284 protein-coding genes, 5 tRNA genes, 1 other RNA gene and 3 pseudogenes (1 of these 293 running past the window's edge) are annotated in these 326889 nt (G+C 62.6%); 115 read left to right on the top strand and 178 right to left on the bottom strand.

Annotation, left to right across the window (positions count from 1 at the left end):
• Nucleotides 1-219: hypothetical protein (locus J2W46_RS17295; RefSeq protein ID WP_310355227.1), on the bottom strand; the 219-nt coding region annotated here is incomplete at its 3' end.
• Here J2W46_RS17295 and J2W46_RS17290 point away from each other — a divergent pair.
• From J2W46_RS17290 to J2W46_RS17265, 6 genes and pseudogenes are all read left to right on the top strand, one after another.
• Nucleotides 197-1671: pseudogene (locus J2W46_RS17290) on the top strand (ISNCY family transposase). The gene J2W46_RS17295 and the pseudogene J2W46_RS17290 sit on opposite strands and share 23 nt — an antisense overlap.
• A gap of 1290 nt (nt 1672-2961) precedes the next feature.
• Entirely contained in the window at nt 2962-3411 is a 450-nt protein-coding gene (locus J2W46_RS17285) for a MarR family winged helix-turn-helix transcriptional regulator (RefSeq protein ID WP_310355224.1), read from the top strand.
• A 38-nt stretch (nt 3412-3449) separates the two neighbouring features.
• Nucleotides 3450-3758, top strand: a complete 309-nt coding sequence (locus J2W46_RS17280; RefSeq protein WP_310355223.1) for a hypothetical protein — start codon at nt 3450-3452, stop codon at nt 3756-3758.
• Nucleotides 3755-3925 (top strand): annotated as a pseudogene (locus tag J2W46_RS17275) (DHA2 family efflux MFS transporter permease subunit); the annotation flags it as partial. The gene J2W46_RS17280 and the pseudogene J2W46_RS17275, both read left to right, overlap by 4 nt.
• A complete protein-coding gene (locus J2W46_RS17270) occupies nt 3913-5913 on the top strand; it encodes a two-partner secretion domain-containing protein (protein ID WP_310355221.1) in 2001 nt (666 codons plus the stop codon). The pseudogene J2W46_RS17275 and the gene J2W46_RS17270, both read left to right, overlap by 13 nt.
• Before the next feature lie 216 nt (nt 5914-6129).
• Nucleotides 6130-6636: a hypothetical protein gene (locus J2W46_RS17265; RefSeq protein ID WP_310355219.1), complete on the top strand. Its 507-nt coding sequence runs from the start codon at nt 6130-6132 to the stop codon at nt 6634-6636.
• A 159-nt stretch (nt 6637-6795) separates the two neighbouring features.
• Here J2W46_RS17265 and J2W46_RS17260 read toward each other — a convergent pair whose 3' ends face one another.
• The 4 genes from J2W46_RS17260 to J2W46_RS17245 form a co-directional block, all read right to left on the bottom strand.
• Nucleotides 6796-7173: a DUF4304 domain-containing protein gene (locus J2W46_RS17260; RefSeq protein WP_131319237.1), complete on the bottom strand. Its 378-nt coding sequence runs from the start codon at nt 7171-7173 to the stop codon at nt 6796-6798.
• Between the two features lie 137 nt (nt 7174-7310).
• Nucleotides 7311-8138, bottom strand: a complete 828-nt coding sequence (locus J2W46_RS17255; RefSeq protein ID WP_310355216.1) for a hypothetical protein — start codon at nt 8136-8138, stop codon at nt 7311-7313.
• Between the two features lie 293 nt (nt 8139-8431).
• Complete coding sequence (locus J2W46_RS17250) at nt 8432-9673, bottom strand: HWE histidine kinase domain-containing protein (protein ID WP_310355214.1); 1242 nt, start codon at nt 9671-9673, stop codon at nt 8432-8434.
• A gap of 449 nt (nt 9674-10122) precedes the next feature.
• Nucleotides 10123-10332 (bottom strand): hypothetical protein, encoded by a 210-nt coding sequence (locus tag J2W46_RS17245; RefSeq protein WP_020066020.1) that lies wholly within the window; start codon nt 10330-10332, stop codon nt 10123-10125.
• Nucleotides 10333-11229: 897 nt separating this feature from the next.
• Between J2W46_RS17245 and J2W46_RS17240 the strand changes: the two genes are divergently transcribed.
• Nucleotides 11230-11931, top strand: coding sequence for a sterol desaturase family protein (locus J2W46_RS17240; protein WP_020066019.1), 702 nt, complete (start codon nt 11230-11232; stop codon nt 11929-11931).
• Nucleotides 11932-12096: 165 nt separating this feature from the next.
• Here the strand turns inward: J2W46_RS17240 and J2W46_RS17235 are convergent, their stop codons facing one another.
• Together J2W46_RS17235 and J2W46_RS17230 are read right to left on the bottom strand one after the other, a co-directional pair.
• Nucleotides 12097-12723, bottom strand: coding sequence for a PilZ domain-containing protein (locus tag J2W46_RS17235; RefSeq protein ID WP_310065200.1), 627 nt, complete (start codon nt 12721-12723; stop codon nt 12097-12099).
• 517 nt (nt 12724-13240) lie between these two features.
• Nucleotides 13241-14209, bottom strand: a complete 969-nt coding sequence (locus J2W46_RS17230) for a Dyp-type peroxidase (RefSeq protein WP_310355211.1) — start codon at nt 14207-14209, stop codon at nt 13241-13243.
• 553 nt (nt 14210-14762) lie between these two features.
• Between J2W46_RS17230 and J2W46_RS17225 the strand changes: the two genes are divergently transcribed.
• Nucleotides 14763-14939, top strand: coding sequence for a hypothetical protein (locus J2W46_RS17225; protein ID WP_165572661.1), 177 nt, complete (start codon nt 14763-14765; stop codon nt 14937-14939).
• A gap of 63 nt (nt 14940-15002) precedes the next feature.
• Here the strand turns inward: J2W46_RS17225 and J2W46_RS17220 are convergent, their stop codons facing one another.
• Together J2W46_RS17220 and J2W46_RS17215 are read right to left on the bottom strand one after the other, a co-directional pair.
• Entirely contained in the window at nt 15003-16250 is a 1248-nt protein-coding gene (locus tag J2W46_RS17220; RefSeq protein ID WP_310355209.1) for an ATP-binding protein, read from the bottom strand.
• Complete coding sequence (locus tag J2W46_RS17215; protein ID WP_310355254.1) at nt 16234-16974, bottom strand: response regulator; 741 nt, start codon at nt 16972-16974, stop codon at nt 16234-16236. The genes J2W46_RS17220 and J2W46_RS17215 overlap by 17 nt, the downstream gene beginning before the upstream one ends.
• A gap of 338 nt (nt 16975-17312) precedes the next feature.
• Between J2W46_RS17215 and J2W46_RS17210 the strand changes: the two genes are divergently transcribed.
• Genes J2W46_RS17210 through J2W46_RS17200 form a run of 3 tightly spaced genes read left to right on the top strand, consistent with a single transcriptional unit; the run spans nt 17313 to nt 23242 of the window.
• On the top strand, nt 17313-18554 hold the full coding sequence (locus J2W46_RS17210) for an efflux RND transporter periplasmic adaptor subunit (RefSeq protein ID WP_310355207.1): 1242 nt from the start codon (nt 17313-17315) through the stop codon (nt 18552-18554).
• Between the two features lie 12 nt (nt 18555-18566).
• Nucleotides 18567-21776: an efflux RND transporter permease subunit gene (locus J2W46_RS17205; protein ID WP_310355204.1), complete on the top strand. Its 3210-nt coding sequence runs from the start codon at nt 18567-18569 to the stop codon at nt 21774-21776.
• Nucleotides 21773-23242, top strand: coding sequence for an efflux transporter outer membrane subunit (locus J2W46_RS17200; protein ID WP_310355203.1), 1470 nt, complete (start codon nt 21773-21775; stop codon nt 23240-23242). Before J2W46_RS17205 ends, J2W46_RS17200 begins: the two co-directional genes overlap by 4 nt.
• A 656-nt stretch (nt 23243-23898) precedes the next feature.
• On the opposite strand, the gene J2W46_RS17195 is transcribed toward J2W46_RS17200, so the two are convergent.
• The 16 genes from J2W46_RS17195 to J2W46_RS17120 form a co-directional block, all read right to left on the bottom strand.
• Nucleotides 23899-25050 (bottom strand): branched-chain amino acid ABC transporter substrate-binding protein, encoded by a 1152-nt coding sequence (locus tag J2W46_RS17195; RefSeq protein ID WP_310355201.1) that lies wholly within the window; start codon nt 25048-25050, stop codon nt 23899-23901.
• A gap of 41 nt (nt 25051-25091) precedes the next feature.
• Entirely contained in the window at nt 25092-25502 is a 411-nt protein-coding gene (locus tag J2W46_RS17190; RefSeq protein ID WP_310355199.1) for a cupin domain-containing protein, read from the bottom strand.
• Between the two features lie 194 nt (nt 25503-25696).
• On the bottom strand, nt 25697-26698 hold the full coding sequence (locus tag J2W46_RS17185; protein WP_131319178.1) for a LysR substrate-binding domain-containing protein: 1002 nt from the start codon (nt 26696-26698) through the stop codon (nt 25697-25699).
• 186 nt (nt 26699-26884) lie between these two features.
• Nucleotides 26885-27655 (bottom strand): pyrroline-5-carboxylate reductase, encoded by a 771-nt coding sequence (locus J2W46_RS17180; protein WP_310355197.1) that lies wholly within the window; start codon nt 27653-27655, stop codon nt 26885-26887.
• Between the two features lie 67 nt (nt 27656-27722).
• Nucleotides 27723-29216 carry an aldehyde dehydrogenase gene (locus tag J2W46_RS17175; RefSeq protein ID WP_310355196.1) on the bottom strand — a complete coding sequence of 498 codons (1494 nt, stop codon included), beginning with the start codon at nt 29214-29216 and terminating at the stop codon, nt 27723-27725.
• Between the two features lie 17 nt (nt 29217-29233).
• Nucleotides 29234-30565, bottom strand: a complete 1332-nt coding sequence (locus tag J2W46_RS17170) for an NAD(P)/FAD-dependent oxidoreductase (RefSeq protein ID WP_310355194.1) — start codon at nt 30563-30565, stop codon at nt 29234-29236.
• Nucleotides 30566-30570: 5 nt separating this feature from the next.
• Nucleotides 30571-31458 carry a dihydrodipicolinate synthase family protein gene (locus tag J2W46_RS17165; protein ID WP_310355193.1) on the bottom strand — a complete coding sequence of 296 codons (888 nt, stop codon included), beginning with the start codon at nt 31456-31458 and terminating at the stop codon, nt 30571-30573.
• 37 nt (nt 31459-31495) lie between these two features.
• Nucleotides 31496-32791, bottom strand: coding sequence for a serine hydroxymethyltransferase (glyA, locus tag J2W46_RS17160; RefSeq protein WP_310355191.1), 1296 nt, complete (start codon nt 32789-32791; stop codon nt 31496-31498).
• A 113-nt stretch (nt 32792-32904) separates the two neighbouring features.
• Nucleotides 32905-33780 carry a glycine betaine ABC transporter substrate-binding protein gene (locus tag J2W46_RS17155; protein WP_020066001.1) on the bottom strand — a complete coding sequence of 292 codons (876 nt, stop codon included), beginning with the start codon at nt 33778-33780 and terminating at the stop codon, nt 32905-32907.
• A gap of 103 nt (nt 33781-33883) precedes the next feature.
• The gene (locus J2W46_RS17150; protein ID WP_310355188.1) at nt 33884-34765 is read right to left on the bottom strand and encodes an ABC transporter permease; all 882 of its coding nucleotides are present in this window, start codon (nt 34763-34765) and stop codon (nt 33884-33886) included.
• On the bottom strand, nt 34762-36051 hold the full coding sequence (locus tag J2W46_RS17145; protein WP_310355186.1) for a quaternary amine ABC transporter ATP-binding protein: 1290 nt from the start codon (nt 36049-36051) through the stop codon (nt 34762-34764). The genes J2W46_RS17150 and J2W46_RS17145 overlap by 4 nt, the downstream gene beginning before the upstream one ends.
• 511 nt (nt 36052-36562) lie before the next feature.
• On the bottom strand, nt 36563-37441 hold the full coding sequence (locus tag J2W46_RS17140) for an isocitrate lyase/PEP mutase family protein (RefSeq protein WP_310355185.1): 879 nt from the start codon (nt 37439-37441) through the stop codon (nt 36563-36565).
• Between the two features lie 45 nt (nt 37442-37486).
• On the bottom strand, nt 37487-38887 hold the full coding sequence (locus J2W46_RS17135) for an MFS transporter (RefSeq protein ID WP_310355183.1): 1401 nt from the start codon (nt 38885-38887) through the stop codon (nt 37487-37489).
• Nucleotides 38888-38970: 83 nt separating this feature from the next.
• Nucleotides 38971-39675 (bottom strand): GntR family transcriptional regulator, encoded by a 705-nt coding sequence (locus tag J2W46_RS17130; protein ID WP_310355181.1) that lies wholly within the window; start codon nt 39673-39675, stop codon nt 38971-38973.
• A gap of 217 nt (nt 39676-39892) precedes the next feature.
• The gene (locus J2W46_RS17125; protein WP_310355179.1) at nt 39893-40381 is read right to left on the bottom strand and encodes a DUF4440 domain-containing protein; all 489 of its coding nucleotides are present in this window, start codon (nt 40379-40381) and stop codon (nt 39893-39895) included.
• 391 nt (nt 40382-40772) lie between these two features.
• Nucleotides 40773-41084 (bottom strand): hypothetical protein, encoded by a 312-nt coding sequence (locus tag J2W46_RS17120; protein ID WP_020065994.1) that lies wholly within the window; start codon nt 41082-41084, stop codon nt 40773-40775.
• 278 nt (nt 41085-41362) lie between these two features.
• Between J2W46_RS17120 and J2W46_RS17115 the strand changes: the two genes are divergently transcribed.
• Nucleotides 41363-42715 (top strand): MFS transporter, encoded by a 1353-nt coding sequence (locus tag J2W46_RS17115; RefSeq protein WP_020065993.1) that lies wholly within the window; start codon nt 41363-41365, stop codon nt 42713-42715.
• A 50-nt stretch (nt 42716-42765) separates the two neighbouring features.
• Here J2W46_RS17115 and J2W46_RS17110 read toward each other — a convergent pair whose 3' ends face one another.
• Nucleotides 42766-45375 carry a penicillin-binding protein 1A gene (locus tag J2W46_RS17110; RefSeq protein ID WP_310355178.1) on the bottom strand — a complete coding sequence of 870 codons (2610 nt, stop codon included), beginning with the start codon at nt 45373-45375 and terminating at the stop codon, nt 42766-42768.
• A 97-nt stretch (nt 45376-45472) separates the two neighbouring features.
• Here J2W46_RS17110 and fabV point away from each other — a divergent pair, with 97 nt between their 5' ends.
• A complete protein-coding gene (gene fabV, locus J2W46_RS17105; RefSeq protein ID WP_310355177.1) occupies nt 45473-46669 on the top strand; it encodes an enoyl-ACP reductase FabV in 1197 nt (398 codons plus the stop codon).
• A gap of 118 nt (nt 46670-46787) precedes the next feature.
• Here fabV and J2W46_RS17100 read toward each other — a convergent pair whose 3' ends face one another.
• A complete protein-coding gene (locus J2W46_RS17100) occupies nt 46788-47417 on the bottom strand; it encodes a glutathione S-transferase family protein (protein ID WP_131319202.1) in 630 nt (209 codons plus the stop codon).
• A gap of 212 nt (nt 47418-47629) precedes the next feature.
• Here J2W46_RS17100 and J2W46_RS17095 point away from each other — a divergent pair, with 212 nt between their 5' ends.
• A complete protein-coding gene (locus tag J2W46_RS17095; protein WP_020065989.1) occupies nt 47630-47995 on the top strand; it encodes a hypothetical protein in 366 nt (121 codons plus the stop codon).
• Nucleotides 47996-48226: 231 nt separating this feature from the next.
• Nucleotides 48227-49162, top strand: coding sequence for a LysR substrate-binding domain-containing protein (locus tag J2W46_RS17090; protein ID WP_310355175.1), 936 nt, complete (start codon nt 48227-48229; stop codon nt 49160-49162).
• 112 nt (nt 49163-49274) lie between these two features.
• On the opposite strand, the gene J2W46_RS17085 is transcribed toward J2W46_RS17090, so the two are convergent.
• From J2W46_RS17085 to aldA, 4 genes are all read right to left on the bottom strand, one after another.
• Nucleotides 49275-50936, bottom strand: coding sequence for a GMC family oxidoreductase (locus tag J2W46_RS17085; RefSeq protein ID WP_310355174.1), 1662 nt, complete (start codon nt 50934-50936; stop codon nt 49275-49277).
• Between the two features lie 58 nt (nt 50937-50994).
• Nucleotides 50995-52212, bottom strand: a complete 1218-nt coding sequence (locus J2W46_RS17080) for a mandelate racemase/muconate lactonizing enzyme family protein (RefSeq protein ID WP_310355172.1) — start codon at nt 52210-52212, stop codon at nt 50995-50997.
• Nucleotides 52213-53508, bottom strand: coding sequence for an MFS transporter (locus J2W46_RS17075; RefSeq protein ID WP_374726841.1), 1296 nt, complete (start codon nt 53506-53508; stop codon nt 52213-52215). It abuts the gene before it with no gap.
• A gap of 229 nt (nt 53509-53737) precedes the next feature.
• Nucleotides 53738-55183 (bottom strand): aldehyde dehydrogenase, encoded by a 1446-nt coding sequence (gene aldA / locus J2W46_RS17070; RefSeq protein ID WP_310355168.1) that lies wholly within the window; start codon nt 55181-55183, stop codon nt 53738-53740.
• Between the two features lie 270 nt (nt 55184-55453).
• Here aldA and J2W46_RS17065 point away from each other — a divergent pair, with 270 nt between their 5' ends.
• Entirely contained in the window at nt 55454-56623 is a 1170-nt protein-coding gene (locus J2W46_RS17065) for a porin (protein WP_310355166.1), read from the top strand.
• Nucleotides 56624-56635: 12 nt separating this feature from the next.
• On the opposite strand, the gene J2W46_RS17060 is transcribed toward J2W46_RS17065, so the two are convergent.
• The 4 genes from J2W46_RS17060 to nirB all read right to left on the bottom strand — a co-directional run bounded on the left by J2W46_RS17060 (nt 56636) and on the right by nirB (nt 62179).
• Nucleotides 56636-57124, bottom strand: a complete 489-nt coding sequence (locus tag J2W46_RS17060; RefSeq protein WP_020065982.1) for an MgtC/SapB family protein — start codon at nt 57122-57124, stop codon at nt 56636-56638.
• Between the two features lie 129 nt (nt 57125-57253).
• On the bottom strand, nt 57254-57937 hold the full coding sequence (locus J2W46_RS17055; RefSeq protein ID WP_310355163.1) for a type IV pili methyl-accepting chemotaxis transducer N-terminal domain-containing protein: 684 nt from the start codon (nt 57935-57937) through the stop codon (nt 57254-57256).
• Nucleotides 57938-58068: 131 nt separating this feature from the next.
• Nucleotides 58069-59436: an MFS transporter gene (locus J2W46_RS17050; protein ID WP_020065980.1), complete on the bottom strand. Its 1368-nt coding sequence runs from the start codon at nt 59434-59436 to the stop codon at nt 58069-58071.
• A 202-nt stretch (nt 59437-59638) separates the two neighbouring features.
• Nucleotides 59639-62179, bottom strand: a complete 2541-nt coding sequence (nirB, locus tag J2W46_RS17045; RefSeq protein WP_310355161.1) for a nitrite reductase large subunit NirB — start codon at nt 62177-62179, stop codon at nt 59639-59641.
• On the opposite strand from nirB, the gene J2W46_RS17040 reads away from it, so the two are divergent.
• Entirely contained in the window at nt 62156-62281 is a 126-nt protein-coding gene (locus tag J2W46_RS17040; protein WP_256972226.1) for a hypothetical protein, read from the top strand. The two genes, nirB and J2W46_RS17040, sit on opposite strands and share 24 nt — an antisense overlap.
• A gap of 663 nt (nt 62282-62944) precedes the next feature.
• Nucleotides 62945-63724, top strand: coding sequence for a uroporphyrinogen-III C-methyltransferase (gene cobA, locus J2W46_RS17035; protein WP_310355158.1), 780 nt, complete (start codon nt 62945-62947; stop codon nt 63722-63724).
• A 27-nt stretch (nt 63725-63751) separates the two neighbouring features.
• On the opposite strand, the gene J2W46_RS17030 is transcribed toward cobA, so the two are convergent.
• Complete coding sequence (locus J2W46_RS17030; protein ID WP_310355156.1) at nt 63752-64636, bottom strand: MOSC domain-containing protein; 885 nt, start codon at nt 64634-64636, stop codon at nt 63752-63754.
• Nucleotides 64637-65018: 382 nt separating this feature from the next.
• Between J2W46_RS17030 and J2W46_RS17025 the strand changes: the two genes are divergently transcribed.
• A complete protein-coding gene (locus J2W46_RS17025; protein WP_020065974.1) occupies nt 65019-65423 on the top strand; it encodes a heme-binding protein in 405 nt (134 codons plus the stop codon).
• A 176-nt stretch (nt 65424-65599) separates the two neighbouring features.
• On the top strand, nt 65600-67771 hold the full coding sequence (locus tag J2W46_RS17020) for a malate synthase G (RefSeq protein ID WP_310355153.1): 2172 nt from the start codon (nt 65600-65602) through the stop codon (nt 67769-67771).
• 221 nt (nt 67772-67992) lie between these two features.
• Here J2W46_RS17020 and galU read toward each other — a convergent pair whose 3' ends face one another.
• Both galU and J2W46_RS17010 read right to left on the bottom strand, forming a co-directional pair.
• Nucleotides 67993-68919: a UTP--glucose-1-phosphate uridylyltransferase GalU gene (galU, locus tag J2W46_RS17015; RefSeq protein ID WP_084690031.1), complete on the bottom strand. Its 927-nt coding sequence runs from the start codon at nt 68917-68919 to the stop codon at nt 67993-67995.
• A gap of 272 nt (nt 68920-69191) precedes the next feature.
• Nucleotides 69192-69344 (bottom strand): hypothetical protein, encoded by a 153-nt coding sequence (locus J2W46_RS17010; RefSeq protein ID WP_310355151.1) that lies wholly within the window; start codon nt 69342-69344, stop codon nt 69192-69194.
• A gap of 239 nt (nt 69345-69583) precedes the next feature.
• On the opposite strand from J2W46_RS17010, the gene J2W46_RS17005 reads away from it, so the two are divergent.
• Nucleotides 69584-70804: an acyltransferase family protein gene (locus J2W46_RS17005; RefSeq protein ID WP_310355149.1), complete on the top strand. Its 1221-nt coding sequence runs from the start codon at nt 69584-69586 to the stop codon at nt 70802-70804.
• Between the two features lie 220 nt (nt 70805-71024).
• On the opposite strand, the gene J2W46_RS17000 is transcribed toward J2W46_RS17005, so the two are convergent.
• From J2W46_RS17000 to J2W46_RS16990, 3 genes are all read right to left on the bottom strand, one after another.
• Nucleotides 71025-73490, bottom strand: coding sequence for a glycosyltransferase family 4 protein (locus tag J2W46_RS17000; protein WP_310355148.1), 2466 nt, complete (start codon nt 73488-73490; stop codon nt 71025-71027).
• Nucleotides 73487-74953: a flippase gene (locus J2W46_RS16995; protein WP_310355146.1), complete on the bottom strand. Its 1467-nt coding sequence runs from the start codon at nt 74951-74953 to the stop codon at nt 73487-73489. Before J2W46_RS16995 ends, J2W46_RS17000 begins: the two co-directional genes overlap by 4 nt.
• Before the next feature lie 66 nt (nt 74954-75019).
• A complete protein-coding gene (locus J2W46_RS16990) occupies nt 75020-77221 on the bottom strand; it encodes an NHL repeat-containing protein (RefSeq protein WP_310355144.1) in 2202 nt (733 codons plus the stop codon).
• 773 nt (nt 77222-77994) lie between these two features.
• Here J2W46_RS16990 and J2W46_RS16985 point away from each other — a divergent pair.
• The 3 genes from J2W46_RS16985 to gmd all read left to right on the top strand — a co-directional run bounded on the left by J2W46_RS16985 (nt 77995) and on the right by gmd (nt 80926).
• Nucleotides 77995-79092 (top strand): acyltransferase family protein, encoded by a 1098-nt coding sequence (locus J2W46_RS16985; protein ID WP_310355142.1) that lies wholly within the window; start codon nt 77995-77997, stop codon nt 79090-79092.
• Between the two features lie 101 nt (nt 79093-79193).
• Nucleotides 79194-79844 (top strand): SGNH/GDSL hydrolase family protein, encoded by a 651-nt coding sequence (locus J2W46_RS16980; protein WP_227471219.1) that lies wholly within the window; start codon nt 79194-79196, stop codon nt 79842-79844.
• Between the two features lie 38 nt (nt 79845-79882).
• Complete coding sequence (gmd, locus tag J2W46_RS16975) at nt 79883-80926, top strand: GDP-mannose 4,6-dehydratase (protein WP_027778326.1); 1044 nt, start codon at nt 79883-79885, stop codon at nt 80924-80926.
• A 147-nt stretch (nt 80927-81073) separates the two neighbouring features.
• Here gmd and J2W46_RS16970 read toward each other — a convergent pair whose 3' ends face one another.
• From J2W46_RS16970 to J2W46_RS16925, 10 genes are all read right to left on the bottom strand, one after another.
• Nucleotides 81074-82240, bottom strand: coding sequence for a glycosyltransferase family 4 protein (locus J2W46_RS16970; protein ID WP_027778327.1), 1167 nt, complete (start codon nt 82238-82240; stop codon nt 81074-81076).
• 61 nt (nt 82241-82301) lie between these two features.
• Entirely contained in the window at nt 82302-83531 is a 1230-nt protein-coding gene (locus J2W46_RS16965; protein ID WP_310355138.1) for a glycosyltransferase family 4 protein, read from the bottom strand.
• Nucleotides 83528-85030 (bottom strand): glucose-6-phosphate isomerase, encoded by a 1503-nt coding sequence (locus tag J2W46_RS16960; RefSeq protein ID WP_374726837.1) that lies wholly within the window; start codon nt 85028-85030, stop codon nt 83528-83530. Before J2W46_RS16960 ends, J2W46_RS16965 begins: the two co-directional genes overlap by 4 nt.
• Nucleotides 85031-85033: 3 nt before the next feature.
• A complete protein-coding gene (locus J2W46_RS16955) occupies nt 85034-86218 on the bottom strand; it encodes a glycosyltransferase (protein ID WP_310355136.1) in 1185 nt (394 codons plus the stop codon).
• Between the two features lie 77 nt (nt 86219-86295).
• A complete protein-coding gene (locus J2W46_RS16950) occupies nt 86296-87228 on the bottom strand; it encodes a glycosyltransferase family 2 protein (RefSeq protein ID WP_310355250.1) in 933 nt (310 codons plus the stop codon).
• A gap of 57 nt (nt 87229-87285) precedes the next feature.
• On the bottom strand, nt 87286-89484 hold the full coding sequence (locus tag J2W46_RS16945; RefSeq protein WP_310355248.1) for a polysaccharide biosynthesis tyrosine autokinase: 2199 nt from the start codon (nt 89482-89484) through the stop codon (nt 87286-87288).
• Between the two features lie 194 nt (nt 89485-89678).
• Nucleotides 89679-90941, bottom strand: a complete 1263-nt coding sequence (locus J2W46_RS16940) for a polysaccharide biosynthesis/export family protein (protein ID WP_310355247.1) — start codon at nt 90939-90941, stop codon at nt 89679-89681.
• Nucleotides 90935-91390, bottom strand: a complete 456-nt coding sequence (locus tag J2W46_RS16935; RefSeq protein ID WP_087754706.1) for an arsenate reductase/protein-tyrosine-phosphatase family protein — start codon at nt 91388-91390, stop codon at nt 90935-90937. Before J2W46_RS16935 ends, J2W46_RS16940 begins: the two co-directional genes overlap by 7 nt.
• 56 nt (nt 91391-91446) lie before the next feature.
• Nucleotides 91447-92895 (bottom strand): UDP-glucose dehydrogenase family protein, encoded by a 1449-nt coding sequence (locus J2W46_RS16930; RefSeq protein WP_310355134.1) that lies wholly within the window; start codon nt 92893-92895, stop codon nt 91447-91449.
• Between the two features lie 29 nt (nt 92896-92924).
• Entirely contained in the window at nt 92925-94322 is a 1398-nt protein-coding gene (locus J2W46_RS16925; RefSeq protein ID WP_310355132.1) for an undecaprenyl-phosphate glucose phosphotransferase, read from the bottom strand.
• Nucleotides 94323-94993: 671 nt separating this feature from the next.
• Between J2W46_RS16925 and J2W46_RS16920 the strand changes: the two genes are divergently transcribed.
• A complete protein-coding gene (locus J2W46_RS16920; protein ID WP_310355130.1) occupies nt 94994-96583 on the top strand; it encodes a mannose-1-phosphate guanylyltransferase/mannose-6-phosphate isomerase in 1590 nt (529 codons plus the stop codon).
• 107 nt (nt 96584-96690) lie between these two features.
• Here the strand turns inward: J2W46_RS16920 and J2W46_RS16915 are convergent, their stop codons facing one another.
• Both J2W46_RS16915 and J2W46_RS16910 read right to left on the bottom strand, forming a co-directional pair.
• Nucleotides 96691-98085: a transposase gene (locus J2W46_RS16915; protein ID WP_310355128.1), complete on the bottom strand. Its 1395-nt coding sequence runs from the start codon at nt 98083-98085 to the stop codon at nt 96691-96693.
• A gap of 572 nt (nt 98086-98657) precedes the next feature.
• Complete coding sequence (locus tag J2W46_RS16910) at nt 98658-98954, bottom strand: YciI-like protein (protein WP_020065949.1); 297 nt, start codon at nt 98952-98954, stop codon at nt 98658-98660.
• Nucleotides 98955-99395: 441 nt separating this feature from the next.
• Here J2W46_RS16910 and J2W46_RS16905 point away from each other — a divergent pair, with 441 nt between their 5' ends.
• The 3 genes from J2W46_RS16905 (at nt 99396) to J2W46_RS16895 (ending at nt 101322) form a co-directional block, all read left to right on the top strand.
• A complete protein-coding gene (locus J2W46_RS16905; RefSeq protein WP_020065947.1) occupies nt 99396-99689 on the top strand; it encodes a PsiF family protein in 294 nt (97 codons plus the stop codon).
• A 222-nt stretch (nt 99690-99911) separates the two neighbouring features.
• Complete coding sequence (locus J2W46_RS16900) at nt 99912-100364, top strand: membrane protein (protein ID WP_020065946.1); 453 nt, start codon at nt 99912-99914, stop codon at nt 100362-100364.
• A 370-nt stretch (nt 100365-100734) separates the two neighbouring features.
• The gene (locus tag J2W46_RS16895) at nt 100735-101322 is read left to right on the top strand and encodes a BPSL1445 family SYLF domain-containing lipoprotein (protein WP_027804292.1); all 588 of its coding nucleotides are present in this window, start codon (nt 100735-100737) and stop codon (nt 101320-101322) included.
• A gap of 342 nt (nt 101323-101664) precedes the next feature.
• Here the strand turns inward: J2W46_RS16895 and J2W46_RS16890 are convergent, their stop codons facing one another.
• The 11 genes and pseudogenes from J2W46_RS16890 to mltG all read right to left on the bottom strand — a co-directional run bounded on the left by J2W46_RS16890 (nt 101665) and on the right by mltG (nt 112979).
• On the bottom strand, nt 101665-102732 hold the full coding sequence (locus tag J2W46_RS16890) for a glycosyltransferase family 4 protein (protein WP_310355126.1): 1068 nt from the start codon (nt 102730-102732) through the stop codon (nt 101665-101667).
• A 303-nt stretch (nt 102733-103035) separates the two neighbouring features.
• A pseudogene (locus J2W46_RS16885) lies at nt 103036-104198 on the bottom strand (AAA family ATPase).
• A 100-nt stretch (nt 104199-104298) separates the two neighbouring features.
• A complete protein-coding gene (otsA, locus tag J2W46_RS16880; protein WP_020065942.1) occupies nt 104299-105711 on the bottom strand; it encodes an alpha,alpha-trehalose-phosphate synthase (UDP-forming) in 1413 nt (470 codons plus the stop codon).
• A gap of 211 nt (nt 105712-105922) precedes the next feature.
• The gene (locus J2W46_RS16875) at nt 105923-107158 is read right to left on the bottom strand and encodes a mechanosensitive ion channel family protein (protein WP_087754714.1); all 1236 of its coding nucleotides are present in this window, start codon (nt 107156-107158) and stop codon (nt 105923-105925) included.
• Between the two features lie 259 nt (nt 107159-107417).
• Nucleotides 107418-107774 carry a Rap1a/Tai family immunity protein gene (locus tag J2W46_RS16870; RefSeq protein ID WP_006048979.1) on the bottom strand — a complete coding sequence of 119 codons (357 nt, stop codon included), beginning with the start codon at nt 107772-107774 and terminating at the stop codon, nt 107418-107420.
• A 176-nt stretch (nt 107775-107950) separates the two neighbouring features.
• Nucleotides 107951-108628 carry an ankyrin repeat domain-containing protein gene (locus tag J2W46_RS16865; RefSeq protein WP_310355245.1) on the bottom strand — a complete coding sequence of 226 codons (678 nt, stop codon included), beginning with the start codon at nt 108626-108628 and terminating at the stop codon, nt 107951-107953.
• 109 nt (nt 108629-108737) lie between these two features.
• Nucleotides 108738-109532: a TatD family hydrolase gene (locus tag J2W46_RS16860; RefSeq protein WP_310355123.1), complete on the bottom strand. Its 795-nt coding sequence runs from the start codon at nt 109530-109532 to the stop codon at nt 108738-108740.
• 69 nt (nt 109533-109601) lie between these two features.
• Nucleotides 109602-110126, bottom strand: a complete 525-nt coding sequence (locus tag J2W46_RS16855) for a GNAT family N-acetyltransferase (RefSeq protein WP_204520761.1) — start codon at nt 110124-110126, stop codon at nt 109602-109604.
• A 93-nt stretch (nt 110127-110219) separates the two neighbouring features.
• Complete coding sequence (locus tag J2W46_RS16850) at nt 110220-111254, bottom strand: DNA polymerase III subunit delta' (RefSeq protein ID WP_310355121.1); 1035 nt, start codon at nt 111252-111254, stop codon at nt 110220-110222.
• Nucleotides 111255-111348: 94 nt separating this feature from the next.
• Nucleotides 111349-111969 carry a dTMP kinase gene (gene tmk, locus J2W46_RS16845; protein WP_088174516.1) on the bottom strand — a complete coding sequence of 207 codons (621 nt, stop codon included), beginning with the start codon at nt 111967-111969 and terminating at the stop codon, nt 111349-111351.
• On the bottom strand, nt 111969-112979 hold the full coding sequence (mltG, locus tag J2W46_RS16840) for an endolytic transglycosylase MltG (RefSeq protein ID WP_310355120.1): 1011 nt from the start codon (nt 112977-112979) through the stop codon (nt 111969-111971). The genes tmk and mltG overlap by 1 nt, the downstream gene beginning before the upstream one ends.
• A gap of 77 nt (nt 112980-113056) precedes the next feature.
• On the opposite strand from mltG, the gene ygfZ reads away from it, so the two are divergent.
• Together ygfZ and J2W46_RS16830 are read left to right on the top strand one after the other, a co-directional pair.
• On the top strand, nt 113057-114169 hold the full coding sequence (ygfZ, locus tag J2W46_RS16835; RefSeq protein WP_310355118.1) for a CAF17-like 4Fe-4S cluster assembly/insertion protein YgfZ: 1113 nt from the start codon (nt 113057-113059) through the stop codon (nt 114167-114169).
• A 120-nt stretch (nt 114170-114289) separates the two neighbouring features.
• Nucleotides 114290-115171, top strand: a complete 882-nt coding sequence (locus J2W46_RS16830) for an NRDE family protein (protein ID WP_310355116.1) — start codon at nt 114290-114292, stop codon at nt 115169-115171.
• Between the two features lie 13 nt (nt 115172-115184).
• On the opposite strand, the gene J2W46_RS16825 is transcribed toward J2W46_RS16830, so the two are convergent.
• The 5 genes from J2W46_RS16825 to J2W46_RS16805 all read right to left on the bottom strand — a co-directional run bounded on the left by J2W46_RS16825 (nt 115185) and on the right by J2W46_RS16805 (nt 120549).
• The gene (locus tag J2W46_RS16825; RefSeq protein WP_310355114.1) at nt 115185-116141 is read right to left on the bottom strand and encodes an alpha/beta hydrolase; all 957 of its coding nucleotides are present in this window, start codon (nt 116139-116141) and stop codon (nt 115185-115187) included.
• Between the two features lie 87 nt (nt 116142-116228).
• Entirely contained in the window at nt 116229-117122 is an 894-nt protein-coding gene (locus J2W46_RS16820) for an SDR family oxidoreductase (protein ID WP_310355112.1), read from the bottom strand.
• Between the two features lie 85 nt (nt 117123-117207).
• Complete coding sequence (locus J2W46_RS16815) at nt 117208-118206, bottom strand: NADP-dependent oxidoreductase (RefSeq protein WP_310355110.1); 999 nt, start codon at nt 118204-118206, stop codon at nt 117208-117210.
• Between the two features lie 138 nt (nt 118207-118344).
• The gene (locus J2W46_RS16810; RefSeq protein WP_310355108.1) at nt 118345-118833 is read right to left on the bottom strand and encodes a PaaI family thioesterase; all 489 of its coding nucleotides are present in this window, start codon (nt 118831-118833) and stop codon (nt 118345-118347) included.
• 201 nt (nt 118834-119034) lie between these two features.
• Nucleotides 119035-120549, bottom strand: a complete 1515-nt coding sequence (locus J2W46_RS16805; RefSeq protein WP_310355106.1) for an aminotransferase-like domain-containing protein — start codon at nt 120547-120549, stop codon at nt 119035-119037.
• Between the two features lie 214 nt (nt 120550-120763).
• Here J2W46_RS16805 and J2W46_RS16800 point away from each other — a divergent pair, with 214 nt between their 5' ends.
• Entirely contained in the window at nt 120764-121120 is a 357-nt protein-coding gene (locus tag J2W46_RS16800; RefSeq protein ID WP_310355104.1) for a hypothetical protein, read from the top strand.
• 139 nt (nt 121121-121259) lie between these two features.
• Nucleotides 121260-121775 carry an LEA type 2 family protein gene (locus tag J2W46_RS16795; RefSeq protein WP_020065924.1) on the top strand — a complete coding sequence of 172 codons (516 nt, stop codon included), beginning with the start codon at nt 121260-121262 and terminating at the stop codon, nt 121773-121775.
• 24 nt (nt 121776-121799) lie between these two features.
• Here J2W46_RS16795 and J2W46_RS16790 read toward each other — a convergent pair whose 3' ends face one another.
• From J2W46_RS16790 to J2W46_RS16780, 3 genes are all read right to left on the bottom strand, one after another.
• Nucleotides 121800-122978 carry an acetyl-CoA C-acyltransferase gene (locus J2W46_RS16790; protein WP_088174524.1) on the bottom strand — a complete coding sequence of 393 codons (1179 nt, stop codon included), beginning with the start codon at nt 122976-122978 and terminating at the stop codon, nt 121800-121802.
• Nucleotides 122979-123104: 126 nt separating this feature from the next.
• Nucleotides 123105-125189, bottom strand: coding sequence for a 3-hydroxyacyl-CoA dehydrogenase NAD-binding domain-containing protein (locus J2W46_RS16785; RefSeq protein ID WP_310355101.1), 2085 nt, complete (start codon nt 125187-125189; stop codon nt 123105-123107).
• A 183-nt stretch (nt 125190-125372) separates the two neighbouring features.
• Complete coding sequence (locus J2W46_RS16780) at nt 125373-127058, bottom strand: 3-(methylthio)propionyl-CoA ligase (RefSeq protein WP_310355098.1); 1686 nt, start codon at nt 127056-127058, stop codon at nt 125373-125375.
• A gap of 244 nt (nt 127059-127302) precedes the next feature.
• On the opposite strand from J2W46_RS16780, the gene J2W46_RS16775 reads away from it, so the two are divergent.
• From J2W46_RS16775 to J2W46_RS16755, 5 genes are all read left to right on the top strand, one after another.
• Nucleotides 127303-128859: a protein adenylyltransferase SelO gene (locus J2W46_RS16775; protein WP_310355096.1), complete on the top strand. Its 1557-nt coding sequence runs from the start codon at nt 127303-127305 to the stop codon at nt 128857-128859.
• 49 nt (nt 128860-128908) lie between these two features.
• A complete protein-coding gene (gene msrB / locus J2W46_RS16770) occupies nt 128909-129331 on the top strand; it encodes a peptide-methionine (R)-S-oxide reductase MsrB (RefSeq protein ID WP_020065919.1) in 423 nt (140 codons plus the stop codon).
• Nucleotides 129332-129717: 386 nt separating this feature from the next.
• Nucleotides 129718-130248 (top strand): septation protein A, encoded by a 531-nt coding sequence (locus J2W46_RS16765; protein ID WP_027778365.1) that lies wholly within the window; start codon nt 129718-129720, stop codon nt 130246-130248.
• Nucleotide 130249: 1 nt separating this feature from the next.
• On the top strand, nt 130250-130561 hold the full coding sequence (locus J2W46_RS16760) for a BolA family protein (RefSeq protein WP_310355094.1): 312 nt from the start codon (nt 130250-130252) through the stop codon (nt 130559-130561).
• Nucleotides 130562-130571: 10 nt separating this feature from the next.
• Nucleotides 130572-131351 (top strand): peptidylprolyl isomerase, encoded by a 780-nt coding sequence (locus J2W46_RS16755; RefSeq protein WP_020065916.1) that lies wholly within the window; start codon nt 130572-130574, stop codon nt 131349-131351.
• Nucleotides 131352-131515: 164 nt separating this feature from the next.
• On the opposite strand, the gene purL is transcribed toward J2W46_RS16755, so the two are convergent.
• The gene (gene purL / locus J2W46_RS16750; RefSeq protein ID WP_310355092.1) at nt 131516-135610 is read right to left on the bottom strand and encodes a phosphoribosylformylglycinamidine synthase; all 4095 of its coding nucleotides are present in this window, start codon (nt 135608-135610) and stop codon (nt 131516-131518) included.
• Between the two features lie 376 nt (nt 135611-135986).
• On the opposite strand from purL, the gene J2W46_RS16745 reads away from it, so the two are divergent.
• The 3 genes from J2W46_RS16745 (at nt 135987) to pgi (ending at nt 141043) form a co-directional block, all read left to right on the top strand.
• Nucleotides 135987-137285, top strand: coding sequence for an FAD-dependent oxidoreductase (locus tag J2W46_RS16745; RefSeq protein WP_020065914.1), 1299 nt, complete (start codon nt 135987-135989; stop codon nt 137283-137285).
• Between the two features lie 101 nt (nt 137286-137386).
• A complete protein-coding gene (locus tag J2W46_RS16740) occupies nt 137387-138985 on the top strand; it encodes an NAD(P)H-hydrate dehydratase (RefSeq protein ID WP_310355088.1) in 1599 nt (532 codons plus the stop codon).
• A 435-nt stretch (nt 138986-139420) separates the two neighbouring features.
• A complete protein-coding gene (gene pgi / locus J2W46_RS16735) occupies nt 139421-141043 on the top strand; it encodes a glucose-6-phosphate isomerase (protein ID WP_020065912.1) in 1623 nt (540 codons plus the stop codon).
• Between the two features lie 141 nt (nt 141044-141184).
• On the opposite strand, the gene J2W46_RS16730 is transcribed toward pgi, so the two are convergent.
• On the bottom strand, nt 141185-141871 hold the full coding sequence (locus J2W46_RS16730) for an ABC transporter ATP-binding protein (protein WP_310355087.1): 687 nt from the start codon (nt 141869-141871) through the stop codon (nt 141185-141187).
• Between the two features lie 28 nt (nt 141872-141899).
• On the opposite strand from J2W46_RS16730, the gene J2W46_RS16725 reads away from it, so the two are divergent.
• Together J2W46_RS16725 and J2W46_RS16720 are read left to right on the top strand one after the other, a co-directional pair.
• Nucleotides 141900-142589, top strand: coding sequence for an arylesterase (locus tag J2W46_RS16725; protein WP_310355085.1), 690 nt, complete (start codon nt 141900-141902; stop codon nt 142587-142589).
• A gap of 117 nt (nt 142590-142706) precedes the next feature.
• Nucleotides 142707-143048: a hypothetical protein gene (locus J2W46_RS16720; protein WP_027804287.1), complete on the top strand. Its 342-nt coding sequence runs from the start codon at nt 142707-142709 to the stop codon at nt 143046-143048.
• A gap of 215 nt (nt 143049-143263) precedes the next feature.
• Here the strand turns inward: J2W46_RS16720 and J2W46_RS16715 are convergent, their stop codons facing one another.
• The 8 genes from J2W46_RS16715 to tig all read right to left on the bottom strand — a co-directional run bounded on the left by J2W46_RS16715 (nt 143264) and on the right by tig (nt 152495).
• Nucleotides 143264-145201 (bottom strand): SurA N-terminal domain-containing protein, encoded by a 1938-nt coding sequence (locus tag J2W46_RS16715; RefSeq protein WP_310355083.1) that lies wholly within the window; start codon nt 145199-145201, stop codon nt 143264-143266.
• Between the two features lie 83 nt (nt 145202-145284).
• Nucleotides 145285-145361, bottom strand: a tRNA-Asp gene (locus tag J2W46_RS16710).
• A 56-nt stretch (nt 145362-145417) separates the two neighbouring features.
• A tRNA-Val gene (locus J2W46_RS16705) sits at nt 145418-145493 on the bottom strand.
• A gap of 146 nt (nt 145494-145639) precedes the next feature.
• Nucleotides 145640-145912 carry an HU family DNA-binding protein gene (locus J2W46_RS16700; protein WP_006048930.1) on the bottom strand — a complete coding sequence of 91 codons (273 nt, stop codon included), beginning with the start codon at nt 145910-145912 and terminating at the stop codon, nt 145640-145642.
• A gap of 352 nt (nt 145913-146264) precedes the next feature.
• Nucleotides 146265-148688: an endopeptidase La gene (gene lon, locus J2W46_RS16695; RefSeq protein WP_020065907.1), complete on the bottom strand. Its 2424-nt coding sequence runs from the start codon at nt 148686-148688 to the stop codon at nt 146265-146267.
• A gap of 199 nt (nt 148689-148887) precedes the next feature.
• A complete protein-coding gene (gene clpX, locus J2W46_RS16690; protein ID WP_006048928.1) occupies nt 148888-150159 on the bottom strand; it encodes an ATP-dependent Clp protease ATP-binding subunit ClpX in 1272 nt (423 codons plus the stop codon).
• Nucleotides 150160-150337: 178 nt separating this feature from the next.
• Nucleotides 150338-150991: an ATP-dependent Clp endopeptidase proteolytic subunit ClpP gene (gene clpP, locus J2W46_RS16685; RefSeq protein WP_006048927.1), complete on the bottom strand. Its 654-nt coding sequence runs from the start codon at nt 150989-150991 to the stop codon at nt 150338-150340.
• A gap of 157 nt (nt 150992-151148) precedes the next feature.
• On the bottom strand, nt 151149-152495 hold the full coding sequence (gene tig / locus J2W46_RS16680; RefSeq protein ID WP_020065905.1) for a trigger factor: 1347 nt from the start codon (nt 152493-152495) through the stop codon (nt 151149-151151).
• Nucleotides 152496-152938: 443 nt separating this feature from the next.
• Between tig and J2W46_RS16675 the strand changes: the two genes are divergently transcribed.
• Together J2W46_RS16675 and J2W46_RS16670 are read left to right on the top strand one after the other, a co-directional pair.
• Complete coding sequence (locus tag J2W46_RS16675; RefSeq protein WP_310355081.1) at nt 152939-154084, top strand: glycerate kinase; 1146 nt, start codon at nt 152939-152941, stop codon at nt 154082-154084.
• A 64-nt stretch (nt 154085-154148) separates the two neighbouring features.
• Nucleotides 154149-154601 (top strand): MarR family winged helix-turn-helix transcriptional regulator, encoded by a 453-nt coding sequence (locus tag J2W46_RS16670; RefSeq protein ID WP_020065903.1) that lies wholly within the window; start codon nt 154149-154151, stop codon nt 154599-154601.
• A gap of 320 nt (nt 154602-154921) precedes the next feature.
• Here the strand turns inward: J2W46_RS16670 and J2W46_RS16665 are convergent, their stop codons facing one another.
• Complete coding sequence (locus J2W46_RS16665) at nt 154922-156454, bottom strand: DUF3999 domain-containing protein (RefSeq protein WP_310355080.1); 1533 nt, start codon at nt 156452-156454, stop codon at nt 154922-154924.
• Between the two features lie 546 nt (nt 156455-157000).
• On the bottom strand, nt 157001-157234 hold the full coding sequence (locus J2W46_RS34365) for a hypothetical protein (protein ID WP_374726836.1): 234 nt from the start codon (nt 157232-157234) through the stop codon (nt 157001-157003).
• Nucleotides 157235-157562: 328 nt separating this feature from the next.
• Here J2W46_RS34365 and J2W46_RS16655 point away from each other — a divergent pair, with 328 nt between their 5' ends.
• A complete protein-coding gene (locus J2W46_RS16655) occupies nt 157563-157850 on the top strand; it encodes a hypothetical protein (RefSeq protein WP_020065898.1) in 288 nt (95 codons plus the stop codon).
• Nucleotides 157851-157926: 76 nt separating this feature from the next.
• Here J2W46_RS16655 and J2W46_RS16650 read toward each other — a convergent pair.
• Nucleotides 157927-158013, bottom strand: a tRNA-Leu gene (locus tag J2W46_RS16650).
• Between the two features lie 217 nt (nt 158014-158230).
• On the opposite strand from J2W46_RS16650, the gene J2W46_RS16645 reads away from it, so the two are divergent.
• Nucleotides 158231-159067: a squalene/phytoene synthase family protein gene (locus J2W46_RS16645; RefSeq protein WP_310355078.1), complete on the top strand. Its 837-nt coding sequence runs from the start codon at nt 158231-158233 to the stop codon at nt 159065-159067.
• 70 nt (nt 159068-159137) lie between these two features.
• Here the strand turns inward: J2W46_RS16645 and J2W46_RS16640 are convergent, their stop codons facing one another.
• Nucleotides 159138-160301 carry a DUF1501 domain-containing protein gene (locus tag J2W46_RS16640; protein ID WP_310355076.1) on the bottom strand — a complete coding sequence of 388 codons (1164 nt, stop codon included), beginning with the start codon at nt 160299-160301 and terminating at the stop codon, nt 159138-159140.
• 446 nt (nt 160302-160747) lie between these two features.
• A complete protein-coding gene (locus J2W46_RS16635) occupies nt 160748-161074 on the bottom strand; it encodes a hypothetical protein (protein WP_310355074.1) in 327 nt (108 codons plus the stop codon).
• Between the two features lie 229 nt (nt 161075-161303).
• Between J2W46_RS16635 and ompR the strand changes: the two genes are divergently transcribed.
• The 4 genes from ompR (at nt 161304) to J2W46_RS16615 (ending at nt 164797) form a co-directional block, all read left to right on the top strand.
• Nucleotides 161304-162038: an osmolarity response regulator transcription factor OmpR gene (ompR, locus tag J2W46_RS16630; protein ID WP_006048917.1), complete on the top strand. Its 735-nt coding sequence runs from the start codon at nt 161304-161306 to the stop codon at nt 162036-162038.
• A 47-nt stretch (nt 162039-162085) separates the two neighbouring features.
• Nucleotides 162086-163435, top strand: a complete 1350-nt coding sequence (locus tag J2W46_RS16625; protein WP_020065895.1) for an ATP-binding protein — start codon at nt 162086-162088, stop codon at nt 163433-163435.
• A 220-nt stretch (nt 163436-163655) separates the two neighbouring features.
• On the top strand, nt 163656-164204 hold the full coding sequence (locus tag J2W46_RS16620; protein ID WP_020065894.1) for a peroxiredoxin: 549 nt from the start codon (nt 163656-163658) through the stop codon (nt 164202-164204).
• Between the two features lie 74 nt (nt 164205-164278).
• Nucleotides 164279-164797 carry a carboxymuconolactone decarboxylase family protein gene (locus J2W46_RS16615; protein ID WP_310355072.1) on the top strand — a complete coding sequence of 173 codons (519 nt, stop codon included), beginning with the start codon at nt 164279-164281 and terminating at the stop codon, nt 164795-164797.
• Nucleotides 164798-164918: 121 nt separating this feature from the next.
• On the opposite strand, the gene ispF is transcribed toward J2W46_RS16615, so the two are convergent.
• Nucleotides 164919-165398 (bottom strand): 2-C-methyl-D-erythritol 2,4-cyclodiphosphate synthase, encoded by a 480-nt coding sequence (gene ispF / locus J2W46_RS16610; protein ID WP_020065892.1) that lies wholly within the window; start codon nt 165396-165398, stop codon nt 164919-164921.
• 45 nt (nt 165399-165443) lie between these two features.
• Nucleotides 165444-166157, bottom strand: coding sequence for a 2-C-methyl-D-erythritol 4-phosphate cytidylyltransferase (ispD, locus tag J2W46_RS16605; protein ID WP_310355070.1), 714 nt, complete (start codon nt 166155-166157; stop codon nt 165444-165446).
• Nucleotides 166158-166277: 120 nt separating this feature from the next.
• Here ispD and mfd point away from each other — a divergent pair, with 120 nt between their 5' ends.
• The 4 genes from mfd (at nt 166278) to mscL (ending at nt 172780) form a co-directional block, all read left to right on the top strand.
• Nucleotides 166278-169760: a transcription-repair coupling factor gene (gene mfd / locus J2W46_RS16600; RefSeq protein WP_087753284.1), complete on the top strand. Its 3483-nt coding sequence runs from the start codon at nt 166278-166280 to the stop codon at nt 169758-169760.
• Between the two features lie 118 nt (nt 169761-169878).
• A complete protein-coding gene (argE, locus tag J2W46_RS16595) occupies nt 169879-171129 on the top strand; it encodes an acetylornithine deacetylase (protein ID WP_087753301.1) in 1251 nt (416 codons plus the stop codon).
• A gap of 71 nt (nt 171130-171200) precedes the next feature.
• Nucleotides 171201-172235, top strand: a complete 1035-nt coding sequence (locus J2W46_RS16590) for a threonine/serine dehydratase (RefSeq protein WP_020065888.1) — start codon at nt 171201-171203, stop codon at nt 172233-172235.
• Nucleotides 172236-172333: 98 nt separating this feature from the next.
• Nucleotides 172334-172780, top strand: coding sequence for a large conductance mechanosensitive channel protein MscL (mscL, locus tag J2W46_RS16585; protein ID WP_020065887.1), 447 nt, complete (start codon nt 172334-172336; stop codon nt 172778-172780).
• Nucleotides 172781-172920: 140 nt separating this feature from the next.
• Here mscL and J2W46_RS16580 read toward each other — a convergent pair whose 3' ends face one another.
• From J2W46_RS16580 to J2W46_RS16570, 3 genes are all read right to left on the bottom strand, one after another.
• Entirely contained in the window at nt 172921-174894 is a 1974-nt protein-coding gene (locus tag J2W46_RS16580; protein ID WP_020065886.1) for a hybrid sensor histidine kinase/response regulator, read from the bottom strand.
• A 50-nt stretch (nt 174895-174944) separates the two neighbouring features.
• Complete coding sequence (locus J2W46_RS16575) at nt 174945-175448, bottom strand: response regulator (RefSeq protein WP_310355062.1); 504 nt, start codon at nt 175446-175448, stop codon at nt 174945-174947.
• 73 nt (nt 175449-175521) lie between these two features.
• A complete protein-coding gene (locus J2W46_RS16570; protein ID WP_310355060.1) occupies nt 175522-177132 on the bottom strand; it encodes a sensor histidine kinase in 1611 nt (536 codons plus the stop codon).
• A gap of 334 nt (nt 177133-177466) precedes the next feature.
• Between J2W46_RS16570 and J2W46_RS16565 the strand changes: the two genes are divergently transcribed.
• Nucleotides 177467-177958: a hypothetical protein gene (locus tag J2W46_RS16565; protein ID WP_006048904.1), complete on the top strand. Its 492-nt coding sequence runs from the start codon at nt 177467-177469 to the stop codon at nt 177956-177958.
• A 275-nt stretch (nt 177959-178233) separates the two neighbouring features.
• Here J2W46_RS16565 and J2W46_RS16560 read toward each other — a convergent pair whose 3' ends face one another.
• Nucleotides 178234-180783, bottom strand: coding sequence for an AsmA family protein (locus J2W46_RS16560; RefSeq protein ID WP_310355058.1), 2550 nt, complete (start codon nt 180781-180783; stop codon nt 178234-178236).
• 185 nt (nt 180784-180968) lie between these two features.
• Between J2W46_RS16560 and J2W46_RS16555 the strand changes: the two genes are divergently transcribed.
• Entirely contained in the window at nt 180969-181679 is a 711-nt protein-coding gene (locus J2W46_RS16555; RefSeq protein WP_310355056.1) for an ABC transporter ATP-binding protein, read from the top strand.
• Nucleotides 181676-182482, top strand: a complete 807-nt coding sequence (locus tag J2W46_RS16550; protein ID WP_310355054.1) for an ABC transporter permease — start codon at nt 181676-181678, stop codon at nt 182480-182482. The genes J2W46_RS16555 and J2W46_RS16550 overlap by 4 nt, the downstream gene beginning before the upstream one ends.
• Before the next feature lie 40 nt (nt 182483-182522).
• Here the strand turns inward: J2W46_RS16550 and J2W46_RS16545 are convergent, their stop codons facing one another.
• Nucleotides 182523-183086: a DUF6013 family protein gene (locus J2W46_RS16545; RefSeq protein ID WP_310355053.1), complete on the bottom strand. Its 564-nt coding sequence runs from the start codon at nt 183084-183086 to the stop codon at nt 182523-182525.
• A 200-nt stretch (nt 183087-183286) separates the two neighbouring features.
• Nucleotides 183287-184303 carry a zinc-binding alcohol dehydrogenase family protein gene (locus J2W46_RS16540; protein ID WP_020065878.1) on the bottom strand — a complete coding sequence of 339 codons (1017 nt, stop codon included), beginning with the start codon at nt 184301-184303 and terminating at the stop codon, nt 183287-183289.
• Between the two features lie 174 nt (nt 184304-184477).
• Here J2W46_RS16540 and J2W46_RS16535 point away from each other — a divergent pair, with 174 nt between their 5' ends.
• Nucleotides 184478-185440 (top strand): LysR family transcriptional regulator, encoded by a 963-nt coding sequence (locus J2W46_RS16535; RefSeq protein ID WP_020065877.1) that lies wholly within the window; start codon nt 184478-184480, stop codon nt 185438-185440.
• A 184-nt stretch (nt 185441-185624) separates the two neighbouring features.
• Here the strand turns inward: J2W46_RS16535 and J2W46_RS16530 are convergent, their stop codons facing one another.
• The 4 genes from J2W46_RS16530 to J2W46_RS16515 form a co-directional block, all read right to left on the bottom strand.
• A complete protein-coding gene (locus J2W46_RS16530) occupies nt 185625-185933 on the bottom strand; it encodes a hypothetical protein (protein ID WP_310355051.1) in 309 nt (102 codons plus the stop codon).
• A gap of 48 nt (nt 185934-185981) precedes the next feature.
• A complete protein-coding gene (gene ligD / locus J2W46_RS16525) occupies nt 185982-188990 on the bottom strand; it encodes a DNA ligase D (RefSeq protein WP_310355048.1) in 3009 nt (1002 codons plus the stop codon).
• Nucleotides 188991-189147: 157 nt separating this feature from the next.
• Nucleotides 189148-190176 carry a non-homologous end joining protein Ku gene (gene ku, locus J2W46_RS16520; protein WP_310355047.1) on the bottom strand — a complete coding sequence of 343 codons (1029 nt, stop codon included), beginning with the start codon at nt 190174-190176 and terminating at the stop codon, nt 189148-189150.
• 161 nt (nt 190177-190337) lie between these two features.
• Nucleotides 190338-191582, bottom strand: a complete 1245-nt coding sequence (locus J2W46_RS16515; protein ID WP_310355045.1) for a cytochrome P450 — start codon at nt 191580-191582, stop codon at nt 190338-190340.
• A gap of 320 nt (nt 191583-191902) precedes the next feature.
• Here J2W46_RS16515 and serB point away from each other — a divergent pair, with 320 nt between their 5' ends.
• Complete coding sequence (gene serB, locus J2W46_RS16510; protein WP_288823847.1) at nt 191903-192742, top strand: phosphoserine phosphatase SerB; 840 nt, start codon at nt 191903-191905, stop codon at nt 192740-192742.
• Between the two features lie 168 nt (nt 192743-192910).
• Here the strand turns inward: serB and J2W46_RS16505 are convergent, their stop codons facing one another.
• The 9 genes from J2W46_RS16505 to phaC all read right to left on the bottom strand — a co-directional run bounded on the left by J2W46_RS16505 (nt 192911) and on the right by phaC (nt 203720).
• Nucleotides 192911-194095, bottom strand: coding sequence for a cystathionine beta-lyase (locus tag J2W46_RS16505; RefSeq protein ID WP_310355042.1), 1185 nt, complete (start codon nt 194093-194095; stop codon nt 192911-192913).
• Nucleotides 194096-194229: 134 nt separating this feature from the next.
• Nucleotides 194230-194895, bottom strand: a complete 666-nt coding sequence (locus J2W46_RS16500) for a hypothetical protein (RefSeq protein ID WP_288823849.1) — start codon at nt 194893-194895, stop codon at nt 194230-194232.
• A gap of 50 nt (nt 194896-194945) precedes the next feature.
• The gene (bktB, locus tag J2W46_RS16495) at nt 194946-196130 is read right to left on the bottom strand and encodes a beta-ketothiolase BktB (RefSeq protein ID WP_310355040.1); all 1185 of its coding nucleotides are present in this window, start codon (nt 196128-196130) and stop codon (nt 194946-194948) included.
• A gap of 123 nt (nt 196131-196253) precedes the next feature.
• Nucleotides 196254-197189 (bottom strand): sugar kinase, encoded by a 936-nt coding sequence (locus J2W46_RS16490; protein ID WP_310355038.1) that lies wholly within the window; start codon nt 197187-197189, stop codon nt 196254-196256.
• A gap of 3 nt (nt 197190-197192) precedes the next feature.
• Nucleotides 197193-198584, bottom strand: coding sequence for a 30S ribosomal protein S12 methylthiotransferase RimO (gene rimO, locus J2W46_RS16485; protein ID WP_042318966.1), 1392 nt, complete (start codon nt 198582-198584; stop codon nt 197193-197195).
• A gap of 241 nt (nt 198585-198825) precedes the next feature.
• A complete protein-coding gene (phaR, locus tag J2W46_RS16480; protein ID WP_020065866.1) occupies nt 198826-199449 on the bottom strand; it encodes a polyhydroxyalkanoate synthesis repressor PhaR in 624 nt (207 codons plus the stop codon).
• A gap of 129 nt (nt 199450-199578) precedes the next feature.
• Nucleotides 199579-200319 (bottom strand): 3-ketoacyl-ACP reductase, encoded by a 741-nt coding sequence (locus tag J2W46_RS16475; protein ID WP_020065865.1) that lies wholly within the window; start codon nt 200317-200319, stop codon nt 199579-199581.
• Nucleotides 200320-200520: 201 nt separating this feature from the next.
• A complete protein-coding gene (locus J2W46_RS16470; protein ID WP_020065864.1) occupies nt 200521-201702 on the bottom strand; it encodes an acetyl-CoA C-acetyltransferase in 1182 nt (393 codons plus the stop codon).
• Nucleotides 201703-201827: 125 nt separating this feature from the next.
• Nucleotides 201828-203720 carry a class I poly(R)-hydroxyalkanoic acid synthase gene (phaC, locus tag J2W46_RS16465; RefSeq protein WP_310355243.1) on the bottom strand — a complete coding sequence of 631 codons (1893 nt, stop codon included), beginning with the start codon at nt 203718-203720 and terminating at the stop codon, nt 201828-201830.
• 203 nt (nt 203721-203923) lie between these two features.
• Here phaC and J2W46_RS16460 point away from each other — a divergent pair, with 203 nt between their 5' ends.
• Nucleotides 203924-204181, top strand: a complete 258-nt coding sequence (locus J2W46_RS16460; RefSeq protein WP_310355034.1) for a hypothetical protein — start codon at nt 203924-203926, stop codon at nt 204179-204181.
• Between the two features lie 142 nt (nt 204182-204323).
• Here the strand turns inward: J2W46_RS16460 and pgeF are convergent, their stop codons facing one another.
• The gene (pgeF, locus tag J2W46_RS16455) at nt 204324-205184 is read right to left on the bottom strand and encodes a peptidoglycan editing factor PgeF (RefSeq protein WP_310355032.1); all 861 of its coding nucleotides are present in this window, start codon (nt 205182-205184) and stop codon (nt 204324-204326) included.
• A complete protein-coding gene (locus J2W46_RS16450) occupies nt 205181-206458 on the bottom strand; it encodes an RluA family pseudouridine synthase (protein WP_310355030.1) in 1278 nt (425 codons plus the stop codon). Before J2W46_RS16450 ends, pgeF begins: the two co-directional genes overlap by 4 nt.
• Nucleotides 206459-206544: 86 nt before the next feature.
• On the opposite strand from J2W46_RS16450, the gene J2W46_RS16445 reads away from it, so the two are divergent.
• The gene (locus J2W46_RS16445) at nt 206545-207357 is read left to right on the top strand and encodes an outer membrane protein assembly factor BamD (RefSeq protein WP_123282643.1); all 813 of its coding nucleotides are present in this window, start codon (nt 206545-206547) and stop codon (nt 207355-207357) included.
• 131 nt (nt 207358-207488) lie between these two features.
• On the opposite strand, the gene rlmD is transcribed toward J2W46_RS16445, so the two are convergent.
• The 6 genes from rlmD to surE all read right to left on the bottom strand — a co-directional run bounded on the left by rlmD (nt 207489) and on the right by surE (nt 213722).
• Nucleotides 207489-208919 carry a 23S rRNA (uracil(1939)-C(5))-methyltransferase RlmD gene (gene rlmD / locus J2W46_RS16440; RefSeq protein WP_310355028.1) on the bottom strand — a complete coding sequence of 477 codons (1431 nt, stop codon included), beginning with the start codon at nt 208917-208919 and terminating at the stop codon, nt 207489-207491.
• Nucleotides 208920-209017: 98 nt separating this feature from the next.
• Nucleotides 209018-209794 carry a 3'-5' exonuclease gene (locus J2W46_RS16435; RefSeq protein WP_027798806.1) on the bottom strand — a complete coding sequence of 259 codons (777 nt, stop codon included), beginning with the start codon at nt 209792-209794 and terminating at the stop codon, nt 209018-209020.
• A gap of 4 nt (nt 209795-209798) precedes the next feature.
• Nucleotides 209799-210878 carry an RNA polymerase sigma factor RpoS gene (gene rpoS / locus J2W46_RS16430; protein WP_310355024.1) on the bottom strand — a complete coding sequence of 360 codons (1080 nt, stop codon included), beginning with the start codon at nt 210876-210878 and terminating at the stop codon, nt 209799-209801.
• Nucleotides 210879-210889: 11 nt separating this feature from the next.
• Nucleotides 210890-211837, bottom strand: coding sequence for a peptidoglycan DD-metalloendopeptidase family protein (locus tag J2W46_RS16425; protein WP_310355022.1), 948 nt, complete (start codon nt 211835-211837; stop codon nt 210890-210892).
• A 5-nt stretch (nt 211838-211842) separates the two neighbouring features.
• Complete coding sequence (locus J2W46_RS16420) at nt 211843-212967, bottom strand: protein-L-isoaspartate(D-aspartate) O-methyltransferase (protein WP_310355021.1); 1125 nt, start codon at nt 212965-212967, stop codon at nt 211843-211845.
• Complete coding sequence (gene surE, locus J2W46_RS16415) at nt 212964-213722, bottom strand: 5'/3'-nucleotidase SurE (protein WP_020065854.1); 759 nt, start codon at nt 213720-213722, stop codon at nt 212964-212966. The genes J2W46_RS16420 and surE overlap by 4 nt, the downstream gene beginning before the upstream one ends.
• A gap of 209 nt (nt 213723-213931) precedes the next feature.
• Here surE and J2W46_RS16410 point away from each other — a divergent pair, with 209 nt between their 5' ends.
• Nucleotides 213932-214906, top strand: coding sequence for an NADPH:quinone oxidoreductase family protein (locus tag J2W46_RS16410; protein ID WP_310355019.1), 975 nt, complete (start codon nt 213932-213934; stop codon nt 214904-214906).
• A 127-nt stretch (nt 214907-215033) separates the two neighbouring features.
• Here J2W46_RS16410 and J2W46_RS16405 read toward each other — a convergent pair whose 3' ends face one another.
• The 8 genes from J2W46_RS16405 to ffs form a co-directional block, all read right to left on the bottom strand.
• Nucleotides 215034-215858, bottom strand: coding sequence for an ABC transporter permease (locus J2W46_RS16405; RefSeq protein WP_020065852.1), 825 nt, complete (start codon nt 215856-215858; stop codon nt 215034-215036).
• 57 nt (nt 215859-215915) lie between these two features.
• Entirely contained in the window at nt 215916-216728 is an 813-nt protein-coding gene (locus J2W46_RS16400; protein WP_020065851.1) for an ABC transporter ATP-binding protein, read from the bottom strand.
• 106 nt (nt 216729-216834) lie between these two features.
• Complete coding sequence (locus tag J2W46_RS16395; RefSeq protein WP_088174565.1) at nt 216835-217872, bottom strand: ABC transporter substrate-binding protein; 1038 nt, start codon at nt 217870-217872, stop codon at nt 216835-216837.
• Nucleotides 217873-217969: 97 nt separating this feature from the next.
• Nucleotides 217970-219220: a CaiB/BaiF CoA transferase family protein gene (locus tag J2W46_RS16390; RefSeq protein WP_020065849.1), complete on the bottom strand. Its 1251-nt coding sequence runs from the start codon at nt 219218-219220 to the stop codon at nt 217970-217972.
• Nucleotides 219221-219286: 66 nt separating this feature from the next.
• Nucleotides 219287-219883, bottom strand: a complete 597-nt coding sequence (recR, locus tag J2W46_RS16385; RefSeq protein WP_310355017.1) for a recombination mediator RecR — start codon at nt 219881-219883, stop codon at nt 219287-219289.
• 303 nt (nt 219884-220186) lie between these two features.
• Entirely contained in the window at nt 220187-220513 is a 327-nt protein-coding gene (locus J2W46_RS16380) for a YbaB/EbfC family nucleoid-associated protein (RefSeq protein WP_310065282.1), read from the bottom strand.
• Between the two features lie 79 nt (nt 220514-220592).
• On the bottom strand, nt 220593-223334 hold the full coding sequence (locus tag J2W46_RS16375) for a DNA polymerase III subunit gamma/tau (protein ID WP_310355016.1): 2742 nt from the start codon (nt 223332-223334) through the stop codon (nt 220593-220595).
• Between the two features lie 303 nt (nt 223335-223637).
• Nucleotides 223638-223736, bottom strand: an RNA gene (gene ffs / locus J2W46_RS16370) — signal recognition particle sRNA small type.
• 452 nt (nt 223737-224188) lie between these two features.
• On the opposite strand from ffs, the gene trxA reads away from it, so the two are divergent.
• The 8 genes from trxA to J2W46_RS16330 all read left to right on the top strand — a co-directional run bounded on the left by trxA (nt 224189) and on the right by J2W46_RS16330 (nt 233150).
• On the top strand, nt 224189-224515 hold the full coding sequence (gene trxA / locus J2W46_RS16365; protein WP_006048864.1) for a thioredoxin TrxA: 327 nt from the start codon (nt 224189-224191) through the stop codon (nt 224513-224515).
• 236 nt (nt 224516-224751) lie between these two features.
• Nucleotides 224752-226020, top strand: a complete 1269-nt coding sequence (rho, locus tag J2W46_RS16360; RefSeq protein WP_006048863.1) for a transcription termination factor Rho — start codon at nt 224752-224754, stop codon at nt 226018-226020.
• A gap of 183 nt (nt 226021-226203) precedes the next feature.
• Complete coding sequence (locus J2W46_RS16355; protein ID WP_310355015.1) at nt 226204-226812, top strand: MerR family transcriptional regulator; 609 nt, start codon at nt 226204-226206, stop codon at nt 226810-226812.
• Nucleotides 226809-228365: an MFS transporter gene (locus J2W46_RS16350; protein WP_310355014.1), complete on the top strand. Its 1557-nt coding sequence runs from the start codon at nt 226809-226811 to the stop codon at nt 228363-228365. Before J2W46_RS16355 ends, J2W46_RS16350 begins: the two co-directional genes overlap by 4 nt.
• Before the next feature lie 15 nt (nt 228366-228380).
• A complete protein-coding gene (locus J2W46_RS16345) occupies nt 228381-229217 on the top strand; it encodes a M90 family metallopeptidase (RefSeq protein WP_310355013.1) in 837 nt (278 codons plus the stop codon).
• A gap of 185 nt (nt 229218-229402) precedes the next feature.
• Nucleotides 229403-229669 (top strand): type B 50S ribosomal protein L31, encoded by a 267-nt coding sequence (locus tag J2W46_RS16340; RefSeq protein ID WP_020065843.1) that lies wholly within the window; start codon nt 229403-229405, stop codon nt 229667-229669.
• A 341-nt stretch (nt 229670-230010) separates the two neighbouring features.
• On the top strand, nt 230011-231768 hold the full coding sequence (locus J2W46_RS16335) for an ArnT family glycosyltransferase (RefSeq protein ID WP_310355012.1): 1758 nt from the start codon (nt 230011-230013) through the stop codon (nt 231766-231768).
• A gap of 2 nt (nt 231769-231770) precedes the next feature.
• A complete protein-coding gene (locus J2W46_RS16330; protein ID WP_204520713.1) occupies nt 231771-233150 on the top strand; it encodes an MATE family efflux transporter in 1380 nt (459 codons plus the stop codon).
• 135 nt (nt 233151-233285) lie between these two features.
• Here J2W46_RS16330 and J2W46_RS16325 read toward each other — a convergent pair whose 3' ends face one another.
• Both J2W46_RS16325 and J2W46_RS16320 read right to left on the bottom strand, forming a co-directional pair.
• On the bottom strand, nt 233286-233723 hold the full coding sequence (locus tag J2W46_RS16325; RefSeq protein ID WP_310355011.1) for a carboxymuconolactone decarboxylase family protein: 438 nt from the start codon (nt 233721-233723) through the stop codon (nt 233286-233288).
• Nucleotides 233675-234181, bottom strand: a complete 507-nt coding sequence (locus J2W46_RS16320) for a MerR family transcriptional regulator (protein ID WP_310355010.1) — start codon at nt 234179-234181, stop codon at nt 233675-233677. The genes J2W46_RS16325 and J2W46_RS16320 overlap by 49 nt, the downstream gene beginning before the upstream one ends.
• Nucleotides 234182-234525: 344 nt before the next feature.
• Here J2W46_RS16320 and J2W46_RS16315 point away from each other — a divergent pair, with 344 nt between their 5' ends.
• Together J2W46_RS16315 and J2W46_RS16310 are read left to right on the top strand one after the other, a co-directional pair.
• The gene (locus J2W46_RS16315) at nt 234526-235137 is read left to right on the top strand and encodes a ComEA family DNA-binding protein (protein WP_087750982.1); all 612 of its coding nucleotides are present in this window, start codon (nt 234526-234528) and stop codon (nt 235135-235137) included.
• Nucleotides 235138-235257: 120 nt separating this feature from the next.
• The gene (locus J2W46_RS16310) at nt 235258-235776 is read left to right on the top strand and encodes a YidB family protein (RefSeq protein WP_374726840.1); all 519 of its coding nucleotides are present in this window, start codon (nt 235258-235260) and stop codon (nt 235774-235776) included.
• Between the two features lie 220 nt (nt 235777-235996).
• Here J2W46_RS16310 and clpB read toward each other — a convergent pair whose 3' ends face one another.
• Both clpB and J2W46_RS16300 read right to left on the bottom strand, forming a co-directional pair.
• Entirely contained in the window at nt 235997-238594 is a 2598-nt protein-coding gene (clpB, locus tag J2W46_RS16305; RefSeq protein ID WP_020065836.1) for an ATP-dependent chaperone ClpB, read from the bottom strand.
• A gap of 131 nt (nt 238595-238725) precedes the next feature.
• A complete protein-coding gene (locus tag J2W46_RS16300) occupies nt 238726-239235 on the bottom strand; it encodes an Rrf2 family transcriptional regulator (protein ID WP_020065835.1) in 510 nt (169 codons plus the stop codon).
• 297 nt (nt 239236-239532) lie between these two features.
• Here J2W46_RS16300 and J2W46_RS16295 point away from each other — a divergent pair, with 297 nt between their 5' ends.
• On the top strand, nt 239533-240075 hold the full coding sequence (locus J2W46_RS16295) for a group III truncated hemoglobin (RefSeq protein WP_310355008.1): 543 nt from the start codon (nt 239533-239535) through the stop codon (nt 240073-240075).
• A 60-nt stretch (nt 240076-240135) separates the two neighbouring features.
• Here the strand turns inward: J2W46_RS16295 and moaE are convergent, their stop codons facing one another.
• The 6 genes from moaE to J2W46_RS16265 form a co-directional block, all read right to left on the bottom strand.
• Nucleotides 240136-240612, bottom strand: coding sequence for a molybdopterin synthase catalytic subunit MoaE (moaE, locus tag J2W46_RS16290; protein WP_310355006.1), 477 nt, complete (start codon nt 240610-240612; stop codon nt 240136-240138).
• 17 nt (nt 240613-240629) lie between these two features.
• Complete coding sequence (moaD, locus tag J2W46_RS16285; protein WP_310355004.1) at nt 240630-240887, bottom strand: molybdopterin converting factor subunit 1; 258 nt, start codon at nt 240885-240887, stop codon at nt 240630-240632.
• Nucleotides 240888-240911: 24 nt separating this feature from the next.
• A complete protein-coding gene (locus J2W46_RS16280) occupies nt 240912-242216 on the bottom strand; it encodes a molybdopterin molybdotransferase MoeA (protein ID WP_310355002.1) in 1305 nt (434 codons plus the stop codon).
• Nucleotides 242217-242443: 227 nt separating this feature from the next.
• Nucleotides 242444-243895, bottom strand: coding sequence for a threonine synthase (gene thrC, locus J2W46_RS16275; protein WP_288823871.1), 1452 nt, complete (start codon nt 243893-243895; stop codon nt 242444-242446).
• Nucleotides 243896-243903: 8 nt separating this feature from the next.
• Nucleotides 243904-245235 carry a homoserine dehydrogenase gene (locus J2W46_RS16270; RefSeq protein ID WP_128594943.1) on the bottom strand — a complete coding sequence of 444 codons (1332 nt, stop codon included), beginning with the start codon at nt 245233-245235 and terminating at the stop codon, nt 243904-243906.
• A 160-nt stretch (nt 245236-245395) separates the two neighbouring features.
• Entirely contained in the window at nt 245396-246643 is a 1248-nt protein-coding gene (locus tag J2W46_RS16265; RefSeq protein ID WP_310355239.1) for a pyridoxal phosphate-dependent aminotransferase, read from the bottom strand.
• Between the two features lie 513 nt (nt 246644-247156).
• Here J2W46_RS16265 and J2W46_RS16260 point away from each other — a divergent pair.
• The 11 genes from J2W46_RS16260 (at nt 247157) to J2W46_RS16210 (ending at nt 259766) form a co-directional block, all read left to right on the top strand.
• Nucleotides 247157-247531, top strand: coding sequence for an Mth938-like domain-containing protein (locus J2W46_RS16260; RefSeq protein WP_204520707.1), 375 nt, complete (start codon nt 247157-247159; stop codon nt 247529-247531).
• A gap of 514 nt (nt 247532-248045) precedes the next feature.
• Nucleotides 248046-249767: a glycosyltransferase family 39 protein gene (locus tag J2W46_RS16255; protein WP_310354996.1), complete on the top strand. Its 1722-nt coding sequence runs from the start codon at nt 248046-248048 to the stop codon at nt 249765-249767.
• A gap of 25 nt (nt 249768-249792) precedes the next feature.
• Nucleotides 249793-250164: an SMR family transporter gene (locus J2W46_RS16250; RefSeq protein WP_020065824.1), complete on the top strand. Its 372-nt coding sequence runs from the start codon at nt 249793-249795 to the stop codon at nt 250162-250164.
• Nucleotides 250165-250361: 197 nt separating this feature from the next.
• Nucleotides 250362-251522, top strand: a complete 1161-nt coding sequence (locus tag J2W46_RS16245; RefSeq protein ID WP_310354994.1) for a DegT/DnrJ/EryC1/StrS family aminotransferase — start codon at nt 250362-250364, stop codon at nt 251520-251522.
• A 6-nt stretch (nt 251523-251528) separates the two neighbouring features.
• The gene (locus tag J2W46_RS16240; protein WP_088174583.1) at nt 251529-252581 is read left to right on the top strand and encodes a glycosyltransferase; all 1053 of its coding nucleotides are present in this window, start codon (nt 251529-251531) and stop codon (nt 252579-252581) included.
• Nucleotides 252578-253513: a formyltransferase gene (locus tag J2W46_RS16235; protein WP_087750970.1), complete on the top strand. Its 936-nt coding sequence runs from the start codon at nt 252578-252580 to the stop codon at nt 253511-253513. The genes J2W46_RS16240 and J2W46_RS16235 overlap by 4 nt, the downstream gene beginning before the upstream one ends.
• Complete coding sequence (locus J2W46_RS16230; RefSeq protein ID WP_020065820.1) at nt 253510-254556, top strand: bifunctional UDP-4-keto-pentose/UDP-xylose synthase; 1047 nt, start codon at nt 253510-253512, stop codon at nt 254554-254556. Before J2W46_RS16235 ends, J2W46_RS16230 begins: the two co-directional genes overlap by 4 nt.
• Nucleotides 254557-254566: 10 nt before the next feature.
• Complete coding sequence (locus J2W46_RS16225) at nt 254567-255460, top strand: polysaccharide deacetylase family protein (protein ID WP_310354990.1); 894 nt, start codon at nt 254567-254569, stop codon at nt 255458-255460.
• Between the two features lie 184 nt (nt 255461-255644).
• Nucleotides 255645-256106 carry a peroxiredoxin gene (locus J2W46_RS16220; RefSeq protein ID WP_020065818.1) on the top strand — a complete coding sequence of 154 codons (462 nt, stop codon included), beginning with the start codon at nt 255645-255647 and terminating at the stop codon, nt 256104-256106.
• Nucleotides 256107-256461: 355 nt separating this feature from the next.
• Entirely contained in the window at nt 256462-258324 is a 1863-nt protein-coding gene (locus J2W46_RS16215; protein ID WP_288823875.1) for a PhoH family protein, read from the top strand.
• A gap of 203 nt (nt 258325-258527) precedes the next feature.
• Nucleotides 258528-259766 carry an NlpC/P60 family protein gene (locus tag J2W46_RS16210; RefSeq protein ID WP_310354987.1) on the top strand — a complete coding sequence of 413 codons (1239 nt, stop codon included), beginning with the start codon at nt 258528-258530 and terminating at the stop codon, nt 259764-259766.
• Between the two features lie 134 nt (nt 259767-259900).
• On the opposite strand, the gene rfaE1 is transcribed toward J2W46_RS16210, so the two are convergent.
• Nucleotides 259901-260827, bottom strand: coding sequence for a D-glycero-beta-D-manno-heptose-7-phosphate kinase (rfaE1, locus tag J2W46_RS16205; protein ID WP_310354985.1), 927 nt, complete (start codon nt 260825-260827; stop codon nt 259901-259903).
• A 479-nt stretch (nt 260828-261306) separates the two neighbouring features.
• Between rfaE1 and J2W46_RS16200 the strand changes: the two genes are divergently transcribed.
• On the top strand, nt 261307-262113 hold the full coding sequence (locus J2W46_RS16200; RefSeq protein ID WP_027775182.1) for an SDR family NAD(P)-dependent oxidoreductase: 807 nt from the start codon (nt 261307-261309) through the stop codon (nt 262111-262113).
• A gap of 82 nt (nt 262114-262195) precedes the next feature.
• On the opposite strand, the gene J2W46_RS16195 is transcribed toward J2W46_RS16200, so the two are convergent.
• Together J2W46_RS16195 and J2W46_RS16190 are read right to left on the bottom strand one after the other, a co-directional pair.
• Entirely contained in the window at nt 262196-263206 is a 1011-nt protein-coding gene (locus J2W46_RS16195; RefSeq protein ID WP_020065812.1) for an inorganic phosphate transporter, read from the bottom strand.
• On the bottom strand, nt 263206-263766 hold the full coding sequence (locus J2W46_RS16190) for a DUF47 domain-containing protein (RefSeq protein WP_310355237.1): 561 nt from the start codon (nt 263764-263766) through the stop codon (nt 263206-263208). Before J2W46_RS16190 ends, J2W46_RS16195 begins: the two co-directional genes overlap by 1 nt.
• Here J2W46_RS16190 and J2W46_RS16185 point away from each other — a divergent pair.
• Entirely contained in the window at nt 263704-263865 is a 162-nt protein-coding gene (locus tag J2W46_RS16185; RefSeq protein WP_310355260.1) for a hypothetical protein, read from the top strand. The genes J2W46_RS16190 and J2W46_RS16185 overlap by 63 nt on opposite strands.
• A 115-nt stretch (nt 263866-263980) precedes the next feature.
• Here J2W46_RS16185 and J2W46_RS16180 read toward each other — a convergent pair whose 3' ends face one another.
• From J2W46_RS16180 to J2W46_RS16155, 6 genes are all read right to left on the bottom strand, one after another.
• Nucleotides 263981-265366: a replicative DNA helicase gene (locus J2W46_RS16180; RefSeq protein WP_020065810.1), complete on the bottom strand. Its 1386-nt coding sequence runs from the start codon at nt 265364-265366 to the stop codon at nt 263981-263983.
• 162 nt (nt 265367-265528) lie between these two features.
• A complete protein-coding gene (rplI, locus tag J2W46_RS16175; RefSeq protein WP_020065809.1) occupies nt 265529-265981 on the bottom strand; it encodes a 50S ribosomal protein L9 in 453 nt (150 codons plus the stop codon).
• A 27-nt stretch (nt 265982-266008) separates the two neighbouring features.
• Nucleotides 266009-266284 (bottom strand): 30S ribosomal protein S18, encoded by a 276-nt coding sequence (gene rpsR, locus J2W46_RS16170; protein WP_006048825.1) that lies wholly within the window; start codon nt 266282-266284, stop codon nt 266009-266011.
• A 2-nt stretch (nt 266285-266286) separates the two neighbouring features.
• Nucleotides 266287-266586: a primosomal replication protein N gene (priB, locus tag J2W46_RS16165; RefSeq protein ID WP_020065808.1), complete on the bottom strand. Its 300-nt coding sequence runs from the start codon at nt 266584-266586 to the stop codon at nt 266287-266289.
• A gap of 50 nt (nt 266587-266636) precedes the next feature.
• Nucleotides 266637-267011, bottom strand: a complete 375-nt coding sequence (rpsF, locus tag J2W46_RS16160; RefSeq protein WP_006048823.1) for a 30S ribosomal protein S6 — start codon at nt 267009-267011, stop codon at nt 266637-266639.
• A 377-nt stretch (nt 267012-267388) separates the two neighbouring features.
• On the bottom strand, nt 267389-268303 hold the full coding sequence (locus tag J2W46_RS16155; RefSeq protein ID WP_020065807.1) for a LysR family transcriptional regulator: 915 nt from the start codon (nt 268301-268303) through the stop codon (nt 267389-267391).
• A gap of 156 nt (nt 268304-268459) precedes the next feature.
• Here J2W46_RS16155 and gcl point away from each other — a divergent pair, with 156 nt between their 5' ends.
• The 4 genes from gcl to lysM all read left to right on the top strand — a co-directional run bounded on the left by gcl (nt 268460) and on the right by lysM (nt 273210).
• The gene (gene gcl, locus J2W46_RS16150; RefSeq protein WP_310354982.1) at nt 268460-270235 is read left to right on the top strand and encodes a glyoxylate carboligase; all 1776 of its coding nucleotides are present in this window, start codon (nt 268460-268462) and stop codon (nt 270233-270235) included.
• Between the two features lie 95 nt (nt 270236-270330).
• A complete protein-coding gene (hyi, locus tag J2W46_RS16145; RefSeq protein ID WP_310354980.1) occupies nt 270331-271140 on the top strand; it encodes a hydroxypyruvate isomerase in 810 nt (269 codons plus the stop codon).
• Nucleotides 271141-271245: 105 nt separating this feature from the next.
• Nucleotides 271246-272154 carry a 2-hydroxy-3-oxopropionate reductase gene (locus J2W46_RS16140; RefSeq protein WP_020065804.1) on the top strand — a complete coding sequence of 303 codons (909 nt, stop codon included), beginning with the start codon at nt 271246-271248 and terminating at the stop codon, nt 272152-272154.
• A gap of 561 nt (nt 272155-272715) precedes the next feature.
• A complete protein-coding gene (lysM, locus tag J2W46_RS16135; RefSeq protein ID WP_087750963.1) occupies nt 272716-273210 on the top strand; it encodes a peptidoglycan-binding protein LysM in 495 nt (164 codons plus the stop codon).
• A 125-nt stretch (nt 273211-273335) separates the two neighbouring features.
• On the opposite strand, the gene J2W46_RS16130 is transcribed toward lysM, so the two are convergent.
• From J2W46_RS16130 to J2W46_RS16105, 6 genes are all read right to left on the bottom strand, one after another.
• Nucleotides 273336-274367: an asparaginase gene (locus J2W46_RS16130; protein ID WP_310354977.1), complete on the bottom strand. Its 1032-nt coding sequence runs from the start codon at nt 274365-274367 to the stop codon at nt 273336-273338.
• A 76-nt stretch (nt 274368-274443) separates the two neighbouring features.
• On the bottom strand, nt 274444-275370 hold the full coding sequence (locus J2W46_RS16125) for a CysB family HTH-type transcriptional regulator (RefSeq protein ID WP_020065801.1): 927 nt from the start codon (nt 275368-275370) through the stop codon (nt 274444-274446).
• Nucleotides 275371-275450: 80 nt separating this feature from the next.
• Nucleotides 275451-276509, bottom strand: a complete 1059-nt coding sequence (locus J2W46_RS16120; protein WP_020065800.1) for a sulfate/molybdate ABC transporter ATP-binding protein — start codon at nt 276507-276509, stop codon at nt 275451-275453.
• Nucleotides 276509-277543: a sulfate ABC transporter permease subunit CysW gene (gene cysW / locus J2W46_RS16115; RefSeq protein ID WP_020065799.1), complete on the bottom strand. Its 1035-nt coding sequence runs from the start codon at nt 277541-277543 to the stop codon at nt 276509-276511. Before cysW ends, J2W46_RS16120 begins: the two co-directional genes overlap by 1 nt.
• Nucleotides 277540-278436, bottom strand: a complete 897-nt coding sequence (gene cysT / locus J2W46_RS16110; RefSeq protein ID WP_087750961.1) for a sulfate ABC transporter permease subunit CysT — start codon at nt 278434-278436, stop codon at nt 277540-277542. The genes cysW and cysT overlap by 4 nt, the downstream gene beginning before the upstream one ends.
• Before the next feature lie 150 nt (nt 278437-278586).
• Nucleotides 278587-279636, bottom strand: a complete 1050-nt coding sequence (locus J2W46_RS16105; RefSeq protein ID WP_087750960.1) for a sulfate ABC transporter substrate-binding protein — start codon at nt 279634-279636, stop codon at nt 278587-278589.
• Between the two features lie 306 nt (nt 279637-279942).
• On the opposite strand from J2W46_RS16105, the gene lexA reads away from it, so the two are divergent.
• From lexA to J2W46_RS16090, 3 genes are all read left to right on the top strand, one after another.
• Nucleotides 279943-280593 (top strand): transcriptional repressor LexA, encoded by a 651-nt coding sequence (lexA, locus tag J2W46_RS16100; protein ID WP_027775193.1) that lies wholly within the window; start codon nt 279943-279945, stop codon nt 280591-280593.
• Nucleotides 280594-280700: 107 nt separating this feature from the next.
• Nucleotides 280701-281069: a hypothetical protein gene (locus J2W46_RS16095; RefSeq protein ID WP_204520695.1), complete on the top strand. Its 369-nt coding sequence runs from the start codon at nt 280701-280703 to the stop codon at nt 281067-281069.
• Between the two features lie 110 nt (nt 281070-281179).
• A complete protein-coding gene (locus J2W46_RS16090; RefSeq protein ID WP_310354973.1) occupies nt 281180-281881 on the top strand; it encodes a DUF2939 domain-containing protein in 702 nt (233 codons plus the stop codon).
• Between the two features lie 179 nt (nt 281882-282060).
• On the opposite strand, the gene J2W46_RS16085 is transcribed toward J2W46_RS16090, so the two are convergent.
• Nucleotides 282061-282525 (bottom strand): universal stress protein, encoded by a 465-nt coding sequence (locus J2W46_RS16085; protein WP_020065794.1) that lies wholly within the window; start codon nt 282523-282525, stop codon nt 282061-282063.
• A 276-nt stretch (nt 282526-282801) separates the two neighbouring features.
• On the opposite strand from J2W46_RS16085, the gene nodI reads away from it, so the two are divergent.
• Nucleotides 282802-283716, top strand: coding sequence for a nodulation factor ABC transporter ATP-binding protein NodI (nodI, locus tag J2W46_RS16080; RefSeq protein WP_310354971.1), 915 nt, complete (start codon nt 282802-282804; stop codon nt 283714-283716).
• 28 nt (nt 283717-283744) lie between these two features.
• A complete protein-coding gene (locus J2W46_RS16075; RefSeq protein WP_088174597.1) occupies nt 283745-284572 on the top strand; it encodes an ABC transporter permease in 828 nt (275 codons plus the stop codon).
• Between the two features lie 108 nt (nt 284573-284680).
• Here J2W46_RS16075 and J2W46_RS16070 read toward each other — a convergent pair whose 3' ends face one another.
• Nucleotides 284681-285103 carry a hypothetical protein gene (locus J2W46_RS16070; RefSeq protein WP_020065791.1) on the bottom strand — a complete coding sequence of 141 codons (423 nt, stop codon included), beginning with the start codon at nt 285101-285103 and terminating at the stop codon, nt 284681-284683.
• Between the two features lie 213 nt (nt 285104-285316).
• Nucleotides 285317-286369 (bottom strand): NADP(H)-dependent aldo-keto reductase, encoded by a 1053-nt coding sequence (locus J2W46_RS16065; protein WP_131320571.1) that lies wholly within the window; start codon nt 286367-286369, stop codon nt 285317-285319.
• Nucleotides 286370-286510: 141 nt separating this feature from the next.
• Here J2W46_RS16065 and J2W46_RS16060 point away from each other — a divergent pair, with 141 nt between their 5' ends.
• Together J2W46_RS16060 and J2W46_RS16055 are read left to right on the top strand one after the other, a co-directional pair.
• On the top strand, nt 286511-286723 hold the full coding sequence (locus tag J2W46_RS16060; RefSeq protein WP_006048800.1) for a DUF3820 family protein: 213 nt from the start codon (nt 286511-286513) through the stop codon (nt 286721-286723).
• Between the two features lie 263 nt (nt 286724-286986).
• Nucleotides 286987-287358 (top strand): hypothetical protein, encoded by a 372-nt coding sequence (locus J2W46_RS16055; RefSeq protein ID WP_310354969.1) that lies wholly within the window; start codon nt 286987-286989, stop codon nt 287356-287358.
• A 91-nt stretch (nt 287359-287449) separates the two neighbouring features.
• Here J2W46_RS16055 and J2W46_RS16050 read toward each other — a convergent pair.
• Nucleotides 287450-287525, bottom strand: a tRNA-His gene (locus tag J2W46_RS16050).
• An 89-nt stretch (nt 287526-287614) separates the two neighbouring features.
• A complete protein-coding gene (dusA, locus tag J2W46_RS16045; RefSeq protein ID WP_310354967.1) occupies nt 287615-288616 on the bottom strand; it encodes a tRNA dihydrouridine(20/20a) synthase DusA in 1002 nt (333 codons plus the stop codon).
• A gap of 323 nt (nt 288617-288939) precedes the next feature.
• Between dusA and J2W46_RS16040 the strand changes: the two genes are divergently transcribed.
• Entirely contained in the window at nt 288940-289206 is a 267-nt protein-coding gene (locus tag J2W46_RS16040; protein ID WP_020065786.1) for a hypothetical protein, read from the top strand.
• Nucleotides 289207-289308: 102 nt separating this feature from the next.
• Here J2W46_RS16040 and J2W46_RS16035 read toward each other — a convergent pair whose 3' ends face one another.
• Together J2W46_RS16035 and J2W46_RS16030 are read right to left on the bottom strand one after the other, a co-directional pair.
• Complete coding sequence (locus tag J2W46_RS16035) at nt 289309-289551, bottom strand: DUF6566 family protein (protein WP_027775201.1); 243 nt, start codon at nt 289549-289551, stop codon at nt 289309-289311.
• Nucleotides 289552-289688: 137 nt separating this feature from the next.
• Nucleotides 289689-289886: a hypothetical protein gene (locus tag J2W46_RS16030; RefSeq protein WP_087750954.1), complete on the bottom strand. Its 198-nt coding sequence runs from the start codon at nt 289884-289886 to the stop codon at nt 289689-289691.
• 175 nt (nt 289887-290061) lie between these two features.
• Here J2W46_RS16030 and J2W46_RS16025 point away from each other — a divergent pair, with 175 nt between their 5' ends.
• Nucleotides 290062-290385, top strand: a complete 324-nt coding sequence (locus J2W46_RS16025; protein ID WP_088174910.1) for a hypothetical protein — start codon at nt 290062-290064, stop codon at nt 290383-290385.
• An 8-nt stretch (nt 290386-290393) separates the two neighbouring features.
• Here J2W46_RS16025 and J2W46_RS16020 read toward each other — a convergent pair whose 3' ends face one another.
• The 4 genes from J2W46_RS16020 to ssuD are packed head-to-tail and all read right to left on the bottom strand — an operon-like array spanning nt 290394 to nt 293736.
• A complete protein-coding gene (locus J2W46_RS16020; protein ID WP_020065782.1) occupies nt 290394-290609 on the bottom strand; it encodes a TOBE domain-containing protein in 216 nt (71 codons plus the stop codon).
• Nucleotides 290610-290656: 47 nt separating this feature from the next.
• Nucleotides 290657-291661 carry an ATP-binding cassette domain-containing protein gene (locus J2W46_RS16015; RefSeq protein WP_310354964.1) on the bottom strand — a complete coding sequence of 335 codons (1005 nt, stop codon included), beginning with the start codon at nt 291659-291661 and terminating at the stop codon, nt 290657-290659.
• Nucleotides 291658-292524 (bottom strand): aliphatic sulfonate ABC transporter permease SsuC, encoded by an 867-nt coding sequence (gene ssuC / locus J2W46_RS16010; RefSeq protein WP_310354963.1) that lies wholly within the window; start codon nt 292522-292524, stop codon nt 291658-291660. Before ssuC ends, J2W46_RS16015 begins: the two co-directional genes overlap by 4 nt.
• Before the next feature lie 51 nt (nt 292525-292575).
• Nucleotides 292576-293736, bottom strand: a complete 1161-nt coding sequence (gene ssuD / locus J2W46_RS16005; RefSeq protein ID WP_310065312.1) for an FMNH2-dependent alkanesulfonate monooxygenase — start codon at nt 293734-293736, stop codon at nt 292576-292578.
• Nucleotides 293737-294139: 403 nt separating this feature from the next.
• Here ssuD and J2W46_RS16000 point away from each other — a divergent pair, with 403 nt between their 5' ends.
• Nucleotides 294140-294565 (top strand): hypothetical protein, encoded by a 426-nt coding sequence (locus tag J2W46_RS16000; RefSeq protein WP_020065778.1) that lies wholly within the window; start codon nt 294140-294142, stop codon nt 294563-294565.
• A 35-nt stretch (nt 294566-294600) separates the two neighbouring features.
• Here the strand turns inward: J2W46_RS16000 and J2W46_RS15995 are convergent, their stop codons facing one another.
• Nucleotides 294601-295731, bottom strand: coding sequence for an enoyl-CoA hydratase/isomerase family protein (locus tag J2W46_RS15995; protein WP_310354962.1), 1131 nt, complete (start codon nt 295729-295731; stop codon nt 294601-294603).
• A 140-nt stretch (nt 295732-295871) separates the two neighbouring features.
• On the bottom strand, nt 295872-296777 hold the full coding sequence (locus J2W46_RS15990; RefSeq protein WP_310354961.1) for a TetR/AcrR family transcriptional regulator: 906 nt from the start codon (nt 296775-296777) through the stop codon (nt 295872-295874).
• A gap of 136 nt (nt 296778-296913) precedes the next feature.
• On the opposite strand from J2W46_RS15990, the gene J2W46_RS15985 reads away from it, so the two are divergent.
• On the top strand, nt 296914-297912 hold the full coding sequence (locus tag J2W46_RS15985; protein WP_310354958.1) for an NAD-dependent epimerase/dehydratase family protein: 999 nt from the start codon (nt 296914-296916) through the stop codon (nt 297910-297912).
• Here J2W46_RS15985 and J2W46_RS15980 read toward each other — a convergent pair.
• Both J2W46_RS15980 and J2W46_RS15975 read right to left on the bottom strand, forming a co-directional pair.
• The gene (locus tag J2W46_RS15980; protein ID WP_020065774.1) at nt 297872-298156 is read right to left on the bottom strand and encodes a DUF1488 family protein; all 285 of its coding nucleotides are present in this window, start codon (nt 298154-298156) and stop codon (nt 297872-297874) included. The two genes, J2W46_RS15985 and J2W46_RS15980, sit on opposite strands and share 41 nt — an antisense overlap.
• A 205-nt stretch (nt 298157-298361) precedes the next feature.
• Nucleotides 298362-298673, bottom strand: coding sequence for a hypothetical protein (locus J2W46_RS15975; RefSeq protein ID WP_310354956.1), 312 nt, complete (start codon nt 298671-298673; stop codon nt 298362-298364).
• 162 nt (nt 298674-298835) lie between these two features.
• Here J2W46_RS15975 and J2W46_RS15970 point away from each other — a divergent pair, with 162 nt between their 5' ends.
• Entirely contained in the window at nt 298836-299027 is a 192-nt protein-coding gene (locus tag J2W46_RS15970) for a hypothetical protein (protein ID WP_027804272.1), read from the top strand.
• 48 nt (nt 299028-299075) lie between these two features.
• Nucleotides 299076-299456 carry a hypothetical protein gene (locus J2W46_RS15965; RefSeq protein ID WP_310354954.1) on the top strand — a complete coding sequence of 127 codons (381 nt, stop codon included), beginning with the start codon at nt 299076-299078 and terminating at the stop codon, nt 299454-299456.
• Nucleotides 299457-299544: 88 nt separating this feature from the next.
• Here J2W46_RS15965 and J2W46_RS15960 read toward each other — a convergent pair whose 3' ends face one another.
• Together J2W46_RS15960 and J2W46_RS15955 are read right to left on the bottom strand one after the other, a co-directional pair.
• Nucleotides 299545-299883, bottom strand: coding sequence for a DMT family transporter (locus J2W46_RS15960; RefSeq protein WP_087750944.1), 339 nt, complete (start codon nt 299881-299883; stop codon nt 299545-299547).
• Between the two features lie 4 nt (nt 299884-299887).
• Nucleotides 299888-300385, bottom strand: a complete 498-nt coding sequence (locus tag J2W46_RS15955; RefSeq protein ID WP_310354953.1) for a heme-degrading domain-containing protein — start codon at nt 300383-300385, stop codon at nt 299888-299890.
• Between the two features lie 325 nt (nt 300386-300710).
• Here J2W46_RS15955 and J2W46_RS15950 point away from each other — a divergent pair.
• The 7 genes from J2W46_RS15950 (at nt 300711) to J2W46_RS15920 (ending at nt 306261) form a co-directional block, all read left to right on the top strand.
• Nucleotides 300711-300787, top strand: a tRNA-Met gene (locus tag J2W46_RS15950).
• Between the two features lie 285 nt (nt 300788-301072).
• On the top strand, nt 301073-301618 hold the full coding sequence (locus J2W46_RS15945; RefSeq protein WP_027804270.1) for an NUDIX hydrolase: 546 nt from the start codon (nt 301073-301075) through the stop codon (nt 301616-301618).
• A 9-nt stretch (nt 301619-301627) separates the two neighbouring features.
• Entirely contained in the window at nt 301628-302365 is a 738-nt protein-coding gene (gene aat, locus J2W46_RS15940; protein WP_310354951.1) for a leucyl/phenylalanyl-tRNA--protein transferase, read from the top strand.
• Between the two features lie 162 nt (nt 302366-302527).
• Nucleotides 302528-303349 carry an arginyltransferase gene (locus tag J2W46_RS15935; protein WP_020065764.1) on the top strand — a complete coding sequence of 274 codons (822 nt, stop codon included), beginning with the start codon at nt 302528-302530 and terminating at the stop codon, nt 303347-303349.
• Nucleotides 303350-303526: 177 nt separating this feature from the next.
• Entirely contained in the window at nt 303527-304549 is a 1023-nt protein-coding gene (locus J2W46_RS15930; RefSeq protein ID WP_087750943.1) for a quinone-dependent dihydroorotate dehydrogenase, read from the top strand.
• A gap of 144 nt (nt 304550-304693) precedes the next feature.
• Nucleotides 304694-305488: a cystine ABC transporter substrate-binding protein gene (locus J2W46_RS15925; RefSeq protein ID WP_087750942.1), complete on the top strand. Its 795-nt coding sequence runs from the start codon at nt 304694-304696 to the stop codon at nt 305486-305488.
• A 113-nt stretch (nt 305489-305601) separates the two neighbouring features.
• On the top strand, nt 305602-306261 hold the full coding sequence (locus tag J2W46_RS15920) for an amino acid ABC transporter permease (RefSeq protein WP_020065761.1): 660 nt from the start codon (nt 305602-305604) through the stop codon (nt 306259-306261).
• Nucleotides 306262-306282: 21 nt separating this feature from the next.
• On the opposite strand, the gene J2W46_RS15915 is transcribed toward J2W46_RS15920, so the two are convergent.
• From J2W46_RS15915 to J2W46_RS15890, 6 genes are all read right to left on the bottom strand, one after another.
• On the bottom strand, nt 306283-307245 hold the full coding sequence (locus tag J2W46_RS15915; protein ID WP_310355235.1) for a Gfo/Idh/MocA family protein: 963 nt from the start codon (nt 307243-307245) through the stop codon (nt 306283-306285).
• A gap of 288 nt (nt 307246-307533) precedes the next feature.
• Nucleotides 307534-308274, bottom strand: coding sequence for a FadR/GntR family transcriptional regulator (locus J2W46_RS15910; protein ID WP_020065759.1), 741 nt, complete (start codon nt 308272-308274; stop codon nt 307534-307536).
• A gap of 296 nt (nt 308275-308570) precedes the next feature.
• Nucleotides 308571-309188: a flavin reductase family protein gene (locus tag J2W46_RS15905; protein ID WP_310354948.1), complete on the bottom strand. Its 618-nt coding sequence runs from the start codon at nt 309186-309188 to the stop codon at nt 308571-308573.
• On the bottom strand, nt 309163-310032 hold the full coding sequence (locus tag J2W46_RS15900) for a class I SAM-dependent methyltransferase (protein ID WP_310354945.1): 870 nt from the start codon (nt 310030-310032) through the stop codon (nt 309163-309165). Before J2W46_RS15900 ends, J2W46_RS15905 begins: the two co-directional genes overlap by 26 nt.
• Nucleotides 310033-310165: 133 nt before the next feature.
• Nucleotides 310166-312058: a serine aminopeptidase domain-containing protein gene (locus tag J2W46_RS15895; protein WP_310354943.1), complete on the bottom strand. Its 1893-nt coding sequence runs from the start codon at nt 312056-312058 to the stop codon at nt 310166-310168.
• A 154-nt stretch (nt 312059-312212) separates the two neighbouring features.
• Nucleotides 312213-313178: a glycosyltransferase family 2 protein gene (locus J2W46_RS15890; protein WP_227471221.1), complete on the bottom strand. Its 966-nt coding sequence runs from the start codon at nt 313176-313178 to the stop codon at nt 312213-312215.
• A 232-nt stretch (nt 313179-313410) separates the two neighbouring features.
• On the opposite strand from J2W46_RS15890, the gene J2W46_RS15885 reads away from it, so the two are divergent.
• Nucleotides 313411-314868, top strand: a complete 1458-nt coding sequence (locus J2W46_RS15885; protein ID WP_020065754.1) for an oligosaccharide flippase family protein — start codon at nt 313411-313413, stop codon at nt 314866-314868.
• A 118-nt stretch (nt 314869-314986) separates the two neighbouring features.
• On the opposite strand, the gene J2W46_RS15880 is transcribed toward J2W46_RS15885, so the two are convergent.
• The 6 genes from J2W46_RS15880 to J2W46_RS15855 are packed head-to-tail and all read right to left on the bottom strand — an operon-like array spanning nt 314987 to nt 323021.
• Complete coding sequence (locus J2W46_RS15880; protein ID WP_310354941.1) at nt 314987-316141, bottom strand: glycosyltransferase family 4 protein; 1155 nt, start codon at nt 316139-316141, stop codon at nt 314987-314989.
• Complete coding sequence (locus J2W46_RS15875) at nt 316138-318582, bottom strand: NHL repeat-containing protein (protein WP_310354940.1); 2445 nt, start codon at nt 318580-318582, stop codon at nt 316138-316140. Before J2W46_RS15875 ends, J2W46_RS15880 begins: the two co-directional genes overlap by 4 nt.
• An 11-nt stretch (nt 318583-318593) precedes the next feature.
• Nucleotides 318594-319751: a glycosyltransferase family 4 protein gene (locus tag J2W46_RS15870; protein ID WP_310354938.1), complete on the bottom strand. Its 1158-nt coding sequence runs from the start codon at nt 319749-319751 to the stop codon at nt 318594-318596.
• Nucleotides 319748-320926 carry a glycosyltransferase family 4 protein gene (locus J2W46_RS15865; RefSeq protein WP_088174913.1) on the bottom strand — a complete coding sequence of 393 codons (1179 nt, stop codon included), beginning with the start codon at nt 320924-320926 and terminating at the stop codon, nt 319748-319750. The genes J2W46_RS15870 and J2W46_RS15865 overlap by 4 nt, the downstream gene beginning before the upstream one ends.
• A 23-nt stretch (nt 320927-320949) precedes the next feature.
• Complete coding sequence (locus tag J2W46_RS15860; RefSeq protein WP_310354936.1) at nt 320950-322488, bottom strand: O-antigen ligase family protein; 1539 nt, start codon at nt 322486-322488, stop codon at nt 320950-320952.
• The gene (locus J2W46_RS15855) at nt 322488-323021 is read right to left on the bottom strand and encodes a GNAT family N-acetyltransferase (RefSeq protein WP_020065748.1); all 534 of its coding nucleotides are present in this window, start codon (nt 323019-323021) and stop codon (nt 322488-322490) included. The genes J2W46_RS15860 and J2W46_RS15855 overlap by 1 nt, the downstream gene beginning before the upstream one ends.
• A gap of 274 nt (nt 323022-323295) precedes the next feature.
• On the opposite strand from J2W46_RS15855, the gene J2W46_RS15850 reads away from it, so the two are divergent.
• The 4 genes in view from J2W46_RS15850 to J2W46_RS15835 are tightly spaced (each overlapping or abutting the next) and all read left to right on the top strand, a layout consistent with a single transcriptional unit that may run on beyond the window.
• Nucleotides 323296-323544, top strand: coding sequence for an acyl carrier protein (locus tag J2W46_RS15850; RefSeq protein WP_020065747.1), 249 nt, complete (start codon nt 323296-323298; stop codon nt 323542-323544).
• Nucleotides 323541-324797, top strand: coding sequence for an acyl-CoA dehydrogenase family protein (locus J2W46_RS15845; RefSeq protein ID WP_310354931.1), 1257 nt, complete (start codon nt 323541-323543; stop codon nt 324795-324797). Before J2W46_RS15850 ends, J2W46_RS15845 begins: the two co-directional genes overlap by 4 nt.
• Complete coding sequence (locus J2W46_RS15840) at nt 324797-325861, top strand: amino acid--[acyl-carrier-protein] ligase (RefSeq protein ID WP_310354928.1); 1065 nt, start codon at nt 324797-324799, stop codon at nt 325859-325861. Before J2W46_RS15845 ends, J2W46_RS15840 begins: the two co-directional genes overlap by 1 nt.
• A protein-coding gene (locus tag J2W46_RS15835; protein ID WP_131318156.1) for a DUF1839 family protein crosses the window boundary here: on the top strand, nt 325858-326889 show its 5' portion. The gene runs 54 nt beyond the window's last position; 1032 of the gene's 1086 nt are visible here — the first part of the coding sequence; the start codon lies at nt 325858-325860; its stop codon lies off the right edge, out of view. Before J2W46_RS15840 ends, J2W46_RS15835 begins: the two co-directional genes overlap by 4 nt.

Raw genomic sequence — 326889 nt, 5'->3', positions numbered from 1 at the left:
GTGCTTAAAAGCCCTTGAAAGTAGATATTTCTGAACTTCAAAACCGGACATTTCTAAAAAGTCCAAACCCGGACATCTCAACAAAGCCTCGACAACTGGTGTGAGTCCCAGGTTCAGATGTCGCGTTTCCGCTAAATAGAAATGTCGTATTTCGACATTAGTTTGATCGTCGACCATCCGTTTGGGAGCGCCGGCGATGAACGCGACTGGGACGATCACGATGACGATGCGTGAAGTGGATCGGTTCAAGGTCGTTCAGGCCGTGACCGAGGCCCGGCTCAAGCCGGGCCAGGCGGCTGAGCGCCTGGGATTGTGTGTACGCCAGGTCGAGCGGCTGGTGCAGCGTTATGAGGCAGCCGGCGTGGCCGGACTGGTGTCGGGCAAGCGTGGCCGGCCGGGCAATCACCAGCTTCCTGCCGGCAAGGCGCAGCGGGCGCTGGCGCTGATCCGCGAGCGCTACACGGATTTTGGGCCGACGCTGGCGTGCGAGAAGCTGCGCGAATGTCATGGCATTGAGCTGGCGGTCGAGACGGTACGCACGCTGATGCGGGCTGGCGGGCTGTGGATTCCGCGCAAGGAGCGCCCGCCGAAGGTGTACCAGCCGCGTAACCGCCGCGCATGCCTGGGCGAACTGATCCAGATCGACGGCAGCGATCACCGCTGGTTCGAGGACCGGGCGCCCGCCTGCACGCTGCTGGTGTTCATCGATGACGCGACCGGGCGGCTGATGGCGCTGCACTTCACGGCCACCGAGTCGACCTTCAGCTACTTTGAGGCGCTGGCGAGGTATCTGCACGCGCACGGCAAGCCAGTGGCGTTCTACAGCGACAAGGCCAGCGTTTTTTACGTGAAGCAACGCTCGGAGACGGCGGGCAAAGGCGTCACGCAGTTCGGCCGGGCCCTGTACGAACTGAACATCGACGCGTTCTGTGCGAACACGATCAGGCCAAGGGACGTGTCGAGCGGGCCAACCTGACGCTGCAGGATCGCCTCGTGAAGGAGCTGCGGCTGCGTGGCATCAGCACCCGCGAGGCGGCCAATGCATATGCGCCCTCCTTCATCGCCGACTTCAACCGTCGGTTCGGCAAACCGCCCAGGAGTGATCACGACGCTCACCGGGCGTTGCATGTCGACGAGGATCTGCGGCAGATCCTCGCGTATCGCGTGCCACGCAAGGTCTCCAATGCGCTGACCGTGCAGTACGACCGCGTGATGTATCTGCTCGATGACACGCCCGTCAGTCGTGCGCTGATGCATGAGTACGTCGAGGTCGTTGAATACCCTGATGGCGTCATCGAGGTCCAGGCCAGCGGTGTCACGCTGCCGTACCGGCAATACGACCGCATCACGCGCATTGATCAGGGTGCTGAGCTCGAGAACAAGCGGCTTGCAAGCGCCCTGGAGGTGGCGAGGCGCGTGCAGGCCGTGCGCGATGACCGCCGTGCCTCGGGCTCGCCCTCACGTACGCATTGCGGTGAGGAAGTACGCGCGAAGCAGGCGCTCATCGGACTGAAGAAACAGCGGGCAATTGATGTTGCCGACATCAGTCATGCTGTTCTGGAAGTCAGTGCTAAAGCAATGCGGGGACGGGGGGCGGCTGCGCCGCCCCACCCCAAAACCATAAAAAGAAACAAGGCTAAAATCGCTCTGAAACCCGACATTTCGATTTAGCCGGAGGTGCGACATTTGAACTTAGCGGAGACAAATGGATGTAGCGGCAATACGAGATGTCGTGTTTCGCTGCTGATGCCGCGGACCGGCCATACCGCCCGCCGACCTTCCTATGCCGCGTGTTCGAACCTCTTGAGCGCGGTCCAGGCGCTGAAACGCGGCCGGACTCAGAGGACAGCCTCGGCCCGGACCTCTACATTGCAAGAGAAATCGCCCATGCTCACGGCGGCGATGTGGCCGCAAGGTCTGACGAATCGGAAACGGTCTTCACCGTTCGACTACCCCGTGGAACTCCCGACGTCTGAAAAGACCCACCACACCAACGCTAACACTTTCGACTGGAGCGCCGATTGCGCTGATCCGCGCTGACGAGCCTCTCCAGTCATGTCTATGCGGCGACCCAAACCAGTTGACGAATGTCGCTCAGCGACGACCGACGTGGGGTGCATGCATTTTGCCGTCAACGATAGGCAGTCCGTCGAGTTCCGATGGCTGCATCAATTACTTAATGTGCGGCTTCGATGACGCTCCAGATTCGTTCAGTGGAGTCGCCCGTGAATCGTCTGGCGATGACAGCATGGCACTTGGTGCACCGATAGTGCTCGAGAGCGAGCGTACCGTTACACTCAGCAATGCCTATCAATGTGAGGCTGTCTTGCCGTTGAACATCGACGGGGCGGCCGTCGATGTTGGCGCATATATCGCAGACTTCCAAAGTGCCTCCTCACCTCGTCGTTGACGTTATCCAGTATTCGAACTGCCGTTTATGTAGCTACCCCGGCTGTCCCTTTTTGGACATCACTGACAGCACTGGATCGACATCACTCGGCGCCTTCTGCCTCCGAGCGGGACGCTGCCCCGCTAAAAGCTATTACCCTTTCCCCGCTCCCAGCGTTCGCTCTACGGCGAGCGCCCAGTGCCAACCGCCGTCTTGTTCAAATACGTGAAGCGTTGAGCCGTGCGCATCCCTTGATTCCGTCATGTGCGCCTCCGCCGGCGGAAACCGGATCGACGAAAAATGCCTTACCGTTTTCCGCTTGAGCATAGGCGCAAAATTGCTGCATCACAACAATAAATTGTGGTGCCGCCTATTGATGAGCACGGCTTTGTGCCGTAGGCGGCCATTTGCCGCCTCCCCCGACAAGGTATTCGAGCGCCAGCTTCGCACGCAGAAATCAGCCGGACGACGATCCGCAGATACATTCCGGATGAATGCGCGCGTTGTAGTTCGCGCCCGCAAATTAGACAGATAAACTTGCAAGTTAATCTGTCTTGATCTACGCTTCACTCATGGCTCGCTCCCGTCAATCCACTCCGCCGCTGGAATGCGTCGTCTCTGATCTAACGCTGGCTGTCGGCCAGCTGTTGCGTCGGCTGCGCAGCACCAATCCCGGCGACGTGAATCTGTCGCAGTCCAGCGTGCTCGCGAGGCTCGAACGTGAAGGCCCCATGACCACCGCCGATCTCGCGCGCGCCGAATCGATGAAGCCGCAGTCTATGAAAACCATCCTCGCGGGCCTTGAAGAGGAGGCATGCGTCGAGCGCGAAGCGCATCCCACGGACGGCCGCCAGATCCTGTTCGCGATCACGCGCAAAGGGCTGAACGAACGCAAGCGGCGCACGGCGGCCAAACGCGAATGGCTGCTGGCGAAGCTCGAACAGTTCGATCCGCAGGACGTCGCGACGCTTGCTGCGGCCATTCCCCTCATCATGCGGCTCGGCGATTCCACGCCTCCCTAGGGTTTCCGGATTCTCCAGCTTTCGTTGAAGGACGAACCATGAGCTTCGTTGCGATCTTTTTCGCGGGTGCCTTCCTGTGCAACGCGATGCCGCATCTCACCGCAGGTCTGCGCGGCGAGGTGTTCCCTTCTCCGTTCTCGACACCGCATGGCAAGGGGCCGTCGTCGCCGCTGGTCAATTTCCCGTGGGGCATGCTGAACGCATTGATCGGTCTGGCGTTGCTGGTCCACCATCCGTTCGCGCCTGGCGTGAACGTCGATAGCGCGGCGCTGCTCGTCGGCGTGCTAGTCATGGGTGCTTTCACATCGGTTCATTTCGGCCGTGTACGTCGCGAAGGTCTGTTTTGAGCGCGACGCAGCGCGATCAGCTCGATCCGCTGGTCTGGAAAATTACCGCCGTCGCCGTACTCGGCTCGCTGCTCGCGCAACTCGATGCGACTATCGTCAACGTGTCGTTGTCGGGTCTCGCGCAGGATCTTCATGCCACATTGCCCGCCATTCAGTGGGCGTCAACATCAACAACGGCAACGGCGCGACGCTCAATCGCGTGACAGGCGGCACGCCGTCGATCATCCTCGGCAAGCTGAACGCGACCGGCAGCGTCTACCTGATCAATCCGCAAGGCATAGTGGTCGGACCGCAAGGCGTGGTCACGACGGGCGGTCGCTTCGTTGCCTCCACACTCGACACCGACAACGCGTCGTTCATGGCCGGCGGCCCGCTGACGTTTTCCGGCCAGTCGACGCAACGCGTGGTGAACCTCGGCAATATCGGCTCGACGAACGGCGACGTGCTGCTGATCGCCGCGAGTGAAGTCGACAACTACGGCAACATCAGCGCGCCGAACGGCACCGCCGAGATCGCGGTGGGCAACAAGGTGCTGTTGCAGGACTCGTCCAGCTCGCAGCAGATGTTCGTGCAGACCGCGAGCGGTGGCGCGATCGTCAACACGGGCGCGATCGAAGCGGCACAGGTGAACCTGCAGGCCGTCGACGGCAACATCTATGCGTTGGCCGGCAACGCCGACGTGCTACGCGCGACCGGCACCGCGGTGCGTGACGGTCACGTGTGGCTCGTCGCGGGTCCGAAAGGACAGGTGATTCTCGCGGGCAACATCGCCGCGAAAAACGCCGACGGAAAAGGCGGCACGGTCGATATGGACACGGGTCTCTTCACGTTCTGGGGCGACTTCGCGAAGGTCGTCGCGGGCCAGTGGAACGTCACGCTGCCCGCGTACACGTTCGACAACGGCGCGTCGCGTTCTTTCACGCGCAGCCTCAACGACGGCACATCCATTTCGATGACGACCACCGGCGCCAACGGCCAGAGCGGTGACCTCGTCGCAGATCAGAGCATTCAGTGGACCGGTGGCGCATCGCTCGCGCTGAACGCGGCACATAGCCTGACGGTCAGCCCGGGCGTCACGTTGAGCAACCAGGGCAGCGGCGCGCTGACACTGCGCGCGGACGCAGCGAGCGTGAACAACGGCGGCAGCATCACGAACAATGGCACCATTGACTGGTCGCAGAGCACCGGCACGGTTAGCGCGCTGTATGACATGAACGGCAGTTACACGCCCGGCACGTTACTCGCAAATTGCGCGTGGGTCGCGCCTGATTACAGTGGGCTCGTTACGCAAATCACAGGCTACAAGCTGGTCAATACGGTGCAGGACCTGCAGAACATCGAGAGCGATATGAGCGGCAACTACGCGCTCGGTCGCGACATCGACGCGACGGGTTACGCGTTCAAGACGCTCGGCTTCGCAAGCAAAACCTCGTTCACCGGTCAGTTCGATGGCATGTGGCATAGCGTGTCGCATCTCAATCCTGACATCTCGTTCATCAGTGATATTGCCGCAAACGCGGTAGTGCGCGACGTCGATCTCCTCGACGCGTCGGCCGGGAAACAGGTGCCGTCGGGTCAATCTGAGGGCATTCTGGCCATGACCAATCACGGCACGGTCGTCAACGCCTTCTCCTCCGGCGTCATCGGTCCACGTAGCAACGACACGTCGGCGTCAGTAGGCGGTCTTGTGGGCAGTAACTTTGGAACAATCGCACGTTCGGGCAGCAGTGCCACGGTCTATCCAGACAGCGGCGGTGGCGGACTCGTCTCCGACAACTACGGAACCATCACGCAGTCCTATGCGACTGGCATGGTCCAGGCGATCGCGTCGCGTAGCCCAGCGGCAGGTCTCGCCGACCACAACGTGGGCACAATCTCGCAGTCGTTCGCAGCGGGGAGAGTTCTGGCATTTAATCCATTGAACGAAGGCGGAATCTGTGTGCGTTGCACAGTGCTCGGCAGCGACGTCTACTGGAATAAGGAAACGACAGGACAGGCGGAAAGCGGCGGCAATCTGCCCGCTTTGAACGGGCTGACCACTGCGCAGATGAGTGACCCGAGGAGCTTCGTCGGCTGGAACTTCAGCAGCGATGGCGCCTGGGCGATGCCGGCTGGCGCCACGCATCCGGTGCTGCGCTGGCAGGTGGAACATTGAGCGGAACACGTTGCTGTGGGACTGGATCAGTACGCGAAATCGTCGCCACCCCTTCCCCACTCGACCCAACTGAGCCCGACGACGACTGGCTCTGATCGACCTGATGCGGTCCTTCAGATTTTCCGAAATCGGCCGTTAATAGAGCACAGTATGCACGTATGTTGTGTTCCGCGCTGTGGCATATGTGAGTGACCACGCCTATCTGGATGAGGGTATATGAAGACCGCTGCGAAGCATTTGTTGGGGACTGTGTTTGTCGCCTTGCTTTGGATCCTCTCGGACGTTGCGCTCGCCGACAGTGTCGCAGCTCAGACTTTCTCGCTGGACCCGAGGGTCGAAAAAATTGCTGAAGCGTACGCGTCGGACGCCGTCGATTTCTCGGCAAAACACTTCACGACAAAACTCGATTGGTCGGATGCAAGCATTGCAGATGTAGAGAAGATATTGGGTCAAATGAACCTGTCGTACGCCAACACCGCCCCCAAGCCTACCGATGACAAAGTCATGGCTTTCGCAAAGGTTTTCGGAAGCTACGTGGGCGAGGTGTATCGCCGCAATCATGGAGGCGAATGGGGTATCGTCACGCTCGGCGGAGAACGCTATCCAGGCATGCAAACCGCATCCGGTACCGATTTTTGGCCTTGGGGTCGAGCATTCGATCGAATTACGAAGGGCCATGAAGACGATATTGCCGCCTACTACAGTGCGCTGCTGAAAAAATAGACAGCTGAGCGAGCAGCTTCTTTTTCAAACTGCTTCGAGGGCAACGAGAGTTGTCAATGATCTAGGGGCGTGTGTCGAATGTCCCGTACTGTGGCCGAAGATCGTCGCAGGCCCTAGACAGCAGCCGACCCAACAGTCGCTTACGCCGAAAAGGCGACTTTAGCGAGTAGTCCACCAACGTTCAGCCTCGTCGATGTGAGCGCATAGCGAGTCCGCAACTGCCATCGGCGAAGTGCCGTCATCGAATCTAAACCAGTTGTCAGCATCCGGTCCCGGCGACCCCAGTCTATGACGCTGACTGGGATGCAAATCGTGCGCCGTGACCTTGCCTCCCGATATGAATTTGCCCCAATAGGTGGTGATTCCTTCTATACCGCATTGAGATAGCTCCACGACGAAACCTCCCCCGTGTCGGTCGAACTGCACCGTCAACAGATCAATTCGACTTTCTCGCTGCCGTCGAAAGTGAGGCAGCGAACCTTTGAACCCTAGCTGACGGAGCGCGGGAACAAAGCGCACTTTCAACGCGTGGTTCATTTCGTCACGGCTCATCGGTGTGTCCAGTCAGAATGAGTCAGTAAGGTCACCGCCTGTCTGCGGAGGCGTGATTCTCGACGATTCAGACGATGAAGTCGAATGACTGAAAGTGGCCGATTAGGTGAGGTCGCCAACGTCTAGGCCGTCTCGTTGAAGCCAAGGGTCTTCGTTTCGGACGGCGGGAAAAAATGCGGTATGGCGGGGCTGTTCATCGCAAAAATATTTAACTGCGCGCCGTACAGGACGTGGCCGGAGTTTGAGGTGAAGCTAAAGGTCCCGTTCGCCGAAGCCTGAGCACTTTTATTAAACGCAAGAAATCCTGCGGCGGTAGTCGGGTCCTGGGCCAGATTGATCGGTGAGCCGTCAGATGTTGTGTAGATACCGTCCTTCATTTGATACTGTTGAGCGTCGCTGCCCAAACTCTTAAAAAGGTCCAGGAAGCCAACCAGGCCGTCTGCCTCTTTGCTTACGTCGTCTAACTGTGCCTGCGTAAGGGGCGAACCATCCGCGTCTGCCCAAGATGCATAGCCGGCGACAGCATCATCGTGGAATTTCCTAACGGCTTGGACAAGGCCCGCGTTGCTGTTCAGTTTCCCCTGAATCCAGCTTTTATCATCTGCGCTAAGGCTCTTCGATACGACCTTGATTGAACCGTTACTCGACTGGAAATCGAAATGTGCATTAGCGAGGTCCGGGCGCTGTGACAACACTGATCGCATCGTGGAAACCAGGGCGTTTGCGATGTCTCGCGCGTCACTACCCATCTTCAACGGTGCGCCGATCGCATCCATATATTTCGCCAGGCGAGCTGAAATAACCGAGGAGTCAAGGGCAGTCACCGTTAGCGGTGCTGCCGCCGTTCCATCGCTTGACGCGGCCTGTTTCTGGTTCAGTGCAATCGAATTCGGATTGGTGCTGGTCGCGGTCGCCGCTGTCGCATTTGTCGAAATAATAGAGACGCTCACTTTCCCCTCGCAAAGGTTTATTTCGTAAACGTGCTTACGGCCGCAGCTGCTGGAACTTGATGGACCGCTGATTTCCGGCCTTGGTTTTCATCGACCCGCACGGTGTTGCAAAACTAGAAAGCGGTCAGTCCGCCGAATCAGGGTTTCCCGGACTGGAGCACCGCAAAGCGGACGTTGATGACCTCACCCAATCGGCCAGGAACGGACCTTCGAAGTCAAATGGCAGAACGGCTGCTAGCGAGGAGTTACCGTTTAATGATTGGGGCGGCGATCAATCTGCTTGCCGCGGCCGTTCAGGCGGCCAAACTGGCCAGCGGCAATGCAAACCTGACCTTTAGACCTTGCTTATGCCAACGCAACTCCAGGCTGCCTCTGAATCGGCGCGTGACGCTATTGCGCAGCAACATGGCGCCGAACCCCTCTTTTTCGGGAGGTGCATCTATGGTCGGGCCGCCGTCTTCTTGCCAAAGGAAGTCGAGCACCTCATCGCGTCGCTCCCAGCTCAACAGGACGCGCCCCCCGTCTGCTGAAAGCGCGCCGTACTTGGCGGCGTTCGTCGCCAGCTCATGAAGCACTAACGCAAGACCTGTCATCGCTTGCTCGCCAAGGCTCAGATCTTCGCCTACCACAATGAAACGATCGTGATCTGCGGACCTATAGGGTTCGAAGATTGCATCTGTCAGCCCCCGCAGCGTGGCTGAGGATGACACCGACGCAGTCGGGCTCGCGCGGGGACTCTGGCGGGCGAGCGCATGTGAGGCGGCGAGGGCATGCAGTCGACCTGACAGGGTATTCGCGAAATCTGCGGTTGACGTGGCCAGTCGCGCGCCCACTTGAATCATCGAGTCAACGACAGCGAACACGTTATTGACCCGATGGTCCATTTCGCGCGTCAACATCTCCTGCTGATTTAACGCTTCGCGTAAACGCTCCTGGTTTTGCTGCATGGCAAGCGCGATGGCAACGAACGACGCCAGCTCCCGCATGATTCGCGCGTGCCCGCTATCAAAGTGTCCTTCTTCCTCGGAAACGATCCACAGCGTCCCGAGCGGTTGTCCGTGGGCCACATACAGTGGGACAAGAAGCACCTCGGGACAGCTCACTCCTGCCTCTGCAATCCACGAATAATGGCGCTCCGGGTGCCGCGTCAGGGTGGGCTCAAATCGATCAAGGCAAACGCCGCAGGGACTGTAATTGCGTGGAGTGGTCCCCCCTTCGAATGGCGCGAGCTTGCCTCGCAGATGACGCCAGCGAAAGATGCCGGCTGTGCCTTCCTGCGGCTCGAACGCGCTGATTCCGGCGGACGTTGCACCGGTCATTAACATGGCGCGCTCGACGAGCTTTGGCAGGAGCTGTTCGGGATGGTCCAGCATCTGCGCACCAATGTCCTGCAGCGCAAGCTTTTCGCCGAGGTGATCTACGACGTTGGGGACCCGCCGTTGGAGTTCAGGGGTTATGTACAGGTCATACGGGGGCACGGAAGCACGCGCGGCCATACCTTCCTCATATCTTTGAACGACGTCCAGCGACTTCAACGCGATCTGCCATTAATCCTTAAAGGGCCCTCGGTAATATCACCCGGTCCCCGTAATTTTATGCCGAACTGCACAAAAAAACAGTAACCGAAATACATGTTTTCGGTCTTTCCAATCGCGCGTCAGTCTAATCCAATGCGCAGGCGCGCAAAGATGGTCCAAGCTTAATGGCGGAATTCAAGCGGGGCATTCTGGCACAACCGTTTGGCCAGCAATGCATGGAAGTCGTTGATAACGCGCAGGGCGTCCAATTCGTGAGTTGATAGTCGTAGCTACCGCGGTGTGACGCATGGAGGCCGAACGGCGCATGAACAGCCCGTCGCCGACGCCCAGGATCGTTGACATTCCTGCGTCGGTTGTGTTGCGAGTGCAATCATCTTTCGATCCGAAGTCCAGACTGTTGAACGGCAGCGCCTGCCGGCGATCGGCGCATCCTCATTAAACCGTGGCTAGCGACGTCCGCTGCGGCCCCATACATAGCGCACCCACCGCTGCCACCGGCCCTGCGGCGGAGCGGATGAGCGGTGCGCAGCCTGCGCTTCGCGGTCGCGCTCAACGCTCTTCTGCACCTGCTCGTGGATCTGCCGTAACGTCATGCCGCCGGGGCCTTTCAGCTTGTCAGGATCGGAATCAGGATCGAGATTGGGATCGTCTGTCATGGGAGTCGCCTGTTCCTCGTGAGGCGACTTGATTTTGAACCTGGTAACGATAATTGCAAAATTGCGCTTTCAATGGTGAACGCGCGAATAGCCGAATTAAAAAAATGGTCCGAGGCGAGTTTCAACCGGTCGAGACGGGGTGCGCGAATGGCCGTTCCAGTTTGCAACCAACGTGCCGTAGCGCTCGCATCGGGCCGGATGGCCGATGAGAGTCGACAAGCGTCTTACGCGCCATCGCCCGTCGAGCATTCGATTCCTCTCGTCGCGCTGCGGCGCTGCGCGGCGTTACGCCTGACCATCCTTGGCAACCCGCACCCCTACCCTGCTCCGGCGCCAGTTGTTGAAGTTCGTAACTTCCGCTAATGGTGTCCGTTGGAGCGCTAATGGCGTCCATTAATTCTGCTAGCGTGGCTTTTCCACCGGAACACGAACGCTCCGCGCGGAGCGACTAGGAAGGCGCAGCACGATACTTCGGTTGTTGACGGCAAAAACACTCGATTGATGAGGAATCCGACTCAAATCACGAAACCCCTCCCTGGATAGCGTTTAACCGGGCGCCTGATGTTGGTCTCCGTTAATTCTGCTAGCGATGTTCACAGCATTTGCTAATGGGAGATGAACCTGGCGGGGCTCGGCGGTTGATGAACACCACGAGCGTGCACGCCGGCGGCCGCTGCGCCCGTGGCACCCGTAGCCCGGCGTCATACATTCATTGCTGTCGGCATTCCATCGTGCCAACTAAATGCTGTCAGCCGGGATAACACGGATATCAGCGTCGATGATCCAAGGCATCAAAAAACAGTATTAGATGTTATAGGTCGATCTCGCTATGTTTGTGTTCACACACCAGGCTGCGCCCGAGGTCGGATCAGCAGCCACACCTGGAAGGAGACATGGATGAAATACGACGAAGACGTTCGCACGCGCTCATACCGGTTTCGCGACGAATATGTCGCGGCTACACCGGCGTGGTACAGGGGTGAGATGCACCTGGGCTTCACGCTGTTGTTCACGGGCGGCGTGATTGCGTACTGTATCGCGCAATTGCATGCGCCGACGTTTTCCGAATGGCTCGCCGTCGTTCCGCTTTTCCTGTTCGGCAACTGGGCCGAGTGGGCTGCACATCGTTACGTACTGCATCGGCCCACCAAATATTTCAGCATGATCTACAAGCGGCACTGTGCCGTTCATCATCGGTTCTTCACGCACGTCACGCTCGAGTACAAGGGGCAGAGGCACTGGCGCGCGCTGCTCTTTCCGCCGTTCGCACCAGTGGCGTTCGTGCTTGCCGCCGTGCCGTTTGCGCTTCTAATCGGCTATGTGTTCTCTCGCAATGCTGGCTACATCGCGCTGCTTACCATGGCTTCGTATTATCTAATGTACGAGGGCCTGCACACGCTTTCGCATGTCACCGATAGCCCCTTGCTCGACCGTATGCCGTTCGTCAACACCGTGCGCCGGCTTCACGTGACGCATCACGATCCGGAGCTGATGGCGACGCAAAACTTCAATCTCACGTTTCCCATCTGCGACATGTTGTTCGGAACGCGCAGCGACGTTGCGGACACCGCACGCGAGCCGCTCCAACGCAGTCGCTAGCGCTAATAGCTACCGTCAGTGCCTGCTGAGACTTCTCGCGATGAAACGCATAGGCTCGCCTACGCTCCTGCGGATCTGGCGCAGCCCCACGTCGACAGGGGGCGCCTCGGCTGCGTGAGGTAGGTCTTATATTGCGAGGAGCATGTCTGTCGACGAACGTCACCTTTAGAATGCGGTTCCCGTGGCCATCTCGAAGATGAAGTCCTTGAGCAGGACCTTGGCTTCGTCGGTGCGCGCGCCGAACTCGGCACCGACCAGCACGCCGTCTTTTTTGCGCCTGACGTTTCTGGCGACGCAATTCCATAGCACAGCGTGCGTCTTGCCATCTGTCGGTAAACGCAATGCGAGCTTGAAGTGCTCCCCGGGCATCAGGGCGGTATCGCGCAATGACAATTGAAGACCATCGATGCTGACGTTGACGACAGTCGCATCGTATCCCGCGGCGACGGCATCGTTGCGAATGACGCGAGCGGCCACCCTGGTCTCGACGCGACGATGGCGCCTCACCCTGTGTTTGACCACCTTCTCCGGATGCGCGAGCACTACAAGATCGGAGGGAGCCGCGTGCCGTGCGGTCACCCGTGTGCCGAACGTGTACACGTCTCGCCCGAATATCATTTTTGCCTGGACGACGACCCCAGGTTGCAGCAGCTCATCATCCTTTGGCGCTGTGACGATCAGCGCACTCCCCTTGACGGTGCCGACATACGCAGTTTGCACCGAACGTTTGTCCGCGCCCTCCACTGTGAGCTGCAAGCAATCGAGTGCCTGGGTCAGCGCGGGAAAGTCCACGGTGATTGCAGTAGCGGCGCTCGGCGCTGGACGATGGTTCGCGCTCGAAATCAGTATGCTGCGCGCGGACCCGCTCCCGTTTCGTGCGCCCGGCCCGTTGTCGTCGCGATATGCGCCGACATCGAAAAGGCGCTCAAGCTGCGCCTCGGAACTGATGCAGCAGCCCCGGTTCAGGAGCAGTCTGCCATTAGCCGTGTAAATCGAAAATCTGATGGGTGCACCCAGTTGGACGTCCCCTCTGCAGACTTGGACAAAGGCCATTGTGATCGACGGTATGAGTTGGACAAGTGGACTTCGCGCCGTTGCTTCGCGGCGGCTCGAATCATCGCGAGTCACCGGACTGTATCGCGGCACTTGAATCACAAACGTGCGCCAACGCTCTTCCGTCACACAAATCTCACGGACCCCGCGCCCTTTCCGAAGTCGATCCGCCCGCCCCCCTCCTCCGCAATGATGTTTTCCGGGCTCGATCAGAAAGATCCTGCTGCTCGAAAGACGCTTCGCTGGAGGCAGGCGGCTAAGATGAACTTCCGCCTGCCAGCGTGGCCAACCTCGATCGGGAGGGAGCAAAGAAGGTCGTACCGGTATGTGCCGTGGAGAAGTCCAGAAGCCTGTCATATGCGCCCGCCGGAACGCCCACGAACATCCGCTGCAGCATCTTCTCGATCACCCACAAATGCCGGGTGTATCCGATGAAGTAGGTGCCAAACTCGCCGTGGCCGGCGCGACCGAAAGGCATGTTGTCGCGCAAGATATCGTGCTCGTTGCCATCCTCATCGACGATGGTCGCCAGCGTCTTGTGCGACTTGCGCGGGGCATCGTCGTCATCGATTTCGATATTGTCGATCTTGGTTCGGCCGAGGATTTTCTCCTGCAAGTCGGTCGAGGTTTCGCCCCAAGCCGCAAGATCATGCAGATATTTCTGCACCACGACATAGCTGCCACCAACAAAGTCGGAATCTTCGTCGCCGACAAGCGCGGACTGACCAATCTCGTGTCCGACCGGGTTGGCAGTGCCGTCCACGAAGCCAAGCAGGTCACGAGCATCGAAGTATCTGAAACCCGAAACCTCGTCGATCATCCTCACCGCCGACCCGAGGGTTCGAAGCAGGATTCGCTCGAACTCAAAGCAGAAATCTGGCCGTTCGGCACGAATGTGAAAGAGGAGATCGCCTGGCGTAGCCGGCGCCTTGTGCCGCGTGCCTTCAACCGCGGCGAACGGCTTCAGTTCGCGAGGCTTCGTGGGCGCACCCATGCGATCCCACAGCTCGCTACCGATCCCGACGATGCAGGACAGCCGGGCGGAGAGGTCGCGAAATCCCACGGATTTCACGAGGTCGTCGATCCCGCCGAGCAAATCGCGAACCTTGGCGAGGGCGTCGGCCCCCTCGTTCACACCGACCACAAGAAAGATCGCGGCCTGCGAAAGCGGTGCCTCGATACTCTGGGCGTCGATTGGCACCCGATCCCAAGCATGTCCTGTCATATCCACTCCGTTGTTGTGACGCCGCGGCCGTGTCGACCACGGACCGCGCGCTTCTAACCCTCTACCCAGAAAGCAGACCATCCGACGCAATGGATCGCGATTTCGAGCTTCACCCGCCAGACGCTCAAACGCAGACGTCCGGCGCGGCATATCGCGCTGGCAGACGTCTAACGCGGCCGCGTTTGCCATTACGTGTATTGGGGCAAACCGTAGAGGTTAGCGATATCGCCGTCAAGTAGGACGGTCGGTGGCCCTTAAGGCGGCCAGCCGGCTTGCGCCGAAGATCTCCTTACACCAGCTTCCATATCCAAACAAAGCGTGAACGCGCGAACGCCCTTCTCCCCTGCACAGAAAACGCCCTGCATGCCCCATGCAACGTGCATTTTGACCTCCACGCGCGCCATACAAAGCGGCGTCTTTCGGGCGCGGGTTGTAACGGCTCCGTAAAACATGATCTTTCGTGGATTGGTAACTTCCCCACTGACACGCGGCGTCGCAGTTCCGCTTGCAGGCCGCAGCGCCGCGTGACCGTAGATCCATTGAAGGAGGAAGTATGAAGAAGCTGTTGGCAATCGCGGCGCTGGCCGCCCTGAGCGCAACCCTGAGTGGATGCTGGTGGGGGCCGCCTCCGGGTGGCGGCGGCGGTCCCGGTGGCGGTGGCCCCGGCGGCGGCCATGGCGACGGTCCGCATGGCGCGATCGTGGTCCCGGGACACGTCGCGCAGGGCTGACGCCAATCGGCGCACAGCGTGAGTCGAAGAAGGACGGTCAGAAGCATGACCGCCCTTTTTGCGTCAGGCGGGGAAAGTCATCGACACGACGAACCCGCCGTCGGCTGCATTGTCCGCATGAAAAACGCCGCCGTTGTATCGCACGAGTCGCCGCACGATCGCGAGACCGAGGCCGCAATGGGCGTCGCCGCTGCGGGCTTCGTCCAGTCGTACGAACGGTTGCAATGCGCGCTCCAGTTGCCCGCCCGGAATTCCGCCGCCGTGATCGCGAACCGTCAGCGTGTAGTGTCCGTTGTGCCGCGACGTCGAGATCTCGACCGGTGGTTCGCCGTACGTCAGCGCGTTCTCGATCAGATTAGTGAGTATCCGGTCGAGATCGACGAGCGGCAAGCCAAAGCCGTCGCCCGCCTGGAGGTCGAGACGCACCAGTGCGTCGTCTTCGAGACTGTCGCCGTAATGGCGGCGGCAATGCGCGTCCACGCTCGTGGGCGGCGACCTGTCCGCGCTCTCGCGCGCGAAATCAAGAAACTGCGTGACGATGCGCGACAACGACTCCGCGTCGCGCAGAAAGCCGCTGCGGTTTGCTTCGTCCGGCAGCAAATCCGCGCGCACCTGCATCCGCGTGATGGGCGCACGCAAGTCATGCGCGACGCCTGCGAGCATCACCGCCCTCTCCTGTTCGGCCTGTGCAAGCGCATGCACCATCTGGTTGAAATCGTCGATGAGTCCCTTCACTTCGCGCGGACCGCTCGCGGGCACCACCGGCGCGCGATGCCCCAGACGAAATTCGCGCGCCGCAATCGCGAGGCGATGCAACGGCCGTTGCAAATACCATGCACCGATCAGCGCAAGGATCACAGCGAACACCAGCATCATCGCGGACGCGCTGATAAAACGGCGCGCGGGCAGCATCGACCTTTCGAGTTTGAGCCAGCCTGCGTTGCCGGCATAGCGCACCCAGACATTGCCGCTTTCCGGGTCCGCGACCACTGCGCTGCCTGGCGGCAGCTTCGCGCGCAACGCGTTCTGGAACGGGCCTGTCGTGTCCTGGCAAGGTGCGGGGCAGCCATACGGGATTGCATTGTCCGCGTTGATGACCGACACGCCGAGCGCCGCCGAGACCTGCGAAGCGGTAACCGCGCCGTCGCGCTGCGACTGAACGGCGAGCAGCAGCGCGCGCTGCGCGTGCCCCGTATCGATCTGGCCACGATCACGGTCCACGAGCACGAGCGAGGTGAGATGGACAATGACGATCAGACCGACCGTCATCAACGCGAGCTGACCAAACAGCGTATTAAAGGGATTTTTCATCGTCGCTGCTGCCGGGCACGAACATATAGCCGATGCCGCGTACGGTCTGGATGCGTCTTGGGTTGGCGGGGTCGTCTTCGAGCAGGCGGCGCAGCCGCCACACGGGCACGTCTATACCGCGCTCGGTCACTTCCGAGTGCGGGCCGTGCAACAGGTCGACGAGTTTCGATCGCGACAGCGTTTCCATTGGATGCTGCGCAAGCACTTCAAGCAACGCATATTCGCTACCGGTCAGCTTGAGCGGCTCGTCCTTGCGAAACAGCGTACGGCTCGCAAAGTCGAGACGAAAACTGCCGAAGCGCAGCGCTTCGCGCTTCTCCACCGGCGTGGTGGCCGGCGCTGCCGGTTGCGCATGCCGCCGCAGCACCGCATGAATGCGCGCGAGCAATTCCTGCGGCATGAAGGGCTTGCCGAGGTAATCGTCGGCGCCAAGCTCGAGACCGATCACCCGGTCTACGCCCTCCGCGCGCGCCGTCAGCATGATCACGGGAATCGTGTCGCCGCTCGCGCGTAGCTGGCGCAACGCGCTGAGGCCGTCCACGCCCGGCATCATCAGATCGAGCACGACGATGGACGGCCGTTCGCGTTCCAGCCGCCTCGCCAGTTGATTGGCGTCGTGCAATACCGAGATTTCAATGCCGCGTTGCTGAAAGAAGGTTCGCAGCAGGTCGCGAAGGTCGGAGTCGTCGTCGACCAGTAACACCTGGATGGGCGTGTCTGACATGGCTGAGCCCTGCTCGATGATTACGTTGGCGGACAGCGCAGCGCGCTCGCCCGTCGTAGCGAAATATAGCGAATCGCGCAACGCAGGCGGTTTCGGATTCTTCTGCAAGCTTACAGTCTATTACTGCGCCGCTCGCCATTTCGCGGCCATCCCCCATCAAGCGAGCGTTTGCGCGCGTTGCGTTACAGCTCGTAATGCATGCCTAAGCCACCGTAAGACGCCTCTCATTACTCTCTGGGCCATCCCTTGCCGCTGGTGCGGCGTTGCGTGGCTCCTATCGAACCGGCGACGCATGCCAGACGGTCCTTTGTCGAATTCAGTCGGAGGATGCCCAGAGCATGCCAACATTGTTCCACCCGTATGCATCGGCGGTGCGCGCACCCCGCTTCGCGCTTCTTGCCGCGACGGTTGCCGCCGCGACGCTGATGCTGGCGGCTTGCGGCGACAACGCGCCGCACGGTCCGCCGCAAACGACACCCGAGGTCGGTGTCGAAACCATCAAGCCGCATACCGTCGTCTCGAACACCGAACTGTCGGGCCGGCTGTCGGCCATTCGTGTCGCCGAAGTGAGGCCGCAGGTCGAAGGCATCATCCGAAAGCGCCTGTTCACCGAGGGTTCGCAGGTCGCGGCCGGGGCAGTGCTTTATCAGATCGACGCAACCAGCTATCAGGCCACCTACGATCAGGCGATCGGCACGCTGGCAAAAGCCGTCGCGACCGCCAACGCCGCGCAAACCAAAGCCACGCGCTACGCCGAGCTATCGAAGATCCAGGGCGTGAGCCGTCAGGACTACGACGACGCCGTGGCCGCGCTCGAAGAGGCCAGGGCCGACGTACTTGCAGACCGCGCCGCATTGAAAACCGCCGCGATTAACCTTGGCTACACCAAGGTCGTCGCGCCCATCTCGGGGCGCATCGGCAAATCGAATGTGACCGAAGGCGCGCTTGTCACCGCGGAACAAACCACCGCGCTCGCCACCGTGCAGGCGACGAGCGAGATGTATCTCGATGTCACGCGTTCTTCCGCCGACTGGCTGCGCTTGCAGAAGGAATTCGCGAGCGGCCAGTTGCAGCCGTCGGGCGCCGACGGCGCCGTGGTCCATCTCGTGATGGAAGACGGCAGCACCTATGCGCGCGCAGGCAAGCTGCTGTTCTCCGACATCACCGTCGACGCTACGACCGGCTCCGTCACGCTGCGCTGCGTGTTTCCGAACCCGGACGGCGTGCTGCTGCCCGGCATGTTCGTGCGCGCGCGGCTCGAGGAAGGCGTGAACCACCAGGCGATCACAGTGCCGCAAATCGCGGTCTCGCGTGCATCCGACGGCTCGGCGAGCGTGCTCACGGTCGGCGCGGACAACAAGGTCGCGCAAACGCCCGTTACCGCGGATACCGCGTCGGGCTCGGACTGGATCGTCACGAACGGCCTGAAGGCAGGCGACCGCGTAATCGTGAGCGGCTCGCAGCAGGCGCGCACCGGCGCGGTCGTGAAGCCGGTCGAGGCATCGGTCGAGATGCCGGCGACGCCCGGCGCGCCCGCCACCGCGGGCAACGCAGCCGCCGCGTCCGCCGCCCACAGCTAAAGCGAGAATCTCATGGCAGGTTTCTTTATCAACCGACCGATCCTCGCGTGGGTCATCGCCATTGTCATCATGATGATTGGCGGCGCCTCCATCGAGACCCTACCGGTCGAGCAATATCCGAGCGTTGCGCCGGCTTCCGTACAGATCACGGCGACGTATCCGGGTGCGTCCGCCGAGACCGTCGCGACGACCGTAACGCAGGTGATCGAGCAGAAACTGAGCGGCATCGACCATCTGCTCTATATGTCGTCGACGAGCAGTTCGGTCGGCCAGGCGCGCATCACGTTGACGTTCCAGCAAGGCACCAACGCGGACATCGCGCAGGTCCAGGTGCAGAACAAGGTCGAGCAAGCGACCTCGTCGCTGCCCGAGACCGTCCAGGAGCAAGGCGTTCAGGTCGCGAAGGCGGCCAACTCGTTCCTGATGATCGTGTCGCTCTCGTCGAGCGACAACAGCATGAGCTCCATCGACCTCGGCAACGTAATCGCGACGCAGATCGAAGACCCGCTCACGCAGATCGACGGCGTCGGCGACGTTACGCTCTTCGGCGCGCAACACGCCATGCGCATCTGGCTCGATCCGGTGAAACTGCAGGCAGTCGGCCTCGCCACCAGCGACGTCACCACCGCAATCACGAATCAGAACGTGCAGCTTTCCGTCGGCCAGATCGGCGGCTCGCCGTCGACTAAAACGCAGGCATTGAACGCGACGATTTCCGCGTCGAGCCTGCTGACCACGCCTGAGCAATTCGGCGCGATCCTGCTGCGCGTGAATAGCGACGGTTCGAAAGTAATGTTGAAGGACGTCGCGCGTATCGAGGTCGGCGCCGACGACTACAGCACCGACTCGCGTTTGAACGGCAAGCCCGCCGCATCGCTCGCGGTCAAGCTCGCAAGCGGCGCGAACGCCATGAGCGTGGCCAAGGCCGTGCGCGCGAAGCTCAACGAACTGAGTCCGCAACTGCCGCGCAATGTCGTCGTCGACTACCCGTACGACACCACGCCGTTCGTGCGCATCTCGATTGAAGAAGTGGTCAAGACGCTGATCGAAGCGGTGCTGCTTGTCTTCGTCGTCATGTACGTGTTCCTGCAGAACCTGCGCGCCACACTGATTCCGACGATCGTGGTGCCCGTCGCGTTGCTCGGCACATTCGGCGTCATGTCGGCGGTGGGCTTCTCGATCAACGTGTTGTCCATGTTTGGCATGGTGCTGGCAATCGGCTTGCTGGTGGACGACGCGATCGTGGTGGTGGAAAACGTCGAGCGTCTGATCGCGGAAGAAGGCCTCTCGCCGATCGAAGCCACGCGCCGTGCAATGGAGCAGATCACCGGCGCGCTGATCGGCATTACGACCGTGCTGATCGCCGTGTTCATTCCGATGGCGTTCTTCTCCGGAACGACGGGTGCGATTTACCGGCAGTTCTCGATCACGATCGTTGCGGCGATGCTGCTCTCCGTGTTTCTTGCGTTGACGCTCACGCCCGCGCTGTGCGCGACGCTGCTCAAGCGCTCCGACGTCGAGCATCACGCGAAGCGCGGCCTGCTCGGGTGGTTCAACCGCGTGCTCTCGCGCGGCACGGACCGCTACGATTCGGCGGTCGCGCACGTAATCGGCAAGCCGATGCGCTACATGGTGATCTACGCGTTGATCGCGGGGGTAGTCGCGCTGCTGTTCATGAAGCTGCCGTCGTCGTATCTGCCTGACGAAGACCAGGGAACCATCATCACGTCGGTCTCCGCCCCGGTCGGCACGCCCGCCTCGCAGACGCTCGAAGTGGTGAAGAAGGTCGAGGCTTACTATCGCAGCCAGCCGGAAGTGGACCAGCTCATCACGCTGACGGGCTTCAGTTTCAACGGCTCGGGACAGAACAATGCGCTCGCCTTCGTCAAGTTGAAGGACTGGAGCGCGCGGCGCGGCAGCAACGGGTCGGCGGCTGCGATGATCCAGCGCGCGAACATGCACTTCGCAGCGTCGCACGAAGCGCAGGTTTTTGCCGTCAATCCGCCGGCGATTCAGGAGCTCGGCACGCAGAGCGGCCTCGACTTCGAACTGGAGGACCGCGCGGGCCAGGGCCACGACAAGCTGATGGCCGCGCGCCAGCAATTGATGGCACTCGCGGCCAAAGACAGCGCGTTGTCCGGGATGCGGCCAGGCGGTCTGGAAGACACCCCGCAGTTCCATGTCGACATCGACCGTGAAAAGGCGAGCGCGCTCGGGCTTTCCATTGCCGATGTGAACGACACGCTGCAGACGGCGTTCGGCTCGTCGTACGTGAACAACTATGTCGATACCGGGCGCATCCAGAAGGTGTACGTGCAGGCCGATGCGCCGTACAGGATGATGCCGTCCGACGTGGGACGCTGGTATGTGAAATCGGGTACGAGCAGCACATCCAGCAGCACATCCGGCAGCACATCCAGCAGCAGTTCCGCAAGCACCGCAAGCACCAGCACGACCAGCGGCTACGACGGCCAGATGGTGCCGTTCTCCGCATTTGCGACGGGCAAGTGGACGTTCGGGCCGCCGCAGATCGAACGCTTCAACCGCACGCTTGCAATGGAAATGACCGCTCAGACCGGCGCGAATGCCAGCACCGGCGAGGCGATGACGGCCGTGGATGCGCTCGTGAAGAAACTGCCGGCGGGCTATGGCATCGACTGGACGGGTCAGTCATATCAGGAACGCATGGCCGGTTCGCAAGCCATCTACCTGTATGCGATTTCGTTGATCGTCGTGTTCCTCTGTCTTGCGGGCTTATATGAGAGCTGGTCCATTCCGATTGCGGTGATTCTCGTGGTGCCGCTCGGCGTGCTGGGCGCGGTGCTCGGCGCGCATATTCGCGGCCTGTCGGACGACATCTATTTCAAGGTCGGTCTTCTCGCGACGATCGGGCTCTCCACGAAAAACGCGATCCTGATCGTCGAATTCGCGAAAGATCTGCAAGCGCAAGGTAGCAGCCTGATCGAGGCGACCATCGAAGCCGCGCGTTTGCGTCTGCGTCCGATTTTGATGACGTCGCTCGCCTTCGTGTTCGGCGTGTTGCCGCTTGTCATCAGCACGGGCGCCGGGTCGGCGAGCCGGCATGCGATCGGCACCGGTGTGATGGGCGGCATGATTGCCGCCACGGTTCTCGCGATCTTTTTCGTGCCGGTGTTCTTTGTGGTCGTGCGCCGCCTGTTCGGCGAGCACGGCGACGCCCAGCAACAGGAAGGTGTTGAATGATTAAACTCAAAGTCGGTGCATGCGCGGTCACATGCGCGGTCACATGCGCGCTCGCGCTGCTGACGGGCTGCACGCTCGATCCGCACTATGTTCGGCCCGCCGCGCCTATTCCGGCAGCCTATCCGGAAGGCGACGCATATGAGAGCACGACCGCAGCGAAAGCCGCAGCCGATGCGGGCGCGAGCGGGTCCCTGGCAGCCTCTGCAGCGACGCCGAGCACGGCACCGCTCGCCGTCGACACCGCATGGCGCAGCTTCTTTCGCGACGAGCGTCTGCAACGATTGATCGAAATCGCGCTCGCCAACAATCGCGATCTGCGCGTCGCGGCGCTGAACGTGGCCGAGTACGAAGCCCAATACCGGATCACGCGCGCTGCCCTTGCGCCGTCCATTACGGCAAGCGGCAACATGACTCGCGAGCGCACGCAAGGCGCCATTGCAAGTTCGAGCGATGTCAGCGTCGGGACGACGTCGTGGGAAATCGACTTCTTTGGACGCCTGCGCAGTTTGAAGCGCCAGGCGCTGGAAAACTATCTCGCAACAGATGCATCGCGGCAAAGCACGCAAATCAGCTTGATCGCGACGGTGGCGAGCGACTATCTGACATTGCTCGCTGACGAGCGCCTGCTGCAATTGACAGAAGACACCGTCAAGTCGGATCAGGCCACCTACGATGTCACGAAGCGCGTGCAGGAACTCGGCAATGCATCGCTGCTCGACGTGCAGCAGGCGCAGAACTCGCTGGCGAGCGCAAAGGCGAATCTCGCGTCGTACCGGCGCGCTGTCGCGCAAGACCGCAACAACCTCTCGGCCGTGCTCGGCGCGCCGATTCCCGACAACCTGCCTCCCGCGCGCAAGTTCGACGACGAGTCCATGTTCGCAGACATCGGTGCAGGCGTTCCGTCGCTGCTGCTCACCCGTCGGCCGGACATCGTGCAGGCAGAGCATGCGTTGAAGGCGGCGAACGCAAACATCGGTGCGGCGCGCGCAGCGTTTTTCCCGAAGATCGAACTGACGGCGACCGCAGGTACGTCGAGTTCGACGCTGTCGAATCTGTTCAAGGCGGGCACCGGCGCGTGGGCGTTCGCGCCGAGCGTATCGGTGCCAATCTTCGATTACGGCAGCAACAAGGCATCGCTCGATGTCGCCAGAATCGAAAAGCAGATCGAGGTCGCGGACTACGAAAGCGCGATCCAGACGGCGTTCAAAGAGGTGTCGAATGCGCTGACGGCGCGGGCCACTTATGTGGATCAGATCAAGGCGGACCGCGAGTACGTCGCTTCGGCACAGAACTACTACACGCTTGCAGAAGCACGCTACAAGACGGGCACGGACAGCTTCCTCACCTTCCTCGACGCGCAGCGCACGCTCTACACTGCGCAGCAGCAACTGGCCACCGATATTCTCTCGCGGCAGTCCAACCTCGTGACGTTATACAAGGTGTTGGGCGGTGGCTGGGAGGGCTGACCCCGCGCATGTGCACGAATGGCTGCGAGCAGAAAGCCTGGACGACGGGTTTTTCAGAGCGGCAACTTTCTACGCGCTGACGATGCCGCCCTGCGCCGCTGGCATTTTGCCGCCACGGCTTCGCGGTGGCGGCGCGACTGCGGGCGCCATTCTCGTGTCACTGCGACCGCACTGCCTCAGAAGCGCGCGCGGTAGATAGAACTATCGTCCCGGCGGCTTGGGAAGGTGCTTGGAATGTGAACCCGCAGCCTTCGCAGGCCCCTTGAGCAGACGGCGGGACGGCTAAGGTCGCGGGAGGATCCGATGTACGGGGAGCGGCAATCAGAAATCCACTCGACGTCAAAAAGATTGCGAGTAACAGGACAAATTCCATGAGCTTGCTCCTGTTGCACAACTGCCAGGTCGTTGGTCGATCGCTTCTTAAAGTTAGCCCACAGAATGTATCGGGCCAATAGGTCTTTGGCCTTATGCCAGAACCTGCCGCACCGCGACTTGCAGCCTCGGCCCGTTTAGATCGGAACATGCGCATGCTTAAAATAGCCGCTAAAGTAGTTCTTCGCGGCTCACGAAATCAATCGCATCGCTTGCGGCCAGCGAGCCGCGAGGATCTGATGACCGGAGGAAGTCGCAGGTTCGCATTATGTTGAGTTCCCTTTTTAGTTCGGTGGACTGATCGTCGTCACGGGTACCCATTTCGCGTTTTTCACCTGATACAGCGTCGAGGTCGGGCGCTTGAGATCACCGAATTCATCGAACTCGATCTTCCCCGTGATCCCATCGTATTTCGTGGCATGCAGAACTGGCATGAACACGTCCGGCTTCGCGGAGTTTGCCTGCTTCATCGCGTCGATAGCTACCCACGCGCAGTCGTATGCGAAAGGCGCATAAGTCAGCGTGTTCGCACCGAAGCGCTTCTTGAACTTCTCGGCGAAGGCCCTTCCCTGAGGCAGTGACTCCACAGGGCGGCCATACTCCCACGCCATCGCGCCTTCGGCCGCCGTACCCGCAACACTGATAAAGATGCTGTCGGCAATCCCGCCGCTGCCGACGAACTGCGCTCGCATCCCGAGCTGCTTCATGCGTTTGGTCACCAATGCCGCCTGATTGTTGAGCCCGGCGAAGTAAAGCAGGTCGGCATTCGCTGCCTTGATGGTCGTGAGTTGCGCATTGAATTCGACGGCTTTGTCGTTCGTAAATTCGGACGCGACTATCTTGCCGCCCGCCCCCTGCACCGCTTTCTTGAACTCGTCCGCTGCGCCTTGTCCGAAAGCCGTGCGGTCATCCATCACCGCAATGCGCTGGGCCTTGGTGACATTCACCGCATATTTCCCGGCGTTGCCGGAGTTCTGCGCGTCGGTGGCAATGATGCGGAACACGTTCTTGAGTCCTTGCCGCGTGATAGCAGGATTGGTTGCTGCAGGATCGATCAGCGGAATGCCCGCCTTGGCGAAGATCGGCGCTGACGGTAGTGCAACCCCCGAGTTGTAGTAGCCGACAACCGCCACCACGCCGTCGTCGACCAGTTTCTGCGCGACCTGCACGCCGATGCGCGGATCGCCCTGATCGTCGACGGAATCGAGTTCGAAACGCACTTCCTGTCCACCCAGCTTGATGCGCTGCGTGTTCGCCTCTTCAAGCGCGAGGCGCACACCGTTCTCGATGTCCTTGCCATTGGCCGCACCGTTACCCGTCAGCGGTGCGGAGACGCCTATCTTGACGACCTGCTGCCCACTGCAGACGTGACTCGCGAGGGTCAGCACGATGGCAGACAGCGCGAAGATGAAAAACTTGCGTGACCTATCGAGCATCGTTGGACTCCTGTTGGCGGCGTGCCACGCGTCGCCAGTTCTCAATCCGGTACGCCTGACACGATCGTCGAGCCGGTCTGAGAGACCACCAGCACCGTGCAGCCTTCCGCCGACGACGTGCTATGCCGCGAGCCGGCCGCGTAGCACACGGTGTTTCCTGGCAGGAAGTCGGTGCCGTCTTCGTCGGTGAATACGCCGTCGAGAATCATGATGAGTTCGGTCGAATCATGCCGATGCTCGACCGAGCGCGCGCCCGGCTGCAGGCGCATCCAGTAGCTGCTCCAGGCGCCGCCTTCGTCGTCGGCAACGGGAATCCACGAAAAGCCGGGCAGCACCGTGTCGCCGATCTTCATTGGGCGCCAGTCGCGCTCATCGATCGAATACCAGCGGCGCGCGCCTTTGACGTTCAGACCGAAAGGCACCATTTCATCAGTCAGTCGTACTGTCGTCATGTCATTTCGTTCCTGTAGCCGGGATGTGCGTCGCCGTTACGTGACGTTCGGTTTTCTGCCGCGACGGACGAGCGGCATCGCGCACGCGCCACTCGCCAGGCAATGGGCGATTCGCCGAATTTCTTTCTGAACTCGCGGCCCATACTCGCGGCCCATATGCGGTGCATCGGGAAAGCCGCAAGACGCGTCGCCGTTTATTTCGCCGCTTCCGTTTCAACGCTTCGCCATTCGCGCATCATCGTGGCGACTTCCTCGCCTAGCCATTCACGGAACTGCACATATTCGGGCCGCAGCTTCGCATTCTTGTGCGTGATCACATAGTGATGACGGTCGTGGAATTCGAGCGCGTCCTGCACGGGCCGCACCAAGCGGCCCTGCTCCACCTGTCGATGCACGAGATGATGCCAACCCAGCAGTGTGCCCTCGCCCGCCTCGGCCTGCGAAACCAGCAGCCGGTAATCGTTGCTCTCCAGATGCTCGTTATCGACCAGCCGGTCCGAACCGTCGCCTTGCTGGAACCAGTTGCGCCACACGCGCCAGTCGACATGCTCGCAAACCTGCGCTCGACCCAGCAGCGACAGATTCAGCGTGGGATGCGACAGCAGATCGAGCGGCTTCAACGACCGGTTGTGAAAATGCCGTTCATGAAACGACGGACTGCACACGGGATACACGACGTCATGAAAGAGCGGCTCGATTTCATACTCCGGCTCGCGCGGCGGATTCTTCGTGATGATGACGTCGGGCTGCATGAGCTCGTCGATCTCCATGAAGTGCTCGGTGACCATCACGTGCAAACGGATCTCCGGAAAACGCTTGCGAAACGCCGGTAGCCTGAACGACAGCCAAAGCGCCGAAAACGTATGCGAGACGCACACCGTCAGCGCGTGCCGGTCGGTGCGTCGCACGGCTTCAGCCGCTTCGGCGATGTTCATGATCGACAGATACGACGCGTTGTACAGAATGCGGCCGGCATCCGTCAGCGCGATATGTCTGCCTGTCCGCTCGAACAGCGCCACTTCGAGCGAATCTTCCAGTTCCTTGATCTGCCGGCTGATGGCGGCTTGCGTCACGCACAGCACTTCGGCCGCCTGCGTGAAGCTCTCGTATCGGGCAGCCGTGACAAAGCATCTCAGCGCCCGCAGGGAAGGCATCTGCGCGAGCAACCGGTCGGCGAACAACTGTTTCTTTTGCATGGCTTTCACCTGTGAAGCGGATGCGCAATGCGGGGGCGACGTGTCGGGCGGAGCGTTCCCGCGGAAAAAATAGTGTGCGAGTCTCGCTGGCAACTGGCAATGGCGGGCAACCCGAGTGCGTGGCGGCATACGCCCCGCCGCGCCCGCTCCCACGCCGCAATGGTTGTGTCCGACGATTATCCGTTGCTATGCGTTGCCCCTGATTCGCCGAAGCACGCCGTCGAGCGCTTCGTCGTAGTAAGCGTATGCCCCACGGCGGGAAAGCTCGGCGTACACCTGCTCGTTGATGCCGCCCGGCGTCATCGAATGCTCGACCATCTGCGAGAACGGCTGTACACCGCGGGTTGTGTCGTGAGCGAGTCCTACACAGTAGCCGGACAAAAAAGCCCGCGCGTCGGCATAGTCGATCCCCTGCTTTGCGAGCCACGACGCCTCAGTTTCGAGCACCGCGTAGAAGCTCGCCATCGTCGCCGTCACGGCGGACAGCGCGTCGAACTTGTCTTCACTGTCGACCTCGACGGCTTGACCGAGCGGCGCAAAGATCGCTCTGGCGATGTCGTCGGCGGGACAGATCGCGGTACTGCCTTTGCCCTCGGCGACAGCCGGCAACGGCACGGCGCGCGCGATCTTGCCGCTCGTGCGGACCAGGCCGCGCAACTGGTCGAGAGAAACGCCCGCCATAAAGCTGATGACGTGGTGACGCGCGTTGAATTCGAGTTCGCCCAGCACCTCGGCCGCGATTTGCGGCACGACGGCAAGACAGACGACATCCGAGTTATCCAGCACTTGCTGGTTGCTTTCGCAGACGTGGATACGCCCGTCGAGCGCCGCAAGCTCCGCCGCCGTTCGCTCGTTGCGCGGCGACAGCGATATCCGCTCGAACGGCACGCCGAATCTGAGCATGCCCTTCACGACCGCTTGTGTGATCGTGCCCGTTCCGATGAATCCAGCTCGCATGTGGCCTCGCGCAAATGTGATGCGTGCCCAACCTGCATGGCTGGGCTATCAGTGGTTTAGATCAGAGCTAGTCCAGCTTCAGCCAGGTGGTCTTCAACTCGCAATACTGGTCGTGAGCATAGACCGATTTGTCGCGGCCGCCGAAGCCCGATTGTTTGAAGCCGCCGAACGGCGTGGACTGATCGCCTTCGCCGAAGCAGTTCACCGTCACAGTGCCCGCACGAATCCGCGCTGCGATCTTGTGCGCGTGGTTCACGTTGTCGGTCCACAGCGAGGCGGCGAGGCCGTAGCAGGTGTCATTGGCAATGTGCACTGCTTCGTCGACATCCGCGTATTCGATGAAGCACACCACAGGACCGAATACTTCGTCGCGCGCAATGCTCATTTGCGGCGTCACGTTGTCGAAAATCGTCGGCTCGACGAACCAGCCGCCCGAGTCGGTCCGCGTCGCCTTGCCGCCACATACCAGGAGCGCGCCTTCCGCCCTCGCCTTTTCGATGTGCGCAAGCACCTTCTCGAAGTGCTTCTCTTCGATCAACGAACCGAGTTTGACGTCAGGGTCGAGAGGATCGCCCGTTTTCCAGCCTTCGAGTACGGCTAGTACTTTTTCGAGCAAGCTCGCCTTCAGCGACGATGGAACCAGAATGCGCGAGCCTGCGCTGCAGTTCTCGCCCATGTTCCAGAAGGCGGCGGCAACGGCCTGCTCCGCAACGGCATCGAGATTCGCGACATCGGGCAACACGACCTGCGGGTTCTTGCCGCCGCATTCGAGCACCACGCGCTTCAGGTTCGTGTCGGCTGAATAGTGAAGGAAGCGCTTGCCCGTTTCCGTCGATCCCGTGAACGCCACCAGATCGACGTCCGCATGACGGCCCAATGCCTGGCCCGCGCTTTCGCCGAAACCGGTCACGACATTCAATACGCCTGCGGGTAAGCCTGCTTCCAGCGCGAGATCGGCAATGCGCAGCGTGGACAACGAAGTCTGCTCGGCGGGCTTCACGATCACGCTATTGCCGACCGATAGCGCCGGGCCGATTTTCCAGGCAAGCATGAGCGCGGGAAAATTCCACGGCAACACCGCGCCGACGACGCCAATCGGTTCCCGCGTAATCATGCTCACGACGCTCGCGCCCGATGGCGACAGCGCATCGTATCGTTTGTCCGTGACTTCTGCGTGCCAGCGGATGCACGCGGCCGACTCGGGAATGTCCAACCCCAGGCATTCGCTGATCGGTTTGCCCGCTTCGAGTGCTTCGAGCAGCGCCAGTTCTTCCGCGTTATCGTCGATCAGTTGCGCGAGCCGTTGCAGCACGGCTTTACGTTGCGCGGGCGCGGCCTTCGACCACACGCCGGATTCGAATGCCTCGCGCGCCGCCGCGACCGCTCGGTCGACATCTTTTGTATCGCACTTCGCGATATCGGCGAGTACTTTTCCCGTCGAAGGATTGAGCGTCGCAAACGTCTCATTCGACGCAGCATTCGCGCGTTGTCCCGCGATAAACGCCCTGCCGTCGAGCGACAAGGCATCCGCTTTCTGTTTCCATTCCTGATACGTCATCATGTCCTGTCCTCACAGATTCAAAGCTCGGCCCCAGCCGAGAATTCCTTGACCCAGATCGCCGCCGATACCGCGACGTCGGCAATCGGACGCACGGGCAGCGAACGCGGATGCGGCTGATTCAAAAGCTGACGCACGAGATCGCTGGACTGGCCGAGCGCGTATTCGGCAATCAGCTTGCCCGACGCCGATCCTCTGCTCAGGCCCAGGCCATTGCAGCCGACCGCTTCGAAAACGCCATCGGCCCTGCGTCCGAACAACGCACCGTTATTCGCCGACAGGCATAACGGGCCGCCCCACGTGTATTCGAGCTCGACGTCTTTCAACATCGGAAAGCGCCGGTCGAACGAGCGTTGATGCAGATTCTTCGCTTTCGCCAGATCGGCTGGCGAAACCTCCAGATTCGGCCGGAACGCGAAGTGATTGCGCACGCAGATGCGGTCCGTGATCAAGCGGCGCACTGTCGAGCCCATCGGGTCGGCGGGAATCAGCGCCCATGAGCGCGCACCGCCGAGCCGCTGCACTTCTTCCGGCTTCATCACGCGCGTCATCGATGCGAACGTGTACACGGGCAGCAAGCCGTTCGGATGCCCGCCGAACGTCGCTGCGTAGGCGTTAGTGCAGAGAACCACGCGCTTTGCGACGATCTTCCCGCCGGCGAAGGTCAACACCTTCGCAAGCCCTTCGTCCTCTATCCGCTTCACTGCGCTCAACTCGAACACCTGCACGTTCGCAGGCAAGCTCGCGGCGAGGCCTCGCATCAACGCGGCGGGCTGCACCGTGCTGCATCCGGGCGTAAAGAGCGCGCCTTCGTAGAAGTCCGTGCCCGTTACCTTCGCGATGGCGGCTTCGTCGAGCCACTCGAAGGCTTCGTCGATACGTTCGAGACCTTCGGCGAAATGCGCGAGCGCCGCATGACCTTTCCGGTTCACCGATGCATGAAATTTTCCGTCGTCGCGCCAGTCGCACTCGATGTTGTGCTGCTTGACGATCGAGCGAACGTAGTCGATGCCGTGACGCTGAAAGCGAACGTCTGCCTTATCCGCTTCGACGCTGCGCGAATAGCTTTCGCTGCTGATGTCGTGCGGCAGATCGACGAAGAAGCCGGAATTGCGACCGGCCGTCGTGCGCCCGATACGGTCCGCCTCGACGAGCGCAATCGACGCATCGGGCGCCAGCTCGGCGAGACGCCGCGCCGCGCACAAGCCCGTGATACCGCCGCCGACCACCACCCAGTCATAGCGGCGCTCAGATGACACTGCAACCGCGGGCGCGGCTGGAGGCAGGCTCTCCCACCATCCGTTCACGCCATCCGATGCGGGAAACCGCGCGAATTCCAGTTTCGAGGTCATGCACGTTACTGAGCGTTAGACAGCAACGGACGGACGAGCTTCGCGAAGCCGCTGCGCTCGTTTTCATCGAGCGTGCCGAGCGGCGCGCGTGCGACGCCAACGGGCGTGCCCGCCAGTTCGCAGCCGTATCGAACGTATTGAATGAACTTGCCGCTGCGCTCCAGCAATTCGAGCACGGGCAGCAATCGCGCCATCAGCTTGCGGCCGGTTGCGAAGTCGCCATGCTTCACGCAGGCATCGAGCAGTGCCGTGTGCGCCTCGGGTAAAAAGTTGGATGCGCCGCCCACCCAGCTTTTTGCGCCCCAGACGAAGAACTCGAGCGCCTGGTCGTCCATTCCGCAGCTCAGTACCAGTCGATCCTTGAAATGCGTGGCGAGATGATGCAGATGCGAAATATCGCCTGTGCTTTCCTTCATCGCGATGAAGTTGGGCCGTTCGAGCAGTTTCGACAATACGTTGTCGCCGATGTCCGTGCCCGTGCGTGCCGGAAAGTTGTACAGCATGACGGGCATGTCGAGGCTGTCGTCCACCTTGAGCAGATGGCTCAGCAGTTCGTCCTGTGTAGGCTGTGCATAGTACGGCGCGGCAAGCAGAAGCGCATTCAGGCCCGCGCGTTTTGCTTCCTGGCCAAGACGGATCACCTCTTTCGTCGTCGTCGCGTTGATGCCCGCCGTCAGATACGTCTTGCCGCCCGCCGCTTCGGCGACGGTGTTGAACGTCTGCACGCGTTCGTCGAAACTCAATGCATAGTATTCACCCGTCGTTCCGCCGACCCCAAGACCCGAGACACGGCCCGCGAGATTCGCGGCGTGCTTGCCGAGCAAAGTGTGATCGATTTCGCCATCCGCCTTGAACGGGGTGACGAGCGGTGTGTGTACGCCCTCGAAGCTCATTTCGATTCTCTCTTGAGTAGTTGATCCGCGAATCGCTTTACACAAGCGCTTCGGCATGCGAGTAAATGGGGAACTGGCTGCAGAGATCGCGCACCCGGCTGCGCACCGCGCGCTCGACCTGTTCGTCGCCCGCAGGTTCCTGCTCCAGCGCGGACAAAACTTCCAGAATCATCTGGCCGATCTGCTCGAATTGCGCGGTGCCAAAACCGCGCGTCGTGCCTGCAGGTGTGCCGAGTCGGATTCCCGACGTGACGGTCGGGCTCTCTGTATCGAACGGAATGCCGTTCTTGTTGCAGGTGATGCCTGCCCGCTCCAGCGCCTTTTCAGCTTGCGTACCTGTCAGGCGCTTCGGGCGCAGATCGACGAGCAGCAAATGGTTGTCGGTGCCGTCCGTTACGAGGCTCAGTCCGCCCGACTTGAGCACGTCGCCGAGCGCCTGGGCGTTGCGCAATACCTGGTCGATATACGCGGTGAACTCCGGCCGAAGCGCTTCGCCGAACGCGACCGCTTTGCCCGCGATCACATGCATCAGCGGGCCGCCCTGCAAGCCGGGGAAAACCGCAGAATTGATTTTCTTCGCGATGTCGCCGTTGTTGGTGAGGATGAAGCCGCCGCGCGGCCCGCGCAGCGTCTTGTGCGTGGTGGACGTCACGACGTCGGCAAACCGCACGGGGTTCTCGTGCCGGCCCGCTGCGACGATACCGGCGATGTGCGCCATGTCGACCATCAGCAGCGCGCCCACGCTGTTGGCGATATTGCGGAATGCGGCAAAGTCGAGCGCGCGCGGATACGCCGAATAGCCAGCGATAATTAGCTTCGGCCGATGCTCTTCAGCCAGCCGCCGGACCTGGTCGTAGTCGATGCGATAGGTTTGCGGATTCACGCCGTATTGAACCGCGTTGAACCACTTGCCGGACAGCGCGGGACGCGCGCCGTGCGTCAGGTGCCCGCCCGCATCGAGTGACATGCCCATCACCGTCTCGCCCGGCTTGACGAGCGCGAGCATTACCGCGCCGTTCGCCTGTGCTCCCGAATGCGGTTGCACATTGGCGAACTCGGCTTCGAATAGTGCCTTCACGCGGTCAATGGCGAGCGCTTCGACGCGGTCCACATGTTCACAACCGCCGTAGTAGCGCTTCGACGGATAGCCCTCCGCGTATTTGTTGGTCAGCACGGTGCCCTGCGCTTCCATCACCGCCGCGGACACAATGTTTTCTGAAGCAATCAGTTCGATCTGCGTTTGCTGGCGGCGCAACTCCAGCGCAATCTCCGATGCGATGACAGGATCGCGGCTCTGGAGCGGTTCTGCAAAAAAGCGCGAGTTCTCGTTCACGTGGTCACTCCGGGAAAAATCGTGAAGCATGTAGTGCGGGACGGCAACAACCGGTTCATGCAATGTGCGGTGGTGTGCGGCTTAATGGCTTACTGCGCGACTTATTGCTCGATTTATTGCTGCAACCAGGCCTTCAGCTTTTCCGGATGCGCATCGACGAATTTTTTTGCGGCCGTTGCGTAGTCGTTCGTGCTGTTGCCTTCGAATTCGATCGCTTCGACGTCGGCGAGCGTCAGCTTGAAGTGCTTGAAGAACACCTCAGCACGGGGGAACTTCGTTGCGAACTGCTTCGATGCAAACGCGTGTACCTGTTCTTCGCCACCCAGCGCGCCCTTCGGGTCTTTCAAATAGCGCATCTGCCACTTCTGGAACAGCCAGTGCGGGCTCCAGACCGTAGCGACGACCCATTGTTTCGACTGATAGGCACGCGATACGCCCGCGAGCATGCCCGCCTCGCTCGACGATTGAAGGTTGTAGCCATTCAGGTCGTACGCCTTGAGCGCCTTTTCCGATGCCTGCATCAGACCGCCGCCGGGTTCGATGCCTTGAATGGTGCCGTTCAGCTTGCTCTTCACATCCGGCTTTTCGAGGTCGGAAATCGTTGCGACCTGCGACTCCGGAATGTAGGCGGGCACGGCCCAGCCGTTCTTGCCGCCCGTATAAATCACGCCGACGTCTTCCATGTCGTTCTTGTACTTCGCGTAGTAGGCGCCGTGTGTGACGGGCAGCCATCCGCCGACCATGATGTCGAGGTCGCCGCGCGCCACGCCCTGGTACTGGATACCGATGTCCGCCTGCACGAACTGGACAGGTTGCTTGAGGCCGGTTTCGAGCGCGTACTTGGCCACGTTGGCGACGGCGAGCACATCGGCCCAGTTGGTCACGGCCATCTTGATCGGTTCGGCCGCCGCGGCGTGCGCGGCGCCCATCGCCACGACTGTCGATACAGTCAGTTTCGCAACGAGCGATTTGAACAGATTAGTTTTCATACAGTACTCCTACGCGATTATGAAAATTTTCGAAATGAACAAGCTTAGCGATGTGGTTTGCTCTTGTTTTACCGCGAGATGAAGATGAGGGCGTGCGTCGGCGTCAGGTGCGCACTGCCGCGCTCGTGCCTGGCTTTGCGGTTCGCATCGTGCGCTTTGCTTTCTTCGCCTTCACACCGAAACTCTCCGTGAGACGATCGAGCACGATGGCAAGCAACACCACACCCAACCCGCCCTCGAAGCCGATGCCGATGTCGAGCCGCTGGATGCCGCTCAGCACGTATTCGCCGAGTCCACCCGCGCCGATCATCGAGGCCACCACGACCATCGAAAGCGCCATCATGATGGTCTGATTCACGCCCGCCATGATCGAAGGCAGCGCATTCGGCAACTGGATTTTCCAGAGCAGTTGCGCATCCGTGCTGCCGAACGACCGCCCCGCTTCCAGCAGTTCTTCGCGTACCTGGCGAATACCCAAAGTGGTGAGACGGACCACAGGCGGCATCGAGAACACGATGGTTGCAATCACGGCAGGCACGCGGCCCAGACCGAACAGGATCACGGCGGGGATCAGATAGACGAACGCCGGCATCGTCTGCATGAAGTCGAGCAGCGAGCGCAGAACCATTTCGACGCGCTTGTTTCGTGCGCCCCAGATACCGAGCGGAACACCAATCACAAGACTGAACACCGTTGCCGCCATCACTAGCGCGAGCGTCGAAACGGTCTGCGCCCAGAGTCCCATGTAATGGATAGCCATCAGCGCAACACCAACGAACACCGAAAACACGACCCCGCGCCGCCACAGTGCAAATGCGACGAGCAGCACGAGCATCGCAATGAACGGAATGGCGGCGAGTCCGTCTTCCAGCAGCTTGATGACTGCGCCCAATGCGGCAGAAAAAGCGTCGAAGCCGCCACGGAAATGTTGAAAGAGAAAATTGACCGCGTTTTCCGCGAATTTCCCGATGACTGACGAGTTCATGCTGCTCTCCGTTCCATGACCTGCTTAAGAATCGCCCGGCATGACACGATGCCTGCGAGCCGGCCCGCTGTATCGGTGACGGGGACGTCGTGTTGCTGGTTCAATGCAATCGTGGCCAGTTGATGCAGATCCGCGTCGAGCGGCACCGCATTCACGTCGTTCACGAACGCCTCCCTGATGGAATGCTCGCCCGTCTTGCGCAGTGAAGCGGGCGTGACGCAGCCTTGATATCGGCCTGCCTCATCACATACGTAGCCGCAATCGGCGCCGCTATCGATCAGCTGATTCAGGTAGCGCTCGGAGGGCGCGGCGACATCGCAGGAGATCAGTTCGCGCTCTACCCTCGTCATCAGGCTCGACGCTTTCAGAAAGCGCGATACATCGACATTACGGAAGAAGTCGCGCACATAGTCGTCGGCGGGTGACTGGATTAGTTCGGCGGGCGTGCCGACCTGAATCAGACAGCCATCTTTCATGATGCCGATACGGCCGCCGATCTTGATCGCTTCTTCAATGTCGTGCGAGATGAAAACGATCGTGCGCTGCTCTTCTTTCTGAAGCCGCAGAAGCTCGCTTTGCATTTCGAAGCGGATCAGCGGATCGAGTGCCGAAAATGCTTCGTCCATCAGCAGCACGGAAGGATTCACGGCGAGCGCGCGAGCGAGGCCGACACGTTGCTGCATGCCCCCGGAGAGTTCACCCGGCAGCAACTTTTCATACGAACCCAGACCGACTCGCGTCAACGCGGCGCGTGCAATGTCGTAGCGCTCGGCTTTTTTCAGACCCGCAACTTCGAGTCCATACGCGATGTTGTCGAGCACCGTGCGGTTCGGCAGCAGCGCGAACGACTGGAACACCATCGCCATCTTCTTGCGGCGCACGTCGCGAAGTTCGGGCGTGGACATCGGCGCGATGTCGCGGCCTTCGAGAATGACATGGCCCGACGTCGGCTCGATCAGGCGGTTCAGCAGACGCACGAGCGTCGACTTGCCGGAACCGGACAGGCCCATCACGACGAAAATCTCGCCTGCCTTGACGCTCAGGCTCACGTCGTTGACGGCAACCATGTTGCCCGTCTGCTCGAAGATCTCGTTTCGGCCGAGGCCTTGCGTGATCAGTTCGGCGGCACGCTCGGGCTTGGGACCGAAGATTTTCGACAGGTTCTTGACCGTGAGAATATCGGTCCCGGAGATAGCCACGGGCTTCGCCGCTGCGGAAACGTCGTCCGCTCCGAAGGTACCCGGATGGACCATGCTGTCCGGCGCGAATGTCAGGTTTGGCGTCATTCTGTCATCCCAACTGGCGAGTTCAGGAAATCGGCGCCGCGCATTGCGTTTGCTAGATGCGGCAGCACTCGATTGCGAACCCGGGTCTTTCCGCGCAATATGCCGCCTGTCTTCTGACGGGCAGAAGAGTCGTGCGTCACATCCGGTGAACCGCGGGCTTAATGCATGAAGTGCAGCGTATCAAGCCAATTTGCTTCGACTAGCTACATTTTCTGCGCGCTTTTCCATACCTCTGGTAATGGAAGAAGCCGAGAGTCGAGACCACGAGTTGGCCATTTGCTTCGGGCGAGACTCGAGGTTCCTGAACGGACGGGGATTTGCGGGCGATGGCGGCGTAGAGCCGCGTTGCGCCAGATCACGGCGGCTGGGCGCCTTTCGAATGGCTTTGTAGGGATAGTCCCAGGTCGGTCTATCCCTTTCCTGTTTCGCGCGGCAACGCAGGTTTCGTTTGTTACTTCTGAGCGTCGCGGATGCCAGCGAGCACAACCAAACGTTAAGCCGCATCGCTCTTCTAGTCCGCGTGCGCGCGATCGAACGCCCACACCTCGGGGAACCCCATCAACTCGCACATATCGGAAAACGGATACATCGAGTCAGTGGCGGCATCCGTGCTCCGGTGCGCAAGAATCTGCCCGTAGACATCTTTGAGCGCCTTCGCGACGGATAAGAAACCCGACGCTGGGTAAATGGCCAGAGAAAAGCCGAGCTTTTGCAACTCAGGGGGCGCAAGCTGCGGCGTCCGCCCACCTTCAACCACATTCGCGAGCAACGGCATATCGAACGTGCGCCCGATCGTTTCGAGTTCCTCAATACTCTCCGGCGATTCGATGAACAGCACATCTGCACCGGCCTTCGCATACGCCTCGCCACGACGCAGCGCTTCATCGAGACCGAGCGACGTCCGCGCATCGGTGCGCGCGACGATCTGGAAATTGCTATCGCTGCGGCTCTCCACGGCGACCTGAATCTTGCGCACCATGTCCTCGACCGGGATCACCCGCCGGCCCGGCGTATGGCCGCATTTCTTCGGGAATTCCTGATCCTCCAGCTGTATGCCTGCAGCCCCCGCGTGCTCATAACCGCGCACGGTATGCGCGACGTTTAGCAATCCGCCATAACCGGTGTCGCCGTCGCAGATCATCGGCGTGTTCGTGCCGCCGCAGAACGCCGCGACGCGATTGACCATGTCCGTGTACGTGGCGAGCCCCGCATCCGGCAGACCGAGGTACGACGCTACTGTGCCGAAGCCCGTCATATAGAGGCAGTCGAAGCCCATTGAGTCGGCCATCTTCGCGGAGATCATGTCGAAGATGCCAGGCGCAGTGACAATCTCCTTGCGTGCAAACCGCGCTTTCAACGCTTGACGCCTGCTTTGCTGTGTGACGCTCATACGTGTCCTGTTTAACGAAGGAAGTGGAAATTTGAACGTTGCCGATCATTGTGAAAGCGATGAGGCCGGCAGTGGATCGTCCGTGTCGATCGAAGGCGCAATGTCCTCGAGCGAGCGTCGATTCGTCTCGATACCGAACGCTGCAAGGACTACCGCCAACACGACCAGCGTGCCGATGATCATCGTCAGCACGTCCTTCACGCCGCCCGCCGCGTACATCATGACTACGAGTTGCGGCGCGCAGATGCCCGTGATGCGCCCGGCACAACCCGCGATGCCGTTTGCGCGCATGCGATTCTCCGTGGCGAAGAGTTCCGGGATGTATGTCGCAATACCGAGCGCGACCATCAGGTACGTGAGCGTGAAGAGCAGGAAGCCGAGCAGCGTCGCCATTTCGATGCCGGTCGAATGCCCGTATAACCAGCCGATAACTGCCGTGAGCACCGACACCGCGATGAGCCCTTTCCTGCGTCCGATCCTGTCGGCGAGCAGTACGCCCAGCAGCGCCCCTGCCGGTCCGCCGAGCGCCATCAGTGCGGTATAGCCGAGCGACGATGCCATGCCGAGCCCCTGTTTCATCAGAAACGTCGGCACCCACACGATGAAGCCGTAGATCACCATGTTGACGGCAACCTGCACCACGATGGAAAGGAACGTGCGGCGAATTTGCGCCGGCCCAAAGAGTTCGAGCAGCGTGGTTTTCCTCGTGACGGTGCGCGGCGCATCGACGACGGGCGGCAGCGTCCCATTGCGCGCCGACTCCTCTTCTGCTTCGCGCAGGATCGCTTCGGCTTCGGCGTAACGGCCTTTCGATTCGAGCCAGCGCGGTGACTCGGGCATCTTCTTGCGAAGCACCCACACGATCATCGCGCCGACCCCGACGATTGCGAACATGGCGCGCCAGCCGATCGACGGGATGATCAGATACCCGAGAAACGTTGAAAAGAACAGTGCGGAGTTCGTGATGAGCGACAGATACGCGGACCACTTGCCACGCACGGCAGGCGGCATGAATTCGCCGACCGATCCATAACCGACGACGATCTCCGCGCCGAGGCCCAGTCCCATGAAGAAGCGGCACACGATCAGCCACGTCATGTTCGGCGCAAACGCGCCCGCGAGCGACGCAAGGCCGAACACTGCGAGATTGAACTGGTACGTGAATTTGCGGCCTTTCGCGTCTCCGAGCACACCGGCGGTGAACGCGCCGATCAGCATGCCGATGAACGTCGAAGACAGGAACGCCGCGTTCAGATGCATCGTCGACCAGCCGGTTTTGGCGAGCGCGCCGAGCACGCCGCCGGCAAGATAGATGTCGAACGAATCCAGGAACATGCCTGCGCCGATCAGCCACAGCACGCGCGTGTGGAAGCGCGAGATCGGCAGCCGATCGAGGCGTGCACCAGCACTTGCGGTGCTCAAGGTATATCTATGGGTGCTCGGCATGTCTCGTCTCCAGTATTGTCGTCGTCGCGACTATTGAATGACTGCTCGTGATGCTGGTGCCTTGCTGCTCCTGGCGCGCTGATTCAGGACGTGGGGCGCTCCCCCTCGCGACGGTCGAGCACCGCACTTTCAGCGGCGAGAATGTGGCAGCGCATAGCGGCTTCCGTCCACGCGGCGTTGCGCTGCTCGAGCGCGCGAACGATTTCGAAATGCTGGCGTGCGCTGCGGACGCGATCTTCGTCGCTATAGGTGCCAAACGTCCACTTGATGAGCGGCGTTTCCTTCATCGACCTGAGCGAGCGGTCGAGGCGCGCGTTGTTCCCGGCGGCTGTGATGATTGCGTGGAACTCGCTGTTCGCCGTGAACCAGGCTTCGCTGGATTCGGGCGTCGATGGCTGCTGCGTAATGGCGAGCATCGCATCCGCTAGCGTTCGCAGACGTTCTATGTCGGAAGCACCGATGGATAAGGACGCGCGCCCCGCGAGATAGGGCTCGACCAGAAGACGCGCCTCGAAGATCTCTCGGGCGTCGTGCAGCGTCCACATCTTCACGCGAACGCCGTAATTCGGACGCGTTTCCACCCACCCATCCGCGTCGAGACGCCGCAAGGCCTCGCGTACCGGCGTGCGACTCACGCCGAGGCTTTTCGCAAGCTGTTCCTCACGCAGATATTGACCCGGGCCGTATTGGCCGCTGGTCACTGCGTCCTTGATTGCGGTGTAGACGTCGTCCGCCGAACGCGGCAGTTCAGGCGAAATTGTATGCAATGATGCTTCTTGATGAACCATTTTGTTCCACACATCGGCTTGCGTTCACACATTGTATGCAATGATGGTGGCGCCGAAACGTCGGGATTTCCCGCAGGACGCCGCGCTCAAGCCATCGGAGATCGAAAGCAAGCGGGCAGCGAAGATTGCCGGTGTCGTAGACGCGAAACGACTGGCCAGTAAGCTGGGCGCTGCTGGCAACGTCTATTGGCGGCTGGAGGCACGAGCCATACCCATCTCACTCCTTGTCCGGCATCGCCGACGAGTGATGACTGGTAATCAGCCATTGCGAGCCATCCCACCGATAGGTGTACGTATAACGCGCCTTCACAACGACGCCGGTTCTCGCGAACGTGAACGTGTAAAGCCCCGCGTCGACAGCCGAGTTGCAGCCAGAGTCGACGAAACGCATGTCGATTTTTCCGGAGGGACGATCCTGAAGGAAGTGCTGGAAATAGTCCTCCTTGTCCGCAACCGTCAGGCGCGGCTTGCTGGACACCGTTGCGAGGAGGATCGATCGCGGCGCGTAGTTGGCGACCACCTTGTGCGGATCGCCGGTCTGCAGAGATTCATTCCATCGGTCGAACAACGACGCGATCTCGGCCTCTGTGGCGACCTTGCAACTGCCGGGCTGCGCCGACGACGCATTATTCGAGGATGTGTGATCGGAGGCGCATCCGGCGAGCGTCAGCGTCAGCGCGAGGACAGCACCAGTGAGCGACCTCATGGCGGCACCTCTTCCTTCAGGAGCAGGAAGAAGTTGCGTGCGCGCTGACTCTTCCCGGCAAGTCCGAGGGCGACGCGGAGATAACCTGTGACCGATCTAATGCTGCGTCCGGAGAAGGACGCACCGTCGCCAGTTCAGGCAGACCGTATCGGACAAAACAAGCCAAGTTGAACAAGCACTGCGGGGCTGGTCTGTGCGCTAGCGAACACTTTGTGCTACTCGTCTGCACTGCAAGCCGTATTGCGCGGCAATGCAAACATGCGCGACGCAGAACCCGCCCGGGCGCCTCGCAATCGTCGCGGCGCACATCACAGACACTACGCTCGCGACCTTCGACACGAAATAACGGCACAGGCGCTGTAGCTGTGGCGAATAACGCGTGGTCTCTGTACTAGAACTTCGGATGACATTCGAAGTTGACCGACGACCCATGCGTCGTCAGCATCTCCACCCCGCTCACCGTTTCCACATTGATGCTGCTCTGCATGCCGCGCCGCTCGCAGTATTCGCGCGCCTCGTTCAGTGCCTCGCCGTGCGCGCGCGCCCATGCCATGCGTCCGCCCGTCGCGCTTGCCGCGACTGTGTAGGTGCCGGGTTTATCGGTTGCGACGACGTGCGTCGAGGACGCGCAGCCGGCAAGCGCGCCTCCTGTGGCGAGCGCCGCAATGGCGACGCGAGACCAATCGCGAAGCTTGTTCAACATGATGCACCTGGATTGTCTGATCGTTTCATGACCGCGCATGGAGTCGTTACGGGGCGGTCGGTGGGTTGTATCGCAGCCGCAATTATCCGGAAATACGCGTGCGAGATCAGCCTCACGGCTCGAAAACACTGTTGCCCTCACCTGAACAATCTGTGCAGGCGCAGCATCGACGCATTGGCGCGCTGGAACTGTTTAAAGCGCTTCCCGAATCGCGGCCGAGCGATTAGTCTTTAACGAAATCTTCAAACCATCCGGACAATGAACTGGAGGAGACATCGATGGAACTCGAAGCACGTACCATGAAACGTGTGACGGTTCGGCTCGTGCCGTTCCTGATCGTCTGCTATTTCATCGCCTATCTGGACCGCGTCAATGTCGGCTTTGCCGCGCTCCAGATGAACAAGGCGCTCGGTCTTTCGGCAAGTGCATTCGGCTTCGGCGCGGGGATTTTCTTTATCGCGTACTTCTTCTTCGAAGTGCCGTCCAATCTTCTGCTCGAAAAATTCGGCGCACGCCGCTGGATCGCGAGAATCATGTTCACGTGGGGTTTGCTTGCCGGTGCGATGGCGTATATCCCACATATCGCGCAATACACCGGGTTGTCCGCGGCTCATGTGTTCTACGGCTTGCGCATTCTGCTCGGCGTGGCCGAAGCGGGATTCTTCCCGGGCGTCATCTTCCTGCTCACATTGTGGTTTCCCGCCGCGTATCGAGGCCGAGTGGTCGGCTATTTCATGGCGGCGATTCCGCTGTCGACGGTGATCGGCGGACCGATCTCGGGCGCCCTGCTTTCCATGGATGGCTTCGCCGGTCTCGCCGGCTGGCAATGGGTCTATCTGATCGAAGCGCTGCCCGCCCTGATTCTCGCGTTCGCGGTGTGGTTCTACCTGACCGACAAACCGGCCGACGCCACCTGGCTAGCCGCCGATGAGCGCGACTGGCTGGTCGCACGTCAGAAGCAGGAACGCGAGCATCGCGAAGCCGTGCATGCGTTTAGTGTGAAAGAAGCGCTTCTGAACCGGCGCGTACTCGCCATCGCGCTCATCTACTTCGGCGCCAATGCAACGAATTACGGCTTGAGCTTTTTTCTGCCGCAGATCGTCAAGGCCTTCGGTCTGACTAACTTGCAGACGGGCTTCGTGACGTCGCTGCCGTATATCGTCGGCGTCATCAGCATGGTTTACTGGGGACGTCATTCGGACCGCAAGCTGGAGCGCAAACGCCATGTGGCGATCGCGCTGACGGTCGCGGCGCTCGGCATCGCGGCGTCGGCCGGGCTCGACAATCCCGTGCAGAAAATGATTGCGCTGTCGATTGCGGGCTTCGGTATTTTCGGCTGTTTGCCGGTTATCTGGACTTTACCGGCTGCGTTCCTGTCGGGCGCCGCCGCTGCCGGCGGCATCGCGGCGATCAATTCGCTCGGCAACCTAGCCGGATTCTTCGGACCTTACGCGATGGGCTGGATCAAGGACAGCACCGGCGGTTTCGGAGCGGGACTGCTCTGCCTCGCAGGCGCGGGCCTCGTCGGCGCGGCGGCCGCTTTGCTTCTGCATCACGACCCCGCGCTGGAAGCGTCGGCGGGCACCGCGCGACGCGACGCGTCCGCGGGCCCCCCAGTCGCGGAATACTAGCTAACGGGACGCGGCGACACGGCGCCGGGTCGTCCCTAGCCTGGTCGCGCTCAAGGCGAGCCGTTCGCCGCGCCAGATTGACTTCCGGCGCCCACCGCGTCGGGCGGCACGACGTCGTCCGGCGTGGGCGTAGGCGCCAACGCCGCGGCGCCGGCGCCCTGCGCGTCGCCGTGGACGGGCTCGCTGCCGAACACCGAAGTCGCTGACGAACCGGAAGCCGTGGCGTCGCCGGGCGTGGAAAGAAGCGGCGGTAACGCCCGCGATTCCGCGCTGGCGGCCGTTGCTGCACTGGCGGCAGCCTCGGCGCTCACACCTTCAGTCGCCGCCCCCGGCGAAGCCGTCGCCACAGGCGCACGCCGCGTCGTGTTGCGAGCCGTCACGGCCGTCTGAGACTTCACCGTCGACGACGGAAAGAGATGCTGGAACCATTCCCGCAGCCGCTCGGAACGCTCGGCGAACCAGCCTGGCTGCTGCTCGGTGACGAACCTCACGCGTGTGTCGACCAGCTTCGAGCGCTGCGCGCGCTGGAAGAAGTCGCCGACGATAGGCAACGCGCTATGCGCGCCCTGTCCCCAGTAGTCGCTGCGCAAGGTCACGCGGCTGTCGTTGAAACCGACCCACGCGCCGGCCACGAGTTGCGGATGAATCAGGATGAACCAGCCGTCTGCGTTGCCCTGCGTCGTGCCGGTCTTGCCCGCTACGTCGCCGCGCACGCCGAAGCGTCCGCGTATCGCCGATCCGGTGCCGCGGTTCACGACGTCGCGCATCACGTCGACGAGCGTGCGGGCGGCGTCCGCAGGCAGTTCCTGTTGCGGCTGCGCCGGCGCGAAGTCCGCGAGCACTTCGCCGTTGCGGGCCTCGATGCGCGTGACCATCACCGGCTCCACGTATCCGCCGAGGTTGGCAATCGTTCCGTATGCCGACACCATCTCCTTCAGCGTGACGGGGCTCGTGCCGAGCGCGAGCGACGGCACGGCGTCGAGCGGGCTGTCGCGCACGCCCATGGCGCGGGCGAGCCGCGCGACCTTGTTCGGGCCGACCGTTTGCATCAACTGCGCGGTGATGCGGTTGCGCGAATAGGCGAGCCCGTCGCGCAGCGTGATTGCCCGCTCGCTCGGCTCGTCTTCGTCGCTCGGACGCCAGACTTCTCCGCCCGCGAGCTGTACTTCGACCGGCTGATCGACGAGCGTGTCGGTCGGCTTCGCACCCGCCTCGAAGGCGGCCGCGTAGACAAACGGCTTGAACGTCGAGCCAGGCTGACGGCGCGCCTGCTGCACGTGGTCGAACGGATCCTGGCTGAAGTCGCGGCTGCCGACCCACGCCCTGATCTGGCCGTTGCGCGGGTCCATCGCGAGAAAATCCGCCTGCACGCGGGTCTTGGATTCGCAGAGCGATTGCACAAGGTTGCGGTCGGACGACACGCGCTTGAGCGCATCGTCGTCGGTCAGGCCCATGTCTTTCGCGGCGCGAAAGTCCGGCGTTTCGCGCAGGAAGGTTGCGAGCAGTTCCTTGCCGTTCGAACAACCGGCGCGGCTGCCCCACGCCGCATTGGCGATGCCTTGCAGCTGGTTGCCCTGCAGGATCACCGCCTGGGTGGCCATGGTCTGCAGGCGCGAATCGATCGTGGTGCGCACCACGAGGCCGTCAGAATAAATGTTGTAGTCGTTGCGGTCGGCCCACGCCGCGAGCCACTTGCGCAGTTGCTGCGCAAAGTGCGGCGCGGGTCCAGGCGGCTCGGTCTGCCGCTCGAAGTCGATGCGCAGCGGGCGTTTTCTGAGCGTCTCGAACGCGGCGGGCGTGAGCTTGCCGAACTTCACCATCTGCGCGAGCACGGTATTGCGCCGCTGCAATGCGCGCTCCGGGTTGAGCACCGGGTTGTAGTAGCTGTTGCCCTTCAGCATGCCCGCGAGCGTCGAGCTTTCGAGCACGTTCAGGTCCGACGCCGACTTGTCGAAATACGTGCGCGCCGCCATCTCGATGCCGTACGCGTTGTAGAGAAACGGCACCGTGTTGAGGTACGTTTCGAGGATCTCGTCCTTCGTATAGAGCGCCTCGATCTTGAAGGCGGTGATCGCCTCCTTCAGCTTGCGGTTTAGCGTCGGCGCACGGCCGATTTCGTCCGGATAAAGATTGCGCGCGAGTTGCTGCGTGATCGTCGAGCCGCCCTGCCGGTCGCCGGAAAACGTATGCAGCGCGGCCGATGCGGTGCGCCGCCAGTCCAGCCCGAAATGCTCATAGAAGCGATGATCTTCGGTGGCGATCAGAGCATTGACCACATTCGGCGAGATGTCCTTGAGCTTGACCCACTCGCGGTTGGACGGCTTGAACTCGGCGAGCAGCTTGCCGTCGGCCGAGAGAATGCGCGCGGGCTGCTCGATCTTGGCCTTGCGAATATCGCCGATGCCCGGCGTGAACGGAATCAGGAGCAGCACATACAGCACGAACAACAGCGGAAGCGCCGCGCAGGCCCTCAGCACGCCGCGGCGGGTCGGATGGCGCAGGTGCCGCAACGCCCCGGTCACGAGCGGGTTCGCGCGGGTCAGACCTCGTTCGAGGGTCTCCAGAATCAGGGAAATAAAACGCTTCACACCGGTTACCGTCTGCTCGAAAAGGCTGAATCCTACCAAGATGTGCGAAGCCGTCCGATTTCCGGCTTGCATGGCGGCCCGCCCGGCGCGCCCCTTGACCGATCCCGCGCGCCACGCCAGGAGCCGCGCGGGCCACTATAATGTCGCCAATTCCGACAAGAGGTGCTTCATGATCATCAAACCGCGCGTGCGTGGATTCATCTGCGTCACCACCCATCCGACGGGCTGCGAGGCCAACGTCAAGGAACAGATCGAATACGTCAAGGCACGCGGTCCCATCGCCAACGGTCCCAAAAAGGTCCTCGTGATCGGCGCATCCACGGGCTACGGACTTGCCGCGCGCATCACGGCGGCGTTCGGCAGCGGCGCGGACACGCTCGGCGTGTTCTTCGAGCGCGGCGGCAGCGAAACCAAGGCGGGCACGGCCGGCTGGTACAACAGCGCGGCATTCGAGAAATTCGCGACCGCAGAAGGCCTGTACGCAACGAGCATCAACGGCGACGCATTTTCGGACGAAGTAAAGGCACGGACGATCGAGGTCATCAAGCGCGATCTCGGCCAGGTCGATCTCGTCGTGTACAGCCTCGCCGCGCCCAAGCGCACGCATCCGAAAACCGGCGAAGTGTTCAACTCCACGTTGAAACCGGTCGGCAAGGCGGTCAAGTTGCGCGGCATCGACACGGACAAGGAAGTCATTAAGGAAACCGTGCTCGAACCCGCCACGCAAACCGAGATCGACCACACGGTCGCGGTCATGGGCGGCGAAGACTGGCAAATGTGGATCGACGCGCTGCTGGAAGCCGGCGTGCTCGCAGACGGCGCGAAGACGACCGCGTTCACCTACCTCGGCGAAAAAATCACGCACGACATCTACTGGAACGGCTCGATTGGCGCGGCCAAGAAAGACCTCGACCGGAAAGTGCTCGGCATTCGCGAGAAGCTCTCGGCCAAAGGCGGCGACGCGCGCGTCTCGGTGCTGAAGGCGGTCGTCACGCAAGCGAGTTCCGCGATTCCGATGATGCCGCTGTACCTGTCGCTGCTCTTCAAGGTGATGAAGGCGAAAGGCACGCACGAGGGCTGCATCGAGCAGGTCTACGGCCTCTACAAGGAGAGTCTGTACGGTTCGGCGCCGCACATCGACGACGAAGGACGCTTGCGCGCGGACTACAAGGAACTGGCCCCCGACGTGCAAAACGAGGTTCAGGCGCTGTGGGACAAGGTCACGAACGACAACATCTACGAACTTACCGATTTCAGCGGCTACAAGACGGATTTTCTGCGTCTTTTCGGATTCGAGATCGCAGGTGTCGACTACGAGGCCGACGTCAATCCGGACGTGCAGATTCCGCGGCTCGTGCAGGTTTGAGCGGTCGCGGTAGCGACCGCGTTCGCGTCTGTGTTTGTGTTGCGGGGCCGTTGTGGCCCCGCGTCGTTTGTCCGGTCGGTCTTCTTCCTCTTTTCTTCTTCTCTGCTCGCGACCGCGTCTACGGCGTGCCGTTGCGGCAGTATTCGCGATAACCGTCTCGTTCCGCGAGGCGCGTCATATAAGCGGCGACGGCGGGTAGGTCGTCGTGCTGAATCGGCGTTTCGAGCCAACGGTTGATCGACAGCGCGATCGGAATGTCCGCGAGCGAGAACGCGTTGCCCGCGATGAACGCGCCGGTTCGCTGCAACTGCCCTTCGACGATCGCCATGTGCTTCGCCCAGTTCGCCCGCGACGACTCGATCTGCTGCGCGTCGCGATGCGCGGGCGACTGCCGCACGAGCGCGAGAAACGCGTAACTCCACGAACGGTTCAGTTCGCTCGCCTGCCAGTCGATCCACTGGTCGCATCGCGCGCGCTCGCACGGGTCGGCCGGATAGAGCGACTCGCCGCGATCCCGGTACCGGCCGGCGAGGTAGCGGATGATCGAGTTGGATTCCCACAGTACGAAGTCGCCGTCCTTGATGACGGGAACCATTGCGTTCGGATTGAGCGCGAGAAACTGCGGGTCGCTGGTCGGGCGAAATCCCGCGCCCCAGTCTTCCTGCTCGAACGCGAGGTCGAGTTCGGCGCAGGTCCACAGCACCTTGCGCACGTTGATGGATGAAGTCTTGCCGAGGATTTGCAGCATAGGACGTCGGATGCGGTAGTCGGGAAGAAAGGCTACGTTAGCGCGTCGCGGGATTTTCCGCTGCTCGTGCAGCGCCGGCGGCGCCGTGCAGCGTGCGCCAGGGTACGCCCGGGAATTGCCGCTGGTGAATTCTGCGTGATATTGTTAATAAATGCGGAGGACGGCCGCACGCCGCCTCCCCCGGAAAGCACTTTACCGCAGCGAGCGTCGCCATGAGTGATGTACGCCACCATCTGAGTCCGCGAGACCGCCTGGAGCTGTTGTGCTGGCTCACATGCGGCAGCCTCGGCGCTTATTACCTCAACGAGGACTGGCCCGACGCGGCGTTCCACGTACAGGCCGCCCACAAATGGCTCGACCGGCGCGCGCGCGAGGCCGACTGGCTTTCCATTGCGAAGTTGTCGGCGACCGCGCTGGAGATTGCCCGACGCCACGCGCGCTTTGTCGACACCGACTGGGCGCGCGACGCCGTCGAAGAAATCCTGGACACGGACGAACTCGACCCTCAAGCCCGGCTCGTACGGCAGGTTCTCGCGGACTGCGAGAAGGCGCTGGCGGACCGGCGGACCGCGGATTAACTTTTCCAGTAAAACCTGGGTTGACGTGGCCGCTTAACGATTCGACCACAACGGTTGAACGAATCCTCCGCGCACCGGCCGGGCTCCGCGCTCAGCGGGAAGCAGAGAAACCGGAAACCGGCTCAAAACCCTCATGCCGCGTGCATCGCTTCGCGCACCCAAACGCTAGAATGCCGGGCATAGCGCGCACTCGCGCGCCTTCTTCTCCGGTCGAACACCTTGAAACGCAAAATGCCCGCGCTGAATGCGCTCAAAGCCTTTGAAGTGGCTGGCCGCACGGGCAGCTTCACACGCGCCGCGGAATTGTTGAACGTCACGCAAAGCGCGGTGAGCCGGCAAGTGCGCCAACTGGAGGCGCAGATCGGCGAGACGTTGCTGCAACGCCATCATCACCATCTCGAGCTTTCGGCCGCCGGCCGCGTGCTGTTGCAAGCGCTGCAGCAGTCTTTCGACCGTATCGAGCTCACGGTGCGCAGTCTGCAGGAGAAAACGCATCGCAACCGCCTGCGCATCAACGCGCCGCCCACCTTCACGAGCCGCTGGCTGATGCCGCGCCTCGGCCGTCTGCGCGACGCGCACCCGCACCTCGAATTGAGCCTGTCCACGCGCCTCGACGACAAACTCGCAGAGTCGGGCGTGCTCGACTGCGCAATCCGCTTCGGCAACGGCGAGTGGGAAGGTTTCGATAATCGTCTGTTGATGAACGAAAGGCATATCGCTGTCTGCGCGCCGGCACTGCTCGCGCGGCAGGCTGGCCGCGCCGCTATCGACCTCAACGAGTTCACGCTGCTGCATGTGCTCGCCAGCGCGGATCAGCGTTACCTGACCTGGCAACACTGGCTGAAGGCCGCTGGAATCGAGAACGTGGATACGCGCGGCGGTTATGAATTCGATCTGCTCGACCACGCGATTCGCGCGGCCATCGACGGGCTCGGCGTGACGATTGCAGACCGCAACATGATCGCGCGCGAACTCGCCGAAGGCCGGCTGGTGCAAGTGTTGAACGTGCACGTCGACGGCCACCAGTCGTACTGGCTCGTCACCCGCGCCGGACAGGACGAACTGCCGCACGTCACGCTCTTTCGCAACTGGCTGCAGCAGGAAATCTGGCTGGGTGAACGGGCTTTCGAGTCGTCCGAGGCGGTGCCGTTGGGCGACGTATCGTGACAGCCGCGCCGTGGATGGTGGCGACGGCGTCGACATTGCGGATATGAAAAAGCCGCGCCGATCGACTGACCGGCGCGGCGTTTCAAGCACCTTCTGAAGGTGCCAACGAGCATCATGCGGCGGTGGCGAACTCCGCCACATGAGACTCGTGCGCGGCACGCGCGGCAGCGTCGTCGAGAATCATGTCGGCGCCCTTCTCCGCGACCATCATTGTGGGCGCATTGATGTTGCCGGAAGTGATGTTCGGAAAGACCGACGCGTCGACCACGCGCAATCCGGCAACGCCATGCACGCGCAAACGCGCATCCACCACGGACGTGCGCGGATCATTGCCCATCGCGCAAGAGCCGCACAAATGATAGATTGAGCCGGACTGCTCGCGAAAGTACTTCAGGAAGCTTTCGCGGCTCGCCACCTGCGGCCCAGGTGAGATTTCCTCGACCGTGATTTCCTTTAATGCGGGCGATGCCATCACCTTGCGCACGAGCTCGCAGCCCTGGATCACCTCGTCGATATCCTTTTGCGTAGTCAGCGCGTTCAGGCGGATTTTCGCGGCATCTTCCGCACGGTTCGACGCGATTTCGATCGAGCCGCGGCTCGTCGGCCGGCAAGGATTGAATGCAAGCAGGAAACCCGAATACGGTTCCGGTTCCAGATTCGCCTTGTTGCTCTTCGGAATGCGGTACGACAGCGGATTGAAGTAAAGCTGCAGGTTAGGCTGCGCCTCGCGCTCGCTGCCTCTGAAGAAACCGCCCGACTGATTCACGCTCATCGCAAGCGGCCCCTTGCGCGTGAGCAAATACTGCAACCCGAGCTTCAGCTTGCCGATCAGCGGCCGCAGTTCGTCGTTCAGCGTCTTCACGTTCGCGCGGTAATAGAAGCTCACGCACAGGTGGTCCTGCAGATTCTGGCCAACCGCGGGCAATTCCTTGATCGTCGTAATGCCGTGTTTCGCGAGCAGTGCGCTATCGCCGAGGCCGGACAGTTGCAGCAGCTTCGGCGAATCGACAGCGCCGGCAGCGAGAATCACCTCGCGCTTCGCCATGAAACGCCGGGCGACGCCGTTCTGCGTGACGCTCACGCCGATAGCGCGGTGCTTACCCTCGAACAGAACGCGATTGGCCAACACGTTGTGTTCGACCGTGAGATTCTTGCGCGCGAGCGCCGGATGCAGATACTCGAAACTGCTCGACGAGCGTTGGCCGTTGCGCGTGTTGACATCGTAAATACCGGCACCTTCGAACTGCGCGCCGTTGAAGTCGTCGCTGCGCCGGTAGCCTGCCTGATCGCAGCCTTTCAGGAACACATGACAGATCGGATGCACGGCGTCTTTCATCGGCGAAATGCGGATCGGGCCGTCAGCGCCGTGATATTCCGTGTCGCCGAGCGGATGCGATTCGAGCTTGCGGAAATACGGCAGGACATCGCGGAATGCCCAGCCTGGATTTCCGGCTGCCGCCCAATCGTCGAAATCGTGCGGCTGGCCGCGCACGTAGATCATCGCGTTGATCGAGCCGGAACCGCCCTGCACCTTGCCGCGCGGACAATAAATAGGACGGTTATCGAGCTCCTTTTCCGGCTCGCTGTAGTACATCCAGTTGTAGGTTTCGTTGTAATACGTCTTCGTGAAACCCACCGGAACCTTGAACCAGAACGAGCTGTCCTTGCCGCCCGCCTCCAGCAGCAGCACCGAGTATTCGCCCGACGCCGACAGGCGATTGGCGAGAATGCAGCCCGCCGACCCGGCGCCGACGATGATGTAGTCGTAGTTCATGCTATATCGCCAGAGTGGCGCTCAATCCATTGAATGCTTGTAGAAGGCCGCGCGGCGTTCAGCCCTTGGCCGGCGCGAGATCTTTCACGTCGACGGGTTGCGCGGCCATTTGCAGGTGCAGACGCTCGCCCGTATATGGCGTGTGCTGCGCGACCACTTCCATGTTCAGTTCGACGCCGAGGCCAGGCTCGCGCGACGGAATGATGTAGCCGTCTTCCCACTGAAGCGGCTTCTTCAGCACGGCCGCGTGAAAACCGTCCCATGTGCCGATGCTTTCCTGGATCAGGAAGTTCGGCGTGCATGCCGCCAGCTGAATGCTCGCCGCCGCGCCGATCGGACCGTTGTACAGATGCGGGGCGATCTGCGCGTAGTACACCTCGGCCAGTGCAGCAACCTTTTTCGCTTCGAGCAGGCCGCCCACGCGCGCCACGTTCAATTGCAGAATCGACGCAGCACCCGCTTGCAACAGCTTGAAGAACTCGTACTTCGTAGTAAGGCGCTCGCCCGCTGCGACTGGAATGCTCGTGTGCCGCGCGACTTGCGCCATCGCGTCTTCCTGACCCGGCGGCACCGGCTCTTCGAACCAGAGCGGATCGTATTTTTCGAGGCGCTTCGCAAGCCGGATCGCCGATGAGGGCACCATCTGCCCATGCGTGCCGAATAGCAGATCGGCCTTGCTGCCCACCGCTTCACGCACGCGGCGGCAGAACGTCTCGCAACGGTCGAGCACTTCCATCGACAGTTGATGCCCCGAGTAAGCCGTGTACGGCCCCGCCGGATCGAACTTCACCGCCGTGAAGCCGCGCTTCACGTTCTCGGCGGCGCATTCGGCGGCGAGGTCGGGATCGTCGTAATCGTATTCGCCGCGACTGTTCTTCGGGTACAGGTATGTGTACGAACGCAGGCGCGGATTGACCATGCCGCCGAGCAACTCGTACACCGGCTTGCCGGCGGCCTTGCCGATGATGTCCCAGCACGCCATTTCGAGGCCGCTCACCACGCCCATCATCGTCAGGTCGGGACGTTGCGTAAAGCCGCTCGAATACGCTTCGCGCCAGAACCGCTCGATATGGTGCGGATCGTGATCGAGCAGGTAGCGGGAAAAGACATCGTCCACGATATGCGTCATTGCTTTCGGATGGAACGTGGCCGAATAGATTTCGCCGACGCCTTCAATGCCGCAATCGGTCTTCAGTTTGACAAAGATCCAGTACATGCCGCCGACGTGCGGCGGCGGTACGGCAACGACATGCGTTTCGAGCGAGACAACGTTCATTTACGCAACCTCTTTCCTGTTGAGCATGTTTCTTAGCGCGAGTCCGGCGAAACCGCCGAGCGCCGCCATCGCGGCCACATAACCGAAGTACAGCTGATAGCCGAATACGCCCGGGAACGTCTGCGTCAGGTAACCGTTGATGAGCGGCAGAAACACATCGGGCGAATAGCCAAGTACGGAGATGAGGCCGATTGCAAGGCCCATCGTGGAAACCGGAATGTTGCAGCGATCCAGCAGCGACCAGTAAAGCCCGCGAATCGCGTAGGTCAGAATGCCGATGAACAGCACGAGAAAGACCAGCAGCACATGGCTCGAAATACGCGGTGCGGCCATCAGTCCGACGAGCGACAGCGCAGCGAGGAAGAGCGCGATAATCAGCACGGACACCTTCGAGTAACGGTCGCCGAGAAAGCCGCCGCCAATGCCGCCGATGGGTCGCATCCACAGTTTCAGGGTGGTGATCGTGCCGGCCATTACGACCGTGAGGCCAATATCGCCTTCGTGCAGATAGGCAGAAAAGCTGTAGGTTGCCCAGAACACCTGGTAGCCGCAGAACACAATGGCTGCGACGAGCCACAGTTCGGGAATTTTAGCGAGCGTTGCGAGATCGGCGAGCACGTTGCTGCGCTGACGCGCTGCGCGATTCGCGGCGTCGGCGCGGGCGCCCTGCTCGCCTTGCGGATCCTTCACGAGCACGAGCACGACGCCGAGCGCGATGCACAGGAACGCGTACAGGTAGACGACCATCCGGAAGCCGGCTGCAGCCGTCTCTCCTTTCGTCTGCGTCGCCCACGCGAACAGCGTGATCGCGATCGTGGCGAGCATCGCTTCGATGAGACCGCGCCCGCCGTCGAGCAGACCGAAGAAGCGGCCTTGCTCGTTCGTACCGGCAATCATCGTGACGCGCTTGATGACTGCCGCCCAGAACGTGAGGCCGGTAGACAGGCCCCAGCCGCCGAAGATCAACATCAGCATAGGGAACGACGGCGCGCTCGAATACCAGAGCCCTAGCGCACCCGTTGCGATCAGCGAGAAACAGATCAGCATGCGTGGCGCGATGCGATCCGCGAGCCAGCCGCTCGGCAGATAGCTCAGCAAGAAGATGGTACCGAGCGACGAGTACAGATAGCCGAGCTGGCTATCGGTGATATGGAACACTTCCAGCATGGTCGGCTGATAGACCTGCCGGAGATACAGAATCGGATAGATCGCGCCGGCGGCGAGCACCAGCAACATCAGCTGCGTATAGCGGCGCCCCTTTGTTTGTTGCAGCGCGGCTTGCGCGTCGGCTTTCATGCCGGCTTCCCTCTCGCCTAATGCGAGCGCAGCCGGGGTCGAAGACGATTGAACGGGTTGAGATGACACGTGAGCCTCCTGACAGGCACAGCGCCGACTGAGCGGCCTGTGCGTCTCCAATATGTTTTGTTATGCGAGGCAGCGCTTCGCTGTCTCTGGACGAAGCAAGGCAAACGCACGCCGTGCCTTGCGGACTGCTATGCACGGCGCGGCGCGCGCCGGTTCGGCCTTAGTACTTCATGACGACGAGACGGGTCTGCGTGAATTCGAGCATGCCGTGCTTGCCGTCGTCGCCGCCGAGCCCCGAGCGTTTCCAGCCAGCGTGGAAGCCCTGATACGGATCGGCCGGCGTGCGGTTCACATAGAGTTCGCCGGCCTCGATACCGTTGGCGACTTTCATCGCGTTGCGGTAGTTCTCCGTATAGAGCACTGAGGACAAGCCGAACTGGTGATCGTTGGCCATGTCGAGCGCTTCGTCGAGCGTCCGGTATTTGACGACCGGCATGACCGGACCGAACGTCTCCTCCTGCACGATCTCCATGTCCTGACGGCAGTTCGACAGCAGCGTGGCCGGATAGAAAAAGCCCTTGCCCTCGGCCGACGCAGGCAGCTTGCCGCCCGTTTCCAGCGTGGCGCCGGCTGCAATCGCCCGCTCGACCATCGCGTGGATCGACTGACGTGACGCTTCATTGACGAGCGGTCCCATCAGCGAAGGTTGCTCGCTGCGGTCGCCGAATTCGACCGCGCTCATATGGCGTTTGAGCAGCGCGACGAAGCGGTCGTGCACGCTTTCGTGCACGTAGACACGTTCGATCGCCGTGCAAAGCTGTCCGCAATGCGTGGTCTTCGAGGCGACCAGTTCACGCGCGGCTCTTTCGAGATCGGCATCGGCCTCGATGATGGCGGGCGTCTTGCCGCCCAGTTCGAGCGACGGCTTGGCGATGTTCTCCTTGCAGTACTCGAGCACCTTGCGGCCCGCGCCGACGCTGCCCGTCAGCGTGATCATGCCGATCCTGGGATGCTTGCAAAGCGCCTCGGCAGTCGCATGGTTCATGGCCAGAATATTGACGACGCCCGCGGGCAGGCCGGCCTTCTCGACTGCCTTCGCGATTTCGAATGCGGAGGTCGGCGTGTTGTTGCTCGGACGAACAACCACCGTGTTGCCGGCGATCAGCGCAGGCGCCACTTTGCGCATGAACGTATAGACCGGATAGTTGAACGGAATCAGGCACGCGACCACGCCGATCGGCTCCCGGTGCAGCACGAGGTTTTCATCGGGCGAATCGCTTGGAATCACCTCGCCTTCGATGCGGCGCGCCCACTCTGCGTGGTAACGCGTGATCTGACCGGCGTAGACGGCTTCGCTGGTCGCGTCGGCGACGCTCTTGCCCGACTCCAGCGCAAGCGCGGCGCCAATGTCCGGCGCGCATTCGGTCAATGTGTCGGCGAGCTTATGCAGATACGCGCCCCGCTCCGCGGAAGGCAGCTTGCGCCACGCCTTCTGGGCGACCGCCGCGGCGTCGACTGCGGCAATGACGTCGGCGTGGCTCGCGGCCGTGACGTGCGCAATCAGCGCTTCGGTGGCGGGGTTGTAGACGCCGATCAATTCGTGATCGGCAGAACCGGCGGCGGGTTCGAGGAAACGGCCATTGGCGAAGTTCCGGTCGAGTCGCATGTTTGTCTCCTTCTTCTTGCTGTGCGGGAAGCGCATGGCCAGTGGCATCCGGCTACATGCGAAAGTGCATGAACGGAATTTTTGTCTGGGTCAGGACCGGCCACAAGCGAATAATTCGCGGGACAAACATTCGAAAAAATCACGTTTATCCAGGGATGTGCCTCATTCGAGAACCGGTTCACGAATTGCAGAATCCGGGCTTCGCCAAAAAGCAGCGGCCGCGCCGAGCCTCGGCTACACGCCGCTCATTACCAACGTCTGGAGCTCTCGATGATAAAAAAGACCTTGTCCGCCACCGCTACCCTCAGTGCCTTCGCAGCCCTTGCGTCACTGGCCGCTCCGTGCGCGTTCGCACAAAGCAGCGTGACGCTCTATGGCGTGCTCGACGAAGGTCTCGACTACACGAACAACGCCGGACACGGCGCAGTGTGGGAAATGGCAAGCGGCTACGCGCAGGGCAGCCGTTGGGGCCTGAAGGGTTCCGAGGATCTGGGCGGCGGCATGAAAGCCGTGTTTCAGCTGGAAAACGGCTTCGACGTGAACTCCGGGCGGCTCGGCCAGGGTGGCCGCATGTTCGGCCGGCAGGCATACGTGGGATTGAGCGACAGCCGCTTCGGCACGCTCACGTTCGGCCGCCAGTACGATTCGGTGGTGGACTACCTCGCGCAGACCACGGCTAACGGAAACTGGGCCGGCTACCTGTTCGCGCATCCGTACGACAACGACAACACCGACAACTCGTTCCGGCTCGGCAACAGCGTGAAATACACGAGCCCCGAAATAGCGGGCCTGCAGTTCGGGGGCGTCTACAGCTTCAGCAACGACACCAACTTCGCCAATAACCGCGCGTACAGCTTTGGCGCACAGTATGCAACCGGCGGTCTGCTGATCGCGGCGGCCTATTTGCAGGCAAATAATCCCGGCATGGGAGCAACTGGCGCGATCACCGCGAACGACGCAAGCTTCATCGCCGCACGCATGCGCGTTTTCGGCGGCGGCATTAACTACACGTTTGGCCCGGCGACCGTCGGCTTCGCTTATACGAACTCCACGTATAAGAGCCCGACCGGCAACGGCTATATCGGCATTCCGCTCGCCGCGCCAGGCGTCGAATTGAACACGCTCAAGTATCAGAACTTCGAAGTGAACGGCAAATATCAGTTCGCGCCCGCATTTTTCGTCGGTGCTCAGTACGTGTACACGATCGAGAACTACGATGCATCGTCAGGCAGCGTGAAGCCGAAAATCCACTCCGTCGGACTGATGGCGGACTACAACGTGTCAAAACGCACAGACGTCTATGTGCAGGGCGAGTACCAGAAGGTCACGGGAGACTCGACCCATTCGATTCTCGACAATGCGTTTATTCCCGGTGTGCAGGCGCCTTCGTCGACGGGCACGCAGGTCGCCGTGCGCGTTGCGCTGAGGCACAAGTTCTAACGCACGGTCTCGCTATTTGCTGTCGGGCATGTTGCCTTTCACAAGGCGTGCGCTCGACAGGATCAGCAACGCAATCACCACGCTGAGGATCGCCGTGGCCTCGCGTCCGAGGCCCGCGGCCACACCGACGCCGGCGCTAAGCCAAAGGCTTGCCGCCGTCGTCAGGCCGCGCACTTCGCGCTGCGCACTGAGCTTCATGATGGCGCCCGCGCCGAGAAAGCCGATGCCGGACACGAGTCCTTGCAGCACGCGGCTCATGTTGTCTTGTGAGAAGCCGGCCTGCAGCGGCACGACGACGAACAGGGCGGCGCCCACCGCCACCATCATGTGCGTTCGCATACCGGCGTCGCGCTGCGACATTTCCCGCTCGAAACCGAGCACGCCGCCCAGTATCAACGCGAGCCCGAGACGCATCAGCACCTGCGTTACATCGGCTGGATCCCCGAGATCTGAGAATTCTGCCTTGGCCGTTGCCCACACGGCCTGCCATCCACTGTTCATGTAATTGCCCCGACGTTTGAGAAAACGCCAAGCATAGCCGGGATGAGCACGCGTGGGCAGGTGGGCCGAGATCAGCGATCAGTGTTGAAGCGCTGCGCGTTGCGCGAACTCCGTATCACGCATGACGTATCAGGCGCCCGAGACTTTCTTCACGAATGCGCTGACTACTGCCTCCAGTTCCTTCGTGATCGAAGTCATGACACCGGCCACGACCGCGAACTCGCGGCCGGTCACGTTCGTGCGGCTTGCCACGATCTGCCCGTTGAAGGACACGATATGCGCTTCTTTCGCGATCGACTTGATGCGATCGATCAACTGCTGCTGCTCTTTCTTCTGGGCACGCGCAATACGGCGGCTTTCCTGTTCGTAGACCGCCGTGACGCCATGTAAGTCGCCGAGCAACGGGTCCGCCGACGCGATCAGGACTTCTAGAGCACTTTCGGCGTTCGAAGCCTCGCGCGCAATGGCGTCGAGCGCCGCCTGAGCCAGGGCGATGAAGTTCGTGATCCTCTTCTCCACGTGTCCGCTGCTGCTACCGCTGCCGCTCCCATGAAAAGCCTCGCGCAGAGCGGGCGAAAAGAGTCCCGGCAGACCATCGCGGCCTTGCACCAGTGCCGCGTGACTGTCCGCGAAGGTGCGCAACGTCTCCTGCGCGATGGCGAGCGCGCCGTCGCTACGACGCAGCGCGAGCATCGCCTTGAAGACGATGCGCTGCGAAAGCATCCGTTGACGTCCTGCCATGTTGATCAACGAACTCAACACTTCGCTGGACACGTCCACTTGCGGCGGGAGCCGTTCTATCGTTGTGAGCATATCTACTTCGGAAGATCCAGATCGGCGGGTTGCGCCGGCGTGCTGTTGCTTGCACGTCGACGCGTCCGTTGGCGCGCCCGTTGATACGTCCGTTGATGCGCTGAGTGACTGCTTTCCGTTAGCCAGATGCGTTACTCGGTTGCATGAGCGTGCATCACGCCCGATTGCATCGACCACGCCATCCACGGCCGGCGCAGCGCGACGATTGCGACAAACGCACACGCGGCCAGCGCGCCGAAGGTGGCAAAGCCCATCTGATATGAACCGGTGCTTTCCTTCGCCATGCCCATCACGACAGGCAGATAGAAACCGCCGATGCCGCCCGCCGCGCCGACGATGCCCGACATCAGGCCGGTGCGGCCGGCCCAGCGATGCGGCACGAGCTGGAACGTCGCGCCATTGCCGAGGCCAAAGGCCAGGTACAGGCACAGCAGCAGCGCAATGCCGCCCGCGAGCGTCGGCATGACCGCGGCAAACACGAAGTCGCACACCGAGATGATGGCGAGCAGCACGGTCAATGCGCGCACGCCGGAGACCTTGTCGGCGATCAGGCCGCCAAGCGGACGCACGAGCGCGCCGGTCGCGGCGAGAAGCGCCATGAAAAGACCCGCGTCGATCTTCGACAGTTGATAGAGGTTGGTGAGCAGCAGCGACACATACGAGGACATACCCACGAAACCCCCGAACGTGATGCTATAGACGAGCATGATGACCCACGTGTCGCGCTCCGCCAGCACCGCGCGATAGCGCTTGGGCAGCACCGCAATGGCAAGCAGCGCGCCGATTACTGGCAACAGCAGCACGCCCGTTTTGCCCGAACCGAAAATGCCCGCTTCGACCAGCAGCACGAGCACGATCAGGCCGACAAGCGTCACCACGAAGCTGCCGAATGCGCGCAGGACGCTGCCCGTCTTCACGCCGGAGTCGTTTGCCCAGAAATACAGCGTGATGCCTGCGATAGCGAGCAGAGGCAACGCACCGCCCGTTGCAGTCTGCCAGCCGTAGTGAGTCGCGAGTTGCGGGAACAGGAAACCGTCGAGCACCGCGCCGATGTTGCCCGCGGCGGCGAGTCCCAGCACGAGACCCTGTACCTTCGGCGGATAGTTGCTGCCTGCCATCGGCAATGCAACAGCAAAGCTCGCACCGCCCACGCCGAGGAACACGCCCAGCACCAGCAGCAGCGTGTACGACGGAACGGACGGCAGCAACGGCAACACGATGGTCGGCACCGCCGACAGCAGCACGCCGAGCAACGCAATGCGCTTGCCATGCGCCGACTGATAGAGGTTGCCGAGCGTCACGCGCAAGATCGCCGCCGACAGCACAGGCACCGCGACGAGCAAGCCTTGCTGCGCCGGGGTCATCGCGATGCTCTTGCTGATGAACGGCGCGAGCGGGCCATACAGAACCCAGACCGTGAAGCCGGTATCGAAATAGAGGAAACACGCTACCAGCGCGCGCCAGTCTCCACTCTTAAGGGAGCTCATCACGTTTTTCATCAGACATCCTCACTAAACTGATTTTCGACCATCCGGCTCACTGCATGCTTCGCCACGCACCGGAATGATCACTATGTTGAAACCCGCACTATTCATGCAACGTCCATGCCATGCGGGTCCGCTTTTCGATGCAGAACTACGTGCTCGTTGAAGCTTGAATCTGATACGCGCCAGCGAGTACGCGAGCCATGGCGCCAATGAATCAAACGGTTTCCACTACGACGGGAATGGCGGCAAGCTTCGATTGACGTTCACCGTGTGTCGCCGGGCGGATCTGCCCGCGTTCCTCGACGAAGCGCACTGTGCTATCGGACTCGTCGCTGTTGACGAAATGACGGAAGCGCTTGCGCGTTTCGGGATCGGTCACCGCCTTCTTCCACTCGCATTCGTAGGTGTCGATCACGTGCTGCATGTCCGCTTCGAGTTCTTCGGCCACGCCCAGGTGGTCGTCGACAACCACGTCGATCAGATACTGGAGGCCGCCTTCGAGGTTCTCGCGCCACACGCTGGTGCGTTGCAGACGGTCGGCGGTGCGCACGTAGAACATCAGAAAGCGGTCGATGTAGCGCACGAGAGTTTCGCGGTCGAGGTCTGAGGCAAGCAGTTCCGCGTGACGCGGCTTCATGCCGCCGTTGCCGCACACGTACAGGTTCCAGCCCTTGTCCGTCGCGATGATGCCGACGTCCTTGCCCTGCGCTTCCGCGCACTCGCGTGTGCAGCCCGAGACGCCGAACTTGATCTTGTGCGGCGTGCGCAGGCCCTTATAGCGGTTCTCGAGTTCGACTGCGAGGCCCACCGAATCGCCCACGCCATAGCGGCACCATGTCGAGCCGACGCACGACTTCACGGTGCGCAGCGATTTGCCGTACGCATGGCCCGACTCGAACCCCGCCGCGATAAGCTCTTCCCAGATGAACGGCAGTTGCTCGACGCGCGCACCGAACAGGTCGACGCGCTGGCCGCCGGTGATCTTCGTATAGAGGCCGTATTTCTTCGCAACCTGCGCAACGGCGATCAGACCGTCGGGCGTGACTTCGCCGCCCGCCATGCGCGGCACGACCGAATATGTGCCGTCGCGCTGAATGTTGGCGAGGTAGTAGTCGTTGGTGTCCTGCAACGACGCGTGCTCTTTCTTCAACACGAATTCGTTCCAGCACGACGCAAGAATGCTGGCGACCACCGGCTTGCAGATATCGCAACCGAGACCATGGCCATGTTTCGCGAGCAGTTCGCCGAAGCTGCGAACGCCTTCCACGCGTACGATGTGATACAGCTCCTGGCGCGAATACGCGAAGTGCTCGCACACATGGTTGTTCACCGCGAGGCCCTGCTTCTTCATCTCGGCCTTCATCACCTGCGTGACGAGCGGCACGCAACCGCCGCAGGAAGTGCCCGCGCTAGTCGCGCATTTGAGCGCGCCGATGTCGGTCGCGCCCGCGCAAACGGCGGCGCACAGGTCGCCCTTCGACACGTTGTTGCACGAGCAGATCTGCGCGGCGTCCGGCAGCGCGTCGACGCCGAGTCCCGGCTTCGCCTTGCCGTCGCTTTGCGGCAGGATCAGAAATTCGGGCGACTCCGGTAGCTCGATGCGGTTGAGCATCATCTGCAGCAGCGTGCCGTACTCGGTTGCATCGCCGACCATTACGCCGCCCAGCAGATACTTGCCGCATTCCGAGACCACGAGCTTCTTGTAGATCTGCTTGCGTTCGTCGCTGAACTGATACGCGCGGCTGCCCGGCGTATTGCCATGCGCATCGCCGATGCTCGCGACGTCCACGCCCATCAGTTTGAGTTTGGTGCTCATGTCGGCGCCCACGAATTCGGCGGGCTCGCCCAGCAGTTGCCTCGCGACCGTGCGCGCCATGTCGTAGCCGGGCGCGACGAGGCCGAACAACTGGCCGTTCCACAGCGCGCACTCGCCGATTGCATAGATGTGCGGATCGCTCGTGCGGCATGCGTTGTCGATCACAATGCCGCCGCGCGCGCCGAGCGTCAGGCCGCTGTCGCGCGCCAAGTCGTCGCGCGGACGAATGCCCGCGGAGAACACGATCATGTCAGTGTCGAGATACGTGCCGTCCGCGAATTGCATGCGGTGCGTGCCCGCTTCGCCGTCGACGATCGCCGTGGTGTTCTTCTGCGTGTGCACCGTCACGCCGAGTTCTTCGATCTTCGTGCGCAGCACGCGGCCGCCGCCTTCATCGACCTGAACCGCCATCAGGCGCGGCGCGAATTCGACCACATGTGTTTGCAGACCCATGTCGCGCAGCGCCTTTGCGCATTCGAGGCCCAGCAGTCCGCCGCCGACCACCGTGCCGGTCTTCGAGCGCGCGCCGCATTCCTGCATCGCCTCCAGATCGTCGATGGTTCGATAGACGAAGCAATCGCTGCGCTCGCGTCCCTGCACCGGCGGCACGAACGGATAGGAGCCGGTCGCGAACACGAGCTTGTCGTAAGGCAGCGTCTCGCCAGTCGAGACAGTCACGGTGCGCGCGGCACGGTCGATCGAGACAGCCTTCGCGTTGAGCTTGAGCAACACGTTCTGGCGTTCGAAGAAGCCCGGTTCCACGAGCGAAAGATCGTCCGCCGTCTTGCCGGAGAAGAATTCGGAGAGGTGCACGCGGTCATACGCCGGACGCGATTCTTCGCACAGCACCGTGATGTCGAGGCCGTGCGCGGCGTCTTGCGCCAGACACTCGACCAGTTTGTGACCGACCATCCCGTGACCGATAACGATGATTTTCATGACCGCGGCTTCCTCAATGTGCTGGGCATCGGTCGCCGCCATGCCGTCATCGGCAATGCGGCGCCGGAAATAAAAACGGCGTCCCGCGAACCCAGTCGATGACTGAATTCGGGGGACGCCGTTGTCCTGACCTGGTACTGCGGCAAGTGCCTCGTGTGGCGCTCGCGGCGGATCCACGTTGATCCGATGGCGGGACTAAATGCAAGGGCTGTGCCAATCGCATGCGATGTGCGCGTGCGCCCCACCGCACGGGGCTTCGTGCAGCATTGCGCGGGTGGTCGGCGAACCACGCCCGCGACGCATTTCGATGCAGGCCGGCACAGCGATGGTGCGACGCAGCACTTTGCGCGTGCCAAAAGCGGGCGCGTGGGCGGTGCAGAAGAGTCCCGCACGAGGAGCGCTGTGACGGCGTCGCGCTCTTTTAATCAGCGGGTGGCAGGCCGTCTGCGACGTGTTTTAACACGCATCGCCGAAGCTTCGGCTCGACCGAATGCTTGCCGCCACCGTCGCGCCTTCGCATGTTGGCCTGCTCCTTGCATCGGCATTGGGCGTATGAATGCCGCTCCGGCGACGCAGCCGGCGCATATCGACGGCATCACCTGGCAGACACAACGCAGTGCCTCGCCAGATTGCGAATCCAGGAGCGGCAAATCAGCAGCATCGGACAACGGCGTCCCCTCGTGATCATCACGGGCGGACGCCGTTTTTGTTTGGCGCCGGCGGAAACCTACGCGCCGGCCACAGAGAGAAGCTAAGGACATCACGATGAACACGAACTCCGGCAAGGTCACGTTATTGAGCGCAGGTCCGGGAGAACTGGATCTGCTCACCATGCGAGCCGCGAAAGCCCTCGCCGCTGCAGACGTCGTCCTGCTCGACGACCTGGCGAATCCCGAGATCGTCACGCTCGCGCCGCAAGCGCGCGTGATCCGGGTCGGCAAGCGCGGTGGCTGCCGTTCGACACCACAAGCGTTTATCGAGCGCCTGATGCGGCGTTACGCGCAAAAGGGGCTGCACGTGGTCCGCGTGAAAGGCGGCGAAGCGCTGCTATTCGGCCGCGCCGGTGAAGAGCTCGCGACCTTGCGCGACGCGGGGATTCCCGTGGAGATCGTCAATGGCATCTCGTCGGGCTTCGCTGCCGCGGCGGGGCTCGGCATTTCGCTCACGCATCGCCGCCATTGTCACGGCGTCACGTTCGTCACCGCGCATACGGAAGATCACGGCGAACCGGATTGGGCTGCACTGGCGGCAACGCGAACGACGCTCGCGATCTATATGGGGATGCGGCGTATTGGCAGCCTCGCCAGCGCGTTGCTCGCGAGCCTGCCTGCCGAGACGCCGGCTGCGGTCGTTCAATGGGCTGGCGGCACTAATGAGCGGCGCTTGCTGACGCGCCTCGACCGCCTCGCGGCCGACGCCACAGACGCGGGCTTCGGCAGTCCTGCAGTGATTCTGATCGGCAACGCGATCGGTGAAAGTATGGAGACAGACTGGGCGCAACATGCGTCATCGCACGGTGACGCGGCGCATGCTCGCGCCGCGTGAATGTGATGCAAGCGGTCGCACGACTCACTAGTCGCCAAAGCCCAGCTCTGCTTCGACTGCCTGGCCGACGCGCAGCCACGCGCCCGCCCCGCTCGTCACTAGCGCGTTGTTGCCGAACGTGACCGCGCCGTTTCGCTGCGGGTTTGCACGATAAACGCTCATCGTGTCGGTCGGTTCGTTCGGCCAGTCGGCATCGCGCTCGCCCTTTGCCTGGTCGATGGTCGGCATCGGGCAGCGTGCACACAGTTTGACGAGACGCAGTTCGACGCCTTGCGCGCTATCCGAATTCGTGTCGTCCGCCCTCAGCGTTTCCACATAGTCTTCCTCGTAAGCATCGAGCCCGCTTAACACCACGTTTGGACGGAACCGATCGATCGGAATGGACGGCGCGCCCTTCGCATTGAGGCGCGTGTTCAGGTCGTCGAGCGACGCCTGGCCGATCACGAGAACAGGGAAGCCGTCGGCGAAATGCGTGGTAGCGCGACCCACACTCTCCGTATAAGCCGGATCGACAATGCGCTCGCGCTCAGGATCGGAGCGCAACAGCCGCACCGGCGTGCCGAGAAATTCGGAGAACCACCTCGCGCATTCGTCGCCAGTGTCGAGTCCATAGGCTGCGTCGCGCCATACCGTGGTCGCGACGCTGGCCGCCGTACCGAGCCGCGCGGCGTCGAGCGGCGTACGCAATTCGCTCATGCCTGGCGCGCGAATCACCAGGTCCTGCGCGGCGATCTCGACCCTGATCAGCGCCATGCGTGGATACGCGCGCTGCGTGAGCATTGCGCCATTCGAATCGACGGCCATCCAGCCGCGATCGTATTCGAGACCTGTGGACAACACCCGCGCTTCGTTTAGCGCGATGCCCGCGCAGGATTTGATCGGATAGACAAAGAGCTCGCTAATGGTCGGCATGATGTGGGGCGTGGACGTTGGATTCGCGAGCGCCGGATCACGCACTCGCTCGTTTTTTATGGCAACTCCTGAATCAACGCACGATTGTAAATCGGTTCGGCACTGTGACCGTGTTGCAACGGCGCTGCCGTGCGTCGGAATTGGGCCGTTTTGCGTCGGGTAATCCCGCATGGCGCTCTGCTGATGCGCCGCTCGACGCCGGTCATGACAGATGATCCCCGAAGACGCCGCCGATGGCGCCGCTGAACGATGGCGTTTCTTCGCATCGCGCTTGGACGTAGAATCCCCAATCAAGCTGATTCGCAAGGGAACCGCCGCGAACGATCGCCTTTCACGGTCCCTGCACGTCGCACCCTACAATGAACGAGACAGGAAATTGATTATGCTGAGCAAACCCGTGTTGACCGTAGCCGAAACGACCCGGATCCTCGAAGCCGCACGCGCGGAAGCGGAGAAAAACAAGTGGGCCGTCGCAATCGTCGTGGTCGACGACGGCGGCCACCCGCTCGGCATGCTGCGCCTCGACGGCAGTGCGCCCTCGAGCTCGTACATCGCGACTGAAAAAGCCCGCACTGCGGCGATTGGACGGCGCGAAACCAAGGTGTACGAGGACATGATCAACAACGGCCGCACCGCGTTTCTCAGCGCGCCGCTACTCGGCACACTCGAAGGCGGCGTGCCGGTGATCGTCGAAGGCCAGGTGGTCGGCGCGGTCGGCGTATCGGGCGTGAAGTCCGACCAGGATGCGCAGATCGCCAAGGCCGGCATTCAGGCGCTTGGCGTCTGAGTCAGGCACGGCGATGGCTTCGCCCATCGTTCACGCTAGCGCCATTACGAATGCCGCCGTGATGGCTTTCCCTTTCCTCTGAAGCGCAACAATCCGAAAGCAGGATCGTCCCAGCAGTAGCCCCAACGCGGGCCGATGTCCCCACGTCGGCCCCACTCAGACAGATGGAGCAGTCGATGACTCAGATGAACCCGCGCGGCGGATTGCAGGTCGCCGCCAATCTCGACCAGTTCGTCGAAACCGAAGCCCTGCCCGGCACCGGAATTGACAGCGCCGCATTCTGGTCAGGTTTCGACGCACTCGTGCACGAGTTGGCGCCTAAAAACCATGCGCTGCTCGCCGAGCGCGACCGCCTGCAAACGGAACTGGACAACTGGCATCGCGCCAATCCCGGGCCGGTGCGCGACTTACGAGCCTATCGTGCGTTTCTCGAAGGCATCGGCTATATAGTGCCGGCGCCTGCGAGCGTGAAAGCGACGACCGACCAGGTCGACACCGAAATCGCCGAACAGGCGGGCCCGCAACTCGTGGTGCCTCTGTCGAATCAGCGCTATGCGCTGAATGCGGCGAACGCGCGCTGGGGCAGCCTGTACGACGCACTCTACGGCACTGACGCGATTCCCGAGACCAACGGCGCCGACAGACAGAAAACTTTCAACCCGGTGCGCGGCGCCGCGGTGATCGCCTATGCCCGGAAGTTTCTCGACGAAGCCGCGCCGCTCGCGAACGGCTCGCATGCCGATGCGACTCGCTACAGCGTGGAAGGCGGCAAACTGGTCGTCGCGCTGAAGAACGGAACGAGCGAACTCAAAACGCCTGCGCAATTCATCGGCTATCAGGGTGACGCAAGCGCGCCGTCGGCAGTGCTGCTCAAACATAACGGGCTGCACTTCGAGATTCAGATCGACGCGAACGACTCGATCGGCAAGACCGACGCCGCGCATGTGAAGGACGTGGTGGTCGAAGCGGCGGTGAGCACGATCATCGACTGCGAAGATTCCGTTGCAGCCGTCGATGCAGATGACAAGGTTCAGCTCTATCGCAACTGGCTCGGCCTGATGAACGGCGATCTGACCGAAGAGGTCACGAAGAACGGCAAGACGTTCACACGCCGGCTGAATGACGACCGCGTGTACGTCGCCGCGAACGGCACGGCGCCCGTCGTACTTCATGGCCGCTCGCTGCTGTTCATCCGCAACGTCGGTCATTTGATGACCAATCCGGCTGTGTTGACGAAGGACGGCGCCGAGATTCCCGAAGGCATACTCGACGCCGTGATGACGACGCTGTGCGCGCTGCACGACCGCAAACACAAGTTGAATTCGCGCACCGGCTCGATCTATATCGTGAAGCCGAAAATGCACGGCCCCGCCGAAGTCGCGTTTGCGAGCGAACTGTTTGCGCGCGTCGAAGATCTGCTGAAGCTGCCGCGCAATACGATCAAGATGGGCATCATGGACGAGGAGCGCCGCACGAGCGTGAATCTGCTCGCATGTATCGCCCAAGCGTCGGAACGCGTGGCGTTCATCAACACGGGCTTTCTCGACCGTACCGGCGACGAAATGCACAGCGCGATGGAAGCCGGCCCGATGATGCGCAAGGGCGACATGAAGTCGAGCGCATGGATCGCCGCATACGAACGTAGCAACGTGCTCGTCGGTTTGCACGCGGGCCTGCGCGGCCGCTCGCAGATCGGCAAGGGCATGTGGGCCATGCCCGATCTGATGCACGCGATGCTCGAACAGAAGATCGCGCATCCGAAGGCCGGCGCGAACACTGCATGGGTGCCCTCGCCGACCGCGGCAACGCTGCATGCGCTGCACTATCATCAGATCGACGTGCAGGCGGTCCAGCAGGAGCTGGAGCGCACCGACTATGCGAGCGTCCGCGACGAACTGCTGGACGGCCTGCTGACGATTCCCGTCGTCGAAACGGCCAGCTGGAGCGCCGACGAAATCCGCGCCGAACTCGACAACAACGCGCAAGGCATTCTGGGCTATGTGGTGCGCTGGATCGATCAGGGCGTGGGCTGCTCGAAGGTGCCCGATATTCACAACGTCGGCCTGATGGAAGACCGCGCGACGCTGCGTATCTCGAGCCAGCACATTGCGAACTGGCTGTATCACGGCGTGGTGACGCGCGAACAGGTCGAGGAGACCTTTAAGCGCATGGCGCAAGTGGTCGATCAACAGAACGCCGGCGATCCGAATTACAGGCCCATGGCGCCCTCGTTCGACACCATTGCATTCAAGGCCGCGCAAGCACTGGTATTCGAAGGACGCCAGCAGCCGAGCGGCTACACGGAACCGTTGCTGCACAAGTTCCGCCTGCAAGTGAAGAACGGCTGAGCTTGATGTCGCGCCGCGGCTCGAAGAAGTTTCAGATTCGAGCGCGGCAAAAAGGACGGGCGCCCGCGTGATTCGGGGCGCCCGTTTTCAATGCGCGCGATGTTTCGCGCGCTTCTGCGTGATGCTTCGACGTGATGCCTGATGCAACCTCGCGCTAATGCGCCGATGACACCGATCACGCGAATTACACGAATCGCGCGATCAGGATGTCCCGGCCTGGATCAAGCCGCTTCGGCCGTGTACTGAGGCTCCAGGCTTTCCGGGTTCGCCTGTCCATTTGCGCGCATGTATGCGTGCAGATACGCTTCGAATTCCTCTTTCACCTCCGGATGGCGCAGCGCGAACTCCACCGTCGCCTTCAGGTAGCCGAGCTTGCTGCCGCAATCGAAACGCGTGCCGAAGTAGCGATATGCGAGCACCTGCTCCTCGGTGAGCAGCGACTGCACTGCATCGGTCAATTGCAGTTCACCGCCGGCACCCGGCTTGAGCGCGCGAATATGCTTGAAGATGGTCGGCATCAGCACGTAGCGGCCCACCACGCCGAGGTTCGACGGCGCATTGTCCGGCGCCGGCTTTTCCACGATACCCGACAGCTTGATCACGTTGTCTTCCCACTCGCGGCCGTCCACGACACCGTACGAGCGGCTGTCTTCGCGCGCGATGGTTTCGACGCCGATCACAGAACTGTGATAGTGATTGAACGTATCGACCAACTGGCTCATGACGGGCTTCGAGCTGTGCAGCAGGTCATCGGCGAGAATGACCGCGAACGGGCTTTCGCCCACCAGCTTTTCGGCGCACAAGACCGCGTGGCCCAGGCCGAGTGCTTCGGCCTGGCGCACATAAAAGCAGTCGACGTTGGCGGGTTTGATGCTGCGCACGAGGTCGAGCAGCTTCTGCTTGTTGCGTGCCTCGAGTTCGGCTTCGATCTCATACGACTTGTCGAAATGATCTTCAATCGCGCGCTTGCTGCGCCCCGTCACGAAGATCATTTCGGTGATACCGGCGGCAATCGCTTCTTCGACCGCGTACTGAATCAGCGGCTTGTCGACGATAGGCAGCATTTCCTTTGGACTTGCCTTGGTAGCCGGCAGGAATCGTGTCCCGAGGCCCGCTACGGGAAACACGGCTTTAGTGACTTTCAGCATGGTAGGCATTCCCAGATCGGTTAGAAATTGGTGTTCGCGGGCCGCTTGGGCCCTCGACGTCGCCAGAAAGGCTAACAAAAAATCTGCGCTAGATCACGCGTGAATTTCACAAATAATGCTTAATGCGCCCGACTCACAACTATTTGCGCCATTTGTCACGGGCACAGGAAACATTTACTTTCGGAAATCGAATTATCTGCGGACGATTCCGAAAAAATTACTCACGCCAGAGGACCCCGCGCGGACTCCGTTAGCAAGCGCGTTGGCATTTACTAGCGTGCTTCCTCGTTTTCGTCGAGTTGCGGCAGCTTGCCCGGACTGATGCGGAAACGGCGGATCGGCTCATTGCGCAGCGCCTCGCGATAAGCTGAAGCGGCGACGAGGATCAGTAGCACGGCAATGCCGGCAAGCATATGCAGGTTCATGACTTCACCTCTCATCAGGAGAATCCGTGCTGTAAATTAGCACGACAAAATCGATAAATAATTGATCGTCCGTATCTGCTTATGTGCAATTACATTTAGTCACAAAGGCCGCTAAAATAGGAATTGGCTGTCATTTTTTATTCATTTTTTTATAGACGCGGTGAACTAGCATGTGATGCACCGCGTGCGGAGGTCGCGCGCGGATCCGCATTGCATGACTTCAAATAAAAGGACCGCGCATGAGCGACCCAGCACTGGATGCCGCCGGCTCATCCCTGCCCCTCTCTCCACCTGTGACGGCTGCCGCACCGCGCGTGCAAAGCGACGCACGTGCCGACAGTGCCGGCAAAGAACATGTGATCGACGCAATGCGAGGCTTTGCCGCGCTGCTCGTCGCGTATTTCCATTGCCGTCAGATCGAATGGGTCGGCATGCAGGCATTTCATCAGAATGCCGGACATTCGTTGAGTTTGAAAACAATTGCGGCTTATCTGACTTTCCCTATTGCATGGGGATCGGCAGGCGTGCCGATCTTTTTCGTAATCAGCGGCTACTGCATTCACCGCAGCGGCGCCTTACGCCTTGCTAACAACCCGGCTTACCGGCTCGACGCGGGCAATTTCTGGGTGCGCCGCTTTACGCGCATTTATCCGGTGCTGCTCGCCGCGTTGCTGCTGACGCTCGCGCTCGACTGGTTCAGTCTTCAATTACCGCCTGTTAGTCACAAGATTCGCGAGATCGGCGTACAGGCGTTTCTCGTCAATCTGTTCTCGCTGCAAGGCGTGGCCGGCAAGACGTATGGATCGAACGGCGCGCTGTGGACTCTTTCGCTGGAAGTGCAGTTCTACGCGATCTATCCGTTGCTGTTCGCGCTGCGTCGACGCATCGGCATGACCTCCGTGCTCGCAATCGTCGGCGTGGTCAATCTCGTTTCCGCGTATGTGCTCGAACGGCATGACATCCAGTTCTTCACGTCGTACTGGTTTTCGTGGACCCTCGGCGCATGGATTGCCGACGCGAAAGCCCGCACCTCCGCGCAGACTGGTTCGCCGCGGTGGCTCTATGCGCTCGCCGCTGCATTCATCGCGCTTGGTTGCGCCGCATTTCACTACGGTCAATACGGCGCGTTCCAGCTCTGGGCAATCGGCTTCGCGTTCTATCTTTACAAGGCGCTGGAGCGCGGCAACGCCAACCAGCGCGACGGTTGGGGCTTGCGGCTTCTGTCGCGCTTTGGCGACTTCAGTTTTTCTTTGTATCTGATTCATCTGCCGATCTTCGTGCTGCTTTCGTCGGTCCTCTACCGCTCTTCGTTGCAGATGTCGATCTGGCCGTCGTTCGGCTATATGCTGGTCGCCGTGCCGGCCGCATACGTGTTCTACCGGCTGGTCGAATTACCGGCGATGAACTGGTCCGCCGGTTTCAAGCCGAAGTCCGCTAAAGGCGCGTTCGTGAAGTCGTAAAAAAAGCGGGGCGAATGTCAGTGACGTTCGCCCCGTTGCGCCAAATGACAGGAACCGGCCAAGTCCCTGCCTACCCCGCGTCAATCGTTCCTTCAGCAGATGTTCCCGACAGTGCCTCTGGCTTGGATGTCTGTCGCACGGCGGCGGTCTCGGGCGCGATTCATCAAGCCACGCCCTTTACCGCCTTTGTGCTTCATGCAAATCGTGCGGGTCGTGCAGATCATGCGCCGGCAGCCTTGCCCGGCTGCGCCACACGCCTCAGGATCCGCTCCACACTTTCGACATAGCTGGACGTACCAAAGCGGTTCAGCGCCGTCATGTAGCCGTTTTTGACGAGCTTGTCGCGCAGTTCGTCGTTCGAGCGCAGTTCTGCCAGCACATCGGCCAGTGCATGAGCATCGCCCGGTGTGCACAGCACGCCGTTCTCGTAGTCGTCGATAATTTCAAGTACCCCGCCCGCACGCGCGGCCACGACCGGCCGTTGCGCGAGCATGCCTTCTACGATCACCCGGCCGAACGGCTCGGGCGTGATGGACGTGTGCACCACCGCATCCACCGCGCACATGCAGGCAGGAATATCGTGCTGGAAGCCGAGAAAATGCACGCGGCCGCCAAGATCGTGCGCGGCGACGAACGCGCGCAATTCGATCTCGTACTGATCTTCGCCGAATAGCGGCGCGCCAACCAGCACCGCGTGCATGTGCGGATTGAGCACCAGCGCCTGGAGCAGTACATGCTGCCCTTTCCAGCGCGCGAGGCGGCTGAACGAACCCACCAGGAAGGCATCTTTCGGCAGGTTCAGCTTCTCGCGCAGCGTGGCTTGCGGCACGTTGCGCAATGCGTCGAACGGTGCCGCCGAAATGCCGTTGAACACCACGTCGATGCGTTTGTCGTCGAAATGCGTGAGGTCGGCGAACGCGCGCGCCGACGCCGCCGAATTGGCGATCACATGCGTGAGGCCGAGGCGTGCGCACCATTTGATGATCGCGAGCTGCTTGGACCCGAAATGCTCCGGACTTACGATGTCGCGCAGATGCCAGACCACCGGCCGCCTCGCGAGCTTGCCGGCGACCGCGCCGATCACCATCGCGCGCTGCGTGTTCGCATAGATCACCTGCGCGCTGCGCGCGCGTTTGGCCGTCGCGCGAACGAGCGACATCAGGCCCATCAGCGCCTGGCCCCTCGGCAACGAGCCCCCCTGCTTACGCACGTTGCGCAGCGCGCCCGCATCGAGCACCTCGACACTGGCGCCCACTTTATCGAGCGCGGTACGGAATGGGCCGTCGTCGAACAGCACCACTTGCATGCGCGAGCGCAGCGCCTTGACGATTTCGAGCAGCGACAGCTCGGCGCCGCCTAGCACGCCGCTTTGATCGACAGCGAGAATACGCGGCGCGTTCGCGGCCGGCTCCGCGTGATACGGCACATACGGCGGCAGCGTCGCGTTGCGCAGCGCGGGCACGGAAGCCCGCACGTGGGCGAAAAAGCGTTCCCGGAAGTTGGCTGCGGAAAAACGCTCGGCATTCGCGCGGCAATCGGTTGGCGAAAAACGCTTCACGTGTCCATCGAAACGCTCGACCGCGGCGATGATCGACTCCGCGCTCTGCTCGTCGAAGAACATGCCGGTCGGGCGCGGCTCCGACAGATCGCGCACCGTTTCGAGCGCACCGCCCTTGCCATACGCGATGACAGGCGTCCCGCACGCCTGCGCCTCGACCACCGAAATGCCGAAGTCTTCCTCGGCAGCAAAGACGAAAGCCTTGGCGCGGCTCATCCGGTCCTTCAGCACTTTGAACGGCTGGTAACCCATGATCTCGACATTGGGCCCCGCCTTCGCGCGGATCTTCTGCATGTCGGGACCGTCGCCGATGACGACGAGTTTTCTCTCGGGCATGCGCGCAAACGCCTCGACAATCAGGTCGATTTTCTTGTACGGCACCATCCGCGAGGCAGTCAGATAGAAGTCTTCCTTCTGCGTGCACAGCGTGAACGCTTCGACGTCGACAGGCGGAAAGATCACCTGCGCATCGCGCTGATAAACCTTTTTAATGCGCCGCGCGATGAAATCGGAGTTCGCAATAAAGCCGTCCACCGAGTTCGACGTGCGGATGTCCCAGTTTCGGATGTAATGCAAAATGAGCCGCGCCATTGCCGACTTCGGCCCGCTCGTCAGTTTCGACTGCTGCAGGTACTGGTGCTGCAAGTCCCACGCATAGCGGATCGGCGAATGCACGTAGCTGATATGCACCTGATCCGGACCGGTGAGAATGCCCTTGGCCACCGCGTGGCTGCTCGATATCACCACGTCGTAGGCGGATACATCGAGTTGCTCGATCGCGAGCGGCATCAACGGCAGATACGTGCGGTACTTGCTGCGCGCGAGCGGGAGCTTCTGAATGAACGATGTGGTCACCGGCTTGCCGCGCAAAAAGCTGCGGTCGTCGAGAAAGTCGACGAGGCTGAACAGGTCCGCGTCCGGAAAGCACGCCACGATCTGCTCGAGCACCTTCTCCGCACCCGCATACGTAACGAGCCAGTCGTGCACGATCGCAACGCGCACAGCTTTGTCGCCGCGCAGTGCGGCACGCCGCGGCGGCGCGTCAGCCGTAGGAACGGTGGTCAGTTCGGCCAGCGCACTGCGCGTCGGAGCTTGCAGCACGGCTTCTTCAAGGACTTCGTGGTTCATGCGCTTTTCCTCGGATTCAGTCGCAACAGCAGTGAACGCGCTAGATCGCGCAAGGCGGGTGTCATCGTGATGGACCAGGCGATATTCGCGCCCACCATCAACAGGCCGGCGACGATCGCCATGGCGAGGCCCGGCAGGAAGCTGGAAAGCCAGAGGCTGGCCAGCAGGAAAGCGAGATGAGCAAGCATGTCGAGCGCGATTAGCCGCGCGCGGATCGCCGAGAGCCGCAACAGCACTGCGTAATCGAACAGCGCGCGGCCCGCCACCGCGATCGCCGCGCCAGTCAATCCGAAGTGCGTGATGCCGAACCACAACGCCCCTGCAAACAAGGGCAATTCGAACAGACCGACGCGCGCGGCCGTGGCCGGATTAACCTGCGACTGGATCAGGATGCGCGTCACGTTCGCCTGGCCCACGAGCCAGACCGCAACGATCATGATGCGTCCCACGGGCGCCGCGACGCTTGCAATTTCGTTGCCGACCCAAAGGTGCAGGAACGGTTCGAGCACCAGCATCGCGATCAATGCGACCGGCGTGAACACGCCGTTGAGAAACTCGAGCGACTGCTGCGTGATAGTGTCGGCGTCCGCGCGGCCCACAGCGGAAAGCCGTGGAAAGAGCGTGCGCACCATGGCGGTGGGCACGATGTTCAAGCGCGTCACGAGGTTTTGCGGCACCGTGTAATACGTGACGAAGCGCGCACCGAGGCTCGTGCCGAGCATCACGCGGTCGAGCGATTCGGCGATCATGTTGGTGACGCTCGCAATCAGCATCCAGCCGCCAAAGTTGAAAAGCCCCTTGGCCACACCAAGCTGCGGCGGCAGAACACTGCGTATTTCAAGCACTTTTAGCGCAGACCGGCCAAGCAGGATCGCAGCGAGAATGCGTGCAAACACGGCGGCGGCCAGCACGTTCTGCAAGCTCGCACCGAGCCAGAGCGCCGCGCCGAGCGGCAGCAACTGAAACAGGAACGTGCCAATGGTCTGATTCGTGTTGTAGATGCCGAAGCGTTCGGCGCCGTTGATCGCGCCGGCGAACACCCACGACACGTTCGCAATCGGAATCGCCACCGCGAGCCACGGTAGCGCCATATACACCTCGTGCTGCAGTTCCGGCGACACCTTCGTGAAATACGCGGTGTAGAGGAACGCACCGAAATAGATGATCAACCCGCCGATCACGCCCGTCGCGAGATTGAGCCATGTCGCACTCCAGAACACGCGCGCGCTTTCGTCCTTGTTGCCCGACGCGCGCGCTTTCGAAATGTGATTCTGCGCGGCCATGCTCATGCCCAGATCGAGAATCCCGAAGTAGCCGATCAGCGTCCACACGAGGCTGATTACGCCGTAGCGCTCGACGCCGAGCAGCCTGATATACGACGGCACGGTGACGAGCGAGACGAAAGTCGGCAGCACGAGTCCGAAGAAATTGATCGCTACGTTCTTGAGAATGCCTTTGTCCATCGGATGCCCTGGGTTCGACTACGATTGCCTGTTTTTTTCGTCATGCGTGGTGTTGCCGACGCGTCGTCAAGGTTTCCAGCGGTACATCAGCACCTTGCCGCGGGCGTCTTCCTCGACGAATACGAGGTACTCGCCCTCGGCTCGCTTCGCCGCGCTGATGCCGTTGGGTACGTCGACCCAGCCGGACGCCCGGCCCACTTCGGGGCCGGGCCGGATTACGCCGAGTTCACGGCCGCTGTCCTTGTCCCACACATGCACCGCGCCCACCGGTTCGACGCCGAAGATGTATTGCCCCTCGACCGTCAGGCCGATGATCGTCGCGATGGGCTTGCTCTGTGTCTGCCACGGCAGCGCGATCGAATAGCGCTGCACCGGCTTGCCGCTCGACCATTTGTCGTAGCGCACCAGCACGCGGCCCACTTCCTTCCAGAAGCCGCGATCGACCGGCGTGTCGGGCGTATAGCCGCTCACGTACATCGTGTCGGTGTCGGGCTCGTAGATCGCGCGATGCAGTTCGGTGAACGGTTGCGGCACCGGGTACTGCGTGAGGTCCGAATACGAGTAGATGGGGTTGCCCTTGGCATCCAGACCGCCGAAGCGAAAGCGATAAATGCCCTTGGTGTCACGCGTTCGCCAGATGTCGCCCGCGCTATCCACCCACCAGCCCCAACCGCCCGCGAGCTTCGTGCCGCTCGTGTTCGGGGCGAATTCGTCGCTATTGAATTTGCCGTCGCCGTTCGCGTCGCGCCAGATCCAGTCGCCGCCCGGCGGCGCGTTCGGTACCTTGGCGACCGCGCGCTCGCGGCCCGCGATAAAGCCGGACGGAATCGCCGTTTCGCCATCGCGTTGCGGATCGAAGCGATAGATCTTCAGATGGTCCGCATACATGTCGGTCAGGTATAGAAAGGTGTGGCCCTTCAGCTTGCGGGCGATCGGCAAGCCCGGATATTGATCGGTGTGAAAGACCGGATCGTCCGGGTATTTGAAGCGATTAGAAAGGAATCCGACATATTTCCAGTCTTGCCCCGCAGGCTTCGACAAGTCGAGCTCGAAACGCTTGTTACCGGTGTACACGCTGTCTGGCCGCGACGGATCGACCCATGCACCATCGACGAAAAGCAGTCCCTGCACGAGCCAGTTCTGTTTGCCGTCAGACGCGTAGCTTTCAAGGGTCGCGCCGAGGCCCGCGCCGATCGGCTCATAACGCGGGCCGATGCCGTTGGTCGATACATAGACGTTTCCGCTTGCATCCACGCCTACGCCTGTTAATCCGTTGAAACGTCGGGGACCCGGTCTTCCCGCGACGCCGCTAAAAATTCCGCCGCGCTCGCCCAGTGAGCCCGACTGCGCGTATTGGCCATTGCTCTTGCTGAAGAACAGCACCTGCTGTCGCGGACCGTTGTCGGCGATCAGAATGCGGCCTTTCGCATCGACGGCAATATCGACGGCGAGCGTATCGGCGGGCAGTTCGAACGTCTCGTCGATCCGCTTGCCGCCCGGCGTGTAATGCTCGACATGCGGCGCACGATCGTTGCGCGTACCGCTCAGCGCCCACAGCGTGCCGTCCGGCGCAAGCGCGATCCGGCCAGGCTCGTGCACGCTCCACGTGGCCTTCTGCTGCATCGACTCGGCGTCGTACACCTCGATGCGGTCTCGCGCCGTGTTGGCCGCATAGAGCGTAGTGTCGCTAGCCGCGAGTCCGCCGATCTCGGCGCTCGTGCCCGTCGGCACTTCGTTCATCATCAGAAAGCCGGCGGCGAGTTGCGCATGCGGGTCAGCGGCTTTCGCCGCGGGCTGAAACGGCGCGGCACGCTTTGGATCGGCGATCTGCCGGCGCGAGATGCCGAACCACTGCTTGCCTTTTACCGGCCACACGCCCTGTTCGACCAGCCGGCCTTTTTCGTTGCCGACTGCAATAGCAACAAATGCGTACTTGCGGTTGATCGCGATCGCGTTGCCGCCGCTGTTGCCCCATCCATGCGTTCCGCCCGCGAAGCCGAGCATTTTGCCGTTCTGATAGACGCTCGCTTCTGCGCCGCTTTCGTCCCATGGCGCATTCGTATAGACCTTGCCGTCGGGCGCGACCGCGATCGCCGTGATGTTGATCTGTGCCCACGTGCCGTCACCGAAACCAAACGTGTTGCCGATCCATGACGTCTTCGCGTTCAACGCAGTTTCCGCGCGAACCGTCGAAGTGGCCGATGCAGCAGCCAGTCCGACAGCGCACGCAAATACCGCGAGCCAGCTTTTGAACGTGAAACGGGGCAAGGTATGTCCTCCAGTCGATGCAAACCGATGCTTTAACAGAACTGTGATCCGGGTACGCGACCAGGCGAGCGTGCTAACGCGAGCGCCATTGGCAACAGCGTTGCAGGAGTGATGGCAAGCGCCATTCATGAACGCGCGCGGCTATCGGCACATAGACGACTCAGTGAAAGATGAAGGCGCAGCGCGAAGCTTGCTGTCGCGCGCGGCGTCAGCACACGCACGCGCTCTTCCGCTTCGAAGATGCAGGCCGCGTCACGCTGCAGTACGCCACATCGAACTAACGCGGTGCGCGGCGCACGCGCAGTCCCAGGACGCCCAATGCGCAAGGCTCACATTACGCGTAAAAAACTCCGCGACGAAAATCGAAAATAATTCAAAAATATTCGACACTTTAAAACGATGCGAAAGAAATCATTTTAAAAATGCATTAGAAGAAAATATGTCCGTGCAGCGTGCGAATGAGGCATGCGCGGACCGCTGCTGTTCGTCTTTTCGCTTGGCCAGGCAGTGCGGACGGTCACTTCATCACGCGATTTTCACCCGGCGTCATGAGCGCGACACAAGCATGGAAACGTCGCGCAAATGCATAACGAAACAACCTGTTTCAATCTGGTTCATTTATCCATTTCATTCCCGTTTTTTCACGATTTTCTTTTGCCTAGAATCAAATGCACTGACGTCGCGGCCGCAGCGGGCGCGACTGGCTTTCTGGCACGGCTCGCGGCTCCTCGCGGATCCTTGCGACTCTTCGGCTTCCACACCATGGACGGTTCATGACTGTTAGCGCAATGCCCTCAGCGCCTTCCCATTCACGCCGCATCGTGCAGCTCGACGGCTTGCGCGCGATCGCCGTGCTCGCGGTGTTCGCGCAGCACGCGTTGAAAGCGCCGCTGTGGATGGGCGTCGATCTGTTCTTTGTTTTGAGCGGCTTTCTGATTACCGGCATCCTGCTCGAACGCAAGGCACGTGAGCAGTCGTACTTCGGCTACTTCTACGCACGCCGTGCGCGGCGCATTCTGCCGCCGTATCTGCTGCTGATGGCGGTCTCCTCGATCCTGTTCGGCTTCGGCTGGGCGCAGCACTGGCAGTGGTACGCATTCTTCGCAACGAACATTGGCGATGCGCTGAATCAGAGCGGACACGACAGCCTGAATGTGTTGTGGTCGCTTGCAGTCGAAGAGCAGTTTTATATCGTCTGGCCGTTCGTGATTCTGTTCGTGCCCGAGCGTGCGCTCGCGTGGGTGGCCGCCGCGCTGGTCCTGCTCGTGCCGGTGCTTCGCGCAGTGGCCACGCCATGGTTCGATTCGTTCTGGCCGATCTATTACCTGACGCCCTTTCGCATGGATCTGCTCGCGGCCGGCGCGCTGCTCGCCGTCGCCGTGCGGCGCGATCGTCACGCACTCGAACCGCTCAAGGGGGTTGCGGTGCTGGGCGTGATCGCTGCCCTCGCCGCGCTCGCCTGGCTGCATCTGCACTTTCCGCGTTTTCGCGCGGCGAATACACCGCTGTCCAATGCGGGGCTCTACAGCATTTCGTTGGTGCTTTGCACATCCGTCGTGGTCATCGCTCTGCAAAGCAAGGGCATCGTCAAACGGCTGCTGTGCAATCCGGTGCTCATGTATATCGGCACGATCAGCTACACGATCTATCTGATTCATCTGAGCGTGCTGTATGCGCTCTGGCCGCTGCAGATGAACCGCTATGTGAGCGCCGCGCTCGCGCTCGTTATCACGATTGCATATGCAAGTCTCACCTGGTTCGGATTTGAGAAGCGCCTGATTTTCGGTCCTCGCGGCAACTCGCATGCGACGGCGGGCACCAGTGCGGGCGTGGCGAGCGCTGCGCCGCAAGTACCGCAAAGCCGCGCATGAGATGCCCCGCACGGCTTCGAGCCGCCGCGATATGTGCGTCGCTTGCCGGACTGTCTCTGTGTTCGCCGGGCGCGAGTGCTCAAGCCACTCAAGTGGAGCGGATGCAAGCGCACACGCAGGTCGTGATCGACGCATACGGCGATTCCACGACGCTCGGTATTTCATGCAGCGAAGGCCATTGCGCGCCGCAAGCGCAGAACGCCGTGGCTTATCTGCAGGACGAATTGCAGACGCATCACGGCGACCGCGTGCGCGTAGCCAACTACGGCGTGGGCGGCACGATGGCCATGCAATTGCTCGACGGCACGGGTAATCGGCGCGCCGGGCCGACCGCCGGTTTGCCATGGCGCGAGCGGCTCGCTGCGTCGCCCGCGCGAATCGTGTTGATCAACTACGGCATCAACGAAGTGATGCAGAACCAGACGCCCGAGCAGTTCTACACGGCGCAAACCGCGCTCGTCAAAACCGCTCGCGCGCTCGGCAAGGAGCCGGTGCTGGAGACATCGAATCCGATGCCCGATAACCGGCTCAATGCGCGGCTCGCCTCGATGGTCGCGATGACGCGTCGCGTAGCCGACGAACAGCATGTGCCGCTCGTCGACCAGTTCGCGTACATCAGCAGTCTGCCGGACTGGAAGACGTTGATGTCCGACGGCGCGCATCCGAAGCCGGGCTTGTACAGGCTCAAGGCCGAGCAGGATTTTCAGGTCGTCGAACCGCTGGTGCGGCGGCTTCTCGATGGCACGCTCTGAGGTGCTCTTTTTTCTTTTACCAATATTGAAGGCAAGCTATGAGCCAACCACGCAAAGCGATCATCACCGGTGTGTCGGGACAAGACGGCGCCTACCTGACCCGATTGCTGCTCGACAAGGGCTATCAGGTCACCGGCACCTATCGGCGCACGAGTTCCGTGAATTTCTGGCGCATGCGCGAGTTGGGCGTGCTCGACCATCCGAATCTGCGTCTCGTCGAACACGATCTGACCGACCTCGGCTCGACGCTGCGTCTGCTCGAAGGCGCGCAGGCCGACGAGTTGTATAACCTCGCCGCGCAGAGTTTCGTGGGCGTATCGTTCGACCAGCCGGTGACGACCGCCGAGGTAACCGGCATCGGCGCGCTGAATCTGCTCGAAGGCATCCGCATTCTCAACCCGAAGATGCGCTACTACCAGGCATCGACATCGGAAATGTTCGGGCTCGTGCAGGCGGTGCCGCAACGCGAGGACACGCCCTTCTATCCGCGCAGCCCCTATGGCGTCGCGAAACTGTTCGCGCATTGGTCGACGATCAACTATCGCGAGTCGTATGGTCTCTTTGCGAGCAGCGGCATTCTGTTCAATCACGAATCGCCGCTGCGTGGCCGCGAATTCGTGACGCGCAAGATCACCGACACGGTCGCAAAGATCAAGCTCGGCAAGCAGGATGTGCTGGAACTCGGCAACCTTGGCGCGAAACGCGACTGGGGTTTCGCGCTCGAATATGTGGAAGGCATGTGGCGCATGCTGCAAGCCGACGAGCCGGACACCTTCGTGCTCGCGACCGGCCGCACTGAAACGGTTCGCGACTTCGTGCGCATGGCGTTCGCCGCAGCGGACTATCAGATCGAGTGGTCAGGCAAGGAAGAGCGCGAAACGGGCATCGACGTGGCGACTGGCAAGACGCTCGTGCGCGTGAATCCGAAGTTCTACCGGCCGGCTGAAGTCGATCTGCTGATCGGCTGCGCGGACAAGGCGCGCGAGAAACTCGGCTGGCAGGCGCAGACCACGCTCGAACAACTGTGCCATATGATGGTTCATGCGGACATTGGGCGCAATCAGCAACACGAGACGTTTTAATCAGCGACCCTCAGCAACCGCCCCGCACGCCCGCATTGGGGCGATGCAGTGGCGGCCGCACAATAGCATGCATATGAAAAAGGCGCCGGCTCTCTTCTACAGGAGCCGGCGCCTTCTTTATTTCGTCCCGCACATTTCAACGCTCGATCAATGGACCTCGCCCGACGCAATAGCCTCGCTGTACACCGACGCCACCCGTTTCGCGATCACCGAGTTATCGAAGTTTTCACGCGCATAGCGTCGGCACGCATCGGCATCGGGCAACTTCAGCGAGCCGCTTAGCGCGCCGGCAAGTCCCGCCGCGATCGCCTTTGCGCCGGTCTCCGGCAGCACCAGATCGGGCGACAGCCCCGCAACCGCCTCGGGCAAGCCGCCAACCGGCGTAACCAGCACCGGCGTGCCCGACGCGAGCGATTCGACCGTGATGAGGCCGAAGCCTTCGAGCGCGACTGTCGGCACCACGCTGATATTCGCCGCGCGATACAGCGCCGCCAGATGCTGATCCGGCACGAAGCCGAGAAGCTTCACGTTGTCCTGCAAGCCGGCCTCGTCGATGCGCGCTTGCAATTCATCCGCGAGACGCCCCTTGCCCGCAATCAGGAGCAGCACATCGGGGTGGCTCGGCTTGAGCAGCCTGATCGCATCGATCAGATCTTCGAGACCCATGCGCCGCACGAGACGCCGCACCGCGAGCACGATCGGTCTGTCCTGCGGCAATTGCAGTTTCAGACGCGCCTCGGCGGGCGTGATGGGCAGATTGAATTGTTCGACGTCGACGCAGCCCGGCACCACACGCACACGCTCCGGCGAGATGCGATAACGCGAAGTCAGAATCTTGCCGAACGCCTCCGACAACACGATAAGGCGCGACGAGCGCGTATAGACCGATTGTTCGAGATAACGCTTCGCGCGCTGACCGAGCGAATCCGCGCCTTCAACATGGCTTTCGTCGGCCCACGGTCCCTGAAAATGCGAGACCTGCGGAATGCCGCGCGTCACGTCGAGGCCCGGAAACGTATAGAGCGCGAAGTGCGACGAGATCACGTCGGGACGCGACGTACTGATTTCCTGGCGCAGCGCGCGGCGCGCGGCCATCAGCCGCAAAGGCAGCGACTGGCCTGCGGAGCCGAAACCGTTGATCGCACCGCCTGTGTCGGCAGCAACCTTCGGCGAGCCTGCTACGACGCCGCGCACCGCGACGCCCGCGCCCGGCAGCGCGCCGACCAGCGAGTAATACATGCGGTCGAGGCCGCCCGCGCGCTCCGGGAACCAGTGCATGCCGATCTGCAGCGATTTGATTGAGCTTGTCGTCATTGTCGTTGCCTTTTGAGCTTTCTTGTATCCGGTGAGTAGTGTTGAACGCTAGCGCGTAGCGTCATTCAACGCGCTTGTGTCCGGCCAGCGTGTTCAGCGTGAGCGCGTCGGTCTTCGCGACCACCGCCGCCTCGGCTTCCTTGCGCCGGCGATTCTTCTGCTGCCCCTCGATCTGCCGATACAGCGCGATATATTGCGCGGCCATGCGCGCCCAGCCGAAACCGGTCGCGAGTTCGTTGGCGGCGACGCCCATCTTGCGACGCGCGTCGTCATCGGCGGCGAGGCGTGCGACCGCCCCTGCGAGCGCCTTCGGATCGTCCGGATCGTCGAGCACGATCCCGCATTCGGGCGTGATGATTTCAGCGCCGCCCGCGGTGCGCGCGGTCACGACCGGCAGGCCGGCCGCCATCGCTTCGAGCAGCGACAGGCTCATGGCCTCATAACGCGACGGAAACACGAATGCGTCGACCGAATGCATCAGCACCGGCATCTCTTTGACAAGCCCGAGAAAATGCACGCGATGCGCGATGCCGAGCGCCTTCGCTTCGTCCGGATACGGACTGCCCGGCAGAAAACCCGCGACCGCGATATGCACGTGTTCGGGCAAATGCTTGAGCGCGGCCAGCACCGTGCCGAGGTTCTTGCGCGGCGTACGCAGATCGCCGACGAACAGCAGCAAGAATGCGTCTTGCGGCAAGCCGAACTTCGCGCGATCGCCGGTGGCTGCAGCAAAGCCTTGCGTATCGACGCCGTTGTAGATCACGTCCACACGGTTATCCGGCGTGAGGCCGATCGCGCGGATTTCATCGGCGACTTTTTGCGAGACCGCCGTGATGACCTTCGAGCGCCGGTAGGCCCAGCGCTCGAGCAACGCATTGCAGCGCGTATATACCGACTGATACGCGGACCACGCGCCCTTCGTGAGACCGAACGGGTAGTACTTGCTGCCGAGCCACCCGCTGTGCACGAAGTGCGACGTGTTGACGTCGGCGGGCATCCATGTGATGAAGCCGTTCACATGGAGCACGTCGTATTCGCGGCGATGGGAGCGCAGCCACATCGCACTCTTGAACGCGAACACCTGCTGGCGCAGCAGATTGGTCGGCCACCAGCGGCCGATTTTCATCGGCACCCAGCGGACAGTCGGATGAACGAGCAGATCGGGCGCGACGTGCGAGGCAATCAGCGTGACGCCGATATTCTCGTCGAGCGCCGCGCGCGCGATCTCGTGGTTGACGCGCCCCTGGCCGTCGTTATGGCGCACAACGTGCGTGACAATGGCGACTCTCAATCAGTGCCTCCTTGGAAAAGTTGCGTGCGGAATAACGTACCGGCGCGGTTGATTTTTTCGTAATGCACCGCGGAAAGAATCGAAAAAACGCTCATGAAAAGCAGCAGCCCGCCAGTGCCGACCAGCGAATTGGTGAACACCAGCATCGCGAAAGTCGCGAGGCACAGGCTCAGACATGCGGACACGTACTTATCGTTGCGCAGCCTGAACGACGCAAGTACGGCGCGCGTCAATAGCCACACGATGCCGGACATGTAAAGCAGCGTGCCGGGCCAGCCGAGCACGAACGGGATGTTCATCACGCCGCTGTCGAAGTTGCCGTACTGGCCGAGCTGGCCGCCGTCGTTCGAGAGCTTGGTCGAGGTGCCGGTCGCGCCCATGCCTTCGCCGGAGACATCGGTAAAGGCGGTTTTCGCGAAGGTCGCATAGAACTCGTTGCGAGCCGCGTAGCTCTGGTCGTCGTTCAGATTGACGATGGTGGACAAGCGCGCCTGCATCCGCTCGGCCACCGGACCGACCGCGAGGAGCGGCACGCACAGTCCCGCGAGCAATACCGCGCTCGCGACGATGCGCACCCGCACCTTGTTGTTGGACTTGATCAGCTGGATCAAAAGCGCGATGATCCAGCCGCCCCATGTGGAGCGCACGAGGCTCAACGCGAACGAAAAGAAACCGAGCGCCGCGGCGACCCAGCGCACGCGATGCGTGGCCGCCATCACGTACACCATCGCGCCCATCATCGCGAACGCGAACGGCCCCGACGAATTCATCGTGCTGAATACGCGCACGCCCATCGGCACAGGGTCGCCTTGCGAGTTCATCTGCGAACCGAGCATCCACAGTGCGTCCCACTGCGGCATGATGAAAAACTGGATCAACCCGTAGCCGCCCATCACGAGCATGCCCCAGATGAACGTGTTCACGATGGTGTCGCGGTACTGCGGATACTGGCGCGTGTTCGCCATGATGTGAAAGCCGATCAGAATCGGATACAGCCAGTTCGCAAGGTCGTAGGTGGCCGCGAGCGGGCCGCTCGACACTACGCCGACAAGATAGGCGTAGACGAGTCCGAGCAGAATCAGCAGCACCGGAAGTCCGCGCCGTTGTCCTAGCAGCCTGTAGTAGCGTACGAGCGACAACGCGCTGATCATCGTGACGGCGAGCGGCGCGACCTGGATCAGGCTCGTCGGCGTGAACGAGCCTTTGGACCAGTCGGCGAGGCGGCGCACTTCAGGGCTCAGGAACCATAACCACCACATGAAGCCGATATAGCGCGCCGGGCTCTTGAAGTAGAGCCACAGGCCCGTCGCGATTGCGAGGACGGGAAACGCGAGCGTGAGCACCGTGCCCTGACGCGCGACGATCAGTACGGCCGTGACGAGCCACAGCATGGCTGCGGGCAGCCACTCGCGACGTTTGCGCGCCGCGGTGCGCGACGCACCTACGCTGCCCGGCATGCCGGGTGTGGGCGAAAGGTCGGCTCGCGGAAGCGTCGACATCGCTTAGAGGCCCCCGCGCGATTCTTGCGCCGTGCTGCGTTGACCATGAGCACCCACCGCCTTGTCCGCGTCGGCAGAAGGCGCCGCGCGGCCGCGTGCCGCGGCGCCGCGAACGCGCAGCATTTCCTGCGTGATCCGCACATGCTGCATCGCGTAGTGCTGCGTGGTCAGATCGCGCGACAGCAGGCCGGCAGCCGCTGCCTGCGCCTGGCGCAATGCTTCCACGGGCGCGGCGGCGAGCCGGTCAACCGCATCGCGCAACGCAGACGGATTGAATGGCGGAATGTACGCGGCCTCGCCGGCCGGGAAATAATCCTGCAAGGCGCCGACGTCGGTCACGACCATCGGCTTGCCGACCGCCGCCGCCTCCAGCATCACGGTAATACCCGACGCGTGCGTGTTCGGCCGCAACGGCACGACGATCACATCGGCCCAGTCATACAGTTCGTGCTGTTTTCTGATGCCCGAGAACAGCGCGATTTCCACATTAGGCGCGCGCAGCGACGCGGGAATGCGACGGCGCGTGGCGAGCTTCACCGTGTAGCGCGCGTCGTTGCCGAATGCCCTGATGAGCGTATCCCAGTCGCGGTCGCGGTCGTTGCCGATCGCGGCAATGCGGATCGGCGAATGCGGCTTCCATTCGATCGGCGCCTTAACCGGAAAGTCGCGCGTGTTCAGACCGTAGAGAAGCGGCTTCGCGTCGCGATTGAAATAGCGCTTGCATAGCGCAGCGTTTTCGCTCGCGAGCGTGGTCAGCTGATCGGCGCGCGTCATCAGCTTGCGATACAGCCACTTACGCACGATTCCGTACGAAGGCCATTTGTCCAGCAGCCACACGCTTTGCGCGAGCAGAAGCGGCGAGGAGTCCGCGCCGGCCTTGCGGCCGCTCAGAAGGAGCATCAACGCGGCTGACAGCCATTCCTGTTCGGTGTGCGTCCAGATCACATCGGAGCGCAACATTTCCGCGCGATTGCGCCACGTATGGATGAAGTCGAAGCCAAGCACTGCCTTCAGCGCGCGTCGAACGAGCCGCATCGGCTTGCCTTCGCGAGCGTCCTGTGAATAGGTCAGCGCGAACGCGTCCGATTCGGCGTGGTGATAGCCGTACAGGCAACCGATGTTGTCGCCCGGTCGATAGAAACGCGGATCGGCGCCGTAAAACAGATGAACGTGGACCTTCGTACTCATGCAGACACTCCCTTTGCCGATGCTGCAGCGTGTGAGGCGCTGCGTGCTGCTCGCGCCCGTTGCATTGGCCGCCCCGCTCAGGCGGTGCGCGACAGCGCGCGCCGGGCTTCGTGCGCGCCGGTTCGCACCGCGCGCCAGCGCGAGAGCTTCAGGCGTGCCTGTCTCGACACGAGCGCGAGCGCCGCATGCGTGAGACCCGGATAGACGCGTGTTCCGACGAGCGTCCACCACCACCACGCGGTTTCGCGGCGCAACGGCGGCAACTGGTCGCGCAGGATCAGATGGAAATTGAACGCGGCATTGCGCAACGCGGCCATGGTTTGCGCATCGCGACGGTCGTCGTCGAAACGTTCGGCGGGGAAATGATCGACCGCGACGCGCGGGTCGTACATCAGCTTCCAGCCGGCGTTCTTCACCGCGAGGCTGAACGCCATGTCGTTGTGAACCTGCGCGCCCGCGCCGCGCAGCCGTGCGTCGAAGCGGATGTTGCGCACCGCGTCGCGCCGGTAGCTCATGTTGGCGCCCTTCAGAATGTCGACTTCGCGCGCGCTGCCCACGCCGAGGTGATGGTTGCCGATGATCTTGCCGTGCGCCGTGACCTTGCCGACCAGTGGCCGCTCGCCGTCCAGCACGCGGCCTTTTTCGTGCACCCAGTCGCGCCCGCCGAGCGCGCCGAGCCGGGCGTCGCTTTCGAATGCGGCTGCAATGCGCTGCACCCAGTCGGGATGAGGCGCGGCGTCGTCGTCGGTGATCGCGATTACGTCGCCGTTGGCCGCGTCGAGTCCGCGATTGAGCGCCGCGACCTGGCCGGGTGCTTCGACGAGCGCGACCGAGAGCGGCAGCATGCCGGTCACCGCCGGATCGCGCAGACACATATGGGTCGCCTCGTCGTCGGCGCGCGCCACCACCACGACTTCATCGGGCGCGCGCGACTGCCGTTGCAGCGCCGCGAGGCAGCGCGCGAGGTCGGCCGGGCGGCGGTAAGTCGGAACCAGTACCGTCACTTTCATTGCGATGTCCTTGTTGCGATGTCCTGTGTGATTCATCGTCGGTGTACTCCTGCCCGATCAGGTGCTCAGATATTCCTGGACGGCCGCATAGCTGCGGTCGTAGCCGCCGCGAGCCCGCGCCGGCATGCCGTTGAAGATGCCGCCCTGCACGTGCACGCCCGCTGCCCGCAGACGCTTCAACGCGTCGGTAATCTCGCCCTCGCTGTGCATGCCCGAACGCATCACGAAGAAGGTCGAACCGGCATACGCGCCAATGATCGACGCGTCGGTCACCGCGAGCACCGGCGGCGTGTCGACCAGGATCACGTCGTAGCGTTTCGCGAGACCGTCGAGGTATTGCGGCAGACGCGGCGACATCAGCAGCTCGGACGGATTGGGCGGACGGCGCCCGCACGAAATGAAGCTCAGGTTCTCGATCTCCGACGCGCGGATCGCCTCCTCCAGCGAAATCTGGCCGCTCAGCAGTTCCGACAGCCCGTTGTCCTGCGTGCCGCCCAGGAAGCGTTCGAGGACGCCGCGGCGCATGTCGCCGTCGATCATCAGCACGCGCTTGCCCGAATGCGCGAGCAGCACCGCCAGGTTGACCGTGAGGAAGCTCTTGCCGACGCCGGCCATCGGGCCCGTGAGCATGACGATGCGGTTCTTCGCGTCCATCATCGTGAATTGCATCGACGTGCGCAGGCTGCGCAAGCTCTCGACCGTGACGTCCTTCGGCCGCGCGTTGGCGAGCACCGAGCGCAGGCGCTCGCCGCCGCGCTGGAAGCCGTTTTCGAGCAGCGTCTGCTCGGCGCTCATCGGCACGAGCCCGAACACCGGGAGATGGAATGCGCGCTCGATGTGCTCCGGGTCGTCGATGCCCTTGAACATATTGCGGCGCAGGAACACGAAGCCGGTGCCCGCGATCAGCCCGAGGATCGTCGCCGCCGACAGGATCAGCGCCTTCTTCGGCTTGACCGGCGCGCCGGGGCGCAGCGCGGCGTCGACGATATGCACGTTGCCGCCCGTGCCGGCCTTCTGGACCGACAGTTCCTGCACGCGATTGAGCAGCAGCACGTAGATGTCTTCCGCCACTTTCGCGTCGCGCTGCAACTGCACGGCTTTCACTTCCGTAGCCGGCAGATCGCGAAAGCGGTCAGCGTATTTCGCGCGCTGCGCCTGCAACTCGGCCATTTGCTCGCGCGCCGCCTTGAGCATCGGATGGTCGTCGCCGTAACGCTCGATGAGCTGCGCCATCTGCAGACGCAAGCCGGCGATCTGCTGCTCGTACTGCACGCTACCTTCGAGATACACCTTCGCTTCTTCGCTCGCATTGATCGAGCCGGACTGGCGCTGATACGCGGTCAACGCGGCTTCGGCGCGCTCCAGGTCCGACTTCAGGCGCGGCTCCTCGCTCTTCAGGAAGTCGAGCATCTTGCTCGCGTCGGCCTGCTTGTTGGAAACATGCTGGCGCACATATGACTGCGCGAGCGCATTGGCGACGAGCGCGGCATGCACGGGGTTCTTGTCCTCCAGCGAAATCTGGATCACGCCGGTTTGCTTGCCCTGCTCCTGCACGCTGATTGCGGACTGGAACGCGCTGATCGCGTCGAGATCGTTCGCGCGGACCACGGTGAATTCCTCGCCCGGACGCGCGATCAGCTTGTTCACCAGCATCGTCACGCCGCCGCCCTGCGCCTGCTGCCCGACTTGTCCGCGCAGCAAGAGCGCGCCGTTTTCCGCATGCAGTTCGTAACGGTCACCGCCCAGCGCCTTCATGGTGAGCTTCTGACCTTCGAGTGCGGGCAGCACGTCGATCGAATCGATGTCGGCCACCTCACCGCCCCACGCATACGACGACAGGCCGAGCCATGGCCGCGCCGGCTGGCCTGACGTCGCCATGCGGGCGGCAATGCTGCCGAGAAGCGGCAGCGTCTTCGGCGTGACGCTGAAGTTCAGCTTCATCTGCTCGACCACAGGACCGACGACGCCGCGGCTTTTGATGATCTCGATCTCGGCGTCTGTCGGCAGCGAGGTCGAGCCGCTCGTGATCGCGGCCCCGGTCTGCGTCTGCGTGAGCGCCTGCGACGTGTTGTCGGCCTGCTCGACGCGTACGTGCGCATCGGCCGAATAGATCGGCTTGGCGAGCACACAGTACGCACCGGCAATCGCGACGACCGCCGCGGCGATTGCGATCAGCCACCAGATGTCGTCGAGGATCACTTGCACCAGTTGCCCGAGAACGACGTCCTCTTCTTCGGTCCTGAGCGGTCCGGTCATGTGTGGAGAGATTTGATTGCTCACGATTCGATCCCGTATCGGTTGCTTCTGCGGTTGCTTTTGCGGTTGCTTGCGTGCATCTGCTTCGGCGTTGGCTTATCTGTTGTTTCGCGGGTGCTAGCCGCGTTTGCCCCAGTCCCGCGCTGCGGCCACCGGACGATGGCGCGGCGCGGGACCCCTGGCGACTCACGCGCCTAGCGTGTGAGCTGCTTCAGGTAGAACAGCGTCTGCACGCTCGGCAACACCTGCTGCAACACACGGTTGAACGTGGTCGATGCGGCGGTGCCCACATATACGACGTCCATCGGCTGCAACTGGAACTGCGCGGACAGCATGATCGCGTCGGGCTGCGTCATATCGAGGCGGTACACGTCCGGTGTGGTCGGATGCTCGCGCATGCCTCGCATAACGAAGATCTGGCGCGGATTGGCGTCCGTGTCGAGAATGCCGCCCGCTTGCGTGAGCGCGTCGGCAATCGTCAGACGGCCCTTGAGCATCGGCAACTGGATCGGCGTCTTCACCTCGCCCATCACGAAGATGCGGCTGTTGCTGCGGTCCGGCACGTTGATCACGTCGCCGTTTTGCAGCATCACGTTCTGCGTGGTGTCGCCCGCATCCAGCATGCGGTTCGCGTCGAGCACATAGAGCTTGTTGTTGCGCGTGAGGCGCACGCGCTGGATATCGGCGTCGGCAGTCGTGCCGCCCGAGCGCGTCAGCGCATCGACCAGCGTGAGCGGCACGTCGCTCACCGCGAGCGGGCCCGGCGTCTTCACCTCGCCCGTGACCTGCACTTTCTGGCCGCGGTACGACAGCACGCGCACGTCGACCTGTGGATTGCGGATATAGCGCACGAGTCCGGTCGCGAGCTGATCGCGCAGTTCGCCGACGGTTTTGCCCGCAGCCCGGATGCGGCCGACGAACGGGAAATAGATGGTGCCGTCGGCGGCGATGGTCTGGCCGTACGGATCGGCCTGGCCCGGCAGCGCGGCCGTGTACGGCTGCTGCAACGCGCCGGCGATGGTCTGCGTGCTGGTGCCGCCCGCCGACAGCGTGCTGCCCTGCGGCGTGGTCAGTTCAGGGTGATCCCACACGGTGATGCCGAGAATGTCCTGCGGCGAAAGCCGGTAGACGTATTGCGACGGATCGCTGAAGGTCGACGTAGGCAGCGGGCGCGGCGGCATGCTGGCTTCGGCCTGCGCTTGCGCAGCGACGACGGTAGCGTCGATCACATGGACCGGATAGGTTTCCGCGGGCTGGCTCTCGTGCTGGCCGTCGTCTTCCAGACGCGACGTGTCGAGATAATTGCCCGGTGCGGTGGCGCAGGCCGACAGAAAGGACGTCAGCAGCAGCGTGGCGGCGAACCTGGCTCTGAGGTTCGCTCTGAGGTTCGCTTTGAAGTTAGCGTTGCGGTTCGCGAATGCGCGTGTAGCGTGTGCAGCGTGTGTTTTCATCAGCATATTTTTTTCAGCCATCCCATGACCAGGTGTTCGATGAGCACGAGACTCTCCCTGTAAGCGGATTCCTCGCCGCCGTGCGGATCGGCGACATCGGGCATGTCTTCCCACTTGCCGAGCGGGAAGACCTTGCCGCGCGAAGCCGGATCGAGGGCTTCGACTTCGCTTGCCTGCGCGCGCTCGCTCACGAGCACGAGGTCGGCGGACCGCACGAGCTGCCGGTCAAGACGGCGCGAATAATGCGCGTCGGACGCAACGCCGCGCTCGGCAAGCAGCCGCCGCATGACCGGGTCCATGCCGTGACCGTTCATCGCCCGCACGCCCGCCGAATGAAACGCGATCGCCCCCGCCGACGCATGCGAGCGCGCGGCCTGCCGTGCCTTGAACAGCATTTCGGCGGCGGGCGAACGGCACACGTTGGCGTGACAGACGATCAGAACATTGGCGAACATGTCGGGGCTCCGTGAAGATGCGCGGCGATACAGCAGCGAGCGGCCTGCCAACCGGCCTAGTGGCCCGCCTCCACTGCCGCGAGCGCGTCCGCCGGCGTGAGCGGCAGGCCGTTTGCGCCGACTCTCGCAGGCGCATTGCGCAACGCATGCTGACGGCCAATTGCGTGATACTCGATGCCGAGTTCGAGTAGCGTGTCCGGTTCATACAGGTTGCGGCCGTCGAAAATGAGCGGCGTCTTCAGGATCGTTTTCAGCGCGTCGAAGTCCGGGCTCTTGAAGACCTTCCACTCGGTGAGGATCACGAGCGCATCGGCGCCGTCGGCAGCTTCCATCTCTTCGTTGGCGAAATGGAGGCGTGCGTGCTGCTGCGGCACGTTCTTCAGATCCAGCGCGAATACGCGCTTCGATTCGTCGATTGCGACCGGGTCATACGCTTTCACGCGCGCGCCGCGGCGCAGCAGTTCGGCGATCAGCGGACGGCTGGGCGCTTCGCGCATGTCGTCGGTATTGGGCTTGAACGCGAGACCCCACACGGCGAACGTGCGGTCCGACAGATCCTCGCCGAGGCGCGCGACGATCTTCTGCGCAAGCACCTTCTTCTGCGTATCGTTGACGGCTTCCACCGCTTCGAGAATGCGCAGGTTGGCGTTGTGGTCGGCGGCCGTGCGGATCAACGCCTGCACGTCTTTCGGAAAGCAGGAGCCGCCGTAGCCGCAGCCCGCATACAGGAAGTCGTAGCCGATGCGCGGGTCGGAGCCGATGCCGCGACGCACGGCCTCGATATCGGCGCCCACACGATCGGCCAGATTCGCGAGTTCGTTCATGTACGAGATCCGCGTGGCGAGCATCGCGTTCGCCGCGTATTTGGTGAATTCCGCCGAGCGCACGTCCATGTAGAGCGTGCGTTCGCGGTTGCGGTTGAACGGCGCATAGAGGCGCTTCATCAGTTCGCGCGCCTTCTCGCCGGGCACGTCCTCATCGCAACCCAGCACGATGCGGTCGGGCCGCGTGAAGTCTTCGACCGCCGCGCCTTCCTTCAGGAACTCGGGGTTCGATACGACCGAGAACATGTGACTCAGTCCACGCGTCTCGAGCTCTTGCGCGATCGCGTCGCGCACGCGCGACGCCGTGCCGACCGGCACCGTCGACTTGTCGACGATCACCTTGAAACCGGTCATATGGCGGCCGATATTGCGCGCGGCCGCGAGTACGTACTGCAGATCGGCGGAGCCGTCTTCGTCGGACGGCGTGCCGACCGCGATGAACTGGATGTCGCCGTGCGCGACCGCCGCTTCGACATCGGTCGAGAACGTGAGGCGGCCCGCCTTGCGATTGCGCGCGATGATCTCCTGCAGACCCGGTTCATGGATCGGCACGCCGCCGTTGTTGAGCACGTCGATCTTGCGCTGATCGACGTCGAGACAGAAGACGTCGTGGCCGATGTCGGCCAGACATGCGCCCGTTACGAGGCCTACGTAGCCACTACCGATGATCGTCAGGTTCATGTATTACCTCGCAGGAAATTGGAGTTGGTTCAATATGCGTTGTTGCCGACAAAGCCCTTCCACAGCGTCAGCACGACGATCTTGATGTCGAGCCAGAAGGTCCAGTGCTGCATGTAGTAGAGATCGAGCTTGACGCGGCCCATCATCTTTTCGATGCGGTCGGTTTCGCCGCGATAGCCGTTGATCTGTGCCCAGCCGGTGATGCCCGGCTTGATCCGGTAGCGGTGCATGTAACCCTTCACCAGATCCTTGTAGATGTCGTCGTGCTCGAGCGCGTGCGGACGCGGCCCGACCACCGACATCTCGCCGCGCAGCACGTTGATGAACTGCGGCAGTTCGTCGAGGCTCGTGCGGCGCAGGAACGCACCCACCGCGGTGATACGCGGATCGCGTCGCGTCGCCTGAGTGATCCTGCCGGCCTGTTCCTTGTGCACTTTCATCGAACGGAATTTGTAAATCTCGAACTCGTGTCCGTCGATGCCCTTACGCTTCTGGCGGAAGAACACGGGGCCCGGCGAACTGAGCTTGACCATCGCCGCGATCACGAGCATCACCGGAGCGAGCGCGGTCAAGGCGGCGAGCGCAAAGAGCCGGTCGAAGATGCGCTTGGGCAGCACGCGCAAATCGGTGATCGGCGACGCCGCCAGATTGATCGCCGGCACGCCGAGCAACTCGACCATCGGCTGATTGAAAAGAGTCAGGCTGCGCACATCGGGAATGAAGCGGATATTCACGAAGTCGTTGCGCAGATCCATCACGAAGCGATGGATCTCCTTCTCCTTCGAGATCGGCAGTGCGAGCCACAACTCGCGAATCGCGCGCTGCCGGACGAGTTCGATCATGCGCTGATAGTCCCGTTCCACGGGCACGCCTTCGATCGCGTCAGACGTATCCGGGTCTTCGTACGGGTTCACGGTGGCGTCTTCGTCGAACACGACGACGGGGCTAAAGCCCGCGTCCGGACGGCTGCGCATCTGCTGGATCAGGAAGCGCCCATACGGCGCGCCGCCCACGATCGCCACCGCGCGCTGGTTGAAACCTTCGCGGCGCAGTCCGCGCAGAATCGAATAGACGATTACCTTCGTGACGATCAGCAGCACGATGGTGGCGACCGCCCAATACACGAGCCACAGCCGCGACAGACTGTCCGCGCGATGCAGCGTGAAACTGATGAGCACGCCGGTGACTTCCACCATCGCCCAGCCGCCCGCGACGCGGCACAGCAGGTCGTATAGCGGCTTGCCGCGCCATGACTGATAGATGCCGAGCGCCGGAAAGAACACCACGACGAGCAGGACATCGAAAGCGAGCGACACGCTCTGCATATCGTCCAGCCACACCACTTTCCCGTTGTGCACGGCCGCCGCGATCGCGGCGCCGAGCGCAACCATCGCGATGTCGATGATTCTCGATAGAACGCTCAGCATGTGCTGCCCCTCAGTTCGTCAGTCAAGTGCCATCCCGTCGGTTAGTCGGCTGGTGGGTTCGAAAGGGTTCGAAATACGCGGCCTGGTCATTCCCGCAAGAGCACGCCCAACGCCGGTCATCGCGTTGGCGAAAAATTGCCGGACGCGAAACCAGTTGAAGCGGTGCTAATTGCAATTCCGTTTCCCGCATGGCTAAACCGGATACGCGGCCGCAGCGAAAAACGTGTCTCGGAATGAGTGAATGTCCTTCTGCAGGTATAGATAAAGCGTTATTAAAATTCGCTTCGCAAGGCTGCAAAAATCTCAAAATGTATCGGTCGAAATTCCTGCATTTTTGGTGCAATTTATTCGGCACTTTTTACCGGAAAAGATGCGTTATCACGGTGTTTTGAGGCGCCCGTGCGCCCGTTTTGGCGTTCTGCAGCCGAAGTTTTTTCTTCGTGCTCTGCCGGCTCGATAGATTGGTCCTGCTCATCCACCAGCGTTAAAAAAATACGTCGTCAGTTTTTTGCACTTAATTTTTATTTTTGGAACCGCGGCGGTGACATTCTTTGTTCACGAGACGTCGAATTTATAGCCTCGTTTATATAGTTTTCATTTAACGCGCTTTTATTGATTTCGTCCTTCGTGATAAAACTCGATGCATTCACCCAGCCCCCGAGGAGTCCATCATGACAGCTCCGGTTACGGCCACGTCCGCCGACACCCGGTCCACGCAAGCGACGTCCACGCACGTCAAACTGAAGGTCCATCCCGTGATTCTTGCGGGCGGCTCCGGCACGAGGTTGTGGCCGATGTCGCGCGAACAGCACCCGAAGCAGTTGATCGGCCTGCTCGGCGAAGATTCGCTGCTGCAATCCACCACGCGCCGTCTCGACGGCCTCGAGGCCGGTTATCCGCTGACCGGCCAACTCGTCGTGGTGGCCAACGAGGAACAGCGCTTCACGACCGCCGAGCAGTTGCGCACGAGCGGCAAACCGAGCAGGCTGATACTCGAACCCGTGGGCCGCGATACGGCACCTGCATTGACCGTCGCCGCGCTTTCAATCGCCGCGCAGGACGAGGACGGCATCATGGTCGTGATGCCCGCGGATCATGCGGTCACCGACCTCGACGGATTTCATGCAGCGGTCGCCGCAGGCGTGCAGCATGCGGCGGCGGGCAATATCGTCACGATGGGCATCGTGCCGACCCGCGCGGAAACGGGCTATGGTTATATCCGCATCGGCGCGCCTGTCGCTACACCTGGCAATCCTGATGAAACGCGGGCAGACAATGCCGCGCAAGATGCCGCATGGGATGCCGCCGACGCAAACGCTCTGATCGCCGCGCACAAGCTCGACCGCTTTGTCGAAAAGCCGCATCTCGAACTTGCGCAGCGCTACGTCGAATCGCGTGAATACTGGTGGAACAGCGGCATTTTCATCATGCGAGCGTCGACCTGGCTAAAGGCGATCCGCCACTTTCAGCCCGCCATTTTCGAAGCGTGCGACGCGGCTTATGCGGGCGGCAAATCAGATGGCGATTTCTTCCGGCTGCAGCGCGATGCGTTCAGCGCGTCGCCGTCCAACTCGATCGACTATGCAGTGATGGAGCAACTCGGCAACGATCAGACCGCAGCCGCGGGCGTGGTCATGCCTTTGCATGCCGGCTGGTCGGACGTGGGTTCGTGGGACGCGATCTGGGACATCTCCGAGAAAGACGCCGAGCAGAATGTCGGCCGCGGGCGCGTGATGTTCGAAGGCGCATCTTCCACGTTTGCCCATTCGGAAGGACGCCTGATTGCCTGCGTGGGCACGCAGGATCTGGTCGTAGTCGAAACGGCCGACGCAATTCTCGTCGCGGATAAATCGCGTGTGCAGGACGTCAAGAAGATCGTGGCGCGTATTCGCAGCGAGGGGGGCCTCGAAGCAGCCAATCATCGCAAGGTGCATCGCCCGTGGGGCAACTACGATTCCGTCGACTCCGGCGAGCGCTTCCAGGTCAAGCGCATCGTCGTGAAGCCGGGCGCTCGCCTCTCGCTGCAAATGCATCATCACCGCGCCGAACATTGGATTGTCGTGCGCGGCACCGCGCTCGTCACGCGAGGTGAAGAGCGCTTTATCGTCTCCGAAAACGAATCGGCGTATATCCCGCTAGGTGTCACGCACCGTCTTGAGAATCCCGGCAAGATGCCGCTCGAAATGATCGAGGTGCAATCCGGTTCGTATCTCGGCGAAGACGATATCGTGCGCTTCGACGACACATACGGACGCCAGTAAAGTACTGAATCACGTGCGCGAAGTCACTTGCAGGCACAGCCTTGAATCACAGCGAATGAAGCGGAAACCTGCGGCGGTTGCTCCGACAGCCGCGGGGTACTGCGTGCTCATCCCGCGTGGGAGATGAGTTCTGTGTATGACGGATAACGCTCTGCTGATTCGCGTTCGGTGACTACATGTGCTGCCGCGTCCGCAGCATTCACCGCATTCACCGCGTTTGCAATATTCGCCGGGACTGACGTAGTCACGGCGGACGGTTCGCTCGCATAACGCCGCAGCGGTCCGCGAAACGCATTCAGAGGACCATGCAACGGCGCGCCATGATGCGCGGCGACCGGCTCCGGCACATGACGCAGTCCGGGCAACGGACGCGCCGGCGCCCCGGCATACGGCGCGTGAGTGGCCGGTCCATTCGGCGCATAACCTGGCTTGTGCGTTTGCATTGGCGTTGCATGCTGTTGCGGCGCGCGGGCCTGGGGCGCGGCTTGCGCTGCGGCCAGCGTGCGGCACTCGCGATCGACCCACTGCGCCGCCCACTCGAACGCATACTGCTCGGCGGCCTGGGGGTCGGCGAAACGCGGACCGACGAGACCGGAACGCTCGACGCGCCTGCCGTCCATCATGATCTCCGCCCATGCGCGATACATATCGTTAGGCACACGCTCGGCGGCAACGTAGATCAGGTAGCCATGCCGCTCGGCAACTTGCCGGCCCCGCGGTGCGAGACTTGCCGGCAGCGGGCTGCGCTGCAACGCCGCTGCGGGCATTTTTCGCGCCGACGCGATTGCCGAATCCAAACCCTGCATGGCGGCGCCGACTGCACCGGCTTCGCCTATCGCGCCGAGGTCCACGCGCAGCGCAGGGCGCGGCGCATAGGCGACCGAAGGCGTCGGAAAGGCCGGTGCGCGCGCTATTGCCGGCGGTGCATAAGGCGTGTGCGGTGCGGACTGTTCGGTTGGTGCGACATTGTCGATACCCGCCAGCTGACGTGTGATGTCCGCAAACGGATCGGCGCAACGCCAGTCGCGTGCGTGAGACGGAAGCGCCGCGTGCAGAGCATTCGCGCCGTTGCCGCTCGTGCCGGGCGCCTGCCAGGACTCGGGGCTCTTCCACGTCACACCACGCGGAGCATCGTCGCGCGATCTCGAGGTTTCCGCGACCTGCGCGGCCGGTTTGCCCGCAGGCTTTGCGGCAACCAGCGGCGCAGGTTGAGGCACGTACGCGAACGTGCGTCCGGTCCTGGACAGGAGCCGAACCATCTCGAGGAGCGTGCCGTTCAACTGCCATTCTTCAAAGCGGCGCCGGCAAGTAGGACCCGACGGATACCGTCCCGGCAGCTTCGACCACGGCTCACCGGTGGTGAGGATCCACAACACTGCATTCGCCACGACACGTGGATCGGCACGAGGCCGCCCGCGTCGGTTCAGACGGACGGCCGGCTCATCTGAGACAAGCGCTGAAAGCAGCGCCCATTCGTCATTGCTTAGCTCATCGAAAAACATGGATTTTCTCCACGCAGCCTGGCCGGGCCGCGGCTTTGGGCTGACCACGGATTCAACTTTCACGATCCGTGTGTAGCCCTCGGTTGCACAAATATGTTTTGTACGTTCTGTCTGGTGATCAATACCGCCCTGTGTTAGTGCGGTTTGTCCCTATTGCGAAGCACAGAACGTGGTCTCACTCGTGCATGGGAGAATTGTGCACGAAGCATACCACCACCAGGGTTTGCGTGAATATCGTTGCGACAAGTGTTACGGATAGAAACAAACTTCTCTTGCGCATTCCGTCTTTTCACGTCAAGCCGTAACGGAAATGCTTGCTGCGATAGCACCGGTTTTTCTGTAGCGAGCCTGAGAATTCGAAAAAGCCGCGAATAAACTTATGCGATTTGGCAGTCACGACGGCACTCGAGATTTTTCGAAATTTTGACGTAGCCGGCTGCGTCAGTTGGTTGCGGGCGCATCGAGCTCAAGGTGCCGACGCTTGATGACATCGATGTGGCAAGAAAAGCTCTCGCGCCTCGTGGCAACAGCGCGGGCGAGGCACCTCGCCCGCGGGTTCGTCGGGCGTTCAATTAGCGGACTGGAGTGGCTGCGCCCTCGCCGACCACGGTCGTCCACTCGCGCACGCGCCAGCGTTTCACAAGGCCCGCCTGCACGTACGGATCCGCCTTGGCAAAGGCCTCGGCGGCTGCGGGCGACTCGCCGGTGAAAAGCAGCACGGCGGTGTCCACGGGGTCGTTCAATGCGCCGGCAAGCAGCAGTTCGCCGCGCTCCGCAGCAGCCCAAGCAAGTTTCAGATGCCGCTCGCGGTGCGCGCCGCGCTGTTCGAGATAGTCGGGCACAAGGTCATAGGTCAGCAGATAGTGCATGGCATGCTCCTCTGGTTTGTCTGACGCGACAGTATCGGCGCCCCATGCACACCGCCGCGGCAGATAGATTTCGGAATTTCGGTCCGGATTTCCTTACCAATTGCTATTCGTGTGCGGGCGCAGCAAAAAGAACAATTCAGCGCGAATTTTTTTATTCCGCCACTCGCAGCGGCAACATGGCGATTTACGGCCCGGCTGCATTCGTCAATTAATCTGCAATGCATAACATAATGGCCTGTCCGCAATTGGGCCTTTTGAATGCCGCGAATGCCGCAAGCGCCGCTACATCAGGGAAAACACGCGGGTGCGCCTGTCAACGCAAACGCGGTTTTGGCCGTTGATGCAGACAGCATTTGCCATAATGGACCTGCCGAGGGCCGGATGCGTAGACGCCCGCGTGCATGAAGACCAAAAACGTTTCTACACCGATGGGAGTGTCACATGAAATTCCAATCCACAATCGCTGCATTGGTACTCGGCGCCGTCCTCGCTTCGCCCGCGTTTGCAGAGAACAGCCAGCAAACCAAGATGGCGGACTGTAACAAGCAGGCCGCCGACAAGAAAGGCGACGAGCGCAAGGCGTTCATGAAAACCTGCCTTTCCGCGAAGCCGGCCGCCGCACCGATGAGCCAGCAGGACAAGATGAAGGCGTGCAACGTGCAAGCCACCGGCAAGAAAGGCGACGAACGCAAAGCGTTCATGAAGAGCTGCCTGTCTTCCGCGCCGGCCAACTGAGTCCGGACATCGCCGGAAAGCGCCGCGTACCTCGCGGCGCTTGATCGTCGCATTATGCTGTCTGCGTTTTTCCGTCACCCGCTTTCCCCGCCCTTCTCCGTGCCGCCGCCCGAACGCGCCGTTTTTCTTCTATGATGGCTGCGGAGACGGCCCACCCGACACAATATCCATACGGGCCGCCATCTTGTCGTTGATGCCGAAAAGCATCGATTGGAGGCAAGGATGGTATCGAAGCATAAAAACCGCTGGTTGAGGCGGTGGCTGGTCGTCATCGTGTTTTGGGCCGTGCCCGTGGCGATCGTTGCAGTCAGCGAAATTCGCGAGGAGATGGCCTATAACGCCGTCGACCTCGAGCGCGCGCTGACCACCTGGAATTTCACCGACGCACAGCGCGCCGCCGGCGCCCCCGCCCGCTGCCACGGCAAGCCCGACGAGGCGCAAGCCGCCGGTTGCCCGGCCGACGTGCTGGCCGCCAACGCGCCGCGCCAGCAGGACGCCCGCAACGAATACAGCGTGCGCCGCTCTACCTTGATGGCTTACCTCTGGCATGCATTCGTCGGTTACTGGATCGTGCCGGCGCTCACGCTGCTTGCCGTGGGTGTGCTGATCGGCGGGGTGCGGCGCGCACTCAGGCGGCCGCCCACGGTCAAGAGTCAGGCGAATCACGGCGGATAGCGTGCACCGAAGCCGCGAGTGTGCGGCGCCGGGACAACACTTTTCGTTCGATGGCGGCGCAAATTGCAGCGCATCCGAATCGGTAAAAATGGGCATCTGCTTAGGTTTCTGTGCGGCCGCCGGTCGTCAACCCACGAGCGAATCCGCGACGCCGTGACCCCGTTCGATCACGCTTTCTGCGCGGGGCGAGCCTCGTCGCGCGAGCCGGTCAGATTTACAGCGTGGCTCTTGCGATCTCCCGCAAAGCCCCGTCACATAAGGCTTTTCGCCTACGCGTGCGAGGGCGCCTTTTGGCGTGCCGTGTGATATAACTCAGAAGACAGCCGCGTAACTTCCGCGGCTGCGCCAAGGAACCATACGGAGAAAAACGATGCAAAGACGACACTTCATGTTGAAGACTACCGCTGCGCTCGCTTTCGGAGGCCTTGCACTTGCCGGTTGTACCACCAACACCGGCGGCCACGACACACCGTCCACCGACGCGTCCAAACGTCAGTCGATCGACGCCAGCGTCGACGGCACCTTGTCGCGCCTGTACACGACCGTGAAGGGTTCACACGAACTCGTCTCGAAGGCGCGCGGCGTGCTCGTGTTCCCGTCGGTGCTGCAGGCTGGCTTTATCGTCGGCGGGCAGTACGGCGAAGGCTCGCTGCGCGTGGGCGGCAGCACGGTGGGCTACTACAGCACGGTTTCCGGCTCGTTCGGCTTGCAGGCCGGCGCACAGTCGAAGGCCATCATCTTCCTGTTCATGACGCAGGACGCGCTCGACAAATTCCGCAATGCCGACGGCTGGTCGGTGGGCGGCGACGCTTCGGTCGCGCTCGTGAAGATGGGCGCGAACGGCGTGATCGACACCACCACCGCCACGGCGCCGGTGCAAGTATTCGTACTGACCAATGCCGGGTTGATGGGCGATCTGTCGCTGCAGGGCACGAAGGTTTCGCGCCTGAAGATCTAAGGAATATGACGGCGGACCAGCGGCCTCGCATCACGTCGCATCGCGATAACCGCCCCGGACGTATGCGGGTTGCACGTGCTGTCCGCCTGATTCCCGCAACGGTGTCCGGGATGGACGCGGGGATTGCGCAGTGTGAGCCGCGCGATGTGTCGCAGTGCGCGGAAACTTGACGACAGGCCGGCTCCGCCCGCGGAGGCCGGCCTGTCCAACTTTTATGCGTTCAACTTAAGGTTCTGGAAACGGTGCGCGGAGCAGTCGGCATGAGCTTTTGCAACGAGCAAGTGCACATGGCAATCCGGTAGTCAGACCTCCAGAACCGTCCGCATGAACCGCTCGCGGAAATCAACGCCCCGAGCTATCCACTACCTTGAAGCGCGAGCGCTTTTGCGCGCGAATCACCGACTGATACGCGTCCACATATTGCTGCGCCATCCGGTGGGACGTGAAGCGCTCCTCGAAGCGTTGACGCACGCCGGCACGCGGCATCTTGTGCAGCCGGTTGACCGCCGCCACCGCGCCGATCTCGTCTTCGACGATAAAGCCGGTCAACCCGTCTTCGAGCACCTCCGGCACCGAACCGCGATTGAACGCGACAACCGGCGTGCCGCAAGCCATGGCCTCGATCATGACGAGGCCGAACGGCTCCGGCCAATCGATCGGAAACAGCAGTGCATGTGCGCCTGACAAGAATTCGGCCTTCTGATGATCCGCGATCTCACCGATGAACTCGACGTGCGGCAAGTCCAGTAGCGGCCGGATATCGCGCTCGAAATATTCGCGATCCGCGGTGTCGACCTTTGCCGCGATGCGGATCTGCATGCCACAGCGCCCCGCGATGCGAATCGCCGTGTCGACGCGCTTTTCGGGCGAGATACGGCCGAGGAACGCGAGGTACCTCTGCTCGACCGGCTGCGGCGTATATAGCTTCTCCGGCAAGCCGTGATACACCGTGGTCAGCCAGCGCGCTTGCGGCAGCGGATGGCGCTGCGCATTGGAAATCGAAATGACCGGTGCAGTGTTGAACGTATCGAACACCGGCTGTTGTTCGGGCAGATCGAGCCGGCCGTGCATGGTCGTCACAAACGGCGTCTCCTGCCGCTTGAACACCGAGAACGAGTAATAGTCGAGGTGAAAATGCAGGACATCGAACTCTTCGGCCTGGCGGCGCACGAGTTCCATGAGCAACATGTGCGGCGCCACGCGATCGCGGATGCCGGGATCGAGGCGCAACGCGCGCGGCCACACGGCCTCCAGCTTCGCGCTCGTCACCGAGTCGCCACTTGCGAACAGCGTCACGTCATGGCCGAGCTCCACGAGCGCCTCGGTGATGTACGACACGACGCGCTCCGTGCCGCCGTACAGCTTCGGCGGCACCGATTCGGTCAAGGGGGCGATCTGCGCAATCTTCATAGTTGTCTCCGTGAACTGACGGCTTGTGACGGCTTGCAGCGCTGGCTTGTGCACAGCCTGGCACGGCCTGGCGCTGCCCGGCCCGGCCAGGTTTATCCGGCGTCGATAGGCGCCGGCGTGGCAGGCAGGTCTTCCGTCTTTCGATTAATGGCGCTGAGGCCGGCGCGCGCGCCACAGGCATCGCAGCATTATTCCCTGGCAAGCGCTAAAAAGCGCCCGGTATTGCATTTTTTGGGCGCTGTTACATTCAGCTTACATCGCAAGGACCATCGAAATATTGGAGCCGCACGCGCGTGTCGAGCGTCAGCGCGACGGCCATTTCCACGCCGGTATGTCGCGCTCTTCGGCGTCGGCAAGACGCGTTGCACCGAAATGCTTCTCCAGCACGATCGACTCGCTCGCGTCTTCGCGTTCGAGTGACGCGATGAGCCGCGCCGCGTGCGACACGACAAGCACCTGTGAGTGCGCGGCGACCCGCGCGATCAGCCGCGCAAGCGCCGGCAACAGGTCCGGATGCAAACTCGTTTCGGGCTCGTTCAATACCAGTAGCGCGGGCGGACGCGGCGTCAACAGGGCGGCGACGAGCAATAGATAACGCAGGGTCCCGTCAGACAGTTCCGCGCCCTTTAGCGGACGCAGCAAGCCATGCTGCTGCATCAGCACTTCGAAGCGGCCGTCCTGTGTGGCGACGTCGAGCCGTGAGCCGGGAAATGCATCGTCGATGGCGGCGTCGAGTGCAGCGGGGTCGCCGATCTCGCGAATAGTCTGCAAAGCCGCGGCGAGATCCGCGCCGTCGTCGGAGAGCACCGGCGTGTGCGTGCCGATTTGCGGCATGCGCGCGGGCGCGTCGACATCCGTGCGGAAATGGTCATAGAAGCGCCACGAGCGGATCTGTTCGCGCACCGCGATCATCTCCGGCGCGCATCGCGGGTCGGCGAACTCCGTCATCATGCTGTCAAAGCTCGCGACGGGTTGCGGGACCGTTTGCCAGTCGCCGTTTTCATCACGCGTGCGCAGCGCCGCTCCTTGTCGATCCACCAGCAACGCCGAGGGCCGCAGCACCGGCCCGCTCCAGATGCACTCGCGCTTGATGACGGGATCGAGCACGAACCTGCTGATACCCGGCTGCGGCAAGCCGAGGTCGATCGCATAGCTGAACGTGTCGCCCGCGAAGCCGAGACGCAGACTGACCGGTGCGTTGCGGGTCGTGCCCTGAACCTCGAATTCGCCGCTCAGCATGCCCCGGGAAAAACGCTCCGGGCCGGCCCATAAGGTGGACGGCAAACCGCCTTCGCGCGCGAGCGACGTGATCACGCCGCCGCGCGCCGTTTCGGCAAGCAGACGCAGCGAACGATAGACGCTCGACTTACCGCTGCCGTTGGCACCCGTGATGACGTTGAGCGCCCAAGCGGCACGATCAACTCGCGCAGCGACCGGTAACCGGCGATGGCGAGCGCGCTCAGCACGCGGCCATCCGTGGATAAGACGCCCGGCGGGCCGCAGGCTCGCCGCGCCCTGGCGTGCCGCGCCCGCATGCGCACACGACATGCCGTTTCGGACCGCTCACTACTTATGCCCGCCGCCCATGGCGGGCTTCTGCAGCGGCACGCTGCGCAGGTCGCGCAGGAAACTGTCGCGCCACACGCCAAGATCGTTCTTGCGCAGCGCCGCCATGTTGATCTCGTGACGCCGCTGACGCGCGTCGAGCGGCATTTGCAGCGCGCGCTGCAACGCCTCGCACATGCCTATTGCATCGTGCGGATTCACGAGCAGCGCGCCTGTCAGCTCGGCCGCGGCGCCCGCGAAGATGGACAGCACGAGTACGCCCGGATCGTCGGGATTCTGCGCGGCGACATATTCCTTCGCGACGAGATTCATGCCGTCGTGCAACGGCGTGACGAAGCCGATCTGCGACTCGCGGAACAGCGACATGAGTTTCCAGCGGTCGTATTGCTGGTTCAGATAGCGGATCGGCGTGTAGTCGAGACCAGAATAGCGCCCGTTGATGCGCCCTGCTTCGTACTCCAGATCCTGACGGATCTTCTGGTACGTAGCGACGTCCGAACGCGTGGGCGGCGCAATCTGCACGAGCGTGACGTTGCCGCGCCATTCGGGCGAACGTTCCAGCAGATGCTCGAATGCGCGAAAGCGCTCGACGAGCCCCTTGGAATAATCGAGCCGGTCGACGCTCATGATCAGCTTGCGGCCTTCGAGACTCTGCTTCAGATCGAGCACGTGTTGACGGCTCTCGTAGCGCTTTGCCTGCTCGGCAATCTCGTCTGGAAACACGCCGATGCGGTAGACGCCCGTACGCAGTTTGCGGCCGAACGCTTCGACGAGACCGTCGCTCGACACCGAGCCGCGCGCGTGGCGAGTGACGTAATCGTGGAACGCTTCCTGATCGGTCGCCGTCTGGAAGCCCAGCAAGTCGTAGCACGACAGCGATTTCACCAGTTCCTCGTGCGGCGGAATGTTGAGCAGAATCTGCGGCGCGGGAAACGGAATGTGCAGGAAGAAGCCGATGCGGTTCGTGATGCCTTCGCTGCGCAGCGCTTCGGCGAACGGGATCAGGTGATAGTCGTGAATCCAGATCACGTCGTCTGGCTCGAGCAGCTTGATCAGCTTGTGCGCGAGCCACGCGTTAACGCGCCGGTAACCGGCATACTCCTCGCGCTCGTAGCGCGCGAGATCGTTGCGGTAGTGGAACACCGGCCACAGCGTCGCATTCGAGAAGCCGCGGTAGTACTGGTCGTAGTCCTTGCGCGTAAGACCCACCGTTGCGAAGGTGACCGCGCCGTCCTGTTCGAGCGTCGGCCCGGCGTTGGCGACGGTCTCGCTGACCACGTCGCCGCTCCAGCCGAACCACACGCCTCCGGCGTCCTTGAGCGCGCCGAACACGCCGACGGCGAGGCCGCCCGCCGATCCTTTGGTTTCCGTCGGCGTTGCGACGCGATTCGACACGACGATCAGTCGGCCCATGTTGCTAGTCCTCCTTGTTGCGCGCGGCATCTGCCAGGGTGCAGCCGGCGCTCGTCACGCAGCGAGCGCCTCGACAAACTTTCGCATGGTGCACGCCATGCCGCGCCGAGTTTATGTGTAAGTGGACGGTTCGACCCTTCAGCGATCGATCGGTTGCATCGCCGTGGGCGCCGGTCCGCGTGGAGAAGCCTCACGCGGACATCGGTGGCCGCTAGGCCATTTCCTTGACCTTGTGCGACGGCGCTGCCGCGCCGGTCGCCTGAGCGGGTCGGCTCGCCACCGGGTCCGCCTCAGTATGCGCCGCCGTGCTGCCGGCAGGCGTGCGAGCGCCGCGCGGCACCCAGTCGAGCGGCTCGCCCTTGCCGTTTTCGAGTTCCGCCGACACCTCCGCACGCGCGCGCGGCAGATACTGCGGATAGTGCTTCTGGATGAAGTCGAGGAGCCCTTCGCGCACGCGGCAGCGCAAGTCCCAGTTGAGGCCTGAATCGAGCGAACTGACGAGCGCGCGCAATTGCATCGAGCGCTCGGTGCCCTCGGTGACTTGCAGAACCTGGACGCGCCCGTCCCACTCAGGCGCCGCCGCGACAATGCGCGCAAGCTCCTCGCGCAGCGGCGCGAGCGGCATCCGGTAATCGACGTAGAGAAACACCGTGCCGATGATTTGCGAACTGCTGCGCGTCCAGTTCGAAAACGGATTTTCGATGAACCATTGCAGCGGCACGATGAGCCGCCGCTGGTCCCACAGGCGCACCGACACGTATGTTCCGGTGATTTCCTCGATGCGCCCCCATTCGCCCTGAATGACGACGACGTCGTCGAGCCGGATGGGTTGTGACAGCGCAATCTGCAAGCCGGCGATCAGATTACCGAGCACCGGCCGCGCGGCAATACCGGCAACCAGACCTGCCACGCCCGCCGATGCAAGAAGGCTCGCGCCGATCTGCCGGACATTCGGGAACGTCATCAAGGCGCCGCCCACGCCGACGATCACGATCACGAGCATCACGGAGCGGGCCAGCACTCTCGCCTGCGTATGGATGCGCCGCGCCTGCAGATTGTCGGCGGTATCGAGCGGATGCGCCTGAATGATTGCCTCGCCGATGGCCGCCGCCGAACGCACCGACAGCCAGGTCAACGCGCCGATCAGCGCGATCGCGGCGGCGTCGCGCAACGGCGATATGAACGTGAGCGTGTCGGGCGCCTCCCACCAAACGGCTTCCAGCGCGAGAATGGTGAGCGCGAACAGCGAAGGCTTGTCGATATAGCGAAGCACGACACTGGTGAGCGGATAAGGCCGCGCGATTCGGGTCACGATACGTGCGCCCACGCGGTGCATGCCGATGCCGATCAGCACGACGACCACCGAGATCATGAACGCGCCCAGCCACGTATGCAGCGGCGCTTCGGCGATACGGTCAAGGTGGTTGAGTTCGTCTAGAAAAGGCATGAAGGACAACCTCCTTTTCGATTGGATGGGACAGGCCGGCGGCCATGAAACGCGGCGACGGCGCAATGTGACACGCGCCGCGGGACGAACCCGCCGAACGCGCTCGTGAAAAGCACTGAAAAACACCGTAAAGCGCCTTCGAGGCGGACGCGCTAATCGAAAATGCGCTCCGCTTGTCGAGCCGGACGCGCATGTGGAGCGTGGCGTCCGACTCGTGAGAGAACGTGTGCGCCGTGCGTCACACGTCCTTTCAATCACACTAACTTCCGCTTTTGCAAGGAAATGCCTTGCCGAGTCCCAGCGAGATTGCCGTGCTCGCGTTGTAGCCCGCGACAATCGGATTTTCCGCGATGTACTTGCGTACGGCGTCGGTCAGCTGCGCCGAGCGCGCGTCCTGAGGCAAGCAGAAGTATTGCCCGACGCGCGGTCCCGTAGTGCCGCCAATCGCGTCGATGGTGTTGAAGATGCCGTCAGCGGCGCCTTCGATGTATGCGGCGCACGCACTGCGCGACGCGACGTCGGTCTTCGTGCACAGTTTGTTGAGGTCGCCCCCCGTAAACGCGGCTGCCGATAACGGTACGGCAAACGCGCTGGCGAAAATCAAAGCCCGCAGCATGGTGTTCCTTTCCAGGGTCGTTTATCAGGCGGTCTGTTGCCGCATCCGGACGGCGCGCGAACGCGCCGCAACAAAGTCGTCATTCTGCACTGTTTTGCGATGCGGCAGCAGGCCGGCAGCCGCGATCTCCAGGCAATGGGCGGTGCGCACCGGCGCATGCCGGCGCGCCGCGCGCTCTATTTTTGCTGCATCTGCTGCAAACGCGCGGTCAGACCTTCGACCACGTCCGGCTCCTTATAGGTCTTCGCGAAATCCAGTGCGGTGAGTCCCATCTGGTTCTTGACCGTCAGGTCCGCGCCGTTGTCGAGCAGCAGTTTCACCGTCGACACATGGCCGCCGCGCGCCGCCATCATGAGCGGCGTGGTGCCGTTCGGGGACCCTGCGTCCACGTAGGCGGAATGGTCGAGCAGCAGCTTCACGATGTCGTCGTGGCCGTTTGCCGCCGCGTAGTGCAGCGGCGCCCAGCCCTTCTTGTTCACTTCGGCATCCTTCGCGATCAACTGTTTGACGAAGTCGATGTCGCCGTTCAGCGCGGCCATCATCATGGCGTTTTCACCGGCCTTGTCTTCGATCTCGACGTTGGTTTTCGGATTTGCGAGCAGCGCGGCGCCGACTTTGTCGGACTTCTCGCGCGCGGCCAGCACCAGGAGCGGCATGCCCTGGTTATCGACGCTGTTCGGGTCCATGCCCTTGGCGAGCAGTTTCTTGACGCCGTCGACGTCGTCGAATTTGACTGATTTGATCAGCGAATCGATCGGCGCAGCCTGGGCCGGTGCCGTGATCAGCGAACTCAGCGCGGCGCACGCCACCGTGGCCGCCAGCGCGGCGCGCGCGAAGCTGCGGCGCGCCGACATGCATGCGGCGCGGGCCGTTTGGGCGGCTTGGCGCGCGTCGGAGAAACGGGAACTAGTGATCATATTTTACTTTAGGGTTGTGCCCTATCCTCTTGATATTTATTCACTTTCACAGTGCACCGATCGGCGCGGAAAGCTTGAATAGGCGGAAGAAATTCTGCGTGGTTGCGGCCGCGAGCGCCTCGTCCGTCATGCCGCGCTGCTGCGCGATGAAACGTCCGACATAGCTGACGTACGCAGGTTCATTAGGCTTGCCGCGATACGGCACCGGCGCGAGGTAAGGCGAATCCGTTTCGATCAGCAGGCGCTCCAGAGGCGCGCGGCGCGCGACGTCCTGCACATCCGTCGCGCTCTTGAACGTGACGATGCCCGACAGCGAGATGTAGAAGTTCTGCGCCAGCGCCTGTTCGGCCACGGCCCACGGCTCCGTGAAGCAATGCATCACGCCGCCCGGCTCGCTCGCGCGCTCCTCGGCCATGATGCGTAACGTGTCTTCCCACGAAGAGCGCGTATGGATGATGAGCGGCTTGCCCGTCGCATGCGCGGCGCGGATATGCGTGCGAAAACGCTCGCGCTGCCATTCCATATCGGCGATCGAGCGGCCTTCCAGGCGGTAGTAGTCGAGCCCCGTCTCGCCAATTGCGATCACTTTCGGATGCCCGGCCAGCTCCACGAGTTCCGCGACGCTCGGCTCGCGCATGTCCTCGTGATCCGGATGCACGCCCACCGACGCGTACACGTTCTCATGCCGGCTCGCGATATCCAGCACGGACGGCAGCGTTTCCAGGTCCACCGACACGCACAGTGCGTGCGTGACCGAGTGGCTTCGCATATTCTCGAGCACCTGCGGCAGGCGGTCGGCGAGTCCTTCGAAATTGATGTGACAGTGCGAATCGACAAACATGATCATGTCCTGCAAATGAATGGCCCGAGGAATGGCCCTAAGCGTGGCCCAAAGCGTGGCCCGACTCGGTCAGGCTGCCGCGCCTTGCGCGTCGAGGCGCTTGCCGAGGATCACCAGATCGCGCTCCACGCCGTCCAGCACGGCCACGCGCGGCAGCGAGCCCCATGTGTCGAAACCGAAGCCGCGGAACAGGCGCAGGCTCGCCTCATTGTGACCGAAGATGAATCCCAGCACGGTGTCGATGCCGAGCGCCGGCGCCGCCGCCAGCGAGGCCGCCAGCAACTGCTTGCCGAGGCCCTTGCCGCGCGCGCGCTCGTCGAGGTAGATGCTGACTTCGGCGGTGCGCTGATAGGCCGGACGGCCATAAAAATCCGAAAAGCTCAGCCAGGCGATCACACGGTGCGGCTGTTCGGCGTCTTCTACAACCCATAGCGGGCGTTTCTGCGGCCCATGCGCGTGAAACCATGCAACACGGCTTTCTACGCTGACCGGTTCGAGATCGGCGGTCACCTGACGCGAGGCCACCGTCGAGTTGTAAATGGCGACGATGGCAGGCAGATCGTCGAGCGTGGCATCGCGGTAAGACAGGTTCATGGTGCTTTCAGATTGAATTGAAGAACCGGCTAACGGGTAAAGCGCTATCGGGTGGAAACGACGCTCGCCGCGCGTGCGGAACGCCGCCTCGCGTCATGCAAAAAGCTCGCGGTAACCGAGAAACAGTTCCTCGAACACGAGCCGCGCGTTCAGCGGATGATTTTCGACGGCGCGCTGGCGCGTTACGGCGCGCATGAAGCGGGCGAACGCGCTCGCGTCGGCTTGCGACGCACAGCGCGTCAGCGCCGCCGACGCCTGCGGAAAATAGCGCGGCGCACCCGCGGTGCGCTGCGCGAGCAGATCGTACATCCAGCGCTGCAGCCAGCCGAGCACGAGCGGCACAGGCAGCTTTTGCAGCGCGTCGCCGCATGCAAAGGCGTCGCACTCCGGGCCGGCGGCCAGTTGCTTGAGCGTCCAGTCGCGCAACGTGCGGTTTTCGTCGCTAGCGAGCGCGAGTGCGGTCAGCGGCGCGCCGCCCGCTTCGGCGAGCAGCGCCGGCGCCTCCGCCACGCCTTGCGCGGCGAGCCACTGGGTCGCGGCCTGGGGCGCGGGCAGACTCATCGGCCATTGGCGGCAACGGCTGATGATGGTGGGCAAAAGCCGGTCGATCCGCGCGGACACCATCAGGAACACGACGCCCGCAGGCGGCTCTTCGAGCGTTTTCAGCAGCGCATTGGCCGCCGCGATGTTGAGCGCCTCCGCCGGAGCCAGCACGACCACGCGGGCGCCGCCGCGGTGCGAACCTACGCCGACGAAGTCGAGCAAGCCGCGAATCTGCTCGATCTTGATTTCCTTGCTCGGTGCGCGCGTTTTCTTGCCTTCGTCGCCATCGGCTTTTTCGGCTTTCTCGTCCGCGCCGTTGCCGATGCCGGCTTCGGCGGCCAGCGCCTCGGGCACGACGATACGGTAATCGGGATGGTTGCCTTGCGTGAACCAGTTGCACGCGACGCATGCGCCGCACGGTTCGCCGTTGTCCCGCTGGTCCTCGCACAGCAGACCTTGCGCGAGATGCTGCGCGAAGCGCAGCTTGCCGATGCCCGCCTGCCCGTGCAGCAGCAAGGCGTGCGGCCAGTGGTCGCGCAATTGCTGCAGGCGATTCCAGTCATCGGCTTGCCACGGATAAATCATCTTTTCTCTTTCTGATCAGTCAGTTGAACGCGAATTATGATGTATTGCATGAGTTCTTCGTCGGTAAATAACACTCGCTTATATTGTTTTATGATCAAAGACTTGCAAGAAGTTCATCAAGTTGTTTCTGGATTCGCGCAATGCTCTGCGAAGAGTCAATGATAGCGAATCGATAAGGCGCTTCTTCCGCGCGCCGCAGATATTCGGCTCGGGTGCGGTCGAAGAATGCGGTCGATTCGCTCTCGAAACGATCCGGATCGCGCGCCGCGCTGCGCCTCTCGTTCGCGATTTCGGGCGCGAGGTCGAACAGCACCGTGAGATCGGGTTGGAAGCCGCCTTGAACCCAGCGCTCCAGCGTTTCGAGCTTGTCGCGCGGCAACCCGCGGCCGCCGCCCTGATAGGCAAAGGTGGCGTCGGTGAAGCGGTCGGAGAGCACCCAGTCGCCACGCGCGAGCGCCGGTTCGATCACTTCGGCCAGATGCTGGCGGCGCAGCGCAAACATCAGCAGCGCCTCGGTTTCGAGATCCATCTTCTGATGCAGCACGATCTCGCGGATCTGCTCGCCAAGCGGCGTGCCACCCGGCTCGCGGGTCATGACGACCGCGCGGCCGCTGGCCGCCACCTTCTGTTCCAGCCGCTCGCGGAACCAGGCCAGATGCGTCGTCTTGCCGGCGCCATCTATGCCCTCGAATGTAATGAATTTGCCGCGCGCCATTATTGCCCTCGAATGTATTTGTCCACGGCCTTGTTGTGATCGCCGAGGGTGTCGGAAAAGATGCTGCTGCCGTCGCCGCGCGAGACGAAGTACAACGCGCTGGTTTGCGCCGGGTTCATCGCCGCCTGCAGCGAGGCCACGCCCGGCAGCGAGATAGGTGTCGGCGGCAGACCCATCCGCGTATAGGTATTGTAGGGAGTGTCAGTCTGCAGGTCCTTCTTGCGGATGTGGCCGTTATAGCTCTCGCCCATACCGTAAATCACGGTCGGATCGGTTTGCAGCGGCATGCCCACGCGCAGACGGTTCGCGAAGACGGCGGCGACCATTGCCCGGTCGGATTTCTTGCCGGTTTCCTTCTCGATGATGGACGCCATGATCAGCGCATCATACGGTGTCTTGTACGGCAGATCCGGCGAGCGCGCGACCCACGCTTCGTCGAGGCGCGTTCGCATCAGCCGGTAGGCGCGGCGGTACACGTCGAGATCGCTCGTGTTCTTGTCGAACAGGTAGGTGTCCGGGAAAAACAGCCCTTCGCCGTTGCCGATCGAGGCTTCCGGCGCGCCGATCGCGCTCATCAGTTGCGCGTCGTTTATTCCGGCGCTGTCGTGCTTGAGCGCCGGATTGGCGTCCAGTTCCTGGCGCATGCGCTTGAACGTCCACCCTTCGATGACGGTCGCGACGTATTCGTTGACGTCGCCGCGAGCGATCTTTTGCAGCACTTCGTATGGCGTGATGCCGGTCTTGAACTCATAGTTGCCCGACTTGAGTTCGCTCTGAAGACCGAGCAGCCGCGTCATGACGATGAACAGTTCCGGCTCGACGGGCACGCCGCCGCGGTTCAGCTGCAGCGTGACGCTGCGCAGACTGCTGTGCGGTTTGACGGTGACGTCGAGTTGCGCGGGGTTCAGCTCGAGCGGGCTATTGGCCCAGTGGTATCCGCCAGCAATCGCGGCTGCGGCCAGCACGACGATAATCGAGCCGGCGACGAAACATTTCTTGAAGAGGGACATGAAAACGTGACTGGGTTGGACTGCATATAATACTTGTTTGCCTTAGCTAAAGTCAGAATTGACTGTTCCAGGAATCCATGAACACACCGCTCGCTACCGCTTCAGGCACTCCTTCAGCTACTGCTTCAGGCGCTGCTCCCGGCGCTGTTGCTGGCACCGCCGGCGGCGCGCCCTCGGGGCATTCCGCCACGGCGCTGCCGGTGCTGCCGCGTCCGTCCGCCGATGAGTTCGCCGCAGTGCTCGAACATGGCGCGTACATGGCGCTCACGCAGTTCGGCGTAATCGACGCCACCGGCGACGACGCGGCGAGCTTCCTGCACGGGCAGTTGACCAACGACACGCAGCACCTGGACGCCGCGAACGCGCGTCTCGCCGGTTATTGCTCGGCGAAGGGACGGTTGCTGGCATCGTTTCTGACGTGGCGCAGCGGCGACACGATCCGTCTGCTCGTCTCGAAAGACGTGCAGGCGGCGGTGCAAAAGCGGCTGTCCATGTTCGTTTTGCGCGCCAAGGCGAAGCTCGTGGATGCAAGCAGCGAACTCGCCGTGATCGGCCTCGCGGGCGATGTCCGCAAGGCGCTGTCCGGCGTGTTCGACGCGCTGCCCGACGGCGTTCATGTAAAGGTGGACGGCGCGGCCGGCTCGCTGATCCGCGTGCCCGATGCGTTCGAGCGTTTGCGCTATCTGTGGATCGGCCCGAAGGCGCAAGTCGAAGCGCACTTGCCGCCGCTTCGCGAGAAGTTGAAGCAGGTTTCGCCCGCAGTCTGGGACTGGCTCGACATTCGCGCAGGCGAGCCGCGCATTACGCAGCCGGTGGTCGAGCAATTCGTGCCTCAAATGGTCAATTTCGACGTGCTCGGCGCGGTCAATTTCCGCAAGGGCTGCTATCCCGGTCAGGAAGTGGTGGCGCGCAGCCAGTATCGCGGCACGATCAAGCGGCGCACGTCTCTCGCCAACGTGGCGGGCGAACTCGATACCGCGAAGGCCGGCGCCGAACTCTTTCACTCCGACGATCCGGGCCAGCCGTGCGGCATGGTGGTGAACGCGGCATCGGCGCACGACGGCGGCGTCGATCTGCTGGTCGAGATCAAGCTGGCGGCGCTCGAAAGCGGCTCGGTGCATCTAGGCGAGGCGCAAGGCCCGGCGCTGCAGTTCCTCGCGCTTCCGTACGGCCTGCCCACCGAGGTTTGAACGCCTGGAAGATGCGACGCGGCGCTGTTCGATGAAAACGCGCCGCTTCCTCGCTGCGCCCTCGCCTGAACTTCTGCCCGCCATACCATTTCAGAAGTCCCCAATTGGGAGATGTCCCCGATGTGCCTGATTGTCTTCGACTGGCGACCCGATGCGGTCGACGGCCCGATCTTCACGCTTGCCGCGAATCGCGACGAGTTCTTCCGGCGCACGGCCGAGCCGATCGCCTGGTGGAGCGACGCGCCGGGCGTGCTGGCCGGGCGGGACTTGCTTGGCGGCGGAACGTGGCTCGGCATGTCGCGCGACGGCCGTTTTGCTGCGCTGACCAACTACCGCGCGCCGCACGAGATGCGCGCAGATGCGCCGACTCGCGGCACGCTCGTCAGCGACTGGCTGGCTTCGGGCAGCGCCGGCGGGAATGGCAGTCAGAACGGCATGGAGAACGGCGATGAGAACGGCAGCCCGCACGAAACGCCGCTGGCCTATCTGCAACGCGTTGCGAAGACCGGCGACATGTACAACGGCTTCAACCTGCTGGTCGGCGACTGGACGCGTCGCGAACTCGCCTGGTATTGCAATCGCTCTAACGCCGCCCCCGCGCTGCTTACGCCCGGCACACACGGCATCTCGAACGCGGTGCTCGACACCCCGTGGCCGAAGCTCGTCAGAAAGCGGGCCGAATTGAGCGCGCTCCTAACGCGCAACTCGATGCCGCCGCTCGAGCGCCTGATCGACCTGATGCGCGACCCGCGCGTCGCCCCCGACGACGAGCTGCCTGCCACCGGCATTCCGCTCGAACGCGAGCGGGCGCTGTCGGCGGCATTCATCGAAACGCCGGAGTACGGCACGCGCGGCACGACGGCGTTACGGGTAGTTGCGAACGCGGAGATGATCAGCGTGGCGGTGGCCGAGCGAAGCGACGACAACGGCTCACACCGGATCGTGCGCCCGGGTGACTTCGAGCGCAGCTTCGCATTCAACGTCGAGCCGCAAATCGCGTAATCTCGCGTAATCATTACTCGCCGAATGCCCTGCGCAATGCCGCCGCGGCCTCCGCGTGCGCATGCGCAACATCGGGCACGAAGCCGCCCATCTTGAAGAACTCGTGGATCATGCCCGGATAGCGCCTGAGCGTGACTTCGTTGCCATGGTCGCGCAGCTTCTGCGCATAGGCATCGCCTTCGTCACTCAACGGATCGTATTCGGCAGTCGCGATCCAGGCAGGCGCGAGTCCGCCGAACTCGGGTGCGCCGCGTGTGCCGTCGAGCGGTGCAAAGCGCCAGTCGTCGCGATCGCTCGCGTCGCGGACATATTGATCGAAAAACCATTGGATTGTCTCGCCCGACAGCAGGAACCCGTCGGCAAGTCGCGAGTGCGAATCGGTCTCCTGATAGCCGGTCGTGCCGGGATAGATCAGCAATTGCAGTGAGAGCGCGATGCCGGCGTCGCGCGCGAGCACCGCGCAAACCGTGGCGAGCGTGCCGCCCGCGCTGTCGCCGCCTACCGCAAGCCGCCCGGCGTCGATGCCAAATTCCGCGGCGTGCGCATGCAGCCAGACGAGCGCGTCGAAAGCGTCGTTGACGGCGGTCGGGAACTTGTGTTCGGGAGCGAGCCGGTAATCGACTGACAGCACCGCGCATTTTCCGTCGCGCGCAAACATGCGGCACAGCGCATCGTGCGTATCGACGCTGCCGACCGTGAAGCCGCCGCCGTGATAGTAGATCAACGCCGGAGCCGGCTCGGCCCAGCTCGGCTCGACGGTTTGATAAAGACGCGCGCGAATCGTTGCGCCGTCGCGCGTCGGTACGCGCAGGTCTTCGACGGCAAACATCGGCGCGCTCGCAATCTCGAGAATCGGCGCACTCTTCTCATACGACGCGCGCGCCGCTTGCGCGGTCATCTCATGGAGCTTCGGACGCTTTGCGCGCGCGATCATGTCGAGCACCTGCTCGATCTTCGGGTTCAGCGGCATGTGACGCAGGTAACGTTAAATGGCGCATACGCGCCGCAGGTTGAAAAGGCGCACGCGGCACTGCGCGCACCGAACGGCGGAACGGCGCTAGTCGGAATCCGCCTGCCTGACATCGGGTTTCAGCGACATCGGATCGGTGGGATCGCGCAACTGCTCGATGTCCTCGTGACGCAGTCTCACCGTTGCCATGATGGCCGGGTGCGTGATGATATAGAAACGGCGCTCGGCGATAGCCTCGAACGTGATGCCGGCGACATCGGCGGCACTGAGCTTGCCCGATTGCACCGCGCGCTGCAGTTGCTTGCCCGCGGCGATCTGCGAGCGTGTCGGGCGGCTCTCGTTGCGAAGTTCAACGGGCCGCGAGCGTTCGGCATCGGCGATGCCTGTGGGCACGAACGCGGGGCACAGCAGCGAACAGCCGACGCGGCGGCTCGCCTCACGCCCGGACTGCGCAATCTGCAGGTCGTGATACAGCGTCTCGGTGAGCGACACGACCGCGTGTTTCGACGCGTTGTAGACGCCCATCGCGGGCGGCGACAGCAGCCCCGCGACGGATGCGGTGTTGACGATATGCGCTGGCTCGTTCTGCGCCAGCATGATCGGCGCAAACGCACGCACGCCGTGCGCGACGCCCATTACGTTGACTCCGAATACCCACGACCAGTCGTTGGCGGCACTCTCCCACAGCAAGCCGCCCGAGCCCACGCCCGCGTTGTTGAACAACAGATGCACCTTGCCGAACGCATCGAGCGCGGCTTGCGCGAGCGCCTCGACCTGCGTTGCGCTCGACACGTCGGTCGGCACGCCGATCGCGTCGGCCCCCGCCGCGCGCAACGTATCGACGGCCTGCGCGAGCGCGTCGGGATTCAGGTCGGCGAGCACGAGCTTCATGCCGAGCGCCGCGCCTTTCTGCGCAAACGCGAGGCCGAAGCCGCTGGCCGCGCCGGTGATGACCGCGACCTTGCCTGCAAATTCGAACATCCGTGGACTCCTTTGTGTGCTGCAAACGCGGCTGCAAGTGCGGCTCCATACGCTTCCAACCGCCAGCCGCCGCCATGCCCTCACATCAGATCAATCGCACAAGTTGCTTGCCGAAATTCTGGCCTTTCAGCAAGCCGATGAACGCTTCGGGCGCCGCATCGAGCCCTTGCGCGATGCTCTCGCGATAGTGCAGCTTTTTCTGCGCGACCAGCGTGCCAAGCTGCTTGAGCGCTTCAGGCCAGACGTCCATATGCTCGCTGACGATAAAGCCCTGCACGAGCAGACGCTGCGTCAATATCAGCGACGGGTGCTTGAGCGGCACCGGCTGGCCGTCGTAGCCCGCAATGTATCCGCAGAGGGCGATCCGGCCGAACGGGTTCATGCGTGCAAGCGTCGCGTCGAGCACTTCGCCGCCGACGTTCTCGAAGCAACCATCGACGCCGTTCGGCGTCGCCGCCTTCAGGTCCTGATAGAGGTTGCCCGCCTTGTAGTCGATGCACGCGTCGAAGCCGAGCGTCTCCACCACGTAGCGGCACTTCTGCGGACCGCCCGCGATGCCCACTGCGCGCGCGCCCGCTTCTTTCGCCAGTTGGCCGACCACGCTGCCCACCGCTCCGCTTGCCGCGCTGACCACGACCGTCTCGCCGGCCTTCGGCGCGATGATCCGGTTCAGTCCGTACCACGCCGTCACGCCCGGCATGCCGACCGGTCCGAGATAAGCCGACAGCGGCACATGCGTGTCGTCGACTTTCTGAATGCCCGCACCGTTCGACGTGCCGTACTCCTGCCACCCAAACATTGCGACGACCTTGTCGCCGACCGCGAACTTCTCATTCTTCGATTCGACGACCTCGCCAACCGTGCCGCCGATCATCACTTCGTCGAGCGGTTGAGGCGGCGCATACGACTTGCTGTCGTTCATGCGACCGCGCATGTACGGGTCGAGCGACAGGTAGTGATTACGCACGCGCACTTCGCCATCGGCGAGCGGTGCAAGGGGCGTTTCGACGAGGCGGAAGTTCTCGGGCGTCACGGCGCCTTGCGGCCGCGAAGCCAGCACGAGCTGACGGTTGATCTGTGGCATGACATCGTCTCCTTAATTTTGCTGCTTCTGCTGATTATGAAGACCGGCTACAGGTTGCCGGGTGCATATCGCTACGGTTGCAGCGAGCCGTGCACCCGGCCTGCGCGCGGACAATGCGGAGCGAAACGCCGCATGTGCTCAGCCGTCGCTAGGACCGGGTTTCGCCGACGGGTCGCTGCGCAAGCGTTGACGCGTCACGTCGCGGCCCACGGCAAGGCGGCGCATGTATTTGAACGTGCCGAGCGCCTTGGCGACGAAGTGCCCTTCGCTATCGCGGATCTCGCCTTCGCAATACGCCATCGTCGTGGAGCGGTGCAGCACGCGGCCTGTCGCGCGCAACTCACCGCGGCCGGGCTGCATGAAGTTGACCTTCATTTCGACCGTGACCACGCCGACACCGTCGCCCGCGAGGCTGCGCGCGGCCATCGCGAGCGCAACGTCGGCAAGCGTCATGGTTACACCGCCGTGCGCGACGTCCCACGTGTTCATATGCTCGGGCAGCAAAGGCAGCGTCACTTCACTGACGCCGTCCGCCGCCGACACCAACTCAGCGCCGAGCCGGTCGACAAAGGGACTCTCAGGCAGCGACGCGCCCGTCGCGGTGGATGAAGATGATGATTCGGTCATTGCGGCTTCAGTGGACTTGTCTTGACATGAGGGCGGTGCAACTCGCAATGATGTGCAAACATGAGCATGCACGCGACGGAGCACCGCGCCAAAGGAGAGGAAATGATACCCGCTATGGCACTGTGCGGTATCGAGCGGCACTTCGGCTCGACGGGCTAAGCGGGCTAAGCGGCCTCACCGTATTCAACGGGCGCGGTGCGCTCACGCCGCTTGCGTCGCCGCGCGCGCGGCCATCGCTGTCGCAAGCCGGCCGAGCTTGAGCACCGCCTCATCCGCGAGTTCGAGGTCCGTGCTCGGACAACTGAGCCTGATGAACCGATCGAAGCGGCCCGCGTTCGAAAACACCGTGCCCGGCATCACGCGAATGCGTTGCTTCAAAGCGGCATCGAACAACGCGGCCGACGACACCGCGTGCGGCAACTCTATCCAGAAGAACATACCGCCAGCGGGCGGCGTAAAACGCGTTCCATCGGGAAAGGAGGTGCCGATTGCCGCCGACATCCGCTCACGCTGCAGCCTCAAGCGATCGCGCAAACGCCGCAAATGCCGTTCGTACGCGTTCGTTTCGAGAAACTCGGCAAGCACGACTTGCGACAACTGTTCGTTGTGACGCGACTGCGCAAACTTCAGCATGCCGATACGCGGATGCCAGCGCCCGCCGTTGATCCAGCCGATCCGCATGCCGGGCGCGAGCGTCTTGTTGAACGACGTGCAGTGGATCACGGTGCCGTCGGTGTCCCACGCCTTCAGCGAGCGCAGCGGCTGCGCGCTGTCGACAAGCTCGCGATATGGGTCGTCTTCGATCAGCGCGATGCGGGCTCGCGCGCACAGTTCGACCAGCCTCGCCTTGTGCGAATCGGGCATCACGCTGCCGAGCGGATTCTGCAAATTCGGCACGACCACCACGGCCTTGATGTCGGGATGCGTTTGCAACGCGAATTCGAGCGCCTCGATGGCAAGCCCGCTCGTCGGGCTCGCCGGAATTTCGAGTGCGCGCAGCCCGAGGCTTTCCAGCGCCTGGAGCAAACCGAAGAAACAGGGCGACTCGACGGCAACGGTGTCGCCCGGTTGCGTCACCGCTCGCAGCGCAAGATTGACGGCCTCGATGCCGCCGTGCGTCATGATGATGTCGTCCGCGCCGATCTGAATGCCCGCTTCGAGCGCGCGGCGCGCAATGATCGCGCGTAACGCCGGGTCGCCCTGGTCCGGCCCGACCGCGGTCAGCAATGTGGGCCGCCTGCGCAACGCGCGCAGCGCGGCTTTCTGCAATGCGTCAGTCGGATAAAGGTCAGCCGAAGCGGTTGCGCCGCCGAGATTGAATGCGTCCGGATAGCGCTGATATTGCGAAACGATCGCCGATATCGCCGAGTGAATACCGACGAACTGAGCGGCCTGCGGCAGGGCCGCGAGATCGGGCTCCGACGCCGCCGGCAACGCAGCGCGTTGCGAAGCGCGCACGAAGTAGCCGGCGCGCGGCCGCGCCTCGATTAGGGCTTCGCGTTCGAGCACGCGATAGCTCTCGGTCGCCGTCGCGAGACTTACGCCGTGGCGCTGCATGAATGCGCGCATCGACGGCATACGCTCGCCGGGACGCAGCACGCCGTTGCGGATTGCACGACGGTAGTGGCCGGCCAGTTGGCGATAAAGCGGCTCGCTCGCCGGCGAAACGTCCTTAAGCGCGAGGTCCGCGCGCTCGGACTGCATGACGGTGTCCATAGGGGTGTCCGGTTGCATGTAGGTGGATCGGCTCATCAACCGATGGTGCGCACTGCGGCGGCGCCGCGACAGATACACGTTCCTTGCATTTCGACCGATACAGCGCGCCAAACCGCCGTCTTGTAGCGGTTCAGATTGCCGATAACTGCGACTGTTTTCAAGGGCACCTGCTCAATATGCTGGATGGCATGCAAACGGTCTTAAGGAAACGGTCATGTCAACTCGCCCCAACGCCAATCTGTCCCGCCTCGCTGTCGGCCAAGTCGCCCTGCAGGACGTGCGCGCAAGAAGCACCGTCGTTGCCGTTGAGGGCGATCTGCAACTGGCGTTTCGCGATCATTCGCTTGCGTGGCTCGGCGATGCCGTTCCGTTGACGTCCGTCACCTTGCACGAGGGCCAGTGCTTCATCGTGCGGCAACACGGCATGGTATCGATTAGTGCCGCGGATGCGCAGGCCGCTGCCTTCGTGGTGCAACCGACGCTTCCTGAAAACAGAGGCAGCAGCGCGACAGGTCGAACCCTGCTCTGGTTAGCCGCATTCCTGAAAGCGACGCTGCGGCGCGCTGCTTAAGACGAAGCATGAGACGAAGATAAGACTAAACACGAGCGGTACCTGATTGACCCTCTCGAGAAGCCGCATCAGAAGCGCCCGCGCGCCGAAGTTCGCCAGCTACAATGCATGACCCCATCCGCTCTTCGAGGTGCCGGCCATGTCCTTCGTCCGCATGCTGTTCAGCGCGCGTTTGTGCCGCATGACCGCGTTATGCGCTGTCTTCGCGCTTACGATGAGCGGCTGCGCCGGATTTTTCGGCGATCCGTTACGCGTGAGCGTCGCCGGCATCGAACCGATGGACAGCCAAGGTTTCGAGATGCGTTTCAACGTCAAACTGCGCGTGCAAAATCCGAACGATTCAGCGATCAGCTTCAATGGCGTGTCGCTCGATCTGGAACTGAACGGCAAGCCGTTCGCGAGCGGCGTCAGCGACCAGAGCGGCACCGTGCCGCGCTTCGGCGAAACCATTGTCAATGTGCCGTTGACGGTGCCCGCGTTTTCCGCCGTTCGCCAGGCGTTCGCGTTCGCCGGTGTGATGCAGGGCAGCACCGCGCAGTCGGGCCAGATTCCGTACATCATGCGAGGCAAGCTCGCCGGCGGCCTGACCGGCACAACGCGCTTCGTCGATCAGGGCGCGTTGAGCCTGCCCTCGACGGGCATGGCTCTGCCCTGACCACGCGCTCTGCTGACCACGCCGTCAAGCGACTTCGAACAGCCCCGCCGCGCCCTGCCCGCCGCCGATACACATCGTCACCACGACGAGCTTCGCGCCGCGCCGCTTGCCTTCGATCAGCGCATGCCCGGTGAGCCGCGCGCCCGACACGCCATACGGATGGCCGACCGCAATCGCGCCACCGTTGACATTCAGACGGTCATGCGGAATGCCGAGCTTGTCGGCGCAATACAGCACCTGCACGGCGAACGCTTCGTTCAGTTCCCACAGGTCGATGTCCTCGACTTTCAGACCTGCCTGCTTCAGCAATTTCGGCACGGCGAAAACAGGGCCGATGCCCATCTCGTCCGGTTCGCAGCCGGCCACCGCGAAACCCCGGAAAATGCCGAGCGGTTGCAGCCCTTCGCGCTCCGCGACTTTCGCGTTCATCACCACGCAAGCGGACGCACCGTCTGAGAACTGGCTCGCGTTGCCCGCCGTGATGACGCCGCCCGGCAGCGCGGTGCGGATCTTCGATACGCCTTCGAGCGTCGTGTCCGCGCGAATGCCCTCGTCGCCGCTGACCGTCACTTCTTTCGTGTACAACCGGCCGGTCGCTTTGTCGGCGACGCCCGCGAGCACCGTCAACGGCACGATCTCGTCCTTGAACTTGCCGGCTTCCAGCGCCGCTGCGGCGCGCTGCTGCGAGCGCACGCCGTACTCGTCCTGACGCTCTTTCGAAATCGAATAGCGTTTCGCGACGTTCTCGGCGGTCTGCAACATCGACCAGTAGATTTCCGGCTTGTTCTTGCTGAGCCAACCGTCGGTCAACATGTGCTGGTTCATCTCGTTCTGCACGCACGAGATCGATTCGACGCCGCCCGCGACGAATACGTCGCCCTCGCCGGCCATCACGCGTTGCGCGGCCAGCGCGATGGTTTGCAATCCCGACGAACAGAAACGGTTCACCGTCATGCCCGGCACGCTGACCGGCAAGCCGGCGCGCAGCGCGATTTGCCGCGCGATGTTCATGCCCGTCGCGCCTTCAGGATTGGCGCAACCCATGATCACGTCCTCCACACGCGCCGGGTCCAGCTTCGCCCGTTCGACGGCAGCGTGCGTTACGTGCCCGCCGAGCGTCGCGCCATGCGTCATGTTGAAACCGCCGCGCCACGATTTGGCGAGCCCCGTGCGTGCGGTCGATACGATTACGGCGTCAGTCATGCGAGTCTCCTGCGTATAGATGGCGAGGGTGGCGCGTGCGTTTCGTGCGGGCGATATCGCCGCCGCGCCGCAATAACGCGCGCCACCGCTGTCGTTCGATATGAGCGGCGTGTGCCGTGTGCGGCGTCAGCCGTTAAAGCCCCGGCCTTGAGCCGCAAGTTCGGCGATGCTGGGCGCCAGTTGCCACGCGTCGCCATTCGGCTGCGATGCGTAGCGGCGAATTGCGCGCTCGACGTTGTAGAGGCCGACGGTGTCCGCGTACAGCATCGGGCCGCCGCGATACAGCGGGAAGCCATAGCCGGTCAGATACACCATGTCGATGTCCGACGGCTTCGATGCAATCCCTTCTTCGAGAATCTTCGCGCCTTCATTCACGAGCGCGAATACGAGACGCTCGACGATCTCGTCGTCGCCGATCTTGCGGCGCTGCGTGTTCGTTTCGTTCGAGTAAGCAACGATCATGTCGTCGACCAGTTTCGACGGATGCGCGGTGCGGTCGCCCGCCTTGTAGTCGTACCAGCCGCCGCCGGTTTTCTGGCCGAAGCGCCCCGTCTCGCACAGACGGTCGGCGATCTTCGAATAATGCATCTCCGGATGTTCTTCATAGCGGCGCTTGCGGATCGCCCAGCCGATGTCATTGCCGGCCAGATCGCTCATGCGGAACGGTCCCATTGCGAAGCCGAACTTTTCAATGGCCCGATCGACTTGCGCGGGCAGCGCGCCCTCTTCGAGCATGAAAAGCGCCTGGCGGATGTACTGCTCGATCATCCGGTTGCCGATGAAGCCGTCGCACACGCCCGACACCACCGCCGTCTTCCTGATCTTCTTCGCAAGCTTCATGACGGTGGCGAGCACGTCTTTCGCGGTTTCCTTGCCGCGCACCACTTCGAGCAGCTTCATGACGTTGGCCGGGCTGAAGAAGTGCATGCCGACCACGCCTTGCGGCCGCCTCGTGAACGCGGCGATCTTGTCCACGTCGAGCGTCGACGTGTTCGACGCCAGGATCGCGCCGGACTTCGCCACTTCGTCGAGACGCTTGAACACCTGCTCCTTGACGCCGAGTTCCTCGAACACCGCTTCGACGATCAGGTCCGCGTTCTTCAGGTCGTCGTACGAAAGCGTGGGCGTGATCAGCGCCATCCGCTCTTCGAGCGCTTCGGGCTTGAGCTTGCCCTTCTTCACCGTTGCTTCGTAGTTCTTGCGGATCGTGGCGAGGCCGCGGTCAAGCGCCTCCTGTTTCGTTTCGAGCAGCGTGACGGGAATGCCGGCGCTGATGAAATTCATCGCGATGCCGCCGCCCATCGTGCCCGCGCCGATCACGGCGACCTGGCGGATCTCGCGCACTGGCGTATCGGCAGGCACGTCGGGAATCTTGCTCGCGGCGCGCTCGCCGAAGAACGCGTGACGCAGCGCACGGCTCTCGGGCGTTTGCACGAGCGCGACGAAGCATTCGCGCTCGACCGCGAGGCCTTTGTCGAAGCCGTTTTTCACGCCGGCTTCGACTGCGTCGATACATTTGAGCGGCGCGGGGAAATTCTTCGCGACGGTTGCGACACTATTGCGCGCGAACTGGATGAAGCCTTCGGCGTTCGGATGCTCGATCTTGCGCTCGCGCACTTTCGGATGCGGGCCTTCTTTTGCGCCGACCTTGCGCGCGAACGCGAGCGCCGCTTCGGTGAGATCGCCGTCCGCGAGTTCGTCGAAGAGACCCGATCGGGCGAGGTCCTGCGACATGACAGGCGCGCCGGAAACGATCATGTTGAGCGCCGCTTCAAGGCCGATCGCACGCGGCAGACGCTGAGTGCCTCCCGCGCCCGGCAAGATACCGAGCTTGACTTCGGGCAACGCGATCTGCGCGCCGGGCGCGGCGATCCGGTAGTGCGCGCCTAGCGCGAGTTCGAGCCCGCCGCCCATCGCGACGCTGTGAATCGCGGCGACCACCGGTTTCGGGCTGCCTTCAACGGTCTTGATGACGGTGGCGAGCGTCGGCTCCTGCGTGGCTTTCGGCGTATTGAATTCGGTGATGTCGGCGCCGCCCGAAAAGGCTTTGCCCGCGCCCGTCAGCACAATGGCCTTGATGGCCGCATCGTTCTGCGCGCGCTCGATGCCCTCGACGATCCCCGCCCGGGTCGACAGGCCGAGGCCGTTGACGGGAGGATTGTTCAGCGTGATGACGGCCACGCCGTCATGGGTTGTGTAGTCCACTGCCATCTGCCTGCCTCCGTGCGATGCATCGCATCCTTGAGATGAGGCGGCGCAGCGCGCGCCGCCCGTCCGGGTCCACCAGACCACTGTGTCTGGCTTCAGTGCTCCAACCTTCGTCTCACGTTCAGGTCGGCCGTTCCGGTGTCAGCAGGCAGAATACACAAAAAAGCACGCTCGTTCAATTTATCATCAGCCCGGGTTTCCCCTGGCGAGCGGGCAGTCTCCCTCGAACATCTGGGCTTCCAGCGCCGACGGCAGAACGTGATCGCGGAAGATTTCGCGCAGCTTCAGCTTTTGCAATTTGCCGGTGGCCGTGTGCGGCAATTCGTCGACGAACACCACGTCGTCCGGGATCCACCATTTGGCGACCTTGCCGTTGTAGAACGCGAGCAGTTCTTCGCGCGTCACGTCGAAACCCGCGCGTTTGACCACGGCCAGCAGCGGACGCTCCGTCCATTTCGGATGAGCGCATGCGATGCACGCCGCCTCCGCGACCGCCGGATGCGCAATCGCGACGTTCTCGACGTCGATCGAACTAATCCACTCGCCGCCCGACTTGATGACGTCCTTCGAGCGGTCCGTGATCTGCAAAAAGCCGTCACGGTCGATAGTCGCGACGTCGCCGGTCGGAAACCAGCCGTCCACGAGCGGCGAGTCGTCCTTGCGGAAATACCGGTCGATCACCCAAGGCCCACGCACATACAGATCGCCAAACGCGACGCCGTCCCACGGCAACTCCGTACCGTCTTCGCCGACGATCTTCATATCGACGCCATAAAGCGCATGTCCCTGCTTCTCAAGCAGTTTGCGCTGCTCAGCCAGGGGGCGCTGCGATTGCTCCCACGTGAGCTTCGCCAACGTGCCGAGCGGCGACATCTCAGTCATGCCCCATGCGTGAATGACCTGTATGCCGTAGTCGTCCTCGAACGTGCGCAGCATTGCGGGCGGACACGCGGAGCCGCCGATCACCGTGCGCTCGAGTGACGAAAAGCGCACGCCGGCTTCGCGCAGATAGTTCAGCAGGCCGAGCCAGACTGTCGGCACGCCAGCCGAATAAGTGACGCGCTCGCGCTCCATCAGTTCGAACAGCGATTTGCCGTCCAGGTCCTTGCCTGGAAACACGAGCTTTGCGCCGGTGAGCGGCGCGGCGTGAGGGATGCCCCAGGCGTTGACATGGAACATAGGGACGACGGGCAGCACAGAATCGCGCGCGGACAGGCTCATTGCGTCAGGCAGCGATGCGCCGAACGCATGCAGCACCGTCGATCGATGCGAGTACAGCGCGCCTTTCGGGTTGCCCGTGGTACCTGACGTATAGCAGAGATACGACGCCTGACGCTCGTCGATTGGCGGCCATTCGAAATTGCCGTCCTGTGCGTTCACGAGCGTTTCGTAACTCAGCACGGGCGTTTTCATCGCAGGCAAATGTGCTTCGTCGGCGAGAGCGATCCAGCCTCGTACTTTCGGGCATTGCGGCGCGAGGCCGTCGACTAGCGGCGCGAAGGTCGTGTCGAACAGCACGTAGGCATCGTCGGCATGATTGATGATGTACGCAATCTGATCGGGAAAAAGGCGCGGGTTGATCGTGTGACACACGGCGCCGAATCCGGTCGTGCCGTAATAGGTTTCGAGATGCCGGTAGCCGTTCCACGCCAGTGTCGCAACCCGCTCACCGGAATGAACCCCGAGCGCCATCAAGGCCTGCGCGAGCTGCTTTGCGCGCCGTTCGCAATCACGATAGGTGTAGCGATGAATGTCGCCTTCAATACGCCGCGACACGATCTCGGTACTGCCGAAATGCCGCGCCGCGTGAGCGAGCAGCGAGGGCACGGTGAGGGGCACATCCATCATCTGGCCAAGCAGCGGCATCGTCATAAAGGGTCGTCTCCTGGCCTTTTTCTTTTCAGGGTTTGGACATTGAAGCGCCGTTCGGGAGAAACCGGCGCGGCAGTGAAATTGCTGAAGCAAGCGACAGGCGAGTCACGCATCCGCCACCACTGTAATGTCCGTATCGGGCATACGTGGGCCATACGCGAAGCCATACACGGGCCAAATGCCGGGCCGCCAGCAGCGCCGCGGGTGCGGACTTACAATATCGGTTAATAGTGAGGCGCTCAACATGTCGTTTTCCCCAAGCATTGCAGGCCTGTCCGGGCCTCTGGCGGCACTTTCCGAACTTCTTACCAACCCCACCGAAAGCGCGTTTGCGCGGCTTGGCAGCACGTTTCTCACGCGCCTGCCAGCCACGCCGCTGAGCGCGCCGTACCTGGTCGGTTTTTCCGCCGACACCGCCGCGCTGCTCGGGTTAGAGCCGGGCCTCGAAAAAGATCCTGCGTTCGCCGAGCTGTTTTCCGGCAATAGCACCCGCGAATGGCCGGCCGAGGCGCTCCCGTATGCGTCGGTGTACTCGGGGCATCAGTTCGGCGTGTGGGCGGGACAGCTCGGCGACGGCCGCGCGCTCGGACTGGGCGAAGTCGAACATGCGGGTCAGCGGTTCGAGCTGCAATTAAAAGGCGCCGGGCGCACGCCGTATTCGCGCATGGGCGACGGTCGCGCGGTGCTGCGCTCGTCGATTCGCGAATTCCTCTGCTCAGAGGCCATGCATCACCTCGGCATTCCGACCACGCGCGCGCTGTGCGTGATCGGCTCAGACCAGCCGGTGCGGCGCGAAGAGATCGAAACCGCCGCCGTTGTCACACGCGTTGCGCCGAGCTTCGTGCGCTTCGGCCACTTCGAGCACTTCTATTCGAACGACCGCACCGACGCGCTGCGCGCGCTCGCGGATCATGTGATCGAGCGCTTCTATCCGCATTGCCGCGAAGCCGACGATCCGTATCTCGCGTTGCTGAACGAGGCCGTGTTGTCCACGGCGGATCTGATGGTTGAATGGCAGGCTGTGGGCTTCTGCCACGGCGTGATGAACACGGACAACATGTCGATCCTGGGCCTGACCATCGACTATGGTCCGTTCGGCTTCATGGACGGCTTCGACGCGGGCTACATCTGCAATCACTCCGACTCGCAAGGTCGTTATGCGTATCGGATGCAACCGCAGATCGCGTACTGGAATCTCTTCTGCCTCGCGCAAGGACTGCTGCCGCTGCTGGGCGAACGCTACGAGCAAAGCGCGCGCAACGACAAAGCCATCGAAGACGCACAACGCGTGCTCAGCGGTTTCAAGGAGCGTTTTGGCCCGGCGCTCGAGCGGCGCATGGCGGCAAAGCTCGGCCTCGAAACCGGGCACGACGGCGACGCGCAACTGGTCAACCGCCTGTTCGACGTGATGCATGCGAACCGGGCGGATTTCACGCTGACTTTCCGCAACCTCGCCCGTATGTCGAAACACGACGCGAGCGGCGATGCGCCGGTGCGCGATCTGTTCCTCGACCGCGCTGCGTTCGATGCCTGGGCGAACGAGTATCGCGCGCGCCTGTCCCATGAAACACGCGACGACGCCGCGCGCGCCATTGCAATGAACCGTGTGAACCCCAAATTCATTCTTCGCAATCATCTGGCGGAAACGGCGATCCGCCACGCGAAAGATAAGGATTTTTCCGAACTTGAGCGTCTGGCCGCGGTGCTGCGTCGTCCGTTCGACGAACAGCCCGAGCACGAAGCGTATGCGGGGTTGCCGCCCGACTGGGCAAGCTCGCTGGAAGTCAGTTGCTCGTCATGACCCGCAAGCTGCAAGCCGCTCTCATTACAAGCCCGAGACAGGAACCGATATGAACAATCCCGACGACCTCAAGCACGACACCCCGGCGGTGCAGAAAGACGATACCGAGTGGCGCAAGCAGCTTTCCGACATCGAATATCAGGTGACGCGCCACGCGGCCACCGAGCGCCCGTTCACCGGCCGTTATCACGATCACTGGGAACGCGGCATTTATGACTGCGTCTGTTGCGGCACACCGCTGTTCGAATCGGATACCAAGTTCGACGCCGGCTGCGGCTGGCCGAGCTACTTCAAACCGATCAACGGTGAAGTGATTGCCGAGAAAACCGACCGGTCGCACGGCATGCTGCGCATCGAGGTGCAATGCAAGAACTGCGGCGCGCATCTCGGCCACGTGTTCGAAGACGGACCGGCGCCAACGGGTCTGCGCTACTGCATCAATTCGGCTGCGTTACAATTCGACCCCAAGTAACGCAGCGTTCGGGTTTGGCGCTCTCTGTGCCTGTGCTGGCGAATTGCGGTTGCTGTCGGCGAGTGCTCTGGCGTACGCCGACGCGGTAATGCGCCGAATCAACCGTGAGCCGCCAGGCCTGGGCCACAAGCAGGCATGGATGGCACAGTCCGCCCCGAACCGCAGGCAGACGCAACCGGCAGCTACCTGCGGCATCGGAAAGCGAACCGGGCGCCCGGCGCGGGCATCGCGTCACGCTGGCAGCCCGGTTTCGCGCGGACTGCGACGGAAATCAGTTCGCCTCCTCCGGCGCCGCGCCTGGTTGTGTGCTGCATGCCGCGGGGTGCCTCGTGCATGACGCCGCGCACTCGCTCCTCCGACCCACTCTCCGAGTTCCCGTCAGATAAATGAAATTCCTGTTCGATCTGTTCCCGATCATCCTGTTCTTCGTCGCCTTCAAGGTGTGGGGCATCTTCACGGCGACCGCAGTGGCGATCGTTGCCACGCTGGTGCAGATCGCGTGGGTCGCCTTCCGGCACCGCAAGGTGGACCCGATGCTGTGGGTGAGCCTCGGCGTCGTCACCGTGTTCGGCGGCGCGACGCTCGTTCTGCACAACGACACCTTCATCAAGTGGAAGCCGACTGTGCTGTACTGGGCCTTCTCCGTCGTGCTGATCGTGTCGCAACTCGCGTTCAACAAAAACCTGATCGAAGCGATGATGGGTAAGCAGATCACGCTGCCGCATGCGATCTGGGGCAAGCTGAGCGTGATCTGGGCAATCTTTTTCGTGCTGCTCGGACTGCTCAACCTGTTCGTCGCGTACAACTACACGACCGACCAGTGGGTCAATTTCAAACTGTTCGGCGCGACAGGCTGTCTGGTGGTGTTTATCGTCGGACAGAGCTTGTGGCTGTCAAAATACATGAAGGAGGAATGACATGAGCGATATGTTCATGCACGCCACCACTGCCGAGCGTGCCGCGCTGATCGAAGCGCGCCTTACCGCCGCGCTCGCGCCCATCGCATGGATCCAGATCACCGATGACAGCGCGCAGCACGCCGGCCACGCCGGCGCTGCCGCCGGCGGTCATTTCAGTGTCACGATCGTGGCTGCCGCATTCGCCGGCAAGCCCCGCGTGGCGCGGCATCGCATGGTGTATGATGCGCTGGCCGATGCCATGCAGCGCGGCATTCATGCCCTTGCAATCACGGCTTACACGCCCGAAGAATTCGCTTTGTTGCCCCGCTAGGAAACTTCCGATGACCTTGAAGAAAACCCGTCTTTGGGTATTGCTGGCTGCGTTTGCGGCCGCACCTGCATTCGCACAGAACATCGCCGTGGTGAACGGCACGCCGATTCCGAAAGCACGCGCCGACGCGCTGATCGACCAACTGGTTCATCAAGGCCAGCAAAACACGCCGCAACTCCAAATGGCCGTGCGTGAAGAACTCGTGAACCGCGAAATCCTGATGCAGGAAGCGCTGCGCCGCGGCCTGCCGAATCGTCCGGACATCAAGGCGCAAATTGCTGTCGCCCAGCAAACCGTCGTGCTGCGCGCACTGATCGAAGACTTCGTGAAGAAGAACACGCCGAGCGACGCGGAAGTCACCGCTCGCTACAACGCACTGATCAAAGACGCAGGCGGCAAGGAATATCACCTGCATCACATTCTCGTGGACAACGAGCAGCAGGCGAAGGACCTCATCGCGAAAATCAAGGGTGGCGCGAGCTTCGAAGATCTGGCCAAGCAGTTCTCGAAGGACCCGGGATCGGGCAAGAACGGCGGCGACCTGGACTGGTCTGACCCGAAGGCTTACGTGCCGGAATTCGCGGAAGCGGCCACGCATTTGCAGAAGGGCCAGATGTCCGACACGCCGGTGCATACGCAATTCGGCTGGCACATCATTCGCGTTGACGACGTGCGCAGCATCACGCCGCCGCCGCTCGAGCAGGTGCGCCCGCAGATCGTGCAGCAGATCCAGCAAGAAAAACTGCAGGCATTCGAAGAAGGTCTGCGTAAGAACGCGAAGATTCAGTAAGCGTTAATTCGCAATCTTCGATCTGGTATGAAAAAGCCCCGTTCAGTTGATGACTGAACGGGGCTTTTTTTGTGCCGCGCTTCGGCGGGCTTAGCCGCCACTCGACTGTGCGATTTCGCTGAGTGCGCGCGGCGAGTACGCGCACTCACTACCTCGCTACCTCATTACCCCAGCCAGCGACGTGCGTTCTGGAAGACGCGCATCCACGGGCTTGCATCCGTGGCGCCCTCGCCCCAGCTTTCCGGATGCCAGCTCATTTGCACCGCGCGATGCACGCGCTCCGTGTGCGGCATCACAACGGTGAAGCGGCCGTCGGGCGTGGTAACGGACGTGATGCCGTTCGGCGAACCGTTCGGATTGAACGGATACTGCTCGGTCGCCTGACCACGGTGATCGACGTAACGCATTGCCACCGCGACCTTCGACGCATCGCCTTGCTGCGAGAAGTCCGCATAGCCCTCGCCGTGCGCAACCGCGACCGGAATGCGCGAACCTTCCATGCCGGCGAAGAAGATCGACGGCGACGCCTCGACTTGCACGAGCGAAAAGCGCGCCTCGAATTTCTCTGACTTGTTGCGCGTGAACTTCGGCCATGCTTCGGCGCCGGGAATCATCGACGCGAGGCTGCTCATCATCTGGCAGCCGTTGCAGATGCCGAGCGCAAACGTGTCGGTCCGGCCGAAAAACGCCGCGAACATATCGGCCAGTTGCGAGTTGAAGCGGATAGCCTTCGCCCAGCCTTCGCCGGCGCCGAGCGTGTCGCCGTACGAGAACCCGCCGCACGCCACCGCGCCGGCGAAGTCCGCCAGGTTGGCGCGGCCCGCAAGCAGGTCGCTCATGTGCACGTCGTGCGCGTCGAAACCGGCGCGGTCGAATGCATAGGCCGTTTCGAGGTGTGAGTTCACGCCCTGCTCGCGCAGAATCGCCACGCGCGGGCGCGCGCTCTTGCCGACGTAAGGCGCGGCCACGTCGTCAGTAGGGTCGAATGTCAGCACCGGCGTGATGCCCGGATCAGCGGCGTCGAGCAGCGCGTCGTATTCCGCGTCGGCGCAAGCCGGGTTGTCGCGCAAACGCGAAATGCGCCAACTCACTTCGCTCCACGTGCGATGCAGCTCGACACGCGGCGCTTCGTAGACCTTCTTCGCGTCGCGATAGATTTCGATGGTATCGCGATCGTTGGTCTTACCGATTACATGCGAGCACGCCGACAGGCCATGCTCGCGCAACGCTGCCAGCACCGCGTCGCGGTCGGCCGCGCGCACCTGAATCACGGCGCCGAGTTCTTCGGTGAAGAGCGCGCGGATCGTGCGGTCTTCGCGGCGGCCGCTCGTCTGCTTTGCCCAGTCTTTCGCGTCGCCGTAATCCGACTCGTGATGCGGATCGAGCACGAGCATGTCCACATTCAACGACACGCCGACGTGACCCGCGAACGCCATTTCACAGACGGTCGCCCACAGGCCGCCGTCGGAGCGGTCGTGGTAGGCGAGCAGCTTGCCGTTGTGGTTCAGCGACTGGATTGCATTGAAGAAGCGCTTCAGGTCTTCCGGATCGTCCACGTCAGGCACTGTATCGCCGATCTGCTGCGTGACCTGCGCGAGAATGCTGCCGCCCAGACGATGCTTGCCGCGGCCGAGGTCGATTGCGATCAGCACGGAGTCGCCTACGCCGTCCGCACCGCTTGCGCGACGCAGTTGCGGCGTGAGATGACGGCGCACGTCTTCGACCGGCGCGAACGCCGAGATGATGAGCGAAACCGGTGCGACGACTTCTTTAGCGACGCCGCGGTCTTCCCACTTGGTGCGCATGGACAGCGAATCCTTGCCGACCGGAATGCTGATGCCGAGTGCCGGGCACAGTTCCATACCGATCGCCTTGACCGTCTCATAGAGCGCCGCGTCTTCGCCCGGCGCGCCGCATGCAGCCATCCAGTTCGCCGACAGCTTGAGCTTGTCGAGCGACGCGATAGGCGCCGCCGCGATGTTCGTGATCGCCTCGCCGACCGCCATGCGGCCCGACGCGGGCGCGTTGATGACGGCGAGCGGCGTGCGCTCGGCCATTGTCATCGCTTCGCCGCGAAAGCCCGCGTAGTCCATGGTCGTGATCGCGACGTCCGCGACCGGAACCTGCCACGGGCCGACCATCTGGTCACGCGCCGTGGTGCCGCCCACCGAGCGGTCGCCGATCGTGATGAGGAACGACTTGCTCGCGACTGTGGGATGGCGCAGCACGCTCACCGCGACTTCCGGGAGCGCGAGGCCGGTCACATCCACCGGCTGGACCTTCGGCTCGACGCGCGTGACGTCGCGATGCATGCGCGGCGCCTTGCCGAGCAGCACTTCCATTGGCATGTCGACCGGTTGATGCGCGTTCTCGTCCTTGAGTTCCGGATCGATCAGCTTCAGCTGACGTTCCGCCGTTGCCGTGCCGATCACGGCGAACGGGCAGCGTTCGCGCTCGCACATGGCCTGGAAAGCCGGCAGATCGGCAGGCGCGATGGCGAGCACGTAGCGCTCCTGCGCTTCGTTCGACCAGATCTCGCGCGGCGACAGGCCGCTTTCCTCGAGTTGAATTTTGCGCAGATTGAAAATCGCGCCCTTGCCTGCACCGTCGACCACTTCCGGAAACGCGTTCGACAGGCCGCCCGCGCCCACGTCGTGAATGCTCAGGATCGGGTTTTTGTCGCCCAGTTGCCAGCACGCATTGATGACTTCCTGCGCGCGCCGCTCGATCTCCGGGTTGCCGCGCTGCACGGAGTCGAAGTCGAGTTCGGCGGTATTCGTGCCGGTCGCCATCGAGCTTGCTGCGCCGCCGCCCATGCCGATGCGCATGCCCGGGCCACCGATCTGGATCAGAAGCGACCCTTCCGGCAGGTCGTGCTTGTGCGTGTGCTGATCCGAAATATTGCCGATGCCGCCCGCGATCATGATCGGCTTGTGATAGCCGCGCACGAGACCCGCCACGTTCTGCTCGTAGGTGCGGAAATAGCCGCCGAGATTCGGCCGGCCAAATTCGTTGTTGAATGCGGCGCCGCCGAGCGGGCCGTCGATCATGATTTGCAGCGGCGAAGCGATGCGGTCCGGGCGACCATACGCCTCAAGCTTGTCGGCCGGATTGCGATGCGCGAGGGGCACGGCGACATCGCGTGCATTTTCCCAAGCTTCGACGCCGTCGGGCAATTCGAGGTTCGACACCGTGAAGCCCGCGAGCCCGGCCTTCGGCCGCGCGCCGCGGCCGGTCGCGCCTTCGTCGCGAATTTCACCGCCCGCGCCCGTCGCGGCGCCAGGGAACGGCGAGATTGCGGTCGGGTGATTGTGCGTCTCGACCTTCATCAACGTGTGCGTGAGCTCGACGCTGCGGCGATAGTGCTCGGGCAGTTCGTTCTCACCAAGCTGCTCAGGCGTGCGCGGAAACCAGCGCTCCGCCATGCCGCCCGCCATGATCGCCGAGTTATCCGAATAAGCGACGATCGTGCCTTGCGGATTGAGCTTCTCGGTATTGCGGATCATGTTGAAGAGCGAGATGTCCTGCTTCTCGCCGTCGATGGTCCATTCCGCGTTGAAAATCTTGTGACGGCAGTGCTCGCTGTTGGCCTGCGCGAACATCATCAGTTCGACGTCGGTCGGATTGCGGCCGAGTTTCGTGAATGCGTCGACGAGGTAGTCGATCTCGTCGTCGGCGAGCGCGAGGCCCAGTTCCGTGTTCGCTGCTTCCAGCGCGCGCCGGCTTTGGCCCAGCACGTCGACGGTTTGCAGCGGCTTGGCCGGCAGCTCGTCGAACAGATGCAGCGCATAGTCGCGCGACGGCGCGACGCTCTCGGTCATGCGGTCGTGCAACGCGGCGGCGACGGCTTCGCGCGCTTCGTCGGAAAGCGCCTTCTTGCCGCCCAGCAGGCCGCTTTTCAGCGTGACCGTGTACTCGACGCCGCGCTCGATCCGGCGCACCTGCGTGAGCCCGCACAGGTGCGCGATATCCGTTGCCTTGCTGGCCCACGGCGACACCGTACCGAAGCGCGGCACCACCAGAAACGTTTCGGCCGCGCCGCGCTCTCTGGTTTCTTCGAGCGGATGACCGTAGTGCATCAGCGCCTCGATCTTCGCGTTGTCTTCAGCGGAAAGCGGGGTCTGTGCGTTGACGAAGTGCAGATATTGCCCGCGCACGCCCGTGATATTCGGGTCGATGCGCGTAAGCGTTTCGAGCAGGCGGGTTTGACGGAAATCGGAAAGGGCCGAAGCGCCGGGGAAACACGAGAAGTGGGCCATGGACTTGACGTTGCGTCGCTCAATGATGCCGAAGAGTCGCGCGTGATGGCGACATGAGGCGGAAAGGAAGTCCGGGATTATACCCCGGGAACGGCCATCCAGCGGGCCGCGCCATGGCGCCGGAATACGCTGCGCGGGTGTCTCGGCCGACGCCTGCGCAGCAGCGCGCATGACCATGCGCGGGCGTTGACTGCTATCATTCGCCCTTTCATCAGATCGGTGCGAGCAAGGTTCTGGCCTTGCCGCCGGCAGTATGTCGCGAGTCCTGCCCGGATCCAATCCGGAGTCATGTCCTCGCGTCATGTCCGGCCGCGCCGCATGTCACGCCTAGCGGGGCCCGCACAACGGCCCCCGCCCGGCAAATCGAATCAGAACAATGGATGTCATCGTCATTGGCGGCGGGATCGCGGGCGTCGCCACCGCTTATCAGCTACGCGCCGCGGGCCACCGGGTATGCGTCGTCGAGCGCCACGCCACCGTCGCGCAGGGCGCGACCTATGGACATGGCGGCACGGTCCTGCCAACGCCGCTCGACGTCTGGTTCGGCCCGACTTTCATGGCGAACCGGCAGAATGCGAAAAACGGCGTGATTAGCAAGCCCGGATTCAACGGGCCGGCGCGCCAGTTCGTGAAGAAGCTTGCCGAATTGCAGGAGCCCGACGAGTTCGGCCGCCAGTACCGGCTGTTGCGTCCGCTTGTCGAGCTGTCGCGCGAGGCGATGGCCGACATGGAAGCGCGCTTCGGCTTCGAATTCGAACAGGCGAGCGGTCTGCTGCATCTGGTCCGTTCGGCTCAGGAGTGGCAGCAGTTGCAGCCCGCGCTCGGGCTGCTGGCGCTCTACGAAGTGCCGCATCACGTGCTGAGCCCTGCGGAATGTGCGGCATACGAGCATTCGGTGCGCACCGAACCGGAATTCGCGGGCGGCGTTCTGTTCGAGCACGAGCGAACCGCCAATTGCCCGCTTTTCACCAAGCTCATCAAGCAGACGCTCGACACCCAGGGCGGCGTGCAGTTCATGCTCGGCTGCGAGGTGTCGGCAATCCGCCTCGACGGCCAGCGCGCCGCAGTCGAGCTCGCGCCTCGGCCTGGCGCGGCGTCCGGGTCACGCGAAGTCGATGTGATCCACGCGGACACGATCGTGGTCGCCGGCGGTTACGGCAGCCTCGCGCTGCTGGAGCGCCTCGGCCTCGCCTTGCCCCTGCATCCGCTGCGCGTGCATACACTCGTCGCGCCCATCGCGCATGAGGAATGTGCGCCGCATGTCGCTATCGTCGACGCGATCAAGCGCATCGGGATCAGCCGGATGAATCACCGCTTGCGCATCGCGGGCGGTGCGGTCCTGCAAGGCGCCAATCTGATCGATAAGCCGCTCGGCGAAGCACTGACGAAAGAAGCGCTGGCACTGCTGGGCCAGGCGACACACGACTGGATTCCCGGCGCGGCGCGTATCTCCGCGGCCTTGCCGTGGGAAGGCATCAAGCTGCTGTCGCCCGACGGCTTGCCGGTGGTCGGCAATGCGCTGCATCCACGGCTTTTCGTCAATGTGGGCCACGGGCCCGCGGGCTGGGGCCTCGCGTGCGGAGCGGGCAAGCTGATTGCCGATCTGGTCGCGGGCCAAGCGCCGGATCTGCCCGACGAAACGCTCGCCGCGCTGCGGGCGGACCGGTTCAGGTAACGGCGGGTGCGCCGGAATCGACGCATTGCGCGCACATCGGCACTACCATAGCGATTCCAGACGCTTTCGCACCCTGCACAAGGGTGACCGCCCGCCTCGCCATGACAGAAGCCGACCTCACGCCGCCGACGCTGATTCGCCCGCATAACCGCGCCCTCCCGCTGCTGACGCTGACCGACCTGCGGATCGCGGAATCGCAAGCCGCCGCTTCGCTGCCGCAGCACGCGCTGATGGACCGCGCCGGGAAGGCGGCAGCCAGCTTCCTGCTCGAACAGATTACTCGCGATACATCGGTCGAAAAATCCAGGCAGCGCGTCTGGCTGATAGCCGGCCCCGGCAACAATGGCGGCGACGCGCTGATTCTGGCGGCGGAGCTGCACAAGGCCGGCATCGCCGTCGAATTGTGCATGCCCGTGGAAGTGAAACCGGATGACGCCCGCTGGGCGCTCGCGACGGCACGCGCATCCGGCGTCGCGATCGCCACCGCGCCGCCCGCCTCGCTCGACGGCTACACGTGGCTTGTCGATGGCATGTTCGGCATTGGCCTCGCGCGGCCACTGGAAGGCGTGTTCGCCGCGACCGCGCGGCACCTCTCGCAACGCGCCCAAAGCCGGCCGCACACAGGCGGCGTGCTGGCGCTCGACGTGCCGAGCGGCCTCGACAGCGACACGGGCACGATCGTCGGTGACGGCGACGGCGACGGCAACGCAGCCGTGCGCGCAACCCACACAGTTACCTTCATCGCCGGCAAGCCGGGACTTTTCACGGCGCAAGGCCGCGATCTCGCCGGCTCGGTGACGGTCGCGCCGATCGGCGTCGATTGCAGCGCGCGCACGGCGGTGCAACTGAACGCGCCCGAACTCTTTGGCTCGTTCCTGCCGCCGCGCGATTTCGGGACCAACAAGGGCACGTTCGGCAGCCTCGCCGTGGTTGGCGGCGACACGGGCATGTGCGGCGCACCGATTCTCGCGTCGCGCGCGGCGCTCTACACCGGCGCGGGCAAGGTCCACGTCGCGCTGCTCGGCGCCGGCGCCCCGCCCTACGACCCGCCGCATCCGGAACTGATGTTGCATGCCGTCGACGATTTGCCGCTCGACAAGATGGATGCGCTGGCGCTCGGCTGCGGCATGGGCCACGGCGAGCGCGCCACGCGGGTGTTGCACGATGTGCTGCAACTGGATGTGCCGAAGCTCTTGGACGCCGACGCGCTCAATCTGATTTCGAAAGACTCCACGTTGGCCGTGGCCGTGACCGCGCGAGGCGTGCAGGGCGATCCCTGCGTGCTCACGCCGCACCCGCTCGAAGCCGCACGCCTTCTTGGCACCGAGGTGGTCCGCGTGCAGCGCGACCGCCTCGCCGCCGCGCGGGCTCTCGCCGCGCGCTTTGCCAGTGTGGTGGTGCTCAAGGGCACCGGCACGGTCATCGCGGCCCCCGACGGCCGTCTCACGATCAACCCGACCGGAAATGCCGCGCTCGCGACAGGCGGCACCGGCGACGTTCTCGGCGGCATGATCGGCGCTTTGCTCGCGCAGCACTTGCCTGGCTACGAGGCGGCGTTGGCCGCCGTCTACCTGCACGGCCTCGCCGCCGACACGCTGAGCGCGCAAGGCCACGGTCCCGCCGGCCTCACGGCTGGCGAACTTGCGCCGATGGTGCGCACCTTGTTGAACCGCATGTTTTATCCATCGGCGCAATCGTGATGTAGGGTATCGAGCGATATGGCGCGATATTGGGCGAATCGTGGGTGAATCGTGGGTGACTCGGGTCGCTGGCTTCCGGCGCGGCTTGTGTCAAAGCGCTGCCGCCTGTCACGCAACGCCGTTATACTGAGTAATCGAGTGAGGAGTGCGTGAGAGCAATTGCGCTGACCGGTCGAACCTGCGGCCGCGTTCGGACCGCACGCGAGCTGAACGCGCTTGCTGCGCGCATACTGCGTGACGGCGTGGCGGTTCGTAGCGAGCCACTCGCAAAACGCGGCGGAATCAACGGGCGTTCATGACTGCGCGGGCACTCAAGACTCACCGCGAACGCGGTCGTGCTGCCTTCGTGCTGCCTCGCTCTAACAGCATCGTTGCATCATCCTCGGCGGCGCCTCGCGCGCGCCTTTCTTTGTGCCCCTTGGTTAGACGGACGCTATGACCCAGAATTCGCTCCCCTCCTGGTCCTCTCTGCAAACGCACTACGAGCAGATCCGCGATGCACATCTGCGCGACTGGTTCGCTCCCGGGAACGACCCCGCGCCGACGCGTGCCGAGCGCTTTGCGTTCGCGGGCGGCGGCATCGCCGCCGACTTCTCGAAGAACCGCATCACCGACGAAACCCTGAAGCTGCTCGTGCAACTCGCGCGCGAAGCCGGCGTCGAGAAACGTCGCGACGCGATGTTCGCGGGCGAAGTCGTCAATCCCACCGAAGGCCGTGCCGCGTTGCACACCGCGCTGCGAGCGAGCAACCCCAACGCGCCGTTCCATCAGCAGGTGCAGGCCGAACGCGCGAAAATGGCTGCATTCGCCGATCAGGTGCGGAGCGGCGCCTGGACCGGCTACACGGGCAAGCGCATTCGCCACGTGGTGAACATCGGCATCGGCGGCTCGGACCTCGGGCCGAAGATGGTCGTGCACGCGCTGCATCATCTGGCCACGCCGGAAATCACCACGCACTTCGTGTCGAATGTCGACGGTGCCGATCTCTACAACGTGATGCAGCAGATCGACCCCGAAGAGACGCTCGCCATCATCGTTTCGAAGACGTTCACGACGCTCGAAACCATGACCAACGCGCGTTCGCTGCGTGACTGGTTCACGGAAAAAGGCTGCCCGGAAAATGCGCTGGCGAAGCACTTCGTCGGTGTGTCGGCGAATCCTTCGGAAGTCGTCAAGTTCGGCATCGCGAAAGAGAACGTGTTCGAGATGTGGGACTGGGTAGGCGGCCGATATTCGCTGTGGTCGGCGGTCGGTCTGTCGATCATGATCGCGGTCGGGCCGCAGCAGTTCGGCGAGCTGCTGGCGGGCGCAAACGAAATGGACGAGCATTTCCGCACCGCGCCGCTCGAAAAGAATTTGCCGGTGCTGCTGGGCATGATCGGCATCTGGTATCGCAACTTCTTCGGCTCGCAGAGCTATCTCGTCGCGCCGTACTCGGAGGCGCTGCACTTCCTGCCGTCGTATCTGCAACAGCTGGAAATGGAGAGCAACGGCAAATCGGCGCGTCTCGACGGCGCAATGGTCGACTATCCGACCTCCGCGGTAACGTGGGGCGAGCCGGGTACGAACGGTCAGCATGCGTTCTTCCAAATGCTGCATCAAGGTCCGACCATCGTCCCGATCGACTTCATTGCGGTGCTGACGCCAGAGCATCCGCTCGTGAGCCATCATCCGAAGCTGCTCGCCAACTGCTTCGCGCAAAGCGAAGCATTGATGCTTGGCCGCACGCTCGAAGAAGCGAAAAAGGTCGCCGGTCCCGACAAGCCGGAACTGGCGCCGCACCTCGTGTTTCCGGGCAACCGGCCGACCACCACGCTGCTGGTCGAAGCACTCACTGCGCGTTCACTGGGCGCGCTGATCGCGCTGTACGAGCACAAAGTTCTCGTACAGGCGTCGGTATGGAACATCAATCCGTTCGATCAATGGGGCGTCGAGCTAGGCAAGATTCTCGGCAAGGTGGTCGAGGCCGATCTGACGGCCGCAAGCGTCGACGAAAAGAAACACGATTCGTCGACCTCCGCGTTGATCGCAAGGGCGCGCGCCGCTTTGAAGCGTTGACATGTGAACGCCGGTTGGCTGTATAACCGGCGGCGTGCAGCGTTTGGCGCTGAATGAAGTACAGGGCGAAGTGCAGGGGCGGGCCACTTGTGGCCCGCTTTTTTGCGTCGGTGTATGTCTAATCCTGACCGAGCCTATGCGTCAGGCGAGATGCCCCGCTTCTATCGTTACGGTCGTATCGCAGCGGCGCGCCAGTTCCACGTCGTGCGTGACGAGAATCAGCGTTGCACCGTTCGCGCGGTTCATCTGGAACATCAGATCGATCACTGCGTGGCCGGTCGCGGCGTCGAGACTGCCCGTCGGTTCATCGGCGAAGAGAATGGCCGGATGCGTCACGAACGCGCGCGCCAGTGCGACGCGTTGCTGCTCACCGCCCGACAGCAGCTTCGGATAATGACCGGTGCGCTGGCCGAGCCCAACCTGTTGGAGCAGCCCGCGTGCGCGCAGCGCGGCTTCACGTGTACCGATGCCGCCTTGCAATTCGAGCGGCAACGTGACGTTTTCGAGCGCCGTCAAATGCGGCATTAACTGGAACGACTGGAACACGAACCCGACCGAGCCGCTGCGCAATGCCGCGCGCTCGTCTTCGTTCAATGTTGTGAGCTCGCGGCCGAGTAGCCGAACCGAGCCCGAACTTGCGCTGTCCAATCCTGCGAGCAGTCCAAGCAGCGTAGACTTGCCCGACCCGGATGCGCCGACTATCGCGACACTGCTGCCTGCTTCGATAGCCAGATCGATGTTGTCGAGAATGGTCAGTTCGCCCGTCGCATCCTTAACCTTCTTGCACAAACCCCGCACTTCAATGACCGGATCAGTTTTGTTTAGCATAGTGAAGCGTAGGTTGAAAGTGCGCGCCATGAAGCTTCGCGCGAATGCACTGACTTCGGCAACGAGCTCGGTGGCCAGGGGCTCGGTCATAGTGGCGGCCGCCCTTTTTTGGACGACCTTCGCGGTTCGCGCAGCCAATGCGCCCGAAGCGGCTAAACCGGTGATCGTCGTACTTGGCGATAGCATCTCCGCCGAATACGGCCTGCCCCGCGACACTGGCTGGGTCGCGTTGATGCGCCAGCGACTCACCCAGGAGCGAATCGATTATAGCGTCGCCAATGCAAGCATTAGCGGCGATACGACGAGCGGCGGGCGGGCCCGCTTGCCGGCGCTGATGCAACGCCTGAAGCCCAGCATTGTGATCGTCGAACTGGGTGCCAACGATGCATTGCGTGGCGTGCCGCTTTCAACAACTGAAGATAATCTGCGCACGATCATCGAGCAGGCTCAGCAGGCTCACGCGAAGGTCGTCCTCGTGGGCATGTACGTACCGCCTAACTACGGCCCGGACTATACGCAAAAGTTCCATGGTCTATACGGCCAGCTCGCCAAGCAACTCAACGTGCCGCTAGTGCCGTTCCTGCTTGCCGGCATCGCCGATAAGCCCGATATGTTCCAGGCAGATCAGATTCATCCGACGCAGCAGGCACAGCCAGTGCTACTCAACAACGTGTGGCCCGCTGTCAAGCCACTCCTTCGTACAAGTTCGTCGCACTGAAAGGCTGCTGTCGGCTTGTTTCCGGAACTACGCGGAACACGGATCCGCGAGCTTGATCTCATGCTTGCGCAATCCCGTGGACCCGGCTCGATACCGAGCGACTTATGAGGAGATAACGTGAAATACTTACCGTTAATCGCTTTGACCGTGGCAATTTCCGCCTGCGCTGCTCAACCGCCGGCTGGCGTTCAGTCCGTCGGACAAAGCCAGCAACCGCCGAAGGCCGTTGCGACCTGCATCGCGCAAAAATGGGCAGACGGCTCCCAGCAACAAGTCGTGTCGCAAGACACCTTGGCCAACGATCAGGCTGTAGACGTGTATGTGCCGGGCCAGCAACCGCCCAACGGCGCGGCCGCTGTGGTGCGTCCTTCGTACTCCGGCAAGGGCTCGTGGGTCGGCTTCCGCGCGAACGGAGCAGCGGGCAGCGACGCCACGAGCGCCATCAGTTCATGCCTCTGACCATGATCACCCTCTGATCGACGCAATCGTTCGGTGAACTTCGAATTCGCCGAATGACAGATCGAATCAGATTCGAAAATGAAAAAGCCCCGCATTTGCGGGGCTTTTTTGCGTTCGTGCGTTGAGCGCGGCTTGTATGGATTCGCTGCGAGTCGAGAGGTGCACGTAAGGCGCGCCGCGAACACCGACGCGCAAACGAGCGTTCGCTGGAAAGCTTACTCGTCGCTTGCCTGCGCGTTGCTGCTCTCGAGCGAGCCGTACAGTTTTACTTTCGACCGGGCACGCAACGCCTGAACGTAGGCCTCTACTTCGGACTGCGACTCTACCTGCGCGATCTGCTGCTGCGCCGCGGCCAGACGCTGCGGTTCCACCGGCGTGCCAGCGACGACGGAGTTCACACGATAGATGGCATAACCGTCGTCACCGAGATCAACGCCCACGTATGCCGGCAGTTTTTGCGCATCGGCCTTGTAGATTGCGCTGAGCGCAGCGGGAGGCACGCCTTGCGCGTCGTTGCGCGACACTTTCAACGGCGACGAGAAACCCGTGGTCGCCTTCGACTTCTCGAACTCCGCAAGCTTCGCGATGCCGTCTTTGTGCGCGGCTTCGTTCGACTGAGCCGCGATGACCTTCTGACGCACCAGGTCCTTGATCGCGTCGAGCGCCGGCACAGCTGCAGCCTTATAGTCGGTAACGCGTGCCGCGATCAGCGTGTTTGAGCCCACGTCGATTGCCTGCGTGTTGTTGCGTGCCACGGCTGCGTCGTTCGCGAAAACGGCGGCGAGGAACTTCGCGTTGTTCAGCGGACTGTCGGGCGGCAGCTTCGGATCGGGCTGCGGAGTGACCGTGGCCGTCTGCAACTGCAGCTTGTACTTGTCGGCGGCAGGTTGCAGGCTCTTTGCCTTCTCATAGACGATCGACGTGAAACCTTCGGAGTCGTCGCTGAATGCCTTGCTGGCCAGCTGCGTTTTCAGGTCTCTTGAGATCTGGTCTTTCACTTCGTCAAAAGGCTTGGTCACTGCCGGCTTCACGTCGGTGACCTTGACAATGTGATAGCCGAAGTCCGTTTGCACGATGCCGCTGACTTCATCCTTCTTCAGAGCGAAGACGGCGTCGTCGAACGCCTGACCGCCTGCGATCATGCCGCGCCCGAAGTAACCGAGATCGCCGCCCTTTGACGCCGAGCCGGGATCCTGCGAGTTCTGTTGCGCGATCTGAGCGAATTGTTCAGGATGCGCCTTGATCTGTGCGAGCAACTCTTCAGCCTTCTGCTTCGCCTTGGCCTTGTCGGCCGCGCTCGCGTCCTTTGGCGCGGTGATCAGAATGTGGCTGGCGCGTACCTGACCTTCGGTGCGGTAGTGCGCGATGTTGTCGTCGTAATACTTCTTCAGGTCGGCGTCGCTTGGTTGCACCGACGCGGCGAGCGTGGCCGGCGACATCACCAGATACTGGATGGTCGCCGTGGCCGGCGTGGCGAATTCGTTACGGTGTGCGTCATAGTAGGCCTGCAATTGCGCGTCGGTGGGCTGCACCTTCGCGGCATAGTCGCGCGGGTGGAAGGCAATGCCCTGCACTTCACGCTGTTGCTCGGCGAGTTCGGTCAGATGCTGAGCGAGCGTTTTGGACGTGAACGCGCTGCCCTGAATACTGGCGGGCAACTGTTGAGTAGCGATGCTGTAACGTACGCGCTCGTCGTACTGGTCGGGCGTTATGCCCTGCATGGCAAGCAGTTGCTTGTACCGGTCGACGTCGATCGAGCCGTCTGGGTTCTTCAGCGACGAGATCACCGGATCGTTGAGCAGCGTGCGGCGCACGGCGTCGTCGGATGCGGTCAGGTGCAGGCGCTGGGTTTCATCGGCGAGCACGCGTTGTTCAATCAGGCCGTCGAGCATCTCGCTGCGGCGTTGCGGCGTATCGAACGCCTTCATGTCGAATTGCGCACCGAGCATCTGACGGGCGCGGTCAAGCTGTTGACGCATCGCATTATCGTATTCTGCGCGCGTGATCTTGTGACCGTTGACGCTTGCGACGTTTGCACTTTCGTCAAAGAAGCCGCGAAAGCCCTGAATACCCACAAAACCCAGCCCCGGCACAATGACGAGGATGAGCATAAACATCATCAGGCGTTTGTGATTGCGGAAAAAATCGAGCATGCGTGAGAGCCAAAAACAGAACGCCCGATCTTACAACAGCGGGCAATAAAAAAGGCGAACCGGAGTTCGCCTTTCGAGGATACTGGCGGAGTGGACGGGACTCGAACCCGCGACCCCCGGCGTGACAGGCCGGTATTCTAACCGACTGAACTACCACTCCTTATACTGCGCTTTCACTGCGTCACTACTCAGAAACACTTTAAGAGAATCTGAAACTGGTGGGTGCTGAGAGGCTCGAACTCCCGACCTACGCCTTGTAAGGGCGCCGCTCTACCAACTGAGCTAAGCACCCGGCTTCATGATTCTTGTGCTTCCGCTATTACTGCCTGAATGGTCCGCCTCGCGTCCGATTGAACAACCATCGAACCGAGCAACCGTTAATTCAGATTCGCCGCCCTTCTTTCTGACGAACCTGCAATTCCTCAAGCAGCAAGCCAATTAGTTTAGCGCATCCTTTAGCGCTTTGCCAGGCCTAAATTTCGGCACCTTGGCAGCTTTGATTTTGATGGCATCGCCGGTGCGCGGATTGCGCCCTGTGCGCGCCGTGCGCTTGCCGACGGCAAACGTGCCGAAACCAACCAGCGTCACCGAACCGCCTTTCTTCAACGTGCCTTTCACACCGCCGATCACGGCGTCGAGCGCGCGTCCGGCCGCAGCCTTCGAAATCTCCGCTTGCTGCGCAATGTGATCGATCAATTCCGTCTTGTTCATCCCTACCCCCGAGAATGTTTTTAGAACCGAAACGGCGCTCTGCAGCGCCTGACATCGTCTAGCCGGCGGTAATGCCGGGCCGAGTCATTAGAATTGGCCGAAACCCACGTGTCAACCGGGATCGAGCCTGATTTTGGCGTATTCCGATGATCTCTTTGTCACGCGACGTAAATGCCGATAACGGATGCATTAGATGCGCGCGCAACGAGTACTGGGTCCGCAATTCACATAGATTTTTCCGCGGTCACGAGGCGCGTTGTTGCAAGTGTCTTCCGAAGCGTGCGGCAATAAAAAACCCGCGGCCGTTCAGGCCGCGGGTTCTTTCTTGCACAGCAAGTATCTTGCTGAAAGCTTAGTGCTTCACGACATCCGTAGCGCCCGAGTCTTTGCCCGGCTCAGCCGCGACGGGCGAGGCAGGCTTCGGCTCTTCTTCCGGCAACGGCGACGGCACACGTTCGAGCGCAAGTTCGAGCACCTTGTCGATCCAGCGGACCGGCACGATTTCGATCGCGTTCTTCACGTTGTCCGGAATCTCCGTCAAGTCCTTGACGTTTTCTTCCGGGATCAGCACCAGCTTGATGCCGCCGCGATGCGCCGCCAGCAGCTTCTCTTTCAGACCGCCGATCGGCAGCACTTCGCCACGCAACGTGATTTCGCCTGTCATCGCGACGTCAGCCCGCACCGGAATACCGGTCAGCACCGACACCAGCGCAGTCGTCATCGCGATACCAGCCGAAGGACCGTCTTTCGGCGTTGCGCCTTCAGGCACGTGGATGTGAATGTCCTGCTTCTCGAACGCTTCGTCCTTGACGCCAAGACGACGCGACCGCGAGCGGACCACCGAGCGTGCTGCTTCGACGGATTCCTTCATCACGTCGCCCAGCGAACCCGTGCGGATCACATTGCCCTTACCCGGCATCACGGCGGCTTCGATGGTCAGCAGATCGCCGCCCACTTCCGTCCACGCGAGACCCGTGACCTGGCCCACCTGATTTTCCTTGGCGGCCAGACCGAAGTCGTACTTGCGCACGCCGAGGAACGTATCGAGGTTGCTGCCGTCCACCTTCACCGCGCCTTCCGCCTTCTTCAGCAGAAGCATCTTCACGACCTTGCGGCAGATCTTCGACACTTCACGCTCGAGCGAACGCACGCCCGCTTCACGCGTGTAGTAACGAATGATGTCGCGGATCGCGGTTTCCGTCACATCGACCTCGCCATCCTTGAGGCCGTTGTTCTTCTTCTGCTTCGGCAAAAGATAACGTTGCGCGATGCTGACTTTTTCGTCTTCCGTGTAACCCGACAGACGGATCACTTCCATCCGGTCGAGCAGCGGCGGCGGAATGTTCAGCGAGTTCGACGTCGCCACGAACATCACGTCCGACAGATCGAAGTCCACTTCGACGTAGTGATCTGCGAACGTATGGTTCTGTTCCGGATCAAGCACTTCGAGCAACGCCGACGACGGATCGCCGCGGAAATCCTGACCCATCTTGTCGACTTCGTCGAGCAGGAAGAGCGGATTGCGCACGCCGACCTTGGTCAGGCTTTGCAGAATCTTGCCCGGCATGGAACCGATATACGTACGACGGTGACCGCGAATCTCGGCCTCGTCACGTACGCCACCGAGCGCCATACGCACGAACTTGCGGTTCGTAGCGCGAGCGATCGACTGGCCCAGCGACGTCTTACCGACACCCGGAGGCCCAACGAGGCACAGAATCGGCGCTTTCACCTTGTCGACACGTTGCTGGACCGCGAGATACTCGAGAATGCGTTCCTTCACTTTCTCGAGACCGAAGTGGTCTTCGTCGAGCACGCGTTCCGCATTCGAGAGGTCGTTGTTGACCTTGCTCTTCTTGCGCCACGGCAAGCCGATCAGCGTATCGATATAGTTGCGCACGACCGTCGCTTCGGCCGACATCGGCGACATCAGCTTGAGCTTCTTCAGCTCGGCGTCGGCCTTCTTCTTGGCTTCCTTCGGCATGCGGGCAGCCGTGATGCGCTTCTCGAGTTCTTCGAGATCCGCACCTTCTTCGCCTTCGCCGAGTTCCTTCTGGATCGCCTTGACCTGCTCGTTCAGGTAGTACTCGCGCTGGCTCTTCTCCATCTGGCGTTTCACACGCCCACGGATGCGCTTTTCAACCTGCAGGATGTCGATCTCGGCTTCGAGCTGCGCGAGCAGATGCTCGAGTCGCTCGATGACCGGGAACATTTCCAGGATGTGCTGCTTCTGGTCGAGCTTGAGCGGCAGATGCGCCGCGATCGTGTCGGCCAGACGACCTGCTTCGTCGATACCCGACAGCGACGTCAGGATCTCAGGCGGGATCTTCTTGTTCAGCTTCACATACTGATCGAACTGCGACACGATCGCGCGGCGCAGCGCTTCGGTTTCAGCGCTGTCGGCGTGGTCGGGCTCGAGCGGCATGACTTCGCACGAGAACTGCGTTTCCTGTTCTTCGATGGAAAGCGTTTTCGCGCGCTGCAAGCCCTCTACGAGCACCTTTACGGTGCCATCAGGCAGCTTCAGCATTTGGAGGATGTTGGCGATACACCCTACTTCGTACATGTCCTTTTCGGTCGGCTCATCTTTAGCAGCCGTTTTCTGGGCGACGAGCATGATGTGCTTGCCGCCTTCCATCGCTGCTTCGAGAGCCTTGATCGACTTCGGGCGGCCTACGAAGAGCGGAATCACCATGTGCGGGAAAACGACTACGTCGCGCAGCGGGAGCAGCGGGAGCGTAATGCGTTCCTGCGGGAGGAGTTGGGTTCCTGACATTTCATTTCCCCATGAGTGGAATCAGTTCGTTCGATAGGTGAGGCCAGCAGAAACTATTGCAAGGCCTCCGCGTGTGGGAAAAGTTCAGTGACTCCGAAGGTTCAGTGACTCCATTGTGAAAACAACCATTCTGACCACACGATAAACGAAAAAGCCGTTCACGTCGCCATGAACGGCTTTTTGCAGTACCCGAAGCCGATCAGTTCGAACCCGCGACTTTAGGCGCGTCTTCGTAGATCAGTAAGGGTTTGCCGTCGCCGTCAATCACATTGTCGTCGATGATGACCTTGCTCACGCCTTTCATTTGCGGCAGGTCGTACATCACGTCAAGCAACGCCTGTTCCAGGATGGAGCGCAGCCCGCGCGCACCCGTCTTGCGACGAATCGCCTTACGCGCCACGGCCTGCAGCGCAGCCGGGCGAATTTCGAGCTCGACGCGTTCCATGTTGAACAGCTTGTGGTACTGCTTCACGAGCGCGTTCTTCGGTTCGACGAGAATTTTCATCAGCGCGGCTTCGTCGAGCTTGCCGAGCGTGGCCACCACCGGCAGACGGCCGATCAGTTCCGGGATCAGGCCGAACTTGATCAGATCTTCCGGTTCCACTTCGCGCAGCACTTCGCCGGCGTCGCGGTCCTGCTTGCTCTTCACGCTTGCGCCAAAGCCGATGCCGGTCTTTTCAGTACGATCGACGATGACTTTTTCAAGGCCGTCGAACGCGCCACCGCAGATGAACAGAATGTTCGTGGTGTCGACCTGAATGAAGTCCTGATTCGGATGCTTGCGGCCTCCTTGCGGGGGCACCGACGCCATCGTGCCTTCAACCAGCTTGAGCAGCGCCTGCTGCACGCCCTCGCCCGACACGTCGCGGGTGATGGACGGGTTGTCCGACTTCCGGCTGATCTTGTCGATTTCGTCGATGTAGACAATGCCGCGCTGGGCCTTGTCGACTTCGTAGTTGCAGTTCTGCAGCAGTTTCTGAATGATGTTCTCGACATCTTCGCCCACGTAACCCGCCTCAGTCAGCGTAGTTGCGTCTGCAATGACAAAGGGAACGTTCAGAAGCCGCGCGAGCGTTTGCGCAAGCAAGGTCTTGCCCGAACCGGTCGGGCCGATCAGCAGGATGTTGCTCTTGGACAGCTCGATCTCGTCCTTCTTGTCGAGATGCTTCAGGCGCTTGTAGTGGTTGTACACAGCAACCGCGAGAATTTTCTTCGCGCGTTCCTGACCAATCACATACTGGTCAAGGATTTCACGGATTTCCTGCGGACTCGGCAGATCGGACTTGGACAAGCCCGCCTCGATACCCGCGCCTGCTGCTTCATCGCGAATGATTTCGTTGCACAGGTCGATACATTCATCACAGATGAACACCGACGGGCCGGCAATCAGTTTTTTAACCTCATGCTGGCTCTTGCCGCAAAATGAGCAATACAACAGCTTTTCGCTGTTAGAACCTTTCTTGTCCGCCATAGATGTGTGAGCCTCCGGACACTCGATTACATGATACGCCGTTTGCCCCAGCCTCGCAGTTGGGCGCGGCCGGGTTGAGCAATGTGACGGCGTTTGCCGCAGGCGCTCGGACGAGTCTAATTATTTCACAACCGATCAGACGCGCGATTTGCCCCGATTTAGCGCAAATCCCACCCGATCAAGGACGTTTGTGGGCTACCTGATCGACCAGACCGTAAGCTTGCGCGTCGTCGCCAGACATGAAATTGTCACGGTCGGTGTCGCGTGCAATGCGCTCGACGGGTTGGCCGGTGTGGTGCGCCAGCAGGTGATTGAGTCGCTCCTTCAGGTACAGAATTTCGCGCGCCTGAATTTCGATGTCCGACGCCTGACCGCGGGCGCCGCCCAGCGGCTGGTGGATCATCACGCGCGAATTCGGCAGCGCGAAGCGCTTGCCCTTTGCGCCTGCTGCAAGCAGGAACGCGCCCATGCTAGCCGCCAGTCCCATGCACAGCGTGGAAACGTCCGGCTTGATGAACTGCATCGTATCGTAAATCGCCATGCCGGCCGACACCGAGCCGCCCGGGCTGTTGATATAGAAATAGATGTCCTTGTCGGGATTCTCGCTTTCCAGAAACAGCATTTGCGCGACCACAAGGTTGGCCGTCTGATCGTTCACCTCGCCCACCAGGAACACAATGCGTTCCTTCAGCAGACGCGAGTAGATGTCATACGAGCGCTCGCCCCGGCCGCTCGTTTCCACGACGATCGGCACCAGTCCGAGCGCCTGCGCTTCGAGATCCCGGGACGACTGGGAGGTCAACGTGTCCAGCATTTGGGCGCGAAAGGTCATGCAATGGATCCTTGTCTGGAAATATTCTAAATATTTGATGCTAGACAGGTGTGGTCGACCAGCTCGTATTCAAGTGCACACAAACCGCACAAAAACAGCACAAAAAAACGGCGTGCGGGCCGTCGCTCCGACAGCCGGCACGCCGTTGCAGCGACGCTTACGCTTGCGCCGTTGCGCTTGCCAGTTCTTCGAAGCTCACTTCCTTGTCCGTCACCTTGGCCTTGCTCAGCACGAATTCGACGACGTTCGCTTCAACGACGTACGCTTCCATTTCAGCAAGACGTTGCTGGTTCGAATAATACCAGCGGACGACTTCCTTCGGGTCTTCGTAGCTTTTCGCGAATTCGTCGACTTCTGCGCGGATCTGCTCCGGCTTTGCCTGCAGGTCGTTAGCCTTCACCAGTTCTGCCAGCACGAGACCCAGCTTGACGCGGCGCTCGGCCTGTTCCTTAAACATAGCGGCAGGAATCGGCGCATCTTTAGCGTTCGGCACGCCGCGCTGCTCCAGATCCTGGCGCGCCATTGCGACGAGACGCTCCTGGTCCTGCTCGATCAGTGCGTTCGGCACGTCGAGTTCCGAAATCTTCAGCAGCGCGTCCATGACCTGATTCTTGACGATGGCTTGCGTACGGCGCTTCGCTTCACGCTCCAGATTGTCTTTGATCTCGGCGCGCATCTTGGTCAGGTCGCCGTCTTCAATGCCGAGCGACTTCGCAAATTCCGCGTCGATTTCCGGCAGGTGCGGCCACTCGATCTTCTTCATGGTGATCGTGAATTGCGCCGTCTTGCCGGCTACGTCCTTGCCGTGATAATCGGCCGGGAACGCCAGATCGAATTCCTTCGTTTCGCCGACCTTCAGGCCCGTAGCTGCCTTTTCGAATTCAGGCAACATGCGGCCTTCGCCCAGCACGAATGCGAAGTCTTCGGCGCTGCCGCCCTGGAACACTTCACCGTCGATCTTTCCAACGAAGTCGACCGACACGCGATCGCCTTCCTTGGCCGCCGTGTCACCGCCGCCGTCGCCATGCTCGCCGGCTTCGCCGCGAGCGTGGAAATGCACGCGCTGCTTGCGCAGGATTTCGAGCGTGCGGTCGATTTCCGCTTCGCTGATGGTCGTCGTGGTGCGCTCGATTTCAGCCGTGGCGACGTCGCCCAGCTTCACTTCCGGATAGACCTCGAAGGTCGCGTCGAAGGCGTAATCGCCTTCGGTAGCGTCGGCCTTCGGCGCGAAGCTCGGCTGGCCTGCGACGCGCAGGTTTTCGGCGCGGCTGATGTCGAAGAATTCCTTGCCGACCTTGTCGCTCAGCACTTCAGCTTCCACCTGGCCCGAATACTGTTGCGTCACCATCTTGAGCGGCACCTTGCCCGGGCGGAAACCCGGCATGCGCACGTTCTTCGCGAGTTGACGGATACGCGAATCCACTTCCTTCTGCACGGCGTCCTTCGGCAGGGAAATCGTTACGCGGCGTTCGAGCTTGCCGAGGTTTTCAACAACGTTAGCCATGGCTTCAATCGTCCTAAAATTATTCGAGCGAATTCAGTTATCTTCTCCGTGCCGCATTTGCGCGCCTGCGCCGCGGGCTTGCAGGCCACCGGCAGCACGGTTGAGTCCAAAGAGCCGAATATTTTAGCAAACTATTTGCGCGGCTAACCGGGATTCGACGGTTGCGCCTATTTTTATCGGCATCCAGAGCCGTTTCGGGCGCTTTTTTCAGCGGTTTTGCGCTTCTCTCAAGAAGCTGCCGGCCCGACGAGCCCGCACTAGTGCACCACACCTCACGACGCATGACGATGCCGGCTATGCCGTTCGGCATATTCAGTCGAAGCGACCATGCTGCTAAGCTAGCGAACGCGCTGCGGGGCTGCGCTGCATGCGCTGAAGAGCCCGCGTCGCCAGCGGCTTTCCCGCCCGGTACTACCGTACTACTCCAACCATTCAGAGACACCATGCCCAATTCGCCGTCCTCGCCTGTCGTCGTCATTGCCCCGGATTCGTTCAAAGGCTCGCTTGGTGCCGAACAGGTCGCGCAGGCGATCGCGTCGGGCGTGCAGCGCGCGCGCCCGGACGCCGAGGTACGCATCTGTCCGATGGCGGACGGCGGCGAAGGCACGCTCGACGCAATGCTGACGAGCGGCGGCGAGCGCCGCAAGCTGACCGTGCGCGGCGCGGCGGGCCCGGTGCGCGAAGCACTGACAGGCGTCCTCGCCGACGGCAGCGCAATCGTGGAAACGGCGGAGATCGTCGGCATCACGGACTCGGTTGGTATGGGCGTACCGGTTCAGGCGCGCAATACGCGTGGGATGGGCGAAGCAATCAGCGCGCTGCTCGACACAGGAGTGCGGCGGTTTTTCGTCGCACTTGGCGGCAGCAGCACCAATGACGGCGGCGCGGGTCTGCTGGCAGGCCTCGGCCTGAAACTATTCGACGCTCAAGATCGGGAGCTGGAGCCGACGCCTGAGCAACTGGCGCGCGTTGCACGGGTCGACGTTTCACAACTCGACGCGCGGCTTGAGCAGACACAGTTCATCGGCATGTCCGATGTGGACAATCCATTGACCGGTGAGCACGGGGCGACTGCAGTCTTCGGCCCGCAAAAAGGCGTCGCCCCGGAGCAGGTCGCCACGATCGACGCGGCCCTCGCCCGCTTCGCCGATCTGCTGGAAGCTGCGCTCGGGCGCACGGCTCGCGACCTTCCCGGCGCGGGCGCCGCAGGTGGACTCGGCTTTGCGTTGCACATGCTCGGCGCGCAGTTCGAGCCAGGCGCGGAAACCGTCGCGCGGCAGATCGGCCTCGACGCGGCACTGCAAGGTGCGAACTGGTTGATCACCGGCGAAGGACGCTCCGACGTGCAAACGCTGCACGGCAAGGCGCCCTTCATCGCATGCCGTCATGCGCAGTCTGCAGGTGTGCCGGCCACGCTGCTGTCAGGCGCCGTGGACTCCGCAGCACTGCCGCGTCTAGCCGAATATTTCAGTGGTTGCTTCTCGCCGGCCCCTGGACCAATCACGCTTGAATTCGCGATTCGCGACGCTGCACGTCTCCTGGCGGATGAGGCCGAACAACTGACGCGTTTGAAGTACGGCGCGCGTTGACCCGGCGGCATGGTTGCGGCAACAATCACAGCGCCACAACCGCGTCACTCATCACGGGAAGACCATGAAGGACTCCGCCAAAGCCGGCTTGGAACAGCTCCTCACATATCGTCTGCATGTACTCAACAAGCTCGCGGAGCGTGGTATCAGCGAGCGTTACCAGGACAAGCTCGGCGTGACGCTGCCGGAGGCTCGCGTAATCGCGTCGGTGGGATCGTTTGGACCGTTCTCGATCATGGAACTCGCGAGGCATGCCAATCTGGACAAGAGTCAGGCAAGTCGCGCCGCCGAGGCTTTGATCAGACAGGGGATCGTCAAACGCGAAGCGAGTGTGGAAGACGGCCGCGTCGTGCTCGTGTCGCTCACGCCCGAGGGCCGCGCGTTGTATCGCAGGGTCATGCCGATTGCGCGCAAGTGGAACGGCGATCTGTTCAACTGCCTTGACGAGAAACAGAAGCTCGCTCTTGGCGAAGCGCTCGATAAAGTCATCGAAACGATGACTGCGCCTGACACGTGAGCCACGAATAAAAAGCGGCTGCCAGCGCTGCGCGATTTGCGCCGCGCAGACGCATCGCACGCGGCGGCTTTAAACCCCGTTACCCCGCGCGCATGGAATGAGCCGTGAGTCGTTTGCGCACACTGCGCTATTCAAAGCGACGCATGAGTTGCGTACGCTCCGCGCTTCGAACTGACCAATGAGTTGCACGCACTCCTGGGGGTAACGAACCATGTCTTCGACGCGCTCGTGGTTGCCAACCACACCATGAGTGCGTGGACGTCCCGCCCTTCCAACCCAGCCGTGACCCGCGCGTCGCAGACTATTGGGAAGCGTGCGATTCAGGCGCCGCCATCACGTTGATGCTCGCCTTGCGTCGTGCCCGTCACACCGCCGGTCATTGAATTGGCCGCGTTCTGAGCAGGAGCGCTGGCCGCTTGTGCAGTGTCCGTCGAAGCAGCAGGTGTACTCGCGAAACCGCTCGCCGCAGCTCCCGGCACGGCCGCCGCGGCATCACCCGCCGGCATCCTGGACGATACGCTACGAGCAAGGCGCCAGGCTATGGCCGCAAGTGCTCCGACGGCAAGAACCAGAGCGGCCCACAGCATGTAGCGGCGGCGTGCATCGGCACTCGCCGACGATGGCGCATTCGCATTCTGCTCGAGCGCCAGAGGTTCGCCGACGCGCGCCGTGGCCACCGCCGACGAAGCTCCATTCAGCAGCTCGTCGCGCCCAACGGCCGTCGATACGGCCGCGGCATTGCCCACACCGAGCGTAAAAGGCGCCGCGCCATGCGCGGCAAAAGTCAGCGTCGCGGGGCGCCAACCCGCTGCGATGCTCAACGCTCCGGTTCCGAGCCCGCCGTTGCGCGTATCGACGACCACGCGCCAGTGACGGTCCGTGTCGGGCGCGAGTTGCAGCGAAGGACTGTTCTGTTCGACATCGCCGTTATGCAAACGGAAGAGCGTCGCACTCGACACCTCGTGCCACGCCGCGCCGAGTGCGCTGCGTGAATAGACGACGGCAGGCGCCACCGTATTCGGCTGCGGCAAATGAAGGCGCAAACGGTCGATGGGATACGGTCCGCCAGTCGAGAAAAAATATTCGCCGGCCTTGGGTCCCGCCTGCGCCACGATGTTTTCGCGCCATTCGCGCTGCTTGTCCGCGAGTTGCGCGCCACCCGAGCCGGTCGCCTGCACTTCGACATTCATCGATTCGAGATACGGCGCGCCGTCGAGCCAATGCAAGCGCAGATAACGCGCGCGCGCACCGCTCAGCTCTACGCGGTCCTGGCTCAGCGTGCTGCCGTTGTAGCTGACCTTGAGCAATTGCGCGTCGCCGGCGGGCTGCCAGTTCCGCAAGTCGTCGCTCGATTCGACCGACACCCGCCCCTGATAGTTATCGTTACGAAGACGAATCACCAGCGCGCTCACGCGGCCCTCGCGGGAGGCCTCTCCCGCGTCGATCAGATCCGTGTCGTGCTGGGCGCGACCCGGCGGCGCAGCGGTGGCGCGCAGCGAGCCGTCGGCCGCGATCGTCACACCGAGCGGCGCACCGGTGTGGCCCGCCGGCACCGGGCGCAGCGGAAACCATCGTGCCGGGCGCAAAGTCGGCGGCGTGCGTGCCGGCTCGCGCGGTCCCTCGAGCGAATACGGCACGGGCTCGCCCTCGCCGTTGAATACGCGCACGTCGCCGAGATCGTTGCGCTGACTGGCGCTATAGACGGCGGCCGGCAGCGTGACGCTGTAGTAGGCGGCGCCCTCTTCGAGCTGCAGCGCAAAGTGCCGCGCGAAATCTTCAGCGCAGGCGGGCGCCGCGGCGCACGCGGATCCGATCGCGACACACCAGGCCGTCACCTTCAGAAAATGCTTCATTGTTCAGTTTCCCCGACCACTCGCGTGGGCGGCAACGACGAGAAGTAGCCGATCAGCAGCAACATCACGCCGACGCCGATAAACGATACGAACACGATACGATCCGCCCGACACCGGTCACGTGCGACAGGTCGAACAGGAACAGTTTGACGACGGCTGCGGCGAGCAATGCGCCGCCAATGAAACAGACGACACGGCTTGTGCGCCGGTGGTCCAAGTCATCGCCGCAAGTTCGCATTGCGCCCAGAATACCGAAACAGACGCCCGCACGAGTATCGACTGCGACATGTCGACGAACTCGTATAGCACCACCGTCAAATGATGCAGCGTGCGCAGCGGCGTCGCGTTCAAGCAGCCAAGCCGGTTGCCCGGGTCAACACTTGCAAAGGCCACCGATAGTCGCAAGGCGGCACGCCGGGACGACGAATCCGTATGAGCCACGGCGCGGCCAACGCGAAGACGACGGCCTGCACAACATTCGAGCGAATCGAGCAACGGCGAACTCGCCCACGACCCGCCGTCCTGCGTCAGATTTGCGTAAAACGTTCAAAGCAACGGCACGAGCACTAGCGGCGTAGAAACAATCGCACGCAACTGCAGGATGCTGTCACGCCTCGTGAGCCGCAAACCCGCGAAGACGAACGCGCTCCGGCCGACCAGAAACACCTGCTGCGACGCAATCGACGCGCACACCGCGGCATTATCGTACGCCGCGTCGAAATAATGACGCAATGTACGCAGCGGCAAGGCATTGAACCATAGGAACAATGTCGCGAACACCGCGCGGTCGAAACACGCGGATTCGACTGCGCGCCCAGTACGAGTAGCCGGCGCAACGATATTGCACAGGCGACGAATGCGAGTACAGCTAGCGTCCGACGTTTGCCGCCTTTCCGCGGCCATCATCGGATTCAAAAGCTCAGATAAATCGACGTAGTTACCCGGCAGTCAAAGTCGGCAGCAACGCCTATCGAGCGACGCGGTCTTCGCCGCAATGTACCAATCGTGTCAAAATTCGGCATCTGACGCCGCGCCGGTTATAGACGCATTCGCTCAACGACCCGCGCGGCGCGCAAGTCGATCGTTCAATCTAATCAGGAAAGTTTTAGTGGATCTCAACAAACAGATCGCGGCGCTCACCGCGTCGGAACTCCAGACGGCCGGCGCGAGCCAGGCGACGGCCATCGCAGTCAGTGTGCTGCTGCGTCATCTGCGCTCGCCGGAACTGGCGAAGCTGTTGTCGTCGGCATTTGAAAACCATCAGGCGGTCATGCTGCAAACGCCTTGGCCCGATCAGATGTTGCAGGCGTTCGAATCGACTCGACGCTTTCTGGAAGGCGCCGCGCAAGCCGACCTGCCGGGCACCCAGGCGCCGCCGGAAACGCCGGTCGCCTGAGCGCACGAACAAGCGGCCTGGAAACGAAAAACCCCGCCAGTCCAACGACTTGACGGGGTTTTGCGCTACAGAAAAGTGGTGCGAGGGAGGGGACTCGAACCCCTACACCCTTGCGGGCGTCAGGACCTAAACCTGGTGCGTCTACCAATTTCGCCACCCTCGCAGCCGGACAAGCGTTGTGCGTCTTGCCCGATGTCCTGCATGCTTTGCGCGCCACCCAAAGGTGCACGCCCAAAAGCGTAAGCGCGAGATTCTAACGCATTGATTCGCGCTTGTCTGCAACTGCCGCGCATCTGTCCTTTCGCCGCCGATGCTACAATTTTCGGCTTCGTGCGCGCTTGCCGTGCCCTCTTCGCCTGCCCTTCCCCACATTCCAATCCGTGAATTTCGACGAATATTGCCAGCAAAAAGCGGCGCCACCAGGATCGAGCACTTACTACGCGCTTCGGCAAGCTCCCGCAGCCAGTCAGCCGCGCTTGACCGCCCTGTTCGCACTGCGCCGCGAGTTCGAGGAAACGGTCAAGGAAGTCAGCGATCCGGCCATTGGCCGCACCAAGCTTGCCTGGTGGCAGAACGAACTGGCCGCGCTTGCTGCGGGCACGCCCACGCACCCTGTTTCGAAGGCGCTCGCGGCCTCGCTGCCCGACGTGAAGGCCGAATACCCGGCGCTGCAGGCGCTGCTGAGCGGCTTTGAGATGGACCTCGACCAGGCGCGCTATCTTGACTATCCGAATTTGCGGCGCTATGTGCAGGCGGTCGGCGGGACCTTTGCCTCGTTAGTGGCGCGCAGCGCGAGGACTAAAGCGCCTGCCGACGGTTCACAAGCGCCGGGTTGGTCCGCGCCGTTAGGCGAAGCGCTGCTGCTCGCACAGCTCGTGGTCGAAACGGGCAACGATGCGCGTCACGGCCGCATCTACATCCCTATTGACGAAATGCAGCGCTTCAATGTGACAGCCGCGGACCTGATCAATCGAAAATATAGCGACGCATTCACCGAGCTCATGCGCTTTCAGACGAAGCGCGCTCGCGATGCCGTGCGAACCTCGCTCGCCGCCGTCCCGGCCAACGAGCGCCGTTCGCAGCGCACGTTGCTCGCGCAAGGCGCGCTCGCGTCCGCGCTGCTCGATGAGATCGAGCGCGACGGCTACCACGTGTTGCATCAACGGATCGCGCTGACGCCGATCCGCAAGCTGTGGATCGCCTGGCGCGCAAAGTAAGCGCCGCCGCCGCGCCGCATGCACGCGGCGCGTCGTCCTGCGTCCGGTTCGGCGCGCAGCGCGTCAGTCGTCAAACGCGCAGCAAAGGCAGCGGCGCAAACTGCTGCCGCAGAATCGCCGCGGCATCGAGCCCCCACCATTTCGCAAGCACGGTGGCGTAGAGCCGGCGGAAGTCGACGGCGACCGGCAAGTTGCCATGGCCATTGAGCCGCCCAAGCTCCGGCGGTGCACCGTGCAAGCCCCCGAGCACACGTCCGCCCATCATGAAATGCGGCGCCGACGTGCCGTGATCGGTACCGTTGCTGTCGTTTTCTCGCGGATGCCGCCCGAACTCGCTATAAGTCATGACGAGCGTGTCGTTCCAACGGCCCAGTTCGATCAGCGCCGATCTCATCGCTGTCAGGCCTTCGGCAAGCTGCTTCAACAACGTGCGGTGTCTGTACGGCTGGTTGCGATGCGTGTCAAAGCCGTTTAGCGTCAGGCGAATCGCCGCGACGCCGCCGCGTTTGCCCGCCGCCGCGCGCGGCATGTCGTCGGCTTGGAGCATGCGCATTGCAATTTCAATCGACGCGCCGAACGCGCTGCAAGGAAAACCCGTCGTCAGCTGCGGCGCGCGTGGCATTGGCTTCGGCCTCGCGCCATCGTATGTCATGGCTTTTGCGGTGCCAGGACCTTGCATTGGAGTTAGAAGAGCCCGCGTACGAGCGCTGTTCGCGAGCGGTCCCATTTCAGCATTGCCGATGACCACGCCGTCTGCAGCGAACCCCGCGGGCAACGGGGCGCTTCTGAATGCGCGAGTGAGCCAGCCGTCGCGCAGGTATTCATCGGCGTGGGAAGCGGTGTCCCATATCTCCACCGAGCGGAAATGCGAGAGATTGGGCTGCGCGTAGCCGACGCCCTGGACAATCGCCAGTTGGCGGCTGTGCCAAAGCGGCATTAACGGTTCCAGTGACGGATGCAAGGCCGTGCGGCCATCCAGTTGGATAACCTGCTCGCGCTTGATGCCGATTTTCTTGCGAAGCCGGTAGTACGCAGGATCGGCAAATGGGATGACGGTGTTCAGGCCGTCGTTGCCGCCCTTCAACTCGACGAGGATCAGCAGGTTGCCGTATCCGGGACGCAGCGCGGGCAGCTCACTTGCGCTATACGCGGCGGGCTGCGCGCGAACCGCACGAGGCAGCCATAGAGTCGCGCTGGCGGCGGCGCTCATCGAGAGAAAGCTGCGTCGTTTCATGTCGTACTCGCGTCGGTGACTTCTTGCGTTGCGGGCTCGGTTTTTCAGGGCGATAAGCTGGGCCGGCCGGCAATGCGAAGCTATGTGCTTTGCGGTCGAGATCTATGCGTGTACGAAGCCTACGCCCGTTGCTGCCGTGACGCATCTTGCGTGATCGGGCCACGCATTCACGTGCCGTTGCTGCTTCCCGCATGCGGAGTGCAACGAGCACGATCACTGACAGGAATGAACGACGGCTGCCTGCACCTGTTAGTCACATAACATGTGAACGCAGCGGGCAAAACGCGAAGTGCCTGATAGAAACCGGGATACAAACGAGAAGCGCGCGGAAAGCGCAGAACGAAAGCGCAAAAGAATCAGGACAGCAACGACAAAGCTCACATCAAGCGGCACATGAGGCAACGCGAGATCGAGAACAACCCGCGCCCACAACCCAAGCCAAGCGTTTACCGTTTGTAAAGCTCGCGTACAGCGTCTTCGATATGCTGTCTCAACAAACGACGTTCGTCTGGCGTCATATGTCCGTCACGCCGACGTTGGTCGAGATCGGGGGGAACTGCGGTACGCAACATGGCGTCTGATGCAGGGCGCTCAACGATGGAACTGGGACGGCTTGCCTTTGAGTTGCCTGCCCTGGACACGCGCTCGCTCGCAGCTCTGTCGGCCGAAGGCTGGGCGTGGGCGAGCGTCGGTCCCAATGTGCCTGCGAGTGAACCGGCAACCGCCAGTGCAATCACGCTCAGGCGCACATTCGGCCAGACCCCTCCCTTCATGTTGTTCCCTTCGTGGCGCGGCAACCGGCTACCTCAAATGCGTATGACAAACCCGGTAACGAGCCGGGCGCGTGGGTTTTAGTCGAGTGAAGTATCCACCGAACAGCCGCATTCAGTAAAGGAGTCTAACTGCCACCGCTTTACGTCGTGCCACAGTGCGGGTAAATTTTGTAACTGACTGTAACTCGATAAATGATGCGAACGCGCACCACTTTCTAATCGCGCTAAGATGCCGACCATGGAAACTAAAAACCCTTCGAAAATCCTCGTCGTCGACGACGATCCGCGACTGCGCGATCTGCTGCGCCGTTACCTCGGCGAGCAAGGCTTCAATGTGTACGTAGCCGAGAACGCGCCATCCATGAACAAGCTCTGGGTGCGTGAGCGGTTCGATCTGCTGGTGCTCGACCTCATGCTGCCGGGCGAGGACGGCCTTTCCATCTGCCGGCGCCTGCGCGGCAGCAACGACCGTACGCCGATCATCATGTTGACGGCCAAGGGCGAAGACGTCGACCGTATCGTCGGCCTTGAAATGGGTGCGGACGACTATCTGCCGAAGCCCTTCAATCCACGTGAACTCGTCGCGCGAATCCACGCGGTGTTGCGCCGTCAGTCGCCGTCCGAACTGCCGGGCGCGCCGTCGGAAACTACCGAAGTCTTCGAGTTCGGTGAATTCGCGCTGAATCTCGCCACTCGCACGCTCACCAAGGCCGGCCAGGAAATTCCGCTGACCACGGGCGAGTTCTCCGTGCTCAAGGTGTTCGCGCGTCATCCGCGCCAGCCTCTATCGCGTGAAAAGCTGATGGAACTGGCTCGCGGCCGCGAGTATGAAGTGTTCGACCGCAGCCTCGACGTGCAGATTTCCCGTCTGCGCAAGCTGATTGAACCCGACCCGGGCAGCCCGCGCTTCATCCAGACCGTTTGGGGTCTGGGTTACGTGTTCATTCCCGACGGCGCAGCCTGAGTTTGTTCACGCCTCCTGCTTTTGTTTTCAGATAAGAAGAAGGGCCCATGCGGATCGACCGGCGCCTCCTGACGCTCGCGTTCGGCGGCCTTTTCTGGCGGACCTTTCTGTTGATCGCGCTGTTGATCGCAGTGAGTCTCGCCGCGTGGTTCCAGAGCTTCCGGGTGATCGAACGCGAGCCGCGCGCGCAGCGCGTGGCGTTGCAGCTCGTCGCGATTGTGAAGCTCACGCGCACCGCACTCCTCTATTCCGATCCCGATCTGCGGCGCGCGTTGCTGCAAGATCTGGAAAGCAATGAAGGGGTGCGCGTGTACCCGCGCGAAACAACCGACAAGTACAAGCTCCAGCCCGACGAGTCGCTGAACCGGCTGATCGAACACGACATTCGCGGCCGGCTCGGCGACGACACCGTGATCGCGCAGAGCGTCAACGACATTCCCGGCGTCTGGATCAGCTTCAAGATCGACGACGACGATTACTGGGTCGCGCTCGACCGCGATCAGCTCGACAACGCGACCGGCCTGCAATGGGCCGGCTGGGGCGTGTTCGCGTTGGCGCTGTCGCTCTTCGGCGCAGCCTTCATCACGAGTCTCGTGAATCGCCCGTTCGCCCGTCTCGCGATGGCCGCGCGCAAGGTCGGCTCCGGGCAATCGCCTGAACCGCTGCCCGAGCGCGGTATGGGCGTGGCCGCTGAAACCAATCGCAGTTTTAACCAGATGGTTCAGGATCTCGAACAGCTCGAAGCCGACCGCGCGCTGATGCTCGCCGGCATTTCCCACGACCTGCGCACGCCGCTCGCGCGGCTGCGGCTCGAAACGGAAATGAGTCCGTCGGACCAAAGCACGAAAGACGCAATGGTCGACGACATCGAGCAGATGGACATGATCATCGGCCGCTTTCTCGACTACGCGCGCCCGGTGCAACGCGTGCCGGAACCCGTCGATCTGTCCGTGATCGCGAGCGAACTCGCGGCGCGCATGCAAAGCGAGGACAGCATGCGGCTGATCACGCGGCTCGCGCCGTCGGCGGTGATCGAAGCCGACGAAACGGATATGCGGCGCGTCGTCGGCAATCTGCTGGAGAACGCGCGCAAGTATGGTTTGAGCGACGGCGACGGCATCCCGCATGTGATCCTGGAAACGCGTGTGTCGCATTCACGCGTGGAACTGTCGGTGGTGGACGAAGGCCCCGGCATTCCGGAAGATCAACTGGCGCTCGTCACACGTCCCTTCTATCGCGTGAATTCGGCGCGCACTCAGGCGAACGGCACGGGTCTCGGCATGGCGATCGTGCAGCGGCTCGTCGGCCGTTATCGGGGCGCGCTGCGGTTGCGTAATCGCACGCCGGGCCCGGGTCTGGAAGTCACCATCGAGTTTCCCCTCGCCAAGGGCGCCTAAGAGAAGTGCGGCCGGCGCCCGCGTCACAGCGCACGTCGGCCACGCACGACCCACGCACTCTCAATGCCCGCTCCGTTGAATAATAACTATCCGGGTCGTTAGAAAAAAACTATTGAGGCGATAGTTCAATAGAGCTATAGTGAAAAGCCTGTCACGCGCTCGTGATGACGCGCTGGTAGCCTCAGCATGCTTTTTTTCCAACACACGAAGGAGCACTCGCATGAAAACCGTTGGCGACAAACTCGAAGCGTTCACCGTCACCGCTGCCAAGCCTGGCTTCAACAATCACGAGGAAAACGGCGCCTCGGCGTTCGAAGAAATCACGGAGCAGTCGTTCCCGGGCAAGTGGAAAATCATCTACTTCTACCCGAAGGATTTCACGTTCGTGTGCCCCACGGAAATCGTCGAGTTCGGCAAGCTGGCGAAAGACTTCGAAGAGCGCGACGCCGTGCTGCTAGGCGGCAGCGTCGACAATGAATTCGTGAAGCTCGCGTGGCGCCGCGAGCATAAGGACCTGAGCAAGCTGAACCATTATTCGTTCGGCGACGTGAAGGGCGAGTTGATCGACCAGCTCGGCGTGCGCGACAAGGAAGCGGGCGTGGCGCTGCGTGCAACGTTCATCGTCGATCCGGACAACACGATCCAGCACGTGTCGGTCAACAACCTGAACGTGGGCCGCAATCCTGAGGAAGTGCTGCGTATTCTCGACGGCTTGCAGACGGACGAACTCTGTCCATGCAACCGCGCAGTCGGCGGCGCAACGCTGTAAGCCGTGCCGGCCCGAGCCCGCCACGCTTGAAAAAGCCGCGGGCTTTTTTATCGACAACCCGATAGGAGATGACAATGGAATTCTTGTCTTCCATTAAGGCGCTCATACCCGACTACGCGAAAGACATCCGCCTGAACCTGGACGGCACAATTGCGCGTTCGTCGCTCGAAGGCAACGACGCGGTCGGCGTCGCGCTGGCCGCCGCTTTCGCCGCCAAAAGCAACGTAATCGTCAACGCAATACGCAACGCGGGTGTGCTGTCTCCCGAAGAGATGAACGGCGCGCTGACGGCCGCCGCGTTGATGGGCATGAACAACGTCTGGTATCCGTATGTCGAGATGGCGGAGAACGCGGACCTGAAATCGCAACCGGCGCAGTTACGCATGAACGCCTATGCGTCGCATGGCGGCGTGGACAAGCGGCGCTTCGAGATGTACGCGCTGGCCGCTTCGATCATCGGCAAATGTCACTTCTGCGTGAAGTCGCACTTCGACACGTTGATCGCCGAAGGCATGAGCGCGACGCAGTTGCGCGACGTGGGTCGCATCGCGGCAGTGGTCAATGCGGCTGCGCAGTGCATTGCCGCTGAATAAGCTAGCGGCTTGCGGGTTTGCCTCGCCTTGACCGTGGGCAGCGGGGCAGCGACACAGCGGCGCAGCGGCGAGCTTGGCCGCCGCGCGCGCGCCACCTGATGCGTCAATGCCAACGGGTGCATCAACCCTTGATCAGCAACACCACGGCTTGTGCTTCTATGCCCTCGCCTCGCCCGAGATAGCCAAGCTTCTCATTGGTCTTGGCTTTCACATTGACCTTGTCCGCCGGCAGGCCGAGGTCGGCGGCAATGTTCGCGCGCATGCCTTCGATATGCGGTGCGAGCTTGGGCGCCTGCGCCACCACGCTGCTGTCCACGTTCGCAATCGCGAAGCCCGCTGCCTTCACGCGAGCCACGCATTCGCGCAGCAAAACGCGGCTGTCGGCGCCGGCAAACTTCGCATCCGTATCGGAGAAGTGACGGCCGATATCGCCCATCGCGGCGGCGCCGAACAGAGCGTCGGTGATCGCGTGCAACAGCACGTCGGCATCCGAATGGCCGAGCAAGCCGCGCTCGTACGGAATCGTCACGCCGCCAATAATCAACGGACGCCCCGGCACCAGCGCATGCACGTCATACCCTTGCCCAATTCTGAAATCCATCTGCGTCAAGTCCTCAAGTCCGTTCACTAAAAATGAAATCACTCATCACGATGCCGAACTGCGCAGCAAAATAGCCTCGGCGAGATCGAAGTCTTCTGGATACGTCACCTTGAAGTTTCGCAAGCTGCCTTGCACCAGCTTCGGCGCATGCCCGGCCCATTCGATTGCGCTCGCTTCGTCGGTCAGGTCGTGGCCGTCGGCTTGCGCGCGCAAGATCGCTTCGCGCAACATGCCGATGCGGAACATCTGCGGCGTTTGCGCCTGCCACAGGCCGTCGCGCGATTCGGTGCGCGCAATGCGTCCGTCCGCCGATGCCTTGTCGATGCGCTTTAACGTGTCCGCAACCGGCAACGCCATGATGCCGCCTACCGCATCGTCCCTGAGCGCGCCCGTCAGCGTACGGATCAGGTGAGGCGTGATGCCCGGCCGCGCCGCGTCGTGCACGAGCACCCAGTCGTCGTCGCGCGCGTTGAATTCGGTGAGCGCATGCAGGCCGTTGAGCACCGACGCCTGGCGCGACGCCCCGCCGCACCGGCGCACGGCAAAACGCAAGCCGCCGAAGCGGCGCGCGTCGAAGTGCTGGTCGTCAGGCGCGATCACGACGAGCGTTTGTGCGAACTCACTGCAGGCGTCGAACGCGGCGAGCGAATAATGCAACATGTCGCGGCCGGCCACAGTGCGATATTGTTTGGGCATCGCGGCGCCGGAACGGCTGCCGGTGCCTGCGCACGGAATCAGGGCAAATAGACGGGAAGTCACGAGTGCGGATGCCGCGAGGTCAAAGTAAAGGACGGATTTTATAATAGGTCCTTCGCATCCACGCCCCGACACGCGTAAACTTGGCCGTCCGTGTGAGCCCGAGGCCGCCTTTTCTCTTCTATGCCAGACATCGCCGCATCATCGCAGTACGCCCCGCCCGTCGCGCTCGTCAAAGCCGGCCAGCGTTTCGCCTTCGACGGCACGCACGGCTCGTCCGACGCGCTGCTGATCGCCCGCTACCATCTCGCCTACCGTGAGAAGGTGCCGCTGCTCGCCGTCGTGTGCGAAAGCGCTGTGGACGCGCAGCGCCTGTCGCAGGAAATCGGCTTTTTCGCGCCGCAGGCGCGCGTGCGTCTGTTGCCCGACTGGGAAACGCTGCCTTACGACACCTTTTCGCCGCACCAGGATCTCGTTTCCGAGCGCCTCGCCACGCTGCACGATCTCGGCGAAGGCCGTTGCGACATCCTGCTCGTGCCCGCCACCACGGCGTTGTACCGGATGCCGCCGGCGTCGTTTCTCGCGGCCTACACGTTTTCGTTCTCGCAGGGCGAGCGGCTAGACGAGGCGAAGCTGAAAGCCCAACTGACACTGGCCGGCTACGAACACGTGAGCCAGGTGGTGCGCCCGGGCGAGTACTGCGTGCGCGGCTCGCTGCTCGACCTTTATCCAATGGGTTCGCCGTTGCCGTACCGGATCGACCTGTTCGACGACCAGGTCGACTCGATCCGTGCGTTCGACCCCGACACGCAGCGCAGCCTGTATCCGGTGAAAGACGTGCGCCTGCTGCCTGGCCGCGAGTTTCCGTTCGACGAAGCCGCGCGCACCGCTTTCCGCAGCCGCTGGCGCGAGACCTTCGAAGGCGATCCGAGCCGCGCGTCGATCTATAAGGACATCGGTAACGGCGTGCCGTCGGCGGGCATCGAATATTATTTGCCGCTTTTCTTCGACGACACCGCCACGCTGTTCCACTATTTGCCGCAAGGCGCGCAACTGGCGTTCATCGGCGATCTGGACGCGGCGATCCGGCGCTTTGGCAACGACACCAAGCAGCGCTACAACTTCCTGTCGCACGACCGCGACCGGCCCATTCTCGAGCCGCAGCGGCTGTTCCTGTCGGACGAAGACTTCTTCACGCTCGCGAAACCGTTCGCGCGGCTCGTGCTGCCGGCCAACGCGGGCGGCGGCTGGTCCACGCCACTGCCGAATCTCGCCATCGACCGTCACGCGGAAGATCCCGTATCGGCGTTGCGCACCTACCTCGACACCACGCCGAACCGCGTCCTGTTCGCTGCCGAATCGGCGGGTCGGCGCGAAACGCTGTTGCAACTGCTCGCGGACAACCATCTGAAGCCCGCGTCGAGCGACAGCTTCCAGGACTGGCTGACGGGCGACGCGCCTTTTTCGCTCGGCGTCGCGCCGCTCGCGAACGGCTTTGCGGTCCCCGTGGACGGCATCGCGATCATCACCGAAACCGAGCTTTACGGGCCGCTCGCGCGGCGCGCCGGTCGCCGCCGCCAGGAACAGGCGAGCAACGTCGATTCGATGGTGCGCGACCTGTCGGAGCTCAAGGTCGGCGATCCGGTCGTGCATTCGCAGCACGGCATAGGCCGTTATATGGGCCTCGTCACCATGGACCTCGGCGAAGGCGAGACCGAGTTTCTGCATCTCGAATACGCGGGCGACAGCAAGCTCTACGTGCCGGTCGCGCAGTTGCATGTGATTTCGCGCTACAGCGGTGCCGATCCCGAAAGCGCGCCGTTGCATTCGCTCGGCTCGGGTCAATGGGAAAAGGCCAAACGCAAGGCCGCGCAGCAGATTCGCGACACCGCCGCGGAACTGCTCAATCTGTACGCGCGCCGCGCCGCGCGTTCGGGCCACGCGTTCGCGCTCGAACCGAAAGACTACGTGAAGTTCGCCGAGAGCTTCGGCTTCGAGGAAACGCCCGACCAGGCCGCGGCGATCGCAGCCGTGATCGGTGATATGACGAGCGGCAAGCCAATGGACCGCCTCGTTTGTGGCGACGTGGGCTTCGGCAAGACCGAAGTTGCGCTGCGTGCGGCGTTTATTGCTGTCATGGGCGGCAAGCAGGTCGCGCTGCTCTCGCCCACTACGCTCCTCGCCGAACAGCACACGCAGACCTTCACGGACCGCTTCTCCGACTGGCCCGTGCGAATCGCCGAACTGTCGCGCTTCAAGTCGACCAAGGAAGTCAACGCGGCGATCCAGCAGATCAACGAAGGCAGCGTCGACATTGTGATCGGCACACACAAGCTGCTGTCGTCGGACGTACAGTTCAAGCGGCTTGGACTCGTGATCATCGACGAGGAACATCGCTTCGGCGTGCGGCAGAAAGAGGCGCTCAAGGCATTGCGCGCCGAAGTGGATGTTCTCACGCTCACCGCCACGCCGATCCCGCGTACGCTCGGCATGGCGCTCGAAGGCCTGCGCGACTTTTCTGTTATCGCGACCGCGCCGCAAAAGCGTCTGGCGATCAAAACGTTTGTGCGTCGCGAGGAAGAAAGCGTGATTCGCGAAGCGATGTTGCGCGAACTGAAGCGCGGCGGCCAGGTGTACTTCCTGCACAACGAGGTCGAGACGATCGAGAATCGCCGGCAAATGCTCGAAGCGCTCGTCCCCGAAGCACGCATTGCGGTCGCACACGGGCAGATGCACGAGCGCGAACTCGAACGCGTGATGCGTGACTTCGTCGCACAACGCGCGAACGTGTTGCTGTGCACGACGATTATCGAAACCGGCATCGACGTGCCGAGCGCGAACACGATCCTGATTCATCGCTCGGACAAGTTCGGCCTCGCGCAATTGCATCAACTGCGCGGACGCGTGGGACGCTCGCATCACCAGGCGTACGCGTATCTGCTCGTGCACGATCCGCAAGGGCTGACCAAGCAGGCGCAACGCCGTCTGGAAGCGATCCAGCAGATGGAAGAACTCGGCTCGGGCTTCTATCTGGCCATGCACGATCTGGAGATTCGCGGCACGGGCGAAGTGCTCGGCGACAAGCAGTCGGGTGAGATTCACGAGATCGGCTTCCAGCTTTACACCGACATGCTCAACGACGCAGTGAAGGCGCTCAAGGACGGCAAGGAGCCCGACCTCACCGCGCCGCTCGCCGCCACGACAGAGATCAACCTGCACGCGCCGGCGATTCTTCCCGCCGACTATTGCGGCGACGTGCAGGAGCGTCTGTCGCTGTACAAGCGCCTCGCGAATTGCGAGCACAGCGATGCGATCGACGGCATTCAGGAAGAACTGATCGATCGCTTCGGCAAACTGCCGCCGCAAGCGCATGCGCTCGTGGAAACGCATCGTCTGAGACTCGCGGCCAAGCCGTTGGGCATCTCGAAGATCGACGCGGGCGAAGCGGTGATCGGTCTGCAATTCATTCCGAATCCGCCAATCGACGCGATGCGTATCATCGAGATGGTGCAGAAGCACAAGCACATCAAACTGGCCGGTCAGGACAAGCTGCGTATCGAAACACGCAGTCCCGATTTTGCTGTGCGGGTGGCTACCGTCAAGGAAACGTTGCGGGCGTTGGGCTCGCCAAGCCGGGGCACGGCAGCGGCGGCCGCGGCCCGTTAGAAAAACGCGGTACGTCTAGCGTTTTCCCGCAATGCTGCGGCGCGCAAAACGCGCGCCGCAGCATACGGGGCGGCTTTTTTTGGGTATGATCGAAAGACTCAAATGCCGGAGTCTTGTCATGTCTCATGTCGCTGATTCAGCGCAGTCCTCGCAAACATCCGCAACTGCTTCGTCCGATTCCGCCTCTGGCACTACGCCTGTCTCGCTTCCCTGGGTCACCCGTCTCGTGTCGATGGACACGGTAAGCCGCAATCCGAATCTCGGTCTGATCGAAACCGTGCGCGACGAATTGCGCGCGCTCGGCATTGAAGGCACGCTCACGCACGACGCCAGCGGCAAATGGGCCAACCTGTTCGCCACGATCCCTGCACACGACGGCGAAACGAATGGCGGCGTGGTGTTGTCGGGCCATACCGACGTGGTGCCCGTCGACGGTCAGCAATGGGACAGCGATCCGTTCAAGCCGGAAATTCGTGGTGACAAGCTTTATGGCCGCGGCACTTGCGACATGAAGGGCTTTATCGGCGCCGCGCTTGCGCTCGTGCCCGACATGCAGCGCACGAAGCTCGCCAAGCCGATTCACTTCGCGCTTTCATTCGACGAAGAAGTGGGTTGTGCAGGCGCGCCGCTCCTGATCGCCGACCTGATGAAACGCGGCGTGAAGCCGGACGGCTGTATCGTGGGCGAGCCGACGAGCATGCGGCCCATCGTGGCGCACAAGGGCATCAACGCCTACCAGTGCTGCGTGCGCGGCCAGGCGGCGCACTCGTCGCTCACGCCGAAAGGCTTGAATGCGATCGAATACGCGGCGCGACTCATCTGTTATATCCGCGACATGGCCGATCAGTTCCGCGAGCAAGGCCCGTTCGACGAACTGTACGACGTGCCGTTCACCACCGCGCAAACCAGCACGATCGTCGGCGGCAACGCAATCAATACAGTGCCGGCCGAGTGCAAGTTCCAGTTCGAATTCCGCAATCTGCCCACGCTCGATCCCGAGCCGATCTTCGCGCGTATCGACCAGTACGCACGCGAAACACTGTTGCCGAAAATGTTGCGCGAGCATCCATTGGCGGCAATCGAGATTACGAAGATCGCCGCGGCGCCCGGACTCGATTCGTCGGAGCAGGCAGCTATCACGCAACTCGTGCGCGCGCTGACGGCGGACCAGGACAAGCGCAAGGTCGCTTACGGCACAGAAGCCGGGCTCTTTTCGCTGGCGGGTATTCCGAGCATCGTGTGCGGGCCCGGCGACATTCAGCAGGCGCACAAGGCGAATGAATTCGTCGCTTTGGATCAACTCGTGCAGTGTGAACGCTTCTTGCACAAGTTCATTCACAGCATGTCCGTCGAAGCGCATGCGCACTGAAACCGTCGCCTGAGTAACGAGAAACCATACTTTCACTATCGCCCGCTTCTAGCCCAATCTCGCCCACGCCCATGTCAACCGCCACGCCGCAGCACACCGACCACACGATCGACGGCGAGCCGATCCCCACTCTCGACGACATCGCCGCGCAGCACTTTGCGCTGACGCCGTGGGTGGCTCGAACGCCGGTATTCGACAGGCTCGACTTCGCGTCGCTCGAAGGCACGGTGGTGAACTTCAAGTTCGAACTGCTGCAAGCGGGCGGCAGCTTCAAGGCGCGCGGCGCGTTCACGAACCTGCTTGCGCTCGACGAAACACAACGCAGCGCGGGCGTCACGTGCGTGTCGGGCGGCAACCATGCCGTGGCCGTCGCGTATGCGGCCATGCGGCTTGGCATCAGCGCGAAGGTGGTGCTGTTTCGCGCGGCGAATCCGGCGCGCGTCGCTCTGTGCCGGCAATATCGCGCGGAAATCGTGTTCGCCGAAGATCTTGCGGAAGCTTTCGAACTCGTGCGCCGCATCGAGGCCGAAGAAGGCCGCTACTTCGTGCACCCGTTCAATGGTTATCGCACGGTGCTCGGCTCCGCCACGCTCGGTTACGAATGGAGCACGCAAACGCCCGACCTCGAAGCCGTGATCGTGCCGATCGGCGGCGGCGGTCTCGCGGCCGGAGTGGCCACGGCCATGCGGCTCGCGAATCCGGGCGTGCACGTGTTCGGTGTCGAGCCGGAAGGCGCCGATGCAATGGGAAAAAGTTTCGCCGCCAATCACACGGTCAAGATGGGCCACATGCACGGCATCGCGGATTCATTGATGGCGCCGCATACCGAGGAATACAGCTATGAGTTGTGCCGTCGCCATATCGACGAACTCGTGACGGTTTCAGACGACCAACTCTGCGCGGCCATGCTCACGTTGTTCGGACAACTGAAACTCGCCGTCGAGCCCGCCTGCGCCGCTGCGACGGCAGCGTTGCTGGGACCGCTGCGCGAGAAGCTGCAGGGCAAACGCGTGGGCGTCCTGCTGTGCGGCACGAACACGGACCCGGTCACTTTTTCTGCGCATATCGAACGCGCTCGCCAGGGCATGTCACAGTTTCCGACATAAGAAACTGCCCTCGCCTTTTTGGGTTTTCCAGGCCGAAGGGCTGGCCTATCTGTCTGAGATTGGTATGATTTGGTCATCGATATCCAGGAGGAAACCCTATGAGCATGATCAAGGAATTCAAGGAATTTGCCCTTAAAGGCAACGTGATGGATCTCGCGGTGGGTGTCATCATCGGCGGCGCGTTCTCCACCATCGTCAATTCAGTTGTGAAAGACCTGATCATGCCGGTGGTCGGCGTCGCTACGGGCGGCCTCGACTTTTCGAACAAATTCATTCGACTCGGCGACATTCCCGCGAGCTTCAAAGGCAGTCCCGAGTCGTATAAAGACTTGCAGACGGCGGGCGTTGCGGTCTTCGGTTACGGCTCGTTCATTACCGTGGCCATTAACTTCGTCATTCTCGCGTTCATCATTTTCCTGATGGTGAAGTTCATCAACAATCTGCGCAAGCCGGCCGATGCCGCGCCGTCCGAACCGCCGCCGCCGCCCGAAGACGTGCTGCTGTTGCGTGAGATCCGCGACTCACTGAAGAACTCGCCGCGCTAGGACGGCGGTGAGGCGAAGCGCCCTCTCACGATTCAACAATTAAAAAGGCCTGTTGCGATGCACTCGCAACAGGCCTTTTCTTTTGATACCCGCTCACAGCAGTTGTTCACCATCCGCGACTTCGCAATTCGCGTCACGCCTTACGCCTGCTTTCGTGCCTTCAGATTGATCGCGCTCTCGATCATCGCTTCAAGCTGCGCGAAATTGACCGGCTTCGTCAAATGCGAGGTGAAACCAGCGGCAAGGCAGCGGCGTACATCTTCGTCGGTGCCAAAACCGGTCAGCGCAACCGCGGGCGCATCCCAATGCTCGCGATACGCCATGATGAAGTCGAGGCCAGTGCCGTCGGGCAAGCCGACGTCGCTGATAACCAGATCGAATTCCTGCAACTGCGTGGCGGCCAGTGCGTCGTCCACACGGCCCACCGTCGTGACGTCGTGGCCAAGTGTGCGAATCAGTTGCGCCATGACCTCGGCCGTATCCACGTGATCCTCGATCAGCAGAATGTTCAGCACGCCAGCGGGATGCACATGCTCGGGCAATACCGCCTGCAACCTTTGCGCAGGCGCCGCCGCGGTCGGCAGTGTAATCGTGAACGTCGCGCCGCAATGCGGCCCAGGGCTTTGGGCCGTGACCGTGCCGCCATGCACGTCCGTTAGCGCCTTCGTGATTGCGAGGCCGAGACCTAGCCCGCCGAACTGCCGCGTCATGTTCTGATCGCCCTGCTCGAACGCGTTGAACAGCTTGCCGATCTGTTCCGGCTCGATGCCAATGCCCGTGTCTTCGACGCATATCTGCACATGCATGCGCTCATCGCGCGTGCGCACGTAGATGTGTCCACCGTCAGGCGTGAACTTCGCGGCGTTGCGAATCAGGTTCCATAGCATCTGCTGCAGGCGCGCGCGATCGGCAAGCACGTAGTGATGCTGCGCGTCCTTGTGCACATGCACGTCCTGCTGCTTGACCTGGATCTCGCTGCGGAAAAGCTCGAGCACGCTGTCTATCACCTCGTGCACGTCGACCGTTTCGAGCGACAGGCGCAGCTTGCCGTTGGCCACGCGCGTAAGGTCGAGCAGATCGTCGATCAGACGCGCCTCCAGTTCGACATTGCGGCGGATCATGCGCACGCTGGAGCGCGCCTGATCCGGCAGGTCGGGAATCATCTCGAGCACGCTTGCACCGGCCAGTACAGGTGTGAGCGGTGTGCGCAACTCGTGCGAGAGCATCGCGAGGAAGCGGTCTTTCGCGCGATTCGCTTCTTCGGCGGTCTGCCGCGCCGCCTGTTCAGAAGCGAGAAGCCGTTCACGCTCCTGCATGGCTTCGCGTTCCGAATGAACATCTGTGCAACTGCCGAACCATTTGCTGAAGTTGCCTTCAGCGTTGCGCGTCGCGACCATGCGCGCATCGAACCAGCGATACTCGCCGTCGTGGCGGCGTATGCGCAGCTCGTGCCGATAAGTGCCCGCATTGCTTGCCACCGCTTTTAGCCAGCTGCGGCGAACTTCTTCGCGATCGTCCGGATGCACGGCGTCGAGCCAGGCCAACCCATGCGAACTGTTCTCGCCAAGGCCGGTGTAGTCGTACCACTGCTTCGACAGAAAATCGCAGTCGCCGGACGCATTGCAGGTGAGCACGAGGTGCGGCAGCGTCTCCGACAGGTTGCGGTAATGCTGCTCGCGGTCACGCAGCAGCAATGCTTCTTCCGACGCACGCTGCAAGCGCACTTGCGACAGAACGCGCTCCACTGCTTCGGGCAGGTAATCGAGGTAATCGCCCGACTTGGGCACTACGTCGGACACGCCGGCGCGCAACGCCTCGATTACGCGCGACTCGTCTGTAAAACCTGTCACGAGGATGGCGGGAATCCGCACGCCTTCCGAACGCAACCGGCGGAAAAAGTCGAGGCCGGTTTGCGGACCGCTCAGTTGATAGTCGAGCACGAGCAGATCCAGGCCGCCGTCCGCGAGCCGCTCACGAGCCGCCTCGACGCTTGCGCAGACCGCAACCCGGCAGCCGGCGCGTTCGAGCGACTTGCGCGCGAGCCGCAAGATGCCCTCGTCGTCATCGACGACGAGAATGCATGCTGCGGGCGGCGGAGACACTTCTTCAGTCATGCGCGAGTCGCGGTCAGTAGGTCTGGAGAGTATGTGGCATTGCTGTCACGTCATGATGACGCAGTGAAGCGATGCCCGGAAGGCAGCTTGACCACCTGCAGGAAGAAGCCGAGGCGACGTACCGCTTCAATAAACGCATCGTACTCGACCGGCTTCGTAATGTAGACATTGCAGCCGAGTTCATAGCATCGCGCGATTTCGCGGGGGTCGTCTGTGGTGGTCAGCACGATCACGGGCACGGGCGCGGTGTGCGGCGATTCCTTCAGACGCCGCAACACCTCGAAGCCATCGACGCGCGGCATCTTCAGGTCCAGCAGTACGACGGAATTCCTCAGATCTTCGGCATCGGCATGACGGCTTGTGACGCTACCGCCCGCCGCAGCGGCGCCGTCGCCCGCGTCTGTGCCGAAAAAATAATCGAGCGCCTGCTGACCGTCGCGAAAGCGCACGAAGCCGTTCGAAATGCCGGCACGGCGCAGATTGCGCTCGACGAGCGTGGCATGGCCGTCGTCGTCTTCGATCAGAATAATGCTGACCGTCTCCCCGTGACTCATATGCCCTCCATTCTGTCGGTTCCAGCCGGTTCATGCAGGTCAGTGCCACTGTCCGCACTGCGCCCGGCGCAGTTCATGGCCGCGCGGGCTGCTCCGGCAACACCACGAAAAACGTCGATCCAGCGCCTTGCGCGGACTCCACCCACACACGCCCGCCATGCCGCTCCACGGTGCGCCGCACGACCGCCAGACCGACTCCGTCGCCGTTCGCTACATCGCCATGCAGACGTTGAAATGCTCGAAACACCTTCGACATATAAGCGGCCGGAATGCCCAGGCCGTTGTCGCGCACATAGTACGTGCGCATGCGAATCGCGCGCGGCCCGTTTTCGTCGACGGGCTCCGGTTCGAGCGCACCGATCTCAATGCGTCCGTTGCGCGCGGGGTCCAGATAATTCAACGCGTTGCCAATCAGATTGCTGAAGATCTGTTCGATCGCGGCCGGGTCGCCCCATGCCGGCGGCAGATCGCGCACGGTAACAACCGCACCGCGCTCCTCGATGGCGCGCTGCAAGGTCTCGGCGACGCGCGCCACCACGCGCGCAACGCTGACCCGTTGCCATTGATATTCGAGCCGGCCGGCACGCGATATTCGCAACAGCGCTTCGATGATCGCCGCAGCCCGCGTGACCGCACTACGCAAGTATTGCAAGGATTCGCGCACATCGCCGTCGAGAATATGCGCCATACGTTTTTGTTCCGCTGCCGGCAGCCGCCCTTCGACGACGATGCTGTCCAGCTCATCGCACGAGACCTGCAACTCCTTCGAAAACCCTTGCAGGTTTACGAGCGGCGAGCGCAAGTCATGCGATACGCTGTAGATAAACATTTCGTTGTCTTGCGTCTCCTGGCGCAGTTCCTCATTGACGCCAGCCAGTTCCTGCGCACGCGCTTCAAGACGCTCCTTGAGCGACGCCTGCTCGGCCTCCGCCTCGCGCAGTCGCGCGCCGGTCTGATGCAGCACGGCGTCGAGCGCCGCGATTTCGTCGTTACCGGACAGGCGCGCGGCAAGCGGCCGCCCGTTGCCAAGGCGCTCCGCGTTATCGGTCAGCACTTCGAGGCGCCGCCCGATGCTGCGCGCAAACACGACTGCGGTACCCGCCCAGATCAGCATGGACCCGATCACTGCGGCGATCAGCGCATATTGCTGATGCTCGCGACGCCGCACCAGAGCCGCCGAGCGCTCAGCATCGAGACGCGAAGCTTCTTCGCCAAAGGCCGCGAGTCCGTCGCGAAATGCGGCGACTGGCTGCGGCAACGCACCACTCTCGAGCGCGGCGAGCGATTGCAGATTGCGCCCGTCACGCAACGCCTGCGAAATCATTACGGTCTGCGCGCGGTATGCGTCGATTGCGCGCTTCATCTTATGAACCCGCTCGACCTGCTGCGGCGTATCGGCAACCAGGGCGTCGAGCTTCGACAGACGGTCGCTTACGTCGATCCACACCGTATGCCGCTCGAGCAACGACGGATCGCCGATCACAATGCCGGTACGAACCCGAGCCGCCTCGCGCAGCAGCGGATCGACAATTGCCGATGACTGGTAAAGAATCTGCTTGCTATTGGTGACCCATTGCGCGGCTTGGGCTGTCTGCTCCTGAGTATCGAAGACGACGCCAAGAAGCGCCAGCTCCACCAGGCTGGGCACTGCGATCAGCAGCAGGCCCTTGGTGAATAATTTCATGTTCGCCCGAAGGTCGTTCACGCAGCGGCAGCTTGCGGGAACCCGCCAGCCAGACGGGCCATTATCGACGTGAATCGGCAATATTTCAACGTGAGCGCAAGATGCCCACGCCCACATAAAAATGACTTTTTTATTGGTGCAAGATGTTTTTTCGGCGCGTCGTGCGTCTATGATGGAGTCAGATGTGCTGGAATGCGAAGGCGCGCGGCGAGGCGGTTCGGCATGATTCGTGCGGGAGTCGGTGAGGCGGCGGAGTCGTCGAATCATCGTGAATCCGGCCTTGTCGTATGCTATAAAAGATCGACGTGCGGCGCGCGAAGCCGGGAGTTGTCGCATGAGGACGCTGCGTTTCTTGCAATTCTTTTTCAGGCGAATTTTTATGTCCTTCCCGAAAAAGCGTAGACGCGCGAAGGTGGACGGCGATGAGTCGTTCCTCGCGGTACTACGGCATTTCAAGCCCTTCGGTCAACTCGACACCAAAATTGCGCGCGCTCGCGCGCAAGACGAGCCGGTTCTTTATGCACATGTGTTGCCCGGTCTCGACGTGCTTCTATGCAGCGTGCGCGGCGCACACCCTCCTTACCCGGCCGCGGCCGAATTGCGGCGGCGCTGCATCGAATCCATCACGAATGCACTGGAACAGCCGCTCGACGGTCTCGAGAACGGTGGTTACTGGTATGAAGCGGACGGCTTCGGATTCCTGGTATTTGCGAGCCGCGCTCGCGGCAAGATCCTGACCGAGTTTGGCGCGACACGCGTCGGTGCGCGTCGCGGAGTTCGCCGGCAAGATGCGGCGGGCGACGCAACGCCGCGGTCGTTGCGCTAGGCGGAACCTCTCACCCTCCCTTGCACGGCGTGGTCATACGGTGACCACGCTGCGCTCATGCTTCGCTCATGCTTCGGTCATGCAGTGGTCACAGTATGATCGCGCGGCGAGCTTCGCTCCCGCGAACTCGTCACGCCTGTGCTACATCATCGCGCTTACGCCGGCCCTGCGTTCGCCGTGCTATGTAGACGGCACGCTAATCAGCCATAGAAAAACGAACGAAAAGCCGCCGCCAAGGGTCCAGTCGAACCAGCCCGCAGGTAGAAGGAAGTGCATCAGCTTCCCTTGTACTCGGCCGCGCTCGCGGGCGAAACGGTCGCGGGCTTGCGTCCGGTCGGCGCGGGGGCCGAAGCTGCGGAAGCATCCGAAGCCGCGGTCGATGAACGCTTGTTGACCGGCACCCCTTCGAGCGAAATCGCGGGCTTGGGCTTCTGTTTGGTGCCCGGCGGCGGCGCCGTCGGTGCCTGCCGGACTTGCGACAGCAGTTGAGTGCACGGCAACGGCTTGTTGTTACTCGGCGCCAGCAAGGGCAGCAGCGCGGCGAATGGATTGATGAGGCCGAGGCCCACAGCTGCCCCGCCCCGCAACGCCAGCGCGCCCACGTTCACACCGACGTGCGGGTTCTTGAACGTGCCCTTCGCATACAGCGGCGAGCGCAACGAGAACACGCGAAAGCCCTTCGTATGCGGATGCACGCCGAGGTCCATGGTTTCGTCGCGCAGATTGATATTGCCGTCGATGTCGATCACGGCGTCGTCGGTATCGAGTGCGAACACGCGCGAATCGAGCACGCCGTTGGTCGCGACAAAGTCCGCGGCGGCACAGTTGATCTTCACGTCCCGATTGCCGAACAGCTTTTCATACACGACGTTCGCGACGTTCAGGCCCGCGGCTTCCATCAGCAAGCGGCTCACCGTCCCTTCGGTGACGAGCGCCTTCACTTCGCCGTTCGAAGTGGCCGCGAGCGCCGCGGGCGAGTTGCCCGTCGCGGTCAGCGCGGCGTCGCCATTGATCTCGCCCAGCGCGTTTTGCATCGTCTTGAAGTTCGGGAACAGCTGCTTTAACTTCAGATGTCGCGCAGAGGTCGCGAAGCGTCCCTTCAGCGGCGCGCTGCTGCCGTCCAGATGAATGTTGGAAGCGAGCGTGCCTCCGGCTACGCCGAACCTCAACGGCTCGAGCGACAGCACGCCGTCTGTCATCACGACGTGCGTGTAGAGATCTGTAATCGGCAGATCGGCGTTCTTGACGATGCGCCGGCCGGTGAACTTCACGTCGGCGTCGATCGCCTTCCAGCGGTCGGTGCGGAATTCCTCGACCGGCAGGACCTTATCGGACGGCTGCCTGGCCGCATCCCCGCGCTTGGCCTTGCTCGCGTTGGAGTCCGCGCCGATCACCGGCGCGAGATCGGAGAACTGCAGCAGATGCGACACGAGTTCGCCCTGCAACAGCGGTCGCGGCCGGCGCGCCGTATAGGTCAGCGAGCCGTTCAGGTCGCTGCCGCCTACGCGGCCTGTAAAGTTTTCATACTTGAAGACGTTGCCGGTGTTCTTGAACTGACCGACGAGGCGCCCTTCCGTTGCGTAGGGCGGCGTGTCGGGCAACGTCACGCCTGTCAGCGAATAGAGTTTGGCCATGCTGCTGCCCTGCACCCACAGGCGCATATCGACGGCCGAAAGGTGCGCCGGGTCCGTGATGGTGCCCACGAGGCCGACATGCAGATCGCCTGCCTTCACATCGGCCTGAACGGGGAACGGCCGGTTGGCGTCCTGGAGCGCCAGCACACCGCCCACTTTGCCGCTGCCCGAGACCGGGGTCTTGTTGTAGGTGCCTTTCAGGGTCCAGCCGATTGCATACGGCGGCACTTCGCGCTGCGCGCCCCGCGCCGCGTTCGTGCTGTCGGCGCTAGCGCCGCTTGCGCTCGATGCCGCCGGCGCTTGTGCACCGCTCGCGCCCGATCCAGCTGCGGCCGCTGCGACCGCCGTGGACGCCGCGCCGCTTGCGCCCTTCGAACCGCCCGCGGTGAGCCCGCCCGCGGCGCCTGTCGCCGCCGTCGTGCCGGATGCGTGGATGTCCGTTGCAGAAGCACCTGAAGCCGCCGCTGCGGAAGCGGCCGAGGCCGCCGACGCCGCCTGCGCATCAGCCTGGGCGCTCAGTTTTTTCGCGCCCTCTTTGCCGACCGCTTCCGCCGATGCCTTGCGCGACGCCTCCTCCTGCTGCTTCATCGCCTCGCCGATCGGAATTGGCTGACCGAGCGTATCGACGACCATCTGCACGTCGACCTTCTTCTGCTCGTCAGAGAGCGCGATATTGCCTTTCGCGAACACGATGTCGTGCAACTGCAGCTTCCACTGCGACGGCGTTTTCGACGACGGCAGCTGGAACGTCCAGTTGTTGCGGCCATCGAGCATGCGTTCGAGATCGACCGAAGGATTCACGAGGTTGATCGCCGGGATCACGATGTTGTGCGCGATGAGCGGCAGGACCTTCACCTGGAAGTCGATCTCGTCGAGCGTCGCGAACTGCGGGCGCTTCGCCCAGTCGGGGTTCGCTATCGTGATGTTGGCCGCCGAGAAGCGCGGCCAGGGCACCCAGCTTTTCCAGCCGATTTCGCCGGCCGGGTGCCGGAAGCCTACTTTCAGATCCCCATTGATGGTGAACTGCCGACCGATCGCCTGCGTGACCTTGTCGTTGACATACGGCCGCGCGCGGTTCCAGTCGAACGTGAGAATAAAAACGGTGAGCGCAACCACGAGGATGACGATGATCGCGACTATCCATGCGACGATTTTGCCGATCCGTCTTCCCATTGTGCTCGACCGTGCCATCAAAAGGCTCCATGGTTTCTTGTTGGTTGTCGATCGCGCAGCAGATCTTGTGCCCGCTTTGTGCGCACGTTGAGGCTTGGCAGCTCAGCGGCTTGGGGCTCGAAGGCTCGGCGGCTCGCCGCAGGCCTCAGTCCACTTTATGATGCTGCATCGCGCACCCCGCCCTCTACGCACCACTTGCTTTCATGACCGATGTCCCCTTCGTTTTCGCCGATGGCATCGTCCGGCGCGATGCATCGCGCGGCCAGACCTTGCTCCAGTCCACCACGTTCGCGCTGCATGCCGGCGACCGCGTCGCCATCTCAGGCGCGTCGGGCTCAGGCAAGAGCGTGTTCCTGCGAGCACTCGCGCTGCTCGATCCGCTCGACGCCGGACGGATCGTCTGGCATGGCGCGCCCGTCGCGCGAGCCGCGATTCCTCGTTACCGGCGCAGCGTCGCCTATATCCGGCAGCGGCCCGCGCTGCTCGACGGCACAGTGGAAGACAATCTGCGTTATCCGTTCGAACTGCGCGCGTATCGCGACACGCGCTTTGACCGCGAAAAGGCGGCCGATCTGGCCGCGCAGGCTCGCCGTGCGGGCGATTTTCTCGGCAAACGCGCAAGCGAACTGTCAGGCGGCGAAGCGCAAATCACCGCGCTGATTCGCGTACTGCAACTCGCGCCCGAAGTGCTCCTGCTCGACGAACCGACTGCGTCACTCGACCCTGAGTCGTCGCACGCAATCGAAGGACTCGTGCGGGCATGGTTCGACGCAGATCGCCGCGCGCACGCTTCAATCTGGGTCTCGCACGACCCGGCACAAGCTGCTCGCATGAGCGAGCGTCATCTGACAATGCATGCGGGCGTCCTCGACGAGCCCGCCGTCACGTCCGAGCAAGGAGCGTCCAGCCGATGACATTGCAAAACCTGAGTCTTTGGGACGTCGCGATTGCCGCGTTGCTGATCGTCGTGAACGGCGCGGTGTCGGTGGCGCTCAAGCTCGATCTCGAACGCAAGCTCGCGTGGGCCGCCGTGCGCACCGTCGTGCAGTTGCTCGCGATCGGTTATGTGCTGGGTTGGGTGTTTCGCTACGACCACTGGTTTGTCGTGCTGCCGTTGATGACCGTGATGACGCTGATCGCCGGCTTTGCCGGTGCGCAGCGCGGCAGCCGCACCTACGCGGGACAGCGCGCGGACAGTGTGCTGTCGATCTGGGTGAGTTCGTGGCTGGTGGCAGCGGTCGGGCTCTTCGTCGTGATCCGCATTCACCCTTGGTACGAACCGCAATATGCGATTCCGATTCTCGGCATGATCCTCGGCAATACGCTCACCGGCGTCTCGCTTGGCATCGAACGAATGACCGAGGAGCTGACCGCCCGGCGAGATCGCGTGGAAATGGCGTTAGCGCTCGGTGCGACGCGCTGGGAAGCGGCGCAAGCGCCTGCTCGTCAGGCGGTGCGCGCGGGCATGATGCCGACGCTCAACCAGATGGCCGTGGTCGGCGTAGTCAGCCTGCCCGGCATGATGACCGGCCAGGTGCTGGCCGGCCAGTCGCCGTTGCAGGCGGTGCGTTATCAGATCGTGATCATGTTTCTGATCGCGGCATCGTCGGCGCTCGGCACGGTAGGCGCGGTGCTGCTCATCTATCGACGCCTCTTTTCAGCGGAGCACCGGTTTCTGTCGGCGCGGCTGATCGAACGGGCCGGCGTGCGGCGTTGAACGGTTCGGACCAGCTTCTGCCAAAAACGCTCCACCACCGTCAGCGTTTCGCGCTGATCGCGACAGTCGTGCCGTCGCTGAGCGTCAGCGTCTTCGTGCTGCCGTTCACCGGCATCGTGAACCGGAGCACCTGGCTCATGCTGACATCGTTCGGACACTTGAGCGATTTTCCATTGGCCGTGACAGTCTTCAGGCCATCGGGCTTGTGCGCCTGAAAATTCAATTGCACGGTCGCCGTGCCGTCGTCGGCGACGACCGGCGCGAGGCGGATCTGTGTCTGGCGAATCATCGCGCCATTGGAGTCGAGCGGCAGCGACGCGTAGTTCGGACACGCATCCGCCGCAGGAATTGCGCCGCCGGGCGGCACCGTCTTCCACGTGAAGTCGTCCGATTGACCGGAGCGAATGGTGCGCGTTTCCTGCGAGTTGCCGAATTGTTTGGAGGTGACGCGCACCGTGTAGCGAATCGGACCGTCGAGGGCGGATTGCGACGTCACCGTGATCGGCGTGGCCGCCCGAGCCGCAGGCGCGAGTACGCCGCAAGAAAGCACGCAAGCGAGAGAAGCGACAACTGGAACGGCGGAGAGTTTGAAGCTGGAGCTCATACTGTCACCTCGTTGTTGTGCCGCTGCATGCCCGCGTCAGTGCGCTGCCCCCGCATGGTCCAGGTAAAGCGCGCGGAAACCGGCAGCAGACGCGAGACACGCAACCGTTTTAGCATGATGCGTCACCAGTCTACCGCCAAGCGATGTCGCGCGCGCTCCCTGAGCATCGGGTGTTACCCCGCTTGCGTGGACGCGTTTTATCAGAAGCCGGTCAGGACCAGCTTGCCGATCGCGCGCCCTTCTTCGAGCAGAGCATGCGCGCGCCGAAGGTTCGCCGCATTGATCGCACCGAGGTGTTGCCCGACGGTCGTGCGCAACGTGCCGGCATCGACGAGACGCGCCACTTCGGTCAGCAGCTTGTGCTGTTCGATCATGTCGGGCGTGCCGAACATGGAACGCGTGAACATGAACTCCCAGTGAAACGCGGCGCTCTTCGCCTTCAGCAACTCGACCGGCACCGGCTTGCTATTTTCGACGATCGTGCAGATGCCGCCCTGCGGTTTAATGAGCTCGGCCGCGATCGGAAAGTTCTTGTCCGTGTCGTTGAACATCAGCACGTAGTCGACTTGTTCGATGCCGAGTTTCTTCAATTGAGCGGGCATGTCGCCGAAGTGATCGACCACATGATCCGCGCCCAGCTCGGTCGCCCACTTCGCCGACTCGGGACGCGACGCGGTCGCGATCACTGTCAGCTTCGCGAGCTGTTTGGCCAGCTGGATGCCAATTGAGCCGACGCCGCCCGCGCCGCCGAAAATCAGCACCGTGCGCCCCTCGTGCGCGCCTTGCGGTGAGACGCCGAGGCGATCGAACAGCGCTTCCCATGCGGTGATGGCCGTCAGCGGCAACGCGGCCGCATGCGTGAAATCGAGCGACGCGGGCTTGCGTCCGACGATCCGCTCGTCAACGAGATGAAACTCGCTGTTCGCGCCCGGTCGCGTGATGCTGCCCGCATAGAACACCGGATCGCCGACCTTGAACAGCGTCACGTCCGGCCCCGCTGCGACGACCGTGCCTGCGGCGTCCCAGCCGAGCACGCGCGGCGCCTTTTCGACGGTATCCTTTGGCGCGCGCACCTTGGTGTCGACCGGATTGACCGAGATCGCCTCGACTTTCACGAGCAGATCGCGACCAGTCGCTTCGGGTTTGGGGATATCCACGTCGATCAAGGCTTCGTCCTGGTCGATGGGCAAATAGCGGTAAAGGCCAACGGCTTTCATGAGTGCTCCCGTGTGTGTTCGAATGAGGTTGAAGAACCGGTGAGGTCCGCACGGGTTTTGATGCTGGCCGCGCCGTTTCACTGAGACCGCCGATCCATGGACATGATCGTAAGCCGCCTCTTACTTCGATAAAAGCGGCATAATCGCTGAAACATCTTTTTGATTTTCCAAATAATGGACGTTCCGGCATCTACTTTTCGCGATTCGCGGCTGGCTGGCAGCGAACGCGATCGGCTGGACTTGCTCGACGTCGCACTATTCGTGCGCGCCGCGCTGCTGGCAAACGTGTCGGCGGCGGGACGCGAGTTCGGCCTGTCTGCGGCGGTGGCAAGCTCGCGGATCGCGCAACTGGAAAAGCTGCTCGGCGCCCGGCTGCTGCATCGAACCACACGCCGCATCAGTCTCACGCAGGACGGCGAAGTCTTCATGGCGCGCGCCGAAGCGCTGCTCGACGCGGCCGCCGCAGCGCGAGCTTCGGTGGGCCGAGGGCAAGCGGAACCGCAAGGCCGCCTGCGCGTGTCGATGCCGTCGTCGTTCGGGCGGCAGCACGTGTCGCCCGTCATCACCGAGTTTCTGCGGCGTTATCCGGGCGTGAGCGTCGATTTGCGGCTGACCGATCAGCTTGTCGATCTCGTCGATGCGGGTATCGACGTGGCTATCCGTATCGGCGTGCTCAAAGATTCTTCGCTGGTCGCGCGCCGCCTCGCGGTCAACCGGCGTGTGTTGTGTGCGGCCCCGTCCTACCTGGCGCAGCGCGGCACACCACATCATCCATCGGATCTCGTACAGCACGAGTGCATGATTCTGTCGGATCAACGCGACTGGGCATTCGAAACGCCGGCGGGAACGCTCGACGTGCGCGTGAGCGGGCGCATGGTCACCGATAACGGCGAAGTGATCCGCGACGCGCTCCTCGCGGGTTTCGGCATCGCGCTCAAATCGACATGGGACGTCGCGCCGTTTTTGCGCACCGGCGAACTGGTGAGCGTGCTCGAAAACTACCCGCTCGCCGAGAAGGTGGCGATCTGGGCTGTGTATCCGAGCCGCGCTTTCGTACCGCCGAAGACGCTCGCGTTCATCGACTTTCTTGCCGCGCATTTCGGCGATCCACCTTTCTGGGACGTCGAGCCGGAGTGAGATTGGTGACATGCGGCATCGTTGATCTGAGCGCCGACGCGGACTGTGAGAAGGACAGCAGGTTCGCGAGGTCGTCGTGAACCATGCGTCCGTTAGCCTCGGTTCGGCATAACTTGGAGATCATAGATCCGCAGCTAGCGCCAAGCAGACTTCCGTCAGCAGCCGGAAGTCAGCTTCCAATACCTCACGAGCCAGCCTTGCCGGCTGCGGTACCTGACGATTTCCCATCGGTGTTCACGTCGGCCTGCGCGTCGTTCTGCGTCTTTTCCTGATACTCGCCGCCACCGCGGCGATCCGTGTCCTGCAGCCCACGTTCGACGTCGCTATGCGCCTGCTTGCCGACACGCCGTGGCTCTTCGTCGTGCTGCGAGCCGGCGCTCTGGTCGTTCTCATGCGGCAACGGCGCAGCTGCGTCTTCCAATGACTCCGGATGCTTCTCGGCATGCGGATCGGCCTGCTTGCTGCCGTCCGACGATTGCGGTGTGCTTTTCATAACCCGCTCCTTATGTGTTCACTATTGCAGCCGACGCGAACGCGCCGGCTACGCTCCGTCCAGGCGTTTTCTCATTGCCGCGGTGATGCGCTGTCGAGTCTTCGAGTAGTCGGCCCACGGGTCGCTCTTCAGATTTGCAAGACGCTCATGCAGGTTCCCGATATTCCACTGATCGCCGCCAGTGGTTGACGCCACTTCGTCCCAGGCGAGCGGCACCGAAACGCCTAGCCCCGGCCGCGCCCGCGCGGAAAACGCGGCGACCGTGCTCGAGCCGCGGTTATTGCGCAAATAGTCGACGAAAATTTTCTGCTTGCGATTTTGCGCGCCCATTTTCGCGCTGAAATATTTGGGCAGCGTGCTCGCCATGTGCTGAGCGACCGCCTGCGAAAACTCCTTCACCTCGTCCCAACCCGCGTGTTTCGACAGCGGCACCACGACATGGAAGCCCTTGCCGCCGCTCGTCTTGCAAAAAGACGTGAGGCCGAGTTCGTCCAGCAGCGAGCGCGTCAGCTGAGCGGCCTCGATCATCCGGTCCCATCCGAGCGACGGATCCGGATCCAGGTCGAACACGACGCGGTCCGGCTTTTCAATGTTCGATGCCACGCCATTCCACGTGTGAAATTCGATGGTGCCCATTTGCGCGGCGCCGACCAGCGCCTTCACACTCTCCACGGTGATGAGCGGAGGATGACCGGGGTCGAGCCCGGGGTGCTGCGTGATGTTCGGGATCGACAGCTTCTGGCTGTGCTTCTGGAAAAACAGTTCACCGCCAATGTCCTCGGGTGCGCGCACGAGCGACACGGGTCGGTCCGCCAGATGCGGCAACATCCACCGCGCGACCGATTCGTAGTACTGCACGAGGTCGATCTTGCGCGCGCCGGTGCTCTTGTCGATCACGCGGTCCGGGTGCGATACGCGAACGCCGGCGACTTCGGCGGGCGACGCGGACTTTTTAGATCGCGATGCTGCGGGTTTAGTGTCCGCGGCTTCGTCTTTCAGTGTGGCGGTTTTGGCTGCCGCTTTGCTCGCTGTCTTTGCGGCCGGCGTGGTTGTCGTTGCTTCGCCAGCAGTTTTAGCGGTCGATTTAGCGGTCGTTTTAGCCGACGCCTTCGCGGTGGTTTTTACGCCCTTTTCCGTGTCGTTGTCCGTTGCTTCTGCCGCCGCCGCTTTGCCGGCAGAGCGCTTCTTATTCGCGCCTGAAGTCTGCACGTCGTCATCCGCTTCAGCCGCCGCGCGCCGTCCTGAAGGTTTCTTCGGCGCCGTGTCGGATTGGGCCTCGATATCGGTTTGCTGTTGCACGTCGTCCCCCTTGCGTGGTGCTTCCTTGACGATCTGGCGCGCCGGCTTGTCGCTGCGCAAACTGACGAACGACGCCTGGCGCACGATACCGTCGCTCGTCCATTCGGCGAAATTGCATTCGGCGACGAGCACGGGCTCGACCCAATGCACCGGCGTGCGACTGCGCTCGCGCGGCGGACTTGCGAACGGCATGCGTTTCGTCTCGTGTGCGTCGAGTTCTTTCTTCACCGAGCGCAGCAAGGCGGCGTCGAAACCGGTGCCGACGCGCCCCGCATATTGCAACTTGCCCTTGCTGTCGTACACGCCGAGAAGCAGTGCGCCGAACGCCGCGCGGCTGCCCGACGGTTCCGAATAGCCGCCGATCACGAACTCCTGGCGTCGGCGGCACTTGAGCTTGATCCAGGTGGCCGAGCGGCCGGAGCTATAGCCGCTGTCGCGCCGCTTACCGATGATCCCTTCCAGCGCCATATCGCACGCGCTTTTCAGCAGATCTTCGGCGCTGAACTCGAAGTCGTTCGAAAAGCGCAGCACGCTGTCGTCGACCGTTTCGAGCAGCGCGCGCAGAATCGCGCGTCTTTGCTGCAGCGGCACGCCGCGCAAGTCGTAGCCGTTCAGAAACGGCACGTCGAACAGATAGACGACGATGTCTTGCGGCCGGTTCGAATCGAACGCGTTTTGCAACGCCTGAAAGTTGGGCACGCCATTCTCGTCGAGCACCACGGCTTCACCGTCGAGCCACGCGCTTTCCACTCCGAGTCGTTCGAACGCCTTCACCTGCTTGCCGAACTTCGCGGTCCAGTCATTGCCCGCGCGCGTGAACACCTGCACGTCGCGGCCCTTCCCGCTCGCGTCGATGCGAGCGAGCACGCGATACCCGTCGAACTTGATTTCGTACGACCAGTCGTCCCCGGGCGGCGTAGCGTCGACGAGCGTCGCCAACTGTGGCTTGAGCGTCGCGGGCAGTTTCGCTGCCACCGCACCTTCTATTGCCGGCGACGCGGCGAGTTCGCGCAGCGACTCGCTGCTGCGCGTCGCCACGATGTCCGGACGCTTCGGATCGCCGCGGACGGGGGCCGCTGTCGTTCGCTTCGCAGCAACCTGCTTGTCTTTTGGCTTGCTCGTCTGCTTGCTCGTCTGCTTGCCGGCTTTCCCACTGGAGGCCGGCGCGGCGGCGAGCACACTGCCCGGCTGTTCTGCGAGAACATCGTATTCACTCTCGGGACGCGCCTCGTCGTCGCGTTCCTTGATGAGCAGCCATTGCTCCTTGTCGGCGTTGCCGCGCATGTGGCTGCGCACGAGCGTCCAGCCGCCGTGCAGTTTTTCGCCGTGCAGATGGAACTTGAGCTTGCCGGCCCGATAAGCACGCGCCGCCTCGGCCGCGCCGCCGACCGGCTCCCACGTGCCGCGATCCCAGACGATCACCGTGCCCGCGCCGTAATTGCCCGGCGGAATTTCGCCTTCGAACGAACCGTACTCGACCGGATGATCTTCGACATGAACGGCGAGACGCTTGACCGACGGATCGAGACTCGGCCCTTTCGGCACCGCCCACGAAAGCAGTGCGCCGTTCAATTCGAGACGGAAGTCGTAATGCAGGCGCCGCGCGTGGTGCTCCTGAATCACGTACGACAGGCCTTCGTCCGGTCCTGGCCGCGCCGCATTGCGCCCGACGCGCTTTTTGGCCGCCTTGTTGCCGGCGGGCTCGGGCGTTTCGTCGAAGCGGCGCTTGCGGTTGTAGAGGTCGAGTCGGTCGTTCATCGCGCGAACTCCATCGGGGGCGAGGTGGCGATGGCTTGCGGCGCCTGAACCGAGTCAACGCAGCCAACCGAGCGAACCGAGCCGTCGGATCGGCGCACGAGCGGGTTCATGCCGCGGTTCGCACCGCTAGTTCTGCCCTGTTGCGCCCGCCGCTCCATCATGCCGCCGCGCGGCGCTTGCGCGCGGTCGTAGTCGACTTGGCCGTGGCGCGCCCGCCTCCACTGCCGCTGCTAGTGCCGCTTCCACTCGAGCGAGGCGCGCGCGTGGAGCGCGTCGTGCGTGGCTTTTTGCGCGATGCCGTCGCGCCGCTGTCCTCTTGCGAATCGCTGTCTTCGTCGGCAGTCTCGTCGGCGGCAGCGCGCTTGCGCGTGCCCGAAGCAGGCTTGCTCTTACCGCGCCCGAGGCTGCGCTTGAGCAGGTCGGACAAGTCCAGAATGTCGGCCGATTGACGCGACTCGCGCGGCGCTTCGATATCGGTGATTTCCTCGGTCTTGCCCTCGCGGACCTTCCGGTCGACGAGCGCCATGATGTCGTCGCGGAACGTGTCGTGGTATTTCGACGGGTCCCAGGTATCGCTCATGTCGTCGATCAGCTTCTGCGCCATGTCGAGTTCACGCGCGCTGACGCCCGCCGCCTTGGTGCCTTCGGCCGGCAGCTTGAATTCGTCGAAGTCGCGGACTTCCTCAGCCCAGCGCAGCGTGTTCAGGGCGAGCACCGGGCCGACCGGAATCAGTGCGGCAAGATGCTGCTTGTTATGCAAGACGACACTTGCCACGCCGACCTTGCCCGACGATTTCATCGCCTCGCGCAACAGCGCATAGACCTTTTCGCCTTTGCGGTCGGGCGTCAGAAAGTACGGGGTGTCGAGGTAGAGAAACGAGATGTCGGGCGCGTCGACGAAAGCGAGAATATCCACCGTCTGCGTGGATTCGGGATTCGCGGCGCGAATCTCGTCATCCGTCAGCACCACGTACTTGTCCTTCTCGTATTCGAAGCCGCGCACGATGTTATCGCGCGTCACGTCCTTCCCGGTGCGCTTGTTGATCTGCTTATAGCCGACCGGATCGATCGTGCGTTTGTCGAGCAGGTTGAAGCCGACCTTCTCCGACTTCGTAGCCGGATACAACTGCACCGGTACGTGGACAAGGCCGAAGCTGATCGCGCCTTTCCAGATCATATGTGCCATCGTGCGCTCCCTGGGCCTAAGACCCATGGAGAAGCACCAAGCGTGCCACGGTTTTTTGACGACGCGCGGCGCAAGGCCGTTGGGCTATGCGCACGCCGCGCTGTAAGTCTTGCATGTTGGCGGCAAAAACTACGGAGTCCCGTGCATTGCCGCCCTTACCTCTATCGGCAAAGCAGCGGTACCGAAGCGAAACCGCGAAACCGCACGCGCCCGCCGCGCGTCGGCTCGCCGTCCAGTCGATAAGCAGGAAACCGCTGGACGAAACGGCCGATAGCAATGCGCGCCTCGAGCCGCGCGAGCGACAGACCCGCGCACTGATGGATGCCGAAGCCGAATGCGAGGTGGCGGTTGGGCGCGCGGCGGATATCGAAGCGGTCGGGCTCCGCAAACTGCTCCGGGTCGCGATTGGCCGCGCCGATGCACAGCGTGATCGGCGTGCCGCGAGCTACCGGTAGGCCGCCGATCTCCGTGTCGCTGGTCGTCATGCGGTTGCCGAGCTGGTTGGAGCTCTCAAAGCGCAAACATTCTTCGACGGCCGATTCGATCAACGACGGATCTTCCAGCAGCGCGGCACGCTGATCGGGCCATTCGGTCAGCGTGACAAGCCCGTTGCCGATCAGGTTCGTGGTCGTTTCGTGGCCGGCATTCAGAATGAAGATGCAGTTCTGCAGCAACTCTTCTTCCGACAATTGTTCGCCGTCGCCGCTTTCGCCGCGCTCGCCTTGAATGAGGCGCGTGAGGACATCGTGTTGAGGATCGCCCGGTTCGCGCCGGCGCCGCGCGACCAGATCGCGCAGGTAGTCGACGAACTCGGTCACCGCGCGATTGCCCCGCTCGAACTGCTCGCTGGTGAGCGAAGGTTCGAGCGCGCCGAGAATGGCGAGCGACCAGTCGCGCAACGGCTCGCGTTCCGCATGCGGCACGTCGAGCAGGTTGCCGATGATCTCCACCGGAATCGCCGACGCGAACTCGCCGATCAGATCGATGTGCCCGCGTTCGGCCGCGGCATCGAGCAGACCGTCGACGAGACGCACCAGACCGGGTTCCATTGCCGCTATCGCGCGCGCGGTCAGCGCGCCGGCGATCAGCTTGCGCACGCGCGTATGGCGCGGCGGATCGTTGAACACGAGGCTCGTGGTGTGATGCGTGTAGAGCGGCGAGTCGCCGTACTTGGGCTTGAACTCGACGGTCTTGTCCGAACTGAAGGTCTTCGGGTCGCGATATACGGCCTGCACGTCGCGAAAGCGCGTCAGGAAAAGCGAGCCATCAGGCATGCGCTTCACTGGCTCATGCGTGCGCAATGCGCTGTAAACCGGATATGGATTCGCGTAGAACTCGGGGCTCAGATGGCGCAAGTCGAAGTCGCGCGCGAGGATGGCTGTGTCGCCGGCGGTCGCCGTGGGCATGCGTTGTCTCCGTATGGTGTGCGTTGTTGCTCCTGCATCGCAATGACCGTGCTCCGCGCATTTAATGTGTTCTGGCGGTGCCTTGCGAGCGAGCGGTCGTCAAAGCCTTTCTCGTTGACGGCGCTCTCGCGCCGACTCGAAGGCCTGGATGCAGCGAGCGTGGCGCATCGTTTGACCCGTCAGTATGAACGAGGCGCGCGGGGATTGCATTGCCGCTAACCCGCGTTTTGGCATCCACGACGGCGCATCCTGTCGAGCCGTTACAATAAGCGGATTTCCTGCGAGCCCCGCGCTCGCCTTTTCTCGTCAATGCGTCGTTCATGAACCTCGTCATTCAAAGCCCCGCGCCGATTTCCGCCGATCATCACAAGACGCTCGTTGCGCTCGCGCGCGGTTCGCACGCCACCGTCGTCGACGCAAACGCTATCCGCATCTCCGACGCCGATATTGCGCAGCGTCCCGACCTGGACGTTTATTGCGGCACGCATCGGCTGGATTACGCGTTTGTCGAAGCGGGCCGTCAGTTGCGCGACTTCGGCCTCGTCGCGATGGACATGGATTCGACGCTGATCACGATCGAATGTATCGACGAAATCGCCGACTTCTGCGGTCTGAAAGCGGAAGTCGCCGCGATCACCGAAGCCTCGATGCGCGGCGAGATCAAAGACTTCAACGAAAGCCTGACGCGCCGCGTCGCGCTTCTCAAGGGACTCGACGCAAGCGCGCTCGAACGCGTCTATGAAGAACGCCTGCAGCTTTCGCCCGGCGCCGAGCAGATGCTGGCGGGCGCGAAAGAAGCGGGACTGAAAACGCTACTCGTTTCCGGCGGATTCAATTTCTTCACCGAGAAGCTGAAGGCACGGCTCGGCCTCGACTTCACGCGCGCCAATACGCTCGACATCGTGGACGGCAAGCTGACGGGCAAAGTGATCGGCGAGATCGTCAATGCCGATGTGAAGGCGCGCACGCTGCGCGAGACGTGCGCGCAGCTCGGCATCGAGCCGTCGCGCGCAATCGCAATGGGCGACGGCTCCAACGATCTCAAGATGATGGCCGAAGCGGGACTTTCTGTTGCGTTCCGCGCGAAGCCGGTCGTACGTGAAGCCGCCAGCGTGGCGTTCAACTATGTAGGACTGGATGGGTTGTTGCGGTTGTTTTGAGGTCTGCTGCGACGCGGGCGTGGTTGCGTCTTCGTTGCGCCTTCGTTGCGTCTTCGTTGCCTCTTCGTTGTGCCCGATGGCTGCGACTCGCTGAGCGCAGCACAATAAAAAAGCCCACCGCGAATGCGTCGCCGTGGGCTTATCTCACTGCGCCGACGCAGCGTCAGTTCACGCGAGTGCTGCGAGACACTGCTCGATATCCGCGCGCAAATCGGCTTCTTCCTCGAGGCCGATATAGAACCGCACCAGCGTGCCGCGATGCGGCCACTCGCCTTCGATGCGCATCGACGCAATGTCGTACGGCATCACGAGGCTATGCGCGCCGCCCCAGCTCCAGCCGATGGCAAACAGCTCCAGCGACTCGCAGAAAGTGTCGATCTGCGCGGCGCTATACCGTCCGTCGAACACGACGGAAAATAATCCGCCAGCTCCCGTGAAGTCGCGCTTGAAGAACTCGTGCCCCGGACAGTCTTCAATCGCCGGATGCAACACCGCGGCGATCTCCGGCCGCGTCTTCAGCCACTGCGCGAGCGCGAGCGCCGAGCGGTCGTGCTGCTGGAAACGCACTTGCATCGTTGGCAAGCTGCGCAGGATCAACGAGCAGTCATCCGACGACACGCCGATGCCCATGCGCATGCGCGCCGCCTTGAGCTTCAGATGCAGTTCGCGATCGACGGTAATGGTGGCGCCCATCAGCACGTCGCCGCCGCCCGACTGATACTTCGTGAGCGCCTGCACCGAGATGTCGACGCCGTGATCGAACGGACGGAAACCGAGCCCGGCGGACCAGGTGTTGTCGATTGCCGTCACCACGTTACGCGCGCGGGCGGCCGCGGTGATAGCAGGCACGTCGGCCACTTCCATCGTCACGGAACCGGGTGCTTCCAGCCAGATGAGCCGCGTGTTCGGCTGGATCAGCTCGGCAATGCCCGCACCGATCATCGGGTCGTAATAACGAACGGTCACGCCGAAATCGCGTGCGAGCCAGTCGCCGTGATCGCGGTTCGGCGAGTACACGTTGTCGGGAATCAGCACGTCGTCGCCCGCTTTGACGAGCCCGAAGTACACGTTCGAAATAGACGACAGTCCCGAAGGCTGCAACAGCGCGTGATTGCCGCCCTCGATCGTGGCAAGGCGCTGCGCCAGAGCGAGCGACGTGGGCGTTGCGTGCAGGCCATAGCGCCATTGGGCGTCGTTTTTCCAGTCGAGCGCGCGCATGGTCGCGAGGTCCGGGAAAACGACGGTCGACGCGCGCGTGACCGGCATGGAGAAAGACTCGAAGCCCGGCGTGAGCTTGTCCTCTGCGTGCACGATGCGAGTCTGCAAAGACCGTTTGAGTTTGGATTGGGTCATGGTGAATTCAATGAAGAAAGACGATGCGAAAAGCGGCGAACGCCGCGCCGCTCACGCAAGAGTAGACGAGTCGGCGGAATTTCGCCGCGCCGGGTGTGGGTGCCGCGAACCCGCGAAGAGCGCCGGACGCGGAATCACTCGCCGGTTTGCAGGTTGCTGACGCCGCCTACCGGCCGGCCCGCACCCGTTGGCGCGGCCGGCGGAGCCGCGGCTGCGGGCGCCGCCGCATCGGAGCGAGTCGCGGAAGCCGCGCCGCCCGCAGCGGTCTTGCCGTCTTTCGGAGCAGCGGCCGCTGCCGGCACCGCTTGCCCGGCTGCCAGCGGCTTGAGATCGAACGGCTGGGGGTTCGAATCGTCCACGTTCATCCGGTCGCCCGCCACGGAACCGTCCGCCGCGAACTTGCCGACCCAGTTGCCGGTAATGTGCGTGCCGTCGTTCGATTCCTCGACTTCGAGCGTGTCGCCATCGCGGTCGCCGGCGATCAGAATCACTTCACCGGTGTCCGTGAACTGATACTCGCCATGAACGCCGGACGGATCGTCCGTCTTCGGGCCAAGGCGCAGCACGATCTGGCGTGAGCCGAGCATGCCGCTATAGCGCGGAAATCTGGCGAACTCGGGGCTCGGCTTGAGCGGCAACTGGATCGGCGGGGGCGCGGCGAGTTCCTTTACCGCATCGCTTTGCGCTCGCGCCGTTTCCGGCGCCAACACCACCACGCTCACGGACAGCAATGCGGCAACGCTCATAGCCGTCCAGCCGCGCCGACGCATCGCGCCTTTAACCGGTTTCGATTCCTGCATCCGTTCTTTCCTCAATTGCCTTGGCTACTGCCTGCTGCGTTTCAGGCGACTCAGATCCGTTCGAAGATCGCGGCGATGCCCTGCCCGCCGCCGATGCACATCGTGACGAGTGCGTAGCGGCCGCCAATGCGTTGCAGTTCGTACAACGCCTTCACGGTGATCAACGCGCCGGTGGCGCCAATCGGATGGCCGAGCGAAATGCCCGAACCATTCGGGTTGACCTTGGCCGGATCGAAGCCCAGTTCCTTGCTGACCGCACAGGCTTGCGCGGCGAACGCTTCATTGGCCTCAATCACGTCGAGGTCCGCAACCGTCAGCCCGGCACGCTCGAGCGCCTTGCGGCTCGCGGGCACGGGACCGATGCCCATATAGGCGGGATCGACGCCCGCATGCGCGTACGAAACGAGCCGCGCCAACGGCTTGATGCCGCGCTGCTCGGCAACGCTGCGCTCCATCAGAACGACAGCAGCGGCCGCGTCGTTGATGCCCGAAGCGTTGCCCGCCGTGACCGTGCCGTTTTCTTTCGCGAACACGGGCTTGAGCTTGGAAAAATCTTCCGCCGATGCGTTCATGCGCGCGTGTTCGTCGGTATCGAACACGGTGTCGCCTTTCTTCGACGGAATCGTGATCGGCAGGATCTGTTCCTTGAAGTAACCGCTCGTGATCGCGTTGGCTGCGCGGCGATGCGATTCGAGCGCGAGCGCGTCCTGCGCTTCGCGCGAAACGTCGTATTTGCGCGCAACGTTCTCGGCGGTCACGCCCATGTGAATGGACTGGAACGGATCGTTCAACGCGCCGACCATCATGTCGACGAGGCGAGCGTCACCCATGCGCTGACCGAAGCGCGCGGCGGGCATCGAGTAAGGTGCGCGGCTCATGTTCTCCGCGCCGCCGCCGATCGCGATGTCCGCGTCGCCGAGCAGCACGCTTTGTGCGGCCGACACGATCGCCTGCAAGCCCGAGCCGCACAGACGGTTCACGGTCAGCGCGGGCGTGTGCTGCGCGACGCCGCCGTTGATGGCGGCCACGCGGGCCAGATACATGTCTTTCGGTTCCGTATGCACGACGTTGCCGAACACTACGTGGCCGACTTCGTCGCCGGACACGCTTGCGCGCGCGAGGGCCTCGCGCACGACGCGCGCGCCGAGGTCTGTCGGCGGGAAGTCTTTCAGACTGCCGCCGAAACCGCCGATTGCCGTACGCACACCGCTCACCACCACTACGTCCCGTTGCATTGCTCGCTCCTCGTTTAGTCTCTCAAGATGGTTCGCTCTGGCTCGACCCGTATTGCGGCGCATATTGCGACGCTTGATGCGGCTCGTAATGTGACGCGTAGTGCGGCCCGCAAGGCGCGACGCTCAGCCCGCGAGAATCCGTTCGACCGCCGCCCGCGAAGGAATCGGCGCGACCGCGCCGTAGCCTTGCGTGGATAGCGCCGCGGCGACGTTCGCATAACGCGCCGCTTCGAAGGGATCGTCGCCTCCTACTAGCCGTGCGATGAATGCGCCGCCGAAGCAGTCGCCCGCGCCGGTTGCATCGACCGCATTGACAACGTGACCAGGCACGACGCGCCGCTCGTCGGGCGTCGCGATGTATGAACCTTCCTTGCCCAGTTTCAGCGCAACCACGCGTGGACCGTGCGACAGAAGGAAATCGACGATCTCGTCGCGACCGGTCAAACCGGTGAGTTCGGTGACATCGTCCCAGCTTGGCAGGCAGATGTCGGTCTGGCGGATGGCTTCGAGCATCACCGCGCGGGCCCGGTTCAACGGCCACAGCTTCAGGCGCAAATTCGTGTCGAAACTTACCTGCACGCCATTGGCGCGCGCATGCGTAATGGCTTCGAGCGCCGCGTCGCACGCGCTCAGGCTGATCGCGAGACTGATACCCGACAGGTGAATGACTTTGGCAGCGGCGATTGCGTCGAGCGGCAGGTCGCGCGGCGCATAACGGCTCGCCGCGGAACCTGCGCGCAGATAGTCGAACGCGTGGCCGTCGGGGCCATGCGAGACGAAATAAACGCCAGTGGACGCATTCGGGTCGACGCGTACGAGCGCGGTATCCACTTGCTCGCGCTCCCACAGATCGATCAGCAGGCGCCCGAAATGATCGGCGCCGACCGCGGACACGAAGCCGGTACGCGCGCCTTGCCGTGCCGCCGCGACGCAGAAGTTCGACGTGTCGCCGCCGAAGCCTTGCAGATAGTTCGGCTCGTCTTTCGCCGACTGGTTGAACTCGATCATCGCCTCGCCGAGCGCGAGGATTTCCGGTTTAGCCGACGTGTTCACCGACATCGTTCAGACCTCGCCCCACAGGTCGTGGCCGTCCGCGCCAGTGATTTTCACCGACACGAAATCGCCGACCTTGTAACGCTTCGACGCCTTCACGGCGGGCGCGATATACACGACGCCGTCGATCTCCGGCGCATCTGCTGCAGTGCGGCCAATACCGCCGTCGGCATTGATCTCATCGACCAGCACTTTCAGCGTCTTGCCGACCTTCTTGGCGATGCGTTTCGCCGACACCTCTTCGGCCACTTCCATGAAACGCGCACGGCGCTCCTCGCGTACTTCATCGGGCAACGCGCCGTCGAGCTCGTTCGCCGTAGCGCCTTCAACCGGCGAGTAGGCGAAGCAGCCGACACGATCCAGCTCGGCCTCGCGGATGAAGTCGAGCAGCGTCTGAAACTGTTCTTCGGTCTCGCCCGGAAAGCCGGCGATAAACGTGCTGCGGATCGTCAGATCCGGACACATTTCGCGCCACGCCTTCACGCGCTCCATTACTTTCTCGGCGTTGGCCGGGCGCTTCATGCGCTTCAACACTTCAGGATGCGCGTGCTGGAACGGCACGTCGAGATACGGCAACACGTGGCCCTTGTACGGACCTGCCGCCATCATCGGGATGACTTCGTCCACGCTCGGGTACGGATACACGTAGTGCAGGCGCACCCACGCGCCGTATTGCGCGGCCAGTTCGCCTAGCGCGCCGACCAGATCGGTCATACGCGTCTTGATCGGCTTGCCGTTCCAGAAGCCCGTGCGATATTTGACGTCGACGCCGTAAGCGCTCGTGTCCTGCGAAATAACGAGCAGTTCCTTCACGCCGGACTTGAACAGATTTTCCGCTTCGAGCATCACGTCCGCGACCGGCCGCGATACGAGATCGCCGCGCATGGAAGGGATGATGCAGAACGTGCAGCGGTGATTGCAGCCTTCGGAAATTTTCAGATACGCGTAGTGACGCGGCGTGAGCTTCACGCCAGCGGCCGGCACGAGATCGACGAACGGATCGTGCGGCTTCGGCAGATGCGTGTGCACATGCTGCATCACTTCGCCCAACGCGTGCGGACCGGTGACGGCCAGCACCTTCGGATGCACTTCTTCGATGAGCCCCGAGCCGCTCGCGCTCTTCTTCGCGCCAAGGCAGCCGGTGACGATCACCTTGCCGTTTTCATTGAGTGCTTCGCCGATCGCGTCGAGGCTTTCCTGCACCGCTTCGTCGATGAAGCCGCAGGTATTGACGACCACGAGGTCCGCACCGTCATACGTGCCCGAAATCTCATAGCCTTCGGCGCGCAGCTGCGTGATGATCTGCTCGGAGTCGACGAGAGCTTTCGGGCAGCCGAGGCTGACGAAGCCGACCTTCGGACTGGAAGGCGTCGGCGAGGTGGAGGAAATGGTCTGCGGCATAGGTGAATCCGGCGTATAGCGGTGACGTGGCGACAATGGGGACGATCGGGACAGCGCGGCGAGGACGGGAGAACGGGTCGTTCACAACGCCCAGATCCTGAGAACGAGCGTCCCGCGCACGCAACCCGCTATTGTACCGCGCTCGCGCCGCTCAGCCTGCCGCGCGCCGCACCAGCCATGCCGCAAGTCCGCGCCGCTACGCGCTGCACGGCTAGAAGCCGCGCCTGGCGGGCTCGGACGGCTACTTCTTTTCCGGTTCGGGATTGGCCTGCGGGCTAGCGGGCGCCGCGGTATTGGCGCCGCCCGGCACGTTGACCGCGCCGCCCGGCGTGAACGGGAATGTGGCGAACATGGACTTCGCCTGGTTCTGCATCTGCTCCTGCATCTGCACGAACATGTTCTTCGACTGCTCGATGTAGCTCGTCATCATGCCTTGCATCATCGGCGCCTGCATGTTCATGAACTGCGACCACACCTCGGGGTTCATCGCCTTGCCTTCATACAGGTTCTTCGACTGATCGGCGAGCTTTGCCTGAATGTCGATGAAAGCCTGAATGTTCTTTTCCAGATAGGTGCCCATCATGCCCTGCATCGCGTGGCCGTAGAAACGGATGATCTGCGACAGCATCGACGACGAGAACATCGGCAAGCCGCCGCTCTCCTCCTCGAGGATGATCTGCAGCAGGATCGCACGCGTCAGGTCTTCGTTGCTCTTGGCATCGATGACCTTGAAATCCTCCTGGTCCAGCACGAGTTGCTTGACGTCCGTCAGCGTGATGTACGTGCTCGTCTCGGTATCGTACAGCCGACGATTCGGATATTTCTTGATCAGTCGTTCGGCTGCTTTCTTTGTAGTAGTAGTCATGTAACGCCTTTGAGCGCAAGTAGAGCGCGGACGGCGTGCCGGCTGCGCAATCGGGCATTTGCGCAACCGGGACGCCGCCGGAACCATCCGAGCCAGACCGCGCTGCCTTGTGAGCGGCGCGCCTGTAACTCAGCCCATATGCAAACCGCCGTTCAGCGAAAAATCCGCACCCGTCGAAAAACCCGATTCTTCCGACGCGAGCCACGCCACGATCGAGCCGATTTCGTCCGGCTGTCCGAGGCGGCGCACCGGAATCGTCGCAACGATCTTTTCCAGCACGTCGGGGCGGATCGACTTGACCATGTCCGTGCCGATGTAGCCCGGCGACACGGTGTTGACCGTCACGCCCTTGGTGGCCACTTCCTGCGCGAGCGACATCGTGAAGCCGTGAATGCCGGCCTTCGCGGTCGAGTAGTTGGTCTGGCCGAACTGCCCCTTCTGCCCATTCACCGACGAAATGTTGATGATGCGGCCCCAGCCGCGCTCCACCATACCGTCGATCACCTGCTTGGTGACATTGAAGAGACTCGTCAGGTTGGTATCGATCACCGCGGTCCAGTCTTCGTGGGTCATCTTGCGGAACACCACGTCGCGGGTGATGCCCGCATTGTTCACCAGCACGTCGATCTCGCCGACTTCGGCCTTGACCTTGTCGAACGCGGCTTTGGTCGACTCCCAATCGCCGACATTCCCTTCGGACGCGACGAAATCGAAGCCCAGCGCCTTCTGCTCTTCGAGCCACTTCACGCGGCGCGGCGAATTCGGACCGCAGCCCGCGATGACCTTGTAGCCTTCCTTGTGCAGCCGCTGGCAGATGCTCGTGCCGATGCCGCCCATGCCGCCCGTTACATACGCAATTCGCTGTGTCATGACCTTGACTCCATTATCGTTTTCGAGGCGCCGACCGGCTGTTCCGACCGGCTACCTCTGCCCTCGCCTGATGCTTGATCGCGCCGCCCTCTCGCGAACGGCTGTGAGGCCGCTACTGCGCTCGCGCGCCGCGTGCGGCGCGCCTGAACACCTGGTCCGGCACCTCCTGGCGCCTCGCGCGCAGGCGGGGCGCGCGCTCGTTCAAACCCGCTCGAGCGCCAGTGCGACGCCCATGCCGCCGCCGATACACAGCGAAGCGAGACCCTTCTTCGCATCGCGCTTCTGCATTTCATACAGCAGCGTGACGAGAATCCGGCAGCCGGACGCACCGATCGGGTGGCCGATCGCAATCGCCCCGCCGTTCACGTTGATCTTCGACGTGTCCCAGCCCATCTGCTTATGTACCGCGAGCGCCTGAGCGGCGAACGCTTCGTTGATTTCCATCAGGTCGAGATCGTTCACGCTCCAGCCTGCCCGCTCGAGGCAGCGGCGCGAAGCCGGTACCGGGCCCATGCCCATGACCTTCGGATCGACACCCGCGTTCGCGTACGCCTTGATGCGCGCAAGCGGCGTGAGGCCGAGCGCTTCCGCTTTCTTCGCGGACATCACGAGCACCGCCGCCGCGCCGTCGTTCAGACCTGAAGCGTTGGCCGCCGTGACCGTGCCTTCTTTCGAGAAAGCCGGCTTGAGCCCTGCAAGCGATTCGGCCGTCACACCGTGGCGCACGAACTCATCGGTGGCGAAACGCACCGGGTCGCCCTTGCGTTGCGGGATTTCGACCGGCACGATTTCGTCGTCGAAACGGCCCGACTTCTGTGCGGCTTCAGCCTTGTTCTGCGACAACGCCGCAAACGCGTCCTGCTGTTCGCGCGTGATGTCGAATTCCTTCGCGACGTTTTCAGCCGTCACGCCCATGTGGTACTGGTTGTACACGTCCCACAGGCCGTCGACGATCATCGAGTCGATCAGCTTTGCGTCGCCCATACGGAAACCGTCGCGCGAGCCAGGCAGCACGTGCGGTGCGGCGCTCATGTTTTCCTGACCGCCGGCGATCACGATGTCCGCGTCGCCCGCAATGATCGCGTTGGCGGCCAGCATGACCGCTTTCAGGCCCGAACCGCAGACCTTGTTGATCGTCATGCCCGGCACTGCCGCAGGCAGACCGGCCTTGATCAGCGACTGGCGCGCCGGATTCTGCCCCGAGCCCGCCGTCAGCACCTGACCCAGGATCACTTCACTCACCTGCTCGGGCTTCATGCCCGCGCGTTCCAGCACCGCGCGGATCACCGTCGCGCCGAGTTCGGGCGCCGCGATCTTCGCCAGCGACCCACCGAATTTGCCTACTGCCGTACGGGCGGCCGATACGATCACAACATCAGTCATTTCGATATCCTCCGGGCACATCGGCTGATTACGCCGCAGCCCGTCACGTTAAAAATCTTGTTGCTCGTCAAAAACGCTCACTCGTCCCGTTGCCTGCGTCCGGTTGAACCGCACGCCGTAGCGCCTTACTCGCGCTGCCGCACGTAGCGCCCCGGCGCCGGCTCGATTACCGGGAACTCCTGCGATCCGGCCGCCGCGCGCGGCTTCACCTTCTTGCCGCCGTACTGATCGAGCCATGTGGTCCACTCGGGCCACCAGCTGCCGGGTACTTCTTTCGCCGCGCCGAGCCATTCGTCAGGCGTTTCCGGCAATTCCGCGGTTTCGCCGTCGAGCGTCCAGTAACTGCGCTTCTTTTTCGCGGGCGGATTGATCACGCCGGCGATATGACCCGACGCGCCGAGTACGAACTTCAACGGACCGGTGAGGAGCGGCACCGACGCATAAGCCGTTTGCCACGGCACGATATGGTCTTCGCGCGAACCGTAGATGAAGGTGGGCACGTCGACCTTCGACAGGTCCACCGGCTCGCCGCAAGTAGTCAGCGCGCCTGGCTCGCGCAGACGGTTTTCGAGGTACGTATTGCGCAGATACCAGACATACATGGGGCCTGGCAGGCTTGTCGAGTCGCTGTTCCAGTACAGCAGGTCGAACGGCACCGGCGTGCGTCCCTTCAGATAATTGTCGACCACGTAGTTCCACACGAGGTCGTTCGGCCGCAGGAACGAAAACGCGTTGGCGAATTCGACCCCGCGCATCAGTCCCGGCGGCGTACCGTTCTTGCCGCCGATGGTCTGCTCGCGCATCTGCACATGCGCTTCGTCGACGAAGATATCGAGCACGCCCGTATCGGAGAAGTCGAGCATCGCGGTGAGCAGCGTCATCGACGCAGCCGGATGTTCGCCGCGCGCCGCGGCCACCGCGAGCGCCGTGGCGAGCAGCGTGCCGCCTACGCAGAAGCCGAGCGTGTTGATCTGCTCGCGCCCGCTGATCCGGCTCACCGTTTCCAATGCCGTGAGAACGCCTTCACCGACGTAGTCGTCCCACGTTTTATGGGCGATCGACGCATCCGCGTTACGCCAGGAAATCAGAAACACCTGATGTCCCGAATCGAGCACATGCGCGACCAGCGAGTTCTCCGGCTGCAGGTCGAGAATGTAGTACTTGTTGATGCAAGGCGGCACGATCAGCAAAGGACGCTCGCGTACGGTCGCCGTGCGCGGCTTGTACTGGATCAGCTGCATCAGCTCGTTTTCGAAAACGACGGAGCCTTCGGTGGTCGCGAGATTTTCGCCGACCACGAAGCGCGATTCGTCTGTTTGCGAGATCTTGCCGCGCTGCATGTCCGTAAGCAGATTCATCACGCCTTGACGCAAGCTCTCGCCATGGCTTTCGAGCAAGGTTTTTTGCGCCTCGGGATTCAACGCGAGGAAGTTGCTCGGCGATGCGGCGGCCGTCCATTGCTGAACTGCGAAACGGATGCGCTCGCGCACTTTCGGTTCGGCTTCCAGCGCGTCGACCATTTCCTGCAGATAGCGCGCGTTCAGCAGATACCAGGCAGCGGTGAATGCGAAGGCCGGCGTGGAACTCCATGCGTCCGAACTGAAGCGGCGGTCCTTGAGTTCGGGCGCCTTCGGTGCCGCGCCGTTGCCGCTCGCCTGCTGGAGCAGGACCATTGCTTCGCGCGTGTAGTCGGCTTGCAGTTTCTGCAGACGCTCGGGGGGAATCGCCGCGGCTGGCATGTTCAAGCCTGCCAACGACGGCATGGCTGGCATCGCACCCGCTGCCAGCTTGCTGAAGTCAGGCATGCCTGGGAAGCCGGGGAAAGACCCGAGTCCTGGAAACGACGCTGGGAATGTTCCCGGAAATGCTCCTGAAAACGACGGCATTTGCGGCAAGCTCCAGGGTGTCGCGCCTTGCGCTGGAGGAACCTGCGGCATGGCGAACGGCGTGCCGTTGCCAGAGGGCGCCGCGCCGAGCGCGCGCCACGCATTTAACCAGGCGTCGAAAAATTGCTGCATGCCCGCGGCCGGTGTAGCTCCGCTCGTGTCGGCCTGCTGCGTTTGCTCCTTCGAGGAGTCGGTGCTGGGGGAAGCTGAGGAATGAGAAGCTGCCATACCTGCTTTTGACCGGTAAGTCCTTGCGGACGGTTGAGAGGCAGGTTCATGCGCACGTGGGCGATCGCTCGCGCCCTCGTCACGCCCTGTCCCATGTACGAGGAGCTGTGAGAAACATTCTTGCTCCCCATCGCAAGGCATGTCAATGCTTGTTCCCGATTTTGCCGCAGTGCGATAGTTTTTTAATTATCGTTTTCCCTGTATCGCCTGACGTGATTTTCGGCCATATGTCAAACGCATGGCTGATCTGCAAAAAAGCTCGCGTTCTACGGCGCTTTAATCACATTTATGAAGCGCAGCACAACGCTGAATCGCCGCTGCTTTATCGACTCGATCAGGTTCCGGCAGCGCAGCAAAAAGCGTAGTTCCCGCTATGGGAAACGGGCAGACGTATTCTCATGGATAGCGCGGCGTGCGACGCGTGCGAACGATCGCCGTGTGCCGGGGCCGCACGTTAGTCGTCATATCGTTAGGCCTCGGATCACACAGCGGGTCAGTCGCTGAACGTCAGTCACCGAGTGTTTGTGCCTGATCGTCGAGCCAGATCAAGGCGGCCATGCGGCCGGTCTCCCGATCGCGACGATACGAATAGAACCGTTCACGTTGCGTGACCGTGCACAGATCGCCGCCGGCAATGCGCGTCACGCCGAGCCGCTGCAAACGCAAGCGCGCCAGCGCAGGAAGGTCCGCAAGGTATTTGCCGGCGTTTCGAGGATGTTCGACGAAAGCACTCGCCGTGGCCTCTCGCCCGCTTTCGTCCGTGCCGTTCATGAAGGCGTCACGCACGTCCGCACCTACTTCGAACGACTCCGGTCCAATGCACGGTCCCAGGTACGCGTGCAACGCGCCCGCTTGCACGCCGGCGAGTTCCGCGACGCGTTGCGCCGTTTGCTCCACGATGCCTGCCGCGAGTCCGCGCCATCCCGCATGCGCTGCGCCGACTGCACGCCCCGCTTCGTCGCACAACAGCACCGGCATGCAGTCGGCGATCATCACGACGCACGCGATGCCCGCACGATCGGTAACGCTCGCGTCAGCCTGCGCCGGCGCACCGCTCGCGCGCGCTTCGCTAAGCGCGTCTTCTGCACGCACGATGCGCGCTCCGTGAACCTGATCGAGCCACGCTGCCTCAGTCAAGCCAGCTAGTTCCAGGAGCCGCGCGCGATTGGCGGCGACGGCCGCCGGATCGTCACCGGATTTCATCCCGAGATTCAGGCCGCCGGGCTGGTCCGCGCCGTCGCGCCAACGCCCGAACGGCGGCTCGCTCACGCCGCCGTCGCGCATGGTGACGAGCGCACGCACCCGCGGCGCCACGTTCCAGGCGGGTTGCACGACATCGGCAAAGCTCAGTTGCGGCAGGCTCGTCATGCGCGATCGTCCTCGTCTTGCTCTGAATGGTCCGCGGCTGCGTCGTCGTCATCGTGCTCATCGAGGTCGTCCATCTCCTCGCCAAGCGACGCTTCGTAGCCGTCTTCCTCATAGTACGTCTCGTCGAAATCGCCCGCATCGTCGCGGCCGAGACCGAGCGCCGCCGACAGCGCCGCGATGTCTTCGGGCACGTCGGCGCGCCATTGCATCGTGCGGCCGGTTTTCGGATGAATCAGACCGAGGCGCCATGCATGCAGCGCCTGACGCGCGAACTCGCCCGGCAGCGGCGTAACAGAACGCTTGCCGCGGGCGCGACCATAGACAGGATCGCCGAGCAGCGGGTGGCCAATATGCGCGCAGTGCACGCGGATCTGATGCGTACGGCCGGTTTCCAGATCGCAATGGATCGCGGTGACCGGCTGACGCTGCCAGATCGCCGTATCGACGCGCCGGAAATGCGTGCGCGCCGGTTTGCCCGATGCGCCCGTAACCACTGCCATGCGGGTACGCTCGCGCGGATCGCGGCCGATCGGCGCGTCGATCGTGCCTTCTTCGGGCATGTTGCCCCACACGAGCGCGAGATAGCGGCGCTTCACCGTGCGCGCCTGCAACTGGCGCACGAGGTCGGTCTGCGCTTCGAGCGTGCGCGCAACCACCATCAGCCCTGACGTTTCCTTGTCCAGCCGATGCACGATGCCCGCGCGCGGCAAGCCCGCCGCCGCGTCTCCGTAACGGTACAGCAGACCGTTCAGCATCGTGCCGCTCCAGTTGCCGGCCGCGGGATGCACGACCATGCCGGCCGGCTTGTTGACGACCACGAGCGTGTCGTCTTCGTAGACGATTTCCAGCGGCACCGGTTCGGGCGTGAACGCGAGCTGTTCGGGCAGCAGATCCGGCACGAGTTCGATCGTCGCGCCGAGCGGAACCGGCTGGCGGATTTTCGCGGGCTTGCCGTCGATGCGCACGCGCTCCGCCTCGATCCAGCTTTGAAGCCGGTTACGCGAAAACTCGGGGAACACGCGCGCGAGCACCTTGTCGAGGCGCTCGCCCGCCAGTTCGTCGGGAACCACGACATGGCGCGGGGTTTCGTCGGCGACACGGTTCGCCACGGTGGGTATCGTGCTCGCCGCACGGGCCTCGCCGAGCGCGTCGACGCCGAGATCGTCGTCGAGCGAATCGGCGCCCAACGCGTCGGAGGGGTCGGCGCTTACGTTATAATCTTCGTTGCTATTCCCGGCACCGGTTGCAGCGCCTGGAGTATTTGAGCGGGTCATTGAGTCTGGGTCACCTGGACGTAAAGCTAGACTGGAAAATGCGAGCCTTGAACACCATCACTAAAGCGGCGATCAATTTGAAGGCCATGAAGAACGCGGCCCGGAAAGTGGCCGGATACATTGCGTGTGCCGCAGCCGTCGCGGTTGTTGCGGCTTGCCACGGCCTGCCGGAGAAGACCGACGAAACGGCAACGTGGAACAACAACAAATTATATACGGAGGCGAACGACGCCTTGAGCGGCGGCGATTTCGGCAAGTGCGCGAAATACTTCGAAATGCTCGAAGGCCGCGACCCGTTCGGCCACTTCGCACAGCAGGCCCAGATCAACGTCGCGTATTGCAACTGGAAAGACAATGAAGCCGCGGCCGCCGACCAGGCTATCGACCGCTTCATCCAGCTGCACCCGGATCACCCGGACATCGCGTATGCGTACTACCTGAAGGGCATGATCCACTTCAACGACGACCTCGGTCTCTTCGGCCGCTTCTCCGGTCAGGACATGAGCGAGCGCGATCCGAAGTCGCTGCGTGAGTCGTACGATGCGTTCAAGGTCGTCGTCGACCGTTATCCGAACAGCAAATACGCGCCCGACGCCGCACAGCGCATGCGCTACATCGTGAACGCGCTTGCGTCTCACGAAGTCCACGCGGCAGACTACTACTACCGCCGCGGCGCCTATGTGGCTGCGATCAACCGCGCGCAACTCGCGTTGAAGGAATACAAGAACGCACCGGCTATCGAAGACGCACTGCACATCATGATGCTGTCGTACGAGAAGCTGAACCAGCCGCAACTGGCCGACGACACGAAGCGCGTCCTGGCCGGCACCTTCCCCGACAGCCCGTACATCACGGGCCATGCAAGGCCGGGTAAGGAAAAGTCGTGGTGGCAGTTCTAAGCCGCGCGGCACGCTGAAACATCGGCTGCAAGTGAAAAACGCCACGACCCAGGTCGTGGCGTTTTGCTTTGTGCGGTGGGTCCAAGCGTCGGTCTATGCGTTCGCTGATGCGTTCATGCGTTCGCGCTTCGTCAATCGCGCTCGAACAACGCAATCGACTCCACATGCGACGTGTGCGGGAACATGTTGACGACGCCGGCGCCCACCAGCCGGTAGCCGGCCTCATGCACGAGCAGACCGGAGTCGCGCGCAAGTGTCGACGGATTGCAGGACACGTAGACAATACGCTGCGGCAGCGGCCCTTCGCCGCTCTGAGCAATCTCCGCCAAAGCCTTCGCGACCGCGAGCGCGCCTTCGCGCGGCGGGTCGATCAGGAACTTGTCGAAGTGGCCGAGCGCGCGAATGTCGTCGGCGGTAACTTCGAAAAGATTGCGGCACGCGAACGACGTGTGCGCCGCCACGCCGTTCAGCTCCGCGTTGGCGAGCGCGCGCGAGGTGAGCACTTCACTGCCTTCGATACCCACTACTTCCTTCGCGACACGCGCGAGCGGCAGCGTGAAGTTGCCGATGCCGCAGAACAGGTCGAGCACGCGGTCGCTGCGCGCCGGCGCCAGCAGGCGTAGCGCGCGGCTCACGAGCACGCGGTTGATCGCGTGATTCACCTGCGTGAAGTCAGTCGGCTTGAACGGCATCCGGATGTCGTATTCCGGCAGCGTGTAGTCGAGCTGCACATCGAGCGGATAGAGAGGCGTGACGGTGTCGGGCCCGCCCGGCTGAATCCAGAACTGGACCTTGTGCTCGTCGGCGAATTCGCGCAGCACCTGCTCGTCGGCAGAAGTCAACGGCTCCAGGTTGCGCACGACGAGCGCCGTCACCGACGACCCGACCGCCAGTTCGAGCTGCGGCATGCGATCGTAAATAGACAGCTTGCGCACCATGAAGCGCAGCGGCATCAGCATGGCCGATACATGCGGCGGCAGAACCTCGCACGTTTTCATATCCGCGATGTAGCTGCTTTTCTTCTCGTGAAAGCCGATGCGCATGCCGCCTTTTTCCGGCAGAAAACGCACCGCGAGACGCGCGCGGTAGCGGTAACCCCAAGCCGGTCCGTGAATCGGCCGGAACACCGTTTCGGGGCGCAGCTTCGCCAGATGCTGAAGGTTGTCCTCGAGCACGCGCTGCTTGACCGCGACTTGCGCGCGAATATCGAGATGCTGCATCGAACAGCCGCCGCAAATGTCGAAGTACACACACTTCGGCTTGGTGCGCATCACGCTTTCGCGGAACACCTGGACGACTTCGGCCTGCTCGAATTTCGGCTTGCTGCGATGTGTCGAGTAGCTCACGCGCTCACCGGGCAGCGCGCCTTCGACGAAGACCACCTTGCCGGGCGTGCCGTCCTCGCTCTCTATGCGGCCAACGCCGCGGGCTTCCATATCGAGTGAAACGATTTCAATGACCGGTTCATTGCCGGTAATGACTAGCGCCGGCGCCGGAGCGGGCGTCTTATGATATTTCGACGGGCGCTTCGGCGAGCGACGGTGGGGGGCAGTTCGGGACACCTGCTACTTCCTGGCAAACTTTGGGGAAAGGCGAGATTGTAGACGAAGCGCCGGGCGACGCCCTCACCCCACGCGCATCGCCGGCACCGCCTGCAGCGCTACTGATCGAACGCTGCAAGATACTCCGCCCATTGTGGCGCCGTTTCGAGCGCCAGTGCGTTCTTGACCAGATTGATCTCGTCGGCGTATTCCGCGGCGGAAAATGCGCCTCGAATGAGCTGAAAGCGGCAATAGAGCAGATACGTATTGACGACGTCGGTCTCGCAGTAATTACGGATTTCCTCAATCCGCCCTTCCTGATACGCATGCCACACCTGGCTGCCGTCCATACCCATCTTGCCGGGAAAGCCGCACATTTTCGCCAGCGCGTCGAGCGGCGCGTTGGCGCGCGCCTGGTACATCGCGAGCACGTCCATCAGATCGGTGTGGCGCGCATGATAACGGCTGATGTAGTTGTTCCACTTGAACTCGCGGTCGTCCTCGCCGAGATCCCAGAACCGGTAGGCGGGTATTCCGTTGACGAGCGCGCGATAGTTCAGCACCGGCAAGTCGAAGCCGCCGCCGTTCCACGACACGAGCTGCGGCGTGTACTTCTCGATCACGCGATAAAACGACTGCACGAGCGCCGCTTCGCCGTCTTCCAGCGTGCCGAGCGAGCGCACGCGAAAACCGTTGTTGTCGCGAAAGACGCAGGAAATTGCGGCGATCCGTTGAAGATGATGCGGCAGAAAATCGCTGCCCGTCTTCTCGCGGCGGGCGGCGAACGCATGTTCGGCGACTTCGGCGTCGCTCATTGTGGCGGGCAAATCTTCGAGGCGGCGGATGCCGGCGACATCGGGAATCGTCTCGATGTCGAAAACAAGAATCGGTGTCATCTGGTTAGAGAACGGCGTCTTTCCGAACGCCGTTGGAGGCGAAAAAGCGCTTCAAGCGCACGAGCGCTTCTTGCTGGATCTGGCGCACACGCTCGCGCGTGAGGCCCATTTCGTCGGCGAGTTCTTCGAGCGTGGCGGGCTCGATGTGGTTCAGGCCGAACCGGCGTTCGATCACATGACGATGCTTGTCCGACAAGCGTGCAAGCCACGCGCGCGTAAGCGTCTCCAGTTCCCGATGCTGGACCTCCGCGTCCGGCGACTGGCTCTGGTCATCGGACAACAGATCGAGCAGGCTGCTGGCGGGATCGAGATCGAGCGGTGCGTCGAGCGACGCCGTGTGCTCGTTCAGCGCGAGAATGTCAGTGACTTCGTCAGTGGTCTTACCAGTCAGATATGCAATGTCGTCGATGCTGGCGTCGCGGCGCTCGGCTGCTTCGCCCGAATTCATCGAATTTTTTTCCAGATGGCGCTTTGCACGCAGCACCTGATTGAGCTCGCGAATCACGTGCACCGGCAAGCGCACGGTGCGCGCCTGGTTCATGATCGCGCGCTCGATGCTCTGTCGTATCCACCACGTCGCGTAAGTAGAAAACCGGAAGCCGCGCGTGGGATCGAATTTTTCGATCGCATGCATCAGGCCGAGGTTGCCCTCTTCGATCAGATCGAGCAGCGGCACGCCGCGGTTCAGATAACCCTTAGCGATGCTGACGACAAGCCGCAGATTGCGCTCGATCATTACCTGCCGTGCTTCGAACTCGCCCGCCTTCGCAAGACGGGAGTACTTCTGCTCCTCTTCGACGGTGAGGAGCGGCTTTACGCTGATGCGGTTCAGATAATGCTGGATCGTGTCGGCCGTCAGCTCGGCCTGCAGCAGCGCGCGGAAGTCGTCGGCGTCGGGCACGACCTCGGCCGCGCCTTCGCGCGCGTCGCCGCCTTCTTCCGCGCTTTGACGCTCGTCGAGTTCGCGTTCTTCAACAGTCTCTTCTTCCGCTTCGGAAGCGCCGCTTTCGTCCACCGAAGCGGACGTGGCATCGCTGATCGTTTCAGATTCGGCTTGCGGCAGGCTGCGCTTCGATTTCGGCATGGTCGTATCGCTTATTGCGGCGGCAAATACTTCAGTGGGTCGACAGGTTTACCCTGTCGGCGAACTTCGAAATGCAACATGACGCGGTCTGAATCGCTGTTACCCATCTCGGCGATTTTCTGCCCTTTCGTTACCGCGTCCCCCTCTTTTACCATCAAAGAGCGGTTGTGTGCATACGCGGTGAGATAAGTTGCATCATGCTTGATGATAATGAGATTGCCGTAACCACGCAGCCCATTTCCGGCATAAACCACGCGGCCGTCGGCGGAGGCCTTTACTGCATCGCCCGCCGCGCCGCCAATGTTGACACCTTTGTTTGTCGAATCGTTAAATGTACCGAGCAACGGACCACGCACCGGCCACGCGAAGTTCACGTTGCCGGATGCGCCGGCGCTCGAATCGCTCGCCGCACCTGCCGCACCTGTACTGGACGGCGGCGTGAGCGCAGCGTTGTTCGCAGTCGTACCGTAGATGGGCGGCGCGGCGACGCCGGCCGCACCACCTGCGGACGGCGACGTGCCGTTCAGCGGCGCGCCCTGCACTGCGCCGGTGCTGCCGATGGGCGCGGTCGTCACGCCCGGCGTCAACGCGGCGGTATTCGCGCCCGGCGGTACGACGCGCAGCAGTTGATCCACCTCGATCTGATTCGGGTTCGTGAGATTGTTCCACGCGGAAATGTCACGGTAGTTCTGGCCGTTCTCGAGTGCGATCCGATACAGCGTGTCACCGGGCTTCACGCGGTAGTAGCCCGGCGGCGGCGGCCCGAGCGGCACCGGCGGCTGCTGCCCAGCCTGCGTGCTGAGCACATTGCCGCCGGAGCGGTCGACGACCGGCGCCTGATCGAGCCGGGATGCACAGGCTGTCATCAACAGGGACAAGGCGAGCACGCACACGCTGCGCTGGGTTACGGACATAGGGATATTCAGACTGGTTCTTTGCATCGCGCGCAACATACTCATCGGTGTCAAATCACTCCGGATTTTAAGGGTACAAAGAAAACGCGATCAAGCCGCGACTCGCGCCACTGCGCCGGTCCGAGACGCTCGACGAGCGTCAGTACCTGGCTCTGACCTTCCTGCGAGCCGACCGGCGCGATCAGACGGCCGCCGATCGCGAGTTGTTCAAGTAATGCTTGCGGTACGTCGAGGCCCGCGGCGGCGATCAGAATGGCGTCGAACGGCGCCGCCGACGGCAGGCCCAAACGCCCGTCGCCATAGTGCAGCCGGATGTTCGGAATTCGCAGCGGACGCAAGTTTGTCTTCGCGCGCTCGGACAACGGCTTGATCCGTTCGATCGAATACACCTCGCGCGCGACCTGGCTCAGCACCGCCGCCTGATAACCGCAACCCGTGCCGATTTCGAGCACGTTGGTCAGCGTGCGGCCCGCCGCCGCGAGTTCGATCATTCGCGCGACCACCGACGGCTTCGAGATAGTCTGGTGATGCCCGATCGGCAGCGCCGCATCTTCGTAGGCCTGAACCGCGAGACCCGGGTCGACGAACATGTGGCGCGGCACGACCGACATCGCGTTCAACACGCGCTGATCGGTAACGCCGTTCGCACGCAGGCGTTCGACCATGCGTTCGCGAACCCGTTCCGAGGTCAACGCCATGGCGCCGTTCAAAGCCACGTTCGGCGCTGCGCTGCGCTCCGCCGGCCGGCTTGCGGATTTTGCCGACGACGCCAATTGGGCTGGCACTCGCGCGGGCGTCGATGCCGATGCCGGCGCAGCGCTTCTGCCCGATGACGACGGCCGCGCGGTCGCACTTTGGACGACAGGCCTTGCCGACGTTTTCGCTGCTGGCGCGGGCGCGGCGAGCGGCTTTGGCGGCGTCATGACCTGTGGCCTCGCCTGCGCACCGACCGGCGACTTTGCCGGGACCGGCGCCTGCACTTGACCTTGCTTCGACTGCGGTTTGCCCGCTACACCGGGCTGCAGATTCCTAGCGGGCTGTTGCCTCGCATTGAGCGCAGCACTCGCGGCAAGTGCTGCGGCGCGCACCTCGCCCGGACGGCCTTCCGGCCGGCGCGGCTCGCGCACCAGATCCTCGAGACCGAGCGGGAAGCGCTTCGCGCGCTCGCTCGTCATGAAGCGCCGCTACCCGCGCGCGCCCAGTCGCGCGCCGCCGGCAACATCTGCGTGTGGGTCAGATCCAGTTGCAGCGGCGTGATCGACACATGGCCGTTGGCGACTGCGTGGAAATCGGTCCCTTCGCTAGCATCGCGGGCGCTGCCCGACGGTCCGATCCAGTAGATCGGTTCGCCGCGCGGATTAGTCTGGCGGATCACCGGCTGGGACGGGTGCCGCTTGCCAAGACGCGTGATATGCCAGCTGCGCAATTGCTCGTACGGCAGGTTCGGAATATTGACGTTCAGAAGCGGATGCCCCGGCAGCGGATGTGCAAGATAGTGCGCGACGATCTCTGCGGCGACGCGCACCGCGTCTTCGAGATGCACCCAGTCCTTGTCGACCAGCGAGAAGGCGATGGCCGGCACACCGAACATGATGCCTTCCGTAGCGGCCGCGACGGTGCCCGAATAGAGCGTGTCTTCGCCCATGTTCTGACCGTTGTTGATACCCGACACGACGAGATCGGGCGTGTGGTCGAACATGCCCGTCAGCGCGATGTGCACCGAGTCGGTAGGCGTGCCGTTCACGTAGTAGAAACCATTGGCCGAGCGCAGCACCGAAAGCGGCCGCGACAACGTCAGAGAATTGGACGCGCCGCTGCAGTTCTGTTCGGGTGCCATCACGGTCACATCCGCGAGCGGCTTGAGCGCTTCGTAAAGCGCGGCAAGGCCGGGCGCCAGATAACCGTCGTCGTTGCTGAGTAGAATTCGCATGCGGCGATTGTAACCGAGGAAAGAAGGCGCGCGAACGACACGACCGGGGTGTTGCGCGCACCACGCAAAGCGCAGGCGCCGGGCTCGCCACAAGGCGCACGAGGCTTGCAGTAACGGGACCTGCGCGCTCCGCCAACGGGGATAAACGTACGGTCGTACGGATGCTTTACACTCGAAGCGACTGTGAACCCTGACCGAATGGAGACACGATGCGCGCGATTCGCTGCAATCAATATGGGCCGCCCGAAAACCTCACCGTAGAGAACCTGCCGGAGCTTTTGCCCGAGGCCGGGCAGGTCGTGATCGACGTGAAGGCCGCCTCCGTCAACTTTCCCGATGTGCTGATCATCGAGAACAAGTATCAGTTCAAACCGCCGTTGCCCTTCACACCCGGCTCAGAGGTCGCGGGAATCGTGCGCGCGGTCGGTGCGGGCGTCACGCAGTTCACGCCGGGCTCGCGCGTGGTCGCGTTCACCGGTTCGGGCGGCTTCGCGGAGCAGGCCGTAGCGAGCGCGTCGGCATGCGTTCCGCTCGCGGACGGCGTCGACTTCGAACTCGCTGCGGCGTTCACGCTGGCGTATGGCACCTCGCACCATGCGGTCGTGGATCGCGCCGCGTTGCAAGCTGGCGAGACGATGCTCGTGCTAGGCGCGGCAGGCGGTGTCGGCCTCGCGGCTGTCGAAATCGGCAAGGCGCTCGGCGCTCGCGTGATCGCGGCCGCTTCAAGCGACGAAAAGCTGAGCATATGCAAAAAGCATGGGGCGGACGCGACGATCAACTACAGCACCGAAGACTTGCGCGAGCGCATCAAGGCACTCACCGACGGGCGCGGTCCAGACGTGATCTACGACCCGGTCGGCGGCGTGTATACGGAGCCGGCGTTTCGCAGCATCGGTTGGCGCGGGCGCTATCTGGTGGTGGGTTTTGCGAACGGCGAAATTCCAAAGCTGCCGCTCAATCTGACGTTGCTCAAAGGCGCAAGCGTGGTCGGCGTGTTCTGGGGAGATTTCGCGAAGCGCGAGCCCGAGCGCAATCATGCCGCGTTCGAACAGATGGTCGGCTGGATAGGCGAAGGCAAGCTCAAACCTTACGTGTCGGCGCGCTACCCGCTCGAAGAAACAGGGCGCGCGCTGCGCGACATGGCCGAGCGCCGGGTGATCGGCAAGGTGGTGATTACGCCATGACTGTCGGCGCCCCGTGGCTACGGTAGGGCTGCGGGCGCGCAGCAGACCACTGGGCGTTCGGCAAAATAAAACAGCGTGTGGCTCTTCAGCTCACACGCTGTTTTTCTTTTCTGCGGCGTTGCGATTCCTAGAGCTTTTCGGTATCGCCGGTTTTCGGCTGCCACTTCATCAGATGCCTTTCCCCGACGCCGACGATCGCGTCGAGCACCAGCGCGAACGCGGTCAACACCAGAATGCCGGCAAACACCGTGTTGATGTCGAAGGTGCCTTCGGCTTGCAGAATCAGGTAGCCGACGCCGCGCGCCGAGCCGAGATACTCGCCCACCACCGAGCCGACGAAGGCCAGGCCCACCGACGTATGCAAGCTCGAAAAGACCCAGCTCATCGCGCTCGGCAAATAGACGAAACGCAGCAGCTGCTTGCCGTTCGCGCCGAGCATGCGCGCGTTGGCGAGCACGACCGGGCTCACTTCCTTCACGCCTTGATACACGTTGAAGAACACGATAAAGAACACCAACGTGACGCCCAACGCGACCTTCGACCAGATGCCGAGACCGAACCACACGCCGAAGATCGGCGCGAGAATCACGCGCGGCATCGAGTTCGCGGCCTTGATATACGGATCGAATAGCGCGCTCGCGAGCGGCGACAGCGCAAGCCACAAACCGACACCAAGACCCAGCGCCGTGCCGAACGCAAACGCGAGCACGGTCTCGAGCAGCGTGATCCACAGGTGCAGATAAATCTCGCCGGTCGTGAACCACTCCCAGATCCGCAGCAGCACTTTTTGCGGTTCGCCGAAGAAGAACGCTGCCTTGTTCGGGTCGTCGAAATAAAACGCCGGCAAGAGCGTCGGGCTCGTCAGCACGTACCAGAGCACGAAGCACAGCACGAGCAGCAGCCATTGCCAGATCACCAGATTCGCCCGGTTAGGGCGCAACGTCTTCCACATGACTCGGTTTGCCTTAGACGATTGATAGACGTAAAACGTGACGCGCGCCAACGGTCATTAGACGGCGCTCAGTTGTTGCTGATAGCCCTTGAGGACCTCGTCGCGCAGCACGCTCCAGATTTGCGCATGCAATTCGACGAAGCGCGGATGCGAGCGGATTTCCGCGACGTCGCGCGGACGCGGCAAGTCGATCGTGAATTCGCCGATGGGATGCGTACCCGGCCCCGCCGACAGAACGACCACGCGGTCGGACATCGCGATCGCCTCGTCGAGATCGTGCGTGATGAAGAGCACTGCCTTGCGTTTGGCCGCCCACAGCTCGAGCAACTCGTTTTCCATCAGCTGACGCGTCTGGATGTCGAGCGCCGAAAACGGTTCGTCCATCAGGATGATGTCCGGATCGAGAATCAGCGTCTGCGCCATCGCGACGCGCTTGCGCATGCCGCCCGACAACTGGTGCGGATAACGGTCGCCGAAGCCGCCGAGGCCCACGCGCTTGAGCCATTCGTCGGCCTTCTCGCGCGCCTCGGCTTGCGGCACGCCGTGAAATGCGAGGCCCGCGAGCACGTTGTCGATAGCCGAGCGCCACGGCATCAATGCGTCGGCCTGGAACATGTAACCCGCGCGCCGGTTGATGCCCTTCAACGGCTCGCCGAATACGCTGACCGAGCCCGACGACGGCCCAAGCAAACCGGCGCCGACGTTGAGCAACGTGGATTTACCGCAGCCGGTCGGGCCCACCACCGAGACGAACTCGCCCGGCGCGATTCTCAACGTGGTGTCTTTGACCGCCGTGTAGCGTTGCGCGCGGTTGTCGCGCGCAGCGAACGTGCAAGTGATGTTTTCGAGCGCCAGGGCTGCAACGGTCATCGTTCGACTCTGTTCGTGGATCGGTTCGGAATGGGACGTCACGCGCCGAGCGAGGCGTGGCGTGACATGGCGTGACGTGACGTGACTTAGTGCGAGGAGAACGACCTTAGGCCTTCACCGTTGTCAGCGCTTTCTTGACGAAGTCGTTCGTCCACGTCCTGGATACGTCGATCGGCTTGCCCTGCACCGCCGGGTCGAACGCCTGCAAGGTTTTGAGCGCCGTCGCAGGGCCATCTGCGGGCATCAGGCCATCGGGCGACATCGCTTCCTTCACGTGCTGCCATGCGTCCAGATAGACCGCGCGATCTCCGAGCAGATACCCTTCGGGCACCGTGTTGATGAGTTCCGTGCCGGTCGCGGTCTGCAGCCACTTGAGCGCGCGCACCATCGCGTTGGTCAGCGCCTGCGTGGTGTTCGGATTCTTCGTGATGAAACTCTGCGATGCGTACAGGCACCCTGCCGGCATGTCGCCACCGAACACGCTGCGCGTGTCGGCGAGCGTGCGCGTATCCGAGACGACGCGAATTTCGCCGGTACGTTCGAGTTTCGTCATGACGGGGTCGAGATTGGCGAGCGCGTCGATCTGCCCGGACTGCAGCGCCGCGATTGCGCCGGCGCCCGCGCCGACGCCGATGAACGCAACGTCCTTCGCGGTCAGCCCGCCCTTGGCCAACACGAAGCTCGCCATGATCGAAGTCGACGATCCCGGCGCCGTCACGCCGATTTTCTTGCCCTTCAGATCGGCGATCGACTTGTAGTTCGGCATGGTCTTCTTCGAGACCGCGAGCACGATCTGCGGCGCGCGTCCCTGCAATACGAACTCGCGAAACGACTGCTTCTGCGCCTGCAGCAGCAACGTGTGTTCGAACGCGCCGGAGACGACATCCGCGCTGCCGCCCACCGCCGCCTTCAACGCTTGCGAGCCGCCGGCGAAGTCGGAAATCTCGACGTCGAGTCCTTCGTCCTTGAAGTAATTGCGGCGCTCGGCGATCGTGAGCGGCAAATAGTAAAAGAGGTTTTTTCCGCCGACAGCAATGGCCACTTTCGTGGTTTCCAGTTTGCTCTGTGCGAAAGCGAGCGGCGTAGCCGTCAGCGAGGCGCCAGCAAGCGCGGCGGTACCGGCGAGGAAGCTTCTGCGATGCATGTTCGTTGTCTCCAAGGCTCTTGCAAAATCTGGTCTTGCGATTTTATTTATTCGGCTGCAGCGGGCGTGGCTCACACGCGTGGTCCACGCGCGTGGTTCACACAATTTGTTGCGCGTGCAACCTTGCGATGTGGTCTGCATCATAACCTAGCGATTGCAGGACTTCATCGGTATGTTCACCCAGTTCGGGGCCGAGCCAGCGCGTCTCGCCAGGCGTCTCCGAGAGCTTCGGCGTGACCGCCGGCAGCGTGATCTCGCGGCCGTCCTGCCACTTGAAGCGCTGGATCATCTGGCGCGCCATATACTGCGGATCGGTGAACATGTCAGCCACGCTATAGATGCGGCCCACCGGCACGTCTGCTGCGTTGAGCACCGCGAGCGCTTCGTCGATGGTGCGTGTGGCGAGCCACGCGGCAATCGCGGCGTCGATTTCCTGCGTGCGCGGCACGCGACCGTCGTTATGCGCGAGAGCGGGATCGTTCGCGAGATCTTCGCGTTCGATCGCGATCATCAGGCGCCTGAAGATCGGATCGCTATTGCCGCCGATCACGATGCTGCCGTCGCGGCAAGGATAAGTATTTGACGGCACGATGCCAGGCAGCGACGCGCCGGTGCGCTCGCGCACCATGCCGTAGACGCCGTATTCGGGCACGACGCTTTCCATCATGTTGAAGACGGCCTCGTACAGCGCGACGTCGACGACCTGCCCCTTGCCGCCGTTCACCTGCTTGTGATGCAGCGCCATCAGCGCGCCGATCACACCGTGCAGCGCCGCGATCGAATCGCCGATCGAGATGCCGATGCGCGGCGGCGGCAAATCCGGATAGCCGGTGATGTGCCGCAAGCCGCCCATCGACTCCGCGATCGCGCCGAAGCCGGGCCGGTCACGATACGGTCCGCTCTGGCCGTAGCCGGACAGGCGCACCATCACGAGCCCGGGGTTTTCCGCCGACAGCACGTCATAACCGAGCCCAAGTTTCTCGAGCAGGCCAGGCCGAAAATTTTCGACGACGATATCCGCTTCGCGTGCGAGACGCCGCACGATCTCCTTGCCCTCCTCGGCCTTCAGATTGATCGTGACGGATTTCTTGTTGCGCGCCTGCACGGCCCACCATAACGACGTACCGCCGACTTCCGGATAGAGCTTGCGCCATTTGCGCAGCGGATCGCCGCCCTTGGGGTCTTCGATCTTGATCACGTCCGCGCCGAACTCGCCGAGAAAGCGGGCGGCAAACGGCCCCGCGATCAGCGTGCCGAGTTCCAGCACCTTCACGCCGGCAAGCGGTCCGGGTTGGCTTTGCGGCGCCTCTTTCGCCTCGTTGGCGCCTGATTCGGGAGTTGCGCTCATAGTCTCCTTCGTTCTGTTCTGTTTTTGTGGCGGCGACGCCGCTCGCGCGATTGCGGCGCGGTGTCGCTACATCGAGCGGCGATCGAGCATCGCGCGGGCAATCGTGCCGGCGTCGACGTATTCCAGTTCGCCGCCTACCGGCACGCCGCGCGCGAGGCGCGTGACGGACAGGCCGCGCGCCTTGAGCGTCTGCCCGAGGTAATGCGCGGTCGCCTCGCCTTCGTTAGTGAAATTCGTTGCCAGCACGACTTCTTTGACAACGCCGTCCGACGCTCGCCTGACCAGTCGGTCGAAATGTATCTCCTTCGGCCCGATACCGTCGAGCGGACTCAGACGGCCTATCAGCACGAAGTATAGACCGCGGTACGTCATGGTCTGTTCGAGCATGATCTGGTCGGCAGGCGTTTCGACGACGCACAGCAGCGTCGGATCGCGCTCCGGGTCCAGGCACACTTCGCAGATTTGCGCTTCAGTGAAGGTGTTGCACTTCTCGCAGTGCTGCAGATGCTCGGTCGCGAACAGCAACGCGCGGCCCAGCTTTTCCGCGCCGTCGCGATCGTGCTGCATCAGGTGATACGCCATGCGTTGCGCGGACTTTGGCCCGACTCCGGGCAGCGCGCGCAGCGCTTCGACGAGCGCCGACAAGGCGGAAGGTTGTTTCATGCGAATCGGCGTCGAGGTGGGTTTGCCAAGGCAGATGGGTTCGTAGTGCGGTTCGGCGTGTTGCGGTTCTTCAGATGCTGTCAGGCTTTGCCCGCCTGCGGATGGATCGCGCAGGCGGGTCGAGTATCATGGCCGGCGCTAAGTCCAGGCGGCCCCCAAGGGGCGCGCCTGCGCGGCGCGCAACGACCGGCTCATCGGATGCGAAGCCGGTGATTGCGGCGCGCAGCAGTCAAACGCGACGCGCATCTCTCACATGCGGCGTTAGCTCACCGTTCGAGCCCGCTCCGTCTTGCAACGTCGCTTTTAGAACGGCAGCTTGAAGCCCGGCGGCAGCGGCAGGCCCGAGGTCATGCCGCCCATTTTTTCCTGAGCGGTGGCTTCGGCCTTGCGCACGGCGTCGTTGAACGCAGCGGCGACGAGGTCTTCCAGCATGTCCTTGTCGTCAGTCAGCAGGCTCGGGTCGATCGACACGCGGCGCACGTCGTTCTTGCAGGTCATCGTGATCTTCACGAGACCGGCGCCCGACTGCCCCTCGACTTCGATCTGAGCGAGCTGCTCCTGCATCTTCTTCATGTTTTCCTGCATCTGCTGGGCTTGTTTCATCAGCCCGGCGAGTTGACCTTTCATCATGGAAATGCTCCTTCTTGATAGCGTGAAATTCTAAAATCGCGCGCGCCCCAGTGTGTTTCCGGCGTGATCGCGCAGCGAATCAGTGAACCGAGGACGCGCCGTTCGGGCCGGCGTCCGGACTAATCGAAGTACTCGAACTAATCGGGCGGATCGAGCCCGGCACGATGCTCGCGCCGAACTCGCGGATCAGCGACTGCACGAACGGATCGGCGCCGATTTCGCGCTCCGCTTCCTGCTGACGTTGGGCCCGCATGGCGGCGTCGTGAGCGGCTGCCGTGCGGCGCGCCGGGCCGACCTCGACCTGCACGTCGACATGCTGGCCCAGCTTTTCGGCGAGCGCGCTTTTCAGTTTCGCAACCTGCGAAGCCTCCGCGTACTGCGGCACGGGCACGTTCAGTTTCAGGGTATTGCCTTCGAGCGCCATCAGTTCGCTGTTGAACGCGAGCTGATACGAGATGCCCTTGAGCGGGAGGTGGACGGCGAGCGCAGGCCAGTCGCCTTTGAACCCGAGCGGATCGAGCGGCACAGCGGGAGGCAGCGGACGCTTATCGACGACCGGCGTCGGCGCGGACGCCGGCGCGCTCACGCGGACGTCGTCGGGGCCGCTGTCGAACACGGGCATGTAGTTGTCGTCGGGCGGCCCATAGTAGCCGTCATCCGATGCCGACAGCGGCACATAGTCGTCAGGCGGCATGTCGTCCCACGGAGGCACCGCCGAGCCGTTCGGCTGCGACTCTTTGCGCGCCGCCGGTTGTGCCGGCGCCGCAGCTGCTGACGCGCGCGCGCCCGATGCGGACTCTGGCTGTGCCGCGCCACGCGGCGCGCCGGGCGTTGGCACGGTAACCACCACGCGCGGCGCGGCCGGCTTCGGCGCGGCCGGACTCGCGTTGGCCGACGCCGCAGCCTTCGGGGTCGAGGCGGCGTTCGCGCGACCACGGTCGGACGACACCTTCAGGCCAGCGCTGCGCAGAACGTCGAGTGCGGCGCTCGCGCCGCCCGCACGGCGCGGCGGTGCGTCGGGCAGCGTCGCAGGCGCGGGTTGGGCCGCTTCATTCGAATCCGCCGCGGTCGCGGCTTCGCTCGCGCGCGCGAAGGCGGCGGCAGCCGGTGCGCTGAGCGTGGCGGGCGGTGTGCTCTCCGAAGACGCTGTTTCCGCCGACGTGGATTCCGATGCGAGCGCAGCAGGCGTATTCGCTGCTGCGGGCGTCGGTGCAGGTTCGGGGGCCACTGAAGCGGATCCGGACGCTGTGTCGACAGCACCCGGGTCCGTCGCCAGGTTCGCGGCAGACGAAGCGGGCTCATCGTCCCACGGAGCCAACGCACGCGCTGTCGTACTTTCCGAAGCGGCGGACGTTCCCGCGACCGGCGCAGGCACATCGACGCGCGCAGGCGTCGGGGTAGTATTCGCTTCGTTCGGGATCGGGGCTGACTCTTGAGCCGTGTGTTGAGCGACGTCGCTGGAGGCCGATACAGCTTGTGTGCTTGCCGCAATGTCCTGCCTCTGACCGGCGCTTGCGGGCGCATCTTCGGCAGCACCGGCAACGCGTCCCGGCTCACGAACCGGCTCAGCCGGGGAAACCGCGCCGCGCGGGCCCGCCGCCAGCCGTACGGGCGGCGCAGCATCTCCCGCCGACGAACCCGCCGCCGCTACCGCGGGCGTCCCCGCCCGCTTCCCTCCGCTCGCGCCTGTCTGACCAGCCTGCCGGCCAGGTCCAGCAGCTCCGCCGCCGCCCGTTGGAGCAGGTTCGAAGGCAAGCATGCGCAGCAGGGTCATTGTGAAACCGGCGTATTCGTCGGGCGCGAGACCGAGTTCGCTCCGGCCGATCGTCGCAATCTGATAGAACAGCTGCACCTGTTCGGCGCTGAGCGTCTCGGCAAAGCGGCGCAGGTCGCCCGCCTCCGGCCACTCGTCCAGTACCGAGGACGGTGCGAACTGCGCCCACGCGATGCGATGCAACAGGCTCGCGAGATCCTGTAACGCGGTCGAGAACGACAGACTGCGCAGCGCCATTTCGTCGGCAACCGACAGCACAGCCGCGCCGTCGCCTTCGGCGAGCGCATCGAGCAGCCGGATCAGGTAGCTTTGATCGAGCGCGCCGAGCATGCCTCGCACAGCCTCTTCATTCACCTGATTAGCCGAATACGCGATAGCCTGGTCGGTCAGCGAGAGCGCGTCGCGCATCGAACCGTCAGCAGCGCGCGCGAGCAGGCGCAACGCCTGGGCCTCGTACGGCACATTTTCTTCGCCCAGAATGTGTTCGAGGTGCGAGACGATGTGGCCGGCGGGCATCTGCTTCAGATTGAATTGCAGACAGCGCGACAGCACCGTGACCGGAATTTTCTGCGGATCGGTCGTGGCGAGAATGAACTTGACGTGCGGCGGCGGCTCTTCCAGCGTCTTCAACATTGCGTTGAAGGCGTGGTTCGTGAGCATGTGCACTTCGTCGATCATGTAGACCTTGAAACGTGCATCGACCGGCGCGTAAACCGCGCGCTCCAGCAAGGCCGCCATTTCGTCGACGCCGCGATTACTTGCCGCGTCCATCTCGACATAATCGACAAAGCGCCCTTCGTCGATTTCACGGCAGGCCCGGCAGACTCCGCACGGCGTGGAAGTCACGCCCGCTTCGCAGTTCAGCGCTTTGGCGAAGATGCGCGACAGCGTCGTCTTGCCGACGCCACGCGTGCCGGTAAAAAGATACGCGTGATGCAGACGGCCGCCGTCGAGCGCGTGCGTGAGCGCGCGCACCACGTGCTCCTGTCCGACGAGCGACGCGAAATCTTTCGGCCGCCATTTGCGTGCGAGAACTTGATAGGTCATCGGGAAATTGTATCAGTAACAATGCCGTGCAAAACCGATTCGCGACCCGGCGCCAACGCGCGCGGCCGCGAGGTTGAACTGCGCGATTGAAAGCGGCTAATGGAGCGATAGAAAAATATATTGGCGGCATCGCGGAGCGCCGTTGCGCATCGTCCGGGCGACATACACAGCCTTATGGCTGAAGGCGCGGAGCGAATGGGCAGCCGTGCAGTGCAAACAACAGCAAATAGGCAACCGGCATCTGAAACAGACGCGATCACAGCGAGCGCAAGGGGAGAAAAACAGAACGAACAGAAAGAGGAAGGTGACGAGCCTGACCCTCGGCACTGGTGGAAAACGGCTGTGGCTGCTTCGTTCCCGACCTGACCAGGTTGACCATCCCTCCATGCGAGGAGGCCCGTCACGAAACATTCTATCACTGCCTGGCTCTTCGCGCGACTGTTAATACGATCAAAGCGACGATCGAAGCGCAAAGCGCGCACCAAATCGCCGCCGCTGCCGTCTCGCCACACGGCGTGTGCCGCGTTTGTGCCGCGTACTTGAGTTTGATCGCCGGACCTCCACATAGGCTACGTCGTAGTTGATGAAACAACGGTGGCACTTCATCGGCAGTCGTCGGCCCCACTGCCCCTGATGAGTACTATCGCCCCCGGCAACGCATAGCGAATTAAGCTAAACTGCCGTACGGATGACCCGCATGCGCGAGCCTTCCGCCCACGCAGACTCGTCTCCGACTTTTCGCGCGCAGGTGGTGAGGTTCGTAGTGCGGCTAAGCGAACGGAAGTTTCCCTAGGTTTTGACGTATCGTGGCGAGCAATTCAGGCGGGCCTCGAACCGATAGAGGTATTCATACAATGAGCGAACAAATCAAGCATATTAGCGACGCATCGTTCGAACAGGACGTCGTGAAATCCGATAAACCCGTGCTGCTCGACTTCTGGGCTGAATGGTGCGGTCCGTGCAAGATGATCGCGCCGATCCTCGACGAAGTCGCCAAGGATTACGCCGATCGCCTGCAAATCGCGAAGATCAACGTCGACGAACATCAGTCGACGCCGGTCAAGTTCGGCGTGCGCGGCATCCCCACGCTGATCCTCTTCAAGAACGGCGCTGTCGCCGCACAGAAGGTCGGCGCATTGTCGAAGTCGCAACTCACCGCGTTCCTCGACGGCAACCTGTAAAACGGTCGCGCAGGCGCGCCGCGAGGTCTACCGGACCCGCGCGCGCCTCGTCTGTCCTGTTGTGGGGCGGCAACGTTTCCTACAAGAAAGATGCCGTAGCGCCCCACTGGCGGAAACTGGCGTGTGCTATGCTAGAATCCGCAAAACGTCGAAAAGACGTGTAAGTCCTTGAGCGGTTCCGCTCACTTCTCCTCCCAGATTCCATTTCGTCGCACCTTCTCCTGCGGGTTCTCCGTATGCATTTATCCGAGCTTAAGACTCTGCACGTGTCCGAATTGATCGAGATGGCCAATGGCCTCGAGATCGAAAGTGCGAACCGCCTGCGCAAGCAGGAATTGATGTTCGCCATTCTAAAAAAACGAGCCAAAACGGGCGACACGATCTTCGGCGACGGCACGCTTGAAGTGCTGCCGGACGGCTTCGGCTTCCTGCGGTCGCCGGAAACGTCCTATCTCGCCAGCACGGATGACATTTACATCAGCCCGTCGCAAATTCGCCGCTTCAACCTGCATACGGGCGACACGATCGAAGGTGAAGTGCGTACGCCGAAAGACGGCGAGCGCTATTTCGCGCTGGTGAAGGTCGACAAGGTCAACGGCCAGCCGCCGGAAGCCTCGAAGCACAAGATCATGTTCGAAAACCTGACGCCGCTGCACCCGAACAAGGTGCTGCTGCTCGAACGTGAAATGCGCGGTGAAGAGAACGTCACCGGCCGCATCATCGACATGATCGCGCCGATCGGCAAAGGCCAGCGCGGCTTGCTGGTTGCGTCGCCCAAGTCCGGCAAGACCGTGATGCTTCAGCACATCGCGCACGCCATCAAGCAGAACCATCCCGATGTCGTACTGTTCGTGCTGCTGATCGACGAGCGTCCGGAAGAAGTGACGGAAATGCAGCGTTCGGTGGCCGGCGAAGTGATCGCCTCCACGTTCGACGAACCTGCCGCGCGTCACGTGCAGGTCGCCGAAATGGTGATCGAAAAAGCCAAGCGCCTCGTCGAAATGAAAAACGACGTGGTCATTCTGCTCGACTCGATCACGCGTCTTGCGCGTGCATACAACACGGTCGTGCCGGCTTCGGGCAAGGTGCTGACGGGCGGTGTCGATGCCAACGCATTGCAACGCCCGAAGCGCTTCTTCGGCGCGGCGCGCAATATCGAAGAAGGCGGCTCGCTCACCATCATCGGCACGGCGCTGATCGAAACCGGCAGCCGCATGGACGATGTGATTTACGAAGAATTCAAGGGCACCGGCAACATGGAAGTGCACCTTGAGCGCCGTCTTGCAGAAAAGCGCGTGTACCCGTCGATCAATCTGAACAAGTCCGGCACGCGTCGCGAAGAATTGCTGATCAAGCCTGAAGTGCTGCAAAAAATCTGGGTGTTGCGCAAGTTCATTCACGACATGGACGAAGTCGAGTCCATGGAATTCCTGCTCGACAAAATTCGCCAGACGAAGAGCAACTCCGAGTTCTTCGACATGATGCGCCGTGGCGGCGGCAGCTAATAAAAGCCGCGCACGTACACTGTATGAGAAAACCGCTCGTCATCGACGAGCGGTTTTTTTTTCGCCCAGCAGATCTGCAATAGCGCGGCTTCGACTCCAGCAATTCAGTCCCACATTCCAACCTGTACGTGAACGTACACGTTGGAGTAAAATCTGACGACGCTTTTCTGTCAGGCCATGCTCATGTCGAACGACTCACCCGCCCTGCTTACCGTCCGTGACGCGGCCGAGCGCCTCGGCGTCACGCCTCGCACGTTGAAATACTACGAAGAGCGCGGGCTTGTATCGCCCGCTCGCAGCGAAGGCCGCTACCGTCTTTACGACGACAACGACTTACAGCGGTTCGGGCGCATTCTGCGTTTGCGTTCGTTGGGTTTCTCGCTGCACGGCATTACTGAGATGCTCAAACGGCCGCTCGAACCGGTCGGGGGCGGACATCGTTTTTCAACCGAATCGCTGCAGCAGATCCACGACGCGATCGCTGGACAGGTGGACGCACTCGACGCACGCATTCAAGCCATGCGCCGTGAGCTCAAGGAAGCGCAGAAGCTGCGCGACGAATTGAGTCCGGACCTCGATTATCTGAAGCGCCGTCTAGCGGGCGAGAATGCGGACGCCCTGCTCGAACAGCGCCGCAACGCGCTGGCGAAAGGCGCGAAAGCTTCGAAGACTGCCAAAGGCCGTGAAGACCCTCAAGCGCTTAAGACCGTCCAACGCAAGGAAGCCGGCACAAGATCCGCTGCGAAGCCCGGGAACAAACCGCGCGCCTCGACAGCGCGCAAGCGGTCATGAGCACAGCGTGGCCTCGCAGCCGCTGGCCCGGTGCGGAGAAACTGCGTGGCGATGTATTCCCCTGGGTGCTGGCGGTCGTCACGGGCCTCGACTATTTCGACAACTCGATTTTTTCGTTTTTCGCGAGCCACATCGCCGGCGGCGTGAACGCGTCGCCGGACGAACTCGTGTGGGCTTCGAGCGCTTACGCGGTGGCTGCAGTGCTGGGCATCCTTCAGCAGGAATGGTGGGTCGAGCGCTTCGGATACCGCCGCTATGTCGCCGGTTGCATGCTCTTCTACGCGGTGGGTGCCGTAGCGGCCGCGCTGTGCGAATCGTCGGTTGAACTTGCGTTCGCACGCGGCTTTCAGGGCTACTTCATCGGCCCGATGATGGGTACCTGCCGCATTCTGATCCAGATGAGTTTCACGCCCCAACAACGCCCCGCTGCAACCCGGGCGTTCCTGATCCTGATCGTCCTGAGCAGCGCGCTCGCGTCGTTGATCGGCGGCCAGCTGGTTTCGTACTTTGGCTGGCGTGCACTCTTCGCCTGTACCGCGCCCGTCGGCATGCTGTTCATGGTTCTCGCCGTGCTAGCACTGCCCGACGCGGGCAACCGTCTGCCCGAGGAGCGCGGTTCAGCACACTTCTGGCCGTACATCGTGTTTGCCTTTGCGCAAGGCGCACTGCAAATCGTCATGCAGCAGGTGCGCTTCCAGTTGTTCAGCGCGTCGCCCGGCCTGATCCTGCTCACACTCGCCGGCATCGTCGCGCTCGGCTGGTTCGCGTATCACCAATGGCATCACCCTGCGCCGCTCATGCGCCTGCACGCGTTGCGCGAGACGGTGTTCCAGGTCGGTCTCGTGCTGTACATGTTCTACTACTATCTGTCGACTGCCTTTAGCTATCTCATTTCCCGTTTGCTCGAGAGCGGTCTCGGCTACCCGGTCGAGAACGCCGGGCAACTCGTCGGCGTTACGTCGCTGATTTCCGCGAGCGCGCTCTTCATCTACCTGCGCTTCGCAAAACTTCTGACGCGCAAGAAGTGGATCATCGTGCCGGGCTTCGGCATCGCGGCGCTCACGGCCGCGTGGATGACCCGCATGTCGCCGTCCGTCGGCGAAGCGGCGCTGTTGGGACCGCTCCTGTTGCGCGGCCTGCTGTTGCTGTTCATCGTGCTGCCGGTCGCGAATCTGACCTTCAGGATATTCGCGATAGAGGAATTCACGCACGGTTACCGGTTGAAGAACATCGTGCGGCAACTCACGATCTCCTTCGCTACCGCGTCGGTGATCATCGTCGAGCAGCATCGGCAGGCGATACATCAGGCGCGACTCGCGGAGTTCGTGAATCCGTACAATCCATTGTTTCAGGACTCGCTTGCCGCGCTCACGCGCACGTTGTCCGCCGCGGGCGGTTCGCCGTCGGACGCGCATTCGCTTGCGCTCGTGGAGATCAGCCGGTCGGTAGTGCGGCAGGCCAGCTTTCTGACCTCGCTCGACGGCTTTTACTTTCTGATCGGCATCGCGATTTGCGGCGGTATTTTTGCCGCGTGGCAAAAACAGATCGACTAACGGTTTCATCGGCCCATGCTTTCGAAACTCACTCAATGGCTCGGCGCCCGCCGGCGCGAGCGCGCGCTGCGCGACTACGCAATCGGCGATGCCCTGTGGCAGACCACGCTCGACGGTTTGCCGTTCCTCGCGCATCTGGATGCCCCGGATCGCGTGCGCCTGCGCGAGATGAGCAGCCTTTTCATCGCACAAAAGGAGTTCTCGACCGCGCATGAGCTCGAGTTGACCGACGCAATGACCGTCGCCATTGCGGCGCAGGCGTGCCTGCCTGTGCTGAATCTGAGCCTCGATCTTTATCGCGGATGGGTCGGCGTGATCGTGTATCCGGGCGAATTCGTGATCCGCAAGACGGTCGAGGACGAAGACGGCGTCGTTCACGAGGTCGAGCACGACGCGAGCGGCGAAGCGTGGGAAGGCGGCCCCGTCGTCCTGTCGTGGGAAGATGCGCAGATGACGGACGGCACGGACGCATATAACGTGGTGATTCACGAGTTCGCGCACAAGATCGACATGCTGAACGGCGAAGCGGACGGCCATCCGCCGCTCGTGCGCCGCTGGCACGCGCCTCTCGACTCGCTAGCCTGGTCGGACGTGTTCGACACCGCCTACGATCAGTTCTGCGCCCGCGTCGACGCCGTGCCGCAACGCCGCTGGACGCGCTTCGAGCGGGAATCGCTCATCGATCCCTACGCCGCGGATCATCCGTCGGAATTTTTCGCGGTGTGCAGCGAGGCGCTGTTCGTCAAGCCTCAAGCTTTCGAAGCGGAGTATCCGGAGTTGTATCGGCTTCTCGCCCGATATTATCGACAGGACCCGGCGCGAGTGGGCCTGACGTTCGCGTCGCCGCAATAGGCGCGCCGCCGCGATAGTTGATCTACGGGCAAAACGCGGGAAAACACCTGACGGAATTCGTCAAGCGACTGATTTTCTGGCATAATCGCCGTTTTTCGACCACAGGCAAGTGGCTCGCGCCTAGATGCAGTCCGCGCATAAGCGGTCGCACGCGGGTTGGCTACCGCCAGATTAAAGGAAAGATCATGAAAGAAGGCATTCACCCGAATTACCGCGAAGTCCTGTTCATCGACATGTCGAACGACTTCAAGTTTGTGACGCGCTCGACCATCCAGACGCGTGAAACCGCCGAATTCAACGGCCAGACCTACCCGCTCGCCAAGATCGAAGTGTCGTCGGAATCGCATCCGTTCTACACCGGTCAGCAAAAGATCATGGACACGGCAGGCCGCGTCGAGAAGTTCAACAAGAAGTTCGGTTCGCGCGCTACCGGCAAGGCAGCAGCGAAGTAATACCCGCCGCTTTGGCTGGCTGGGCAAATCAGGCCGCTTCGGCCACTTTCGTCCGGCAGCGAAGCAGCAAAAGAAGGGCAGCGCGAGCTGCCCTTTTTTGTCGCCTGCGCGCAACTGGAAAACCGGTGCCGACGTGGCCAACGTTCGAGCCGCCGTACACGTGGACAGCCGGCTCGCTGTAACGGCACGCTCGACGCCGTTGCAGCCCCGCTGTTGCAGCCCATTACCGGCCGTGACGCGCACACTGGCTCCCGACTACAATGCCGGATGCTCCAATAAGGCCATGCCAGCCGGACCGGCCGTCCAGTGGCGGCTTTCGCTTATTAAATATCCCAAACCGCATGAGACCTGTCGTTCGCCTCACTGCTTCCGCGACCAGTGCGCTTCCGCGCTGGCTGCTGTTGACCATCTGTATCGTCTACGCGTCGTTCGGCCTGTTCGGCCGCGATCCGTGGAAGAACGAGGACGCAGCCGGCTTCGGCGTGATGTGGACCATGGCGAACGGCAGCGCGCATGACTGGCTCCTGCCGAATCTGGTCGGCAAGTACCTGACCGAAGACGGCCCGCTTGGCTACTGGCTCGGCGCCAGTGCCATCCGCGTGTTCGCGCCGTGGGTCGACGCGAGCAATGCGTCCCGTGTCGTTACCGGGTTGCTCTTTTGCGCGGGCTGCGCTTTTGTCTGGTACGCCGCCTACCTGCTCGGCCGGCGCGCCGAAGTCCAGCCGTTCAAGTACGCGTTTGGCGGTGAGCCGGAACCCCGCGACTACGGTCGCACGCTCGCCGACGGCGCGCTGCTGATCCTGCTCGCCTGCTTCGGCCTCGCCGAGCGCGGCCACGAAACCACGCCGCAGCTGGTGCAGTTCGTGTGTATCGCAATGCTCGTCTACGGGCTCGTGCGAATGATCGACAAGCCGATTCAGGGCGCGGCGATCTGGGGCCTGGCGATCGGCTTCGTCACGCTCGCGAGCAGCCCCGTGCTGGTCGGCGCGCTTCTGCTGGGCACGCTCGCCATGACGTTGATCGTCCGCGAGACGCGCTCGCGCTGGCTGCTGCTCGCAGGTCTGCCGATCGCGCTGGCGCTCTCGGTCGCGTGGCCGATCGCCGCGCTCTGGGCTTTTCCCGTCGACGCCGTCTGGTATCTGAACCAATGGGTGCACGTCAGCCTGAGTTCGTTCGCCGGCCCGCCCGGCTCGGTCGCGGCTTACGCGCTGAAAAACCTGCCGCTCTTCACGTGGCCCGCATGGCCCCTCGCGCTCTGGGCATGGTTCAGCTGGTCGGGTCTGCGCCGCGCGCCGCACGTCGCGATTCCGCTTTCGGTGATCGGACCGCTGCTCGTGCTCGTCGTGTTGCAAAGCCATCAGTCGAACCGGCTTTATATGTTGCTGCTGCCCGCGCTCGCAGTGCTGGCCACCTTCGCGCTGCCCACGCTCAAACGCGGCGCCATCAACGCAATCGACTGGTTCGCATTGCTCAGTTTCACGATCCTCGGCAGCTTCGTCTGGCTCGTGTACGTGGCCGGGCTGACCGGCTTCCCGCATCCGCTCGCGCGCAACCTCGCGCGTCTCGCGCCGGGCTTCGCGCCGCAGTTCAAAATACTGTCGTTCGTCTGCGCGGTCGCGGTGACGATTTGCTGGTTCGTGCTCGTGCAATGGCGACTCGCGCGCCATCCGAAGGTGCTGTGGCGCAGCGTCGTGCTCTCGAGCGCCGGCACCACGCTCATGTGGGTGCTGCTGATGACCTTGTGGTTGCCGGTCGTCAACTACAGCCGGACTTACAAGGACGTCGCCGAACAGATCGCGAGTCACTTGCCTGAGGACTACACCTGCATATCGCCCGTGCGCCTCGGCAATGCGCAAATTGCGACGTTCGCGTATTTCGGCGACATGCACTTCGCGTTCAATCAGGATTGCGACGTCATTCTGCGCCAGGACACGCAAGACTTCGGCGAGCCTAGCGCGATGTCCGACTTCATGTGGAAGCTGGTCTGGGAAGGCCGCCGCGTGGCCGACCGCGACGAACGCTTCCGCTTGTATGTGCGTATCGACCGTCCGAAGCCGCCGGTCGTGAAACGGCGCAACTGGCGCAAGAAGCCTGGCTGACCATGCTTGCCGACGTACGGAAAATCGCCGGGCTCGCGTGGCCGGTGCTGATCGGTCAACTGGCTATCATCGCTTTCGGCGTGATCGACACGGCCATGGTCGGCCGTTACTCGGCTGTCGATCTCGCGGCGCTGGGCCTCGGCTCGTCGATTTACATCTCCGTCTACATCGGCTTGACCGGTATTCTCACCGCGCTGCAACCGATCACCGCGCAACTGTTCGGCGCACGCCGCTACCAGGAGATCGGCGAGGAAGTCCGGCAATCGCTGTGGCTCGCACTGGCGCTCACGGTCATCGGCTTCCTGATTTTGTTCTTTCCCGGCCATCTGCTGCATCTCGCGCGTGTGCCCGATGCGCTGCACGAGCGCACGGTGTCGTATCTGCGGATACTCGCATTTGGCTTGCCTGCCGGCCTCGTCTTTCGCGTCTACGGTTCGATCAGCAATGCAGTGGGCAAGCCGCGACTCGTGATGATCCTGCAGATCGGCGCGCTGTTGCTCAAGGTGCCGCTCAATACGTGGTTCATTTTCGGCGGCCTCGGCGTGCCGGCACTCGGCGGCCCCGGTTGCGCGCTTGCCAGCACCTTGATCAACTGGGGGCTCGCGCTCGTCGGCATGGTGCTGCTCACCCGTGTCGACGTCTTCACGCCGTTCGCGATCTTCAAGCGCTTCTGCTGGCCCGTCTGGCGGCGCCAGGCCGCGCAGCTGCGACTGGGCATTCCGATGGGACTGTCGTATCTGATCGAAGTCACGTCGTACACCTTCATGGCGCTCTTCATTGCGCGCTTCGGCACGACGACGCTCGCTGGGCACCAGATTGCCGGCAACATCGGCGCGGTGTTGTATATGACGCCGCTGTCGATCGGCATTGCTTCGTCGACGCTGGTGGCTCAGGCGCTCGGCGCGCACCGCCCGGAGGCCGCACGCACGTTGTCGCGCCACGGAATCATGATGGCGGTCGCCCTCGCCTGCTGTTACGGCGCAGTGCTGCTCGTGCTGAGGCCCTACGTGATCAAAGGCTATACGCCGAACGCGCAAGTCGTGGCGGCGGCGCTGCCGCTCGTGCTGATCGTCGTCTGCTATCACCTGTTCGACGCGCTGCAGATCACCACCGCGTTCGTGTTGCGCGCGTACAAGGTCGCCGTCGTGCCGACCGCAATTTACGCGGTCGCGCTGTGGGGCGTGGGTCTCGGCGGCGGTTATCTGCTGGGCTTCAATGTGACCGGCGCGATCCCGCCCTGGCTGACGGGGGCGCGCGGCTTCTGGGTCGCGAATACGGCGAGTCTTGCGATCGCGGGCATCGGCTTGCTGCTTTACTGGCGCGTGGTCAGCAAACGGCATGTGCGCGCGGGCGCGGTGCTGCGATCCGAAGCGGCTGATTGAGGGCGACGTTGGCGGCATCGCCACTTGCTCCCCACAGCCGCCCGCAATCAGCCCGCGCAATTCCTGTCTGCGCAAACCGCGCGCTTTAGCGGCACGCGTCGCTCCTCTGCCCGCTCCTCTGCCCGTTCCGCATGCTCACCCCACCTGCGTCAGGTCCTCTGCCCGCTCCGGCCGCACCTCAGGCAATCCCTGATCGTGGCGCTCGAAAACCTCGCGCGCGGCGAACAGCGCGTTCAATGCCGCCGGGAACCCGGCATACAAGGCCATCTGCATGAACACCTCGACGATTTCCTCGCGCGTACAACCGACGTTCAGCGCCGCCTCGATATGCACCTTCAGCTGCGGTTGCGCACAGCCGAGCGTCGCAAGCGACGCGATGGTGGCAATCTCCCGCGCGCGCAGATCGAGTTGCGGACGGCTGTAGATATCGCCGAAACCGAACTCGATCAACAGTCGCCCGAAGTCCGGCGCAATCGGCGCAAGCGCGGCGATCACCTGCTCGCCGGCAGAACCGTCGATTTCCCTCAGTTTGTTCCAGCCTTGCGTGTAACGCTCGTTTTGCGCGTAGTCCATGGTGAGTCCTTTTCCTTTTCCGAGTGTGAGAACGATGACGTGTCGTCGATCCGTCGTGCATGACTCTCCGCTGCGGACGTCTTGCCGGCTGCTTCGCCTTCGTAATACGCGATCTTGTCGACGATTGCGCCAAGGTTGGCCTGCAAGTCGGCAATCCGCGCCAGAACCGCATCGCGATGCGCTACCAAAAGGTCGCGGCGCGCACCGAACGTCTGCTGACCCTCGGCACGCAGCGCCGCGAAGGCCTGCATGCCGGCGATCGGCATGCCGGTGGCTTTGAGGCGCATCAAAAACCGCAACCAGTCGAGGTCGGCCGGCGAATACAAGCGATGCCCCGCCTGCGTGCGGCCAACCGCGCGAATCAGCCCCGCCTGCTCGTAATAGCGCAGCGTATGCGTGGAGACGCCTATGGTGTCGGCGACCTGCCCGATGGTGAGTGCGTTCGACGTGTTCGACATGACAGGACTCAGGTTAGGACTTCGAGTGCACTCTAAGTCAAGTGCGTCGCGCTGTCATTCTCACGTAACCTCGGAACTCAGCCGGCGATGCAATGCGGTTCGATCGCGCTTCAATCGCGGTTCAATCGCGGTTCGATGCAAGCAATCCGGCTCACAACCGCCTTTTTGCCAGGCAAAAGGTTTAAAGATTGTTCACGACGATTTACTTGCCGTTGATCGGCCGGTATAAATCGTCGGCGGTCGCCAATAAGCGCGCGCGTTTGTCCTATGCTTAAGCGCAGCGCCTGCTGACACATTGCGTCGTCCGTTCCCGGCTAACTTTTGCCCTCAATGGAGTGCTTGCCATGCTGAAAAAGCTCGTGATGCTGTGCGTTGCCTTGATGTTGTCGCTGTCGGCCGGATTCGCGTCCGCTGTCGAAGTGAATTCCGCCGATCAGGCCGCACTCGAATCGGTCAAGGGCATTGGGCCCGTGCATGCGAAAGCGATCATCGAAGAACGCACGAAGAACGGGCCGTTCAAGGACGCCGACGATCTGGCCACGCGCGTCAAAGGCATTGGCAGCAAATCGGTGGTGAATCTGGAAGCGGCGGGCCTGACGATCAACGGCTCCTCTACGCCGCCAACGGGCGCGAAACCCGCGGCAAAGTCCACGGCGACGAAGACCGCGCCTGCGGCCAACACCGCGGCAACCGCAGCCACTACTGCAACGACCGCAACTCCGGCTGCCCCGGCCGACGCTTCAGGCGCAAAAGCTTCGAAGTCGTCGAAGAAAAAGGCTAAGGCCGCAGCCTCGGACGCGGCCGCGGCATCCGCGCCGCCGGCCACCGCCACTGCACCCGCAGCCCCCGCTGCTGCAGCCAGCGCGCCTGCCGACGCATCTGGCGCAAAGGCGTCGAAGAAGAAAGCGAAGAAGAGTAAGGCCGCGTCAGCAGCGGCGGCTTCGGGCGGCGCTTAAAGAACCTGCGCGCAAAAATCGGATCAGAGACTGACTAAGCCAGCAAGGCAGAGCGCCAGCAGCGAAGTTTCGGTGCAATTCGCGCGATCCGCGTGTGACGAGCATGCCGCGCTGCCGGCAATGCGCCTGCCTTCCCCCGACGCCGCGCAGCCGCGCGGCGCATCACCCGCCGACCCGTCATCGACGTGTCGGCATTCAAGAGAGACCGTCATGAGCCTACTCGACACCCTCGGTTCCCTGGTTGGCAAAACGCCCGAAGGCGGCGGCCAGCAAGCGCTGATCGCCGCCGCACTCGAATTCGTCAATAGCCAGCCGGGCGGCCTGAACGGCCTGATCCAGCGCTTCCAGGAGAAGGGCCTCGGCGACGTCGTATCGTCGTGGGTCAGCAACGGCGAGAACCAGCCGATTGCAGCCGATGCTTTGCACAGCGTGCTCGGATCCGAAGCCGTCACCGGACTTGCCGCAAAAGCCGGCGTGCAACCGGATCAGGTCACCGGCCTGCTCTCGCAGATTCTGCCCCACGTGGTCAACGCGGCAACCCCAGACGGCGAAGTGCCGGCCGAAGGCAAGCTGAACGCAACCACCGTGCTTGGCGCGCTCGGCGGCCTGTCCGCGTTGTTCGGCAAGGGCAACGCGTAAAGGGACTGCATAAGCGTGCTGATCGACGCAAGCACTGCCTTGCCTGCCCATTGAGCAGGCAAAAAAAAGCGGCAACGAAGGTGACTTCGTTGCCGCTTTGTCATTTGCGAAGCTGGTGCGTGACACGTCGCCCGGCGTAGGGCATCAAATCAAATCAATGCGTGATCAATGCTTGGGCCAACGCGCCGCATTGATACGACGCGTCAGCACACGACATCGATTAGTGCACGACTCGCTCGAACACCAGGTTGCCGTCTTCCAGTTCGACCGGAATGACGTCCTTCGGACCGAACTTGCCGGCCAGAATCAGCTTGGCGACCGGGTTCTCGATCTCCTGCTGGATTGCGCGCTTTAACGGCCGCGCGCCGAACAGCGGATCGTAGCCGACCTTGCCGACATGCTCCAACGCCTCGTCCGACACCACGAGTTGCATGTCGAGCTTGGCGAGCCGCTCGTGCAGACGCTGCAACTGGATTCGCGCGATGGACTGCACGTTCGAGCGATCGAGCGCATGGAACACCACGACGTCGTCGATACGGTTCAGGAACTCGGGGCGGAAGTGCAGCTTCACCTCTTCCCACACCGCGTCCTTCACGGCTTCCTGCGGTTCGCCGACCATTGCCTGAATGACCTGCGAACCGAGGTTCGACGTCATCACGATCACCGTGTTCTTGAAGTCCACGGTACGGCCCTGGCCATCGGTCATGCGGCCGTCGTCGAGCACTTGCAGCAGCACGTTGAACACGTCCGGATGCGCTTTCTCGATTTCGTCGAGCAGAATCACGCTATACGGCTTGCGGCGCACGGCTTCCGTCAGATAACCGCCTTCTTCGTAGCCCACATATCCGGGCGGCGCGCCGATCAAACGCGCGACGCTGTGCTTCTCCATGAATTCACTCATGTCGATGCGGATCAAGTGATCTTCCGAATCGAACAGGAACGCCGCCAGCGCCTTGCACAACTCGGTCTTACCTACGCCGGTCGGTCCGAGGAACAGGAACGAACCGTACGGACGGTTCGGATCCGACAGACCCGCGCGCGAGCGGCGGATCGCATCGGCCACCGCGCTGATCGCCTCGTCCTGACCGATTACGCGCTCATGTAGCTTGTCTTCGATCTGCAGCAGCTTTTCACGCTCGCCTTGCATCATTCGCGAAACCGGAATGCCGGTAGAGCGCGACACGACTTCCGCGATTTCCTCCGCGCCGACCTGCGTGCGCAACAGACGCGGACGCGTCGGATTGTTCTGCTCCTTCGCTTCAGCCTGCGTGACTTCCTTCAACTGCGCCTCGAGGCCCGGCAGTTTGCCGTATTGCAATTCCGCGACCTTTTCCAGCTTGCCTTCACGCTGCAAGCGCGTGATTTCCGCACGCGTCTTGTCGATCTCTTCCTTCAGTTGCGCGCTGCCCTGCACCGCTGCCTTCTCCGCAGTCCAGATTTCTTCGAGGTCCGAATATTCGCGGTCGAGCCGCTCGATTTCTTCCTCGATCAGTTGCAGACGCTTTTGCGACGCTTCGTCCTTCTCCTTCTTGACGGCTTCGCGTTCGATCTTCAGCTGGATCAAGCGACGGTCGAGCCGGTCCATCTCTTCGGGCTTCGAGTCGATTTCCATCTTGATCTTCGACGCCGCTTCGTCGATCAGGTCGATTGCCTTGTCCGGCAGGAAACGATCGGTGATGTAGCGATGCGACAGTTCCGCCGCCGCGACAATCGCCGGGTCGGTGATGTCCACGCCGTGGTGCAGCTCGTACTTCTCCTGCAAGCCGCGCAGAATTGCGATCGTGGCTTCCACCGTCGGCTCGTCGACCAGCACCTTCTGGAAGCGGCGTTCGAGCGCAGCATCCTTTTCGATGTACTTGCGATATTCGTCGAGCGTGGTTGCGCCGACGCAATGCAGTTCGCCGCGCGAGAGCGCCGGCTTCAGCATGTTGCCCGCGTCCATCGCGCCTTCGGCCTTGCCCGCGCCGACCATCGTGTGAATTTCGTCGATAAATACGATGGTTTGCCCTTCGTCTTTCGCGATGTCGTTCAGCACAGCCTTCAGGCGCTCTTCGAATTCGCCGCGATATTTCGCGCCCGCCAGCAACGCAGCCATGTCGAGCGACAGCACGCGCTTGCCCTTGAGCGTTTCAGGCACTTCGCCGTTGACGATCCGCTGCGCGAGCCCTTCGACGATCGCCGTCTTACCCACACCCGGCTCGCCGATCAGCACCGGATTGTTCTTCGTGCGGCGTTGCAGAATCTGAATGGAACGGCGGATTTCGTCGTCACGGCCGATCACCGGGTCGAGCTTGCCGGCACGCGCGCGCTCGGTCAGGTCGACCGTGTACTTCTTCAGCGCCTCGCGCTGGCTTTCGGCGTCCTGGCTGTGCACTTGCGAACCGCCACGCACCGCGGCAATCGCGCTTTCGAGCGACTTGCGCGACAAGCCGTGCTGGCGCGCGAGGCGGCCGGCTTCGCCCTTGTCGTCCGCGATCGCAAGCAGGAACATTTCACTTGCGATGAACGTGTCGTTGAGCTTTTGCGCTTCCTTGTCGGCCTGATTCAGCAGACCCGTGAGCTCGCGGCCGATCTGCACGTTGCCGTCCGTGCCTTGCACCTGCGGCAGACGCGTGATGGCGTCGTCGAGCGCGGTTTGCAACGCCTGAACATGCACGCCGGCGCGTGAAAGCAGCGAGCGCGCAGAGCCGTCCTGCTGCGCGACCAACGCCGCGAGAACATGAACGGGTTCGATGTATTGATTGTCATGGCCGACCGCGAGACTCTGCGCGTCAGCCAGCGCTTCCTGGAATTTAGTGGTGAGTTTGTCGATTCTCATGCGAGACCTCCAATTTCGATTACCACCAAAATGAGGCGTTTTATTCAGGTTTCAAGCGCTTTTTTAACGTCGCGACGGAGTTTTTAACATCTCCCGCGAAGAAAATGCGCGGCTGTGTGTCACCGCCGCGCTCAGGAAATCGACACCGGCTTGTCGCTCGCCGTCGTGACAGGCGTTAACGGTACGACCGGAATGACGGTGCGTATGCCGAGCAGCGCCGCAAGCGGACCTTGCGGACCCGCCACTTCGTCGATCGTATGGCGATCGAGTTCTGCGAGAAAAGCATGACGCGCCGCCTCGAGCGCGCCGCGCAGCCGGCACTGGGGCGTAATGACGCACGGTCGGCGTTCGCCGTTCTGATCCGGCAGGCAGGCCACCAGCGCGAAGTCGCTTTCCGTTGCGCGCACGACCTCGCCGACCGTCAGCGAACGGGTTCGTCCGGCGAGCCGTAAGCCGCCGTTGCGGCCGCGCACGGTTTCCACCCAGCCGAGTTCGCTCAGCTGCTGCACCACTTTCATCAGGTGATTCTTGGAGATGCCGTACGCCTGCGATATGTCCTGAATGGTCGATAAGCCCTCGCCCCGAACCGCGAGGTATAACAGGACGCGCAGCGAATAGTCGGTGTAGTCGGTCAGTCTCATAGGTGCAGTATCACAATGAGCGCAAGCCGCGATCCGTGGGATAACCGCGTCGATGCAAGGGTTGCCGGAGGCCGCAGCTTCGCCATAAGATGCCCATGGCGGATATTTATTATGCTGCTTGAGTAAAAGTTGGGCGTTCGCGCCCATGGTAACGTTTCCCGCCGCGCTCATTCGCAGGAAAAGCGCGCTTTTTTCAGTCCACTTCGGCGGAACGCGCCCTATTTCCGGCGGTTCGTGCCGGTGCGCGGCGCGCTGGGGCAGGCGACGAGCCAATCGTCGCACACTTCCGGAACTTGCATGAAGCCTTCTTTTCCCGCCGCGCCGTTTGTCGAGCGCGCCGCCGAGCCCGACGAAGCCAATATCCGCGAGCTTGTGTACGGTTTCTACGATCGCGTACGCGCAGATCCGCTGCTCGGGCCGGTTTTCGATGCGAAACTGGCCGGCCGCTGGGACGATCATCTACCGAAAATGTGCACGTTCTGGGCGAGTCTCGTGCTGGGCGCAAAGCAGTACCGCGGCAATGTGCAGCAGGCACATCAGCCGCTTGAAGGGATCGAGCCGCAGCATTTCAGCCGCTGGCTGTACCTGTTCCTCGATACTGTCGAGTCGCGTTATGAGCCGGCCGCCGCCGTCCGCTTCATGGAACCGGCGCTGCGCATCGCGCAGAGTTTGCAATTGAGCCGTTTCGGTTGGGACTACAAGATTCCGGCGGAACAACAGGCGTTGCTCGAACGCGTGGCGCCAAAGCGCTCTCCCCGCGGCGATGAGCCGCAGCTCCCCGAGCGGCCCGCTGGGGAGCCGTTTCCCACGCGCATTATCGGGCGGGCACGCGACGAGTGACGACGAGTGACGGTGATTGACGGCGCAACCCGCCGCTGATGCGACGAGCGCAGCAAACGCCTACTCCAGAGAGCCGTTCCCGGATTCGATGCCCCATCGCGCGAGCGCCGTATCGTCGGTCACGCGGGCGTCGACCCAGCGCTCGCCCGCTTCTGTCTTCTCCTTCTTCCAGAACGGCGCCTGAGTTTTCAGATAGTCCATCACGAACTCACACGACGCAAACGCATCCCCGCGATGCGCGGCCGTGGTCGCCACCAGCACGATCTGGTCGAGCGGATAAAGTTTGCCCACGCGATGCACGATCAGCACCTCGATGCCCGGCCAGCGCCGGCGTGCGCTTTCCACAATCGCTTCGAGCGACTTCTCAGTCATGCCCGGATAGTGCTCGAGCTCCATTGCCTCGACGGCGTTGCCCTCGTTCAGATCGCGCACGGTGCCGACAAAGCACGCCACGGCGCCTATCTTCGGATTGCGAGCGCGCAGCGCGGCAACTTCGGCGCTGAGGTCGAAATCTTCGGTCTGGACACGTACGGGCATGGCGGGCTCCTTGCGGTTCAACCGCCAGTGACGGGTGGAAAAAACGCGACCTCGCAACCCTCGGTGATTCGCGCGCCGGCGTTCGTCATGACGTGATTGCAGGCCATGCGCAGCGCGCGGCCTTCGGCGAGCGTGTCGGCCCAGATGCCGCCACGCACACGCAGCCAGGCGCGCACGTCGCCGACGGTCGCGACGCCTTCGGGCACGTCAACGGTTTCATCAGCCAGATCGAGCGCTTCACGCACGCTCGCAAAATATCGCAGTTGAATCTTCATGGGATGCCGCCGGCGTTGCCGGCCTCAATTCAGCAATTCGGAAAAAGGAATGAAACGCACGGTTTCGCCGGCGCTGATCGCATGATTGGGCGGATTGTCGATCAGCCCGTCGCCCCATACCGTCGACGTCAGCACGGCCGAGCTCTGGTTCGGAAACAGATCGAGCCCGCCAGCGTTGTTGATGCGCGCACGCAGAAATTCGTTGCGGCGATCGGCCTTGTTCTGCGTGAAGTCCGCGCGCAGCGACAGCGCGCGCGGTGCGACGGCCTGCACGCCCGCAAGCCGCAAAATGAACGGACGCACGAACAACAGAAAGGTCACGAAGCTCGACACAGGGTTGCCGGGCAGACCGATGAAAAACGTTTCGGCCGACGCAGCGGCATGCCCCGCATCAGAAGCGTGATTGCCGCTGGTTTCACCACCAGGCTCGCCGCTCCCCGCGCCGCGGCGCACGGCGCCGAACGCGAGCGGCTTGCCGGGTTTCATCGCGATCTGCCACATCGCGAGGCGTCCTTCCGCCTCGATGGCCGGCTTCACGTGATCTTCCTCGCCGACGGACACGCCCCCGCACGTCAGGATGAGATCGTGCGCGTGCGCGGCTTTACGCAGCAGGTCGCGCGTCGCATCGAGACGGTCGGCGACGATGCCAAAGTCGCTCACCTCGCAGCCGAGCTTCTCGAGCAGTCCACGCAGCGTAAAGCGATTCGAGTTGTAAATCGCGCCGGGCTTCAGCGGCTCGCCGGGCATGGTCAACTCGTCTCCGGTGAAGAAAACGGCAACCCGCACCCGGCGACGAACTTCCAGTTCGGCGCAACCGACCGACGCGGCAAGCCCCAACGCCTGCGGCGTGAGCCGCGTGCCGGCCGGCAGGATGACCGAACCGCTTTGAATGTCGGCGCCTTGCGCGGTGATCGATTCGCCGGGCCGGGGGCTGTGCAAAATGGTGACCTCGTCGCCGTCGGCTTCCGTTTGCTCCTGCATGACGACGGCGTCGGCACCCGGCGGCACGGTCGCGCCGGTGAAAATGCGGGCTGCCGTACCGGGCTTCAGCGGCTCGGGCGCGTGGCCGGCCGGGATGCGTTGCGACACCGGCAGACGGCGGTTGCCGTGCGTCGTCACGTCGGCGGCGTGGATCGCGTAGCCATCCATTGAACTGGTGTTCATTGGCGGCACGTCGAGCGGCGAAACGACATCCGCCGCAAGCACGCGGCCTGATGCTTCGAGCGTCGGAATGAATTCGCTGCCGATGACCGGGCTCGCAGCGCTGAGCAGGGTCGCCAATGCGTCGGCGGTGGCGAGCATCGGAGCGCGGGGCGTGGGTGTGGACATCTGGGGTTCGAAGCCGCAGGTTAAAAGAACATTGTAGCGGCCGAAGGCCGAGCCTTGTCACGCCCGCTCTTATCGGAGGGTTTCGCAGCGCGCGGCGGAGTTCTGAGGCGCTTGTCGCAGCGAATGCGGTAAGCGCGCCGCGTCCAACGCGACCCGACCGGCGGCCTGGCTTCAGCACTATCGGCGCGGCATGTCACGCGGGCCGCTGGCCCGCGCGCCAGTCGCAATTACGCGCCGGTGTTCGCCACGATGAAGTCCTTCACGCGCTGTGCGTCGGCGGGCAGCACTTCAAAACGCTGTGGCAGCGACTCCAGCCCCGTGAACGCGGCCGGACGCTCGGGCTCGCGCAACAGCGCTTCGCGAATCGTTTCGCCAAACTTGATCGGCTGCGCCGTCTCCAGCACGATCATCGGCACGCCGGGTTGCAGATGTTCGCGCGCCACCTTCAGGCCGTCTGCCGTGTGCGTGTCGATCATCGTGTCATAGCGCTGGAAGACGTCGCGAATCGCTTCAACGCGGTCGTCGTGGCTGCTGCGGCCCGATACGAAGCCGAACTCCTTCACACGAGCGAAGTCGCCGCTCGCCGCGAGGTCGAAACCGCCCTTTTCCTCGACGTCGCGGAACAATTGCAGCACTCGTGCCGGATCGCGGCCGAGCAGATCGAACACGAAACGCTCGAAGTTCGAGGCCTTCGAAATGTCCATGCTCGGGCTGCTCGTGTGATACGTCTCCGCGGCCTTGCGCACGCGGTAGATGCCGGTGCGGAAAAATTCGTCGAGCACGTCGTTTTCGTTCGTAGCCACCACGAGTTTTTCGATCGGCAGACCCATCATGCGCGCGATGTGACCCGCGCACACGTTGCCGAAATTGCCCGACGGCACCGTGAACGACACGCGCTCGTCGTTGCTCTTGGTCGCGGCGAAATAGCCCTTGAAGTAATAAACGACTTGCGCAACGACGCGCGCCCAGTTGATCGAATTGACCGTGCCGATCTTGTACTTCGCCTTGAACGCGTGGTCGTTCGAAACGGCTTTGACGATGTCCTGGCAATCGTCGAACACACCTTCGACCGCGAGGTTGAAAATGTTCGGGTCTTGCAGGCTGTACATCTGCGCGGTCTGGAACGCGCTCATCTTCTTGTGCGGCGACAGCATGAACACGCGAATGCCCTGCTTGCCGCGCATCGCGTATTCGGCGGCGCTGCCTGTGTCGCCCGAAGTCGCGCCGAGAATGTTCAGCGTCTCGCCGTGCTTCGCGAGCGCATATTCGAACAGGTTGCCGATCAACTGCATCGCCATGTCTTTGAACGCAAGCGTGGGACCGTTCGACAGTTCCAGCAGCGACAGCGGCGCGCCGTTCTCGACGCCGAGTGTTTTCAGCGGCGTGATCTGTTCCGCGCCTTCGTCGTCACGCACGTTGCAATACGTTTGCGCCGTGTACGTCTTCCGGGTCAGCGCGCGCAGGTCTTCAGCCGGAATGTCGTCGCTAAACTTCGACAATATTTCGAAGGCGAGGTCCGCATACGGCAGCGTGCGCCAACGCGCGAGTTCGTCGGCGCTGACGCGCGGGTATTCGGCCGGCAGATACAGCCCGCCGTCTTTTGCGAGACCGCCGAGCAAAATGTCGGAAAAAGTGTGGCGCTCGCCGGCTCCGGCGCCGCGCGTGGAGAGGTAGTTCATAGTTCGGCCTAGTTCAGCGCTTCCATGCGCAGCTTCGTAACTTGCGAGACAACGGTCTGCAACGCTTCGATCGACCTGATCGCCGCATTGACATTTTTTTCAACCGTTTCGTGCGTGATCAAAATGATGTCGGTCTCGCCCTTGCCGTTTGCATCGACGTGCTCCGATTCCTTTTGCAGCAGCGCGTCGATCGAAATGCCGGTGTCGGCCAGAATGCGCGTGATGTCGGCCAGCACGCCCGTCACGTCCGCGACCCGCAAACGCAGGTAGTAGCCGCTCGTCACTTCGTCGATCGGCAGAATCGGCGTGCTCGACAGGCGATCCGGCTGGAAAGCCAGATGCGGCACGCGATGCTCCGGGTCGGCCGTATGCAGGCGCGTCACGTCGACCAGATCCGCGACCACGGCGGACGCCGTCGGCTCCGCACCTGCGCCCTTGCCGTAGTAAAGCGTGGTGCCGACTGCGTCGCCGTGCACGACGACCGCGTTCATCGCGCCTTCCACATTGGCGAGCAGGCGCTTTTCCGGAATCAGCGTGGGGTGCACGCGCAATTCGATGCCCTTGTCGGTGCGCCGCGCGATGCCGAGCAGTTTGATGCGATAGCCGAGTTCCTCGGCATATTTGATGTCGATTGCGGCGAGCTTGCTGATGCCCTCCACATACGCGCGGTCGAACTGCACCGGCACGCCGAACGCGATCGCGCTCATGATCGTGGCCTTGTGTGCGGCGTCCACGCCTTCGATGTCGAAGGTCGGATCGGCTTCGGCGTAACCCAGTTCCTGCGCGGCCTTCAGCGCGGTCGCGAAGTCGAGCCCGCGGTCCCGCATTTCCGAAAGGATGTAGTTCGTCGTGCCGTTGATGATGCCCGCGATGTACTGGATGCGATTGGCCGTGAGCCCTTCGCGCAGCGCCTTGATGATCGGGATGCCGCCCGCCACCGCCGCCTCGAACGCGACCATCACGCCATTGGCGCGCGCCGCTTCGAAGATTTCCGTGCCGTGCACCGCGAGCAGCGCCTTGTTGGCCGTGACCACGTGCTTGCGATTCTTGATTGCGCGCAAAACCAGGTCGCGCGCCACGCCGGTGCCGCCGATCATTTCCGCGACGATATCGATCGAAGGATCGTCGACCACCGCGTTGAAGTCGTCGGTGAGCGCCACGCTCGCCGCGTCAGCGCCCAGCGCCGCGGTCGCCTTCGCCGGATTGCGCACTGCGATGCGCGCCACCTCGATGCCGCGGCCAGCCCGGCGTTTGATTTCTTCCTGATTGCGGCGCAGTACCGTGAAGGTGCCGCTGCCTACCGTGCCGAAGCCCAGCAGTCCAACTTTGATCGGTTCCATGCAGCGTGTTTTCGAGTAAATGTTTAAAAAGTGGCCCCAGCCCCGGCGCTTCGCGCCAGGCCCCGAGGGGGTGAGAAAGCCCGGGCGGCCCGGCGTTTTCTCACGAGGAAACGGGTGTCGGATGCAATGCGCCGCCGAAGCGCGAGTCGCCTATTGTGCGCTAGGCCGTGTGACGTCTGCGATAACCGTCCAGAAAACGCGCGATCCGGTTGATGGAATCCGCGAGGTCGTCGACATTCGGCAGGAACACGACGCGGAAATGATCCGGCGTTTTCCAGTTGAAACCCGTGCCCTGCACCAGCAGCACGCGCTCTTCCAGCAACAGGTCGAGGATGAACTGCTGGTCGTTCTGGATCGGATAAACCTTGGGGTCGAGGCGCGGGAACATGTACAGCGCCGCTTCCGGCTTCACGCAGCTCACGCCGGGGATCGACGTGAGCATGTCGTACGCGAGCTCGCGCTGTTTGTAGAGGCGCCCGCTCGGCACGATCAGGTCGTTGATGCTCTGATAGCCGCCGAGTGCGGTCTGGATCGCGTACTGGCCGGGCACGTTCGGGCACAGGCGCATGGACGCGAGAATGCCGAGTCCTTCGAAATAGTCTTTAGCGCTGCGGCGGTTCTCGCCGGTCAGGCCCGAAATGAACATCCAGCCCGCGCGGTAGCCGCAGGAGCGGTAGCTCTTCGACAGGCTGTTGAACGTGACCGTCAGCACGTCTTCCGAGAGCGCCGCCATCGACGTATGCGTCTTGCCGTCGTAGACGATCTTGTCGTACACCTCGTCGGCGAAGATCACGAGGCCGTGCTGCCGCGCTATCTCGATCAGGCCGAGCAGCAGTTCGTCGGAGTACAGCGCACCGGTCGGATTGTTCGGGTTGATGACGACGAGCGCGCGCGTGTTCGGCGTGATTTTCGCGCGGATGTCGTCGAGGTCGGGCATCCAGCGGTTGCCTTCGTCGCAGATGTAGTGCACCGGCGTGCCGCCCGCGAGGCTCACGCCGGCCGTCCACAGCGGATAGTCGGGCGCGGGCAGCAGCACCTCGTCGCCGTCGTTCAGGAGCCCCTGCAACGCCATCACGATGAGCTCGGAGGCGCCGTTGCCGATGTAGATGTCATCCAGCTCGACGCCGTGTACGCCCTTTTGCTGCGTGTAATGCATGATCGCCTTGCGCGCGGCGAACACACCTTTGGAGTCGGAGTAGCCGGACGAGCCCGGCAGATTCAGGATCATGTCCTGGATGATTTCGTCGGGCGCCTCGAAACCGAACGGCGCCAGATTGCCGATGTTCAGCTTGATGATGCGGTGGCCTTCTTCTTCGAGCCGCTTGGCGTGTTCGAGGACGGGCCCGCGAATGTCGTAGCAGACATTCAACAACTTGTTGGATTTGAGAATCGGTTTCACGGCGGGCAGTTCATCCTGGTTAATTGGCTTGGAGCCTTGGGCCTGCAGCTTCGGGCGAACGGGCACGGCCGGCGCGGGTCGGGCCGCCCTGCGCGGCCACTTCCCGAGGTTTGGTGCAGAGTCTGCTCGGAGCTCTTTGCGGCGGATTGCGCCGATGCACCAGCGAGACCGGCTAAAGCGGGCTAGAGCAGGCCGAAGCGCAGGCTAAAGCGGAACAAAAGCGGACGAAAGCGGGCAAAACCAGGGCGCTTGGCCGATAGACCCGCCCCGGATCGTCAGCGCGGCTTGTGGCGGCGCTTGGCGAGAGGCGCCGCTGGGCGGCTAAAAAGTTATAATTTAGCGGATTTTGGCCGACTTCCGCAATGCACCAACCGTAACGGGACCACAACGAACCGTGACGGAACCGCAACGGGAGCTTTTTCGGCCCTTTCGTGTCCCACCGCGTCTGACCGCCCTGCTCGCGCTTGCTACGACCAGGCCGCCAACACGCATGATGTCTCGCGACGACTTCGGAAAACGAATTTGAAATTACATCAGGATTCCAGCGGCGCCCTCAATACCGTGACCGGTTACGGCGACGGCTATGTCGAAATCAATCTGGTGCGTCATTCCGGCAGCCTCCTCGTGCTTCCGGAAGCGCCTGTCATTCCCTGGCCTGTCTCGTCCTTCGAGGAACTGAGCCCCGAGCTTTTCTCGATGCTGGTCGAGCCGGCGCCCGAAGTGGTGATCTTCGGCAGCGGCGAGCGGCTGCGGTTTCCGCACCCGCGCCTGACTGCCGCGCTTACCGCCAAACGCATCGGCGTTGAAACGATGGACTTCAAGGCCGCCTGCCGCACGTACAACATCTTGATGGCCGAGGGCCGCAAGGTCGCGGCCGCGCTGCTGATCGAAGGCTAGCGGGTCTGGCAATTGGTGCGCCGACGCCGTATCTGCTGCGTCGGAGGCCCCGGTTCGAACGCAGCGGCGCGAATTGGGCGGATGCGTTCAGTTAGCGTTGCTGTCGTGGCCCGGAGTGCCGGCGGCATTGCTGGCGACAGCGCTGCTCCAACCGCGCTGGGAGAGCATTTCACGCGAATTGCAGCACCCCCGCCCTCGCCGGGTCACGGACGATCACGTACACTGCGCGCCATCTATGCGAAGCCGGCGGTCTGGAGATTAGCGATTTCGGCCCCGTTGACGCGGCTGCGCGAGCCGCACAGCTCACCGAGGCAGCGGCCAACGTCTGTTCGTAGGGCACCGGTGCCTACGGCGCACGCAGCGCGCGAAATGCGCCGGCACGTGAGCGGCCATAAGACCTGGCGCGAGCCAAGGTACAGCTGCACAGCGGCTAGCCGCGAAGTCCGGGCCTGCCGCCCATTCCGAATAACAACGCAGCGCCGCCCATGCGGCGTCGCCAGAAAGGTTTAAATCGATGAACGATACGCCGTCGAGGCTACCGCTCAACCGCACCGCGATTCTGCTGCTGGTGCTGGCCCTTGCCGTGATCTGGTTCGTGCCGCTCGGGTGGCGCCATCTGCTGCCGAGCGATGAAGGCCGCTACGCCGAAATGGCGCGGGAAATGTTCGTGACCGGCGACTGGATCACGCCGCGCTACAACGGCTACAAGTACTTCGAGAAGCCACCGCTGCAAACGTGGGCGAACGCGCTCACGTTCGCGTGGTTCGGCATCGGCGAATGGCAGGCGCGGCTCTACACGGCGCTCACCGGATTTGCCGGCGTGCTGCTGATCGGCTTCACCGGCGCGCGCGTGTTCAATGCGGCCACCGGCGTGTTTGCAGCGCTGGTGCTCGCGACGTCGCCCTACTGGAACCTGATGGGCCACTTCAACACGCTCGACATGGGCCTGTCGTTCTGGATGGAACTCACGTTGTGCGCATTGCTGCTCGCTCAGCGCCCGAATCTCGAGACCGCCCGTGTGCGAGGCTGGATGTGGCTGTGCTGGGGTTCGATGGCGCTCGCCGTATTGTCGAAAGGCCTTGTCGGCGTCATTCTGCCGGGCGCCGTGCTGGTGATCTACACGCTGGTCGCGCGCGACTGGGCGGTGTGGAAGCGCCTGCATCTGATCGGCGGCCTCATCGTCTTCTTCGCGATCGTCACGCCGTGGTTCGTGCTGGTGCAGCAACGCAATCCCGAGTTCCTCAACTTCTTCTTCATCGTTCAGCAGTTCAAGCGGTACCTGACGCCCGAACAGAACCGTCCGGGGCCGTTCTATTATTTCGTGCCGGTGCTGATCGTCGGCTTCCTGCCCTGGCTCTCGGTGGTTCTGCAGAGTGTGCGTCACGCGTGGCGCCTGCCGCGCCAGCCGAATGGCTTCGCGCCTGTCACGATGTTGCTGGTGTGGACCGGCTTCATCTTCCTCTTCTTCAGCGCGTCGCATTCCAAGCTGCTCTCGTACACGCTGCCGATCGCGCCGCCCATCGCGCTGCTGATCGGAATGTATCTGCCGCTCGTCACGCGGGACCAGTGGCGCCGCCATCTCGCCGGCTATGCACTATTTCTCGTAGTGGCCGCGTTCGTCGCGCTCTTTCTGCCGCGCTTCGGCAGCCAGCGCAATCCCGCCGAGCTGTACGCGCAGTACCGCACGTGGGTACTGGCCGCGCTTGCCGTCGCGTTCGTGCTGACGCTCGCCGCACTGTGGTTCAATCGCCGCAGCCGCGCCGGCAGCCTCGGCACGATCGCGAGTTTTGGCGCGGCGTGGCTGTTGCTCGGCACGATCGCCGGCATCGGTCACGACGTGTTCGGCCGCCTCAGTTCCGGCGCGCCGCTCGCGCCCGCGATCAAGGCGCAGATGGCGAAGTTGCCGGCGGACACGCCGTTCTACTCGGTCGGCGTGCTCGACCACACGCTGCCGTTCTACATCGGCCATACGATGACCATGGTCGAGCATCCCGACGAACTCGCGTTCGGCGTGTCGGTGGAACCGCAGAAATGGCTGCCGTCGGTCGAGGCGTGGGTCGAGCGCTGGAAGGCCGACCGCTACGCACTCGCACTGATTCCGCCCTCCACTTACGAGCGGCTCCTGAAAGAAGGCCTGCCGATGCAGGTCGTTGCGCAGGACTCGCGCCGCGTCGTCGTAATGAAGCCGCTCGCTGCGGGCGCGGTGGCCGCGCCCGTGGAAAAAACCCAGCAGTGACCCCATATCAGGACCTGAACGACCGATGAACCCCATTTCCCTCTTTTGCATTCTCGCCGGCGTGGCGTTGAACGCCGGTGCGCAGTTGCTGCTCAAAGCCGGAACGAATGCGGTTGGACACTTCGAATTCACCCGTGCGAACATCGTGCCGATCGCCTTTCGCATTGCGACGCAGCCGCCGATCATCGGCGGTGTGGCCTGCTATGTGATCAGCCTCGCCGTCTGGATCGTCGGGCTGTCGCGCGTGGATGTGTCGATTGCCTATCCGATGCTGTCGCTCGGCTATGTCGTCAACGCTTTCGCCGCGTGGTATCTGTTCGGCGAGGTGCTGTCGGTGCAGAAACTGGTCGGCATCGGCGTCATTCTGGTGGGCGTGGTGATAGTCGCGCGCAGCTAGCGCGGCCACGAACCAGGCGCAGCGAAGCTGCCGCAAAGATAGCGTAAGCCGGCATCCGCACCGGCTAAGCAAAACGTAAGGTTGATCGCGGTATGCTCCGCGGTTTGCACCCTTTTTAGCCTTGGCCCGGATTTGCGCGTAGTGTGTGTTCACCGCGCCCCTTCAGGCCGCGGCCCTTTCGATCGAGCGAAGTATTCATGACCCAGTCAACCGTTCCGCCTCTGCCGTTCCTGCCGTTCGTCAAGCCGGAGATCGATGAAGAAACGATCCGCGGGGTAGCCGACGTTCTGCGCTCGGGCTGGATCACCACCGGCCCGCAGAACCAGAAGTTCGAGGCGGCGCTCTCTGAATTCTGCGGCGGCCGTCCCGTGCGCACGTTCAACTCCGGTACGGCGACGCTCGAGATCGGACTGCGCATCGCCGGTGTGGGCGAAGGCGACGAAGTGATCACGACGCCCGCCTCATGGGTGTCGACCAGCAACGTCATTTACGAAGTCGGCGCGACGCCGGTGTTCGCCGACATCGACCCGGTCACGCGCAACATCGACCTCGACAAACTCGAGAAGGCGATCACGCCGCGCACCAAGGCGCTGATTCCGGTTTATCTGTCAGGCCTGCCCGTCGACATGGACCGCCTGTACGCGATTGCGCGCGAGCACAAACTGCGTGTGGTGGAAGACGCCGCGCAGGCGTTCGGCTCGACTTGGAACGGCAAGCGCATCGGCGCGATCGGCGACATGGTCTCGTTCAGCTTCCACGCGAACAAGAACCTCACGTCGATCGAAGGCGGCGCACTCGTACTGAACAACGAGGACGAAGCCGTCCTCGCACAGAAATACCGGCTGCAGGGCATCACCCGCACGGGTTTCGACGGCATGGACTGCGACGTGCTCGGCGGCAAATACAATCTGACGGACGTCGCCGCGCGCGTGGGCCTCGGTCAGTTGCCGCACCTCGAACGCTTTCTCGCACAACGCAGGAAACTGGCGCGCGCATACTTCGCCGGCTTCGAGGGCGGCCCGGCACTGAAGCTGGGCGTTGGACTGCCGTTCGCCGACTTCGAGAACAGCAACTGGCACATGTTCCAGATCACATTGCCGCTGGAGAAGCTGTCGATCGACCGCGCCGGTTTCATGGGCCAGTTGAAGGAACGCGGTATCGGTTCGGGCGTGCACTATCCGGCCATTCATCTGTTCTCGCTGTACCGCGCCCGCGGCTTCAAGGAAGGCATGTTCCCGCACGCCGAGCGTTTCGGCGCGACGAACGTCACGTTGCCGCTCTTTACACTGATGAACGAAGGCGACGTAGAGCGCGTGTGCCGCGCGGTCAACGAAATTTGCGAACAATACGGAAAATAAGCGGAAATGATTTATACGGAACAACGCGCCGTCGCACCGGAAGTGTCGATCATCATTCCGGTGTACAACGAGGAAGCCGGACTTGCGGCGCTATTCGCGCGGCTCTATCCGGCGCTCGACGCGCTCGGCACGTCTTATGAAGTGATCTTCATCAACGACGGCAGCCGCGACAAATCCGCCGCGCTGCTCGCCGAGCAGTTCCGCGCGCGCCCCGACACGACCCGCGTCATCCTGCTGAACGGCAACTACGGGCAGCACATGGCGATTCTCGCGGGTTTCGAACAGTCGCGCGGCGAGATCGTCATTACGCTCGACGCCGACCTGCAAAACCCGCCGGAAGAAATCGGCAAGCTGGTCAACAAGATGCGCGAAGGCTTCGACTACGTCGGCACGATTCGTCTGCAACGTCAGGACAGCTTGTGGCGCCGCAAGGCTTCGCGCGTGATGAACCGGCTGCGCGAGCGCATCACACGCATCAAGATGACCGATCAGGGCTGCATGCTGCGCGCGTACAGCCGCCACATCATCGACACGATCAATCGCTGCGGCGAAATCAACACGTTCATTCCGGCGCTCGCGTACACCTTCGCGCAGAATCCCGTCGAGATCGAAGTCGCGCACGAGGAGCGCTTTGCCGGCGAATCGAAGTACTCGCTCTATTCGCTGATCCGACTGAATTTCGACCTCGTGACCGGCTTCTCGGTCGTGCCGCTGCAGTGGCTGTCGTTCATCGGCGTGATCCTGTCGCTCGGCTCCGCGGCGTTGTTCGTGCTGCTGCTGATACGGCGCTTCATCATCGGGGCGGAAGTTCAGGGTGTGTTCACGCTGTTCGCCATTACGTTCTTCCTGCTCGGCGTGATCATCTTCGCGCTCGGGCTGCTCGGCGAATATATCGGCCGGATCTACCAACAGGTGCGCGCGCGTCCGCGCTATCTGGTGCAGACCATTCTCGAACAGCGCGACGGCGCGGCCGTGGTTGAAATGCCGCGTCAAACCGTCGTGCAGGCGATTCAACCGGCGCCGCTCGCCGACCATCAAGGCGAGGGCCCGAACCGATGAAACCGCGCGCCGTCGTATTCGCGTATCACAACGTCGGCGTGCGCTGCCTGCAAGTACTGCTCGCGCGCGGCGTCGACGTGGCGCTCGTCGTCACACACGAAGACAGCCCTACCGAAAACATCTGGTTCGGCAGCGTGGCGACGGTCGCGGCCGAGCACGGCATTCCTGTGGTGACTCCGGCAGACCCGAAGAGTCCCGAATTGCGAGCGGCCGTCAGCGCGGCACATCCCGACTTCATCTTCTCGTTCTACTACCGCCACATGCTGCCGGTCGATCTGCTCGCGCTCGCCGCGCGCGGGGCCTACAACATGCATGGCTCACTGTTGCCGAAGTACCGCGGCCGCGTGCCCACCAACTGGGCGGTGCTGCACGGTGAAACCGAAACCGGCGCGACGCTGCACGAAATGGCCGCGAAGCCTGACGCGGGCGCGATCATCGCGCAAACGCCAGTGCCGATTCTGCCCGACGACACCGCGGCGCAAGTGTTCGACAAAGTCACGGTGGCCGCGGAACAGACGCTGTGGCGCGTCCTGCCGGCGTTGCTCGCCGGCGAAGCGCCGCATCTGCCGAACGATCTTTCGCACGGCAGCTACTACGGCGGGCGCAAGCCGGAGGACGGCCGCATCGACTGGACACAGCCGGCTCAACAGGTCTACAACCTGATCCGCGCAGTCGCGCCGCCCTATCCCGGCGCGTTCACCGACATCGACGGCCGGCGTTTCGTCGTCGCGCGCGCGCGGCTTGCGGCGCCGGGCGCGCTTCGCCCGGATTTGCCGCCGGGCCTGCACGTAGGCGATAATGGCGTTTTCGCGATATGCGGCGACGGTCGCGCGATCGCCATCCACGAATTGCGGCATCAGCACGACGGCACTGAAACCGTCGTCACTCCGGCCACATTCGCCCAGCTCATTCAAACTCCCCGACATTTATGAAGAAAGTCCTGATCCTGGGTGTGAACGGCTTCATCGGCCATCACCTGTCCAAACGCATTCTCGAAACGACCGATTGGGAAGTCTTCGGAATGGACATGCAGACCGAACGTCTGGGCGATCTCATCAATCATGAGCGGATGCACTTCTTCGAAGGCGACATCACGATCAACAAGGAGTGGGTCGAATATCACGTCAAGAAGTGCGATGTGATTCTGCCGCTGGTCGCGATCGCCACGCCGGCTACCTACGTGAAGCAGCCGCTGCGCGTGTTCGAACTCGACTTCGAAGCGAACCTGCCGATCGTGCGTTCGGCGGTCAAGTACGGCAAGCATCTGGTATTTCCGTCGACCTCCGAGGTCTACGGCATGTGCACGGACGAGCAATTCGATCCGGAAGAATCGCAACTGTCGTACGGTCCGATCAACAAGCCGCGCTGGATCTACGCGTGCTCGAAGCAGTTGATGGACCGCGTGATCTGGGGCTACGGCATGGAGGGTTTGAACTTCACGCTGTTCCGTCCGTTCAACTGGATCGGCCCGGGCCTCGACTCGATCTACACGCCGAAGGAAGGCAGCTCGCGCGTGGTCACGCAGTTCCTCGGCCACATCGTGCGGGGCGAGAACATCAGCCTCGTCGACGGCGGCGCACAAAAGCGCGCGTTCACGGATATCGACGACGGCATCGGCGCGCTGATGAAGATCATCGAGAACAAGGACGGCGTCGCAACGGGCAAGATCTACAACATCGGCAACCCGACCAATAACTTCTCGGTGCGTGAACTCGCGCACAAGATGCTGACGCTCGCCGCGGAATTCCCGGAATACGCGGACACCGCGAAAAAAGTCCAGCTGGTCGAAACGTCGTCGGGCGCGTATTACGGCGCCGGCTATCAGGACGTACAGAATCGCGTGCCGAAGATCGACAATACGATGCAGGAACTCGGCTGGGCGCCGAAGTCCACCTTCGACGAAGCGCTGCGCAAGATTTTCGAAGCGTATCGCGGCCACGTCGGCGAAGCACGCGCGCTCGTCGAACAGCAGTAAGGGCTGATCCTTGGCCCGAATCGTCCTGAAGATCGACGTCGACACGCTGCGCGGCACACGCGAAGGCGTGCCGAATCTCGCGCGTATTTTCGACCGCTTCAAGGCGCGCGCTACTTTCCTCTTCAGCCTCGGCCCCGATCACACTGGTTGGGCGATGCGCCGTGTGCTGCGGCCGGGCTTTTTGCAGAAGGTGTCGCGCACGTCGGTGGTCGAGCACTACGGGCTCAAGCAGTTGATGTACGGCGTGCTGCTGCCGGGACCGGACATTGGAGCCAAGGCGTCGGCGGAAATGCGGGCGATCCACGAAGCCGGTTTCGAGTGCGGCATTCATACCTGGGATCACGTGTACTGGCAGGACAACGTGCGCTCGAAAGATCGTGCGTGGACGTCGGCGCAAATGCGGAGAAGCCGCGACCGTTTCACCGAAATCTTCGGTGCGCCGCCCGTCACGCACGGCGCGGCCGGATGGCAGATGAACGGCCATGCGTTCGAGCAGATCGACGCGTGGGGCATGCACTACGCGTCCGACGGCCGGGGTCATTCGCCGTATTTCCCTGTGGTCGACGGAAGAACGCTCGCGCACGTGCAGATGCCGACCACGCTGCCAACGCTGGACGAAGTACTCGGCGTGGACGGCGTGGACGAACACAACGTCGCGGCCTTCATGCTGAAGCACACAGAAAATAATCCGCACGATCAGGTGTTCACGCTGCACGCGGAACTCGAGGGCCAGAAGCTCGCGCCGATCTTCGAACAGTTGCTGGAAGGCTGGCGTGCACAAGGCCACACGTTTGCGACCATGGGCGATTACTACGCCACGCTGGACCGCGGCGCGCTGCCATCGTACCCTGTTACGTGGGGCGAAATTCCAGGGCGCTCCGGCGAGCTGATCGTCCAGCCGTGACTGGCCGCCCGGCATGCTGACTTCACGCAGCCGTTGAGTTGCTGTCCGGCAGCCCGTCCTGACCACCCAACCGCCACGCGAGAACATGCGCGCACCGGTAGCCCCTTCCCCCAACTCGATGCCAGGCCGACGCCGCCTTGTCGGATTCACACCGCGCCGCCGCCTATAACAACCGGAGAACCTCGTGTCCATCGCAGTCGACCAACCCATCCCCGACTTCACCGCTCCCGCCACCGGAGGCGAGATCACGCTGTCCAAACTGCGGGGCAAGAAGGTGGTGCTGTATTTCTATCCGAAGGACAACACGCCCGGCTGCACGACCGAAGGTCTGCAGTTCCGCGATCTCTATCCGAAGTTCAAGAAGGCCGGCGCGGAAATCATCGGCGTGTCGCGCGATAGCCTGCGCTCGCATGACAACTTCAAGGCAAAGCTCGAATTGCCGTTCCCGTTGATCTCCGACCCGGAAGAAAAGCTGTGCGCGCTCTTCAACGTCATCAAAATGAAGAAAATGTATGGCAAAGAAGTACGGGGAATCGAGCGCTCCACGTTTCTCATCGATAGTGACGGCGTGCTGCGCACGGAGTGGCGCGGCGTGAAAGTGCCCGGGCATGTCGACGAGATTCTGGAGGCTGTACAAGCGCTTTGAGGCGCGTTATATTGGGTTGCAATGAGTGCCTGTCCACCCCAAAATTTTCGTCGCTGCGCCACATTCGACGGCTGCTTTGCCGGATTCATCGGGTCCGTCGGAGTCGTCAGGCGCAATGCGAACACCGTAGGCGAGCCGCTTGCCCCGTACGCCGGGGCGGCGGCTTTTTTATTGCGCGCAGCCGTTCGTTCACTCGGCCGCGCGTTCATCGTTAAGGAGCCGATCGAAGACCAGGCGAACCGGCATCTCTAGACCGAATGCGCGCCTCCGGGCGCAAACTGCGTGCGCAACATCGGCACGGGCAGAATGCGACAGGCGGCGCACGATATGTGACCCGATTATTTCGAGGGAAACCATGCCTTTGCCTACCCCCCCCAGCAAGCTCGGCAATCTCCTGCCGCCTGACGAATACAAAGCCAAAGCCGCCGCACCGGCGCGCTCCGCTTCGAAGAAACAGGCCGAAGGCGAATCCGCGGAGCCGGCCGATTACGGCCGCGCGAACGTCGCCACACCCATGGCGCACGCTGCCAATGCCGCGACCACGTTGCGACCGGTGCCGGCATCGTCGGCGGCCGTAACGGGGACCGCAGCCGACGAGGCCGTTCAGGCACGCGGCGCGTCGGGCTCCGGGCGCAAGACGAGGCAAACCGCCGCGCTGCTGCAACCGGTTCCCGCTGCCCGTCCGCAAGCCGAACCCGCCGCCGAGCCGCAGCCGGCCGTCGCGCGCACGCCGAGCGCGAAGCAGCCCACGGCGAGCACGCCGGCCGCCGCGCCTACCGCGCGCGGCACGAGTAAAAAACGCGGCACCGCCGCCGAGCCGGTCGAAGTCCAGAAGCTCTTCGTGCTCGACACGAACGTGTTGATGCACGACCCGAGCTGCCTGTTCCGTTTCGAGGAACACGACGTCTATCTGCCGATGATGACGTTGGAAGAACTCGACAACCATAAGAAAGGCATGTCGGAAGTCGCGCGCAACGCTCGTCAGGTGAGCCGCACGCTGGACGCACTGGTCGCGAACGCGGGCAACATGTCTGAGGGCATTTCGCTCGCGCGTCTGGGCAGCCGCGAGGCGTCCGGGCGTCTGTATTTCCAGACCAAGCTGACCGCGATCGAACCGGTTGAAGGTCTGCCGGAAGGCAAAGCCGACAACCAGATTCTGGGTGTCGTGCGTGCGTTGCAGCGCGACCGGATGGATCGCCAGGTCGTGCTGGTGTCGAAAGACATCAACATGCGCATCAAGGCGCATGCGCTCGGCCTGCCCGCCGAAGATTACTTCAATGACCAGGTGCTCGAAGACAGCGACCTGCTGTATTCGGGCATCCGCGCGCTGCCGCAGGATTTCTGGACCAAGCACGCAAAGGGCATGGAAAGCTGGCAGGACACCAAGACGGGCACTACGTATTACCGTGTGACCGGTCCGCTGTGCCCGTCGATGCTCGTCAACGAATTCGTTTATCTCGAGCCGCAGAACGGCGAGCCGGCGTTCCACGCGTTGGTGCGCGAGTTGAACGGCAAGACAGCGCTACTGCAAACGCTGCGCGACTATGGCCATCACAAAAACAACGTGTGGGGCATTACGGCGCGCAACCGCGAGCAGAACTTCGCGCTGAATCTGTTGATGAACCCTGAGATCGACTTCGTGACGCTGCTCGGCCAGGCCGGCACCGGCAAGACACTCGTTGCGCTCGCGGCGGGTCTCGCACAGGTGCTGGACGACAAGCGCTATAACGAGATCATCGTGACGCGCGCCACGGTGCCGGTTGGCGAAGACATCGGCTTTCTGCCCGGCACGGAAGAGGAAAAAATGCAGCCGTGGATGGGCGCCTTCGACGACAACCTCGAAGTGCTGCAGAAAACCGACGACGCAGCCGGCGAATGGGGCCGCGCCGCGACTCAGGAACTGATTCGCTCGCGCCTGAAGATCAAGAGCATGAACTTCATGCGCGGACGGACGTTCGTCGATAAGTACTTGATCATCGACGAGGCGCAGAACCTGACGCCCAAGCAGATGAAAACGCTGGTCACCCGCGCGGGTCCCGGCACGAAGATTATCTGCCTCGGCAATATCGCGCAGATCGACACGCCTTATCTGACGGAAGGCAGTTCGGGCTTGACGTATGTGGTCGACCGTTTCAAGGGTTGGGCGCACAGCGGTCACGTGACGCTCGCCCGCGGCGAGCGTTCGCGCCTTGCCGATTACGCGTCCGAAATCCTTTAAGAATCAATTAGCTGGCTGTACCTCGGAGCCGCGCCCGGAACATTCCGGGCGCGGCTTTTTTATTGCCGCGGCGTCTTTGGCCAGCAACACTTAGCGCACGAACTTCAAGTAATTTGTCAAGACTTCTTGCGGCTTCCGCATTTCACCGGCTACCATCCGGACATCGTCCGTCATTAAACGAGCGTTTACCGCTTTACTCTTTCATGCGCCGACTTGCGTTCTCGCTGCTGACCGTGTTGCTGCTCGCCGCCTGTGCCGGCGCGCCGCAGAAGACGTCGTCGCGCGGTTCGTCAGGCGCCGTTACCGTCACAAACGGGGCGTACCGCGCGCCGCCACCGGGTTTCCCCAACTTCGTCGACCACAGCATTGGCCGCGAGGAAATTTCTATTCAGGCAATGAGCCTGGTCGGCGTGCCCTACCGTTGGGGCGGCAACACGCCGGATAGCGGCTTTGATTGCAGCGGCCTGGTTCGCTATGTGGTGTCGCGCGCGGCGTCGGTGAATCTGCCTCGCACGACCGCCGATATGAGCGGACGCGGCGAATCGGTCGAACCGGACGAGATCGCGCCCGGCGATCTGATTTTTTTCAACACGACCGGTCGCGCGCACTCGCACGTGGGCATTTATGTGGGCAAGCTGCGCTTTGTCAACGCGCCGTCGACGGGCGGCACTGTGCGGCTCGATTATCTGACCAATCCTTATTGGGCAAAGCGCTTCGACGGCATTCGCCGGGTGGCCGGACCGGCCGCGAAGCCGGTGCCGTTCGACGCGCCTAGTTACCAGGCGGCAGCGCCGCAGACGGAGCGTGCGGTAACACAGGCGGCGAGCACGGCAGATCGCAGCGGCGAAGCGCCGGCGGCGAACGCACCGTTGGCTTCGACTCGAGCAGTTCCCGTCTATGCGACCGGTTCGTCGGCCTCCCCAGTAACGGCTCGCGCTGGCGCCGAGCCGCGCGCGCCAGCGACTGCGGCGGCGGAACCGACCCTTGCGGCCCTTGCGGCAACGGCGGCAACGCGCGCGCCGCAAGCCGATCCCTTCGAACCTCCGCCACCGGCTATGAGCGCGGCGCAGATTCAGGCGCGCGCAGCAGGCGCGGTGTCGCCGACGCCTGCTCTGTCTGCTCAGGCCAGTGGGTATGACGGCGGCGCGAGCGCACAGGCTCAACGGCCAGCCGCTGCAGGTACCCCGCCCGTTTCCCAAACGGCCGTCGCGCGAGGAGCCGATGCAATCGACGCAGCCGCCGATGCGTTCGAGCCGCCACCGCCCTCTTCAGTCGCAACTCGTCAGGCACGCCAGGCGCGGCAGGCAGACGCGGCAGAACGCACACCGGGCGATAACGGCAGCGTGCAGATCATGCGAGCCTCGACGGCGTCACGAGGCGTCGCGGCCCCATCGCAAACGAACGACGACCCGATCGCCCGGTTTGCCAACGGAAACTTCTAGCTAGCCGACCTACCCGGCCCGTGCGCCGTCACGCATGCGCACGGCTGAAATGGCGTTGGGCCCTTGGCGTTGCGAGGGGTCACAAAGTGGCCGTACTCTCTTCACCGCCAGCAGCATCGGTCACGACAAGGCGCTCAGACATGCGGATTGAGCTCTTCGAGTGTGATGGGCGCGGTGCCGATTTTCCCGACGACGACACCGGCGGCCGCGTTAGCGAGGCGCGCTGCACTTTCCATGTCTTGGCCGGCAGCCAGCGCGGCGGCCATGGTGGCAATCACTGTGTCGCCCGCGCCGGATACGTCGTAGACCTCGCGCGCCTGTGCGGGAATACGAACATGCCGGTTGCCGATAACGAGGCTCATGCCCTCCTCGGATCGCGTAACGAGCAACGCGCCCAGTTCCAGATCGTCGCGCAGTTTGAAGGCGCGCCGCTCGAAGTCCGACTCGCCATTCCACTTTCCTGCGGCCTGCGCGAATTCATCTCGGTTCGGCGTAACGACGCTCGCGCCGCGGTATATCGAGTAGTCCGGTCCCTTCGGATCGATCAGAATGCACGCGTTCGCCGCCCGCGCGTCGCCCATCATCATGCGTAGGTGCGCGAGGCCGCCTTTGCCGTAATCCGAGAACACGACGGTCTTGCAGGTCTTCAGCTTCTCCCGGAACTGGGCCACTAGCGGAAACAACAACTCGTGGTCCGGACGCTGTTCGAAGTCAGCGCGCACGATTTGCTGGTTGCGTGAAATGACGCGAAGCTTCACGGTGGTTTGCAACGCCGGATCGCGGACGAACGCGCAATGAACATTGCGAGATTCCAGCAAAGACTGCAAGGCACGCCCATCGTGATCGTCGCCCACGACCGACAACAGCGTTGTCTGAACACCGAGGTTCACCGCGTTGACGGCGACGTTCGCCGCGCCGCCCGCCACGTCTCGCGTGCGCTGAACGTGAACTACCGGCACGGGTGCCTCCGGCGAAATACGCGTGCTGTCTCCAAACCAGTAGCGATCCAGCATGACGTCACCCGCGACGATGACGGAAGCCGATGAGCAGTCTAGACGCACTTCAGGATTCCTTTGAGATGTTGTTGACGACGTTTCAAAACGCGGTGTGCGGAAGGCGCATCAACCGCTTCCGGCTTCGCTGGCCGCCTTGCCGGCTGGGGCCGGTTCATAGCAACCACAGGTAGACGTCGCCGCGCAGTAGGCCGGGGAGGCCGAGATAGCCTTGTCGTAGCTCGTGATAAAGACCAGCAACCCGGACAGCGCAGCTAGTCAAATGATGCCCCAATCGGCTTCTCATAATTCGTTATCCTGAATTAATAGTCGCGATCGGCGAACAAGTCGCGTGTGCCAGGCGCGCGGACATTCTCTTACATAAGATGGCGAGCCAAAGCCGTCTAAAGTTTTCACACCAACATCACGGCAATCAGATTCGTGCGATTTCCACACGCGCAAGCGAGGTCCGCAGTCGCGGCTCGGCCAGCACACGTTGGCCGCCGATCTGCTATCGTCATCGGTATTCTTCCGAACGGGTGGCGACAATGGATCTCGGGCTGAAAGACAAAGTGGTGCTGATCACGGGCGGCAGCAAGGGAATCGGCTTTGCGTGCGCCCGGGCTTTCGCGCTGGAAGGTGCGAAGGTGGCAATCGTTTCGCGTGATCCCGCCAATCTGGCGCGCGCCTACGAACAGCTGAAACAGGAAGGCTTGCACGTGCATCGCACGCGCGCCGATCTGCATGAGCCGCATAGCGCCGCCGACATCGTCGAGGAAGTGAGCACGGCCGTCGGCCCGATCGACGTGCTCGTCAACAGCGCCGGCGCGGCGCGGCGCTACGACCCCGAAACGCTCGATGCAGACGCGTTTCGCGCCACGATGGAAGCGAAGTATTTCCCTTACATCTACCCGCAGCAGGAAGTGCTGCGCCGCATGGCCGAGCGCGCGAAAAGCGGCGATCGTGGCGAACCCGGCACGATCGTCAACATCATCGGCATGGGCGGGAAGATTGCGAGCGACATCCATATCGCCGGCGGCGCCGCCAACGCTGCACTGATGCTGGCCACGGTCGGCCTCGCCCACTACTACGCGCGCTACGGCATTCGCATTAACGCGATCAATCCGGGAGCAACGCTCACTGAGCGCGTCGAAGAAGCAGTCAAGCTCGAAGCAACGCAACAAGGCATTCAGAGCGCCGAAGCGCTCGCGCGTGGCCAGGCCAGAGTGCCGCTCGGGCGTTACGCAAAACCGGAGGAAATCGCAGATGTCGCGCTGTTTCTGGCGAGCCGCCGTGCGAGCTATGTGACGGGCGCGATCGTCCCGATGGATGGAGGCAGCGCGCCGCTAATCTGAGCAACGCGCCGTGCGTCGAGCCTGTACCACGGCGCTGCGGCTGCGGGCGAACGGTCCTGCCGTCCGGCCCGGAGCCTGCCAGTTACAGGAAGTGGTGGCCGAACCACCAGGCGGCGGCTGCGAGCGCCGCTGACGCCGGGATCGTCAGAATCCATGCCCAGACGATGTTGCCGGCCACGCCCCAGCGGACCGCGCTCAGCTTCTGCGTCGCGCCCACGCCGACGATCGCGCCGGTGATCGTGTGCGTGGTGGATACCGGAATACCGAGCCAGGACGCGGTGAACAACGTGATCGCCCCGCCCGATTCGGCACAAAAACCGCCTACGGGCTTGAGCTTGGTGATTTTCTGACCCATGGTACGGACGATTCGCCAGCCGCCGAACAATGTGCCAACCCCCATCGACAGATAGCAGCCGCCGATCACCCACAGCGGTGGCGCCTCCGCGATCGACGACGCGTAGCCGGTTGCGATCAGCAGCATCCAGATAATGCCGATGGTTTTCTGCGCGTCGTTACCGCCGTGGCCAAGGCTGTACAGACCCGCCGACACGAGTTGCAGACGCCGGAAGCGCCGGTCGACCTTGCTCGGCGGCGTACGGAAATAGATCCACGACACAGCCAGCATAAAAAACGAACCGAGCACAAACCCGAGCAGCGGCGAAATGAAAATGAACGCCACCGTCTTGAGCAATCCGTCGAAGTTGAGCGAACCCCAGCCAGACTTGGCAAGCGCCGAGCCGACGAGGCCGCCGATCAGTGCGTGCGACGAACTCGACGGAATGCCGTAGTGCCACGTGATCACGTTCCAGCCGATCGCACCCACCAAGGCGCCGAAAATCACGTAATGATCAACGATGCCTGGGTCTATCGTGCCTTTGCCGACAGTTGCGGCCACTTTGAGGTGAAACACGAAATATGCGACGACGTTGAACGCGGCGGCGAAAGCCACTGCCTGCTGCGGCTTCAGAACGCCTGTCGAGACGACGGTGGCAATCGAGTTGGCCGCGTCGTGAAAGCCATTCATGAAGTCGAAAATGAGCGCGACGGCGACCAGGCCGGCCACGACCCAGATAGCGAGTTGTATCGATTGCATTATGCGTTTTCCAGCACGATGCCTTCGATGATGTTTGCTACGTCTTCACACTTGTCCGTGATCGTTTCAAGCAATTCGTAAATGGCTTTGAGCTTGATCAGGGTTTTGACGTTGTCTTCTTCGCGGAACAGCTTGGACATGGCCGAGCGCAACACCCGGTCGGCCTCGGACTCCAGCCGGTCGATGTCCTCGCACGCTTTCAGAATCTGGCTCGCCTGCTTCATGTCGGACAACAGGCTGACGGCGAATTGCACCCGCTCCGAAGTCGCCGTGCAGATGTGCGCAAGCTGGCTTGCCTCGGAGGTGACCGACTGGACGTCGTAAAGGGAAATAGCGGTGGCGACGTCCTCCATCAAATCGAGGATGTCGTCCATCGTGGTGATGAGCTTATGGATCTCATCGCGGTCGAGCGGCGTGATGAAGGTCTTGTGCAGCAGGTCGATGGTTTCGTGCGTGAGTTTGTCTGCAGCCTTCTCGGCTTTCTGCACGTTTTGCTTATGAGTTTCGGCGTCTTGCAGGTTGTCGATCAGGAGCTCGAGTTCGCGGCTCGCCGAGACGATGCACTGTGCGTGCGCATTGAAAATATCAAAGAACTTGCCCTCGGTGGGCATGAATCGACCGAACATTGGGATCCCGAAAATTGGTCACTTAATGGCTGACATAAAACCGCCATATTGTACCGTTGCGGGCCCGATGTAGCACTTTGCAAAGCGCGGTTACAACAGCGCCTATTGCGTTTGCGCGATTTTCCGGTCGCGCCGCCGCTATTTCCGGTTAATCGCCGTAGAAATTTTGCGCGCCCGCAAAGTTGTCGAACTTCGTGTATTGGCCGTGGAACGTGAGTCGAACCGGTCCGATCGGGCCGTTCCGCTGCTTGCCGATAATGATTTCAGCCGTGCCTTTATCCTGGCTGTCGGGGTTATACACTTCGTCGCGGTAGATGAACAGGATCACGTCGGCGTCCTGCTCGATAGCGCCCGATTCCCGCAGATCCGACATGATCGGCCGCTTGTTCGGACGTTGCTCCAGACCGCGATTGAGCTGCGACAAAGCGATGACTGGCACGTCCAGCTCTTTCGCGAGGCTCTTGAGCGATCGCGATATTTCCGAGATTTCGGTCGCGCGGTTTTCACCCGACGACGATCCGCTCATCAACTGCAGGTAGTCGATGATAATGAGCCCGAGCTTTCCGCACTGACGCGACAGACGCCGCGCGCGCGAGCGCAATTCCATCGGATTCAGACCGCCGGTTTCGTCAATGAAAATTTGCGCCTCGCTCATTTTCTGCACGGCGTGCGTGAGCTTCGGCCAATCCTCGTCGGTCAGGCGGCCGGTTCGCATGCGGTGCTGATCGAGGCGGCCGACTGAGCCGAGCATACGCATGGTGAGCTGAGAGCCCGGCATTTCCATTGAGAACACAGCGACCGGCAAGCCGTATTCGACCGCGACGTACTCGCCGATGTTCATCGAAAACGCCGTCTTACCCATCGACGGACGTCCCGCAACAATGATCAGCTCGCCGCCGTGCATGCCCGAAGTCATGCGGTCGAGGTCGACAAAACCGGTCGGCGTGCCCGTCACGTCGCTCGGATTCGCCGTGTGATACAGCGTGTCAATCCGCTCGACGACCTGAGTCAGCAGCGGGCCGATTTCAAGAAAGCCCTGCGTGCCACGCGCGCCGTCTTCCGCGATCGAGAACACCTTCGATTCCGCCTCGTCCAGCAATTGCCGGACTTCCTTGCCTTGCGGATTGAAAGCGTCGGCCGAGATCTCGTCGGCGACGGAAACCAGCCGACGCAGTACCGCGCGGTCACGCACGATTTCCGCATACCGCCGGATATTCGCCGCGCTCGGCGTGTTCTGCGCGAGTGCGTTCAGGTACGCGAGGCCACCGACCTCTTCCGCCTTGCCCGATGTTCCGAGCGCTTCGTAAACGGTAATGACGTCGGCCGGACGCGTCGCCGCGATGAGCTTGCCGATGTGCTCGTAGATGATGCGGTGATCGTAGCGATAGAAGTCGCTTTGCGACAGGAAATCGGCAATCCGGTCCCATGCGGCGTTGTCCAACAGCAAACCGCCCAGCACCGATTGCTCGGCCTCGATCGAATGCGGCGGGACTTTCAGCGACTCGAGTTGGGGATCTTTGGACGGTGCGTTCATGGAGAGGAATTATCGTGGAAATCAGGCGACCGCGGCCAGCGGAACGAGCAAAAAATAACGGGCACAAAAAAGGCAGGGGCCGGTTGCCCGGCCCCTGCCCTCAGCCAGCAACAACCTGGCCAACACTATCTGATGCTTGATGCGGTCGATTCAGACGTGCTCTTAAACGTGCTCGCCGAGTACCGACACCGTCACGTCGACAACTACGTCGGTGTGCAGCGAAACCTGAATCGGGTGGTCGCCCACCGTCTTCAGCGGGCCTTCCGGCAGGCGAACTTGCGCCTTTTCAACCGCGAAGCCTTGCTTGCCCAGTGCTTCGGCGATGTCGGCGTTCGTCACCGAGCCGAACAGACGGCCGTCCACACCGGCCTTCTGGCCGATCTGAACCGTCGAACCGGCCAGCTTTTCGCCTTGAGCTTGAGCAGCAGCCAGCTTTTCAGCGGCGGTCTTTTCGAGTTCAGCGCGGCGGACTTCGAATTCGGCCAGCGCTTCCTTCGTTGCACGGCGAGCCTGCTTGTTCGGGATCAGGAAGTTACGTGCGTAACCGTCCTTGACCTTCACGATATCGCCCAGGTTGCCCAGATTGACGACTTTTTCCAGAAGAATGATTTGCATTCGGATGCTCCTTATCGCGTCGTCGGGTTAGGCCTTGTGCTGGTCGGTGTACGGCACGAGCGCGAGGAAACGTGCGCGCTTGATTGCCGTGTCCAGCTGGCGTTGATAGTGCGACTTCGTACCCGTGAGACGCGCCGGCGTGATCTTGCCGTTTTCGCCGATGAAGTCTTTCAGCGTTTCGATGTCTTTGTAGTCGATGTATTCGACGCCAGCAGCCGTGAAACGGCAAAACTTCTTACGCTTGAAGAGCGGATTTTGTTGCTGACGACGCTTGTCGAATTTCTTACCAGTCGGGCGGGGCATGTTCAGTCCTTTCCAATGTCCTGCAATGCTGTGATGTGAAATACCAGAGTTCTTGCGTTGCGGTGCTTTTTTGCCAGGAAGCCTGTGAAGAGCGTTTCCACGCCCATCGGACAGCTTTCCAGCTTACCGCTCGCCTCGCCTGCGGCTACCGCCTGCATGGTCAGTTCGACTTGCCGGGCAATACCGGCTTCGACGACTTCCGTGCGGTGGTGCAACGTGCAGCTGGCAATCGGAACGCCGGCGGGGGTGTACCGCACCGGTTCGCGTTCGACGACGCTGGCTGTGAGCTGCAGCCGGTTCATGAAGCCTTTGGCAAGGGCGACGCTTGATCTGGTAGCTTAAATAGTGTGTCTTAAGCCTGCGCTTCGGACGGTTGCGTAGCAGCCGACTTCTTGGCTTCTTCGCGCTGCACTTCCTTCATCATCGGCGAAGGGCCGGTTTCGGCTTTCTTCATCTTGACGATGAGGTGACGCAGAACGGCGTCGTTGAACTTGAACGCGTGTTCCAGCTCGTCGAGCGTGGTCTGGTCGCATTCGATGTTCATGCAGACGTAGTGAGCCTTCGCGAGTTTCTCGATCATGTAGGCCAGTTGGCGACGGCCCCAGTCTTCGATACGGTGGATCTGGCCACCGTGCGACGTGATCGTGCTCTTGTAACGCTCGATCATGGCGGGCACCTGCTCGCTCTGATCGGGATGCACGATAAAGACGATTTCATAATGACGCATACACACTCCTTGTGCTGACTTTTGGATAGAAGCCACCCGGGCGTCGAACCGGTGTGGCAAGTGAGAAGCCGAAGATTGTAGCCCGATTGGGGACGGACTGCAAGACATTGCACCGTCCCGAGCTGCGATTGAGGCGTGTTTTCAACGATTTAGCATCCAACCTGAACGCGGCGCGTGAACCAACGCCGTTCAAATTTAGCCTTCATGCGCTGCGGGCAGCTGCCGGCGCTGCTCCCTCACGCAGCTTCGCGGCCCGCGCCTATAGAGGCCGCTCCAAGCCTCAGCCGTGCCCGACACCGCGCCGCAGCGTCCCCGAGCGCACCGCTCGCACATGCGTGGCGTGGCGTGGCGTGGTCGAGCGTCAGCGCTAAAGCGCGCTAATACCCCGGCCGGTTCCAATAATCCTCGCTCGCGTAAATCTCTTTCAGATAATCGATGAAATAGCGCACCTTGGCCGGCACATAGCGCTGCTGTGGGTAGACCGCCAGAATGTCGTAATCGGGTAGCGCGAATTCGTCGAGCACCGTTTCCAGTTCACCGCGCGCGAGCTGCTGCTGAATTTCCCACGTGGATCGCCAGCCGAGTCCGAGCCCTTCGGATACCCAGCGGTGCAATAGTTCGCCATCGTTGCAATCGAGCGTGCCGCCTACCCGCACCGTGACGAGCTTGCCGTTGCGGCGAAAATACCAGCCACGGTTCTGGCCGCCTTGCAGATTGAACGCGAGACAGTTGTGCCGCGGCAGGTCTTCGAGCGTTTTGGGCTTGCCGTGCTGGCGAAAGTAATCCGGTGTGCCGCAGACCACGCGCCGGTTCGACGCGAGTTTCACCGCCACGAAGTTCGGATCGACCGCGCCGCCGATCCGTATCGACAGGTCATAACCCTCCCGCACCAGATCGACGACGCGATCGGTCAGGTTGAACGACACCTGCAATTCCGGCTTGTCGGCGACAAACGCCGGCGCGAGCGGGGCGACGTGCTTGCGGCCAAACGCAGCCGGCGCTGACACGATCAGATGACCGTTCACCGCGCGCCGCCCGGCGCTCAGTTCGTTCTCGGCCTGGTCCCATTCGGTCAACAGTCCGCGGCAACGTTCGAGAAAGGCGGCGCCGTCCTCGCTGACGACGAGCCGCCGCGTCGAGCGATACATCAGCTTCACGCCGAGGCGCTTTTCGAGCGCGTCGATGCGCCGCCCGAGGATCACCGGCGACACGCCCTCCTCCAGAGCCGCGGCCGCAAGGCTACCCGCGTCGGCGACGCGCACGAAGGTTTCAATCTGCTTGAATCGATCCATGGCGGTCTCCTTGCGGACGCACGCTGCGTGTGCCCGCATTCCATACTTTTTGTTTCGAAATAAGCGACGCGGACTGATCTTATCAAACCTATAGGTCAAGCCTAAAGTGCGTTCAAGAGCCTTATTCGCCAATTTCCAAACATTGAGGAGACATTCATGGCCAAGATGAGAGCCGTCGACGCCGCCGTGCTGGTGCTCGAAAAAGAAGGTATCGACACCGCGTTCGGCGTGCCGGGCGCAGCGATCAACCCGTTTTACTCGGCCATGCGTCGCGCGGGCAACATCAGCCACGTGCTCGCGCGTCACGTAGAGGGCGCTTCGCACATGGCCGAAGGCTATACGCGCGCGCAGCCTGGCAATATCGGCGTGTGCATCGGCACGTCGGGGCCTGCCGGCACCGACATGATCACCGGTTTGTACTCCGCTCAGGCCGACTCGATCCCTATTCTGGCTATCACCGGACAAGCGCCCCGCGCGCGCCTGTACAAAGAAGACTTCCAGGCGGTCGACATCGAATCGATTGCGAAGCCGGTCACCAAGTGGGCCGTGACCGTGCGCGAGCCGGCGCTCGTGCCGCGCGTGTTCCAGCAGGCTTTCCATCTGATGCGCTCGGGCCGTCCGGGACCTGTGCTGGTCGACTTGCCCATTGACGTGCAGCTCGCCGAAATCGAATTCGACATTGACACGTACGAACCGCTGCCGGTCTACAAGCCAAAGGCAACGCGCAAGCAGATCGAAGCCGCCCTCGCCTTGCTCAACGATTCCGAGAAGCCGCTGATCGTGTCAGGCGGCGGCGTGCTGAACGCAGCCGCTGAAGATCTGCTCGTGCGCTTCGCCGAAACCGTCGGCGTGCCGGTGATCCCGACGCTGATGTCGTGGGGCGCGATTCCCGACGACCACCCGCTGATGGCCGGCATGGTCGGCCTGCAGACCTCGCACCGTTACGGCAACGCGACGATGCTCGCGTCCGACTTCGTGCTTGGCATCGGCAACCGCTGGGCGAACCGTCACACGGGCAGCATCGACGTTTATACGAAGGGCCGCAAGTTCGTGCACGTGGATATCGAGCCGACGCAAATCGGCCGCGTGTTCGGTCCGGACCTCGGCATCGTGTCGGACGCGAAGGCCGCGCTCGAACTGTTCGTCGAAGTCGCGAGCGAATGGAAAGCCGCAGGCAAGCTGAAGGATCGCAGCGCATGGGTCGCCGATTGCCAGCAGCGCAAGCAGACCATGCATCGCAAAACTCACTTCGACAACGTGCCGATGAAGCCGCAGCGCGTCTACGAAGAGATGAACCAGGTGTTTGGCCGCGACACGTGCTACGTGAGCACGATCGGCCTTTCGCAGATCGCCGGCGCACAGTTTCTGCATGTCTACAAGGCACGCAACTGGATCAACTGCGGCCAGGCCGGCCCGCTCGGCTGGACGATTCCGGCCGCGCTCGGCGTGCGCGCAGCAGACCCTCAACGGCCGATCGTCGCGCTCTCAGGCGACTACGACTTCCAGTTCATGATCGAAGAACTCGCGGCCGGCGCGCAATTCAAGCTGCCGTACGTGCATGTGGTCGTGAACAACTCGTACCTCGGCCTGATCCGCCAGGCGCAGCGCGCATTCGACATGGACTTCTGCGTGCAGCTCGGCTTCGAGAACATAAACTCGCCGGAAACCAACGGCTATGGCGTGGATCACGTCGCGGTAGCCGAAGGCCTCGGCTGCAAGGCGATTCGCGTGTTCAAGCCGGAGGAACTCAAACCGGCGCTGCAAAGAGCGCAGTCGATGCTCTCCGAGTTCAACGTGCCGGTGGTCGTCGAAGTGATTCTCGAGCGCGTGACCAACATCTCGATGGGCACCGAGATCGACGCGATCAACGAGTTCGAGGAACTCGCCGTGACGCGCGAAGACGCGCCGACTGCGATCAGCATTCTCGACTGAACCTGACGGCCGAAATCGCGGGGGCGCGATTGCACGACTGCACTGCAATCGCGCTATGAAGTTTTTCAACGACCGACCAGAGAGACCTGAGCACCATGCCCAAATTCGCAGCGAATCTCACGATGCTTTTCAACGAAGTTCCGTTCCTCGACCGCTTCGCGGCCGCAGCCGACGCGGGCTTTAACGCCGTCGAATTCCTGTTTCCGTATCCGTACCGGATCGCCGAGTTGAGCGAGCGTCTTCAGCAGAACCGGCTGAAGCTCGTGCTGCACAACCTGCCCGCGGGCAACTGGGAAGCCGGCGAGCGCGGCATTGCCTGCCTGCCCGATCGCTTAACCGAGTTCCAGGAAGGCGTGGGCCGTGCGATCGAATACGCGAGCGCGCTGAAGGTGCCGCAACTGAATTGCCTCGTCGGTATTCCGACGGCGGGCGTCGATGCCGACAAAGCGCGCGCGACCATCGTCGATAACCTGCGTTTTGCAGCGGGTGAATTGAAGAAGGCCGGTATCAGACTGCTAGTCGAGCCGTGCAACTCCTACGACATTCCGGGCTTCGCGTTGAATCGCTCGAGCGAAGGCCTCGACGTGATTCGCGCCGTGGGGTCGGACAATCTGTTCCTGCAATACGACATCTATCACATGCAACGGATGGAAGGCGAACTCGCGGCAACGATCAAAAAGAATCTGCCGCAAATCGCGCATATCCAGCTTGCCGACAACCCGGGGCGCAACGAACCCGGCACCGGCGAAATCAACTACCCGTTCCTGTTCGACCTGCTCGACTCGATTGGCTACGACGGCTACGTCGGTTGCGAATACAAGCCGCGCACGAACACCACTGCCGGCTTGTGCTGGGTGCAGAGCGTGGCCGGGCAAAGGCGCGGCGCCGCGCACGTCGCCGCCTGAACGATGCGCTGAACACCGCGTCGTGCGGACCGGGCGCGTGACGCCTCGAAAGAAGTCCCGCCAAGGGACCGCTAACAACACTGGAAACACTGGAGATTCAGACACATGGCAAAGATCGGTTTCATCGGGCTCGGCATCATGGGCGCGCATATGGCGCGCAACCTCCTCAAGGGCGGTCACACGCTGTTCGTGAACGGCGCGTACCCAGTGCCCGAAGATCTGGGCAAGAGCACGAACGTGGTGTCCGACTCGACCGCTGTCGCGCAAGCCGCCGACATCGTGATCATCATGGTGCCCGACACGCCTGACGTGGCCAACGTTCTTTTCGCCGACGACGGCGTCGCCGCCGGCCTCACGGCAGGCAAGCTCGTGATCGACATGAGCTCGATCTCGCCGCTCGATACTCAGGCGTTCGCGAAGAAGATCAATGCGCTCGGCGTCGATTATCTCGATGCGCCGGTGTCCGGCGGCGAAGTCGGTGCACGCGAGGCAACGCTCACGATCATGGTCGGCGGCCCGGAGAAAGCCTTTGCGCAGGCAAAGCCGCTCTTCGAACTGATGGGCAAGAATATCTCGCTGATCGGCGACAACGGCGCGGGTCAGACGTGCAAGGTCGCGAACCAGATCATCGTGGCGCTGAACATCGAGGCGGTGGCCGAAGCGCTGCTGTTCGCATCGCGCTCGGGCGCCGATCCGGAACGTGTGCGCAAGGCGTTGATGGGCGGCTTCGCTTCATCGCGCATTCTGGAAGTGCACGGCGAGCGCATGACGAAGCGCACGTTCAATCCTGGCTTCCGGATCGAACTGCACCAGAAGGATCTGAACCTCGCACTCGACGGCGCGCGCAAGCTCGGCATTGCGCTGCCGCACACCGCGAGCGCGCAGCAACTGTTCAGCGTATGCGCGGCGAACGGCGGCAAGGCATGGGATCACTCGGCGATGGTTCGCGCACTCGAAATCATGGCGAATTACGAAGTCGCACAAGCGCCGGATAGCGAAGCGAAAGCAGCTTGAACTTGCAGCGTTTCTTCGCGGCTTGCGAACCAGCAACGGCAACGGCCGCATGCATGGAGAAGCGTAAATAGCCCGGTAATACCGGTTGCCGCAGATGTTGCCTCGTCAACGCTACGGCAATCGCAAGTGGGGCGTCCGTTTTGTCGCGCGGCATCGCGGCGGAACGGGCAAATCGTGCCGCTCTGGGCTGAGAGCGGCAAAGTGGGGTCCGCAGCGGCACCCGGCGGCGCCGGGGAAGCCTTGGTCGGTCAGACGTCGTCGTCGGGTGTCCGGCTGTCGGATTCATTCTCAGGTTTTCTCCGCCACTCAATGGCGTAGTGCGCCCTCATGCGGCGCCGTGATGCACGCACGTTTGCATTTGCTTGCAACTTCGTGGCCGCTTCCTCACCTTTCTTGACACTTCGTCACCCGCTATCTCCTACACTCGTGAGTCGTTGCATGCATACGGGCGCGCCTGCTGCCTGATCAACGCGTTCGCGTTGTGCGGCGTGCTCAGCATCGCAACGAGTGCTTAACTCGTACGCAAAGCATGCTTGCGTACCAACATGAGGAGTGTGATCGATGGGTATTCTCAGTTTCATCAAGGAAGCCGGCGAAAAATTGTTCAGCGCCGCGTCCACGACGGCCAAGGCCGAATCCGCGCCCGCCGCACCGGACCTCGCCGCGCTGAACAAGACCGCAGGCGACGCGATCGCCACTTACATCCGCAGCCAGGGTCTGGACGCAACGAATCTGCAGGTGACCTACGACGGCACGAGCCATACGGTCACCGTATCGGGAGAAGCCGCCGACCAGCCGACCAAGGACAAGATCCTCGTGGCAGCCGGCAATGTGCAGAACGTCGACAAGGTCGACGACCAGTTGAGCGTGACCGCCCCCGCCGCGGCGCCCACGCAATTCCACACGGTGGTGCCGGGCGACAACCTGTGGAAGATCGCGGAGAAGTACTACGGCAGCGGCGCTAAAAACGACGTGATCTTCCAGGCCAATACGCCGATGCTGAAAAGCCCGGACAAGATCTATCCCGGCCAGGTGCTGGTGATTCCGGCTGCTTAATAGCTGATTGCAAATGCCCGCCTCGGGCGGGCAAAAACACTGCGATAAAACGCAACGCGGCGCTCGAAGTCATTACTCGAGCGCCGCGTTTTTCTTTGACAACTTCCGTTGAACGCCGCGAGGCGTCAATACGTATCGAACGCTTTTTGCAAAGCGACAGGTCCGGCGCCGCCAGCGGCCAATGCCACCATCAGCAACACACGCGCCTTGTACGGATTGAGCGAGCCGGCGCTGACAAAGCCGAGTGCATCGTCGGCGGCCGCACCGTTGCGCATCACATGGCCTGAGCCCACACGCGACGAACGCACTACCGCGACGCCCTGCGAAGCGGCATCGGCCAGAGCCTGCGTCAGCGACGCGTGAATCGAACCATTACCCGTGCCCGCAACGACGATGCCGCGCACGCCGGCTGTCACGAGAGCATCGACAGCAATGCGGGACACGCCGGCATAGCTCGCGACGATTTCCACATGCGGCCAGTTCGCACCGATCACGAATTCAGTGGACAACGTATGCGGACGTACGACGCTGCGCTGAAATTCGACGCGCCCGTCCTGCACCCAGCCAAGCGCCCCGACTTCGGGCGACTGGAATGCATCGACGGCATAGGTGCTCGTCTTGACCACGTCGCGTGCACTGTGAATCTTGTTGTTGAATGCAACGAGAACGCCCTGTCCGCGCGCGCCGGCATTTGCCGCGACGGTCACGGCGTTCAGCAGATTGAGCGGTCCATCGGCGGAGAGCGCGGACGCGGGGCGCATTGCCGCTGTCAGCACCACCGGTTTGTCGGACTTGACAGTCAAATGCAGCAGATACGCGGTTTCTTCGAGCGTATCGGTGCCATGCGTGACCACCACGCCGTCGATGTCGGCGTCAGCAAGCAGTGCGTTGATACGTTGCGCGAGCGCGGTCCATAGCGGCATCGCCATGTCCTTGCTGTCGACGCTCGCAATCTGCTCCGGCGCGATGCGGGCTACCGTCGACAACGCCGGCACCACGGCCAGCAATTGCTCGACGCCGACCACGCCTGCCTGGTAGCCCGACGTATTGGTGGCGTCCGCGGCCGCGCCGGCAATCGTGCCGCCGGTGGCGAGCACGGCGATGCGCGGCAGCAACGCGGCGGCGCCAGGAGAGGAAGAAGAAGTCTGTGCGTTCATGGCGGCGATTGTAAGCGATGACGCGCCGCCGTCGCGCGCCTTTGAAGCGGCCAAGGCCGCTTTCCCCGTCAGCGCTTCACACTGCCTCGCGCAACTGCGCGGCGATTTCCGCCTCGGTCAGTTGCGGTGCGAACATCTCGATCAACCGGTACGCATAGGCGCGCAAAAACGCGCCCTTGCGCAAGCCGACCCGCGTCGTGCTCGCCTCGAACAGGTGCTGCGTGTCGAGCGCGACCAGTTCGCTGTCGCGCTTCGGGTCGTAGGCCATTGCCGCGACCACGCCGATACCCATGCCGAGCTCCACATACGTCTTGATCACGTCGGCGTCGATCGCGGTCAGCACCACGTCGGGCAGCGCCCCCGCTTTCGCGAACGCCTGGTCGATATGCGAGCGGCCCGTGAAGTCCTGGTCATACGTGACGATCGGGAATTCGGCGATTTCGTCCAGCGTCAGATTGGGGCGGCCGACGAGCGGATGATCCTTCGGCACGACCACGACGTGATGCCACGAATAGCATGGAAACGTGACGATGTCGGGGAAACGGTCGAGCGCTTCCGTCGAGATGCCGATATCCGCCTCGCCGTTGATGATCATCTGCGCGATCTGTTGCGGACTGCCCTGGCGCAGCGCCAGATGCACCTTCGGAAAAACCTCGGTGAATTGACGGATCACCTTCGGCAGCGCGTAGCGTGCCTGCGTGTGCGTGGTCGCGACCACCAGATGGCCACTGTCCTGGTCCGCGTACTGACGCGCGACGCGGCGCAAATTCTCCGCGTCCAGCAGCATCCGCTCGATCAGTTGATGCACCGCCTTGCCCGGCTCCGTGAGACCCGTGAGCCGCTTTCCGCGTCGAATGAAAATGTCGACGCCGAGTTCGTCCTCGAGATCCTTGATCTGTTTCGACACGCCCGACTGCGACGTGTAGAGCACGTTCGCCACTTCGGTCAGGTTCATGTTCTGACGCACGGCCTCGCGCACGAAGCGCAATTGCTGGAAGTTCATCTTGAAGTGTCCGGTTCAGCGAGAGTTGAGTTGTTCGAGTTATTCAGTTCATTCGCGTTGGGTCGCATCGGGTCATGCGCTCATTGCGCCGGGAAGACCCGCAGCGCGCGCGGCACCGCCGTCACGCCGTCGCCGATCGAGAGACGCAACTCGCGCCATGCTTCCCGATCGAGTTCGGCTTCGAGCAGATTGCCCTCGCGGCCCGCGAGTTCGACCCGCACGGAGCCGCCCAGTGTCACGACGCGCCGCACATCGACGACGATACCCTCGCGGTGCCCCGCCGACTGCGGATACAACTGCAAGTCGTGCGGACGTACATAAGCGAAAGCCGGACCGCTGAAGTCGGTGCTGATGGCGACCGGCAACGCCGCGCCGTCCACCACGAATCCGCTCGCGTCGACGTTGCCGTGCAGGCGGTTCGCCGCGCCGAGAAACTCATACACAAACGACGTTTGCGGATGGTCGTACACGTCCTGCGGACTGCCCACCTGCTCCACGTGTCCACGATTGAGCACGACGATACGATCCGCCACTTCGAGCGCCTCTTCCTGATCGTGCGTGACGAAAATCGTCGAGATATGCAGATCGTCGTGCAGACGCCGCAGCCAGCTGCGCAATTCCTTGCGGACCTTGGCATCGAGCGCGCCGAACGGTTCGTCGAGCAGCAGCACTTTCGGCTCGACGGCAAGCGCGCGAGCGAGCGCGATACGCTGCCGCTGCCCGCCCGACAATTCCGACGGATAGCGCTGCGCGAGCCAGTCGAGTTGCACGAGCTTGAGCAACTCATGCACCTTCTCGCGAATCACCGCTTCCGACGGGCGCTCCTTCCTCGGCTTCACTCGCAGCCCGAACGCCACGTTCTCGAACACCGTCATATGACGGAACAGCGCGTAGTGCTGGAACACGAAACCCACTTCGCGCTCACGCGCGCCGACAGTCGCGACGTCCTGGCCCTGCAGGACGACCTGCCCGCCGTCCGCATACTCAAGGCCCGCGATCACGCGCAGCAACGTGGTCTTGCCGCACCCCGAGGGCCCGAGCAGCGCAACCAGTTCGCCCGGCGGAAAATCGAGCGAAACGTTATCGAGCGCGACGAAATCGCCGAAGCGCTTCTGCAGGTTACGTACGGTGATACCCATTACAGCTCTCCTTGCTTGAGCGGGTGTTGCTGCGAAGATTGCATGTTCAGCGACTGCGCGGTCGACGGCAAAGCGGACGGCAGCGTGACGGGTCCGGCGTGCGCCGGCACGTCGCGGGCGTCCGACAGTTCCGCCGACATATGACGCTCGGCGAGCAGTTTCAGTGCGAGCGTCACGAGTGCGAGCAAGGCCAGCACCGACGCCACGGCGAACGCCGCCGAGAAGTTGTATTCGTTGTAGAGAATTTCGACGTGCAGCGGCATGGTGTCCGTCTGGCCGCGAATATGGCCCGATACGACCGACACCGCGCCGAACTCGCCCATCGCGCGGGCGTTGCACAGAATCACGCCGTACAGCAGGCCCCATTTCACATTGGGCAGCGTGACGCGGCGAAAGATCTGCCAGCCGGACGCGCCGAGCACATGCGCGGCTTCCTCTTCGTCGTTGCCTTGCGCCTGCATCAGCGGGATCAGTTCGCGCGCGACGAACGGGAACGTCACGAAGATCGTTGCGAGCACAATGCCGGGCACGGCGAAGATGATCTGCACGTTATGCGCTTGCAGCCACGGACCGAACCATCCTTGCGCGCCGAACATCAACACGTAGATGAGACCCGAGATCACGGGCGAGACCGAGAACGGCAGATCGATCAGCGTGGTGAGGAGCGCCTTGCCGCGAAACTCGAACTTCGCGATGCACCACGAAGCCGCGAGGCCGAACACCAGATTGAGCGGCACGGCGATTCCCGCTGTGATTGCCGTCAGCTTGATGGCCGCCAGCGCATCCGGATCGGCGAGCGACTCCAGATAAAAACCAAGCCCCTTGTTCAACGCCTGATAAAACACGGCGACGAGCGGCACGACGAGAAAGAGCCCAAGAAACAGCAGCGCAATGCCGGTCAGAATCCAGCGGACAAGCGGCGGTTCGGTGACCGGATCGGGCCGGCGCGCAATGTTCAGTGGCGCGCGCGGAGCCACGGCGTGCGGCGTGACGCCGTCGGCGTTATCGACGTGACCTGCTGAATGGCGGCTCATTGCGCACCTCCGCCAATGCTTGCAACGCTCGCGGCGCTGGGCGCCGGACCTGCGTTGCCGCGGCTCGTGCGGCGCTGCAGATACCACTGCAGCGTATTGATGAAAAGCAGCATCAGGAACGAGACGACGAGCATCACGACGGCAAGCGCCGTCGCGCCGGCGTAGTCATACTGCTCGAGCTTCGTGATGATGAGCAGCGATGTGATTTCCGACTTCATCGGCACATTGCCTGCAATGAAAATGACCGAGCCGTATTCGCCGAGTGCGCGCGCGAAGGCGAGCGCAAAGCCCGTCAACAGCGCCGGCAACACGGCCGGCAACACCACGCGGCGAAACGTCAGCCAGCGCGATGCGCCGAGGCAAGCGGCAGCCTCTTCCTGCTCGCGCTCGAACTCTTCGAGCACCGGCTGCACCGTGCGCACGACGAACGGCAAACCGATAAAGGTCAGCGCGACGAGCACGCCCACCGGCGTAAAGGCGACCTTCAGACCGAGCGGCTCCAGGAACTGTCCAATCCAGCCGTTGCCCGCGTACACGGCCGCGAGCGAAATGCCGGCCACCGACGTGGGCAGTGCGAACGGCAGATCGACTACGGCGTCGACGATGCGCTTGAACGGAAACCTGTACCGCACGAGCACCCATGCGACCAGAAAGCCGAACACCGCGTTGATCAGTGCGCCGCCGAGCGCGGAGAAGAACGTCAGCCGGTACGAGGCCAGCACGCGCGGCGAGCTGACGGCGCGCACGAACTGACTCCAGTCGAGGGTGGCTGTCTTCAGAAAAGTCGCCGCGAGCGGAATCAGCACCACGAGGCTCAGATAAGCCACCGTGATGCCGAGTGTCAGGCCGAAACCGGGCAAGGCGCTTGGTTTGCGGAAGGTCAACGTGGTCATGCTCGATACTCTTTCGGTTGATGCTCGTGTTGCCGGCCGCCTGGTCCTGATCGGCCAAAAGCGCGCCAGCGGCGCGCTCCGGAAAGTGACGCGCCGTGGCGCGTCGCGTTGCCTCGGTTCGCGCCTGCCGCAGCGCGGACCTGGGCGGTGTTACTGAGGCTGGTAGATCGAATCGAACACGCCGCCGTCGGCAAAGTGCGTCTTCTGCGCGTTGGCCCAGCCGCCGAACGAATCGTCGACCGTGTACAGCTTCAGCTTCGGAAACTTCGAGGTCAGTTCGGCCGGAACCTTGTTCGAACGCGGACGGTAGAAGTTCTTCGCGGCGATTTCCTGGCCCTGCTCGCTGTACAGGAAGTTCAGATACGCTTCGGCCAGCTTGCGCGTGCCATGCTTGTCGACGACCTTATCCACCACGGCTACCGGCGGCTCGGCCAGAATGCTCACGGACGGCACGACGATTTCGAACTTGTCCGGACCGAATTCCTTCAGCGACAGGAACGCCTCGTTTTCCCACGCAATCAGCACGTCGCCGATGCCGCGTTGCACGAAGCTGGTGGTCGCGCCGCGCGCTCCGGAATCGAGCACGCCGGCATTCTTGTACAGCTTGCCGACAAACTCCTTGGCCTTCTGGTCATTGCCGCCCGGCTGATGCGCTGCATACGCCCATGCCGCGAGATAGTTCCAGCGCGCGCCGCCCGAGGTCTTCGGATTCGGCGTCACGATCGACACGCCGGGTTTGGTCAGATCGTCCCAATCCTTGATGTGCTTGGGATTGCCCTTGCGCACCAGAAACACGATCGTCGACGTGTACGGCGACGCGTTGTCGGGCAAGCGCTTCTGCCAGCCTTTATCGATCAAACCCTTGTTCGCGATGGCGTCGATGTCATAAGCGAGCGCGAGCGTCACGACGTCGGCCTGCAAGCCGTCGAGCACCGAGCGCGCCTGAGCACCCGAGCCGCCGTGCGACTGCTTGAAGGTGACGGTCTCGCCGGTCTTCGCCTTCCATTCTTTGGCGAAAGCCTGGTTCACATCCTGGTAAAGCTCGCGAGTGGGGTCGTAGGACACATTGAGCAGCGTCGTGTCGGCGGCTTGCGCCTGGCCCGCCGCGCCAAGGACGCCAAGCGCGGCTGCCGCGCCGAACGCGAGCGCTGCGATAAGTTTTCGGCTCCTGCCTGCCCGGCCCGCTTCGTGATTGTTCATGCCAAGTTCTCCGCGTGTTGGTGCGCTGAAACAGCGTGTGTTGTTTTGCGTCGGGTCACGTGCACATGAGCGACTGGAGGCCAGTCTATCCGGGGGCTTTCATCATTAAAAATAATGTTTATTCATTTTTTAATACGCAAAAGTGGTAATGACAGCCAGATAAGGCGTTGCGGCATGAAAACGGATGTCTTGACGTCGATTTACGACGTTGCAGCGAGGGGTCGAGCCGCAAACTTAAAGTAAAGCTTGAATTGCGCCGGATACTGTATAAAAATACAGGCACCTGTTCATCCATACAGTGGCGCCATGACCAAACTCACCGCACGACAGCAGCAGGTTTTCGATCTGATTCGCCGGGCCATAGAGCGCACCGGATTTCCGCCCACTCGCGCGGAAATCGCCGCCGAACTGGGTTTCAGCTCGGCCAATTCGGCTGAAGAGCATCTGCGGGCGCTTGCACGCAAGGGCGTGATCGAACTCGCGGCCGGCGCGTCGCGCGGCATTCGCCTGCTTGCTGGCCCGGACGAGGCGCCGCATCAGTTCACGTTGCCGCACGCCAGCATCATGCAGCTGTCGCTGCCGCTTATCGGCCGGGTTGCCGCCGGTAGCCCGATCCTCGCGCAGGAACATATCGCCCAACACTATGCGTGCGACCCGGCGCTCTTCTCGAGCAAGCCCGACTACCTGCTCAAGGTGCGCGGGCTGTCCATGCGCGACGCGGGTATCTTCGACGGCGATCTGCTTGCGGTGCAGAAAAGAAGCGAGGCCAAAGACGGCCAGATCATCATTGCGCGGCTTGGCGACGACGTCACGGTCAAGCGCCTTAAGCGCCGCGCGAACGGTATCGAGTTGATTGCCGAGAACCCCGATTACGAGAACATCTTCGTTGAGACAGGCAGCGCGGATTTCGCGCTGGAAGGCATCGCTGTCGGGCTGATCCGCCCGGGCGAATTCTGACAGCAACGGTTTGGCTTAATGAGCGACAAGCTCAGTGCGTCATTAGCCAACCGTTCGCCTGCTCACCGACTAAAGCAGTACTCATGTTGAATCGCCCGGAGAGACTCATGGAACGCCTTGCCCGCCTGTTGCCGTTTCGCCAGTTCGGCCGTCTGCGCCATCTGCGCAAGCTGGTACCTTGCTCACTGATCGAAGCGTCCACGGCCGCTACCGCGTCGCTGTTCGACTCGCCCGCTCGTGGGTCCGACCGGCAGGCCGCGTTGCCGTCTTCATTGCCGTCGTCACTGCCCGCATTCGCCCGCGTGTCGCTGAACTCGGGGCTCAATACTGCCGAGCCGGAGCGCCGTGCGCCGGTGCGCGTGTACCACGGGCCGTCGCGGCTCATCATGGTCGGCACTGTAGACGCGGTGTGCCGCATGATTGACCGTTGCATCGCCGAGGAAACCAACGTCCACGGAGCGGTCTTCGAGTCCTGATGAGTTGTGAGGTGTGGGGCGCGTCGCTCACATGGTTTGTGGCAGCGCACGGATCGTTTCAGCGCGGTTGCGGTCCACGTTAGATCACACCTGATGGAGATTTCCGCTCGATGGCAGTTTCAACACCCAGGAAGCGCAGCGCCCGTCCGCTTGCAGTCACGCTTACCGTCACGTTGATCGTGATCGCGCTGATCGCGGCGTTGGGCTTCGCTTATGCCTCCCCGTATATCGCGCTCAACAACCTCAAACGCGCCGCCGACGCACGTGACGCGCAGACGGTGAATCGGTATGTCGATTTTCCCGCGTTGCGCGAGAGCCTGAAGCAGCAAGTCACCGGCTTGCTGACGCGGCGGCTGGACTCACACGGAAACGGCAATCCGTTGGCTGCGATCGGCGCGATGATTGGCGTCGCGTTGATCGGCCCGCTCGTCGACGCGTATGCAACACCCGACGGCGTGGCTGCGCTTTTGAACGGCATGCCGCCGCGCGGCGAGCCGGGTGAGCGGCCCAACGCCGCGCCGGTCACCGGCAATCCGCCCGCTGCCAATGCGCCCGCCCCCGGATCGTCCGGCGCGGACAGCAGCACGCCCGGCGGCGCTACGGGTGATCCGAGCGGCAACGCGGTTAGCAGGCCCACGTCACCGCAACCTCCGCAACCGCCGCAACCGCCGCAAACCACGGCCGGCTATCGCGGCATCAACGAGTTCGCCGTCACATACCAGCACGGTGCGGGGGACGCGCGTTACTCCGCCATCTTCATGCGCGAGGGTCTTTTCACGTGGAAGCTGGCGGCGGTCAATCTGAACGAGTGAGCGCCAGGCGCGGCTTGACACATCGAACGCGCACGCGGCCGATCTGACGCAATGCACTCGTAATGCATGCGCCGCCCGCTACTCCGTCCTCCGCGTTCATCCGGACCAAAGCTCACGAGCACCCACCCGCACGAAGGCTGCACGCCTGGCGCGGGTGGCCGTGCACCCGAACCGCATCGTCAGGCCGCTTCCTGCTGCTGCTCATGCGCTGAAGAGCACGCGACCAGAATGCTGCATGACACCCGGTCGAGCAGCGGTGTGTTGCCGGCACCCATCCACCATCGGGACAAGCCCGTGCGGCAACGGTGGCCCACCACCACGAGGTCAACGTGCAACTCGTTGGCAAGATTGGCGATCTCGTCGATCGGATGGCCGAACGCAAAGTGACCCTGCGCGTTGACACCGCGCTCAGTCAGCCAGTCCACGCCCTCTTGCAGGATGTCCCGCGCGGTCTTTTCGAAGCTTCCGCACGCGACGTCCGTCAGCAGGCCCGCGCTTTGCGCAATGCTCGAGCGCATGTCCACCACCGAAAGCAGATGCGTTTGCGCCTTCAGATCCAGCGCAAGGTCGGCGCCGCAACGCAGAGCCTTGCGGCCTTCGCGCGAGCCGTCGTAGCACAGCAGGATTTTCTGGTAGCTCGCCATCGTTCTCCCCCTTTCCGCAAAAGCGCGGTCTGAATCAATCATGGTGCGCCGCAATTCAGCTTGCAAGGGATGGAAAACGCTAAGTGCGATTGCTGCACGCCCCGGCCTTGTGCATACGAGGCACACTCGGTGAGGACAACGCCGGCGACGCCTTTGCGGCAGTGCAAGAACCCACAGCGCGGGGCGCTCCTTAAACCGCCATTTCCCGGCTGATGACCTAGAATGAGCAGCCTTCCCGTCGATTCGCCTCTTTTGCCTGAGCCTCGATCCCTATCCATGCCCGACACCGCTATCGACTTCCAGCAGGTTGAAAAAAGTTACGGCGAAAAGAAAGTTGTCGACGGACTGTCGTTTCATGTCGACGTCGGTGAGTGTTTCGGCCTGCTCGGACCGAACGGCGCCGGCAAGACCACCACATTGCGCATGCTGCTCGGCATTGCCACGCCGGACGCCGGCTCGATCCGCCTGTGCGGCGAGCCGATTCCCGGCCGGGCGCGCATCGCGCGGGCGCGCGTGGGCGTGGTGCCGCAGTTCGATAACCTCGATCCCGACTTTACCGTCCGCGAAAATCTGCTGGTGTTCGGCCGCTACTTCGGCTTGAGCGCCGCGCAATGCCGCGCGATGGTGCCGTCGCTGCTGGAATTCGCGCGGCTGGAGAGCAAGGCCGACGCGCGCGTGAGCGAACTGTCGGGCGGCATGAAGCGGCGCCTCACGCTCGCGCGGGCGCTCGTCAACGATCCAGACGTGCTGATCATGGACGAGCCGACTACCGGCCTCGACCCGCAGGCACGGCATCTCATCTGGGAGCGACTGCGCTCGCTGCTCGCGCGTGGCAAGACGATCTTGTTGACCACCCACTTCATGGAAGAAGCCGAGCGGCTATGCGACCGGCTGTGCGTGATCGAAGAAGGACGCAAGATTGCGGAAGGCGCGCCAAGGGAGCTGATCGAGTCGGAAATCGGCTGCGACGTCATCGAGATTTTCGGCCCCGATCCGTTCGCATTACGCGATGAGCTTGCGCCGCTCGCACAGCGAACCGAGATCAGCGGTGAGACGCTCTTCTGTTATGTGAACGACGCCGGGCCAGTGCATGCGCGACTGAAGCAGCGAGCGGACCTGCGCTATCTGCACCGCCCGGCGAATCTCGAGGATGTGTTCCTGCGTCTCACGGGCCGCGAGATGCAGGACTGACTTCCATCGACACTGCACGAGACACGCAATGGATGCACGCACTTATCGAAGCAACGAAGCCACGCCACCCATGCAGGCCCCTTTCGCCGCGTTGCCCGCGAACGCGGTCAACTGGATCGCAGTGTGGCGCCGCAACTACCTTGTGTGGAAGAAGCTTGCGCTCGCCTCCATGTTCGGTAATCTCGCCGATCCGATGATCTACCTGTTCGGCCTCGGCTTCGGTCTCGGGCTGATGGTGGGCCGCGTCGACGGCGTGTCGTATATCGCCTTCCTAGCAGCGGGCACCGTTGCGTCGAGCGTCATGATGTCCGCGAGCTTCGAGTCGATGTATTCGGGCTTCTCGCGCATGCACGTGCAGCGCACGTGGGAAGCAATCATGCACACGCCGTTGACGCTCGGCGATATCGTGCTTGGCGAAGTGATCTGGGCGGCCAGCAAGTCGGTGTTGTCGGGCGCCGCGATCATGCTGGTGGCGGGCGCGCTCGGCTACGCCAGTTTTCCGTCGGTGCTGCTCGCGTTGCCCGTGATCGTGCTGACCGGCCTCGCGTTCGCAAGTGTCGCGATGGTCGTGACCGCGCTCGCGCCGTCGTACGACTTTTTCATGTTTTATCAAACGCTAGTGTTGACGCCGATGCTGTTGCTCTCCGGCGTGTTCTTCCCGATCTCGCAGTTGCCTGCCGCCGCGCGTGGTGCGGCCGAGGTCCTGCCGCTGGCGCACGCGGTCGATCTGATACGGCCTGCGATGCTTGGTCGCCCGCTCGACAACGCCCTGTGGCACGCGGCCGTGCTGGCGGGCTATGCGGTAGGAGGGTTTATCGTCGCCGCCGTGCTGTTTCGGCGCCGGATGATGAAGTAACTCGTGCTGAAGTAACTCGTGCCGCGCGGCAGAGAGGTGCGGACAATTCGAGGGCGGCTGACCCGATAGGTCAGCGCCCACGAATGAATTTGCTGCACGGACGCGAGCTCAGTCCTCTTCGTCGGTCCAGGGAATGTCGACGTCCGAGATGAACGCGACTGTTGCAAACGGGCCGCCTTCGTGACGGCCGATCTTGCCATCGGCACGCTGCCATTCCACCCGGAACATCGTGCCCGGATCGTCGGCAATCAGCCGCACGGTGCGGATCTCGTCCGGATCGGCGTCCTCGACCGGACCGTCGAGCGAAATCTGCAGTTCTTGCGGCCAGAGACCGTCGGCCGGATCGTAAATCTTGTCGCCGTCCGGAATCAGTGTGAATGCTTCGACGCCGATCGTCGCCGAAGCATCAACGATCATTTTGGCTAGCGCGCGCAGCAGCGCGGTGGCCCGCGCCGAATTCGCCTGACGGATCGCAAGGTCCCCGCGCGTCAGCGCCTGCTCGAGTTTTGGGTTCGTTTTTTGTTGCGCCATTCGATGTCCTGAGTGCTATCGCCGAGTGTGAACAGTGCGGCTGAAAACCCGCCGCCGCTGCCGATTTTCCGGGCTGCATCCTACCATTCGTGCGCGCCGCGCCACGCGCAAAAGCACGACACGAAGGCAGAAGCCCGTCCTGCTCACCACAGTTTAGGTCGTGATTTGCCGACAGGGAGGGACATTTGCCTTTCGTTGCATGTCCCAGCGAACTCAAGGCGCCGGATTCGGCTGCAGCTGATGCAGTGCGTCGATTTCATCGAGCACGTCCTGAGACAGCTTTACGTCGACGCTCGCAATGTTCTCCTTCAACTGATCGAGCGAGGTCGCGCCAATCAGATTGCTCGTGACGAACGGCCGGCTATTGACGAAGGCAAGCGCCAACTGGGCCGGCGACATGCGATGGCGCTTTGCCAGTTCGACGTAACGCGTGGTGGCCTGGATCGCCTGGGGCTTGCTGTAACGCTGGAAGCGCTCGAAGAGCGATATGCGTGCGCCAGCCGGCCGCGCGCCGCCTTCGTACTTGCCGGACAGCCAGCCGAACGCCAGCGGCGAATACGCGAGCAGGCCGATGTTGTCGCGGTGCGCGTACTCGGAGAGCCCCACCTCGTAAGTGCGGTTGAGCAGACTGTACGGGTTCTGGATGCTGACGATACGCGGCAAGCCGAGCTTTTCCGACGCGCGCAGGAACTGCGCGACGCCCCACGGCGTTTCGTTCGATACGCCCACATGGCGCACCTTGCCCGCCTTGACGAAGTCGGCGAGCACGGACAGCGTTTCGTCGATAGGCACGGTGTATTCGTCGTCGACCCACGGATAGGCCGGACGGCCAAACGTCATCGTATTGCGGTCCGGCCAGTGCAACTGGTACAGATCGACGTAGTCCGTTTGCAGGCGCTTCAGGCTGTCGTTCAGCGCCTCAGTGAGGTTTTTACGGTCGAACTGGTTGGTCTCGCCGCGGATATGTCGCGGGTTATGCGGCTGGCGCGCGGGGCCCGCAATCTTCGTAGCGAGCACGATTTTCTCGCGCGCGCTGCGATGCTTCGCGAGCCAAGTGCCGATAAATCGCTCGGTCGAACCTTGCGTCTCGGCGCGCGGCGGCACCGGATACATCTCTGCGGTATCGATCAGGTTGACGCCATGGTCGAGCGCGTAGTCGATTTGAGCGTGCGCGTCCTGCTCTGTGTTCTGCTCGCCCCACGTCATGGTGCCGAGTCCGATCAGGCTGACCTGTACATCCGAATCGCCGAGTCTGCGGTATTCCATGGAAGCTTTCCTTGTTAGTTATATGAACATAAACCGCTCAAGTTACCATGCCCGCGCGATGCCTGCAGCACGGCTAGAATGCCGTGCTGGCGTGCAGTGCAAGCGCGCCTCGCCCAACATTCCTTGCGCCGGTGCATCACGATGAATCCCGAACACCTCGAACTGCTGGTCACGCGTGTGATGCCCTACGGCAAGTACAAGGGTCGCCTGATAGCCGACCTGCCCGGCCATTACCTCAACTGGTTCGCGAGCCAGGGCTTTCCGCCGGGCGAGATTGGACGGCTGCTCGCGCTGATGCACGAGATCGATCACAACGGCTTGTCGTCGCTGATCGAACCATTGCGCAAGCGCTGAAGCGTTCTTCCGATCAACTGCATCGCATGATAAGAGCAGCGGCGGCCTGTTCTGTTGCAGAAGATTAACCAGGTGTTACCGCGCAATAGATACGCCGACGCGCTTTCGATCGCCGCATGCAGCACGCGCCTTGGAGTACCGGTGCGACACAAGGATGCGCGTTGTGCAGGCACTCGGTGCGATCGTAATGCGCGGACACAAATGCGGCTGAACTCTCAGGCTCGCGACCTTTCTGATCCTTTATGTGAGGACGGGAGGCGATTGTGAGCAGACTCTTTGCATCGATGGCATTGCTGGCCGTAGTCGCGGGCGTCAGCGGATGCGCAGTCGCGCCCGGCTATGACTACGCCTACGCCCAACCCTATTACCCCGCCTATGGCTACGGATATGGGCCACCCTATGCGCCGGTGTACGGCACGGTCGGCATCTGGGGCGGCTGGGGCGGACCGTGCTGCTACTACCACGGCGGTGGCGGACACTGGGGCGGCGGTTGGCACGGCGGTCACGGTGGCTGGCATGGCGGCCACGGCGGCGGATATGGGGGATATGGGGGATATGGGGGATATGGGGGATATGGCGGATCCCATGGCGGCAGTTCGTGGAGCGGCGGCGGGCATGGCGGCCGCAGCCATTGACGAGAAAAGAGCGAACCCAAAACAAAAACGGCGTTGTGATTTCTCACAACGCCGTTTGCAATCAACCTCAATCTTTACTGCCGAAATTCTTTGGGGTGGCTGATGGGGCTCGAACCCACGACAACAGGAATCACAATCCTGGACTCTACCAACTGAGCTACAGCCACCACTGAGATCTGCTTTGACTTGCCGGAAAACCTGACTCGCCAACGAAGAAACGAGATTATACGAACACGTTCCGCGTTTGCCTAGTCCTTTATTCAAAAATTTCGGCTGGCTCACGCAGATGCTGTCTCGCCTCGTTGAAGATAGAGAGGTCGCGCGCAGCGAGGCGCTTGCTATCTGACAGCACGCGACGCCAGCCGCGCGCACCCGCTTCGCCTCGATAGAGACCGAGTGCGTGACGAGTGATCGCACCAAGGTAAGTGCCGCGGGCCATCTCGGCTCCGCAATATTCGATGAGCTTCGCCTCGACCTGCTCGCGCGTGAGCGGCGCTTCGGTGGACCCGTAGAAGCGCGCGTCCACATCGGCCAGCATATACGGATTGTGGTACGCCTCCCGCCCGAGCATCACGCCGTCGACGTGTGCAAGATGTGTCTGCACTTCGTCGAGCGTCTTGATCCCACCGTTGATGATGATCTCCAGTTGCGGAAAGTCGCGCTTCAATTGATACGCGTAGTCGTACTTGAGCGGAGGGATCTCGCGGTTCTCTTTCGGGCTCAGCCCTTTGAGAATCGCGTTACGCGCGTGGACGATAAAGACGTTGCAACCGGCATCTGCGATGGTGCCGACGAAGTCGCGTACGAAGCCGTAATCCTCGACGGCATCCACGCCGATTCGATGCTTGACCGTGACGGGCACGGAGACGACGTCGCGCATGGCCTTCACGCAGTCGGCCACCAGTTGCGGCTCGTTCATCAGACACGCGCCGAACGCGCCGCGCTGCACACGCTCCGATGGGCAGCCGCAATTCAGATTGATTTCGTCATAGCCCCATTGCTCGCCGAGCTTCGCCGAGCGCGCGAGATCGTCTGGCTCGCTGCCGCCGAGTTGCAACGCGACGGGCGCTTCGTCGGGCGTGAATGCGAGATGGCGCGGCACATCGCCGTGCAGCAGGGCGCCAGTCGTCACCATTTCCGTGTAGAGCCACGTGTGACGCGAGATGATGCGATGAAGCGACCGGCAATGACGATCGGTCCAGTCCATCATGGGTGCGACACTGACGCGGCGCGGACTGGCAGTACTAGCTGAAGACATGGGACGGCCAAAGGCTTGAATCGAAACCGCAATTTTAACGCAATGCGGGCGATTGACCGGCCGCCGCATGGCTAATCACCCCATAAAACCCCTTCCCGATCAGGTCTTTAACCCGCATCTATCGCTTGGCGATCGGGGCCAGACCGTCGCCGAGCCCCGCCCGCTCTACGATCGCCCGATTATTTCACCAGCAAGAACAGTAATTTCAAATTATCGGCACAAATTCTCGATAGTAGGGGTATACACTGCCTCCATCGACGTTGCAGACACAGCCCCGGCTCCCGCGACGCCATTCCGAAAGTCGAAATCATTGGAGGTACATCATGAAGACCAAATTTATCGCCGCCCTTCTCGTTGCCGTTTCCGCCTCGATCGCTGCACCGGCTTTTGCAAGCGGCTACGGCCCGGCACCGTTCTATCGTCCGTCGGTCGGCGCACCGGCTTCGCAACAAGGCCAGAACGCGCAGACCGTCGCGGCTGAACGCGCTAACGCCGAATCGAACGCTTACGGTGGCGTGAACAACGCATCGTCGCAATCGGGCACGCGTGAACCGGCATCGGGTCCGCAGTCGGTTTTCTTCGGCCACTAAGCATTCGCTGCCGAGCTTGCTGCGCTTAGCGGCAAGCACAGAGGGCGCCGAGCATCGGGTTCCGATGCCGGCGCCCTCTTCCGTTTACGGGCTCAGGCGGCCTCAACCCGCAACACCTGCGTCGATGACTTCGCGCGCGGCCCGAAAACCTGCTTCGGCCGCGGCGTGCTCGGTGGGCCACAGGCTGTCGATATGCACCAGCCGCCAGTCGACCACCACTGCGCTCCCGCGCAGCACACGGAAATGCGCCTTGACGCCAGTGAGCACCTGTTCGACCGCGACTTCGATGTCGTAGTCCTGATAGCGCTCCTGGTAATCTCCCATGTCGAGCCCTTTCGGCTCCATCTTCACCTCCACGTCTGCCGTGCTTCCCGAGGACGTTCGTAGCGCCCAGCGTGCGCGCCGCGTCAACGCGATAGTTGCGCTGCGCGAACGCCGTCACATGCGCTGACGCCGCATCGCGTAATCGCCGGCATTCATGCTCAATCGCAATCGCCTGAAAGGTACTGCCTGCCGTTACAGGTGATTTCGACTTCGTCCCCGCTTGCCTCGGCGACGAGCCCGCAAGCCAGCAATTCAGCGGTTACGGTCTGTGGGAATCGCGGCGGCGGCTGACCCACGCCGACCTCGTTCAAGCGGCGCAACGCTTCGATCGCTTCGGGACTCAATGACTTCGACATGGCTGCCTCCGTCGATATGGCTAAATTCATCCTAGCAAGTTTCGAGAGCGAATGCAGTCGCATTGGTGCATCGTCATGGCCGAATGGCTTTGCGCGTGAATTTTCGCCGGCAAGCCGGGTCTATCCCGAACTCACGCAATCCGACCGGCTGCGAAGCACGCACAAGGAGAAGGAGATGAAGCGAAGCACTCTGACAGCTCTGTCCGCAGTCGCCGCACTGGCAGCGATGTGTGTAGGCGAAACGGCGCCGTGGGCAGGAACGGCCAAAGCGGCCGAAGCGGCGCAAGCCGGATCAACGGATTCCAAAGGCTCCGCTGCGCCGGCAAAGCAGCCGGCGGCGCCGGGCGACGCCGCGTCGTCGATGGCGAAGCCGCCCGAGGCGGCCTCCGGCTCGACCGGATCGAGCAACCCGGACAACATGCCGATCAAGCGTCCGCGCAAGCCGACCAACGACAAGATGATGCACGAGCCGCCCGCGAGCGGCGCGAACGCGAAATAGCGCGGCGCTTACAGGCGCGCGATCGAGACCTCCGTCGACTTGACGAGCGCGACGACTTCCGAGCCGACCTGCAGGTCGAGTTCGTCGATCGAGCGCGTGGTGATCACAGAAGTCACGATGCCAAACGGCGTGTCGACATCGACTTCGGACACAACTGGTCCACGGATGATTTCCTTGACCTTGCCTCTGAACTGATTGCGTACGTTGATTGCGGAAATGCTCATTGCGAGTGACTCCAGGGAAGCGATTGAAAACAGTCAGTCAAGGAACGTCAGACAGCCCAGCGGACGTCTGTAGGCCGCCGGAAGCGGCCCTGGCTACGCGTGCCGCGTGCGTCTTCGGGCTGTCCGGACAATGCGTCGTCGTTTGGCGCATTTTTCAGAACGCGCTGCAGCACGTGTTCTTCGAGCGCGGCGAAGCCCGCCGACGCACGCGCTCGCGGGCGCGCGAGCGGCACCGGCTGATCCAGCGCGATGCGCCCTTCTTCGATCAAAAGGATGCGGTCGCCTAACGCGACGGCCTCGTGCACGTCGTGCGTGACGAGCAAGGCGGTGAACTTGTGCTCGCGCCACAGGCGCTCGATCAGCGAGTGCATTTCGATGCGCGTCAGTGCATCGAGCGCGCCGAGCGGCTCGTCGAGGAGCAGCAACTGCGGACGATGCACGAGCGCGCGCGCCAACGCGACACGCTGACGTTGACCACCGGACAGTTGCGCGGGCCAGTCGCCGGCACGCTCCAGCAATCCAACTTCGGCCAGCACCGCACGCGCGTCTTCCCGCGCGCTGCGGGGCAGTCCGAGCATCACGTTCTGCAACACGCTCTTCCACGGCAACAGGCGTGCGTCCTGAAACATGATGCGAGTGTCGAGCGGCAGGCCGTCTTCGGCACGCTTTTCGAGCACGCCCGCCGTGGTCTTCTCCAGACCGGCGACGAGACGCAGCAACGTCGATTTCCCACAACCGCTACGGCCGACAATCGCGACGAAACTGCCGCGCTCGATCGACAGGTCGAAGTCCGTCAGCACCTTGCGCTCGCCATACTGCTTGCCGACGCCGCGCAACCGGACCGAATAGTCGGCCGCGTTGTTCTCGCGACGTGGACCGTTTGGTTCGCCCGCCGCGCTCGCGTCGCGCACATAGCCGTGGGCTGTGTCGCGTTGCTGCGAGTCCGCGGCCAGGCCGGCGTCGCGATCGGCGATGCGCGCCTGCGCCAGTTCCGCTTCGAGATCGCTGCCCGCGATGCCGCCGAACGACGACGAAAATGTCGTTGCGCTCATGCCTTGCCTCCCCGTTGATAAGCCGGATGCCAACGCAGCGACATGCGCTCCAGGCTTTTTGCCAGCACGTCGGCGACCTTGCCGAGCGCCGCGTACAGCAGAATGCCGACCACGACGACATCGGTTTGCAAAAATTCGCGAGCATTCATCGTCATGTAACCGATGCCCGACTGCGCGGAAATCGTCTCTGCGACGATCAGCGTCACCCACATCAGCCCAAACGCGAAGCGCACACCGACGAGAATGGACGGCAAGGCGCCGGGCAGGATCACATGGCGATAAAGTGCGAAACCCTTCACGCCGTAGCTGCGCGCCATCTCGATGAGATTGGAATCAACCGAACGGATGCCGTGAAACGTGTTCACGTAGACGGGGAAAAACACACCCAGCGCTACGAGAAACACCTTCGCCTGCTCCTCGATGCCGAACCACAGGATCACGAGCGGGATCATCGCGAGCGCCGGGATATTGCGGATCATCTGCACCGTCGAATCGAGTGCGATTTCGACCGGCTTGAAGAGCCCCGTCGCGAGTCCGAGCACGAGACCGATCCCACCGCCGATCGCGAATCCAGACACCGCGCGCCACGTGCTGACCTTCACGTCCGCCCACATCTCGCCCGACTGGATCAGCGACCACGCGGCCTTCACGACGGCGAGCGGTTCGGGCAGAACGCGCGTCGACAGCACGCCGCTGCGCGCGGCGGTTTCCCATGCGAGGAGAATCAGAAGCGGTGCGACCCACGGCGCGAGCGACGCGCCGACTTGCCGTAACGACCCGACAGCGGACGCCAGCGCGGAACCAAAACCGGCGCCGCCGCGCGCGCTCGCGTCCCGATCCGCACTTACAGTAGATTGAGCCATGGTTACTTCCCTCATTGCGTGTCGAAGATGCCGTACCGATGCGGGCGACGCTCAGCTCGCGCTCGCCGCCTTCGGCAAATAGTTGTTGCCGACAATCTCGCCGAAGGGTCCCGACAACGGTCCACTCGACGTCTTGCTCTGCCGGTTCGGCAGCAGCGGGAACACGAGTTCGGCAAAACGATACGACTCTTCGAGATGCGGATAGCCGGACAGGATGAACGTCTCGATACCGAGGTCCGCGTACTCCTTCATGCGCGCCGCCACCTGCTCCGGGTTGCCGACGAGCGCGGTGCCCGCGCCGCCTCGCACGAGACCCACGCCGGCCCATAGATTCGGATAGACCTCGAGTTCGGCGCGCCCACCCCTTTTGCCGCCGTGCAGCGCGGCCATGCGGCGCTGGCCTTCGGAATCCATCTTCGAAAACGATGCTTGCGCACGCGCGATGGTTTCGTCGTCCAGCTTGCTGATCAGCTTGTCGGCTGCGGCCCATGCTTCTTCTTCGGTCTCGCGCACGATCACGTGCAGGCGAATGCCGAACCGGATCGTGCGGCCGTGCGCGGCGGCGCGGGCCCGAATATCGGCGATCTTCCTTGCAACTGCGGCGGGCGGCTCGCCCCAGGTCAGATAGGTGTCGATATGCTCGCCCGCCATGTCGTGCGCGGCGGGCGACGAACCGCCGAACCACAGCGGCGGATGCGGCTTCTGCACCGGCGGATACAAGGCCTTGCCGCCCTTCGACTTCAGATGCTTGCCGTCGAAGTCGATCGCGTCGTTCGTATGCGCGGCGCTCAGCAGCTTGCGCCAGATGTGCAGGAATTCATCGGTGATCTCGTAGCGCGTGTCGTGATCGACGAACACACCATCGCCCTCGAGCTCGGCCGCGTCGCCCCCCGTCACCACATTGATTAGCAGGCGCCCGTTCGACAGACGGTCGAACGTGGCCGCCATGCGTGCCGCAAGTCCCGGCGACGAAATGCCCGGCCGGATCGCGACGAGAAACTTCAGGCGCTTCGTCGCGGCGATGAGGCTCGATGCAACGACCCATGCGTCCTCGCACGAACGGCCGGTCGGCAGCAGCACGCCCTCGTAGCCGAGCGTATCGGCGGCGACAGCGATCTGCTGGAAGTAGTCGTAATCGGCTGCACGCGCGCCTTGCGACGTACCGAGATAGCGGCTGTCGCCATGAGTCGGAATGAACCAGAACACATTCATTTACTGCTCCCTGCGAATTCAAAACTGGATTGAATAAAGACGGTGCATGCCGCGCGGCAAAACCACACGCCGGCGCAGGCGCGGGCCGCGCGCATACAGCCGGTCATCGGAGATGAGCCGGGCGATGCATCGCTAAAGAACGGAAGATGCGGTATCGACGCTAAGGGCGACGGCGGCAAGCGCCGTCTACATGGAGAAAGAGTCTATGGAGCGGAGCGCGGCTTTTGAACGATTTTTTTGAGCTTAGGTTTTCCACTTCCGTGATTAGCCCGACGCTAAAGCATACGAACGCGACGCTTCGCGCAACCGGAAAAGGCGTCACCGCTGGCTATAATGGCGCACGTTTCCAATAATCCGGTGCGGGCAACGCGAACCACGCGCCTGTACCCTGGCGGTGCAATGCATGCAAAAACTCATCCTGCCGTTCGTCGCCGGTTTTCTGGCTTCTCTGTTCTTCCATGAATCGACGCTGGCGCTGCTGAATGCAGCCGGTGTTATCGACAAAAGCGGTTTTTCGACTGCCCCGTTTCTACCGCTCGGCCTGCCCGAGTTCATTGCTAACGCAATCTGGAGCGCGTTCTGGGCCGTACTCATGGCGTGGCTCTTGCGCGTGGCTCCCGAGCGACGCGCGCCGTGGCTGCCCGCGTTCGTGTTCGGCGGCATCGTGTTGACGGCGGCGAGCGTGTTCGTCGTGGATCCGCTGCGCGGCATCTGGCCGAGCGGCAACATGCTGCCGCGCCTCGCCATGGGCTTCGCCGCGAACGCAATGTGGGGCTGGGGCGCGCTCGTCTTCATGCGCGCCTTCATGGCGAGCGAAGAGGTGGATTGAGTCGGCCAGGGCGGTTCGTCGCGTCCGCCCGCGCCTTAACCGTGCAGATCCCGCAACGGATGTTCGTTGGCCGGCCACGGGCTTTCGAACATTTTCGCGACATCGGCGGCGCTCACGTCCTCAATGCGCGCGAAGCGCCAGTGCGGTGCGTTGTCCTTGTCGATAATGCGCGCGCGAATCCCTTCCACCGCGTCGCCTTGCAGGAAACTCGAACGCGTGAGATCGAGATCGCCGCGCAGCACTTCGGCCATCGAGCCTTCCGCGCGCGTCACCACCTCCAGCGAAACGGCCATGGAAAGCGGTGAGCGCTCCCGCAACACGGCAATGGTCTGCTCGGCCCAATCGGCGGTATCGCGATCGCACTTCTGCTGAAGCGAGGTGAGAATGCGCGGCACGTCGGGAAGCGCAAAATGCCGGTCGATCAAGCGCCGCGCGCGGGCAAGCGGCGACTGCTCCGGCTGCGGCGCGACCTGATAAGCGCGGCTTTCCCGCTCGACGCACGCAACGACGTCCGCGCCGCGCTCGAACAGTTCGCTGCGCAAGATGTCGATGAGCGCGGGCAGCGCGGCATCGTCGATATAGAGATCGGCGAGGCCGGCGTACAACGCGTCGGCAGCGCCTATCGCTTCGCCGGTCACCGCGAGATAGCGGCCGATCGCGCCGGGCGTGCGGGCAAGAAACCAGCTAGCGCCGACATCCGGGAATAGGCCGATGCGCGTTTCCGGCATCGCCATTTTTGTCGACTGGGTAACGACGCGCAGGCCGCCGGTACGATGCGCGCCCTGCGAGATGCCCATGCCGCCGCCCATCACCACACCGTTCGTCAACGCGATGTACGGCTTCGGGTAAGTGAAGATTGCGTGATTGAGCCGGTATTCCTCGATGAAAAACGCGTCGCGCGCTTCGTGTTCGCCACGCTTCGCCGACTCGTAGAGGAAGCGGATATCGCCGCCCGCGCAGAACGCGCGAGGATGCTGGCTGCGCACGACGACCGCAAGCACATCGGGATTTTCGCGCCAGTCGTCGAGCGCGGCGTGGATCGCTCGGATCATGCCGAGCGACAGCGCGTTCAGCGCCTTCGGCCTTTCAAGCTCGATGAAACCGATGCAGTTGGCTACGTAAGTCGCGACTTCGTCGCTAGCTTCGGGCGAGGCGGAAAGAGACATGAAAGACAACGCACGGCGGCGCAAAGACGTGGAAACCCAACGTTATCACGGCCCGCGACTCGGGGTCGGTTTGGGGGGCAAGGCGCAGCCTTGCGCGACTTCGGGTGGGAACGTCGCCAAGGTAGGCGGTGACTCGTTGCCTAACGCGCCTTTTTCGTTGCGCGGCGCCGGGTAGCCGCGGGTTCTGCTCCCACGCCGCCTTGCACCTCTGCTTGCGCCTCTCCTTGCCCTTTGACTTGCGCATTGTCCTGCGACGAACTTTGCGCGCCCGCGGCACCGGTCCTCTTCCGGCGAGACACCGCCCCGTTAGCGTTCGAGCTTGCGATGCCAACTGGATCTGCATCCGCAGCGACACCGCCCGCCCCAAGCCAGGTGTCCATTGCGATTCCCACAACGGTGTCGAGTGGCGCCGACGGAAAAACCGGGCACGTCAGATGAAGCGCGACGATGCCATGCAACGTCGCCCAGAAAGCGTCGGCCCAGACCCTCGGATCCACCGATGCAGCAAGACGCCCCGCCGCTTTCAGTTCGTCGAGTGCGGAAATCATGAATTGCAAGGCCGCGGCGCCCGGATCGTCTTCCGTGCCGGGCTGCTCCGACTGAGCCCGCGTTTGCGCCTCGCTTCCAATTGACGGGTCGGACTTCGACGGGCCGGACACCGCTGCGGCCGCCTTCGCACCGAGCGCCGCGCCGGTATAGCTTGGATCTTCCATGAAGATCAACCGGTACGTTTCCCGATGAGCGACACCAAAGGCGACATAAGCGCGCCCCATTCCCTTGAGCCGTTCAGCCGGGTCGGCAATGCCCGCGAGCGGCTCGAAGGTCTGCAGCAACTGCGCATAGCCTTCCTCGCACAGCGCCCGGGCGATCTCGTCGCGGCTCGCGAAGTGCAAATACAGCGCGGCGGGCGAATACTCGATCGCTTCGGCGATCTTCCGCATTGAGAGCGCGGCAAAGCCTTCACGCATCACGATATGTCGTGCGGCTGCAAGGATGCGTTCCCGCAACGCCTGCTTCTCCCGATTCTTTCTTTCAGCGATTCCCATGCGAGGCATTTTCCAGTTGACAAACTGAAAAGTCAAATTAAACTGAACACCGTTCACTGAACACTGTTCACAAAACATTGACCAATCAACAGCTGGCGTGCATCGAGGCGCGCCGCGTCACTTGGAAGGTACCGTCATGCACAACGAAGGAAAGGTCGGCCTGTTCGGAGCTGCCGGCGCCGCCGGCCGGATCATCGCGGCATCGCTTGGCGCGGCAGGCCGCGACTACCGCGTCGTCGGCAGGTCGCGGGAAGCGCTGGTCGCCGCTTTTGGCCACGATCCGCACGCGGAGATCGTCACGTGGGATCCGGACGATCCGGCTTCTATCAGCGCCGCGGCAGAGGGGCTGCAGAGCGTCGTCTATCTGGTCGGCGTGCCCTACGACCGCTTCGCCGAGCACCCGCCGCTAATGCAGAAAACGCTCGCAGGCATCACGGCAGCGGGCGTGGAACGCTTCATTCTGATCGGCACCGTCTATCCCTACGGTCGTGCGGGCAGCAATCCGATCGCTGAGGACCATCCTCGCGAGCCGCACACGTTCAAGGGGAAAATGCGGCTCGCCCAGGAAAATCTGGTGTTGCAGGCGCACGGAAAGAACGGACTGTCGACGCTGGTACTGCGGCTACCGGATTTCTACGGCCCGGGCATCGAGCGCAGTCTGCTCAACGGCGTATTCGAAGCTGCCGCAAATGGAAAGCGCGCGCAGATGATCGGTCCCGTCGATGTGTCGCACGAATTCATTTATCTGCCGGATATCGGAGCCGTGGTCGAGACGCTTACACGCACGCCCGAAGCGTATGGGCGCTGGTGGCACCTTGCCGGCGCGGGCACCATCACGCAGCGGGAAGTGGCACGACAGGCTTATGCACTGGCAGGCGGCCAGCCGAGGCTGATGGTGGCCGGAAAGACGATGCTGCGCGTGCTCGGCCTCTTCAATCCGCTGATGCGTGAGCTGGTCGAGATGAATTACCTGATGACCGAACCGATCGTGCTCGACGACTCTGCGTTGACGAAGCTGATCGGTCCGATCGCGAAGACGTCTTACGAGGAAGGCATCCGCCAGTGCATGGCCGCCGCGCTCGGTTCTGCTCAGCCTAGCGAGCCGCGTTCCCAGGCGGAAAGTGCCCGCTCTTGAGCAGCACAGGCGTGCCGTTACTGATCTGCAAGTGTTCGCGCGCCACGGCTTCTATGCGCGGGCGTCCGGCGTCGAATGCGCGCATCCAGCCTTCCAGGTCTTCGGAATGTGCGCCGAAGTGATCTTCTAGCGCCTCGACAGAGATTGCGCACGGTACGGGCTCACCGTCCACCAGCGCGGGAAAGACAACGGTCAGATTGGAATCGCGGTAGGCTGGCGCGCCCTCGGGAAACCTGATTTCCATGGTCGCCTCATCAGAAGTATCCGGCACACAACCGGAGCCCGCGAGAACCGGCCGGCCCCGGACGACCTGAATATGGTACTCGCGCGGCCGGACCGAGGTCCACCCCGCCGAGGCGCCGGAATCGCGAGATGCGTCGGCATGAGTTCGCGCGCGGGCTTGCCCGTCAGGTGCCCTCATGACCTACCTCGAAGCAGACGTTCGCCGGTCATGACTGGCCTCCCAGCAGACGGTCGACGTAATTGCGCGCGGCCTGTTCAACGTACGCGAGCGCCTCTTCTTCGCTGCCGAACCGTTGCTGATCGCCGAGATCCAGTAGTGTCTCGATCCGGTGAGCATCGTCCGGACCAAGCTGGGCCAGGCTGACCGAGCCGACGTAGGTGCCGGCGGTGCCGGCGGTGCCGGCGGTGCTGTCGGTGCTGTCGGTGCTGTCGGTGCCCTGGTCGCTGGACGCCGGCACGAGGCGCGCGGCGGCACTGATGTAGTAGCCGCGGTAAGGGCCGCTGACCCGTTCAGCCATGTTCGTTCTCCTCGTTGCAATAGATCAGGTAAGGCGCGCGGCGATCGAATAAGTTCTGTACGTTTTCACGGTTGCACTTGTCGGATCCGTCGAGGTCGAACCGACTTTACGGCACGTTCCGTGCTGTTGCAGTGCCTCCATTTCGAGTTCAGCGAGCGCAATATGGGAAAATATTTTCTGCAAGATCACGAACTGCCCGAGCCGGATGCGGCGAACAAATGGTTTGCGTATGCCGAAAGCCATGATATCGACATCGCAAAAGCCATCAGCATCTGGGAAGACGCGGCCACTGAAAGCGGCGCCGAAAGCCGCCGCCTCGTCAGCGCGGCGGGCATTACTGTCGAAACGCCCTGAGCTTGCGCCTGCGCGCGGCAAGCCAACCGATCAAAGGAAACAATCACGATGCATTTCATGACGCAACGGCCGGGCCGAAGTCATTCGCCGCGCGGTAACGCGCGGGCTCTGCTGCGCCACACGTCCCTTCTTCTTGCATTCCCAGTGGCAGTTGCGCTGGGCGCGGGCCTGGCGGGGTGTGCGTCGTCGAACACGACGTCCCTCATCAATCTGCCGAACGGCCAGACCGGCTTCGCGGTCAATTGCAGCGGCGCCGACGCCGGTTCGAGCTGGGCCTCGTGCTATGTACAGGCGGGCAAGGCGTGCGGCGCGACCGGCTATGACATCGTGTCGAAAGACAACGACGAAGGCGGGACCGCGGGCGGCAGCGTGACGAACGTCGTGTCGGCCAACGTCAAGAACCGCTCGATGATCGTGCGCTGCAAGTAGGAGCTGACGTCACCAGCAAGCCCGACGAAACCCGATCCAATGTACAACGGATCCAGCCAGAGCCTTGGCGGTGACTCGGGCGCGCGCTTCAATGTGCCTGCATCTTCGAGAACATGTTCAGCACGGTGACGCCGGCAATGATCAGCCCGAGCCCGATGACGGCCGGCACATCGGGCACTTGCCCGTACAGCAGCAGCGCGACGAGCGTAATCAGCACGATGCCCGCGCCCGACCACACGGCGTAGACGATGCCGACCGGAATGCTCCTGAGTGTTAGCGACAGGCAGTAGAAGGCGACTCCGTAGCCGAGTACCACCACCGCCGACGGCACGAGCCGCGAGAAACCGTCCGACGCTCGCATGGCGGAAGTGGCAATCACCTCGGCCACGATCGCGATACCAAGCAATGCATAAGGCGGCAGCCGCATCGGCTCAGACCTTTGCAAGCGCGAGCTTGCTGTAGTCGTGACCGAGGTGCGCGCAAAGGGCTTCCACTACGAACTCATGATCGGCACGCTGGGGCAAGCCGGACACCGTGACCGAACCGATCACGCCCGAGCCCGCGACCGTCAACGGGAACGCGCCGCCGTGCGACGCATATTCGGTGGCGGGCAGACCATGCTTGTCCGCGAGCGTGCTGCCGGCCTGCTGCATTTTCAGGCCGATCGCATACGAGCTGCGCCGGAAATGCGCGACCGTGTTGCCCTTGCGGCGTGCCCAATCGACGTTGTCCGGCGTCGCGCCGTCGAGCAGGCTGAAGAACAGAGGCTGACCGAACGTGCGCACGTCGATGGCGGCAGGAATGCCGCGCGCTTTCGCGACTTCATGCAGATAGGCGCCGATTTGCCATGCGCGGTCAGCATCGAATTGGGGGAACACGAGCGCGTGTTCCTGAGCGGCAATGATCTGCAGGTCGTGAGCGATGTCCATGAAGTTCCAGGAGCAAGTGTGAGTGCGGGCTCGCCGTCGTGCATTCGCGACCGACTCGGTGTGGATTCGTCGTGAGTCTCATTCGTCGTAAGTCTCGCGCAAATGACATGACGGCGCGCCGGGAAATTCCGATTCTATCGCAGCGTCTTGCAGCGGCCTGGCGCGATGCGACGCCGCCCACGCATCGCGCGACCTTTCGCTTAAAGGCGCACGATGAGTGCGAGTGATTGCCCGAAGCCGCAAGCGGGAAGCCGCCTGCTAAACGACTAGCGCGTCGCCTATTGCATCGTCCTCTGATCTGGTCTATAATCTTTTCTTCGACGGACGCGGGGTGGAGCAGTCTGGCAGCTCGTCGGGCTCATAACCCGAAGGTCGTAGGTTCAAATCCTACCCCCGCAACCAAAAGCTGGAACGTCGAAAACAACATTGAAGGCTTGCCAAACCGGCAGGCCTTTTTTGTTTTGCGCGGCCGTTTTTTCGCGTCGATATTTCTGGCATGGGTCGATGCCCGGTGGATGCCCCATGATCTGCGTGATCAAGCACACGCATACGCCGCGCATAAGCGCACGCACGCCCCCTCACGCCGCCCGCTCGCCGGCGCCGCCCTCATCACGCGTCACCATCTCTGCGCACGGTAAAACGCCGCCCCAGTGATAAACTCCTAGCACTCTTTCTCGTGCCCTTCCTATGAAATTCTGTTCTGTCTGCGGCCACGGCGTCAGCCTGAGCATTCCGCCGGGCGACAACCGCGAGCGCTTCGTATGCGGCAGTTGCGGCACGGTGCACTATCAGAATCCGCGCAACGTCGTCGGCACCGTTCCGGTATGGGACGACAAGGTGCTGCTATGCCGCCGCGCGATCGAACCGCGCTACGGCTACTGGACGCTGCCTGCAGGCTTCATGGAAATGGGCGAGACAACGGCGGAAGCCGCTTCGCGCGAAACGCTCGAAGAAGCCGGCGCGCGCGTGGAGGTACAGAACCTCTTCTCGCTGCTGAACGTGCCGCATGTGCATCAGGTGCATCTTTTCTACATGGCGCGCCTGCTCGATCTGGACATTGCCGCGGGCGAGGAGAGTCTCGAAGTCAAGCTCTTCGAGGAAAGCGACATTCCGTGGGACGAGATTGCGTTTCCCACCGTCGGACAAACGCTGCGCTTCTTTTTTGCCGACCGCGCGGCCGGCAGCTTCGGCCTGCATACGGGCGACATCTTCCGCTCGCTGCGCGAAGGCTGAGCGGCGCGCATGGTTCCCTGGCTCGGACCCGACGATCCGTTTCCGCCCGTCGAGCGCGCGCTCGGCGCGGCAAGCGGCGCTCCGGGCCTGCTTGCCGCAAGCGGCGATCTGCTGCCGTCACGCCTGATCGACGCGTACCGTCACGGCATCTTCCCGTGGTATTCGGACGGCCAGCCCGTGTTGTGGTGGAGCCCCGACCCCCGCATGGTCCTGCGTCCGGCCGAGTTCAAGATATCGCCGTCGCTGCGTAAAACGCTCAAGCGCGTGCTGCGCGACGACGCATGGGAAATCCGCGTCGACCAGGATTTCGCTGCCGTGATGCGCGCCTGCGCGGAGGCGCCGCGGCGTGGCCAGCGCGGCACCTGGATTACTGCGGACGTAGTGGAAGCCTATTCGTCGCTGCATCGCGTGGGAGACGCGCACAGCATCGAAACATGGTTCGAAGGCGAGCGCGTGGGCGGCTTGTACGGCGTCTCGTTCGGCAAGATGTTCTTCGGCGAATCCATGTTCGCCAACGTCACGGACGCCTCGAAAATGGCGCTGGCCGCGCTTGTCGGGCACTTGCGCCGTCACGAAATAGAAATGATAGACTGCCAGCAGAACACGTCGCATCTGGCGTCGCTCGGCGGTCGCGAGATAGCGCGCAAGGCATTCATCGCTCATGTTCGCGCGTCTGTCGACGCACCGCGCATTCCCTGGCGCTTCGACAAGACCGTGTTGCTCGATGTGCTCGCGCGAGCGGCGTAGGAAGAATCAGGCCGAATCCGGATCCGTTCAACGAAACGCGCGGATCACGTGCTGCACAATGAGCCGCACAATGAACTGCAACACGCTTTGCAAGAGATCTGCAAGACAAGTTGCAACGCACGCCGGGTTTGCATTACCAGAGATGCTTCGAGAGCTGCCAACGTGACTCATCCTAACGAGCTGCCTCTTTCTCCGCTTTCGGCGCTGCAATTTTATGCAACGGCGCCCTATCCATGCAGTTATCTCGACGGGCGTATCGCGCGCTCGCAAGTCGCGACGCCCAGTCACCTGATCAACTCGGACGTCTACACGGACCTCGTCAAGGCGGGTTTCCGGCGTTCGGGCGTGTTCACTTATCGACCCTATTGCGACGGTTGCCGCGCGTGCGTGCCGGTGCGCGTGCCGGTCGACAGATTCGAGCCGAACCGCACGCAGCGGCGCGTCTGGAAAAAGCATGGCGGCATGATCGCCACCGTCGCGCCGCTTCACTACGACGAGGAACACTACGCGCTCTATATGCGCTATCAGTCGGCGCGACATGCGGGCGGCGGCATGGACCGCGACAGCCGCGACCAGTACGAACAGTTTCTGCTGCAAAGCCGGATCAACTCGCGACTCGTCGAATTCCGGGAACCGCTGCCGGACAATCCCGAATCGCCTGGTCTTTTGCGCATGATCAGCATGATCGACATTCTCGGCGACGGGCTCTCGTCCGTGTACACGTTCTTCGAGCCGGGACTGCCGCATACGAGCTTCGGCACGTACAACATCTACTGGCAGATCGAGCAGGCGCGCAGCCTGAAGTTGCCGTATGTGTATCTTGGGTACTGGATTCGCGAGAGTCCGAAGATGGCCTACAAGGCCAACTTCCGGCCGCTCGAAGGTCTGGTTGACGGCGTGTGGCGGGTGCTCGATCCCGAAGGCGCAGATCTCCCGCAGGCCGACGCGGCGTCGAGGGGCAAACGCGGGCCGCTGCTGCCTTAGGTGCGGACTTAGCTGCCAACTTAGGTGCCAACTTAGCTGCCATCTTAGCTGCGGACTTAGCCGCGGCTTAGCTGCAGACGCAAGGAGAAGCGCGACGCCTGCCCCGCCTTATCTCATTGACACCGCAAAGCCGGTAAAATAGCGGGTTCCCATTTTTTGGCCGCCCGGCTCCGTCCTGTGTTCAGTTCCCTCTATCCGCTCATACGCGCCCAACTCTTTCGCATGGACGCGGAAGACGCTCATCACCTGACCTTGCGTGTGCTCGGCGCCGCGGGCCGCACCGGCCTCGCCGGCGCGCTCGCCGCGCGCGTGCCGGACGCGCCGCGCACGGTGATGGGGCTGACGTTCCGCAATCCCGTGGGGCTTGCAGCAGGGCTCGACAAGGACGGCGCGTCGATCGACGGGCTCGCCGCGCTCGGCTTCGGCTTTATCGAAGTGGGCACGGTCACGCCGCGCGCGCAGCCCGGCAATCCGCGGCCGCGCATGTTCCGCCTGCCCGAGGCGAATGCCGTGATCAACCGCATGGGCTTTAACAACGCGGGCGTCGACCAGTTCGTGAAAAACGTGCAGGCCGCGCGCTACCGCGGCATTCTCGGACTGAACATCGGCAAGAACGCCGACACACCGATCGAACGCGCCGCCGAAGACTACCTGTATTGCCTCGAACGCGTCTATCCGTTCGCGAGCTACGTGACGGTCAACATCTCGTCGCCGAATACGAAGAACCTGCGCCAGTTGCAAGGCGCGGGCGAACTCGACGCGCTGCTCGCGGCGCTCAAGGACAAGCAGCAGCGTCTCGCCGACATGCACGGCAAGCTGGTGCCGCTCGCGTTGAAGATCGCACCCGATCTCGACGACGAGCAGATCAAGTCGATCGCGGACACGTTGTTGCGCCACCGCTTCGAAGGCGTGATCGCGACCAACACCACGCTGTCGCGCACCGCCGTCGCAGGTATGCAATACGGCGACGAAGCCGGCGGCCTGTCGGGCAAGCCGGTGTTCGACGCGTCGAACGAAGTGATCCGCAAGCTGCGCGCCGAAGTCGGTGAGGCAGTGCCGATCATCGGCGTGGGCGGGATCTTTTCCGGCGACGATGCGCGCGCGAAACTCGCCGCCGGCGCCTCGCTCGTTCAGCTTTATACCGGCTTCATCTATCGGGGACCGGCGCTCGTCGCCGAATGCGTGCAGGCGCTTCGCTGACCCAAGGCACGCGAACGCAGGCACGCGAACCCACGCGTGCGGCGGCCGGGTAATACAGGCATGAACAAACGATATTTAGCGTTCGACAGTCTGCTTTGTTAAGCTTTCGTCCGCTAAAACGACATACGAACAAAAAGGAACACAATGCAACTCGGGTTGTTGAAGAAAATTTTCGTCGCCGCTCTGATCGGCGCTTCGTTCACCGCGGTCACGGCCCATGCCGACGACCTGCTGGATCAGGTCAAGCAGCGCGGCACGCTGCGCATCGGACTCGAAGGCACCTTCCCTCCGTTCAATTCAAAAGCGCCGTCGGGCGAACTGGTCGGCTATGACGTCGACATCGCCAAAGCAGTGGCGACGAAGCTCGGCGTGAAGCCGGAATTCGTCACGACCGAATGGAGCGGCATCATTGCGGGTCTTCAGGCCGGCAAGTTCGACGTGATCGTCAACCAGGTCGGGATTACGGATGCGCGCAAGCAGGCACTCGATTTCTCGCCCGCTTATACGTACTCGGCCGCGCAGCTGATCCAGCGTAAGGACGACACGCGTCAGTTCAAATCGCTCGACGATCTGAAGGGCAAGAAGCTCGGCGTCGGCCTTGGCACCAACTACATGGACATGGCGAAGTCGGTGCCAGGCATCGACGTGAAAACGTACCCGGGCGCACCCGAATATCTGCGCGATCTGGCGGCGGGCCGTCTCGACGCGGCGCTCAACGACCGTCTGATGCTCGCGTATCTGTTGAAGAATTCGCAGTTGCCGCTGCGCACCGGCGCGAATGTCGGCGCGGGCAACCCGTCGGGCATTCCGTTCAAAAAGAACAATCCGAAGTTCGCCAAAGCAATCGACGACGCGATGACGCAGCTCGAAGCGGACGGCACGTTCGCGAAGATCTCGGACAAGTGGTTCGGCATCGACGTGAGCAAGCCGATCAAGTAACCGGCTCTGCATGAAACGAAGGGCGGCTTCTCCGGAATGCCGCCCTTCGCACTGTTGCAGCACGCGCCCAGCCTGGGCGATGTGCGTCTCGCGCGCCAAACCGAGCACCGCTCATGTCCACCACTTCCCTGCTCGTTCAATCGCTTCCTGTGCTCGCGCAGGGCGCTGTCCTCACGGTCAAGTTCGCAGTTCTGTCGATGTTCTTCGGCCTGATCGCCGGCGCCATGCTTGCGCTGATGGGCGTGAGCCACAGCCGCACATTGAACTGGATTGCACGCATTTACGTGAGCGTGATGCGCGGCACGCCGCTGCTCGTGCAGATCTTCGTGATCTATTATGGCTTGCCGAGCTTCGGCATTTCGCTCGACCCGACGCCGGCCGGCGTGATCGCGCTGTCGGCAAACGTGGCCGCGTATCTGTCGGAAAGCATGCGCGGCGCAATCCTCGGCATTCACCAGGGGCAATGGCTCGCCGCCTACAGTCTCGGACTTTCGCGGCGCCAGACGCTGCGCTATGTGATCGCGCCGCAAGCCCTGCGCATTGCGGTACCGAGCCTGTCGAACAGTTTGATCAGCCTCATCAAGGACACTTCTTTGGTCTCCGTGATTACGGTGACCGAACTGCTGCGTAGCGCGCAGGAAATCATCGCATCGACGTATCAGCCATTGCCGCTGTATCTCGCGGCGGCGGCAGTCTACTGGGTGCTATGCCAGATACTCGAACTGCTGCAACGCTGGTATGAACGGCGGCTCGCGTTGCCCTCCAGGCACTGAGCACTGCGCGCGCAGCCGGCGTCATTCGCCCGCAAATCTGAGCCCTAAGGCTGCACGCGCCGCATCGGCCATTGCGATCATCTGCAACGACTTGCTGTGCGGCATTACCGGACTCTCGATCTGTCCCGCCCGGATCAGCTCGCAGAAATGCGCGGTCTCGTAGTTCAGGCCGCCGCCTTCGAACGGCTCGTCGAGCTCGATCACACGACCGTCGGCGTAGCGGATAGTCGCGCGCGACGGGTTCCACCACGGTTCGTGAATCGTCACGTGCCCGCTCTTCGCCATCAGCAACGCGTCGCCCTTGCCGTGCAGATCGAGGCCGCAAAAGAGTTGCGCGATGCCGCGCTCATGCTGGCTGTTCAGGCTCGCGAACGTATCGACGCCGGTCGAACCGAGGCGCCCGAGCGTTTGCACGTCGAGCGGCGCGCCCAGCCAGTCGACGGCGAGAAACATCTCGTAGATGCCGATATCGAGCAGCGCGCCGCCCGCATGCTCGAACGACAGCGACGGATGATCGTCGGGCACGCCGGGCACTGAACAGCCGGCCCGCACGAGCCCGACTTCGCCAATCGGATCGTCTTTTAGATGCGCCTGCAACTTTCTGTACAACGGATAGAACGGCGGCTTCATCGCTTCCATGAAGAGGCGTTTCTCGCGACGCGCGGCGTCCTGAATGCGCTCGAGTTGCGGCCTGTTGATCGCGGCGGGCTTTTCGCACAGCACGTGCAAGCCGGCTTGCAGTGCCGCGATGGCGTAATCAGCGTGACTATCCTGAACCGTGGCGATATAGAGCGCGTCGATTCCGCTGGCGAGCAGCGCATCGAAGCTCGCGCAGAGCCGGCCGCCGAATTGGTCGGCGAAAGCCTGCGCCGGCCCGGCACGGCGCGACCACAACGCTGTGAGACGCGCGTTGTGCACATAGGCGAGCCCTTGAGCGAACCGACGGGCAATGCGGCCCGTACCGACGATGCCCCAACGGATCATGCCGTCCGATGGAATGGCTTGGGTTGCGTCGGTGGTGGCTTGCGTGGTGGCGTCAGTGGCGGCGTTTGCCGGGGCATGTGTGCCCGCGTTGATCACAGCGTTTGTCACGATCACCTGGCGTCCCTGCGGTTAAGAGCAAGTCGCTATTGTCGCGCATGCCGCCCGCAAGTGAGTCGACCTAAGGGAAACGCAACGCGCCGGTGACGCTGCACGCCTGACCGTCAGCAAATCGGCGCGCCGCTGCGGCAACGCGCGCAGCAGCGCCAGAAGCCACACGTCGGCTCGGCGTTATCCCGCGTTTCCGCCATGCGCAGGCGGTACCGGCGGCGCTGCGGCGAAGGTGCCCGCGATCTCTTCGGTCGTGAAGTCGATCATCGCCATCGACGCAAGCTCGGCTTCTTTCGGATCACGCCGTTCTATCGCTTCGACCACGCGCCGGTGCGAATTCACTGCGCCTTCCCACATCCCTTCTCTCTCATTCACGATCGGGTTGCCCGTCGCCAGTGCGCCGCGAATGATCGCCGCCATCTGCTTGAAGAACTGATTCCCGCTCGCGACGACGATGCGCGTATGAAAGAGTTCGTCGGCTTCCTGATACCCCGGTTCGGCCGGACGGATTACGCGAAACGCCTCGAACGCGTCGCGCACCGCAGCGATGTCGGCCGCGCTGCCGCGCGCCGCGGCCTGCGCCGACGCCCGCGGCTCGATCAGAATGCGAAACTCGATCACGTCGCGCAGAAACAGCGGATCGGGCTTCGCGCGAAAGCGCCAGTTCACGACGTCTTCGTCGATCATGCGCCAGTCGCTCATCGGCCGGATGCGCGTGCCGATCTTCGGCCGCACATCGAGCATGTCGCGCGCGAGCAGCATCGACAGCGCCTCACGCATGACCGTGCGGCTCACGTCGAACTCCTTCGACAGCACGTCTTGCGGCGGCAGTATCGCGCCGTACTTCTCCTCGACGATGCCCGTAACGAGCCCGTCCATCACCTTGCTGACCAGTGATCGATCTTTGTTTCCCTGTTCCATGACCCTCTCCCCGAAGCGGTGTTCGCCCCCGCGTAGCCTGTTGATAAACCGACGTTCTTTGTGTGTTTTATCGTCACGTGGTGTTCATCCACGATACGTTGCTAGCTTCACAACGGTTACGCCAGTTGGGACACTTCCTGACAGGGTTATCCCTCTGAAGAATTGTTTCTTCTATGTAACGCGCTACGTGCCAAAGGGCCACAAGCTTGCGTTTCAAGCATGCCTGCGGCCTCGACTTTGCATCGTGCGACGACGCACGTTGAACGATAAATTGTCTGAACCTAAATGGTCTCGAATCAGTCATGGCTTTTTGCATACGGTGGACCCGGTTCAACGTGTTCGCAGTGCGCGGATGCGGGCAATGCATGCGTCGGTGCCGGTGTCGCAAGGCGCGAACCGGCAACCGATCCATAGCGACCGCCGAAGAAAACGAGCGGAGCGTTTTCGCCAAGCGAAAACATCAACACCTCGCCGACGAACAACGTGTGGTCGCCGCACGGATGCCGGTCCACCACGCGCGCTGCGAAGCGGGCTGCGGCATGTTCGAGAAGCACCACGTCCGCAAGTCCGTCGACGCCGGTAAAGCACGGCGCAAGCCGGCTCTGCGGCTCGCCCGCGAAGTGCCGGCTGTGCGCCTCCTGGGCGTCCGACAACACGCTCACACCGAACACCGCGCAGCCCATCAGGCGCTCGTGCATACGCGCGCTCTGCCCGACCGACACCACGATCAGCGGCGGCCTCAGCGAACCCGACATGAAGGCGTTCGCAGTCATCGCGTGCAGACGTTCGCCACTGCCGGTCGAGATCACGACGACGCCGGTCGCGAAGCGCCCGAGCGCATGCCGGAAGCCGCGCTCGTCGAAGTCCGCGTCTGCCGCGCGCGGCTCGTCAAGCCGAAGTGCGTCGGCGTGCATGGCCGCTCTCCTGATCGGAGCGATATGCGCCAGGCGGCTTGTGCGCGATGAAGTGAAACCACCAGGCGTCGCTGTCCTCTACGTCGTCCGGAATGCGCCTGCCGTCGCAACTCGCGAACACCGCATCGCATTGCAAGCCCACCTGCGCGAGTTGCCGGCGCTGTTCGCGAAGCGTCGTGTAGACGATCACAATGCCGAAGTTGTGAGCCGCCGCTGTCTTGACCGAGTAACCGCCGTAGTCGTGGTTCAGCTTGACGTTACGCACGTAGTTCAACGTGCCGAGCTGGAAGCGGCGAAGAGAACGCAGCGTGCGCCAGCCGAGCTTGAGCGGGTTGGAGGTGAACTGCGGCAACAGCTGCCAGATGTTCTCGCGATAACCGGGGCCGCCGCGATTGTGCGACGAGAACAGCACATAACCGCCCGGCCGCACCACGCGATTCATTTCTTCGAGGATCTTCACGCGACCGTCGTAGTCCACGCAGTCGATACCGTTCCAGCTAAACGCAGCCAGCCCGTAATGATTCGACGGCAGCTCCGACATGTCGCGCGCATCCATATGGCGCAAGTCGCGGCCGGGATAACGCGACCTCGAAATGTCCAGCAGCTTTGGCGTGTAGTCGATGCCGGTGTAGTCGTTCGAGACTGCCAGCATCAACGCAATGGTGCGCCCGGTGCCAATGCCGATGTCGAGCAACGGCGTTGCCGCGCAGCGCGGCGCAAGCCACTGGAACGCGGCCTCCTCGCCGGCGTCGGAGAAGGTCTTGCCAGCGCCGAAAACGCGCGCCGCGTCGCGCGAATTCCACGCCACGCGATTGATGCGGTCGAGGTCGGATTGTGTATTCACGGCACTCCTCCAGCGTATCGGAGTGCGCCGCACAAGTGATGAAGGTCGGCTTGCCAGACGGCGCACTGGCGAGCAGATCGGGACAGCGCGCCGTCAACGCCGAGGCGCGTGGCACGCTGTCCCACGGGTTTCATCACGCTTCTCCGGTTAGGCGAAATGCACGCGCATGCTTGACGAGCCATTGCGCCGCGCGCGTACGGGGTCCGCTGCAATGCTTCGCGACAGTTTCGCCGGCTTCGAGCCTGGCGGCAGCAGACTGCTCACCGAACTGGCTGCGATAGAAGTCTTCGAAATGCGACATCACGTTTTCCTGCGCGCTCGCGGACAGAATTGCGTGGTCGGTGCGCTCGCAAAAAACCACGCGAACGCGGTTCAATCGCTGCAACCTGATGCCACGCACTCCGAAGTATTTCTCGAGTTCTTCAACGCCTTCGTCCAGCACGCCATAAAGAAGGCGCGTCTCGACGCCGCGCGCGTCGAGCGCCGCAAACGGACGACGCTCCTCGTTCGCGCCAAGCTGCAGTCCGGTAATTCGCTCGATTCGATCGGCCAGCGTCGCGCGCAAAAGCGCCGCAACACGGGTCGCCAGTTCGCGCGCAACGGGCCAGCCGCCCGTCTGCCCTTTAACCACGCGTAGCCATTTGCGCGGCTCGCACATCGAGCGAAAATAGCTGCGCGTCGAACCGATCGCCGCGACTCGCACGGTCGGCTTGCCGTTTTCATCGCAGATGTTGCGCCACGTGAATTTCTGCAGATTGACGAGCATCGCGCCCGTCACCGCGGGCTCGCGCGATGCGGCATGGAGACCGACGTAGGCACCCGCGCAGATACCAAGCAGCACGGCACCGCGGTGGCCACGCGCCGTGAGCCAGCGCGCGGCGCAGGCGGCATCGTCAGCGCCGTCCTGCGCGTAGAGCGCGTCGAGCGTGACCGCATCGAGCGAAGGCTGACTGTCGCCGAGTCCGCCGAGATCGACGCGAAGCGAGGCAATACCTTGCCGTGCGAGACGCCGCGCAAAACGCACGCCGAGCCGCGCGTTGCCGATTCTGGACACTGCGCCCGTGTTGACGATCAGCACCGCGGGGGCACCTGTGCTGCCACCGCTCGTCGCTGAATGAGAATGAGGCACGCAGTAGATGCCGAACAGTCTGCCGTTGTCGATCGACACCGGCGATTCGGTCACGCCCGCTTCGACAATGTGGCCTTCCGCATCGCCTGCATATGCACTCCCGGCCGACACCGCTGCAGGGCTGCCTGTCGAGTCTCGCGCCAGCCAGTTCTCAATCGACTCGAACGCCGCGTGCGGTATCTCGCTGTCGAGCGCCTCCATCATGAACTTGCTGTATTCGTCGAAGCTCTGGCGCTCGACCTCGACACCCTGCTCCCGATAATGCGTGACCAGCGCATCGACGCGTGTCGCGTCCAGCGAATCGAGCACCAGCACGCGCCTCGCGGGTGACGGCGCATCGCGCCGCAGATCGACCGCACGCAAGCTTTCGATGGTTTCGCGATAGAGGCGAAAGCCGTACGCCTCGACGAACTCGTCGGTGTCCGGCTCGGGCGTGCAATCCATTGCCGCGGGCATCGACAGCCATTGACGATATCCGGCACGCAACTCACGCTGATAATTTTTGCCGGACAGTACGGGCGAGAGGAGCACGAGACCGTCGACGTCGCCCAGTTCCTGAGCGGCAAGCGCGGCGAGTGTGCCGCCCAGCCGCAAGCCGCACAAACTCACGTGCTCGATGCCCGTCGATTGCCGCAGCAACGCCACGGCCTTCCTGATGCTGTCGATCCACGCGCGCCAGAGGCCCGGCTCGCTTGCATCGCCCGCGGAGTCGCCCGTGCCCGGATAGTCGAAGCGCAGTACCGGGACGCCGCGCATCGCGAGGCGCTCGGCGAGCCGGCGCATGCCGCGGTAGGTGCAAAGCGCGTCGTAGCCGAACGGGTAGCAAAGCACCACGCCATGCGGCCCGGCTGCGGGATGCAACCAGCCGAACTGGCCATCGAAGACTACTGGCCTCACGCTACGCTCCTCACAAGTCTTCTTTTGGGCATTACAGCAAAGCCCGCCCCTCGCCTCTGTACGCCCTGCCACATTGCCTCGGGCTGCATTGCTTCTGCCACACTAACCCCGCCAATTCGCATCCCCACACGCGCCGTGTTGCCAGCCTGCCGACTCAACCGCCAGGCGGCATGCGTGCGCCGAGCGTCGAGCGTGTGGCAAGCAGCAGGTGGTACAAAAAGCGCGCGCGCAGCCGGTCGCGCAACGCGTAATGCTTCGACAGCAGCACGCGCCACGCGGCGCGCGCGTCACCGGCGCGCGCATACGCGGAAGCGGCGCGCGGTGCGACGCGCCGCAGCGCATCGTCGCGCGCGGCATGTGCGGCGGCGGGCACATCGCTCGCGCACAACTGCGCGAACGCGTGCATCGCGGGCAACGCATGCGTCGAGATCGACAAGGCCGTCTCGCGCGAAATGGAAACGAACTCGTCGACGAAGCAAACGGCTGCCGCCTCCACGCACAGGCGCAAACCGAAATCGAAATCGCACGCTTCGCCCACTTGCGCCGCGAGCCGATAACCGACACGTCGAGCGGCCAGCGTATCCACCAGATAGCCGTTGTTCGGGAACATCTGGTCGATGCCGGCAAGCGCGGGCACGGCGAGCCGCCCCGCACGCTCAGGAACGCGGCGGTAGTCGCGATTGAGCCGCGCGGTGGCTTCGGGCCGTGGCGTGCCGTCGTCGGCGATTACGCGCTGTTTGCCGAATGCGGCGGTCAATTGCGGATCGGTGCGCCAGCACGCATCGAGCGTACTCAGCGCATGCGGTTCAAGCAGATCGTCGTCGTGCAGCAACACGAGCCGCGCGCCGCGCGCGCGAGCGAAGAGCCGGTTCACATTGGATGCCTGCCCAAGCCTCGGGCGGTTGCGTTCGTAGCGGATCGGATGCCTCGCGCGCGCCCGGCAACGCTTGACCATCTGCGCCGTGCGCTCGTCACTCGAATCGTCGCCGATCACGATTTCGAACTCGCCGTATGTCTGCGCTTCACAACTTTCAATGGCTTCTTCGAGCAGACCCGGTCGATTGCAGGTCGGTATGCAGATCGAGATGAGCCGCGGGTTCAATTCTTTCGGTTCCTTCACGCTGTCCTCGCGATGCCCGTTCACCGGCCGTATGCGGTCGAAGCTGATTTAACCGCGACGCAGAGCGCCCATCTGTACGCCCAGCCACACACGCGAGCGGCACACAAGCGCAGTATCTAACCCAGCGACAAGCCGACGCCCTCGTGCGGGACGCGCTCGTGGGTGCGGCTGCGCACCGACAACGCCCCGTACTAACCGCACCATTGCACGACATTCCCGCGGACAGCGCACCATGGAAAGAAGTATCGTCAGGAACATCGTCATCAACTTTGCAGGAGCGATCGCTCCGACGTTCATTTCCCTCGTCACGGTGCCCGCCTATATTCATCTGATGGGCGTGGAACGCTATGGCGTCATCAACCTGGTGTGGACGCTGATCGGCTACTTCAGCGTACTGGATCTCGGCACGAGTCTCGCCACCGAAAATCAGATCTCCAAAGCGCGCGCCGCTAACGACGACTCCCTCGAACGCATTTTTTGGAGCGCGTGGTTCATGAACCTCGGCACCGGCATCGTGGGCGGGCTCATCATTTACGCGGGCACGGTCGTCTATATCACGCATGGTGTGAAGATCGAGCCGACGTTCCAGCGCGAGGTGATGGCGAGCTTGCCGTGGATTGCGGTGGCCGTCCCCATTGCCAATGTGTCATGGGTGTTCGCGGGCGCGATCAACGGAGTCGAGCGCTTCGCGAGCTTCAACGTTAATCAGACGCTAGGCACCGCGCTCTTCCAGTTGTTGCCGCTCGCGGCGATCTTCTGCTTCTCGCCCTCGCTTGCCGTGGTCATTCCGGCCGCGGTTCTCGCACGGCTCTTCGCCGGTTTGATGCTGGGTGCCGCGGCGTTTCGTGCGATCGGCATTCGACGCGTGCGCATGCCGCAATGGCGCGTGATGGCCGAACTGTTCCGTTATGGCCGTTGGATGCTGCTCTTTTCCGGCGCCGGCATGATCGCGTCGACACTCGACCGCGTGCTGGTCGGCGCGCTGCTCGGCGCGAGCTTCGTGACTTACTATGCGACGCCGCAGAACCTGATCACGCGTCTGAACCTGCTGCCCGTCGCGATGGTGCGCACGCTGTTCCCGCGCTTATCCGCCGTGTCGCGCGCCGACGCGGACGCGATCGCGCATAGCGCGCTCGCGTTGCTGAACGGCGCATTCACGCCTTGCCTGATCGTCGCAATGTTTGCGCTCAAGCCCTTCCTTGTGGTGTGGCTCGGGCCGACGGTGGCCGCTGCGGCGCCCGTCGCGTGCGTGCTGATACTCGCCGTATGGCTCGGCGGGCAGGCTGGCATTCTCGGCATACTCATCCAGGCGCAGACCAGTCCCGCCGCTATCGCGGGCGTGAGCTGGGCGCAACTGCCCGTGTTCGCCGGCGCGTTGTGGTGTGGCATCCACTGGTTCGGCATCATGGGCGCCGCGGTCGTGGTGGTGTCGAAGGCGCTGTTCGACTACGGCGTGCTTCTCCACTTCGCCCGGCTGCACGTGGGCTCCATCGTGCGCAATATGGTGGTGCATCTCGCGTTTCTGCTGGTAGCACTCGCGCTCGCCGAGTCGATCAGCGCGCCGTCCTCACTGATTGCCGCCGCGCTCGTGCTGGTGTGCGCAAATCTGGCTTTGTCGCTGCATGGCTCCAGCGAATTGCGCGGCCTCGTGTACAAGCTCTGGACCAGGCTGACCTTATCGGCAAGCTGAAGTCGGATCACATCTTCACGACATATTGCGCAGGTCCACGGATCATTCGTGGACGTTGCGCCTACGAAGTCACGCGGACCCGTTGAAAAATACGCCCGCTGTTTGCGCAACGCCGCGCTTACAGCGGCGCCGAATGGCTCACACTTTCCGCCATGCCGACGCGAGCTGCGTCGATATCGCGCGTGGCAATGGTGGCGAAGCGGCGCGGCTGGCAACTCGCAAGCGTGCGTTCGTAGATCGCCAGATAGCCGTCGCTCACGCGCTGCACGCTGAACTTCTCGAGATCCTGCACCGCGCGTGCGGCCAGTTCGGCGCGCCTCGCCGGATCGGTGAGAAGCCGCTCAAGCGCGTTTGCCAGCGTAGCGGGATCATGCGGCGGCACGAGCACACCCGCCTCGCCGCCGTCGAGCATCTCCGGAATGCCGCCCACGCGCGTCGCGACGATTGCGCATCCCTGCTCGCGCGCCTCGCATAGCACGAGGCCCGCCGGTTCGTTGTGCGAGGCCAGCACGAACACATCGGCCTGCGCGAGATAAGCCCGCGGATCGGCAATGAAACCTTCGAAACGCGCATGCCGCGCGACGCCGAGTTGCGAGGCCAGTTGCTCCATCGCGGCGCGGTCGGGGCCTTCGCCCACGAGATACAGCATCGCGCCGGGCACGCGCTCACGCACCGCCGCAAACGCGTGCAACAGGTCGCGAATACCCTTGCGTTCATACATGCCGGCGAGCGTCACGATGCACGGATGAGTCAGTAAGGGTAAGCGCGGCGCGATCGCGTCGGCGAGCCGTGGCGTGCCGAGCGCGCCATTACGCACGACGCTCAGGCGCGACTTCGGAATACCGCGCCGTTCCATCGCGACGGACACCGCTTCGCTGACAGCGACAACGCGGTCGCCGACACGCATCATGGTCGCGCTCTTCTGGAATTCGTTGTGCACTGTTGTTACCAGCACGAAGCGTCGCCGAGGCACGCCGAAGCGCGCGATCAGCGCGCCCGTCATCATGTGTGCATGCACGACGTCAGGGTCGATCTGCGATACCAGCCTGTTGAAGCGCGCCACCATCGCCGGCACACGCAAAGGTCGCGGCGATTGCGGCAACAGCACATGACGCACACCGTGCCGCGCGAGCAGTTCCTCGAATCCGCCGCCTCCCGAGGCCACCGTCACGTCGTGTCCGGCGTGCGCCTGCATGCACGCGAGATCGACCATCACATTGACGATGCCGTTGCCCACATTCAGCGCGTGATTGGCGAGATGGATGATTTTCATGATTTTCCTGCAACGTCGATGGAGTTGCGATGAGCAGCCGCGAGCGCGGCCGTTGACGGCGTGAACCGGTACATCAATGCCTTGCCGTGTGCGTCTTCTTCGACGAATACGACGTATTCGCCCGACGCGAGACGATGCGCGGTGACAGGCATCGGCACGTCGGCCCAGCCGCTCGCCGTGCCGACTTCCTTGCCCGGCGTCAGACGGCCCGCTTCGCGCCCGCTCGCGCGGTCATAAATCCGCACGGTCGCGCTGCGCGTTTCGACGGCGAAGATGTAGTCGCCCGCCACCGCAAAGCCGTTGATCGAGAGCCATTCGGGCGGACCGCGGTCCGGCAGGTCTATCAGATAGCGCAGTACCGGCTTGCCGCTTTTCCAGTGGTCGTAGCGGGCAAGCTGTGAACCGGCACTATTCCAGTTGTCCTGAACAAACGGCCGCGCGTGCGTCGAGCCGGAGACAAACAGTGTGTCTTCCTCGGGAAAGTAGTTAAGCCGAGCGACACGGTAAAACGGCGCGGGCACTGCGTATTGCCGCATCGCCGCGTAACGGTAAATTGGATTGCCGACGCGGTCGAATCCTTGCAGCGGGAAGCAGCGAATGCCGGCCGCCTCGGTGCCCTGCCAGACGTCGCCACGACTATCCACCCACCAGCCTCGCATCGCGGGCGCATCGGCGCCGTTGCTGTTCTGATCGAATGCGGCATGGGAGAAGTCACCCGCGCCTGTCATGTCGCGCCAGATCCACTCGCCGCGCGCCGGCTGATTACGCGGCCACGGACCGTCTATGTGCGATTGCGCGAACAGCCCTGACGGAATCGCCGTCTCGCGATCTTCGGCGAAACGATAGATGCGCAGATACGACGAATACATGTCGGTGGTGTACAGCAGCCGGTGCCCGTCGATGTCGCGCACCATCGGCATACCCCGCTGGCCGCCGAGGTACAGATGAAAGTACGGATCGTATGGGTAGCGGAAACGGTCGGCGGTATAACCCGCATACGACCACTCGTTGCCAGGCGCGCGCGTGAGGTCCAGCGTGAAGCGCTTGCTGCCGCTGTACACGGACGGCGGATTGCCGTCGACGAACTGCGCGCCGTCGACGAACAGCAGCCCTTGCAAGCTGAAGCGCTGCCGTCCATCGGGCGTATAGCTTTCGAGCAGCGCGCCGTCGTAGGTGCTCGGCCCGGTGCCATAGGAGCGCGGACCGGCACCGTTCATCGACACATAAATGTTGCCCGCGCGATCCACGCCAACGCCAGTCAGACCGTTGAAGCGCCGGGGCCCGGGCGCGCCCGCGCGCCCCGCGTAGATACCGCCTTTTTCGCCGAAGCTGGCCGTCAATTTCATGGCCGTTCCTTGCTGCATGTTGCCCGTCGACGTACTGGTCCATGCGCTCGCGTCGCCGGTATAGATCAGGATCTGCTGGCGCACGCCGTTGTCCGCGATCAACAGGCGTCCGCGTGCGTCGACGGTCAGATCCGCCGGCACGACGCCTTCAGGCAACGGCAATTCGCCGATGACTGCCCCATTGCGCGCATGGTGCACGACGCGTTGCGCGCCGTCTGTGCGGCTGTTCTCCAAGACCCATAACGAACCGTCGGGCGCGAGCGCGAGGCGGCCCGGCTCACGCACCGGGAATGCGCCGATTGCCTGCATGGTCTGCGCGTCGAACACCTGCACCCGATTCTCGAGCGCGTTCGAGACAAAGAGCCGCGTGTCGTCCGCGGCCAGACCACGAATCGCGTAGTCGGCCTTTGCGGAATAAGTGGCGATCAGCAGGAACGCGAGGCGGCTGCCGGCGGGGAACTTCACCTGCCCGGCGAACGGCACGCCGTCGCGAATGTCCGCGCGGCTGCGGCGCGAGATACCGGTCCACACTTCCCCCTCGCGTGGCGACGGTCTGTGCTTCGCGGTTTCGTTGCCGAGGCTGACCATGGTTTGTGCGACGTACACATACTCGTCGTTCGCGGCAATCGCGTCGCCACCCATCATTCCCCAGCCATGCGTCTCGCCACCATGGCGGAGCAGCTCGCCATTGCGATACTGACCGAGTTCGCCACCGGCCTCGTCCCATGGTGCATTAGTAAAGACGTCGCCTTGCGGCGTGACGGCGATCGCCTGGATGTCGATCTGCATCCAGCGCTGGTCTCCGTAACCCCATGTATTGCCGATCCATGACGTTACATAGGATGGCGAATTATTAGCACCGGTCGCTTGTGCGTTGGCTGGGGGGATGCTGGCCGCAGCTTCGGTGGCTTCGGTCAACATCTTTGCAGCCGCGCGCGGAGCTTCCAGCTGGCTCGCAGAGACTGCGCCGCCCGTCAATCGAGCACCGCCCGCGCCGTGCTCCGATTCGCCCGCCGCAAGCAGCACGACCAGCGGGAGCGCGAGAGCGCCCGCGCACACTAGCCGCTCGAATGTTTTGCGTGTGAGGCGTCGCATGGTTACCGGCGTTAGAACACGTCAATCGCTTCGCGATAGATTTGCGCGACCTGCGCGGCCACCACCGGCCTGTCGAAGTTCTCGCGCGCATACCTGCGGCATGCCTCTTCGTCGGGCAACTTGAGCCGGCCGAGCAATGCATCGGCCATGCCTTCTCCGATCGCCTTAAAACCGCCGGACGGCAGCACCAGATCGCGCGACAACGGCGCCACGGCTTCAGGCAGGCCGCCTACCGGCGTCACCAGAACCGGCGTGCCGGCGGCAAGCGATTCGATCGTCGTCAGGCCGAAGCCTTCCAGCGATACGGTCGGCACCACCGAGAGGTCTGCCGCGCGATACCACAGCGGCACGGTCTCATCCGGCACGAAGCCGGCAAGCGTCACGTTGCCCTCGAGGCCGCGCGCGACGATGCGAGCCTGCAACTGCGACGCAAGCGGACCCTTGCCCGCAATCGTCAGCAATACGTCTGGTAGCAGCGGCTTCACAATCGCCATTGCGTCGATCAGATCCTCTAGCCCCATGCGCGACACCAGACGACGCATGCAGAAAATAAGAGGCCGGTCCGTTGCGAGGCCGAGCTGCCGACGCGCTTCGAGCTTTGTCATGCCAGTGTCGAAATGCGCGACGTCGACGCAGCCCGGCACGATGCGGATGCTGTCCTCATTCACGCCATAAGTTTCGTGAAGCAGACGGCCGAATGCCCGCGACAGCACGATATGACGTGTCGCGTCGCGATAAACGAAGCGTTCAAGCGCGACACGCAACGCGCGCGATAGCCCGCCCCCGCCCCCCGGATATGACTCCGCCGCCCACGGTCCATGAAAGTGAACGACCTTGGGCACGTTGCGAAACACGCCCGCTGTCGGCGCTGCATAAAGAGCGAAATGCGTCGCGACGATGTCAGGCATACGCGCGGCCCGCAACACACGCGAATATTTGCGGGAGCCCAGCAACCGCGCGCCGAGTTGCGCCTGCGCGCCCGCGAACGATTGAACGCGGCCACCGGAGGCCTCGATCACGTCAGCGCTGCCCGCCACCATGCCGCGCACGTTCACCCCTTGAGCGGGAAGCGTATCCACCAGCGCCTGAAACATACGATCAAGACCGCCTGGCCGTTCGTCGAACCAGTGCATGCCGATTTGCAGCGAATCGATCGGAACCGCGCTCATAGTTTCACCGGCTCAGTCGCGCATGCGGGCGGCAACGGTTGTGCCGCGCGGCGTGCATGCACCTGCTCGTAGACTGTCAGATAGCGCTCGGCCATGGCCTGCCAGCTCAGGCTCTTCGCCACCTCTCTCGCACGCGTGCCGAGGCTTCGCGCGTAGTCCGTATCGCTCGCCACACGCATAATGGCCGCGCCGAGCGCCGCCGCGTCGTCGGGATCGTCGAGCACGACGCCGCTGCCCGGCTCGATCACTTCGGCGCCTCCGGCAGTGCGCACCGTGATGACCGGCAATCCCGCGGACAGCGCCTCCAGCAATACCAGTCCCATTGGTTCGTAGCGCGAAGGAAACACGAACGCATCGACCGAGCGCATGAGCGCGGGCATGTCCATCACCATGTCGGTGAAGTGCACGCGTGCGCTCAGTCCGAGCGATTCGACCAGCGCCGGATACGGGCTGTTGTGCAGGATGCCCGCGACCGCGAGATGCACGTCGGCGGACGTATGGATCAGTGCATGCAGCACGGTGTCGAGGTTCTTGCGCGACATGCGCAGATCGCCCGCGAACAACAGCATGAACGGTGCTTGCGGCAAGCCGAAACGCGCGCGTTCGCATGCGCCGGGCCGGAACTCGTCGACATCCACGCCGTTATGAATCACCTGCATGCGCGCCGCGCCGACACCCAACGCCCGCACCTCGCCCGCCACCTTCTGCGAGACCGGCACGATGACCTCGGTATGTCGAAACGCCCATTTCTCGCATGCGATGTTGAGCCTGGTGTAGATAACCTGATACGCGTGATAGAAACTGTGCAGCAGACGAAACGGGTAGAAGCCGCATCGATACCAGCCGTCGTGCACGAAGTGCGCCGCGTTGACGTCGGAGCGGGCCCATGCAATGAAGCCGTTGACATGAACCACGTCGAACTCATTGCGGTGAGCGCGAATCCACGCACCGCAGCGCAAAGCGAACATCTGATACTGAACCAGCCGGGTCGGCAGGCGGCTCTTCGCAACGCGCACAAAACGCACGCGCGGATGCGCGACCAGTTCCGCAGCCGCTTCCGCGGCAAGCAGCGTCACGGAATGCCCAGCGGCCAGCGCCGCCTGCACGATTTCGTAGTTCACGCGCCCTTGCCCATCGTTCTTGCGCACGACATGGGTAACGATGAGAATTCGCATCCCGTTGTCCTTCATTTGAATTATCAGGTCCGCGAAACCGTCGCGCTATTTGTGACGTGCCGCTCTCGCGCATAGCGCAACGAAATCACCGGCAAGGTCACGCCGAGAAAGAAAAACATCCCGGATACGGAGGTAAGCGTGTTGATGAAAATCATCATCGAGAAAATGGCGACCGCCACACCTACGCCGGAGATAGCGAGAAGATCTGTTGGATGCGATCGGCTCGCGCGATACGCGCGCCACAGCAACATGACCACGCCTGTCGCGTACAGCAGCGTACCCGGCCAACCCATCACGAAGGGCACTTCCATCAGGCCGCTGTCGAAGTCGGCTATCGCGGAGGCCGACTTGTCATCGGACAGTTTGGTGCCCTGACCCGTCGCGCCGAGGCCTTGGCCTGCGATATCGGTGAGCGCCGACGAAAGAAACGTCTTGTAGAACTCTGCGCGCGCCTGGTAGCTGTTGTCCTCGCCGATGTCCTGGATGGTGCTGAAGCGCCGCATCACGGGCTCGGCCACCTGATCGACCATCATTAGCGGCGCGGCCATCACGGCAAGGCCGAATACACCGGCGAGCAAGCGCATCCGGCTCTTGCCGTCGAGCATGGCAAATGAATAGACGAGCGCGATTGCAAAGCCGCCCCATGTACTGCGCGCGCTGGTGAGCAGCAGCGCGGGAATGCCGACACAGCCGAGCACAATGCGCGCTTTTCCGCGCGCTGCCAGCGACATCAGCAGGATAGTCATGAGCGTGACCGCGAATGGACCGCAAGAATTCATCGTGCTGCTGATGCGCATGCCGAACGGCACCGGCTGTCCCTCGGATTCCATCTTCGAGGCGATCAGCCAGAAGGCATCCCACGGCATCGGCGAAATGAATTCAAGCAACCCGTAGAGACTCATCAGGAGTCCGCCGAAAACGAACGTTTTCAGCAGGACCCGGTGGTAGTGCGGATACTGGCGCCACGTCACGGTCATATAAAACGCGACCATCACTGGATAGAGCCAGTTGATCAGCGTAAAGGTTGCTGCGGCAGGACCTGCTTGCACAAAACCCACCACGTATGCGTACAGAAGCGCGATCACGATCAACAGAAGCGGTGCGGCCCGGCGCTGCCCGAACGCAGAGACGTGCTTGATGAGCGTGAATCCCATGAGCGCCACCGCCAGCAACGGTGCGACCATGATCGGGCTTTGCTGATTGAACGCTCCACTCACGAAGTCCGCGAGACGCCTCACTTCCGGCGTGAGAAAGAAAAGCCAGCAGACGAAGCCCAGGTAGTGAGCCGGCGAGCGCCGGTACAGCAACAGCGCAACGCCAAAGGCACCGGCTGGAAAGAACAGCTCGACCACTTTGCCCTGATGCAGCAGGATGAGTCCCAGCGTCGCGCCGAACAGCAGCAACGGCCAACGCAGCGGGTGACGCAATGTCCGCGACGCACGGCGAGTGCGAGCGGTTCTGGCCGCTCCTCGTTCGCTCCTCGTCGTTGCGCCTTGCCTGTCGTCAGCCGGCGTGCGCAGCGCGAGCCGCGCGCTCGACGGCGTGATCAGCAACCGCTCCATTACAGCATCTCGAACGTGTTGACGAGCGCAGCACGATCGCGCTCGCGCCGCCGCAACACAGCGAGCGGCTGCGACGCGCGCATGTGCCGCGTGAGGCCGATAAATGGCACGCCATGTTCGAGGTATGGACCTTCCGTCTTGCGAAAGCCGAATTGCTCGTAGAACTCGCGCAAGCCGAGCGGCGCGCTCACACGCGCGGCGTGTCCCGGCCAACGCTCGGCAATGGCTTGCAATACGCGCTCCACCAGCATTTCGGCGGTACCGTCGCCGCGCCGCAGCGGGCTCGTCAATACCTTGTCGATCGTGATCTCGGGGTCTTCAGCGTCGCCGGGCCGCACGCGAGCGTAGGCGAGAATCGGCATGGGGCGACCCATGTCCTCCACGGCGAACACATGCAGCGATTCCTCGTCGCGGCCATCGGCATCGAGGTAGACATGCGATTGTTCGACGACGAACACCGCGCTGCGCGCCCGCAGAATCAGGTACAGCTCGCGTGCCGAAAGCTGCTCGAATTCCAGCGTTTTCCAGTTCATCACGTTCCCCAGCGGATTCTTTTATGTTTAACGGACCGGCGCCGCACGCCGCCCGCCTGGGCCACGTTCGACACGCCAGCCCGTCTGATGGCTACACGTTAAGGCCGCGATACATGCGTTTCCGTGCGGCATCGCACTGACGCTGCGGGTTGGCGATTCTTAAATACGAGGCACCGGATCGCGCCTCACGTCGCGAATAAAAAAATCGGCCGCATGCATTCGTCTACGTCGGCGAACGCGAAGAGACCGCTGCACAACTGAGGGGTACACCACCATGAAAACCGCATTGCGACGCATCCTTTCCGAATCCGCTCGCCTCGACGTCTCGCCGGAGAGCCTCGCGGACGATGCCGATCTCTATGCCGCAGGCCTCTCCTCCCTCGCAACCGTGCACCTGATGCTCGCAATCGAGGATGAATTCGACGTCGAGATTCCAGACCGCATGCTCACGCGCCGGCTGTTCTCGAGCATCGATTCGATGGCCGCCGCCGTTACCGAACTGCAACAGGCGAAAGCAGCATGAACACCCCACTGCTGGATCCGGCTGCTTCGGCGGCCGCGACCACGCCCGCGGCTCTGACGGCGATCGAGCCCGAACCCGCCTGGCGCGCTGCGGCGCAACGCTGTGCGGCAGTCGCCGCGCAGTTCGCCGACGCCGTCGACAGCGAGGCCCGGTTTCCCACCGAAGCGTTCGCGGCACTCAGGCGCGAGCGCCTGCTTTCGGCGATGGTGCCGGCGGCATACGGCGGCGCCGGCCTCTCGCTTGCGGACGTCGGCGCAATCTGCGAAACGCTTGCCCAGGGCTGCGCGTCCACCGCGATGATCTATGCGATGCACCAGATCCAGGTCGCCTGTATCGACGAGCACGGCAGCGAGTCGCCATGGCACCGGCAGTTGCTCGCGCAACTTTGCGATCAACAATGGCTTTTCGCATCGGCCACGTCTGAGGAAACGATCGGCGGCAATATGCGCACGAGCGCCTGTTCGGTCGAGGCCGACAGCGAGCGCTTTTCGATAGAAAAACTCGCCCCGACGATTTCATATGGCGCGCATGCCGACGCCGTTCTGGTCACCGCGCGCCGCACGGCTGAGTCGGCCGCCTCGGACCAGGTGCTGATCGTCGCGTTACGCGAACAAACGCTGCTCGAAAAACGCGGCGCCTGGGATTCGATGGGGATGCGCGGCACCTGCAGCGAAGGCTTCAGACTGGTCGCCACCGGTCTTGCCGCGCAGATCCTGCCGACGCCCTTCGCCGAGATCGCCGATCAGACCATGCTGCCGGTGTCGCACACGCTGTGGGCATCGGTATGGACAGGTGTGGCCGCCGACGCAGTGAATCGCGCGAAGGCCTTCTACAGGGCACAGGCTCGTTCGAAGCCCGGCGCGAATTCGCCGGCCGGCGTGCGCCTCGCGCATGCTGTCGGGTTGTTGCAGATGATGCAGGCGCGTCTTTCCGTAGCACTCGACGCGGCGCGTGCTGCGCACGCCACTCGCCTTCATGAATCGCAAGCCGATGCGCCGCTCGCGGCAATGCTTGGCTTTGCGTCGGACATGAACACGCTGAAGACCAGCATTTCGACGATTGCACTGGACGTCGTGCACGAAGTGATGATGATCTGCGGCATGGCCGGATACAAGAACGGCACGCCGTACAGCGTGGGACGCCATTTGCGCGATCTCTACTCCGCACCGCTCATGATCAATAACGACCGCATCGCGCAGAACACCGCGAGCCTGCTGCTCGCGCAGCGCCCTGCCGCGCCGGGGAGAGCCTGATGAATACGATGACCGATACCGCTGCTCTCGCTACCGCCACGAATGGCGACCAACACATTGCGCCCACCTTTCGCGACGAGTTGCTGGCCGCGGGCTTGTTGATCGACACCGGCGAAAATGGACTGTATGGCCGCAGCCAGACTTTCGAGGATGTCGTCGATCGGCTGAATGTGGCTATCACGCACCTTGGCGCCGATCAGGATGCCGAAGTATTGCGCTTTCCACCCGCCATGCGCCGCACAGACTTCGAGGACAGCGAGTATCTGAAGAATTTCCCCGACCTCGCCGGCACGATCCACTCGTTTTGCGGCAACGACATGGGACACCGGCGCCTGTTGCAAGCGCTCGATCATGCGATGAGCGAGAGTGACGACGTTCGCAGCGACGAATGGATGGCGCAGCAAAAGCCCACGCGCGTGGTGCTCACGCCGGCCGCCTGTTATCCGATCTATCCGGTACTGGCGCGGCGCGGCCCACTGCCTGCGGGCGGACGAACCGTCGACGTGCTCTCGTATTGCTTCCGTCACGAGCCTTCTCTCGATCCCGGCCGCATGCAGATGTTCCGTCAGCGCGAATATGTGCGGCTCGGCAACGCGCATGAGGTAATGGCATTCCGCCAGATGTGGATTGAACGCGGCTCGCTGCTCGTCTCCCTGTTGCAATTGCCCGTCGAAGTGGATCTCGCCAACGACCCGTTTTTCGGGCGCGGCGGGAAGATCGTCGCCGATAGTCAGCGTGCCCAGGCGCTCAAGTTCGAACTGCTGATTCCTGTAGCGAACCCGGACAGCAAAACCGCGTGTCTGTCGTTCAACTATCACATGGACCACTTCGGCAAGATCTGGAAGATAGCCTGCGAAGACGGCACGCTCGCGCATACCGGCTGCGTCGGCTTCGGCATGGAGCGCATCACGCTCGCGCTGTTCCGTCATCACGGGCTGGACGTGAAAGCATGGCCCGACGACGTGCGCGCTTTGCTATGGGGCGACACTGCAACACGCGTCGCGCACGGCATGGCACACATGCAGGCGTTGGCTGCGGCACCGGCCACCGGAGACGGCGCATGAGTCCATCGCAGAGGCGCTTGCCGGGAAACGCATTCTCTACATCGCAGTTGCCTCGGCAACGCGCATCGACTGCTGACGCTGCGCATGCTTCATCGCAAGCAGCCGCACTCCACGCGCAAGCGGCGCGTGCGCGCCAGCACGAGCCGCATGCATGGCATCAGGGCGAGCGCGTCTGGCAGGAAACCAACTGCTATGTGGATTTGTGGATCGAATTGCTGCACGGCTTCGGTCTCGATCCGCGCGCGGCATTTGGCTTCACCGTCACGCAGGACTTCGAAGGCGATCAGTTCACGTTCTTCAAATTCCCTCTCGAAGATCTGGAGCGGCTCTACGGCACCCAGGTCCAGGAGCTCGCGATCTACGACTCGCTCGAAGCACGCGTGCTCGCGCAGACTCAGCGCGGCCACACCGTGCTTGTCGAAGTAGACGGCTTTTATCTGCCGAACACGCGCGCCACGTCGTATCGTCGTGAGCATCCGAAGACCACGGTAGGCATCGACTTCATCGACCCGGACGCACGCCGTCTGGGCTATTTCCACAACACCGGCTATCACATGCTGGATGGCGAGGACTACGACGGCGTATTCCGCAAGCTGCCGCAATTCGCACAGCAGCCCGACCTGCTGTTTCCCTACGTCGAATTCGCGAAGCAGGCGCGGCCCGCGCTGGAGGGCACGGCGCTCGCGGAAGCGTCGGCGGAACTGTTGTGCGCGCATCTAAGCCGGCGGCCTTTGACGAATCCGATCTCCGAATGGCGTGCCGCGTTCCCGGGCCACCTCGATACGCTCATGGCGCGCGGCGAGGCGTTCTTTCACCCGTACTCGTTCAATCTGATGCGGCAGCTCGGTGCGAACTTCGAGTTTCTCTCGAAGTACCTGCTGTGGCTCTCGGAGCAAGGCTTCGAGATTCCCGCGACGATTCCCGCCGCCGCGCAACGTATCGCGTCGGAGTCGATGGTCATGCAGTTCCGGCTCGTGCGAGCGATCGCGCGCGGACGCCGCGACGCGTGCGACGACTGCTTCGACGTC

It is taken from the genome of Paraburkholderia strydomiana (assembly GCF_031456815.1).
In the GTDB taxonomy this organism is placed as follows: Bacteria; Pseudomonadota; Gammaproteobacteria; order Burkholderiales; family Burkholderiaceae; genus Paraburkholderia; species Paraburkholderia caledonica.
The sequence above is the reverse complement of the archived record's forward strand: the minus strand, read 5'-3'. Positions and strand labels throughout refer to the sequence as shown.

What these genes read in the sequence shown, in the direction of transcription:
- J2W46_RS16915 (WP_310355128.1), bottom strand. Translation starts at nt 98,085, where the DNA reads ATGTTTTTCGATGAGCTAAGCAATGACGAATGGGCGCTGCTTTCAGCG.
- J2W46_RS17145 (WP_310355186.1), bottom strand. Translation starts at nt 36,051, where the DNA reads ATGACGCCAAACCTGACATTCGCGCCGGACAGCATGGTCCATCCGGGT.
- J2W46_RS15840 (WP_310354928.1), top strand. Translation starts at nt 324,797, where the DNA reads ATGAATACGATGACCGATACCGCTGCTCTCGCTACCGCCACGAATGGC.
- J2W46_RS16075 (WP_088174597.1), top strand. Translation starts at nt 283,745, where the DNA reads ATGGATGCACGCACTTATCGAAGCAACGAAGCCACGCCACCCATGCAG.
- priB (WP_020065808.1), bottom strand. Translation starts at nt 266,586, where the DNA reads ATGAACCGGCTGCAGCTCACAGCCAGCGTCGTCGAACGCGAACCGGTG.
- J2W46_RS16740 (WP_310355088.1), top strand. Translation starts at nt 137,387, where the DNA reads ATGACAGAAGCCGACCTCACGCCGCCGACGCTGATTCGCCCGCATAAC.
- J2W46_RS16300 (WP_020065835.1), bottom strand. Translation starts at nt 239,235, where the DNA reads ATGAGACTGACCGACTACACCGACTATTCGCTGCGCGTCCTGTTATAC.
- J2W46_RS16180 (WP_020065810.1), bottom strand. Translation starts at nt 265,366, where the DNA reads ATGAACGCACCGTCCAAAGATCCCCAACTCGAGTCGCTGAAAGTCCCG.
- J2W46_RS15885 (WP_020065754.1), top strand. Translation starts at nt 313,411, where the DNA reads ATGGAAAGAAGTATCGTCAGGAACATCGTCATCAACTTTGCAGGAGCG.
- J2W46_RS16540 (WP_020065878.1), bottom strand. Translation starts at nt 184,303, where the DNA reads ATGAAAGCCGTTGGCCTTTACCGCTATTTGCCCATCGACCAGGACGAA.
- J2W46_RS17260 (WP_131319237.1), bottom strand. Translation starts at nt 7,173, where the DNA reads ATGAACCACGCGTTGAAAGTGCGCTTTGTTCCCGCGCTCCGTCAGCTA.
- J2W46_RS16900 (WP_020065946.1), top strand. Translation starts at nt 99,912, where the DNA reads ATGGTATCGAAGCATAAAAACCGCTGGTTGAGGCGGTGGCTGGTCGTC.
- J2W46_RS17205 (WP_310355204.1), top strand. Translation starts at nt 18,567, where the DNA reads ATGGCAGGTTTCTTTATCAACCGACCGATCCTCGCGTGGGTCATCGCC.
- pgi (WP_020065912.1), top strand. Translation starts at nt 139,421, where the DNA reads ATGACCCAGAATTCGCTCCCCTCCTGGTCCTCTCTGCAAACGCACTAC.
- J2W46_RS15875 (WP_310354940.1), bottom strand. Translation starts at nt 318,582, where the DNA reads ATGCGACGCCTCACACGCAAAACATTCGAGCGGCTAGTGTGCGCGGGC.
- J2W46_RS16330 (WP_204520713.1), top strand. Translation starts at nt 231,771, where the DNA reads ATGCTTGCCGACGTACGGAAAATCGCCGGGCTCGCGTGGCCGGTGCTG.
- J2W46_RS16500 (WP_288823849.1), bottom strand. Translation starts at nt 194,895, where the DNA reads ATGCAGGAATCGAAACCGGTTAAAGGCGCGATGCGTCGGCGCGGCTGG.
- J2W46_RS17000 (WP_310355148.1), bottom strand. Translation starts at nt 73,490, where the DNA reads ATGAACCACGAAGTCCTTGAAGAAGCCGTGCTGCAAGCTCCGACGCGC.
- rimO (WP_042318966.1), bottom strand. Translation starts at nt 198,584, where the DNA reads ATGCCGCAGACCATTTCCTCCACCTCGCCGACGCCTTCCAGTCCGAAG.
- tmk (WP_088174516.1), bottom strand. Translation starts at nt 111,969, where the DNA reads ATGGCGCGCGGCAAATTCATTACATTCGAGGGCATAGATGGCGCCGGC.
- J2W46_RS16420 (WP_310355021.1), bottom strand. Translation starts at nt 212,967, where the DNA reads ATGACGAGCGAGCGCGCGAAGCGCTTCCCGCTCGGTCTCGAGGATCTG.
- J2W46_RS16250 (WP_020065824.1), top strand. Translation starts at nt 249,793, where the DNA reads ATGAACCCCATTTCCCTCTTTTGCATTCTCGCCGGCGTGGCGTTGAAC.
- J2W46_RS17230 (WP_310355211.1), bottom strand. Translation starts at nt 14,209, where the DNA reads ATGACAGGACATGCTTGGGATCGGGTGCCAATCGACGCCCAGAGTATC.
- J2W46_RS16345 (WP_310355013.1), top strand. Translation starts at nt 228,381, where the DNA reads ATGCTTTCGAAACTCACTCAATGGCTCGGCGCCCGCCGGCGCGAGCGC.
- J2W46_RS16280 (WP_310355002.1), bottom strand. Translation starts at nt 242,216, where the DNA reads ATGTCCACACCCACGCCCCGCGCTCCGATGCTCGCCACCGCCGACGCA.
- J2W46_RS17080 (WP_310355172.1), bottom strand. Translation starts at nt 52,212, where the DNA reads ATGAACGTTGTCTCGCTCGAAACGCATGTCGTTGCCGTACCGCCGCCG.
- J2W46_RS17195 (WP_310355201.1), bottom strand. Translation starts at nt 25,050, where the DNA reads ATGCTCGATAGGTCACGCAAGTTTTTCATCTTCGCGCTGTCTGCCATC.
- J2W46_RS16960 (WP_374726837.1), bottom strand. Translation starts at nt 85,030, where the DNA reads ATGTCGACGCTTCCGCGAGCCGACCTTTCGCCCACACCCGGCATGCCG.
- J2W46_RS16240 (WP_088174583.1), top strand. Translation starts at nt 251,529, where the DNA reads ATGATTTATACGGAACAACGCGCCGTCGCACCGGAAGTGTCGATCATC.
- J2W46_RS16565 (WP_006048904.1), top strand. Translation starts at nt 177,467, where the DNA reads ATGAGGACGCTGCGTTTCTTGCAATTCTTTTTCAGGCGAATTTTTATG.
- J2W46_RS16515 (WP_310355045.1), bottom strand. Translation starts at nt 191,582, where the DNA reads ATGCCCACGGCGACCGCCGGCGACACAGCCATCCTCGCGCGCGACTTC.
- J2W46_RS16065 (WP_131320571.1), bottom strand. Translation starts at nt 286,369, where the DNA reads ATGGAATACCGCAGACTCGGCGATTCGGATGTACAGGTCAGCCTGATC.
- J2W46_RS16490 (WP_310355038.1), bottom strand. Translation starts at nt 197,189, where the DNA reads ATGTCGGTGAACACGTCGGCTAAACCGGAAATCCTCGCGCTCGGCGAG.
- J2W46_RS17100 (WP_131319202.1), bottom strand. Translation starts at nt 47,417, where the DNA reads ATGCTGCAAATCCTCGGCAAGACTTCATCCATCAACGTGCGCAAGGTG.
- J2W46_RS16390 (WP_020065849.1), bottom strand. Translation starts at nt 219,220, where the DNA reads ATGAGCGCAACTCCCGAATCAGGCGCCAACGAGGCGAAAGAGGCGCCG.
- ygfZ (WP_310355118.1), top strand. Translation starts at nt 113,057, where the DNA reads ATGAACACACCGCTCGCTACCGCTTCAGGCACTCCTTCAGCTACTGCT.
- rpsF (WP_006048823.1), bottom strand. Translation starts at nt 267,011, where the DNA reads ATGCGTCATTATGAAATCGTCTTTATCGTGCATCCCGATCAGAGCGAG.
- J2W46_RS16395 (WP_088174565.1), bottom strand. Translation starts at nt 217,872, where the DNA reads ATGCATCGCAGAAGCTTCCTCGCCGGTACCGCCGCGCTTGCTGGCGCC.
- J2W46_RS17265 (WP_310355219.1), top strand. Translation starts at nt 6,130, where the DNA reads ATGAAGACCGCTGCGAAGCATTTGTTGGGGACTGTGTTTGTCGCCTTG.
- J2W46_RS17050 (WP_020065980.1), bottom strand. Translation starts at nt 59,436, where the DNA reads ATGAAAAACGTGATGAGCTCCCTTAAGAGTGGAGACTGGCGCGCGCTG.
- J2W46_RS17150 (WP_310355188.1), bottom strand. Translation starts at nt 34,765, where the DNA reads ATGAACTCGTCAGTCATCGGGAAATTCGCGGAAAACGCGGTCAATTTT.
- dusA (WP_310354967.1), bottom strand. Translation starts at nt 288,616, where the DNA reads ATGTCTTCAGCTAGTACTGCCAGTCCGCGCCGCGTCAGTGTCGCACCC.
- ligD (WP_310355048.1), bottom strand. Translation starts at nt 188,990, where the DNA reads ATGAACGACCGACTCGACCTCTACAACCGCAAGCGCCGCTTCGACGAA.
- J2W46_RS17245 (WP_020066020.1), bottom strand. Translation starts at nt 10,332, where the DNA reads ATGACAGACGATCCCAATCTCGATCCTGATTCCGATCCTGACAAGCTG.
- J2W46_RS16235 (WP_087750970.1), top strand. Translation starts at nt 252,578, where the DNA reads ATGAAACCGCGCGCCGTCGTATTCGCGTATCACAACGTCGGCGTGCGC.
- J2W46_RS17240 (WP_020066019.1), top strand. Translation starts at nt 11,230, where the DNA reads ATGAAATACGACGAAGACGTTCGCACGCGCTCATACCGGTTTCGCGAC.
- mscL (WP_020065887.1), top strand. Translation starts at nt 172,334, where the DNA reads ATGAGCATGATCAAGGAATTCAAGGAATTTGCCCTTAAAGGCAACGTG.
- J2W46_RS17180 (WP_310355197.1), bottom strand. Translation starts at nt 27,655, where the DNA reads ATGCGAGCTGGATTCATCGGAACGGGCACGATCACACAAGCGGTCGTG.
- J2W46_RS16945 (WP_310355248.1), bottom strand. Translation starts at nt 89,484, where the DNA reads ATGACCGGACCGCTCAGGACCGAAGAAGAGGACGTCGTTCTCGGGCAA.
- trxA (WP_006048864.1), top strand. Translation starts at nt 224,189, where the DNA reads ATGAGCGAACAAATCAAGCATATTAGCGACGCATCGTTCGAACAGGAC.
- lexA (WP_027775193.1), top strand. Translation starts at nt 279,943, where the DNA reads ATGACCAAACTCACCGCACGACAGCAGCAGGTTTTCGATCTGATTCGC.
- J2W46_RS16570 (WP_310355060.1), bottom strand. Translation starts at nt 177,132, where the DNA reads ATGAAATTATTCACCAAGGGCCTGCTGCTGATCGCAGTGCCCAGCCTG.
- J2W46_RS16725 (WP_310355085.1), top strand. Translation starts at nt 141,900, where the DNA reads ATGAAGCTTCGCGCGAATGCACTGACTTCGGCAACGAGCTCGGTGGCC.
- J2W46_RS16700 (WP_006048930.1), bottom strand. Translation starts at nt 145,912, where the DNA reads ATGAACAAGACGGAATTGATCGATCACATTGCGCAGCAAGCGGAGATT.
- thrC (WP_288823871.1), bottom strand. Translation starts at nt 243,895, where the DNA reads ATGAACTACCTCTCCACGCGCGGCGCCGGAGCCGGCGAGCGCCACACT.
- J2W46_RS17220 (WP_310355209.1), bottom strand. Translation starts at nt 16,250, where the DNA reads ATGAAAAATCCCTTTAATACGCTGTTTGGTCAGCTCGCGTTGATGACG.
- J2W46_RS16200 (WP_027775182.1), top strand. Translation starts at nt 261,307, where the DNA reads ATGGATCTCGGGCTGAAAGACAAAGTGGTGCTGATCACGGGCGGCAGC.
- J2W46_RS17130 (WP_310355181.1), bottom strand. Translation starts at nt 39,675, where the DNA reads ATGGTTCATCAAGAAGCATCATTGCATACAATTTCGCCTGAACTGCCG.
- J2W46_RS17075 (WP_374726841.1), bottom strand. Translation starts at nt 53,508, where the DNA reads ATGAAAGCCGACGCGCAAGCCGCGCTGCAACAAACAAAGGGGCGCCGC.
- pgeF (WP_310355032.1), bottom strand. Translation starts at nt 205,184, where the DNA reads ATGACGAGCCTGCCGCAACTGAGCTTTGCCGATGTCGTGCAACCCGCC.
- J2W46_RS16350 (WP_310355014.1), top strand. Translation starts at nt 226,809, where the DNA reads ATGAGCACAGCGTGGCCTCGCAGCCGCTGGCCCGGTGCGGAGAAACTG.
- J2W46_RS16980 (WP_227471219.1), top strand. Translation starts at nt 79,194, where the DNA reads ATGCAAGCGCACACGCAGGTCGTGATCGACGCATACGGCGATTCCACG.
- J2W46_RS17210 (WP_310355207.1), top strand. Translation starts at nt 17,313, where the DNA reads ATGCCAACATTGTTCCACCCGTATGCATCGGCGGTGCGCGCACCCCGC.
- J2W46_RS16405 (WP_020065852.1), bottom strand. Translation starts at nt 215,858, where the DNA reads ATGTGGAAGACGTTGCGCCCTAACCGGGCGAATCTGGTGATCTGGCAA.
- J2W46_RS16930 (WP_310355134.1), bottom strand. Translation starts at nt 92,895, where the DNA reads ATGAACCTGACGATCATCGGTAGTGGCTACGTAGGCCTCGTAACGGGC.
- J2W46_RS16780 (WP_310355098.1), bottom strand. Translation starts at nt 127,058, where the DNA reads ATGACGATGCCGCTGCTTGGCCAGATGATGGATGTGCCCCTCACCGTG.
- J2W46_RS17225 (WP_165572661.1), top strand. Translation starts at nt 14,763, where the DNA reads ATGAAGAAGCTGTTGGCAATCGCGGCGCTGGCCGCCCTGAGCGCAACC.
- moaD (WP_310355004.1), bottom strand. Translation starts at nt 240,887, where the DNA reads ATGAAGATTCAACTGCGATATTTTGCGAGCGTGCGTGAAGCGCTCGAT.
- J2W46_RS16940 (WP_310355247.1), bottom strand. Translation starts at nt 90,941, where the DNA reads ATGCTGATGAAAACACACGCTGCACACGCTACACGCGCATTCGCGAAC.
- purL (WP_310355092.1), bottom strand. Translation starts at nt 135,610, where the DNA reads ATGGCCCACTTCTCGTGTTTCCCCGGCGCTTCGGCCCTTTCCGATTTC.
- J2W46_RS16905 (WP_020065947.1), top strand. Translation starts at nt 99,396, where the DNA reads ATGAAATTCCAATCCACAATCGCTGCATTGGTACTCGGCGCCGTCCTC.
- hyi (WP_310354980.1), top strand. Translation starts at nt 270,331, where the DNA reads ATGCCCAAATTCGCAGCGAATCTCACGATGCTTTTCAACGAAGTTCCG.
- J2W46_RS16215 (WP_288823875.1), top strand. Translation starts at nt 256,462, where the DNA reads ATGCCTTTGCCTACCCCCCCCAGCAAGCTCGGCAATCTCCTGCCGCCT.
- J2W46_RS16425 (WP_310355022.1), bottom strand. Translation starts at nt 211,837, where the DNA reads ATGAGTATGTTGCGCGCGATGCAAAGAACCAGTCTGAATATCCCTATG.
- J2W46_RS15945 (WP_027804270.1), top strand. Translation starts at nt 301,073, where the DNA reads ATGAAATTCTGTTCTGTCTGCGGCCACGGCGTCAGCCTGAGCATTCCG.
- ispF (WP_020065892.1), bottom strand. Translation starts at nt 165,398, where the DNA reads ATGGATTTCAGAATTGGGCAAGGGTATGACGTGCATGCGCTGGTGCCG.
- aat (WP_310354951.1), top strand. Translation starts at nt 301,628, where the DNA reads ATGGTTCCCTGGCTCGGACCCGACGATCCGTTTCCGCCCGTCGAGCGC.
- J2W46_RS16865 (WP_310355245.1), bottom strand. Translation starts at nt 108,628, where the DNA reads ATGTCGGCGCGCCGCAGCTTCGCGCGCGCCGCGCTGGCGGCCACGGTG.
- J2W46_RS17175 (WP_310355196.1), bottom strand. Translation starts at nt 29,216, where the DNA reads ATGATGACGTATCAGGAATGGAAACAGAAAGCGGATGCCTTGTCGCTC.
- J2W46_RS16550 (WP_310355054.1), top strand. Translation starts at nt 181,676, where the DNA reads ATGACATTGCAAAACCTGAGTCTTTGGGACGTCGCGATTGCCGCGTTG.
- J2W46_RS16545 (WP_310355053.1), bottom strand. Translation starts at nt 183,086, where the DNA reads ATGAGCTCCAGCTTCAAACTCTCCGCCGTTCCAGTTGTCGCTTCTCTC.
- msrB (WP_020065919.1), top strand. Translation starts at nt 128,909, where the DNA reads ATGAACAATCCCGACGACCTCAAGCACGACACCCCGGCGGTGCAGAAA.
- aldA (WP_310355168.1), bottom strand. Translation starts at nt 55,183, where the DNA reads ATGCGACTCGACCGGAACTTCGCCAATGGCCGTTTCCTCGAACCCGCC.
- J2W46_RS15960 (WP_087750944.1), bottom strand. Translation starts at nt 299,883, where the DNA reads ATGCGGCTGCCGCCTTATGCATTGCTTGGTATCGCGATCGTGGCCGAG.
- J2W46_RS16815 (WP_310355110.1), bottom strand. Translation starts at nt 118,206, where the DNA reads ATGCCACAGATCAACCGTCAGCTCGTGCTGGCTTCGCGGCCGCAAGGC.
- clpX (WP_006048928.1), bottom strand. Translation starts at nt 150,159, where the DNA reads ATGGCGGACAAGAAAGGTTCTAACAGCGAAAAGCTGTTGTATTGCTCA.
- ssuC (WP_310354963.1), bottom strand. Translation starts at nt 292,524, where the DNA reads ATGGCTCAATCTACTGTAAGTGCGGATCGGGACGCGAGCGCGCGCGGC.
- J2W46_RS16850 (WP_310355121.1), bottom strand. Translation starts at nt 111,254, where the DNA reads ATGATTTATCCGTGGCAAGCCGATGACTGGAATCGCCTGCAGCAATTG.
- ku (WP_310355047.1), bottom strand. Translation starts at nt 190,176, where the DNA reads ATGGCACATATGATCTGGAAAGGCGCGATCAGCTTCGGCCTTGTCCAC.
- tig (WP_020065905.1), bottom strand. Translation starts at nt 152,495, where the DNA reads ATGGCTAACGTTGTTGAAAACCTCGGCAAGCTCGAACGCCGCGTAACG.
- J2W46_RS16195 (WP_020065812.1), bottom strand. Translation starts at nt 263,206, where the DNA reads ATGCAATCGATACAACTCGCTATCTGGGTCGTGGCCGGCCTGGTCGCC.
- J2W46_RS16935 (WP_087754706.1), bottom strand. Translation starts at nt 91,390, where the DNA reads ATGTTCGCCAATGTTCTGATCGTCTGTCACGCCAACGTGTGCCGTTCG.
- J2W46_RS16790 (WP_088174524.1), bottom strand. Translation starts at nt 122,978, where the DNA reads ATGACTGACGCCGTAATCGTATCGACCGCACGCACGGGGCTCGCCAAA.
- recR (WP_310355017.1), bottom strand. Translation starts at nt 219,883, where the DNA reads ATGAAACAACCTTCCGCCTTGTCGGCGCTCGTCGAAGCGCTGCGCGCG.
- cysW (WP_020065799.1), bottom strand. Translation starts at nt 277,543, where the DNA reads ATGAGCCGCCATTCAGCAGGTCACGTCGATAACGCCGACGGCGTCACG.
- clpB (WP_020065836.1), bottom strand. Translation starts at nt 238,594, where the DNA reads ATGAGAATCGACAAACTCACCACTAAATTCCAGGAAGCGCTGGCTGAC.
- J2W46_RS17055 (WP_310355163.1), bottom strand. Translation starts at nt 57,937, where the DNA reads ATGCTCACAACGATAGAACGGCTCCCGCCGCAAGTGGACGTGTCCAGC.
- J2W46_RS15905 (WP_310354948.1), bottom strand. Translation starts at nt 309,188, where the DNA reads ATGCACGCCGACGCACTTCGGCTTGACGAGCCGCGCGCGGCAGACGCG.
- J2W46_RS16410 (WP_310355019.1), top strand. Translation starts at nt 213,932, where the DNA reads ATGCGCGCGATTCGCTGCAATCAATATGGGCCGCCCGAAAACCTCACC.
- rho (WP_006048863.1), top strand. Translation starts at nt 224,752, where the DNA reads ATGCATTTATCCGAGCTTAAGACTCTGCACGTGTCCGAATTGATCGAG.
- J2W46_RS17165 (WP_310355193.1), bottom strand. Translation starts at nt 31,458, where the DNA reads ATGAGCTTCGAGGGCGTACACACACCGCTCGTCACCCCGTTCAAGGCG.
- J2W46_RS16895 (WP_027804292.1), top strand. Translation starts at nt 100,735, where the DNA reads ATGCAAAGACGACACTTCATGTTGAAGACTACCGCTGCGCTCGCTTTC.
- J2W46_RS16995 (WP_310355146.1), bottom strand. Translation starts at nt 74,953, where the DNA reads ATGGACAAAGGCATTCTCAAGAACGTAGCGATCAATTTCTTCGGACTC.
- J2W46_RS16730 (WP_310355087.1), bottom strand. Translation starts at nt 141,871, where the DNA reads ATGCTAAACAAAACTGATCCGGTCATTGAAGTGCGGGGTTTGTGCAAG.
- J2W46_RS17065 (WP_310355166.1), top strand. Translation starts at nt 55,454, where the DNA reads ATGATAAAAAAGACCTTGTCCGCCACCGCTACCCTCAGTGCCTTCGCA.
- J2W46_RS17110 (WP_310355178.1), bottom strand. Translation starts at nt 45,375, where the DNA reads ATGCAAGCCGGAAATCGGACGGCTTCGCACATCTTGGTAGGATTCAGC.
- J2W46_RS17155 (WP_020066001.1), bottom strand. Translation starts at nt 33,780, where the DNA reads ATGAAAACTAATCTGTTCAAATCGCTCGTTGCGAAACTGACTGTATCG.
- J2W46_RS17170 (WP_310355194.1), bottom strand. Translation starts at nt 30,565, where the DNA reads ATGACCTCGAAACTGGAATTCGCGCGGTTTCCCGCATCGGATGGCGTG.
- J2W46_RS16560 (WP_310355058.1), bottom strand. Translation starts at nt 180,783, where the DNA reads ATGGCACGGTCGAGCACAATGGGAAGACGGATCGGCAAAATCGTCGCA.
- J2W46_RS16095 (WP_204520695.1), top strand. Translation starts at nt 280,701, where the DNA reads ATGGAACGCCTTGCCCGCCTGTTGCCGTTTCGCCAGTTCGGCCGTCTG.
- J2W46_RS16830 (WP_310355116.1), top strand. Translation starts at nt 114,290, where the DNA reads ATGTGCCTGATTGTCTTCGACTGGCGACCCGATGCGGTCGACGGCCCG.
- nirB (WP_310355161.1), bottom strand. Translation starts at nt 62,179, where the DNA reads ATGAAAATCATCGTTATCGGTCACGGGATGGTCGGTCACAAACTGGTC.
- J2W46_RS16985 (WP_310355142.1), top strand. Translation starts at nt 77,995, where the DNA reads ATGACTGTTAGCGCAATGCCCTCAGCGCCTTCCCATTCACGCCGCATC.
- J2W46_RS16825 (WP_310355114.1), bottom strand. Translation starts at nt 116,141, where the DNA reads ATGCCGCTGAACCCGAAGATCGAGCAGGTGCTCGACATGATCGCGCGC.
- phaC (WP_310355243.1), bottom strand. Translation starts at nt 203,720, where the DNA reads ATGCAGCAATTTTTCGACGCCTGGTTAAATGCGTGGCGCGCGCTCGGC.
- J2W46_RS16445 (WP_123282643.1), top strand. Translation starts at nt 206,545, where the DNA reads ATGAAGAACGCGGCCCGGAAAGTGGCCGGATACATTGCGTGTGCCGCA.
- J2W46_RS16435 (WP_027798806.1), bottom strand. Translation starts at nt 209,794, where the DNA reads ATGACACCGATTCTTGTTTTCGACATCGAGACGATTCCCGATGTCGCC.
- J2W46_RS16020 (WP_020065782.1), bottom strand. Translation starts at nt 290,609, where the DNA reads ATGAGCATTTCCGCAATCAACGTACGCAATCAGTTCAGAGGCAAGGTC.
- rpsR (WP_006048825.1), bottom strand. Translation starts at nt 266,284, where the DNA reads ATGCCCCGCCCGACTGGTAAGAAATTCGACAAGCGTCGTCAGCAACAA.
- J2W46_RS16025 (WP_088174910.1), top strand. Translation starts at nt 290,062, where the DNA reads ATGAAGCGAAGCACTCTGACAGCTCTGTCCGCAGTCGCCGCACTGGCA.
- J2W46_RS16315 (WP_087750982.1), top strand. Translation starts at nt 234,526, where the DNA reads ATGCTGAAAAAGCTCGTGATGCTGTGCGTTGCCTTGATGTTGTCGCTG.
- J2W46_RS16910 (WP_020065949.1), bottom strand. Translation starts at nt 98,954, where the DNA reads ATGCACTATCTGCTGACCTATGACCTTGTGCCCGACTATCTCGAACAG.
- J2W46_RS16920 (WP_310355130.1), top strand. Translation starts at nt 94,994, where the DNA reads ATGACAGCTCCGGTTACGGCCACGTCCGCCGACACCCGGTCCACGCAA.
- lysM (WP_087750963.1), top strand. Translation starts at nt 272,716, where the DNA reads ATGGGTATTCTCAGTTTCATCAAGGAAGCCGGCGAAAAATTGTTCAGC.
- J2W46_RS16625 (WP_020065895.1), top strand. Translation starts at nt 162,086, where the DNA reads ATGCGGATCGACCGGCGCCTCCTGACGCTCGCGTTCGGCGGCCTTTTC.
- J2W46_RS16085 (WP_020065794.1), bottom strand. Translation starts at nt 282,525, where the DNA reads ATGGCGAGCTACCAGAAAATCCTGCTGTGCTACGACGGCTCGCGCGAA.
- moaE (WP_310355006.1), bottom strand. Translation starts at nt 240,612, where the DNA reads ATGCCCGTACGTGTCCAGACCGAAGATTTCGACCTCAGCGCCGAAGTT.
- J2W46_RS16925 (WP_310355132.1), bottom strand. Translation starts at nt 94,322, where the DNA reads ATGCTGAGCGTTCTATCGAGAATCATCGACATCGCGATGGTTGCGCTC.
- J2W46_RS16795 (WP_020065924.1), top strand. Translation starts at nt 121,260, where the DNA reads ATGTCCTTCGTCCGCATGCTGTTCAGCGCGCGTTTGTGCCGCATGACC.
- J2W46_RS15860 (WP_310354936.1), bottom strand. Translation starts at nt 322,488, where the DNA reads ATGGAGCGGTTGCTGATCACGCCGTCGAGCGCGCGGCTCGCGCTGCGC.
- J2W46_RS16665 (WP_310355080.1), bottom strand. Translation starts at nt 156,454, where the DNA reads ATGAAGCATTTTCTGAAGGTGACGGCCTGGTGTGTCGCGATCGGATCC.
- J2W46_RS16670 (WP_020065903.1), top strand. Translation starts at nt 154,149, where the DNA reads ATGAAGGACTCCGCCAAAGCCGGCTTGGAACAGCTCCTCACATATCGT.
- J2W46_RS17010 (WP_310355151.1), bottom strand. Translation starts at nt 69,344, where the DNA reads ATGAACCTGCATATGCTTGCCGGCATTGCCGTGCTACTGATCCTCGTC.
- J2W46_RS16715 (WP_310355083.1), bottom strand. Translation starts at nt 145,201, where the DNA reads ATGCTCGATTTTTTCCGCAATCACAAACGCCTGATGATGTTTATGCTC.
- J2W46_RS16105 (WP_087750960.1), bottom strand. Translation starts at nt 279,636, where the DNA reads ATGAACAATCACGAAGCGGGCCGGGCAGGCAGGAGCCGAAAACTTATC.
- J2W46_RS16820 (WP_310355112.1), bottom strand. Translation starts at nt 117,122, where the DNA reads ATGTTCGAATTTGCAGGCAAGGTCGCGGTCATCACCGGCGCGGCCAGC.
- J2W46_RS16955 (WP_310355136.1), bottom strand. Translation starts at nt 86,218, where the DNA reads ATGAGTACGAAGGTCCACGTTCATCTGTTTTACGGCGCCGATCCGCGT.
- J2W46_RS16140 (WP_020065804.1), top strand. Translation starts at nt 271,246, where the DNA reads ATGGCAAAGATCGGTTTCATCGGGCTCGGCATCATGGGCGCGCATATG.
- lon (WP_020065907.1), bottom strand. Translation starts at nt 148,688, where the DNA reads ATGTCAGGAACCCAACTCCTCCCGCAGGAACGCATTACGCTCCCGCTG.
- J2W46_RS16775 (WP_310355096.1), top strand. Translation starts at nt 127,303, where the DNA reads ATGTCGTTTTCCCCAAGCATTGCAGGCCTGTCCGGGCCTCTGGCGGCA.
- clpP (WP_006048927.1), bottom strand. Translation starts at nt 150,991, where the DNA reads ATGACCTTTCGCGCCCAAATGCTGGACACGTTGACCTCCCAGTCGTCC.
- J2W46_RS16805 (WP_310355106.1), bottom strand. Translation starts at nt 120,549, where the DNA reads ATGGACACCGTCATGCAGTCCGAGCGCGCGGACCTCGCGCTTAAGGAC.
- J2W46_RS15975 (WP_310354956.1), bottom strand. Translation starts at nt 298,673, where the DNA reads ATGGCTGAACGGGTCAGCGGCCCTTACCGCGGCTACTACATCAGTGCC.
- J2W46_RS16130 (WP_310354977.1), bottom strand. Translation starts at nt 274,367, where the DNA reads ATGAACGCACAGACTTCTTCTTCCTCTCCTGGCGCCGCCGCGTTGCTG.
- nodI (WP_310354971.1), top strand. Translation starts at nt 282,802, where the DNA reads ATGCCCGACACCGCTATCGACTTCCAGCAGGTTGAAAAAAGTTACGGC.
- J2W46_RS16335 (WP_310355012.1), top strand. Translation starts at nt 230,011, where the DNA reads ATGAGACCTGTCGTTCGCCTCACTGCTTCCGCGACCAGTGCGCTTCCG.
- J2W46_RS16035 (WP_027775201.1), bottom strand. Translation starts at nt 289,551, where the DNA reads ATGGAGCCGAAAGGGCTCGACATGGGAGATTACCAGGAGCGCTATCAG.
- J2W46_RS16535 (WP_020065877.1), top strand. Translation starts at nt 184,478, where the DNA reads ATGGACGTTCCGGCATCTACTTTTCGCGATTCGCGGCTGGCTGGCAGC.
- rpoS (WP_310355024.1), bottom strand. Translation starts at nt 210,878, where the DNA reads ATGCCGAAATCGAAGCGCAGCCTGCCGCAAGCCGAATCTGAAACGATC.
- J2W46_RS15865 (WP_088174913.1), bottom strand. Translation starts at nt 320,926, where the DNA reads ATGCGAATTCTCATCGTTACCCATGTCGTGCGCAAGAACGATGGGCAA.
- J2W46_RS15995 (WP_310354962.1), bottom strand. Translation starts at nt 295,731, where the DNA reads ATGTCTCTTTCCGCCTCGCCCGAAGCTAGCGACGAAGTCGCGACTTAC.
- J2W46_RS16125 (WP_020065801.1), bottom strand. Translation starts at nt 275,370, where the DNA reads ATGAACTTCCAGCAATTGCGCTTCGTGCGCGAGGCCGTGCGTCAGAAC.
- J2W46_RS16870 (WP_006048979.1), bottom strand. Translation starts at nt 107,774, where the DNA reads ATGCTGCGGGCTTTGATTTTCGCCAGCGCGTTTGCCGTACCGTTATCG.
- J2W46_RS16400 (WP_020065851.1), bottom strand. Translation starts at nt 216,728, where the DNA reads ATGACCGTTGCAGCCCTGGCGCTCGAAAACATCACTTGCACGTTCGCT.
- cysT (WP_087750961.1), bottom strand. Translation starts at nt 278,436, where the DNA reads ATGACCACGTTGACCTTCCGCAAACCAAGCGCCTTGCCCGGTTTCGGC.
- otsA (WP_020065942.1), bottom strand. Translation starts at nt 105,711, where the DNA reads ATGGGCCGACTGATCGTCGTGTCGAATCGCGTCGCAACGCCGACGGAA.
- ompR (WP_006048917.1), top strand. Translation starts at nt 161,304, where the DNA reads ATGCCGACCATGGAAACTAAAAACCCTTCGAAAATCCTCGTCGTCGAC.
- J2W46_RS16325 (WP_310355011.1), bottom strand. Translation starts at nt 233,723, where the DNA reads ATGGACTACGCGCAAAACGAGCGTTACACGCAAGGCTGGAACAAACTG.
- J2W46_RS16890 (WP_310355126.1), bottom strand. Translation starts at nt 102,732, where the DNA reads ATGAAGATTGCGCAGATCGCCCCCTTGACCGAATCGGTGCCGCCGAAG.
- J2W46_RS17020 (WP_310355153.1), top strand. Translation starts at nt 65,600, where the DNA reads ATGACTCAGATGAACCCGCGCGGCGGATTGCAGGTCGCCGCCAATCTC.
- J2W46_RS16580 (WP_020065886.1), bottom strand. Translation starts at nt 174,894, where the DNA reads ATGACTGAAGAAGTGTCTCCGCCGCCCGCAGCATGCATTCTCGTCGTC.
- J2W46_RS16155 (WP_020065807.1), bottom strand. Translation starts at nt 268,303, where the DNA reads ATGGATCGATTCAAGCAGATTGAAACCTTCGTGCGCGTCGCCGACGCG.
- argE (WP_087753301.1), top strand. Translation starts at nt 169,879, where the DNA reads ATGTCTCATGTCGCTGATTCAGCGCAGTCCTCGCAAACATCCGCAACT.
- phaR (WP_020065866.1), bottom strand. Translation starts at nt 199,449, where the DNA reads ATGACTACTACTACAAAGAAAGCAGCCGAACGACTGATCAAGAAATAT.
- J2W46_RS16810 (WP_310355108.1), bottom strand. Translation starts at nt 118,833, where the DNA reads ATGACCGAATCATCATCTTCATCCACCGCGACGGGCGCGTCGCTGCCT.
- serB (WP_288823847.1), top strand. Translation starts at nt 191,903, where the DNA reads ATGAACCTCGTCATTCAAAGCCCCGCGCCGATTTCCGCCGATCATCAC.
- J2W46_RS16575 (WP_310355062.1), bottom strand. Translation starts at nt 175,448, where the DNA reads ATGAGTCACGGGGAGACGGTCAGCATTATTCTGATCGAAGACGACGAC.
- J2W46_RS16950 (WP_310355250.1), bottom strand. Translation starts at nt 87,228, where the DNA reads ATGAAAGTGACGGTACTGGTTCCGACTTACCGCCGCCCGGCCGACCTC.
- J2W46_RS17090 (WP_310355175.1), top strand. Translation starts at nt 48,227, where the DNA reads ATGCCCGCGCTGAATGCGCTCAAAGCCTTTGAAGTGGCTGGCCGCACG.
- J2W46_RS16185 (WP_310355260.1), top strand. Translation starts at nt 263,704, where the DNA reads ATGAGTTTCGGCGTCTTGCAGGTTGTCGATCAGGAGCTCGAGTTCGCG.
- J2W46_RS16615 (WP_310355072.1), top strand. Translation starts at nt 164,279, where the DNA reads ATGGAATTCTTGTCTTCCATTAAGGCGCTCATACCCGACTACGCGAAA.
- J2W46_RS16530 (WP_310355051.1), bottom strand. Translation starts at nt 185,933, where the DNA reads ATGAAAAGCACACCGCAATCGTCGGACGGCAGCAAGCAGGCCGATCCG.
- J2W46_RS17005 (WP_310355149.1), top strand. Translation starts at nt 69,584, where the DNA reads ATGAGCGACCCAGCACTGGATGCCGCCGGCTCATCCCTGCCCCTCTCT.
- J2W46_RS16040 (WP_020065786.1), top strand. Translation starts at nt 288,940, where the DNA reads ATGAAGACCAAATTTATCGCCGCCCTTCTCGTTGCCGTTTCCGCCTCG.
- J2W46_RS16030 (WP_087750954.1), bottom strand. Translation starts at nt 289,886, where the DNA reads ATGTCGAAGTCATTGAGTCCCGAAGCGATCGAAGCGTTGCGCCGCTTG.
- J2W46_RS16765 (WP_027778365.1), top strand. Translation starts at nt 129,718, where the DNA reads ATGAAATTCCTGTTCGATCTGTTCCCGATCATCCTGTTCTTCGTCGCC.
- J2W46_RS16640 (WP_310355076.1), bottom strand. Translation starts at nt 160,301, where the DNA reads ATGAAACGACGCAGCTTTCTCTCGATGAGCGCCGCCGCCAGCGCGACT.
- J2W46_RS16230 (WP_020065820.1), top strand. Translation starts at nt 253,510, where the DNA reads ATGAAGAAAGTCCTGATCCTGGGTGTGAACGGCTTCATCGGCCATCAC.
- J2W46_RS16555 (WP_310355056.1), top strand. Translation starts at nt 180,969, where the DNA reads ATGACCGATGTCCCCTTCGTTTTCGCCGATGGCATCGTCCGGCGCGAT.
- galU (WP_084690031.1), bottom strand. Translation starts at nt 68,919, where the DNA reads ATGCTGAAAGTCACTAAAGCCGTGTTTCCCGTAGCGGGCCTCGGGACA.
- J2W46_RS16855 (WP_204520761.1), bottom strand. Translation starts at nt 110,126, where the DNA reads ATGAACCTGTCTTACCGCGATGCCACGCTCGACGATCTGCCTGCCATC.
- J2W46_RS15880 (WP_310354941.1), bottom strand. Translation starts at nt 316,141, where the DNA reads ATGAAAATCATCCATCTCGCCAATCACGCGCTGAATGTGGGCAACGGC.
- J2W46_RS17085 (WP_310355174.1), bottom strand. Translation starts at nt 50,936, where the DNA reads ATGAACTACGACTACATCATCGTCGGCGCCGGGTCGGCGGGCTGCATT.
- bktB (WP_310355040.1), bottom strand. Translation starts at nt 196,130, where the DNA reads ATGCAACGGGACGTAGTGGTGGTGAGCGGTGTGCGTACGGCAATCGGC.
- J2W46_RS16355 (WP_310355015.1), top strand. Translation starts at nt 226,204, where the DNA reads ATGTCGAACGACTCACCCGCCCTGCTTACCGTCCGTGACGCGGCCGAG.
- J2W46_RS17025 (WP_020065974.1), top strand. Translation starts at nt 65,019, where the DNA reads ATGCTGAGCAAACCCGTGTTGACCGTAGCCGAAACGACCCGGATCCTC.
- J2W46_RS16675 (WP_310355081.1), top strand. Translation starts at nt 152,939, where the DNA reads ATGCCCAATTCGCCGTCCTCGCCTGTCGTCGTCATTGCCCCGGATTCG.
- J2W46_RS16310 (WP_374726840.1), top strand. Translation starts at nt 235,258, where the DNA reads ATGCGCCTGCCTTCCCCCGACGCCGCGCAGCCGCGCGGCGCATCACCC.
- J2W46_RS16210 (WP_310354987.1), top strand. Translation starts at nt 258,528, where the DNA reads ATGCGCCGACTTGCGTTCTCGCTGCTGACCGTGTTGCTGCTCGCCGCC.
- J2W46_RS16295 (WP_310355008.1), top strand. Translation starts at nt 239,533, where the DNA reads ATGAAGCCTTCTTTTCCCGCCGCGCCGTTTGTCGAGCGCGCCGCCGAG.
- gcl (WP_310354982.1), top strand. Translation starts at nt 268,460, where the DNA reads ATGGCCAAGATGAGAGCCGTCGACGCCGCCGTGCTGGTGCTCGAAAAA.
- J2W46_RS15850 (WP_020065747.1), top strand. Translation starts at nt 323,296, where the DNA reads ATGAAAACCGCATTGCGACGCATCCTTTCCGAATCCGCTCGCCTCGAC.
- rplI (WP_020065809.1), bottom strand. Translation starts at nt 265,981, where the DNA reads ATGCAAATCATTCTTCTGGAAAAAGTCGTCAATCTGGGCAACCTGGGC.
- ssuD (WP_310065312.1), bottom strand. Translation starts at nt 293,736, where the DNA reads ATGAATGTGTTCTGGTTCATTCCGACTCATGGCGACAGCCGCTATCTC.
- J2W46_RS15970 (WP_027804272.1), top strand. Translation starts at nt 298,836, where the DNA reads ATGGGAAAATATTTTCTGCAAGATCACGAACTGCCCGAGCCGGATGCG.
- J2W46_RS16760 (WP_310355094.1), top strand. Translation starts at nt 130,250, where the DNA reads ATGAGCGATATGTTCATGCACGCCACCACTGCCGAGCGTGCCGCGCTG.
- surE (WP_020065854.1), bottom strand. Translation starts at nt 213,722, where the DNA reads ATGCGAATTCTACTCAGCAACGACGACGGTTATCTGGCGCCCGGCCTT.
- cobA (WP_310355158.1), top strand. Translation starts at nt 62,945, where the DNA reads ATGAACACGAACTCCGGCAAGGTCACGTTATTGAGCGCAGGTCCGGGA.
- J2W46_RS16785 (WP_310355101.1), bottom strand. Translation starts at nt 125,189, where the DNA reads ATGGCAGTGGACTACACAACCCATGACGGCGTGGCCGTCATCACGCTG.
- J2W46_RS16450 (WP_310355030.1), bottom strand. Translation starts at nt 206,458, where the DNA reads ATGACCCGCTCAAATACTCCAGGCGCTGCAACCGGTGCCGGGAATAGC.
- J2W46_RS16320 (WP_310355010.1), bottom strand. Translation starts at nt 234,181, where the DNA reads ATGTCGAACACGTCGAACGCACTCACCATCGGGCAGGTCGCCGACACC.
- gmd (WP_027778326.1), top strand. Translation starts at nt 79,883, where the DNA reads ATGAGCCAACCACGCAAAGCGATCATCACCGGTGTGTCGGGACAAGAC.
- J2W46_RS17140 (WP_310355185.1), bottom strand. Translation starts at nt 37,441, where the DNA reads ATGAGCGTCACACAGCAAAGCAGGCGTCAAGCGTTGAAAGCGCGGTTT.
- J2W46_RS17215 (WP_310355254.1), bottom strand. Translation starts at nt 16,974, where the DNA reads ATGTCAGACACGCCCATCCAGGTGTTACTGGTCGACGACGACTCCGAC.
- J2W46_RS15920 (WP_020065761.1), top strand. Translation starts at nt 305,602, where the DNA reads ATGTCCACCACTTCCCTGCTCGTTCAATCGCTTCCTGTGCTCGCGCAG.
- J2W46_RS17135 (WP_310355183.1), bottom strand. Translation starts at nt 38,887, where the DNA reads ATGCCGAGCACCCATAGATATACCTTGAGCACCGCAAGTGCTGGTGCA.
- J2W46_RS15870 (WP_310354938.1), bottom strand. Translation starts at nt 319,751, where the DNA reads ATGAGCGCGGTTCCGATCGATTCGCTGCAAATCGGCATGCACTGGTTC.
- J2W46_RS16270 (WP_128594943.1), bottom strand. Translation starts at nt 245,235, where the DNA reads ATGGAACCGATCAAAGTTGGACTGCTGGGCTTCGGCACGGTAGGCAGC.
- J2W46_RS16635 (WP_310355074.1), bottom strand. Translation starts at nt 161,074, where the DNA reads ATGAAGGGAGGGGTCTGGCCGAATGTGCGCCTGAGCGTGATTGCACTG.
- J2W46_RS16800 (WP_310355104.1), top strand. Translation starts at nt 120,764, where the DNA reads ATGTCAACTCGCCCCAACGCCAATCTGTCCCGCCTCGCTGTCGGCCAA.
- J2W46_RS16060 (WP_006048800.1), top strand. Translation starts at nt 286,511, where the DNA reads ATGAATCCCGAACACCTCGAACTGCTGGTCACGCGTGTGATGCCCTAC.
- J2W46_RS16340 (WP_020065843.1), top strand. Translation starts at nt 229,403, where the DNA reads ATGAAAGAAGGCATTCACCCGAATTACCGCGAAGTCCTGTTCATCGAC.
- J2W46_RS16755 (WP_020065916.1), top strand. Translation starts at nt 130,572, where the DNA reads ATGACCTTGAAGAAAACCCGTCTTTGGGTATTGCTGGCTGCGTTTGCG.
- J2W46_RS16375 (WP_310355016.1), bottom strand. Translation starts at nt 223,334, where the DNA reads ATGACCTATCAAGTTCTCGCACGCAAATGGCGGCCGAAAGATTTCGCG.
- J2W46_RS15965 (WP_310354954.1), top strand. Translation starts at nt 299,076, where the DNA reads ATGCATTTCATGACGCAACGGCCGGGCCGAAGTCATTCGCCGCGCGGT.
- J2W46_RS16590 (WP_020065888.1), top strand. Translation starts at nt 171,201, where the DNA reads ATGTCAACCGCCACGCCGCAGCACACCGACCACACGATCGACGGCGAG.
- J2W46_RS16970 (WP_027778327.1), bottom strand. Translation starts at nt 82,240, where the DNA reads ATGACGACAAGCTCAATCAAATCGCTGCAGATCGGCATGCACTGGTTC.
- J2W46_RS16015 (WP_310354964.1), bottom strand. Translation starts at nt 291,661, where the DNA reads ATGAGCGCAACGACATTTTCGTCGTCGTTCGGCGGCATCGCGGGCAGC.
- J2W46_RS16380 (WP_310065282.1), bottom strand. Translation starts at nt 220,513, where the DNA reads ATGATGAAAGGTCAACTCGCCGGGCTGATGAAACAAGCCCAGCAGATG.
- mfd (WP_087753284.1), top strand. Translation starts at nt 166,278, where the DNA reads ATGCCAGACATCGCCGCATCATCGCAGTACGCCCCGCCCGTCGCGCTC.
- J2W46_RS15990 (WP_310354961.1), bottom strand. Translation starts at nt 296,777, where the DNA reads ATGGGAATCGCTGAAAGAAAGAATCGGGAGAAGCAGGCGTTGCGGGAA.
- J2W46_RS16245 (WP_310354994.1), top strand. Translation starts at nt 250,362, where the DNA reads ATGACCCAGTCAACCGTTCCGCCTCTGCCGTTCCTGCCGTTCGTCAAG.
- J2W46_RS16255 (WP_310354996.1), top strand. Translation starts at nt 248,046, where the DNA reads ATGAACGATACGCCGTCGAGGCTACCGCTCAACCGCACCGCGATTCTG.
- J2W46_RS15985 (WP_310354958.1), top strand. Translation starts at nt 296,914, where the DNA reads ATGCACAACGAAGGAAAGGTCGGCCTGTTCGGAGCTGCCGGCGCCGCC.
- J2W46_RS16475 (WP_020065865.1), bottom strand. Translation starts at nt 200,319, where the DNA reads ATGACACAGCGAATTGCGTATGTAACGGGCGGCATGGGCGGCATCGGC.
- J2W46_RS17120 (WP_020065994.1), bottom strand. Translation starts at nt 41,084, where the DNA reads ATGTTGAACAAGCTTCGCGATTGGTCTCGCGTCGCCATTGCGGCGCTC.
- J2W46_RS17125 (WP_310355179.1), bottom strand. Translation starts at nt 40,381, where the DNA reads ATGAGGTCGCTCACTGGTGCTGTCCTCGCGCTGACGCTGACGCTCGCC.
- J2W46_RS15855 (WP_020065748.1), bottom strand. Translation starts at nt 323,021, where the DNA reads ATGAACTGGAAAACGCTGGAATTCGAGCAGCTTTCGGCACGCGAGCTG.
- J2W46_RS17095 (WP_020065989.1), top strand. Translation starts at nt 47,630, where the DNA reads ATGAGTGATGTACGCCACCATCTGAGTCCGCGAGACCGCCTGGAGCTG.
- J2W46_RS16620 (WP_020065894.1), top strand. Translation starts at nt 163,656, where the DNA reads ATGAAAACCGTTGGCGACAAACTCGAAGCGTTCACCGTCACCGCTGCC.
- J2W46_RS16470 (WP_020065864.1), bottom strand. Translation starts at nt 201,702, where the DNA reads ATGACTGATGTTGTGATCGTATCGGCCGCCCGTACGGCAGTAGGCAAA.
- J2W46_RS15980 (WP_020065774.1), bottom strand. Translation starts at nt 298,156, where the DNA reads ATGGAAATCAGGTTTCCCGAGGGCGCGCCAGCCTACCGCGATTCCAAT.
- J2W46_RS17185 (WP_131319178.1), bottom strand. Translation starts at nt 26,698, where the DNA reads ATGCAAAAGAAACAGTTGTTCGCCGACCGGTTGCTCGCGCAGATGCCT.
- J2W46_RS15845 (WP_310354931.1), top strand. Translation starts at nt 323,541, where the DNA reads ATGAACACCCCACTGCTGGATCCGGCTGCTTCGGCGGCCGCGACCACG.
- J2W46_RS17200 (WP_310355203.1), top strand. Translation starts at nt 21,773, where the DNA reads ATGATTAAACTCAAAGTCGGTGCATGCGCGGTCACATGCGCGGTCACA.
- mltG (WP_310355120.1), bottom strand. Translation starts at nt 112,979, where the DNA reads ATGTCCCTCTTCAAGAAATGTTTCGTCGCCGGCTCGATTATCGTCGTG.
- J2W46_RS16070 (WP_020065791.1), bottom strand. Translation starts at nt 285,103, where the DNA reads ATGGCGCAACAAAAAACGAACCCAAAACTCGAGCAGGCGCTGACGCGC.
- J2W46_RS15910 (WP_020065759.1), bottom strand. Translation starts at nt 308,274, where the DNA reads ATGGAACAGGGAAACAAAGATCGATCACTGGTCAGCAAGGTGATGGAC.
- J2W46_RS17280 (WP_310355223.1), top strand. Translation starts at nt 3,450, where the DNA reads ATGAGCTTCGTTGCGATCTTTTTCGCGGGTGCCTTCCTGTGCAACGCG.
- J2W46_RS15955 (WP_310354953.1), bottom strand. Translation starts at nt 300,385, where the DNA reads ATGGACATCGCTCACGACCTGCAGATCATTGCCGCTCAGGAACACGCG.
- J2W46_RS17115 (WP_020065993.1), top strand. Translation starts at nt 41,363, where the DNA reads ATGGAACTCGAAGCACGTACCATGAAACGTGTGACGGTTCGGCTCGTG.
- J2W46_RS16505 (WP_310355042.1), bottom strand. Translation starts at nt 194,095, where the DNA reads ATGACCCAATCCAAACTCAAACGGTCTTTGCAGACTCGCATCGTGCAC.
- J2W46_RS16860 (WP_310355123.1), bottom strand. Translation starts at nt 109,532, where the DNA reads ATGTTTGTCGATTCGCACTGTCACATCAATTTCGAAGGACTCGCCGAC.
- J2W46_RS17060 (WP_020065982.1), bottom strand. Translation starts at nt 57,124, where the DNA reads ATGAACAGTGGATGGCAGGCCGTGTGGGCAACGGCCAAGGCAGAATTC.
- fabV (WP_310355177.1), top strand. Translation starts at nt 45,473, where the DNA reads ATGATCATCAAACCGCGCGTGCGTGGATTCATCTGCGTCACCACCCAT.
- J2W46_RS17190 (WP_310355199.1), bottom strand. Translation starts at nt 25,502, where the DNA reads ATGACGACAGTACGACTGACTGATGAAATGGTGCCTTTCGGTCTGAAC.
- J2W46_RS16745 (WP_020065914.1), top strand. Translation starts at nt 135,987, where the DNA reads ATGGATGTCATCGTCATTGGCGGCGGGATCGCGGGCGTCGCCACCGCT.
- J2W46_RS16120 (WP_020065800.1), bottom strand. Translation starts at nt 276,509, where the DNA reads ATGGGTATCACCGTACGTAACCTGCAGAAGCGCTTCGGCGATTTCGTC.
- J2W46_RS15925 (WP_087750942.1), top strand. Translation starts at nt 304,694, where the DNA reads ATGCAACTCGGGTTGTTGAAGAAAATTTTCGTCGCCGCTCTGATCGGC.
- J2W46_RS15915 (WP_310355235.1), bottom strand. Translation starts at nt 307,245, where the DNA reads ATGATCCGTTGGGGCATCGTCGGTACGGGCCGCATTGCCCGTCGGTTC.
- J2W46_RS16000 (WP_020065778.1), top strand. Translation starts at nt 294,140, where the DNA reads ATGCAAAAACTCATCCTGCCGTTCGTCGCCGGTTTTCTGGCTTCTCTG.
- J2W46_RS16090 (WP_310354973.1), top strand. Translation starts at nt 281,180, where the DNA reads ATGGCAGTTTCAACACCCAGGAAGCGCAGCGCCCGTCCGCTTGCAGTC.
- J2W46_RS16875 (WP_087754714.1), bottom strand. Translation starts at nt 107,158, where the DNA reads ATGCCTTTTCTAGACGAACTCAACCACCTTGACCGTATCGCCGAAGCG.
- J2W46_RS17285 (WP_310355224.1), top strand. Translation starts at nt 2,962, where the DNA reads ATGGCTCGCTCCCGTCAATCCACTCCGCCGCTGGAATGCGTCGTCTCT.
- J2W46_RS17030 (WP_310355156.1), bottom strand. Translation starts at nt 64,636, where the DNA reads ATGCCGACCATTAGCGAGCTCTTTGTCTATCCGATCAAATCCTGCGCG.